General features: G+C 64.8%; 453 protein-coding genes, 7 tRNA genes, 5 pseudogenes and 1 riboswitch. Of the genes and pseudogenes, 262 read left to right on the plus strand and 203 right to left on the minus strand.

Going from position 1 to position 441,750, the window contains the following annotated elements; translation table 11 throughout:
• From I6F24_RS04195 to flaF, 4 genes are all read left to right on the plus strand, one after another.
• Nucleotides 1-326 (plus strand): flagellin (locus I6F24_RS04195; protein WP_276573421.1); only part of this gene is annotated, 326 nt, incomplete at its 5' end.
• 330 nt (nt 327-656) lie between these two features.
• Complete coding sequence (locus I6F24_RS04200) at nt 657-2,936, plus strand: DUF1522 domain-containing protein (RefSeq protein ID WP_225151162.1); 2,280 nt, start codon at nt 657-659, stop codon at nt 2,934-2,936.
• Nucleotides 2,937-3,156: 220 nt separating this feature from the next.
• Nucleotides 3,157-5,451, plus strand: coding sequence for a DUF1522 domain-containing protein (locus I6F24_RS04205; RefSeq protein WP_036027928.1), 2,295 nt, complete (start codon nt 3,157-3,159; stop codon nt 5,449-5,451).
• A 294-nt stretch (nt 5,452-5,745) separates the two neighbouring features.
• Nucleotides 5,746-6,114 carry a flagellar biosynthesis regulator FlaF gene (flaF, locus tag I6F24_RS04210; RefSeq protein WP_018642830.1) on the plus strand — a complete coding sequence of 123 codons (369 nt, stop codon included), beginning with the start codon at nt 5,746-5,748 and terminating at the stop codon, nt 6,112-6,114.
• Nucleotides 6,115-6,271: 157 nt separating this feature from the next.
• Here the strand turns inward: flaF and I6F24_RS04215 are convergent, their stop codons facing one another.
• The 4 genes from I6F24_RS04215 to I6F24_RS04230 form a co-directional block, all read right to left on the minus strand.
• Nucleotides 6,272-6,631, minus strand: a complete 360-nt coding sequence (locus tag I6F24_RS04215) for a hypothetical protein (protein WP_036013119.1) — start codon at nt 6,629-6,631, stop codon at nt 6,272-6,274.
• 158 nt (nt 6,632-6,789) lie between these two features.
• Nucleotides 6,790-7,287, minus strand: coding sequence for a hypothetical protein (locus I6F24_RS04220; protein WP_036013118.1), 498 nt, complete (start codon nt 7,285-7,287; stop codon nt 6,790-6,792).
• A gap of 11 nt (nt 7,288-7,298) precedes the next feature.
• On the minus strand, nt 7,299-7,667 hold the full coding sequence (gene flgJ, locus I6F24_RS04225; RefSeq protein ID WP_225151164.1) for a flagellar assembly peptidoglycan hydrolase FlgJ: 369 nt from the start codon (nt 7,665-7,667) through the stop codon (nt 7,299-7,301).
• Nucleotides 7,667-8,791 carry a flagellar basal body P-ring protein FlgI gene (locus tag I6F24_RS04230; RefSeq protein ID WP_036027924.1) on the minus strand — a complete coding sequence of 375 codons (1,125 nt, stop codon included), beginning with the start codon at nt 8,789-8,791 and terminating at the stop codon, nt 7,667-7,669. The genes flgJ and I6F24_RS04230 overlap by 1 nt, the downstream gene beginning before the upstream one ends.
• A 283-nt stretch (nt 8,792-9,074) precedes the next feature.
• Between I6F24_RS04230 and I6F24_RS04235 the strand changes: the two genes are divergently transcribed.
• Nucleotides 9,075-9,488, plus strand: a complete 414-nt coding sequence (locus tag I6F24_RS04235; protein ID WP_036027923.1) for a flagellar assembly protein FliX — start codon at nt 9,075-9,077, stop codon at nt 9,486-9,488.
• A gap of 12 nt (nt 9,489-9,500) precedes the next feature.
• Here I6F24_RS04235 and I6F24_RS04240 read toward each other — a convergent pair whose 3' ends face one another.
• On the minus strand, nt 9,501-9,872 hold the full coding sequence (locus I6F24_RS04240; protein ID WP_025037390.1) for a helix-turn-helix domain-containing protein: 372 nt from the start codon (nt 9,870-9,872) through the stop codon (nt 9,501-9,503).
• A gap of 163 nt (nt 9,873-10,035) precedes the next feature.
• Between I6F24_RS04240 and I6F24_RS04245 the strand changes: the two genes are divergently transcribed.
• The 5 genes from I6F24_RS04245 (at nt 10,036) to I6F24_RS04265 (ending at nt 15,090) form a co-directional block, all read left to right on the plus strand.
• Nucleotides 10,036-10,647 carry an NAD(P)-dependent oxidoreductase gene (locus tag I6F24_RS04245; RefSeq protein ID WP_036013109.1) on the plus strand — a complete coding sequence of 204 codons (612 nt, stop codon included), beginning with the start codon at nt 10,036-10,038 and terminating at the stop codon, nt 10,645-10,647.
• Between the two features lie 217 nt (nt 10,648-10,864).
• On the plus strand, nt 10,865-11,230 hold the full coding sequence (gene dksA / locus I6F24_RS04250; RefSeq protein WP_085966600.1) for an RNA polymerase-binding protein DksA: 366 nt from the start codon (nt 10,865-10,867) through the stop codon (nt 11,228-11,230).
• A 456-nt stretch (nt 11,231-11,686) separates the two neighbouring features.
• Complete coding sequence (locus tag I6F24_RS04255; RefSeq protein WP_036027922.1) at nt 11,687-12,715, plus strand: aldehyde reductase; 1,029 nt, start codon at nt 11,687-11,689, stop codon at nt 12,713-12,715.
• A gap of 82 nt (nt 12,716-12,797) precedes the next feature.
• Nucleotides 12,798-13,577 carry a fumarylacetoacetate hydrolase family protein gene (locus tag I6F24_RS04260; RefSeq protein ID WP_036027921.1) on the plus strand — a complete coding sequence of 260 codons (780 nt, stop codon included), beginning with the start codon at nt 12,798-12,800 and terminating at the stop codon, nt 13,575-13,577.
• 346 nt (nt 13,578-13,923) lie between these two features.
• Nucleotides 13,924-15,090 (plus strand): PcfJ domain-containing protein, encoded by a 1,167-nt coding sequence (locus tag I6F24_RS04265; protein ID WP_036027920.1) that lies wholly within the window; start codon nt 13,924-13,926, stop codon nt 15,088-15,090.
• 134 nt (nt 15,091-15,224) lie between these two features.
• On the opposite strand, the gene flgH is transcribed toward I6F24_RS04265, so the two are convergent.
• Genes flgH through flgF form a run of 4 tightly spaced genes read right to left on the minus strand, consistent with a single transcriptional unit; the run spans nt 15,225 to nt 18,701 of the window.
• Nucleotides 15,225-15,989 (minus strand): flagellar basal body L-ring protein FlgH, encoded by a 765-nt coding sequence (flgH, locus tag I6F24_RS04270; RefSeq protein ID WP_036027919.1) that lies wholly within the window; start codon nt 15,987-15,989, stop codon nt 15,225-15,227.
• A 4-nt stretch (nt 15,990-15,993) separates the two neighbouring features.
• Complete coding sequence (flgA, locus tag I6F24_RS04275; protein WP_036027931.1) at nt 15,994-17,124, minus strand: flagellar basal body P-ring formation chaperone FlgA; 1,131 nt, start codon at nt 17,122-17,124, stop codon at nt 15,994-15,996.
• A gap of 10 nt (nt 17,125-17,134) precedes the next feature.
• Nucleotides 17,135-17,923, minus strand: a complete 789-nt coding sequence (flgG, locus tag I6F24_RS04280; RefSeq protein WP_036013098.1) for a flagellar basal-body rod protein FlgG — start codon at nt 17,921-17,923, stop codon at nt 17,135-17,137.
• Nucleotides 17,924-17,939: 16 nt separating this feature from the next.
• The gene (gene flgF, locus I6F24_RS04285; RefSeq protein WP_036027918.1) at nt 17,940-18,701 is read right to left on the minus strand and encodes a flagellar basal-body rod protein FlgF; all 762 of its coding nucleotides are present in this window, start codon (nt 18,699-18,701) and stop codon (nt 17,940-17,942) included.
• Between the two features lie 383 nt (nt 18,702-19,084).
• Between flgF and fliL the strand changes: the two genes are divergently transcribed.
• The 5 genes from fliL (at nt 19,085) to I6F24_RS04310 (ending at nt 22,801) form a co-directional block, all read left to right on the plus strand.
• Complete coding sequence (fliL, locus tag I6F24_RS04290) at nt 19,085-19,582, plus strand: flagellar basal body-associated protein FliL (RefSeq protein ID WP_036027917.1); 498 nt, start codon at nt 19,085-19,087, stop codon at nt 19,580-19,582.
• Between the two features lie 19 nt (nt 19,583-19,601).
• Nucleotides 19,602-20,804, plus strand: coding sequence for a flagellar motor switch protein FliM (fliM, locus tag I6F24_RS04295; protein ID WP_036027916.1), 1,203 nt, complete (start codon nt 19,602-19,604; stop codon nt 20,802-20,804).
• The gene (locus I6F24_RS04300; protein WP_074448249.1) at nt 20,801-21,247 is read left to right on the plus strand and encodes a DUF6468 domain-containing protein; all 447 of its coding nucleotides are present in this window, start codon (nt 20,801-20,803) and stop codon (nt 21,245-21,247) included. Before fliM ends, I6F24_RS04300 begins: the two co-directional genes overlap by 4 nt.
• Nucleotides 21,248-21,256: 9 nt before the next feature.
• Nucleotides 21,257-22,018: a flagellar protein FlbB gene (locus I6F24_RS04305; RefSeq protein WP_036013086.1), complete on the plus strand. Its 762-nt coding sequence runs from the start codon at nt 21,257-21,259 to the stop codon at nt 22,016-22,018.
• A gap of 585 nt (nt 22,019-22,603) precedes the next feature.
• Nucleotides 22,604-22,801: a hypothetical protein gene (locus I6F24_RS04310; RefSeq protein WP_225151166.1), complete on the plus strand. Its 198-nt coding sequence runs from the start codon at nt 22,604-22,606 to the stop codon at nt 22,799-22,801.
• Between the two features lie 21 nt (nt 22,802-22,822).
• Here I6F24_RS04310 and I6F24_RS04315 read toward each other — a convergent pair whose 3' ends face one another.
• Entirely contained in the window at nt 22,823-26,914 is a 4,092-nt protein-coding gene (locus tag I6F24_RS04315) for a VCBS domain-containing protein (RefSeq protein ID WP_225151168.1), read from the minus strand.
• Nucleotides 26,915-27,323: 409 nt separating this feature from the next.
• On the opposite strand from I6F24_RS04315, the gene I6F24_RS04320 reads away from it, so the two are divergent.
• The 3 genes from I6F24_RS04320 to I6F24_RS04330 all read left to right on the plus strand — a co-directional run bounded on the left by I6F24_RS04320 (nt 27,324) and on the right by I6F24_RS04330 (nt 32,872).
• Nucleotides 27,324-27,950: a FecR family protein gene (locus tag I6F24_RS04320; protein ID WP_306469098.1), complete on the plus strand. Its 627-nt coding sequence runs from the start codon at nt 27,324-27,326 to the stop codon at nt 27,948-27,950.
• 65 nt (nt 27,951-28,015) lie between these two features.
• Complete coding sequence (locus tag I6F24_RS04325; protein WP_225151169.1) at nt 28,016-28,921, plus strand: tetratricopeptide repeat protein; 906 nt, start codon at nt 28,016-28,018, stop codon at nt 28,919-28,921.
• A gap of 222 nt (nt 28,922-29,143) precedes the next feature.
• Complete coding sequence (locus tag I6F24_RS04330) at nt 29,144-32,872, plus strand: tetratricopeptide repeat protein (protein ID WP_225151520.1); 3,729 nt, start codon at nt 29,144-29,146, stop codon at nt 32,870-32,872.
• Nucleotides 32,873-33,059: 187 nt separating this feature from the next.
• Here the strand turns inward: I6F24_RS04330 and fliP are convergent, their stop codons facing one another.
• Nucleotides 33,060-33,818, minus strand: coding sequence for a flagellar type III secretion system pore protein FliP (fliP, locus tag I6F24_RS04335; protein ID WP_036013079.1), 759 nt, complete (start codon nt 33,816-33,818; stop codon nt 33,060-33,062).
• Nucleotides 33,815-34,789 carry a flagellar biosynthetic protein FliO gene (locus I6F24_RS04340; RefSeq protein WP_225151170.1) on the minus strand — a complete coding sequence of 325 codons (975 nt, stop codon included), beginning with the start codon at nt 34,787-34,789 and terminating at the stop codon, nt 33,815-33,817. Before I6F24_RS04340 ends, fliP begins: the two co-directional genes overlap by 4 nt.
• A gap of 353 nt (nt 34,790-35,142) precedes the next feature.
• Between I6F24_RS04340 and flgB the strand changes: the two genes are divergently transcribed.
• From flgB to I6F24_RS04390, 10 genes are all read left to right on the plus strand, one after another.
• The gene (gene flgB, locus I6F24_RS04345; RefSeq protein WP_036013075.1) at nt 35,143-35,547 is read left to right on the plus strand and encodes a flagellar basal body rod protein FlgB; all 405 of its coding nucleotides are present in this window, start codon (nt 35,143-35,145) and stop codon (nt 35,545-35,547) included.
• Nucleotides 35,548-35,566: 19 nt separating this feature from the next.
• Nucleotides 35,567-35,992: a flagellar basal body rod protein FlgC gene (flgC, locus tag I6F24_RS04350; RefSeq protein ID WP_036013073.1), complete on the plus strand. Its 426-nt coding sequence runs from the start codon at nt 35,567-35,569 to the stop codon at nt 35,990-35,992.
• Nucleotides 35,993-36,008: 16 nt separating this feature from the next.
• A complete protein-coding gene (fliE, locus tag I6F24_RS04355; protein WP_036027907.1) occupies nt 36,009-36,323 on the plus strand; it encodes a flagellar hook-basal body complex protein FliE in 315 nt (104 codons plus the stop codon).
• Between the two features lie 107 nt (nt 36,324-36,430).
• Nucleotides 36,431-36,694, plus strand: a complete 264-nt coding sequence (gene fliQ / locus I6F24_RS04360; RefSeq protein ID WP_025037372.1) for a flagellar biosynthesis protein FliQ — start codon at nt 36,431-36,433, stop codon at nt 36,692-36,694.
• Nucleotides 36,695-36,711: 17 nt separating this feature from the next.
• Nucleotides 36,712-37,482: a flagellar biosynthetic protein FliR gene (gene fliR / locus I6F24_RS04365; protein WP_225114657.1), complete on the plus strand. Its 771-nt coding sequence runs from the start codon at nt 36,712-36,714 to the stop codon at nt 37,480-37,482.
• Between the two features lie 13 nt (nt 37,483-37,495).
• Nucleotides 37,496-38,575: a flagellar biosynthesis protein FlhB gene (gene flhB, locus I6F24_RS04370; protein WP_036027905.1), complete on the plus strand. Its 1,080-nt coding sequence runs from the start codon at nt 37,496-37,498 to the stop codon at nt 38,573-38,575.
• Nucleotides 38,576-38,730: 155 nt separating this feature from the next.
• A complete protein-coding gene (locus tag I6F24_RS04375; protein WP_109143188.1) occupies nt 38,731-41,319 on the plus strand; it encodes a PAS domain-containing protein in 2,589 nt (862 codons plus the stop codon).
• A 230-nt stretch (nt 41,320-41,549) separates the two neighbouring features.
• Nucleotides 41,550-42,563 (plus strand): TIM44-like domain-containing protein, encoded by a 1,014-nt coding sequence (locus I6F24_RS04380; protein WP_225114658.1) that lies wholly within the window; start codon nt 41,550-41,552, stop codon nt 42,561-42,563.
• A gap of 143 nt (nt 42,564-42,706) precedes the next feature.
• Nucleotides 42,707-43,387, plus strand: a complete 681-nt coding sequence (locus I6F24_RS04385; RefSeq protein WP_225151171.1) for a lectin — start codon at nt 42,707-42,709, stop codon at nt 43,385-43,387.
• A gap of 253 nt (nt 43,388-43,640) precedes the next feature.
• On the plus strand, nt 43,641-44,348 hold the full coding sequence (locus I6F24_RS04390; protein ID WP_225151172.1) for a glutathione S-transferase: 708 nt from the start codon (nt 43,641-43,643) through the stop codon (nt 44,346-44,348).
• Between the two features lie 22 nt (nt 44,349-44,370).
• On the opposite strand, the gene I6F24_RS04395 is transcribed toward I6F24_RS04390, so the two are convergent.
• The 3 genes from I6F24_RS04395 to I6F24_RS04405 all read right to left on the minus strand — a co-directional run bounded on the left by I6F24_RS04395 (nt 44,371) and on the right by I6F24_RS04405 (nt 46,110).
• Nucleotides 44,371-45,045 carry an isoprenylcysteine carboxylmethyltransferase family protein gene (locus tag I6F24_RS04395; protein ID WP_225151173.1) on the minus strand — a complete coding sequence of 225 codons (675 nt, stop codon included), beginning with the start codon at nt 45,043-45,045 and terminating at the stop codon, nt 44,371-44,373.
• A gap of 116 nt (nt 45,046-45,161) precedes the next feature.
• Nucleotides 45,162-45,335, minus strand: coding sequence for a hypothetical protein (locus I6F24_RS04400; protein ID WP_167361693.1), 174 nt, complete (start codon nt 45,333-45,335; stop codon nt 45,162-45,164).
• Nucleotides 45,336-45,636: 301 nt separating this feature from the next.
• Nucleotides 45,637-46,110 (minus strand): hypothetical protein, encoded by a 474-nt coding sequence (locus I6F24_RS04405; protein WP_036013057.1) that lies wholly within the window; start codon nt 46,108-46,110, stop codon nt 45,637-45,639.
• Nucleotides 46,111-46,321: 211 nt separating this feature from the next.
• On the opposite strand from I6F24_RS04405, the gene I6F24_RS04410 reads away from it, so the two are divergent.
• Nucleotides 46,322-47,977 carry a fumarate hydratase gene (locus I6F24_RS04410; protein WP_036027899.1) on the plus strand — a complete coding sequence of 552 codons (1,656 nt, stop codon included), beginning with the start codon at nt 46,322-46,324 and terminating at the stop codon, nt 47,975-47,977.
• 196 nt (nt 47,978-48,173) lie between these two features.
• Here I6F24_RS04410 and I6F24_RS04415 read toward each other — a convergent pair.
• The 5 genes and pseudogenes from I6F24_RS04415 to I6F24_RS04435 all read right to left on the minus strand — a co-directional run bounded on the left by I6F24_RS04415 (nt 48,174) and on the right by I6F24_RS04435 (nt 52,025).
• Nucleotides 48,174-49,089 (minus strand): annotated as a pseudogene (locus tag I6F24_RS04415) (SH3 domain-containing protein).
• 17 nt (nt 49,090-49,106) lie between these two features.
• Entirely contained in the window at nt 49,107-49,403 is a 297-nt protein-coding gene (locus tag I6F24_RS04420; RefSeq protein WP_036013050.1) for a hypothetical protein, read from the minus strand.
• A 105-nt stretch (nt 49,404-49,508) separates the two neighbouring features.
• A complete protein-coding gene (locus tag I6F24_RS04425) occupies nt 49,509-50,063 on the minus strand; it encodes a septation protein IspZ (RefSeq protein ID WP_225151175.1) in 555 nt (184 codons plus the stop codon).
• A gap of 227 nt (nt 50,064-50,290) precedes the next feature.
• A complete protein-coding gene (locus tag I6F24_RS04430) occupies nt 50,291-50,554 on the minus strand; it encodes a hypothetical protein (RefSeq protein ID WP_225151522.1) in 264 nt (87 codons plus the stop codon).
• 73 nt (nt 50,555-50,627) lie between these two features.
• Nucleotides 50,628-52,025: a carotenoid oxygenase family protein gene (locus I6F24_RS04435; RefSeq protein ID WP_225151176.1), complete on the minus strand. Its 1,398-nt coding sequence runs from the start codon at nt 52,023-52,025 to the stop codon at nt 50,628-50,630.
• A 105-nt stretch (nt 52,026-52,130) separates the two neighbouring features.
• On the opposite strand from I6F24_RS04435, the gene I6F24_RS04440 reads away from it, so the two are divergent.
• Complete coding sequence (locus I6F24_RS04440) at nt 52,131-52,862, plus strand: TetR/AcrR family transcriptional regulator (RefSeq protein WP_225151178.1); 732 nt, start codon at nt 52,131-52,133, stop codon at nt 52,860-52,862.
• 175 nt (nt 52,863-53,037) lie between these two features.
• Here the strand turns inward: I6F24_RS04440 and I6F24_RS04445 are convergent, their stop codons facing one another.
• Nucleotides 53,038-53,271, minus strand: coding sequence for a hypothetical protein (locus tag I6F24_RS04445; RefSeq protein ID WP_225114263.1), 234 nt, complete (start codon nt 53,269-53,271; stop codon nt 53,038-53,040).
• Here I6F24_RS04445 and I6F24_RS04450 point away from each other — a divergent pair.
• A complete protein-coding gene (locus I6F24_RS04450) occupies nt 53,237-53,542 on the plus strand; it encodes a DUF6321 domain-containing protein (RefSeq protein WP_225125314.1) in 306 nt (101 codons plus the stop codon). The genes I6F24_RS04445 and I6F24_RS04450 overlap by 35 nt on opposite strands.
• Here the strand turns inward: I6F24_RS04450 and I6F24_RS04455 are convergent.
• Nucleotides 53,539-54,144 (minus strand): hypothetical protein, encoded by a 606-nt coding sequence (locus I6F24_RS04455; RefSeq protein ID WP_225151181.1) that lies wholly within the window; start codon nt 54,142-54,144, stop codon nt 53,539-53,541. The genes I6F24_RS04450 and I6F24_RS04455 overlap by 4 nt on opposite strands.
• A 162-nt stretch (nt 54,145-54,306) precedes the next feature.
• On the opposite strand from I6F24_RS04455, the gene I6F24_RS04460 reads away from it, so the two are divergent.
• Nucleotides 54,307-54,870: an SET domain-containing protein gene (locus I6F24_RS04460; protein WP_225114251.1), complete on the plus strand. Its 564-nt coding sequence runs from the start codon at nt 54,307-54,309 to the stop codon at nt 54,868-54,870.
• A gap of 23 nt (nt 54,871-54,893) precedes the next feature.
• Here the strand turns inward: I6F24_RS04460 and I6F24_RS04465 are convergent, their stop codons facing one another.
• The 3 genes from I6F24_RS04465 to I6F24_RS04475 form a co-directional block, all read right to left on the minus strand.
• Entirely contained in the window at nt 54,894-55,169 is a 276-nt protein-coding gene (locus I6F24_RS04465; protein ID WP_141697703.1) for a hypothetical protein, read from the minus strand.
• A 776-nt stretch (nt 55,170-55,945) separates the two neighbouring features.
• Entirely contained in the window at nt 55,946-56,344 is a 399-nt protein-coding gene (locus tag I6F24_RS04470; protein WP_225151183.1) for a hypothetical protein, read from the minus strand.
• A gap of 33 nt (nt 56,345-56,377) precedes the next feature.
• Nucleotides 56,378-56,608, minus strand: coding sequence for a hypothetical protein (locus I6F24_RS04475; protein WP_192893150.1), 231 nt, complete (start codon nt 56,606-56,608; stop codon nt 56,378-56,380).
• A gap of 100 nt (nt 56,609-56,708) precedes the next feature.
• Here I6F24_RS04475 and I6F24_RS04480 point away from each other — a divergent pair, with 100 nt between their 5' ends.
• Both I6F24_RS04480 and I6F24_RS04485 read left to right on the plus strand, forming a co-directional pair.
• Entirely contained in the window at nt 56,709-57,530 is an 822-nt protein-coding gene (locus tag I6F24_RS04480) for a helix-turn-helix transcriptional regulator (RefSeq protein ID WP_225151185.1), read from the plus strand.
• 40 nt (nt 57,531-57,570) lie between these two features.
• On the plus strand, nt 57,571-58,392 hold the full coding sequence (locus I6F24_RS04485) for a helix-turn-helix transcriptional regulator (protein ID WP_225151186.1): 822 nt from the start codon (nt 57,571-57,573) through the stop codon (nt 58,390-58,392).
• On the opposite strand, the gene I6F24_RS04490 is transcribed toward I6F24_RS04485, so the two are convergent.
• Entirely contained in the window at nt 58,380-59,180 is an 801-nt protein-coding gene (locus I6F24_RS04490; protein WP_225124717.1) for a thioesterase family protein, read from the minus strand. The two genes, I6F24_RS04485 and I6F24_RS04490, sit on opposite strands and share 13 nt — an antisense overlap.
• 171 nt (nt 59,181-59,351) lie before the next feature.
• Between I6F24_RS04490 and I6F24_RS04495 the strand changes: the two genes are divergently transcribed.
• On the plus strand, nt 59,352-60,017 hold the full coding sequence (locus I6F24_RS04495) for a DsbA family oxidoreductase (RefSeq protein WP_036043828.1): 666 nt from the start codon (nt 59,352-59,354) through the stop codon (nt 60,015-60,017).
• A 4-nt stretch (nt 60,018-60,021) separates the two neighbouring features.
• Here the strand turns inward: I6F24_RS04495 and I6F24_RS04500 are convergent, their stop codons facing one another.
• From I6F24_RS04500 to I6F24_RS04510, 3 genes and pseudogenes are all read right to left on the minus strand, one after another.
• Complete coding sequence (locus I6F24_RS04500) at nt 60,022-61,191, minus strand: GNAT family N-acetyltransferase (RefSeq protein ID WP_036027878.1); 1,170 nt, start codon at nt 61,189-61,191, stop codon at nt 60,022-60,024.
• A gap of 156 nt (nt 61,192-61,347) precedes the next feature.
• On the minus strand, nt 61,348-62,784 hold the full coding sequence (ccoG, locus tag I6F24_RS04505) for a cytochrome c oxidase accessory protein CcoG (RefSeq protein WP_036027877.1): 1,437 nt from the start codon (nt 62,782-62,784) through the stop codon (nt 61,348-61,350).
• 43 nt (nt 62,785-62,827) lie between these two features.
• Nucleotides 62,828-62,965: pseudogene (locus tag I6F24_RS04510) on the minus strand (transcriptional regulator); the annotation flags it as partial.
• A 50-nt stretch (nt 62,966-63,015) separates the two neighbouring features.
• Here I6F24_RS04510 and I6F24_RS04515 point away from each other — a divergent pair.
• Together I6F24_RS04515 and I6F24_RS04520 are read left to right on the plus strand one after the other, a co-directional pair.
• Nucleotides 63,016-63,444, plus strand: a complete 429-nt coding sequence (locus I6F24_RS04515; RefSeq protein WP_036027876.1) for a YeeE/YedE family protein — start codon at nt 63,016-63,018, stop codon at nt 63,442-63,444.
• A 5-nt stretch (nt 63,445-63,449) separates the two neighbouring features.
• A complete protein-coding gene (locus tag I6F24_RS04520) occupies nt 63,450-63,917 on the plus strand; it encodes a DUF6691 family protein (protein ID WP_036013015.1) in 468 nt (155 codons plus the stop codon).
• A 57-nt stretch (nt 63,918-63,974) separates the two neighbouring features.
• Here the strand turns inward: I6F24_RS04520 and I6F24_RS04525 are convergent, their stop codons facing one another.
• From I6F24_RS04525 to I6F24_RS04535, 3 genes are all read right to left on the minus strand, one after another.
• Nucleotides 63,975-64,298: a hypothetical protein gene (locus I6F24_RS04525; protein ID WP_036013014.1), complete on the minus strand. Its 324-nt coding sequence runs from the start codon at nt 64,296-64,298 to the stop codon at nt 63,975-63,977.
• A 102-nt stretch (nt 64,299-64,400) separates the two neighbouring features.
• The gene (locus I6F24_RS04530; protein ID WP_036027875.1) at nt 64,401-64,802 is read right to left on the minus strand and encodes a hypothetical protein; all 402 of its coding nucleotides are present in this window, start codon (nt 64,800-64,802) and stop codon (nt 64,401-64,403) included.
• A gap of 348 nt (nt 64,803-65,150) precedes the next feature.
• A complete protein-coding gene (locus I6F24_RS04535) occupies nt 65,151-65,399 on the minus strand; it encodes a PilZ domain-containing protein (protein ID WP_225147583.1) in 249 nt (82 codons plus the stop codon).
• Between the two features lie 201 nt (nt 65,400-65,600).
• Here I6F24_RS04535 and I6F24_RS04540 point away from each other — a divergent pair, with 201 nt between their 5' ends.
• Complete coding sequence (locus tag I6F24_RS04540; RefSeq protein WP_036013032.1) at nt 65,601-65,894, plus strand: HdeA family protein; 294 nt, start codon at nt 65,601-65,603, stop codon at nt 65,892-65,894.
• A gap of 114 nt (nt 65,895-66,008) precedes the next feature.
• Here I6F24_RS04540 and I6F24_RS04545 read toward each other — a convergent pair whose 3' ends face one another.
• Nucleotides 66,009-66,473, minus strand: coding sequence for a PaaI family thioesterase (locus I6F24_RS04545; protein ID WP_036027874.1), 465 nt, complete (start codon nt 66,471-66,473; stop codon nt 66,009-66,011).
• Nucleotides 66,474-66,836: 363 nt separating this feature from the next.
• Between I6F24_RS04545 and I6F24_RS04550 the strand changes: the two genes are divergently transcribed.
• Nucleotides 66,837-67,133 carry a hypothetical protein gene (locus I6F24_RS04550; RefSeq protein WP_036013030.1) on the plus strand — a complete coding sequence of 99 codons (297 nt, stop codon included), beginning with the start codon at nt 66,837-66,839 and terminating at the stop codon, nt 67,131-67,133.
• 98 nt (nt 67,134-67,231) lie between these two features.
• Nucleotides 67,232-67,486: a hypothetical protein gene (locus I6F24_RS04555; RefSeq protein WP_036013009.1), complete on the plus strand. Its 255-nt coding sequence runs from the start codon at nt 67,232-67,234 to the stop codon at nt 67,484-67,486.
• 30 nt (nt 67,487-67,516) lie between these two features.
• On the opposite strand, the gene I6F24_RS04560 is transcribed toward I6F24_RS04555, so the two are convergent.
• A complete protein-coding gene (locus I6F24_RS04560; RefSeq protein WP_109143203.1) occupies nt 67,517-67,705 on the minus strand; it encodes a hypothetical protein in 189 nt (62 codons plus the stop codon).
• 234 nt (nt 67,706-67,939) lie between these two features.
• On the opposite strand from I6F24_RS04560, the gene I6F24_RS04565 reads away from it, so the two are divergent.
• Complete coding sequence (locus I6F24_RS04565; RefSeq protein ID WP_109143204.1) at nt 67,940-68,191, plus strand: DUF2798 domain-containing protein; 252 nt, start codon at nt 67,940-67,942, stop codon at nt 68,189-68,191.
• A 575-nt stretch (nt 68,192-68,766) separates the two neighbouring features.
• Here I6F24_RS04565 and I6F24_RS04570 read toward each other — a convergent pair.
• Nucleotides 68,767-68,937 carry a hypothetical protein gene (locus tag I6F24_RS04570; protein WP_109143205.1) on the minus strand — a complete coding sequence of 57 codons (171 nt, stop codon included), beginning with the start codon at nt 68,935-68,937 and terminating at the stop codon, nt 68,767-68,769.
• 155 nt (nt 68,938-69,092) lie between these two features.
• Entirely contained in the window at nt 69,093-69,293 is a 201-nt protein-coding gene (locus tag I6F24_RS04575; RefSeq protein WP_109145725.1) for a hypothetical protein, read from the minus strand.
• Between the two features lie 323 nt (nt 69,294-69,616).
• Between I6F24_RS04575 and recA the strand changes: the two genes are divergently transcribed.
• Complete coding sequence (gene recA, locus I6F24_RS04580) at nt 69,617-70,705, plus strand: recombinase RecA (RefSeq protein WP_027577058.1); 1,089 nt, start codon at nt 69,617-69,619, stop codon at nt 70,703-70,705.
• A gap of 99 nt (nt 70,706-70,804) precedes the next feature.
• Entirely contained in the window at nt 70,805-71,800 is a 996-nt protein-coding gene (locus tag I6F24_RS04585) for a hypothetical protein (RefSeq protein WP_225151188.1), read from the plus strand.
• A 130-nt stretch (nt 71,801-71,930) separates the two neighbouring features.
• On the opposite strand, the gene gcvP is transcribed toward I6F24_RS04585, so the two are convergent.
• From gcvP to gcvT, 3 genes are all read right to left on the minus strand, one after another.
• On the minus strand, nt 71,931-74,798 hold the full coding sequence (gcvP, locus tag I6F24_RS04590; RefSeq protein WP_225151524.1) for an aminomethyl-transferring glycine dehydrogenase: 2,868 nt from the start codon (nt 74,796-74,798) through the stop codon (nt 71,931-71,933).
• A gap of 163 nt (nt 74,799-74,961) precedes the next feature.
• Complete coding sequence (gene gcvH / locus I6F24_RS04595) at nt 74,962-75,330, minus strand: glycine cleavage system protein GcvH (RefSeq protein WP_225139749.1); 369 nt, start codon at nt 75,328-75,330, stop codon at nt 74,962-74,964.
• A 9-nt stretch (nt 75,331-75,339) separates the two neighbouring features.
• On the minus strand, nt 75,340-76,485 hold the full coding sequence (gene gcvT, locus I6F24_RS04600; RefSeq protein ID WP_225151190.1) for a glycine cleavage system aminomethyltransferase GcvT: 1,146 nt from the start codon (nt 76,483-76,485) through the stop codon (nt 75,340-75,342).
• 145 nt (nt 76,486-76,630) lie between these two features.
• Nucleotides 76,631-76,721, minus strand: a riboswitch (glycine riboswitch).
• 233 nt (nt 76,722-76,954) lie between these two features.
• On the opposite strand from gcvT, the gene alaS reads away from it, so the two are divergent.
• Nucleotides 76,955-79,633, plus strand: a complete 2,679-nt coding sequence (gene alaS, locus I6F24_RS04605; RefSeq protein ID WP_225151192.1) for an alanine--tRNA ligase — start codon at nt 76,955-76,957, stop codon at nt 79,631-79,633.
• A gap of 27 nt (nt 79,634-79,660) precedes the next feature.
• Here the strand turns inward: alaS and I6F24_RS37545 are convergent, their stop codons facing one another.
• Nucleotides 79,661-80,131, minus strand: a complete 471-nt coding sequence (locus I6F24_RS37545) for a DUF3455 domain-containing protein (RefSeq protein WP_276573656.1) — start codon at nt 80,129-80,131, stop codon at nt 79,661-79,663.
• Nucleotides 80,037-81,251, minus strand: coding sequence for an NADP-dependent isocitrate dehydrogenase (locus I6F24_RS04615; RefSeq protein ID WP_225151195.1), 1,215 nt, complete (start codon nt 81,249-81,251; stop codon nt 80,037-80,039). Before I6F24_RS04615 ends, I6F24_RS37545 begins: the two co-directional genes overlap by 95 nt.
• A 339-nt stretch (nt 81,252-81,590) precedes the next feature.
• Here I6F24_RS04615 and I6F24_RS04620 point away from each other — a divergent pair, with 339 nt between their 5' ends.
• Nucleotides 81,591-82,784, plus strand: coding sequence for a TrmJ/YjtD family RNA methyltransferase (locus I6F24_RS04620; protein ID WP_225151197.1), 1,194 nt, complete (start codon nt 81,591-81,593; stop codon nt 82,782-82,784).
• A 2-nt stretch (nt 82,785-82,786) separates the two neighbouring features.
• Here the strand turns inward: I6F24_RS04620 and I6F24_RS04625 are convergent, their stop codons facing one another.
• Both I6F24_RS04625 and wrbA read right to left on the minus strand, forming a co-directional pair.
• Nucleotides 82,787-83,986, minus strand: a complete 1,200-nt coding sequence (locus tag I6F24_RS04625) for an MFS transporter (RefSeq protein WP_225151199.1) — start codon at nt 83,984-83,986, stop codon at nt 82,787-82,789.
• Complete coding sequence (wrbA, locus tag I6F24_RS04630) at nt 83,986-84,612, minus strand: NAD(P)H:quinone oxidoreductase (RefSeq protein WP_036012985.1); 627 nt, start codon at nt 84,610-84,612, stop codon at nt 83,986-83,988. The genes I6F24_RS04625 and wrbA overlap by 1 nt, the downstream gene beginning before the upstream one ends.
• Before the next feature lie 102 nt (nt 84,613-84,714).
• Here wrbA and I6F24_RS04635 point away from each other — a divergent pair, with 102 nt between their 5' ends.
• Nucleotides 84,715-85,623 (plus strand): LysR family transcriptional regulator, encoded by a 909-nt coding sequence (locus I6F24_RS04635; protein WP_225151201.1) that lies wholly within the window; start codon nt 84,715-84,717, stop codon nt 85,621-85,623.
• 215 nt (nt 85,624-85,838) lie between these two features.
• Nucleotides 85,839-87,524, plus strand: a complete 1,686-nt coding sequence (locus I6F24_RS04640; protein ID WP_225151204.1) for a tetratricopeptide repeat protein — start codon at nt 85,839-85,841, stop codon at nt 87,522-87,524.
• A gap of 159 nt (nt 87,525-87,683) precedes the next feature.
• Here I6F24_RS04640 and I6F24_RS04645 read toward each other — a convergent pair whose 3' ends face one another.
• The gene (locus I6F24_RS04645; RefSeq protein ID WP_225114230.1) at nt 87,684-88,331 is read right to left on the minus strand and encodes a TetR/AcrR family transcriptional regulator; all 648 of its coding nucleotides are present in this window, start codon (nt 88,329-88,331) and stop codon (nt 87,684-87,686) included.
• 247 nt (nt 88,332-88,578) lie between these two features.
• Here I6F24_RS04645 and I6F24_RS04650 point away from each other — a divergent pair, with 247 nt between their 5' ends.
• The 3 genes from I6F24_RS04650 to I6F24_RS04660 all read left to right on the plus strand — a co-directional run bounded on the left by I6F24_RS04650 (nt 88,579) and on the right by I6F24_RS04660 (nt 91,232).
• On the plus strand, nt 88,579-89,121 hold the full coding sequence (locus tag I6F24_RS04650; protein ID WP_225151206.1) for an OsmC family protein: 543 nt from the start codon (nt 88,579-88,581) through the stop codon (nt 89,119-89,121).
• A 35-nt stretch (nt 89,122-89,156) separates the two neighbouring features.
• The gene (locus I6F24_RS04655; protein ID WP_225132738.1) at nt 89,157-90,290 is read left to right on the plus strand and encodes an acyl-CoA dehydrogenase family protein; all 1,134 of its coding nucleotides are present in this window, start codon (nt 89,157-89,159) and stop codon (nt 90,288-90,290) included.
• A 63-nt stretch (nt 90,291-90,353) separates the two neighbouring features.
• Nucleotides 90,354-91,232, plus strand: a complete 879-nt coding sequence (locus I6F24_RS04660; RefSeq protein ID WP_225124739.1) for a sulfurtransferase — start codon at nt 90,354-90,356, stop codon at nt 91,230-91,232.
• A 117-nt stretch (nt 91,233-91,349) separates the two neighbouring features.
• Here I6F24_RS04660 and I6F24_RS04665 read toward each other — a convergent pair whose 3' ends face one another.
• On the minus strand, nt 91,350-93,296 hold the full coding sequence (locus I6F24_RS04665) for a sigma 54-interacting transcriptional regulator (protein WP_225142562.1): 1,947 nt from the start codon (nt 93,294-93,296) through the stop codon (nt 91,350-91,352).
• Nucleotides 93,297-93,456: 160 nt separating this feature from the next.
• On the opposite strand from I6F24_RS04665, the gene I6F24_RS04670 reads away from it, so the two are divergent.
• The 4 genes from I6F24_RS04670 to cynS all read left to right on the plus strand — a co-directional run bounded on the left by I6F24_RS04670 (nt 93,457) and on the right by cynS (nt 97,347).
• The gene (locus I6F24_RS04670; protein WP_225151208.1) at nt 93,457-94,836 is read left to right on the plus strand and encodes a CmpA/NrtA family ABC transporter substrate-binding protein; all 1,380 of its coding nucleotides are present in this window, start codon (nt 93,457-93,459) and stop codon (nt 94,834-94,836) included.
• Between the two features lie 178 nt (nt 94,837-95,014).
• Nucleotides 95,015-95,854 carry a nitrate ABC transporter permease gene (ntrB, locus tag I6F24_RS04675; protein WP_225151210.1) on the plus strand — a complete coding sequence of 280 codons (840 nt, stop codon included), beginning with the start codon at nt 95,015-95,017 and terminating at the stop codon, nt 95,852-95,854.
• A gap of 5 nt (nt 95,855-95,859) precedes the next feature.
• Complete coding sequence (locus tag I6F24_RS04680) at nt 95,860-96,783, plus strand: ABC transporter ATP-binding protein (protein WP_225151212.1); 924 nt, start codon at nt 95,860-95,862, stop codon at nt 96,781-96,783.
• A 75-nt stretch (nt 96,784-96,858) separates the two neighbouring features.
• Nucleotides 96,859-97,347, plus strand: coding sequence for a cyanase (gene cynS, locus I6F24_RS04685; RefSeq protein ID WP_025037304.1), 489 nt, complete (start codon nt 96,859-96,861; stop codon nt 97,345-97,347).
• On the opposite strand, the gene I6F24_RS04690 is transcribed toward cynS, so the two are convergent.
• A complete protein-coding gene (locus I6F24_RS04690) occupies nt 97,334-98,161 on the minus strand; it encodes an isocitrate lyase/phosphoenolpyruvate mutase family protein (protein WP_036027851.1) in 828 nt (275 codons plus the stop codon). The two genes, cynS and I6F24_RS04690, sit on opposite strands and share 14 nt — an antisense overlap.
• On the opposite strand from I6F24_RS04690, the gene I6F24_RS04695 reads away from it, so the two are divergent.
• On the plus strand, nt 98,142-99,239 hold the full coding sequence (locus I6F24_RS04695) for a LysR family transcriptional regulator (RefSeq protein ID WP_225124747.1): 1,098 nt from the start codon (nt 98,142-98,144) through the stop codon (nt 99,237-99,239). The two genes, I6F24_RS04690 and I6F24_RS04695, sit on opposite strands and share 20 nt — an antisense overlap.
• Nucleotides 99,240-99,244: 5 nt before the next feature.
• Here the strand turns inward: I6F24_RS04695 and I6F24_RS04700 are convergent, their stop codons facing one another.
• Nucleotides 99,245-99,568: a DUF1476 domain-containing protein gene (locus I6F24_RS04700; RefSeq protein ID WP_225150536.1), complete on the minus strand. Its 324-nt coding sequence runs from the start codon at nt 99,566-99,568 to the stop codon at nt 99,245-99,247.
• 320 nt (nt 99,569-99,888) lie between these two features.
• On the opposite strand from I6F24_RS04700, the gene purC reads away from it, so the two are divergent.
• Genes purC through I6F24_RS04715 form a run of 3 tightly spaced genes read left to right on the plus strand, consistent with a single transcriptional unit; the run spans nt 99,889 to nt 101,104 of the window.
• Nucleotides 99,889-100,656 (plus strand): phosphoribosylaminoimidazolesuccinocarboxamide synthase, encoded by a 768-nt coding sequence (gene purC / locus I6F24_RS04705; RefSeq protein ID WP_172782948.1) that lies wholly within the window; start codon nt 99,889-99,891, stop codon nt 100,654-100,656.
• Between the two features lie 14 nt (nt 100,657-100,670).
• Nucleotides 100,671-100,913 carry a phosphoribosylformylglycinamidine synthase subunit PurS gene (gene purS, locus I6F24_RS04710; protein ID WP_027548637.1) on the plus strand — a complete coding sequence of 81 codons (243 nt, stop codon included), beginning with the start codon at nt 100,671-100,673 and terminating at the stop codon, nt 100,911-100,913.
• 5 nt (nt 100,914-100,918) lie between these two features.
• On the plus strand, nt 100,919-101,104 hold the full coding sequence (locus I6F24_RS04715; RefSeq protein WP_036027848.1) for a hypothetical protein: 186 nt from the start codon (nt 100,919-100,921) through the stop codon (nt 101,102-101,104).
• A 19-nt stretch (nt 101,105-101,123) separates the two neighbouring features.
• Here the strand turns inward: I6F24_RS04715 and I6F24_RS04720 are convergent, their stop codons facing one another.
• A complete protein-coding gene (locus tag I6F24_RS04720; protein WP_036027847.1) occupies nt 101,124-102,140 on the minus strand; it encodes a magnesium and cobalt transport protein CorA in 1,017 nt (338 codons plus the stop codon).
• Nucleotides 102,141-102,307: 167 nt separating this feature from the next.
• On the opposite strand from I6F24_RS04720, the gene purQ reads away from it, so the two are divergent.
• Nucleotides 102,308-103,009 (plus strand): phosphoribosylformylglycinamidine synthase subunit PurQ, encoded by a 702-nt coding sequence (purQ, locus tag I6F24_RS04725; protein ID WP_036027846.1) that lies wholly within the window; start codon nt 102,308-102,310, stop codon nt 103,007-103,009.
• Nucleotides 103,006-103,995: a tripartite tricarboxylate transporter substrate binding protein BugD gene (locus I6F24_RS04730; protein ID WP_036027845.1), complete on the plus strand. Its 990-nt coding sequence runs from the start codon at nt 103,006-103,008 to the stop codon at nt 103,993-103,995. Before purQ ends, I6F24_RS04730 begins: the two co-directional genes overlap by 4 nt.
• Before the next feature lie 47 nt (nt 103,996-104,042).
• On the opposite strand, the gene I6F24_RS04735 is transcribed toward I6F24_RS04730, so the two are convergent.
• A complete protein-coding gene (locus tag I6F24_RS04735) occupies nt 104,043-104,441 on the minus strand; it encodes a RidA family protein (protein ID WP_074448244.1) in 399 nt (132 codons plus the stop codon).
• Nucleotides 104,442-104,572: 131 nt separating this feature from the next.
• Between I6F24_RS04735 and I6F24_RS04740 the strand changes: the two genes are divergently transcribed.
• The 3 genes and pseudogenes from I6F24_RS04740 (at nt 104,573) to I6F24_RS04750 (ending at nt 106,625) form a co-directional block, all read left to right on the plus strand.
• Nucleotides 104,573-105,178, plus strand: a complete 606-nt coding sequence (locus I6F24_RS04740) for a TetR/AcrR family transcriptional regulator (RefSeq protein WP_036027838.1) — start codon at nt 104,573-104,575, stop codon at nt 105,176-105,178.
• Nucleotides 105,179-105,323: 145 nt separating this feature from the next.
• Nucleotides 105,324-106,061 (plus strand): tetratricopeptide repeat protein, encoded by a 738-nt coding sequence (locus I6F24_RS04745; protein ID WP_225151214.1) that lies wholly within the window; start codon nt 105,324-105,326, stop codon nt 106,059-106,061.
• Between the two features lie 137 nt (nt 106,062-106,198).
• A pseudogene (locus I6F24_RS04750) lies at nt 106,199-106,625 on the plus strand (GFA family protein).
• Nucleotides 106,626-106,638: 13 nt separating this feature from the next.
• On the opposite strand, the gene I6F24_RS04755 reads toward I6F24_RS04750, so the two are convergent.
• Nucleotides 106,639-107,604, minus strand: coding sequence for a DMT family transporter (locus tag I6F24_RS04755; RefSeq protein WP_225151216.1), 966 nt, complete (start codon nt 107,602-107,604; stop codon nt 106,639-106,641).
• A gap of 76 nt (nt 107,605-107,680) precedes the next feature.
• The gene (locus I6F24_RS04760) at nt 107,681-108,160 is read right to left on the minus strand and encodes a PaaI family thioesterase (protein ID WP_225151219.1); all 480 of its coding nucleotides are present in this window, start codon (nt 108,158-108,160) and stop codon (nt 107,681-107,683) included.
• A gap of 186 nt (nt 108,161-108,346) precedes the next feature.
• Between I6F24_RS04760 and purL the strand changes: the two genes are divergently transcribed.
• Nucleotides 108,347-110,557, plus strand: a complete 2,211-nt coding sequence (gene purL / locus I6F24_RS04765; RefSeq protein WP_225151221.1) for a phosphoribosylformylglycinamidine synthase subunit PurL — start codon at nt 108,347-108,349, stop codon at nt 110,555-110,557.
• 126 nt (nt 110,558-110,683) lie between these two features.
• Here purL and I6F24_RS04770 read toward each other — a convergent pair whose 3' ends face one another.
• Complete coding sequence (locus tag I6F24_RS04770) at nt 110,684-111,871, minus strand: acyltransferase (RefSeq protein WP_225139770.1); 1,188 nt, start codon at nt 111,869-111,871, stop codon at nt 110,684-110,686.
• A 175-nt stretch (nt 111,872-112,046) separates the two neighbouring features.
• Between I6F24_RS04770 and I6F24_RS04775 the strand changes: the two genes are divergently transcribed.
• Nucleotides 112,047-112,220 carry a DUF1328 domain-containing protein gene (locus I6F24_RS04775; protein ID WP_036012969.1) on the plus strand — a complete coding sequence of 58 codons (174 nt, stop codon included), beginning with the start codon at nt 112,047-112,049 and terminating at the stop codon, nt 112,218-112,220.
• A gap of 156 nt (nt 112,221-112,376) precedes the next feature.
• Here I6F24_RS04775 and I6F24_RS04780 read toward each other — a convergent pair whose 3' ends face one another.
• Nucleotides 112,377-112,736: a DUF427 domain-containing protein gene (locus tag I6F24_RS04780; protein WP_225139771.1), complete on the minus strand. Its 360-nt coding sequence runs from the start codon at nt 112,734-112,736 to the stop codon at nt 112,377-112,379.
• Between the two features lie 196 nt (nt 112,737-112,932).
• Between I6F24_RS04780 and I6F24_RS04785 the strand changes: the two genes are divergently transcribed.
• Nucleotides 112,933-113,169, plus strand: a complete 237-nt coding sequence (locus I6F24_RS04785) for a BolA family transcriptional regulator (RefSeq protein ID WP_036012929.1) — start codon at nt 112,933-112,935, stop codon at nt 113,167-113,169.
• A gap of 42 nt (nt 113,170-113,211) precedes the next feature.
• The gene (locus tag I6F24_RS04790; protein ID WP_225147607.1) at nt 113,212-114,405 is read left to right on the plus strand and encodes a low temperature requirement protein A; all 1,194 of its coding nucleotides are present in this window, start codon (nt 113,212-113,214) and stop codon (nt 114,403-114,405) included.
• A gap of 9 nt (nt 114,406-114,414) precedes the next feature.
• On the opposite strand, the gene egtD is transcribed toward I6F24_RS04790, so the two are convergent.
• A complete protein-coding gene (gene egtD, locus I6F24_RS04795) occupies nt 114,415-115,386 on the minus strand; it encodes an L-histidine N(alpha)-methyltransferase (RefSeq protein WP_036027840.1) in 972 nt (323 codons plus the stop codon).
• 48 nt (nt 115,387-115,434) lie between these two features.
• A complete protein-coding gene (gene egtB, locus I6F24_RS04800; RefSeq protein WP_225151223.1) occupies nt 115,435-116,730 on the minus strand; it encodes an ergothioneine biosynthesis protein EgtB in 1,296 nt (431 codons plus the stop codon).
• A 239-nt stretch (nt 116,731-116,969) separates the two neighbouring features.
• On the opposite strand from egtB, the gene grxD reads away from it, so the two are divergent.
• Genes grxD through I6F24_RS04820 form a run of 4 tightly spaced genes read left to right on the plus strand, consistent with a single transcriptional unit; the run spans nt 116,970 to nt 120,445 of the window.
• Entirely contained in the window at nt 116,970-117,296 is a 327-nt protein-coding gene (gene grxD, locus I6F24_RS04805) for a Grx4 family monothiol glutaredoxin (RefSeq protein WP_018647423.1), read from the plus strand.
• 3 nt (nt 117,297-117,299) lie between these two features.
• On the plus strand, nt 117,300-117,851 hold the full coding sequence (locus I6F24_RS04810; RefSeq protein WP_109143232.1) for an O-acetyl-ADP-ribose deacetylase: 552 nt from the start codon (nt 117,300-117,302) through the stop codon (nt 117,849-117,851).
• A 46-nt stretch (nt 117,852-117,897) separates the two neighbouring features.
• Nucleotides 117,898-119,184: a serine hydrolase domain-containing protein gene (locus tag I6F24_RS04815; RefSeq protein WP_036012922.1), complete on the plus strand. Its 1,287-nt coding sequence runs from the start codon at nt 117,898-117,900 to the stop codon at nt 119,182-119,184.
• Nucleotide 119,185: 1 nt separating this feature from the next.
• On the plus strand, nt 119,186-120,445 hold the full coding sequence (locus tag I6F24_RS04820) for a serine hydrolase domain-containing protein (RefSeq protein ID WP_225151225.1): 1,260 nt from the start codon (nt 119,186-119,188) through the stop codon (nt 120,443-120,445).
• A 112-nt stretch (nt 120,446-120,557) separates the two neighbouring features.
• Here the strand turns inward: I6F24_RS04820 and I6F24_RS04825 are convergent, their stop codons facing one another.
• The 7 genes from I6F24_RS04825 to I6F24_RS04855 form a co-directional block, all read right to left on the minus strand.
• A complete protein-coding gene (locus I6F24_RS04825) occupies nt 120,558-121,625 on the minus strand; it encodes a threonine aldolase family protein (protein ID WP_036027826.1) in 1,068 nt (355 codons plus the stop codon).
• A gap of 348 nt (nt 121,626-121,973) precedes the next feature.
• On the minus strand, nt 121,974-122,591 hold the full coding sequence (gene rpsD / locus I6F24_RS04830) for a 30S ribosomal protein S4 (protein WP_036012915.1): 618 nt from the start codon (nt 122,589-122,591) through the stop codon (nt 121,974-121,976).
• A 222-nt stretch (nt 122,592-122,813) separates the two neighbouring features.
• Nucleotides 122,814-123,581 (minus strand): acyltransferase, encoded by a 768-nt coding sequence (locus I6F24_RS04835; protein ID WP_036012914.1) that lies wholly within the window; start codon nt 123,579-123,581, stop codon nt 122,814-122,816.
• 221 nt (nt 123,582-123,802) lie between these two features.
• Entirely contained in the window at nt 123,803-124,576 is a 774-nt protein-coding gene (locus I6F24_RS04840) for an aldolase/citrate lyase family protein (protein ID WP_036027825.1), read from the minus strand.
• Between the two features lie 61 nt (nt 124,577-124,637).
• Nucleotides 124,638-125,435, minus strand: coding sequence for a glutamate racemase (murI, locus tag I6F24_RS04845; RefSeq protein WP_036027824.1), 798 nt, complete (start codon nt 125,433-125,435; stop codon nt 124,638-124,640).
• 136 nt (nt 125,436-125,571) lie between these two features.
• On the minus strand, nt 125,572-126,378 hold the full coding sequence (locus tag I6F24_RS04850; RefSeq protein WP_036012905.1) for a cyclic nucleotide-binding domain-containing protein: 807 nt from the start codon (nt 126,376-126,378) through the stop codon (nt 125,572-125,574).
• A gap of 229 nt (nt 126,379-126,607) precedes the next feature.
• Nucleotides 126,608-127,687, minus strand: coding sequence for a preprotein translocase subunit SecD (locus I6F24_RS04855; RefSeq protein ID WP_225151227.1), 1,080 nt, complete (start codon nt 127,685-127,687; stop codon nt 126,608-126,610).
• 226 nt (nt 127,688-127,913) lie between these two features.
• Between I6F24_RS04855 and I6F24_RS04860 the strand changes: the two genes are divergently transcribed.
• Both I6F24_RS04860 and I6F24_RS04865 read left to right on the plus strand, forming a co-directional pair.
• Entirely contained in the window at nt 127,914-129,821 is a 1,908-nt protein-coding gene (locus tag I6F24_RS04860; RefSeq protein WP_225151228.1) for an acyl-CoA synthetase, read from the plus strand.
• Nucleotides 129,822-129,989: 168 nt separating this feature from the next.
• Nucleotides 129,990-131,822 carry a caspase family protein gene (locus I6F24_RS04865; RefSeq protein ID WP_225139780.1) on the plus strand — a complete coding sequence of 611 codons (1,833 nt, stop codon included), beginning with the start codon at nt 129,990-129,992 and terminating at the stop codon, nt 131,820-131,822.
• A 19-nt stretch (nt 131,823-131,841) separates the two neighbouring features.
• Here the strand turns inward: I6F24_RS04865 and I6F24_RS04870 are convergent, their stop codons facing one another.
• Both I6F24_RS04870 and purB read right to left on the minus strand, forming a co-directional pair.
• Nucleotides 131,842-133,014: a M20 aminoacylase family protein gene (locus I6F24_RS04870; protein ID WP_036012899.1), complete on the minus strand. Its 1,173-nt coding sequence runs from the start codon at nt 133,012-133,014 to the stop codon at nt 131,842-131,844.
• 164 nt (nt 133,015-133,178) lie between these two features.
• Nucleotides 133,179-134,486 carry an adenylosuccinate lyase gene (purB, locus tag I6F24_RS04875; protein ID WP_225151232.1) on the minus strand — a complete coding sequence of 436 codons (1,308 nt, stop codon included), beginning with the start codon at nt 134,484-134,486 and terminating at the stop codon, nt 133,179-133,181.
• A gap of 563 nt (nt 134,487-135,049) precedes the next feature.
• On the opposite strand from purB, the gene I6F24_RS04880 reads away from it, so the two are divergent.
• Nucleotides 135,050-135,637 (plus strand): TetR family transcriptional regulator, encoded by a 588-nt coding sequence (locus I6F24_RS04880; RefSeq protein ID WP_036012895.1) that lies wholly within the window; start codon nt 135,050-135,052, stop codon nt 135,635-135,637.
• A 451-nt stretch (nt 135,638-136,088) separates the two neighbouring features.
• On the opposite strand, the gene I6F24_RS04885 is transcribed toward I6F24_RS04880, so the two are convergent.
• Both I6F24_RS04885 and I6F24_RS04890 read right to left on the minus strand, forming a co-directional pair.
• Nucleotides 136,089-136,742: a response regulator transcription factor gene (locus tag I6F24_RS04885; RefSeq protein WP_036012892.1), complete on the minus strand. Its 654-nt coding sequence runs from the start codon at nt 136,740-136,742 to the stop codon at nt 136,089-136,091.
• 7 nt (nt 136,743-136,749) lie between these two features.
• Complete coding sequence (locus tag I6F24_RS04890) at nt 136,750-138,120, minus strand: histidine kinase (protein WP_225151234.1); 1,371 nt, start codon at nt 138,118-138,120, stop codon at nt 136,750-136,752.
• Nucleotides 138,121-138,318: 198 nt separating this feature from the next.
• Here I6F24_RS04890 and I6F24_RS04895 point away from each other — a divergent pair, with 198 nt between their 5' ends.
• From I6F24_RS04895 to I6F24_RS04915, 5 genes are all read left to right on the plus strand, one after another.
• A complete protein-coding gene (locus I6F24_RS04895; protein WP_225151237.1) occupies nt 138,319-139,089 on the plus strand; it encodes a MotA/TolQ/ExbB proton channel family protein in 771 nt (256 codons plus the stop codon).
• Complete coding sequence (locus I6F24_RS04900; protein ID WP_036043556.1) at nt 139,086-139,772, plus strand: hypothetical protein; 687 nt, start codon at nt 139,086-139,088, stop codon at nt 139,770-139,772. The genes I6F24_RS04895 and I6F24_RS04900 overlap by 4 nt, the downstream gene beginning before the upstream one ends.
• The gene (locus I6F24_RS04905) at nt 139,765-140,370 is read left to right on the plus strand and encodes a hypothetical protein (RefSeq protein WP_109143243.1); all 606 of its coding nucleotides are present in this window, start codon (nt 139,765-139,767) and stop codon (nt 140,368-140,370) included. Before I6F24_RS04900 ends, I6F24_RS04905 begins: the two co-directional genes overlap by 8 nt.
• Nucleotides 140,371-140,488: 118 nt before the next feature.
• Nucleotides 140,489-141,229, plus strand: coding sequence for a metallophosphoesterase family protein (locus I6F24_RS04910; protein ID WP_036043558.1), 741 nt, complete (start codon nt 140,489-140,491; stop codon nt 141,227-141,229).
• A 3-nt stretch (nt 141,230-141,232) separates the two neighbouring features.
• Nucleotides 141,233-142,666, plus strand: a complete 1,434-nt coding sequence (locus I6F24_RS04915; protein WP_225151238.1) for a bifunctional serine/threonine-protein kinase/universal stress protein — start codon at nt 141,233-141,235, stop codon at nt 142,664-142,666.
• A gap of 27 nt (nt 142,667-142,693) precedes the next feature.
• Here the strand turns inward: I6F24_RS04915 and I6F24_RS04920 are convergent, their stop codons facing one another.
• From I6F24_RS04920 to rpe, 5 genes are all read right to left on the minus strand, one after another.
• The gene (locus tag I6F24_RS04920; RefSeq protein WP_109143246.1) at nt 142,694-142,882 is read right to left on the minus strand and encodes a hypothetical protein; all 189 of its coding nucleotides are present in this window, start codon (nt 142,880-142,882) and stop codon (nt 142,694-142,696) included.
• 21 nt (nt 142,883-142,903) lie between these two features.
• Nucleotides 142,904-143,086, minus strand: a complete 183-nt coding sequence (locus I6F24_RS04925) for a hypothetical protein (RefSeq protein WP_225151240.1) — start codon at nt 143,084-143,086, stop codon at nt 142,904-142,906.
• A gap of 5 nt (nt 143,087-143,091) precedes the next feature.
• The gene (locus I6F24_RS04930) at nt 143,092-143,232 is read right to left on the minus strand and encodes a hypothetical protein (RefSeq protein ID WP_167361692.1); all 141 of its coding nucleotides are present in this window, start codon (nt 143,230-143,232) and stop codon (nt 143,092-143,094) included.
• Between the two features lie 90 nt (nt 143,233-143,322).
• On the minus strand, nt 143,323-143,922 hold the full coding sequence (locus I6F24_RS04935) for a hypothetical protein (protein ID WP_109143247.1): 600 nt from the start codon (nt 143,920-143,922) through the stop codon (nt 143,323-143,325).
• Nucleotides 143,923-143,969: 47 nt separating this feature from the next.
• Complete coding sequence (gene rpe, locus I6F24_RS04940; RefSeq protein ID WP_109143248.1) at nt 143,970-144,671, minus strand: ribulose-phosphate 3-epimerase; 702 nt, start codon at nt 144,669-144,671, stop codon at nt 143,970-143,972.
• A 255-nt stretch (nt 144,672-144,926) separates the two neighbouring features.
• On the opposite strand from rpe, the gene I6F24_RS04945 reads away from it, so the two are divergent.
• A complete protein-coding gene (locus I6F24_RS04945) occupies nt 144,927-145,676 on the plus strand; it encodes an EF-hand domain-containing protein (protein WP_225151242.1) in 750 nt (249 codons plus the stop codon).
• A gap of 13 nt (nt 145,677-145,689) precedes the next feature.
• On the opposite strand, the gene I6F24_RS04950 is transcribed toward I6F24_RS04945, so the two are convergent.
• Genes I6F24_RS04950 through I6F24_RS04960 form a run of 3 tightly spaced genes read right to left on the minus strand, consistent with a single transcriptional unit; the run spans nt 145,690 to nt 149,818 of the window.
• A complete protein-coding gene (locus I6F24_RS04950; RefSeq protein WP_036012871.1) occupies nt 145,690-145,902 on the minus strand; it encodes a KTSC domain-containing protein in 213 nt (70 codons plus the stop codon).
• 48 nt (nt 145,903-145,950) lie between these two features.
• On the minus strand, nt 145,951-146,949 hold the full coding sequence (locus tag I6F24_RS04955; protein ID WP_225151244.1) for a P1 family peptidase: 999 nt from the start codon (nt 146,947-146,949) through the stop codon (nt 145,951-145,953).
• Between the two features lie 55 nt (nt 146,950-147,004).
• On the minus strand, nt 147,005-149,818 hold the full coding sequence (locus tag I6F24_RS04960; protein WP_036043571.1) for a PAS domain S-box protein: 2,814 nt from the start codon (nt 149,816-149,818) through the stop codon (nt 147,005-147,007).
• Nucleotides 149,819-150,051: 233 nt separating this feature from the next.
• Here I6F24_RS04960 and I6F24_RS04965 point away from each other — a divergent pair, with 233 nt between their 5' ends.
• Complete coding sequence (locus tag I6F24_RS04965) at nt 150,052-150,438, plus strand: response regulator (RefSeq protein ID WP_036027801.1); 387 nt, start codon at nt 150,052-150,054, stop codon at nt 150,436-150,438.
• A 94-nt stretch (nt 150,439-150,532) separates the two neighbouring features.
• Here the strand turns inward: I6F24_RS04965 and I6F24_RS04970 are convergent, their stop codons facing one another.
• The 5 genes from I6F24_RS04970 to I6F24_RS04990 form a co-directional block, all read right to left on the minus strand.
• Nucleotides 150,533-151,651: a branched-chain amino acid ABC transporter substrate-binding protein gene (locus tag I6F24_RS04970; RefSeq protein ID WP_036012868.1), complete on the minus strand. Its 1,119-nt coding sequence runs from the start codon at nt 151,649-151,651 to the stop codon at nt 150,533-150,535.
• A gap of 151 nt (nt 151,652-151,802) precedes the next feature.
• Nucleotides 151,803-152,540, minus strand: coding sequence for an ABC transporter ATP-binding protein (locus I6F24_RS04975; protein ID WP_025037253.1), 738 nt, complete (start codon nt 152,538-152,540; stop codon nt 151,803-151,805).
• Nucleotides 152,537-153,370, minus strand: a complete 834-nt coding sequence (locus I6F24_RS04980) for an ATP-binding cassette domain-containing protein (protein ID WP_225151247.1) — start codon at nt 153,368-153,370, stop codon at nt 152,537-152,539. Before I6F24_RS04980 ends, I6F24_RS04975 begins: the two co-directional genes overlap by 4 nt.
• Nucleotides 153,367-154,686, minus strand: coding sequence for a high-affinity branched-chain amino acid ABC transporter permease LivM (livM, locus tag I6F24_RS04985; RefSeq protein WP_225151249.1), 1,320 nt, complete (start codon nt 154,684-154,686; stop codon nt 153,367-153,369). Before livM ends, I6F24_RS04980 begins: the two co-directional genes overlap by 4 nt.
• Before the next feature lie 5 nt (nt 154,687-154,691).
• The gene (locus tag I6F24_RS04990; RefSeq protein ID WP_057029507.1) at nt 154,692-155,609 is read right to left on the minus strand and encodes a branched-chain amino acid ABC transporter permease; all 918 of its coding nucleotides are present in this window, start codon (nt 155,607-155,609) and stop codon (nt 154,692-154,694) included.
• 262 nt (nt 155,610-155,871) lie between these two features.
• Between I6F24_RS04990 and I6F24_RS04995 the strand changes: the two genes are divergently transcribed.
• Both I6F24_RS04995 and I6F24_RS05000 read left to right on the plus strand, forming a co-directional pair.
• Nucleotides 155,872-156,033 carry a hypothetical protein gene (locus I6F24_RS04995; protein ID WP_192893160.1) on the plus strand — a complete coding sequence of 54 codons (162 nt, stop codon included), beginning with the start codon at nt 155,872-155,874 and terminating at the stop codon, nt 156,031-156,033.
• Nucleotides 156,034-156,334: 301 nt separating this feature from the next.
• Complete coding sequence (locus I6F24_RS05000; protein WP_036012858.1) at nt 156,335-156,874, plus strand: hypothetical protein; 540 nt, start codon at nt 156,335-156,337, stop codon at nt 156,872-156,874.
• Here the strand turns inward: I6F24_RS05000 and I6F24_RS05005 are convergent.
• The 3 genes from I6F24_RS05005 to I6F24_RS05015 all read right to left on the minus strand — a co-directional run bounded on the left by I6F24_RS05005 (nt 156,836) and on the right by I6F24_RS05015 (nt 159,490).
• Nucleotides 156,836-157,228, minus strand: a complete 393-nt coding sequence (locus tag I6F24_RS05005) for a carboxymuconolactone decarboxylase family protein (RefSeq protein WP_024340834.1) — start codon at nt 157,226-157,228, stop codon at nt 156,836-156,838. The two genes, I6F24_RS05000 and I6F24_RS05005, sit on opposite strands and share 39 nt — an antisense overlap.
• Nucleotides 157,229-157,336: 108 nt before the next feature.
• Nucleotides 157,337-158,119: a 3-oxoadipate enol-lactonase gene (pcaD, locus tag I6F24_RS05010; RefSeq protein ID WP_225124767.1), complete on the minus strand. Its 783-nt coding sequence runs from the start codon at nt 158,117-158,119 to the stop codon at nt 157,337-157,339.
• 15 nt (nt 158,120-158,134) lie between these two features.
• Nucleotides 158,135-159,490 carry a 3-carboxy-cis,cis-muconate cycloisomerase gene (locus I6F24_RS05015; protein ID WP_225151251.1) on the minus strand — a complete coding sequence of 452 codons (1,356 nt, stop codon included), beginning with the start codon at nt 159,488-159,490 and terminating at the stop codon, nt 158,135-158,137.
• 172 nt (nt 159,491-159,662) lie between these two features.
• Here I6F24_RS05015 and I6F24_RS05020 point away from each other — a divergent pair, with 172 nt between their 5' ends.
• From I6F24_RS05020 to adhP, 11 genes are all read left to right on the plus strand, one after another.
• Nucleotides 159,663-160,109, plus strand: coding sequence for a carbon monoxide dehydrogenase subunit G (locus tag I6F24_RS05020; protein ID WP_036012850.1), 447 nt, complete (start codon nt 159,663-159,665; stop codon nt 160,107-160,109).
• Nucleotides 160,110-160,258: 149 nt separating this feature from the next.
• Nucleotides 160,259-160,744, plus strand: a complete 486-nt coding sequence (locus I6F24_RS05025; protein WP_014494194.1) for a (2Fe-2S)-binding protein — start codon at nt 160,259-160,261, stop codon at nt 160,742-160,744.
• Between the two features lie 27 nt (nt 160,745-160,771).
• Nucleotides 160,772-161,578, plus strand: a complete 807-nt coding sequence (locus tag I6F24_RS05030) for a xanthine dehydrogenase family protein subunit M (RefSeq protein ID WP_036012847.1) — start codon at nt 160,772-160,774, stop codon at nt 161,576-161,578.
• Nucleotides 161,579-161,640: 62 nt separating this feature from the next.
• Nucleotides 161,641-162,564 carry a MoxR family ATPase gene (locus I6F24_RS05035; RefSeq protein ID WP_036027789.1) on the plus strand — a complete coding sequence of 308 codons (924 nt, stop codon included), beginning with the start codon at nt 161,641-161,643 and terminating at the stop codon, nt 162,562-162,564.
• Between the two features lie 130 nt (nt 162,565-162,694).
• Complete coding sequence (locus tag I6F24_RS05040) at nt 162,695-163,897, plus strand: VWA domain-containing protein (protein ID WP_225151253.1); 1,203 nt, start codon at nt 162,695-162,697, stop codon at nt 163,895-163,897.
• A 10-nt stretch (nt 163,898-163,907) separates the two neighbouring features.
• Entirely contained in the window at nt 163,908-164,231 is a 324-nt protein-coding gene (locus I6F24_RS05045; RefSeq protein ID WP_025037240.1) for an XdhC family protein, read from the plus strand.
• A gap of 2 nt (nt 164,232-164,233) precedes the next feature.
• Nucleotides 164,234-164,935: an XdhC family protein gene (locus I6F24_RS05050; RefSeq protein ID WP_057029513.1), complete on the plus strand. Its 702-nt coding sequence runs from the start codon at nt 164,234-164,236 to the stop codon at nt 164,933-164,935.
• The gene (locus I6F24_RS05055) at nt 164,932-166,536 is read left to right on the plus strand and encodes a molybdopterin-binding/glycosyltransferase family 2 protein (protein ID WP_225151255.1); all 1,605 of its coding nucleotides are present in this window, start codon (nt 164,932-164,934) and stop codon (nt 166,534-166,536) included. The genes I6F24_RS05050 and I6F24_RS05055 overlap by 4 nt, the downstream gene beginning before the upstream one ends.
• A gap of 203 nt (nt 166,537-166,739) precedes the next feature.
• On the plus strand, nt 166,740-167,129 hold the full coding sequence (locus I6F24_RS05060; RefSeq protein ID WP_057029515.1) for a DUF4189 domain-containing protein: 390 nt from the start codon (nt 166,740-166,742) through the stop codon (nt 167,127-167,129).
• Nucleotides 167,130-167,195: 66 nt separating this feature from the next.
• On the plus strand, nt 167,196-167,606 hold the full coding sequence (locus tag I6F24_RS05065) for a DUF2000 family protein (protein ID WP_057029516.1): 411 nt from the start codon (nt 167,196-167,198) through the stop codon (nt 167,604-167,606).
• 139 nt (nt 167,607-167,745) lie between these two features.
• The gene (adhP, locus tag I6F24_RS05070) at nt 167,746-168,771 is read left to right on the plus strand and encodes an alcohol dehydrogenase AdhP (protein WP_036027781.1); all 1,026 of its coding nucleotides are present in this window, start codon (nt 167,746-167,748) and stop codon (nt 168,769-168,771) included.
• A 67-nt stretch (nt 168,772-168,838) separates the two neighbouring features.
• On the opposite strand, the gene I6F24_RS05075 is transcribed toward adhP, so the two are convergent.
• Genes I6F24_RS05075 through I6F24_RS05085 form a run of 3 tightly spaced genes read right to left on the minus strand, consistent with a single transcriptional unit; the run spans nt 168,839 to nt 170,061 of the window.
• Nucleotides 168,839-169,252 carry a GFA family protein gene (locus I6F24_RS05075; RefSeq protein WP_036012827.1) on the minus strand — a complete coding sequence of 138 codons (414 nt, stop codon included), beginning with the start codon at nt 169,250-169,252 and terminating at the stop codon, nt 168,839-168,841.
• A gap of 15 nt (nt 169,253-169,267) precedes the next feature.
• Nucleotides 169,268-169,729, minus strand: coding sequence for an SRPBCC domain-containing protein (locus I6F24_RS05080; RefSeq protein WP_036027779.1), 462 nt, complete (start codon nt 169,727-169,729; stop codon nt 169,268-169,270).
• Complete coding sequence (locus I6F24_RS05085; protein WP_036012825.1) at nt 169,726-170,061, minus strand: metalloregulator ArsR/SmtB family transcription factor; 336 nt, start codon at nt 170,059-170,061, stop codon at nt 169,726-169,728. Before I6F24_RS05085 ends, I6F24_RS05080 begins: the two co-directional genes overlap by 4 nt.
• A 108-nt stretch (nt 170,062-170,169) precedes the next feature.
• Here I6F24_RS05085 and I6F24_RS05090 point away from each other — a divergent pair, with 108 nt between their 5' ends.
• The 6 genes from I6F24_RS05090 to I6F24_RS05115 all read left to right on the plus strand — a co-directional run bounded on the left by I6F24_RS05090 (nt 170,170) and on the right by I6F24_RS05115 (nt 176,158).
• Nucleotides 170,170-170,865 carry a TetR/AcrR family transcriptional regulator gene (locus I6F24_RS05090; protein WP_225124775.1) on the plus strand — a complete coding sequence of 232 codons (696 nt, stop codon included), beginning with the start codon at nt 170,170-170,172 and terminating at the stop codon, nt 170,863-170,865.
• On the plus strand, nt 170,862-171,665 hold the full coding sequence (locus tag I6F24_RS05095; RefSeq protein ID WP_036027776.1) for an efflux RND transporter periplasmic adaptor subunit: 804 nt from the start codon (nt 170,862-170,864) through the stop codon (nt 171,663-171,665). The genes I6F24_RS05090 and I6F24_RS05095 overlap by 4 nt, the downstream gene beginning before the upstream one ends.
• Nucleotides 171,662-172,594 carry an ABC transporter ATP-binding protein gene (locus tag I6F24_RS05100; protein ID WP_036027774.1) on the plus strand — a complete coding sequence of 311 codons (933 nt, stop codon included), beginning with the start codon at nt 171,662-171,664 and terminating at the stop codon, nt 172,592-172,594. Before I6F24_RS05095 ends, I6F24_RS05100 begins: the two co-directional genes overlap by 4 nt.
• Nucleotides 172,591-173,754: an ABC transporter permease gene (locus I6F24_RS05105; RefSeq protein ID WP_036027772.1), complete on the plus strand. Its 1,164-nt coding sequence runs from the start codon at nt 172,591-172,593 to the stop codon at nt 173,752-173,754. The genes I6F24_RS05100 and I6F24_RS05105 overlap by 4 nt, the downstream gene beginning before the upstream one ends.
• A 29-nt stretch (nt 173,755-173,783) precedes the next feature.
• Nucleotides 173,784-175,091, plus strand: coding sequence for an adenylate/guanylate cyclase domain-containing protein (locus tag I6F24_RS05110; RefSeq protein WP_225151257.1), 1,308 nt, complete (start codon nt 173,784-173,786; stop codon nt 175,089-175,091).
• Between the two features lie 152 nt (nt 175,092-175,243).
• Nucleotides 175,244-176,158, plus strand: coding sequence for a PhzF family phenazine biosynthesis protein (locus tag I6F24_RS05115; RefSeq protein WP_225151259.1), 915 nt, complete (start codon nt 175,244-175,246; stop codon nt 176,156-176,158).
• Nucleotides 176,159-176,294: 136 nt separating this feature from the next.
• Here I6F24_RS05115 and I6F24_RS05120 read toward each other — a convergent pair whose 3' ends face one another.
• Together I6F24_RS05120 and I6F24_RS05125 are read right to left on the minus strand one after the other, a co-directional pair.
• The gene (locus tag I6F24_RS05120; RefSeq protein WP_225114389.1) at nt 176,295-176,756 is read right to left on the minus strand and encodes a DUF488 domain-containing protein; all 462 of its coding nucleotides are present in this window, start codon (nt 176,754-176,756) and stop codon (nt 176,295-176,297) included.
• 7 nt (nt 176,757-176,763) lie between these two features.
• The gene (locus I6F24_RS05125; RefSeq protein ID WP_225151261.1) at nt 176,764-177,600 is read right to left on the minus strand and encodes a DUF72 domain-containing protein; all 837 of its coding nucleotides are present in this window, start codon (nt 177,598-177,600) and stop codon (nt 176,764-176,766) included.
• 98 nt (nt 177,601-177,698) lie between these two features.
• On the opposite strand from I6F24_RS05125, the gene I6F24_RS05130 reads away from it, so the two are divergent.
• The 4 genes from I6F24_RS05130 (at nt 177,699) to I6F24_RS05145 (ending at nt 181,308) form a co-directional block, all read left to right on the plus strand.
• Nucleotides 177,699-178,094 carry a hypothetical protein gene (locus I6F24_RS05130; protein WP_225151262.1) on the plus strand — a complete coding sequence of 132 codons (396 nt, stop codon included), beginning with the start codon at nt 177,699-177,701 and terminating at the stop codon, nt 178,092-178,094.
• A 135-nt stretch (nt 178,095-178,229) separates the two neighbouring features.
• Nucleotides 178,230-178,430, plus strand: a complete 201-nt coding sequence (locus I6F24_RS05135) for a hypothetical protein (RefSeq protein WP_225151264.1) — start codon at nt 178,230-178,232, stop codon at nt 178,428-178,430.
• A gap of 241 nt (nt 178,431-178,671) precedes the next feature.
• Entirely contained in the window at nt 178,672-179,799 is a 1,128-nt protein-coding gene (locus I6F24_RS05140) for a glycosyltransferase family 2 protein (RefSeq protein ID WP_225151266.1), read from the plus strand.
• A gap of 6 nt (nt 179,800-179,805) precedes the next feature.
• Nucleotides 179,806-181,308, plus strand: a complete 1,503-nt coding sequence (locus tag I6F24_RS05145; RefSeq protein ID WP_225151268.1) for a glycosyltransferase family 39 protein — start codon at nt 179,806-179,808, stop codon at nt 181,306-181,308.
• A gap of 4 nt (nt 181,309-181,312) precedes the next feature.
• On the opposite strand, the gene I6F24_RS05150 is transcribed toward I6F24_RS05145, so the two are convergent.
• Both I6F24_RS05150 and I6F24_RS05155 read right to left on the minus strand, forming a co-directional pair.
• A complete protein-coding gene (locus I6F24_RS05150) occupies nt 181,313-183,202 on the minus strand; it encodes an adenylate/guanylate cyclase domain-containing protein (protein WP_225151270.1) in 1,890 nt (629 codons plus the stop codon).
• Between the two features lie 56 nt (nt 183,203-183,258).
• Complete coding sequence (locus tag I6F24_RS05155) at nt 183,259-183,783, minus strand: FecR family protein (RefSeq protein ID WP_036012807.1); 525 nt, start codon at nt 183,781-183,783, stop codon at nt 183,259-183,261.
• Between the two features lie 658 nt (nt 183,784-184,441).
• On the opposite strand from I6F24_RS05155, the gene I6F24_RS05160 reads away from it, so the two are divergent.
• Entirely contained in the window at nt 184,442-185,521 is a 1,080-nt protein-coding gene (locus I6F24_RS05160; RefSeq protein WP_036027759.1) for a tlde1 domain-containing protein, read from the plus strand.
• A 7-nt stretch (nt 185,522-185,528) separates the two neighbouring features.
• On the opposite strand, the gene I6F24_RS05165 is transcribed toward I6F24_RS05160, so the two are convergent.
• Together I6F24_RS05165 and I6F24_RS05170 are read right to left on the minus strand one after the other, a co-directional pair.
• A complete protein-coding gene (locus I6F24_RS05165) occupies nt 185,529-186,158 on the minus strand; it encodes a glutathione binding-like protein (protein ID WP_225114395.1) in 630 nt (209 codons plus the stop codon).
• A 13-nt stretch (nt 186,159-186,171) separates the two neighbouring features.
• Nucleotides 186,172-186,765: a cysteine hydrolase family protein gene (locus I6F24_RS05170; protein WP_036012801.1), complete on the minus strand. Its 594-nt coding sequence runs from the start codon at nt 186,763-186,765 to the stop codon at nt 186,172-186,174.
• Nucleotides 186,766-186,892: 127 nt separating this feature from the next.
• Here I6F24_RS05170 and I6F24_RS05175 point away from each other — a divergent pair, with 127 nt between their 5' ends.
• The 6 genes from I6F24_RS05175 to I6F24_RS05200 all read left to right on the plus strand — a co-directional run bounded on the left by I6F24_RS05175 (nt 186,893) and on the right by I6F24_RS05200 (nt 190,832).
• Nucleotides 186,893-187,732: a LysR family transcriptional regulator gene (locus I6F24_RS05175; protein WP_225124785.1), complete on the plus strand. Its 840-nt coding sequence runs from the start codon at nt 186,893-186,895 to the stop codon at nt 187,730-187,732.
• Nucleotides 187,733-187,928: 196 nt separating this feature from the next.
• Nucleotides 187,929-187,998 (plus strand) — tRNA-Phe (locus tag I6F24_RS05180).
• 4 nt (nt 187,999-188,002) lie between these two features.
• A tRNA-Lys gene (locus tag I6F24_RS05185) sits at nt 188,003-188,068 on the plus strand.
• Nucleotides 188,069-188,406: 338 nt separating this feature from the next.
• The gene (locus I6F24_RS05190) at nt 188,407-189,570 is read left to right on the plus strand and encodes a slipin family protein (protein WP_225124786.1); all 1,164 of its coding nucleotides are present in this window, start codon (nt 188,407-188,409) and stop codon (nt 189,568-189,570) included.
• Nucleotides 189,571-189,730: 160 nt separating this feature from the next.
• The gene (lepB, locus tag I6F24_RS05195) at nt 189,731-190,474 is read left to right on the plus strand and encodes a signal peptidase I (RefSeq protein WP_225151272.1); all 744 of its coding nucleotides are present in this window, start codon (nt 189,731-189,733) and stop codon (nt 190,472-190,474) included.
• Nucleotides 190,475-190,544: 70 nt separating this feature from the next.
• Nucleotides 190,545-190,832 carry a GIY-YIG nuclease family protein gene (locus tag I6F24_RS05200; protein ID WP_225151274.1) on the plus strand — a complete coding sequence of 96 codons (288 nt, stop codon included), beginning with the start codon at nt 190,545-190,547 and terminating at the stop codon, nt 190,830-190,832.
• Nucleotides 190,833-191,068: 236 nt separating this feature from the next.
• On the opposite strand, the gene groL is transcribed toward I6F24_RS05200, so the two are convergent.
• Both groL and I6F24_RS05210 read right to left on the minus strand, forming a co-directional pair.
• Complete coding sequence (gene groL, locus I6F24_RS05205) at nt 191,069-192,709, minus strand: chaperonin GroEL (protein WP_057029537.1); 1,641 nt, start codon at nt 192,707-192,709, stop codon at nt 191,069-191,071.
• A 48-nt stretch (nt 192,710-192,757) separates the two neighbouring features.
• Nucleotides 192,758-193,072 (minus strand): co-chaperone GroES, encoded by a 315-nt coding sequence (locus I6F24_RS05210; protein ID WP_025037205.1) that lies wholly within the window; start codon nt 193,070-193,072, stop codon nt 192,758-192,760.
• A gap of 378 nt (nt 193,073-193,450) precedes the next feature.
• On the opposite strand from I6F24_RS05210, the gene I6F24_RS05215 reads away from it, so the two are divergent.
• The gene (locus I6F24_RS05215; protein ID WP_036015394.1) at nt 193,451-193,738 is read left to right on the plus strand and encodes an usg protein; all 288 of its coding nucleotides are present in this window, start codon (nt 193,451-193,453) and stop codon (nt 193,736-193,738) included.
• Between the two features lie 133 nt (nt 193,739-193,871).
• On the opposite strand, the gene I6F24_RS05220 is transcribed toward I6F24_RS05215, so the two are convergent.
• Complete coding sequence (locus tag I6F24_RS05220) at nt 193,872-196,001, minus strand: tetratricopeptide repeat protein (protein ID WP_225151276.1); 2,130 nt, start codon at nt 195,999-196,001, stop codon at nt 193,872-193,874.
• A gap of 291 nt (nt 196,002-196,292) precedes the next feature.
• On the opposite strand from I6F24_RS05220, the gene I6F24_RS05225 reads away from it, so the two are divergent.
• Both I6F24_RS05225 and I6F24_RS05230 read left to right on the plus strand, forming a co-directional pair.
• Nucleotides 196,293-196,820: a cupin domain-containing protein gene (locus tag I6F24_RS05225; RefSeq protein WP_225130835.1), complete on the plus strand. Its 528-nt coding sequence runs from the start codon at nt 196,293-196,295 to the stop codon at nt 196,818-196,820.
• A gap of 151 nt (nt 196,821-196,971) precedes the next feature.
• Complete coding sequence (locus I6F24_RS05230) at nt 196,972-198,171, plus strand: rhomboid family intramembrane serine protease (protein WP_225151278.1); 1,200 nt, start codon at nt 196,972-196,974, stop codon at nt 198,169-198,171.
• Between the two features lie 121 nt (nt 198,172-198,292).
• Here the strand turns inward: I6F24_RS05230 and I6F24_RS05235 are convergent, their stop codons facing one another.
• On the minus strand, nt 198,293-199,543 hold the full coding sequence (locus tag I6F24_RS05235; RefSeq protein ID WP_036029805.1) for a nucleoside transporter C-terminal domain-containing protein: 1,251 nt from the start codon (nt 199,541-199,543) through the stop codon (nt 198,293-198,295).
• A 159-nt stretch (nt 199,544-199,702) separates the two neighbouring features.
• On the opposite strand from I6F24_RS05235, the gene I6F24_RS05240 reads away from it, so the two are divergent.
• Complete coding sequence (locus tag I6F24_RS05240) at nt 199,703-200,941, plus strand: MFS transporter (protein ID WP_225151526.1); 1,239 nt, start codon at nt 199,703-199,705, stop codon at nt 200,939-200,941.
• Nucleotides 200,942-201,182: 241 nt separating this feature from the next.
• Here the strand turns inward: I6F24_RS05240 and I6F24_RS05245 are convergent, their stop codons facing one another.
• The 6 genes from I6F24_RS05245 to I6F24_RS05270 form a co-directional block, all read right to left on the minus strand.
• Nucleotides 201,183-201,941 (minus strand): SDR family oxidoreductase, encoded by a 759-nt coding sequence (locus I6F24_RS05245; RefSeq protein ID WP_036029803.1) that lies wholly within the window; start codon nt 201,939-201,941, stop codon nt 201,183-201,185.
• Nucleotides 201,942-201,967: 26 nt separating this feature from the next.
• Nucleotides 201,968-202,726 carry a proteasome-type protease gene (locus I6F24_RS05250; RefSeq protein ID WP_036015360.1) on the minus strand — a complete coding sequence of 253 codons (759 nt, stop codon included), beginning with the start codon at nt 202,724-202,726 and terminating at the stop codon, nt 201,968-201,970.
• A 179-nt stretch (nt 202,727-202,905) separates the two neighbouring features.
• Nucleotides 202,906-203,313, minus strand: coding sequence for a carboxymuconolactone decarboxylase family protein (locus I6F24_RS05255; RefSeq protein WP_225151279.1), 408 nt, complete (start codon nt 203,311-203,313; stop codon nt 202,906-202,908).
• A 65-nt stretch (nt 203,314-203,378) separates the two neighbouring features.
• Complete coding sequence (locus I6F24_RS05260; protein WP_036029799.1) at nt 203,379-204,227, minus strand: transglutaminase family protein; 849 nt, start codon at nt 204,225-204,227, stop codon at nt 203,379-203,381.
• A gap of 197 nt (nt 204,228-204,424) precedes the next feature.
• Nucleotides 204,425-205,369, minus strand: coding sequence for an alpha-E domain-containing protein (locus I6F24_RS05265; protein WP_036015356.1), 945 nt, complete (start codon nt 205,367-205,369; stop codon nt 204,425-204,427).
• A 4-nt stretch (nt 205,370-205,373) separates the two neighbouring features.
• Nucleotides 205,374-206,792, minus strand: a complete 1,419-nt coding sequence (locus I6F24_RS05270) for a circularly permuted type 2 ATP-grasp protein (protein WP_036015353.1) — start codon at nt 206,790-206,792, stop codon at nt 205,374-205,376.
• Nucleotides 206,793-207,070: 278 nt separating this feature from the next.
• On the opposite strand from I6F24_RS05270, the gene I6F24_RS05275 reads away from it, so the two are divergent.
• Genes I6F24_RS05275 through I6F24_RS05285 form a run of 3 tightly spaced genes read left to right on the plus strand, consistent with a single transcriptional unit; the run spans nt 207,071 to nt 209,057 of the window.
• On the plus strand, nt 207,071-207,808 hold the full coding sequence (locus I6F24_RS05275; RefSeq protein WP_036046217.1) for a molybdopterin-binding protein: 738 nt from the start codon (nt 207,071-207,073) through the stop codon (nt 207,806-207,808).
• A gap of 35 nt (nt 207,809-207,843) precedes the next feature.
• On the plus strand, nt 207,844-208,371 hold the full coding sequence (gene gpt / locus I6F24_RS05280; protein WP_036015348.1) for a xanthine phosphoribosyltransferase: 528 nt from the start codon (nt 207,844-207,846) through the stop codon (nt 208,369-208,371).
• A 23-nt stretch (nt 208,372-208,394) separates the two neighbouring features.
• Nucleotides 208,395-209,057: a hypothetical protein gene (locus I6F24_RS05285; protein ID WP_225151281.1), complete on the plus strand. Its 663-nt coding sequence runs from the start codon at nt 208,395-208,397 to the stop codon at nt 209,055-209,057.
• Between the two features lie 25 nt (nt 209,058-209,082).
• Here the strand turns inward: I6F24_RS05285 and I6F24_RS05290 are convergent, their stop codons facing one another.
• On the minus strand, nt 209,083-210,105 hold the full coding sequence (locus tag I6F24_RS05290; RefSeq protein ID WP_225151283.1) for a methionine synthase: 1,023 nt from the start codon (nt 210,103-210,105) through the stop codon (nt 209,083-209,085).
• Between the two features lie 118 nt (nt 210,106-210,223).
• On the opposite strand from I6F24_RS05290, the gene I6F24_RS05295 reads away from it, so the two are divergent.
• From I6F24_RS05295 to I6F24_RS05305, 3 genes are all read left to right on the plus strand, one after another.
• On the plus strand, nt 210,224-210,925 hold the full coding sequence (locus I6F24_RS05295) for a glutathione S-transferase N-terminal domain-containing protein (RefSeq protein WP_074448147.1): 702 nt from the start codon (nt 210,224-210,226) through the stop codon (nt 210,923-210,925).
• Nucleotides 210,926-211,061: 136 nt separating this feature from the next.
• A complete protein-coding gene (locus I6F24_RS05300) occupies nt 211,062-211,670 on the plus strand; it encodes a 2-hydroxychromene-2-carboxylate isomerase (protein ID WP_225151286.1) in 609 nt (202 codons plus the stop codon).
• Complete coding sequence (locus I6F24_RS05305) at nt 211,670-212,644, plus strand: NADPH:quinone oxidoreductase family protein (RefSeq protein ID WP_225151288.1); 975 nt, start codon at nt 211,670-211,672, stop codon at nt 212,642-212,644. The genes I6F24_RS05300 and I6F24_RS05305 overlap by 1 nt, the downstream gene beginning before the upstream one ends.
• On the opposite strand, the gene I6F24_RS05310 is transcribed toward I6F24_RS05305, so the two are convergent.
• From I6F24_RS05310 to I6F24_RS05350, 9 genes are all read right to left on the minus strand, one after another.
• Complete coding sequence (locus I6F24_RS05310; RefSeq protein ID WP_225151290.1) at nt 212,633-213,079, minus strand: hypothetical protein; 447 nt, start codon at nt 213,077-213,079, stop codon at nt 212,633-212,635. The two genes, I6F24_RS05305 and I6F24_RS05310, sit on opposite strands and share 12 nt — an antisense overlap.
• A gap of 137 nt (nt 213,080-213,216) precedes the next feature.
• Entirely contained in the window at nt 213,217-214,107 is an 891-nt protein-coding gene (locus I6F24_RS05315; RefSeq protein WP_225151292.1) for a crotonase/enoyl-CoA hydratase family protein, read from the minus strand.
• Between the two features lie 161 nt (nt 214,108-214,268).
• Entirely contained in the window at nt 214,269-215,687 is a 1,419-nt protein-coding gene (locus I6F24_RS05320; protein WP_225151294.1) for an amidase, read from the minus strand.
• Nucleotides 215,680-216,852, minus strand: coding sequence for a M20 aminoacylase family protein (locus I6F24_RS05325; RefSeq protein WP_225151297.1), 1,173 nt, complete (start codon nt 216,850-216,852; stop codon nt 215,680-215,682). Before I6F24_RS05325 ends, I6F24_RS05320 begins: the two co-directional genes overlap by 8 nt.
• Nucleotides 216,853-216,866: 14 nt before the next feature.
• Complete coding sequence (locus I6F24_RS05330; RefSeq protein WP_225151299.1) at nt 216,867-218,372, minus strand: M81 family metallopeptidase; 1,506 nt, start codon at nt 218,370-218,372, stop codon at nt 216,867-216,869.
• A gap of 230 nt (nt 218,373-218,602) precedes the next feature.
• Entirely contained in the window at nt 218,603-220,252 is a 1,650-nt protein-coding gene (locus tag I6F24_RS05335) for a dipeptide ABC transporter ATP-binding protein (protein WP_225151301.1), read from the minus strand.
• Nucleotides 220,253-220,381: 129 nt separating this feature from the next.
• Nucleotides 220,382-221,269 carry an ABC transporter permease gene (locus I6F24_RS05340; RefSeq protein ID WP_036029754.1) on the minus strand — a complete coding sequence of 296 codons (888 nt, stop codon included), beginning with the start codon at nt 221,267-221,269 and terminating at the stop codon, nt 220,382-220,384.
• An 18-nt stretch (nt 221,270-221,287) separates the two neighbouring features.
• On the minus strand, nt 221,288-222,229 hold the full coding sequence (locus tag I6F24_RS05345) for an ABC transporter permease (RefSeq protein WP_036029753.1): 942 nt from the start codon (nt 222,227-222,229) through the stop codon (nt 221,288-221,290).
• A 221-nt stretch (nt 222,230-222,450) separates the two neighbouring features.
• Nucleotides 222,451-223,581 carry a M20/M25/M40 family metallo-hydrolase gene (locus tag I6F24_RS05350; RefSeq protein WP_036015323.1) on the minus strand — a complete coding sequence of 377 codons (1,131 nt, stop codon included), beginning with the start codon at nt 223,579-223,581 and terminating at the stop codon, nt 222,451-222,453.
• A 267-nt stretch (nt 223,582-223,848) separates the two neighbouring features.
• Between I6F24_RS05350 and I6F24_RS05355 the strand changes: the two genes are divergently transcribed.
• Nucleotides 223,849-225,456 (plus strand): ABC transporter substrate-binding protein, encoded by a 1,608-nt coding sequence (locus tag I6F24_RS05355; RefSeq protein ID WP_036015319.1) that lies wholly within the window; start codon nt 223,849-223,851, stop codon nt 225,454-225,456.
• 381 nt (nt 225,457-225,837) lie between these two features.
• Here the strand turns inward: I6F24_RS05355 and I6F24_RS05360 are convergent, their stop codons facing one another.
• A complete protein-coding gene (locus I6F24_RS05360) occupies nt 225,838-227,088 on the minus strand; it encodes a multidrug effflux MFS transporter (protein WP_225151302.1) in 1,251 nt (416 codons plus the stop codon).
• Nucleotides 227,089-227,376: 288 nt separating this feature from the next.
• On the opposite strand from I6F24_RS05360, the gene I6F24_RS05365 reads away from it, so the two are divergent.
• On the plus strand, nt 227,377-228,687 hold the full coding sequence (locus tag I6F24_RS05365) for a hypothetical protein (RefSeq protein ID WP_225151304.1): 1,311 nt from the start codon (nt 227,377-227,379) through the stop codon (nt 228,685-228,687).
• 10 nt (nt 228,688-228,697) lie between these two features.
• Here I6F24_RS05365 and I6F24_RS05370 read toward each other — a convergent pair.
• Nucleotides 228,698-228,786: transfer RNA gene (locus I6F24_RS05370), tRNA-Leu, on the minus strand.
• 172 nt (nt 228,787-228,958) lie between these two features.
• On the opposite strand from I6F24_RS05370, the gene I6F24_RS05375 reads away from it, so the two are divergent.
• On the plus strand, nt 228,959-229,381 hold the full coding sequence (locus tag I6F24_RS05375; RefSeq protein WP_036029720.1) for a hypothetical protein: 423 nt from the start codon (nt 228,959-228,961) through the stop codon (nt 229,379-229,381).
• 25 nt (nt 229,382-229,406) lie between these two features.
• Here the strand turns inward: I6F24_RS05375 and I6F24_RS05380 are convergent, their stop codons facing one another.
• Together I6F24_RS05380 and I6F24_RS05385 are read right to left on the minus strand one after the other, a co-directional pair.
• Entirely contained in the window at nt 229,407-230,609 is a 1,203-nt protein-coding gene (locus I6F24_RS05380; RefSeq protein WP_225151306.1) for an FAD-dependent monooxygenase, read from the minus strand.
• 20 nt (nt 230,610-230,629) lie between these two features.
• Nucleotides 230,630-230,875, minus strand: a complete 246-nt coding sequence (locus I6F24_RS05385; RefSeq protein WP_008562814.1) for a zinc-finger domain-containing protein — start codon at nt 230,873-230,875, stop codon at nt 230,630-230,632.
• Nucleotides 230,876-231,182: 307 nt separating this feature from the next.
• Between I6F24_RS05385 and I6F24_RS05390 the strand changes: the two genes are divergently transcribed.
• Nucleotides 231,183-232,319: a hypothetical protein gene (locus I6F24_RS05390; RefSeq protein ID WP_225151308.1), complete on the plus strand. Its 1,137-nt coding sequence runs from the start codon at nt 231,183-231,185 to the stop codon at nt 232,317-232,319.
• 117 nt (nt 232,320-232,436) lie between these two features.
• Nucleotides 232,437-233,192, plus strand: a complete 756-nt coding sequence (locus I6F24_RS05395; protein WP_036015305.1) for an alpha/beta hydrolase — start codon at nt 232,437-232,439, stop codon at nt 233,190-233,192.
• 93 nt (nt 233,193-233,285) lie between these two features.
• Here the strand turns inward: I6F24_RS05395 and I6F24_RS05400 are convergent, their stop codons facing one another.
• Complete coding sequence (locus I6F24_RS05400) at nt 233,286-234,221, minus strand: LysR family transcriptional regulator (protein ID WP_225151310.1); 936 nt, start codon at nt 234,219-234,221, stop codon at nt 233,286-233,288.
• Nucleotides 234,222-234,328: 107 nt separating this feature from the next.
• Between I6F24_RS05400 and I6F24_RS05405 the strand changes: the two genes are divergently transcribed.
• Nucleotides 234,329-234,742, plus strand: coding sequence for a hypothetical protein (locus I6F24_RS05405; RefSeq protein ID WP_225151312.1), 414 nt, complete (start codon nt 234,329-234,331; stop codon nt 234,740-234,742).
• A 56-nt stretch (nt 234,743-234,798) separates the two neighbouring features.
• On the opposite strand, the gene I6F24_RS05410 is transcribed toward I6F24_RS05405, so the two are convergent.
• The 3 genes from I6F24_RS05410 to I6F24_RS05420 form a co-directional block, all read right to left on the minus strand.
• Nucleotides 234,799-235,026 (minus strand): hypothetical protein, encoded by a 228-nt coding sequence (locus tag I6F24_RS05410; protein WP_225151314.1) that lies wholly within the window; start codon nt 235,024-235,026, stop codon nt 234,799-234,801.
• 148 nt (nt 235,027-235,174) lie between these two features.
• Nucleotides 235,175-235,330: a hypothetical protein gene (locus tag I6F24_RS05415; protein ID WP_156447197.1), complete on the minus strand. Its 156-nt coding sequence runs from the start codon at nt 235,328-235,330 to the stop codon at nt 235,175-235,177.
• 105 nt (nt 235,331-235,435) lie between these two features.
• Nucleotides 235,436-236,794, minus strand: a complete 1,359-nt coding sequence (locus tag I6F24_RS05420; protein ID WP_225151315.1) for a hypothetical protein — start codon at nt 236,792-236,794, stop codon at nt 235,436-235,438.
• Between the two features lie 274 nt (nt 236,795-237,068).
• On the opposite strand from I6F24_RS05420, the gene cysE reads away from it, so the two are divergent.
• On the plus strand, nt 237,069-237,893 hold the full coding sequence (gene cysE / locus I6F24_RS05425) for a serine O-acetyltransferase (protein WP_036015299.1): 825 nt from the start codon (nt 237,069-237,071) through the stop codon (nt 237,891-237,893).
• 132 nt (nt 237,894-238,025) lie between these two features.
• Complete coding sequence (locus tag I6F24_RS05430; protein WP_007602550.1) at nt 238,026-238,244, plus strand: DUF3126 family protein; 219 nt, start codon at nt 238,026-238,028, stop codon at nt 238,242-238,244.
• A 189-nt stretch (nt 238,245-238,433) separates the two neighbouring features.
• On the opposite strand, the gene I6F24_RS05435 is transcribed toward I6F24_RS05430, so the two are convergent.
• Together I6F24_RS05435 and I6F24_RS05440 are read right to left on the minus strand one after the other, a co-directional pair.
• Nucleotides 238,434-240,251 (minus strand): caspase family protein, encoded by a 1,818-nt coding sequence (locus tag I6F24_RS05435; protein ID WP_225151317.1) that lies wholly within the window; start codon nt 240,249-240,251, stop codon nt 238,434-238,436.
• Between the two features lie 266 nt (nt 240,252-240,517).
• Nucleotides 240,518-241,225: a hypothetical protein gene (locus I6F24_RS05440; protein ID WP_109143293.1), complete on the minus strand. Its 708-nt coding sequence runs from the start codon at nt 241,223-241,225 to the stop codon at nt 240,518-240,520.
• 223 nt (nt 241,226-241,448) lie between these two features.
• On the opposite strand from I6F24_RS05440, the gene I6F24_RS05445 reads away from it, so the two are divergent.
• The 4 genes from I6F24_RS05445 to I6F24_RS05460 all read left to right on the plus strand — a co-directional run bounded on the left by I6F24_RS05445 (nt 241,449) and on the right by I6F24_RS05460 (nt 244,738).
• A complete protein-coding gene (locus I6F24_RS05445) occupies nt 241,449-241,778 on the plus strand; it encodes a hypothetical protein (protein WP_036015295.1) in 330 nt (109 codons plus the stop codon).
• An 85-nt stretch (nt 241,779-241,863) separates the two neighbouring features.
• Nucleotides 241,864-242,394: a gamma carbonic anhydrase family protein gene (locus I6F24_RS05450; protein WP_225124829.1), complete on the plus strand. Its 531-nt coding sequence runs from the start codon at nt 241,864-241,866 to the stop codon at nt 242,392-242,394.
• A 133-nt stretch (nt 242,395-242,527) separates the two neighbouring features.
• Entirely contained in the window at nt 242,528-244,222 is a 1,695-nt protein-coding gene (locus tag I6F24_RS05455; RefSeq protein WP_225124830.1) for a PAS-domain containing protein, read from the plus strand.
• 141 nt (nt 244,223-244,363) lie between these two features.
• Nucleotides 244,364-244,738, plus strand: coding sequence for a hypothetical protein (locus I6F24_RS05460; RefSeq protein WP_225151320.1), 375 nt, complete (start codon nt 244,364-244,366; stop codon nt 244,736-244,738).
• Nucleotides 244,739-244,918: 180 nt separating this feature from the next.
• Here the strand turns inward: I6F24_RS05460 and I6F24_RS05465 are convergent, their stop codons facing one another.
• The 6 genes from I6F24_RS05465 to I6F24_RS05490 all read right to left on the minus strand — a co-directional run bounded on the left by I6F24_RS05465 (nt 244,919) and on the right by I6F24_RS05490 (nt 250,505).
• Entirely contained in the window at nt 244,919-245,410 is a 492-nt protein-coding gene (locus I6F24_RS05465; RefSeq protein ID WP_057029563.1) for a hypothetical protein, read from the minus strand.
• Between the two features lie 180 nt (nt 245,411-245,590).
• The gene (locus I6F24_RS05470) at nt 245,591-246,322 is read right to left on the minus strand and encodes an aspartate/glutamate racemase family protein (protein ID WP_225151322.1); all 732 of its coding nucleotides are present in this window, start codon (nt 246,320-246,322) and stop codon (nt 245,591-245,593) included.
• A gap of 21 nt (nt 246,323-246,343) precedes the next feature.
• Entirely contained in the window at nt 246,344-247,222 is an 879-nt protein-coding gene (locus I6F24_RS05475; protein WP_025037151.1) for an ABC transporter permease, read from the minus strand.
• A 3-nt stretch (nt 247,223-247,225) separates the two neighbouring features.
• A complete protein-coding gene (locus I6F24_RS05480; RefSeq protein ID WP_036015279.1) occupies nt 247,226-248,179 on the minus strand; it encodes an ABC transporter permease in 954 nt (317 codons plus the stop codon).
• A gap of 5 nt (nt 248,180-248,184) precedes the next feature.
• On the minus strand, nt 248,185-249,474 hold the full coding sequence (locus I6F24_RS05485) for a PotD/PotF family extracellular solute-binding protein (RefSeq protein ID WP_225151324.1): 1,290 nt from the start codon (nt 249,472-249,474) through the stop codon (nt 248,185-248,187).
• 44 nt (nt 249,475-249,518) lie between these two features.
• Nucleotides 249,519-250,505, minus strand: a complete 987-nt coding sequence (locus tag I6F24_RS05490) for an ABC transporter ATP-binding protein (protein ID WP_225151326.1) — start codon at nt 250,503-250,505, stop codon at nt 249,519-249,521.
• Between the two features lie 255 nt (nt 250,506-250,760).
• Here I6F24_RS05490 and I6F24_RS05495 point away from each other — a divergent pair, with 255 nt between their 5' ends.
• The gene (locus I6F24_RS05495; protein ID WP_036029681.1) at nt 250,761-251,468 is read left to right on the plus strand and encodes a GntR family transcriptional regulator; all 708 of its coding nucleotides are present in this window, start codon (nt 250,761-250,763) and stop codon (nt 251,466-251,468) included.
• Between the two features lie 40 nt (nt 251,469-251,508).
• On the opposite strand, the gene I6F24_RS05500 is transcribed toward I6F24_RS05495, so the two are convergent.
• From I6F24_RS05500 to I6F24_RS05510, 3 genes are all read right to left on the minus strand, one after another.
• Nucleotides 251,509-252,486, minus strand: coding sequence for a tripartite tricarboxylate transporter substrate binding protein (locus I6F24_RS05500; protein ID WP_036029677.1), 978 nt, complete (start codon nt 252,484-252,486; stop codon nt 251,509-251,511).
• 104 nt (nt 252,487-252,590) lie between these two features.
• Nucleotides 252,591-253,406 (minus strand): helix-turn-helix domain-containing protein, encoded by an 816-nt coding sequence (locus I6F24_RS05505; RefSeq protein WP_036015272.1) that lies wholly within the window; start codon nt 253,404-253,406, stop codon nt 252,591-252,593.
• Between the two features lie 104 nt (nt 253,407-253,510).
• Nucleotides 253,511-253,738 carry a hypothetical protein gene (locus tag I6F24_RS05510; protein ID WP_036015270.1) on the minus strand — a complete coding sequence of 76 codons (228 nt, stop codon included), beginning with the start codon at nt 253,736-253,738 and terminating at the stop codon, nt 253,511-253,513.
• Between the two features lie 118 nt (nt 253,739-253,856).
• Between I6F24_RS05510 and I6F24_RS05515 the strand changes: the two genes are divergently transcribed.
• A complete protein-coding gene (locus I6F24_RS05515; RefSeq protein WP_249787213.1) occupies nt 253,857-255,401 on the plus strand; it encodes an FAD-dependent oxidoreductase in 1,545 nt (514 codons plus the stop codon).
• A gap of 178 nt (nt 255,402-255,579) precedes the next feature.
• Nucleotides 255,580-257,340: a CYTH and CHAD domain-containing protein gene (locus I6F24_RS05525; protein ID WP_225151328.1), complete on the plus strand. Its 1,761-nt coding sequence runs from the start codon at nt 255,580-255,582 to the stop codon at nt 257,338-257,340.
• Between the two features lie 120 nt (nt 257,341-257,460).
• Here I6F24_RS05525 and I6F24_RS05530 read toward each other — a convergent pair whose 3' ends face one another.
• The 4 genes from I6F24_RS05530 to I6F24_RS05545 form a co-directional block, all read right to left on the minus strand.
• Nucleotides 257,461-258,084, minus strand: coding sequence for a transglutaminase-like cysteine peptidase (locus tag I6F24_RS05530; protein ID WP_036029667.1), 624 nt, complete (start codon nt 258,082-258,084; stop codon nt 257,461-257,463).
• 330 nt (nt 258,085-258,414) lie between these two features.
• Nucleotides 258,415-259,026 carry a PilZ domain-containing protein gene (locus I6F24_RS05535; protein ID WP_025037137.1) on the minus strand — a complete coding sequence of 204 codons (612 nt, stop codon included), beginning with the start codon at nt 259,024-259,026 and terminating at the stop codon, nt 258,415-258,417.
• 124 nt (nt 259,027-259,150) lie between these two features.
• Nucleotides 259,151-260,401 (minus strand): MFS transporter, encoded by a 1,251-nt coding sequence (locus tag I6F24_RS05540; RefSeq protein ID WP_346656898.1) that lies wholly within the window; start codon nt 260,399-260,401, stop codon nt 259,151-259,153.
• Between the two features lie 268 nt (nt 260,402-260,669).
• On the minus strand, nt 260,670-261,827 hold the full coding sequence (locus I6F24_RS05545; RefSeq protein ID WP_225156196.1) for an acyl-CoA desaturase: 1,158 nt from the start codon (nt 261,825-261,827) through the stop codon (nt 260,670-260,672).
• On the opposite strand from I6F24_RS05545, the gene I6F24_RS05550 reads away from it, so the two are divergent.
• The 3 genes from I6F24_RS05550 to I6F24_RS05560 all read left to right on the plus strand — a co-directional run bounded on the left by I6F24_RS05550 (nt 261,805) and on the right by I6F24_RS05560 (nt 263,972).
• The gene (locus tag I6F24_RS05550; RefSeq protein WP_225115092.1) at nt 261,805-262,956 is read left to right on the plus strand and encodes a zinc-binding dehydrogenase; all 1,152 of its coding nucleotides are present in this window, start codon (nt 261,805-261,807) and stop codon (nt 262,954-262,956) included. The genes I6F24_RS05545 and I6F24_RS05550 overlap by 23 nt on opposite strands.
• Nucleotides 262,957-262,959: 3 nt before the next feature.
• Nucleotides 262,960-263,442, plus strand: coding sequence for a DUF5680 domain-containing protein (locus tag I6F24_RS05555; RefSeq protein WP_225115091.1), 483 nt, complete (start codon nt 262,960-262,962; stop codon nt 263,440-263,442).
• A gap of 107 nt (nt 263,443-263,549) precedes the next feature.
• A complete protein-coding gene (locus tag I6F24_RS05560) occupies nt 263,550-263,972 on the plus strand; it encodes a VOC family protein (protein ID WP_225151334.1) in 423 nt (140 codons plus the stop codon).
• Nucleotides 263,973-263,978: 6 nt separating this feature from the next.
• Here the strand turns inward: I6F24_RS05560 and I6F24_RS05565 are convergent, their stop codons facing one another.
• On the minus strand, nt 263,979-264,719 hold the full coding sequence (locus I6F24_RS05565) for a metallophosphoesterase family protein (RefSeq protein ID WP_225139829.1): 741 nt from the start codon (nt 264,717-264,719) through the stop codon (nt 263,979-263,981).
• A gap of 271 nt (nt 264,720-264,990) precedes the next feature.
• On the opposite strand from I6F24_RS05565, the gene I6F24_RS05570 reads away from it, so the two are divergent.
• The 3 genes from I6F24_RS05570 to I6F24_RS05580 all read left to right on the plus strand — a co-directional run bounded on the left by I6F24_RS05570 (nt 264,991) and on the right by I6F24_RS05580 (nt 268,133).
• Nucleotides 264,991-266,916, plus strand: a complete 1,926-nt coding sequence (locus I6F24_RS05570; RefSeq protein ID WP_225151336.1) for a DEAD/DEAH box helicase — start codon at nt 264,991-264,993, stop codon at nt 266,914-266,916.
• 392 nt (nt 266,917-267,308) lie between these two features.
• Nucleotides 267,309-267,815, plus strand: coding sequence for a phasin (locus I6F24_RS05575; protein WP_225151338.1), 507 nt, complete (start codon nt 267,309-267,311; stop codon nt 267,813-267,815).
• A 93-nt stretch (nt 267,816-267,908) separates the two neighbouring features.
• Nucleotides 267,909-268,133 carry a hypothetical protein gene (locus tag I6F24_RS05580; RefSeq protein WP_225151340.1) on the plus strand — a complete coding sequence of 75 codons (225 nt, stop codon included), beginning with the start codon at nt 267,909-267,911 and terminating at the stop codon, nt 268,131-268,133.
• Nucleotides 268,134-268,177: 44 nt separating this feature from the next.
• Here the strand turns inward: I6F24_RS05580 and I6F24_RS05585 are convergent, their stop codons facing one another.
• From I6F24_RS05585 to I6F24_RS05595, 3 genes are all read right to left on the minus strand, one after another.
• Nucleotides 268,178-268,684 (minus strand): GNAT family N-acetyltransferase, encoded by a 507-nt coding sequence (locus I6F24_RS05585; protein WP_225151342.1) that lies wholly within the window; start codon nt 268,682-268,684, stop codon nt 268,178-268,180.
• Nucleotides 268,685-268,763: 79 nt separating this feature from the next.
• Nucleotides 268,764-269,897, minus strand: a complete 1,134-nt coding sequence (locus tag I6F24_RS05590; protein WP_225151528.1) for a DJ-1/PfpI family protein — start codon at nt 269,895-269,897, stop codon at nt 268,764-268,766.
• A 135-nt stretch (nt 269,898-270,032) separates the two neighbouring features.
• The gene (locus I6F24_RS05595; protein WP_225151345.1) at nt 270,033-270,587 is read right to left on the minus strand and encodes a PAS domain-containing protein; all 555 of its coding nucleotides are present in this window, start codon (nt 270,585-270,587) and stop codon (nt 270,033-270,035) included.
• Between the two features lie 449 nt (nt 270,588-271,036).
• On the opposite strand from I6F24_RS05595, the gene I6F24_RS05600 reads away from it, so the two are divergent.
• Complete coding sequence (locus I6F24_RS05600) at nt 271,037-271,855, plus strand: rhomboid family intramembrane serine protease (RefSeq protein ID WP_036015285.1); 819 nt, start codon at nt 271,037-271,039, stop codon at nt 271,853-271,855.
• 188 nt (nt 271,856-272,043) lie between these two features.
• Nucleotides 272,044-272,472 carry a CBS domain-containing protein gene (locus I6F24_RS05605; protein ID WP_036015240.1) on the plus strand — a complete coding sequence of 143 codons (429 nt, stop codon included), beginning with the start codon at nt 272,044-272,046 and terminating at the stop codon, nt 272,470-272,472.
• On the opposite strand, the gene I6F24_RS05610 is transcribed toward I6F24_RS05605, so the two are convergent.
• Nucleotides 272,473-273,546: a patatin-like phospholipase family protein gene (locus tag I6F24_RS05610; protein WP_225151347.1), complete on the minus strand. Its 1,074-nt coding sequence runs from the start codon at nt 273,544-273,546 to the stop codon at nt 272,473-272,475.
• 247 nt (nt 273,547-273,793) lie between these two features.
• Between I6F24_RS05610 and I6F24_RS05615 the strand changes: the two genes are divergently transcribed.
• From I6F24_RS05615 to I6F24_RS05630, 4 genes are all read left to right on the plus strand, one after another.
• A complete protein-coding gene (locus I6F24_RS05615; protein ID WP_109143309.1) occupies nt 273,794-274,867 on the plus strand; it encodes a hypothetical protein in 1,074 nt (357 codons plus the stop codon).
• Nucleotides 274,868-275,186: 319 nt separating this feature from the next.
• Nucleotides 275,187-275,426, plus strand: coding sequence for a hypothetical protein (locus I6F24_RS05620; protein ID WP_225115011.1), 240 nt, complete (start codon nt 275,187-275,189; stop codon nt 275,424-275,426).
• A 441-nt stretch (nt 275,427-275,867) separates the two neighbouring features.
• Entirely contained in the window at nt 275,868-276,164 is a 297-nt protein-coding gene (locus I6F24_RS05625; RefSeq protein ID WP_225151349.1) for a hypothetical protein, read from the plus strand.
• 248 nt (nt 276,165-276,412) lie between these two features.
• The gene (locus I6F24_RS05630; RefSeq protein ID WP_225151351.1) at nt 276,413-278,875 is read left to right on the plus strand and encodes an EAL domain-containing protein; all 2,463 of its coding nucleotides are present in this window, start codon (nt 276,413-276,415) and stop codon (nt 278,873-278,875) included.
• On the opposite strand, the gene I6F24_RS05635 is transcribed toward I6F24_RS05630, so the two are convergent.
• From I6F24_RS05635 to thrS, 3 genes are all read right to left on the minus strand, one after another.
• Entirely contained in the window at nt 278,861-280,129 is a 1,269-nt protein-coding gene (locus I6F24_RS05635; RefSeq protein ID WP_225151353.1) for a serine hydrolase domain-containing protein, read from the minus strand. The genes I6F24_RS05630 and I6F24_RS05635 overlap by 15 nt on opposite strands.
• Nucleotides 280,130-280,193: 64 nt before the next feature.
• Nucleotides 280,194-280,757, minus strand: a complete 564-nt coding sequence (locus I6F24_RS05640) for a nitroreductase (protein ID WP_036010490.1) — start codon at nt 280,755-280,757, stop codon at nt 280,194-280,196.
• Nucleotides 280,758-280,850: 93 nt separating this feature from the next.
• Nucleotides 280,851-282,893 (minus strand): threonine--tRNA ligase, encoded by a 2,043-nt coding sequence (thrS, locus tag I6F24_RS05645; RefSeq protein WP_225151355.1) that lies wholly within the window; start codon nt 282,891-282,893, stop codon nt 280,851-280,853.
• Nucleotides 282,894-283,080: 187 nt separating this feature from the next.
• On the opposite strand from thrS, the gene I6F24_RS05650 reads away from it, so the two are divergent.
• Together I6F24_RS05650 and I6F24_RS05655 are read left to right on the plus strand one after the other, a co-directional pair.
• Nucleotides 283,081-284,256: an MFS transporter gene (locus tag I6F24_RS05650; RefSeq protein ID WP_225150437.1), complete on the plus strand. Its 1,176-nt coding sequence runs from the start codon at nt 283,081-283,083 to the stop codon at nt 284,254-284,256.
• Between the two features lie 89 nt (nt 284,257-284,345).
• Nucleotides 284,346-284,711: a hypothetical protein gene (locus tag I6F24_RS05655; protein WP_225151357.1), complete on the plus strand. Its 366-nt coding sequence runs from the start codon at nt 284,346-284,348 to the stop codon at nt 284,709-284,711.
• Between the two features lie 21 nt (nt 284,712-284,732).
• On the opposite strand, the gene I6F24_RS05660 is transcribed toward I6F24_RS05655, so the two are convergent.
• Nucleotides 284,733-286,052, minus strand: a complete 1,320-nt coding sequence (locus tag I6F24_RS05660) for an alpha/beta hydrolase (RefSeq protein ID WP_225151359.1) — start codon at nt 286,050-286,052, stop codon at nt 284,733-284,735.
• 359 nt (nt 286,053-286,411) lie between these two features.
• On the opposite strand from I6F24_RS05660, the gene I6F24_RS05665 reads away from it, so the two are divergent.
• Both I6F24_RS05665 and I6F24_RS05670 read left to right on the plus strand, forming a co-directional pair.
• On the plus strand, nt 286,412-287,779 hold the full coding sequence (locus I6F24_RS05665) for an amino acid permease (RefSeq protein ID WP_109143312.1): 1,368 nt from the start codon (nt 286,412-286,414) through the stop codon (nt 287,777-287,779).
• A gap of 2 nt (nt 287,780-287,781) precedes the next feature.
• The gene (locus tag I6F24_RS05670) at nt 287,782-288,996 is read left to right on the plus strand and encodes a hypothetical protein (protein WP_225151361.1); all 1,215 of its coding nucleotides are present in this window, start codon (nt 287,782-287,784) and stop codon (nt 288,994-288,996) included.
• On the opposite strand, the gene I6F24_RS05675 is transcribed toward I6F24_RS05670, so the two are convergent.
• On the minus strand, nt 288,997-289,203 hold the full coding sequence (locus tag I6F24_RS05675) for a hypothetical protein (RefSeq protein ID WP_036044035.1): 207 nt from the start codon (nt 289,201-289,203) through the stop codon (nt 288,997-288,999).
• A gap of 89 nt (nt 289,204-289,292) precedes the next feature.
• Complete coding sequence (gene yidD, locus I6F24_RS05680) at nt 289,293-289,631, minus strand: membrane protein insertion efficiency factor YidD (RefSeq protein WP_036010511.1); 339 nt, start codon at nt 289,629-289,631, stop codon at nt 289,293-289,295.
• Nucleotides 289,632-289,886: 255 nt separating this feature from the next.
• Here yidD and I6F24_RS05685 point away from each other — a divergent pair, with 255 nt between their 5' ends.
• A complete protein-coding gene (locus I6F24_RS05685; RefSeq protein ID WP_036027720.1) occupies nt 289,887-290,783 on the plus strand; it encodes a hypothetical protein in 897 nt (298 codons plus the stop codon).
• A gap of 104 nt (nt 290,784-290,887) precedes the next feature.
• Here the strand turns inward: I6F24_RS05685 and I6F24_RS05690 are convergent, their stop codons facing one another.
• Nucleotides 290,888-291,343 carry an iron-sulfur cluster assembly scaffold protein gene (locus I6F24_RS05690; protein ID WP_036044037.1) on the minus strand — a complete coding sequence of 152 codons (456 nt, stop codon included), beginning with the start codon at nt 291,341-291,343 and terminating at the stop codon, nt 290,888-290,890.
• A 253-nt stretch (nt 291,344-291,596) separates the two neighbouring features.
• On the opposite strand from I6F24_RS05690, the gene folE reads away from it, so the two are divergent.
• The 4 genes from folE to I6F24_RS05710 all read left to right on the plus strand — a co-directional run bounded on the left by folE (nt 291,597) and on the right by I6F24_RS05710 (nt 295,475).
• Complete coding sequence (gene folE / locus I6F24_RS05695; RefSeq protein ID WP_036027718.1) at nt 291,597-292,289, plus strand: GTP cyclohydrolase I FolE; 693 nt, start codon at nt 291,597-291,599, stop codon at nt 292,287-292,289.
• A gap of 27 nt (nt 292,290-292,316) precedes the next feature.
• Nucleotides 292,317-292,739: a phosphoribosyl-AMP cyclohydrolase gene (gene hisI, locus I6F24_RS05700; RefSeq protein ID WP_036010523.1), complete on the plus strand. Its 423-nt coding sequence runs from the start codon at nt 292,317-292,319 to the stop codon at nt 292,737-292,739.
• Between the two features lie 214 nt (nt 292,740-292,953).
• Nucleotides 292,954-293,973 carry a transglycosylase SLT domain-containing protein gene (locus I6F24_RS05705; protein WP_225151364.1) on the plus strand — a complete coding sequence of 340 codons (1,020 nt, stop codon included), beginning with the start codon at nt 292,954-292,956 and terminating at the stop codon, nt 293,971-293,973.
• A gap of 326 nt (nt 293,974-294,299) precedes the next feature.
• A complete protein-coding gene (locus I6F24_RS05710) occupies nt 294,300-295,475 on the plus strand; it encodes a DUF2336 domain-containing protein (protein ID WP_225151366.1) in 1,176 nt (391 codons plus the stop codon).
• A gap of 136 nt (nt 295,476-295,611) precedes the next feature.
• Here I6F24_RS05710 and I6F24_RS05715 read toward each other — a convergent pair whose 3' ends face one another.
• The 3 genes from I6F24_RS05715 to I6F24_RS05725 all read right to left on the minus strand — a co-directional run bounded on the left by I6F24_RS05715 (nt 295,612) and on the right by I6F24_RS05725 (nt 297,636).
• Nucleotides 295,612-296,190: an Hpt domain-containing protein gene (locus tag I6F24_RS05715; protein WP_225151368.1), complete on the minus strand. Its 579-nt coding sequence runs from the start codon at nt 296,188-296,190 to the stop codon at nt 295,612-295,614.
• A 28-nt stretch (nt 296,191-296,218) separates the two neighbouring features.
• Complete coding sequence (locus tag I6F24_RS05720; protein ID WP_011088265.1) at nt 296,219-296,764, minus strand: response regulator; 546 nt, start codon at nt 296,762-296,764, stop codon at nt 296,219-296,221.
• Between the two features lie 92 nt (nt 296,765-296,856).
• A complete protein-coding gene (locus I6F24_RS05725) occupies nt 296,857-297,636 on the minus strand; it encodes an NAD kinase (protein ID WP_036010536.1) in 780 nt (259 codons plus the stop codon).
• A 253-nt stretch (nt 297,637-297,889) separates the two neighbouring features.
• On the opposite strand from I6F24_RS05725, the gene I6F24_RS05730 reads away from it, so the two are divergent.
• A complete protein-coding gene (locus I6F24_RS05730) occupies nt 297,890-299,458 on the plus strand; it encodes a peptidase S10 (protein ID WP_036027728.1) in 1,569 nt (522 codons plus the stop codon).
• Here I6F24_RS05730 and I6F24_RS05735 read toward each other — a convergent pair.
• A complete protein-coding gene (locus tag I6F24_RS05735; protein WP_225151370.1) occupies nt 299,445-300,833 on the minus strand; it encodes a serine hydrolase domain-containing protein in 1,389 nt (462 codons plus the stop codon). The genes I6F24_RS05730 and I6F24_RS05735 overlap by 14 nt on opposite strands.
• 122 nt (nt 300,834-300,955) lie before the next feature.
• Nucleotides 300,956-301,498: a tetratricopeptide repeat protein gene (locus tag I6F24_RS05740; protein WP_036010542.1), complete on the minus strand. Its 543-nt coding sequence runs from the start codon at nt 301,496-301,498 to the stop codon at nt 300,956-300,958.
• A gap of 248 nt (nt 301,499-301,746) precedes the next feature.
• Between I6F24_RS05740 and I6F24_RS05745 the strand changes: the two genes are divergently transcribed.
• The 4 genes from I6F24_RS05745 (at nt 301,747) to I6F24_RS05760 (ending at nt 304,287) form a co-directional block, all read left to right on the plus strand.
• Nucleotides 301,747-302,154: a hypothetical protein gene (locus I6F24_RS05745; RefSeq protein WP_109143320.1), complete on the plus strand. Its 408-nt coding sequence runs from the start codon at nt 301,747-301,749 to the stop codon at nt 302,152-302,154.
• A gap of 230 nt (nt 302,155-302,384) precedes the next feature.
• Nucleotides 302,385-302,780 carry a hypothetical protein gene (locus tag I6F24_RS05750; protein WP_036010577.1) on the plus strand — a complete coding sequence of 132 codons (396 nt, stop codon included), beginning with the start codon at nt 302,385-302,387 and terminating at the stop codon, nt 302,778-302,780.
• Between the two features lie 261 nt (nt 302,781-303,041).
• Nucleotides 303,042-303,746, plus strand: a complete 705-nt coding sequence (locus I6F24_RS05755; protein WP_036010580.1) for an outer membrane protein — start codon at nt 303,042-303,044, stop codon at nt 303,744-303,746.
• Nucleotides 303,747-304,044: 298 nt separating this feature from the next.
• On the plus strand, nt 304,045-304,287 hold the full coding sequence (locus tag I6F24_RS05760) for a DUF6719 family protein (protein ID WP_036010549.1): 243 nt from the start codon (nt 304,045-304,047) through the stop codon (nt 304,285-304,287).
• Nucleotides 304,288-304,314: 27 nt separating this feature from the next.
• Here the strand turns inward: I6F24_RS05760 and I6F24_RS05765 are convergent, their stop codons facing one another.
• Both I6F24_RS05765 and I6F24_RS05770 read right to left on the minus strand, forming a co-directional pair.
• Nucleotides 304,315-304,569, minus strand: coding sequence for a hypothetical protein (locus I6F24_RS05765; RefSeq protein WP_036010552.1), 255 nt, complete (start codon nt 304,567-304,569; stop codon nt 304,315-304,317).
• A gap of 312 nt (nt 304,570-304,881) precedes the next feature.
• Nucleotides 304,882-305,250, minus strand: a complete 369-nt coding sequence (locus tag I6F24_RS05770; RefSeq protein WP_036010583.1) for a hypothetical protein — start codon at nt 305,248-305,250, stop codon at nt 304,882-304,884.
• A 99-nt stretch (nt 305,251-305,349) separates the two neighbouring features.
• On the opposite strand from I6F24_RS05770, the gene I6F24_RS05775 reads away from it, so the two are divergent.
• Nucleotides 305,350-305,514, plus strand: coding sequence for a hypothetical protein (locus tag I6F24_RS05775; protein ID WP_167361680.1), 165 nt, complete (start codon nt 305,350-305,352; stop codon nt 305,512-305,514).
• A 23-nt stretch (nt 305,515-305,537) separates the two neighbouring features.
• On the opposite strand, the gene I6F24_RS05780 is transcribed toward I6F24_RS05775, so the two are convergent.
• Together I6F24_RS05780 and I6F24_RS05785 are read right to left on the minus strand one after the other, a co-directional pair.
• Nucleotides 305,538-305,741, minus strand: coding sequence for a hypothetical protein (locus tag I6F24_RS05780; protein ID WP_050991987.1), 204 nt, complete (start codon nt 305,739-305,741; stop codon nt 305,538-305,540).
• A gap of 104 nt (nt 305,742-305,845) precedes the next feature.
• Nucleotides 305,846-306,004, minus strand: a complete 159-nt coding sequence (locus tag I6F24_RS05785) for a hypothetical protein (RefSeq protein ID WP_225151372.1) — start codon at nt 306,002-306,004, stop codon at nt 305,846-305,848.
• Between the two features lie 56 nt (nt 306,005-306,060).
• On the opposite strand from I6F24_RS05785, the gene I6F24_RS05790 reads away from it, so the two are divergent.
• Nucleotides 306,061-306,780 (plus strand): class I SAM-dependent methyltransferase, encoded by a 720-nt coding sequence (locus I6F24_RS05790; RefSeq protein ID WP_225151374.1) that lies wholly within the window; start codon nt 306,061-306,063, stop codon nt 306,778-306,780.
• Here I6F24_RS05790 and I6F24_RS05795 read toward each other — a convergent pair.
• Together I6F24_RS05795 and I6F24_RS05800 are read right to left on the minus strand one after the other, a co-directional pair.
• Nucleotides 306,768-306,842 (minus strand) — tRNA-Thr (locus I6F24_RS05795). The genes I6F24_RS05790 and I6F24_RS05795 overlap by 13 nt on opposite strands.
• Before the next feature lie 171 nt (nt 306,843-307,013).
• Nucleotides 307,014-307,508, minus strand: a complete 495-nt coding sequence (locus tag I6F24_RS05800) for a hypothetical protein (protein WP_057029593.1) — start codon at nt 307,506-307,508, stop codon at nt 307,014-307,016.
• 281 nt (nt 307,509-307,789) lie between these two features.
• Here I6F24_RS05800 and I6F24_RS05805 point away from each other — a divergent pair, with 281 nt between their 5' ends.
• Both I6F24_RS05805 and I6F24_RS05810 read left to right on the plus strand, forming a co-directional pair.
• Nucleotides 307,790-308,272, plus strand: a complete 483-nt coding sequence (locus tag I6F24_RS05805; protein ID WP_109143325.1) for a hypothetical protein — start codon at nt 307,790-307,792, stop codon at nt 308,270-308,272.
• 41 nt (nt 308,273-308,313) lie between these two features.
• Entirely contained in the window at nt 308,314-308,832 is a 519-nt protein-coding gene (locus tag I6F24_RS05810; RefSeq protein WP_225151376.1) for a hypothetical protein, read from the plus strand.
• 262 nt (nt 308,833-309,094) lie between these two features.
• Here I6F24_RS05810 and rlmB read toward each other — a convergent pair whose 3' ends face one another.
• Nucleotides 309,095-309,925, minus strand: a complete 831-nt coding sequence (gene rlmB, locus I6F24_RS05815) for a 23S rRNA (guanosine(2251)-2'-O)-methyltransferase RlmB (RefSeq protein ID WP_036010853.1) — start codon at nt 309,923-309,925, stop codon at nt 309,095-309,097.
• A gap of 207 nt (nt 309,926-310,132) precedes the next feature.
• Here rlmB and I6F24_RS05820 point away from each other — a divergent pair.
• Nucleotides 310,133-310,218 (plus strand) — tRNA-Tyr (locus I6F24_RS05820).
• Between the two features lie 127 nt (nt 310,219-310,345).
• Here I6F24_RS05820 and I6F24_RS05825 read toward each other — a convergent pair.
• From I6F24_RS05825 to I6F24_RS05835, 3 genes are all read right to left on the minus strand, one after another.
• The gene (locus I6F24_RS05825) at nt 310,346-311,377 is read right to left on the minus strand and encodes an LLM class flavin-dependent oxidoreductase (RefSeq protein ID WP_225113257.1); all 1,032 of its coding nucleotides are present in this window, start codon (nt 311,375-311,377) and stop codon (nt 310,346-310,348) included.
• Nucleotides 311,378-311,472: 95 nt separating this feature from the next.
• Entirely contained in the window at nt 311,473-312,453 is a 981-nt protein-coding gene (locus I6F24_RS05830) for an NADPH:quinone oxidoreductase family protein (protein ID WP_225113256.1), read from the minus strand.
• A 56-nt stretch (nt 312,454-312,509) separates the two neighbouring features.
• Nucleotides 312,510-314,567, minus strand: a complete 2,058-nt coding sequence (locus I6F24_RS05835) for an ATP-dependent helicase (protein WP_225113255.1) — start codon at nt 314,565-314,567, stop codon at nt 312,510-312,512.
• Between the two features lie 122 nt (nt 314,568-314,689).
• On the opposite strand from I6F24_RS05835, the gene I6F24_RS05840 reads away from it, so the two are divergent.
• Entirely contained in the window at nt 314,690-315,283 is a 594-nt protein-coding gene (locus I6F24_RS05840) for a TMEM175 family protein (RefSeq protein ID WP_036010860.1), read from the plus strand.
• Here the strand turns inward: I6F24_RS05840 and I6F24_RS05845 are convergent.
• Nucleotides 315,250-315,624: a YciI family protein gene (locus I6F24_RS05845; protein ID WP_036010863.1), complete on the minus strand. Its 375-nt coding sequence runs from the start codon at nt 315,622-315,624 to the stop codon at nt 315,250-315,252. The two genes, I6F24_RS05840 and I6F24_RS05845, sit on opposite strands and share 34 nt — an antisense overlap.
• 211 nt (nt 315,625-315,835) lie before the next feature.
• On the opposite strand from I6F24_RS05845, the gene I6F24_RS05850 reads away from it, so the two are divergent.
• Both I6F24_RS05850 and I6F24_RS05855 read left to right on the plus strand, forming a co-directional pair.
• Nucleotides 315,836-316,021: a hypothetical protein gene (locus I6F24_RS05850; RefSeq protein ID WP_036010865.1), complete on the plus strand. Its 186-nt coding sequence runs from the start codon at nt 315,836-315,838 to the stop codon at nt 316,019-316,021.
• A gap of 125 nt (nt 316,022-316,146) precedes the next feature.
• The gene (locus I6F24_RS05855; protein ID WP_225113254.1) at nt 316,147-316,308 is read left to right on the plus strand and encodes a hypothetical protein; all 162 of its coding nucleotides are present in this window, start codon (nt 316,147-316,149) and stop codon (nt 316,306-316,308) included.
• Between the two features lie 11 nt (nt 316,309-316,319).
• Here the strand turns inward: I6F24_RS05855 and I6F24_RS05860 are convergent.
• A pseudogene (locus I6F24_RS05860) lies at nt 316,320-316,448 on the minus strand (ABC transporter substrate-binding protein); the annotation flags it as partial.
• Nucleotides 316,449-316,901: 453 nt separating this feature from the next.
• Between I6F24_RS05860 and I6F24_RS05865 the strand changes: the two are divergent.
• The 3 genes and pseudogenes from I6F24_RS05865 to I6F24_RS05875 all read left to right on the plus strand — a co-directional run.
• A pseudogene (locus tag I6F24_RS05865) lies at nt 316,902-318,647 on the plus strand (ATP-binding protein); the annotation flags it as partial.
• 329 nt (nt 318,648-318,976) lie between these two features.
• Nucleotides 318,977-319,050 (plus strand) — tRNA-Gly (locus tag I6F24_RS05870).
• A 55-nt stretch (nt 319,051-319,105) separates the two neighbouring features.
• Nucleotides 319,106-319,273: a hypothetical protein gene (locus I6F24_RS05875; RefSeq protein ID WP_225113253.1), complete on the plus strand. Its 168-nt coding sequence runs from the start codon at nt 319,106-319,108 to the stop codon at nt 319,271-319,273.
• Nucleotides 319,274-319,396: 123 nt separating this feature from the next.
• Here I6F24_RS05875 and I6F24_RS05880 read toward each other — a convergent pair whose 3' ends face one another.
• Nucleotides 319,397-320,260 (minus strand): formate/nitrite transporter family protein, encoded by an 864-nt coding sequence (locus I6F24_RS05880; RefSeq protein WP_036010870.1) that lies wholly within the window; start codon nt 320,258-320,260, stop codon nt 319,397-319,399.
• A 164-nt stretch (nt 320,261-320,424) separates the two neighbouring features.
• Here I6F24_RS05880 and I6F24_RS05885 point away from each other — a divergent pair, with 164 nt between their 5' ends.
• The 8 genes from I6F24_RS05885 to I6F24_RS05920 all read left to right on the plus strand — a co-directional run bounded on the left by I6F24_RS05885 (nt 320,425) and on the right by I6F24_RS05920 (nt 327,092).
• Nucleotides 320,425-320,877, plus strand: coding sequence for a DUF2231 domain-containing protein (locus I6F24_RS05885; protein WP_225151378.1), 453 nt, complete (start codon nt 320,425-320,427; stop codon nt 320,875-320,877).
• Nucleotides 320,874-322,208, plus strand: a complete 1,335-nt coding sequence (locus tag I6F24_RS05890) for a sorbosone dehydrogenase family protein (RefSeq protein ID WP_225151380.1) — start codon at nt 320,874-320,876, stop codon at nt 322,206-322,208. The genes I6F24_RS05885 and I6F24_RS05890 overlap by 4 nt, the downstream gene beginning before the upstream one ends.
• A 61-nt stretch (nt 322,209-322,269) precedes the next feature.
• Entirely contained in the window at nt 322,270-322,485 is a 216-nt protein-coding gene (locus tag I6F24_RS05895; RefSeq protein WP_036010879.1) for a hypothetical protein, read from the plus strand.
• A 13-nt stretch (nt 322,486-322,498) separates the two neighbouring features.
• Nucleotides 322,499-322,669, plus strand: a complete 171-nt coding sequence (locus tag I6F24_RS05900) for a hypothetical protein (protein ID WP_225124870.1) — start codon at nt 322,499-322,501, stop codon at nt 322,667-322,669.
• A 303-nt stretch (nt 322,670-322,972) separates the two neighbouring features.
• A complete protein-coding gene (locus I6F24_RS05905; protein WP_225151383.1) occupies nt 322,973-323,800 on the plus strand; it encodes a 3-keto-5-aminohexanoate cleavage protein in 828 nt (275 codons plus the stop codon).
• A 131-nt stretch (nt 323,801-323,931) separates the two neighbouring features.
• Nucleotides 323,932-325,134 (plus strand): MFS transporter, encoded by a 1,203-nt coding sequence (locus I6F24_RS05910; RefSeq protein WP_225151385.1) that lies wholly within the window; start codon nt 323,932-323,934, stop codon nt 325,132-325,134.
• A 173-nt stretch (nt 325,135-325,307) separates the two neighbouring features.
• Complete coding sequence (locus tag I6F24_RS05915; protein ID WP_225151387.1) at nt 325,308-326,537, plus strand: CaiB/BaiF CoA-transferase family protein; 1,230 nt, start codon at nt 325,308-325,310, stop codon at nt 326,535-326,537.
• A 339-nt stretch (nt 326,538-326,876) separates the two neighbouring features.
• Nucleotides 326,877-327,092: a hypothetical protein gene (locus tag I6F24_RS05920; protein WP_036010888.1), complete on the plus strand. Its 216-nt coding sequence runs from the start codon at nt 326,877-326,879 to the stop codon at nt 327,090-327,092.
• Nucleotides 327,093-327,394: 302 nt separating this feature from the next.
• On the opposite strand, the gene I6F24_RS05925 is transcribed toward I6F24_RS05920, so the two are convergent.
• Nucleotides 327,395-328,057 (minus strand): TetR/AcrR family transcriptional regulator, encoded by a 663-nt coding sequence (locus tag I6F24_RS05925; RefSeq protein WP_036027671.1) that lies wholly within the window; start codon nt 328,055-328,057, stop codon nt 327,395-327,397.
• A gap of 208 nt (nt 328,058-328,265) precedes the next feature.
• Here I6F24_RS05925 and I6F24_RS05930 point away from each other — a divergent pair, with 208 nt between their 5' ends.
• From I6F24_RS05930 to I6F24_RS05940, 3 genes are all read left to right on the plus strand, one after another.
• The gene (locus tag I6F24_RS05930; RefSeq protein WP_036027669.1) at nt 328,266-329,501 is read left to right on the plus strand and encodes an acyl-CoA dehydrogenase family protein; all 1,236 of its coding nucleotides are present in this window, start codon (nt 328,266-328,268) and stop codon (nt 329,499-329,501) included.
• Between the two features lie 131 nt (nt 329,502-329,632).
• The gene (locus I6F24_RS05935) at nt 329,633-330,691 is read left to right on the plus strand and encodes a phosphotransferase family protein (RefSeq protein ID WP_036010960.1); all 1,059 of its coding nucleotides are present in this window, start codon (nt 329,633-329,635) and stop codon (nt 330,689-330,691) included.
• A gap of 249 nt (nt 330,692-330,940) precedes the next feature.
• A complete protein-coding gene (locus I6F24_RS05940) occupies nt 330,941-331,567 on the plus strand; it encodes a LysE family translocator (protein WP_225151389.1) in 627 nt (208 codons plus the stop codon).
• A 142-nt stretch (nt 331,568-331,709) separates the two neighbouring features.
• On the opposite strand, the gene argE is transcribed toward I6F24_RS05940, so the two are convergent.
• Nucleotides 331,710-332,882, minus strand: coding sequence for an acetylornithine deacetylase (gene argE, locus I6F24_RS05945; RefSeq protein ID WP_225151391.1), 1,173 nt, complete (start codon nt 332,880-332,882; stop codon nt 331,710-331,712).
• A gap of 397 nt (nt 332,883-333,279) precedes the next feature.
• On the minus strand, nt 333,280-334,065 hold the full coding sequence (locus I6F24_RS05950) for an SDR family oxidoreductase (protein WP_109143341.1): 786 nt from the start codon (nt 334,063-334,065) through the stop codon (nt 333,280-333,282).
• Between the two features lie 133 nt (nt 334,066-334,198).
• Here I6F24_RS05950 and I6F24_RS05955 point away from each other — a divergent pair, with 133 nt between their 5' ends.
• Nucleotides 334,199-334,897, plus strand: a complete 699-nt coding sequence (locus I6F24_RS05955) for a histidine phosphatase family protein (protein WP_057029612.1) — start codon at nt 334,199-334,201, stop codon at nt 334,895-334,897.
• Between the two features lie 34 nt (nt 334,898-334,931).
• Nucleotides 334,932-335,699, plus strand: coding sequence for an SDR family oxidoreductase (locus tag I6F24_RS05960; RefSeq protein ID WP_225151393.1), 768 nt, complete (start codon nt 334,932-334,934; stop codon nt 335,697-335,699).
• Nucleotides 335,700-335,889: 190 nt separating this feature from the next.
• On the opposite strand, the gene I6F24_RS05965 is transcribed toward I6F24_RS05960, so the two are convergent.
• Nucleotides 335,890-337,125: a serine hydrolase domain-containing protein gene (locus I6F24_RS05965; RefSeq protein WP_225151395.1), complete on the minus strand. Its 1,236-nt coding sequence runs from the start codon at nt 337,123-337,125 to the stop codon at nt 335,890-335,892.
• 148 nt (nt 337,126-337,273) lie between these two features.
• Between I6F24_RS05965 and I6F24_RS05970 the strand changes: the two genes are divergently transcribed.
• A tRNA-Trp gene (locus tag I6F24_RS05970) sits at nt 337,274-337,349 on the plus strand.
• Between the two features lie 105 nt (nt 337,350-337,454).
• On the opposite strand, the gene I6F24_RS05975 is transcribed toward I6F24_RS05970, so the two are convergent.
• The 3 genes from I6F24_RS05975 to I6F24_RS05985 all read right to left on the minus strand — a co-directional run bounded on the left by I6F24_RS05975 (nt 337,455) and on the right by I6F24_RS05985 (nt 339,372).
• The gene (locus I6F24_RS05975; RefSeq protein ID WP_036027656.1) at nt 337,455-338,216 is read right to left on the minus strand and encodes a glycosyltransferase family 2 protein; all 762 of its coding nucleotides are present in this window, start codon (nt 338,214-338,216) and stop codon (nt 337,455-337,457) included.
• 138 nt (nt 338,217-338,354) lie between these two features.
• Nucleotides 338,355-338,861, minus strand: coding sequence for a hypothetical protein (locus tag I6F24_RS05980; protein ID WP_036027654.1), 507 nt, complete (start codon nt 338,859-338,861; stop codon nt 338,355-338,357).
• Nucleotides 338,862-338,865: 4 nt separating this feature from the next.
• On the minus strand, nt 338,866-339,372 hold the full coding sequence (locus tag I6F24_RS05985) for a hypothetical protein (protein ID WP_036027653.1): 507 nt from the start codon (nt 339,370-339,372) through the stop codon (nt 338,866-338,868).
• A 136-nt stretch (nt 339,373-339,508) separates the two neighbouring features.
• Between I6F24_RS05985 and I6F24_RS05990 the strand changes: the two genes are divergently transcribed.
• Complete coding sequence (locus I6F24_RS05990) at nt 339,509-341,203, plus strand: hypothetical protein (RefSeq protein ID WP_036027651.1); 1,695 nt, start codon at nt 339,509-339,511, stop codon at nt 341,201-341,203.
• Here the strand turns inward: I6F24_RS05990 and I6F24_RS05995 are convergent.
• The 19 genes from I6F24_RS05995 to I6F24_RS06085 form a co-directional block, all read right to left on the minus strand.
• Complete coding sequence (locus tag I6F24_RS05995; protein ID WP_036027649.1) at nt 341,166-342,227, minus strand: Gfo/Idh/MocA family oxidoreductase; 1,062 nt, start codon at nt 342,225-342,227, stop codon at nt 341,166-341,168. The genes I6F24_RS05990 and I6F24_RS05995 overlap by 38 nt on opposite strands.
• A 3-nt stretch (nt 342,228-342,230) precedes the next feature.
• Nucleotides 342,231-343,436 carry a class I SAM-dependent methyltransferase gene (locus I6F24_RS06000; RefSeq protein WP_036027647.1) on the minus strand — a complete coding sequence of 402 codons (1,206 nt, stop codon included), beginning with the start codon at nt 343,434-343,436 and terminating at the stop codon, nt 342,231-342,233.
• A gap of 9 nt (nt 343,437-343,445) precedes the next feature.
• A complete protein-coding gene (locus I6F24_RS06005; protein WP_036027646.1) occupies nt 343,446-344,651 on the minus strand; it encodes a class I SAM-dependent methyltransferase in 1,206 nt (401 codons plus the stop codon).
• A 187-nt stretch (nt 344,652-344,838) separates the two neighbouring features.
• Nucleotides 344,839-345,804: a lysylphosphatidylglycerol synthase transmembrane domain-containing protein gene (locus I6F24_RS06010; protein WP_036027644.1), complete on the minus strand. Its 966-nt coding sequence runs from the start codon at nt 345,802-345,804 to the stop codon at nt 344,839-344,841.
• 199 nt (nt 345,805-346,003) lie between these two features.
• A complete protein-coding gene (locus tag I6F24_RS06015) occupies nt 346,004-347,281 on the minus strand; it encodes a hypothetical protein (protein ID WP_141697683.1) in 1,278 nt (425 codons plus the stop codon).
• Entirely contained in the window at nt 347,263-347,763 is a 501-nt protein-coding gene (locus tag I6F24_RS06020) for a hypothetical protein (RefSeq protein WP_225151397.1), read from the minus strand. Before I6F24_RS06020 ends, I6F24_RS06015 begins: the two co-directional genes overlap by 19 nt.
• 4 nt (nt 347,764-347,767) lie before the next feature.
• On the minus strand, nt 347,768-348,352 hold the full coding sequence (locus I6F24_RS06025; protein WP_050996026.1) for a WbuC family cupin fold metalloprotein: 585 nt from the start codon (nt 348,350-348,352) through the stop codon (nt 347,768-347,770).
• Nucleotides 348,330-348,995 carry a class I SAM-dependent methyltransferase gene (locus I6F24_RS06030; RefSeq protein WP_036027638.1) on the minus strand — a complete coding sequence of 222 codons (666 nt, stop codon included), beginning with the start codon at nt 348,993-348,995 and terminating at the stop codon, nt 348,330-348,332. The genes I6F24_RS06025 and I6F24_RS06030 overlap by 23 nt, the downstream gene beginning before the upstream one ends.
• 25 nt (nt 348,996-349,020) lie before the next feature.
• Entirely contained in the window at nt 349,021-349,413 is a 393-nt protein-coding gene (locus I6F24_RS06035) for an LIC12192 family sporadic carbohydrate cluster protein (protein WP_036010940.1), read from the minus strand.
• Nucleotides 349,406-350,212: a sporadic carbohydrate cluster 2OG-Fe(II) oxygenase gene (locus tag I6F24_RS06040; RefSeq protein WP_025037016.1), complete on the minus strand. Its 807-nt coding sequence runs from the start codon at nt 350,210-350,212 to the stop codon at nt 349,406-349,408. The genes I6F24_RS06035 and I6F24_RS06040 overlap by 8 nt, the downstream gene beginning before the upstream one ends.
• Nucleotides 350,209-351,327 carry a DegT/DnrJ/EryC1/StrS family aminotransferase gene (locus I6F24_RS06045; protein ID WP_036027631.1) on the minus strand — a complete coding sequence of 373 codons (1,119 nt, stop codon included), beginning with the start codon at nt 351,325-351,327 and terminating at the stop codon, nt 350,209-350,211. Before I6F24_RS06045 ends, I6F24_RS06040 begins: the two co-directional genes overlap by 4 nt.
• The gene (locus I6F24_RS06050; RefSeq protein ID WP_036027630.1) at nt 351,317-352,423 is read right to left on the minus strand and encodes a DegT/DnrJ/EryC1/StrS family aminotransferase; all 1,107 of its coding nucleotides are present in this window, start codon (nt 352,421-352,423) and stop codon (nt 351,317-351,319) included. The genes I6F24_RS06045 and I6F24_RS06050 overlap by 11 nt, the downstream gene beginning before the upstream one ends.
• A gap of 8 nt (nt 352,424-352,431) precedes the next feature.
• Nucleotides 352,432-353,391, minus strand: coding sequence for a transketolase C-terminal domain-containing protein (locus tag I6F24_RS06055; RefSeq protein ID WP_036027629.1), 960 nt, complete (start codon nt 353,389-353,391; stop codon nt 352,432-352,434).
• A 10-nt stretch (nt 353,392-353,401) separates the two neighbouring features.
• Nucleotides 353,402-354,250: a transketolase gene (locus tag I6F24_RS06060; RefSeq protein ID WP_081492979.1), complete on the minus strand. Its 849-nt coding sequence runs from the start codon at nt 354,248-354,250 to the stop codon at nt 353,402-353,404.
• Nucleotides 354,225-355,262 carry a phosphotransferase gene (locus I6F24_RS06065; RefSeq protein ID WP_074448154.1) on the minus strand — a complete coding sequence of 346 codons (1,038 nt, stop codon included), beginning with the start codon at nt 355,260-355,262 and terminating at the stop codon, nt 354,225-354,227. The genes I6F24_RS06060 and I6F24_RS06065 overlap by 26 nt, the downstream gene beginning before the upstream one ends.
• On the minus strand, nt 355,259-355,870 hold the full coding sequence (locus I6F24_RS06070; protein WP_225151399.1) for a hypothetical protein: 612 nt from the start codon (nt 355,868-355,870) through the stop codon (nt 355,259-355,261). Before I6F24_RS06070 ends, I6F24_RS06065 begins: the two co-directional genes overlap by 4 nt.
• A 5-nt stretch (nt 355,871-355,875) precedes the next feature.
• Nucleotides 355,876-356,877 carry an SDR family oxidoreductase gene (locus tag I6F24_RS06075; protein WP_036027621.1) on the minus strand — a complete coding sequence of 334 codons (1,002 nt, stop codon included), beginning with the start codon at nt 356,875-356,877 and terminating at the stop codon, nt 355,876-355,878.
• A 29-nt stretch (nt 356,878-356,906) separates the two neighbouring features.
• Nucleotides 356,907-358,472, minus strand: a complete 1,566-nt coding sequence (locus I6F24_RS06080; protein ID WP_050996025.1) for a PfkB family carbohydrate kinase — start codon at nt 358,470-358,472, stop codon at nt 356,907-356,909.
• 87 nt (nt 358,473-358,559) lie between these two features.
• On the minus strand, nt 358,560-359,576 hold the full coding sequence (locus tag I6F24_RS06085; RefSeq protein ID WP_036027624.1) for an SDR family oxidoreductase: 1,017 nt from the start codon (nt 359,574-359,576) through the stop codon (nt 358,560-358,562).
• 166 nt (nt 359,577-359,742) lie between these two features.
• Here I6F24_RS06085 and I6F24_RS06090 point away from each other — a divergent pair, with 166 nt between their 5' ends.
• From I6F24_RS06090 to I6F24_RS06325, 48 genes are all read left to right on the plus strand, one after another.
• Nucleotides 359,743-360,330, plus strand: a complete 588-nt coding sequence (locus tag I6F24_RS06090; protein ID WP_225151402.1) for an SIS domain-containing protein — start codon at nt 359,743-359,745, stop codon at nt 360,328-360,330.
• 12 nt (nt 360,331-360,342) lie between these two features.
• Nucleotides 360,343-361,359 (plus strand): lysylphosphatidylglycerol synthase transmembrane domain-containing protein, encoded by a 1,017-nt coding sequence (locus tag I6F24_RS06095; protein ID WP_036027619.1) that lies wholly within the window; start codon nt 360,343-360,345, stop codon nt 361,357-361,359.
• A gap of 82 nt (nt 361,360-361,441) precedes the next feature.
• Nucleotides 361,442-362,710 carry a class I SAM-dependent methyltransferase gene (locus tag I6F24_RS06100; RefSeq protein WP_036027618.1) on the plus strand — a complete coding sequence of 423 codons (1,269 nt, stop codon included), beginning with the start codon at nt 361,442-361,444 and terminating at the stop codon, nt 362,708-362,710.
• Nucleotides 362,711-363,039: 329 nt separating this feature from the next.
• Nucleotides 363,040-363,231 (plus strand): preprotein translocase subunit SecE, encoded by a 192-nt coding sequence (secE, locus tag I6F24_RS06105; RefSeq protein ID WP_036010992.1) that lies wholly within the window; start codon nt 363,040-363,042, stop codon nt 363,229-363,231.
• Nucleotides 363,231-363,785 (plus strand): transcription termination/antitermination protein NusG, encoded by a 555-nt coding sequence (gene nusG, locus I6F24_RS06110; protein ID WP_018647229.1) that lies wholly within the window; start codon nt 363,231-363,233, stop codon nt 363,783-363,785. Before secE ends, nusG begins: the two co-directional genes overlap by 1 nt.
• Before the next feature lie 130 nt (nt 363,786-363,915).
• The gene (gene rplK, locus I6F24_RS06115; protein WP_011088164.1) at nt 363,916-364,344 is read left to right on the plus strand and encodes a 50S ribosomal protein L11; all 429 of its coding nucleotides are present in this window, start codon (nt 363,916-363,918) and stop codon (nt 364,342-364,344) included.
• Between the two features lie 6 nt (nt 364,345-364,350).
• Entirely contained in the window at nt 364,351-365,043 is a 693-nt protein-coding gene (gene rplA, locus I6F24_RS06120) for a 50S ribosomal protein L1 (RefSeq protein ID WP_025037003.1), read from the plus strand.
• A 90-nt stretch (nt 365,044-365,133) separates the two neighbouring features.
• Nucleotides 365,134-366,087, plus strand: coding sequence for a 2-hydroxyacid dehydrogenase (locus I6F24_RS06125; RefSeq protein WP_036027615.1), 954 nt, complete (start codon nt 365,134-365,136; stop codon nt 366,085-366,087).
• A 583-nt stretch (nt 366,088-366,670) separates the two neighbouring features.
• Entirely contained in the window at nt 366,671-367,189 is a 519-nt protein-coding gene (gene rplJ / locus I6F24_RS06130; protein ID WP_036010998.1) for a 50S ribosomal protein L10, read from the plus strand.
• 54 nt (nt 367,190-367,243) lie between these two features.
• Nucleotides 367,244-367,624: a 50S ribosomal protein L7/L12 gene (gene rplL / locus I6F24_RS06135; protein ID WP_036027614.1), complete on the plus strand. Its 381-nt coding sequence runs from the start codon at nt 367,244-367,246 to the stop codon at nt 367,622-367,624.
• A 483-nt stretch (nt 367,625-368,107) separates the two neighbouring features.
• On the plus strand, nt 368,108-372,232 hold the full coding sequence (rpoB, locus tag I6F24_RS06140) for a DNA-directed RNA polymerase subunit beta (RefSeq protein WP_036027612.1): 4,125 nt from the start codon (nt 368,108-368,110) through the stop codon (nt 372,230-372,232).
• 129 nt (nt 372,233-372,361) lie between these two features.
• Nucleotides 372,362-376,558, plus strand: coding sequence for a DNA-directed RNA polymerase subunit beta' (rpoC, locus tag I6F24_RS06145; protein WP_036011015.1), 4,197 nt, complete (start codon nt 372,362-372,364; stop codon nt 376,556-376,558).
• Between the two features lie 185 nt (nt 376,559-376,743).
• Nucleotides 376,744-378,798, plus strand: coding sequence for an FAD-dependent oxidoreductase (locus tag I6F24_RS06150; protein ID WP_225151404.1), 2,055 nt, complete (start codon nt 376,744-376,746; stop codon nt 378,796-378,798).
• A 134-nt stretch (nt 378,799-378,932) separates the two neighbouring features.
• Nucleotides 378,933-380,978: an ABC transporter ATP-binding protein gene (locus I6F24_RS06155; RefSeq protein WP_225151406.1), complete on the plus strand. Its 2,046-nt coding sequence runs from the start codon at nt 378,933-378,935 to the stop codon at nt 380,976-380,978.
• Between the two features lie 896 nt (nt 380,979-381,874).
• Nucleotides 381,875-382,246, plus strand: a complete 372-nt coding sequence (gene rpsL, locus I6F24_RS06160; protein ID WP_007603006.1) for a 30S ribosomal protein S12 — start codon at nt 381,875-381,877, stop codon at nt 382,244-382,246.
• Nucleotides 382,247-382,261: 15 nt separating this feature from the next.
• Entirely contained in the window at nt 382,262-382,732 is a 471-nt protein-coding gene (gene rpsG / locus I6F24_RS06165; RefSeq protein WP_018647239.1) for a 30S ribosomal protein S7, read from the plus strand.
• A 33-nt stretch (nt 382,733-382,765) separates the two neighbouring features.
• Entirely contained in the window at nt 382,766-384,838 is a 2,073-nt protein-coding gene (fusA, locus tag I6F24_RS06170) for an elongation factor G (protein ID WP_036027596.1), read from the plus strand.
• Nucleotides 384,839-384,878: 40 nt separating this feature from the next.
• The gene (gene tuf / locus I6F24_RS06175) at nt 384,879-386,069 is read left to right on the plus strand and encodes an elongation factor Tu (RefSeq protein WP_025036994.1); all 1,191 of its coding nucleotides are present in this window, start codon (nt 384,879-384,881) and stop codon (nt 386,067-386,069) included.
• Nucleotides 386,070-386,150: 81 nt separating this feature from the next.
• Nucleotides 386,151-386,459 (plus strand): 30S ribosomal protein S10, encoded by a 309-nt coding sequence (rpsJ, locus tag I6F24_RS06180; RefSeq protein ID WP_002712302.1) that lies wholly within the window; start codon nt 386,151-386,153, stop codon nt 386,457-386,459.
• A 52-nt stretch (nt 386,460-386,511) separates the two neighbouring features.
• The gene (gene rplC, locus I6F24_RS06185) at nt 386,512-387,225 is read left to right on the plus strand and encodes a 50S ribosomal protein L3 (RefSeq protein WP_225151408.1); all 714 of its coding nucleotides are present in this window, start codon (nt 386,512-386,514) and stop codon (nt 387,223-387,225) included.
• A 1-nt stretch (nt 387,226) separates the two neighbouring features.
• Nucleotides 387,227-387,847: a 50S ribosomal protein L4 gene (gene rplD / locus I6F24_RS06190; RefSeq protein ID WP_018647243.1), complete on the plus strand. Its 621-nt coding sequence runs from the start codon at nt 387,227-387,229 to the stop codon at nt 387,845-387,847.
• Complete coding sequence (locus I6F24_RS06195; RefSeq protein WP_025036992.1) at nt 387,844-388,146, plus strand: 50S ribosomal protein L23; 303 nt, start codon at nt 387,844-387,846, stop codon at nt 388,144-388,146. The genes rplD and I6F24_RS06195 overlap by 4 nt, the downstream gene beginning before the upstream one ends.
• Before the next feature lie 12 nt (nt 388,147-388,158).
• Nucleotides 388,159-388,992 carry a 50S ribosomal protein L2 gene (gene rplB / locus I6F24_RS06200; RefSeq protein ID WP_024342450.1) on the plus strand — a complete coding sequence of 278 codons (834 nt, stop codon included), beginning with the start codon at nt 388,159-388,161 and terminating at the stop codon, nt 388,990-388,992.
• A 12-nt stretch (nt 388,993-389,004) separates the two neighbouring features.
• Nucleotides 389,005-389,283, plus strand: coding sequence for a 30S ribosomal protein S19 (gene rpsS / locus I6F24_RS06205; protein ID WP_008136357.1), 279 nt, complete (start codon nt 389,005-389,007; stop codon nt 389,281-389,283).
• 10 nt (nt 389,284-389,293) lie between these two features.
• Nucleotides 389,294-389,680 carry a 50S ribosomal protein L22 gene (gene rplV, locus I6F24_RS06210; protein WP_008549264.1) on the plus strand — a complete coding sequence of 129 codons (387 nt, stop codon included), beginning with the start codon at nt 389,294-389,296 and terminating at the stop codon, nt 389,678-389,680.
• A gap of 17 nt (nt 389,681-389,697) precedes the next feature.
• Nucleotides 389,698-390,423, plus strand: a complete 726-nt coding sequence (gene rpsC, locus I6F24_RS06215) for a 30S ribosomal protein S3 (RefSeq protein WP_036011029.1) — start codon at nt 389,698-389,700, stop codon at nt 390,421-390,423.
• 30 nt (nt 390,424-390,453) lie between these two features.
• Entirely contained in the window at nt 390,454-390,867 is a 414-nt protein-coding gene (gene rplP / locus I6F24_RS06220) for a 50S ribosomal protein L16 (RefSeq protein WP_008136349.1), read from the plus strand.
• A gap of 5 nt (nt 390,868-390,872) precedes the next feature.
• Complete coding sequence (gene rpmC / locus I6F24_RS06225; RefSeq protein ID WP_025036989.1) at nt 390,873-391,079, plus strand: 50S ribosomal protein L29; 207 nt, start codon at nt 390,873-390,875, stop codon at nt 391,077-391,079.
• Nucleotides 391,080-391,092: 13 nt separating this feature from the next.
• Nucleotides 391,093-391,341: a 30S ribosomal protein S17 gene (rpsQ, locus tag I6F24_RS06230; RefSeq protein ID WP_024342452.1), complete on the plus strand. Its 249-nt coding sequence runs from the start codon at nt 391,093-391,095 to the stop codon at nt 391,339-391,341.
• An 84-nt stretch (nt 391,342-391,425) separates the two neighbouring features.
• Entirely contained in the window at nt 391,426-391,794 is a 369-nt protein-coding gene (gene rplN, locus I6F24_RS06235; protein ID WP_007603030.1) for a 50S ribosomal protein L14, read from the plus strand.
• Nucleotides 391,794-392,108: a 50S ribosomal protein L24 gene (gene rplX / locus I6F24_RS06240; protein ID WP_011088142.1), complete on the plus strand. Its 315-nt coding sequence runs from the start codon at nt 391,794-391,796 to the stop codon at nt 392,106-392,108. Before rplN ends, rplX begins: the two co-directional genes overlap by 1 nt.
• A complete protein-coding gene (gene rplE / locus I6F24_RS06245) occupies nt 392,101-392,658 on the plus strand; it encodes a 50S ribosomal protein L5 (protein WP_025036988.1) in 558 nt (185 codons plus the stop codon). The genes rplX and rplE overlap by 8 nt, the downstream gene beginning before the upstream one ends.
• Nucleotides 392,659-392,704: 46 nt before the next feature.
• Entirely contained in the window at nt 392,705-393,010 is a 306-nt protein-coding gene (rpsN, locus tag I6F24_RS06250; protein ID WP_028137018.1) for a 30S ribosomal protein S14, read from the plus strand.
• Nucleotides 393,011-393,024: 14 nt separating this feature from the next.
• Nucleotides 393,025-393,423 (plus strand): 30S ribosomal protein S8, encoded by a 399-nt coding sequence (gene rpsH, locus I6F24_RS06255; RefSeq protein WP_024342456.1) that lies wholly within the window; start codon nt 393,025-393,027, stop codon nt 393,421-393,423.
• Nucleotides 393,424-393,439: 16 nt separating this feature from the next.
• The gene (gene rplF, locus I6F24_RS06260) at nt 393,440-393,973 is read left to right on the plus strand and encodes a 50S ribosomal protein L6 (protein ID WP_036011036.1); all 534 of its coding nucleotides are present in this window, start codon (nt 393,440-393,442) and stop codon (nt 393,971-393,973) included.
• 11 nt (nt 393,974-393,984) lie between these two features.
• The gene (rplR, locus tag I6F24_RS06265) at nt 393,985-394,347 is read left to right on the plus strand and encodes a 50S ribosomal protein L18 (protein WP_024342458.1); all 363 of its coding nucleotides are present in this window, start codon (nt 393,985-393,987) and stop codon (nt 394,345-394,347) included.
• A 44-nt stretch (nt 394,348-394,391) separates the two neighbouring features.
• Entirely contained in the window at nt 394,392-394,985 is a 594-nt protein-coding gene (rpsE, locus tag I6F24_RS06270) for a 30S ribosomal protein S5 (protein ID WP_025036985.1), read from the plus strand.
• 25 nt (nt 394,986-395,010) lie between these two features.
• Nucleotides 395,011-395,205 carry a 50S ribosomal protein L30 gene (rpmD, locus tag I6F24_RS06275; RefSeq protein ID WP_025036984.1) on the plus strand — a complete coding sequence of 65 codons (195 nt, stop codon included), beginning with the start codon at nt 395,011-395,013 and terminating at the stop codon, nt 395,203-395,205.
• A gap of 75 nt (nt 395,206-395,280) precedes the next feature.
• Complete coding sequence (rplO, locus tag I6F24_RS06280) at nt 395,281-395,766, plus strand: 50S ribosomal protein L15 (protein WP_036011044.1); 486 nt, start codon at nt 395,281-395,283, stop codon at nt 395,764-395,766.
• 149 nt (nt 395,767-395,915) lie between these two features.
• Nucleotides 395,916-397,247, plus strand: a complete 1,332-nt coding sequence (secY, locus tag I6F24_RS06285; RefSeq protein ID WP_036011045.1) for a preprotein translocase subunit SecY — start codon at nt 395,916-395,918, stop codon at nt 397,245-397,247.
• Nucleotides 397,244-398,455, plus strand: coding sequence for a preprotein translocase subunit SecY (locus tag I6F24_RS06290; RefSeq protein WP_225151410.1), 1,212 nt, complete (start codon nt 397,244-397,246; stop codon nt 398,453-398,455). The genes secY and I6F24_RS06290 overlap by 4 nt, the downstream gene beginning before the upstream one ends.
• On the plus strand, nt 398,452-399,321 hold the full coding sequence (locus I6F24_RS06295) for an adenylate kinase (RefSeq protein WP_225151412.1): 870 nt from the start codon (nt 398,452-398,454) through the stop codon (nt 399,319-399,321). The genes I6F24_RS06290 and I6F24_RS06295 overlap by 4 nt, the downstream gene beginning before the upstream one ends.
• Nucleotides 399,322-399,508: 187 nt before the next feature.
• A complete protein-coding gene (rpsM, locus tag I6F24_RS06300; protein ID WP_008549231.1) occupies nt 399,509-399,877 on the plus strand; it encodes a 30S ribosomal protein S13 in 369 nt (122 codons plus the stop codon).
• A gap of 131 nt (nt 399,878-400,008) precedes the next feature.
• Nucleotides 400,009-400,398 (plus strand): 30S ribosomal protein S11, encoded by a 390-nt coding sequence (gene rpsK, locus I6F24_RS06305; RefSeq protein WP_007603045.1) that lies wholly within the window; start codon nt 400,009-400,011, stop codon nt 400,396-400,398.
• 114 nt (nt 400,399-400,512) lie between these two features.
• Nucleotides 400,513-401,544 carry a DNA-directed RNA polymerase subunit alpha gene (locus tag I6F24_RS06310; RefSeq protein WP_036011050.1) on the plus strand — a complete coding sequence of 344 codons (1,032 nt, stop codon included), beginning with the start codon at nt 400,513-400,515 and terminating at the stop codon, nt 401,542-401,544.
• A 148-nt stretch (nt 401,545-401,692) separates the two neighbouring features.
• Nucleotides 401,693-402,109, plus strand: coding sequence for a 50S ribosomal protein L17 (gene rplQ, locus I6F24_RS06315; RefSeq protein ID WP_025036979.1), 417 nt, complete (start codon nt 401,693-401,695; stop codon nt 402,107-402,109).
• Between the two features lie 190 nt (nt 402,110-402,299).
• On the plus strand, nt 402,300-403,088 hold the full coding sequence (locus tag I6F24_RS06320) for an SDR family oxidoreductase (RefSeq protein ID WP_225124903.1): 789 nt from the start codon (nt 402,300-402,302) through the stop codon (nt 403,086-403,088).
• Between the two features lie 10 nt (nt 403,089-403,098).
• Nucleotides 403,099-403,395 carry a DUF1330 domain-containing protein gene (locus tag I6F24_RS06325; protein ID WP_036027590.1) on the plus strand — a complete coding sequence of 99 codons (297 nt, stop codon included), beginning with the start codon at nt 403,099-403,101 and terminating at the stop codon, nt 403,393-403,395.
• A gap of 89 nt (nt 403,396-403,484) precedes the next feature.
• On the opposite strand, the gene I6F24_RS06330 is transcribed toward I6F24_RS06325, so the two are convergent.
• Entirely contained in the window at nt 403,485-404,498 is a 1,014-nt protein-coding gene (locus I6F24_RS06330; protein ID WP_225151414.1) for a zinc-binding alcohol dehydrogenase family protein, read from the minus strand.
• 123 nt (nt 404,499-404,621) lie between these two features.
• On the opposite strand from I6F24_RS06330, the gene I6F24_RS06335 reads away from it, so the two are divergent.
• On the plus strand, nt 404,622-404,996 hold the full coding sequence (locus tag I6F24_RS06335; protein ID WP_057029641.1) for a helix-turn-helix domain-containing protein: 375 nt from the start codon (nt 404,622-404,624) through the stop codon (nt 404,994-404,996).
• A 159-nt stretch (nt 404,997-405,155) separates the two neighbouring features.
• On the opposite strand, the gene I6F24_RS06340 is transcribed toward I6F24_RS06335, so the two are convergent.
• Nucleotides 405,156-406,769: an OprO/OprP family phosphate-selective porin gene (locus I6F24_RS06340; protein WP_225151416.1), complete on the minus strand. Its 1,614-nt coding sequence runs from the start codon at nt 406,767-406,769 to the stop codon at nt 405,156-405,158.
• Nucleotides 406,770-407,081: 312 nt separating this feature from the next.
• Between I6F24_RS06340 and I6F24_RS06345 the strand changes: the two genes are divergently transcribed.
• The 9 genes from I6F24_RS06345 (at nt 407,082) to blaOXA (ending at nt 415,432) form a co-directional block, all read left to right on the plus strand.
• Nucleotides 407,082-408,488 carry a DegQ family serine endoprotease gene (locus tag I6F24_RS06345; protein ID WP_036011123.1) on the plus strand — a complete coding sequence of 469 codons (1,407 nt, stop codon included), beginning with the start codon at nt 407,082-407,084 and terminating at the stop codon, nt 408,486-408,488.
• Nucleotides 408,485-409,819, plus strand: a complete 1,335-nt coding sequence (locus I6F24_RS06350) for a replication-associated recombination protein A (protein WP_225151418.1) — start codon at nt 408,485-408,487, stop codon at nt 409,817-409,819. Before I6F24_RS06345 ends, I6F24_RS06350 begins: the two co-directional genes overlap by 4 nt.
• A gap of 66 nt (nt 409,820-409,885) precedes the next feature.
• On the plus strand, nt 409,886-410,203 hold the full coding sequence (locus I6F24_RS06355; protein ID WP_057029643.1) for a HigA family addiction module antitoxin: 318 nt from the start codon (nt 409,886-409,888) through the stop codon (nt 410,201-410,203).
• Nucleotides 410,200-411,414 carry an RluA family pseudouridine synthase gene (locus tag I6F24_RS06360; protein WP_225151420.1) on the plus strand — a complete coding sequence of 405 codons (1,215 nt, stop codon included), beginning with the start codon at nt 410,200-410,202 and terminating at the stop codon, nt 411,412-411,414. The genes I6F24_RS06355 and I6F24_RS06360 overlap by 4 nt, the downstream gene beginning before the upstream one ends.
• Nucleotides 411,415-411,497: 83 nt before the next feature.
• Nucleotides 411,498-411,755: a hypothetical protein gene (locus I6F24_RS06365; RefSeq protein WP_311735310.1), complete on the plus strand. Its 258-nt coding sequence runs from the start codon at nt 411,498-411,500 to the stop codon at nt 411,753-411,755.
• Between the two features lie 74 nt (nt 411,756-411,829).
• The gene (locus I6F24_RS06370) at nt 411,830-412,621 is read left to right on the plus strand and encodes an ATP12 family protein (RefSeq protein WP_225151421.1); all 792 of its coding nucleotides are present in this window, start codon (nt 411,830-411,832) and stop codon (nt 412,619-412,621) included.
• A gap of 56 nt (nt 412,622-412,677) precedes the next feature.
• Entirely contained in the window at nt 412,678-414,279 is a 1,602-nt protein-coding gene (locus I6F24_RS06375) for a flagellar hook-length control protein FliK (RefSeq protein WP_036027571.1), read from the plus strand.
• Nucleotides 414,276-414,539, plus strand: a complete 264-nt coding sequence (locus I6F24_RS06380) for an EscU/YscU/HrcU family type III secretion system export apparatus switch protein (RefSeq protein WP_036027569.1) — start codon at nt 414,276-414,278, stop codon at nt 414,537-414,539. Before I6F24_RS06375 ends, I6F24_RS06380 begins: the two co-directional genes overlap by 4 nt.
• Before the next feature lie 74 nt (nt 414,540-414,613).
• Nucleotides 414,614-415,432: a class D beta-lactamase gene (gene blaOXA / locus I6F24_RS06385; protein ID WP_074448157.1), complete on the plus strand. Its 819-nt coding sequence runs from the start codon at nt 414,614-414,616 to the stop codon at nt 415,430-415,432.
• A gap of 48 nt (nt 415,433-415,480) precedes the next feature.
• Here blaOXA and I6F24_RS06390 read toward each other — a convergent pair whose 3' ends face one another.
• The 3 genes from I6F24_RS06390 to I6F24_RS06400 form a co-directional block, all read right to left on the minus strand.
• On the minus strand, nt 415,481-415,918 hold the full coding sequence (locus I6F24_RS06390) for a hypothetical protein (RefSeq protein ID WP_036027565.1): 438 nt from the start codon (nt 415,916-415,918) through the stop codon (nt 415,481-415,483).
• Between the two features lie 191 nt (nt 415,919-416,109).
• Nucleotides 416,110-416,700, minus strand: a complete 591-nt coding sequence (locus tag I6F24_RS06395) for a hypothetical protein (RefSeq protein WP_036027564.1) — start codon at nt 416,698-416,700, stop codon at nt 416,110-416,112.
• 149 nt (nt 416,701-416,849) lie between these two features.
• Nucleotides 416,850-417,254, minus strand: a complete 405-nt coding sequence (locus I6F24_RS06400) for a DUF4260 domain-containing protein (RefSeq protein WP_036027562.1) — start codon at nt 417,252-417,254, stop codon at nt 416,850-416,852.
• 140 nt (nt 417,255-417,394) lie between these two features.
• On the opposite strand from I6F24_RS06400, the gene I6F24_RS06405 reads away from it, so the two are divergent.
• Nucleotides 417,395-418,927 carry an acyl-CoA carboxylase subunit beta gene (locus I6F24_RS06405; RefSeq protein WP_025036964.1) on the plus strand — a complete coding sequence of 511 codons (1,533 nt, stop codon included), beginning with the start codon at nt 417,395-417,397 and terminating at the stop codon, nt 418,925-418,927.
• A 110-nt stretch (nt 418,928-419,037) separates the two neighbouring features.
• Nucleotides 419,038-419,385 carry a hypothetical protein gene (locus I6F24_RS06410; RefSeq protein WP_036027561.1) on the plus strand — a complete coding sequence of 116 codons (348 nt, stop codon included), beginning with the start codon at nt 419,038-419,040 and terminating at the stop codon, nt 419,383-419,385.
• Nucleotides 419,386-419,505: 120 nt separating this feature from the next.
• Here the strand turns inward: I6F24_RS06410 and I6F24_RS06415 are convergent, their stop codons facing one another.
• Together I6F24_RS06415 and I6F24_RS06420 are read right to left on the minus strand one after the other, a co-directional pair.
• A complete protein-coding gene (locus tag I6F24_RS06415; RefSeq protein ID WP_193374987.1) occupies nt 419,506-419,658 on the minus strand; it encodes a hypothetical protein in 153 nt (50 codons plus the stop codon).
• 75 nt (nt 419,659-419,733) lie between these two features.
• The gene (locus tag I6F24_RS06420) at nt 419,734-420,387 is read right to left on the minus strand and encodes a glutathione S-transferase family protein (RefSeq protein WP_225151423.1); all 654 of its coding nucleotides are present in this window, start codon (nt 420,385-420,387) and stop codon (nt 419,734-419,736) included.
• 130 nt (nt 420,388-420,517) lie between these two features.
• Between I6F24_RS06420 and I6F24_RS06425 the strand changes: the two genes are divergently transcribed.
• Nucleotides 420,518-420,832, plus strand: a complete 315-nt coding sequence (locus I6F24_RS06425) for a hypothetical protein (RefSeq protein WP_225124917.1) — start codon at nt 420,518-420,520, stop codon at nt 420,830-420,832.
• Nucleotides 420,833-420,970: 138 nt separating this feature from the next.
• Nucleotides 420,971-421,258 (plus strand): twin-arginine translocation signal domain-containing protein, encoded by a 288-nt coding sequence (locus tag I6F24_RS06430; RefSeq protein WP_225147659.1) that lies wholly within the window; start codon nt 420,971-420,973, stop codon nt 421,256-421,258.
• A gap of 152 nt (nt 421,259-421,410) precedes the next feature.
• Here I6F24_RS06430 and I6F24_RS06435 read toward each other — a convergent pair whose 3' ends face one another.
• From I6F24_RS06435 to I6F24_RS06445, 3 genes are all read right to left on the minus strand, one after another.
• Nucleotides 421,411-421,662, minus strand: a complete 252-nt coding sequence (locus tag I6F24_RS06435; RefSeq protein ID WP_036011098.1) for a hypothetical protein — start codon at nt 421,660-421,662, stop codon at nt 421,411-421,413.
• 195 nt (nt 421,663-421,857) lie between these two features.
• The gene (locus I6F24_RS06440; RefSeq protein WP_225151426.1) at nt 421,858-422,868 is read right to left on the minus strand and encodes an alpha/beta hydrolase; all 1,011 of its coding nucleotides are present in this window, start codon (nt 422,866-422,868) and stop codon (nt 421,858-421,860) included.
• Nucleotides 422,869-423,007: 139 nt separating this feature from the next.
• The gene (locus I6F24_RS06445; protein ID WP_225132582.1) at nt 423,008-423,706 is read right to left on the minus strand and encodes a winged helix-turn-helix domain-containing protein; all 699 of its coding nucleotides are present in this window, start codon (nt 423,704-423,706) and stop codon (nt 423,008-423,010) included.
• 158 nt (nt 423,707-423,864) lie between these two features.
• On the opposite strand from I6F24_RS06445, the gene I6F24_RS06450 reads away from it, so the two are divergent.
• The 3 genes from I6F24_RS06450 to I6F24_RS06460 are packed head-to-tail and all read left to right on the plus strand — an operon-like array spanning nt 423,865 to nt 425,409.
• Nucleotides 423,865-424,173: an NIPSNAP family protein gene (locus I6F24_RS06450; protein ID WP_036011128.1), complete on the plus strand. Its 309-nt coding sequence runs from the start codon at nt 423,865-423,867 to the stop codon at nt 424,171-424,173.
• A 24-nt stretch (nt 424,174-424,197) separates the two neighbouring features.
• Nucleotides 424,198-424,548 carry an antibiotic biosynthesis monooxygenase gene (locus I6F24_RS06455; protein WP_036011104.1) on the plus strand — a complete coding sequence of 117 codons (351 nt, stop codon included), beginning with the start codon at nt 424,198-424,200 and terminating at the stop codon, nt 424,546-424,548.
• 51 nt (nt 424,549-424,599) lie between these two features.
• Nucleotides 424,600-425,409 (plus strand): isocitrate lyase/phosphoenolpyruvate mutase family protein, encoded by an 810-nt coding sequence (locus tag I6F24_RS06460; protein WP_036011106.1) that lies wholly within the window; start codon nt 424,600-424,602, stop codon nt 425,407-425,409.
• Nucleotides 425,410-425,567: 158 nt separating this feature from the next.
• Here the strand turns inward: I6F24_RS06460 and I6F24_RS06465 are convergent, their stop codons facing one another.
• Nucleotides 425,568-425,957 (minus strand): hypothetical protein, encoded by a 390-nt coding sequence (locus I6F24_RS06465; protein ID WP_036011109.1) that lies wholly within the window; start codon nt 425,955-425,957, stop codon nt 425,568-425,570.
• A 163-nt stretch (nt 425,958-426,120) separates the two neighbouring features.
• Here I6F24_RS06465 and I6F24_RS06470 point away from each other — a divergent pair, with 163 nt between their 5' ends.
• Nucleotides 426,121-426,765: a trimeric intracellular cation channel family protein gene (locus I6F24_RS06470; RefSeq protein WP_225151428.1), complete on the plus strand. Its 645-nt coding sequence runs from the start codon at nt 426,121-426,123 to the stop codon at nt 426,763-426,765.
• Between the two features lie 55 nt (nt 426,766-426,820).
• On the opposite strand, the gene I6F24_RS06475 is transcribed toward I6F24_RS06470, so the two are convergent.
• Nucleotides 426,821-428,068: a c-type cytochrome gene (locus I6F24_RS06475; protein ID WP_225151430.1), complete on the minus strand. Its 1,248-nt coding sequence runs from the start codon at nt 428,066-428,068 to the stop codon at nt 426,821-426,823.
• A 284-nt stretch (nt 428,069-428,352) separates the two neighbouring features.
• Here I6F24_RS06475 and I6F24_RS06480 point away from each other — a divergent pair, with 284 nt between their 5' ends.
• The 8 genes from I6F24_RS06480 (at nt 428,353) to I6F24_RS06515 (ending at nt 441,202) form a co-directional block, all read left to right on the plus strand.
• Nucleotides 428,353-431,844 carry an indolepyruvate ferredoxin oxidoreductase family protein gene (locus I6F24_RS06480; protein WP_036027540.1) on the plus strand — a complete coding sequence of 1,164 codons (3,492 nt, stop codon included), beginning with the start codon at nt 428,353-428,355 and terminating at the stop codon, nt 431,842-431,844.
• Between the two features lie 947 nt (nt 431,845-432,791).
• Nucleotides 432,792-433,949, plus strand: a complete 1,158-nt coding sequence (locus I6F24_RS06485; protein ID WP_036027539.1) for a thiolase domain-containing protein — start codon at nt 432,792-432,794, stop codon at nt 433,947-433,949.
• Nucleotides 433,949-434,338 (plus strand): OB-fold domain-containing protein, encoded by a 390-nt coding sequence (locus I6F24_RS06490; protein WP_036011139.1) that lies wholly within the window; start codon nt 433,949-433,951, stop codon nt 434,336-434,338. Before I6F24_RS06485 ends, I6F24_RS06490 begins: the two co-directional genes overlap by 1 nt.
• Nucleotides 434,339-434,534: 196 nt before the next feature.
• Nucleotides 434,535-435,395, plus strand: coding sequence for a MaoC family dehydratase (locus tag I6F24_RS06495; protein ID WP_036011141.1), 861 nt, complete (start codon nt 434,535-434,537; stop codon nt 435,393-435,395).
• A 175-nt stretch (nt 435,396-435,570) separates the two neighbouring features.
• Nucleotides 435,571-436,449, plus strand: a complete 879-nt coding sequence (locus I6F24_RS06500) for an SDR family oxidoreductase (protein ID WP_036027537.1) — start codon at nt 435,571-435,573, stop codon at nt 436,447-436,449.
• A 125-nt stretch (nt 436,450-436,574) separates the two neighbouring features.
• Complete coding sequence (locus I6F24_RS06505) at nt 436,575-437,528, plus strand: dihydrodipicolinate synthase family protein (RefSeq protein ID WP_036027535.1); 954 nt, start codon at nt 436,575-436,577, stop codon at nt 437,526-437,528.
• A gap of 4 nt (nt 437,529-437,532) precedes the next feature.
• Nucleotides 437,533-438,327: an NUDIX domain-containing protein gene (locus I6F24_RS06510; protein WP_036027533.1), complete on the plus strand. Its 795-nt coding sequence runs from the start codon at nt 437,533-437,535 to the stop codon at nt 438,325-438,327.
• Between the two features lie 187 nt (nt 438,328-438,514).
• Nucleotides 438,515-441,202, plus strand: coding sequence for a PAS domain S-box protein (locus tag I6F24_RS06515; RefSeq protein ID WP_036027531.1), 2,688 nt, complete (start codon nt 438,515-438,517; stop codon nt 441,200-441,202).
• Here I6F24_RS06515 and I6F24_RS06520 read toward each other — a convergent pair whose 3' ends face one another.
• The gene (locus I6F24_RS06520; RefSeq protein ID WP_036011154.1) at nt 441,203-441,556 is read right to left on the minus strand and encodes a GrlR family regulatory protein; all 354 of its coding nucleotides are present in this window, start codon (nt 441,554-441,556) and stop codon (nt 441,203-441,205) included.
• Nucleotides 441,557-441,750: the final 194 nt, after the last annotated feature.

Genomic DNA, 441,750 nt, shown 5'->3' on the forward strand with positions numbered 1-441,750 from the left:
TGGGCCTCGCCTCGCTGACCAGCGGTGTCGACTTCATCGACAACGCTGCCACCAACAAGGTGCTGACCAACCTCAACGCCGCCTCGAGCACGCTGCGCTCGCAGGCCTCGAGCCTCGGCTCGAACCTGACGATTGTGCAGGTCCGTCAGGACTTCAACAAGAACCTGATCAACGTGCTGCAGACCGGCTCGTCCAACCTCACCTTGGCCGACACCAACGTCGAGGCGGCCAACAGCCAGGCGCTGTCGACCCGCCAGTCGATCGCGGTCTCCGCGCTGTCGCTGGCCAACCAGTCGCAGCAGAGCGTGCTCCAGCTGCTCCGCTAAGGCGCGGACGACGTCGCAAAGACGATCATGGCGGCGGGGCTTCGGTCCCGCCGCTTTCTTTTTGCGCACGGCTCGGAGATTTCGAGAGGGTAGGCGGTGCTCCGAAAAGTAACCAGCGGTTATGGTTAATGGATCGTAGTCGCCAGGAATTGCCAATGATTTCAGATGGATTGCGCGCCGTGCGCGCACGGTCCGCTCGCTTATGGTGAACCGGCGCTTATGCGGGCTTCATGCGTTTCACCCTTTGTTAGCCATGTCACGGCACGCTGGCCCCGTCACTCGATCCGGAAGCGATCGAACGAAGACGCGTAAGCCAGAAGGGTAAGAGTCATGTCCGGTATTGTTCTCTCTGCGTCGGTTCGTCAGAACCTCCTGTCTCTCCAGTCCACCGCCGATCTTCTCGCCACCACACAGAACCGTCTGTCGACCGGCAAGAGCGTCAACTCGGCCCTGGACAATCCCACCAACTTCTTCACGGCCCAGTCGCTCGACAACCGCGCCAGCGACATCAACAATCTGCTCGACGGCATCGCCAACGGCGTGCAGGTGCTGCAGGCCGCCAACACCGGCCTGACCTCGCTGCAGAAGCTGATCGACAGCGCCAAGTCGATCGCCAACCAGGCGCTGCAGACCACCGTCGGCTACTCCACCAAGTCGAACGTTTCGACCACGATCGCCGGTGCGACGGCGGCGGACCTGCGCGGCACGACTTCGTTCGCCAGCGCGACGGCGAGCAGCAACGTGCTGTATAACGGCACCGCCGGCGGCACCACGGCGGCGAACGGCACCAGCACGCTCGGCGCCACCATCGGCGTCTTCGCCAGCACGGGCGCAACGGCCGGCGACGGCACCACGGCGCTGACCGGCACCATGACCCTGATCGCCACCAACGGCACGACCGCGACCGGCCTCGCCGGCAACGCCCAGCCTGCCGACGGCGACACGCTGACCGTGAACGGCAAGACCATCACCTTCCGCAGCGGCTCGGCTCCGGGCGCGTCCTCCGTTCCGGCCGGCTCGGGCGTCAGCGGCAACATCGTCACCGACGGCAACGGCAACTCCACCGTTTATCTCGGCACCGCCGGCACGCCGGCAGCGACCGTCAACGACCTGTTGAGCGCGATCGATCTGGCAAGCGGCGTCAAGACGGTCTCGATCACCTCGGGTGCGGCGACGATCGCCACGAGCAACGGCCAGACCGCTTCGACCGTCGCTGCGGGCGCCGTCACGCTGAGGAGCTCGACAGGCGCGGATCTGAGCGTCACCGGCAAGGCCGACCTGCTCAAGGCTCTCGCCCTGACGACGTCGACAGGTGCAGGCAACGCCACTGTCAACGTCAACCGGACCACGAGCGCGGCCTCGCTGGGTGCGACGATCACCGACGGTTCGACGCTGAACGTCAACGGTCACGTCATCACCTTCAAGAACGCGCCGGTTCCGGGCTCGACCGGTGCTCCCAGCGTTCCGAGCGGCTTCGGTGTCAACGGCAACGTCGTCACCGACGGCAACGGCAACTCGACCGTCTATCTGCAGGCCGGTACGGTCAACGACGTGCTGAAGGCGATCGACCTCGCCACCGGCGTGCAGACCGCGACCATCAGCGCCGCCGGCGTTGCCACGCTTGCGACGGCCACCGGCCAGTCCAACTCGACGATCAATACGTCCGGTCAGCTCAAGATCTCGACCGGCGTCAACGCTGATCTGTCGATCACCGGCACCGGCAATGCGCTGAACGTGTTCGGCCTCGCCGGCAACACCGGTAATGCGACCGCGTTCACCGCGGCACGCACCTCCGGTATCGGCGGCATCGCCGGCAAGACCCTGACCTTCACCTCCTTCAACGGCGGCACGGCGGTCAACGTCACCTTCGGCGACGGCACCAACGGCACGATCAAGACGCTCGATCAACTCAACACCAAGCTGCAGGCCAACAACCTGTCCGCAACGATCGACGCCAACGGCCTGCTGACCATCACCGCCTCCAACGACTATGCGTCCTCGACGCTCGGCTCGACGGCTGCCGGCGGTGCGATCGGCGGCACGCTCACCTCGGCCCTGACCTTCTCGACCGCTTCCACGCCTGTCCAGGATGGCGTTGCCCAGACGGCGCGTGCCAATCTGGTGACTCAGTTCAACAATATCCTCAACCAGATCGACACCACCGCGCAGGACTCCTCGTTCAACGGCGTCAACCTCTTGAACGGCGACCAGCTCAAGCTGGTGTTCGACGAGACCGCCAAGTCGAGCCTGAACATCACGGGCGTGACCTACAATTCCAAGGGTCTCGGCCTCGCCTCGCTGACGGTCGGCGTCGACTTCATCGACAACGCCGCCGCCAACCGGGTGCTGACCAACCTCAACGCCGCATCGAGCACGCTGCGCTCGCAGGCCTCGAGCCTCGGCTCGAACCTCTCGGTGGTGCAGATCCGTCAGGACTTCAACAAGAACCTGATCAACGTGCTGCAGACCGGCTCGTCCAACCTGACCCTGGCCGACACCAATGTTGAGGCGGCCAACAGCCAGGCACTGTCGACCCGGCAGTCGATCGCGGTCTCGGCGCTGTCGCTGGCCAACACGTCGCAGCAGAGCGTGCTGCAGCTGCTCCGCTAACAAGCGGCTGAAATCACTGACTAAAATCGAGCGGCGGGGCCTTGGCCCCGCCGCTTTTTCTTTGCGTCCGGGGGCGGGCAGGGACGTTCATCGGCGGTTAACCCTATCCCTTAAACCGCCGTTAACCATACTTTAAAGGACACCTCCTAAAACTGGACAAAAGGCCGGCTTTCCAGTCCGCGCGGCCGATTCGTATCCGGTTCAAGAGGAAGACTCGCCAATGTCCAACATCGTTCTCTCGGCGTCAGTTCGCCAGAACCTGTTGTCGCTGCAGTCGACGGCCGACTTGCTGGCCACGACGCAGGAGCGGCTGTCGACCGGCAAGAAGGTCAACACGGCGCTCGACAATCCCACCAACTTCTTCACGGCGCAGGGGCTGGACAACCGGGCGAGCGACATCAGCAACCTGCTCGACGGCATCAATAACGGCGTCCAGGTGTTGCAGGCCGCCAACACAGGCATCACCTCGCTGCAGAAACTGATCGACAGCGCCAAGTCGATCGCCAACCAGGCGCTGCAGACCACGGTCGGCTATTCCACCAAGTCGAACGTCTCCACCACGATTCCCGGCGCGACCCCGGCCGACCTGCGCGGCACGACCTCCTATGCGAGTGCGACCGCGAAGAGCAACGTGCTCTATACCGGCGCGGCCGGCGGCGTGACCCCGGTCACGGGAACTGCCGCACTCGGCGCCTCGCTCGGCTCGACCGCCGGCACCTTCACCGGCACGGCCGCGCTCGCCGCCGACGGCACCACCGCGCTGTCCGGCACGGCGACGCTGGTCGGCACCACGGCATCGACCACCTTCGGCACGCCGCCCGCGGACGGCGACACCATCACGGTGAACGGCAAGACCATCACGTTCCGCACCGGCGCTGCTCCGAGCGCCCAGCCGACCGGCTGGGGCCTCGACGCCAGCGGGCACATCGCCACCGATGGCAACGGCAATTCAATCATTTATCAGGGAACGGCGGCGGCGCCCCTAGCGACCGTCAACGACGTCCTCACCGCCATCGACCTCGCCAGCGGCGTCAAGACCGCAACCATCAGCGCAGGCGCGGCGACATTCGCGGTCAGCGGCTCGGCCGGCCCTGTCGGCACGCTTCAGGTAGCATCGTCCATCTCGGGTGGTGGCGCGGTGACGCTGAAGAGTTCGACCGGCGCCGATCTGAGCGTGACGGGCAAGGCCGACTTCCTCAAAGCACTCGGCCTGACGTCCGCGACCGGCGCGGGCAACGCGAACGTGACCGCGAACCGCTCGACGACCGCGGGTTCGCTCGGCACCCTGGTCCAGGACGGCTCGACGCTGAACATCGGCGGTAAGACCATCACCTTCAAGAACGCGCAGACGCCGCAATCGACAGCGAGCGTGGCCACCGGCTATGGCGTCAGCGGCAACGTCGTCACAGACGGCAACGGTAACTCGACGGTCTACATCCAGAGCGCGACGCTGACCGATCTGCTTAACGCGGTCGACCTCGCCACCGGCGTCAAGACCGCCAGCATCTTCAACGGCGCGGCAACCATCTCGACCACCGCGGGCCAGATCCCGTCGTCGGTCAACAGCAGCGGTCAGCTTGCGCTCTCGACCGGCATCAATGCCGACCTGTCGATCACCGGCACCGGCAATGCGCTCAGCGCCTTCGGCCTCAGCGGCAACACGGGAACGGCGACGGCCTTCACCGCGGCGCGCACTTCGGGCGTCGGCGGCATCAGCGGCAAGACCCTGACCTTCACCTCCTTCAACGGCGGCACGCCTGTCAACGTCACCTTCGGCGACGGCACCAACGGCACCGTCAAGACGCTTGACCAACTCAACGCGCAGCTTCAGGCCAATCACCTGACGGCCACGATCGATGCCAACGGCGTGCTCACGGTGACCACCGTCAATGAATACGCCTCTTCGACGCTCGGCTCGACGATCGCGGGCGGCGCGGTCGGCGGCACGATCACCGGCGTTCTCGCCTTCACCACCGCGCAGCCGCCGGTCCAGGATCCCGTGGCGCAGACCGCGCGCTCCAACCTAGTCAACCAGTTCAACAACATTCTGGCCCAGATCGACACGACCTCGCAGGACTCCTCCTTCAACGGCGTCAACCTGCTCAATGGCGACACGCTGAAGCTGGTCTTCAACGAGACCGGCAGCTCCACGCTGAGCATCAACGGCGTGGTGTTCAATGCGGCGGGCCTCGGTCTCAGCAATCTCGTCAACGGCGTCGATTTCATCGACAACGGTGCCACCAACAGGGTGCTGGCCAGCCTGAACGCGGCCTCGAGCACGTTGCGTTCGCAAGGCTCCACGCTCGGTTCGAACCTGTCGATCGTGCAGGTGCGTCAGGACTTCTCCAAGAACCTGATCAACGTGCTGCAGACCGGCTCAGCCAACCTGACGCTTGCCGACACCAATGAGGAAGCGGCGAACAGCCAGGCGCTGTCGACGCGCCAGTCGATCGCGGTCTCCGCGCTGTCGCTGGCCAACCAGTCGCAACAGAGCGTGCTGCAGCTGCTCCGCTAATTCCGCAGCGCAACTTCGCTATTCGAGATTACGCGGCGGAGCTGATGCTCCGCCGTTCTTTTGACGAAGATCGCTAAGTCGAGATTAGCCGAGATCGACGCGGATCACGCCAGGCGAGTTTACATCGTGCGTGCGTAGATCTAGCGTTGCGCTGACGAAGGACTCCGTGCCCCGTAATTCTGCGGAGTACTTCCAAGCACGATACGTAAGCAAATCTTAAGCGGTGCTGCCTAGGGTTGGGAAAGAAATCCTTAAGCGCGTACAACGCGCTAGGTAACCTCCAGGGTGTGATTGATGTCGAATTCCGCTGCCTCGGCTTATGCGCGTGTTGCAACCACCACCGCATCTCCTCGCGACATCGAGGCGCAGACTCTGCTCAAGGCCGCCAACAAGCTCCAGGACGCGGTGAACAACGCCGATCCGCTCAGCGAGCAGACCATGCAGGCCCTGATGTTCAACCGCAAGCTCTGGACCATCTTCCTAAGCGAGGCGATGCGCGACAGCAATCCGCAGCCGATCGACGTCCGGCAGAAGATCGCCAACATCAGCGTGTTCGTGTTGAGCCAGACCGCCGCGCTGCAGATGAGCCCGCAGTTCGATCACTTCCGTCCGCTGATCGAGATCAACCGCAATATCGCGGCAGGGCTGTCCGGACGGCCGTGACGGAATTCGTGATGGTCGCATCACGAGCACATCGGCGAAACTCGCAATTTAGGCAGGAGCTGATCGCGGCCAGTGGTCTTGCCTCGGCACGCGAACTCCGCGCTGACCGATGACGGCCAGACGCAGAGCAGAAACATCGGCATCGATCGCGTGATCGTTAGGCGCTGAGATCCGTGCTGAGCGGACGCGAGGGCTCGGACTTCATGTCCAGTGCGTGGAAATAGGCACGCCGGCGGAGCATCGCCTCGTCAGGGAACTGGTTCACCACCGTGTCGGTCTTGTCGTTGACGACCTGAAAGACGAAGGACGCGGCCGCCTGGTCGAACACGACCTGGCGCGAGATGTTCTCGTGGTTCGGCAAATCATTGCGCACCGGCGCGCTCGTATCGCTCGCGGCGACCGTTTGCCTCACCGGAAGATCAGTTTGCACAGCATCGTTCGCCGCCGAATTCGACGTCGGTACGATCTGCACGGGGGCCGGGATCCCCACCGGCCTGATGCTGAAATCTGTACTCATGGCAGCCTCCTGGTTGCCTTACGTGAGTCAAATCCCAACCCCTCTAATCACGCAAGCATGGAACACCAGGACTGAACACCCGGTAAGGAAACGTGCCTAACCGCGCGACGCCATCGCCGCGCGGTTTTTCTTAAAATTGTCGGTTGTTCTCGTGCTGCTCAGAGCGAGCGGCTGACCGCAAGCGGCGTGATATGGCGCGGACCTGGCGCTGCGCTGCGCCCGGCGGCCGTATAGGTGTTCGGCACGTTGCGCTTCTGGATCTCGGCGTTGACGCCGCGCACGACGCTTTCGGAAACCGCGTGCGCGGTCGCGAGCACGGTGAGATTGACCTGGAGCATCGCGCGGAACGCATCGTGGTGGCGATGCAGCGTCGAGAGGAGCTCCGGCGCGGACTTCGCGAGCTGGTCCTGGTTTGCCTTCAGCTGGCCGACTGCGCTGACGTAGCTGCGCGACAATTCCTGCTTCTTGCCCTCGAGCGTCATCGCCTCGCGGACCTTGCCGGCGCGGACGAGCTCTGTCTCGCGCTCGATCAATCCGAGCAGGGCGCTCATCGCGTCCATTAGGCCTTCGGCGAGCTTGCGCGCCTCGCTGCTGACGGGCGCGCTGCCCGGGCGCTGGGCCTGCATCGGCTGACGTGAGGCGTTGAAATGGTTCATCTCGTTTGACCTTATGCCGTGCGGATCGTTTTCGCCTGCTGCAGGATGAGGGTACGGTAGACGTCGCTGGCGATGCCGACGCCGCCGGCCTGGGCGAAGTTCTTGGAATATTGCTCGGTCAGCATCGAGCGCCATACGCCGGTGCCGGGCGTGTCGCCGAACGGGCCTTCGCCTTTCAGGCCCGAGGTCATCTGCGCGAACATGCTGTTGAGGAACATTGCCTCGAAGTCGGTGGCGGTCTTCTGGGCCTTGGCCTGTTGCTGCGGCGAGACCTTTTGCAGCGCGGCGGCGAGCTCGAAGTCCGGCCGGCCGTTCCGGCTCTCGACCGAGAAGGCCGAACTGGTGGCGAGGCGAGGGGTGTTGATCACGCTGGTCTGCATCACATCACCTCGATGTCGGCTTCGATGGCGCCGGCGGCCTTGATCGCCTGGAGGATGCTGATCATGTCGCGGGGGCCGATGCCGAGGCCGTTGAGGCCGTCGACGAGCTGCTGGAGCGAGACGCCGTCCTTGACGAGCGCCAGTTTCTTGCCGTCCTCGGTGACGGTGACGCTGCTGCGCGGCGCGACCACGGTGCGGCCGCGTGACAGCGGATTGGGCTGGCTCACTTGCGGGCTCTCGGAGATGGTGACCGTGAGGTTGCCCTGCGCCACCGCGACGGTGGCGACGCGGACGTCGCGGCCCATCACGATGATGCCGCTGCGTTCGTCGATGACGATCTTGGCGGCGAGATCAGGGTCGACCTGGAGCTGCTCGATCTCGGTGAGGAAAGCGACGACGTTGCCCTTGAACTCGGGCGGGATCGACAGCTGCACCGTCGAGGGATCGATCGGCTCGGCGGTCTTGACGCCGAGATAGTCGTTGATCGCGGCCGCGATGCGCTTGGCCGTCGTGAAGTCGGGGTTGCGCAGCGCCAGGCGGACGTTCGGCAGCCGGTTGAGCGCGAACTCGATCTCGCGCTCGATGATGGCGCCGTTGGCGATGCGTCCCACCGTTGGCACGCCGCGCACGATCTTGGCCGCCTCGCCCTCGGCCTGGAAGCCGGAGATCGCGAGCGAGCCCTGCGCCACCGCATAGACGTTGCCGTCGGCGCCGAGCAGGGGGGTGACCAGCAGGGTGCCGCCCTGGAGGTTCTTGGCGTCGCCGAGCGCGGACACCGTGACGTCCATGCGCGTGCCCTGAGTGGCGAAGGCCGGCAGGTTGCCCGTGACCATGACGGCGGCGACGTTGCCGGTGCGGATGGTGGCGCCGCGGATGTTGACGCCCATGCGCTCGAGCATCGCCTGCAGCGACTGCTTGGTGAAGGGGATGTTGTTGAGCGTGTCGCCGGTGCCGTTGAGGCCGACGACGAGGCCATAACCGATGAGCTGGTTCTGCCGCACGCCCTCGATATTGGCGAGGTCCTTGATGCGCGAGGTCGCCGCCGCCGAGGTGACCGACAGCGCCAGCGCCGACAGCGCGGCGCAGGCCAACCCAACAATCCTCACCCAACGAACGCCTGGCATCTCTGCTCCCCAAGGCCCCTAGAAAGGGCTCCTCAAATCGGACAGGACTTGCACGACACTCCCATGACGAGCTGGTCCGGCGCTTTCCTTGCGAGCGCTGTGCCAACGCCTGGTGGCGAGCTAGGTGGCTGAATAGCTTGAATAAATCTGTTGCGTCCGCTGTCAGCACTCGTTCGCCCTGGGGAGCGAAACTGCCGCCTGTCGGCAGATTTTGCCGGGCCGTTTACGCAGCGTTAACCATAAGACAGCGAAGGTGAGGCATCGATCACCCGGATTCTTTCCGATGCGCATCTACGGACCGAACGGTACGACGCTTGGCACGCCGGCCAGCCAGGCCAAGCGGACGGGCTCCGGCAGTTTCGTGCTGCCCGACACCTCATCGGCGCAGGAGACGCGGAGCGCTGCCGCACCGAAGGCGGCCGCCAACATCGATGCGCTGCTAGCGTTGCAGGGTGTCGAGGAGGATCCGGTCGAGCGCCGCAAGCGCTCGGTCGCCCGCGGCAGGACTGCGCTCGACGTGCTCGACGATCTCAAGATGGGCCTGTTGTCCGGCAATCTCGACGCCTCGACCGTGATGCGGCTGCGTGATGCGGCGGCCCACCTGAAATCGTCCTCGGGCGATGCCGGTCTCGATGCGGTGCTCTCCGAGATCGAGCTGCGGGTCGAGGTCGAACTGGCGAAGGCCGGGCAGGCGTAGTCACGGAGGCTCTTACGCCGCTTCCTCCTTCAACTGCGCATCATAGCGGCGCTGGGCGGCGAGCACGTCTTTCAGATTTTGCTCGGCCCAATCGCGTAAGGGATCCACAGCCGCCGCCAGTGTCAGGCCGAGCTGGGTGATCGAATATTCCACCGTCACTGGCACGGTCGCGATGGCGCGGCGCCTGATCAGGCCGTCGCGTTCGAGCGACTTAAGCACCTGGCTCAGCATCTTCTGCGAGATGCCTTCAATCGTGCGGCGCAATTGATTGAAGCGCATCGGCTCCTCGCGCAGGAGCAAGAGGATCAGCACCGCCCATTTGTCGCCGACGCGATCGAGGATTTGGCGGGTGGGGCAGTTCGCTGCGTAGACGTCGGGTTTCATCGTCGGTTCTCGGAAATCCATACCGTTGCTTGGCATCCGCGTGCCGGTTGTACGCGATCAGTTACCTCAGCGTAATCAGGTAAGCACAAAGTGCTCTCTTAACACCAGCATTCTTTGCGATATCTAGTCTCTGTCAGTTACCATAGAAGCAAAGGAGCCTTCCATGAAAATCGCAGTCGCCGGTGCCTCGGGCCGGGCTGGGTCGGAGATCACCAGGGAACTGTCCCGCCGCGGCCACACGGTCACGGCCATCGCCCGGAACCCGGAAAAGATTGCGGCCCTGCCGAACGTCACGCCAACCAAGGGGGATGTGCTCGACCAGGCGGGCCTCGCCAAGCTGTGGGCCGGTCACGACGTCGCCGTGAGTTCCGTGCACTTCCTGGCCAGTGATCCGCTCAAGCTGATCGGTGCGGCGAAGGACTCCAAGGTCGGTCGCTACCTCGTGGTGGGCGGCGCCGGGAGCCTCGAGGTTGCCCCGGGCGTGAAGCTGGTCACGACTCCCAATTTTCCGGCCCAATACAAGGCCGAAGCGGAGGCGGGCTCGGCCTTCCTGGACCTGCTGCGGCAGGAAAAGGACCTGAACTGGACCTTCATCTCGCCCTCGGCGCTGTTCGAGGAGGGGGAGCGCACCGGCAAGTTCCGGCTCGGGACCGACCAGCTTCTCGCAGATGCGAACGGCAAGAGCTGGATCACCTTCGCCGACTACGCCATTGCGCTCGCCGACGAGATCGAAAAGCCGGCCCACCTGAAGCAGCGCTTCACGGTCGGCTATTAAGGGCGGCCAGCTGCCTCCAAGCCCTCAAGGATAAACCTTCCTGTGCAAGGGCTTGGGGGCGCGGATCGGGCGGTGAGGGAAATATTGTCTGTCACGGGAGGCCACTATATAAGGCCCGGCTCAACGGACCCCGGTCCGTCCGCGAGTCGTTGCTTAAGAAGATAGGCCTCCCTTGGAAAAGTTGAAAAACTACCGACCGACCGACAAAGAGCCTTTCATGAACGACCGGCAGAAGGAGTACTTCCGTTTGAAGCTCCTCGCCTGGAAGGATGAGATCCTCAAAGAATCCAAGCTCACCCTGCAGGCTCTGCAGGAGGAGAACGTGAACCACCCCGATCTCGCCGATCGGGCCTCGTCCGAAACCGACCGTGCCATCGAACTCCGCGCCCGCGACCGCCAGCGCAAATTGATCGCCAAGATCGATGCCGCGCTCCAGCGTATCGAGGACAACACCTACGGCTATTGCGAGGAAACCGGCGAGCCGATCTCGTTGAAGCGGCTCGAGGCCCGGCCCATCGCGACGCTCTCGGTGGAAGCGCAGGAGCGCCACGAGAAACGCGAGAAGGTCTATCGCGACGAATAAGGTCCGAGCCGCAGAGATGCGGCTCTTTGTTTTTGGACGCAGGGCGCCATTTCGCGCCATGCTCCGCATATTGCCCATAGCTTGCCGTCGCGCCCACCATGGCGACAGCGCGATCGCGAAAGGTGAATCGCGATCAACGGGCTAGACCGGATTGCTCCGAGCTCACGTGAGTTCGGATGAGAAACAGCCTTCACTTCAGGTGCGGGAGATTTTGCGAGTCGCATCAACGAGATCGACTCTGAAGTTGAGACGCTGATCCAGCTGCATCAAGCATCGCTGCAATCAGGCCTGCTGCGACGTCTCGAGACGGGCATTCCCATAAAGCCTGGACCAGCTCAATATTTCCTTAAACGCCGGCAGCAGGCCGTACGCCGATCGAGCGCCGCAAAGGCGCCAACACGAAGCGCGCCGTTCTTCAGCGCTAACAGAGTCTCCAGCTTGCGGGGAACGTGGGTCATGAGCACTGTTCTGGTCACCGGCGGGTCGGGCTTCGTCGGCATCCATGTCGTCCTGCAACTTCTGGCCGCCGGCCATGCCGTGCGGACGACGGTGCGCCGGCCAGAGCGCCAGGCCGATGTGCTCGCCATGCTGCGCGAGGGCGAGGCGGCGACGCCCGAGAGCGTGGCCTTCGTCGCCGCCGATCTGACCCGGGACGACGGCTGGGCGGCGGCGGTCGCGGGCTGCGACTACGTTCTCCATGTGGCGTCCCCGCTCTCGACCACCGTCCCCACGGACGAGAACGAGATGATCATCCCCGCCCGCGACGGAACGATCCGGGTGCTCCGGGCCGCGCGCGCGGCCGGTGTCAAGAGAGTCGTCATCACCTCGTCGCTGGGCGCGATCGGCTATGGCCATCCGCCGCGCGACAAGCCGTTCGATGAGACCGAATGGACCAATCTCGCCGGTGTCGACGGCCAACCCTACGTCAAGTCCAAGACGCTGGCCGAGCGGGCGGCTTGGGATTTCGTCGCGGGCGAGGGGAATGGGCTGGAGCTGTCGGTGATCAACCCTGCCGGTATTTTCGGGCCGGTGCTGGGGCCGGACTTTTCCGGCTCGATCGAGATCGTCAGATCTCTGCTCGACGGTGCCATGCCGGCGGTGCCGCGGGTCTATTTCGGCGTGGTCGACGTCCGCGACGTCGCCGAGCTGCATCTGCGGGCGATGATTGCTCCGGAGGCGAAGGGCGAGCGTTTCATCGCGGTCTCCGGCGAGACGATGTCGATCCTCGACATCGCCCGCGTGCTGCGGCGGGAACTCGGGCCCCGGGCGCGCCGGGTTCCGCGGCTCCAGGCGCCGGACTGGCTGGTGCGGCTGGCCGCCCGCCGGATTCCGCTGCTGCGTGCGGTCGTGCCGATGCTCGGAATGATCAGGCATTCCACCAGCGCCAAGGCCAAGTCGCTGCTCGGCTGGCAGGCGCGCTCCAATGAGGAGGCGATCCTTGCGACCGCCGAGAGCCTGATCCGGCTCGGCCTCGTCAAGGGGTGAGGGCATGCCGCCCGCGCTTGTCAGGCCGGAGCGGGGATGCTGAAGTGCCGCCTTGGACTGCGTAGCGTGGGAGGCGGCGCCGATGGACAAGATTCTCGAAGCCGCAAAGGCGATCGCGCTGGCGCGCCGCAACCACGCCCCGCTCGCGGCGCTGGAGCGCCCCCCTGCGGACGAAGCCGAGGGCTATCAGGTCCAGCGCACCCTGCACGATTTGCTGCTGCCGCATGTCGGTCCGCTCGTCGGCTACAAGATCGGCTGCACCAGCCAGGTGATGCAGGACTATATCGGCATCCCGCACCCTTGCGGCGGCGGCGTGTTCCAGAAGGGCGTCCATGACAACGGCGCCAAGCTCGCCGCCTCCAATTATGTCCGGGTCGGGGTCGAATGCGAGATCGCGGTGCGGCTGAAGCGGGACCTTGCCGCCGGCGAAGCGCCGTTCACGGCCGAATGGGTCGGCGAGGCGGTCGAGTCCTATCATCCGGCGATCGAGATCGTCGACGACCGCTACGTGAAATGGGAGACGATGGGCGCGCCGACCCTGATCGCCGACGATTTCTTCGCCGCCGGCTGCGTGCTGGGTCCCTCGGTCCCGCGCTCGTCGGTGCCGGACCTCAAGGCGGTCAAGGGCCGCGCCATCGTCAACGGCGAGGAGGTCAGCCACGGCACCGGTGCGGACGTGCTCGGCCATCCCCACAACGCGCTCGCCTGGCTCGCCAACCATCTCGCCGCCGAAGGCAAGGGGCTGCACGCCGGGCAGCTCGTGCTCACCGGCAGCCTGGTGAAGACGCTGTGGCTGAAGGCCGGCGACAAGGTGCGGATGGAGCTGGACGGGCTCGGCGTGGTGGAGGCGGAGTTTACGTGAGCGGCATTGGTCCTCTCCGCAGTCATTCCCCGCGAAGGCGGGGAATCCGGTACGTCGCGCCTTCGCCAAGGCTTCGGCGGACAAGTCGCTGCGCTCGCAATGACGGAGTGTGTTGTCGCGGCGTTGCAATAATGTCGCGGACCTGCCTCGCAGTACGCAGTTTCTGACACATCCCGACAAAGGCATCTTGCGCCCGCCGGCAATCGGGTCTATGAGCCCCGTCCCATTCAACCTGCGCGTTCAAAATTGAGGAGACCAGCCGTGAGTACTTTGTGGCGATCGACACATTCCGTGCCGACGCTCTCAGTGCGTCCGGCTGACAGTCATCCAATCATGTTGAACGACAATGGCACAGTCATTGATTCAGCGCCGGCGGGAGGCCGAGCGCACGCGGGTTGAAGCCTACGAGCTGTCGCTGCGGCATGTGTCGCAGCGGACGCGTCCTCCACCGGATTTCGAGAACGCGATCAAAGAGGCCAGGCGTGGCTTCGAGGCGGACGTCCTTCGCGATGCTTCGGCATGGAAGCCGCAGCTGAAAACTCGCGACGCGGCGCGTCTTCGTCTTGGCGCCGCCCGCTATCTCTTTGCGCGCTATCCTGTCGCTGAGCATCTGGAGCAGATCTGGATCGACAGCGCGGGACTGAGCCGCGACGAGATCATGTTGCGCAAGCGATGGTATGTCGTGGCGGCCGGCGGCGGTTCGCTCTACGCCGCCGGTGCGGCCGAATGGCTGTCTCGCAAGGAGGTCCATGCGTTCCTCAATCCGTTGGGGAAGGTCGGCTTCGAGGCTGCGATCTGGCAGGCGATTGCGCGTTCCTATGCGACCGATCCCGCTGTTGCGATGCGGATCGCGCGCACCAGGATCACACAGACGCAGCGCGCTCAGCATCGCTTCTGGCGCGAGGTGGTGCGCTTCTTCTGCGCGTATGCCACCACGGTCGAGGACATGGATGACTTCCATGACTACCTCGCCGATTGCCACCGGCGTGATCCAGAGTACACCCTCAAGGGGCGTTCACTGATCTCGCTTGGGCGGCAGATGCGCGAATGGCATCGCGATCTCGATGCGATTGCTCGTATCGAGGCCGCACGCCGTCGCGCCGAGGCGGCGCGAAACCGTGCGGGGGGGCTGGCAGCAGGCCCCGAGCAGAGCGAGGACCGTTGGCCCGGTGCAGCGATCGCGGACTGGTCATGGACCAAGTCGTCCAAGGACCGCGCCAAGCGCGAAGAATATGTCGTGGTCCAGTTGCGGACCGCAGCCGATCTCGTGGCTGAGACGCGGGGCATGCGTCACTGCGTCGCCACTTACGCGACAAAGTGCATTGCCGGGCATGCCTCGATCTGGTCGCTCCGTCGCCGTGCCTCGGGTGACGTCCAGCGGCTGCTGACCATCGAGCTTGATACCCGTTCCAGGGCGGTTCAGGTTCGTGGGTTTGCGAACCGTCCGCCGTTTGCCGAGGAGTGCAAGATCCTCCAGCGATGGGCGCAAGCACGCGGGATCATGCTGCTGTGAGAGAAGCCTGCGCCGCTTCGGCGGCGCAGGCAAAATACATGCGGCCCTCGCCAGGGGAGCTAGCGAGGGCCGCGTAGTACATCGTCGTTCGCGCCTTTAGTTCGCGAGCACGATGTGGGAGCTCTTGAAGGGGCTTAGAAGGGCAGCAGCACGTCCATGACCTGCTGGCCGTAGCGCGGCTGCTGCACGTCGGTGATCTGGCCGCGGCCGCCATAGGCGATGCGGGCCTGGGCGATCTTGGTGGAGTCGATGGTGTTGTCGCTCTGGATGTCCTCGGGGCGGACGATGCCGGCGACGATCAGCTCGCGAATTTCGAAGTTGACGCGGATCTCCTGCTTGCCTTCGACCACCAAATTGCCGTTCGGCAGCACCTGGGTCACCACCGCGGCGACGTTGGTCTGCAGAGCTTCCTTGCGGTCGACGCTGCCCTTGCCCTCGCTCGAGGAGGTCGAGTCGGCGGTCAGGATGCGGCCGGGGAGGATCTTGTTGGCCTGGGTGATCGTCTGGGAGCCGATGAAGTCCGTGATCCCGGAATCTTCCTTGTTGCTGCGGCTGCGCGAGGTGTCGTTCTCGATGTTGGCCTTGTCGGTGATGTTCACGGCTACCGTCAGGAGATCGCCGACCTGGCGGGCGCGCTGGTCCTTGAAGAAGGCGCGGCTGCCGTTGCGCCACAGCGAGTTCGGATTGTAGGAGGCGACCTCAGGCTTGGGCATCGGCATCTGCACCGGCTTGTAGCCGGGCTGCGTCGTCGGGTTGTCGATCGCCGACAGCTTCGGCTGCTCGCCGATCTGCGACAGGCGGTCGATCGAGGAGCAGCCGCTCGCCAAGGCGCAAATTGCAAGCAGCAGGGCAGAGATCGCGATGCGACGAAGGCGGGAGGCCGAACTGAACGTGGACATGAATCTACTCTGACTTGGCTGGAGCTTGCGAGAGGCGGACTTGCGGAATCTGGGCTTGGGCGATCTCGGCTGCGGACGCGGGTGCCTGGACCAGGCTCTGCGCCAGGGCAGCGGCCGCCGGCACGGGGTCGCGCTTGACCGACGAGGTCTGCTCGACCGCCGGTGCCATCGGTGCGGACTGGCTGGCGCCCTGCACCGTGACCTGGCCGCGGCCGGTCACGATGCCGGTCAGCGTGCGCTTGGAGTGCAGATTGAGCACGCTGACGGTGTCGCCCTCGGCACCGCTCTCGATCGCCTTGCCGCGCGTGGTGAGATAGAGACCGGGCACCTGGTAGATGATGGTGACGGCCTGGTCGCGCACCACGAAGTCGGGCTTGACGAGGTCGGCGGCGCGGATCGGCGTGCCCGCGCGCATTGCTCGGCGCAGCTGCATGCCGATGCTGCGGTCGCGCGAGGCAGGCTCGCCGGCGACTTCGGCCTTCGGCCGGCGCTCCAACGACAGGTCGGAGGATTTCAGGAGATCGGCGCGGTCGATGTCGCGGGTCAGCACGGCCACCTCCACCGTCTCGATCGCGGTGCCGGTGAAGCGCAGCTTGGTCGGCGCGGCGTTGCCGTCGTTGGCGATCTCGAAGGCGATGTCGAAACGCGTGCTGCGGGCATCATAGCGGGTTGCGACCGGCTGCAGCGCGCCGCTGTTGGAGGCGTCCAGCCGCATCTCGGCGACGCTGCGGTCGAACGTGATGGTGATGTTGGCGGCGTCGCCGAGGCCGAAGCGGCGCTCGAGCGCCGCGGCGACGGCGTTTTCGATATCCTTGCTCGCGAGCGTGCGGGCGAGGCGGGTGACCTGGACCTCTTTGATGTCCCCGGTCATGACGCCGATCACCTGCTTGGCTCGCAGGACCGAGAGCACCTGGCCTGTCGTCAGCGTGCCGGTGGTGCCGAGATCGGGCGAGCGGTAGACCGGGATCAGCGCGGCCGATCCGGCGTTGTCGATGAGATCGCCGATCCGCACCACGTCCGAAGTCACCGTGACGCTTGCGCGCAGCGTCGGCGCGGCGATGAAATCGTCGGCGGCCGCTGCCGGCAAGGCCAGCGCGAGAAGGGTGGAGATGGCGGCGAGGGTGGCGCGGATCATGGTCATCACCTCAGCGGAACAACGCCGTGGTCGATTGCATCATCTGGTCGGCGGCGCTGATCACCTTGGCGTTCATCTCGTAGGCGCGCTGGGCGGCGATCAGGTCGCTCATCTCCGAGACGACGTCGACATTGGCCTGCTCCAGGCTGCCTTGCGTGAGCTTGCCGTAACCTTCGGTGTTCGCGGTGCCGTCCTGCGGCGCACCGGACGAGGGCGTCTCGGTGAACTGGTTGTTGCCGACCGGCTGCAGGCCCGCCTTGTTGATGAAGCGCGTGACGCCGATCTGGCCGACGATCGAGGAGGTGGTTGAGCCCGGCAACGTCACCGAGACCTGGCCCTGCTCGCTCACGGAGATGCCCGAGGCGTTGTTGGGAATGGTGATAGTGGGCTGCACCGGATTGCCCTGCGCGGTGACGACGCGGCCCTGATTGTCCATCTGGAAGGTGCCGTCGCGGGTGTACTGGAAGGTGCCGTCGGGCATCAGGATCTTGAAGAAGCCCTCGCCCGAGATGGCGAGATCGAGGTCGTTGCCGGTCTGCGACAGCGTGCCTTGCGTCATGCTGCGCGGCGTGCCGACGGTCTTGACGCCGCCGCCGATGTCGACGCCGACCGGTAGGATGGTGCCCTGGTCCGACGATTGGGCGCCGACGCGGCGGACGTGCTCGTAGATAAGATCCTGGAACGCCGCCGTCTGCTTCTTGAATCCGGTGGTGCGGAGGTTGGCGATGTTGTTGGAGATCACCTGAACGTTGAGTTCCTGTGCCGCCATTCCGGTCGCTGCGGTGTGAAGCGCCTGCATCTCAGTTCTCCTTCAATCAGGCCGGAACGTCGGCGAGCTTCTCGATCGCCGATTTATGGAGGTCGCTCTGCTGCTGCAGCAGGTTGGCGACCGCGGCGTAGCTGCGCATCACCTCGACCATGCGGGTCATCTCGCCGACCGCATTCACGTTCGACTTCTCGACATAGCCCTGCTGCAGGGTGGACTTGGTGTCGGGCTGCTGGTTCGCCGAGCCGGCGGCATAGAGATTGGCGCCGAGCTTGGTCAGCTTGGCCGGATCGTCGAACGAGACCATGCGGATCTTGCCGCGGATCGAGTCGGTCCGCGCCGTGCCCTCGAGCACCGTGACGGTGCCGTCGGGCGCGACGTTGATGTCGTGGTCGGTCGGCTGAAAGGTGATCGGGCCGGCATTGCCAAGCACGAGATTGCCGTCGGCGGTGACGAGCTGGCCGGTGCTGTTGAGCGAGAACTTGCCGTCGCGGGTATAAAACTCGCCGCCGTTGGCCTGCACTGCGAAATAGGCGCCGCCGTTGATCGCCATGTCGAGCGGATTGTTGGTCGGCTCCAGCGGCCCCTGGCTGATGTTGCGGAAGGTGCCGCGGTCGTGGACATAGGAGACCCGGCGGTCGCGGCCGATGAAATTGTCCTCACGCGCGTTCGAGTTCAGATATTCCTCGAACAGCGAATGGTCGGACTTGAAGCCGTTGGTGTTGGCATTGGCGACGTTGTTGGCGATGACATCCATCTGCCGTTCCAACGTCATCTGCCGTGACAAGCCGATCAGACGCGCGTTCTGCATCGGAAATCTCCCCTGAGCGGATCTGCCATTTCGCTCTCCCAAGCGCCTTGGCGGACCCCGTGACCGAGACCGTCGGGCTCTCCCAAGCCGTGCGGTCTCGGGCCTGTCTCAGCGAAAGCCGTGCCAATCAGGAAAATCACGTAACTTCAATGTGTTGGCGACTTTCGAGGGGCGCGAGCAGGCGGCAGAAAGGTTCTGTTAGCCATGTTTGCCCGGCAGATTTTTCCTAGCGGCGGCCCAATCGAAAGATTCCGTTAACCATTATTACCGTAGCGTTTGCGCATCAGAGGAGCGCATTGCGCTGGGGCATTCGTATCGCGTCATTGTCTGCCAGGAGGCTTCGCTCTTTCGACCCCTTTGAGAGATGAACGGGCGCGGCAACCATGGCAGAGAACGAGGAAGGCGGCGCAGCCGCTGATGGCGCGGAAGCCGCTCCGCCGAAGAACAAGCTCAAGCTCATCATCATGGTCGTCGGCGCGCTCGCCGTGCTCGGCGGCGGTGCTGCGACCTGGTTCTTCTTCTTCCGTCATAGCGGCGATGAGCATCATGCCGAGGCCGCGCCGCCGCCGAAGCCGCCGGCCTTCGTCGACGTTCCCGACCTGATGGTCAACCTCGCCGGTTCGCCCGGCGAGCGCGTGCAATATCTGCGGTTGAAGATCGTGCTGGAGCTGAAGGAAGAGAAGCAGATCGAGGCGATCAAGCCGACGATGCCGCGCGTCACCGACATCTTCCAGACCTATGTGCGCGAGCTGCGCCCGTCCGACCTCAACGGTTCGGCCGGCATCTTCCGCCTCAAGGAGGAGCTGACCAAGCGCGTCAACGCGGCGGTCGCCCCGATCCAGGTCAGCGCCGTGCTGTTCAAGGAAGTCGTGGTCCAGTGAGCATGACGGACTAGGGATCATGGCGGGCAACGACCAAGTCGACCAGGATGCAATTGCCGCCCAGTGGGAGGCCTCGCTCGATAGCGAGGATCCCGCCGAGGCGGCAAAGGCTGCCGCCGAGAACGAGCTATCGGAGACGATGGCCCTGCAATGGGCCGCCATGGTCGAGGACGGCAGCCGCGATCTCGGCACCGGCAAGAATTCCGGCGAGCGGGTGTTGTCCCAGGAGGAGATCGACAATCTCCTCGGCTTCACCGTCGGTGACGTCACGCTCGACGACCATTCCGGCATTCGCGCGATCATCGATTCGGCGATGGTCTCCTACGAGCGCCTGCCGATGCTCGAAATCGTCTTCGACCGCCTGGTGCGGTTGATGACGACCTCCTTGCGCAATTTCACCTCCGACAACGTCGAAGTCTCGCTCGACCGCATCACCTCGGTGCGCTTCGGCGATTACATGAACTCGATCCCGCTGCCCGCCGTCCTCACCGTCTTCAAGGCCGAGGAGTGGGAGAACTTCGGCATGGCGACGGTCGATTCCAACCTGATCTATTCGATGATCGACGTGCTGCTCGGCGGCCGCCGCGGCACCAGCCAGCTGCGCATCGAGGGCCGGCCCTACACCACGATCGAGACCGAGCTGGTCAAGCGGCTGGTCGAGGTGGTGCTGGCCGACGCCGAGCAGGCGTTCCGGCCGCTGTCGCCGGTGACCTTCTCGATCGACCGGCTCGAGACCAATCCGCGTTTCGCCGCGATCAGCCGTCCCGCCAACGCCGCGATCCTGGTGCGCCTGCGCATCGACATGGAAGACCGCGGCGGCAACATCGAGCTGCTGCTGCCTTATGCGACCATCGAGCCGATCCGGGGCGTCCTGCTCCAGATGTTCATGGGCGAAAAGTTCGGCCGCGACCCGGTCTGGGAGGGCCACTTCGCCACCGAGATCGTGCAGGCCGAGATCGCCGTCGACGCCGTGCTCTACGAGGCCGACATTCCGCTCAAGCAGCTGATGCGGCTCAAGGTCGGCGACACGCTGCCGCTCGACATGCGCGCCGACGCCAACGTCACCGTGCGTTGCGGCGACGTCACGCTGACCGAGGGGCGGATGGGCCGGGTCGGCGACCGCGTCGCGATCCGTGTGACGAAACCCTTGCGCAAGCCAAGTACGACACTTGCGATGTTCGAGAAGGTGGACGAGCAGAACAAGATGATGGAGGCCCCATGAACCACTCCCTGGGAATGGCGATCGAGACGCTGGTGGCTATCCTGCTGATGCTGACGATCGTCTACTGCGTCACGCTCAACAAGCGCTTGAGGCGGCTGAAGGCGGACGAGCATTCGCTGAAGGCCGTCATCGCCGAGCTGATCACCGCGACCGAGATTGCCGAGCGCGCGATCGGCGGGCTGAAGCTCGCCGTGCGCGACGTCAACGAGAACCTCGGCAGCCAGCTCGCCGCCGCGACGCAGATGTCGGATCAGCTCTACAAGCAGCTCGGCGAGGCCGACAACGTGGTGCGGCGCCTGTCCAAGATCGCGATCGCCGCGCGTCCCGTCACCAATCCGGAGACGGTCGCCGCGCCCGCGCCCAAGCCGTCGTCCGCGAAGGCGGTGGCGGCGGCCGCCGAAGCCTTCTCCGAGCGCCGACGATCCAACGGCCTTGCCGCATGAAGCCTGGGTATGAAGTCCTTTCGTAACATCCGCGTCATTCCGGTCGTCCTGGTCGCCGTTGCCGGCCTCGCCACGCTGAAGGTGGCGGGCCTTGCGATCAACGGCGGCTATGTCTTCGACTACAAGCCGAACCAGGGCAAGAAATCCTGGGCGGAAGAGAACCTGAATTTCCCGACCGGCCGCGAGGATCCCGACATCACCGGCTCGACCCCTGCGCCGAAGGAAGCACCTAAGCCGGCAGCGCCCGAGACCAAGATGGAGGGTGGCACCGTCGTCAAGATCGACGAGGGGCAGCCGCAGGTCTCGGCCGCGGAGCGCGCGATCCTGGAACGGTTGCAGGCGCGGCGTCAGGAGATCGAGGCGCGCCAGCGCGAGATCGACATCCGCGAAAGCCTGCTCAAGTCGGCCGAGAAGCGCATCGAGACCAAGGTCGAGGAGATGAAGGCGGTGGAAACCCGCATCTCCGCGACCCAGGCCGAGCAGAAGGCCGCCGAAGCCCAGCGCATGAAGGGCCTCGTGACCATGTACGAGGGCATGAAGCCCAAGGATGCCGCGCGGGTGTTCGACCGGCTCGAAATGGGCGTGCTGATCGAGATCGCCTCGGCGATCGCGCCGCGCAAGATGTCGGACATCCTGGGCCTGATGTCATCGGAAGCCGCCGAGCGGCTGACCGTCGAGATGGCCCGCCGCGCCAATGGCGGCGGCGATCAGTCCGCCTCGGCCGGCGAATTGCCCAAGATCGACGGCAAGCCGACGCAAAAGCCGAATTGAGGCTCGAGGAGAAGCGCGCTTTCAATCCGCGCGCTGTCGACTGAAGCCCAGAGAAATGCCTCGTGCGCCTAATTCGCGAAGGCCTGTTGCACCCTGCGAACAGGCGGGCGCAACTGCTGCTCCATCTGGGCGAGGATATTGACCTGCTGCTTGATCAGCGCCGCCTTTGAGACGCGGGTCACGAGCTGCAGGGTGCTGTGGCAACAGGCACATTCATATGTCTTCAGGGCATATCCTCTTGCAATCGGGACGATCGCGACGACCGCTCTTGCTCTGCTACACACAATGCAACCGGCTTCTCCGCTCATTGATTACCCCCAGAGCTAACCAATGCGATTTGCATCGCCGAGATTCACATCTGATTCAGAGTCGCGCGCGAACCGCAACGAGCCGAAGGTTGTGAGTGCGCGCGCTCAGCAACCCGTCAAGGTGGAAATCAGAACCCGTGGCGGATGCAGCCGGGGCAGGCGGCATCCTCCGGGACTGCGATGACTTGACGCGCGCAGGTGTGAAGTGGCGTACAGTGGTGCTCAAGGCGCCGTCCTACGCTTCGGTCATTCGCAGTCGGCAGCGCAGGAGGAGGCCATGAACTACTCGTCCGCAGCAGAACGCGTCATCGAGGCCGTCAACCGGATGCTCATAGCGGCGATGACATCCGCATGGACATCCGCGCTAAGCCATCAGCATGCCGCGCCGCCGGATGGCGAGCCCGGCAACGATGATCAATCTTCTCTTGGCGAAGAGAGCTCCTCGGCGCCCGATGGCGCCGGGACGCAACACTGAAGAGCCCATTGGCTCGGGGCGTCACAAGATCAGATCGTGCAAGCCGTGGCCGTGAGCCGGACTTGGGCCATGAGGCGGATCAACATCGGGCGGAGATGGTTCAGGCGTGAACGCCAGTTCGAGCCCGTGGAATCCTCCAGCGTGGCCGGGATGACCGGCGAGGTCTAGATGATCCGGCACCACGCTGTGCTGTGAGCCCTGCGAAGCGTTATCCTTGAACTTGAACGACTCGCCGAGCTGTTGCGTCTCGCTTGCAAGCGAATGGTTGGCGCCTCCGCTCGACGACTTCAGAAGGCTCGGATTGAGCGTCGCCTCTGCCATTCCATCGTTGGCACGACCGTGGGCATGCGCCGCCTCGTCGGCGTTTCCTTGATGCGAGGCGCCGTGATTCCCGGCATTGTTCCCCGGTGCAAGCCCGCGCCCGGCGTGCTGTTCGGCGGCATTCTGGTCAAAATTCAGCGCGGCGATGGCAATGTCAGGCATGTGGCCGCTTCCAGCAATCGCGCCACTTTTGGCCAGCAATGCTGTGTCGGGACCGGCCAGGTGGTCGAAGACAAAACTGGCCTCCGTCGGTGCGGCGACGTATTGCGACATCGTAGACGGTCCGCTGCCCGAAGGAGCTACCGCAACAATAGCGAGTGTTTCGGTCGAGGGCGTTTGCATCGGGTCCGAACTGGAGATGCTCGAATATTCAGTTTGTTCGATCTGGTCCGAAGGCGTATCCAGGTTGTGGAGCGGCTCGCTTGACTGGATGTCCGGACTCTCTGCGAGGAGCGTGCCGTCGCCGCTTCCGGAGTCGGACGAGATTTCGGAAGTGATCGTCATTAGCCCGGCCGCATCACTCTGCAGGGTTGCGGTGAGGTCGGTCAGCTCGCTGGCGACCGCCACTACAGGCGCCGCTGGCGCCAGGATGAAGTCCGAGGCATCGACGGTTGCAATCCCCTGCAAATGGATTTCGAGCAGACTGGAATCGCCGATGTGCAGGGTCTGGTCCGTTGAGTTGACGTACACGATGGTTTCGTTCGACGCGCTGTCATAGATCCAGGCGATCGTATGTGGCGGCACCGTCGTGTTGGTTGAGCTCAACGCCAGGATGGCAAACCCGAGCGCGCCAAAGGCGGTCAGGTCGATCCTGTCCGCTCCCGATGCGAAGTCGGTGATGGTGTCGAACTGACCGGCACGGGAATCGGCAACGAACAAATATGCGAAACGATCGTTGCCATTGCTGCCGGTGAGTTGGTCCGCACCAAATCCGCCGGTTATGGTATCGGCGCCGTTGTTGCCGTTTACCGTATCGTTTCCCGAGCCGCCGTAGATGGCATCATTGCCATCGTTGCCCTTGATCGTGTCATTGCCTGAGCCGCCATAGAGAACGTCCGTCTTGCCGGTCCCATTGACCGTATCACTGCCGGCTCCCGCATAGATGACCTGACCTGTGTCGCCGCCGCCGGCGATGGTTTCGCTCCCCGGCGTTCCGTACACGTTCGGAGGATCGGAGATCACGACGGATCCGGTGGCCAGGTTGTCAAAATCGTTGGGGTCGGCATCACTGGCGCCATGAATGGCGACGGTCACCGTCTGCGTGGTACCGTCGATCGCGGTTACCGTGAATGTGTCGGTCAGGGTGTCGCCGGAATCGAGAGCCTCAACCACGCTATTGTTGTTGTCGAGGGTGTACGTCCATGCGCCGGCTGCGGTCATCGTGAAGGTGCCGTATCCGTCGTCGCTCGCGGTCGGTGAAGAGATCGCGGTGAACGTATTCGGCGCGTTGTCGACGTCGGTACCGGTCAGCGTGCCAGTCGCGATGGGAGCGCCGGGCGAGAAGGTTCCTGCCTCCGTCACTGAGCCGGTCGTGGTGCCGGAAATGAGGGCCGCGTCGTTGCTGCCGTGAATGGTGATCGTCACCACCTGTGGCGTGCCGTCGAGGGTCGTGACAGTAAAACTGTCGGTGAGTGTGTCCCCGACATTCAGCGCCTGCACCGCGCCGCTCGCATTGTCGAGCATGTAGGTCCACGCGCCGGCGGCGGTTAGCGTAAAGGTGCCATAACCATTCGTGCTTGCCTTGGGCGAACTCAGTGCTGTGAAGGTATTGGACGCATTGTCGACGTCGGCGGCAAACAGCGTGCCGGTTGCGCTCGGGCTGCCCGGTGTCGCATTGGCAACGCCGCCGGCCTCGGTCACCGCGCCGGTCGTGGTGCCGGAAACGATGGCGGCATCGTTGGTGCCATGGATGGTGACCGTCACCACTTGGGCGGTTCCATCCAGAGTGGTCACCGTGAACCTGTCGGTCAGCGTTTCGCCGGTATTGAGCGCCTGCACCGCAGCGTTGGCGTTGTCGAGCGTGTAGGTCCACACGCCGGCAGCCGTCATGGTGAAGGTGCCGTAGCCGGCGGCGCTCTGCGTCGGCGAGCCGACGGCCGTGAATGCATTTGCGATCGTGTCCACGTCGGTATCGGTGAGGGTGCCGGTCGCGATGGGCGTGCCGGGGTTAGCACTGGCGACGCCGCCAGCCTCGATGACGGCGCCGGTCGTGTCGCCGGAGATGACCGCTGCATCACTGGTTCCCTGGATGGTGATCGTCACCACCTGGGGCGTGCCTCCGATCGTGGTCACCGTGAAGCTGTCGGTTAGCGTTTGGCCGGCATTGAGCCTCTGCACTGCGAGGTTCGAATTGTCCACGGTGTAGGTCCACACGCCGGCAGCCGTCATCGTGAAGGTGCCATAGCCGCCGGTGCTCGTCGTCGGCGAACTCACGGCCGTGAACGTATTTGGTGGGTCGTCGACGTCGGTATCGGAAAGCGTGCCGGTCGCAATCGGCGTGCCGGGCGTTCCATTGGCAATGCCGCCAGCCTCGACGATCGAGCCGGTCGTGGTGCCGGAGATGATTGCAGCGTCGTCGACACCGTTGATGGTGACTGTGAACGTCTGACTCGCAGAACTGAGGCCGTCGGAAACCGTGACGACGAAACTGTCGGTCGTGGGCGCCTTCAGCGCGTTGATCGCGATGCTGTCAGGCACGAACGTGTAGGCGCCGCTCGTACTGTTGACGTAGAGCGTTCCGTACGGACCGGGCTTTGACAGGTCGTATGTCACTCCGCCGAGGACCGTCTCGCCGGCGGTTGCCCCTATGACGCCAAAGGTCAGCTTGGCGCTGCCGCTGGTGCTGCTGGCAGCGAAGATTCCGCTCGTCGCAGTGAATGTATCAAACACCACCGTATCGAGCTCGGTCGGCCCCGCTCCGGTGCTGAGTGTCGGCGGTATGGGGTCGAAAACGGGAATGGCGAATGGCGACACAGGCGCCAGCAAATTCTGCAGCGAGGGCGCGTCGGGCTGAATGAAATTGATCGGCTGCAGCAATTGGGTTTTGACGAAGGGAGGCGTGCTCGAGCCATGCGGCCCCTGTCCGTCCAGATTGGCGAGCACGTCCTGCTGTGCGGCGCGCAACTCGTCCATGCGAGCGGCCGAGTTCGCGACCTGATTGACACTGATGGTGGATCCCACTTTCTTGACGATGATCGTTTCGCCGGGATCATCGACGATGATGTGCCGTGGGATCGGCTCCTTGGTCACGAGCTCAAATGCGCCGTGCGCAAGGTCCTTGTAAGTGATGGAGTCGTCATCCAGGAATGTGACGTCCGGGTCCGCGGCCTCGGCATTTTCCGCAACCGAGAAAGTCAATGCTGCAAGCGTCAGCATTCCGAAACCGCCCGCGTGACTTCGGGCGCGAATGCCTGCAATTGGCGTATTCAGCTGGAGAGACCCGGTTTCTGCCAGCCGATCTGGTACGAAACTGAAGCTGCCTCGGGTCACGTCGAACAGGGCTGTAGGTGGCGTGCCTTCGACGTCGAAGACGAATTCGCTCAGCGCGAGGCGAGTGTCGCAGGAGATGTTGAAGAAAGTACCGTCGATAAAGCGAATCGTGATCTGTCCGTCGGCGTCAGTCTCTATCACGTCAGCCCGGTAGACAGGCGCGCCGGCTACGGCCTGTGTGGCGACGCCACTGGCTCGCGTGAGCGTACCGCAGCCGATCGCTGTATGAATATGGCCAATGATTTGGACGGGTAGGGCCGCGGCGGCCCTATTGCCAACCTGGACATCGGATGCAACCAACATGGCTCGACCTCGCCTGGGTGATTAATTCAGGCTCGGCGTGCTGCCATGGTCTTTCGGGGCGGCCCTCGCCAAGGGACAAATATCCTGGGCGCTGGCAGCCGAAGGCTTGCCGCCGAAAATCATCAAGTCTGGTCCAGAGAGACGCATGGCGCGGGGACGGCGGCGCGTAATACCATTCCCGGCGCGTATCCCTCCCGCTAAAGTGATTAAATTGACAAACGAGAGCTTATTTAATTTGTGGCGCTTCCGTAGCGTTACGGTAAACTAGAACGATTAAAATTATTAAACAAGAAATTTATTTATTGCGACCGCGCTTCGCGGTTCAAGAGCGGTTCAAGAAATGAGCCGCCGCTAGTCGATAGGATCTTCTCGGAAAGGGCGGATCATGTGCAGACCTACGACAGCCGCTTTGGCGACCGGCTTGGTCTTGGCGCTAGCCAATTTCTCGCCGAGTGCGGCTCAAGCGCAAGTCGATTCCACCGGGCCCGCCGTCGCCAGCTCGTCTTCCAAACCGATCGGGAAGGTGGCGACGGCCACAGGCTCCGTCACGATCGAACATGCGGGCGCAGTGATCGTTCAAGCGAATGTCTCAAGTGAGCCCGGCCAGGCCAAGAGGGGTGATCCCGTATATCTTGGTGACGTGGTGCTGACCGGAGACGACGGCCGGGTCGGAATAAATCTTAGCGACGGCAGCTCGTTCAATTTATCGAGCAACGCCCGTATGGTGCTGGATCACTATGTGTATGAGCCGGCCGGCAAGTCCAACGCGACCCTGTTCAGTCTTGCCAAGGGAACGTTCACTTTTGTTGCGGGCAATGTTGCGAAGACCGGCGATATGAAGGTCGATACGCCCGTTGCCACGTTGGGGATCCGAGGTACGACGCCGCACATCGAGATTTCTGATGACGGGTCAGCCAAATTTTCGACGCTGATCGAAGAGGGCAAAAGCAAGGTCCTGAAGAAGCCGCCGGCCGGCGCGGCGCCGGAGCCCGATCGAAGCGCCAATCGCAGGCTCATTATCTGTCGGGGATGCTGAGAAGTTTGCTCGGCCGAAGCCGCCGTGATGCCGGCGCAGCGTCCGGCCCGGCAGAGAGACGCAACATGAGTGCTTCGTTTCGCTCGCGGAGTTCGGCGCTTGGTGTGAAAATCGCACGGGCCAGTGTCATCAGGGCAGGGATGCTCATTCTGATCGTTGGACTCTCCGGTTCGTCAGGCTTGGCGCAGACGTCGAAGAAGAGCAGCTCACTCAAGAATATCGAGCTATGTAACGGGTCAGATCGGGTCTCGCCCGAAGCTCGCATCGAGGCCTGCACGGCCTTTATCGATGCGGGCGAGGGGAGCACAAATGGCTTTGCCGTCGCCCACAACAACAGGGGCAATGCCCATAGCGCCAAAGCCGACTACGGAGGCGCGATCAAGGATTTCCTTGAAGCGATCCGGCTCAACCCGAATTATGCGAAAGCCTTCAACAACCTCGGCGTGGCCTATCTGAGGACGGGCTCTTACGACCTTGCTCTTAGCGCTTTTCAGGAGGCGCTGAAGCTCAACCCCAACTATGCCACTGCCTTTGCCAACCGTGCGGCAGCGTTCTTGAAGAGGAATGCGTACGACCGTGCAGCGCAGGACTATGACGAAGCAATTCGCCTTGACCCGAAGCTGGAGGCGGCCTGGAGCGGACGCTGTTGGGCCCGGGCCATCCTCGGCGCCTTGCAGGCTGCGATGGAGGATTGCGAGATGGTGCTTCGATCGGGAGCAGGTAACGCCGCGACATACGATTCGCGAGCCCTGATAAATCTGAAAATGGGACAACTCTCCGCGGCTATCGACGACTACAACGCGGCGCTGCGGTACGCCCCCAAGCTGGCGAGCGCGCTGTACGGTCGCGGGGTCGCCAGATTCAAGCTCGGCGACACAGACGGCGGCAATAGCGATATCTCGGCGGCCAGAAGGATCGAGGCTGGAATCGCCGAAGACTTTGTCCGCTATGGGGTGCCGCAAAGGGACTGACCAGCCGCGACGGCACCGTCGTGCAGCCGTTAACAACTGCTTAACCGCCTGCGTCTCAAATTCAAACTGGCGGATCGGCCCCCCGCTCGATCGGCGCGGCGTGCTGTTCCCGACGCAAATCAAGAGATAGCATTAACAAGTCCTTAATTGGCGAGACCTACAGTCGACGGCACCGCCGGCGTCAGTGCCGGCATGACCGCCGAACCGGAAGAAATGCCGCCAATGGCGCGAGAGGCTGCCGCTGGATTTGTGTCGCGAGCCCACGCATCGGCGCGGGGCTTGTCGCGTCACGCCCGCGCCGCGGCCTTGCTGGCGGCCTGTCTCCTGCTTGGCCTTGCGGCGCCCGGCCGGGCGGCCGATCCGATCAGGGGCGAGGCGACATTTTCAGCCGGTGGCGGCTTTGCCCGTCTCGTCATCAAGCTCGGCGAGGACGTTCCCTCCGAGGTGACGACCGCGGGCTCGATCCTCGTCATCCGCTTCGACCGGCCCGTCGATGTGCCCGTCGAGCGCATTCCGGAAGGCGCGCCCGATTACGTCAATTCCGCCCGCCGCGACCCTGACGGCGGCGCCATCCGCCTGTCACTGGCGCGGCGCGTCACCGTCAACACCATGAACGCCGGCGAGCGCACCTTCATCGACCTGCTGCCCGAGGGCTGGAAGGGGCCGCCGCCGAGCCTGCCCATGGACGTGGTCAAGGAGCTTGCCGAGCGGGCACGCGCGGCCGAGCGTGCGCTGCGCGCCCAGCGTGCCGCCGCGGAGTCCAGGAAGCGTCCGCCGATCCGCGTGCGCGCCTCGGTGCAGCCGACCTTCGTGCGCTTCGTGTTCGAGATGCCCGACGGGGTCGGCGTCTCCTCCGTGCTCAACGAGCAGAAGCTGACGCTCGTCTTCAACGCCAATCTCAATTTCGACCTGGCGGACGCGGTCCTCGCCGCGCCGCCGAACGTCGCCTCGATCAAGCAGAAGTCCGATATCGACCAGACCAATGTCGAGATCGCGCTGATCGGCGATGCCGACGTGCATTCGTTCCGCGACGAGAAGAACTACGTCGTCGACGTCTCCTTCCAGCCCGACAAGGGGAAGTTGGCGGCAACGCCCGAGGCGACGATCGCGCAGATGAAGCCGGTCGGTCGCGGGCCGGCGGCTGCCGCTGCACCTGCACCTGCACCGGAAAAGCCCGCCGCCGAGAAGAAGGACGCCCATCGCGAGATCCCACCGCCGACCTCCGAGACGATCGCGCGCGAGGCCAGGATCGAGATCAAGCCCGAGGTGAAGGTGGAAGCGCCCGCCACGCTGCCGCCCGCCGAAACGCCGAAACCGGCAGCCTCTCCCGCGGCCGAAGCGGCCCAACCGCCCAAGGAAGCTGCGAAGCCGGCGGCTGCGCCTGCGCCCGTCGAAGCGCCCAGGGAGGTCGCGAAGGAACCGGTCAAGGATGCCGCCAAGGATGCTGGCAAGGATGCTGGCAAGGATGCTGCCAAGGCTGGGCCGGGGGAGGTGCCGGTCGCGCCCGCGATTGCCAGCGTCGATGCGCGCCGCGACAGCGACGGCTTGCGCGTGACGTTCCCGTTTCAGGTCGCAACGCCGGCGGCGGCGTTCCGCCGCGGCGACACCGTGTGGCTGGTGTTCGATACGCCGAAGCCCGTCGATGTCGAGGCGATCCGCACCAAGGGCGGCGCGATGATCGGCGAGGTCGGCCGCGTCCCGCTCGACAAGGCGCAGGCGGTGCGCATCCGTCTCACCCGTCCCCTGGTCTATTCGCTGACGAGCGAGGAGGTCGGCAAGGAGACCAACTGGATGTTGACGCTCGCCGACAAGATCCAGGCGACGCCGCTGCCGCTGATGATGTCGCGCAACATCACCGATCCCGCGCTCGCCAATATCGCGATCCCCTTCGCCAATCCAGGCCAGCTGCACAAGCTCACCGATCCCGATGCCGGCGACACGCTCTATGTCGTCACCGCGCTGCGGCCGGTGCGCGGCTTCATCAAGCGGCAGGACCTCGTCGATCTCTCGCTGCTGGAATCCGCGCACGGCATCGCGATCCGGCCGAACTCCGACGAGATCGGCGTCGAGGTCGGCTCCGACAAGGTGATTCTTGGCAAGAAGGGCGGCTTGACCCTGTCGCCGGTCGACATCTCGGCCGAGCGGGCGCCGACCGCCGTGCGCCCGATCTTCAGTCCCGAAGGCTGGCGCAAGGGCCAGTCGGAAAACTTCATGGCGCGCCAGGGCGAACTGATGACGGCGATCTCGGCGGTCGAGCCGGCGCTGCGTTCGCTGCCGCGGCTCGATCTTGCGCAATTCTACATGTCGCGCGCCATGTATCACGAGGCCAAGGCCGTGACCGACGTGATGCTGAGCGATCCGCTCAACAAAGAGGAGAGCGGCGCGCTGATCATGCATGCGATCGCCAACATCCTGATCGGCCGGCCGGCGCAGGGGCTTAAGGATCTCGCCAATCCTGTGATCGGCAACAGCCACGATGCCCAGCTCTGGAAGGCGCTCGCTTATGCGCGCCAGGGCAAATGGGCCGATGCGCGCGAAAAGTTCAAGAACGTCGAATTCGCCATCGCCTCGCTGCCGCTCGACATCCAGCGCATCGTGACGATGGATGCGATGCGCGCATCCCTCGAGGTGAAGGACTATGCCGGCGCCTCCAAGCGCCGCAGCGAGCTCGAGGTGGTCGGTGTCCCGCCCGAGGCCGCGCCAGGCTTCGCCGTGCTGCGCGGCCGGCTCGCCGAGGCGCTCGGCCACGACAAGGATGCGCTCGACGATTACAAGCTCGCGGTCGCCTCGAATGACCGTCCGGCTGCGGCCGAGGCCAAGCAGCTCGAGATCGCGCTGCGTCAGAAGCGCGACGAGATCGGCAAGGACGAGGCGCTGCGTGAGCTCGAGACGCTGTCGATGACCTGGCGCGGCGATGCGATCGAGGTCAAGACGCTGCAGATGCTGTCGCGCCTCTATGCCGAGAACGGGCGCTACCGAGATGCGCTCACCGCCGCGCGCACCGCGACGCGGCTGCAGCCGAACGCCGAAGCCTCGCGTCAGGCGCAGGATCTCGCCTCCGAGCTGTTCACGCAGCTCTTCCTCGGGCCGAAGGGCGACGAGCTGCCGCCGGTCGAGGCGCTCGGGATGTTCTACGAGTTCCGCGAGCTGACGCCGATCGGCCGCCGCGGCGACGAGCTGATCCGCCGTCTCGCCGACCGTCTCGCCTCGATCGATCTGCTCGATCAGGCTGCCGAGCTCCTGCAATACCAGATCGATCATCGCCTCGAAGGCGCCGCGCGCGCCCAGGTCGCCGCGCGCCTCGCCATGATCTATCTCGCCAACCGCAAGCCCGACTTGGCCATCACCGCGCTGCGCGCGAGCCGCATCAGCGATCTCTCCGGGGAGCTCCGGCAGCAGCGCCTGCTGCTGGAGGCGCGTGCGCAGAGCGACGTCGGCCGTCACGATCTTGCGCTCGACATCGTCTCCAACGTCGCCGGGCGGGAAGTGCTCCGCCTGCGTTCCGACATCTTCTGGGCGGCGCGGCGCTGGCGCGAATCCGCCGAGCAGATCGAGCTCTATTACGGAGACCGCTTCCGCGACTTCAAGCCGCTCAATACGGTCGAGAAGAGCGACATCATCCGCGCCGCCGTCGGCTACGCCCTCGCCGACGACTCGATCGGCCTGTCGCGCTTCCGCGAGAAATACGCCCCGCTGATGAGCGAGAGCGCCGACCGTCTCGCCTTCGACATTGCGAGCAAGCCGGCCGCAGCCTCCAGCGCCGAATTCGCCGAGATCGCCAAGCTCGCTGCCAGCGTCGACACGCTCGACGGCTTCCTGCGCGAGATGAAGCAGCGCTTCCCCGACGCCACCGCCCGCGCGCCCGGCGCGCCGCAGGCCAAAGATACGAGCGACCACACCGGCTCGCTGCCCACGATCCCGGTCGTGCGGCAGATCAAGATGACGCGGTAGGACTGTCTCCGCGCGAAGCGCGGCCCGCGACCGCGCCACAAACTCGTCATTGCGAGCGCAGCGAAGCAATCCAGACTCTTTCCGCGGCGGCAGTCTGGATTGCTTCGTCGCAAGGGCTCCTCGCAATGACGAGGAGGGAGCGGGGGCTGTCGCTGAGAGCGGAAAGGACGCAGCAGCGAACGAAGCCTTACCCCCCGTAACTCTGCACCAGGCTCCCCGCCACCAGCGACCAGCCGTCGACCAGCACGAAGAAGATCAGCTTGAACGGCAGCGAGATCGTCGCCGGCGGCAGCATCATCATGCCCATCGACATCAGCACGGAGGCGACGACGAGGTCGATGATCAGGAACGGCAGGAATAACAGGAAGCCGATCTCGAAGGCGCGCTTCAGCTCGGAGATCATGAAGGCGGGGACGAGAATGCGTAAGGCGAGATCGTCGGGCGTGGCCGGCGGCGGCTCGCCGGAGAGGTCCAGGAACAGCTTCAGGTCCTTTTCGCGCACGTTCTTCTGCATGAAGCCGCGCAGCGGCACGGAGGCGCGCTGAAACGCGTCCTCGACGCCGATCTGGTTGGCGACGAGCGGGCGGATGCCCTCGTCGTAGGATTTCTGCAGCACCGGGCCCATCACGAAGAAGGTGAGAAACATCGCGAGCGCGATGATCACCGAGTTCGGCGGGGCGGTCGCAGTGCCCATCGCGGTGCGCAGCAGCGACAGCACCACCACGATGCGGGTGAACGACGTCATCATGATCAGGATCGACGGGGCGATCGAGAGCACCGTGAGCAGCGCGATCAGCTGGATCGCGCGCTCGGTGACGCCGCCGCCACCGGCGCCGCCGCCGAGATTGATGCTGATGTCCTGGGCATGCGACGGCATTGCGAGCGAAGCCGCGCCGACCAGGACAGAAAGGAAAAGAACTCTACGCGGGAGGGCGGGCAACCTCACGAAGATGGCTTCGGACGGCCGAGCAGGGAGGCCATCTCGTCTTCGAGATTTTCAAAGCTGGTCTTTTCCGCAGCCGGCTTCGCCGGCGCAGCGGGCGGTGCCGGCGGCTCGCTGCGGGCGGCGCGCGCCGGAGCGGGCGGCGGCTCCGGCGCAACCGGAGGCGCGACCGTTTCCCCGGCCGGGCGGCGCAGGGCAGCCTCGAGCCGCTGCGCCATTTCGGCGAGATTCTGCTCGGCGCTCGAGGGCGCGGCAGCCGCTGCCGGCGGCGGAACGGGCGCAGCCTGCGGCACGGGCGGAGGAGGCGGTGGTGCCGCGGCGCGCTCGGCTCGCACCGGCGGCATCTTCATCGGCTCACTGCCGCGCGGCGGACGCGGCATCAGCGGCGGCTCGCCGCGGGCGATGCGCGGCGGCAGCGGCTCGGGCCGCGGTTCGCGCTCGGGACGTGGCGCGATCGGCTCCGGCGTAAAGCCGCCCAGAGCCGGCTCGCTGCGGCGTTCGGCCATTGCAGGCGCAGGCCGACGCACTTCGTCGGCGAAGGATGGCCGCGCGGGCCGCGGCGGCGGCTCGGGCATTTGCGGCTCGGGATGATCGAGCAGCTCGGGCCGCGGCGCGTCGTCGGCCCAGCCGCCGGCATCGGGCAGGGGGGCAAGGCGCGGCGGTTCGGCGGCACTCGGACGTTGCGGAATCTGGTCGCGGCTGGGCGCGGCGCGAACGATGTTGGGCTCGACGACGATGTCGGTCGGGCCGCCGATCATCAGCAGATGCTCGACATTGTCGCGCCGGACCAGCACCAGGCGGCGCCGGCCGTCGACCGCGGCGGCGTCGATCACGGCGAGGCGGGGCATCCGGCCGCGCTGGGTGTTGGCGCCGATGCGGCTTCCGGCGAATCGGCGAACCAGCCATGCAGCGACGCCGATCAACGCCAGAACGACGATGAACGCGACGATGAAGGTGATAGGGCTGCCTTGCATACTTGTCCCCGACAAATGGCGCTTTTCTCGTGCCCATGGTCAGTCGAGCCGACCACCGGCGGACGATGCCCCAAACTGCGATTTCTTAACGTTCCACGGCAAGTTTTGCCGTCCCCAACTCTTAATAACCCATGAATCGCCCGATCCAAAACGACTTCTTGCCCTGTGCACGTCTCGCCAAACGGTTGGGTTAATGCCACTTTTCGCGCCGTCGAATCGCGGGGGCGCAAGAATCAGTTTCGGCTGGGGACATGCATCACGACCGGTCTCTTAACCAGCTGTTAACCATACAGGCGGCAAATTCTGCCTAGCGGCGGTCCCTTGGGTCCGTCGGGGCGGAGGGAGCCGCGACGATGTCCATCAACGATATTCCGGAACTGTCGGTGCTTCGCACCAAGATGCAGTGGCATCAGGAGCGCCAGCGCGTCCTGTCCGAGAACGTCTCCAATTCCGACACGCCGAAATTCCGGCCGCGCGACCTGGTCGAGCCGAAGTTCGACAAGGCCGGCGCCGTCACGGGGTCCATGGGGCCCTTGGTCCTGACCCGGACCAGCGCCTCGCATTTGGCGCCGTCGGGGGCCCCTTCCGCCTTCGACCAGAACAAGAACGCGGGTTTCGAGACCCGCCCCGCCGGCAATGCCGTCAATCTCGAGGAGGAGATGATGAAGGCCGCCAGCAACCAGATGGACTACGCCGCGGTGACCTCGCTCTATTCGAAGAGCCTGCGCCTGCTCAAGACCGCGATCGGCAAAGGTTAGGCCCTAAAGGAGGCGGATCATGGCAAATGACAGCAGCGACTTCGCCCGCTCCATGGCAATCGCGACCTCGGGCCTGCGCGCGCAGGCCGGCCGCATGCGGGTGATCTCGGAGAACATCGCGAATGCGGACTCGACGGCGCAGACCGCCGGCGGCGATCCCTACCGGCGCAAGGTGCCGACCTTCTCATCCGCGCTCGACCGCACGCTCGACGCGCAGGTCGTCACCCTCGGCAGGATCAAGCCCGACCAGTCCGCCTTCCGCGTCCGATACGAGCCGAACAATCCGGCTGCGGATGCCAGCGGCAACGTCAAATATCCCAACGTGAACTCGGTGGTCGAGATGACCGACATGCGCGACGCGCAGCGGTCCTACGAGGCCAACCTCAACATCATCAGTGCGACGCGCCGGATGATCCAGCGCACGCTCGACATCCTCAAGAGCTGAACAGGACATTTGAGCCATGGCATCACCAACAATTGCCGCCAATGCTTACGCCAGCCTCGCCCGCGTGCTGGAGAACACCGGCACCGGCGCCGGCAAGGGCAGCGAACCGAACGGGCAATCCTTCGCCGCGCTGCTGAAGGACGCCGTCGGCAGCGTCGTGGAATCCGGTCGCAAGTCCGACGCGCAGACGGTGGCAATGGCCGCCGGCAAGGCCAACGTGATGGACGTGGTTACGGCGGTCGCCGACACCGACGTCGCGGTGTCCACGCTGGTCTCGGTCCGCGACCGCGTCATCGCGGCCTATGAAGACATCATGAAGATGCCGATCTGATTTGAAGCGAATGGCGAGTGGCGAATGGCGAGCTCTGGCCACCATTCGCTACTCGCGATTCGCTACTCGCTTCTCGCGCCTTCCTCTAACCCCATCGGAACCTCCAAATGACCGGACCCGAGACCCTCGACGTCGCGCGCGATGCGATCTGGACCATCGTGATCGTGTCGTCGCCGCTGATGGTGGTCGGCCTCGTGGTCGGCGTCATCGTGTCGCTGTTCCAGGCGCTGACGCAGATCCAGGAGCAGACGCTGATCTATGTGCCGAAGATCCTCGCGATCTTTGCCACGATGCTGTTGGCGCTGCCGTTCATGGCCGATTCGATGCACGCCCACATGCTGCGGATATCGTCGCGAATCATAGGCGGCTGAGGCACTATGCGTGAATTATGCGCATCGACGTCTCGTTGCTGCCGGCGCTCGCCGCTTCCTTCATGCTCGCCTTCGCCCGGGTCGGCGCGATGGTGATGCTGCTGCCCGGCCTCGGCGAGACCAACATCCCGACGCGGATCAAGCTGTCGATCGCGCTGTTGCTCACGCTGATCATCCTGCCGCTGCATCGCAACGCCTATCAGGTCGACATGGGCTCGCTGGCGCCGCTGCTGGTGCTGATGCTGCATGAGATCGCGATCGGCATCGTGCTCGGCGCGACCGCGCGCGTGACGTTGTCGGCGCTCCAGGTTGCGGGATCCGTGATCGCGCAGCAGATGGGGCTCGGCTTCGTCACCTCGGTCGATCCGACGCAGGGCCAGCAGGGCGTGCTGGTCGGCAACTTCCTGACCATGCTGGGCGTGACGCTGCTGTTTGCCACCGACAGCCATCACCTGGTGATCGCGGCGCTGAACGACAGCTACACGATCTTCTCGCCGGGCGAGACCGTGTCGAGCGGCGACGTCGCCTCGCTGGCAACGCGCGCCTTCTCCGCCGCGTTCCGCCTCGGCTTGCAGCTCTCCGGGCCGTTCCTGGTGTTCGGCCTCGTCTTCAATATCGGACTGGGCGTGCTGGCGCGGCTGATGCCGCAGATGCAGGTCTATTTCGTCGGCGTGCCGCTGTCGATCTTCGCGGGCTTCCTGGTGCTTGCCGTGGTGCTCACCGCGATGATGGGCACCTTTCTCGACTACTTCATCGGTGTCATGCACCAGATGATGCCGCTCAGGTGAGGGGGATCGATCGGTGGCCGAAGACAACGATCCCGAAAGTCAAACAGAAGACCCGACGCAAAAGCGCCTCGACGATGCGCTCGAACGCGGCGACGTCGCCAAGAGCCAGGAGATCAACACCTGGTTCATGATGGCAGGCGGCACGCTCGTCGTCTCCACCTTCTCGGGCTCGGTCGGCAGCGGGCTGCTGACGCCGATGCGCAACCTGCTTGCCAATTCCTGGATGATCAAGACCGACGGCAAGGCCCTGCTCGCGCTGATGGAGCAGATCGAGCTCGCCGTGCTTGCCGCGATCGGCGTGCCCCTGTTGATGCTGGTGCTGGCGGCCATCGCCGGCAACATGCTGCAGCACCGGCTGGTTTGGTCGGCCGAATCCCTGAAACCCAAGTTCAACAAGATTTCGCCGGGCGCCGGCTTCAAACGCATCTTCGGCAAACAGGCGGCGGCCAATTTTCTCAAGGGCATCGGCAAGCTGGTCGCCTTGGCCGTGGTCATGACCATGATCCTGTGGCCGGAGCGGCACCGCATGGAGGCGATGGTCAGGCTCGATCCGGCCGCCATGCTCGGCGCCAGCACCAGCATGACCATCCAACTGCTCGGCGCGGTGGTCGCCGCGCTCGCGATCGTCGCCATCGCCGACTATTTCTTCCAGTACCGAAGCTGGTTCCAGCGGCAGAAGATGTCGCTCCAGGAGATCAAGGAAGAGTACAAGCAGTCCGAAGGCGACCCCCACATCAAAGGCAAGATCAGGCAGCTGCGGCAGCAGCGCGCCAAGAAGCGCATGATGGCGGCGGTTCCCAAGGCCTCCGTGATCATCACCAACCCAACCCACTATTCGGTGGCGCTGTCCTACGAGCGCGGCATGACCGCGCCGATCTGCGTCGCCAAGGGCGTCGACAATCTCGCCTTCAAGATCCGGGAGATCGCGCGCGAGCACGACATCCCGATCGTGGAGAACGTGCCGCTGGCCCGCGCGCTCTACGCCACGGTGGACATCGACCAGGAGATCCCGACCGAGCACTACCATGCCGTCGCCGAAGTCATCGGCTACGTCATGCGCCTGAAGCGCGGATTCAGCGCCGGGCGGGGATAAGATGCCCGAAAAGTACCGGAAATGGCCGTAATCTGGGAATCAGCGTACCTTTTGCCGCTGCTGCCCTTGCACCTCAGGGTCCGATTCAGGCAGGGAGGACCCCACGCGCCCGGTGGCGCGTTGATTCTCTGCCGACAGGCTGCGCCAGCTCGAGAATGACCGCCGAGACCGACCACGACCTCACACGCGAGCCCGTTGCGGCGCACGAGCCGTCGCCACGCTCGGGCAGCATTGCGCTGGTGCTGCTGGTGGCCGCCGGCCTCGTCGCCGTGGCCGTCGGGCTGATGACGCTCGGGCGCGCGCAGGCGCAGCCCTATATCCTCGGCATCCTCGCCGTGCTGGCGATGGTCGGCCTGTTCAACCTGTTCGCCTTCGCCGCCGGCATCATCCGCTTCGCCGACCGCAATCTCGACGATCCCATCATCGGCCGCATCTCCGATCACGCCTTCGACGGGCTCGCGGTCACCGACGCGCGCGGACACGTGGTCTACTCCAATGCCGCCTATCTGACGCTGACCGGCGCCACCGGCCCGCAGGACGTGCGCCCCGTCGAGCGCGTCTTCATCGGCAATCCCGACGTCTCGGAAGCCGTGTTCCGGCTGCTCAAGGCCGCCCGCGAGGGCAAGCGGCAGCAGGAAGAGGTGCGCATCTCCGGCCATGACGGCAATCAGGGCCGCTGGCTGCGCATGCGCGTGCGCCCGCTCGGCACCGGCAAGCGCGAGGCGAAATACGCGGTGTGGTCGATCGCCGACATCACGCGCGACCGCGAACGCCAGGAGGACGTGTTCCAGGAGCTCCAGCACGCGATCGAATATCTCGATCACGCCCCGTGCGGCTTCTTCTCGGTCAATCCGGCCGGCGAGCTCGCCTATGTCAACGCGACATTGGCGAACTGGCTCGACTACGACCTCGCCGAGATCGGCTCCGGCGGCCTGAAGCTTACCGATATCGTCTCCGGCGACGGCGCTTCGCTCTTGACCTCGATCGTGGCGGTGCCGGGCGAGGTGAAGACCGAGGTGTTCGACATCGACCTGCGCATGCGCACCGGCAAGACCATGCCGGTGCGGCTCTATCACAAGCTCGCCTTCGGCGCCGACGGCGCGCCGGGGCCCTCGCGCACGCTCGTGATCAGCCGCGCCCGCGACGAGCGCAGCGACCCTGATCGTGCCGCCGAAGTGCGCTTCATGCGCTTCTTCGACCACACGCCGATGGCGATCGCGACCGTCGATCGTGCCGGCAACGTGGTGCGCGCCAATGCGCGCTACGCCAAGCTCAGTCAGGCGCTGGGGCTCGACACCTCCTCCAAGTCGATCTTCCGCGCGGTCAATTCGCGCGACCGGCACCTCCTGATCGCGGCCATCAACCAGGCCGCCGAAGGCAAGGCCGATATCGCGCCGGTCGAGGTGGCGCTGGAAGGGGCCAAGGAACGCTGGGGCCAGTTCTTCGTGACGCCGGTCGATTCGGCCGAGACCGAGGCGGAAGCCGCCATCGTGCACATGCTCGAGACCACCGAGCGGCGCGCGCTGGAAAACCAGATCAACCAGTCGCAGAAGATGGAGACGGTCGGCCAGCTCGCCGGCGGCATCGCCCACGACTTCAACAACGTGCTGTCCGCCATCATGATGGCGAACGACTTCCTGCTGAACGCGCACAAGCCGACCGACCCGTCGTTCCAGGACATCATGCAGATCAAGCAGAACGCAACGCGCGCCGCCACCCTGGTGCGGCAGTTGCTGGCGTTCTCGCGGCGGCAGACGCTGCGGCCGCAGGTGCTCGATCTCGGCGACGCGCTGTCCGATCTCACCATGCTGCTGCGCCGGCTGATCGGCGAGAAGGTCAAGCTCGACCTCGTCCACGGCCGCGACCTCTGGCCGGTGAAGGTCGACGTCTCCCAGTTCGAGCAGGTGATCGTCAACCTCGCGGTGAACGCGCGCGACGCCATGCCTGACGGCGGCAAGCTGATCATCCGCACCGCCAACGTCACCAGCGACGATTCGGGCAAGCTCGCCTACAAGGGTATGCCCGCCGCGGACTATGTCCGCATCGAGGTCGCCGACACCGGCACAGGCATCCCCGCCGACATCCGCGACAAGATCTTCGAGCCGTTCTTCTCGACGAAAGAGGTCGGCAAGGGCACGGGCCTCGGCCTCTCCACCGTCTACGGCATCGTCAAGCAGACCGGCGGCTTCATCTACGTCGATTCCGAGCCGGGGCAGGGCACCTCGTTCCACATCTTCCTGCCGCGCCACATCGCCGAACCGGAGGTGCAGGTCGAGCAGCCCGCAGCCGCGATCGGCGCGACCAGCGGAGCCGCGAAGGAAGCCGCGCCCGCTGGGGCGGCAGAGGCGAAGCCGCGTACCGACCTCACCGGGCAGGGCACCATCCTGCTGGTCGAGGACGAGGAGGGCCTGCGCGCGCTCAATGCCCGCGGCCTGCGCTCGCGCGGCTACACCGTGGTCGAGGCCGAGAACGGCGTCGAGGCCATGGAGGTGCTGGACGAGCAAAGTGGCGCGATCGATCTCGTCGTCTCTGACGTCGTCATGCCGGAGATGGACGGCCCGTCGCTGTTGAAGGCCATGCGCGAGAAGAACCCCGACATCAAGTTCATCTTCGTCTCCGGCTATGCCGAGGATGCCTTCGAGAAGAGCCTGCCCGAAGGCCAGCAGTTCGACTTCCTGCCAAAGCCCTTCACGCTCAGCCAGCTGGTCGCGGCGGTGAAGGAGACGATGACGAAGCAGGGGTGAGACCTGCCGCTCTCCTCGCAATGACGGCTGGTGGGCCAGCTCGGCTCGCGGACCCGGGGAAAAGCGGAAATCGGGTCGTAAACCCGGCGGTAAGCATCCTCCAATGGTTCCCGTAAAACCCCTGTCATATATGGGCTTTTGCCACATCCCCGCGACTGAGGGCCGCAGCCGCAAGTTCCGAAACCGGCTTCACTTTTCGGGAAGTCTGACCATCTTAGGGGCACGTCCCCATGCCGGGGATTTGGGAAACGCACATGACTTTCTCGCTTCGCTCCCGGAAATTCTTCAACACGATCGCCGTCGTGCTGGCGCTTGCGCTGCCGACCGCGCTGACGATCTCGTCGGCCGACGCCCGCGCGGGTGGCGGCATGTCGTCCGGTTCGCGCGGTACGCGCTCCTATTCGGCGCCGCCGTCGACCACGACCGCACCCGGCTCGGCCTCGCAGTTCAACCGCACCTACACCCAGCCGGGCGCAGGCATGAACTCGGCCGCGACCGCGCCGGCGCGCGGCGGCCTGTTTGGCCGCGCCGGCGGCTTCATGGGCGGCCTTGCGGCCGGCTTCCTCGGCGCCGGCTTGCTCGGCATGCTGTTCGGTGGCGGCCTGTTCGGCGGCCTCGGCGGCCTGTCCTCGATCATCGGCCTGATCATCCAGATCGCGCTGGTGGTGCTCGTGGTCCGGCTGGCGATGTCCTGGTGGCAGCGCCGTCACGCTCCGCGGGCGGCTTACGCCAATGCTGAGGCCGGCGCAGCGCCCGGACCGCAGACGAACTATCGCAGCGGCCTCGGTGGTGGCCTTGGTGGCGGACTCGGCGGCTTCGGCTTCGGCGCCAACAACGCGCCGCTCGAGATCAAGCCGGACGACTATGAGGCGTTCGAGCGCCTGCTCGGCGACGTCCAGGCCGCCTGGTCGAACGAGGACGTGGCCAAGCTGCACACGCTCGCGACGCCGGAAATGGTCTCCTATTTCGAGCAGGACCTCGGCCAGAACCGCGCCCGCAACGTGGTCAACAAGGTCACGGATGTGAAGCTGTTGCAGGGCGACCTCGCGGAAGCCTGGCGCGAAGGCGAGACCGACTATGCCACGGTGGCGCTGCGCTTCGCGCTCACCGACAAGACGGTGGACCGCAACACCGGCGCAATCGTCGCCGGCAGCGAGCAGCCGGGCGAGGCGACCGAGATCTGGACCTTCGCCCGCCGGCCGGGCACAGGCTGGGAATTGTCAGCGATTCAGCAGACCAACTGATCGCGGACGAGATGAGGAACCAGGGCGTCGTGCTTCGGCACGGCGCCCTTTTCTTTTGGGCCTCTCGCAGCACGGCATCGGAATAAGCGGGGGCGCCTCGGGTTGAAGTCAGGCGGCGAACAAAAAAACGTTGGGAGGACAGGATGATCCGTATCGAGAAATCCATGACGATTTCCGGTGTTGCGCTGGCTATTGTCTTGCTTGCTGCCCCATCGGCGCAAGCGCAGTCGGCCGACATGACTTTTTTCGTGACGTCGAACGGGCCCGGCAAGGGCGCCGATCTCGGCGGTCTCGAAGGAGCCGACGCGCAATGCCAGAAGCTTGCACAATCGGCGGGCGCCGGCACAAAGACTTGGCGCGCCTATCTGTCGACGCAAGCCGCCGACGGCAAGCCGGCCGTCAACGCCAAGGATCGCATCGGCAAGGGGCCGTGGCAGAACGCCAAGGGCACGGTGATCGCCAAGGACGTCGCCGAGCTGCACGGCGCAACGAACAATCTCACCAAGCAGACCGCGCTCAGCGAAAAGGGCGAGGTCATCAATGGTGCCGGCGACCAGCCGAACCGGCACGACATCCTCACGGGATCGCAACCGGACGGCACCGCGTTTGCCGGGCCGGACGATCGCACCTGCAAGAACTGGACGTCGAGCACGCAAGGCGCTGCGATGGTCGGCCATTTAGATCGCCGGGGTCTGCGCGACGACGAGCCCTCGAAATCCTGGAATAGCTCTCACCCCTCGCGCGGGCCCGACGGCGGCTGCTCGCAGGCCGATTTGAAGACCACCGGCGGCGATGGTCTGCTGTACTGCTTCGCGGCGAATTGAGACGCTGAGTTCTCTCCACCGTCGCGGAGCTCTCTCCATTCGTCATTGCGAGGAGCTCTTGCGACGAAGCAATCCAGAGTGTCTCCGCGGAGGCATTTCAGGATTGCTTTCGCCTTCGCCAAGGCTTCGGCGGACAAGTCGCTTGCGCTCGCAATGACGGCGTATGTTGAACCGCCGTTCCGCCTCACGCTGACGGAACCTTCAGCCACGTGCTACATTGGTCCGATCGCCTCCACGCTCACGGACCTCCCCCATGAAATACGAGCTCTACTACTGGCCCGAGATCCAGGGCCGCGGCGAATATGTGCGGCTGGCGCTGGAGGAGGCGGGTGCCGCTTACGTCGATGTCGCGCGCGGTCCGCGCGGATCGGCCGCGATGATGAAGATGATGGACGCGCAGAAGGGCACGCCGCCCTTTGCGCCGCCGTTCCTGAAAGCGGGCAAGCTCGTCATCGGCCAGACCGCCAACATCCTGTTCTATCTCGGCTCCCGCCATGGGCTTGCGCCGAAGACGGAAGCCGGCAGTCTCTGGGTGCACCAGCTCCAGCTCACGATCACCGACTTCGTCGTCGAGATCCACGACACCCATCATCCGCTCGGGCCCTCGCTCTATTATGAGGATCAGAAGGCGCCGGCGAAGAAGCGCACGGCCGACTTCTGGGACGAGCGCGTGCCGAAATATCTCGGCTATTTCGAGCGGCTCCTCGCCGGGAGCGGCGGCATTTACGTGACGGGCCGGCGCCTGACCTATGTCGACCTCTCGCTGTTCCAGCTCGTCGATGGGCTGCGTTATGCTTTCCCCAAGCGCATGAAGGCGTTCGAGAAGGATGTCCCGGGCCTCGTCGGCCTGCACGAGCGCATCGCCGCGCGGCCCAACATCAAGGCCTATCTCGCAAGCGAGCGCCGCATTCCCTTCAACGAACAGGGCATCTTCCGCCGCTATCGCGAGCTGGACCGATAGCGGCTTCGTGCAGTTGGCGCGTTCACCAGACGCCGGGGATAAGACGATAGCGCACCCGCGCCGTATAACCGGCATAGCCGGGCAGGCCCTCCCGCAGCGTGCGCTCCTCGATCGGGATGCGGACCGCGAGCAAGGCGAGGAGGAGCGGCATCATCGCAAGTCCCCACCACGATCCCAGCAGCAGCGGCACGCCGGTGAAGAACAGGGTCATGCCGCTGTACATGGGGTGGCGGACATAGGCGTAGGGACCGGTCGAGATCACGTGCTGCGCGCGCTCGGCTTGCAGCTTCACCACGGGCGCGGCGAACGAGTTCTCGCGGAACACCCACATGGTGAACAGTGTCGACGCCAGGAATAGCCCGAGGCCGAGCACCTGCAACGCCGTCGGCATGTCTGAGGATCGAACGCGCCGGTCGAGCCCCATCACGACAAGCCACGCCAGGATGGCGACGATGAACAGCGCCATGAACATCTTGTCGGCGGCGGGCTGATCCTTTTGCAGCACCGGCCGCAGGCGTTCGGCGAGCAGCGCCGGATCGGTCCGGTAGAGCCACCAGCCGCAGAGTGGGCCGAGCAGGGCGGAGGTTGCGAGGAAGGCCCAGGCCGACGGCCAATGCAGCGTCCCGGCGCACGCGAACAGCAGCGCGCCCATGCCGACGACGAACACCGTGTTCCGCAATAGCAGCCGTGCGAACATGCGCAGGTCCCGAGTGAACGGCGCATGATCCTGGTGCAGCTATCCGGCAAAGATGCGGCCGGACACGCCAAAAGCCCGATCGACCGGATCGGGCGCTTCGGTCTCGGGACGCCTGATCAGGCGAGCTGATCGATCCGCGTGCCCTGACCCGGCGGCAGCGGCGCCGGCGGCTGCGGCTTGAAGGTCGGATTCTCGTCCTTGACCTTTGTCTGATCGTCCTGCGGCTTGGTCGTGTCGTAGTTCGGAACCACGATCGCGATCGGCGGGGGCGCAACGGTAGAAACCTTCATCCGCAAATCCTCACACATGGAAACAATCAAGCCTGCCCTGCGAGGAGCGAAATTTCCTTCAAGCCAATCGTTAAAATGTGAGGGAATTGGCGCGGTGAAGGCTGTGCACGCGTGGCATCCGCAAACCGAGACGACGAGGCCTCTCCCCGTCATTGCGAGGAGCCCTTGCGACGAAGCAATCCAGACTGCTTCCGCGGATACAGACTGGATTGCTTCGCTGCGCTCGCAATGACGGAGTATGCGGCGGACGCCATCGCGCGATACGCACCCCGCAAGGGTGCGGAAAGAGCTGGCGCGTGCCCTATTCGTCCTTGCCGCGCGTGATGGCGATGGACGCCTCTGTCTTGGTGCGAGTGCATTCCATGTTGAGCCGGCGGTAGCGCATGGTGACCTTGTCGCCGCGGAGTAGACCCATCCGCTTCAGGCAGCGCGTCGCGCCCGTCGTGGTGTCGTCCTTGGTCACGGTGAAGACGATCGCCGCCATCGAGCCGACCAGCGCGTAGAATTCCGGCTTCGGCTTGCGATCGCCCTTGGCGTAGAGCTCGATGGAATATTTGTCGCCGCGGCAACCCACGGACAGCTCCTTGGCCGCCGGGTGCGTCAGGTAAACGACGTTGGCGGCGCGGAAATTCACCTTGAGGCGATCGACCTGGCTCGCCAGCTCCTTGGCGCTGTCGTCGCAGCGATCGGCGCGGGCAGGCGAAGCGAGAGCCACAAGGCCGGTGAAGGCGGCGGCGACCAGGATCGCGCCGCGGACGTTCAGTTTCAATGTCATGATGAAAAGCCCCTTAGGGCACGCATTCAAGCGTCGGCGGACGCGAATCGCAAGGGTGGGCAGAGGCATTTCCACGAGCTGTGCCAATGCCTTCCCGTGCCGAACCTACCCTCCCATGCGCACCGCTCCCTTTCTTTTCTGGCTAGAATGCGCTTAGAACGCTTCTATGCTGAGAGGCCCGCCACGGCCCCAAAACCCCGAGATTTGCCCCATGAACGCTCCCACCGCCTTCCCCGACCAGTCCAAGCCCGTTCCGCCCTACAAGCACACCCCGCTGTTCCCGCTGGGCAAGGACGAGACGCCCTATAAGAAGATTTCGTCCGAGGGCGTCAGGGTCGAGAAGGTGCTCGGCAAGGACATGCTGGTGGTGTCGCGCGAGGCGCTGCGGGCGCTGTCGGAGGCGGCCTTTGGCGACATCAACCATTATCTGCGCCCCGGCCATCTGAAGCAGCTCCGCGCGATCCTCGAGGACGGCGAGGCGAGCCCGAACGACAAGTTCGTCGCTCTGGACTTCCTCAAGAACGCCAATATCGCGGCTGGCGGCGTGCTGCCGATGTGCCAGGACACCGGCACCGCGATCATCATGGGCAAGAAGGGCTGCAACGTCATCACCGACGGTGACGACGAGGCGGCGCTGTCCGAAGGCGCGCGCGACGCCTACCTGCGCCGCAATCTGCGCTACTCGCAGGTCGCGCCGCTCTCGATGTACGAGGAGAAGAACACCGCCAACAACATGCCGGCGCAGTGCGAGATCTACGCCGAGGGTGACGACGCCTACAAGTTCATGTTCATGGCCAAGGGCGGCGGCTCCGCCAACAAGAGCTTTCTGTTCCAGGCCACGCCCTCGGTGCTGACCAAGGACCGGCTCCTTGCGTTCCTGAAGGAAAAGATCCTCACCCTCGGCACCGCCGCGTGCCCGCCTTATCACCTCGCCATCGTGATCGGCGGCACCTCGGCCGAGCTGTGCATGAAGACGGTGAAGCTCGCTTCGGCGCGCTATCTCGATGCGTTGCCGACGCACGGCTCGCCCGACGGCAACGCCTTCCGCGATGTCGAGATGGAGAAGGAAATCCACAAGATGACGCAGTCACTCGGCGTCGGGGCGCAGTTCGGCGGCAAGTATTTCTGCCACGACGTGCGGGTGATCCGCATGCCGCGCCACGGCGCCTCGCTGCCGATCGGGCTTGGCGTGTCCTGCTCGGCCGACCGCCAGGTGCTCGGCAAGATCACCAGGGACGGCGTCTATCTCGAGGAGCTCGAGCACAATCCCGCGCAATACCTGCCGCAGGTCGAAGAGTCGCTCGGCGGCGAGGTCGTCAAGATCGACCTCAACCAGCCGATGAAGGACATTCTGGCGACGTTCTCGAAATATCCGATCAAGACGCGGGTCTCGATGACGGGCACCATGATCGTCGCGCGCGATAGCGCCCACGCCAAGCTGCGCGAACGGCTGGAGAAGGGCGAGCCGCTGCCGGACTATTTCAAGAACCATCCGGTCTATTATGCCGGTCCCGCCAAGACGCCCGAGGGCTACGCCTCCGGCGCGTTCGGTCCGACCACCGCGGGCCGCATGGATTCCTTCGTCGACCAGTTCCAGGCTGCCGGCGGCTCGATGGTGATGGTCGCCAAGGGCAACCGCGCCCCTAGCGTGCGGGAGGCCTGCAAGAAATACGGCGGCTTCTATCTCGGCTCGATCGGCGGCGCCGCGGCGAACCTCGCCGAGCACTGCATCAAGAAGGTCGAGGTGCTCGAATATCCCGAGCTCGGCATGGAAGCGATCTGGCGCATCGAGGTCGTCGATTTTCCGGCGTTCATCATCATCGACGACAAGGGCAACGACTTCTTCAAGGAGTTGAATTTGGGCTAGTTGCTTCACCCGCACGCGCGCGGGGGAAGATGCTCGTGCCGTAACAATGATCGTCATGCCCGGGCTTGTCCCGCCTGCGCGGCCGAAGCCGCTTCGGCGAGGCGAAGGCCCGGGCATCCACGTTCTTAGTGCCGCAAAGAAGCCGTGGATGGGTGAACAACAAGCCCGGCCATGACGAAGCCAATGCTTCAGCGCCTCAACTGCAATTCGTGACCTGGTTGGAGCACAGCGCGCGCCACCAGCCGCGGACGCCGTCGTGGCTCTCGACCAGACCCCAGAGCCCACTGCAGGCGAAGATGCGCTTCGGGCCGCCGTCGGTGCGGCCCGCCGAGCTCGCGCTGGGCCGGCATCCATTTGGCATCGATGAAGGGCGCCTGAAACAGCCCGCCCATGCGCGTGGTGCCATTGGCATAGTTCGCGCCGACCTTGTTCGAGGCGACCCAGCCGCGCCCGGCATAGGGCCTCGGCGCGCTGCGCGGATATCGCGTCTCGTCCTCATAGTCCTTGCCCGGCGGCCTCGCGTCTTCGATCAGGAACCAGCCGTCCCTGAAGCCGATGATGCGGAATTCGGTCAGCCAGCCGCCCTCGGGCGTGTTCTCGGCGCCGCCGAGCCTCAGCCGGTAGGGCGGCGGCAATGTGCCAAGCACGCGCGCCTTGATCGACGGCTCGGCGCGCACGTTGAGGCCGCTGGAATCCTTGTCGATGGACCAGGCGCCGAGATCGCAGGGCTCGGTGCCAGCAGGCAGCTTTGCGCGCTTGGCGGCGAGCTCGGCGTGCATCCCGGCGAAATCATTGTCGTCGTTATCAGGGGCCGGCCCGGTGCGCGGCTTCAGCTCGGCTGACGTCGCCCGCGTCGCGTCCGCAGTCAGCGTGACGACCAGAACCTGGCGCGCCGCAAAGACGCTCCCCGGTGTCTTCGGATCGTTCGATGTCGCGGGATAGACCGCGAGATAACCGGTCGACCCCTCGGTTCGATAAGCGGTGCCGGCAACATAGCCTGCCGGCACCAAGGCGAGCGCGCTCGCGCGCCACGCCGGTTCGCTGTCACCTGCGCGCGCGGCCTGTGCTACGGCAGACAGGACTGCCGCCGCGATGAGGAGGAGCGCACGCATCGGTGCAGCGCGTGGCTTTACGCCCGCGCGCCCGTGAACGGGAAGCTGCCCATCGGGCCGATGCCCATCTCGCCACTGATGCTGTCGCCGGAGACCGTGCCGGTGAATTCGAGCGTGAGCGGCATCGGCTTGTCGATCGAGACCTTCCAGGAGACGTTGTCGCCGGAGACGGTGCCGTCGAAGATCTCGGTGGTATTGCCTTCCGCGCCCTGCGTGCCCGTGAGCGTGCCGCCCGCAGCCTTCAGGCTCAGCGTCGCCTGGCGCTCGCCCATCGGCGTCGTCATGGTCAGATTCCAGTTGCCGTCTACGGCCATTCCCGTCTCCCGAACAGATTGCGGCGGTCCGCGACGATCCGCGGCCGTCCCTGGCCGAGCCTATAACCCAACTCGCAGCTCCTGCCTAACGCTCCGGTAGGGCATTTAGGCGCGGGCAGCGGCACGTCGGCGGTTGGTTACGATCAGCCGCAGAACGAAGTACTGCACGGCAAAAGCCAGGATCTTGGCGCCGCCTGCGACCACCATAAGATAGAACGCCCAGAGCTTCAGATCGCCGGTGGCGGCGACTGCCATCATGCCGGCGCCGATCACGAACATCAGCGCCGCCCAGGCATAGCCCGCGATGGTGACATATTCCGGGACGGTCTCGACGATGACGGACGGCATGTAGCGCAGCATCCAGCCGCGCTTGAGCATGATCGCGCCGATCGCGAAATGTGCGATCGAGGGTTTTGCCAGCATGAAGCGCGGATCGTTGGTCAGCAGCGTGATACCGCCGAGCACGATGACCAGAGCGAGGCTCGCATAGGTCATGTAGTGGAGCGGCTGTCCCTTGAGGCGCGCATAGAGCACCTGCGCGAACGCGCCGGCAATCGCCACCGCCGTTGCGAGGATCACGTTGTCGGTGAGGAGATAGACGGCCAGGAAGATGATAACGGAGAGGAGGTCGGAGGCGAGGCGGGCGAATACGTCCTTCATCGTCATTCCTGTTTCGCGGTCGTGGGCAGGGCGCAGACTGCCGCACCCTACTTGATCCGGCGATGCCCGGCATATCACTTTGTGAAGACAACCGCGCCGCTGCGACATGGCGCATGGCACCCCTCAAACCGACCAGAATGCCAGGCTAGGGCCAGCAGCGCAGGATTCGGAACCGCAATAGGCAGACCGCGATGGTCGAGACAGGGAGCCGCGCCGGCTCAACCACATCACAACGTCAAGACGACGTAAACGACCTCCAGAAAATGAAATGCTGCAACGAGCTGGCCGGTCATCTCGTCGACCAGCCCCGTCCAGGGCAGGCGCGACACCATGGGGAGTGCGGCGGCGAGCAGAAGGCCGGCCGCGAGCAGGGCGCCGCCTTCGAAGAACGTGAGGCTGCGCCGGCGCAGTCGCATCGCCAGGCATGCAAGTACGGCGCCGGCCGGGGCGAGGACAGCGATGGAGTCCGCGGTGATCGAGAGCATGTGCATCGGGCTTTCTTTGACCACGCAATATCCACGTGGATTCCGGGGTCGCGATCTCCTCGCGTCCCATTGGCGAGGGCTACGCCGCGCCGACCCAATTGCCGTGGAAGCCGTCGGGGACGCGGTGGCCGAGCTGCACCAAGGCCGCGGGGCCGGCCTCGATGTCGGTGGCATTGAACACGGCGAGATCGCTGCGGTTCTCGCGTGCGCGCCAGACCACCGCGAGCAGCCAGCCGTCGCCTTCGGCAGCATCCTTGGATCGCTCGACGAAAACAGGCTCGGAGATGGTGTCACCGGCCGGCAGCAGGTATTGGCCGAGCCGCCTGCCGTTGCCGTCGACATGGACGATGCCTGCGAGCGCGCCGAACATCGGCAATTTCGGATTGGCACAGGCGTACCAGCCGTGACGGCTCTTCAGCCCGGCGCGGCGATCGTCGATGCGCGGGAATTCCCCGGTGAGATCGTCGAGATACGTCTGCTGGAAGCGGTCGGTATTGCCTGCGAGATCGAAGGTCCAGCGGCAATGGCGGGCGCGCGATTTCTCGGGATCGGTGGGGCGGCCATCCGGATGCGGAAACAGCGGCGCTTCCTCGAACTGCATGACGTCGGCGACGATGCGGCTCCCGTCCTCCCACGCATTCATGACATGGAAGACGTAGCAGGCTTCGGCACGAAACCAGACGATGTCCTTGGCCGTGCCGCTGCGCTTCATCACGCCGACATAGGCGCCCTTGTCCGGCTCCCAGGCATAGGGCGGCTTTCCGCTCATCGCGCGCTCCATGCTGCCCGTGATCGGCAGGATCGGAAACAGCACATGGTTCGCGGTGACGATGAAGTCGTGCACCATGCTGGCATAGGGCGCCTCAAACCGCTCGAACCGCGTCGCCTTGCCTGTTGCGTCGATCGATCCGTAGGAGAGGGCAGGCGTCAGCGGGCCCGCAGCGTTGTAGCCGAAGAACACCAGCTCGCCGGTGACGGGATCGATCTTGGGATGCGCGGTGAAACTGCCGGCGACGCGGCCCTGGTAGTCGTGATAGCCGCGCGTCGCCAGCGTGCCCGGCTCGATCTCCGTCGGCAGGTGCGCTTCTTCCAGCGCCAGCAGCTTGCCGGCGTGGAAGATGATGTTGGTGTTGGCGACGCCGCCATCGGTCAGGTTTGCCGGCGCATCCGGCAGCTTGCGGCCGAAGCCGCCGAACAGCGCGCGGCCGGCGTCGTGCTCGGCGAGCCATTTCGGCGTGCGGACCCAGCGGTTGCGGTAGCTGGCGCGCCCGTTCTCGAGATGGAAGGCGTGCAGCATCCCGTCGCCGACGAACCAGTGCGCGCCGGGCGAGTCGAACTGCGGATTGGGGCCGTTGCGATAGAGCGTGCCGTTCAGCTCGCGCGGCAATTCGCCGACGATCCTCAGGAAGGGCGCGTCGGCCTCGAACGGGATCGGCGCGATATTGTTGCTGCGCTCGGCCATGGCGTCGTGCTGCACGGCGAATCCTCCCTATCTTTACATCGTAAAGATTGGATAGACCCGATCGCAGCTTTCGTCAAGCGAAATCTTTACACTGTCAATATTGCGTCATATAGCTTGCAAATGGCCAAGACAGACACCAAGGGCGACGCGGCGCGCAGCCCGCGTACCCTAAGAAAAACCACCTCGACCGCGGCATCGCGCACCGCGCGGCGCGCCAGAAGCGCCAAGACCGAGACGCCGTATCATCACGGCGCGCTCCGCGAAGCGCTGCTCGAGGCCGCCGAACGGGTGCTGGAGCGCGACGGGCTTGCCGGCCTGACATTGCGTGCGGTGGCGCGCGAGGCCGGCGTCTCGCATGCCGCCCCTACCCATCATTTCGGCGACCTGACGGGCCTGCTCAGCGAGCTCGCGGCCGTCGGCTTCCGCCAGTTCAACGTGGCAATGGCCGCTTCATCCGATGCCGCCACCACGCCGCTCGAAGCCGCGCTGGCGCGGCCGAAAGCCTACATCGCCTATGCGCAGGCCCATCCCGGCATGTACAGCATCATGTTCCGCACCGAGCGGCTGGACTATTCGAGGCCGTCGCTGCACGAGGCGGCCGAGGCCTCTTTCGCCGGACTTGCCAATGCGGTCGGCATGATGCGGCAGGAGCAGATCAGCGGCGATGCGCTGACGCTGAACCAGGGCGCCGCGATCGCACGGGCCTGGTCGCTGGTTCACGGCTTCACCATGCTGCTACTCGACGGACGGCTGAAGGACATTCTCGCGCGCCTGCCGGAGGGAACGACTACCGAGCGGCTGCTCGAGACGATGCTGACCGCTCCAGTGACCGGTAAGCTGCCCGGCTCCTGATCACCAGGTGTGACGCAACTCTTGCTTTATTCAAGCGTTGATGCGCCATGGCAAAGGCATCGCGCTCTCCCTGGAAACGTGCCAACCCCCGTAAACGCGCGGGTAAGGCATCCAAGCATCTCAGTCCTGCACAGAAATCGGCGGCGAAGGCACGCGCCCGCCGCGCCGGGCGACGCTATCCCAACCTCGTGGACAACATGCGCGTGGCAGCGAAGAAGACCTCCAAGAGGAAGACGCCTTCCAAGTCGAAATCCTCCAAGGCAAAGTCTGCGAAGAAATCTGTCAGGAAAACCGGCAAGCGTAACGCAAAGAAGACCTCAAAGTCCTCGCGCAAGCGCGTCGCCTCCGCGCGCGAAAAGGATCCGCGGGGCGGGCTGACAGCAGCTGGCAGAAAGGCTTTCGCCCGCAAGCAGGGTTCCCATCTGCGACCAGGCGTCACCAAGAAACAATCCGAGATGACCCCGCAGGAAATGCGCCGGAAGGGAAGCTGGGCGGTTCGCTTCTACGGCCGCGCCAAAGTGCCACCGCTGGTCGATGCCAAGGGTCAGCCGACCCGGCACGCATTGTCGGCACATGCCTGGGGCGAGCCTGTTCCGAGGACGGTGGCAGCGGCCAGGCGCATTGCCGCGAAGGGCGAGCGCCTGCTGGCGCGCTACCGCCGCATCAAGGACAATGCCTAGCGCATTGTCGCGAGCTCGACGGCGCGGCCGCGTGTGCCGATGATCTTGACCTCGTCCTTGCCGCAAGCGAAGCCGCGGGCGAGATCGTCGGCGGCCTTGCGCGCGAGCTCGTTCGCGTTCGGGTTGGCGATCGCGTCGACATAGGCGACGTGGCAGACCGGGCCCGGCGGCAGCCGGGTCACCACCAGCATGGCCTTGGTGTTCGGCCGCCCCTGCTTGTCGGGATCGGAATTGTCGGCGATGTGCCAGCGCTGGATGATCGCGAACGGCCTTGCGCCGTCAGCGCGCCATTCGATGGTCGTCTCCGACGAATTGAACGGGGCGAACCAGACTTTTGTCGCCGGTTCCTCAGCTGCTGCCTTGCGGTTGCGTCCGACCGCGACGATCTCGCGAAGGTCGTCCTCGGCGATCAGCACGATCAGGCCGTCCTTGCCCGGACAAACCCGCGTGCTGCTGCCGTCGAGCGCGCCGGGCTTGCCGATCTGCCGGCAATCTTTTGGTGCCGTCGAGGTGTAGCTGCTGCCCAGGGATTGGGCGTCGGCGCTGTTCAGGCCGATGCAAGCCATCAGGACGGCCAAGCCAATAGTAGTGATACGGTTCATGTGAGGCTTTGATGGACTGGGAACTTCGTTCCATCAGACGTCTTGATTGTGGGCAAGGTTCAAACAGGGTTGGGATATACCTGACAGAAGCGCGGAATCGTTCTACAAGAGCGGCTTCGCTTGGGCTCCTCCTGCCTCGTTCGCGTTCTCATTTTCTCGATCATGCCAGCCACCTCGAACAAACCTTATCGCGTCGGCCGCTCCAAGACCGGGCTCGGCCTCTTCGCCACCAAGCCGATCAAGAAGGGGACCCGGATCATCCGCTATTTCGGACCGATTCTGGACTCGCGGATTCCCGAGCACGACGAGATCGAGAACAAATATCTGTTCGAGCTCAACGGGCGCTGGACCATCGACGGCTCGGTGCGCAAGAACCTCGCCCGCTACATCAACCATTCCTGCCGGCCCAACGCCGAGTCCGACGTCCGCCCGCGCGAGCGCAAGGTGTTCATCCGCGCCATCAGGAACATCGAGCCGGGCGACGAGATCAACTACGATTACGGCACCGACTATTTCAAAGCCTATCTGAAGCCGATCGGCTGCAAATGCGATTCATGCGAGAAGAAGCGCAAGAAGCTGCGCGCCGAGGCGAGGGCCGAAGCCGCCAAGGTGAAGGCGCGGGCCGAGCGCAAGGCGCAGAAGGCGGGCGCGAAAAGCACGGCTACGAAAAAGAAGAAGCTGAACGGCAAGCACTTCCCCGGCAAGGTCGGTCGCGCCAAGGCGTAGCCTCGCGCAGCACCCACCGGCTTTCACGAGTCCCCCTGATTGATCCTCAGGCTGCCGGCTGAAATGCAGCGGAGTCTCCACCACTCCATCATTGCGAGCGAAAGCGACTTGTCCGCCGAAGCCTTGGCGAAGGCGGAAGCAATCCAGAATCCCACCGCGGAAAGACTCTGGATTGCTTCGCTGCGCTCGCAATGACGCTGTTGATACAGCGCGTTCAGATGTCGCACCGTCGCCCTGAGGCGGCCGCCTCTTCGACGGTTCTCGAAGGGCGACGGCCCGCGTGCATCGGGATCGTTCATCCTTCGAGGCTCGCTGCGCGTGCGCCTCAGGCCCCGTAGATGAATTGAGTCTTGCGAAACCCATCGCTTTTCCGCGCCACTCGCCGTACTCGCTGCCTACCGGCGAGGCGTCGGGCAAAACACCCAAAATCTGTCAATCTCGTCGCACAGAAATATATCGCTTTTCCGAATTTCGGATTTGTGGCATACGTCCGCCATCCCGGCCCTGCCAGAGGGGCGCTTCGCGATCGTCACGAGATGCGGGCCGGGGTGCGGTGGACGCGGTAGCGCCGGCGCGATTTGCGTGAGGACAGGGCGGGCAACCGTGAGTCTCAGGCGATGCGCATACGACACGGCGCGGTCAACGCGATTTGGTTGATGGTCTGGGGTGCGCACACTAAGTCCCGGGCGCCGAGGCCAAATCGTCCGCGGACGGAGGTGATGCGGCGGCCTGACCGGGTGCGCGCATCAGAGAAGCCGCAAGGCGACGGGGGCAATAGTGCAACGCTCCCCGAGGAGAGCACGAAGGACACCGTTAAAACCATCCGCGCAGGGAAGGCCGGGCGACCGGCAACACCTGTGGTCCACCCCGTGTGCATGTCCTTGTACACGGACTCGGGTGCCGCCGGCGCCCGGCCTTCCCTGCGCCCTCCGGCAACCGAAGGGCGCAAGCAACGAAGCAAAGCTCGGGCGAAATCCGCTGCGAGAACGCGAGGTCATGCATGCATCCGGATACGATCCGATATGACGAAGCCGTCGCGTTCCCCGGTTTGCGCCGCGGAGCCGCCACGAAGCGATCACGCCGCGACGGCGCGCCCGCTCCTCTTCAAGCCCACATATTGCAGCTCGGCGAATACGCCGGTGGCGATGGCTTGCGCGACGACCATGAGCTCGCCGGCGAGGTTCGGCGACACCGCGCCCGAGAGCAGCAGCGCGATGCTGCCGACGGTCCAAGCGGCATTGCCGATCACGACCAGCAGCACCAGCGACTTCGCGACCGTGGCCCGCGAGGCGAGCCAGCCGACCAGGGCGGTGTAGGCAATCAGGAACAGGCCGCTCTCGCGCAGCAGCGCTTCGGGCAGGTTGAACAGCGCAGCGAAAGCGCTCGCGCCGAAGGTGAAGCCGAGCGCGGCGACGCCGCTGAAGACGGCGTCGGCGAAGAGGGCGCGGCGCAGGAAGGTGGATGCATCGATCATCTCAGGTCTCCTTGGTTGGGCTGGGGTGGAACTTTAGCGCCGACCGCGCCACCAGGCGCGGAGCAGACGGGCGAGCCGGAACGGGCAGAGGCTCCTGCCGACGCCGTGCTCGAAGGCGATGACCTGCGCGACCACATAGTCGCCGGTCGAATGCAGCAGCGGCTCCGGCATGTTGAGGCTGCGCGCCAGCATCCGCGTTGCGAACGCCATGGCCCAGGGCAAGACGTGGTCTGCGACGGTCCGGTAGAGCAGCAATGCGATCATGGTCATCTCCTGTTGCGACCAAAGATGCGCGTGCTCGTCCCCCATTTCGATTACCTCGGTGGTAATGGAAGCGCCTAAATTCGCGTGCTAGTTTTTGATCATGAACGCACATGCATCCACCGTACGTACCGAACGCAGCCAGCCGGTCCATATCGGCGACCATTTGCGGGAATGGCGGCAGCGCCGCCGCATGAGCCAGCTCGATCTTGCCGGCGAAGCCGAAATCTCGGCGCGGCATTTGAGCTTCGTCGAGACCGGCCGCGCCGCGCCGTCGCGCGACATGGTGCTCAGGCTCGCCGAGCGCCTGGACGTACCCTTGCGCGAACGCAACGTGCTGCTGGTCGCGGCCGGTTTCGCACCGGCCTTTCCGCAGCGCCCGCTGGAGGATCCCGCCTTGAAATCAGCCCGTGCGGCGATCGACCTCGTCTTGAAAGCCCATGAACCCAATCCGGCGCTTGCGGTGGACAGGCACTGGAACCTGGTCTCCGCCAATCGCATGGTGGCGCCGCTGCTCGAGGGCATCCCGCAGCATCTGCTCGGCCAGCCCATCAACGTGCTCAGGCTCGCCTTCCATCCCGAGGCGCTGGCGCCCCGCACGGTCAATCTCGCCGAGTGGTGCGGGCATCTCCTGGAACGGCTGCACCGGCAGTGCGAGGCGACGGCCGATCCGGAGCTGATCAAGCTGTACAACGATCTGAAGAGCTATCCGATTCCGGCGCGCTCGGCGCCGCTGCCAGCCGACAACGTCGCGATCCCCTTCAAGCTGAGGCATGGCGGGGAGATCCTCAGCTTCTTCTCCACCACCATGGTGTTCGGCACGCCGGTCGACATCACCCTGTCGGAGCTGGCGCTGGAGACGTTCTTTCCGGCAGACGAGCGCACCGCCGAACGGCTGAAGCAGATGGCGGCAGGGCTGCGCTAGCGCCGTTTACACGACGGAGCGGCGCTCGCATAATCGGCGGATGGACACACGCTCCTTCCGGCGATTGCGGCCGGCCAATCCCATCGGCGATCTCCTGCGCGGCTGGCGCACCCGTCGTGCATTGAGCCAGGCGGAGCTGGCGTTCGAGGCCGGCATTTCGGTCAAGCATCTGAGCTATGTCGAGACCGGAAAGGCGGCGGCCAGCCGGGACATCCTGCTGCAGCTCGCGTCGGCGCTCGATCTGTCGTTGCGTGATCGCAATGCGCTGCTCGAGGCCGGCGGCTTCGCGCGGCAATATGGCGAGCGCGATCTGTCGGCGCCGGAGCTTGCCGAGGCGCGGCGTGCCATCGATCTTCTGCTTCTCCGTCACGAGCCGTTCCCGGCAATCGTCACCGACCGGCGCTGGAACGTGATGCAGGCCAATCGCGCCGCCTCGCGCCTGATGACCATGCTGCTTGGCCCTCTACGCATGCAGCGGCCGCTCAACCACATGCGCATGTTCCTCGCTCCCGACGAGCTCAAGCCGTTCGTCGAGAACTGGCCGATTGTTGCGGCCGCGCTGCTGGCACGGGCGCGGCATGAGGCGATGGCCGCGCCGCTCGATGAGGCCCTGCAATCGACCTGGCGCGAATTGATGCGGCTGCCGCAGCTGCCTGAGGCGACCGAGGACAACGCGGCCCCGGGGCCGCTCTGCGAGGTGCGCCTGCGCAAGGGCGATATCGGCGTTGGTTTGATCGGTGCGGTGCTGACGCTCGGCACCCCGCAGGACGTCACGCTGCAGGAGCTTCGCGTCGAGATGTTCATGCCTGTTGATGCCGCCTCCGAGGCTGCCTTGGTCGCGCTTGCAGATCAGGACGCTTGAGCCTGCACGGCTTCGCGCCGCTCGAAGCTCATCGCCTGCATCACCTCCGCGAACGGCCCGTTGCGGTCACTCAGTGTCGCCGTGGTGAGGCCCGCGCCATGGGCGCCGACGCGCGTCGCGGCGCGGATCAGGATCCATTCGCCCTCGGGCGGACGGAAGAAATAGAGGCTGATCTCCGGGTTGATGAAGGTCCATTGGCGCATGTCGACGATCTGCGCGACGCCGCTGGAGAAGTCCGCCGCCTGCACCGCCTGGAGCAGCGGCGTGTTCGGCTCGCCCTCGACCAGCGGCGCATCGAGCCGCATCCAGGCCGCCGCCGGGCCCGGCTTCTCCAGCGCGCCTTCGATGAGCCGCACCGACACGTTCTGGAAATAACGGCTCCATTTCTGCGCGAAGGCGGGCGGCGGGCTGCCGGCCTCGGGCCCACTGTCGGGGGCCAAGGGCCTTGCGAAGGGATCGATGGGCGACTCGCCGCTCGGCGCCGTCAGCAGCGCCGTGCAGCGGCCGATCTCGGTCTCGCCGTCCATCAGCCGCACCTGCAGGGTCTTGGCCTTGCGACCGTCGCGCAGCAGCTCGCTGACCGCCCTGAACAGGCGCAGGCCCGCCGGCCGCCACAGATCGAAGGTCAGACGCCGCACCGCAAAGCCGGATTTGGCGGCGAGGCGCTCGACCTCGCGGGTCATCAGCGCGGTGGTGGCGCTTCCCTGCAGCATGTCCGGCGACCACGGCCCGCCGGCATGCTCGGTGGCCCGGAACAGATCGCCTTCCGGCTCGAAAATGGCGTTCATCGCGGTCTCCTCTTTGGGCTTGATCGTGGCCGTGAGTATCGGGGCGGGGAGAACCGGTCACAATAACCGCAGAGGTGAAGTCGTGAGCCATGCAGGACGGGTGCCTTGCGCCGCCTCCGGTTCGGCCTATGTTCGGGCGGACCCTCGAAGTGCCCGAAGGAGGCGCCTGACATGAGCACGCTGAAACCGCTCCAGATCGACGTCGTCTCTGATGTGGTCTGCCCCTGGTGCTATATCGGCAAGCATCGCATCGAGAGCGCGCTGGCGCTGGTGCCTGACGTTCCGGTCAAGCTCAATTTCCGTCCCTTCTTCCTCAATCCCTGGGTGCCGCGCGAGGGCATCAGCCGCGAGGCCTATCTCACCCAGAAGTTCGGCTCGGTCGAAGCCTATAAGGGCATTGCGGGACGCGTCGTCGCGGCCGCGAGCGAGGAGGGGCTCGTCTACAAGCCGGAGCTCGTGGCGCGCCAGCCCAACACGACTGACTGCCACCGCCTGATCCTCTGGGCGGAAGCGATCGGCAAGGCGCCTGAGATGAAGCAGCGCCTGATGGAGCTGTACTTCCGCGATGGCGGCGATCTCACCGATGTGAACGTGCTGGTGCAGGCGGCCGCCGACATCGGCCTCGATGCCGACGACGTGCGCAAGCGCCTCGCCACCGACGAGGACGTCGCGCGCGTCTCGGCAGATGCGCAGGAAGCCGCCGACAAGGGCATCTCCGGCGTGCCGACCTACGTCTTTGCGCAGAAGTACGCCGTCTCCGGCGCGCAGGATCCGAACCTGCTTGCCCGCGCCATCCGACAGGTCTCCGAGGAGATCAACGCGCAGGCGGCGGAGTAGCTTTTTATTTTCGGAGCCGGCGAACCACGCCGCGCGCGGCCTCGTGCGCGGCGTTGAGGCCGACCAGCGCGCCGTGAATGAGCGCCACGACCGGGTCGTGCCGCCGCAGCGGGATCAGCACATCGCCGATGGCGAGGCGTCCGCGCCAGATCGGGTTGATCATGGGGTGATCGGCATTCGCCGTCGAGTCCGCGCTGGCGACGGCGGGGTCGGCGCAGAGATGGCGGGTGAGGTCGAGCGTGAGCTGCACGCCCGGCGAATATTTTGCAAAGCGCTCGTCGATCCCGAGCTTGAAGAAGAAGGCACGATCCTGATGGCGCAACACGATGCCGGCGGCAATCGGCGTCGCGCCGGCGCGAAGGGTGACGATCTCGCACTGCGCGGTCTCTGCCAGCGCCGGCACGGCGCGGCGAATGAAGGTCGCGTCGCCCGGATGCTGGACCAGCGCGGTGCCCCGCTTGCCCTTCCAGCCGCTCGCTTCGAGCTGCAGAAAGGTTTCGAGCGCACGTCCGATCTGGTCGGAGCTGCGCGCGATCTCGAACACGACGGGGCCGTGCTCCTCGAGACGGTGACGCTGGCGCCGCAGCTCCTTGAGCTTCTTGGCGCCGAGCGCCTCGCGCAACAGCGTGTCGCCATCCTGCGTCGCATCGAGGCTGGCGCGGATGTAGGAGCTGAGGATTCTCGGCTTCAGGCCGTCGCGCTTCAGCACCTGGTTGAGTGATGCCATGGCTGCGCCATCGAGCGCGACGTCGGTCAGCACGAGCGCATGCGCGCCGGCCTCGCGCGCCTGCTGCAGCAGACGCGCAGCGGCTTCGAGCGGAGCGTCGCGGTCGAGCAGCGGGCTGCACAGCGTGCCATAGGGATGCGCGCTCACCAGGGCGGGCAGGGGGATCTTTAGGGCGCGCCAGAGTGAGACCACCGGCATCAGGCCGATCAGCCGGGCCGAAGTGCCGTCAAATGCGGACAGTGCCGAGGCATCCGTGCGACCGCGCGCAGTTGCGCTGACGGCGAGCTCCCAGGCGGGCAGGTAATATCCGTTCGGCTCGATCGCCCGCTGCGCCAGCGCGCGCCATTGGCCGGTGTCGACGGCCGCAAGCGGAACAGGCGCGCGCGCCATCGCGGCATCCCTTGCCGATGCCGGATTGATCGCAGCCTGATGCGCGATGTCGACCACGTCCCGTCGTCCCCGTTCACACGAGCTGGGGCCCGATGCCACCGGCCATGCTTAGCGCAAAGATTGGAAAATACCGTTGGCACGCCGCTGCAATTCGAGCGGTAGTGTTAACATTCCATTCAGCATCGGGCCGGGGGTGACCCTGAGGAATCGTGGCTAGTCTCCCGGCACGAAATGATCGCGGGTGCTCGCGCGGCCGCCGCTGGCGGTATCGGTGATGGTGATCTCGATGTCGCGGGAGGTCTTCGGCAGGTCGCTGGGCCCGACCTGTACCGACAGCCTGACCTCGCGGGTCTGATCCTGCCCGACCTCGATGATGGGCTTGCCGCCAGGTTCCGCCTCGATGCCGGCGACGCGAATGGTCGCGCCCGGCAGACCGGAGACTTCGAGCGCAAACGATCGCTGTGCACTCTTGTTGAGGATACGCACGGTGTAGTCGTTGCGCACGCCGCCGTCCGAAAGCTGGACGAAGAGGGGATTGCGCTCGTGCAGTACGTTGACGTCCATCGTCGCGCGAGTGGCGAGAGTGTACAGCATGATGCTGCCCACAATGGCGATGGCCGCGGCATAGATCAGCGTGCGCGGACGGATGATGCGGTAGATCGCCGGCTTGCCCTCGCGTCGGCGCTGCATGTTGATGTCGGTGTCGTAGCCGATCAGGCCCTGGGGCCGGCCGATCTCGCGCATGACGTTGTCGCAGGCGTCGATGCACAGGCCGCACTGGATGCAGCCGAGCTGGATGCCGTGGCGGATGTCGACGCCGGTCGGGCAGACATTGATGCACTGATGGCAGTCGACGCAATCGCCGGCGGGATCGCCATGGGCGCGCGCGGCATCCGCCTTCTTCACCGACATGCGCGGCTCGCCGCGGTCACGCCGATAGGTGACGTTGAGCGCCCATTCGTCGGTCAGCGCTGCCTGGATCCGCGGCCACGGGCACATGTAGATGCACATCTGCTCGCGGGCGTGACCGGCAAAGACATAGGTCGTAGCGGTGAGGATGCCGATCCAGAGATAGGCGATGAACGGGGCCTGGAAGGTCGCGAGCTCCTTCACCAGCGTCGGCGCGTCGGAAAAGTAGAGCACCCAGGCGCCGCCGGTCCACCAGGCGATCATGATCCAGAGGAAGTGCTTGAGCGCGACCTTGCGAAGGTGGTCGAACGTCCAGTAGCGCTTGTCGCCCTGCATGCGCTCGCGCCGGTCGCCCTCGACCCAACGCTCGACCGCGTAGAACAGGTCGGTCCACACCGTCTGCGGGCACATGTAGCCGCACCACAGCCGTCCCGCGACCGCGTTCATCAGGAACAGAATCATCGCCGCGATGATGAGGAGACCGGTGAAATAATAGACCTCCTGCGGCCACAGCTCGATGAAGAAGAAGTAAAAGCGCCGATGCGGGAAGTCGATCAGCACGGCCTGGTCGGGCAGGCCGGGTCCGCGATTCCAGCGCACGAACGGCAGCAGGTAATAGGTTCCGAGCGTGACGCACAGGATCGCCCATTTGATGCGGCGGAAAGGGCCATTGACCGACTGCGGGTAGACCTTCTTCCGCTTCTCGTAGAGAGGCCCCTCGATGAAGGTGTCGTCGGTCATCCCATGCTCCCCGCGTTTTGCGAAGGCGAGAGTCCGACTTGCCGGCGCAGAAGAGCCGGCAAAGAATCTCCAGCACTGCGCGGACTTTCGGGCTCGCGATGTTGTAGTATATCGTTTGGCCGTCCCGCTTTGGTTTGACCAAGCTCAATGCGCGCATCTTTCCGAGATGCTGGGATAGCGCGCCCATGGTATTTGCGCCCTACGCAAGGGCGCTCTCGCTCAGGAGAGGTCATGGTCACGACGTCTTTTACGCCGATCGCGTCGCTCGTTGGCGGTGCGATGATTGGCCTCGCGGCCGTTCTGCTGATGTGGGCAACGGGTCGGATCGCCGGCGTCAGCGGCATCGCGGCGCGGCTGTTTCCGCCCTATGAGGACAGCGAACTCGCTGGGCGCCTTGCCTTCGTCGCCGGTCTTGCTGCTGCGCCCGTGCTGGTCCGGCTCGTCACCGGAGGTCTGCCGGAGCAGACGATCGCGGCGGGGCCGGCCCTCCTGATCATCGGCGGATTGCTCACGGGTTTGGGTTCGGTGTGGGGCAGCGGCTGCACCTCGGGCCACGGCGTTTGCGGCCTGTCGCGGCTGTCGGTGCGCTCGCTGGTTGCGACCATCACCTTCATGGCCGCCGGCATGGCGACTGTGGTCTTGATGCGGCACTGGAACTGACGGCGATGGCAATCCTGGTTCAATTCGCGATTGGGCTGATCTTCGGCCTCGGCCTCATCGTCTCCGGCATGTCGAACCCCGCAAAGGTGCTGAACTTCCTGGACGTCGCCGGCATTCAGGCAGGGACATGGGATGCAAGCCTCGCCTTCGTGATGGCGGGCGCGGTGGCCGTGACCTTCGTCGGCTTCAGCCGCGTTCTCAAGCTTCCGCGTCCATTCTTCGCTGATCGATTCTATTTGCCGACGCGGCGAGACATCGATCCCAGGATCGTCGCAGGTCCGGCGATCTTCGGCATCGGCTGGGGGCTGGTAGGCTTTTGCCCGGGGCCGGCGCTGACCGCGCTCGGATTTGGCTCGCTCTCCGCCGTCATCTTTGTCGTGGCGATGTGCGCCGGCATGGTGCTCGCCCGCTTCATCGCTCAGCTGCCGTCATCGACGCGCTACATCACGCCGGCCGATCCACTCGAAACCTGAGGTTACGGGACCGGGCGAATAGTCTCGCCCGGTCTCCGACCATCAAGCCTTCATCGCTCACCAGCTACCGACGCCGACGCTGACGCCGGGCGCGCGAATGCCGACGCCGGCGCGCGGGCCGTCATCGTAGTGGCGATGATAGCTCCGGCGCTCATAGTAGCGGTCGCGCGGCATGTAATTGTAGGAATCGCGCACGATCACGCGCGACCCGCCCCGCGTGCGATAGCAGCGACCATCCTCGTCGCAGACGAGTCGCACCTGCTGCACGAGATCCGGATTGGTGTATTCGCTGGTCGTATAGATATCGGAAGCCTTGGCCCCCGAGGCGGCGGCCAAGGCCCCCACGCCTGCCAGCAGCGCAATAGTCAACGTCCTCATCATGTCCTCCTCGAAACTGCCCTCGGCGGTAACAAGAAGGGGAGGCGGTGATCGTTCCGGGTCATCTACAGGTTTTTCCCGGAACCTGTCGTCAGGGGCGGGTTCCTAGATCGGCTCGTAAGTCTCCGTGCCGCAGATGTCGTCGGCGTCGGCGCGCCGGCGGTCCACGACCCTGCCGTCGTTGATCGTCACGATGTAGGTCTGGGCGCCGAGCGACGTACCGGTCGCCGAGGTGAGCTGCGCGCGGACGCACGCGGTCCAGCCCGGTCCTCGCAGCTCACGATGCGGCGGAGCGACGTGAACCTCGCGCGGATAGGACGTTGCGAGAAAGACGACGTCGATCTGCTCGCGCACCACGCGCTTGACGTCGGGCGGCGCTTCCGGCGGCTGCTCGGGCTCCTTCATGCGCATGAATTCCGGCACCGGTGCGCGGCTGTCGGCAAAGCCGCAGGCACCGAGCGCAAGCGCGCCAATGAGCAGCGCCGCATGAGCAATGATCCGCAACATCCGTGAAAGGTCCCCTGCGGGCAGACAGATAGGCACGAATGCGATCGGACGAAGTCCAGGCCGATCAAGATTTGCTGAGGTCCCGGAACCCGGACATCGCTATTCCGCGATTGGAGGCTGGCTTGTACCCCAGAGGTGGGGGATTGCGGTAATGCGGATTCTGGTCATCACGCCGCCGTGCTGGCGCTGAGGGCCGCCTCAGCGCAGGCGCAGTGCCCGCCCAATGACCGCGTCGAGTCGATCGACGTTGCGGGGCTCATCATCGCTCGCGGGTGTTACGCGCGTGATTGCGAGCCAGTCATGATGGTGGTGTGCACGCGATGCGAACCTTCGTTCACATCGCGCCCGCTATTGCACGAAAGCGAGGCCGACGCGCTTGTCGCTGCGCCAAACTGTGCGACAATGCCGTACGAAATGGTCACAGGCGATCGAGAGCGTGACCGATTGCGGCAACATGACGGGAGTGTCGAGGTCGATCGCCGCGCCGCCCGCCGACATGTTTCGCACCGTGCAAGGAATGCCGCTGTTTTCGAACGTGATCTTTCCGCCCTTGAAAACACGGTGACGTTGCGATGTGCGCTTCTCAATCATCTGCATCAGTCCTGCCGATGAGTATGAAGTAGTGCATAGAAATTACGTTGAACTAAACTCAATACTGGCGCTACTTGCACGGCGTTTCAGACTTTGTTTACGACGTTAGAGCGGCGAGCCGCTCGTGCGAACCTGCCCAAAGAGCCTACCCAAAGAGCCTACCCAAGTGCCTTTCCTTTATGGCGTGACACGCCGATGGAGATATTGATGAAGACTTCGCTTTCGATTTTGTTCGCCGCAGCGCTCTCGCTGGCCTCGATGCCCGCCCACGCCGTCAAGTGGGACCTCTCGACCATGACCTGCAAGCAGTTCCTCGAGAGCGGCGAGGACAACATCGGCGTCGTGCTGACCTGGATGGACGGCTGGTACAAGGGCGACGAGGACAACGCGATCATCGACACCGACATCTTCATCGAGAATGCCAAGAAGTTCGGCGCCTATTGCGGAAAGAATCCGACCGTCAGCGTCGTCACCGCGGCCGACGAGATCCTCGGCAAGTGACATTGCCGGCGCAATGACGGCAAGCGCGATCGCGCTTGCTGTCCCGACATGATTTCCATCGAGAGCCGCGTCGAGCCTTGCGCTTCGCGCGGCTCTCTTGTTTTCAGGGCGCGTTCACCCCGGCAGCATCGCGAACGCGCTCGACACCATCGCGGCCGGCTTGCCGTCGGCGGCCGAGAGCAGCGTGACGCGGCCAAAGCTCATGGTGCGCCCGAGCCGCACCACGCGCGCGTCCGCCAGCACGTCGGACGCGGCGATCGCGCGCATGAAATGCGTGGTCTGATCGACCGTGGTCATGGGACGGTAGCCGCGATTGGCCGCGAGGATCGCGATCACCATTGCGGTATCGGCGAGCGCCATCAGGGCCTGGCCGCAGACCACGCCGCCATTGCGGCACAGCCGCTCCGAAAACGGCATGCGCAGCAGCGCGCCGGGCTGCCAATCCGGGACGTCTGCGGGCGGCACATGCTCGATGCGCTCGACCGCGAGGTTGAGGTCCTGGACCCAGGGCGCAAAGACCTCGCCGAGGATGCGTCTGGCGTCGGCGAGGCCGAACTCGGCTTCTGGCTGCGTTTGCATTGCTGTCGCGCTCTCCTGTGTTGCCGGATGTTTCACCGCATTGTGCGCGCATCCGCGAGGCAAAGTCACCCGGTCTGGCGCCGGCCGCCTCGGCTTGAAAATGCCTGACTTGGCCCGATATGATGCCTGGCTTGGGTGGGGGTGGATGATGTTGCGTCGCTGTATCCTCGTCTTTGGCATGGGCCTGCTCGGTCTCGCGCTGAGCGGGTGCACCAAATGCGGTCCGATCTGGGACGATTGGCTGCAGGCGCCCAAATCATGCCGATCGGATCGGCACTAGCTGCCACCGGGTCGTGACCGGGCTGACGAGGATGACACGGCGCGGGGCGATCCGCGCCTCATGAAAGACTTAAGGAGTGGATGATGAAGCTTTTCCGTTTGGCCGCGGTGCTGGCCGTGCTGGCGGGACCTGCCTACGCGCAAATGCCCAACATCAATTTGATGCAGGATGCCCCGAGCAAGTCGCCGGAGGAGAAGGCCATCGAGGCCGAGCGTGAGAAGGCCTACAAGGAAACGCTGAAGAAGATTCCGGATACCAAGGCGTCCAGCGATCCCTGGGGCGGCATGCGCGCCGAACAGCCGAAGCAGCCGGCGGCGCCGAAGGCGTCGGCCGCGACCAGTGCGCCGAAGAAGGCCAAGAGCGGGACGGCCGCCAACTGACCCGTTCCGGGGAGGCACAATGCTCCTCGGAAGGACTCCTCTTGATCCGGCCCGCGCCCTACATTGTCGGTAGCGTAGTGCGCAGAGGAAGGCAGGACATGGCCGATCGTCCGCGGGATCTCGCCGAGCGGATGGCGCGCCGGCGCAAGGCGGCCGGCAAGCCCGGCCAGTCCGCCGGCGATGGCTATCTGCGCGAGACCTTCACGCTGCCGCGGGCGGCGGCACGGGAGCGGGCGCAGGCCTTCTTCGCCCGCTACCCCAAGGCCGGCTATATGAGCGAGGTCGAGACCTGGCGCGAATTGCCCGGCGGCGATATCGAGTTCACCATGCGTCGGCTGCCCAGCGCCGACTGACGCGCGCTATGACGCAGAAGGCGAAACGGTTCAGGCCGTCTTTCGCCCGATCGCCTTCAGTTCGCGGTCGATGCGCAGCTGCACGCGCCGGATCGCCAGCAGGTCGATCCTGGTCTCGGTCTTGCCGGTCTTGATTCGGTCGCCAATGCGGAACTGCCATTGCCAGATTCCGGGAATCGCCGTCTTGGCGATGGTGAACTCGACGCCCCTGTGATTCATGGTCACCTCCCACGATTCACCCTTGTGCCTGCAAACATGTTGGTCGTCGCAATATTCCGCGGGCAAGAAAAATGTCGCCCGCGCCTCCGTGGTTCTCCGACCATGAACAAAGTTCCTGGAGCCCGGCCGGGGTGCATCCGGCGGTCCCGCATCGCGGTTCCAATCGAAGCGCCGGATCCGCTCGACGGCATGTGCCTTGCTTGCCGATCACGGGCAAGCAACCATGGGCGCCTCATGCTCGGCATTCCCCGCCGCTACTCGCATTTCGTCTTCGGCATCATCCAGTCCGGGCTGACCTCGCTGATCGCGGCGGGGATCGCCAGCTTTCCCGCCGGCAGCCCGATGCTCTTCGTGCGGCACTGGATGGTGTCCTGGCTGATCGCATGGGCTGCGATGCTGCCGGTCGTGCTGCTGGCGGCGCCCGCGATCCGCGCCTTCTCGCTGCGCCTGACGCAGGAGGAGCAGGAGCCCCGCGCTGGCCGGTAGCCGGGCGACCCTAGCCGGCTGGCTGACGACAGCCTGACAGGCGGACCGCCGGCAGGTGCGCGATCGAAAGGCCGCACACTGGCCCCGTACCGGTCCCAATTTCGACATGCGTCCGCACCACTGCGGACACACCCGTCGGCAAGATTTTATCCGTTCGGCGCAGCCATGGGGGAAACGTGGCGCGCCGGAAACGGGGTGGCATCATATGGATAACGTAGAGCGGTCATTCGCCGCCGCGACGGCGGCTGGCTTCGTCGTGCTGGTGATAGGTCTGGTTTTGCTGGCGGTGCTCTAGCAGGCGCTGCTGCAGACGGAACTGACGTGCTGGGCCGTCCTATCGAAGGCGCCGGCGCGCCTTGCCTCTCAAAAGTGGCAAAACAACCCCATGCACAGTAGGGGTCCTGGCGATTTCATCGCTTCGCCAAGGGGTTGCTGGTAGTATTTAGCTACCTGGTGCATCCGCGGTCGCGGCGCCCCGACCGGCGATGCCGATCGGAGGTTCCGGGCAAGGAACAGAGCGGAGTGCCGCATCGCGGGCGGGCCTGGCCCGCTCCGGACGGCGGTCCTGGCAGTGCCTAATGAACCTTGATCTCGTTCAGCGGCAGACGGAGCTCGGCGGCGCGCTCTTCGCGGTCCTTCTTGCGGAACTCGTTTTCCTTGCGCTCGAACTTCACCATCTCCTCGTGGGCGGCGTCCAGCAGCGGCTTTCGCCTCAGTGTGTCGTGGTGCGTGTCGTTGTTCGTCATGACCAGAGATCCCCAAAAGTTGCGGTCCCATCCCCACAGAAGGCCCGAGACCGCGAAAGGTTCGGTGCCGTAGGATTACGGAAACATGACGGCGCCCCGGTCGCGCGTCGTTGATCCCGGTCATGTTCGCTTCGAGGAACCCGGCGCAGGCCCGGCTATTTCGGCGGCTGCAGCCCTGGCGATTTGACCCAATCGTTCAGATGATTGGCAACGTCGGCCTGGCGCGCCTTCTTGAGCAGCGCGTCCCGCTCCGGCCCGGGAGGTAGCTTGGACGCCTGCTCGCGGACCTGCTTCACCCATGCCGACAGCCGGTCCTGAAGGGTCAGTTGCTGCTTGAAACGTCGTCGCTTCAACATGGCGCGCTCTTTCCTTGCGAGGAGGCGGGAGCGCGAGGTCAGCGTTCTCATCACCGATAGTGGCCAGGGTCCGCGCGGTGATGATGCATTAGGATCCAGAAATGGATCCGCGTCTGTTCAGTTGTGCACTCAGTGCCTACGGCGTGACGATCCAGCATGGCAGGTTCGACCAGCTCCGTTGTCTCTTGGTCCAGTTAGAAAGACAAATCCGCAAAAGAACATATTGCGAACTGAGAACAAATGGGGTACATTGCTTTTATCGCCGAGCTGCCTCGCAACCGTTTGTCCCTCACGCGAATCCTCGCCATAAGGAGCACGACCCAATGTCCGCAACTGCCCTGCGTATCGTCGAAGGATCCTCCATGGACAAGAGTAAAGCTCTGGCCGCCGCGCTCTCCCAGATCGAGCGGCAGTTCGGCAAGGGCTCGGTGATGAAGCTCGGCAAGAACGACCGCTCCATGGACATCGAGGCGGTGTCCTCCGGCTCGCTCGGGCTCGATATCGCGCTCGGCATCGGCGGCCTGCCCAAGGGGCGCATCGTCGAGATCTACGGGCCGGAATCGTCCGGCAAGACCACGCTGGCGCTGCATACGGTGGCGGAAGCGCAGAAGAAGGGTGGCATCTGCGCCTTCATCGATGCCGAGCACGCGCTCGATCCGGTCTATGCCCGCAAGCTCGGCGTCAACATCGACGAGCTCCTGATCTCGCAGCCCGACACCGGCGAGCAGGCGCTGGAGATCTGCGACACCCTGGTGCGCTCGGGCGCGGTCGATGTTCTCGTGGTCGATTCGGTGGCGGCGCTGGTGCCGAAGGCCGAGCTCGAGGGCGAGATGGGCGATGCGCTGCCGGGACTTCAAGCACGGTTGATGAGCCAGGCGCTGCGCAAGCTCACGGCCTCCATCAACAAATCCAACACGATGGTGATCTTCATCAACCAGATCCGCATGAAGATCGGTGTGATGTACGGCTCGCCGGAAACCACCACCGGCGGCAATGCGCTGAAATTCTACGCCTCCGTCCGCCTCGACATCCGCCGCATCGGCGCGATCAAGGAGCGCGACGAGGTGGTCGGCAACACCACGCGCGTCAAGGTGGTCAAGAACAAGCTGGCCCCGCCGTTCAAGCAGGTCGAGTTCGACATCATGTACGGCGAGGGCGTCTCCAAGATGGGCGAGATCCTCGATCTCGGCGTCAAGGCCGGCATCGTCGAGAAGTCCGGCGCCTGGTTCTCCTATGACAGCCAGCGCCTCGGCCAGGGCCGCGAGAACGCCAAGGCGTTCCTGAAAGGCAACCCCGACATCACCGCCAAGATCGAGACCGCGATCCGCCAGAACTCCGGCCTGATCGCCGAGCAGATCCTGGCCGGCACGCCGGAGCGCGACGCCGACGGCGAGGAGCCGGCGGACGAGTAAGACCTAACGCGAAAATTTTTCGCGAGGAGCGGGCACTGAGGACGTTGAGTTGCCGACGTCTTCGGTGCCCGTTTCGTGTTGCGTGAGGGCGCGTCGACGATGAAGCGTGTGATTCTGACTAGTTCGTCCGGCGTTGGTCTCACCTATGCCGGTCGTGCTGACATGGTCGTCCCGTTGATCTTTCGGTTCGTTTGGGGGCCGTTGCCTACGTCGCACCACCTCGAGGACTATCTTACGGGAGGCTATTACAGGGGCGATCCGGAGGTGCGGTGGTCCGATCTTGTTGGCCGGTTGCCTCAGACCGGTCTCGCGCACAAGGAGACTGGCCTGGTTTGGTTTTGCGAGACCTATGGCGTCGAGTTCATCGAGCTGTGGTTCGACCCTGAGCCTAACAGTCAATTGCAACTGATCTGGATCCTGGACTATTTGCGGTCCCATCCATCGATCACCCATTGTCTTAGACTGCGACGAGTCAATTTCGATCTGCGCGAAGCGGACGGCCCGCAACTTCGCGATCGTACGGTGCGGGAATCGGAGATCGCAGAGTGCGACTTCGAGATAGCCAACATGGCCTGGGAGGCGTATCGGGCGCCGACGCCTGAACTTTGCTTCGGGTTGCTGACAAGGGATTTACCCAGGCTACCTTTCCTGAAGCCGGCTCTGGAAGCGTTGCTAGCTGAACTGCCGTCACCAATCACCGGATTGGGCGCGACGGAGGCGCGGCTTATCGAGCTGATTGCAAGGGGGCACAACCGTACAAAAGAACTGTTTCAGCCGGGCGGGCTGCTCGAAACGCGCGTGTTCGACCAGTGGGAGCTGGGTCCGTTGCTCGAAGGGCTTGCGTCGGGCCCGATGCCGGCGGTCGCAGGTCTCGATCCGAAACTCGCGACGCTCGCCCCGCACGATGCGCGAGGTCGCAACGCCGCCTATCGTCGGAGCCGGTTGTCGCTGACCGAATTTGGCAAAGCGGTTCTGGAAGGCCGCGAAGATTTCCGTCGCCACAATCCGATTCGACGTTGGTGGGGCGGCACGCTTCTCACCAATGAACGGTTGTGGCGGTGGGATCGCGAAAGCCGGCTGTTGGTTCCGCCGTAGGTTGGATTCGTAGCGTGGATTAGCCGAAGGCATAATCCACCACTGTTCGTATCGGTGGAGAGAGAAGAGGTGGGTTACGCCTCGCGGACTGCGCTTTGCGCAGCCGCGAGGCTAACCCACCCTACACATCCTACTCCGCAGCTTCTGCGTAATCGCTCACCGGCGGGCAGGAGCACACGAGGTTGCGGTCGCCATAGACGTTGTCGACGCGGCCGACGGGGCACCAATATTTGTCGGAGCGCGAGACGCCGTCGGGGAAGCAACCCTCCGTGCGGGTGTAGGCGCGCTTCCAATCGTCGTCGGCGATGTCGTGCACGGTGTGCGGGGCGTGGCGCAAGGGCGAGGCTGCGATCTCAAAGCGACCGGCCTCGACCTCGGCGATTTCCTTGCGGATCGCGATCATGGCGTCGCAAAAACGATCCAGCTCGGCCTTGGATTCCGATTCGGTCGGCTCGATCATCAGCGTGCCCGGTACCGGGAAGCTCATGGTCGGGGCGTGGAAGCCGTAATCGATCAGGCGCTTTGCGATGTCGTCGACGGTGACGCCACTCGTCGTCTTCAGCGGACGCGGATCGACGATGCACTCATGCGCGACGCGTCCCTTCTCGTTCTTGTAGAGCACCGGGAAATGCGGATCGAGGCGCGCTGCGATGTAATTGGCGTTGAGGATCGCGATCTCGGTGGCGCGCTTCAGGCCCTCGCCGCCCATCATCAGGATGTAGATGTAGGAGATGGTAAGGATCGACGCCGAACCGAACGGCGCGGCCGAGACCGGACCGACCGGCGCGTCTGCCTTCGTCGCGGGGTGGCCGGGGAGGAACGGGGCGAGATGCGCCTTGACGCCGATCGGGCCCATGCCGGGGCCGCCGCCGCCATGCGGGATGCAGAAGGTCTTGTGCAGGTTGAGATGGCTGACGTCGGCGCCGTAATCGCCGGGCCTGGAAAGGCCGACCTGCGCATTGAGGTTGGCGCCGTCGAGATACACCTGGCCGCCATGGCCGTGCACGATGTCGCAGATCTCGCTTATATGCTCCTCGAACACGCCGTGGGTCGAGGGATAGGTGATCATGACAGCTGCGAGGTCGTTCGCGTGCTTCTCCGCCTTGGCGCGGAGATCATTGACGTCGACGTCGCCGTTCTTCTCGCAAGACACCACCACCACGTCCATGCCGACCATCGCGGCCGAGGCCGGATTGGTGCCGTGGGCGGAGGAGGGGATCAGGCAGATCTTGCGATGGCTCTGTCCGCGCGCGGCATGATAGCCGCGGATCGCGAGCAGCCCGGCATATTCGCCCTGCGCGCCCGAGTTCGGCTGCAGCGAGATCGCGTCATAGCCGGTGATATCGCAGAGCCATTTCTCCAGGCGTGCGAACAGCGCGTGATAGCCTTGAGCTTGCTCGCGCGGGGCGAACGGATGCAGCGAGCCGAATTCCGGCCAGGTCAGCGGCATCATCTCGGTGGTCGCGTTCAGCTTCATGGTGCAGGATCCAAGCGGGATCATGGCGCGGTCAAGCGCGAGGTCGCGGTCACTGAGCTTGCGCATGTAGCGCAGCATCTCGGTTTCCGAGCGATGCGCATGGAAGACGGGATGGGTCAGGAACGCGGTGCCGCGCTTCAAGTCGTCCGGCAGCGCCTCGCGCGTCTCGGCGTCGATCTCGGCATAGGCAAGCTTGCCGCCGAAGGCGCGCCAGACTGCTTCAATCGTCGCGGGCGTCGTGGTCTCGTCGAGCGCGATGCGAAGGGCCGTATCGCTGACGCCGAGATTGATCTTCTCGCTTGCTGCCCGCGCGACGATCTCGGCGCGCTTGCCGCCGGCATCGACGCTCAGCGTGTCGAAGAAGCTGTCCGATTGCGGCGCGAAGCCGAGCTTGCGCAGGCCGGTCGCGAGCACGGCGGTGCGGCGGTGGACGTTGCGCGCGATCTGCGTGAGGCCCTCGGGGCCGTGATAGACCGCGTACATCGAGGCGATCACGGCGAGCAGCACCTGCGCGGTGCAGATGTTGGATGTCGCCTTCTCGCGGCGGATGTGCTGCTCGCGGGTCTGCAGCGCGAGGCGATAGGCCGGCGCACCGCGGGAATCGACGGACAGGCCGACGATGCGGCCGGGCAGCGAACGCTTCAGCGCATCGCGCACCGCCATATAGGCCGCGTGCGGTCCGCCATAGCCCATCGGCACGCCGAAGCGCTGGGCCGAGCCGATCGCGATGTCGGCGCCCAGTTCGCCGGGCGAGGCGAGCAGCGTCAGCGCGAGGAGGTCGGCGGCTAGAATCGCGAGTGCGCCCTTGGCCTTCAGCGCGGCGATCGCGGGCCTGAGGTCGCGCAACGCGCCCGAAGAACCGGGGTATTGCAGCAGCGCACCGAGCACGTCCGATTTGTCGAGATCGGTGAGGGGATCGCCGACGACCAGAGTCCACCCCAGCGGCTCGGCGCGGGTGCGCATCACGGCCAGCGTCTGCGGATGCACGTCCTTGTCGACGAAGAAGGCCCTTGCCTTGACCTGCGAGTGGCGCTCGGCGAGCGCCATGGCTTCGGCCGCCGCGGTGGCTTCATCGAGCAGCGAGGCGTTGGCGACGTCGAGCCCGGTGAGGTCGCAGATCATGGTCTGGAAGTTGAGCAGCGCTTCCAGCCGGCCCTGGCTGATCTCGGGCTGATAGGGCGTGTAGGCCGTGTACCAGGCCGGGTTCTCCAGGATGTTGCGCTGGATCACCGCGGGCAGGACCGTGCCGGAATAGCCTTGGCCGATCAGCGAGGTGAAGACCTGGTTCTGACGCGCAAGCTCGGTCATGTGCGCGATCGCCTCGGTCTCGCTCAAGGGCTTGCCGAGGTCGAGCGGGCCGGCCTGCCGGATCGAGGCCGGCAGCGTTTCCGCGATCAGCGCATCGACGCTCTTGGCACCGACTGTCTCCAGCATGGCGGTGACATCGCGCGCCGATGGGCCGATGTGGCGGCGGACGAAGGAGGTGGCGGTGTCGCCGTTGGACTTGCGGTGCGCGGTCATCATTGGGTCCTCGCTTCAGATTTCGCTGTCAGTGTCATGCCCCGCGAAGGCGGGGCATCCAGTACTCTCCACCAGCGCGGATTGAACCGAGGGGCCGCGGCGTACTGGATCACCCGCCTTCGCGGGTGATGACACTGAGCATGAGGTTAGACTTCGCTTCATCTCACGCCGTATGCGCCTTGTAGGCGGCTTCATCCATGAGGCCGCCGAGCTCGCTTCTGTCGGCCATCTTGATCTTGAAGAACCAGGCCTTGCCTTGCGCGTCCGAGTTCACCAGCGCCGGCTCGGCCGCGAGCTCGGCATTGGTCTCGAGCACTTCGCCGGTAACGGGCGCGTAGACGTCCGAGGCAGCCTTGACGGATTCGACGACGGCGGCGGCTTCGGCCTTCTTCAGCGCGCGGCCGACCTTGGGCAGCTCGACGAACACGACGTCGCCGAGCTGCTGCTGGGCGTAATCGGTGATGCCGACGGTCGCGACATCGCCGTCGATGGCCAGCCATTCGTGATCAGAGGTGTACAGCGTCGTGGTCATTTCGAATCCTCAGCGTTTGTAGGTGTTTTTCACGAAGGGCATGGCGGCGACCTGTAAGGGCAGTCGCTGGCCGCGCACCTCGGCGAAGAGCTTTGTGCCAAGCGCGCTCAGATTCGTGGGCACGTAGCCCATCGCAACCGGCGCATTCAGGCTCGGGCCGAAACCGCCCGAGGTGACTTGTCCGACCGGTGCGCCGCCCGCGTCATTCGCAAACAGCAGCGCGCCCTCGCGCACCGGCGCGCGGCCTTCGGCGCGCAAGCCGACGCGGCGGCGGGATGCGCCGCCATCGAAATGGGCGAGGATCTTCGCAGCGCCGGGAAAGCCGCCGGTGCGCGCACCGCCGCTGCGGCGGCTTTTCTGCACCGACCATTCCAGCGCGGCCTCGACCGGCGTGGTCGTGGTGTCGATGTCGTGGCCGTACAGGCAGAGCCCGGCTTCCAGCCGCAGGCTGTCGCGGGCCCCGAGGCCAATCGGCAGCACGTCGGGATTTTCCAGCAGCACCTTTGCGAGGCGTTCGGCATCGCCTGCTGGAACCGAGATCTCGAAGCCGTCCTCGCCGGTGTAGCCGGAGCGCGAGACGAAGCACTTGATGCCGGCAACCTCGTGCGGGCCGGCGTCCATGAACTTCATGCCTGATACCTCTGCACAGAATTTCGCCAGCGCCGCTTCCGCCTTCGGGCCCTGCAACGCGATCAGCGCGCGGTCGGCAAGCTGCTCGATCACGCAGGCGTCGGACAGGTTGGCGCGCAGATGCGCCTCGTCCTCGGCCTTGCAGGCGGCGTTGACGACCAGGAACAGGTGATCGCCGAAATTGGCGACCATCAGGTCGTCGAGAATGCCGCCGTCGTCATTGGTGAACTGGGCGTAGCGCTGCCGCCCTGCGGCGATCGCCACGATGTCCTGCGGCACCAGCCGCTCCAGCGCGCGGGCGGCGTCCTCCACATTGCCGGATTTCGGCCGGAGCGCGAGCTGGCCCATGTGGGAGACGTCGAACAGGCCCGCTTTGGTGCGGGTATGGAGGTGCTCTTTCAAGACGCCCGCGGGGTACTGCACGGGCATGTCATAGCCCGCGAACGGCACCATCTTGCCCCCTAGGGACACATGGAGGTCGTAGAGGGGGATGCGTTTCAGGGAGTCTTGGTCGTGCGCTAGCATCTTGAGGGCCCTCGGCGGTTCCCCGGGGAGGATTCCCCGATGGACACCAGTCGAAGCCCCATCTGTCGCTGTGCCTGAGAGTATTATCCCGTCGGCGGACGCTGTCCGGGCCTAGACCCGTCGGCGCCTCTTTCCAGATGCTGTCAAAGCCACGCGGTCCTTTTGCCTGAGAGTTTCCGGGGCGGTTGCTCCTTCGGCGCCGGCTACCAGGTGCCGGTCTCTCCCGACGTGGCCGTACGATACAGATGGGTAGAGACCACAGGGGAGCCAAGCCTGTCAACGCGTCCGCGCGCCCTATCCAACGGGATTGCAAGGGGATTGAGCGCCTGCGGCAACCCTCTGATCTCTCTGCACAGTTTCTGGACAGCGAAGCTGGCCTTGTCTAAAAGCGCTTTGGCCCGCAGATATCAGCCTCAACGGTCCGGTTTGGACCGCGAAAAGCGGGCCCAAGCATACCGATTGGATGAACATGAGCGGCGTCAACGAGATCAGGTCGACCTTTCTGAACTTCTTTGCCGAGAACGGCCACGAGATCGTGCCGTCCTCGCCACTCGTGCCGCGCAACGACCCGACGTTGATGTTCACCAATGCCGGCATGGTGCAGTTCAAGAACGTCTTCACCGGCGTCGAGAAGCGGCCCTATCAGCGCGCCACCACCTCGCAGAAATGCGTGCGCGCCGGCGGCAAGCACAACGACCTCGACAATGTCGGTTACACCGCGCGCCATCTCACCTTCTTCGAGATGCTCGGCAATTTCTCGTTCGGCGATTACTTCAAGGAGCGCGCGATCGAGCTCGCCTGGAAGCTGATCACGAGCGAGTTCGGGCTGAAGAAGGACAAGCTGCTCGTCACCGTCTACCACACCGACGACGAGGCGGCGGGCCTGTGGAAGAAGATCGCGGGCTTCTCCGACGACCGCATCATCCGCATCCCGACCTCGGACAATTTCTGGGCGATGGGCGACACCGGGCCGTGCGGCCCGTGCTCGGAGATCTTCATCGACCGTGGCGAGCACATCTGGGGCGGTCCTCCCGGCTCGCCGGAAGAGGACGGCGACCGCTTCCTCGAATTCTGGAATCTCGTGTTCATGCAATACGAGCAGGTGACGAAGGAGGAGCGCGTTAATCTGCCGCGTCCCTCGATCGACACCGGCATGGGCCTGGAGCGCATGGCCTGCATCCTCCAGGGCGTCGAGAGCGTGTTCGAGACCGACCTGTTCAAGAACCTGATCGACGCGACCTCGTCCGCGCTCGGCAGCGGACCGAACGAGCAGAACGTCGGCTCGTTCCGCGTCATCGCCGACCACTTGCGCTCCTCCGCCTTCCTGGTCTCGGACGGCGTGCTGCCCTCGAACGAGGGCCGCGGCTATGTGCTGCGCCGGATCATGCGCCGGGCGATGCGCCATGCGCAGCTCTTGGGTGCCAAGGAGCCGCTGATGCACCGGCTGGTCTGGGCGCTGGTGCGCGAGATGGGCCAGGCCTATCCGGAATTGATGCGCGCGGAAAAGCTGATCGAGGAAACGCTGCGGCTGGAAGAGACCCGCTTCCGCAAGACTTTGTCGCGGGGCCTTGCCATCCTCGACGAGAAGAGCGCGTCCTTGAAGAAGGGCGACATGTTCGACGGCGACGTCGCCTTCACGCTCTATGATACCTACGGCTTCCCGCTCGATCTGACGCAGGACGCGCTGAAGTCGCGCGGCATCGGCGTCGACCAGGCGGCGTTCACCGACGCGATGGAGCGCCAGAAGGCTAAGGCGCGCGAGTCCTGGAAGGGCTCGGGTGAGGCGGCCTCCGAGGCGATCTGGTTCCCGCTGCGCGAGAAGCTCGGGGCGACCGAATTCCTGGGGTACGAGACCGAGAGTGCCGAAGGCGTGGTCTCGGCGCTGGTCAAGGATGGCGCCGAGGTGACGAGCCTCAAGGCCGGCGAGACGGGTGCGATCGTGCTGAACCAGACGCCGTTCTATGCGGAGTCCGGCGGCCAGGTCGGCGACACCGGCGTGCTCTCGGGCGAGGGCGGCATCAAGGTCCGCGTCACTGATACGCAGAAGAAGCTCGGCGATCTCTTCGTCCATATCGGCACGGTCGAGAGCGGCGAACTGAAGCTCGGCACGGCGCTGCAGCTCGAGGTCGATCATTCCAGGCGCTCGACCATCCGCGCCCATCACTCCGCGACCCACATCATCCACGAGGCGCTGCGCCAGGTGCTCGGCGATCACATCGCCCAGCGCGGCTCGATGGTCGCGCCGGATCGGCTGCGCTTCGACTTCGTGCATCCGAAGCCGATCACGGCCGAGGAGCTCGCCCGGGTCGAGGACATCGCCAACGACGTGGTGCTGGAGAACGACGAGGTCACCACGCGCGTCATGGGCGTCGACGAGGCCCGCGAGGCCGGGGCGCGCGCGCTGTTCGGCGAGAAATATGGCGACGAGGTCCGCGTCGTCTCGATGGGCAGGACCGCGCGCGAGCGCGGCGCCAACGCGCTCGGCTGGTCGGTCGAGCTCTGCGGCGGCACCCATGTGAAGCGCACCGGCGATATCGGCCTGATCACGGTCACGAGCGAGAGCGCGGTCGCCTCCGGCGTGCGCCGCATCGAGGCGCTGACGGGCAACTACGCGCGAAAACATGCCAACGACACCATGGCGCTGGCAAAGACCGCGGCGAACGAGCTGCGCACCTCGCTCGACGACGTGCCGGCGCGCATCTCGGCGCTGATGGAGGAACGCAAGAAGCTCGAGCGCGAACTCTCCGATGCCCGCAAGAAGCTCGCAATGGGCGGTGGCGCCTCCGCCGGCAACGGCGCAGCGTCGGGCGTGCGCGAGGCCGGCGGCGTCAAGCTGATGGCGCGCGCGGTCGAAGGCATCGAGATGAAGGATCTCAAGAGCCTCGCCGACGACGGCAAGAAGCAGATCGGCTCGGGCGTCGTCGCCATCGTCGGCGTCACCGGGGACGGCAAGGCCGGAATCGTGGTCGGCGTCACGCAGGACCTCACCGCGCGCTTTAATGCCGTGAATCTCGTGCGCATCGCCTCCGAGGCGCTCGGCGGCAAGGGCGGCGGCGGCCGGCCCGACATGGCCCAGGCCGGCGGCCCCGATGGCGCCAAGGCGTCCGAGGCCCTGAGCGCGATCGAAAAAGCGATGGCGGGCGCTTAGCTCAATGTCTACCGGACTGCTGAACGCTCAGCCCTTGTTCATGAAGACGTAGTCGGCGGAGTAGGGCGCGCTCCTGAACTCGCCGGCCTTGTCGCAGGCACCGTCGAGCTTGCCGCAATGGGTGTTGATGCGCTGGACCGTGGTCACGGGCGTGAGTGCGCCGCTGCCGCGATGCGAGGTGACGTCTAGTTTCAGCCAGGGAATGTCGGCTGCGGTCGCGCCCGGCGCATTGCCGGCGGCTTTACCCGTCACCGCGCTGCCGTCGGCAAGCTCCCAGTTCGGCCCGGCATAGTGTGATCGGCATGGTCGCATCTCCGCGCGAGGGCCACAGAATTGAAAAAGGGCCGCGCTTTGGCGCGGCCCTTGATCATGTCTGGCCCAGTCGGGCGAAATTGCGGACAGCTTACGCCGCCAGCTCTTTCGTGAGGTTCTCGGCGACCTTGTCGAGGAAGCCGGTGGTCGAGAGCCAGCGCTGGTCGGCGCCGACCAGCAGCGCAAGGTCCTTGGTCATATAGCCGGCCTCGACGGTGTCGACGCAGACCTTCTCCAGCGTGGCCGCGAACTTGGCGAGCTCGGGGTTGTTGTCGAGCTTGGCGCGGTGAGCGAGGCCACGCGTCCAAGCGAAGATCGACGCGATCGAGTTGGTCGAGGTCTCCTTGCCCTTCTGGTGCTCGCGGTAATGGCGGGTCACCGTGCCGTGGGCAGCTTCCGCCTCGACGGTCTTGCCGTCGGGGGTGAGCAGCACCGAGGTCATCAGGCCGAGCGAGCCGTAGCCCTGCGCGACCGTGTCGGACTGCACGTCGCCATCGTAGTTCTTGCAGGCCCAGACATAGCCGCCGGACCATTTCAGCGCCGAAGCGACCATGTCGTCGATCAGGCGGTGCTCGTAGGTCAGGCCCTTGGCGTCGAACTCCTTCTTGAACTCCTTGTCGAAGATGTCCTGGAAGATGTCCTTGAAGCGCCCGTCATAGACCTTGAGGATCGTGTTCTTGGTCGACAGGTACACCGGGTAATTGCGCAGCAGGCCGTAATTGAAGGAGGCGCGGGCGAAGTCGATGATGGAATCGTCGAGATTGTACATCTCCATCGCGACGCCGGCGCCGGGCGCCTTGAACACTTCCTTCTCGATCACGGTGCCGTCCTCGCCGACGAACTTCAGCGAGAGGGTGCCCTTGCCCGGGAACTTGATGTCGGTGGCGCGGTACTGGTCGCCAAAGGCGTGGCGGCCGATGATGATCGGCTTGGTCCAGCCGGGAACCAGGCGCGGCACGTTCTTGCAGATGATCGGCTCGCGGAAGATCACCCCGCCGAGAATGTTGCGGATGGTGCCGTTCGGCGACTTCCACATCTGCTTGAGATTGAACTCCTTCACCCGGGCTTCATCCGGGGTGATGGTGGCGCATTTGACGCCGACGCCGACCTTCTTGATCGCCTCGGCGGCGTCGATCGTCACCTGATCGTTGGTGTGGTCGCGGTATTCCATGCCCAGGTCGAAATAGAGCAGCTCGACATCGAGGAACGGGGTGATCAGCTTGTCCTTGATGTACTGCCAGATGATCCGGGTCATCTCGTCGCCATCGAGCTCGACGACGGGATTGGATACCTTGATTTTTGCCATGATCGGGGGAGCCTCTTGGGAACGGCGCTTTTGGCGCGCCACGGGAATATCCGCCGCCTCTTAGCACCTGATAGCAGCGGGCGAAAGCCAAGGGATTATGCACTTTTAGCTCATCCAGCTTGCGCAGGCGAGGAGCGGCCGGCCGGGCCTCGGCCCGGCCTTCGGGCCCGTTTCGGGCGAGATTCAAAAGTCGAATCCAAGTCGTTATTTCCCTTGAGAATTTTGTCAGGACAGGCAAACGACAGGCGGACAACGCAAGCCGGCCGGTAGCCAGACTTGAATCGATTCCTAAGAACGGCCTCGCCAAGGCCTTGAGAGACAGTGTGAAAGCAAAGAGAGATGTCGGGGACTGACAAAAGCAAGGCCGGCCTTTCCCTCGACGGTCCCATCGTGATCCTGGTCGAGCCGCAGCTCGGCGAGAATATCGGCATGGCCGCGCGCGCCATGGGCAACTTCGCCCTCGACCGGATGCGCATCGTCAATCCCCGGGACGGCTGGCCCAACATCGCGGCCCAGCGCGCCGCGGCCGGTGCGGACCATATCCTGGAGAAGGCGCAGCTGTTCGACACGGTCGAGCAGGCGGTTGCCGATCTTGACCTCCTGTTCGCCACCACCGCACGCCCCCACGACCAGGCCAAGCCCGTGGTGGGGCCGGAGGCGGCTGCCGCCGAGATCGCGGGGCACGTCGCGACGGGCGGCAGGGCCGGCATCCTGTTCGGCCGCGAGCGCTGGGGGTTGACCAACGAGGAGGTCGGGCTCGCCAACCGCATCATCACCTTTCCGGTCAATCCAGGCTTCGCCTCGCTCAACCTCGCCCAGGCCGTGCTCTTGGTCGGCTACGAATGGTTCAAGCGTGCGACGTCGGGCGCGCTGCCGCACGCCATGCCTGAAAGATCCGAGCGCGCCTCGCAGCACCAGATGCAGGCCTTCTTCGACAATCTCGTGCGCGAGCTCGACAAGGTCGAGTTCCTGCGCCCGGCCGAGAAGCGCGACACCATGCTGGTGAACCTGCGCAACATCTTCACCCGGATGGAGCCGACCAAGCAGGATATGCACACGCTTCACGGCGTGATCATGGCGATCGCCGAGGGGCGCAAGGGTCCGGCCAAGGGCGGCGTGCTCGACGGCGAGCAAGCCACGCGCCTGCGCGCGCTGCTGGCCGAGCACGGGCAGGGCGGCGGTGTGCCCGACAGCGGCTCGACCGTGCGGGGCCTTGCCCGCCTGCTCCGCCGCAACCCGACCGACGCCGAACGCCTGCTCTGGCAGGCGCTGACGCGTGATCGCCGCTTCGCAGGTGGGTTCAAGCGGCAGACTCCCGTGGGGCGCCACATCCCCGACTTCGTCTCATTCCCGCACCGGATCGCGATCGAGCTGGTGAACCCGGGCGAGGGGGAGGCGATTGCAGCCGATCGCGCGTCGCGGCGGGCGTGGCTGGAGGCGCGGGATTATCGCGTGCTCGACATTCGGGCCGTGGATGTGGAGCGCGATCTCGAGGCGGAGCTGGTGCGGCTTGCCGAGATGTTGGGACAGTAGGGTCAGTGGGCCGCGCTGTCATCGAAGCGGGCGGATGCGGCGATGATGGCGGCAAGCAGCGCGGCGATCAGGATGATGGCCAGTGCGGCTGTCCACCCATAGGCCTCAACGGCACTTCCGACCGCGACAGGTCCGGCCACCTGGCCGAGATTGCTGCCCTGCATCACCAGTCCGGTGACCACAGGAATGAGTGCGGCGGATGGCGCGAGCAAGGGGATCGATGAGATCAGGACGGCCGGCATCAGGCCACCGACCGCAGCGAACAGGATGCACAGCAGAAGCGTGGGCGTATCGCCGAAGATCTGCAGGAAGATGCCAGGAGCTGAAAAGCCCATGGCCAGACAGGCCGCGAAGATCAGCACTGAACGCCGGGCACCGCGCGCGAGCAGGTAGCCGGCAGCGACATTGCCGATGATGTTGCTTGCGGTGGCGAGGGCACTGAGCATGCCGGCCGTGCCATGGGGGATGTTCATCCGTTCCATCAGCAGCACCGGGAGGAAGCTGAACAGCGCGAAGAACATCAGGCTGTAGAGGACAAAACATCCGGCCAGCAGAAGCGGGCCTTTGCTTGCCGCCACGCGCATGGCATCCGACATCGTGCGCCTCCACGATGCCGGGGTGCGCTTCGGAGCGGCCGGAATACTCATCCACGCGGCCACGATGGCGATCGCTGCAGGACCGGCGCTGCCCCACCACAGTGCGCGCCAGTCGCTGAAGAACGTCCCGACGAGCATCGCGAGCGCAATGCCGCCCGGCATGAAGCAGCTCCACAGGGCAAGCGGAACGTCCTGTTGCCCGGACGGGACTGCTCTGTTCAGGATCGCCGGACCCGCAACAATGATCAGAAGAAATCCTGAGCCTTCTACGATGCGCGATGCGAGAAGCACCGCATAGTCGGTTGCGAGCGCGCCGATGATGGCGCCAAGGATGAGCAGCCCGAGGCCGAGAATGAGACTTCGCCGATCTCCGGCGCGGGCGACGAGGGAGCCGGCAGGGATACCGCCCAACAGGCCGAGAACAGCGATGATCCCGGTCAGCCAGCCGGCAGCGGCGAGGTCAAGGCCCAGATCCTTTTGCAGCATGGGCGTGGCGATCGCAGCCTTCCCCACCTGGATCGCGGCGACGGCGCCGGAGCCCACGACGATGCTCACCACATGCCAATGCCGATCTCGCAAGGACGAGGCAGGTGCTGCCGCCGCCATCAGGCCGCCTCCGTGAGCCGCCCAGCGGCCAGGGCGCGAGCGATCTCGGCGACATGGCGTCCCTGAAAGCGTGCCCCGGCCAGTTCGTTGGCGCTTGGACGACGATCCCCGCCGCTGCCGTCGTCGGCGAGGGTCGATGCGCCGTAGGGCGAGCATCCGGTGACCTCGTCCATGCGCATCTGTCCCTTGAATGTGTAGGGCAGCCCGACCACGACCATGCCGAGGTGCAGCAGCACGCTGTGCACGGACAGAATGGTGCTTTCCTGGCCGCCATGCTGGCTGCCCGTCGATGTGAAGACGCTGCCGACCTTGCCCACGAGCTTGTTCTCGAACCACAGGCCGCCGCACTGGTCGAGGAAGTTCTTCATCTGCGCGGCCATGTTCCCGAAACGCGTCGGGGTGCCAAGGATGATCGCGTCGTAGTCCGGCAATTCGGCCACGGCGGCGGTGTCGGCGCGTTGATCGACCTTGTATCCGGCCCTCTGCGCGACGTGGTCGGGAACAATTTCCGGCACGCGCTTGATGGCGACTTCGGCTTCGGCCTCCCGTGCACCCCGGGCCATCTCTTCAGCCATCGTCTCGATGTGACCGTAGGACGAGTAGTACAGCACCAGGACCTTCGTCATTTTGCTTCCTCGCTCTTAGGTGGGGGCTAGCAGCCAAAATAGGTCTGTGCTTGATCAGCGGTAGCGCGATAAGATCGATGAGTTCGATCGATTGGATAGATCATGCTGGACGTGCTGACGCTAGATCAGTTGCGAACATTCGTGACGGTGGCGGAATGCGGGAGCTTCCGGGCGGCCGCGGCTCGGCTGTCCCGTGTTCAGTCCGCCATCAGCCATGCCATCGCCAATCTGGAGGCCGAGCTGGGTGTTGCGCTGTTCGATCGCACGGGTCATCGGCCGGTCCTGACGCCCGAGGGGCAGTCACTGCTCGCCAACGCGCGTGACATTCTCCTCAGGGTCGATGCGATGCGGGCGCGAGCCCGGGGCCTTGGCGAGGGAGTCGAACTCGAGCTTTCCCTGACAATCGACACGTTGTTTCCGATCGGCATGGTCGGCGCAGCATTGACGAAGATGCGCGCTGCCTATCCCTCGGTTTCAATCAGGCTTGCGGTCGAGCCGCTGGGTGGACCGATCGCCTCGCTGATCGACAAGCGCAGTTCGCTTGCGATCGTGGTCGGCGAGGATTTCCGCGACCCGCGGATCGCAGTCGAGGCGGTCTCGTCGGTCGAGCAGGTTGCCGTCGTTTCCGTTGAGCACCCATTGGCGAGGCGGCAATCGCGCAACAGGATCAGCCTTCAGGATCTGGCCGATCATCTGCAGATCGTTCTGTCCGATCCGACGCCGCTGACGGAAGGGCGCATGTTCGGTGTGCTTTCGCCCCAGACCTGCCGGGTCACCAATCAGGACACCAAGCATACGATGATTCTCGCCGGTCTCGGCTGGGGCCGCCTGCCGTTCTGGCTGGTGGAGCGCGATCTGAGGGAAAGGCGCCTCGTGCGCCTTGCCACCACCGCCCTCGGACGGCGCAGCCAGGTTGCCGCAGAAGCCTATCTCGCGCACCGGCTGGACCAGCCGCTCGGACCAGCCGCGCTGGCTTTTCGCGAGGCCTTGTTGCAGATCGCCGAGGCGTAGGCGGACACGGCTCGAGGCGCGTCGCGTGCTCGACATTAGGGCAGTGGATGTGGAGCGGTGATCTGGAGGCGGAACTGGTGCGGCTTCAGGGGATGATGGCCAAGTCGGCCTGAGCATCGGGCCGCACGGACCCGTCGCCTGCAAGTGCGCAACCAAGGGCTGTGCATAGACAAGATTGGTTGCTATGAAGTCTCTGGAAATTGAGTGGGGACTGCATGTTTGGAAGGATCGGCCGCGCAGGAGTTCGTGCGGCAGCAAGCTTCGGTGTTGTGGCGCTGACGGCCTTGCTCGAAATGTCAGGCGCTCGCGCGGAAATGCCGTTGGCTTCCAAGTGTAACGCGGTCGGCAATTTCAGCCTCGATGACAGGATCGCAGGCTGCACCGCCATCATTCAGGCGGCGGGGACGGGCATGCAGCAAGGTGTGGTCATGGCGCGCTTCCGCCGCGCCATGTTCTACCGCCAGAAGGGCGAGATCGACCTTGCGATAGCGGACTACAACGAGATCATTGAGCGCGATCCGGGCAATCTGAACTCCCGCATCGCGAGGGCTTCTGCGCTGATCCAAAAGCGAGAGCCCGAGGCTGCGCTGCTTGATTATGCCAAGGTGATCGAGCTCGATCCGAAGAATACCTACGCCTATATCGGACGTGCTCACGTCTATTCGGCGAGACGCGACTTCGTCCGTGCCATCGCCGATTATGATCAGGCCCTTCTGATTCATCCGGACAATGTCATAGCGCATGTCGAACGAGGCCTCTCTTACGTCCGGAATGGGGATCCCGATCGGGCCATGGCTGACTGCGATCGTGCGGTCCAGATCAGCCCACAAAACGGTGGAGGCCAATTGTGCCGCGGTCGAGTTTACTTCGCAAAGGGTAAGAGAGAGCTCGCGTTGGCCGCACTGGATCAAACCATCCAGATCAAACCCAGAAGCGAGAATTTTTACTACTTCCGAGCCGAATCCTTTTCTCAACTGGGTGAACTCGACCGCGCGATCGCCGACTATGACCGGATCATCGAGCTAAACCCACAGAGCCGGTCTGCCTATGGTTGCCGGGGCGTCGCCTATTTTCAAAAGGGTGATTACGATCGCGCCATTGCCGATTACAATCAGGTGATCCAGCTGGCACATAAGGGTCAAGGAAACACCGGCGATCGGCAGAGTCAGCTTCAAGGTCAGGATGCAGATCCCATTTCTGCGTCCGTCGCAGGTGAATCGATTGCGCTCGCGTCCACGGATGGCCCCGTGCTCCGCGCTCGGGGTGGGGCCTACCACGCGAAAGGGGAGCTTGACCGCGCTATCGCAGACTTCGATGACGCGATACGCCTCAACCCCAAGGATAAGGATGCATTCGGGCTCCGCGCCAACGCGTACAAGGCCAAGGGGGACTTCGGCCGCTCGCTCGAGGACTACGATCAACTCGTGCAGCTCGATCCCAAGGATGCGCGCGCCTACTTTCATCGTGCGAGGCTCTATTGGCAGACCGCTTCCTTCGCCCAATCGTTGACCGATCTGGATCAGGCGATCGAGCTCGATCCGAAAGGTGCCTATCCAGTCATCTGGCGCGAAATTGTTGCAAGGCGCAGCGACCAACCGAGCCGGCTGAGCGAGGCTGCAAAGCGGCTCGACGCGACGAAATGGCCCGCGCCGGTCGTCAACCTCTTCCTGGGTACGACGACGCCGGAGCAAGTGCGCAGCGCAGCGGACGATGCCGACCCGGCGAAGAAGAAGGGGCAGGTCTGCGAGGCGAATTTCTATATTGCCGAGCGAGCCCTGCAGAGCGGCTCCAGGGAAGAGGCGTTAAAACTGTTCGAGCAGGCGGCTGCCGATTGCCCGAGGACCTTTATCGAGAAGTCGGCCGCCGACGTCGAGCTTGCCGCGCTGCGAGCGAGCCGCTGATCGAGCGGACGGGTCCGTAGGCGGGCAAATCAAAGCTTACAGTTGAGACGGAATGGTGGGCACGGCGCGTCGCGCCTTTGCCCACCCTACGAAGTCATCGTAGCCCGGATGGAGCGCAGCGCAATCCGGGACAGTGTCCCCGTTACGAAGCAAGAACCGTCACACGGCCTCCAACTGCTCCGCCGCGCGCTTCTTCTTCGCCTTGGCCTGGCCGAGCAGGGGGCCTGCCGTAAGCGCCGCGGTATCCGCGACGGCCGGGTCGCGCGAGATCATGGCGGCGACGATGGCGCCGTCGATAATGAGGCCGAGCTGGTGCGCGAGCACCGCGGGCTCGGCCGAGCCGAGCTCGCCGGCGAGCTTCTCGATGTGACCGAGCACGATCTTCTTGTGCTTCAGCGCGATGTTGCGGAATTGCTTGGCGTCCTTGTCGTGCTCGCCGACGGCGTTGATGAAGGGGCAGCCGTAGAAGCGCTCTTCGGCGAACCAGCTCTTCAGCGCGGGGAAGATGCGCGTGAGTTTCGCCTGCGCATCGCCGCCGCCTTGCTCCATGGCGCCGATGAACCATTCGCGCCATTGCTTGCCTTCGCTCTCCAGCACCGCGTTGACGAGGTTGGTCTTGGAGCCGAACAATTTGTAGAGCGTGGTCTTGGCGGTACCGGCCTCTTCGATGATCGCATCGATGCCGGTGGCGTTGATGCCGTTCTTGCAGAACAGATGCGTCGCCGCGTTGAGCAGGCGACCGCGTGCGGATTCGTCGTCGCCGGCAGCGGCGTGGGGCGGATTCTTCTTCGATGACGGCTTTGCCATGAGCGACAACTTAATCGCAGCCGCCTCGCATCAGCAAGCCGCATCTGTTCGGCGCCGAAAAGATTCGCATCCGCGCGCGCGGCTGCTCCGCCTTTGAGCAGGAGTGGGCTGACCAATCTGCAGGCAGCGACGCTTAAGCGGCTCCAAAGCCTCGCCTTTTGTTTTTCGCGAGATCTGGCACGCTCCATGCAAGGAAACAGACCGTTCGGTATCCTGCCGATTTCCACTTCTGCCAGGGAGAAGATTGATGACTGCCGTCGTTCAGAAGACAGTGCTGACGGGGTGCCTCGCGCCCATCGACAAGAACGGGCTCGAGCAACTGATTGCCACCGGCAAGGCAAACCCGAAGGTCATCAAGACCTTGAAGTGCAAGACGGTCGCGGAGGGCAAATTCCGCCACGCCAACTATATCCGCAACCTGCCGCCCTACATCGTCGACGAGCCGCCGGGGCTTTTGGGTGACGACACCGCGCCCAATCCGTCGGAAGCCTCGCTCGCCGCGCTCGGCTCGTGCCTTGCGGTCGGCCTGCATGCCAACGCCGTGCACCGCGGCTGGATCGTCAACAAGCTCGAGCTCGAGCTCGAAGGCGATCTCAACATCACCGCGGTCTGGGGCACCGGTGACACCTCCGACAAGCCGGTCGGCTTCACCGATGTCCGCGTCAAGGTGGACATGGAATGCGAGGGCATCTCGCCGGACGAGATCAACGCGCTGGTCGCCCATGTGAAGAAATGGTCGCCGGTCGCCAACACCTTCACGCGGCCGGTCAATCTCGAGGTCGGCATCTAGCAGACGGCAATCAGGACAGGGTGCGGGAGACGATCATGGGTTCACTGGCTTTATCGCGGGCCGACGTTCTGGATCAGCCCGCACCGTCCATTGCGGACGAGGTGGCGCGGATCGCGCGCCAAGAGCTTGCGCCGCTCGCAGCCGGCATCGACGACGGTTCGGTCTATCCGGCCGAGGTGCTGCGCAAGTTCGGCGCGGTCGGGGCATGGGGCAGTCACGTGCCGCACGAAGGCCCCGCCGATCTGCGTTGCGCGATCCAGGCGATGGCGGCGATCGGCGAGGTCTGCGGTGCCACGGCCTTCATGGCGTGGTGCCAGAACACGCTGGTCTGGTACGCGGCGAACTCCACCAATGTGAAGCTCGCAAAGCGCTTCGGAGATGCCTTCTCGACCGGCCGCGTGCTTGGCGGCACCGGGCTCTCCAATCCCATGAAGAGCTTCTTCGGCATCGAGAAGCTCAAGCTGAAGGGCCGCAAGGTCGAGGGCGGCTATATCGTGCGCGGTGCGTTGCCCTGGGTCTCCAACCTCGGGCCTGATCACTACTTCGGCACCATCTTCGAGCGCGAGGATGATGCGGGCATCGCAAGTGGCGAGCCCGGCACTGTCATGTTCCTGGCCGATTGCTCCGACCCCGCGATCACGCTGACGCCCTGCAAGCCGTTCCTCGCGATGGACGGCACCGGCACCTATGGCGTGCAGTTCCGCGACGCTTTCGTGCCCGATGAGCTGATCCTGGCCGATCCCGCCGCGCCCTTCGTCAAGAAGATCCGCGCCGGCTTCATCCTGCTGCAGGCCGGCATGGCGCTGGGGGTGATCAAGGATTGCATCAACATCATGGACGAGGTCGACAATCCCCTCGGCCATATCAACCGCTACCTGCCGCAGCAGCCGGTGCATTTCCGCGAGCTCGCCGCCGAGCTCGAGGCCGAGACCATGGCGCTGGCGCGCGATCCCTACAACGAGGAGGAGACCTACTGGCGCAAGGTGATTGCGCTGCGGCTGCGCGCCGGCGAAGCCAGTGTCGCGGCGGCGCATGCGGCGATGCTGCATTGTGGTGCCCGCGGCTACCTCAAGAGCCACCGCGCGCAGCGGCGCCTGCGCGAGGCCTATTTCGTCGCGATCGTCACGCCGGCCACCAAGCAGCTGCGCAAGATGCTCGCTGATTTCTGAGTTCCAAGTTCTTGAGTTCAATGAGTCCACCCGAAGACCCCCAACCTCAACGGAGAGGCTGCCATGACTGACGTTCTGATCACTGCCGTCGAACTCGCCGATCTCTTGAAGACCGAGCCGTGTGTCGTCATCGACACCCGCAATCCCGACGCCTACGCCGCCGGCCATCTGCCGGGCGCCGTCAACGTGCATGAGATCTTCACGTTCCTGGCGACCTCCACGCCCGAGGGCATGGCCGAGCTGAAGACCAAGTTCGCCGATGCGTTCGGCGGCGCCGGTCTTTCCGGCAAGGAGACGGCGGTGATCTACGAACAGTCGATGAACTCCGGCTTCGGCCAGTCCTGCCGCGGCTATTACCTGCTCACCATGCTCGGCTATCCCAAGGTGAAGGTGCTGCATGGCGGCTTCGACGCCTGGTCGGCCGCGGGCTTCCCGGTGAGCAAGGATGTTCCCACACCTGGGAAGGCCTCGTTCGCGATCGTGCCTGAAGCCGGCGAGATCCTGATCGATGCCAAGACCATGCTCGCCGCGGTCGGCAAGCCCGGCATCGCGATCCTCGACGTCCGCGACGTCGACGAATGGATCGGCGACAGCTCGTCCCCGTACGGCAAGGATTTCTGCCCGCGCAAGGGCCGCATTCCCGGCGCCGTATGGCTGGAATGGTATCGCATGATGAAGCCGACCGCCGAAGGCCCGCGCTTCAAGTCCAAGGACGAGATTCTGGCGGAATGCGCCACCGTCGGCATCTCGCAGACCACGCCGGTCTATCTCTACTGCTTCAAGGGCGCGCGCGCTTCGAACACGTTCCTGGCTCTGAAGAACGCCGGGGTGAAGGACGTGCGGATGTATTTCGGATCCTGGAACGAATGGTCGCGCGATCCCTCGCTGCCGATCGAGCAGGGCCTGCCGATCGCATCGGACGTCACCACCAAGGCAGCCTGAGCGCGCGCCTCGTCCTTCGAGACGACCGCTTCGCGGTCTCCTCAGGATGAGGCTAAGCGGCACCGGTGTCGGTTGATGCTGTTGCCGCGCACTCCGACCTCATCCTGAGGAGCCCGCCTAAAGCGGGCGTCTCGAAGGATGGGCCCCTTGCGGACGAGGCGCGATTCCCAGCGCCTTGATCCGTGAGGCCAGCGTGGTCGGCTTGATGTCGAGCATCTCGGCGGCGCCGCCGGGGCCGAAGACTTTTCCGGCGCAGGCCTCAAGCGCGGCGAGAATGTTGGCGCGCTCGTGGTCGCGCATTTCCGACGACGTCATGATTGCGGGGCGCGCGTCGGGCCTCTGGCGGGTGGCGCCGCTGGGCGCTTGTTCACCTGAAGGATCGGGCAGATCGATGCGCAGGCGGCCGTTCTGCGACAGAATCGCAGCGCGCTCGATCACGTTCTGGAGTTCGCGGACATTGCCGGGCCAGTTGTAGCGGGTCAGCCGCCGCGCATCGCCCTCCGACAGACGGAGGTTCGATTTCAGCGCCTTGCTCTCGCGCGTCAGGAAATGCTGGGCCAGCAGGGGAATGTCCTCGCGGCGTTCGCGCAAGGGGACGGTCTCAATCGGAAACACGTTGAGACGGAAATAGAGATCCTCGCGAAAGCGGCCGCGCTGGACCTCCTGCTTGAGATCGCGATTGGTCGCGGCGATGACGCGAACGTCGACGGCGCGGGTGCGCGCCTCGCCGACGCGCTCGAAATGGCCTTCCTGCAAGACGCGCAGCAGCTTGCCTTGCAGCTCGAGCGGGATCTCGCCGACCTCGTCGAGGAATAGCGTGCCGCCGTCGGCGAGCTCGAAGCGGCCGATGCGGTCGCGCGTTGCGCCGGTGAAGGCGCCGCGGACATGGCCGAAGAACTCGCTCTCGAACAATTCGCGCGGGATCGCGGCGCAGTTGACGCGGATCAGCGGCCGGTCGCTGCGGGTGGAATCCTCGTGGATGGCGCGCGCGATCAGCTCCTTGCCGGTGCCGGATTCGCCGGTGATCATCACCGCCGCGGTGGTCGGCGCCACCAGCTTGACCTGGCGCAGCGTCTTCTGGATCGCCTCGCTTCCCCCGATGATGCCGCGCGGGTTGGTCTCGATGCGGATTTCCTCCTGGAGATAGGCGTTCTCCAGCTCGAGCCGCTCGCGCAAGCGGTCGACCTCGGCAAGGGCCGCGTGCAGCTTCTCGGCGGCCTCGCGGCGCTGGCTGACATCGCGAAACACCACGACGGCGCCGACCACGACGCCGCGGTCGCGGATCGGTGTCGAGGTGTACTCGACCCAGGCCGGCGAGCCGTCCTTGCGCCAAAACACCTCGCCGTCGACCTGGTGCACGGCGCCGTCGCGGAACGCCGCATAGATCGGGCAGTCGTGGTTGTGATAGTGCCGGCCGTCGTGATGGGTGTGGTGGACGATCGGGTGGATCTCCTTGCCGACCAGCTCCTCGGCGGTCCAGCCCAGCATGCGCTCGGCCGCGGGATTGACGAAGGTGGTCTTGCCTTCGGCGTTGACGCCATAGATGCCTTCGCCGGCGGCGCGCAGGATCAGCTGGTTCTCGCGCTCGATGTCCTGGAACACGCGCTCGACCCGCTGCCAGGTCGAGATGCCGCCGCGCATGTGGTCTTCGGCGGCAGCATCGACATTGCGCCGGCGGCGGGCTTCGAGGTCGGTCAGCGTCAGCAGCAGCAGCGTGCGGCCGTCATGCGGCAGCAGGCAGCCGGCATATTCGAGCTTGAGATCTTGCCCGGTGGCGTGACGGGGATTGAGCGCGGTGGTCCAGTAGGCGCCCTTGTGCAGCACGGCCTGGGTGAAGACAGTGAGGGCGGCAAGCTCGCCGGCGTGGAGCGTGCTGGCCCTGGTCTGCCGCAGCAAAGCGCGGTCGTAACCGAGCAGGGCGCAGGCGGCGGGATTGGCATCGACGATCTGGTCGCCGTAGGGATCGACCAGCAGCATCGCCTCGACCGAGGATTCGAACGCCGCGATGCGCGGGTCGATGACGGGGGCCACCTCGTCGTGGACGGGCATTGGCGTCGTTGCCATTGCGAAATCTCGTAATTGAACTACGAAATCTCGTTTATCACGAGTTTTCGTAGCGGCCAAGCGCGGGTGAAAATGCTGCGTCATCAAGGCAATGTCCGCTTCTTCGTCGGTGGCATGCTCCTTGCGTAATTCCTTCTCGCATTGACGCGCAGGAGGGCCGATGTCCACGTTCGACAATCCGTTTGATCCCGATCGCAAGCTTCGAGCCGGCTGTGTTTGCGGCCAGCATCGTTCCGCAGCTGAGCATGAGCAGGCGACGGCGCTGCATTGCGAGCCGGTCGCAAGCGAAGAGCAGCGCTACGAGGGCGTGGTCGCCTCCGCATTGATGCGCGCGATGTTTCCGCAGGACGTGGCGCGGCGTGCTTTTCTGAAGTCGGTCGGAGCATCGACCGCGCTCGCGGCGCTGTCGCAATTCTTCCCGATGAAGACGGCGACCGAGGTGTTCGCGCAAGCCGGCGCGCCCGAGAAGAAGGACCTCAAGGTCGGCTTCATCCCGATCACCTGCGCGACGCCGATCATCATGGCAGCGCCAATGGGCTTCTATGCCAAGCACGGCCTCAACGTCGAAGTGGTGAAGACCGCCGGCTGGGCCGTGATCCGCGACAAGACCATCAACAAGGAATACGACGCCGCGCACATGCTGGCACCGATGCCGATCGCGATCTCGCTCGGCCTTGGCGCCAACGCCATTCCGTTCACCGTCCCGGCCATCGAGAACATCAACGGGCAGGGCATCGTGCTGGCGAGCAAGCACAAGGACAAGCGCGATCCGAAGGACTGGAAGGGGCTGAAATTCGCCATCCCCTTCGACTATTCCATGCACAATTATCTCTTGCGCTATTACCTCGCCGAGCACGGTCTCGATCCCGATACCGACGTGCAGTTGCGCTCGGTGCCGCCGCCGGAGATGGTCGCGAATTTGCGTGCCGACAACATCGACGGCTTCCTCGCGCCCGACAACATCTGCCAGCGCGCAATCTATGACGGCGTCGGCTTCATGCATCTGCTCTCCAAGGAGATCTGGGACGGCCATCCCTGCTGCAGCTTTGCCGCCAGCCGCGAGTTCATCACCACCGCGCCGAACAGCTTCGCGGCGCTGACGCGGGCGATCGTCGATGCCACCGCCTATGCTTCCAAGGCCGAGAACCGCAAGCAGATTGCCGAAGCCATCGCGCCGGCGAACTACATCAACGCGCCTGTCACCGTGCTGGAGCAGGTCCTGACCGGCACCTACGCCGACGGCCTCGGCGGGGTGAAGACCGATCCCAAGCGCGTCGATTTCGATCCGTTCCCCTGGCAGTCCTTTGCGGTTTGGATGCTGACGCAGATGAAGCGCTGGGGCCAGATCAAGGGCGACGTCGACTACAAGGCGGTGGCCGAGCAGGTGTATCTGGCAACCGATACCAAGAAGCTGATGACCGAGATGGGCCTCACGCCGCCGGCGAGTGCCTACAAGTCGTTCGCGGTGATGGGCAAGAATTTCGATCCGGCCAAGCCCGAGGATTATCTGGCGAGCTTCAAGATCAGGAAGGCGTCGTGATGGCCCGCGCTCTATCTTCACCTCGCCCCGCTTGCGGGGAGAGGTCAGATCGCTCTTGCGATCCGGGTGAGGGGGTACAGGTCCCTCGACAATCTCACGTGTTGAGGGAGGCCCCTCACCCCGACCCTCTCAGCGCGAGCGAAGCTCGTCGCGCCCCCGTAAGAACGGGGAGAGGGAGATGACCGCCTCCCTCCGCCTCCGCGCCGGCCTCGTCTCCCTCGTGCTGCTCGCCGCTTTCCTCGGCATCTGGCATATCGCCACGCGCTCGACCGCCGCGACGACGACGATGAGCCCGGAATACGCCAAGCTGATGGGCCTGACCGCAACGCAAGGCAAATCTGCCATGCCGGGGCCGCTCGATGTCGGCGCCAAGCTGTGGGAGCACCTGAAGCGGCCGTTCTACGACAACGGGCCGAACGACAAGGGGCTCGGCATCCAGCTCGGCTATTCCATTGCGCGCGTCGGCACCGGCTATCTCCTGGCCGTGCTGGTGGCGATCCCGCTCGGCTTTCTGATCGGCATGTCGCCGCTGCTGAGCAAGGCGCTCGATCCGTTCATCCAGGTCTTGAAGCCGATCTCGCCTTTGGCCTGGATGCCGCTCGCGCTCTACACCATCAAGGATTCCTCGGTCTCCGCGATCTTCGTCATCTTCATCTGCTCGATTTGGCCGATGCTGCTCAACACGGTGTTCGGCGTCGCGAGCGTGCGCAAGGAATGGATCAACGTCGCGCGGACGCTCGAGGTCGGCACCGTCAGGCGGGCCTTCACCGTGATCCTGCCGGCAGCGGCCCCGACCATCCTGACCGGCATGCGCATCTCGATCGGCATCGCCTGGCTGGTGATCGTCGCAGCCGAGATGCTCGTCGGCGGCACCGGCATCGGCTACTTCGTCTGGAACGAGTGGAATAATCTCTCGATCACCAACGTCATCATCGCGATCCTCCTGATCGGGATCGTCGGCATGCTGCTCGACCAGATCCTGGCGCGCTTCACGCGCATGGTCACGTTTCCGGAGTAGAGGCGATGACCGACAAGTTCATCTCGATCGAAGGCATCGCCAAGCGCTATCCCGGCGCGGGCGGCGCGGCGACCACCATCTTCGAGAACCTCTGGCTCTCGATGGCGCGCGGCGAGTTTTGTTGCGTGATCGGCCATTCCGGCTGCGGCAAGACCACGGTGCTCAACATCCTCGCCGGGCTCGATGCGCCGAGCGAGGGCGCGGTCATCGTCGACGGTCAGGCGATCTCGGGCACCAGCCTCGACCGCGCCGTGATCTTCCAGAGCCATGCGCTGCTGCCCTGGCGCACGGTACTCGGTAACGTCGCCTATGCCGTCAGCTCGAAATGGCGCAGCTGGGACCGCGCCAAGGTCAAGGCGCATGCGCAGAAGTTCATCGATCTGGTCGGCCTCTCCGGCGCCGAGCACAAGCGTCCCTCGGAGCTGTCGGGCGGCATGAAGCAGCGCGTTGGCATCGCACGGGCGCTGTCGATCACGCCGAAGATGATGCTGATGGACGAGCCGTTCTCGGCGCTGGACGCGCTGACGCGCGGCACGCTGCAGGACGAGGTGCGGCGGATTTGCCTGGAGACCGGGCAGACCGCGTTCATGATCACCCACGACGTCGACGAGGCGATCTATCTCGCCGACAAGATCTTCCTGATGACCAACGGTCCCGGCGCGGTGCTGGCGGAGGTGGTCGAGAACCCGCTGCCGCGGGACCGCGGCCGCACCGACCTGCACCGCCATCCGCTGTACTACGCGCTGCGCAACCACATCATCGATTTCCTGGTGACGCGCAGCAAGACTTTTACCACTGAAAAGCCGGATCACGATCCGCGCAATGTGCCGACGGTGCAGATCGGCAAGCCCGGGCTCTCGATCGCATCAAGCGGCGAAGAGCCGCGACAGACCTGGATGCCGGGGACAAACCCCGGATTGAGCGCCTGATTTTTGTAGACGCATGATCCACGGAAAAACCGCTTCACACTTTTCCGGATCATGCTTTTGAAAGGAGACCCCGACATGAAACGCGAAGACCTCACCGAAAAACTGCTCGACATCAAGCGCGAGAAGGGCTGGAGCTGGAAGCACATCTGCGAAAAGATCGGCGGCTATTCCGAGGTGCTGATCGTCGGTGCGATCATGGGCCAGATGAAGCTGACGAAGCCGCAGGCTGCCAATGCCGGCGAGCTGTTCGGCCTGTCGAAGGCGGAAGTTGCCATGCTCAATGAGGTGCCGATGCGCGGCACCGGCACGCCGATGCCGCCGACCGACCCGCTGATCTACCGCTTCTACGAGATGGTGATGGTGAACGGTCCGGCCTGGAAGGCGCTGATCGAGGAGGAGTTCGGCGACGGCATCATGTCGGCGATCGACTTCGACATGGGCATCGAGCGCGTCGCCAACCCCAAGGGCGACCGCGTCAAGATCACCATGAGCGGCAAGTTCCTGCCGTATAAATATTACGGCGCCAGCGGCAACGTGCCGGAGTACGGCTTCAAGGAGGAGTGACCGCGGCGAAGGCGGCGCGCAGCTCGCCGACCGGCGCCATCTCGCGGATGTAGGTGAAGGACCCCTTGTCCTTCATCTCGCGCGCGCAGTTCAGGAACGCTGCGAGCGCGTAGCGCGACATGGCTCCGCCGACGCTGATGCGCTTGACGCCAGCGGCGGATAATTGCTCGACGGTTAGCGTCGGGTCGGCAAAGCCCATCACGTGGTTGAAGGGCTTGCCCAGCGAGGACACCACCGTCCTGATCGTGGCGAGATCGTACAGGCCCGGGGCATAGAGGACGTCGGCGCCAGCGGCCTCGAAGGCCTGCAGGCGGCGGATCGTATCGTCGATGTCCTTGCGGCCGTGCAGGAAGTTCTCGGCCCGCGCTGTCAGCGTGAACGGAATGGGCAGCGCGCGTGCCACCTCCACCGCGGCCTGGACGCGCTCGACGGCGTGGGAGAAGTCGTAGATCGGGCGATCGCGATCGCCGCTGAAATCCTCGATCGAGCCGCCCACCGCGCCAGTGTCTGCGGCACGCCGAATAGCTTCGGCGGCGCGTCTCGGCTCATGTGCGCCACAATTCTCGAGATCGACGCTGACGGGCAGGTCGGTGGCTTCGACGATCGTGCGTGCGTTGGCGAGGATGACGTCGAGGCTGACGCCGCTGCTGCCGAGCATGTTGGCGACCCCGAGGCTCGTAGTGGCCAGGGCTTCGAAGCCCATCGCCGCGAGCAGCTTCGCGGTGCCGGCATCCCATGGATTGGGAATGATGAAGGCACCGGGCCGCTCGTGCAACGCGCGAAACGCTCTCGCCTTGTCCAACTGGCTCGTCATGGCTCGTCTCCATTGTCTATCCCAACGAGCTTTAGGCGCACTTTCGTCATCCGCCAAATTTGTTATTCTGTCAGATATCATCAGCTTTTTGCATGAGGTCGCGATGGACAGTGACGCCCTCAACACCTTCCTGGCGGTTCATCGCAGAGGCGGGATTTCGCATGCCGCGAAATTCCTGCACCGCTCGCAGCCGGCGATTTCGCGCCGTATCGCTCTATTGGAGCAGGAGCTCGGCGTTCCCCTGTTCGAGCGGGTGGCAGGCCGCACCCGGCTGAGCGATGCCGGGCGCGTGCTGATCCCCTATGCCGAGCGCGCAGTGGCCGCGGCGCAGGATGCCGAACAGGCGATCCGCGCACTGACCAAGCAGAATGCAGGGCCGGTTTCGCTGGCCGTGACCGGGACGCTCGCTGACAGCCGCCTCTCGACCATCATGAAGCGGTTTACCAAGGAGCATCCCGCCGTCGTGCTGAGCTTGCGGACGGCGACCAGCGCGGAGGTCAGCGATCTCATCCGGCGCGGCGAGGCCACGATAGGCCTGCGCTACAACGCCGACGGCTCGGGCGATCTCGCCTGCGAGCAGATCCTGCGCGAATCGTTGCAAGTGGTCTGTGCGCCCGACCATCCTCGCGCCGGACAGCGGGTGAAACGCCTCGCCGAGCTTGGTGGCGAGCGCTGGATCGCATTCCCCGAGATTCGCGGGCGCCGCGAGATTGCCGCGGCTCACGTGTTCGCGCTGTTTCTGACGCGGGGACTTGGCGAGGTGGAATGGACGGCCGTGGACAGCCTCACTGCGCAGAAGCGGCTGGTGGAATCGGGCTTCGGTCTTGCACTGCTGGCAAAAAGCCATGTGGCGGAGGAGCTGCGTGCGGGCTCGATTGCGACGATCGCCGTGGGCGACCTTGGTGCGCACCAGGATATCATCCTCGTCACGCGTCGTGACGGGTTTTTGAGCGCTGCCGCAGAGCGCCTGCTCGAAACCATCCGCCGCAACTATGCCGGGCCGAATGTCTCGACCACGCGGGAAGGCAGAAGAAGAACGCCGGCGCGCAAGGCTATTGCGCGCCGGCGGGTCGGTTGACTCGATTATTTCCCCGCCTTCACCTCGGCGGCGGCAACTGCGAGCAGCTCGCTCATCTTGGCGCGAATCGCCTGCTCGGTGACGGCGACGTTCTTGGCGGCGAAATCGGTCGTCAGCTTGCGCACGACGTCGGCATCGCCGGCCTCCTCGAAATCGGCCGCAACCACCTCCTTGGCATAGGCGGTGGCGGCATCACCGGTAATGCCGAGCTTCTCGGCTGCCCACAGGCCGAGCAGCCGGTTGCGGCGGGCCTCCGCCTTGAACTTCTGCTCCTCGTCGAGGGCGAACTTCTTCTCGAAGCCTTCCTGGCGCTTATCGAACTCGCTCATGCCTGTTCCAAATCCTCGCTGAATGAAGCGGGAGCCTTCCGTTGCGGCGACCCGGCTGCATGCCTACATAGATAGCACGAATCGGCAAAACAACGGGCCGTTAAGCCGCAGGCAAGACGGTATAAGTTGGCGCCGGACGGCCGGATCGATTGTGCTCGGACAGCCAATCGGATAGGTTGCCTAAGGCTTGGTTCCCGTTCTGTTTCCAACGGGTTATAGATGGGTTCCTGGCCGTTCACGGCAGCTCCGCTGTGGGTCGTAATCCTAGTCAACCGGAGCACACCAAATTCATGGATTTCAACAAAACACGGTACATCCCCATGAGCCGTCGGCGTCGCATTTATGAAGGCAAGGCAAAGGTTCTTTACGAAGGCCCCGAGCCCGGTACCCTGATCCAGCACTTCAAGGACGATGCCACCGCGTTCAATGCGAAAAAGCATCAGGTGATCGAGGGCAAAGGCGTCCTCAACAATCGGATCTCGGAGTACCTGTTTCAGCACCTCAACGACATCGGGGTGCCGACCCATTTCATCCGCCGCCTCAACATGCGCGAGCAGTTGATTCGCGAGGTCGAGATCGTGCCGCTGGAGGTGGTGGTGCGGAACGTCGCCGCCGGCTCGCTGTCGCAGCGCCTCGGCATCGAGGAGGGCACGCAGCTGCCCCGCTCGATTATCGAGTTCTACTACAAGAACGACCAGCTCAACGACCCCATGGTGTCGGAAGAGCACATCACCGCCTTCGGCTGGGCGACGCCGCAGGAGATCGACGACATCATGGCGCTCGCCATCCGCGTCAACGACTTCCTCACCGGCCTCTTCCTCGGCATCGGCATCCGCCTCGTCGACTTCAAGATGGAGTGCGGGCGCCTGTTCGAGAACGAGATGATGCGCATCATCGTCGCCGACGAGATCTCGCCGGACAGCTGCCGGCTGTGGGACATCAAGTCGAACGAGAAGCTCGACAAGGATCGTTTCCGCAGGGATCTCGGCGGCCTGCTCGAGGCCTACACCGAAGTTGCAAAGCGTCTCGGCATCCTCATGGAGAACGAGCGTCCCCAGGGCACCGGCCCGGTGCTGGTGAAGAGCTGAAGAGGACTTTTGACGTGAAGGCACGTGTTACCGTTACCCTGAAGACGGGCATCCTCGATCCGCAGGGCAAGGCCATCGAAGGCGCGTTGAAGTCGCTCGGCGTCGACGGCGTCGCCAGCGTCCGCCAGGGCAAGGTGTTCGACATCGAGCTCGCCGGCGCCGACAAGGCCAAGGCGGAGGCGGCGCTGAAGGAGGCCGCCGACAAGCTCTTGGCGAACACCGTGATCGAGAATTATGCGATCGAGATGAAAGGCTGAGCGGAGTGGCGGATATCGGCAAAGAGCTGATTTTGGAGCTGCTGAAGCAGGTCGAGCAAACGCTCGGTGATGTCGAATACAAGATCGACGAAATCAGGTCTGAGCTGAGCGCCTGTCGAGAAGAGCAGCTTCTCATGCTGCACGACCTTCAGGTGGCGCAGAGCACGTGGTCTGGCAGACGAGGCATGTAACCAGTCTGAGCGTCTGGACTCACAGCCACCCGGCCCGCCGAAAACGCCAGTACAGCGAGCCGCATGCCGTCAGCATCACGCCCAGCAGCATGAAATAGCCGTACTCCCATTCCAGCTCAGGCATGTGCTTGAAGTTCATGCCGTAGATGCCGGCGAGCGCGGTCGGGACCGCGATGATGGCGAGCCAGGATGCGAGCTTCTTGGATACCGCCGTCTCCTGGGCCTGGCCGACCAAAAGGCTTGCCTCGAAGGCGAAGGCCAGCACCTCGCGCATGGAATCGATGCGCTCCTGGATGTTGCGGACGTGGTCGGTGACGTCGCGGAACAGCGGCTGCATGGCCTGCCGCACCATCGAGAGGTCGTCATGCTCCAGCCGGCGGCAGACCTCCACCAGCGGGCCGATCGCGGTCCTCAGCCGCAACAGGTCGCGGCGAAGCATGTAGAGCCGCTCGATCTGCGCCTTGCTGATCTGCTTGGAGAGCACGTCGTCCTCGATGCTCTCGATCTCGTCGTGGATGCTCTCCAGCACGGGCGAGTAATTGTCGACGATGAAATCGAGGATGGCATAGAGGATGTAGTCCTCGCCGCGCGCGAGCGCCCGCGGACAGCTCTCGCAGCGCTCGCGCACCGGCGTGTAGGAGGTCGAGGCGCCGTGGCGCACCGAGACCAGATAGCCTTCGCCGACGAAGATGTGGGTCTCGCCGAAGGCAATGCGCCCCTCGATCAATTGCGCGGTGCGCGCGACGATGAACAGGGCCTCGCCATATTGCTCGATCTTCGGCCGTTGATGGGCGTGGTTGGCGTCCTCGATCGCGAGGTCGTGCAGGTCGAACTGCTTCTGCACCGCGCCGAGCAGCGCCATGTCGGGCTCGTGCAGCCCGATCCACACGACATGGCCGGGCTTGGCTCGCCAGCTCGAGGCCTCGCTGATGGCGATATTGGCGACCCGGCGGCCGTCGACATAAGCGCCGGCGGCGACCACGCCCTCGGCGGATACTGCTTCGGCGAGAGATGCGGGCAGCGACGGGACGTTCATGGCTTCAATCCCGGGCAAATCGAGCGGCCAAAGGCGCGTGGCTATGGCCTGTGTACAAGGGCGCTCCGCAACGCTAGCACTGGTAAAATCTCCGTCAAATGGTTATGTCTGTTCACGAATTGGCCCGTTGGCCAGCCTCGATTCCCAGCCGCGTCGGAACCTCTGCCATGAAAGCCGCCATCCTCGTCTTTCCCGGAATCAACCGCGAGCGCGACATGGCGCGCGCGTTGAGGCTGATCTCCGGCAGCGAGCCCGCGATGGTCTGGCACGCCGAGACCGCGCTGCCTGCGGGCACCGATCTCGTCGTCGTGCCCGGCGGCTTCTCCTACGGCGATTACCTGCGCTGCGGCGCGATTGCGGCGCGTGCACCGGTGATGGATGCGGTGCGCGACTATGCGGCCAAGGGCGGCCTCGTGCTCGGCGTCTGCAACGGCTTTCAGATCCTGTGCGAGTCCGGTCTCTTGCCGGGCGTGCTGATGCGTAACGCGCGGCTGAAATTCATCTGCCGCGACGTGCATCTGCGCGTCGAGCGTTCCGACACGCCGTTCACCCGCGGCTACAATGCCGGCCAGGTGATCCGCGTGCCGGTCGCCCATGGCGAGGGCAATTACGAGGCGGACGAAGAGACCATCAAGCGGCTCGAAGGCGAGGGGCGGGTGCTCTATCGCTATTGCTCCGCTGCCGGCGAAGTCGACGATTTCAACAACATCAACGGCGCCGCGCATTCGATCGCCGGCATCGTCAACGACCGGGGCAACGTGCTCGGCATGATGCCGCATCCGGAAAACCACGTCGAAGACATCATGGGCTGCACCGATGGTCGCGGCTTGTTCGCCGGTCTCGCCCAGCATCTGGAAAAAGCCGCGTGATCTCGTTCGTGGTGAAGCGTGCGCTCGCCGCGATCGCGGCGCTAGCGTTCGCGACATTTTCGATCGCCACTTGCGCATCCGCGCAGGACTATCCCAAGCGTCCCATCACCATGATCGTGCCGTTCGCGGCCGGCGGCACCTCGGACGTGATCGCGCGGGCGGTGGCCGAGCAGATGGGCATCGCGCTCGGCCAGCCCATCGTGATCGAGAATGTTGCGGGGGCCGGCGGCTCGACCGCGCTGGCGCGGGCCTCCCGCGCCGAGCCGGATGGTTATACGATTGCGATCGGCAATGCCGGCACCAATGCCGCGACCTACACGATCTATCCAAAACTGCCGTTCACGCCTGATTCCTTCGTGCCGATCGCGATGGTGGCGAAGACGTTCGGCATCATCGCGCTGCGCAAGGACTTTCCAGCGAAGGACCTGAAAGAGTTCATCGCCTATGCCAAGGCGAATCCGGGCAAGATCAATTTCGGCCATGCCGGCGTCGGCTCCTCGAACTATCTGATCTGCAAAAGCTTCGTCACAGCAGCCGGGATCGACGCGACGCTGATCGGCTATCGCGGCGCCGCGCCGGCGCTGACCGACGCGGTCGGCGGCCAGATCGACGGCGTCTGCGACGCGGCCGCCTCGGTGTCGCAGTCGATCAACGACAAGCTGGTGAAGGGCCTCGTGGTCGGCTCGACCGTTCGGCTCTCAACGCTGCCGGATCTGCCGACCTCGGCAGAAGCGGGCCTGCCCGAGTTCGAGGCACAAGGCTGGAACGGCCTGTTCGCGCCCAAGGGCACGCCGCCGGCCGTGATCGCCAAGCTGAATGCCACGGCGCGCACGGCCGTCGAGACCGAAGCGGTGAAGAAGCGCTTCGCCGACCTGTCGACCGTCGCGCCCGATGCCGACGAGCACGCGCCCGACGTGCTGCAAAAGCTCGTGACGCGCGACGTCGAAAAGTACCGCAAGATGCTGGCGGACGACGCCAACAAGTAGCCCGGCCAAGTTGTCTGCTGGCGGCCGGCGTATGGCCGCCCGGAAGCTTACTGGAGCACGGGAATGCGGGCGATGACCTTGATCTCGAAGTCGAAGCCGGCAAGCCAGTTCACGCCGACGGCCGTCCAGTTCGGATAGGGAGGATCGCCGATCTCCTCGGCGCGAACGGCCATCACCGTCTCGATCTGGCTCGCCGGATCGGTGTGGAACGTGGTGACATCGACGACATCGTCCAGCGTGCATCCACCAGCGGCGAGCACGGCACGCAAATTGGCGAACGCGCGCCGGACCTGGTCCTCGAATACCGGTTCGGGCGAGCCGTCCTCGCGGCTGCCGACCTGCCCCGACACGAACAGCAGGTCACCGGAGCGGATCGCTGCGGAGTAGCGATGCACTTGATAGAGCGCGTGGCGGTTGGCGGGGAAGATTGCCTCTCGCTGGGGCATGGCAGGGCCTTTCGGTTAATGGGCGTGAGCGGATCGTGGGTGTTCCATGGCTGGCGCGTCACGGCAATTTCAGATACGTTTCGTATGTGAGATATCGCTCACATACGAGGCGTATGTCAAGGGGGCAGGGCATGGCAAAGGGGAAGCGCGCCGCGGCCATGGCGGAAAACCGGGCCAGGCTCATCCGCGCCGCACGCGCGGCATTTGCCACGCAGGGCTATGCAGACGCGTCGATGGACGAACTCACTGCGGCCGTCGGTCTGACGCGGGGCGCGCTGTATCACAACTTCGAAGACAAGAAGGGGCTGCTCTGGGCCGTCGTCGAGCAGATCGACGGTGAAATGGCGGAGCGGCTCCGCATCGTTCGGGAGCAAGCGCCCAACCCGTGGCTGGGCCTGCTCGCCGAGGGAAGCGCCTATATCGAAATGGCGCTCGAACCTGAGATCCAGCGCATCATGCTCCTGGATGGACCTGCCGTGCTCGGCGATCCCTCCAAATGGCCCGGCGAGAACGCCTGTCTCGATATCACCATGCGAACGATCCGTGCGCTGATCGAGCAGGGAATCGTGAAGCCGGTCGATGTCGAAGCGGCGGGGCGGTTGCTGAACGGGGCTGCGCTCAGCGCCGCCTTGTGGGTCGCGGCAGCCGACGATCCCAAGAATGTGCTGAGCAAGGCCGTCGACGCGTTTCGAGTGCTGGCGAGTGGATTGCTACGCGAGGCGCGTGAACCTGCATAGGTTTTGCGGCGACTGACTCCTCGTCACCATTAAGGCGCGCGTCCGGGTTCGCTGATTTCTTGCCGGTTGACGCAACTCAAAGTTGTTTCATCGGTTCGATTGCATTATCAGGAGGCCGGCTGTCGTTGTGCTTTCCGGATGTCACATGCCCGTTGCTTTGGTCGTTCTGCTGCTCGATATCACGCTGATCTATCACGCCTCGCGAACCGGACGGTTGCGGCCCTGGGCCTTCATCATCCTGCTGGTGCCGATGATGGGCGCGCTCGCCTATATCGCGGTCGAGCTCATTCCCGAATGGTTTTCCAGCCCCGGTGCCCGGCAGGCGCGCCAGCGTGTCGCCAATCGCCTCGATCCCGAGAAGCGCTATCGCGAGCTGTCCGACCAACTCGCCGGCACCGATACCATCGCCAACCGCGCCGCGCTGGCGGAAGAGTGCGCGAATATCGGCCGGTTCGGCGAAGCGGAAGCGCACTATGATCACATCCTGAAGCTGCCGATGGGCCACGATCCCTCCTACGCGCTGCGCAGGGCGCAGGCGCAATTTGCCGCCAGCCGCCCAGCCGATGCGCTGGCGACGCTGGACGATCTGCAGAAGCAATGGCCCGATTTCGATTCCGCCGACGCGCATCTGCTCTATGCCCGCGCGCTCGCCGAGGTCGGACGTGTCGACGAGGCGCTGGAGGAATATCACGCGCTCGCCGACTACTTCCCCGGCGCCGAGGCGCGGGTGCGCTACGGCATGCTGCTGCAAACGGTCGGCCGCACCGCAGAGGCGCGCATGGTCTTCAACGAGCTCCTGATCCAGATGCGGCGCGCGCCGAAATATCTGCGCAAGGCGCAGGCGGAGTGGCTGTCGATCGCGGAGAAGCAGTTGTCGGCGTGAGGAGTCCGGCCCGCGTGAGTTGTTTTGATGCCTTGGGCGATTCCTTTTGATTGTTCGGCCTACGTTTGAGAGATACGCCTGCCCGTTGACGTCGCCGAGCGGCGTCGTCATTCGCAGCAACGCCAGAAGCATGCCACATGGTGAGTGACACAAACGTCCGGGCTGGTCAGTGCCATTGCGGAGCGGTGCGTTTCGAGGCGTCGCTGAGCGACGGTTTCAATTCGATCCGCCGCTGCACCTGCTCTTACTGCCGGATGCGCGGTGCGGTCGTCGTCATGGCGGAGATGGGCGGCATAAAGTTCCTGAAGGGCGAGGATGCGCTGACGAGCTACCGCTTCCATACCGGATCAGCGCAGCATTTCTTCTGTTCCCGCTGCGGAATCTACACGCATCATCAGCGTCGATCGGACCAGAATCTGTATGCTGTCAACGTGGCTTGCCTCGACGGGGTAAGTCCGTTCGATTTTCCTGAGGTGCCCGTCATGGACGGTGTCAATCACACCAACGACACAGGAAAACCGACGCGCCGTGCAGGGTACCCTCCGCTTTATTTCGGCGGATTGACCATCGCCGTCGGCTACCGCCACTTCAACCGCTCCGCCGGCACCGTCATCGCCGCAACACCGGCCATCACCAGCAATAACCCCAGTGCGAGGTTCGACGGCACGCTCTCGCCGAGCAGCAGCACCGAGAGGCCGACGCCGATCGGAATGCGCAGATAGCCTTGGGCGTTGGTCGTCAGCGTGCCGAGCCGGCCGAGGCAGACGTAGAACAGCAACAGGCCCAATGCGCTGGAAACGATGCCCATGACGATGGTGGCGACGATCGCGGTCGGAGTCGGTTGCAGCGTCCAGGGCTGGTCGATGATCAGCGCGGGCGGCAGCAGCACGAGACCGCCGAACAGCAGAGAGCCGGTTGCCACCACCATCGGATCGTACTCGGAGAGACGGAGGCCGAAGATGGTCGCGCAGGCAAAGGAAATGGTGGCAAGCAGGATCGCGATCTCCGCTACGATCTCGCTGCCAAGGCCATGCAAAGCATCGAGCCCGACGATCGCGACGGTGCCGGCCAGTCCCAGGATCGCGCCCGCGAGCTTGAGCAGCGTCGCCGGCTCGTGCCGCGTGATCAGCGAGGTGATCAGGAAGGCGAAGATCGGCGTCGTCGAAGCCAGCACCACCGTGTTCGACGCCGGCACGTATTGCTGCGACCAGGTGATGACCAGAAACGGAAAGGTCGAGTTGATCAGCTGCTGGGTCGCAAACAGCTTCCACGCCTTCACGTCGGTCGGCAGCTTGACGCCGCGCATCCGCATGATCGCGAACAGAAAGAGGAACGCGATCAGCGAGCGCGCCGAGATGAAGGTGATCGGCGGAATGGTGGGAAGCGCGAGCTTGGTCAGCGGATAGGTCGAGCTCCAGCAGCAGGCGAGCGCGAGCAGCAACGCATAGTCGCGCCAGTTTCGCACGCCGGTAGCGGCTGTGGACGGCAACGGCGTCGATGCGGCCGCCGTCGCGCGACCCGCCTCGGATGTGCTCTGCGGCACCTTGTTCTTGCTCCCCGGCGCCAAAGCGCTTGGTGGGAAGTCTGGGCGAGGGCGCGCGAAAAGGGAAGGCGTCGAGCTATGCGTTTGGGTGCGGGAGCGCCTTCCGCTTCATCCGCTTGATCGTGCCGGAAAAGGTGAGCAGCACGCGCTCGCCGGACATCATCTTGCCGCGCAGGAAGATCAGCGAGCCGCCGGCGCGGGTGACCTCGCCGGTGCATTCGATGAGCTCGCCCTCGCGTGCCGCATCGAGGAACTCGCAGGCGAAATTGGTCGTCACCGCCCGGCTGTCCAGGACATGGGTGGCGATCGCAAACAGCGAATAGTCAGCAAAGGCCATGTAGCAGCCGCCATGGACGTTGCCGGAGCCGTTGAGGTGTTTCCTCTCGACGCGGAAGGCGCTGCGGACGCTGCCGTCGGCCTCGATCCGGTGCCAGAACGGGCCGACATGGGACTCAAAACTGTCGCGAATCCAGGTCCGCCAACCCACAAATTCGCCCTCGGTGGCGACGTGGAGGTCGGGGCGGCGGGGCGGGGGCGCTTTGGTCAATTCGTGCAAGGAAATAGGCCTTCAATTGCGGGTCTTTAGACCTTAAATCCGATCCGACCGCGCCGTGCAATTCCCGTTCCCGCCGGCCCTGCCGGCGCAAAACGTGGGACAGCGGGAAAATGCGCCATAAAGGGCTTTTCGAAGCCGTCCGATGTTCCTAAGAACGGCCAAACCGCCGCCGAAAGCCTCGAATCCATGAAGAACGAACCAAAGATCACCCCGGAACTGGTTGCCGCCCACGGGCTCAAGCCCGACGAGTATGAGCGCATCCTGAAGCTGATCGGGCGGGAGCCGACCTTCACCGAGCTCGGCATCTTCTCGGCGATGTGGAACGAGCATTGCTCGTACAAATCCTCGCGCATCCATCTGCGCGGCCTGCCGACCAAGGCGCCCTGGGTGATCCAGGGCCCCGGCGAGAATGCCGGCGTGATCGACATCGGCGACGGCCAGGCTGTGGTCTTCAAGATGGAGAGCCACAACCATCCGAGCTATATCGAGCCGTATCAGGGCGCGACCACCGGCGTCGGCGGCATCCTGCGCGACGTCTTCACCATGGGCGCGCGCCCGATCGCCTGCCTCAATGCGCTGAGCTTCGGCGCGCCCGAGCATCCGAAGACGCGGCATCTCGTCTCCGGCGTGGTGGCGGGCGTCGGCGGCTACGGCAATTCCTTCGGCGTGCCGACGGTCGGCGGCCAGGTGCGCTTCCACACCCGCTACGACGGCAACATCCTCGTCAATGCCATGGCGGTAGGCCTCGCCGACGCCGACAAGATCTTCTATGCGGCGGCCTCCGGCGTGAACATGCCGATCGTCTATTTGGGCTCCAAGACCGGCCGCGACGGCATCCACGGTGCCTCGATGGCCTCGGCCGAGTTCGACGACAAGTCCGAGGAGAAGCGCCCGACCGTGCAGGTCGGCGATCCCTTCGCCGAGAAGCTGCTGCTCGAGGCCTGCCTCGAGATCATGGAAAAGGGCTGCGTCATCGCGATCCAGGACATGGGCGCAGCGGGCCTGACCTGCTCGGCGGTGGAGATGGGCGCCAAGGGCGACCTCGGCGTCGACCTCGACCTTGATGCGGTGCCGACTCGCGAGACCGGCATGAGCGCCTACGAGATGATGCTCTCGGAGAGCCAGGAGCGCATGCTCATGGTGCTCAAGCCCGAGAAGGAGAAGGAGGCCGAGGCGATCTTCAAGAAGTGGGGCCTCGACTTCGCCGTGGTCGGCTACACGACGCCGAGCAAGCGCTTCGTGGTCAAGCATGGCGGCGACGTCATGGCCGATTTGCCGATCAAGGAGCTCGGCGACGAGGCGCCGGTCTATGACCGCCCGCACGTCGCCTCGGCCGCGCTGCCGGTCGTGCATGCCCGCGACGTGCCGGCGCCGATGGGCCTTGGCCTTGCGCTGGAGAAGCTGATCGGCACGCCTGACATGTGCTCCAAACGCTGGGTCTGGGAACAGTACGACCACGTCATCCTCGGCAACACCATGCAGCGTCCCGGCGGCGACGCCGCCGTGGTGCGCGTGCAGGACGGGCCGAAGGGCCTGGCGCTCACCGTCGACGTCACGCCGCGCTATTGCGAGGCCGATCCCTATCAAGGCGGGATGCAGGCGGTCGCGGAAGCCTGGCGCAACATCACCGCGGTCGGCGGCAAGCCGCTCGCGATCACCGACAATCTCAACTTCGGCAACCCTGAAAGGCCCGAGATCATGGGCCAGTTCGTCGGCTGCCTCAAGGGCATCTCGGAAGCCTGCCGCACGCTGGACTTCCCGGTCGTGTCCGGCAACGTCTCGCTCTACAACGAGACCAACGGCCGCGCGATCCTGCCGACGCCCTCGATCGGCGGTGTCGGCCTGCTCGACGATTTCACCAAGTCGGCGTCGCTCGCCTTCAAGGCCGAGGGCGAGGCGATCCTCTTAATCGGCGAGACCCATGGCTGGCTCGGCCAATCCGTCTATCTGCGCGACATCTGCGGCCGCGAGGAGGGCGCGCCGCCGCCGGTCGATCTCGCGGCCGAGAAGCGCAACGGCGATTGCGTGCGCGGCATGATCCATGCGGGCACCGCGACCGCCGTGCATGATTTGTCGGACGGCGGCCTCCTGATCGCGCTGGCCGAGATGGCGATGGCGGGCGGCATCGGCGCCAAGCTGCTGGCGGCACCGACTGCGCTGGTGCCGCAGGCCTATTGGTTCGGCGAGGACCAGGCGCGCTATCTCGTCACCGTGCCGGAAACCGAAGCCGGCCGCGTGCTCGCCAAGATGCGCGGCTGCGAGGTGCCCTGCGTGCGGATCGGCACCACCGGCGGCGATGCCATCGCGATCGCGGGCGAGACGCCGGTTACGATCGACAGCTTGCGCAAGTCGTTCGAGCGCTGGCTGCCGGAATATATGAGCGGCAAGGCGGCGTAAGGCGCTGCCACAAATCAGATCTGTAGCCCGGATGGAGCGTAAGCGTAATCCGGGACCGCTATCACTTGTGGCGAGGTCCCGGATTGCGCTGCGCTCCATCCGGGCTACGGACCGAGAGACCGTGCCTCACAACACGCGTGACGCGCCCGGGATCTGCCGCAACGCGCGCGTCAGCGCCCAGCTCGCCGCGACAGTCAGGACGAACCCGACCGTGGCCTTGACGATCGCCGGCAGGTCATAGTCGAACAGCCAGTATTGCAGCCACAGCGCGATCGGATAGTGCACAAGGAACATGCCGAACGCGTCGCCCTGCATTGGATCGAGCAGCCTGGCTGAGCCTGATTGCTTGAATCTCTGGAAAAGGGCCAGGATCAGAAACATGATGGCCACGCTGAAGACGGTGAAGCAGATGGCATACAGCGCTTCATACCAGTCCGGCAGGGGCGACGGGTTGCCCAGTATTTCGCGCTTGATGAAGATCAGGCCCCACAACAGGCAATACGGAACGATCGCGAGGACCATCCAGTCCCAGCTGACCTTTGCCATGCGACCGTCGACAGAGAGCAGCCCACGATCCATTTGCGCAACGCCGATGCCGGCACCGAAAAAGAAATAGGTCGCGTACAGCATCACGCGCCCGTGCTGGACCGAGAACGGCCCGAACTCGAACCAGCTGCTGTGTCCGTAGTGAACCAGCCCGGGAATGTAGAACGCGGCGGTGACCGCCAGCATGACCGCAAAGAACACGGCGGGCCGGCGGCGACCATGTAGCGAGAGGCGATTGATCGGATCGAGCAGGTTGGGTGACAGCCGGTACAAAAGGCAGGCAACCAGGTCGAAGGCGAACAAGACCCACAGGAACCAGATCGGCCCGCTCGGCCACGGGCCCTTCGTGACCATATTCCACCAGAATTCCGCAAAACCGATCTCGGGATGGTGCCGCAGGGAGATCGCGTAATACGCGAGCGGAATGACTGTAAAGGCGCAGATCGCGAAGGGTAGGCCAAGCCGAAGCAGGCGATCTGCCAAATAGCTCCGGACTCCCTTCCGGGCGATGCCGGACCAGGCGAACAGTCCCGACAGGAAGAAGAACATCGCCATGAAGAAGCTGTCGGTGGCGAGCACGATCATGTCGAAGCCGAAGAAATAACTCGGATCGGTATGCCCGAAATAGGTATAGGGGATCACCGCGTGATGCAGCAGCACCACCAGAGTGAGGAAGGTGCGGGCGCGATCGATCGCCAAATTGCGCACCTTGCTCGTGGGCGCGGCATGCACCTCCGCGCCGATCGTCGCTGAATGTGACATCGTCATCGTGGCCGCCCCGATCCTGACCTCGGCTGGACTCTGCCGCCGGGAACTCGATTCAGCAAGGGCCGTTTGTTTCGGAGGTCGCCCCCGACCACCTCTAGGAACCAGTTCCTCGCAGCAATGTTAGCGTTCGCCGAAAACAGCGTAGGCCGTGAGACGCGGCAGTTCGGAGCTGGCGATGTCGATCCTGAAATGGGCCCTGATCTTCCTACTTGTCTCGATCGTGGCCGGCGTGCTCGGCTTCACCGGAATCTCGGCCGCCTCCGCCGATATCGCGCGCTTCCTGTTCTACGTCTTCGTGGCGATCTTCCTGGTGCTGCTGATACTGGGACTCACGATCTTCAGGACGTAGCTGATTCAGCCCTCTCCGCCGTCATGGCCAGGCTTGACCCGGCCATCCACGCCTTACCGCGTACAGAACGTGGATGCCCGGGCCTTCGCCTCGCCGGAGCGGCTTCGACCGCGCAGGCGGGACAAGCCCGGGCATGACGGTCGTGGGTTGCGGCGCTTATTCCACTTCCTCGATCTTCACCTTGTCCGGATAGAACGCGAGATGGCCTGAAATCTCCGTCATCGCGGGGAAGGGTGTCTCGTAGGTCCAGATCGCGTTGTCCAGCGTCTTGCCGTCGGCCTTGACGCTGTAATAGTTCGCGTCCCCCTTGTAGGGGCAATGGGTGACGCGGTCGGTACGCTCCAACAGGGCCATGTTGGCGTCCTCCCGCGGTACATATTGCACTGCCGGATATCTGGCCTCCTTCAAGGTCAGCGCCTTGCTGGTCTCGGCGATCACGATGTCGCCCGCCGTGACGCGGACGCGCCGGGGATTTGGGGTGATGGTGATCGGGTGGTCGGGCCCTGGAAGCTTCATGATTTCACGCCTTTTCGATCAATCTGCCGCGCGCGGCACTTTGTCGTGCCTTTGTCCTGATGGGATCAGGGATATAGTGCCGGAAAGCGTGACGTAGAAGGCCGTTCACGCTAAGTTTGACCTTGCCGGCGAGGGGACCCCCGGCAGCGATTCGATGATGAGGCTGTTTGCAGCCGAGATAAGGAGCAAGACCCGAATGCCCATGGACGCCCACGATATCGAGGCGATGATCAAGGCAGCGATCCCCGATGCCGAGGTGACCATCCGTGACCTCGCCGGCGACGGCGACCACTATGCCGCGACCGTGATCTCGGAATCCTTCCGTGGCAAATCGCGCGTCCAGCAGCACCAGATCGTCTACCAGTCCCTGCGTGGCCAGATGGGCGGCGTGCTGCACGCGCTGGCGCTGCAAACCGGCGTGCCAGGTAACTGACGAAGCTGCACCTGACCTGACCAGCGCCACGAGGGGACGATGATGGCTGCGGACAATCCGCACGGCGCGATGTTCCGCGTCATTGTGCCGAACCAGCACAGCCGCGTCACTTTCGTCGAGCTGTTCTTCGATCTTGTCTTCGTCTTCGCCGTCACGCAGATATCGCACACGCTGCTGCACCATTTCACGCCGCTCGGCGCCGTGCACGTCGCGGTGCTGTTTCTCGCGGTGTGGTGGCTGTGGGTTTTCACCGCCTGGGTTACCAACTGGCTCAATCCCGAGCTGACCCCGGTCCGGCTCCTGCTCTTTGCGATGATGTTGGGCGGCCTCGTGCTGTCGACCACGATCCCGACCGCCTTCGAGGGCCGTGGCCTGTGGTTCGCGATTGCCTATGCGGCCATGCAGGTGGGGCGTACCGCGTTCTGGCTGCTCGCAACGCCGCTGCATCGAACAGCGGTGCGGCATAACGCAATCCGCATCCTGACCTGGCTGTCGATCTCCGCGGCGTTGTGGATCGCGGGCGGCCTGGCCGAGGGCGAGAGGCGGCTATGGCTGTGGATCGCGGCGGTTACCTGGGAATACATCTCGCCGGCCGCGCGGTTCTGGGTGCCGAAGCTGGGCTTTTCTTCCGTTGAGGCCTGGGCGGTCGAAGGCGGCCATATGGCCGAGCGTTGCGGTCTATTCGTCATCATCGCGCTCGGCGAGGCCATTATCGTCAACGGCGCGACCTTCGCTGAACTGGAGTGGACCGCGAGCAACATTCTCGCCTTCGTCTCAGCGCTGGTCGGCGCCATCGCGATGTGGTGGATCTATTTCCACAAGGGCGCGGAGGCCGGCTTGGAGCGGATCTCGAAGTCAAGCGAGTCCGGCCGCCTGGCGCGGCTCGCCTACACCTATCTGCATATGCCGATCATCGCCGGCATCATCCTGACCGCGGTCTCGGACGAACTGGTGCTGAAGCATCCGTCCGGCCATTCCGACGTCCGCACGGTTCTGAGCACGATCGGCGGCCCCCTGGTGTTTCTGATCGGCACCATCCTGTTCAAGCACGCGGTCCGCGGCTTCCTCCAGCTTTCGCACGGCATCGGCATCATCGCGCTATTGGTGCTGTGGTGGTTTGCGTCGGATTTGTCGCCGCTGTGGCTCTCGATCGCGACGAGCGCCATTTTGATCGTGGTGGCGGTGTGGGAGTCGGTGTCGCTGGGGTCGGCGCCCGAAGAAGCCGAGGAGCATTGACGTCCGGCTCTACTCCGCGACCTCCAGCGCGTGCACCGAGAACATCTTCGCCGCATCCGTCCAGCTCTCGCGGACCCGCCAGCCCGCGCCCTGGGCCAGCGCGGCAAAACGCGCGATGCTGTATTTGTAGCTGTTCTCTGTGTGGATGCTTTCGCCCGGGCGGAACGAGAAGCTGGTGCCCAGCAGGCGCACGGTCTGGCTCTTCCTGCTGATCAGGTGCATCTCGATGCGGTGCCGCTCGCGGTTGTAGATCGCGCGATGGGTGAAGGCGGACAGGTCGAAATTGCCGCCGAGCTCGCGGTTGATGCGCACCAGCACATTGAGGTTGAAGCGCGCGGTGACGCCGGCCGCATCGTTATAGGCGTCGAAGAGGATCCGCTCGTCCTTCTCGAGATCGGCGCCGATGATCATCTGCGCGCCCTTGCCGAGGATCTTGCGCGCGCTTTTCAGGAAGGCCTGCGCTTCCTGCGGCTCGAAATTGCCGATGGTCGAGCCGGGGAAGAAGCCGACCTTCGGCATGGATGCAACCTGCTTGGGCAGCTCGAACGGCGTGGTGAAATCGGCCGCCACCGGATAGATGCCGAGCGCCGGGAAATCCCGCTTCAGGCCGCTCGCCTGTGCCTTCAGGAAGTCGCCGGAGATGTCGACGGGGACATAGGCTGCGAATTTGCAATGATCGAGCAGCAGGCGCACCTTCGTGGTCGCGCCGGCGCCGAACTCGACCAGCGCGGCGTGCTCCGGGATGATGCTTGCGATCTCGCTTCCGCGCTCCTTCAGGATCGATAGCTCGGTGCGCGTCGGATAATATTCCGGCAGCTTGGTGATCGCCTCGAACAGCTCCGATCCGGTCGCGTCGTAGAAGTATTTCGGCGACAGCTTTTTCGGCTGCTGCGAGAGGTCCTCGATGGCCTCGCGGGCAAAGGCGGTGGTCTGCTCGTCGGGAAGATGGGCCTCGGCCAAAGCGCTGGCGTGCACATTCATGATACTCTCCTGAACGCGCTGTCCGGCGCGCATCTGTCGTCGGAATACTTAGTCGTAATCGGCAAGCCGCAACCCGGTGAACTGCCAGCGGTGGTGCGGATAGAAGAAGTTGCGATAGGTGGTACGACTGTGGCCCTGCGGAGTTGCAAGCGAGGAGCCGCGCAGCACCAGCTGGTTGACCATGAACTTGCCGTTGTACTCGCCGAGCGCGCCTTCGACGGCGCGATAGCCGGGGTAGGGCGCGTAGGAGCTGCGGGTCCATTGCCAGACGAGGCCGAAGGCGTCGTTGAGCTGGCCAGCGCGGGCCGCGACCTCCCATTCCATCTCGGTCGGCAGGTGTTTTCCGGACCAGCGCGCGAACGCATCCGCTTCGTAATAGCTGATGTGGCAGACCGGCGCGTCCGGATCGACCGGCTTGAGGCCGGCCAGCGTCATCACCTGCCATGCGCCGTCGACCTCGCGCCAATAGCCGGGGGCTTGCCAGTCTTCCTTGCTGGCCGCGGCAAAGCCGTCCATCAGCCACAGGGTTGCGGTCCGGTAGCCGCCGTCCTGCATGAAGGCGAGCCACTCGGCATTGGTGACCAGATTGCGGGCGATCCTGACCGGACCGACCAGGGCGCGGTGCGCCGGCTTCTCGTTGTCGAAATGAAAGCCGTCGTCGACATGGCCGACGGTGTGGATGCCTTCGTTCAGTGCGAGCCAGTCATCGCCGCCGCGCGTTGCGGCCGGGAAGCGCCAGGCCGGGTCATACGCCGGATAGATCGGGTTCTGCGCAAAGGCATGCAGGATGTCGGTGAACATCAGCTCCTGATGCTGCTGCTCGTGATTGAGCCCGACCTCGACCAGCGGCGCGATTGCGCGGAGCTTGTCCGCGCCCGCCTCGCGGAAGAATTTGCTGACCGCCGTATCGACGTATTTGCGATAGGCGCCGACCTCGTCGGCGCTGGGGCGGGTGATGTCGCCGCGATGATTGCGAGCATGTCGCGGGCCGGCGCTGACGTAGTAGGAATTGAACAGGAACGCGAAATCGGGGTGGAAGGGCCGGTAGCCCGCAGCATGCTCGCCGAGCAGGAATTGCTCCCAGAACCAGGTCGTATGGGCCCGGTGCCATTTGGTCGGGCTGGCATCCGGCATGGACTGGATCTGCTGGTCCTCGGGCGACAGCGGTGCGGCCCGGCGTTCGGTCTCATTGCGGACAGTCGAGAACGCCGCTTCCAGCCGCTGGGCGAGTTCGTCCTCGCGGGAGGACGGTGACGAACGCAGGGAGGCCGTGGCTGAGGCTTGTTTCGTCACGTTTTTCTCCAGACAGGACAAGAGAACGTTGTTCGCACGACCCGGTTCCATGAACAGGGTTCGTCCTAGATAGGGGCTCCGTTACGGTATGAAAGTCCTCTGCGGCGATGATATTGATGTCATCAGCCTATGGACCCGGCTGGGGCCAATTCGGCCGCCGGGGACCCGTCGCCGCCATTTTACTTTGGATGCACAACGGTTTGGGCTACATATATGGGCAGGTATCGGGTTAAATCGGCTGAGCCGGCCCGAAGCAATTGGTGAGGGCTCTGCCCCAGAAGGACACGGATATGAGCATCGCGGAATTCATCGACAATGAAGTGAAGTCGAACGACGTGGTTCTGTTCATGAAGGGGACGCCGCAATTTCCGCAGTGCGGTTTCTCCGGCCAGGTGGTCCAGATCCTCGACCATATCGGTGTCGGCTATAAGGGGCTCAACGTTCTCGAATCCGCCGAGCTGCGCAACGGCATCAAGGAATATTCGAACTGGCCGACCATCCCGCAGCTCTATGTGAAGGGCGAGTTCATCGGCGGCTGCGACATCGTCCGCGAGATGTTCCAGGCCGGCGAATTGCAGCAGCTCTTCTCCGAGAAGGGCGTCGTCGTCGCGGCCTGACACGTGACCGTGCTGACGCGCCGGATTGGCGGCGCGGAGCTCGAGGTCATCGTCGCCGATATCACCACACTCGGCGTTGACGCCATCGTCAACGCCGCGAACACGTCGCTCCTTGGCGGGGGCGGCGTGGATGGCGCGATCCATGACGCCGCTGGTCCCGAGCTTCTCGCCGAATGTCAGACGCTCGGGGGATGCCCGACCGGCGATGCCAAGATCACGAAGGGCTATCGTCTGCCCGCCCGATACGTGATCCATGCCGTCGGTCCGGTCTGGCACGGCGGCACTCGCGGCGAGGCGGCGGCACTTCGTTCCTGTTACCGCCGTGCGCTGGAGCTCTCCCAGGCCAATGGGCTGACTTCGCTGGCGTTCTCCGCGATCTCGACCGGCGTATATCGTTTTCCTGCCGACCAGGCGGCAAAGATCGCGGTCCATGCCGCCATCGAAGCCCTGCCTGCTGCGCCGCTGGTTGCGCACGTCATATTTTGTTGTTTCTCGGAGGCAAGCGCCGCCCTCCATTCGGATGTCTTGGCGCGGTACGGCAGCCCTTGTGCCTGATGACGCGGTCGGTACACTCCGAGGCGCCATGTTCCGGGGAGGGGATATGATTTCACAATTTGGACTGCGTGCGCTCGCCTGCGGCGCGTTGGTGTCGCTTGCCGCGATCTCGCCGGCGCGCGCGGAGGGCACTTACGAGATTCCGGCCGGCGCACGTTTCAACCAGGAGAAGCTCGGCAGGATCACCGAGTTCTTCAAGAACGAGGTTGCGACGGGCAAGATCGCCGGTGCAAACGTGCTGATCCAGCAGCATGGCAAGCCGGTCTATCACGAAGTCTTCGGCGTTCAGGACGTGGTCAGCAAGGCTCCGATCACGGACAAGACCATCTTCCGCCTGTTCTCGATGACCAAGGCGATCACTGCGGTGGTCTCGATGCAATTGGTCGAGGAGGGCAAGATCAAGCTGGACGATCCCGTCTCGAAATACATTCCCTCCTTCGCCAATGTGAAGGTCGGTGTCGAGAAGAAGGCGGAGGACGGCACGAAATCGCTCGAGCTGGTGCCGCCGAAGCGGCCGATGACCGTGCACGATCTGATGACGCACACCTCGGGCATCACCTACGGCTTCTACGGCGACAGCCTGGTCCGCAAGGCCTATCGCGAGGCCAACATCTATGCCGGCGACTTCGATCTGGCCGAGTTCGCCGAACGCATCGCCAAGCTGCCGTTGCACAACCAGCCGGGCGCGCTCTGGCAATACGGCCACTCGACCGACGTGCTGGCGCGTGTGATGGAGGTCGCCGCCGGCAAGCCGCTGATCGACATCATGCGCGAGAAGCTGCTCGATCCTCTCGGCATGGTCGATACCGGCTTCTTGGTCACGGACCCCGCGAAGCAGAAGCTTCTGGCCCAGCCCGTGCCGAACGATGCCGATTTCCGCGTCGGCCGCATCAATGATCCGACGGTCGTCAAGAAGATCCAGTTCGCCAGCGGCGGCATGGTCACGACCATGGCGGATTACAGGCGCTTTTCGCAGATGCTGCTCAATGGCGGCAGTCTCGACGGCAAGACCATCCTCAAGCCCGAGACGTTCAAGCTGATGACCACTGATCAGGTCGGCCCCGGCTCCGGCGTCGAGCGCGACTATTTCTATTTCCCCGGCGACGGCTTTGGCTTCGGCCTCGGGCTTGCGGTCCGTACCGAGCCCGGCAATGCCAAGCCGCCGCCGCCCGGCAACCTCGGCGAACTCAAATGGGACGGCGCCTCCGGCTGCTATTTCGTGATCGACCCCAAGCAGGACATGTTCTTCGTGCTGCTGGAGCAGACCCCGAGCGAGCGCCAGCGTGTGCAGCGGACATTGAAGCAGCTGGTTTATGAAGCCATGGAGAAGTGACATGAACGGGCGCCGCGCGCTGTTCGCGGCGCTCGTTCTTTTGTTCGGCGCCGTAAGTGCGCGGGCGGGCTCGGAGGGCCGCGCGCACAGATTCACGCCCGAAGGCCTGGCAAAAGTCTCCGACTACATCAGGAACGAGATCGCGACCGGCAAATTTCCGGGGGCGATTCTGCTGCTCCAGCAACACGGCAAGCCGGTCTACTGCGAGAATTTCGGCGTCCGCGACGTCGCGACCCAACTTTCGATGAGCGCGGACACGATCTTCCGCCTCTATTCGATGACCAAGCCGATCACCTCGGTCCTGGCGATGATGCTGGTCGAGGAGGGTAAGCTTGCGCTCAGCGATCCCGTCTCGAAATACATTCCGGCTTTTGCCGGCATGAAGGTCGGCGTCGAGAAGAAGGCCGAGGACGACAAGGTCTCGCTGGAGCTGGAGCCGCTCAACCGTCCGGTGACGATCGAGGATTTGATGCGGCATACCGCCGGGATTCCTTATGGCTATTATGGCGGGGACCCGGTGAACAAGCTCTATGCCGACGCCGGACTGTTCGACAGGAATTCGACCAATGCCGAATTCGTCGCGAAGATCACCGCGCTGCCGCTCGCCGAACAGCCCGGCACGATCTGGGACTACGGCCATTCCACCGATGTGCTCGGACGCATCATCGAGCTGATCTCGGGGACATCGCTGCTCGAGTTCGCGAAGACGCGGCTGCTCGATCCACTCGGGATGAAGGACACGGCGTTCTACGTCGCCGATCCCGCCCAATGGCCGCGTATCGCCGAGCCGATGCCGCAGGATCGGGCGATCAGCCCGATCACGCAGGTTCGCGATATCAGGAAACCGCTGCGATGGGAGTCGGGCGGCGGCGGCCTCGTCGGCACGGTCGGCGATTATGCCCGCTTCTCGCAAATGCTGCTCAACGGCGGCACGCTTGAAGGTCGACGTTATCTGAAGCGGGAAACCATCGCCTTGATGGCGAGGGATCATATCGGTCCCGAAACCCGCGTCGAGCGCGACAAGCACTACTATCCGGGTGAGACCAGCGGCTACGGCCTCGGCTTCGCCGTACGTACCGCAGTGCCGCCGGGCACGAACTGGCCGCTTGGCGAATATCGCTGGGACGGCGTTGGCGGCACCTTCTTCTTCATCGATCCCGAAGACGACCTGTTCGGAATCTTCATGGTGCAGACCCCCTCGCAGCGCGGCCGGATCCAGCTCGAGCTGAAGACGCTGATCTATCAGGCGATGGGGCGGTGAGACCTCTCCCCCTTTGCGTAGCCGGATGGAGCGAAGCGCAATCCGGGACGTCCTCACCGCGTGGATAGATCCCGGATTTCGCTGCGCTCCATCCGGGCTACGGGGCTGAGCTTTACGCCCCGCGCACGATCTCGCGCACGTACCCGATCGTCTCCTCGATCTGGCTCGCATTGACGTCCAGATGGGTGCAGGCGCGGATGCGGCCGTCCATCATCGCGAGCGTCACGCCGCGCTGACGGAGGGCCGAGACCATCTTGTCGCCGGGAATGCCGGCGCCGTCGGGCTTGAAGAACACGAGATTGGTCTCGGGCTCCTGCACCTCCATGCCCGAGATCTGCGACAGGCCGCGGGCGAGCGCGCGCGCATTGGCGTGGTCGTCGGCCAGGCGCTCGACGTGGTGGTCGAGAGCATAGATGCACGCTGCGGCGCAGATGCCGGCCTGCCGCATCGAGCCGCCGAGCCGCTGCTTCCACTGCCAGACCGCGTCGATGAAGGCGCGCGAGCCTGCGAGCACGCCGCCGATCGGTGCGCCCAGGCCCTTGGAGAAGTCGATCCAGGCCGAGTCCCAGCCCGCGGTCATGTCGCGTGGCGAGATGCCGCTCGCGACCGTGGCGTTGAGCAGGCGCGCGCCGTCCATATGGGTGACGAGGTCGTGCTGCCTGGCGATCGCGACGATCTCGTCGAGCACCGCCTTCTTCCAGATCGTGCCGCCGCCGATATTGGCGGTCTGCTCGACGCTGACGACGGTCTGCGGCGGCTGGTACCGCGTGCGCGGATGCAGCGCCTTGCGAAGGGTCTCCGGCGTGAACTGGCCATCGGGGCCCTTGAGCTGGGTGACCTGGAAACCGCCGATTGCGGCATGCGCGCCGCCTTCGCGCGCGATGATATGCGCGGTCTCATGGGCGAGGATCTCGTCGCCGGGGCGGCAATGCACCAGCGTCGCGGTGACGTTGCACATCGTGCCCGAGGGCATGTAGACCGCAGCTTCCTTGCCGAGCAGATCGGCCACGCGCTCGCACAGCGCGTTCACGGTCGGATCGTCGCCGACCTGTTCGTCGCCGACTTCCGCCCGCGCCATCGCCTCCCGCATCCCTGCCGTCGGCTTGGTCTGCGTGTCCGAGAGCAGATTGATGCGCACCGGCGGCGCCTTGGGATCGACGGGGGGAGGGGTGTAGAGCATGGCGTGTCTCATCTCTAGTCGAACAATTGCGACGTATTGCGTGCGTGCCCCGATGACCTGTACTAGCCACGAGAACGTTGAGCGACGCGCTGTCGCGCGGCAAGGAGGATGTCGTCTGGCGTGTCTGCTGTGAAGATATTGCAATCGGGCAGAGCGAACAGCCCCTGATATCGGCAGATCTGCTCGGCGCGGGAGAGGGCCTCCCACGCGCGAAGCGCCGCTTCAGTCGGCGTTGCAGAAGGCAGAGTGTTGGCGAACTGGTCGGCCGCGCGAGACATCGATGACATGCTACCAAACAAAAAGGCCCCGGAGAACCGGAGCCTTTGAATGTCGATCTGCCGAAACTTATCAGCGCGAATAGAATTCGACGACCAGATGCGGCTCCATCTGCACCGGGAACGGCACGTCGGAGAGGCCGGGGATGCGGGCGTACTTCGCGGTCATCTTGCCGTGGTCGACTTCGAGATAGTCGGGGACCTCGCGCTCGGGAAGCTGGCTGGCTTCGAGCACGTGGGCGAGCTGCTTGGAGGCTTCCTTGACCTCGACCACGTCGCCGACCTTGAGCTGATAGCTCGAAATGTTGACCTTGCGGCCGTTCACCTTGATGTGGCCGTGGTTGATGAACTGGCGTGCGGCGAAGATCGTGGAGACGAACTTGGCGCGGTACACGACCGCGTCGAGACGACGCTCCAGCAGGCCGATCAGGTTCTCGCCGGTGTCACCCTTGAGGCGGCTGGCCTCGACATAGATGCCGTGGAACTGACGCTCGGAGATGTTGGCGTAATAGCCCTTCAGCTTCTGCTTGGCGCGCAGCTGCACGCCGAAGTCGGAGAGCTTGCCCTTGCGGCGCTGGCCATGCTGGCCGGGGCCGTATTCGCGGCGGTTGACGGGACTCTTCGGGCGGCCCCAGATGTTCTGGCCCATACGGCGATCGATCTTGTACTTCGCCTCACTGCGCTTAGTCATCGCGTCCTCTTCAGGTCATGGTTTGAGGAAACGCGCCCTCCTGTGTGACGGGATGATCCCGGCACCGACAGGTCCGATCCCCAAAGCTTAAGGGAGAGGACCACGGGTCGCGAAACGCTTCGCGGGCCGAAATCGGCCCGCGAGCAGGCGGCTTTTAGGGGAGTTTGGGGTTGGCTGTCAATTCTTTAGCCTGTCATTCCGGGACCTGCGACGACGGTATTCTTATGTCCTGACCGCCCGGACCGGCTTTGACCCCGCCGCCCGCAATTCGGCAGCAATTTCAGTGTTCAGGACCTGTTCCAGCCGGGTCAGGACCCGCGCGATCGGGGCGGCGTCGGTGACGCGGTGGTCCCAGCGGATCACGACATGGATGGTCTGATCTGGCTCGACCAGCCCATAGCTCAGGACAAAGGGGCCCGGCGTGATCGGGTGGAGCTCGCCGCCGCCGTAGGCGGCGACCGAGCTTACCGCAAAGCTGCCGAACCAGTTACCGCGCTGACGGCCGAAATTCAGACCGATGGCCAAGGACAGGCGCCGCAATGGCAACGGCAGGCGGGTCGCCCGCATGATCTTGCGGTACATCGGAACATCCTCGATCGGGGCCGTCTTGCCGCGTCGGATTTCCGCATCGACTTCTGCCAGCGAAAGAGCCTCGGGACCCGCGATTCGCTGCAGCAGCACGCATTCCTCGCCATCCTCGACCCGCGCGATCGCGACCGTCGCCACGCTCTTTGGAAGCTCATACAGAGCCGGCCAGGGCCATTTGACGTAAAGGGTGCGCAGGATCGGCTCGTCCTTTGCAACCAGGGCGAAAGCCTTGACGAACATCGCGGCCCAGCCGGCGGGCGCGGCCGCGTCCGCGCGGGCCTCCAGCAGGGGGCGGATATTGAGCGAACGGGCCAATGAAACGAAAGGTACGCCCTTCGAGGCGTGCATGAGGTCGCAGATCACACGACGACGCAGCGAAATGGTCTTGGGCGTCCCGCGCATAGGCCTCCGGTTCCAAATCAAAAGATCAAAATATGTGCAACGAGCGGGGCCCGCCTGCTCGCTCTAGCACGAACCAACCCGCTTGGGGCCGGTCGGTTCGCCGCACCGGGCAGCGCCAAAGATGGACCCCCTTTAGACCAAAAAATCATCCATTTTCAATGATTTATATCTCGATCAGGCGCTCTTGGTCGCGTCGGTCGGTCATGCGTCGATCGGCCCGATCAGCGCCTGACCCCCTCGTAGGCCGCCATGATGCCGCGCTGGAACAGCGACCAGTCGAAGCCCAGCGCAATCGCGCGGTAGCCGCGGTCGATCAGCGCATTGGCCTGATCGGCGGTGCGCGCCACCCCGCCGATCGGCACCCCGCTCTTGAGGATGCCCGCCTCGGCGCGCGCGATCAGGTCCAGCAATTGCGGATCATCCATCCGGCCGCGCTTGTTGATGGAGGTGGCGAGATCGCCGGGACCGATGACCGCGACGTCGATACCGGGCGTTGCCATGATCTCGTCGATGCGATCGACCGCGTCGACGTGCTCGATCGTGATCATGCAGATCATCTCGTCGTCGGCAGAGGCCATGTAATCAGGCATCGACTGGCCCCAGCGGAACGGCGCGTGGAAGGGGCCCCAGAGCCGATCGCCGTGCGGCGGGTAGCGCACGCTGCGCACCGCTTTCTCGGCATCCGCGCGGCTCGTGATCATCGGGAAGTTGATGCCGAAGGCACCGATGTCCATCGGCGCTTTCGCCAGCCACGGCTCGTTGGCGGCGATCCGCACCAGAGGCGTGCACGGCGTGCCCGTGGTCGCGGCGATCATCGCGTGGGCTTCGGTCAATCCGATCGGGCCGTGCTCGAGATCGACGATGATCCAGTCGAGCGAGCGCGCCATGATCTGCACCATCTGCACGCTCGGGATGGTCGCGATCGCACCGAAGGCGGGGCGACCCTCGCGCCAGAGCTGGCGGAGGCGGTTCAGCGGCTTTGCGGGGACCGACATGGAAAATCCTGCGGGACGATGGCGACGGCAAAGCCTAGCAGCGCGCCGCCAGTGCGCAAGCTCAGGCCACCGCGCGTCCGCCGAAGAACGGCGTCAGCGTGGCGCTGAGACCATGCACGCGGTTCGATGTAAAAATCATCTCGGCGCCGGACTGCGCGATGCCGCCGGTCGGCGGGCCGAGCAGGTCGGAGACGCGACGGGCGATCGCGGGCGCCGGATCGATCCAGTCGACCGGCCAGGGCGCGAGCTTCTTCATCCGGTCCAGCAGAAGCGGGTAGTGCGTGCAGGCGAGCACCACAGTGTCGGTGCGCGCGCTCGCATCCGAGGCGTCGCCGACGAAGCAGGGAGCGAGCTCGGCGAGGATGGCTTCGTCGCTGATCGGGCTACCGCCGAGCGCGGCTTCGGCCAGCGAAGCGAGCTCGGGCGAGCCGACCAGCGTCACCTCGCATCCTTGTGCGAAATCGCGGATCAGCGCCTTGGTGTACTCGCGCTTCACCGTGCCCTTGGTGCCGAGCACCGAAACGCGGCGGGTCCTGGACTGCGCACAGGCCGGCTTGATCGCCGGCACCGTGCCGACGAAGGCTACGGAATAGGCGGCGCGCAAGTGAGACAGGACCAGGGTGGACGCCGTGTTGCAGGCGATGACGACGAGGTCTGGACTATGCCGGCCGATCAGCTCCCCCATCAGCGGCACGACGCGGGCGATGATCTCGTCCTCGCTGTGGTGGCCATAGGGGAAGAAGGCGTCGTCGGCGACGTAGACGTAATGCGCGTCGGGCCGCGCCGCCACGACCTCGCGGAGCACCGTGAGCCCGCCAAGGCCGGAATCGAACACCAGGATCGTCGGAGAATTGGTCACGTCGCCACCCTAGCCCGGCATGGTTACCATTCGGTTTTTAGGGCGATTTTGCGGCGATCCCGCAAAGACCGGGGGGCGTCTCGTGTCACGGACGCGCTGCGTCATCATCCCCGGCGTCAGATCGGCCGCGCGGCGCTCACGCGATCCTGTTGGTGGTGGTCCCGCGCTCGGTTGCCAGCTGCTTCTGCAGGCGATCGATGTTCTGCAACAGGCGCTGGCTGGTCAGCACCAGGAAGTAATAGCCGAATTGCGGATCCTGGAAGTAGATCTCGAGCAGCCGGTCATAGGTGATGGTCAGCACCTGGCCGTCCTCGATGCATTCGACCGTCCCCGTGCGCCGGTTGTCCGGCGTGAGGAAGCCGAGCTCGCCCATCAGCGCCCCGGGCCCGATCTCGACGTTGATCTCCTTGACCAGGAACTTGCCGGTGACGGTGAGGAACATTTCGTTGGCTGGGTCACGCATCTTGAAGAGGATGTCGCCGCGCCGGTATCTGCGCTCGGTCATGAATGGCTTGAGCCATTCGATCGACATGTCCCCTTCGGCCGCATGGCGCGCCTTCTTGACCAGCTTCAGCATCTGCCGCAGGCGCAGCGCGTTGATCGGAAGCATCAGGAGATAGAGCAGGAACGTCGCGACGTTGGCGGAGAGCGCGCCGAAGAGAGCGAAGAACGCGCAGCCGATCATGTTGGCGACGCGCAGCGGCACCATTGTCCGCATCAAGAGGGTGGCGACGAAGAAGACCGCCCCGACCACGGCGAACAGATTGGCGAGCGTGATGTTGTGGACGAAGATCTCCAGGAGCCGGTTGAAGATCGCCTCGTAGGTGACGCTGTCGGGATCGAGCCCCATCTGGACCAGGATTTTCGCGATCCTGAGGTTGTCCGTGGCCGCTTCGAGGATGCGGTCGAGGATCGACGAAACGTCTGCGCTGCCGGACGGCATGGTACTAACCCCACGTAAGGCATTCAGTCCTGGTCGGCACCCGTATAGCCGAAATCGAATGACGACCGCTTGAATGACGCTTCCGGCCATCGTGCCGCAAGGGGCAAATTTTAGCCTGATCGGGCGTTTCGGCAATTGCCCGTTGGTTGCGCGTCCGGCCGCGCAGGCCCGTGATTCGGGCCAGCCGTGCGGGCTTGAGCGTCGCTGACGGGCCCGAAGCGACCTTCGTTTACGGCTTGGCGGCGGGTTGCACGACCCGCTGCTCGACGAGGCCGAGCCGCCCCGGCAGAGAGCCGGCGCGCAGCAGCATGGCGACGCTGTTGGCCTCTTCCAGGGTGAAATTGCCGGAAATCTGGCCGGAGCCGCCGGTGATGGGCTCGCGGATCACGGGCGCGGAGATCACCTTGTCGTCGAGCACGATGGCAAAAGGCTTTCCGACATTCTCTGCCGTGATATGGGCGAAGCGCCGCGTGCCGCGGCCGTTGAAGCGGAACGATGCGATCGGCTCCTTGCTGTCGCCGGTCAATCCCGGGCCGGCATAGCTGATCTCGTCGCCCTCGAAGGCGCTGTCCTTGGCGACGAGATAAGGAAGCTTGTCCTTGAAGCCGAGCAGGACTTCCGTGCCCGCCGGCGGTGTGCCCGATTGCGCCTGCTCTGCGGACATCGAGAGGTCGATCAGGCGGAAGCCGACCTTGACCTTCCTGGCGAAGATCGCGGTGATTTGCTCGGGCTCCATCAATCCGGGCAGGAAGATGCGGATACGGTCCATTCCCTCGGGCTGGACGCTGGCGAGCTTGACGCCGGCGTCCTTGAGGCGCTGCTCGATCATGGCGATGGAATCTTCTACGAGATCGCGCAGCCGCGCGGCTGATGCGGCATCGGTCGGCGCGAGCCTGAGCAGCCCGTCGCCGGCGTCGGTGACGTTGAGCGCGTGTGTCGGCAACCCCTCCGCCGCCGCGACGAGCTTGCGCGTGAGCTGTTCGCGGCCTTTGCCGTCAGCGATCTTCACGTCGACGCCGCCGTCGCGGATCGCAAGTCCGGAGAACGCGATGCGGCCCTCGCGCAGAATCTTGTAGACGTCGTCGCGCAAATCCGTGACGACCGCCTCCCGCAAGGCATCGGTGTCGACCCTGTAGACGATCCGCGATCCGCCCAGCTTCTCCATCTTGTCGGCGATGAAGGCGGCAACCTTGACCCGCACCTTGTCGAGCTGGCTGTCGGCAAGCGCGGCGCCGGGCAGGGCGATCGCGGATACCATTGTGAACGCAGCGACCAGCCGTGCGATCCGGTTCCGCAGGGGCGTCGTCATGATGACCTCGAGTCTTGCGGCAGGGCGCTGGCGAGTGAATTCAGTGGCAGTTCTTGGTCCCTCGATCAGGCGCAGAGGTTCAAGTGGCGCAGCCGGTAGGCAATGGACGAACGGCAAATCATCCATCATTCTGGTCCGGCTCGACCGAACACGGCCGAGACCTCGCCGAACCAAACTGTCAAAAGATACGGCGGCGGGGACATGCATCTGAGGGAGGACGGAATTCATGGCGGGCATCCACGCGCTCGATCGGTTGATCGGCAACGACTATCCGGAACTGTTGACGGACGAGGAGGTCCGGGCGTTCGAGCAGGTCCCCTACGCCGACCGCGTCACGGCCGAGAGCACCTATGACGCCATCAGGCTTGGTGCCGAGCGCAATCCCGACGGGGCGGCGGTCCAGTTCCTGCAAAATGCCGATCCCGCCGACGCGCCGCTGGTCGTCACGCACCGCGATTTCATCGCGCGCGTCACCCAGGCCGCCAACATGTTTCACGCGCTCGGCGCCGAGAAGGGCGACGTCATCAGCTTCATGCTGCCCTTGGTGCCGGATGCGTTCGTCACTCTGTTCGGCGCCGAGGCCGCCGGCATCGCCAATCCCGTCAATCCGCTGCTCGAGCCGCACCAGCTCGCCGAAATCCTGGAAGCTGCGAACACCAAGATCCTGGTGGCGCTCGGGCCGATGCCGGGCACCGACATCTGGCAGAAGGTCGAGCAGATCCGCCCGCATCTGAAGCATCTGAAAGCCATCGTGCAGGTGTTCGGCGGCGGCGATCCGGCCGATGGCATCTTCGCCTTCAGCGACCTGATCAAGCAGCAGCCGTCGGATCGGCTGGTCAGCGGGCGCAAGATTCGCGGCAGCGACATCGCAGCCTATTTCCACACCGGCGGCACCACGGGTACGCCCAAGCTGGTGCGGCATACCCATGCCAACCAGGTCTATCAGGCCTGGGCACTCAATCTGCTGTTGAAGGGCAAGCCCGGCGCCAACCTGCTGTTCGGCATGCCGCTGTTTCACGTCGGTGGATCGCTGACCCAGGTGCTGACGACGCTGTCGGGCGGGGGCTCGCTGGTCGTGCTGTCGCCGAGCGGCTGGCGCAACCCGAATGCGGTGAAGAACATCTGGCAGCTCGTCGAGCGCTTCAAGCCCGAAGCGCTGTCGAGCGTGCCGACCGTGCTCGCCGCGACGCTCGCGGTGCCGCCGGGGAATGCGGATATCTCGAGCCTGAAATATGCGGCCGGCGGCGGCTCGGCGATTCCGGTCGCGGTCGGCTCGGCGATTCAGGAGACGCTGAAGCTGCCGGTGGTCGAGGTCTACGGCATGACCGAGACCTCGAGCGTGCATACGCTCGCTTATCCGGGCCGGCCGATCCGGCTCGGCTCGGTCGGCCTTCCCATGCCCTATGCGCGGGTGCGCATCGTGCAGCTCGACGCCGACGGCCGTCTGATCCGCGATTGCAAGCCGGACGAGATCGGTGTCGTCATCATGGCCGGGCCCGGCGTGTTCGGTGGCTATCTCAACGACGAGCACAACAAGGGTGCCTTCATCGACGGGGTCTGGGTCAATTCCGGCGATCTCGGCCGGCTCGATGCCGACGGCTATCTGTGGATCACCGGCCGCGCCAAGGATCTCGTGATCCGCGGCGGCCACAACATCGATCCGGCGCCGATCGAGGAGATCATGTTCCGCCATCCCGCCGTCGGCTTCGCCGCGGTGGTCGGCCAGCCCGACGCCTATGCCGGCGAATTGCCGGTAGGCTACGTGCAGTTGAAGCCCGGCGCAAAGGTTGAGCCGGGCGAGCTGGAAGCCTGGGTGCGCGAGCGCACCCCGGAGCGCGCCGCCGTTCCTGTGCAGGTCATCCCGATCGATCCAATGCCGGTGACGGGCGTCGGCAAGGTGTTCAAGCCGCAGCTGCGCTGGGACGCGGCCGCGCGCGTGTTCACCAAGGTGCTGGCGCCGCTGGTCGAGCGCGGCATCGATTGCAAGGTGAAGGTCGGTCCGCACGGCAGCCACGGCTCGATCGCGACCGTCACGCTGACGGGCCTGCCGGCTGGGCAGCGCGAAGCGGTGGAGGGGGAGGTGCACGCACTGCTCGCACCCTTCGTGATGCGCCACGAGGTGGTGCAGGCGTAGGTCCGCGCCTGCGGGGCGAGGGCTGACTGCATTAGCTATAAGCCGCGATCGAGGAGTTTATGTGATGGGCCTCACATAGAAAAATTTGGCTTTCGTCGACGCTCCGAATAGTCTCAGGAAATTGCATCCGAGGGGGCTGCAGTGATTCCGTTTCGGCTATTTGGTTTATTGATTTTTGCCACCTTACTGGCCTGCGGATCGGCACACGCCGATCGGCGGGTCGCGCTCGTCATCGGCAATTCCGCCTACAAGAGCGCGCCCAAGCTCACCAATCCCGCGAACGATGCCACGCTGATTGGCGGCATGTTCAAGAAGGCGGGCTTCGATTCCGTCGACGTCAGGCTGGATCTCAGTGCGAGCGAGATGAGGCGCATGTTGCGCGAGTTCGCCGGCAGGTCACGCGATGCGGACATGGCGGTGATCTACTATGCGGGCCACGGCATCGAGCTCGACGGCAACAATTATCTCATTCCGACCGACGCGACGCTGGAGACGGATGGCGACGTTCTCGACGAAACCATTCCTGTCGAGCGCGCATTGTTCGCGGTCGAGCCGGCCAAGCAGCTGCGCCTGATCATCCTCGATGCCTGCCGCGACAACCCCTTTGCGAAGACGATGAAGCGCACGCTGGCCTCGCGGGCGATCGGACGCGGCCTCGCTAAGGTCGAGCCAACCAGCCCGAACACGATGATCGCCTTCGCCGCGAAGGCCGGCTCGACCGCATCCGACGGCGATTCTCGCAATAGTCCGTTTGCTGCCGCGCTGGTCGAGCACCTGCCGAAGCCGGGCCTCGATCTGCGCAAGGCGTTCGGCTTCGTGCGCGACGACGTGCTCAAGACCACCGGCTACAAGCAGGAGCCTTATGTCTATGGCTCGCTCGGCGGCGACGACGTGCCGCTCGTAATGAAGCCGGCCGCAACCGGTCCGCAGGCAAATCCCCAGGACGCGGTTCGCAGGGACTACGAGCTCGCGCTCCAGCTTGCGACGCGCGATGCCTGGGAAGCTTTTTTGGCGACCTATCCGGACGGCTTCTATGCCAGCCTCGCCAAGGGGCAGTTGAACAAGATCGGTGCCGAAGAGACGCGTCTGGCTGCCGAGCAAAAGGCCAAGGCGGCCGAGCAGGAAAAGGCAAGGCTGATCGCCGAGCGCGCCCAGAAAGCCGAGCAGGAGAAGGCGGCTGCTGCGGCCAAGGCCGCCGAGGAGGCGCGAATCGCTGCGGAGAAGCAAAAGCAGATCGAACAGGCCAGGGCGGAAGCGGCCGAGCAGCAGCGCAAGGCCGCCGAGGCGGCGGCCGCGAAAGCGCTGGCCGAGAAACAGGCGGCAGAGAAGGCCAAGGCCGAGTTGGCGGCCAAGCAGGCGGCAGAGAAAGCGGAGCAGGCTGCAAAGCCGGCCGCCGATCGGCAGATGCCCGAGGTCGAGAACCAGAAAGTGGCCGCGCTCGCGCCCGGGCCCGGGCCGAAGACGACCTTATCCCCGGCCGAACTCACGAAATCCGTGCAGAGCGAGTTGCGCCGCGTCGGTTGCCTGACCTCGTCTGCGGAAAGCGAGTGGAGCTCGGCCGCGCAGCGCTCGCTGACGCTGTTCAACAAATATTCCGGCACCAAGTTCGACGTGAAGCTGGCCAGCGTCGACGCACTCGATGCTTTGAAGGCCAAGCCGGGACGGGTTTGTCCGCTGGTGTGCAATTTCGGATTCAAGGCCGACGGCGACCAATGCGTGAAGATCACCTGCCGGGCCGGTTATCGTGTCAACGACGATAACGAATGCGAAAAGGTGCAGGAGAAGAAGCCGGTTGCGACGCGCGAGAATTCCAGACCGCGAGACGATGAGCGGAAGGCAAGCGAGTCCGCGCCGTCAAAACCGCAGGCGACCGGTCAGGTCTTTTGCAACAGTGCAGGGTGCCGGCCGGTCCGGCAGGGTTGTCGGCTCGAGACGTGGGGCAATAGGACTGCCGGCCAAACGGCCGGCGGCGGCACCAGCATGGTCGAAGTCTGCAACTGAGCTGGTGATTGCCCGCCTGCTACCCCGCAGGCATTCGTGTTTCCACCAGCCGCGCCCAGAACGAGGCGCCGTGACCCAGAATGTTGTCGTTGAAGACGTAAGCCGGGTGGTGACACTCGTTGCCGTCGCCCATGCCGACCAGCACCATCGCGCCGGGGCGTGCTTCCAGCATGAACGAAAAGTCCTCGGCGCCCATCATCGGGACGAACTTGTCGTTGACGCGCTCAGTGCCGACGATGTCGCGCGCGACGTCGGCGGCGAGTGCGGCCTCGCGGGCATGGTTCATCGTCACCGGATACATCCGCGTGTATTTCGTTTCGGCCGAGCCACCATAGGCGCGGGCGATGCTGTCGGCGACTTCGCCGATGCGGCGTTCGACGAGATCGCGCACTTCGGGGTCGAGCGTGCGCACGGTGCCGGCGAGCTCGGCGACCTCCGGGATGATGTTGAAGGCGGTGCCGGAGTGGAATTGTGTGATCGAGATCACCGCCGATTTCAGCGGATCGACGTTGCGCGCCACGATCGATTGCAGCGCGTTCACGATTTGCGAGCCGATCAGCACGCTGTCGACAGATTTGTGCGGACCGGCGCCGGCGTGGCCACCCTTGCCGCGGACCGTGATCTGGATGTTGTCGGAGGAGGCGAGCATCGCACCCGGCGTGGTGGCGAAATGGCCCTCGGGCAGGTTCGGCATGTTGTGCATGCCGTAGACCTCCTGGATGTTCCAGCGCGTCATCAGTCCGTCCTCGACCATCGCCTTGCCGCCGCCACCGCCTTCCTCGGCGGGCTGGAAGATCATCACGGCCGTGCCGTCGAAATTGCGCGTCTCGGCGAGATATTTGGCCGCGCCCAGCAGCATCGCGGTGTGGCCGTCATGGCCGCAGGCGTGCATCTTGCCGGGGACCTTCGAGGCATAAGACACGCCCGACGTCTCCATGATCGGCAGCGCGTCCATGTCGGCGCGCAGGCCGATGGTCTTGCCGGAGGCCGACTTGCGGCCGCGGATCACGCCGACCACGCCGGTGCGGCCGATGCCCGTCACCACCTCGTCGCAGCCGAATTCGCGCAAGCGATCGGCGACGATGCCGGCGGTGCGGTGGACTTCGTAGAGCAGCTCGGGGTTCTCGTGGAAGTCATGGCGCCAGGCAGCCATTTCGTCGGAGAGGGCGGCGACGCGATTGACGATGGGCATGAGGGAATCCGCTTTCTGGTTGTCGTTTGTAGGGTGGGTTAGCCCCGATGCGCAAGCGCATCCACTTGGCGTAACCCACCACGATTTCCGTGGGAGCGAAAGAGGTGGGTACGCCCAGCGGACTGCGCTTCGCGCAGGCCGCAAGGCTAACCCACCCTACGATCCTACGCTTCCCCGAACACGCGCCTGAAGATCGTGTCGACGTGCTTGAGGTGATAGCCGAGGTCGAACTGCTCCTCGATCTCGGCGTCGGTGAGATATGTCTTCACCTCACTGTCCTTCTTCAGCAGCTGAAGGAAGTCGCCTTCGCCGCGCCAGACCGGCATGGCGTTGCGCTGCACGAGCTTGTAGGCGTCCTCGCGGCTGGCGCCCTTCTGCGTCAGCGCCAGCAGCACGCGCTGCGAATGCACGAGGCCGCCGAGGCGGTCGAGGTTCTTTTGCATGTTGGCGGGATAGACCAGCAGCTTGTCGATCAGGCCGGCGAGGCGCACCAGCGCGAAGTCGAGCGTCACGGTGGCGTCCGGGCCCATCATGCGTTCGGCCGAGGAGTGCGAGATGTCGCGCTCGTGCCAGAGCACGACGTTCTCCAGTGCCGGCGTCACATAGGCGCGCACCATGCGGGAGAGGCCGGTGAGGTTCTCCGACAGCACCGGGTTGCGCTTGTGCGGCATGGCGGAGGAGCCCTTTTGTCCCTCCGAGAAGAACTCTTCGGCCTCGAGCACCTCGGTGCGCTGCATGTGGCGGATCTCCACGGCGATGCGCTCGATCGAGGAGGCGATCACGCCGAGGGTCGAGAAATACATCGCGTGACGGTCGCGCGGGATCACCTGGGTCGAGATCGGCTCCGGCACGAGTCCCATGGCCTTGGCGACATGCTCTTCGACGCGCGGATCGATCTGCGCGAAGGTGCCGACGGCGCCGGAGATCGCGCAGGTCGCGACCTCCTTGCGCGCCGCGATCAGACGGTCCTTGGCACGGGTGAATTCGGCATAGGCATAAGCGAGCTTGAGGCCGAAGGTGACGGGCTCGGCGTGGATGCCGTGGCTGCGGCCGATGGTCGGCGTCGCTTTGTGCTCGAAGGCGCGCTTCTTCAGCGCGGCCAGCACCTTGTCGAGGTCGGCGAGCAGCAGGTCGGCGGCGCGGGTGAGCTGGACGTTCAAGCAGGTGTCGAGCACGTCGGAGGAGGTCATGCCCTGGTGCACGAAGCGCGCCTCGGGGCCGACGATCTCGGCAAGATGGGTGAGGAAGGCGATGACGTCGTGCTTGGTCTCGCGCTCGATCTCGTCGATGCGGGCGACGTCGAAGATGGCGTCCTTGGCCTTGGCCCAGACCGTCCGGGCGGCCTCCTTGGGGATGGTCCCGAGCTCGGCGAGGGCGTCCGCCGCATGCGCCTCGATCTCGAACCAGATCTTGAACCGGGTCTGCGGCTCCCAGATCGAGGCCATTTCCGGGCGGGTGTAGCGGGGGATCATGGGGCGGCTCCAGGAAGGTGGGTGGGCGGTCCCGAGTACGGCGGCGCCGGCCAAAATGCTTTTTACGCCGTGATGTAACAGAGCAGGCAGGGCGAAACAAACGGTCTGGGCCCCGGAAGAAGGGCATCGCCGACCTTTCCACCGGACCGGCCGGCCGGGATGGCGGCGCCTGGCCACAGATATTAACTGTCAATCACGGATCATTGACTGACAGATATTGAAATCTGTCAGCGGGACGTGTATATCCGTTCTCGGACGCTCCGATTGGGCGTCCCGCGACAAGCCCCGGGGAGCCCGACATCCGAGCCACGCTCGGATCGGAGGGCGGATTGAAGAGCGGGGACCGCGGACGAATGGAGACTTAGACAATGACGACCGAAATCCTCAATTTCACCGGCGTGATTGGGCATTGGCTCAATTTGCTGGTGGCGCGCCAGATCGCGGCGCAGGCTGCAAAACTGCCGCATTAAGGCATAGGCTTTCCGAAACGACCGGCCAGGGCGCTTCGGAAGCAGCCCTACTGCCGGAGTAAACTGAGCCCTGAACGGGAACATGGTGCTGGCATGAATGAAGCTGTTGTCTTGACGCCGGAGCGGATCCTCGAAGTCACCGAGGACGTGCTCAGGCGTTACGGACTTGCCAAGGCCACCGTAGTCGACGTTGCCCGTGCGCTCGATGTGAGCCACGGCAGCGTCTACCGTCATTTCCCCAGCAAGGCCTCGCTGCGCGAGGCCGTTGCCAAGCGCTGGCTGGACCGCATCGACGCCCCGCTGCTGGCGATCGCCAGGGAGCAGGGCTCGGCGCCCGACAGGCTCGACCGTTGGCTGCGCACGCTGTTCGCGGCCAAGCGTTCGCGTGTGCTCGACGATCCTGAAATGTTCGAGACTTATCTGACTCTGGCGCGTGAGGCATGCGCGGCCGTCAAGTGCCACAAGGACACTATGATCGACCAGATCGCCGCGATCCTGACCGACGGCGTGCAGCAGGGCGAGTTCGCCGTGGGCGACGTCAAGGTGACCGCGCGCGCGATCTTCGATGCGACCGTCCGCTTCCACCATCCGGCCCATGCCGAGGAATGGAAGGACGCCGATCTCCCCGCGCGCCTCGATGCGACGCTTGCGCTGCTGCTGCGTGGGCTGAAGGCGGCCTAAGGCCGCAGAACCCGTTCAACCCTGGGTGCTGTCAATCAACCTCGCGTTTTCTGGAGAGCGGCGCCGTCGCGGGGCAAGGGTGCGGATGCCGAATGTCTGCGCGTGTGGAAGGCAGGATCGGACGATGGCACGACCGGCGGACTATCCGGATAAGCGTTGACCGCGATTTCGACGGCATCCTTCGACCGCCTTCGAAGCCGGTAGAATGTCAGCTCCTGATCGAACATCGGGCAGCGAAAGTGGACGATGGCGGTGTCCGGCAGACGGCAAAGTTCGTCGATGAGCTCGCCTACTGTGATGATGGGGGGATGGTCGACTGCTTTGGGGTGACCCTTACTCATGACCCTTTACTCCTTGTCTGCCGTACTAACCGGAGCCGGATCGGAACCGTTCCAATTTCGTTCGGCAGATTGAGGATCGCGAGGGATGAGGCTGTGCGGCAGCTTTGCTGCTAGATCCTCGTCAGCCCGCAGGTCGCGGCGAGCCGCACCAGCTGCGCATCGGTGCGCGCGCCGGTCTTCGACTTGATCAGGTAGTGATAGTTCTGCACGGTCTTGACGCTGAGATTGAGATGCGCCGCGATCTCTTCGGTGGTGGCGCCGCCGGCGAACTGGCGCAAGATCTCGATCTCGCGCTCGCCCAGCTGGTCCAGCACCGAGCCGGTCGGGGACAGGCTGTCCTCCGCCAGCACATGCGCGATGTCATCGCTCATGGCGCGCTCGCCGCGGGCGACGCTGCGGATGGCATTCACGACCGCGGACGGCTCGCTGCTTTTGGTGACGAAGCCGGAGGCGCCAGCGCCGAAGGCCGACTTCACCAGCACGGCCTCATTGTGCATGGTGAAGACGAGAATGCGCGCACGCGGGCTGCGGGCGCGGATGTTGCGGATCGCCTCCAGCCCGCTCGCGCCAGGCATCGAAATGTCGAGCACCACCACGTCGGGGTCATGCGCCTTGAACGCGCCGTAGGCGTCGGCGGCGTTGTCGGCTTCCGCCACGACATGCAAATCGCCCTGGCTCTCCAGCACGCGCCGATAGCCTTGCCGCACGATCGGATGGTCGTCGACCAGCAGCACGGAGATGCCTGTTGCCGCCACCTCGTTCATCCCGGCCTCATGCAGCGAGCGGGATGGTCGCGGCAACGCTGAGGCCGCCGCGGGCGGGCAGGATCGACAGCGATCCGCCGGCCGCCGTGACGCGCTCGCGGATTCCGGTGAGGCCGAAGCCGGCCGATTGCGCGACGCGCTCCGCATCGCCGCCGCCGTCGTCCTCGACGCGGATCAGCAGCGCATCGTCCTCGCCGGCGCGCCGCTCGACACGGAGCGAGATCTCGCGCGCTGCACTGTGGCGCAGCGCGTTGGTCAGGCATTCCTGTGCGACTCGATAGGCCGTGGTGGCGGCCGGGCCGCTGATATCGGTGAGGTCGCCCCTGAGATCGAGCTGGATCGCCGGCCGCGCCGCGCTGTGCGAGCGCCAGCTGTCGACGAGATTGACCAGGCTCGCCTCGAGCCCGAGCTCCTCCGGCAGCGGATTGCGCAGCCGGTTCAGCGCGTCGCGCAGCGAGGCCATCAGATGGTGCGTCGCCTGCGAGATCATGCGCGCGTCTTGCGCGATCCCATCATCCTTGTGCTGCTTCGTACTCGCCGTCTCGATCGTGTTGGCGAAGGCGAGAATGGCGGATAGATTCTGCCCGAACTCGTCGTGCAGCTCGCGGGCGAGCGCGCGGCGCTCGTCGTCGCGGATCTCGATCAGGCGGCGCGTCAGCGCGGCGCGCTGCTCGGTCGCTTCCTCCAGCCGGCCGCCGAGCTCGCCGACGGCGCTGCCGATCATCGCCAGCTCCATCGAGCGGAAGCGCGGCAGCCTGGTGCGATATTGGCCGCGCGCCATGCGCTGAAGCGCGGTGACGATCGCGCGCGCCGGCGCCAGCGCGTGCGCGATGGCGAGCGAAGCAAGCAGGGCGATCGCCGCCGCCATCAGCAGCGCGACGTCGATGACGTTGAGGACGTAGTCCCAGGCGAGCGCGATCGCGGCGGCCGCATGGGGCGTCGCAACGACGGCGCCGGCGGCTGCGGCGCGGGGACTGACGGGCCGCACCACCTCGGCGTGGCTGCCGAGGAAGCTCGGCACGATGGCGGCGAACCAGCGCGGCGGCGTCTTGCCCAGCCCCTCGCTCTGGCCGCAGAGCGGCTTCTCGAAGGCCGCCGCGGGCTGGAACTCGACGCAGACGCCGGGCGAGATCAGCTTCATCGTCTCCAGCGTGCGCCAGTCCGGAACCGGCAGGAGATGCTCGCGCGCCCTGCTGCTGCGCAACAACAGCTCGCGCCAATACAGCGCCTGAAGCGCCTGCGCGACCCGCTGCGCCGACGCCGCCGTCGCCCGATCGACGCTGCGATAGGCATCGAACGTGGCCCATACGGTCGCGGCTCCCAGGCACAGCGCTACGATTAGAAGCAGGCGAGCTACAAGCTGAAGCACGAGGCGCATGCGATCACCCCCGACGTTTGCTAAGGTCAGCCTAACAACGCCGCCGTGCCTTGCCAATCGCAGAACGCTAGGGATTGCAGCTCGGGCAAATTTCCCAAGCCGGATTGGGCATGGGTCTTTGGACCTGAAACGGCGGCTTTGATCTAATCGGTGAGGACACGTTGCAGGCCGGCGCCTGCAAGCCAGGAGCGGTGCAGCATGAGTTCGATAACGATTGGACCAATCGCAAGCCAGGCTGCCGATCCATCCGAGCGCAGCGCGCTGCTGTTCTGGATGATCTTCACCGGGCTGTCGATCTTCGCTGTCGTGCTGCTGTGGCGCTTCGGCCTGATTCACCTGATGCTGACCTCGGATCGCACCTACATTTCAGCGGTGATCGCGGCGCTCTACGTCCTCACCTGCGGCCACTGCTTCCTGCGGACCCAGGCCATCGCGCGGGAAGGGGCGGCGACGCGGCGCTGCCGCGCGGTGCTGTCGGCAGCGGGCGGCAGCAAGGCGCTCGATGCGAGCGCCGTGGCGCTGCCGCGCGGTCTGGTGCGCGACCACATCGAAAGCCTGGTGACCAAGGCCGCGGCGCAGGACTACCGGCCGGTCGACCAGACGCTGCTGCTACGTAATCTCGCCGATCGCTTGCGCGGCTCCAACGGGTTCGGCGCCTTCGTCTCCGATACGCTGATGAAGCTCGGTCTGCTCGGCACCATCATCGGCTTCATCATCATGCTGGCGCCGATCGCGGGGCTGGACGCCGCCGACAAGGTCGCGATGCGCTCCTCGATGGGCTTGATGAGCGACGGCATGGCGATCGCGATGTACACGACGCTGGCCGGCCTTGTCGGCTCGATCCTGATCCGCATCCAGTACTACATGCTCGACGCCGCGACCCAGCGGGTGTTCTCGGACGCGGTGGTGCTGACCGAGACCTATGTGACGCCGGTGCTGGAGCGCAAGGGTTCGGGAACGCCGTCATGATGGATGATTTCGGTCTCTATCCGCGCGAGGAGCCGTTCGACCCGCTGGGCGTGATGCTGTTCAAGGCGCTCCAGGTGATCGCCTTCCTGTTCTTCCTGGCGCTGCTGGCGGTCTCCCCCGACGCCAAGGACGGCAAGATCGATTCCAAGGCGGAGTTCATGATCACGCTGGACTGGCCGGACAACCACCCCGACGATCTCGACCTGTTCGTGCAGGATCCCGCCGGCAACATCGCCTGGTATCGCCACCGCGAGGCCGGCTTCCTCACGCTCGACCGCGACGACCGCGGCGGGGCCAACAATTTCATCATCGTCAACGGCAAGAAGATCGCCTCGCCGATCCGCGAGGAGATCGTCACCGTGCGTGGCATCCTCGCCGGCGAGTACGTCGTGAACGTCTCGCATTTCGTCGCCACCACGGGCGAGCCTGTGACGGCCAGTGTGAAGGTGCAGAAGCTCAATCCGACCGCGCAGGTGATCTTCGACAACAAGTTCACGCTCGACCACACCGGCGACGAGAAGACCGCGGTCCGATTCCGGATCGATGCGGAAGGCAAGGTCGTCGATGTCGATCAGCGGCCGAAATCGCTGTTGGAGACGTTCCGCAGCAGCTGGCGCAACGGCGGCGATCTCGATGCCAGGACCGGTGTGAGCAGGAACGCTACGAGGGTACGCCGTGAGTAACCTGCAAACGGTCATCCTGACGCTGTCGATCGCGTATGCCGTCATCGGCGCGCTGCTGCTGGTCGTTCTGGTCTATGCGCGGCTGCACTGGTCCCTGAAGGCGGTCGCCGTGGTCGTGACCAGCACCTTCTACATCGTCAGCTTCACCGAAATGCGCGGCCTGCTCGGTTGGGCCAGCACGGAGCGGCTGCCGACCACCTTCAAGCTGCTGAAGGCCCGCATCGTCGAGCCGCATTCGCTTGAGGGCGATCCCGGCTCGATCTATCTCTGGGTCGAGGCGCTGGACGAGGACAATCGCCCGAGCGGCATCCCGCGCGCTTTTCGTGTGCCCTACAATGACCGGCTGGCCGACAAGACCCACGCCGCCGAGAACGAGATCGCGGCCGGACATCCGCAAGGAGGGCGCGCGGCGGATTTCGGCGGCGGCGACGGCAGCCTGATCGACCTGGTTCGAGAATATGTGACGCCGAAGACCATCCTGGAGACCAGCGGCGGCGATTCCTCGACCGGCGAGTTCACTGCGCCGCCGGCCGGTGCCCAGGACGCGGTATTCACGCCGATTCCGCCGCCCCGGATGCCGCCCAAGGACGAGCAATAGGCCCATCACCATCACCGCAGAGCAGCGCTGGCAAACGGCCCAGTGCTGGCGCATCCTGTTGACCTCCCTCAATTTGGCCTCATCGGCCCCGAATAAGAATCTGAGGGGTGGAGGGTGCGTGCTTCTCGCTGTCTTCTCGGATATCCATGGCAACAGGCAGGCGTTCGAGGCCTGCCTGAAGATCGCGCGTGCGAAGGGCGCGGAGGGCATCGTCCTGCTCGGCGACTTCGTCGGCTATGGCGCCGATCCGGAATGGGTGGTGGACACCGCGATGGAGCTGGTCGCGCAGGGTGCCGTCGCGGTGCGCGGCAATCATGACCAGGCGATCAATTCCACGGCCGAGACGATGAACGCCGAGGCGCAGATCGCGATCGAATGGACCCGCGGCCGCCTCGACACGGCGCAGCGGCGGTTTCTGGCCGAATTGCCGATGCAGGTGGAGGACGATGGCCGCCTGTTCGTGCATGCGGAAGCCTCGCATCCCCAGCGCTGGCACTATGTCCGCTCGACCGTGGACGCCGCCAAGAGCCTGATTGCGACACGGGCCCACGTCACCTTTTGCGGCCACATCCACAGGCCGGCGCTCTATTCGATGTCGGTGACGGCGAAGATGACGAGCTTCGTGCCGAAGACCGACGTCCCCGTGCAGCTCCTGCGCGGACGGCAATGGCTCGCCGTGCTCGGTTCGGTCGGCCAGCCCCGCGACGGCGATCCGTCGGCGGCCTTCGTGCTGTTCGACACCGAGTCGTGCCAGATCACCTATTGCCGCGCGCCCTATGACGTCGAGACCGCAGCGAGCAGGATCCGCGACAACGGCCTGCCGCCTTGGCTTGCCGACCGCTTGTTGCAGGGGCGCTGACGGATGCCCAAACCCCTGGTCAAGTCAGGCGCGGAGATCGACGGTTTTACGATCGGCGAATGCGTTCATGCCGGCGGCATGGCGACGCTGTGGACCGTCACCCATCCCGGCATCGACGTGCCCTTGCTGATGAAGATCCCGCGGGTGTCGGAGGGCGAAGACGCCGCCGCGATCGTTTCCTTCGAGATGGAGATGATGATCCTGCCGCGGCTGGCGGGGCCGCACGTGCCGGCCTGCTTCGGCACCGGTGATTTCGCCCGCCAAGCCTATGTCGTGATCGAGCGCATTCCAGGTGCCACGCTGTACAAGCGGCTCCCCGACCTGCCGCTGCCCTATGACGAGGCGCGGCAGCTCGTCGCCAGAATCGCCACGGCGCTTGCGGATCTGCACCGGCAGAACGTGATCCACCACGACATCAAGCCGAGCAGCATCATGTTCCGCGAGAGCGGCGAAGCGGTGCTGATCGACTACGGCCTGTCGCATCACAACCACCTGCCGGACCTGTTGCAGGAGGAATTCCGCCTGCCTTACGGCACCGCGCCCTATATGGCACCCGAGCGGCTGCTCGGGGTGCGCGACGATCCGCGCAGCGATGTGTTTTCGCTCGGCGTGCTGCTCTATTTCTTCACCACCGGCGAGCGGCCGTTCGGCGAGGGCGAGACGCTGCGGGCGATGCGGCGCCGGCTGTGGCGCGATCCGCATCCGCCGCGGAAGCTTCGTGCGGATTATCCGCCCTGGCTTCAGGAGGTGGTGTTGCGCTGTCTGGAGATCGAGCCGGTGTGGCGCTATCCGACTGCGGCCCAGCTTGCCTTCGATCTCGCTTATCCGGACCAGGTCAAGCTCACCGCGCGCTCGGAGCGGGTGAAGCGCGATTCCCTCGGCATCGTCTGGCGCCGGCGCTTCAACCAGGGCGCAATGGTGCCGCGCGCGAAATCGGATGTCGCAGCCCAGATCGCATCGAGCCCGATTCTCGCCGTTGCGCTCGACACGGCGGAGGGCGCTCCGGAGCTGAACGAGGCGCTGCGCGTGACCACCGAGCGCATCCTCGCCACTTTGCCCTCGGCGCGGCTTGCCTGCGTCAACGTGCTCAAGCTGAACCGGATTGCGATCGATCGGACGTTGGACGAGCAGGGCTCCAACAAGCATATCGATCGTCTGGTCGCGCTCAGGCATTGGGCAACGCCGCTCAAGCTGGACGAGAGCCGGCTGTCGGCTCATGTGCTGGAGGCGGTCGATCCCGCCGCCGCGATCCTGGAGTTTGCCAAGGCCAACCAGGTCGACCACGTCATCATCGGCGCGCGACAGAGCTCGTTCCGGCGCATGCTGCTCGGCAGCGTGTCGGCCAAGGTGGCCTCGGAGGCGAGCTGCACCGTCACCGTGGTGCGGCCGCCGCGATTGGCGGGGGACGGCGGCGGGCCGGAGGCCGGCGAAGGCTAGGCCGGCCGGGGCGATTTGCGGGCCGGATCAGGCCGCGTGGACGGCAAATGCGCGCTTGCGGCGGATCGGCCAGGCGAATTGCGGTCCCGGCTCGCCGTGATCGGCGCTGCCGCCGAAATACTGGATGATCTCGCGGCAGGGCTCGCAATTGAACAGGTTACGCGACGCGGACGCCTTGGTCATTTCCTTCAGGCAGTTCGGGCAATGCGGTTTCATGGGCGGTCCGGAAAAGAGGTCTTAGTGTCGGCGCAGCGAGCCGGGCGAACGGAGGTCGAGGTCCGAATTGTCGAGCCCGGCATCGTCGTCCAGCGTGCCATCGCCGCGCTCGAGGCGGCCGAAGAAATAATCGAGGCTCGGATGCGGGCGCCGTGGAATCCGGCACCGGCGCTTCGGCTGACGCCTCACGAGTGCGATCTGCATGGACGTCAGCCCCTGGTGCGGTCGCGACGGATGTTGCGGGCCGGACGTGCCGGGGCCTCGACCGGTCCGGCCGAGGGACCGAACACCACAAACGCACTGAAACCAATCCACAACGCCACGCCAGTCCAAACCAGGGTCGTCGTCATGATGTGCTCCCGCGAAAACAGGCAGGAATCACTTGCAATGATTTGCGCGAATCAGTGAAGTCCGGATGAGTACGGACCAAGGCTACAATTTTAAGCTTTGCGCCTTGCAGAACCCGTGGAAGCCGCAGTTCTTCCCGCGTGCGACCGACGTACTTTGCCGGTGCGCGCATGATCGAGGATATCCCGGATGCGCCTTGCGTCTCGAACACAGCGAAACCCATAGCGCCCGGTGTAGTCGGTATCGGGCGAACGGGTCGAGCGCCCTGACGCAAAGTTCAGGTGGCCGACGCCGCCGCCGATGTCGAGGATTTCGAACACTTCATCCATGGCGTCGAACGAAGTAGCGGTCACGCTGCGTCTGCTCCAGGCCGTGCGCACGATCAGCGCGCGGCGGTCGGTGATCACATAAAGCGTCTGCAGGTCTTGCAGCAGCATCACGAACGGAGCTGCAATCATCCCAACTCCAATCATTGCCAGAGGTTGGGTCGCTTGGTCGATCCAATCGTTGCTGACGGCGATGACGGTCAGCAGCAACCAGGGAAATCCGATCCACCAGAGAAATCGCCACATTGTCGCGTTGGCGATGGCGTCGGGCTGCCCCTGCCAGACCACTTGCTCTCCATCATGAAGGGACTCGGCGAGAAGACGAAGCAGGCCGGCAGTAAACGGAGTGGCGCGGAGTTTATCCATTCCACTTGGTCGTAGCGGCCGCGGCTCCGGTTCGGATAGCGATGGTCTCAGATCGCCTCGCCGCGTGCCCCAAGTGCCGCGTTGCGGATCGCGGCGATGTTGGTCTTGTAGGCCTCCTGCGTGCCGCCTTTGAACACCGAGGTGCCCGCGACGAAAGCGTTGGCGCCGGCCGCGGCGAGCGCACCCGCGACATCGGGGCCGACGCCGCCGTCGACCTCGATGTCGATCGGGCGGCCCGCAACCATCGCGCGGATGTCCCGGATCTTGCCGATCGCGGAGGGGATGAAGGCCTGGCCGCCGAAGCCGGGATTGACCGACATCACCAGCACGAGGTCGACGAGGTCGAGAACGTATTCGAGCGCGCTGATCGGCGTCGCCGGATTGAGCGAGACGCCGGCCTTCTTGCCGAGCGCGCGGATCGCCTGGAGCGAGCGGTGCAAATGGGGACCTGCCTCCGCGTGCACGGTGACGTGGTCGCAGCCGGCCTTCGCGAAGGCCTCGAGATAGGGATCGCAGGGCGAGATCATCAGATGCGCGTCGAAGATCTTCTTGGTGTGCGGGCGCATCGCCCTGATGACGTCAGGACCGTAGGAGATGTTCGGAACGAAGTGCCCGTCCATCACGTCGAGATGGATCCAGTCGGCGCCGGCGGCGTCGACGCTGCGCACCTCCTCGCCGAGCTTCGAGAAATCCGAGGCCAGGATCGAGGGCGCGATGGCCAGGGGGCGGGGGGCGAAAGCTTGGGTCATGGCGCGTTTTCCCGGGGGCGGACGGACGACGAATGGCCTCGCCTAACATGGGCTCTTGTGGCGGGCAATGCAGGAGGGGCGCGCTTCCTGTGGGCGGAAATTTCTGCCGCCGGCGGCATGAATTGCCGATGTTCCCGCGGCCTGCACGACCCGACGGATGCGGAATTCGTTGAGCTTTTCGCGATGGCACGGCGCTTGCTGAGTTCAGCCGCAGAACATTGGTCGCGGCATGCCGCATCCTGTTGGAGTTGTGCAATGTTGTTCGCCCTTGGTGCGGTATCGAGCGCGCTCGACGCGATCCAGTCGCTGACGAACGCGAAATCGTCGTCGGCGGCGCACAAGACCGGCTCCTCGCAGAGCGCGCCGACCAATCCGTTCGCAATCGACAGCGGCAGCAGCACGACCGGCGCGACCTCGTCGGTCAATGCAGGTAAATATCCGCAGATCTCGGCGGAGACGATGAATGCGCTGTTCGCGGCGCAGGGCCAGTCGGCCAACGGCACATCCTCGTCGTCGAAGGGCCGGGAGGCTGCGCTGAAGGATCTGTTCTCGCAGATCGACGCTGACGCCGACGGCAAGATCACCAAGTCCGAGTTCGAGGACGCGCTCGGCGCGGGCGGCACCAACCTGGCCCAGGCCGACGACGTGTTCTCGAAGATGGACGCGAATGCGGATGGCAGCGTCAATCTCGGCGAGATGACGAAGGCGCTGAGGGGCGGTCACGGCCGTGATCACGCGGAAGGCGCGGGCGATGGCTCGGATTCCTCGTCGCAATCCAGCCGCGGCTCGACGTCGACCACGACGACCAATGCCGACGGCTCGACCACCACCACCGTCACCTATGCCGACGGCTTCAAGATGTCGACCACGGTGCCGGGCGCCGCCAGCTCGTCGAATGCGAAAGGTGGCGGAAATTCGCCTTATGATTGGTTCGGGCAGATGATGCAGCGCCAGGCGCAGGCTACTGCGGGATCAGGAGCTTCATCGATGTCGATCAGCGTGTGAGCACATCCCGAAGCTAACCGGCAGGTTCGTGCGTGATGTCACGACAGGCATAGCGGTCACGGATTTCGCGATTGAAGAACGTTCCTTTTGCGCGCGCATCCCTGAACGCAGCAGCGATCTCGGGCGGAACATCCTCATAGACATAGAGGCGCCCGCTGACGAACGTCACCTTCAGCTCGCGTTTCTCTGGCGAATAGCGAAAGAAGCGAATCACGGAAGAGGGCATGGCCGCACACCTTGTCCGCCGGGTAACGCTTGGGTGACGGTTTCGTTTCTAGCCGAACCGGTCTTGCCAGGTTGGCTGCGCGCCCGGAAACGGTAGGGCCGTCGCGCTGTAGACGCCGCGGGCGATCGCGCGGGCGACCACGTTGGCGGCGATCGTGCCGAGCTCGGTGAGGCCAACCAGCGGCTCGATCGGCTTTTCGCACGTGGCGGCGGCGAACAGCACGTCGCCGTCGGTCGGCGCATGCACCGGATAGATCGCGCGGGCGAAGCCGGTATGCGCGATCATCGCCAGCCGCTTGGCCTGGGGCTTGGTCAGCACCGCGTTGGTCACGACGGCGCCGATGGTGGTGTTCTCGCGCGCGCTCGCGGCAGGACCGCCCTTGATGCGCATGCGGAGCATGTCCTCGGTGAACTTGTCCGGCAGGCCGCGTCCACCGAATTCGCTGTCCACCTCGAACGGCGCCGCCCAGAACCACGGGCCATTGCCGACGGTGACGCTGCCCACGGCGTTGACGGCGACGATCGCCGCGACCTCGATTCCGCTCGGCGTCACGGCCGATGCCGAGCCAAGCCCGCCCTTGAACGTCGCGGTGGTGGCGCCGAAGCCGGCGCCGGCGCTGCCAAGCGCGAAACCCGCGCTGGTGGCGGCAGTCGCCGCGGCATAGCCGAGGTCGCGATACGGCGAGAAGCGTCCCCAGGCCTTGTCGCCGCCATTGAGCAGGTCGAACAGGATCGCCCCCGGCACGATCGGGATCAGCGCTTCGCGAACCCGGTGGCCGCGGCCCTGCTCGGCGAGCCAGGCCTGCACGCCGCCGCCGGTGTCGAGGCCGAAGGCCGAGCCGCCCGACAGCGCGATGGCGTCGACGCGCTCGACCGTGTTGGCGAGATCGAGCAGTGCATCCTCGCGCGTGCCGGGGCCGCCGCCGCGCACGTCGATCGCGGCGATCGCAGGAGAATCGAAGATGATCGCGGTCGCGCCGGAACCGACTATCGGATCTTCGGCGTGACCGACCCGGACGCCGGCGATATCGGTGAGAAGGTTCTTCAAGGCGGCCTCGTGTTTGAGAATTCACGATCTGCGATAGCGCAGCAATGCCGCAGGCTCAACCGGCGAGCGCGGTCCTCAGCATCTTGGCGAGCTCGGACTTGCGGTAGGGCTTGGCCAGCAGCAGCACGCCGGAATCGAGCCGGCCGTGATGGACGATGGCGTTCTCGGTGTAGCCCGAGGTGAACAGCGTCTTCAGGTCGGGGCGGCGCTTGTGGGCTTCGTCGGCCAGCTGGCGGCCATTCATGTTGCCGGGCATGATGATGTCGGTGAACAGCAGGTCGATGGTCTCGTCGCTGTCGATGATATTGAGCGCCTCGGCGCCGTTGGCGGCCTCGAGCGCGGTATAGCCGAGGCTCTTGACCTGCGTCACGACATACTGCCGCACCAAGGCATCGTCCTCGACGATCAGGATCTTCTCGTTACCGCCGGTGATTGGCGCATTCTGGAGCGATTCGAACTCGGTCTCCTGCACACCGGTCGAGCGCGGCAGGTAGATCTTCACGCTCGTGCCGTGGCCTTCCTCACTGTAGATCTTGATGTGCCCGCCCGATTGCTTGACGAAGCCGAACACCATGCTGAGGCCGAGGCCAGTGCCCTTGCCAACCTCCTTGGTCGTGAAGAAGGGATCGAACACCCGGTCGATCAGCTCGGCAGGAATTCCGGTGCCGGTGTCGCTGACCGCGATCATCACGTAATTGCCGGCAACGACGTCGGGGTTCATGCTGGCATAGCCGTCGTCGAGGAAGATGTTGCGGGTCTCCAGCACCAGGGTGCCGCCCTCGGGCATGGCGTCGCGCGCGTTCAGCGCGAGATTGAGGATCGCGGTGGAGAGCTGGCCCGGGTCGACCAGTGTCGGCCAGGCATCCTCGGTGAGCTGCGGCATGATGGTGATCTGCTCGCCGAGCGTCGGATGCAAGAGCTTGGCGGCTTCGAGCGCCAGTGCGTTGACGTCGATCTCGCGCGGCTGCAGCGGCTGCTTGCGGGCGAAGGCGAGCAGGTGCTTGGTCAGCTGCGCGCCGCGCTCGGCGGCGTCGTCGATCAGCTTGGTTATCGCGGCAAGATCGGGCCGGTCGGCGACCGCGTCGCTGAGAATGCCGATCGTGCCCGTGATCACGGTCAGCACGTTGTTGAAGTCGTGGGCGACGCCGCCGGTCAATTGGCCGATCGAGTCCATTTTCTGGACCTGCCGGAGCTGGGCTTCGGCGGCCTGCTTGTCGGTGAGGTCGCGGCCGATGAAGAAGTGGCGTTTCACCGGCTCGGACCAGGTGCCCATCCAGTTCAGCGTGACCTCGTGACCGTCGTAATGGTAGTAGCGCGCCTCGAAGCTGCGCTTGACCGCGCCGCGACGGGCCGCGCGCATCTCGCTCCGCGTCTTCTCGAGATCGTCGGGATGGATGAACTCGATCGCGCTGTGCCCGACCATGTCCTCGGGGCTGTAGCCGAGAATGTTCTGCACGCTCGGGCTGACCTGGACGAAATTGCCGTAGCCGTCGGTGACCAGGATCAGGTCCTGCGATGTCTCGAAAATCCGCTGGCGTTCCTCGGTCTCGCGGCGCAGCTTCTCTCTAGCCTGCTTTTCTTCCGTGATGTCATGGGCGATCTTGGAAGCGCCGATGATCTCTCCATCGTCGGTCCGCAGCGGCGAGACGTTCAGGACGACGTCGAGCGGGCGGCCGTCTTTGCGGATTCGGACCGTCTCGTGCTGGGCGATCGATTCATTGCTGGCGATCTGGTTGAGGGTGCTTCTGATCTCGCCCTTGCGATCCGGCGGCACGATGATGTCGATCGGCTTGCCGACGGCCTCGGCGGCGGAGTAGCCGAATAGGTTTTCGGCGGCCTTGTTCCAGCTGGTGATGATGCCGTCGAGCGACTTGGTGATGATCGCGTCATTGGAGGATTCGACCACGGCGCCGTACAGCGCGAGGCGCTTGCCGAAATAGTCGCGTTGCGAGGCCGATTGCTGGCGCAGCTTTCCGACGAGGCCCACTGTATGCGCCTGGAGGCGGACATTCTCGATCAGAAGCACCGCGAGCACGAAGGTCGCCGCGGCGAGGCCGTAGAGCCGGCCGGCATAGAATCCGAGATCGAAGCGCGCGACGTTGACGATCGCCGACAGGGCGATGTCGAACAGCCAGGCGCACATGACCACCATCAGCCAGATGTCGATCACCGTATGCGGCCTGCGGAACCAGAGCGAGACCAGCGCGGCAAAGCTCAGCGACCACACGAAGGACACGACGCCGATCATGGTCGCCGTGTAGCGGCCCTCGCTCAACAGGACCGGCAACAGATCGTGCTGCGCGGTGACGATCCAGGCGAAGACCGCCATCGCGGCGACAACGCCGAGCCCGCAGGCATAAATCGCGGTGCTTACCGCGCCGCGGATCCGGGGCCCACCGTCTTTCTCCTTCAGCCAGGCATATGCCATCACGCAGAGCGGAAAGCCGGCGTGCCAGATCATGTAGAGCCACACCGTGGTCTGTCGGCCCGCGCCCAGGAGTCCGGTCGGGGTGAACAGCCCTGGGAAGGTGAGGGCATGAACCAGCGCCGCCGCGGCGGTGAAGAGATAGCCGCTGGCGAGCCACAGCAGCGCGCGGGTGCGCAGGATCGCAAATTGCGACAGCAGCAGCACTGCCGTGACGATGTCGCTCACGGCCAGCGCGGATTGATAGCTGGCGACGAAGGCTGGCACCGGCAGGAGCGGGGTACCGGCGAAGGGCACGGCTGCGGCGAACAGGAGCGAGGACACACCGACAATCGTCAATGCTGCAGTGCGGTCGGCCGACGTGGCCGGCAGGGTCGACAGAAATGTGCTTCGGTCGATCGGCGCAGGCACGTCCATTTCGCGCGAGTCGATGGGCTTGAGCATCTCCGCTAGTCTCATTCGCCGGCAGTCCGTTCATCGTAGCGGGTTCTGGGCGCAGGTGGTCACGGAACCGGTTTACGACTCAACCGAGGGTTACAGCTTACCTAATTTCGGTGAGAGCACGGAACAGGGATTGGTAAGGGGCACTTTACTGGGCGGTGTCATAATGCCCTGCCGCTGCGGCCGGTTCCAGGCTTGAAACAGGCGATTTTGATTTCGAGATCGGGAGTTTGCCCATGCCCCGCGTTCTCATCATCGACGACCAGAAGGACGTCCGCGCGATGGTGGCGATCGTGCTTCGGGTCAACCATTTCGAGGTCGTGGAGGCCGAAACCGGCGCGGCGGGGCTGAAGGCCTTTGCGGAAAGCCGCTTTGACGCGGCGATTGTGGACATCTTCCTCGGTGATACCAGCGGCGTCGACGTCATCACCGCCTTGCGCGAACGCGCGCCGGCGCTGCCGGTGATTGCGGTATCCGGGATGACGGCACTCGATTTCATGGACCAATCGCCCCACCTCGCCAACGTGGTCGGCCTGCAAAAGCCGTTTCGGCCGAACGATCTGCTGCAGGCCCTGCGGAAGGCCCAGGCCGCGGCCGGCGACGAGATTTCGGCCGCGGTCTGACCGGCAAAAGAACGCCCCGGCAAGCCGGGGCGTGGTCGCGATGGCGGGAGTCTTCGGGCGATCGCTGATCGGGATCCCCGAAGAGCATTCTCGATCAAGAGCCCTTGGCGCCGAGCTCGGCGTAATTGCCCTTGGCGTCCCACTTGTAGACGACATAGTCGATCTGCTTGAGGTCGCCCTTGGCGTCAATTTCGATCGGGCCGAGCACCGTGTCCCACTTGCCGGCCTTGATGGTCTCCATGACCTTCTTGGCGTCGGTGGTGCCGGCCTTCTTGACCGCCTGCGTCCAGACCTGCAGCGCAGCGTAGGTATAGAGCGTATAGCCTTCCGGATCGATGCCCTTGGCCTTGAACGCCTCGACGATCTTCTTCGCGGTCGGCTTGTTGCGCGGGTCGGGACCGAAGGTGAACAGCGTGCCTTCGCCGGCGGGACCGGTGATGGAGGCGTACTCCTTGTCCGCGAGCGCGTCGCCCGACATCAGCACCGTCTTCATGCCCTGATCGCGCATCTGGCGGAGGATGAGGCCGGCTTCCTGATGGTAACCGCCGACATAGACGAGCTCGACATTGTCCTTCTTCAGGCGCGAGACGATCGCGTTGAAGTCCTTGTCGCCCTTGTTGTAGGATTCGTACATCTTCTCGGTGATGCCGGCCTTGTTGAGCGCCTTCTTGGTCTCGTCGGCAAGACCCTTGCCGTAAGTGGTCTTGTCGTTGAGGATCGCGATGTTCTTGCCCTTGTAGTTCTTGGCGATGTACTGCGCGGCGATCAGGCCCTGCTGGTCGTCGCGGCCGCAGACTCGCGCCACGTTCCACAGCTTGCGCTCGGTGAAGAGCGGGTTGGTCGAAGCCGGGGTGATTTGCAGGACGTTGCCGTCCGCATAGGCTTCAGAGGCCGGGATCGAAGACGACGAGCAGAAATGGCCGGCGACGAACGGGATCTTGGCGCCGGCGATCTTTTCCGCGATCGAGCGGGCCTGTTTCGGATCGCAGGCGTCGTCCTCGGCGTTGAGCGCGAGCTTCTTGCCGTTGACGCCACCGGCGGCGTTGATGTCGGCGACGGCCATCTCGGCGCCGTTCTTCATCTGGCGGCCGAAGGCGGACTCGCCGCCGGTCATCGGGCCTGCGACTGCGACGGTGACATCCTGCGCGAATGCCGCGCTCGATAGCGCGAGCGATGCGCCGAATGCCAGACCGATGAGCTTCAGTGATTTCATGAGATACCTCGCGGGTGGTCGCCTGTGGAAGTTGCCGGGCATGCCCGGTTCAAACCGGCGCCATTCTTGAATGAATTCGAGGAGAAGTCACCGGCAAAATACGGGCATACGCCAAGATATCTAGCCGCATTCTCGCGCAGGGCGGGGCCGGTCAGTGCCGGCCGCCTTCCAGATAAGCGGCGCGGATTTCGGGGCGCTGCAGCAATTCGGCGCCGCTGCCGGCCAGCGTGATCAGGCCGTTGACCATGACATAGCCGCGATGGGCCAGCTTGAGGGCGTGGTTGGCGTTCTGCTCGACGATCAGCACGGTCAGGCCGTCCTGCCGGTTCAGTGTGCGGATGGCGTCGAAAATCTGCCGCGCGATGAGCGGGGCGAGCCCCAGCGAGGGTTCATCGAGTAGGAGCAGGCGAGGGCGGCTCATCAAGGCGCGGCCGATCGCCAGCATCTGCTGCTCGCCGCCGGACAGGGTTCCGCCGCGCTGGGCGAAACGTTCCTTCAGGCGGGGAAACAGGGCGAACACGCGCTCGAGTGTGCTCTCCCGTTCCGCCGGCGTGCTCTCAGTGACGTCGGCCCCCATCTGGAGGTTCTCGGCGACGCTCATGCGCGGGAAGATGCGACGGCCTTCGGGCGACTGCGCGATGCGCAAATGGGCGATCTCGTGGGTCGGGACGGCCGTGATGTCCTTGCCCTCGTACAGGATCTGCCCGGCGCGGGCGCGCGGCTTGCCGAAGATCGTCATCATCAGCGTCGACTTGCCGGCGCCGTTGGCGCCGATCAGCGCCACGATCTCGCCGGAATTGATGTCGACGTCGACGCCCTTCAAGGCCTCGATCTTGCCGTAGGCCGCGCGCAGGCCCCGGATCGCGAGCAGGGGGGATGCCGCCGTCACGATCCGCTCTCCATCACGGCCATGGCCTCTTCCTCGTCGGCGCCGAGATAGGCGGCGATCACCTTGGGATCGTCGCGCACCTCGCGCGGCGTGCCTTGTGCGATCTTCACGCCGTGATCCATCACCACGATGTGGTCGGAGATCTCCATCACCACCGACATGTCATGCTCGATCAGGAGGATCGACGTTCCCAGGTCGTTGCGGATCGAAAGCAGGAGCTCGTTCAACGCGGCGCTCTCTCGCGCGTTGAGGCCGGCAGCCGGTTCGTCGAGGCACAGCAGTGCGGGCTCGGTGCACATCGCGCGCGCGATCTCGAGGCGGCGCTGATCGCCATAGGCGAGATTGCCGGCGGCGTCGTCGGCGCGGTCCAGCAGGTTGACCCGCTTCAGCCAGTCGGAGGCGAGATCAATCGCGCGCTTTTCTGCGTCGCGATAGGCGGGCGCGCCGACAAGGCCGAGCAAGGTGAAGCCCGAGGCGCGCATCAGCATATTGTGCTGCGCCACCATCAGGTTTTCGAGCACGGTCATCCCGGGAAACAGGCGGATGTTCTGGAACGTGCGCGCGACCTTGGCCTGTTTGGCGATACGGAAGTCGTTGAGCCGCTGGAGCGCGATTTCCTTGCCGTCATCGTGGGTGAGGCGGATGGCGCCGCCGGTCGGCTTGTAGAAGCCGGTGATGCAGTTGAACACCGTGGTCTTGCCGGCGCCGTTCGGCCCGATCAGCGCGGTGATCTTCTTCCGCTCGGCGGCGAACGAGAGATCGTGCACGGCGACGATGCCGCCGAAGCGCATCGTCAGCCGGTCGACGCTGAGGATCTTGTCGCCGCTCATCCGTGTCCTTCCTTGACGAGGTCGGAGGAGATGGCCTGCGCCTTCTTCAGATAAACGGTCGGCGCGCGATGGCCGACCAGGCCGCGTGGCCGCCAGATCATGATCAGCACCATGGCCCAGCCGAACACCAGCATACGATAGGTCTCGAGGCCGCGGAACAGCTCGAAGCCGCCGATCATCGCCAGCGCGGCGAGCGCGACGCCCAGCTGCGAGCCCATGCCGCCGAGCACGACGATGGCGAGCACCAGCGCCGATTCCTGGAAGGTAAAGGATTCCGGGCTGATGAAGCCCTGGCGGGTGGCGAAGAACGCACCGGCGAAGCCGCCGAACATGGCGCCGGTCGCAAATGCCGTGAGCTTGGTCGTCGTGGTGTTGATGCCGAGCGCGCGGCAGGCGACCTCGTCCTCGCGCAAGGCTTCCCAGGCACGCCCGATCGGCAGCCGGCGCAGGCGGATCGTCGCCCAATTGGTGAGCAGCGCCAGCGCCAGGATCAGATAGAACAGGAAGACGATACGGTGGGTCGCCGAGTACTCGATGCCGAGCTTGGCGGCCAGCCCATCGTCAGTGTTGCTCAGCGGAATGCCGAACAGGGTCGGACGCGGAATACCGGATACGCCGTTCGGTCCGCCGGTCAGATCCTGCCAGTTGATCAGGACGAGGCGGATGATCTCGCCGAAGGCGAGCGTCACGATGGCGAGATAGTCGCCGCGCAGGCGCAGCACGGGGAAGCCGAGCAGCACGCCCCAGAATGCGGCGAGGATGCCGGCGAGCGGCAGGCAAATCCAGAACGACCAGCCGAAATTGGTGGCGAGCAGCGCGTAGGAATAGGCGCCGACGGCATAGAACGCGACGTAGCCGAGATCGAGCAGGCCGGCGAGCCCGACCACGACGTTGAGGCCCCAGCCGAGCATCACATAAGTGAGCACGAGAATGGCGAGGTCGAGGATGTAGCGCTGGTTATAGAAGATCACGGGCACCAGCAGCGTGAAGATCAGCAGCGCGGGCGCAAGGTAGCGGCCGACCAGCGACACGCCCTTCTGCAACGCTGGCGGCACCAGCTGCTCGGTGCCGGCCGGGCCGATCCATTGCCTGAGCAGCTCGATCACGATCGAGCCGCCGAACACCGCGGCGACGAGGGAGGCGAGCTCGCCGAATCGCGTCCAATAGGTGAGCTGGCCGTCGGAGCCCGCCTCGGTGCGGACGCCCACCATCAGCGAGAACAGCACCAGCGCGATCACTGCGTTGATGAAGGCGGTCTTGAGGAGAGCGGGGATGCCCGTTGCAGGTTTGGTCGTGTGGGTGGAGAGAGCTGTCACGCGCGTCAGACTTTTTCGACTTCGGGACGGCCGAGCAGGCCGGTCGGCATGAAGATCAGCACGACGATCAGGATCGAGAACGCCGCAACGTCCTTGTACTCGACCGAGAAATAGGCCGACCAGAACGTCTCGATCAGGCCGATCGCAAGGCCGCCGAGCATGGCGCCGGGCAGCGAGCCGATGCCGCCGAGCACCGCGGCGGTGAAGGCCTTGATCCCGGCGACGAAGCCCATGAAGAAGTCGACCAGGCCGTAATAGAGCAGGTACATCAGACCCGCAACGGCGGCGAGCGCCGCGCCGATCACGAAGGTCATGGAGATGGTGCGGTCGACGTTGACGCCGAGCAGCGCTGCCATGGTCTGATCCTGCTCGCAGGCGCGCATGTCGCGCCCGAGCCGGGTGTTCGACACCAGCCAGGTGAAGATCGCCAGCAGCACGATGGTGGTGATGACGACGATGATCTGGATGTTGGAAAGCTGGATGACGAAGCCGTCCGCGCTTTCATGCAGCGTATAGCCGCCGGTGATGACCGGCGGGATCGGCTTGACCCGGGCGCCTTGCGCCACTTGCGAATAATTCGTCAGCACGAAAGACATGCCGATGGCCGACAGCATCGGGGCGAGGCGGAAGGAATGGCGCAGCGGCCGGTAGGCGATGCGCTCGATGGTCCAGCCATAGAGCGCGGTGATCGCCATCGAGACCAGCAGCACCACGAGCAGGATCAGGGGAATGGCCGTGAGGCCGAGCGAGATCAGGATCAGGAAGGTGATGAGGGCGATGAAGCCGCCGATCATGAAGACGTCGCCATGGGCGAAGTTGATCATGCCGACGATGCCGTAGACCATCGTGTAGCCGATCGCGATCAGGCCGTAGATCGAGCCGAGCACGAGGCCGTTGATGAGCTGCTGGGCGAAATAATCCATAAGCTGCCGTACCCAAACTTGACGCGGCTCAAAGGGAGCTCTTGCAGAGAGTTCTTGGGCCCCGGCAGCCCTTGAGCATTTGGGTTTTGTAACAGGAGGGAACTGGCGGCTGCAACTGGCCCGGTCTCCACCTTAAGGCTTGTACAGAGATCATTTCGGCGCCGGGTTCCCTGGGTCCTGCGAGGAACCCGGTTCCCGAGGCAACCAAAGTGGATGCCGGCCGTTGTCTCCCCTCTGACGTCCAACAAGGGAGTTTCCCCGAATGACGAAGCAGCAGAACCAGAATCCGGGTCAGCAGAATCAGAATCCCGGCCAGCGCAATCCGCAGCAGGGTGGTGGCCAGAAACCCGGACAGCAGCAGCAGGACCCGCGCCAGGGCGATCGCCCGGGCCAGCAGCAGGGCGGCCAGCGCGACCAGGAATAGCGAGTTTGGGAGCCCAGGAGTGAGGAGAGGCCCCGCCGGAAGGCGGGGCCTTTTTTCTCGGGGCAATCGTTTGCCCGTCATTCCGGGATGGTGCGTCAGCAGCAGGCCCGGAATCTCGAGATTCTCAGGTGCGCAATTGCGCACCATAGTTCGGCTCCTGCGAGCCGCCCCGGAATGACGAAAGCGGGCGGGCAGTTAAGGTAAACAAAGGGTTTAAATTGCCGCCACAGTCTGATGCGAGTTAGCTCCGGCATCGCCGCCGCCTTCCATCGAAGGCTCGGCAAATCAGGCGGGAAGCGGCATGTTCAGGAATTGGCGGATCGGCTCGGTCAACGGCGCGCTGCTGGCGGCCTATTTCATTCCCGTCTGGAGCCTCATAGCCTTCAGCATCATTGTCGCGCCCGTGCGCGGCCTCTACGAGCGGCCGAGCGTCGCGGTGGCGCTGTACCTGAGCGACCATCTGCAGATGGCGGGCATGGACACGGTGCGTGCCGCCTGGCTGCTGGCGCTCGGAAGGCTGACCGTGGTGGCGTTCTTTGCAATCTACCTCGTGCTGCTCTGTATTCCCCGCACCCGCAAGGGCGGCGGCAGTGACGAGGCGCTCGGGATTGCGCTGGCGATCGGCAGCCTGATCTCCTTTGCCAGCATGGTGATGGCCTCGAAGGTCGGCGAGATGGCCGCGCTTCGGCTCCACGCCACCGAGCTCCTGATGCTGCTCGGTGCCGCCGTCGTGCTCGTGATCGAGAAGCCGGAGGCAGCGTCGAAGGCGGCCGAGGTCGCCGCACCGCCGAATCTTCAGCCTCTAGGTCTTGAGCAGGCCGAGCTCCTGCACAATCGCTGAGGCTTCCTTGACGGCGTGGTTCGCCGCCGGCACGCCGCAATAGATCGCCTGCTGCAGCAGGATCTCCTTGATGTCATCGGGCGTGAAGCCGCCCTCGGCCAGTGCCGCACGCACGTGCAGGCGGAATTCGTCCCATTGCCCGAGCGCGACCATGGTGCCGATCACCAGCACCCGCCGCGTGCGCTCGTCGAAATGCGGCCGCGTCCAGATCTCGCCCCAGGCGTAGCGGGTGATCAGGTCCTGGAAGTCGGTGTTGAAGGCATTGCGGTTCGCGATCGACTTGTCGACCCAGGCATTGCCCAGCACCTTGCGGCGCACATTCATGCCGGCATCGCGGCGCTTCTGGTCGTCCATTCCATCCTCCTCTTTCGTCATTGCGAGCGCAGCGAAGCAATCCAGACATGTGTCCGCGGAGACGGACTGGATGCTTCGTCGCTACGCTCCGCGCAATGACGGTTGTTGCTAGCGCTGCGTCAGGAACCCCACCACCGCATCCGTGAACGCATGCGGCTGCTCGACGTTCGAAATGTGCGCGGCGTCGATGATCGTCATGCTGGCGCCGGGAATGCTGGAGCGGATCAATTCGGCCGCCGAGATCGGCGTCGCCACGTCGTGGCGGCCGGCGATCACCAGCGTCGGACTCTTGATTTTCGGCAGCAGCGCGCGCTGGTCGAGCGTCGACAGCGCCTCGCAGCAGGCGAGATAGCCCTCGACAGGCGAGGCGAGCAGCATCGACTTCATCTTCGCGGTGATCGCAGGCTCGCGCTCGCGGAAATCCTGGGTGAGCCAGCCCGCGATCACGGCATCCGCGACCGCGGCGATGCCTCCCTCCTTTACCGCCTTGATGCGGTTGTGCCAGTTTGTTGGATCGGGATAGTAGCAGGACGTGTTGGCGAGGATCAGCTTGCCGAACCTTTCGGGCGCATTGGCGCCGAGCCATTGCCCGACCATGCCGCCCATCGACAGGCCGCACCAATGCACCTTCTCGATGTTGAGGTCGTCGAGGATCGCGAGCACGTCGCGGCCGAACCGCTCCATCGTGTAGGGGCCAGGCGGGACGTTCGACTTGCCGTGGCCGCGGCGATCGTAGCGGATGACACGGAACACCTGCGTCAGCGCCTTCATCTGCGGCTCCCACATCTGCAGCGTGCAGCCGAGCGAGTTCGACAGCATCAAGGTCGGCCCGCCGTCGCGGCCCTCGACGGAGACGTTGAGCAGGCATCCGTCGGCATCGATCATGGGCATGCGGCGTCTCCGTTCTTAATCTTGATCGAGGTTGTCGAGCAGCCGGTCGATCAGCGCCTGTGACGCCCCTTGATAGGCCATCGGCTCGAACAATGCCGCAATTTTTTCCGGCGAAAGGTGCGCGATGACTTGCGAATCGGCCGACAGCACCTCGCGCAGATGCTTCTTCTCGGCGACGGCACGCTTGCTCGCGGCCTCGACGAGATGATGCGCGTTGCTCTTGCCGATGGCTTCGGCGAGCGCGAAGGTGACGGCCTCGGCCATGATCAAGCCATGCGTCGCATCGAGATTGCGGAGCATGCGCGCCGCATCGACCTCGAGACCCTCGGCGATGTCGACGACGGCAGCCAGCGCGCCTGATGTGACCAGCATCAATTGCGGCAGCGTCGGCCATTCCGCGTGCCAGGGACCGGCACTGCGTTCGTGGTCCTGCACCTGGGCGGCGAAGATCGTCGCGGCGAGCTGCGGGGCCATGGTGGCAGCGCCCAGCGCGCTTGCGGCGGCGACCGGGTTGCGCTTGTGCGGCATGGTCGAGGAGCCGCCGCGGCCTTCGCCGGCGGGCTCGAACGCTTCGGCGACGTCGGTCTGCATCAGCAGCGAGACGTCGCGCGCGATCTTGCCGCAGCTGCCGGCGAGAATGGCAAAGCAGGATGCGGCCTCGGCGATGCGGTCGCGATGGGTATGCCAGGGCGCCTCGGGCAGCGGCAGGTCGAGCTCCTGCGCCAGCCGTTCGGCCACCGCGAGCCCCTTGTCGCCGAGCGCAGCGAGCGTGCCGGCGGCGCCGCCGAATTGCAGCGCGAGGCCCTCGCGGGAGAGCCGCCGCAGGCGGCAGCGGGCGCGGGCAAGGCTCGAGGCGTATTCGGCGGTCTTCAGCCCGAACGGCATCGGCAGCGCATGCTGGAGCCAGGTCCGCGCCACCATCGCGGTGTTGCGATGGCTGCGCGCCAGCGCGGCAAAGCCCTTGATGGCACGGCTGAGGTCGGCATCCAGCGCCGCGATGCCGGCGCGCAGCATCAGCATGGTCGCGGTGTCGATGACGTCCTGGCTGGTCGCGCCCCAATGCACGTAGCGCGCGGCCTCCGCGTCATTCTTGCCAACATTGGCGGTCAGCATCTTGACTAGGGGAATCGCGAGATTGCCCGACCGCGTCGCGGCCTCGGCCAGTGCGGCCATGTCGAAGCCATCGGCCTTGCACGCCGCCTCGATTGGTCCGATGGCGGATGCGGGAATCACCGCACTGGCCGCCTCGGCCCGTGCCAAGGCTGCCTCGAAATCGAGCATGTTCTGCAAGGTCGACCGATCGTCGCAGACCACGCGCATGGCGGCGCTCGACAGCATCGGTGCGAGCAGGGGGGAGATGGATGTGCTCATGTTGCGCGCGACCTAATCATCATGGCCCGGCCGTGCCAATCCCCCACCGCCCGCACACGTCATTTTGCAGTTGCGAATATGCATTGCACGTGACCGGGCGCCGGCCTTTTCTTTGCCGCGCCGCTGCGTTACTTGATCAGCACTATAGTTACGCGATCCGGGAGGCACCCTCATGGCCATGACGATGAACGGCGAAGTCCAGCTTGCAGCGCCGCGCGAGGCCGTGTGGGCCAAGCTCAACGATCCCGAGGTGCTGAAGGCCTGCATCCCCGGCTGCGAGGAGCTGGAGAAGACCGACGACGGCGGCTTCCGCGCGACGGCGAAGATGAAGGTCGGCCCGGTGTCGGCGCGCTTCAAGGGCAAGGTCACGCTGTCTGATCTCGACCCGCCGAACGGCTACAAGATCTCCGGTGAGGGCGAAGGCGGGGTGGCCGGATTCGCCAAGGGCGGTGCGGCCGTCAAGCTCGCCGAGAAGGACGGCGGCACGCTGCTCTCCTACGACGTCGAGGCGCAGATCGGCGGCAAGTTGGCGCAGCTCGGCCAGCGCCTCATCAACGGTGCCGCCAAGAAGCTTGCCGACGAGTTTTTCGCGAACTTCGCCAAGGCCGTACAGGGCTGAAGGTCCAATGCCTTTAGGGTAGCGCCTTCGGCATGGCGCCTTGCGCCCGGGGCGATGTTGCCCCGGGGCATAATGGCCCATATGATGGGTTGGAATAATTATAAGAACCGCTTCGACGGGACCCGTCGGGGTGCTGACAGAGAGTGCTTATGGCAAAAATCTCCCTCATCGTGAACGGCAATCCAGTCACCGCCAATGTCGATCCCCGCACGCTCCTGGTGCAATTCCTGCGCGAGAATCTGCGGCTGACCGGCACCCATGTCGGCTGCGACACCTCGCAGTGCGGCGCCTGCGTCGTGCATCTCGACGGCAAGGCCGTGAAGTCCTGCACCACGCTTGCGGTGATGGCCGATGGCCACGAGGTCAAGACGATCGAGGGGCTGGCTGCGGACGGCGCGCCGCTGCATCCGATGCAGGAGGCCTTCCGCGAGCACCATGGCCTGCAGTGCGGCTTCTGCACGCCCGGCATGATCATGACTGCGATCGACATCGTGCACCGCAAGGGCCACGAGCTCGACGACCACACCATTCGCGAGGAGCTCGAAGGCAATCTCTGCCGCTGCACGGGCTACCAGAACATCGTCGCCTCGATCTCCGCCGGCGCGAAGGCGATGGCCAAATCCGACCTCGCGTAACGCGCCTCCCGCGATCAGGACATACAGATGTACGAATTCAAATATCATCGCCCTGGGACCGTTCGCCAGGCGGCCAACCTCCTGGTGAAGAACGAGGACGCCAAGGTGATCGCCGGCGGCCACACGCTGATTCCCGTCATGAAGCAGCGCCTCGCCAGTCCCCCGCATCTGGTCGACCTCTCCCACATCGAGGGGCTCAATGCGATCGAGATGAAGGGCCGCTCGCTCGTGATCGGCGCCACCGCCAAGCATGCCGAGGTCGCGACCTCCGCCATCGTCGGTGAAGCCATTCCGGCGCTGGCGAACCTTGCCGGCGGCATTGGCGATCCCGCCGTGCGTCACAAGGGCACGATCGGCGGCTCGCTCGCCAACAACGATCCGACTGCCGATTATCCGGCCGCGGTGCTCGCGCTCGGGGCCACCATCGTCACCAACAAGCGCCGCCTCAAGGCGGAAGAGTTCTTCCAGGGCCTGTTCACGACCGCGCTCGAAGCGGATGAGATCATCACCAAGGTGATGTTCCCGCTGCCGAAGAAGGCCGCTTACGTCAAGTTCCGCAACCAGGCCTCGCGCTATGCGCTTGTCGGGGTGTTCGTGGCGCGGCGTCCTTCGGACGTGCGCGTTGCGGTCACCGGTGCGGGCTCCGAAGGCGTGTTCCGCGTCACCGCATTCGAGGAAGCCTTGAAGAAGCGCTTCGCCTCGAAGGCGCTGGAGGGCATCGCGGTACCGGCAGAAGGCCTCAACAGCGACATCCACGGCAGCGCCGAATACCGCGCGCATCTCATCGGCGTGCTGACGCGGCGCGCCGTCGATGCCGCCAATGCCAAGGAATGAGCTGACCTCATTCCTCGGTCCAGACCTGTCCCCGGTGAGGGCGTAGCGAGACTGGCTTTTCCATGACTTCAGCGGCCACTTCTTCCGGTGCTTTGCCGGCATCGGTCGATGCGATGCTCGAACTCCTGACGTCGCGCGGCTATCTCGCTGAGCGCTCGCTGGCGACGGTGACGTATCTGTCGCTGCGTATGGGCCGACCGCTGTTCCTGGAAGGTGAGGCCGGCGTCGGCAAGACCGAGATCGCTAAGGTGCTCTCGGCGGCGCTGGGGCGGAAGCTGATCCGCCTGCAGTGCTATGAAGGCCTCGACGTTTCCTCCGCGGTGTATGAGTGGAACAGCGCGTCGCAGATGATCGCGATCCGGATGGCGGAAGCCGCGGGCGACACTGATCGCGATCAGCTTTCGAGCGATATCTTCGCCGACCGCTACATGATCAAGCGGCCGCTGCTCCAGGCGCTGGAGCCTGATGTCGCCGGTCCGCCGGTGCTGCTGATCGACGAGCTCGACCGTGCCGACGAGGCGTTCGAAGCCTACCTGCTCGAAATCCTCAGTGACTTCCAGGTGACCATCCCTGAGTTCGGCACCGTGAAGGCGCCGCATCCGCCGATCGTCATCATCACCTCCAACCGTACCCGCGAGATCCACGACGCGCTGAAGCGGCGCTGCCTCTATCACTGGGTCGACTATCCCGCTGCCGAGCGCGAGCTCGCGATCGTCAAGACACGTGTGCCCGGCATCTCCGCCAAGCTGTCGCAGCAGGTCGTGCGCTTCGTGCAGGCACTGCGCAACCAGGACTTCTACAAGTCGCCGGGCGTTGCCGAGACCATCGACTGGGCCACCGCGCTGTCGGAGCTCGATGCCCGCTCACTGACCCCGCAAGTGGTCGGCGACACGCTGGGCGCGCTGCTCAAGTACCAGGACGACATCACCCGCATGCAGGGCGACACGCTGCAGAAGGTGCTGAAGGACGCGACGAGCGAGAATTGATCTCGCGCGTCATTCCGGGGCGCGCGTTAGCGCGAACCCGGAATCCATCGGCCGCAGAGTTGGTGGATGAATGGATTCCGGGCTCGATGCTGCGCATCGCCCCGGAATGACGACCGAGGGTGCTGAACCAATGGCCATCAACCACCTTGCTCCCGAAAAGACCGAGCAATTCGCCGACAACATCGTGGGCTTCGCACGCGCGCTGCGTGCGGCCGGCCTGCCGGTCGGGCCGGGCGCTGTCATCGATGCCATGAGCGCGCTGCAGGTGATCGACGTCGGCAGCCGATCCGACGTCTTCACCACGCTGGAGGCGATCTTCGTCAAGCGCCATGAGCATGCGCTGATCTTCAAGCAGGCTTTCAACCTGTTCTTCCGCGCCTCGGAAGAATGGAAGCACATGCTGGATTCGGTGCCGCTGCCGGACGAGGCCAAGAAGAAGCCCCAGGCCGGCGCCCGCCGCGTCCAGGAGGCGATGGCGCAGCCTCGCATGACCGAGACGCCGCAGCACCAGGAGCAGGATCTGCGCCTGTCGGTCTCCGACAAGGAGATCCTGCAGAAGAAGGATTTTGCGCAGATGAGCGCGGCGGAGATCGCCGAGGCGCTCCGTGCCATCGAGCGGATGAGGTTGCCGCAGGCCGAGCTCTTGACGCGCCGGCGCCGGCCCGATGCGCGCGGCCTGCGCCTCGACCTCCGCCGCACGCTGCGCGCCTCCTTGCGCACCGGCGGCGACATCATCGACATCCATCGCCTCGGGCGCATCGAGAAGCCGGCGCCGATCGTGGCGCTGCTCGACATCTCGGGCTCGATGAGCGAATACACCCGTCTGTTCCTGCACTTCCTGCATGCGATCACGGATGCTCGAAAGCGCGTTTCGGTGTTCCTGTTCGGCACCCGCTTGACGAATGTCACCCGTGCGCTGCGCCAGCGCGATCCCGACGAGGCGCTGGCGAGCTGCTCGGCCTCGGTCGAGGATTGGGCCGGCGGCACCCGCATCTCGGCCTCGCTGCATAACTTCAACAAATTGTGGGCGCGGCGGGTGCTGAGCCAGGGCGCCATCGTGCTCCTGATCTCCGACGGGCTGGAGCGGGAGGCCGATTCCAAGCTCGCCTTCGAGATGGACCGGCTGCACCGGTCCTGCCGGCGGCTGATCTGGCTGAACCCGCTGCTGCGGTTTGGCGGCTTCGAGGCCAAGGCGCAGGGCATCAAAATGATGCTCCCCCACGTTGACGAATTCCGCCCGGTACATAATTTGAGTTCGATCCAGGAGCTGATCACGACGCTCTCCCAGCCGCTGCCGCCGCATCACCGCAGCCTGATCCGCTCCGCAGCTTGAGAGGCCAGCCATGCTCGATCGCGACGAGGACATCCTGAAGGCGGCGGAGGACTGGCAGAAGGCCGGCCGTGGCGTCGCACTGGCGACAGTGGTGGAAACCTGGGGCTCGGCGCCGCGCCCGGCGGGCTCGAGCCTCGTTATCAACGACGAAGGCACGTTCTTGGGGTCCGTCTCCGGCGGCTGCGTCGAGGGCGCGGTGGTTACGGAGGCCATGGATGTGATCCAGAGCGGCAAGCCGAAGATGCTGGAGTTCGGCGTCGCCGACGAGACCGCCTGGAACGTTGGGCTGTCCTGCGGCGGCACCATCCGCGTCTTCGTCGAGAAGGTCGGTTAGCCGTGAAGCTCGACATCCTGCACGAACTCAATGCCGAACGCGCCGCGCGCCGGCCGGTCATCCTGGTGACGGACACCGAGAGCGGCGAGCAGCGGCTGGTGAAGGCGAAGGATTTCGCCAAGGATCCGCTGCGCGCCGAGCTCGAGAAGCAGCTTCGCATAGGCAAGAGCGCCAATGTCGAGGCCGGCGGCAAGAAGCTGTTTCTCAACGTCTACGCCCCGACGGCAAAGCTCGTCATCATCGGCGCGGTCCATATCAGCCAGGCGCTCGCGCCGCTGGCGCGCTCGCTCGGCTATGACGTCACCGTGGTCGATCCGCGCACGGCCTTTGCGAGCCCCGAGCGCTTTCCCGACATTCCGTTGATCGCCGAATGGCCTGATACTGCGCTGCCGCCGCTCAATGTCGATGCCTACACCGCGTTCGTGGCGGTGACGCACGATCCCAAGATCGACGACCCCGCGCTGCTGCACGCCTTCGAGCGCAACTGCTTCTATATCGGCGCGCTCGGCTCGCGAAAGACGCATGCCAAGCGTGGCGACCGGTTGCGGGCGCAAGGCGCCAAGGAAAGCGACATCGCGCGCATCCACGCGCCCATTGGGCTAGCGATCGGCGCGGTCTCGCCGTCCGAGATCGCGGTGGCGATCATGGCCGAGATCACGGCCGTGCTTCGGCTGCCTCCCAAGGAAAAAGAAGAAGCGGCATGAAGTTCGGCCCGGCGAGCCCCAGGGATGCGATTGGCGGGGTGACCGTCCACACCCTGCGCCAGGGATCGCTGGTGCTGAAGAAGGGCACGACGATCGGACCTGCCGAGGTCGAGGCGCTGGAGCGCGCCGGCATCAAGGACATCGTCGTGGTGCGCATGGAGGCGGGCGACGTCTCCGAGGACGTTGCCGCCGCCAGCATCGCGCTCGCCATCGGCGGCGAGGGCATCCATGTCGAGCGCGCTTTCACCGGCCGTGCCAATCTGTTCGCCGCGCGAGCGGGCGTGCTGGTGATCGATCGCGCCGCGGTCGACCGCATCAACAACATCGACGAAGCCATCACCTTTGCCACGCTCGCCGCCTACAAGCCGGTGGTCGAGGGCGAGATGGTCGGAACCGTCAAGATCATCCCGTTCGGCGTCGAGGCGAGTTTGCGCGATGCCGCGGTGAAGGCGGCGGGCAAGGACGTGCTGAAGGTCGCGCCTTACGTGATCAAGCGCGTCGGCGTTGTCTCGACGCTGCTGCCGGGCCTGTCCACCAAGGTGATCGACAAGACGCTGCGCGTCACTGCCGAACGGCTGGCGCCAGCCGGCGCCAGCATCATCGCCGAGCGCCGGGTCCCGCACGAGGAGCAGGCGCTGTCGGCCGCGATCAAGGAATTGCTCGGCCTCGGCGCCGAGCTCGTGATCGTGTTCGGTGCATCCGCGATCGCTGACCGCCGCGACGTGATTCCGGCGGCCGTCACCGGAATCGGCGGCGAGATCGAGCATTTCGGCATGCCGGTCGACCCCGGAAATCTCCTGCTGATCGCCCGCGCCGGCGAGGTGCCGGTGCTGGGCGCGCCGGGCTGCGCGCGCTCGCCGGTCGAGAACGGTTTTGACTGGGTCTTAATGCGGCTTCTCGCCGGCATCAAGGTGACCCGCTCCGAGCTGATGGGCATGGGCGTCGGCGGCCTCTTGATGGAGATCGTGACGCGGCCGCAGCCGCGCGCCAAGCCGGAGACCGAGGGCAACCGCCAGGTCGCGGCCATCGTGCTCGCGGCGGGACGCTCGACCCGGATGGGCGGGCCGAACAAGCTGCTCGCCGAGCTCGACGGCAAGAAGCTGGTGCGCCTCGCGACCGAGCAGGCGCTGGCCTCTAGGGCATCCGAGGTGATCGTCGTCACCGGCCATCAGGCCGAGCTCGTCGAGCAGGCGCTACAAGGCCTGAAGGTGACATTCGTCCGCAATCCGGACTTCGCCGGCGGCATCGCCAGTTCGGTGAAGGCCGGCATCGTCGCCGTTCCCGAGACCTGCGATGGCGCCGTCGTGTGTCTCGGCGACATGCCGCTGATCGACGCCGGCCTGATCGACAGGCTGATCGACAGTTTCGCGCCCGACCGCGGCAATCTCATCGTCGTTCCCGTCAGCGAGGGCCGCCGCGGCAACCCCGTGCTGTGGTCGCGCCGCTTCTTCAAGGAGCTGATGACGCTCGACGGCGACGTCGGCGCGCGGCATCTGATCGCCAAGCACACTGAAGCCGTCGCCGAGGTGCCCGTCGACGGCGAGAGCGCCTTCCTCGACATCGACACGCCGCAGGCGCTGGAGGCGGCACGGCGGGGCTGAAGATGCGTAGGGCGGATTAGCCGAAGGCGTAATCCGCCGCTGTGTTTCTCCGCGGAAACAAAAGAGGCGGATTACGCTTCGCTAATCCGCCCTACGGGACTACGGCATCCTCCAAGCCTGCCGATTTCAACCACCCGTTCACCATCTGGAAACGACCGCCGCTTAGAGTTGCCGCCACCTGCCTTGGGGGGAGGGGTTTTTCCATGGCTTCGAACGTCGTCGCGCGCCGTTGCGCGATGTTTTTCCTTGCGCTGTCCGTTTTTGCATCCGGCGCGCGCCATATGACAGAAGCCCAGGCCGCCGGCGCTTTCGCGGTCGGCAAGTGCGGCGCTTATGGCCAGGCCTATGATTATGGCCACGAGGACGAGGCTCGCGCCGCCGCGCAGAAGCAGTGCAAGGGCGATTGCACCACCATGACGATGAAGCGCGCCTGCGCTGCGATGTCGGTCGATATGACCAATCCCTGCGGCGCCTACGGCTATGCCGTCAAGCCGAATATTTCCGCCTCGCTCAACGCCGCTACGCGCGAATGCTACAAATACGGCGGCAAGGAATGCGTGATCCGCGCCTGGGCCTGTGACGCCAAGGGGTGATTTTCTCTTGCTGTCGTGATCGGGCGTTGCGTAGCATCGCCTAGGGAATGACAGTGGAAGGCATACATGCAGTTCGACACCAAGATCGCGGTCGTGATCCGTACCGATCTTCAAGCCTGGCAGAAGCTGAACGTAGCCTCCTTCCTCACCAGCGGCATCGCCGCGGCCTTTCCGGAATGCATCGGCGAAGCCTATGAGGACGCCTCGGGCACGAAGTATCATGCACTGATCGGCCAACCGATCCTGATCTATGGCGCCGACGGTCCGGCGCTGTCGCGCGCGCTGGACCGCGCGCTCGCCCGCAACGTCAAGGCGGCGGTCTATACCGAAGACATGTTCAAGACGACACATGATGCCGCCAACCGCGAGGCGGTGAGGGCGGTTGCGCGTAGCGACCTCAATCTCGTCGGCATTGCGATGCGCGCCGAGCGGAAGGTGATCGACAAGATCGTCGACGGTCTCAAGTTCCATAGTTGACAGATCGAGAGCACCGCGCGGCGTCATCGGGGTGTCATGATGGACCCGCCCTTGCGCAAACATTGTGCTTTTTGACTCTCCTCAAGGGTGCGCCGGGCGGCGTCGCTATTCTGCTTCACAAAGCACAAGGAGCAGACCGATGCCGACCATGAAAGCCGCAATCGTCAAGCAATTCGGCAAGCCGCTGGTGATCGAGGACGTGCCGGTGCCGCAGCCCGGTCCGGGCGAGGTTCTGGTCAAGGTCAAGGCCTGCGGCGTCTGTCACACCGATCTGCACGCCGCCTCCGGCGACTGGCCGGTGAAGCCGGTGCCGCCCTTCATCCCCGGCCATGAAGCCGCCGGCATCGTCGCCGCGCTCGGGCCCGGCGTGAAGAATCTGAAAGTCGGCGATGCCGTCGGCGTCGCCTGGCTGCACGACGCCTGCATGTCGTGCGAATATTGCGAGACCGGCTGGGAGACGCTGTGCGAGCACCAGCACAACACCGGCTACAGCGTCAACGGCGGCTTTGCCGAATATGTCATCGCTTCGGCCGCGTTCGCCGCCAAGCTGCCGGCGACGATCGATTTCGCGGCCATCGCGCCGATCCTCTGCGCTGGGGTCACCACCTACAAGGGATTGAAGGAAACCGAGGCCAAGCCCGGCGAGTGGGTCGTGATCTCCGGAATCGGCGGGCTCGGCCATGTCGCGATCCAATACGCCAAGGCGATGGGGCTGAAGGTCGCCGCGGTTGATATCGCCGAGGACAAGTTGGAGCTGGCGCGTGAAACCGGTGCCGATCTCGCGGTCAACGCGCTGGCGGATGGTGCAGTGGAGAAGGTGCTGACGGCGAGTGGGGGAGGCGCGCATGGCGTGCTGGTGACGGCGGTGTCGACTGCTGCATTCGCTCAGGCGCTCAAGATGGTGCGTCGCAAGGGCACTGTCAGCCTCGTCGGCCTGCCGCCGGGCGAATTCCCGACACCGATCTTCGACGTCGTGCTCAAGCGCATCACCGTGCGCGGCTCCATCGTCGGCACGAGGCGTGACCTCGACGAGGCCATCGCGTTCGCCGCCGACGGCAAGGTCAAGGCCGAGGTGACCAAGGTGCCGCTCGCAGCGATCAACGACGTCTTCGACCGGATGAGGGCCGGCAAGATCGACGGTCGCATGGTGCTGGATTTTGGCTAAAGCGTTTTCGAGCGAAGTGGACACCGGTTCGCGTTAAGAAAACGCGTCAAAACAAGAATCTGGCGCTTTACCCTGGCGGCATGCCGTCGAACTTCACCAGGCCAGGGTCGAGAGGATCCCACTCATGACCGCGCGCGGCGAAGGTCACCGCCTGCGGCCTGTAGCGGGCGGGCTCGTCGAGGCTTGCCGCCCGGATCGTGAACACGTCAGGCTGCGCCGCGAAGGTCATGTAGACAGCTACGCCGCATTGTGTGCAGAAGCCGCGGGTCTTCACCTTGCCGTTGTCGGCGACCATGTCCCAGTGCCTGGCATCGCCCGTCAGCGTGACGCCGGCGCGCGCGAAGGTCGCGTACGAGCCATGGCCGCTGCCGCTTTCCCGCTGGCAGTCGCGGCATTGGCAGTGATTGCTGAAGAGGGGCTCCCCTTCAATCGAATAGCGGATCGCGCCGCAGGCGCAGCCGCCGGTATAGGGCTTCTCCACCGCAATATCTCCCACTCAACCTTCGCCGCTGATCTCGTCGAGCTTGCGAACGACCTTCTTCCAGCCGCCGCTCATCACCGTGTAGGCCGACTCGTTCCTGGGCAGGACGAAGCCCGCATGCACGAGGCGGATCCGCGTGCCGGCTTCGACCGGGGTGAGGGACCAGGTCACGACGGTGTCGAGCGGGGCGCCATAGCCGGTGTTGCGCTCGTCGCCGCCTTTCCAGGCGTAGACGAGGCGGCTGAAAGCCACGACCTCCAGAACCCGGCAATGGATCACGCCGTCCCAGTTGCCCCCCGGGGTGGTCTGGAAGGTGAAGGCCTTGCCTTCGACGGCTTCGAAGCCGGTCGGCTGCATCAGCCAGCGCCCGATCAGCTGTCCGCTGGTCAGCGCCTTCCAGATCGTCTGGGCTGTGTGAGGGAAGACCTCGTCGATGACGATGTCTCTTGTGTCGGCTTTCAACGCGGCAGCACTCACGGGTCGATCTCCTTCAAGAGGTCACGCAGGTTCCGGAAACGCTCGCGCCAGAAGACGCCGTAATGGTCCATCCAGGTGACCAGCGGCTCGAGTCCCTGCGGCGCGGCGCGGTAATAGACGTTGCGGCCCTCGGCGCGCTCGGCGACGAGGCCCGCTTGCTTCAACGATTTCAGGTGTTGCGAGACGGCTCCTTGAGTGACGCCGCTGCCGCGCGTCAGCTCGGCGACGCTGATCTCTTTGCTCTCGAACACACGCTCGAACACGGCGCGGCGGGTCGGATCGGCAAGGGCGCGCATCACGGTGGTGACGGGGTTTGGGGTGGCTTCGATCATGCCATCAAATTAGCGGATACTAATGCATTAGTCAACACTAATTCGTCTGGACAGTCGCCGCCCCCGCGCGCTCTTGACTATGACTGACCAGTCAGTCATATATATCGAATGACGAAGAAGCCGACCAAAGCCGCCTTGCCCTCCGCCGCTCCCACCGGAGCGAACGACCCTGGGACTGCTGGCCCCGATGCAGCGCCTGCCTCGAACCGCGCCTCGCGTGCGGCGGAGCGGCGTGCGGCGATCGTGGAGGCGGCGATGGAGGAGTTCATCGCGCGCGGCTTTGCCGCCACCAGGCTCGACGACATCGCCAAGCGCGCCGGCGTCGCCAAGGGCACGATCTACCTGCACTTCAAGGACAAGGAATCGATGTTCGAGGAGCTGGTGCGCATCGTCATCGTTCCCGTGGTCGCACGGCTTACCACGCTGCCGCCGCCGGCAGGCTCGGTGCGCGACCTCATCGAGACGTTCGCCGGCAACTTCCTGAAGGAGGTGATCGGCACGAGACGGGGCGATCTGGTGCGTCTGATCGTGGCGGAGGGGCCGCGCTTTCCGTCCGTCGCCGACTTCTACTACCGCGAGGTGGTCTCGCGCGGGATCACTGCCATGCGCGCGCTGATCGAGCTCGGCATCGCCCGCGGCGAGATCCGGCAGAAGGACCTCGCGCACTATCCACAGATCCTGGTCGCGCCCGCGATGATCGCCGTGATCTGGCAGAGCCTGTTTGCGCGGCATGCGCCGCTCGACGCGCAGGAGATGCTGCGCGTTCATCTCGATTTGATTTTTGGCGAACGGAGGACGACATGAGGTCGTCGCAAGTGATTTCTTTCTTGGCATTGGTCCTTGTGCTCGCAACTGGGCTTGCGGGGTGCAAGGAGAAGCGCGATCCCGGCTTCCAGGGCTGGGTCGAGGCCGACATGATCTTCGTCAGTCCGGACGAAGCCGGGCGCGTCACCAAGCTCAATGTCCGCGAAGGCGACGAGGTCAAGGTCGGCGATCACCTCTATTCCGTCGATGACGATCTCCAGCTTGCCGACCTCAACCAGCAGAAGGCGACGCTTGCGAATGCGCAGCAGACCTATGACCGTGCGGCCTCGCTGAACAAGACCGGTTCGGGCACGCAGGCCAATCTCGATTCCGCCGTGTCCGCCTTGCGCGTCGCGGAGGCGCGGGTGGCGACCTCGGAGACGCGGATGGCGCGGCGCAAGGGCTTTGCGCCAGTCGCCGGCACCATCCAGCAGATCTATTTCCGCGAAGGCGAGATGGTGGCGGCGCAGCGGCCGGTGCTCTCGATCATGCCGCCCGGCAACATGAAGCTGCGCTTCTTCGTGCCGGAGACCGAGCTGCCGAAGCTCGCGATTGGCGACACGGTGCGTGTCTCCTGTGACAATTGCGCCGCCGACCTCACCGCGAAGATCTACTTCATCGCGACCTCGGCCGAATACACGCCGCCCGTCATCTACAGCCTCGAAGAGCGCAACAAGCTGGTCTATCTGATCCAGGCGCGACCCTCGCGGCCCGATGCCTTGCGCGTCGGACAGCCGATCGACATCCACCTCAATCCCAAAACTCCTGAGACCAAGACACCGGTGGCGGACAAGCGATGAGCAACGGCAACGGCATCGCAATCGACGTCAAGGGCCTGACCAAGTCATTCGGCGGCCGCGAGGTCGTGCACGATCTGTCGATGCAGGTGAAGCGCGGCTCGATCTACGGCTTCCTCGGTCCCAACGGCTCGGGCAAGACCACCACCATCCGCATCCTCTGCGGCCTGCTGACGCCCGACAGCGGCGAGGGCACCTGTCTCGGCTATGACATCCGCCGCGATGCCGAGAAGATCAAGCGCCAGGTCGGCTACATGACCCAGCGCTTCAGCCTGTACCAGGACCTCTCGGTGCGTGAGAACCTCGAATTCGTGGCGCGGCTCTATGGCCTCGCTGACGCGCGCGGCGCCGCGCGCGACATGATCAAGCGGCTCGGGCTCTCGGGGCGGGAGGAGCAGCTCGCCGGCGAGCTCTCGGGCGGCTGGAAGCAGCGGCTGGCGCTCGGGGCCTGCACGCTGCCCAATCCACAATTGTTGCTGCTGGACGAGCCGACCGCCGGCGTCGATCCCAAGGCGCGTCGCGATTTCTGGAACGAGATCCATGCGCTGGCCGCCGAGGGCCTCACGGTGCTGGTCTCGACCCATTACATGGACGAGGCCGAGCGCTGCCACGAGATCGCCTACATCGCCTACGGCTATCTGCTGGCGCACGGCACGGTGGAGGAGGTCATCGCGAAATCCGCGCTGACGACCTATACCGTCACGGGCGACGACCTGAACGAGCTTGGTGCCGCGCTTACGGGCAAGCCCGGCATCGACATGGTGGCGCCGTTCGGCACCTCGCTGCATGTTTCCGGCCGCGACGTCCCGGCGCTCGAAGCCAGCATCGCGCCCTGGCGCGAGAGAGGCGGCCTGCACTGGCAGAAGTCCAAGCCCTCGCTCGAAGACGTGTTCATCGAGCTGATGGGACGCTCCAAGGACAATTTCCAATGAGCGCGGTAGAACATCCCGAACCACGGCGCGAAATCCGCGAGCGTTTCGGTTTCCTGCGGCGCTCCTACGCGATGCTGGTCAAGGAGTTCATCCAGCTGAGGCGCGACCGCGTCTCGTTCGCGATGATCGTGATGCTGCCGGTGATGCAGCTGATGCTGTTCGGCTATGCCATCAACACCACGCCGCGTCATCTGCCGAGCGCGGTGCTGCTCCAGGAGGATTCCGATCTCGCCCGCTCGGTGCTGAAGGCGCTGGAGAACACCAAATATTTCCGCTTCCTCTACGAGGTTCACGACGTCGACGATTTCGACAACCTCCTGAAGTCCGGCAAGGTGCTGTTCGGGGTCGAGATCCCGCGCGGCTTCGAGCGGGCGGTGCGGCGCGGCGACAGGCCGGCGCTGCTGGTCGCGGCCGACGCCACCGATCCGGTCGCCGCAAGCGCTGCGCTCGGCTCGCTCGGCATGATCGTGCAGACCGCGCTCGCGCACGATCTCTATATCGGCGAGCCCCCGGAGATGCCGTTCGAGATCCGCGCCCACGCCCGCTACAATCCGGCCGCGAATTCCAGCCTCAATATCGTGCCAGGCCTCGTCGGCACCATCCTCACCATGACCATGCTGATCTTCACCGCGCTCTCGGTCACGCGCGAGGTCGAACGCGGCACCATGGAGAGCCTGTTGTCGATGCCGATCAAGCCGATCGAGGTGATGTTCGGCAAGATCGTGCCCTACGTGCTGGTCGGCTTCGTCCAGGCCTTCCTGATCATCAGCATCGGTGTCGGCCTGTTCGGCGTGCCCGTGCTCGGCAATCTCGTCCTGCTGGCGCTGCTGTCGACGCTGTTCATCACCACCAATCTGGCGGTCGGCTACACCATCTCGACGCTGGTTCAGAACCAGCTCCAGGCCATGCAGATGTCGATGATGTTCTTCCTGCCGAGCATTCTGCTCTCCGGCTTCATGTTCCCGTTCGCAGGCATGCCGGCCTGGGCGCAATATCTCGGCGAATGCCTGCCGCTGACCCATTATTTGCGGATCGTCCGCGCCATCATGCTGAAGGGCGCGACCATGGAGAATTTGCGCTTCGATACGCTGGCTCTGGCGGCCCTGATGCTGCTCGCCATGACCGTCGCGGTGACGCGCTTCCGCCGCACGCTGGATTGAGGCACAATACCCCGGAATCGAGGGGCGGGATGGCCAAGTTTGCGAGCAGGAAAGCGCGGCAGCATGCCGTCTTGTCGGAGGACTTCGAGCGCGAGCTGACGCGGGAGGTGCTGCGCACCGAGCTGTTGCGGGTCCGGGCGCTGATCGCGACCGGCTGCGTCATGACGCTGTTCCTCACCGCGATCTATCTGATCGACCCCGCCGTGGTGAACCGGGTCTGGCGCGGCACCGAAGGGCTCGCCGAAGTCTACGGCCTGCTCGTCGGGTTCATTTTGTTCGAGGTCTGGGTCCACACCCAGATCAGGAAGAACCTCCGCCTCGATCGCGACGTGCCGGTGGCCAGGCGCTATATCGGCACGCTGATCGAGACCTCGCTGCCAACGGTGATCCTCATCCTGCAGATCCGGTCCATGGGCGCGACCCAGGCCCTCGGCTTCGCCGTGCCGCTGATGTATTTCATTTTCGTCATCCTCTCGACGCTGCGGCTCGATTTCTGGCTCTCGACCTTCACCGGCTTCGTCGCTGCTGCCGAGCTGTTCGTGGTCGCACGGGTCTACGATCCCTCGAGCAGCGTCGGCGAGCCCCAGCTCTATTTTCACGCGGTGCGCAGCGCCATCATCCTGATCTGCGGCGTGCTCGCCGGCGCCGTCGGCGCGCAATTGCGCCGACAGTTCGCCGCGAGCATCGCGGCCGCCACCGCGCGTGACCGGGTCACCAATCTGTTCGGCCAGCACGTCTCGCCGCAGGTGGTGGAGCGGCTGATGACGGCGGGAACGGGCGCTAGCGGCGACGTCCGCCGCGTCGCGGTGATGTTCGTCGATTTCCGCGGCTTCACGGCCGGTGCGCAGTCGCGCAGTCCGCAGGAGGTGGTCGACCGGCTCGACGGCGCCTTCGCCGTCCTGGTCGACATTCTCGACCGCCAGGGCGGCATCGTGAACAAGTTTCTCGGTGACGGTTTCCTCGCGCTGTTCGGCGCGCCGCTGGAAGCATCCGACGCCGCGCACCGCGCGGTCGCCGCCGGCCGCGAGATGCTCCGGGCAATGGACCGCATCAACGCAGAGAGCAGCTGGCCGCTGCGGATCGGCATTGGCATCCATTTCGGCGAGGTCGTCGCCGGCAATATCGGCTCGCCCCGGCGCAAGGAATACACGGTCATCGGCGACACCGTGAACTTCGCCTCGCGACTCGAGGCGCTGAACAAGGATTTCGGCTCGCAGCTCCTGATCTCGGCGTCCGTGCGCGAGGCGCTGGGAGCCGACGGCAGCGATGCCGTCGCGCTCGGCGAGGTCGAGGTGCGCGGCTACGAGCAGAAAGTACCGGTGTTTCAGCTGGGGTAATGTGCATCACACATCGGCGCGCGCAGTTCACTTTCATCCAAGCGATTGCTCCGATTGCACTCAATTTTGGGGCATGACGAGCGATGTTTTCGGCTTGTAGAGTGCTGCGCGATGCGGCCGGTCGCGGCCGCGACTTGCATGAGGAAGTGACGATGCAGCGCCGCTACATCACCGTCGACGTGTTCACCGACCGCGCCTTCGGCGGCAACCAGCTCGCTGTGGTGCTCGATGCCGGCGGGCTGACGACGCAGCAGATGCAGGCGATCGCGACGGAGTTCAATTATTCCGAGACCACTTTCGTGCTGCCGCCGCGCGACAGGGCCAACGACGCCGAGGTGCGCATCTTCACGCCGGTGCAGGAGATCGCCTTTGCGGGCCATCCCAATGTCGGCACCGCCTTCGTGCTGGCCTCGATGGCGAAGGAGCCGAAGCCACGCCTGCTGTTCGAGGAGAAGGCCGGGTTGGTCCCGGTCGAGATCGAGCGAGAGCAGGGCAGGGTGATCAGAACCGAGCTCACCGCGCCGCAGCCGCTGCAGCGGCTCTCAACGCTGTCAACAGCGGAAGCGGCGAGCTGCATCTCGCTCGTTGCCGACGACATCAAGACCGACAATCACGAGCCACAGGTCGTCACCGTCGGAAACGCGTTTCTGGTGATGGAGCTGCATTCGCGTGAGGCGCTGAAGCGGGCCCGGCCCGATGCTGCGGCCTTTGGCAAGGTCTTGCCGCGCGATGGTGCCCGCTCGGTGTGGTTCTATACGCGCGATGTGCCGGCGACGGAGGCGCCTTGCGAGCGACAGGCGCGCATGTTCATGCGCGGTGCCAGCGGCCTCGTCGAGGATCCCGCCACCGGCAGCGCCACGGTTGCCGCCGCTGCGCTGTTCGCCGATTTCGATCCCGCGCGCGATGGTGAGCTCAAGCTCACACTCGGCCAGGGTTTTGACATGGGTCGTCCAAGCATCCTCTCGACCCGCGTACGCAAGCAGGACGGCAAGATTGTATCCGCTCACATCGGCGGCGCTTGCGTGCAGATGATGGAGGGGACGTTCCGGCTGGCGGGGGAGGGGTAACTTGTCATTCCGGGGCGCGCGTAGCGCGAACCCGGAATCCATCTAGCCGCAGTGTTGGTGGAGGAATGGATTCTCAGGTGCGCAATTGCGCACCATAGTTCGCGCCAAGAGGCGCGCCCCGGAATGACGGCTGTGGCTACACCTGCCGCCCCGCCAAATTCTTCACCGCAACCCCATCGCGCTCCTCGATGATCTCCGCGATCATCTGGCGGTGGCAGTGGGTGTGGTCGCGCTCGTAGCAGAGCAGGCACACCGGGCCGGCCTTTTTCACCAGCGCAGAAAGCTCGTCCATCTCTTCCCTCGCCTGCGGCGTCTTCAGGTGCTTGGAGAAGATCATCTCCAGCACGTCGTATTGACCGCTGCGGGCGGCGAGGCGGCCTTCCTTCGGCGTGCCGAGCGCGGCGAGATGGACATAGCCGATGCCGCGCTCGTCGAGGCCCGCCGAAAGCTGCTTCTTGGAAAAGCCTGGCCGGCGCGACGAGGTCACCGCGCGCACGTCGACCACGAGCTTGACGCCGGCCTGTTCCAGCTCGTCCAGCACGGCCTTCGGCGGTGTCTGCTCGTAGCCGATGGTGAAGAGCTTCTTCGCCTTTGCCATGGGACCCTCAACTCACCCGTGCGATCAGTTCCATGGCGCCGTGCGGTGCGCGCACCTTGCCCTCGTGGATGACGTAAGCGAACACGTCGCGCGGCTCCTTCTTCGGCTTGGCCTTGTCAACCTTCGGGAGATCGTCGGGTTCACCGCCCGAAGCCCAGTCCTGGAAGCGCTCGGCCCAGGCGTCGAGCTGCTTTGGCGGATAGCAGGTCTTGATCTCGTCATTGCCCTTCTGCAGCCGCGCGTAGACGAAATCGCCGGCGACATCTGCGATGGCGGGATATTTGCCGTGCTCGGCGAAAACCACGGGCGTCTCGAACTCGCGGATCAGCGCCACGAAGTCCGGCGTGCAGAAGCTGTCATGGCGCACTTCCACGACATGGCGCAGCGCGCGCCCCTCGAGCTTGCGCGGCAACAGCTCCAGGAACTTGCCGAAATCGGCGCCATCGAACTTCTTCGTCGGCGCAAACTGCCACAGCACCGGCCCGAGATGATCGCCGAGTTCCAGCACGCCGGAATCGTAGAACCGCTTGATGGAATCGCCGGCCTCGGCGAGCACGCGGCGGTTGGTCGCAAAGCGCGGTCCCTTCACCGAGAACACGAAACCGTCAGGCACCTCGCTCGCCCATTTGCGAAAGCTCTCCGGCTTCTGCGAGCCGTAATAGGTGCCGTTGATCTCGATCGAGGTCAGCTTCGAGGCGGCATAGGACAGCTCCTTCGCCTGCGCGAGCTTCTCCGGATAGAACACGCCGCGCCAGGGCTCGAAGGTCCAGCCGCCGATACCGATGAAGATGTTGCCGGATTTTTTGGACGCAGTTTTTACTTTGGCCACGGGAGGATCTCGCATCGACGGGGAGGGATCTCATCCTAATCAAACCAGATGTGATTGGCCAGTTGGCCGGTCCGGTCTAAGCTCGCGACGGGCCCGCGAAGAAGGAGAACAAGATGCGGATGCTGCTGGTGGGGGGCGCGCTCGTCATGATGACATCTGCTGCCATGACAAGTTCTGCCGTGACAAGTTCTGCCGTGGCGGATGACGACGACACGAAGGGCGCGCAGAAGCTCGCTCAGCAGGGCCGCGACGACTATTGGCATTGCCTCGCGCGGGAATATTCGCGCGAGTCCAATCAGGGCCTGTCGGAGCAGGATTTCGGCCGCTCGGTTGCCGGAGCCTGTCCGTCGGAGCGGCAATATTACCGGGTCACGCTGCTCGATTATCTCACCACGCAATATCCTGATATCGATGGCGGCGCTCATCTCGCCACCGCGAACAGAGCGGTGGAGGCGGCGCAGAAGGACATCGTGATGGCCTTCGTCAAGCACCGGCCGCCCCAGAAGTAGGGGAGTGGCGAATCGCGAATAGGGCGACACGGCATGCCATGCTCACTCGCCACTCGCCATTCGCGATTCGCCCTGGGCCTTCCAGTCGCGCGCTCATCCATGGTATCACTGAGCCCGTCTGGAGCAGGAACTTGCATGTCGTCTGAGTCGGTGGGTGGCATTCTGGGGGCGATCGTCGCGGCGGTCGTCCTTGCGGTTGCCGTCGTGTTCGGGCCGATCGGCCAGTACGGCAAGCCGCCCAAGCCGGCGAAGGCCGAGCCGGCGGCGGCGCCACCCGCAGCCCCGGTCGCGCCCGCGCCGCGCGGGCCGGTCATCCGGGAAGTGCCCAACCAATAGGGTTTGAAAATCGGATTTCCGCCCCCTTGCGGAACGCTTTTGCCATTCCCATCTAGCTTCTAACGGCGACGTTGAGCGTAAAGACCTCCGTCGCTGGAACGACCTTGGAATTGCTTAAGGCTTGCGCCGGATGTACGCGCGGCCCGCCGTTCCGGGGTCGTTGGCATTTTAGGCCCCTTTTCGGCCCTTCCCCAGACCCCCGGCTTGGCAGCGCAGGATGCGGCGGATATACGCTGCCGTCATGAACGAAGCGATCAGACCGGGCATCGACAACCAAGCCCACGAGGGGCCGGAACTGTCGGTCATCGTCCCAACTTTCAACGAGCGCGACAACGTCACCGTGCTGTACCGCCGCCTCGAGGCGACGCTCGCCAACGTCGTCTGGGAAGTCGTGTTCGTCGATGACAATTCGCCCGACTGCACCTGGGATGTCGTGCGTGAGCTGGCGCAGCGCGACAGCCGGGTGCGCTGCGTCCGCCGCATCGGCCGCCGCGGCCTGTCGGGCGCCTGCATCGAGGGCATCCTTGCCTCCAGCGCGCCCTATGTGGCCGTGATCGATGCCGACCTCCAGCACGACGAGACGCAGTTGACCAAGATGCTGCTCTTGCTCGCGAGCGATCAGGCCGACCTCGTCGTCGGCAGCCGCTACATCGAGGGCTACAAGAGCGAAGGCTTCAACAGGCAGCGCGCCGGCGCCAGCGCGCTCGCGACCGAGGTCGCCAAGAAGATGCTGCGGGTGGAGATTGCCGATCCCATGAGCGGCTTCTTCATGATCCGCCGCGACCGCTTCGAGCAGCTCGCGCCAAAACTCTCCGTGCACGGCTTCAAGATCCTGCTCGACATCGTCGCGACCGCGCACGGCAGCTTGCGGGCGGTCGAGATTCCCTACACCTTCGGCGCCCGCCAGCACGGCGAGAGCAAGCTCGATTCCATGGTCGCGCTCGACTTCCTCGGCCTCGTCTTCGCCAAGCTGACCAACGACATCGTCTCGCTGCGCTTCATCCTGTTCGCGATGGTCGGCGGCATCGGCCTCGTCGTGCACCTGACCACGCTGTTCATCGCGCTTCGCCTGTTCAACGCGCCGTTCCCGGAGGCGCAGGCCGCGGGCGCCATCGTCGCCATGACCAGCAATTTCGTCCTCAACAACTTTCTCACCTATCGCGACCAGCGGCTGAAGGACTTTGCGCTGCTGCGCGGCCTGATCGCCTTCTACATCGTGTGCAGCGTCGGCCTGCTCGCCAATGTCGGCGTCGCCTTCTCGGTCTACGACCAGGAGCCGATCTGGTGGCTGGCCGGCCTGGCCGGCGCGTTGATGGGCGTGGTGTGGAACTACGCGATGTCCGGACTGTTCGTCTGGCGCAAGAAATAGCGCGTGATGGGCGGGGCCGACGCGCGGATCGTCCGCAACACCGCGCTGCTGATTGTCGCGCTGGTGGGATTGCGGCTCGTCGCAGCCGCCTTCACGCCGATCACGTTCGACGAAGCCTATTACTGGATGTGGTCGAAGAGCCTCGCCGGGGGCTATTACGACCACCCGCCCATGGTCGCCTATGTGATCCGCGCCGGCACCATGATCGCGGGCGATACCGAGCTCGGCGTCCGCCTCGTCTCGATCCTGCTCGCGCTGCCGATGAGCTATGCGGTCTATCGCTCCGCCGCAATTCTGTTCGGCGGGGTGCGTGTGGCCGCGACCAGCGCCATCCTGCTCAACGTGACGCTGCTGGCTTCCGTCGGCACGCTGATCGTCACGCCCGATGCGCCGCTGCTGGTCGCCTCCAGCTTCGTGCTGTTCTTTCTCGCCAAGGTGCTGGAGACCGGACGCGGCGCCTGGTGGCTCGCGGTCGGCGCCGCCGTCGGCGCGGCGCTATTGTCGAAATACACCGCGATGTTCTTTGGCGCCGCGATCCTGATCTGGCTCGCTTGCGTGCCGAAGCTGCGGCGCTGGTTCCTCTCGCCCCGGCCCTATCTCGGCGGCCTCGTCGCGCTGGCGCTGTTCTCGCCGGTGATCCTCTGGAATGCCGACCATCAATGGGTCTCGTTCGCAAAGCAGCTCGGCCGCGCCAAGATCGAGGACTTCCGCCCCGTCTTCATCGCCGAGCTGATCCCGACCCAGATCGCGTTCGCAACCCCGCTGGTCTTCATCCTCGGCGCCATGGGCCTGCATGCGCTGACCTGGCAGCGCGCCGGCGCGCTGGCCTCGCGCGTGCTGATCGAGACGATGTTCTGGACCATCGTCGCCTATTTCGTCTGGCATTCGCTGCATGCGCGCGTCGAGGCCAACTGGTTCGCGCCGGTGTATCCGCCGTTCGTCATAGCCGCGGCCGCCGCGGCCAATCTTGCGCAATGGAAGCCGCGTCAGCGGCGCCTCGTCGACGTTTGCCTGCGCTGGGCCGCGCCTGTGGGCATCGTCATGTTTGCAGCCTTGATCGTGCAGGCCAATACCGGCTGGTTGTCCGGATATCGCCGCGATGCCACCGTGCGCAGTGTCGGTGTCGGCTGGCGCGAGCTCGCGGCCGGAATCGAAGCGGTGCGCGCGCGCAGTGGCGCCACCTGCGTGCTGGCGCAGGATTACGGCACCACGAGCTGGCTCGCATTCTATCTGCCGCGCGGCACCTGCGTCGCGCAGCAAAGCCAGCGCATCCGCTGGGTCAACATGACCGAACCCGATCCCAAGCTGCTCGCCGGCAAGCTGCTCTATGTCGACGAGCTGCGCGCCGACGGTCATCCTGCCCTCAATGCTCTCTTTGCAAAGGTGACGCAGGTGGCGCAATTGCAGCGCAAGCGCGGGCCGCTCGTGGTCGAGACCTACGGCATCGACCTGCTGGAAGGCGCCAAGGGCGAGGTGCTGGACCGCTCGCCGCCGCCGGAAGCGCGGTAGCGGCTTAATCGATCATCTCGGCCTTGTCAGCATCCTGTCCCGGCCCATCGCGATCGCGCCAGAACCAGACAGTCACGACGCCGGAACGGCCGCGGACCCGGGCGAGCAGGGGGCCGGACAGAACGCCGTCGGGCGCGCCCTGGAAGTCGGCCGCATCCAGCAGCGTGTCGCTCAGCACAAGGCGCGCATCGTTCTGGGCGGCAATCTCCATCAGCCGGCTTGCGACGTTGACGGTGTCGCCCGTCGCCGTGATGTGCTGATGGCTTTCGCCGAGTCGCGAGGCGACGATCGGGCCGCAATGTGCGCCGATCTTGTAGCCGAGCTGACCTGCGATCGCCGGCGGCAGCGAGGCGATCCAGCGTGCGAGGCCGCGATGCAGATCGACCGCGCATTTCAGCGCGCGCGCCGAGTCGTCGGGCATGGCGCGCGGCAGCCCGAACAGGATCATGGCGCCGTCGCCGAGAAAGCCCGTGATCATGCCGCCGCAATCGATCGCGATCCGGTCGATCAGCGCATGAAACGCCTTCAGAATATCCGTGAGCTCGTCCGGATCGATCCGCTCGCTCAAACCGGTGAAACCGGAGAGATCGACGAACACCACGGCTGCATCCTGCCGCACCGGCTTCGACAGGAAGTTCGGATCTCGCGAGAGCCAATCCCGCAGCGCCGGAGCCTGGAATTGCGCAAGCGACCTGCTCTTAGCGGCGAAATATTGCGTGCGGCGGCCTCCGGCCCACAGCTGCACGCCGGCAAAGACCGCAACCGGCGGCACGGCGGCGGCGAGCGTGGTCGCGGCGTTCAGCCAGACGCCGTGCGTGAACGCGAACAGGTTGAGCCCGGCCCAGGCGATCATCACCGCGGCCGCCGCCATGGTGCCGAGTGCGATGCGCCGCCAGGCGAGCAGGCCGACCAGCAGCACCGGCAGCAGGATCGCCGTGAGCGCGTCGGCAATGCGGACGCGGTGGTCACGCAGGATGGCGTCGCCGGCGACGAGATGCGTGATTGCGGTCGAGACCACCTCGACGCCGGGCATCAGGGAATCGAACGGCGTCGGATAGAAGTCGCCGCCGCCGGCGACGGAGGCGCCGATCACGACGATCCGGTTCTCGATGGCCGCGCGATCGAGCGTGCCGTCGAAGATGCTCTGTGCGCTGACGGTACGGATGGTGCGGCGCGGGCCGTAATAGGTGATCGGCAATGCCAGATTGCTGTCGGTCGGCACCACGCGATCGCCGAGCATGAGATGGCCCGGCGCGACGGTCAGCGGCTGGTCGAGCGCGCGCGCCGCGACGCGCAACGGAAACGACAGCTCGACCTTGTCGCGGGTCCGGAACAGCATCGGCACCGAGAGCGGCGAGCCCGATTGCCCGGTCGCGACGTTGACGATGCCGACCTCGGCGTGATCGGCGAATGCGGGCAATGGCTGCAGGAAGCGCTCGGCCTCCGGCAGCACGGCCAGCGGACCTTCGCTGCTGGGTGACACGGTTTCGCTGGCCGAGGGGAAGATCGCGGCGGCGGCGAGCACCATGCGGCCGGTGGCCAATGTGTTGGCCAGCGTCGCATCGCCGATCGCGGCGCTGCGGTCGACCAGCAGCAGGTCGATCGCCACGACCTTCGGCTTGAACTGCACGATGGTATCGACCACGCGGGCAAGATCGGCGCGCGGCAGTGGATAGGTGCCGCCGCGCTTCACCACCGTGTCGTCGATCGCAACGATGGTGACGAAATCCGGCGGACGCCGCACGCCGCGCGCCTGCGTCCGCCAATCCGTCAACGTGGCTTCGAGGCGGTCCAGGAAGCGCAGATGGCCGTGGGCGTGCGTGGCATAGATGCCCGCGCCCCACAGCGCGGTGAGGACGAGTGCCACCAGGATCTGAACGCGTCGGCTGCGCATGCGGTCTTGCAATCGTATAATCCAAATCTCATGGGCCGGGCCTTGCCGGCCCCGGCTCATTGCCCGAGTCTGGCCATGAGCGCGTCGACGCGCGGCTGGCCCCAGGTCTTGACGGTCAACGGACCGGTTGGCTCGACATCGACGCCTTCGCCGGGGCCGAGCACGACGCCGCGTCCACGAGCCCTGCGGCTCACGCCGACCCGGCCGTCTGCGACGAACACGGAAGTCTTGGCGTCGGCGGCATCGACCGCCCATTTCGTGCCGCGCACTGCGGCGATCGCTTGCGGCGTCAGCACCTTGAAGGGATTGCCGCGCGGCTTCTTGGGCACCTCGATCAGCAGCGCTTTGCTGCTCAACTCCACGGAGTCTATATGTCCGTCGCGGTTGGCGTCCTTAAGTTCAAATCTGGCGCCGTTTTCCGCAACGATGGTGATGCCGTTGTCGCAGCGCCAGGTCTGCGTCCCGGCAGCCGACGGCGATGCCGTGCAGCCCGCATTCGCCGCAGGCTGCGCAGTCGCAGATCCGATCAACAGAAACGACCCCGCCAGGGCGAAAAACCCCGCGCGCGCAATCCCTCTCATGCCAGCCTCCGTTTGCGTGCTCGGCACAGCTCAGGGCAGGATGATACGGTACCGTATCACGCGCAGAGGCTGCTGAAAAGTGCCGAAGTGGGAGCTATTTTCTCGCACCCGCGATGTCCAGAACCGAGGCGATCAACTTTCAATCACGGCGCCGTGCCGCGGTGCCCGGCGCGTCATGAGCATGCACCGTTGTCGCGCGGCCGACGAGGCCCAATCCGACGCGTCGTCCACCAGCCTCGCGCAACGCTGGCGCGTTACGTTCGGGGGCAGTGGAGGGCCACGAAAATGACGTTCTCAAGTGCGTCATGGATGTGGCCGCAGACGTCCGCAGAGCCTGCTGAACCGGCCGAGAATTATAGTTAACAGACCCGACTAAGTCCGTAGTTCTGCGGGCGTTTTTCTCAAAACGGGACAGCGTTAACGAGTCGCCGCAGATCCGCCCGAACTTAATCCGCATTTAACTAAAAGTCGCCTTAATGACGCTCCGACCCTCTGCGAGATGCTGTTCCCGGATCGTGACCAGCGGCACTTCGAAGGGGGACAGAGTGACACCGTCCTGGACGCAAGGCGAATGAGTACGAGTATCGCTGCGCAGAGTAACGCGGCACGGAAGTCCAAGAATTTCTCGAAGACCAATTCGCGGAAATCTTCCCGGAAAATGACCACGACCAATTGGCTTGGCGCCGCGGCGATCGGCTGCGCCGTGATGGGCGCCGCCTGGACCATTCACAGCAACATCTTCGGCGCGAGCGTCTATCCCTCCGTCGGCAGCGTCGGCTACGACGAGCCGGTGATCAAGCGCGCGCCCAGGGTGGTGCTGCGCGAGGCCGGCGAGGCCATCAAGGAAACCTTCGCGCTGCTGCCCGACCGCCTCCAGGTCGCAGCTCCGATCTCGCGCGAGATGTTCAACGAGCGCTTTGCCGCGGCCGCAACGCAGGGCGTGCCGTCGAATGCCACAAGCGCCGCACCCCCGGCGCAGGTCGTTGCGGTGGCCAAAGACGCCCCGAAGCAGGGCGTGATCGCGAAGGTCGCGGAGGCGCTGAAGCCGGCGGCCAAGGGCGCCGACAACGCCGCGGACAAGACCAAGCGCGCGCCGGCTGCCCAGCTGCAACTCGCCTCGGCCGACCCGGCCGAGATCGTGCCGGCGCCCGAAGCCAAGCAAAAATCCTTCGCCGACCGTGCCAAGGCCGCGGTGATGTCGATCACCGCTCCGCGCCAGGCGATGGTGGAAAAGCTGTGGGGCAAGCGCGAAGCGTCCGGCGGGCTGCTCGCCTACGCCTCGGCCGATGCCAGCATCACTGCGTCCATCGCCCCGAAGGAGCAGAACCCGATGTTCGGCGGCGCTCCGCCTTATGAGCGGGACACCGCGGTCTACGACATCACGGCCAAGATGGTGTATCTGCCCGACGGCACCAGGCTCGAGGCGCATTCCGGCCTTGGCGCCAATCGCGACGATCCGGACTCCCGCCGCCTGCGCATGCGCGGCGTGACGCCGCCGCACATCTACACGCTGAAGCCGCGCGAGGCGCTGTTCCACGGCGTGCCGGCGCTGCGCCTCACCCCGATCGGCGGCGAGAGCGCGATCTACGGCCGCGACGGCCTGCTCGCCCACACCTTCATGCTCGGGCCGGGCGGCGATTCCAACGGCTGCGTGTCGTTCAAGGACTATTACGCGTTCCTCGACGCCTACCGCAACAAGGGCATCCGCAAGCTCGCGGTGCTGGCGCGGGTGGAGTGAGGCGAGCTCAGGCCGCAACGGTCTTGCGCAGCGCCATCTCGGTCGCGATCGCGCGCCGGACCGCGGGGCGGGCCTGCATGCGTTCGAGATAGGCCGCGAGCGGTGGCCATTGCGCGATGTCGATCCCTGCCGGACGGAGCAGAAGCAAGGTCCAGGTGAGATGGGCATCGGCCACGGTGAAGGCGTCGCCGACGAGGAATTCGCGGCCCGCCAGATGCGCTGCCGGCACCGACAGTGTCTGCATGATCCTCGCGCGCGGCTTGGCCAGCGAGCCGTCGTCCTTGTACCAGAAGGTTGGAAACAGGAACGCCTTGTGGATCTCGGCGCCGACGAAGCTCAGCCATTCCTGCAGGCGATAACGATCGATGTCGCCGGGCCGCGGCGCAAGGCGTGCCTCCGGCTTCACATCGGCGATGTATTGCAGCACCGCTGCGCTTTCCGTCAGCCGCTCGCCGTTCTCCAGCACCAGGACCGGCACCGCGCCCTTCGGTGACACCTCACGGAAGTCGCGGCCGTCGTCCACGAGCCGCTTGGTCCAGATATGGGCGAGGTGATACTGCGCCTCGATTCCGGCCTCCAGCAACGCGATGTGGCTCGAGAGCGAGCAGGCCATCGGAAAGAAATAGAGCTGCAGCATCGGGAAGGTCTCCTCAGGTCAGCACGTCGCTCTGCGCGATGATCGCGAACCGGTCGGACAATTCGGCCAGAGCGACCTCGTGAACAATTCTCGCCGGCAGCGTGCCGCCGCGCCCATCGGGAAGATCGCGCGTGGCGCAGGCATCCGCCGCGATCGTCGTGCGCAGGCCGAGATCGAGCGCGGCGCGCGCGGTCGAAGACACGCACATATGCGTCATGAACCCCGCGAGCACGATGTTCTTGCGTCCGGTCGCGGCCAGCCGGGCCTGCAGGTCGGTGCCGGCGAAGGCATTCGGCAGCGCCTTCTCGATCACGGGCTCGGTCGCGAGTGGCGTCAGGCGTTCGACGATCGCGCCGCGCGCCGCCTCGCGGTCGAACAGGCCGCCGGCGCGACCCTTGTGCGCGACGTGGAAGATCGCAGCTCCGCTCTCCCGTGCGCGCGCGAGCAGGCGCGCAGCCGCGGCGATCGCCGCTTGCGCCTCGGGCAGGGCGATGGGGCCGGCGCAATATTCGTTCTGGATGTCGATCAGAACGAGGCATGTCTCGTTGAGCTTGGGCGGATCGAGATCGGCGCCGGCGAGTTCGAGCAGCGTCTTTGGAGCGGTCATGCCGTCAGGCTTTCGTGAATTCGGATGCTTCGACACTAGCGCAGCAGCAGCCTGCCATTGTGCAGGACTATTGCAGCTGATGGCTGCGAATTTGCAGGTAGCGGCGGCGCCTGCTAGGCTCGCCCCGATGAATTGGGACGATCTGCGCATCATCGCCGCGGTCAGGGACGAGGGCACCTATGCCGGCGCCAGCGCGCGGCTGCGCATCGACGAGACCACCGTCGGCCGCAGGCTTGCGCGCATCCAGCGCGATCTCGGCGTGAAGCTGTTCGATGCGGTGGACGGCGTGCGGCGGCCGACGCGCCAGTGCGAGGCGGTGCTCGCGCATGTCGGTGCGATGGCCGCGCATGCGGCGGCGATCGACCGCATCAAGGAGGGCCAGGCCGGCCCGGTCGGGCGGCTGCGCATCGCCTCGACAAATGCGGTCGCCGAGGAGCTGCTGGCGCCGCATGCGAGCAGCTTCCTGCGCGATCATCCGGGGCTGACGCTGCAATTCCTCACCGCGAGCGGCAACGTCAAGTTCTCGCGCTGGCAGGCCGATCTCGCCATCCGCCTGCGCAAGCCGGAGAAGGGGGACTTCACCATCTCCAAGCTCGGCGACGTCAGGCTGTACTTCTTCGAGCCCGCGGACCGCGGCGGCCGCGAGCCCGTTGCGTGCGTCTATCCGGACGAGCTCGACGCGATCCCGGAAGCGCAGTTCTTGCGTGCGAAGCGGCTGACCAACATGCGCTGCATCACCGACAATATCCGCATCATCCGCACCATGATCCAGTCGCATCTGGCCATCGGCGTGCTGCCCGAGCACAGCTGCGCACCCCTGCTCGCCGACCGCAGCCTGCGCGCCACCCTGCTGCCGAAGCGCCGCGACGTCTGGCTGCTCGTGCAGAACCACCTCAAGCGCGATCCCGCGACACGCGTGACGATCGCGTGGGTGAGGGCGTGCTTCCAGGACAGTGCGCGCAAATGATGCCGCATATCGCCGCGATCATCGCGCCACGCTGCGCACGCTGCGACGAAAAAACTTCACCCGCCCCCTTGCAACCCGAACGTGCCTGGTCTATTAGCGCCGTCCTTCGCTAGGCCATGGGTTCGGGCTCGCTGAGATCCCGACTGGCGCGGGCCGGGTCTTGCCGGTTTCGTGTTCCGCCGAATGAAGGAGAAACGCAGGACGTAGCTCATGGAGAGCGTCGGGTTGAACACCCGAAGGCATCGGTTCGATTCCGGTCTCTTGCACAAAGGATAGCTCAGTTTGGTAGAGCAGATGACTTTTACTCATCGGGTCGCGGGTTCGAATCCCGCTCCAGCGCTCCGTTTCAGCCTGAAACGCTGATACCTCTGACGAGGACCGGACGCGCGCTTCAGTCGCGGTCCGGCCGTTTTGCCGCAAGGCTTTCCGTCCGAACCTAGACACTGTGAGACCGGCTTTGCGCCGCGGGTAGATACCGCTTGCGCTGATGCCGGGTGGCTCCGCACGGCCGCGCGACACGTCTCGCGCGATCGCGCGCGTGCGCCCGTCGTCATGCAAGCTCAAGCCCCGGCCCGCCGATTTCGCGGGAAGCGTCGTCCGCGTCCTCACGTCCTTTGCAGGTGTAACCCGCTATCCGGCCGCGCTCGGCCGGAGGCAACTGAAGGAGGCGTGCCATGACTTTGAACAAGACTTGGCATTTGCTGATGCTGAACGTGACGGTGAAGGATGGCGAGCGTGCGTTGCTGACGCGCAACGGGCAGCTCGTGCGCGTGCTCGCGCCCGGCAAGCATCGCCTGTTCGATCCCCTGCACGAGCTGAAGGTCGAGGTGCTCGACGTGGTCCGCAGCGAATTTCCTGCGGAGCGCTACGCAGTGCTGAAGGCCGCGCGGCCTGACCTTGCCGCCGAGCTGTTCGAGGCGGTCGAGACCAAGGCGGACGAGATCGCCATCGTCAGCCTCGACGGCCGGCCCGTGCATCTGATGACGCCTTGGCAGGTGCGCGTCTACTGGAAGGTCGCAACGCGCATCGATGTCGAGCGCATCGATGTGTCCAGCGACGTCAGGGTCGACGCGCGGCACCTCACCATGATCGAGCGCAGCCGCTCGACCGTCATGAGCGAGACTGTGGTCGAGAACCACGAAGCGGGCCTGCTCTATGTCGAGGGCCGGCTCGTGGAGCGGCTCGCGCCCGGCCGGCACGCCTTCTGGACCGTCGGCCGCAAGATCGAGGTGAAGCGCCTCGACCTGCGGCCCCAGGCGGTCGAGATCACCGCGCAGGAGATGCTGACCAAGGATCGCATCGCGCTGCGGGTGACGCTGACGGCGTTCCGCCGCATCGTCGATCCCGAGCGCACGGTGGCGACCGTGCCCGACGTGGATGCGTGGCTGTACCGCCTGGTGCAGTTCGCGATCCGCGAGGCGGTGGCGGGCCGGACGCTGGACGAGGTGCTGTCTGCGAAGGCGGTGCTGGATGCGGAGCTGCGCGACTATGTGCGTGCACGCGTCGCAGAGTCCGGCGTGGAGGTGACCGAGCTCGGCGTCAAGGACGTGATCCTGCCCGGCGAGATCCGGGAGCTGGTGAACAAGGTGGTGGAGGCGGAGCGGGTCGCGAAGGCGAACCTGATCCGCCGGCAGGAGGAGACCGCGGCGACGCGTTCGCTCCTGAACACTGCCCGCCTGATGGAGGAGAACCCCCTGCTGCTTCGGCTCAAGGAGCTGGAGTCGCTGGAGCGGCTGGTCGAGAAGGTCGGCCGCATCGACCTCCATGCCGGTGAAGGCCAGGGCCTCGATGCCCTCCTGACCCGGCTCGTGCGTCTGAAGGCGCCCGAGAGCGCATGAACCGAAGGGCCGCCCACGGGCGGCCCTTCACATCGGCGTTGCCGCCGTCTGCGATGAACGCGATCGGCGCGCAGCGCGACCAATTTGAGCTCGTCGGGGATTGAGCGCGCTCGCAGGTTGCGTCATCTTGGGGCCGCAACGTCTTGATCAGGGAAGGCACATGACCGTTCTTCAGGAATCGATCCGCCCCGCGGCACGATCCAGCGATTGGAAGGCGATCGTCGTCCTGATCCTCATGATCCCGGTGCTGTGGTCGCCGGTGATCCTGTTTCGCTTCGTTCTGTATCAGCCGTTCAACATTCCGTCCGGTTCGATGACACCGGCGCTGATGGTCGGCGACTACGTCTTCGCCGCGAAATACCCCTACGGCTATGGCCGCTATTCACTCCCATTCGCGTCGTCCTGGATCTCGGGCCGCATCCTCGCCGCCGATCCCGAATACGGGGACATCGTGGTATTCCGGACGGCTAAGGACGGTTCTGCCGACTACGTCAAGCGCGTCGTCGGCTTGCCCGGAGACCGCATCCAGATGCGGCAGGGCCGGCTCATCCTCAACGACCGCCCGGTGACCCGCATCGCCCTGGAGGCGACATTTGCCGGCGACGCCTGCGGTGTCGACGACCGCGCCGCCGTCAAGCGCTGGCGCGAGACGCTGCCGAGCGGCGCGTCCTATGTGACCTACGACTGCCTCGACAACGGCTATCTCGACAACACAGACGTCTTCACCGTGCCGCCGGGCCACATCTTCGTGCTCGGCGACAACCGCGACAATTCCACCGACAGCCGCATGTCGACATTCGGCTTCGTCCCGATGGACAATCTCATCGGCAAGGTGACGCGGATCTTCTGGTCGCTCGACGAAGACGGCGAGCCGCGCTTCGAGCGGCTCGGGAAGGTGGAGTAAGGCTTGCTCCGTCATTCCGGGGCGGCGCGCAGCGCCGAGCCCGAAATCCAATAATCACAGGCGGACGGGAATGGCCTACTATGTCTACATCCTTGCGAGCAAGAAACACGGCACGCTCTACATCGGCGTGACCAACGACCTGGTGCGCCGCGTGTATCAGCACAGAACGAAGACCGTCCCCGGCTTCACGAGCAAGTACGGCGTCGACAAGCTCGTCTTGTTCGAAATCTACGACGATGCCGTGAGCGCCATTGCCCGCGAGAAGGAGCTCAAGACATGGCGACGTGACTGGAAGACGCGTCTCTTCGAGGAGCAGAACCCAAATTGGGATGATCTCTATCCGGGGCTGACCAAATAAGGTTCATCCTGCACTCCTTGTCATTCCGGGGCGCGCCCCCTTGGGCGCGAGCCCGGAATCCATAATCACAGCCAGATGGAGTGGGCCCGCTATGCCCGTCGCCCGTGAGTTGCGTGGTTATGGATTCCGGGCTCGCGCCCAAGAGGGGCGCGCCCCGGAATGACGTGCTCCCCAAAACAAAAACCCCGGCATCGCTGCCGGGGTTTCGCAATTCGTATCGTGCCTGAACGGCTGGATCAGAAGTCCATGCCGCCCATGCCGCCGCCCGGGGGCATCGCCGGGCCGGCGCCGCCCTTCTTCGGCAGCTCGGCGACCATGGCTTCCGTGGTGATCAGGAGCGCGGCCACCGAGGCAGCGTTCTGGATCGCGGTACGGACCACCTTGGTCGGGTCGATGATGCCCTTCTTGACGAGGTCGGCATATTCGCCGGTCTGGGAGTCGAAGCCGTAATTGTAGGCCTTGTTCTCCAGGATCTTGCCGACGATCACCGAGCCGTCTTCACCGGCGTTGATCGCGATCTGGCGAGCGGGGGCCGACAGCGCCTTGCGCACGATCTCGACGCCGGTCTTCTGGTCGTCGTTCTTGGTGCGCAGGCCCTTGAGCTGCTCGGAGGCACGGAGCAGGGCGACGCCGCCGCCCGGGACGATGCCTTCTTCCACGGCCGCGCGGGTCGCATGCATCGCGTCATCAACGCGATCCTTGCGCTCCTTCACCTCGACCTCGGTCGCGCCGCCGACGCGGATCACCGCGACGCCGCCCGCGAGCTTGGCGAGACGCTCCTGGAGCTTCTCACGGTCGTAGTCCGAGGTGGTCTCCTCGATCTGCGCCTTGATCTGCGCCACGCGCGCCTCGATGTCGGCCTTCTTGCCGGCGCCGTTGACGATCGTGGTGTTCTCCTTGTCGATCATCACCTTCTTGGCGCGACCGAGCATGTTGAGCGTGACGTTCTCGAGCTTGATGCCGAGGTCTTCCGAGATCGCCTGGCCGCCGGTCAGGATCGCGATGTCCTGCAGCATGGCCTTGCGGCGATCGCCGAAGCCCGGAGCCTTGACGGCCGCGACCTTGAGGCCGCCGCGCAGGCGGTTCACGACGAGGGTCGCAAGCGCTTCGCCTTCGACGTCCTCGGCGACGATGACCAGCGGCTTGCCGGTCTGCACCACGGCCTCGAGCAGCGGCAGCAGCTCGTTCAGCGAGGAGAGCTTCTTCTCGTTGATGAGGATGTAGGCGTCGTCCATCTCAACGCGCATCTTGTCGGCGTTGGTGACGAAGTAGGGCGAGATGTAGCCGCGGTCGAACTGCATGCCCTCGACCACGTCGAGCTCGGTCTCGAGCGACTTGGCTTCCTCGACGGTGATGACGCCCTCGTTGCCGACCTTCTTCATGGCGTCGGCGAGGAACTTGCCGATTTCGGCATCGCCGTTGGCCGAGATGGTGCCGACCTGGGCGATCTCGTCGTTCGAGGTGACCTTCTTCGAGTTCTTCTCGAGGTCGGCCACGACGGCTTCGACCGCGAGGTCGATGCCGCGCTTGAGGTCCATCGGGTTCATGCCGGCGGCGACCGACTTGGCGCCTTCCTTCACGATCGCCTGGGCGAGCACGGTGGCGGTGGTGGTGCCGTCGCCGGCCGCGTCAGCGGACTTGGAGGCGACTTCGCGCACCATCTGCGCGCCCATGTTCTCGAACTTGTCGTCGAGCTCGATCTCCTTGGCGACGGTGACGCCGTCCTTGGTGATGCGGGGAGCGCCGAACGACTTGTCGAGCACAACGTTGCGGCCCTTCGGACCGAGCGTGACCTTCACCGCATTGGCGAGAACGTCGACGCCGCGCAGCATCTTGTCGCGCGCTTCAACCGAGAATTTGACTTCTTTGGCTGCCATCTGGAGTTTTCCTTAGGTGAGTTTGACTGGAGGGGAGGAGAGGGGCTCTTAAGCCGCCTTCTTCTTGGACTCGCTGACTTCGAGAACGCCCATCACGTCGCTCTCCTTCATGATCAGCAGGTCCTGGCCGTCGATCTTGACCTCGGTGCCGGACCACTTGCCGAACAGCACGCGGTCGCCGACCTTCAGGTCGATCGGGATCAGCTTGCCAGCTTCGTCGCGGCCACCGGGGCCAACGGCGACGACTTCGCCCTGGGAGGGCTTTTCCTTGGCAGTGTCGGGAATGATGATGCCGCCAGCGGTCTTCTCTTCGGCGTCGATGCGCTTGACCACGACGCGGTCGTGAAGCGGACGGAATTTCATGCAGTCCTCCTAAGCAATTGCTCGGGTTGAGGTTTTGAGATTGTTAGCAATCGTTGCCCGTGAGTGCTAGCACGAGCGAGCCTGAAATAGGACAGGAATTTTGCGGGAGCAAGGGTTTGTAGCAGAAAAATTAGCAGCCGAAAGCGCGGACTGCCAGAAACCCCTCGCCATCGTTAACCGGGCAGCCGTGACCGTATTAGCACGGAGTCGTCTCTGCTGCTAAAGCATTGAATTTCAACAGCTTGTTAAACTTTTGGGCTTGAGATGAGTTGTCAGTTTGCGTCACATTTCTCTCATGTGAGCGCATCGTTTCCGGGTGGCTCCCCGGGGCACGGACCAAGCCACTCGCCGAATGCGCTCCTGCAAAGGAGGTTTGGCATGGGACTGCGCGTTGGGGGCGTTTCCGAGGAATTCCGGAAACAGATGCTGGGCTACGGGCTGACGACGGCACAAATTCTTTATCGGATGCCGGATCATCCCTCGCTGCTCCAGACCTATGTCTGGCAGAACTACGACATGTTTCCGAAATTCCCCGCGCTGACCGATTTCCTGGCGTTCTGGCAGGAGAAGCTCGACGGCCCCCTCCATTCGGTGACGGTGGCGCATTCCAAGCTGATCAAGCCGGCCGAGCTCCGCGCCGTCGACGGCGTGTTCCGCCTGCATTGAGGCCGCAAGGGTGGATTAGCCTGCGGCGGCGCGACGCGCTGCCGCTGGCGTAATCCACCTCGTTTCTCTCCGCGTGCCGAAACAGAAACGGTGGATTACGCCTTCGGCTAATCCACCCAACGAGATCACGCAATCAGACGCCGCCGCTGCAATAACGCGTCCACATCGCGCGATAGGCCGCGTCCACCGCGCGTGCATATGAGATGGGGTTGCCCGCGGCCGCGGCGTTGATCGTTGCGGGCAGTTCGCGGCGCAATTTGTCGAGCTCGCCGGTCTCGGCCGCGCGGCTGGCCGCGATCTCGACATAGGCCTCCTCGCTGTCGGCGACCCAGTCCGGCAGGCCAAGCGCGGTGAGGATGGCGCCGGCGGCGCGGCCGGGCAGGCTGTTGCCGAGCTTCGCCACCACGGGCACACCCATCTGCAGGGCTTCCCATGTGCTGACGCCGCCGTTCTGCGGAAACGGATCGAGAGCAATATCGATGCGATTGAACGATGCCAGATGCTCGTCCCGCAAGGTGGCCCCGAGCAGATCCACGCGTTCGGCCGGCAATCGGCAAGCCGCAAATCGCGCCAGCAGCTCGTCGCGGACCAGCCGGTCGTCGAGCGCCACGTCCTTGATCAACAGTCGCGAGCCCGGCACCCGTTCGAGGATCCTGGACCAGACTGCCGCGGCCTCGTCCGAGATCTTGCTGATGCGGTTGAAGACACCGAAGGTGACGAAGCCGTTCGAGAGCGCCGGCGTTGCGGCTCGCGCAATCCCGGCCGGCAGCGGCGCCAGCGTCACGAAGCACGGCAGGTCGACCACCGTCTCTGCAAACAGATGCCGAACGTCGTGCGGAATCCCGACCGGATCCGAGAACAGATAGTCGATTGTCGGCAACCCGGTGCCGGTGCCATGGCCCCAGCCGTGCGCCTGGATCGGTGCCGGCTTGCGCGCAAATATGCCGAGGCGGTTTCCTCTGGTATGGCCGGACAGATCGATCAGGATATCGATGCGATCGTCGCGAATCTGGGCGGCGAGGCGATCGTCGCTCCATTGCGAGGCGTCACGCCAGCGATCGGCGATGCCTTGAAATTCGCGTGTCGTCGCGTCCACTTTCGCCGAGCACGAGTAGCACACGATCTCGAACTGGGCGCGGTCATGGTGTTGCAGGACGGGCTTGAAGATGAACGCAGCCGAATGCGCGTTGAAGTCCGACGAGACGTAGCCAAGCACCAGGCGGCGATCCGGATCGCGGCCGTTGTCATGCGGTGCCGCCGCTTCTGAAGCGATTTTCGCGCCGATCCGCTCCCACCATACGCGTCGCGCCTGCTGATGCCGCTCGACGCTGGCGTCCGGCACAAAATCGAGCGTGAAGATCTTGCTCGAGATCGCGCTCTCGAGATCGGGCCTGATATCGAGGGCTCTGTCGAAACTGGCGAGGGCTTCGTCGACCCGGCCGAGTCCGGCAAGACAAAGGCCCAGCACCAGATGAGCCTGATCGGAATCGGGCGCGATCGCGAGCGCCTTCTCGCAATCGGATAGTGCCTGGGCCACCTGCCGGGTCTGAAGCAAGACATTGGCGCGCCAAAGCCATCCGTTCACGTCGTCAGGGGCGAGGGCGATTGCCCGGTTGCAATCCGCCATGGCCTCGTCGAATCGCTGCAGCTCCCGGAGTGCCACGGCGCGGTTCGCCAGCGCCGCCGCATAGTCGGGCTTGATCGCGAGCGCGCGGTTCAGGCTTGCAAGAGCCTTGTCGTAGTTGCGCAGATGGCAGAGCGTGGAGCCGCGGCCGTTGTGGGCTTCGGCGAGGTTTGCGTCGACGGCGAGCGCCCGATCGTAGCTGTCGAGCGCTTCCTGGTAGCGATCCAGGGCCGCGCTCGCGTTCCCGAGATTGGAGAGAGCGAGGGCGTAGTTGGGCCGCAAGGCGAGCGCCTTGCGATAGCTCTCGCGGGCATCATTGTGACGTTTCAGCCCGTTCAGCGCGACGCCCAGGCTCATATGGGCTTCGGCCGATCGCGGATCGACGACAACCGCCCGGCTCAGCAGGCTCTCGGCCTGCTGATAATTCCCAGCATCGGACTCCAACGCGCCGAGCATATGCAGCGCGATGAATTGATTGGGCGCGATCTGCAGGAGCTGGCGATAGGCAGCCTTGGCCCCGGGCAAGCGTCCCTTCTTGTGCAACTCGAGCGCTTGCCCGAGCAAGGGCAGCACGTCGGCCTTTTGCCGCTTCTGAAGCCGGGCATTTTGAAATGCACGCTGACCGACATTGCTGCCCATGAATCAATTCCCCCGGATGTCCCGGGCGAGACTAGTTCAGCGCGAGAACGAAGACGAGACGACCCCAGCCCGACGCGCCAGCTTGGGGCAAGCTACGATCCCATACGGTGATCGCGTGATTGGCCTCAGCCTCTTACCCTCCAGGGGAGGGTCCTGGAGGGGGAGGGTGACAGCGCGGATGCGGCACTACTCAACACGACCAGCTCTGCGATTGCTGCCTCGCCCACGACTGGATAAGCTGACCTTCAAGCCATACCGCGCGACGGCGGCTCAGAAACAGGGAGGCAGACAATGGCCAAGCAAAAGGCATCGAGGCCCGCATTGAAGACCGCGGTGAAGAAGCGGAGTGGCGCCAAGGCGGCGGCGCGATCCTCGGCACGCAAGGCCGTGAAGGCGAAGGCGCGCACTGCCGCTGCGAAAAAGCCCGCACGTCCGAAGCAGCGCATCGCCGTCAGCCATCACCGCGAGGAAGACTTCAAGGCCGACGGCCTGCGCGCCTACGCGAAGTATCGCGATCTCGGCATCGGCGAGGCGACCCATGGCCTCGCGCAGGCGCATGTGATCCGCCTGCAAGGTCCCTGCAACCCGGCCGAGGTGTCCAAGCTCCACTATCACGACGTCGAATTCCAGATGGTCTACGTGCTCAAGGGCTGGGTGAAGACCTATATGGAAGGCCAGGGCGAGACCTTGATGCAGCAAGGCAGCGCCTGGACCCAGCCGCCGAAGATCAGGCACATGATCCTGGACTATTCGGACGACGTGGAGCTGCTGGAGGTTATCCTCCCCGCTGAGTTCAAGACGGTGGAGCTGAAGGCGTAAGCGCAACTCTCGATCGCTAAAATGCGGTCGATCCGAGAAACCGGGCGGTCAGCAATCGGGATGATTTCGGCCGCCCCGCAAGCCTGGTGCTAACCAGTCGAAAATACCTCTCGCGTCAACTCAAGGCTGTGTCAACGCGGGAAATGCTTTCATGGCGACCAACACTTTTGGCCGGCGCGGCACCGTAGCGCCAGCTCCAAGAGCATCGTTTCAAGCCGCCGCCGCGCCGGTCGCGATAGAGAAGCCCTCGTCCAGCGAGGAGACGCTTTTTGCCGACAACAAGCTTCTGGCCGACATCCCCTTCCTCACCATAGGCCTGATCTTCGGTCTGGTCCTGATCTTCGTTCTGCAGCGTAGTCTCGCCATCGACATCGCGCGGGACGGCGACATTGATGTGCGCTCGCTGATCGCTCAGGGCGCGTCCGGCTACGATCTCGTCGTCGGGAGGGGAGAGTGGTGGCGAATCGGCCTTGCGCCGCTTCTGCATGGCAGCGGGTGGCACCTCGTGAGCAATTGCGTTGCGCTGTTCATCGTCGGCGTCAGGCTGGAGTCGCTGATCGGCCGCGGCTGGTTTGCGCTGATCTTCGTTGCCAGTGCACTGGCCGGAGAGGCCGGCTCGCTGCTGGGCAACGGTCCCGGCACGGTCGGCGTCGGTGCGTCCGGCGCCGTCACCGGGCTGATCGCCGCGCTGTTCGTGGCGAGCTTCGATCCCGAAGCGGACGCCGATCAGACCATATCGAGGTTGAAGACGTCGCTGTTCTTCGGTGTTCCCGCACTGCTGCCAATGGCCTTTGGCGCTTCCGGCAACGTCAACTATTACGCCCACGCAGGCGGTGCGGTGGCCGGCGCCGCGCTCGCCGTCACGCCGTGGCTCGCCTTCTGGTCCTATGACAGCCTGCCGCGGAGTGCGAGCATGACCTTGCTGGCAGGATCCATCGGATCTCTCATCTGCGCCGGCTTCGCCGCCGCGCATTATTCGGCCTACATGGCCGATGCCGCGCACTATATCCGCGCCTCTGAAGTGCCGATGAAGGGCGACGAGATGGCCAGCCGGTCGCTCGATCTCGTTAGCCGCTACCCGAAAGACGCGCGGGCTCACGTCTACCGTGCTGTCTTCTTCCTGGAACAAGCGGATATCAATGCCGCCGAGAGGGAAGCGCAAACCGCCATGTCGCTCGCAGCTTCGGACGTGGCGGGTGGGCCGGTGCGCTCCGGGGCGCAGGGCTTGATGGCGGTGTTGCTGTGGGTGCAGGGGCGAACCAGCGAGGCGAAGGCGATGGCGGCCGAGCCGTGCCGCGCCAAGATGCCTGAGGTGCGTCGCATCCTGCAGAAGTCGAAATTGTGCGGTTGAGGCAAAGATTCTCGCCGCCGTCATTGCGAGGAGCTCTTGCGACGAAGCCAATCCAGACTGTCTCCGCGGACGCATGTCTGGATTGCTTCGCTTCGCTCGCAATGACGCGTGGAAAGAGAGCCTACGCCAACACCCCCACCACCGCTCCCATCAGGCACGTCGTGAGCGTCCCCGACACGATTGACTTCAGCCCCAGCGCATTGATCTCCTCGCGCCGCTCGGGCGCCATCACCCCTAAGCCGCCGATCATGATGCCGAGGCTGGCGAAATTGGCGAAGCCGCACATCGCATAGAGCATGATCAGGCGCGAGCGCGGATCGAGCGTATCGGGCGGCAGCTTCGAGAAGTCGACATAGGCGATCAATTCGTTCAGCACGGTCTTGGTGCCCATCAGGCTGCCGGCGGTGATCGCTTGATCCCACGGCAGCCCCATCAGCCAGCACACCGGCGCCATGACGAGGGCGAGCAGCCGCTGCAGCGAGATCGCGGCGCCGCCGACGTGCGGGAGCAGGCCGAGGATGGCGTTGACGAGATAGACCAGCGCCACCAGCACCAGCAGCATCGCGACGATGTTGATCAGCAGCTCGATGCCCGCGCTGGTGCCCTTCACGATCGCGTCCATCGTGCTGGCGACCTCCATTTGCGGATCTTCCAGCGTGCCGCCGGTGCGCTTGTCGGAGGTTTCAGGGACCATGATCAGGCTGACCAGGATCGCCGCCGGCGCGCCGAGCACCGAGGCGATGACGAAATGCGCGGCGGCGTCGGGAATGAGCGGCGCCAGCAGAGTCGCATAGAGCACCAGCACGGTGCCGGCGATGCCGGCCATGCCGCCGGTCATGACCAGGAACAACTCGCTGCGCGTCATCTGTGCCAGATACGGCCGCACGAACAGCGGCGCCTCGACCATGCCGAGGAAGATGTTGGCAGCGGTCGAGAGCCCGACGGCGCCACCGACGCCGAGCGTGCGCTCCAAGAGCCAGGCCATGCCGCGGACGATCGGTGGCAGCACGCGCCAATAGAACAGCAGCGTCGTGAGCACGCTCATGACCAGCACGATCGGCAGTGCCTGGAACGCCAGGATGAAGTCCGCGCCTGGCGCCTTCAGGTCGAAGGGCAGGGGTCCGCCGCCGATATAGCCGAACACGAAGGCGGAGCCGGCCCGCGAGGCCGCCGAGATCGCGCCGACCGCGTCGTTGATGGCGCCGAAGGCATGAGCGACGACCGGCAGCTTCAGCAGCACGAGGGCGGTGACGAAGGTCGCGGCGAGGCCGATCGCCGCCTGGCGCAGCGACACTGCGCGCCGATTCTCCGCCAGCGCGAAGGCGATCAGCAGCAATGCGAAAATGCCGAGTGCAGATTGCAGGCGCAGCATGATGTCCCAAACCCTCGATGATTATGGCCGTGCCTGCGCTGCAAAGGCAATGCCGGGAGCAGCCGGGAACGACCAGTGTTGACAAGCGGGGCCACCTCGGCCACGCGGGAGGCCTTCGATATCGAGGGAAAGAGCGGTCCGAGCGTGACCGAAGAGGCGATGCCAGAGCAGCCAATATCCGGACATCGACCGGTCACCGCCGGTGAGCTCCTCCGCCATCCCGCTTTCCTGTTCTTCCTGCTCTCGCGCAGCCTGTCGCGCTTCTCCAGCCAGATCGCGGCCGTCGCGATCGGCTGGCAGATCTACGATCTCACCGGCTCGGCGTTCGACCTCGGGATGGTTGGTCTCGTCCAGTTCCTGCCCACCGCGCTTCTGGTGTTCGTCGCCGGCCACGCCGCCGATCGCTACGAGCGCAAGCGCGTCATCCAGCTCTGCCAGCTGGTGGAGGCCGCGACCGCGCTCTATCTCGGGGCCATCACCTATCTCGGCGCGGTCAGCGAAGTGCAGATCTTCATCGCGACTTTCCTGCTCGGAATCGCCGGCGCGTTCGAGAGCCCGACCACGGCGGCGCTGCTGCCGCTGATCGCGCCGCAGGGCTCGCTCCAGCGCGCCACTGCCGTCTCCAGTGGGGCGGCGCAGGTCGCGACCATCACGGGACCTGCGCTCGGCGGCATCGCCTATGCGGTCGCCCCGCACCTTGCCTATGCCGTGATGGTCCTGTTCTGGGTCTTGGGGATGATCTTGACCGGCTTCATCCGGCCGCGCCCGCAGGCGATCGCGAGGGAGGGGATGGACTCGGACAACATCTTCGCCGGCGTCCGCTTCATTCGCAGCAACCCGGCGATCCTCGGGACCATCTCGCTCGATTTGTTCGCCGTGCTGTTCGGCGGCGTCACGGCGCTGCTGCCGATCTATGCCCGCGACATCCTCCAGACCGGCCCGGTCGGGTTAGGCGTGCTGCGCGCCGCGCCTGCGGTCGGTGCCTTGCTGATGACCATGGTGCTGGCGCGCCACGCGATCTCCCGGCATGTGGGCCTCCGCATGTTCCAGGCCGTGATCGTGTTCGGCCTCGCCACCATCGTGTTCGCGCTGTCGTCCTGGATGTGGCTGTCGGTGCTGTCGCTTGCAATCCTCGGTGCGGCCGACACGATCAGCGTCGTGATCCGCTTCTCGCTGGTGCAGCTGTCGACGCCCGATGAGATGCGCGGCCGCGTCGGCGCGGTGAACTTCCTGTTCATCAACGCCTCGAACCAGCTCGGCCAGTTCGAGAGTGGAGTGGCAGCCGCGCTGCTCGGCGCCATGCCCGCCGCTGTGCTCGGCGGCGTCGCCACCGTCGCAGTGGCGCTGCTCTGGATGAAGCTGTTTCCAGCCCTGCGCAAGGTGGAGAGCCTGGAGTAGGCGCTCCGCTCTCTCAACGTCATTGCGAGGAGCCCGCGACAAAATTGCGTAGCAATTTTGCGCTGATGCGACGAAGCAATCCAGAATCTCACCGCGGCGGCAGCCTGGATTGCTTCGCTGCGCTCGCAATGACGATTGTTGAGATGGCGTGGGGACTTAACTCGCGTCACGCCCGCAGCCCGGCAGCAGCAGGCGCCTCTTGACGCCTACTGTGCATGGGGTTGTTTTCGCGCTTTTTTGTTCAGCCCCGCCCGACGAACGGCATCTTGGTCGCCATCACCGTCATGGTCAGCACGTTGGCATCGAGCGGCAGGCTGGCCATGTAGGCCACGGCATCGCCGACTGCTTTCGCGTCCATGCGCGGCTCGTGCTTGGTGGTGCCGTCGGGCTGCAGCACGCCGGGGCCGTTGACCATGCGGTCGGTCATCGGGGTTGCGGCATTGCCGATGTCGACCTGGCCGACGGCGATGTCGTACATGCGGCCGTCGAGATTGCTGGCCTTGGTGAGGCCGGTGATGGCGTGCTTGGTCGAGGTGTAGGCCGCCGAGAATGGCCGCGGCGCGTGCGCCGAGATCGAGCCGTTGTTGATGATGCGGCCGCCGCGCGGGGTCTGATCCTTCATGATGCGGAAGGCGTGCTGGGTGCACAGGAACGGGCCGGTGAGGTTGGTGTTCACCACGGCCTGCCATTGCTCGAGGCTGAGATCCTCGAAGTTGACGGCCGGCGCGCCCATGCCGGCATTGTTGAAGAGCACGTCGAGCCGGCCGTAGGTCGCCTTCACCTTGTCGAACAGCGCGGCGATGGAGTCCGGCTTGGTCATGTCGGCGGTGACGCAGAGGCTTTTTCCCGCGGGACCGAGCTTTGCCGTCTCCTCGAGCATGTCGAGCCGGCGGCCTGTGAGCACCACGGTGAAGCCGGTGTTCATCAGCGCCAGCGACGCCGCGCGCCCGACGCCGGTGCCGGCGCCCGTCACCAATGCGATCTTTTTCGCTTCACTCATCGTTTCCTGCCTTTTCTCTTCTGCTGTCAGGTTTTGGGTTCTTTGTCGTTCTTGTAGGGCGGGCGCGGAATGTTCTGATGCGCCGCGCGCAAGGCCGCCGACCAGCGCGAGCGCAGGTCGTGGAAATAGGGCTCGCCTGCCTCGATGCGGTGGTTGAGATCGGCCTCGCAGGCATCGTTGCGCACCACCAGCACGTCGATCGGCAGGCCGACGCCGAGATTCGAGCGCATCGTCGAATCCATCGAGATCAGGCCCGTCTTCAGCGCCTCGTAGAGCTCGACGTCGTAATGCATGGCACGGTCGAGCACCGGCTTGCCGTATTTGTGCTCGCCGATCTGCAGGTACGGCGTGTCGGTGGTGCACTCGATGAAATTGCCGGCGGTGTAGACCATGAACAGGCGCATCCGCGCGCCCTTGATCTGGCCGCCGAACAGAAAGGAGACGTCGAAGGACACGTCCTCGGATTTCAGCGCCGGCCCTTCGGTGGCATGCACCGCCCGGATCGCCCGGCCGATGCGCTGGGCGGCCTGGAACATCGTCGGCGCGTTCATCAGCGTCTCGATCTCGCCCGTATTGGGATCTTCGAGGCCCTCGGTCAGCGTCGACAGCACCGACTGGCTGATGGCGAGGTTGCCGGCACTGGCGATCGCCATGATGCGCTCGCCGGGCTTGGAGAAGATGTGCAGCTTGCGGAAGGTCGAGACGTTGTCGAGGCCGGCATTGGTGCGGGTATCGGCGATCATCACCAGACCGTCCCGAACCAGGATTCCGCAGCAATAGGTCATTTCCAGTCCCCGAACGCGTTTGCGCGGAATTACTAGCCAATTTCAGGGGCCGCTCCAACCCCCGATTAAGCCCGTCATTCCGGGGCGCGACGAAGTCGCGAGCCCGGAATCCATCCACCAACTCTGCGACCAGATGGATTCCGGGTTCGCGCTACGGAATGACGGTGTGAGACGGCAAGCTAGTCAGCTGCGTCGACCAGAAACGCCTCATCAACCGGCACGCCGAGCGCGGTGACCAGCCGGTTGGTCTCCGCGGCCATGCCGACGATGGCGAGCAGCTCCCCATATTCGGCCTCACTCATGCCCTTGGCCCGTGCCGCGGCCGTGTGGGAGTGGATGCAATAGCTGCAGCCATGCGCGATCGACACCGCGACGTAGAGCATTTCCTTGACCTTGGGATCGAGCGCGCCGGGAGCCATCACCTCCTTGATGCTCTCCCAGGTCCGCCGCAGCGTCTTCGGATCGTGCGCCAGCGCGCGCCAGAAATTGTTGACGAAGTCCGATTTCCGCACTTTACGGATGTCGTCGAAAACGGCTCGCGCTTCAGTCGAGAGTTCATCATCCGAAAGCAGTTTCGCAGTCGCCATGGCTACCTCGCGGGTTGATCCGATCCCGCGATTGTAGCACGCCGAATGTGTTCGGCGGGCGGCTCCTAGCTCTGCCGCTGGGATTGCGATTGCGACTGCCCGCCGCGGCCGGCCTGTTCGACCTTCACCGCCACCGTCAGCGTTTCCGTGCCGCCGCCGTAGCGCGTGCCGCGCACCGGGGCCGCGCCGAGATAGTCAAGCCCGATCGCGAGGCGGACATGCGCGTCGGTGGCGCAGATGCTGTTGGCGGGATCGAAGCCGACCCAGCCGAGATCGGGCACGTAGGCCTCTGCCCAGGCATGGCCGGCGTCCTGGTGCACCGTGTCGTCCGCACGCAGGAAATGTCCGGAGACGAAGCGCGCCGGCACGCCGCCGGCGCGGGCGCAGGCGATGAAGATGTGCGCGTAATCCTGGCAGACCCCGCGCTTGAGCGTGAACGCCTCCGCTGCGGACGTGCCGCTGTTGGTCGGGTCCTCGTCGAACGTCATGTGATCGGCCACCTGCGTCATCAGCGTGTGCAGGAAGCCCAGCGTGTCGCTCTCGGCCTCGCTGCGCAACTGGCGCGCGACCGCCGTCATCGCCGGATTGACCGAGGTGAGGTCGGTGACGCGCAGGAACATGCCGGGGGGAAAGCGCTCATCGCTGCCACGCAGCACGCCGCCGGTGTCGTGGGTCTCGATCAGCCCTTCGGCAATGATCTGGATGTCGCCGACGGGCCCGCAGGACAGCACGTGGGTGACGTTGCCGAACGCGTCCTCATGCATGTCGAGCTTGGTGTCGGTGGAGACGTCGATCTGCCATTCCGCGACGTATTGCCCGTCATGACTGCCCGGCGTCATGCGCAGGATCTGGATCACGCTGGTGGCCGGCGGCTCGTAGCGATAGGTCGTGGTGTGCTGGATTCGCAGGCGCATGGTGGACCGTGTCGTTTGTTGTAAGGCGTGACTGCCGTCGCAAAGAAGCTCGTCATGCCCGGGCTTGTCCCGGGGCATCCACGTTCTTCCTCGTCGCGCAAAAGCAAGAACGTGGATGGCCGGGACATCTAGCGCGAAGACGCGCTTCGCGCTCTTGCCCGGCCATGACAATATCCCCTGTCGTCAGTCGAGCGACATTAGATCAAATACTGCTTCGTGATGATTTCGCCCAGCCTGGAATTGTCCGCGATGAATTCCTGAATGAATTCATGCACGCCATGCTGGAAAATGTCGTTCATGTTGCTGTGTTCCAGCCGGTTGCGGATGCCGCGGGCGTGGCGCTGGGCCGGGCCCTGGCGGCCATAGGCGACGCCGATCTGGTCGAGGTTGCGCACGAGGTTGCCGTAGCAGCTGGCGAGCGAGCGCGGCAGCGTGTCGTTGAGGATCAACAGGTCCGCGATCAGCCAGGGCTTCAGCGTCTCGCGATAGACCCAGTGATAAGCCGTCAGCGCCGAGACCGAGCGCAGGATCGAGCTCCACTGGTAGAAATCGAGGGGCCCACCGACATGCTCCTCCTCGGGCAGCAGCACGTGATACTTCACGTCGAGGATGCGCGCGGTGTTGTCGGCCCGCTCCAGGTGCACGCCCATGCGCGAGAACCAATAGGCGTCGTTGCGCAGCATGGTCCGATAGGCCGAGCCGTCGAAGCGAAGCGAGGTCTCCTGCACGAAGCGCAGGAATTTTGCGAGGTCCTCGCGTGTCGAGGTGCCCTTGCTCCACACCGCCTGAAGCTCGATCCAGGCCGAGTTGATGGTGTCCCACATCTCGCTGGTGAGGGCCGTGCGCACCGAGCGCGAGTTCAGCCGCGCCGCTTCGATACAGTTTCGGATCGAGGACGGGTTGTTCTGGGAGAACGAGAGATACTCGACGACGTTGTGCTCGTTGGCTTCCTCATAGGCCTGATAGAAGCTCGCGGCGACCCCGGCCGTGAGCAGCGCCGAATCCCATTCATTGGTCTTGCCGATATAGGCGGCGGGAAGCGCGGTGACGCGCAGCGTCGCATCGATGGTGCGCGCGAGATATTCGGCCCGTTCGACGTAGCGGGCGAGCCAGTAGAGGTTTTCGGCGGTACGCGACAGCATCTCTCTACTCGTCCAGAATCCAGGTGTCCTTGGTGCCGCCGCCCTGGCTCGAGTTCACCACTAGGGAGCCTTCCTTGAGCGCGACGCGGGTGAGCCCGCCCGGCACGATGGTCGTGCTCTTGCTGCCCGTGAGCACGAAGGGGCGAAGATCGACGTGACGTGGAGCGAGGCCCGACGCCGTGCAGGTCGGGCAGGTCGAGAGCGCCAGGGTCGGCTGGGCGATGAAACCTTCCGGCTCGCGCTTGAGCTTGTCGCGGAACGCTTCGATCGTCGCCTTGGTCGCGGCAGGGCCGATCAGCATGCCGTAGCCGCCGGAGCCGTGCACTTCCTTGACGACGAGCTCACTTAGATTGTCCAGCACATAAGCGAGGTCCTTCGGCTCGCGGCAGCGCCAGGTCGGCACGTTCTTTAGGATCGGCTCCTCGCCGAGATAGAATTTCACGATGTCGGGCATGTAGGAGTAGATCGCCTTGTCGTCGGCGATGCCGGTGCCGACGGCGTTGGCGAGCGTGATGTTACCGGCCGCGTAGGCCGACATCAGTCCGGGCACGCCGAGCACCGAATCGGGACGGAAGGTGAGGGGATCGAGGAAGTCGTCGTCGACGCGCCGATAGATCACGTCGACCCGCTTCAGCCCTTCCGTCGTCCGCATGAACACTTCGTTGTTCTTGACGACGAGGTCGCGGCCTTCGACCAGCTCGATGCCGAGCTTGTCGGCGAGGAAGGAGTGCTCGTAATAGGCCGAATTGTAGACGCCCGGGGTGAGCAGCGCCACCGTCGGCTCGCCGGAGGCGCTTTGCGGCGCGACCGAGCGGAGCGCTGCGAGCAGCTCGTCCGGATAGCGCTCGACCGGCGCCACCCGATGGCGGGCGAACAGATCCGGAAACAGCCGCATCATGATCTCGCGGTTTTCCAGCATGTAGGACACGCCCGACGGCGTGCGGGCGTTGTCCTCCAGCACGATGAAGTCCTCGGCGTCGACCCGGACGATGTCGATGCCGGCGATGTGCACGTAGACGTCGTGCGGCACCTGCTGGCCGTTCATCTCGGGCCGGAACACCGGGTTCTGGAAGATCAGATCGTCGGGCACGATGTCGGCGCGGAGGATGTCGCGGCCGTGATAGATGTCGCGTAGGAACATGTTGAGCGCGCGCACGCGTTGCTTCAGGCCCTTCTCCAGCCGCGCCCATTCCTTGCCGGACATGATCCGCGGAATCACATCGAAGGGGATCAGGCGCTCGGTGGACTCGGAATCGCCGTAGACCGCGAAGGTGATGCCGATCCGGCGAAACAGCAGCTCGGCTTCCTGGCGGCGATATTCGAGCGCCTCGGGAGGCGTCTCCTTGAGCCAGCGCGCCAGCTCCTGATAGGCGGGGCGGAGGTCCCCGCCGGGAATGTTCATTTCGTCAAACGCGACTGCCATAGATCCCGACTTGTCTCCCCAGGCGTTGCGCCATGCGCCAGTTCGCGTCGGCCTTGATGAGACCGCAACGTCCTGTGGCCATGCGTCAACAGTGCATGACTTTCATGTGGTAGCAAGGGCCGGGCCAGCGCGATAAGCATGGAGAGGGGGCATTTGCCGGCGACGGCCGGCGGCGTGCCTGAAAAAATGGCTGAAGACTGCTTATTTCAGAAGCAAAACCGCGTGACTTCAACGCGTTACCTCGGCAAAGTCGGCGTCACAGGTGAGGGACTTAAGGCATGAGCGAGATCGTCACGGCGGGCATTCTGGTCATCGGAGACGAAATCCTGTCCGGCCGGACCAAGGACAAGAATATCGGCTTCATCGCCGAATACCTGACCAATATCGGCATCGACCTGAAGGAGGTCCGCATCGTCTCCGACGACGAGCCGGATATCATCGCTGCACTGGATGCATTGCGGCATCGCTACACCTACGTCTTCACCACGGGCGGCATCGGGCCGACTCATGACGACATCACCGCTGATGCCGTGGCCAAGGCGTTCGGCGTCGGGATCGACCATCACCCGGAGGTCGTCGCCCGCTTTCGCGAGCGCTGGAGCGAGCAGGACCTCAACGAGGCCCGGCTGCGCATGGCCCGCATCCCCGACGGCGCCGAGCTGATCCAGAGCGCGACCATCCTCGCCCCCGGCTTCAAGATCGGCAACGTCATCGTCATGGCCGGCGTGCCCTCGATCATGCAGGCGATGATGGACATCGTCTCGCCCAAACTGAAGTCGGGCGTGCGCATGCTGTCGGACTCGGTCCGGGCCAATGCGCGCGAGGGCGATATCGGCGGACCGCTGCGGGCGATCGCTGCCGCCCATCCCGACACCATCATCGGCAGCTATCCCTTCATGGACGAGGAGCAGAAGCCCAACACCAATCTGGTGGTGCGCTCGCGCGATCCCGAGAAGCTCGCGGCGGCAATGGCCGCGGTGAAGGAAATGCTGGCGGGATTGAACGTCAACCGCTAGCAGGAATTGCCGGACGAGATTGCAGGAGACAGGCGATGGCTGGTGAAGCACCGGAACTGAGTGCGCAGGAGCGGGCAGGCAAGGCCTTCCCCGTCTCGTGGGACCAGTTCCACCGGGATTGCCGGGCGCTGACCTGGCGGCTCAACGAGGTCGGTCCGTTCCATGCGGTGATTGCGATCACCCGCGGCGGCCTGGTGCCCGCCGCGATCGTGGCGCGCGAGTTAGGGGTGCGCGTCATCGATACGGTCTGCGTCGCCAGCTACGACCACAACAAGCAGGGCGAGCTCCAGGTGCTCAAGGGCATTTCCGAGGCGACAATGACGCTCGGCGGCGGCACCGGCAAGGGCCTGTTGATCGTCGATGACCTCGTCGATACCGGCAAGACCGGCAGGATGGTGCGCGAGATGCTGCCCGATGCGCATTTCGCCACCGTCTACGCCAAGCCGATGGGACGCCCGCTGGTCGACACTTTCATCACCGAAGTCTCGCAGGACACCTGGATCTTCTTCCCCTGGGACACAGCACTGTCCTACCACCCGCCGCTGCGCGACGGCGCCGCGTGACCAGAGCGAATGGCGAGTAGCGAATGGCGAGTAACACCGACCCCATTCGCCATTCGCCATTCGCCACTCGCCCCCTCCAGAACCGAGTCACGCCCACCGGCGACATCATCGCCACCCCACACCGCGGCCTGTTCACCGGCAATCGCGGCATCATCCACGATCCCGCGACGAAGACGCTGTTGAAGAAGCGCTGGTCGACGCCGGCCTGGATCACATGCCTGTGCGAATTCCGCGGCTGGCGGCGGCCGGTGATGGCGCGGCGGAGCTGGACCGAGCTGTTCTTTCTCGACGAAGCCACCGCCTTTGCTGCCGGACATCGCCCATGCTTCTTCTGCCGGCGTGACGATGCCAACCGGTTTCGCGCGGCATGGGAGAGGGGAAACGGCGCAAGCAAGGTGAGCGCAAAGTCGATGGACGCAAAGCTGCACCTGGAGCGTCTGGATCACGGCCGTAAGCGCCTGCACCCACTGCGAGGGCCGCTCGCAGACTTACCCGATGGCGTGATGGTGCAGCAGGGCGAGCAGAGCTATCTTTTGACGAAAGGCCGGCCGCTGCTTTGGTCGCCAGCCGGCTATGCCCGTACCGAGCACGAACTGTCGAGTGCGATGCTGCTGACGCCTCCATCCACATTACGGGCGTTCAGCGCCGGATATCGACCGGCGTTGCATCCGACCGCTCCGGACTAGCCGAGCGACCTGCGGATCACCGCCATCACCCCAGCCTCTCGCGCGCCAGCGCCGCGCCGGCGCCAAGCGCCACCAGCTTGGCTTCGGCGATCTCGCGCCGCATCGGCGCCATGCCGCAATTGGTGGTGGCGATGATGTTGCTCTTGGGCACGAATTGCGACACCGCCTCGATCACCTTCACGACGTCCTCGGCCGTCTCCACCGTGTCGCTGGCGACGTCGATGACACCGGCCTGCACGATCTTGTTCTTCAGCAGCGCGAGCAGGTCGAGCGGCACCTTGGAATTGCGGCACTCGATCGCGACCTGCTGGATCGGGCTTGCGTCGATGGCCGGAAAGATCTGCTCGTATTGCCGCCATTGGCTGCCGAGCGTCTCCTTCCAGTCCGTATTGGCCTTGATGCCGTAGCCGTAGCAGATGTGCACGGCGGTGGTGCAGGTGAGGCCCTGCGCCGCGCGCTCCAGCGCCTTGATGCCCCAATCGTTGACCTCGTCCATATAGACGTTGAAGGCGGGCTCGTCGAACTGCACGAGATCGACGCCGTCGGCCTGCAAGGCCCTGGCTTCCTCGTTCAAGAGCTCGGCGAAGGCAAAGGCCATCTTGACCCGGTCGCCATAGTAGCGGTCGGCAATGGTGTCGATGATGGTCATCGGGCCGGGCAGGGTGAATTTCAGCTGCTTCCTGGTGTGCGCGCGCGCGACGCGCGCCTCGAAGGCATGGACGCGGTCCTTCAGCCGCAGCGGCGCGACCACCTGCGGCACCATCGCCTTGTAGCGGTCTTTCCGGATGCCCATCTCGACCTTGTGGGCGAAATCGATGCCCTCGATCTTCTCCAGGAAACCGTGCACGAAGTGCTGCCGGGCCTGCTCGCCTTCGGTGACGATGTCGATGCCGGCGTCCTCCTGGAGCTTCAGCCAGATCAGCGTCGCATCGCGCTTGGCGCGGAGCAACTCGTCGCCTTCGGACTTCCAGGGCGCCCAGAGCATGTTCGGCTCGGCGAGCCATTCCGGCTTTGGCAAGGAGCCGGCGATCGTGGTTGGAAACAGCATGGCGGCCCTCCCGGCGGATTGTTGCGCCCCTTCCTGCCATGTCCTAACGTCGAGGTACAGAACAACAAAAGTCGTCATTGGCTGGCGGCAGCGATAGGGACGGCGCAAGGGAAGGCCCATGATCGACCTCTATTACGCGCCGACGCCGAACGGCTGGAAAATCTCGATCATGCTGGAGGAGCTCGGGCTTCCCTATCAGGTGATCCCCGTGAATATCCGCGCCGGCGAGCAGTTCAATCCTGAGTTCCTGGCGATCTCTCCGAACAACCGCATTCCCGCGATCGTTGATCACGAGCCCGCCGATGGCGGCGCGCCGTTCTCCGCGTTCGAGACCGGCGCGATCCTGATCTATCTCGCGGAGAAGACCGGACGCTTCCTGCCCGCCGATTGGCGCGGCCGCTCCACCACGATCCAATGGGTGATGTGGCAGATGGCGGGCCTCGGGCCGATGCTCGGTCAGCACGGCCATTTCGCGCTCTATGCGGCCGAGAAGATCCCTTACGCAATCGAGCGCTATCGCGACGAGGCGGCGCGGCTCTACGGCGTGCTCGATCGCCAATTGGCCAGGACCGGCGCCTATGTCGCCGGCGACTATTCCATCGCCGACATCGCCTGCTTCCCCTGGACCATGACCCACAAGGCGCAAGGCTTTACGCTCGACGACTATCCCAATGTGAAACGCTGGTATGCCGAGGTCCGGGCAAGGCCGCAGGTGCAGGCGGGGCTTGCGATCGGAAAATTCGTGAAAGAGCCGTTCGACGAGGAATCACGCAAGATCATGTTCGGCCAGAGAGCTAAGGAAGTGTTGGGAAGGAAGTAGTGCCATATCCGTCATTCCGGGGCGCGACGAAGTCGCGAGCCCGGAATCCATCAGGCAGCGTAACGAGAGGCGAAATGGATTCCGGGCTCGCGCCCAAAGGCGGCGCGCCCCGGAATGACAGCAAAAAGGAACCCCCATGATCGAATTCTTCTTCGACTGCTCCAGCCCCTGGACCTATCTCGCCTTCCACAACATCCAACCGCTCGCCAAGGAGTTCGGGGCCGACATCACCTGGCGGCCGATCCTGGTCGGCGGCATCTTCAACACCGTCAATCCGAGCGTCTATGCCCAGCGCGAGAAGCCGGTGCCGCTGAAGGCGCGCTACATGAAGAAGGACCTCGCCGACTGGGCGCGTTCGGCGGGCCTTGCAATCAAGATGCCGCCAACGGTGTTTCCGGTGAACAGCGTCAAGGTGATGCGCGGCTGCCTCTGGCTCGGTCAGGACATGGTGCCGTTCGCGACATCGGTGTTCGAGGCCTATTGGGGCGAGGACAAGGACATCTCGCAGGACGCGGTGCTCGCGGAGATCTGCAGAAAGGTCGGCATCGACGAACAGAAGTTCTTCGCCGGCATTGCCGAGCAGGGCATCAAGGACCAGCTCAAGGCCAATACCGAGGAGGTCGTCGCACGCGGCGGCTTCGGCTCGCCGACGATCTTCGTGAACAAGAGCGACATGTATTTCGGCAATGATCGCCTGCCGCTGATCCGCGAAGCGCTTCAGCGCAGCAAGGCGAGCGCGGCCTGATGGTGCGCGCCGTCGTCTGCCGCGAGCTCGGCGCGCCCGAGCGTTTGCTGTTGGAGGAGTTTCCGTCGCGCGCGCTAAAGCCGGGCGAGGTACGCGTCGCCATCCGCGCCGCCGGGCTGAACTTCCCCGACGTGCTGATGGCCGCCGGCGAATACCAGCTCAAGCCGCAGCTGCCGTTCACGCCGGGCATGGAAGCGGCCGGCGACGTCATCGAGGTGGCATCGGAGGCAAGCGGCGTTGCCGTCGGCGACAAGGTCATTGTGAAGATGCGCTTTGGTGCCTTCACGGATGAAGCGGTGGTGATGCCGTCGCAGCTCACTCCCATGCCGTCCACCTTCGACTATGCGGAGGCTGCCACTTATCTCGCCGGCCACGGCACAGCCTATCACGCGCTGATCGATCGCGGCCGGGTCGCGCCGGGCGAGGTGCTGCTGGTCCACGGTGCCGGCGGCGGCGTCGGCCTTGCCGCCGTCGAGATCGGCAAGATGCTGGGCGCGACCGTGATCGCGACCGCCTCCAGCGACGAGAAGCTCGGAATCGCGAAATCGCGCGGCGCCGATCATCTCATCCGCTACGACCGCGAGCCGTTCCGCGATGCCGTCAAGCGCATCACCGACGGCCGCGGCGCCGACGTCGTGTTCGACCCCGTCGGTGGCGAGGTCTTTGAAGACTCGATGCGCTGCATCGCCTGGGGCGCGCGGCTCCTGGTGATCGGCTTCACCGGCGGCATCGGCTCGGCCAAGACCAATCTGTTGCTGATCAAGGGCGCCAGCGTGCTCGGCGTACGCGCCGGCGAAGCGGTGCGGAAGAATCCTGCGCTCGGCGAGGTCCGCCTGAAGGCGCTTTTGCAATGGGCGGAGGAGGGCAAGCTGCGCCCCAACGTCTCGCACCGCCTGCCGCTTAAGGACTATGCGAAGGCGATGCGGTTGTTGCTCGACCGCAAGGCGATCGGACGCGTCGCGCTACTGATGTGACGTCCGCGCGACGGTGTCGCGGCCGCCCGGCGCATAGCCGAGGCAGGTCCGCACGATCTGGCCGCAGACGGCGTCACGCGCATTTCCGATGTCGGTATTCCCGGCATATTGCACCTCGGTGACCTTGCCGCGAGCAAAGCGCAACTGCACGCGACAATAGCCCGACGGCGCCTGGCCTCCGATATTCAGGCCGGGCGGAAGCGTGAGCGTGGGCGGCGCGATGCCGCCGGGAGGGCTCGCCGCGTGCTCGTACATCCAGATCTCGCCCGAACCGTCCTTGGTGGTTCCGGCCGGCAGGCCGGCGCACATGCGGATCGCCGACTGGTCGAGACCGATCAAGCTGGCTCGTCCGCGCTGCGCCCACTCGGCGTCCTGCTCGGCACAGCCGGCAAGGACGAGTGGCGCGAGAGCCGCCATTCGCAGGCAAAGTTGCATCGGCATCGCTTCCCTGTGCGATGCGAACGATAGCGCAAGGTGGTTTTGCGATGCAGCAGGCCTGTCGACCGACTGTCCATGCGCACTTGGCATGGATCAAACAGCCGAGTTGCGCGTTATGGCGCGCTACGCGCTCGTCACTTGTACTCGCGCTCCGTCCACCACGGGAAGTAATCCGGCATGTCGGTCGACACCTTGTTCTTGAACTGCGCGGGACGCTTCTCCAGGAACGACACCACGCCTTCCTTGACGTCGTCCGAGCGGCCGCGGGCGTAGATGCCGCGGCTGTCGACCTTGTGGGCTTCCATAGGATCGTCGGCGCCCATCATGCGCCACATCATCTGGCGGATCAGCGCGACCGACACCGGCGCGGTCTTTGCCGCAAACTCCTTGGCGAGCGCTTGGGCGGTCGGCAGCAGATCATCGGGGGCCACGACCTTGCTGACGAGGCGGCCCGCAAGCGCTTCCTGCGCCGGGAAGACACGGCCCGAATAGCACCATTCCAGCGCCTGCGAGATGCCGACGATGCGCGGCAGGAACCAGCTCGAGGCCGCCTCGGGCACGATGCCACGCTGGGAGAACACGAAGCCGAACCGCGCGGCCTCCGAGGCGATGCGGATATCCATCGCGAGCTGCATGGTGACGCCGATGCCGACGGCCGGACCGTTCACCGCCGCGATCACGGGCTTGAGGCACTTGAAGATGCGCAACGTGACCTGGCCCCCGCCGTCGCGCACCTGCGGATCGCTATAGTCGACCTTGCCGTCGGCAAAACGCTTGACCGGCCCGCGCCGCGCGTCGCGGTCGAACGTGTCGGCACCGGAGGAGAGATCGGCGCCTGCGCAAAAACCGCGCCCGGCGCCGGTGACGATGATGGCGCGGACATTGTCATCCTTGTCGGCAGCGTCGAACGCGTCGATCAGTTCGGCTTGCATCTGCGCGTTGAAGGCGTTGAGCTTGTCGGGCCGGTTCAGCGTGATGGTGAGGATCTGATCGGCGACCTCGTACTTGATGGTCTCATACGCCATGGTGGTTTCCTTCCCTGTTTCTTTGTCGCTCTCTCTAGCACGTCATTCCGGGGCGCGCGAAGCGCGGGCCCGGAATCCATTTGTCCACATCAGTAATGCGGATGAGTGGATTCCGGGCTTGCGCCAAGAGGGCGCAACCCGGAATGACGAGCGAGCGTTTGTTACGCCGGCGGCTTCGGCCAGGGCCGCTGCGGGCCGCGCAGGCCTTCAAACGCCTTGGCCATGCCGAGCACGCCGATGTCGTCGAAGCGGCGGCCGATGATCTGCACGCCGATGGGAAAACCCCTGGCGTCGAAGCCGCCGTTGAGGGAGATCGCCGGGTTCTCCGACATATTCCACGGCACGGTATAGGCGATGTGCTCGAACGGCTTCATGGGATCGTTGGTCGGCGACGCCCATTCCGCCGGAAAGTTCACGTTCGGCGCGGTCGGCGAGATCACATAGTCCAGCTCGCAAAACAGCTTCGCCGCAGCCGCGCGGATCGCCATGGTCTGGTTGAAGCCGCGGATGACGTCGACGCCCGAGAGCTTGGCCCCGGACTCGCCCCACTTGAAGATATAGGGCAGCACCTTGGCCTGCTCGGCCGGCGTCAGCTTGGACAGATCGTCCCTCATCCGCGCGCGCCAGAAATTGTCGAGGCCGTCGAGCATCTCGCGCGTGAGGATGCCGTCGACCTCGGTGACGACGCTGCCTGCGGACTCGAATGCCTTCGCGGCCTTCACTGCGACCTCGCGCACCGGCTTCTCCAGCGCCAGGCCGCAGCCGGGATCGAGCATCAACCCGATGCGTAGTTTTCGCGGAGATTTCTCCAGCCCCTTCCAGTTCAGCAGCTCGGCCGGCAGGCTCATGCCGTCGCGGCGGTCGGGCTTTGCGATCGCGCTCATCATCAGCGCGCAATCGTCGACCGTGCGGGTCATCGGGCCTGCGACACGGCCGACATAGGTGGGGTCGATCGGCACTCGGCCAAAACTCGGCTTCAGGCCGACGAGGCCGCACCAGCCGGCGGGCAGGCGAACCGAGCCGCCGATATCGGTGCCGAGATGCAAGGGCCCGTAGCCGGCCGCGGCGGCGGCGCCTGCGCCGGCGCTGGAGCCGCCCGGGTTCTTGCTGAGATCCCACGGGTTGCGCGCGAGCGCATGGAACGAGGAGAGCCCGGAGGACAGCATGCCGTAATCGGGCATGGTGGTCTTGGCGAAGATGATGCTGCCGGCCTCACGCAACCGCGCAGCGGGCGGCGCGTCCTTCTCGGCCGGCATGAGCTTGACGCTGGCTGCCCCCAGCGGCACCGGCACGCCCTTGGTCGCGATGTTGTCCTTCACCGTCACGGGCACGCCGTCGAGCGGCCCGGAGGGCTCGCCGCCGGTCCAGCGCGCGGTCGAGGCCTTTGCGGCCTCGCGCGCGCCATCGGGGTCGAACGCATAGAGCGCCTTCAGATGCGGTTCCCACGCCGCGACGTGCGCGAGCACGTCCTCCAGCACCTCGCTCGGCGAGAATTGCTTGGCGCGATAGCCCGCGATCAGGTCGACCGCGGACAGATCGTGCAGCGAGGTGACCGCTTCCTCGACGCTCTTTTTATGCATTGCCACCCACCGGCATGCGCGTCTCGACGATGCGGGCGAACATGCTGGCACCGATCGGCAGGATCTTGTCGTCGAGCACGAAGCCGGGATTGTGCACGGGCACCGAGCCGTCATGGCCGACCCAGAAGTAAGCTCCGGGGATCGTCTCCAGCATGTCGGCGAAATCCTCGCTGCCCATCTTCGGCTGGATGCGGGTGATCACGTTGGCGGGATCGACGATGGTGCGCGCGACCTCCTCGACCACCTTGGACTGCTCGACCTGGTTGACCAGAACGCCGAACGTGTCGCGGATGTCGGCTTCGATCGTGCACTGATAGGCGGCGGCGATGCCGGCGCAGATGGTGCGGATGCGCTCGGCGATCAGGGCGCGGACCTCGTTGGAGAAGGTGCGGATGGTGCCGCACAGATGCGCATCGCCCGGAATGACGTTGTAGGCGGAGCCGGCATGGATCTGGGTGATCGAGATCACCGCGGCCTGCAGCGGGTCGACGTTGCGGCTGACGATGGTCTGGATCGCCTGCGCCAGTGTGGTCGCAATGACAACCGCGTCCTTGGAGCGCTCGGGCATCGCGCCATGCGCGCCGTAGCCGGTGATGCGCAGGTCGAAGAAGTCGGCACTGGCCATGGCCGGGCCCGGCAGGATCGCGATCTCGCCATGGTTGAGGTCGGGCGCGTTGTGCAGGCCGTAGAGCTCGTCGCAGGGAAATTTCTCGAACAACCCGTCCTTGATCATGGCGCGGGCGCCGCCGAGGCCTTCCTCGGCCGGCTGGAAGATCAGGTGCACGGTGCCGTCGAAGTTCCGGGTCTCGGCGAGATAGCGCGCGGTGCCGAGCAGCATGGTGGTGTGGCCGTCATGGCCGCAGCCGTGGAAGCGGCCGGGGATCTTCGAGCTCCACTTCAGATTGGTGTTCTCTTCCATCGGCAGCGCGTCCATATCGGCGCGAAGCCCGATGCGCTTGCTGCCCGTACCCTTGCCCTTGATGATGCCGATCACGCCGGTGCCGCCGAGGCCGCGATGCACCTCGATGCCCCAGCTCTTCAGCTTGTCGGCGACGATGCCGGAGGTGCGCACTTCCTCGAAGCCGATCTCGGGATGGGCGTGGAGGTCGCGCCTGATTGCGGTGAGCTCGTCGGCGTAGCCGTCGATGCGATCGATCGTGGGCATGTGGTCCTGTCCGGTTAGCGTGAGGGAGGCGTGAATACGGGGCCGTTCGGCTTGATGCGGATGCCCGGGCGCAGGCGCGTCCAGGGTAGCGAAGCGGTGTCGGCCGGCATCGCACCGGGCGCGGCACAGATCATCAGCTTCTCGGCGATCGGCTCGAAATCGGCGCGGAAATGCACCGAGCTCTTGTTGACCAGGATTTTCTGTTCGGTCGGCTCGATGCCGACATAGCGGTACATCGCCTGGTCGGCGAGCTGGGCCTTGTGCGAAGAGACGACGACGCGGACATCGCCGATGCGCAAGGCTGCGGACGGGCCCATCTCCATCTCGCGGCCGCCGTAATAGGGACCGGGCGCGATGAAGCGGCCGTCTGAGAGCTGCTCGACCACGAAGGTCTCGCGATAGGGCTCGTCGCCGGGGATGCCGGACTTGCCGCCGAGCGACAGCGTCACGGTGGCGCCGATGCCGGCTGCGTGCGCGGCCTTGGCCGATTCCGGATCGTAGATGGCGCCGGTTGCGGCACTCGCCTTGTTGCGCACCAGCGCACGGAGCATGCCCGTCGTATCGGAATCGCCGCCGGCGCCCGGATTGTCCTGGGTGTCGGCGATGATGATCGGCTTGCGCGCGCTCTTGGCAAGTTCCATGGCGTGGCGCACGCCGTCGTCGGGCGTCCAGATCTTGCCGTCGAAATCGTTCTCGTGGCTTTCGATCAGCTTCAGAAGCGCGTCGGCCGCACGATCGGCGTCGTGTTGCGTCTTGCCGTAGGCGAACACGCTGGGGCCGCAGTCGCGGAAATCGGCGGCGGGAAAGCCGGGCGCGAAAGAGAGGGTGGGAACGGCATCGCTCTCCAGCGCGGCGAGTCTTTCGTAGATGCCTTTGGTGGGCTGGTCGTTGGTGCACTGCCAGCTGATCGGGATCAGGAATGGCAATTGCCGGAAGGCCTTTGCGAAGCGCTGCTTCGTCTGCAGCAGCAGCGCGAGATGGCGCGCGCAGGCGCGGCCGGTCTCGGCCATGTCGACATGCGGATAGGTGCGGTAGGCGATCAGCGCGTCGGCATGCTCCATCATCTCGGGCGTGACGTTGGCGTGGAGATCGAGGCTGGTGACCAGCGGAACATCCTTACCGATGACGCGGCGCACGCGCGCCAAGATCTCGCCTTCGCCGTCGTCGAGATGCTCGGTCACCATCGCGCCGTGCAGGTCGAGATAGACGGCGTCGATCGGGCCGGCGGCGGCGATGCCGTCGACCATGACCTTCACGATGCGCTCGAATGCGTCTTCGGTGACATGCGCCGACGGGCTCGCCCCGCAGGCGATGGTCGGAACGAGTTCCCAGCCGTTCGCCTCGGCGCTGTCGACGAAACCGGCGAGCCCGACATTGATGCGGCGCATCACCTTCAACACGTCGGCACCTTCAGTCATCGCCGGCCAGCCGCCGCCATGCTGGAAGTCGGCGAATGTCGCCTTGGTCGGAGCGAAGGTGTTGGTCTCGTGCAGGAAGCCGCCGACGGCGATGCGTGTCATTCAGTTCAGTCCCGATTGAAAGTGCGCGACGTTAGCCTTGGCTCTGAGGAGAGGGCAAGGTGAGAGGCCATCGTGCCACGCATAGGGTCAGATCGATTTGGGAATGCTGCTCCGCCGTCATTCCGGGTCGCGCGTAGCGCGAGCCCGGAATCCATCGTGCGACAGAGTTCGCAGCCTGATGGATTCCGGGCTCATCGCTTCGCGATGCCCCGGAATGACGGCGGAGAGAGTTAAGCCGTAGCCCCCACGCCTTCAGCCACCGGCCGGAAGTTCGCAAAATCCCAACCCCGCCCGGGCGCCGCATCCAGCAGCGCCTTGGTGTAGGCCTCCTTCGGATGCGTCAGCACCTCGCCGGCGGGGCCCTGTTCCACGACGCGGCCGTGCTGCATCACCACCACCTCATCGCAGATCTGCGCGGCGACGCGGAGGTCGTGGGTGATGAACAGGATGGCGATGCCGAGCCGCTTCTGGATCTCGTCGAGCAGCTCCAGCACCTGCGCCTGCACCGAGACGTCGAGCGCGGAGACCGCTTCATCCGCGACCAGCACGTCCGGATCGAGCGCGAGCGCCCGGGCGATCGCGATGCGCTGGCGCTGGCCGCCGGAGAATTGGTGCGGATAGCGCGACACCGCATCCGGCGGCAGGCCGACCAGCTCGAGCAACTCGCGCGCCCGCTTCATCGCGTCGGCGTGCGCCACGCCGTAATTGACCGGGCCTTCGGCGATGCTCTCGCCGACGGTGACGCGCGGATTGAGCGAACGATAGGGATCCTGGAATACGATCTGGATCTTCTGCCGATGCGGCTGCAACAGGCGGCGCGAGATGTCGGCGATCTCGCGGCCGGCGAGGCGCACGCCGCCGGAGGTCGGATCGATCAGGCGCACGATGCAGCGCGCAACCGTCGACTTGCCCGAGCCGCTTTCGCCGACGATGCCGAGCGTGCGGCCCTTGCGCAGGGTCAACGTGACCTTGTCGGCAGCGACGACCTCGCGGCCTTTGCCGAAGAAGGCGCGCTCCTTGTAGACCTTGCTGAGCTCGTTGGCCTCCAGCACCACGGGCTCGCGGGTTTCCTCGCGCGGCGGGCGCGGCACCAGGCTCGGCACCGAGGAGAGCAGGTTGCGGGTGTATTCCATGGTCGGATTGCGCAGCACGGTCTCGAGCGGACCGGTCTCGACCAGCCGGCCCTGCCGCATCACCGCGACGCGGTCGGCGATCTCGGCGACCACGCCCATGTCGTGCGTGATGAACAGCACGGCGGTGCCGTGATCGCGCTGGAGCTCGCGGATCAGGGACAGGATCTGCTTCTGCGTGGTGACGTCGAGGGCGGTGGTCGGCTCGTCGGCAATGAGCAGCTTCGGCTCCAGCACCAGCGCCATCGCGATCATGATGCGCTGGCGCTGGCCGCCGGAGAGACGGTGCGGGTAGGAGGCGAAGATGCGCTCGACCTGGGGCAGGTGGACCTGCTCCATCATGTCGAGAATGCGCTTCCTGCGCGCTTTGGCATCGAGTTTGGTGTGTGCGCGGAGCACCTCGTCGATCTGGCGGCCGACCGGCACCACCGGATTGAGCGCGGTCATTGGCTCCTGGAAGATCATCGCCATCTTGGTCGCGCGGAGCTGGCGCAGGCGGCGGTCGGTGGCGGTGAGCAGCTCCTCGCCGACCAGCTTCACGCTGCCGCCGGTCGGCACCAGGGTGCCCTTCGGCAACAGGCCCATCGTGGTCAGCGAGGTCACCGACTTGCCCGAGCCGCTCTCGCCGACGAGGCACAGCGTCTCGCGCTCGCGCACCTGGATCGAGATGCCGTCGATGATGTTGGCGCCTTTCGGCTGCTTGCCGATGGAGACGACGAGATTGTTGATGTCGAGGATGGTGTCGGTCACGTCAATTCTCTCCGTCATTCCGGGGCGCGACAAAGTCGCGAGCCCGGAATCCATCGGGCCGCAGCACGCGTGGTGAAATGGATTCCGGGCTCGCGCTACGCGCGCCCCGGAATGACAACGCTACTTGTTTCACTTCCCCTCCCGCTGCTTCATGCGCGGATCGAGGGCGTCGCGGGCGGCGTCGCCGATCAGGTTGATGCTGAGGATGGCGATGGAGAGCAGCAGGCCCGGCCAGAAGATCAGCGACGGCTTGATCTGGAAGTACTGGCGGCCCTCGGCCATGATGTTGCCCCAGGTCGGCGTCTCCGGCGAGATGCCGGCGCCGAGGAAGGAGAGGATCGCCTCGGTCAGGATGGCGCTGGCGCAGATATAGGTGCCCTGGACGATCAGCGGCGCGATCGTGTTCGGCATCAGGTGGCGCCACATGATCTTCGGCAGGCTCGAGCCGACCGAGATCGCGGCCTCGACGTAAGGCTCCTCGCGCGCCGACAGCACGACCGAGCGGACCAGGCGTGCAACGCGCGGAATCTCGGGGATCGTGATCGCGATCAGCACGGTCCAGAGGCTGGCGCCGGACAGCGACACCACGGCGATCGCGAGCAGGATGCTCGGCATTGCCATCAGGCCGTCCATGACGCGCATCATCACGGAATCGACCAGCTTGAAGAAGCCGGAGACGAGGCCGATCGCCAGCCCGATGGCGATCGACAGGATCGCCGCACCGATGCCGATCAGAAGCGAGATGCGGCCGCCATAGATCACGCGCGACAACACGTCGCGGCCGTAGGCGTCGGTGCCGAGCAGGAACTGTGCGGAAGATGGCTTGAGCCGCTGCGACGGGGCGAGCTGGATCGGATCATGCGGCGCGATCAGCGGCGCGAGGATCGAGACCACCACGATCAGCGCGAGCAGGCACGTCGCGGTGGCGATGATCGGGGTCGAGGTGAGGAATCCGAATCGCGGCCGCAGCGGCGACGTGATCGGAATGGAGGACTGGGGAAGGGTATCGACCGACATTTTGTTCTTGTCCTTGCCTCAGTACCGGATCCGGGGATCGAGCAGGGTGTAGGCGACGTCGATGAGAAGATTGACGACGACGTAGATCAGCGAGGTCAGCAGGATCATCGCCTGGATCACCGGATAGTCGCGCGCCAGCACCGCATCGACGGTGAGACGCCCGATGCCGGGGATGTTGAACACGCTCTCGGTGACGACGACGCCGGAGATCAAGAGCGCAAAGCCGGTGCCGATCACGGTGATCACGGGCACGGCGGCGTTGCGCAGAGCATGGCGCATCATCACCGCAACCTCGTTGATGCCCTTCGCGCGCGCCGTTCGCACGTAGTCTTCGCCGAGCACGTCGAGCATCGCCGCACGCGTCATGCGCGCGATCAGTGCGACGTAGATGAAGGACAGCGCGCAGGTCGGCAGGATCATGCGCTCGAAGAACGGACCGAAGCCGTTGAAGATGCTACGGAAGCCCTGCACCGGCACCCAGCGCAGCTCGATCGCGAAGACCTGGATGAGGACATAGCCGACCACGAAAACCGGCACCGAGAAGCCGAGCACGGACAGACCCATCACGAAACGGTCGATCCAGGTGCCGTGCTTCCACGCCGCGATCACCCCCAAGGGAACTGCGACGATGACGGCGAGGATGATGGTGCACAGCGCGATCGAGATCGACGGCTCGACGCGCTGGCCGATCATCTTCATCACCGGCAAATTGGAGATCAGCGACGTCCCGAGGTCGCCGTGCAGCAGCTTGTTCACCCAGGTGACGAACTGCACGATCAGCGGCTCGTTGAGGCCGAGCGATTCGCGGATGCGCTCCAGCCGTTCCGGGGTCGCGTTGTCGCCGGCGAGGATCGCGGCGGGATCGCCGGGGGTGAGGCGGAGCAGGAGGAAAACGAACAGCGCGACCACGCCCATCACGGGCACGGCGGCGAGAATTCGGCGAAGGAGATATCCGAGCAAGTTGGATCCGTCAGTTTAGAGTCAAATTGGGCAGGGCTCTTCGGCCAGCCTGCCATCAGCCTAACATTTCAGCAATTCCCGTGCCACGAGGGCCACAGTTTTTGCGCTGCAGCCAATCTTCGTAGGGTGGGCAAAGCGGAGCGTGCCCACCTGCTTTCGGTCGGGAAAACGGTGGGCACGGCGCTTTGCGCCTTTTGCCCACCTACGGGATCGCTTCGCGATCACTCCAGCGTCGCCAGCAGCCCCGCCATCAGCCGTCCTCGCTCAGCGAGACTCTCGACTTCGATATACTCTTCGAGCGTGTGGACATTGCCGCCGCGCACACCGAGGCCGTCGAGCGTGGGGATTCCCATCGCGCCGGTGAAGTTGCCGTCCGAGCCGCCGCCGGAGCTTGCATGCGGTAATTCCATGCCGAGAGATTTGGCAATGCCGCGGGCCTTCTCGTACAGCGCCATGGTGCCGGCATTGGGCTCCCAGACCGGCCGCGTCACGCCGCGCGTGACCTTGAAGCTGACGTCGTTGCTGGTGCCGGACAACGCCAGCATCCGCTCGACGCCGCGGTCGAGATCGGCCTGGCGCTTGGCCATGGAGAGCGCCTCGCCCGTCGCCGTGGTAGCAACGCAATTGACCCATTGGCCGCCATGCACGACGCCGACCGAGAAGGTGCAGTCCTCCGTCGTCATGGCGTCGATCGCGAGGATCTGTCGCGCCATCTCGCGGATCGCCGAGCGTCCCGAGGACAGCGTCGCGCCGGCGTGGCTCGGCCGGCCCGTCGCTTCGAGGTTGAAGCGTGCGATGGCGTAACGTCCGGTGGTGACGCCGTTGTCGGCGCGGCCGGGCTCCGGCACCAGCACGTATTTGTTGCGCGCGGCTTCCGCCTCGATGATGTCGCGCGTGGAGGGCGTGCCGACTTCCTCATCCGGCGTGAACAGCACGGTGATCGGCAATGGGGTCGTGAACGAGGCGCGTGCCAGCTGGCGGATGGCTTCCAGCGAGAGGTAGTTGCCGCCCTTCATGTCGTAGATGCCGGGGCCATAGCACTTGTTGCCCTCGCGCCGCCATTTCAGCTTCTCGATGGTGCCGACCGGGTGGACGGTATCCATGTGCCCGGCGATCAGGATGCCGGGCTCGCCCTGCTTCGGATGGGGGAAACGCGCGCGGATGACCCCGCCGAAGCCCTGGCGGCCGGCGATGCGCTCGATCGTCGCACCCATGATCGCCATATCTCGCGCTGCGATATCGAGCATGCGGTCCACGGCACCGGCATCCCAGGTGGGGCTTTCGCATTCGATCCAGCCGCGCAGGCCTTCGAGCATGGCCTCGGAATCAAAGGGAAGATTGGCAGGATTCATCTCAATGTCTCTCAAGCTTGGAAAGATGGAACGCGCATTGCATTGGCGCGGACGGGACAAGCGGAGGGTGTTGTAGAGCCAAACCGATCTTTGTGGAGCCCGTGCGCGCGCCGCAAGGGCTTGCACCGAAACCGGATTGACGCGCTTCACCCTGTCTGCAAGTCTCGAAAGACGAAGGCATTGCATGAGGTTAGTTCGCCCAACGAACGAACCTCATGCTCAACCAATAACCTGCCTTTGAACAGTTTCACGTCAGGAGAACTTTCTATGTTCCACTTCATGCGCCGGGGGCCTCGCGCGTTCGCCTCCACACTTGCGCTGTCGGTCGTCGCGCTTTCGACCGCGCTGGCCTCGCCGGTGCTCGCGGCCGGCAAGACTCTCACGGCGGTGCTGCATTCGGATTTGCGCATCATCGATCCGATCTTCACCACGGCCTACATCACGCGTGACCACGGCTACATGGTTTACGACACGCTGGTGGCCACCGACTCGAATTTCAAGGTCCAGCCGCAGATGGCGGACTGGAAGGTCTCCGACGACAAGCTCACCTACACGTTCACGCTGCGCGACGGCCTGAAGTGGCATGACGGTGCGCCGGTGACCGCGGAGGACTGCGTCGCTTCGCTGAAGCGCTGGGCTGCGGTCGACGGCATGGGACAGAAGCTCATGGACTTCACCGCCAGCATCGAGGCGACCGACCCCAAGACCATCACGCTGAAGCTGAAGGAGCCCTACGGCCTGGTGCTCGACTCCATCGGCAAGCCGTCCTCGCGCGTCGCCTTCATGATGCCGAAGCGCCTTGCGGAGACGCCGCCGGACAAGCAGATCCCCGAGCAGATCGGCTCTGGTCCGTTCAAGTTCGTGCAGGGCGAATTCCAGCCCGGCGTGAAGGCGGTCTACGTCAAGAACACTGACTACGTGCCGCGCAAGGAGCCGGCGAGCTGGACCTCCGGCGGCAAGGTGGTGAAGGTGGACCGCGTCGAGTGGATCACCATGCCGGACTCGCAGACCGCGGTGAACGCGCTGCAGTCGGGCGACATCGATTTCATGGAGAACCTGCCGTTCGACATGCTGCCGGTGCTGGAAGGCAACAAGGAGCTCACCATCGAGGTCCTGAACAAGTTCGGCTTCCAGACGCTCGGCCGGATGAACTTCCTGCATCCGCCGTTCGACAACGTGAAGGTGCGGCGTGCTGCCTTGCTGGCCCTGAACCAGAAGGACGTGCTCGACGCGCTGGTCGGCAACGCCAAATATCAGAAGATCTGCGGCGCGTTCTTCATTTGCGACACGCCGCTCGCAACCGATGCGGGCTCCGAGACCCTGGTCAAGGGGAACGGCATGGCGCAAGCCAAGAAGGCGCTCGCCGAGTCCGGCTATGACGGCACGCCGATCGTCATCATGGCCCCTGGCGACGTCACGACGCTGAAGGCGCAGCCGATCGTTTCGGCCCAGCTGCTGCGCGAGGCCGGCTTCAAGGTCGACCTTCAGGCGACCGACTGGCAGACGGTGGTGAGCCGCCGCGCCAGCCAGAAGCCGCCGAAGGAAGGTGGCTGGAACATGTTCTTCACCAACTGGGTCGCGGCCGACGTGTCCAACCCGATCGCCAATCTCTCGATCGGCGGCCAGGGCAAGAAGGGCTGGTTCGGCTGGGCGGAGGACGCCAAGATCGAGCAGCTCAAGGACGCTTTCGTCCGCGCGGCCTCGGTCGACGATCAGAAGAAGATCGCCGCCGATATCCAGAAGCAGGCCTATGAGCAGGTGATCTACATTCCGCTGGGGCAGTATCTCATCCCGAGCGGCTGGCGCAAATCGCTGACGGGCGTGCTCGACGGCCCCGCGACGCCGGTGTTCTGGAACATCGACAAGAAGGAATAAAGCATGATCCGGAAAAGTGCGAAGCGGCTTTCCGGAAAGATCACGCGCAAACAACAACCTAAAGCGCGATGACGATCGTCCGAATCTCATCGCGCTTTACGCGCCGCGCGCCTTGCATGTGAATACGAACGGCGCCGCAGTTTCCTGCGGCGCCGTTTTCTATGAGGCGGTCTGTGATCGCGCTCGTCTAGCAGTGGCTGTCGCGCAGCTGCTCGAGCCCTTCACTCACGAATGCCAAGCTCGAGTCCATTCGTTCATCGGAACGAGGCTGCGAAATCGGCCGTTCGATCTCGGACGCGGGCTGATCCGATCTGTTCTCTTGTTCCATCTCGCCAATCCTCTGAATTGCTGCAGTACAACATCGCGAGGGGCGGGAAGTTCCTAGCTGATCGGGCGATGATGCGGCCTGAACAGCCGCCCTTTCTCCACCACCAGCACGATCGCGAGCGCGGCGAGGGTGGATAGGAAAAAGCCGATCGAGAACGGCAGCAGCGTGCCGTCGAAGCTCTGCCCGATTGCCATGCCGACCACGATCCCGATCAGCGTGGTGATCGAGCCGTACAGCGAGGAGGCGGTGCCGGCGATGTGGCCCTGCGGTTCCATCGCCAGCGCGGTGAAGTTGGCGACCATCATGCCGAACGAGAACATCATCAGGGCCGAGAGCACCATGAACAAGGCGAGCGACAGCACGCCGAGGCTTTCCGTCAGCAGCATCACGCCGGCCACGGCCGTGTAGAGCGTCAGCGCGCCGTGCGAGATCACGCGCATGCCGAGCCGGCCGACCAGCCTCGCATTGAGGAAGCCGGCGATGGCTGTGCCGGCGGCAATCGCGGCGAAAGCCAGCGGGAAATATTGGCCGAGATGATAGATGCCGGTGAAGACCTGCTGGGCGCAGAAGACATAGGCGAACAGCGCGCCGATGACGCTGCCGGCGGCGGTGGCATAGCCGACGGTCTGGCGATGGGTCAGGGTCTGCCGGAATGCCGAGAGCACGTCGGAGGGCGCCAGCGACCTGCGCTTCGACTCGGGAAGCGTCTCGGGCAGCCGCAGCACGCACCATGCGAGCGCGAGCAGGCCGTAGAGCATCAGCACGACGAAGATGCCGCGCCATGCCGTCACCAGCAGCACCGCCTGTCCGAACGAGGGCGCGACCACGGGCACCGCGATGAAGATCATCATGGCGAGCGACATCACGCTCGCCATGCGGCGGCCGACATAGCAGTCGCGCACGATCGAGGTCGCGATCACGCGCGTTGCCGCGGTGCCGAGCCCCTGGAGCGCACGCGCCAGCAGCAGCGTCTCGAACGAGGGTGCGGCGACCGCCAGCACGCTCGCCACCGAATAGACCGCCATGCCGCCGAGCAGCACCGGTCGGCGCCCAAAACGGTCCGACAGCGGACCCATGACGAACTGACCGGCGCCGAAGCCGATCAGGAAGGTCGAGAGCACCAGTTGCAGATGGTTCTCGACGGGAATCTTGAAGGCGGCGCCGATATTGGGCAGCGCCGGCAGCATCATGTCCATCGCGAGCGGGTTCAGCGCCATGATGGACGCGATCACGATGACGAACTCCGGAAAACCCATTGGGCGGTGTCCCGAGGACACCCAACCGTCGGCATTGACGTCGGACAAGAAGCTTACCCCTGCAATCAAGCGAGTTATCTAGCCCCGATGCTGCGTTGCACAACCCATGTTTCGGGATGGCTGGCAGGCGGAGCAGGAGCGGTCAAAAACGGGTGAGGGCCCGTCGCCGACCTGATGGCCATCCGCCGCGTCGCCGGAGGGCTGGGCCTGCAACCAGGGATTCACCATAAGATCGGGCGCGGCACGCCGGGGAGATGAATCGGCAACCCGTCCTGTCCATTGTGGCTGGAGCGGCTGCCGCAACGGCGCCGCGAGAAGCCAAACAGGGTATCGCCCGTGTCCGACATATCAGGTGCAGCACGATGGTTGGCGCCTGCGGCCAAGGCTGCCAGGCGCAACGTCTGGCTTGCCGGCGTGGTCACGCTGACCGCGCTGCTGGTGCTCGGCAATCTCGCCAACGATGCCTCGCTCGACCTGCCGTATGGCTGGGACGTCCGGGTCAATTGCGCGGCGGTCGATGCGCATGCCGACGGGCTCGACCCCTACTTCGTCAAGAACCTGAAGGGCACCACTTATTCTTATCCCTATCTGCCGGTGACGCTGGACGCTTTCCGTCCCCTCTGCGCGGGCGGGGTTCTGCTCGATCATTACCGAAGCATCTTTCTCGTTCTCGCCGTGCTCTGCGGGCTGCTTCTGCCCGGCCTTGGCCGGACGCGTGCCAGCGCGCGCGATGCTGGCTTGAAGGTGCTCTGCGCGCTCGGCGCGTTCGTCGGTTTCGAATTCGTGGTGGCGTCGGGGAATTTTGCGCTGCTGAGCGGAGTGCTGACCGCGATCGCGCTGAAGCTCCTGCTTCGTCCGCTCGCGTCCGAACAGAATTCGAACTTTTCCTCGCGCCTCGCCGGCGCGGCGCTGCTCGGCCTCGTGACCTCGTTCAAGCTGGTGTTCGTCCCGGTGCTGGCGGCGCTCTATTTCCTGCCGCTGCCGCGTGGCCGCAAGCTGGCCTTGATCGCGGTGGCCGCGTTCGCCTTCGCGTTGCCGCTCGCGCTGTCGCGCTTGCTGTATCCCGATCTGTTCGCGAGCTGGCTGCTCGCGATCGCAGGACAAATTCCCGGCCAGCATGCCGTCGGTCTCGTGGAGAGCAATCCGTCGCTGTTGCTGTTGGCGCGTGACCTCATGGTCCAGGCCGGCTTCGGTGACGGCAAGCCGGCGATGTTGGCGGCCTATGCGTTCGCGGCACTCGCGCTCGTGCTCGTGCCGTTCGCGCTGTCCGTCCTGCGCGCGGCCGCGAGCGGACCGGTGCGCGAAGGGGCATCGCTCCTGACCGAGCTCGATCGCTGGCTGATGGATCACCCGCGCACGGCCATGCGCATCACGGTGCTCGCCATGTTCGCGCTCTATCTCAGCTCGCCGCGTCTGAAGGAATATGCCTTCTTCGAGCTCGCGCTTCTTGCCGCGATCCTCATCGTCGATCTTCCGTCCCTGGCGCTCGCCGCCATCCTCGGCATCGGCCTCGCCTTTCCGGCACTGGTCTCGCTTCTGGGCGCGCCGATCGAGGGCACCTTCATCCTCCTCGTCATCGCGCTGATCTGCTTCTGGATCGTGCTGCTCGATTTCCGCGCAGAGCCCGAGCGCCTCGAGCAAGGGTGATACAAGCTAGTGGTGCGGGCAGCCGGGGTCGAACCGGCACAGCGCTTGCGCACCGAGGGATTTTAAGTCCCTTGCGTCTACCAATTCCGCCATGCCCGCTTGATCCAACGAGATCAAACACTTAAGTCCGTTCCGGCGGTGTGGAATTGGCGCGTTCGCCGCCGGAGGGACGGTTCTTCCTTAAGCGAGCCGGGGGCGCAAGGCAAAGCCTCAATCCGGACATCTGTTGCTGCTTTAGGCATTCTCAATCCACGGGGGCTATTCATCCGGCATGGCTGCTTCGTTTTCCTTTTCGCTGCGCGGCTTTGGCGCGCTGTTCGCGCTGCTTGCGGCTGGCCTCGCGCTGTCCGGCTGCGCCGGCGTGAGCGAGACGATCGCACCGGCCTTTGCCGATCCCGCCAAATACGAATTGTACGATTGCAAGCAGCTCGAGACCGAGCGCAAGGACCTCGCCAAGCGCACCGCCGATCTGCAGAGGCTGATGGAGAAGGCCGAGACCGGGGCCGGCGGCGCCGTCGTGTCCGAACTCGCTTATCGCAACGATTATATCGCCGTGCGCGGGCAGGTCCAATTGGCCGAGGATGCCTGGCGCCGCAACAGATGCCGGGAGACGCCGCCCGAGGCGCCGCCGCCTCCGGCATCGCCCGCGGCCAGCGCCAAATCCGCGTCGAAATCCGGCAAAGCGGCCCGCTGAGGCGCCGCGCCGGCGGCGCGCCGCATCAAGGCGGCCAGCCGTAGATCCAGTCCTGTCGCGCCAGCATGCGCTGCGGGCCGAGCGCGCGGATCGCAAGATCGCGTGCGAGCGCGAGCGGCCCATTGAGATGATAGATGCGGCCCTGCTGCCGCGCGGTCCGCTGTACCCGCCGCACCCGCGCCTGGCGGGCACGGCCGTATTGCGTCAGCGCGGCGGCAACCGCTTTGCTGCTCTCGGCGGCCTCCAGGCTCAAATGCCGGGCGAGCACGGCGGCATCCTCGATCGCCATGCCGGCCCCTTGGGCTGCGAACGGCAGCATCGCGTGCACGGCATCGCCGAGCAGCGCCACCGAACCTTTGCTCCAGGGGCAGCCGTCCGGCACGCCGAACAGCGCCCATTTGCGCCAGCTGTCGACCGCGGCGAGCAGCATCCGCGCCGCCGGCGGCCAGCGCGGGCCGGCAAAGGCGTCCATCACCTCGCTGATATCGCCGGGCGTGCTCCAGCCCGGCCGGTTCCAGGTGCCCGGCAGCACCGCGACCACATTGATCTGGCGCCCGCCCGCAATGGGATAGGCGACCAGATGGGCGTTCGGTCCCATCCAGAGCTGCACCCGGCGCGCGGTATAGTCCTTCGGCAATTGCGTGGCATCGAGCGTGCCGCGCCAGGCGATCAGGCCGGAAAAGCGCGGCTGCACCTCGGGAAACAGATGCTGGCGCACCGTCGACCAGATGCCGTCGGCGCCGATCAGCGCGCTGGCGAGATCGCTGCGGCGGATCGTGCCGCTGCGATGGACCACGGTCAGGCCCTTGGCGTGAGGCGCGACGTCCTCGAAGGTCGCGCCCAGCTTCAGGTCGATGTCGGGATGGTCGGCGACGGCGCCGGCGAGGGCCGCTTGCAGGTCGGCACGGTGCACCACCCAATAGGGCGCTCCGGCGCGCAGCGAGGCGGCTTCGCCGAGCGGCATGCGCAGCAGCTCGCCGCCGACGCGCGCGCTCATGATCGAGAGCGCTTCCGGGGTGACGGCGCGCAGCTTGAGGCGTTCGGTGAGGCCGAGCTCGACCAGCACGCGGCTGGCATTGGGCGAGAGCTGCAGGCCGGCGCCGACCTCCTCGAGGCGTTCGGCCTTCTCCAGCACGACGATGCGGAAGCCGCGGGCGGCGAGCGCGAGCGCGGCCGTCAGGCCACCGATGCCGGCACCGGCGACGACGATCGTTCGGGAGAGCGCCACCCCTTAACAGATGGACGCGGTCAGGCCACCTTGTCCTTCAGCACACATTCCGGCGGGCGGGCTTCGCCGGGCTTCAGGTCGGCCGCGAAGCGGTACAGCGTCGAGCAATAGGGGCAGATGATCTCGTTGTCGTTGCCGAGGTCGAGGAAGACGTGCGGATGGTCGAACGGAGGATTGGCGCCCACGCACATGAACTCTTGCGAGCCGATCTCGATGACGGGGACACCGGCATCGTTATGGAAGTGCGGGACGACATGGTCGGACATCGAAGTTCATCCTGGAGTGGCAATGGCGGCAGATACAATCACGAACTTACGCGGCATCTTTGAGGCGCTGCGGACCATACTGGCGGGTACAGGTGATTGCTAGTCCAGCGGAACCGAAAAGCTTCGCAAGCGCCCCATGCTCATTTGCTCATGCAAATTCGACACAATCTTGCGCCCCTAGAGAAGCCCTTCTTTCGTCGGGGACGTTGTGTCGCAATTTTGGCATACTATCTCTGTGGTTGCGTGAAACCGGGACGAAAGACGTAGTGTTCCGCGCAAGCGATCTCAGGGCATCCGGGCTTTCCACATGAAGTGGCTGCGAATCAGTACGGCGTTGGCGGGAATGGCCGTGTGCGGCTTCGTGCTCGCGCAGGTGGCGCCGCATGCCCGCGAGGCCGGCGCGATCCTGGCCGCCCAGGACGATCCGGCCGCGCTCTCCGAGCTGAAGCTCGATGCGCTGCTCCGGCACAACGACCGCCTGGTTCAGGACAATATCGAGGCCGCGCTCGCGGCCGGCGATGCCGATCTCGCCGACAGTTTCGTCACGCTGGCGCGCGAGCGCAACATTGCGCTCCCCGACGACCTCTTGAGCCGCGTCGCTGATGCCGTGAAAGCGGAGAATTCCACCGCGCATTTCGCCAAGCGCTTCGCCACGGGTCTCGTCACCGGCAACGCCGACGACGTCGCCAGCCTCTCTGGGACCGTGGCCGGCGATCTCTTCGTGTTCGGCGACATCAGGGACGTGGTGCGCGAAGGCAAGCACCTCGCCATGGGCGAGGACACCGACCGCCTCGTGCTCTCCCTTGCGGCGGCCGGCCTTGCGGTGACGGCGGCAACCTACATCTCCGTCGGCGGTGCCGCGCCGGTGCGCGCCGGACTGACGCTGGTGAAGGATGCGCGCAAGCTCGGACGGCTCGGCGAGGGGCTCGCCGCATGGGCCGGCCGGTCCGCGCGCGAGGTCGTGGACGCGCCGATGCTCCGGAACGCGGTGGCATCGGGCTCGGTGCTGCGCCCTGGCCAGACCATGAGCGCGATCAAGGCCGCGTTCCGGGCCGAGAAGGCCGGTGCGCTGGTCCGGCTCGGCAAGGACGTCACGCGCGTCGCCGGAAAGACCGGCACGCGCGGGGCGATGGATGCGCTCCGCATCGCCGAGGGCCCCAAGGACGTCGCGCGCGCCGTGCGGCTTGCGGAAGCGCAAGGCGGCAAGACGCGCGCGATCATCAAGCTGCTCGGCCGCGGCGCGCTGCTGCTCGTCGGCGGCGCGTTCGATCTGGCGATGTGGCTGTTTGGCGCGGTCGTGACGCTGTTCGGCCTGCTCTCCTCCATCAAAGCGACGACCGAGCGCCTGACCCAGGCCTGGTGCGATCGCAGGCGGGCGCGGCGGCTGCGCCGCGCGCAGATGGCGGCCGACGCTGCTTTGGCTAACGCGGCCGCGACGGCCTGAGGCGCGATCCGCTTCGGGCTATTGTTTGAGCATGATGTTGCCGGAAAACCGCTGCACACTTTGCCGGATCGTGCTCTAAGATCGAGCTGTCCCCCACAAGATCCCACGGAACTGCTGATGCCGAGCTTTCACAACGGCGCCGTTGAAATTGCCTATCTCGACGAAGGCGAGGGCGATCCGATCATCCTGGTGCACGGCTTTGCCTCCAGCAAGAACGTGAACTGGGTCTATCCGACCTGGGTGTCGGAGCTGCGCAAGAACGGACGCCGCGTCATCGCGCTCGACAATCGCGGCCATGGCGAGAGCGCAAAGCTCTACGAGCCCGCGCAATATTCTATACCCGTAATGGCCGGCGACGTGCTCGCACTGATGGATCACCTCGCCATCCCGCAGGCCGACATCATGGGCTATTCGATGGGCGGGCGGATGACGGCCTGGCTCTCCCTCAACGAGCCGCAGCGCCTGCGCTCGGCGATCCTCGGCGGCATCGGCATCGGCGGCCTGATCGAGGGCAGCGGCCCCGGCGAGAACGTCGCCAAAGCGCTGGAGGCGCCCGCGCTCGACGACGTCACCGATCCCGTCGGCCGCACCTTCCGCGCGTTCGCCGACCAGACCCGCTCCGACCGCCGTGCACTCGCCGCGTGCCTGCGCGGCACGCGCGATCTCATGACGAGGCAAGAGGCCGCGCGCATCGAGGTGCCGGTGCTGATCGCGGTCGGCAGCGCCGACGATGTCGCAGGAAGCGCCAGCGCGCTCGGCGCGATCATACCGGGTTCCGAAGTGCTCGATATTCCCAATCGCGACCACATGCGTGCAGTCGGCGACAAGGTTTACAAGACCGGCGTGCTCGATTTCCTGTCACGCCGCGGCTGAGGCGGCAACGGGCCAAAAGGGGTCTTCGCTTGCTAAGCCCTAGGACCTTTAGCTGAGTCTCTTGGCGCCTCAATGTCGGTGACGACCGCTGCTTCACGCTGCCTTGTCGCTGAACGCGGTGGGAAGCGTGTTGAGGAACGACATGACGCGCTGCGTGCGCAGAGGCGGGCGGCGGCCCGAGGTGCGCAGCATCCAAAGCGGTTCCCCAGGCGCGCGCCAGGGCGCCAGCACTTCGACCAGCCGGCCGGCGCGAAGGTCTTCGCCAACGAGCCACGCTGGCCCCCAGCCGATCCCGAACCCATTCGCGATCAAGGCGAGCGAAGCGTGCGCGTCGTCGCAAATGTGCTTGGGCTTGGGGGTGATGCGAATGGGGCCTTTGCCGCGCAGGTCGGCGAAGCGCCAGGTCAGGATCTGACCGCTCGCGGGATTGCGGAAGCCGACGTGCTCGTGCGCGGAAAGCTCGAAGGGAGTGGCCGGCGCGCCGCGCGCTTTCAGATAGGCAGGCGAGGCGCAAGCGATCCAGGAGAAGGTGCAAAGCCGCCGCGCCTGATGACCGGGCGCGCGATCGAGCGGCCCTGTGCGGATCGCGATGTCGACGCCTTCCGCCGCGAGATCGAGAATCTCGTTGCGGAATTTGACCTCGATCTCGATTTCCGGCCGTTCCCGCAGGAACGCGGGCAGCCGTGGCAGGATGCAGGCGCGCGCGAACGAGGCGGGGGCAGTCACGCGCACCCGTCCGCCATCGTCGCGCGCGACTTCGCCGAGCGCGGATTGGACACGGGCGAGGCTTTCGGCCAACGCGCGTCCCGCCGACATCAGCCGGTCGCCCTCTTCGGTCAGCGCCAACGAATGGGTGGAGCGATGCAAAAGCCGCAATCCGTGAGCCTGTTCGAAGCGGGCGACCGCCTTGGACATCGCCGATGTGGTCGTCCCCGCCCGCCGCGCGGCTTCGGCGAAGGAGCCTGCCTCGACGACGCGGACGAAGGCGAGGAGGCGCGAAAGGTCGGGAGGCAAAGTCGTTGTGGACATGAAGTCCACATAATCATGGCTGTGCAGTCACTACAAGCGCCGGCCTCGAACGGCTAAGCAGGGAGCGTCAGCACGCATTCTGCGGCGCTGAAAACGCGGGACGTCCGATGAACCCTATCGAAATCACGCTGCAAGCCCTCGACGCCGCCGAGCGGGCGATTCCATCCGGCCAGCCGGTTTATATGCTCAATCTGCTGCGCTACCGCGCGCTGGCGCGTTACGAGGATGGCTTCGACGCCGCGCCCTGCTCGGGCCGCGAAGCCTTTCATGAACGCTACAGGCCGGCATTCCGGCGTCTTGCAGCCGGCAAGCCGATCGCGCCGATGTTTTCCGGGCCGATCCTCGCGAGCCTCGTCGGCTCGCCGGGCGAACGCTGGGACGAAGCGGCGCTCAATGAGTACGGTGACTTTGCCACCTTCCGCTCGATCGTCGACACCGAGACTTACAGGCGCGAAGTGGCGCCCCATCGGCACGCGGCGCTTGAGGATTTCCGGCTGTTCGCGCTCGCCAAGGCGATGTGAAACTATGGCGACAGTGCCAGGGCGCCGTCGCTCAACGGCGTCACCGATCTCGGGCCCTATTGTTTCGGTGCTCTGATTTCCCGGACGGTGATTTCGGCCAGAGCGACAGCGTCAGTCACGCCGCGCATGTGAATGTCGATCATCCTCTTGGCGAGAAGATCACAGAACGGATCGCTTCGATCCACCAGGTCGAGCTTGCGCAAGGCATGGTTGAAGGCGAGTTCAAGAACATGTTCCTGTTCGCGGGTGAGATCGACATTCGCAATCAGCCGTAGAATCGGCATGACGCTGCTCCCTGTTGGAGTAGGGCGGGAGCACAACCGGTCTCTCTGTCACCGATTGAAGCCACGGACCGGGCGGTGATGGAACACACTGTTCCTCAACGGCTTGGCAGTCAATGCCATCAGAGTGCCAAGCAAGCGATATTGCAACTTAATCAGCAGGGCTGCGCTTTTGAGCTTCGAGGTAGTCGGCGCGCAAACGGTATTCTTCGGCGATCTCTAGCAGCGCAGCCTTGGTACGCCCGTCAGCCGACAGTGCTGCTTGCTCGCGGGCGGCATGTTCGAGGCGGCGGAATTCTCGGTCCATGCGAACAGCCTACCTGACGAGACGGCTGCCGCATTAAACTGTGCAAATGTGTACACATCGTCCACTCCCTCAGGAGATTGGGAGCGATGAGGCTTCACCCCGATCTCATTCTGCTTTGCCGTCCTCGCCCAGCCGCCGCGCCGCGGCCATCAGCACCACGAACGTCGCCACCCACACCATGCGCGCGCCATAGCGGTCGTGCGGCCCTGAGATCACGCCGCAGATGAAGGCGTTGCCGAGCAGCGCCAGCGTCACGGTTGCCGCCAGCAGCGTCAGGTCGTCCAGCCGGCCGCTCGCCAGCGCATGGCCGAGCAGCGCGAGCAGCGCCAGCATCGAGGCCAGCGCGACCGGCACATGCAGCCAGTTCACGACATCGAAATTGACACCCCAGTTCTGCTGCCGCGCCGCGCGCATGGCTGCGGCCTGCGCGGGGATGTAGCGCTCGATGATGCCGCGGGTGTGCGGGATCCAGCCGTTGGTGCCTTCGCCGGTCGCCACGTGCAGCAATTGCTGTCCCATCGCGCGGAGTGCCGCGCCTGCCTGCCAGGCCGGATAATCCTTCAGCGACTGCACGACGATGGTGCCCATCTCCTCATTCATGCCTGCGAAACGGCCGAGCGTGTTGAACACGCTCTTGCCCCACAGGAATTCGTCGGCGCTCGCCGGGAGCTCGTTGCGGTAGGGACAGAGCTTGTAACGTTCGCGCGGGCAACGGTCGTTGAGATATTGCGCAACGATGCCGTCCTGCATCATGCGGCCGAAGGCGACGCCGTAGCCGCCGGGCGTCCAGGCCAGCTTGCCGGACAGCGCATAATTCGCCGACACCAGCATCAAGCCGCCCGCGACGATGGTGAGGCTCGCCTGCAGTAGTCCGGCCAGCGGCAGGCGCGCGCCCAGAAACGGCCGCGCCATCCAGCCCGCGGCGCACAGTCCGAGCAGCACGCCGAGCGTGGCGCTGTGGGTCGCCGCGGCAAAGGCGGTGAAGACAAACAGCGAGATCTTCTCGATCGCCGAGGTGCGGTTTGCGCCGACCACCAGGAGGAACAGCGACAGCACCGCGAGCCCGGCAAAGATGTCGGTGAGCAGCATGCTCGCAAGCCAGGGCAGCGCGGTCGACAGCATCAGGAAGAGGCTGATTGCGACGAAGCGGAAGGTCTGCATCAAACTCAACACGCGAAGAGTGAGCTGCAGCAGCCATAGCGTCGCCAGCGACTGGGCGGCGAGGTTGATCCAGAAGCCGAAACCCTCGCCATAGTGCAAATAGAGGCCGAACACCGTGGAGCGGCTGGGGACGAGATAGCCCTCGTACCAGCGGGCGAGATAGCCGCCGGTATCCCATTGCAACAGCGGATAGCCGTTCCAGACCGCCGGCGCGATCATCAGGAGGGGCAGGGCCATTGCGGCCAGCCGCAGCCAAAAAGAGCCCGCGGCGCGCGCGCGCAGTTGATCGGTGGTGATGGTCAAATCGGCTCTGCCCCCGCTCGGATCATGCCCGCAATAACGGTTGGAGGCGAATTCACCAATAGTTTGACGCCGCCCGGCTTGAATTTGGCGAAACTCTGACCACCTTGAGCCGACCTTGCCGCTCGGGGCGTCAGAAGAAAGTCTTGTTTATCAATGGTTTGGCTTGATCTCCGAGGCAGGGCACTGTTCACTCTCAGGCAAGCCCGTCAGGACTTTGTCGCCTAGACTGTGCTATAGAGCCAACAAAATCAGCCAATTCGAAAGAGCAGATCCCATGGCAGTGCATCAGGTCAATCCGGGAGGAAAGCTCGCATCGCTCGATCCGATCTGGGACCGGATCCGCAGCGAAGCGGAGGACATCGTCCGCCGCGAGCCGGAGCTTGCGACCTTCATCTATTCGGCGGTGCTGCATCACGGCCGGCTGGAGGACTCGGTGGTCCACCGCGTCGCCGACCGGCTCGATCATTCCGCGCTGTCGGGCGACCTCGTGCGCCAGGCCTATATCGAGGCGCTGCGCGACGACCCCGATCTCGGCAACGCCTTCCGCGCCGACCTCGTTGCCGTTTACGACCGCGATCCCGCGACCTCGCGCTTCATCGATCCCTTGCTCTACTTCAAGGGCTTTCATGCCATCCAGACCCATCGCCTCGCGCACTGGCTCTATCTGAGGGGCCGCAAGGATTTCGCCTATTACCTTCAGAGCCGATCCTCGGCGGTGTTCCAGACCGACATCAATCCCGCCGCGCGCATCGGCCGCGGCATCTTCCTCGACCACGCCACCGGCTTCGTCTGCGGCGAGACGGCTGTGATCGAAGACGATGTCTCGATCCTGCACGGCGTCACGCTCGGCGGTACCGGCAAGGAGAACGAGGATCGTCACCCCAAGATCCGCCACGGCGTCCTGATCGGCGCCGGCGCAAAAATTCTCGGCAACATCGAGATCGGCCATTGCGCGCGCATCGCCGCCGGTTCGGTCGTGGTCAAGCCGGTGCCGCACAACGTCACGGTCGCAGGCGTTCCGGCCAAGATCGTCGGCGAAGCCGGCTGCGCCGAGCCGTCGCGCACCATGGATCAGATGATCAACGCGATGGGGCTCTGAGCGGGCCCTTGATGCTGCGAAGGGCCGGATTTTTCCGGCCCTTTTCCTCGCCAAATTCTTTGACAATTCGTGCTGGCGGTTCGCCGCATCTCGTCCTAAAACCCGCCGACCATTTTCGATCGGAGACTTGCCGTGGACGTCAAAGAAGTCAGAAAGTTAGATGCGTATCTGAAGCGCGTATTCGGCAATCCCAAGATCCGCGTCGTGCCGCGGCCGAAGAAGGACGATTCCGCCGAGGTCTATATCGGCGAGGAATTCATCGGCGTGCTCTTCGTCGACGACGAGGACGACGATCGCTCGTTCCAATTCCAGATGGCGATCCTCGAGGACGATTTGGTGGATCAGGAATAGTTTTCGACGTCGTCATCGCGATGGAAGCGGATCTTCGCCTCGCGTAGCATTCTCTCGTATCCCGGACGCCCTGCAGCGCCGTCAGCGTTGCAGGGCCGAGCCGGGACCCAGAAGCCAAACGGCCGTCATTGCAAGCGCAGCATAGCAGTGCCAGCATTGCTTGAGCACACCCTGACGAGCTTTACGTGCTCAATTGCAGACTTCGACGTTGGTTGAATTCTTTTGCTCAAGCCGACAGCCGGGGCGAACAGGGCGACAACCACCAATTCCCACGCCGCAAACTATCTGCCCACTCGTCTGAGGCTTCGCAGGCCTGGATTCAACCTGCTTCCGTTCGGCGTCTCGCTTGTTGGCATCCTCGCGGGTCGCGACCGGCTTCTTGTCCTGCACCTTCTCGCACCCATTGTCGTCGTTGACGCGATAGCCGGCGCGGCAGGTGATCTTCACGCAAGTATCGCCGTCCGCCTTGAAGCCGCGATTGCAGACCAGCGGACAGACACGGCCTGGCTTGGACTTTATTATGTCCAGCGCGTCGAAGCTCGCGAGCTTGGGGTCGAGCTTCGTTCCCGCATATTGATTGAACAGCGTCAGTGAGCGCAGTGATGACGCATTCCAGTCGCCATCGGCGGCGGCGGCCAGACAACCGACGCGACGGAGCTCCGACTGCACAAGCTTGGCGGTCTCCTGCGGCGAGAGAGAGGGCGGCGACTGAGTTGGGGTAACCGCGGCGACCTTCTGCTCGCCCTGCGCCTTGTCATTTGCTTGCCTTGCAGCGAGCTCAGCAGCTGCCTTGTCATTTGCAATCTTCTCGGCCAACGCCTTTTCGGCAGCCTCCTTGTCGGCCAGCGTCTTGGCGACAGCGGCTTCGGCGTCCTTCCTGCGCTGCTCGGCGGCGGCGGCTTTGGCTTCCTCGATCTGCTTGGCTTTCTCCGCTGCTGCCTTGGCGTCCTCAGCGGCCTTCGCGGCCGCCGCTGCTTTCTCCTGCTCGGCCTTCTTGGCGCGGTCGGATGCCAGTCGGGCCTTCTCCTCCTCGGCCTGCCTGGCCTTCTCCGCAGCCGCGGCGCGGGTCTCTTCGGCGGCGATCTTGTTCAGCTGGCCCTTGGCGAGATCCGAATAGAAGCCGCTCGGAAAGCGGTTGAGGAAGGCCGTCCATCCGTCACGCGTGCCCAGCTGGAGCGCCAGTTCGTAGTCCCGCCGGATTTCACTGTCGGGGTTGGCTTGCGGGCCGGTGACGACTGGCTTGACCGCAACCAGCGGCACATCATCGCCGCCGAGCGAGCCGTACACAAAAGGTTCCTGCTTGTAGCCGGTATTCTTGAGCACGTCGTCGCGCACGAAGCCGAACGCCTTGCGCAGATCGAGCCCGGGCGTCGGCAGACGTTCGACGAGAGCCGCCGCGAACGGGCTATTCTTGGAGTCGCCGTCGGACGCCGTCGAGCCCGCTTTCGCCGCGAACGCGATCATCGTATTCGGGCTGGTTGGCTCGACCTTGGCGAGGCCGCGGCCGATGGCACGCGAGGCGATGGTACGCTTCATCGTCTTGGCAAACGGGTTGTCGCGACATGCATCGAGGATGATCAGGCGCAGCTGCTTTGCAGGTTCGACCGCGAACAGCGCGCGGTCCAGCGCGATCGTTTCGTCCAGCACGTCGCTGTCGGTCTCCAGCGTCGCGTCGGTCGGGATCAGATAGTTGACACCATCCAGTTCGATGCCATGACCGGCGTAATAAACCACCGCGACCCCAGCATCCCGCGCCTTGCCGCCGAAGTCACGCAGCGCCCGGCGCATCTCCGAACCGTTGAGGTCGAGCTTGATGTCGACGGTATCGAACCCGGCCTTCCTGAACATGCCGCCGACCAGGGTGGCATCGTTCGCCGGGTTCGCCAGCCGCGCCACGTTCTTGTAGGCCGAGTTGCCCATCACCAGCGCGACGCGCTTCTCAGCCAGCGCCGGGCCCGCTCCCACGCAGATCGCAAACATCAACAAAACAAACAGCCGAAGCCGCATTCCAGCCCCCGAATGCAATAGCGTCAGATTATTCGCAGCATGGCCAATCGCAATCTATGCTCAGTGATATCAGTCACACATCCATGCGCCATCCGGGCAACCCCGTGCCAGGCATCACGGCCATCATGCCCTGTTTTGGCCCGATGGGTCAATCATTATTCGAAAAAAACGAAAAGACTCGATGCTGCCAACGCTTGGCTACTGTGCATGGGGTTGTTTTCGATTTTTTGGTTTGGAGGCTCCAGCCGACAGTAAGCCGACCGCCCTTAGCCCCGCGGCCCGCGCAGCTGCGCGGTCAGCCTCTCCATCGCCTCGGCCACCTCGCGCCACTGCGACAGCCAGCTCCGTGGAAAGCGGAAGGTGAGGTCGGCGCCGCCGACGCGGCGCTCGGCGAGGCACATGCCCGGCGTCGCTGCATCGCGCGTGCAGCGCGCGGTCAGCGCGGGGCTTGCGGCCGAATAGAGGTCCTCGTTGCCGTAGGGCGTGTCGGTGCGGAACATGCGCATCGTCAGGCCGTCCGCTGGGCTTGCCGCGGCCGGGTCGAGATAGCGCGGATAGATCGTGGCCGTGCGCTGCTCGGGCGAGAGCGCATCGTGATGGGCCGCGATCGACAGGAAGATGCGGTCGATCGACTGCAGCGCCGCTTCCGCCGTGTCGGAGGTGACGTGCTTGGGCGCGCCGGGCGGCTCCAGCGAGGGATAGAGGAAGTCGAGATCGATGCGCTCCTGCGGCCCCGAGTGCCGCTGGATCTTCATCCGGATCGCGGTCACCGGCAGGTTGAACAACGTGCCGCCGACGCTCACCGGCAGCTTGTCCGGCGCGTTCGCGCCCCGGCTGCCCCAGGTCGGCCACAGCAGATAGGCGACGAGCGCGACAGCTGCGACCGCCGCCGCGCCGCCGAGCACGATCGGCACGACATGCGCCCGGGTGCGCGTGCGGGGGGACCTGAGGGGAGCTGCCGAGAACAATGCCATGAATTGTGCGAGGTCGACCGGAGGTCGGCCGATGGCCGACGAATCAGCGGCGAATATGCCATGCGACGGCGCTTTCGCGCAGCGTTCCCGGCCGCTTGGAGCGGGGACGGCCCCTGCATGGGACGGCCGGCCGCGTTAACCTTTCCTTAAGGATAATGTAGCGTTAACGGGCTCTGTTTGTCACAGGAAGGCACGCGCGTTGTGTAAGGGCGGAGCACTTCCGATGACACCTGAAGCTCTCAACACCTTCTTCTCGATCGGCATCGGTTTCGCGCTCGCGGGCGCGCTCGTGAACGGATACCAGGCGCTGGCACAGCGGCCCGCCGGCTTCGGCCTGCTGCAGGACGGCGTGGCCCCGAAAACCTTCGCGGCAGTTCCCTTCCTGGTGTTCGCCGCGCCCTTCATCATCATGCGCAACACGCTGCGCGGCGTGCGGGTGGAAAGCCGCCGCATGGAATTCGTGATGATGGCAACCGTCATCGCCGCCTTTTGGAGCATGATGAGCGGCACCTTCTTCCTGATGACGCTGCGCGCCGCCGGCCTTCTGGTCTGATCCGAAGTGCCTCGAGCGCGGCCGGCCCTTTGCGTCGCGGCTGCTGTTTGGCTATGCCAATCGTCAACGCGACAGGAGACAGCCAATGGCCATCTACGAGCTCGACGGGCAGGCGCCCGACCTTCCCGCCGACGGCAATTATTTCATCGCCGAGACCGCGACCGTGATCGGCCGGGTGCGCTTGAAGCCGGGCGCGAGCGTCTGGTTCGGCGCGGTGCTGCGCGGCGACAATGAGTGGATCGAGGTCGGCGAGGGCGCCAATGTGCAGGACGGCTCGACCTGCCACACCGATCTCGGCTTTCCGCTTGTCATCAGCAGGAATTGCACGGTCGGCCACAACGTCATCCTGCACGGCTGCACCATCGAGGAGGGCGCGCTGATCGGCATGGGCTCGATCGTGATGAACGGGGCAAAGATCGGCCGCAACAGCATCGTCGGTGCCGGCTCCGTCATCACCGAGGGCAAGGAGTTCCCCGAGCGCTCGCTGATCATCGGCTCGCCCGCGCGCGTGATCCGCACCCTCGACGACGCCCAGGTGCAGAAGATGGGGAGCGCGGCCCGGTTCTACGTGGCCAACGGTCCGCGCTTCAAGCAGGGCCTGAAGCGGATCGGCTGACCGGCCCGCCCGGCCGCGCTTCGCCCCAGCCGGGCCACGGCTCGATACCGTAAGAATACAGGTTGGTGCTTTAATCCTCTGCTAGCGCGATCACGCTTATCATCCAGCGTTTTCAACCAGGAGGAGCGGCGCCATGGGAGCTGCGGCGCTGGAATCCGGCTTCAGTGCCGGAACCAAATTCTTGAAGAAATTGGTCCGTTTCGTGCGCGGCGCCGACACGCTGACCGTTGCGGAGAAGGTCTACAGCATCGCCGCCTTTCTCGCGATCGTCACCACTTTCCTGCTGGTGATGTCGGTCCAGTCAGTGCGCCTGCAGACGACGTATCGCCACCTGCATGCCACCTCCGCCGACGCGGCGGTCGGCGTCGGGCGCATCAACGCCCTGATCTACGCCGTCGTGATGGAATCGCGCGGCATCTACATGTCCGCCGATCGTGCCGCGATGAAGCAGTTCGCGGACGGGCTGGTGCGGCGCAACCGCGAGCTCGCCGAGGCCGTGAAGAGCATGGAGCGCACGGTGGGCGACGACGACGCCGAGCTGTTCTCTTCCTTCCGCCAGCGCATCCAGCAATTCATCGACTTCCGCCAGGAGCTGGTGCGCCGCGGCGTCGAGATCAGCCCGGCCGCGGCCCGCGAGTGGGGCGACAACGACGCCAATCGCACCCTGCGCAGCAAGCTCAACAGCGATCTCGAAGCGCTCGAGCGCATCTACGAACAGCGCGCCCGCGAGGCGGACGAACTCGCCGACAGCCACCGCTACGCGGCCGCCTATCTGTTCGCGCTGGGGCTCGTGGCGCTGATGCTCGCGGCGTTGAACGTCGTCGTCATGCGGAACTCGGTGATCGGCGCGCTCGCCGATATCACGCAGGCGACCGACCGGATCGCGCAGGGCGACGTCAAGAGCGAGGTGCCGCATCTGCGCCGTCACGACGAGATCGGGCGCCTTGCGCGCGCGGTGCAGAATTTCCGTGACGCGGTGGCGCGCATCTTCGAGCTCGAGGAGCTCGAGCTCGGCACTGCGCAGGCGCGCGACGCGGCGATGACCGAGCGCGACAAGTTCAACGACAAGTACCAGGCCAAGAAGTGGCAGCTTTCGGCAGCGATCAACAACATGCCGCAGGGGCTGATCATGCTCGACGGCAAGGCCAATGTGGTCGCGATGAACGCCAATTACCGCAGGATCTACAATCTGCCTGAGACGATCCAGACCGGGTCGAGTCTCGAGGAGATCCTCCAGCACAGGGTCGAGAGCGGATTGTTCAGCGGCGACGTCACGAAATACGTCGCGGCGGTGCTCGACCGCATCGCCAAACGCCAGCCGACGTCGTACGAGATCGCGCTGAACGACGGCCGCATCATCAAGATCTACGAGCGCCCGATGGACGGCGGCGGCTGGGTGTCGGTGCAGGAGGACGTCACGGAACAGCGCCACCGCGAACGCATTCTCGAACGGATGGAGCGCTTTCTCGCCACTATCATCGAGAACGTGGCCGAGGGCATCATCGCCAAGGACGCGCGCAATCTGCGCTACGTCTTTGTCAACAAGGCTGCCGAGAAGATGATCGGCATGTCGCGCGGCGAGATCATCGGCAAGACGGCGCGGGAATTGTTCTCCGTGGAGGCTGCCGAATTGATCGAGCGGCGCGACCAGCAGTTGCTCGCACAGCGGCAGCAGCTCGAGCCGATTATCGATACCATCGATAATCCCGTCCGCGGGCGCCGCGTCATCTGCGCCCGCCGCATCCAGGTGGGGGGCGCCGGTGAGGAGTCCCACATGTTCGTGACCATGGTCGAGGATCGGACCGAACGGCCGGCAGCGGCGGCATAGCGGCCGGCGGCAGCTCGCATCTGCCGCGGGCTGCCGATGCTCGCGCGGAAGTGAGACAGTGTGGCTGTCACGAATGACCGACTGACGGTAGCTTGGTCCTGCTTTGAAGCGTGGAGCAACCTCCACGCGGAGGATCGAGTGATGTTACGCAGGATGATGATGACGGCGCTGGCCGTGGTGGCGGTCGGGCTGTCGGCGCCCCAAAAGGCCGAGGCGGGCGGCGGTTTCGGACGTGGTGGAGGTTTTCACGGCGGTGGTTTCCATGGTGGCGGCTTCCATGGCTGGGGGCACCGTCATTGGCATGGCGGCGGCTTCTGGCCAGGGATCGGGATCGGGGTGGGTCTCGCCGGCGCCGGCTACTACGGCGGTTATTACGGCTACGGCTACCCGTATTACGGCGGCCCCACCTATTATGGCGTCGGCTACAACGACGGTTATGGCGGCTGCTACGTCGTGCGCAAGCGCGTCATGACCCCGTCGGGATGGCGCTACCGCCAAGTCGACGTCTGCGAGTGAGGCGAAATAGCTGTTAAAAAACAAGGTCGTTGACGCAGTATACCGTCAACGACCTTGCCAGCCCCGGATATTGAAATCGGCTCACGCCATCCGGTAACGGCGAGCATCGCGCGGAATCATACCGGCGAATGTGATCCAGTTCACAAGTGGCGAAAATAAAGTTCCCGCACCGTGACCGGCTCAGCCGCCCGAGCGCTTGCGGGCGCTGGCGTGGACGCGCCGCGCTGGTTTCCTGCGGGTAACCGATGGAGTCTCGACCTCGGTCGCCCGTGCACTGGCAAAGGACTGCCGCAAGCCGTCGATGGATTCGTTCAAGGCCGTAACCTGCTCCGACAGGCGCTTGGTGTCGGCCTGTTGCGCCGCCAGCAGCCGCTTCATCGTCTGAAGCTGGTCCTGCACCACCTGGAGCTGGTCGATCGATTCCTGCTGGGTCGCCTCCAGCCCCTTGGTCTTCTCGACCAGCTGCTCGGAGGCCTGGGCGGTGCGGGCCTGAAGCTGCCGCGAGGCCACCACCCGGTCGCTCTCGGGGGCGGCACCGGTATAGGCCCGCCAGATTGCGATCGACGTCACGCCCGCGATCAGCAGCAGGAGGGCTGCAGCAGTCAGCGCGATCGGCTGGGCGCCAAGGCGAAGGAGGGTGTTGGACGGCCTGTCCTGGGCGAGATCGATCATCGCTGACAAAACCCAAATTGAAACTTGGTGAGTGGCGAAGACCGGCAACCCAGAGGGGTCACCGGGGCGTCCCGAAAGCCTTACGTTTCGGCAAGGAATGGGACCAAAAAGAGGCTGAGCGGCAAAAAACCAGTGATCAGCGGCTCTTGCAGCCCGGGAGCGCCGCGCAGGGGGCAGGGATCAAGGCTGAAATTGCGAGAACGGCCCGGAATAGCTCTTTGCGCGCGGTGCCGCATAGGGCCCAAGCCGGGAGGTCTTCAGTCCAAGCCGCACCAGTGATTCCGTCAGCGTCACGGCGGCGGCGACGCCGTCGACCACGGGAAGGCCGTGCGTGGCGGCGAGCTCGCCTGCGAGATCGGCCATGCCGGCGCAGCCGAGCACGATCGCTTCTGCCCGGTCGTCACGGATGGCGGCGGTGATCTCCGCCGATATCTTGCCGAGCGCATCAATGTTGCGCTCTTCGAGCGCCAGCACGGGGACCTCGGCGGCACGGACGCGGGCACAGCGTTCGGCCAGGCCGTACTTCCGCAGATTGTGCTCGATCGGCACGATGGAGACGCCGAGCGTGGTCACCACGGCAAAGCGCGCCGCGATCAGGCTCGCGAGGTGGAAGCCGGCCTCGCCGATGCCGATCACAGGCGCTTTGGCGGCGGCGCGCGCGGCATCCAGGCCGGTGTCGTCGAAGCAGGCGATGATGTGTGCGTCCGCGCCGTCGCGATCGGCCTCGCGAATGCAGCCGAGCATGCCGGGCACCGCGAAAGCTTCGTCGTAAAACCCCTCGATCGAGACCGGGCCCATCGCCGGCTGACGCGCATCGATCACGGTGCCCGCGAGGGCAACGCTGCGCGCGGCAGCGGAGATCTTCGCCGTCATCGACGCCGTTGTGTTGGGGTTGACGACGTGAAGCCGCATTGGAACAGACGAGTCCTTATCTCAGACGAGTCCCTTGCCGGCGTCCGAGCCCTTGGCCGCCTGCCGCTTGTTGAGCACGTGAATGGTGCCGAGCGCAAGCGTGATGACCGTGAACGAGACCGCCGAGATCACGGTGCCGAGCGCGTAGATGTCGGGGTTGGTCACGGTGGTGGTGAGGCCTTGAAGATCCAGCGGCAACGTGTTCACGGCGCCGATCGCCTGGCTGGAGCGTGCGAGCTCGTCCCAGGACAGCGTGAAGCCGAACAGGCCGATGCCGATCACCGAGGGCAGGATGATCGGCAGCACGACATGACGAAAGGTCTGCCACGGTGTCGCGCCGAGATCGCGCGCGGCCTCTTCCAGCCGCGGATCGAAGCGGTTGAAGATCGCGAACATGATGAGCAGCCCGAACGGCAGCGTCCAGGTCAGGTGCGCGCCGAGCCCGGACGTCAGCAGGCCCATCGAGGTCTCGAAATTCTCGTTCCAATGCGCCTTGATCAGGTCGTCGATGATGCGGAACTCGAGCGAGATGCCGAGCGAGGTGATGATCGAGGGCACGATGAGGCTGGCGATCGCCGAGTAGAACAGGATGCTCTGCGCCTTGAACTTGCGCCGGAACGCCATGCCGGCGGCGACCGACAGCACGACGGTGACGATCATCACGACGATGCCGAGCAGCAGCGAGCGGCGGAAGGCGGCACCGAGATCGACGATGCCGGTGCCCTGGAACAATTTTGCGATCCAGAAGGTCGATACGCCGTTCATCGGGAAGGTGAGGCCGCCCTGCGGCCCCTGGAACGACAGCACGTAGATCGCGATCATCGGCCCATAGAGAAACAGCACATAGGCCGCGAAGAAGATCGCGAGCACGTAGAACGAGCGCGGGCGTCCTTCCTTCATGCTCTAGAGCTCCTTCTTGATGTCGACGATGCGCGACATCATGGTGATGATCAGGAAGGTGATTGCGAGGAGGATCACGGCATTGGCCGCGGCGGCGGGGAATTGCAGCGCGTTGACCCGCGTCTCGATGATCTTGCCGGCGGCGGCGATCTGCTGGCCGCCCATCACGCCGATGGTGATGAAGTCGCCCATCACGATGGTGATGACGAAGATCGAGCCGATCACGATGCCGGGCTTGGCCAGCGGAATGATGACGTTGACGAGGGTCTGGAAACCGCTGGCGCCGGCATCATAGGCGGCCTCGATCAGCGACTTGTCGATGCGCACCATCGAGTTGAAGATCGGCACCACCATGAAGAAGGTGAAGAGGTGCACCAGTGCCAGCACCACTGAGAATTCGGAGAACAGCAGCCATTCCACGGGATGGTTGATCAGGCCCGTCTTCATCAGGCCGGTGTTCACCAGGCCGTTGCGGCCGAGCAGCGGGATCCAGGCGATCATGCGGATCACGTTGGAGGTCCAGAACGGGATCGTGCAGAGCAGCGACAAGCCCATCTGCCAGGTCTTGGACTTGACGTGGAAGGCGAGGAAGTAGGCGACCCAGAAGCCGACGAAGAGGGTGATGGCCCAGACCAGGAAGCAGAGCTTCAGCGTCTTCAGATAGGTCTTGGCGATGGTGCAGAGCTCAGGGAGCTGCGCGATGCAGCCTTCGAACGTGTCGGTGTAGCCGCGGCCGGAGAAAGCCGGCAGCAGCTGGTATTCGTTATAGTCCCAGAACGAGACGATGACGACGAAGACGAGCGGAATGAGGAAGAACGCGAGAAAGACCAGCATCATCGGCCCGGCCTGGAGCCAGGAGATGAAGGACGGCGACAGGCGCGTCGGCTTTGCGGCGCGCGCTGTGCCCGACCCCGGGATCAAGCCCGGGGCTGCCTGTTGCAGGACTTCTTCCGACATGTCCGTTACGCCGCGATGAACTCGTTCCACTTGCGGACCATGTAGTCGTTCTCGTCCATCACGGCGTTCCAGCACGCGACCCCGCCCATGCGATCCTCGTAGGAGCCGCCGTCACGCACCGCGCCGGCCTTTTCAAGCAGCGAGCCGTCGGGCGCCTTGATGTCCTTCTCGGCCGGCTTGCCTTCCATCCAGTAGGCCCATTCGTAGGGCTCCATGTGGGCCTTCGCGGTGGAGAGCACGGCGGAGTAATAGCCCTGGCGGTTGAGATAGGCGCCGGCAAAGCCCGACAGGAACCAGTTCACGAATTCATAGGCCCATTCGAGCTTGGCACCCGAGACGCCCTTGGACACGCAGAAGCCGGAAGCCCAGGACCGGTAGCCTTCCTTCAGCGGCTGGAAGGTGCAGGGGATGCTCATCGAGCGCACCTTGGTAACCGCCGGTGACCACATCGACTGAATCACGGTCTCGCCCGAGGCCATCAGGTTGACGCTCTCGTTGAAGTCCTTCCAGAAGGCGCGGAACTGGCCGGCCTTCTTGGCCTCGGTCATCACCTTCATGGTGAGATCGATCTCTTCCTTGGTCATGTTGCCCTTGTCGGCATATTTGTACTTGCCGGAGGCTTCCACGACCATGGCGGCATCCATGATGCCGATCGAGGGGATGTTGAGGATTGAAGCCTTGCCCTTGAATTCGGGGTTGAGCAGCTCGGCCCAGGTGGTGATCGGACGCTTGATCAGGTCGGGGCGGATGCCGAGCGTGTCGGCGTTGTAGACGGTCGGGATCAGCGTGACGAATTCCGTCGCCGACGTCGCGAACTTCTTGGAGTCCTTGCCTTCGAGATAGAGCACCTTCCAGGGCGCGGTGCCCTGGCCGCCGATCTTCTTGCCGCCGGGCGTCTCGCCCTTGGTGAAGACGGGGGTGATGTTGCCGAACTCCTTGATCTTCTTGGCGTCGAGCGCAAGGATGTTGCCCGACGGCACCAGCTTCTTCAGCGAGAAATATTCGGTATCCAGCACGTCGAAGGAATTCGGCTGCGTCATCACGCGCTTGGTGACATCGTCGGTGGTTGCGGTGATGTATTCGATCTTGATGCCGGTGTCCTTCAGGCACTGCTTGGCGATGTCGTCGCCCTCGTTCACGGCCGTGCCGAGATAGCGCAGCACCTTCGCATCGGCCGACTTCACGTAAGGAAAGCCGGTGATCGCGCCGGAGCCGGCGGCAAGGCCGGCGAGACCCGCGGTGCCCTTCAATAGCGTGCGGCGGCTGACGCCGGTCTTCCTGGTCGTCTCGGTCATTTCGCTCACTCCTCTGTGTTGCGCATTTTCCGTGGTGAAGGGTGCTATTGCAGGCGTTGTGCCTTGGCGGGATCCCAGGTCGCCAGCACGCGATCGCCCGGGCGGAACGGATGCACGTCGAAGGCGGCCTCGGGAACGTGGGAGAACAGGGCGGTGCCGTCGTCGAGCGTGAGCGAGACGGCGATATAGGAGCCCTGGTATTCGGTCTGGGTCAGCAGCGCCGGCGCGCCGAAGGCGCCGTCGGCGAACGGCACGATGCCGAGCTGATCGGCGCGAACGGCGATGAGATTGCCGGCGTCGCTGAGCACGTTGTGTCCGCCGATGAATCGGGCCACGAATTCGGTGCGGGGACGATGGAAGATGTCGCGCGCCGTGCCCTGCTGCTCGATCCTGCCGTGGTTCATCACCACGATGTGGTCGGCGAGGGCCATCGCCTCTTCCTGGCCGTGGGTAACCTGGATGAAGCTGATGCCGAGCTCGCGCTGCAGCCGCTTCAGCTCGCCGCGCATCTTGACGCGCAGGAACGGATCGAGCGCCGAGAGCGGCTCGTCGAGCAGGAGGATCTGCGGCTCGGTGATCAGCGCGCGCGCGAGCGCGACGCGCTGCTGCTGGCCGCCGGAGAGCTGCGCCGGAAGACGGCCTGCATATTGGCTCATCGCGACCAGCTCGAGCAATTCGCCGGCGCGCTTGTGCCGCGTCGCCTTGTCGATGCCGCGCATCTTCAGGGCGAAGGCGACGTTGTCGAGCACGGAGAGGTGCGGAAACAGAGCGTAGGACTGGAACATCATCGCGGTGCCGCGCTTGGCGGGCTCGAGGTCGGTGACGTTCTGCGCGCCGAGGATGATGTCGCCTTCGCTGACCGCCTCGTGACCTGCGATCATGCGCAGCGTCGAGGTCTTGCCGCAGCCGGAGGGGCCGAGCAGGCAGCAATAGGTGCCGGCCGGGATCTTCAGGTTGACGTTGTCAACGGCCAGCGTGGCGTCGTAGCGCTTGGTGACGGCGACCAGTTCGAGAGCGGCGGGAATGGCCATGGCGTGTCCGAGGAGGGGCGTTGCGTCCCGCCTCTCTCCGCAAGGTCCGTGCCAACAGCCCGCGACGATGCGAATTTCAGAAACTGTGCAGCGGAGTCAGATCGTTAGATCGATTCCGGCCCAATGTCGGGCCGTCACCCGTGCAGCCAGCTGCACACAAAACGGGCGAAGATTGTATAAAGTTTCGCCTGTGATTGGATACAGCTCGTCGACTAACATTGCAGGCCGAACGTTCGTCGATCGAGCCTCACAATCATGGCCGCCAAGACCCGCCAGAAACCCGATGCGCCAGACGCGAGCGATCGCGTCAGCCGTATCCGGGAGGGTGTGACTGCCGCGATCCTCGAGCATCGCCTGCTGCCCGGCACCAAGCTCGGGGAGGACGAGATCGGCGACATCTACGGCGCAAGCCGGACGCTGGTGCGCTCAGCGCTGCAGCAGCTTGCGCATGAGGGCATCGTCAATATCGAGAAGAATCGCGGCGCTTTCGTTGCGCGCCCGACGCCGGCTGATGCCCGCGAGGTGTTCGAGGCGCGGCGCCTGATCGAGCCCAGCATCGTGGACCGCGCCATTGACGCGGTTTCGCCGGCCTGGCTCGATCGCCTGCAGCACCATCTCACGGAAGAACGCGAGGCCGAGTTGCGCGGCGATGCCCGCGCCTCCGTCCGTCTGTCCGGCGAGTTTCATCGTCTCGTCGCCGAGATGAGCGGCCACAGCATCTATCTCGGCTTCCTGAAGGAGCTGATCGCGCGCTCCTCGCTCATCATCCTGCTGTACCGCCGTCACGACACGCCCGCGTGCGGCACCGATCATCACGCCGGGATCGCCGCCGCGATCCGCAAGCGCGACAAGGCGCGCGCCGGCGCCTTGATGCTGTCGCACCTGAACGAGATCGAGGCGGAGCTGTTCCTGAAGGATCCCGCCGCCGATGAATTGCGGCTGGCGGACGTGCTGGGGGCGTGAGAAGGGCGTCGCCAGCGCACGGGATCGGCGGGTCCGGACGCTATTGTGGCTCCAATCCGAGATTCTTGATCGATTCCAGCCAGACCGGCCCTTCTTTTTCGTAGAGGGCGACCGAGGATGCGCGGTCCATTGCCGGCGCATCGACCCCGAAGGCCTCCAGCAGCTTCTGGACACGCTCGGTCTTGCCGCCTTCGACCATCAGCTTGGCGAGCAGCTCGATCCGGTCGGTCGGCGTCGCAGCGGGCGCCACCAGGGTCGTGAAGCTGGTCAGCTGGAAGACCTTGCCGGTGACCCCCTGCTCGGTGAACGTCTTGGTGTCCGGCAGCTTCTTCATGCGAACCAGTGACGGAACAGCGATCGCGCGGCCGACGCCGGTATCAAGGACCGGAAGCGCGGCTTGGTAGCTGCCGGTCGCGGCCTGGATGACGCCGGCCGCCAGGTCCTGCCACATCGGCGCTTCGCCGCGGTAATGCACGATGGAGATGTCGAGGCCGTATTGGCGATTGAGCTCGGCGATCGCGATGTGCGCGAACGAACCGATCCCATACGAGCCGGCCGTGACCTTGTTGCGGCGCGCATAGGCGACGAAATCTTCGATGGACTTTGCACCGGTGGCGGAATGGACGACCAGCGGCAGATGACCCGATGGCGTCATCGCGACGATCGTGAAATCCTTGTCCGGATCGTAGGCGAGCGACTTCAGCAGCAGTCGGTTTCCGAGCAGCGTGGACGAGATCGTGTACATCAGCGTATGGCCGTCCGCCGGCGAATCCTTGACCGATTGGGCTGCCAGCGCGCCGCTCGCTCCCGTCTTGTTTTCGACGACGACCGGCTGTCCGAGCTTCTGAGAGATGTAATCGCCATAGGCGCGGGCGAACGCATCGGTGATGCCGCCGGCGGGCGTCGACACGACGATCTTGATTGCTTTGGTTGGCCAGGCTTCGGCCGCAGCCCCATCAGCCGTGGCCAGCACCAGGCCTGCAATCGCAGCGCCCAGCATTGCGACGAATGTCCTCACTTGCCCCTCCGGTTTTGTTGCGTCTTTGGGCGCCCTTTGGCCGCCGGGCAGAGATGTCACACGAGCAGAGCCAAATAGAAACAACATTTCATTGTGTGAAATGGCTAGCTCTTGGCGGCCGCGGACGGGCCGGCCGCAGCAAGCCTGGCGCTGAGCGTCTCGGCCAGTGCGGAGGCGACTTTCTTCATCTGAGGCACGAAGCGCCTGAGACCTTCCTCGGTGCTGACGGCCTCGCGCAGCATCATCACGTTCATGCTTGCGAACAGGCGGTTCGGAACAGCGACGGGAACGCCGATCGCCCAGACGGCGCCGCCGAAGATGCGGCGGCTGTAGCTCTCGTCCATCACTGCGAATCCGGCTTTCCGGATCGCGCGCAGCACCTTGGTGAGTTTGGCGGGATTGCGGGCGAGGTCGTTCCAGGGCTCCGGGCTGAGGGCAAGGCGCGCCGCGATGCGCTCCTGCTCGGCCGGTTCGCAAAACGCCAAATAGGCGCGCCCCATCGAGGTGCCCAGCACGGGAAAGCGAAAACCCGGCGGACGGTAGAAGAGCAGCGAACCGCCGATCCGCGTCGTATGCGCGATCACCATGGATTCCTCGTCGAGCACGGCCACGTCCGAGGGCCACTGAATCTGTTGGCGAAACTTGTTGAGCATCGGTTCGGCGATACCGCCGATCCAATTGGGTTCGTCGTAGCCGGCGCTGAGCAGGAGCGCCCGTCCGGTCGGGGCATAGCTGGGCGGCTCGGCGCGCCGCACTACATATCCTTCATGCTCCAGCGTTTCGAGCATGCGGACGATTGTTGCCTTGTTGAGGCCCGTCGCCTTATGCAGCGAGCCTACGGTCGATTGCCGTTCCTGGTTGATGACGCGCAGGACCTCGAGGCCTCTCGACAACGCGATAACGGGACGGAACGAGGGCATGGCAGCTCTTTGTGAGGACCGTGCCGCTAGTCAATGATGTAATCGCCGGATCAGTCAACAGGCCCGACTCCCGGCCGGGAATTGGACGGTGCCGCATCGGCTCCTCAGCGACCGATTTCGCTTTCGGCGGCAAGCTGCCCCTCTGCCGTGATCTCGTATTCGCCGTCGTGCTTGGTCATCCATCCTGACCTGACCATCTCTCGTGCAAGCTGTATCGAGCAGATCGGATGATTGCCGCCCGGGTGATACAGCCTGTCGTTGCGGACGAGCAGGTGCCCGTACAATCGCGCCTGGCGCAGCGCCCTGCGCATCCCCGGTGATGGACTTTTCATGCCGGTTCAAGCGCGAGCACGATGAAGGTTCCTAATGAATGCGGCCATCTCATCGGTCGATAGCGCACATAGGAACCGTCATTCTGCTGCATCGTTTGTTCTTCCGAGGAGTAGCGCCATGAATGTACGGGATGAGCACACGTGGTCCCTCTGGATGGACGTATCTGTCGCCGAAGCTCCGGTGCTGTCGAGTACGGTCGGCGTGGACGTTGCCGTGGTCGGCTCCGGAATAGCCGGGCTTTCGGTCGCATATGAACTTGCTTGCCATGGACGTTCGGTCGCAGTGATCGATCGCGGCCGCATCGGCAGCGGGATGACGGCGCGCACCACGGCGCATCTGGCGACCGCGCTTGATGATGGTTATGATGCGTTTGTGCGAGTCCGCGGCCCTGACTGTGCGCGGCGTTACTATCAGAGCGTCGCTGCCGCGATCGATCGCGTCGAGGCCATCCAAGGCGCCGAGCACATCGATTGCGGTTTTAAGCGCGTCGATGGCTATTGGGTACTGGCATCCGAAACGTCCGCATCCGAGCTGGATAGTGAATTGGACTGCTGTCGCAAGCTGCAGATTCCGGTCGAAAATTGCATCGAGCGGACACCATTCCATGACAGCGGTCAGACGCGTTCGCTGCGCTTTCCGCGCCAGGCGCGCCTGCATCCGACTAAATATCTCGCCGGTCTGGCGAGCGCACTGCAGCGCCGGGGCGCCCAGCTCTATGCTGACACCTGCGTCGAGAGCATCCAGCAACGCCAGGGTAGCATGGTCGTCACCACCGCCTCAGGCTACGAGGTTCACGCCGCCGACGTGGTGGTTGCGACCAACTCGCCCGTCAATGTTCAGGTGGCGATCCACACCAAGCAGGCGCCTTACCGCACTTATGCACTCGCCGCGAAGATTGCGGCCGGCGCCGTGGAGGATGCGCTCTATTGGGACACGCTCGATCCTTATCATTATGTCCGCCTCCACCCGTTATCTGCCGACGAGGACATCGTGATCATCGGCGGCGAAGATCACAAGTCGGGTGAGGCGAATGATGGCGCACAGCGCCTTGACGCGCTTGAGCGCTGGGCGCGCGAGCGATTGCCGGATTTGCGCGAGGTCACCCATCGGTGGTCGGGTCAGGTGTTGGAGCCGGTCGATTTCGCCGGCTTCATCGGCCGCAGCCCCGAGGAGCATGTATTCGTTGTCAGCGGCGACTCCGGGCAGGGGATCACCAACGGGCTCGTGGCCGGCATGCTGATCGCGGATCTCATCACCAGCGGCGCAAGTGCCTGGGAGGACGTCTACGCTCCGTCGCGGAAGATTCAAAGGAACATCGGCGAGTTCATCAGCGAGAACATCACCCCTATCAAGAATTTCGCGGAGTATCTCACCGCAAGTGAAATCGCGAGCGCTGAACAACTGCGGCCCGGCGAGGGGCGCCTCTTCCGAAGCGGCCTGAAGAAGATCGCGGCGTGCCGGGACCGAAGCGGACATTTGCATTTGCATTCGGCGAGCTGCACCCATTTGGGCTGCGTCGTGCACTGGAACTCACTCGAACAGTGCTGGGACTGCCCATGTCACGGATCGCAGTTTGCACCCGATGGCACCGCGCTCAACGGCCCGGCGGTTTCCCCGCTCGGCGAGGCTGAAAAGCCGGCCAATCTTGAAGCGGCAGAATGACCGGCATCCCTCGGCGTGTTGTGGTCAGGCTTTGAAGGGGTATGCGCTGACGGCTGCAGCTTTTATGTGACGCGTTACGTGTGAATCATGATCGCACGGCGATCTGATGTGACTAGTCCTCGCAGGCTGTACAGGCTATATCCTGTCGCCTTGTCATCGAACTGTCATGTTACCGCAAATGCTAAAGTCAGATGCTGCGCCGGCTCGCAAGACTCCGGGCGCACCGGAAGCCAATCCTGCTGTTGGGAACACCAAGAGAACGCAGCTCCTTACCGGCTTCCCGGGGCAACGCGAGGACGTCAGCGTGGAACCCGCGACGGTCGAGGAGCGCGCTGCCATTGAGCAGACGCCATCGCAGGACGTGACGCCCGCGCCGAGCCCGACCCAGCCCGCATCTCCCGCCGCCGAAATCGAGCTCAAGCTGCTCGTTGGTGCCGATCGCATGGCGCATTTCGGCGCAGCGCCCGTGATCGCGGCGAACGCACGCAACAAGGGCACGCGCAAACGTCTCAAGTCCGTCTACTACGACACGCCCGAGCGGGCGCTTCGTCGCGCCGGCCTGAGCTTGCGCGTCCGCCAGAGCGGCACGCGTTTCGTGCAGACCGTGAAGACCGAGGTTGCGGACGATCCGTTGCGTCGCGGCGAATGGGAAGCAAGCGTGCCTTCGCTTGCGCCCGATCTCGCTTTGGCGATGCCGTTCATTCCCGAGAAGATTCGCGAGCGACTCAAAGCGCAGCCGCTCGAAGCGGTGTTCACGGCCGATGTGCATCGTCACACGCGCATCATCGACCTGCCGTCCGGCACGGTCGAGGTCGCCTGCGACCGCGGCGAGCTGACGGCCGGCGACCGGTCGCTTCCTGTCAGCGAGATCGAGCTGGAGCTGAAGAGCGGCAGCACGAGCGCGATCTACGAGATCGCTCTGCGCCTTGCGGAGCACGGAACGGTGAAGCCGTCCATCCGCAGCAAGTCGGCGCGCGGCTTCGACCTTGCCGCGGACCTGCCGCCGTCGGCACGCCGGCCGCGCAAGCTTCGCCTCGATCCCTCCGTGACGCTCGACGAAGCCTTCGCGACCATCCTGCGCACCTGCTTCCTTCACCTGCTGCAATCGCTGCCGGCGGCCGAGGACGGCCGCAATCCGGAAGGCGTGCATCAGCTGCGCGTCTCGCTGCGCCGGCTGCGATCCGCGCTCGACCTGATGCGATCGGTCGGCGCGCTCAGCAACCTCGAGGCGCTGCGCTCGGAGGCCAAATGGCTGGCGCAAGGCCTGTCTGCCGCGCGCGACTGGGACGTGTTCCAGCTCGCCACCTTGCCGGCGATCGCAAAAGCCTGTCCGTCGGTCGCGGCTTTCGATGCGCTTGGGCGGGCCGCGGCTCAGCGTCAGGCGGAAGCCTATCGCAGCGCCCGCCACGCGCTCGATGATCGCCGTTGCGCGCTCTTCCTGATCGGTCTTGGCGGTTGGATCGAGACGCGCGGCTGGCGCAACGGCGTCGCGCCCGAAGATCTCGGCCGGCTCGCCGAGCCCGCCCTCAATTTCGCGCAGCGCGTCCTATCGGAACAGCACGCGAAGGTGCTCAAGCGCGGCCGCCGCTTCAAATCGCTGACGGTCGACGAACTGCACCGCGTGCGGCTCGCCACCAAGCGGCTGCGCTATCTCAGCGAGTTCCTGCTGCCGCTCTACGAGGATCGCAAGTCCGCACGAAAATTCGCACGCCGGCTCGCCGGCTTGCAGGAGGAGCTCGGCGTCTTCAATGACATGGCGGTGACGGCCTCGTTGCTCGATGGGCTCGGCGCTGACGATCGCGACAGCGCCATTGCGGCGGCCGCGATCGCCGGCTGGCAGGCGCGGGCATCGATCGGCATGCAGCAGGGCTTGCAGGATAGCTGGCGGGATTTTGCCGCCGCACGCGTGCCCTGGTCGCGCCAAGGCGAGCAGAGCTGATCGCGCTTTCCCAAAAAGTTGCGCCCAGCCATTGGGGGATGGCTGGGCGCGCGCGAACCGGTCTGGGACGGGGAGGGGTGGGGATGTGACCGGGTCGCGTAACCTGTTGTCTCGTTCCTACTAATCTTTGGCGCTGGCGGTGGAGACCGCCGGCTTGGTATCGCCCAGCGAGACCCAGACGTTGGGATCGCTCTGCGACTGGCGCTTGACGAAGCGGTAGCCGGTCTCCGTCCAGGCGAGGACGTTCTCGTTCTGATTGTCGAGAATGAACTCGCCCTTGTCGGTCTTCACCGTCAGCACCGCGTGGCCTTCGCCTTTCTTGTCGCGCACCACGGTGATGAGCAGGGCCTGGCGCGGCCAGCCGGCATCCATCAGCATCTTGCGCTTCAACAGCACGTAGTCTTCACAGTCGCCGTAACCGTCTGACGGCAGCGACCACTTCTCGATCACGCCCCAGTGCTCCTGGTCGGTCAGAGGCTTGACGGTCTCGTTGACCCAGCGATTGACCTTGACGAGGTCGCGCCATGCGGCCTGCGACATCACGATGTCGCGCGGCTGCAGCGGTGCGCCCTGGCACTGGGCAGCATTGTCCGCGCAGAACTCGACCCAGCCGATCGGCGCACGCGTGGTGTCGCCGAGGCTCGCGTAGAGCAGACGGCCTTCGCCGGCCTGCGCTGCCGCGCTGATCCCGAAGAGCATGGCGGCCAGCGCCAGTCCCTTCCCCCGTCCCCTGAAGTCAAACATTGCGGCCCCCGTTTCTTGTTGGGACCACATTTCGCACGGAGCTTTTGAGTTGCCGCTAAGTCGACCAAGTCAAGTCGAGACGAATGCAAGTAAAAGGCGCGGCGAATTCGATCTATACTTGAATAGAATTCGCGTAAAATTGGATATAACTGCAATTGATTCAAATTTTATCTATTAACGCGGAAGCGCTGGGAGGAGCGTTGTTTGCGCTCATCTGCAGCCCCTCCGTTAACCGCTGGCCATTCGCCCCGGGACATGAAAAAGGCGGCGTCCGCATCGCGGAAGCCGCCTTCGAGCCTGGAAATATGGAGGTTTTCGCGTCCTTGCGCTTTACCGCGCGGTAACGCTCTCTTCGAGTGTCTCCACTGGCTGCTCGTGCATGAACTCGAGCGCGAAGCCGTCCTCGAGGTTTCGAACCACGCGGCCCTGGACGCGGCCGAGCAGAACCGTCGACTTCAGCGGCGGCCGGTTCTCGGCGGCGATGGCCGCGCCCGACAGCGAGAGGTCGATGATGCGGCAGGTCATCTTGGTGCCGTCCTCGAGCGTCAGCACCGCGATCGGGTTGCGCGGCACGATACGGTCGTGGCGGCGGTCCTCCGGCAGATTGAGGATGTCGCGGTTGGCGAGCCAGGTCAGCTGCGCGGCGAGCTTGTCGCGCTTGCGCGGCGTCGCACCGATGGTCATGGCGAAGCCGTTGTCGATGATCCGGGTGATCTTGCCCTCGACGCGGCCGATATGGTCGAGATAGGCGACCACGCGGTCGCCGACATTGCCGATGCCGGGGGCGAGCAAAGCGAGGCCGCCCGGCGACATGTTGATCACCTGGCAGGGGAATTCCCGGCGGTCCGGCAGCATGTAGCGGCCGAGCAGGTGCACCTTCACCCGCTGGAAGCGCCTGCGCTCCTCGGCGGCCGGAAGAAATTTTTTGTTCGCCAACGCCATTTCCAACACCCGACCCCCCGCCCGGGCGGAGTCCTTGCGACCCTAAGGTGCACAGGGTTAATGCCGCGTTAGGATCGGGCGCGCCGGTTGCGGACAGACACGATGCGCTCGAAAAGCCACACCTTCAGGCGGGGCTCGGCTTCCTCCCGGCGCGCCCATAAAGCAGGCACAGCAGCGCCAGCAGCACGGCGGCCGACAAGCCGAGCGACCAGTGGATGCCGATCGCCGCGCCTGCCACCCCGACCGTGATGCCGCTGAAGGCGCGCATGCCGAGCCCGGCCATGTTGTAGAGGCCGACGACGCGGCCGCGGATGTCGTGCGGGGCGTTCAGCTGCACCAGCGCCTGCGCCATGGTGTTGAAGGAGAGCTCGAAGAAGCCCGCGAAGAACAATAGCGCGATCGCGACCGGATAGACCGGCACGAGCGCGAAGCCGAGCAGCGCCACGCTCCACAGCATCGCCAGCGTGATCGCGGTGCGCGGGGTGCCCTTCAGCCGTCCCCAGGATTCCAGCGCGATGCCGGCCAGCAATGCGCCGGCCGCGTCCGCGGCGAGCAGCACGCTGTAGGAGACGCCGGGATCGCCATGGCCGAGATCGCCGGCATAGCCCGGCATCTGGGCGTGATAGGCGTTGCCGATCATGAAGGAGGTGAGGCCGGCGAGCCACGTCATCGCCGACAGCACGGGCTGGGTGCCGATCGCGCGGATGGTGAGCACGATGTCGGCAAGGCCGCGCACGGCAAAACGCCTTGCCGCCACGCTCTTGTCCCTGATCGGGGCCCAGAACAGCCAGAGCAGCATCGGCAGATAGAACAGCGTGTTGAAGATGATGCCGTGCGAGGGACCGAGCGTCAGCATGATGAGCCCGCCCACCGCAGGTCCGACCAGGATGCCGAGATAGCGCGCCATCGCGTTCAGCCGCACCGCGCTCGGCAGGTCGGCCGGGCCGACCAGGTCGTAGAGCAAGAGCTGGTTCGGCGTCTGCCAGAGCACGCCGGCGCAGCCATGGATCACCAGAAGCAGCATCGCGTGCCACATCTGGATCGTATCGGTCAGGAAGAAGAAGCCCCAACCGGCGGAGGCGACGATGAACAGCAGCATGCCGCACTGGATGATGCGGCGCGGATCAAACCGGTCGGCGAGGCCGCCGACCGCGACGGAGAACAGCAGGAACGGCAGCCAGTGCGACAACACGGCAAACCCGCCCAGCGTCGGCGAATGGAATTTCTGGAACACCACCCAATAGCTGATCACATGCTCGATATTGTCGGCCATCATCGCCAGCACGTAAGAGGCGAACTGGAGACGGTAGGGCACGGACCTCATCGCCGCGAACGATCCGGACGCGGCCACGGGATTTTGGGGAAGGGGATTCACGGGATGACCTGAGGTGAGACTCGTGGCGAGTTACACGCTCGCCGGCCGGCGCTCAAGACAATTGGGCGTGCTGGAACAGCAGCCATGCATGCTTGCCACCAGGCCCCGTGATCTCAGATGCAAGCCTTGTGAGCTCCGGCTCGCTCTCGTCGAGCCGGGGCAGCGACGCAATCCAGACTGCCCCTGTTGAGTGATTCTGGATTGCTTCGTCGCAACAGCTCCTCGCAATGACGGCGCCTGTAGTGCATCGACGTCACCATCGCGATCATCACGCAGCATCGGCGACCCCATCGTCCCGTTTCGCCTCGGTCAATCGCCGCAAGCCGGGCCGCTCCGGTAGGTTGTGCGGCGTCCTGACATTCCAGACCAACCCGATCGCTTCGAGTGATCGGATCAGCCACCAGCCGGGATCGACCTGTCCCGGCAAAAGTCCGAGCTTCGCCGAGCCCGGATAGGCGTGATGGTTGTTGTGCCAGTTCTCGCCCATGCTGATCAGCGCGGCGAGGCGGACATTGTAGCCTTGGGCCGCGACGCCATCGACGCTCCAGATCTGATCGCCGCTTGTGTGGGAGAAGTGGCCGACCAGCCAGTGGCCGGTGACGCAGACGCTGACGCGCACGCAAATGCCCCAGACCAGCCAGTCCAGCCCGCCGATTGCAAAGAAGAGGAGGGCCCAGGGCAATTGCTGCAACATCCATGTGCGTTCGATGAAGGCATAGAACCGGTCACTGGCAAGCGGCGGCTCGAGCCGGAATCTTGGCGGATGGCGCAGCACCAGCCGGCAATGCAATTGCCACCAGGCATCGCGCCAGAAGCCGGCGCCGTGGCGGGAATATTCATGGCACGCGGGCTGGCGCTGCGCCCAGTCGCGGAAATCGTGCAGGCGGATCATGCCGAACGGCCCGGCCATGCCGACGAGCGTGCCGAGATAGACGAAGAGATGTTCCAGCCAGAGTGGGCAGTCGTAGCTCGCATGAATCAGCTTGCGGTGCACGCCGACGGAGTGCCCCGCGCAGAGCGTGACGGCGCTCGCTGCGAGGAAGAGTGCGAATGCCGACCAGGAGAAGCAGAGCGGCGCAAGCGCGATGGCGGCCGTCGTCATGCCCGCGAGCCACAGCGACTTCTGCGGCGCCCATTGCACATATCCGTCTACCGGATCGGTGTCAGAGGCGACAAAAATTCGTTCCGAACCCGGTCGCAAATCCATCTGATGATCCCGGCTGACCGCGGCGCGAGGAGCCGCGCAGGTCCGAAGCAGGCATCGCTCCGGCACACGCAGCCTGCTCACACAACTGCGGCGTGTCAACGCGCCGCGTTGGTATTTCCAATGTCGCAGGGCTGTCATAGGTTGATCGCAGGCCCGCACGATCAAAACACAACAAGCGGGCAGCGAGGAAACAGCCATGCAACAAATCCGCGTCTGCACCCACGCAGGTCCCGGCTCGGAGCCCGTGATCCGCACCGTGCCGTGGCCGAAGGTCGGCCGCAAGGCTGCGCTGATCAAGGTCGGCGCCTGCGGGGTTTGCGGCACCGATCTCCATATCCTCAAGGGGCACTGGCCGAAGCCGCTGCCCTGGCCGTTCACGCTGGGACACGAGCTCGGCGGCGTCATCGTCGAATGCGGCGACGAGTTCACCGAAGATTTCATGAGCAAGCCGCTCAAAGTTGGATCGAAAGTGATGATCCCGCCCTTGATGCCGTGCGGCCGCTGCTACTATTGCATCCACTATCCGCAAACCGCGAACAAATGCCTGACGCCGGTCTATTACGGCCGCTATCTCGGCTTCGACAAGGCGCCGCATTTGTGGGGCGGCTGGGCCGAATATGTCTATGTCGATCTCGACATGCTGCCGGGCACCAAGATCTACAAGCTGCCGGACGACATGTCGTTGCGCCTGGGTGCGCTGTCGGAGCCGCTGACCTCCTGCATTCGGGCCTTCAATCGTGCGACCCGCGCCGGCGGATTCAGCTGGGGCGACACCGTGGTGATCCAGGGCTCCGGCCCGATCGGCATTCTGGCGGTCGCGGCCGCCAGGGAGATGGGGGCGGGGCGCATCATCTGCGTCGGCGCGCCGGAGGAGCCGCGGCTCAAGCTGGCGCGTGAGTTCGGCGCCGAGGCGACCGTGAACATCGAGGAGCTGAAATCACCGCAGGATCGCATTGCGCGCGTCCGCGAGATCGTCGGCGGCTTCGGCGCCGATCTCGTGATGGACTGCTCGGGCCACCCCTCAGCCGGCCCCGAAGGCATCGAGATGCTGCGCGACGGCGGCACCTATGTCGAGATGGGCCAGTTCACCGACGCCGGCTCGATCGACACCTCCTGGCACCGCATCTGCACCAAGGATCTCAACGTGCTGGGATCCTGGGGCTTCACCGGCAACGACCTCCCGCTCGGCGTCGACATGCTCTACCGCACCCGTGACAAATACCCGTGGCTGAAAATGCAGACGATCTACCCGTTCACGGAAGCGGGCGTCGCGCAGGCCGTGCAGGACGCAATGGCGATGAAGACGGTGAAGGCGACGATCGTGCCGTGGCCGGAGCTGGTGGAGTAGACGATGCCGTCCGCGCCTCACGATCTCGCGGCGTTCCTGGTCGAAGCCAAACGCCGCACCTATGCGGGTCTCGATGACGATGCGACCGTTGCTGCGCCGCTGCTTACCGGCTCCAAGCAGCTCGAGCATCACGCGCCGCCTTATGCCTATCGCGATATCTATTTCGGGATGGGCTTCTTCGTCGGGCAGGAGACCGTGTCGCGGGATGAACGCGTCATCTGGTCGATGAGCTACAGCGGCGGCGTTCGTGCGGAGATCACGGAGCGGGAGATCTTCCTCGCCATCTACAAATTCCTGCGCCAGGCGTTGCTGCGCGTCGGCGTCGAAGAGCCTTACCGGGGACCTCGCCTGTTCGAGCAGGACGGCATGGCGTACCGCAACGAGATCGAAGGCGGTATCGATCGCGTCCACGGTGTGGAGACGATTGCCCGGCAGGATGGTACACCGCTTTATGAGCTGCGCTATGGTAGCGGCCTGCTGCGATAGACAAAATCCGTAGCCCGGGTGGAGCCGAGCGTAATCCGGGGACGTCCGTCCCGCATTCCGCTTTGCTCCATGCGGGCTAAAAGTCGGAGCCTGGAACGAGCGACGAAATGACCGACGAAAAGACACCCGAACCAGCCCGACAATCCCCCTTCCACGCCATCCGCGCGATCGACTACATGGTCATCTTCGTGCGCGACATGGCGCCGATGCGCCGCTTCTACGAAGACGTCCTCGCCTTTCCGCTCTCGCGCGAGCTGTCGCCGAACTGGATCGAGTACGGCCTCGGCAGCAACACGTTGGTGCTGGCGAGGCCGAGCCGCACCGCCAGCGATGCACCGACTCCAGCGGGCAGCGCCTCGCTGCAGCTGGCCTTCAAGGTCTCTGCTGCAGAGGTCGACGCGTGCGCCGATGAACTCGTGCGGCAAGGCGTGGCGCTGCTGTCACCGCCGACCAACCAGCCCTTCGGCCATCGCACGCTGTTCTTCCGCGATCCCGACGGGAATCTGCTGGAGGTGTACGCCGAGATCTGAGAAATTCTATTTGACGTATCCCGACAACATGGCGTGCGCCCAGTCCGGACGGTTGTTGGCGAGCGCGCGCGCCGAGGCGGCCTCCCAGTCGTATTCGAGGGCCAGCAGCTCGACCTGCCAGCCCCTTTTGCCCTTGGTGAGGATCGCGTAGCGGGCGTGAGGCGAGCGGTGTTCCAGTTTCGCGGCAAAGGGAATGTCAGCGAAAACAGGGCATCCGACGCTGCCGGGATTGAGGACCAGACATTCGCGCGGCCCGTGAACGACGGCCGGGCGGTGGCTATGGCCACACAGCACCACGCGCGCCGCCGGCTCGCTCGCAAGGCGTGCTTCCAGCACGTCGCGGCGTGCCGGCACGAAGCGGCCGTCGTCGAGTGCGTCCTCCAGCAGGCACGCCGTATCGCTCTCGGGCGTGCCATGGCAGGCCAGGATGCCGTCGTCCAGCCGCAGCTGGGAGGGCAGGTTGTGAAGCGCGCGGCGCTGCTCTGCAGTCAGTGCGTTTCGCGCAAACAGACCTGCCGGCGAGAGCTTGTCGTCCGGAAACTCCTCGATCCAGCGATCATGATTTCCGCGCACGGTCGGCAACGACAGCGATTGGAGGAATTCGAACGTTTCCCTCGGCCACAACGGGCTGGTGACGCAGTCGCCGAGGTTGACTATCCGATCGACGCCCCGCGTCTTGATATCCGCCAGCACCGCCTCCAGCGCGGCGAGATTGCCGTGGATGTCGGAAATGACCGCCAATCGCATCTTTATTCCCCATATCGCCAGACGTGAGCGTGGCTCGGCTATAGGCCGATCCCGCCGCGCCAAGGTTAATCGAGCTGGCCGCAAAAATCCGCTGCAAGCTTCAGGCGCGGCTCGCCGTCAAGCCATGCATCACGGCTATGGTGATTTCCGGGCGCTTGGCGTAAAGAGCGCCCAGATCAAATCAGCGTGCGGTCGGGCCGTTTGCCGCGCACGCAGCTCGGGGCGCCGGTTCACCGTTTGCGCGCCTGAATCAAACAAGGTTTCCCATCTCGTGTCTCTTCCGGCCCTGACCCCGCCGCTCGCCCGCGCTTTGGCCGAGCGGAACTATGATTCACTGACGCCCGTCCAGCTCGCGGTGCTCGCCCATGAAGCCACCAGCCGCGACCTCCTGGTCTCGGCCCAGACCGGTTCCGGCAAGACCGTCGCTTACGGCTTGGCCATCGCAAAGAACATCCTCGATGACGCCGAGCAGTTCGCACCAGCGGCCGCGCCGCTCGCCTTGATCGTGGCGCCGACCCGCGAACTCGCGCTCCAGGTTCAGCGCGAGCTGGCCTGGCTCTATGGGCATGCCGGCGGGCGTGTCGTCTCTTGCGTCGGCGGCATGGATCCGCGGCGCGAGCAGCGCGAGCTCGCCGCCGGCGCGCATATCGTCGTCGGCACCCCCGGGCGTCTGTGCGATCATCTGCGGCGCGGCCGTCTCGACATTTCCGAGCTCGCCGCGGTTGTGCTCGACGAAGCCGACGAGATGCTCAATCTCGGCTTTCGCGAGGACATGGAATTCATCCTCGAGACCACGCCGCAGACGCGCCGCACCTTGCTGTTCTCCGCGACGTTTCCGCGCGGCATCGTCGCGCTGGCGCGGCAATATCAGCGCGACGCCTTCCGGATCGAGGTCGCCGGCGACGAGGGCGGCCACGCCGATATCGAATACCGCGCGATCCGCATCGCGCCCGCCGACGTCGAGCATGCCGTCGTCAACGTGCTGCGCTTCTACGAGGCGCCGAGCGCGCTGGTGTTCTGCAGCACGCGCGATGCTGTCAGGCATTTGCAAGCCGCGCTGCTGGAGCGCGGCTTCTCTGTGGTCGCGCTGTCGGGCGAATTGACGCAGAACGAACGCACCCTGGCGCTGCAGTCGCTACGCGACGGACGCGCGCGCGTCTGCGTCGCGACCGACGTTGCCGCCCGCGGCATCGACCTGCCGAGCCTCGACCTCGTCATCCATGCCGATTTGCCCAACGACGCCGAAGTCATGCAGCATCGCTCGGGCCGTACCGGGCGCGCGGGCCGGAAGGGCACGAGTGTCCTGTTGGTGCCGCCCGCGCGGCGGCGGCGCGCCGAGCTGTTGCTCGACCTCTCTGGGATCGACGCGGCTTGGGGCACGGCGCCGCAGGCGGATGACATCCGCAAGCTCGATCACGCACGCATGAAGGACGTGCTGTTCACGGAGGAGACCACTCCCGACGATCTGGCCCTGGCGCAGGCGCTCTTGGCCGAGCGCTCGGCCGAGGACATCGCCGCCGCGCTGGCGCGGCTTTATCGCGCGCGGCTGCCGTCGCCCGAGGACATCATCGATCCCGGCGAGCGAAGTGGCAGGCCGGAACGCGGGCGTGATAGGTCCGAACAGGGCGAGGACCGCGCCAAGCCGCGGTCGAAGGCTGGGAAATCCTCGAAGCACGCCATGGCGGATGGCAGCGTCTGGTTTCGCGCCGCCATCGGGCGCCGCAAGAACGCCGAAGCGCGCTGGCTGCTGCCGATGATCTGCCGCCGCGGCGGCATCGACAAGCGCGACATCGGCGCCATCAGGATCATGGACACCACCACCGAGTTCGAGATCTCCCAGCGCGTCGCCGAATCCTTTGCGGCAAAGATCAAGCGTCCCGACAAGGAAGACAGCATCCGGATCGAGCCGATGACGGATGCGCCGGACCGGCAAGAAGCTCCTCAGGAGCGCCCCCGCGCGCCGCAGCGCGAGGCCGGCGCTCATCATGAACGGCGCGAGGATCGCCCGCGCGAGGCGAGTGGATTCAAGTCGCGCAGCAAGCCTCAGGGCGAGCGCGCGTCGAAATTCGGTGATGCGCGTTCTTTCGCAAAGAAAAAGAAGCACAAGAACAAGCCCGGCCATGCAGAGCCTTCGGTCACGCCGTGGCCTGCGAAGGGCGCGCCCGAGAAAAATGCGAAGAAGAAGCGTCGGGGCTGATCTGCCGCTTTCCGGCCCCGGCCAGACTAACGCCGCCGAAGGCTCGCGCGGTGCGCTATGGCGCAATCAATCAGTAACATGGTGCCATCCGGACGCGCCTGCGAGCCCGCGCCTTCTCGAGTTGGCAGTATCCTTTTCGGCAAACTCAAAGCGGCAAGAGCGGCGCCTGCGGCGAGGCGTCGCTTGAATCGAATTTAATCAAGTCGAGAGTCTGAAAGCGAACTGAAGGTCCGATCCTGGTTGGTCATAGTTGGCATCGGCAGGGGGGCGAGAGCAGCTCATCAGCAGCATCCCTCCATTTTGAGAGTAGGGGCACTGGTTTCCCGGTGCGGCCCGCACCCGGGAGCTTCTGAGTCTTCAATCCAACATCTGGTTTCGCGTGAAAGGATGGAATGACGATGCATGATGCCAATGTGAAAGCCGAGACGAATGCCACTCCCGCGGGTGGGAATGGTGGTGCAAGGCTCAAGTTCGACGTGCCGTTTTTCAATATCCAGGAGATCTTCGGTGATCTTGCCGAGCAGGGCGCCGCGCGGGCCAAGGCAAATCTCGAGCAGATGAAGGCGGCTTCCGAGGAGATCACCGACGCTTTCCGCGAAGCCTGTGCGACCAATGCCACGCGTGCCGCCGACTACGGCACCAAGGTCATCGAAATATCGAAAATCAATACCAGCTCCGCCCTGGAATTCCTGTCCCAACTCGCCGATGCGAGGTCGTTTGCGGATGTCGTGAACCTCTCCACCACCCACAGCCGCAGGACCTTTGAAATGGCTTCCGGGCATAACCGGGAGCTTTGGGACCTTGCTCAGAAGTTGCGACCGAGACGGCCGAGCCGATCAAGAAGAGCTTCAACCGGGTTCTGCACAGGGCAGCTTGAATCGAGGCTATCGGCCGCGTGAATCGGCGGACGAGCGTCTTCGCCAGAAGAGACGCCGTCCGGCTGATGGCGGCGACGCCCTTCCGTGAAGGGATGCCGAGCTGGAGGAAATCAGATGGGTATGGTGATGATCAAGTGCCCGGAAACGGGCCGAGCCATTTCGACCGGCATCGAGATGGACCGCGAACGATTTCGGTGCAGTGCAGTGTTCTTCTCTCGCACCTATTGCGAGATGTGTGCGGCAACGCACGAGTGGTTTGCCAAGGAGGCCTGGGTCTACGAAACGGGAAGTCCGGGGGCAGGCAGTCGTTCCGCGCGGGGGCGGCGTGAAGCAGCCTGACGGCGTCCTGCGAAGCAATCCGATCAATTTGCCCGGCGACGGGCTTACGTCGCGGCAAGTTCGCGCAGCATGTAGGTCGCGCCGTCGCCGTAGGATGCGAGCTTTGCGTGCAACTCGGCGTCCGCTGTCACGGTCCGAAAGCCGACGCGTTCCCATAGCGGCGGCGTGCCGTAGACCGAGACCAGCGCGAGCGTTCTGATGCGTGATGCACGCGCCAGCTTCTCGATGTCACCGACATAAGCGCGCACGCCGCCGCCGCGGAACTCCGGCAATACGGCGACGTCGTGGATGTAGAGACAGTCGGCGCGATCGGGCAATGCTTGCAGAAAGCCGTCGAGCGGCGGAATTCGGTACCGCATCCAGGGATGTGCCAGTCCGTAGCCGATGATGCCCTGGTCCGTATCGAGCACGCCGCAGCCCTCCGGGCAAAGCCTGATCTTCTCCGCCAGCACCTCTTCGCGTTCGGGCAACGCCGGATGGATGCGTGCCGCAATCGCGCTTATCGCAGGAAGGTCGGAGGCGCGCGCGGGACGCCAATGCGGCTTGCTCATGTCGATCCGTCGTTCCGTGGTGGCCTTCCAATCTATTCCGCCGCGGCGATGCGCGCAGCGGGAAAGATCCTGGCGGTCGTTATCGCGGATATTCCAGCTGCATCGCCACGAAGTCGGCCGTGCGTGCTCCATAGCGCGTCTCGATCGCGCGCAGCGTTTCGTCCAGCGCCCGCGCCGGCGGCGAGGCGCCGGAATCCGGCACAGCCTGCTCCGCCGGCCAGCTCCCGGCAATGCGGTCCGGCAGGATGCGAAGACCGCTGCGGCTGGTCCGCGCCTCTGCCGTGGCGGCGAAGGTGAGGGCGCGCGAGCGGTAGGTGCGCGACCACGCATCGGCGATCAGGGCGAGCGAGACCTCGTCGACATCAGGCGTCAACGCGATGCCGAGTTGCTCGCGCTTCCAGAATGCGAGCGTGTTTGCGATCGCCGTCAGCGCGAAGGGGCGTGTGAAGCTGAACGCGTCGCTGCGGTGGCGTGCGTCCCATCGCGCAAGGCCGATGTCGCCGGCGACCGCCTCGGCCTTGGCACGGCCGGCGATCGCCTCGATCAAGATGAGGGCCATCGGCATGGATGCGGTGATGCCAGTGGTCGTCGCGACGCCCTGGTCGACGACCAGCCTGCGGTCCGCCGCGTAGCGGATCGTCGAATGCTTCTTGAGATCGCCCACGGAATACCAATGCGTCGTGGCCCGCTTGCCGTCGAGCAGCCCGGTGTTGGCAACAACCGTGGCACCGACGCACACGCCGATCACAATCGCGCCCTTGCCGGCTTGGCTCCTGATCCAGTGCAAGACCGTTGCGTCGTCGTCGCGGCTCATCGCCGGCACGATGACGTAGTCGGCGCCATCGGGGTGCGCGGCATCGAACTCGGCGATCGTCGCATGCGGCTGCACCTTGAGGGCGGGATAGAGCGTGACGGGCCCTGGCTGCGTCGACAAGGTGAGGACGTCGGCAATATCGGCGCGGGCGAGAATGCCGTAGGGCATCAGGTAATCGGTGGTCTCGCTCATGTCGTTGATGCCGACGATGGCGATCAAGGGGCGCTTGCGTTTCGGCGGTTTCAGCGCCGCCAGGGTCGATTCGGTTTCGTCTCTGGAAATCGCAGGCGCGGTTCCCGAGGCTGGCGCGGCTGGCAGCAGGAGCAGCCAGGTCGCGCCGATCCCTGCCAGCAATGTCATGCCGCCGAGGGCAGTCCACGCCAGATTGCGCCAGCTCATCATGATGTCACCCGCTCGTCTTACGCGGCGCGGAAGCTATCCGGTCGCATCGACGTCAGGAATGACGCAAATCCGGCAAAAACGGTCACGCTGCGCGACGATCCATCGCAGGATCGCCGCACGTCTGCAGGGGCTCTATCGCAGCCCCTCATACACCATCAGCCCGCGCGCGATCTGCAATTTGCGGATGGCGCGCGGCAGGAGTTTCTCCGGCTGGTGCAGGTAGCGCCAGGAAGTGAGGGTGAAGGCGGACAACGTGCCGCATTCGTCCTCGAACGGCGCGAGCACGCCGGTGACGCTGACCGGCGTATGCGGGCGGGCGTTGAAGGGCAGCAGCAGGAGCTCCAGATGCGCCTTGCTGCCGTCCTCGCGCGCGGCGGTGACGCCGGCGATCGCGCCCAGCGTCTCGTCGGCGACGATCGTCGTGATCTCCTCGATCTCGCTGCGGCTGGCTTCTGTGAACAGCGCCGCAAAGCTGCGGTCCTTGAGGTCGGTTCCTGCGAGCGCGCAGACGCGCGTGCCGGCGACGCGGAACGGGAAGCCGAGGTTCGGCTCGCAGGACAGCACGAAGATGTCGCCGAGCAGGCCGCGGACCGCGGCCGGGTCGATGTCGGCCCGGTCAGGAGCCCGTGCAGTGCCGCGCTTCTTGTCCCAATACGCGAAGAACGCGCGGCTCGACGGATGTTTCATGACTGAACGCTCGCCCCGGGGTGCAACCTCGAAGGGACAGACTTGTCCCGCTTCAGTGCACCCGCGATCCCTTCTGTTGTTGTGCAGGAGGGGATTTGCAGCGTCCATGCCGCCGGCGCGTTTTCAGGCTTCTTGGGCCGGCCTTTACGCCGTTAACGTTAAATTAACTATGAGCTTCGTGCCGGCCGCGCGCCTGCTATGGTGACCGCGGTCGCAAGCCTCGCCGCTTTTCTCCAGGTTCTCGGCGGGGCCTGTACAGGGCGTCAAACAGTTTGGTCACGGGCCGCGGGGAGGGGTGGGGATACGCCTTATCTCTCCGGCCACCGGAAGACCGACACGGACAGGCAGGGCTTCGGCCCTGCCTTTTCCTTTTGTGCACTTGCGCAGGGACGGCAAAGGCGCCTATCTCCAAGTCTGTCGCCCCGATGTCGCCCGAAAGCGAAGCTGCCTTGGATTCCCCGCAAGATTCGTCGCCGCAAGGTCCTGAGCCGGGCCCGCCGGCCGTCGTGGAGGCTCCGCGCGAGCCGATCCTGACGCTGCCTCCGGCGCTGACCGCCTATATCCTGCTGCTGGCGGTGATCCATCTGCACGTGCTGCTACCGCCCGAGCTCGAGAACTGGACCATCGACGTCTTCGGCTTCATCCCGAAGCGCTACGATTCCTCGCTGCTCAATCTGCAGATCCCGGGCGGGGCGGGGGCGAAGGTCTGGACCTTCGTCACCTATTCGCTGCTGCACGCCAATCTCACCCATCTCGGCTTCAACGTGCTGTGGCTCTTGCCGTTCGGCAGCGCGTTGGCGCGGCGTTTCGGCACCGTCAGGTTCTTCGTCTTCCTGGCCGTGACGGCGGCGGCCGGCGCGCTCGCCCATCTCATCACCCATGAGCATGCGGTGGCGCCGATGATCGGCGCCTCGGCCTCGGTGTCGGGCGCGATGGCGGCCGCAATCCGCTTTGCCTTCGTCCGCGGCAGCTTCCTGTCGTTCAGCCGATCGGATGCCGATACCGCCGCGAAAGTTCCGGCGCTGCCGCTGTCCCGCGCGCTCCGCGACGGGCGGGTGGTCGGCTTCCTCGCCGTCTGGTTCGGCATCAACATCATCTTCGGCGTGGGCGCGATCGGGGTCGATGCGGAAACCACGAGCGTGGCCTGGCAGGCGCATATCGGCGGCTTCTTCGCCGGCCTGTTGCTGTTCGCGCTGTTCGATCCCGTGCCGCGCGTGCGAAGCGATGCTGCGGATGCGTCATCACGGGACGTTTCAGACCGTATCTGAAGCGGCGCTTGCGACGCGGCCCGAATTCATCCATCATTCCCGCGAAGAATGTTCCGAAGCGACACGTCCTTAGCGACGATGCTTCGCAAAGCGCACGAGCGTGAAACCGGCGCTGTAACTGTTAGTTGAAGACTCGCGAACAAGTCCGAACCGCCAAAGGCGGACGGCTCGGATTCAGGGAGGCGACGATGACGGTACGTTCCATTCTGAACACCAAGGGCCACCAGATCATGAGCGTCGAGCCCGATGCCAAGCTGGCGGACGCGATCAAGCTGCTCGGCGAGAAGAAGATCGGCGCGGTGCTGGTGATGAGTCAGAGCCGGCTCGAGGGCATCCTGTCAGAGCGCGACATTGTGCGCGTGCTCGGCGAGCGCGGCGCCGGCGTGCTGGAGGCGCCGGTCTCGGAGGTGATGACCCGCAAGGTCGTGACCTGCAAGGAGACCGACACCGTCGCCGAGCTCATGGAGATGATGACGACCGGCAAGTTCCGTCATCTGCCCGTGATCGACAACGGCAAGGTGGTCGGCCTGATCTCGATCGGCGACATCGTCAAGCGCCGCGTCCAGGAATACGAGAGCGAGCAGGAAGCCCTGCGCGACTACATCAAGACTGCCTGATCAGGCCAAGTCTCCCGCTTTCGGCTCGTCCGCTTTCGGCGCGATGCCCGCGGGCGCCGGCGCCAGCACGTGGATCGCCTCCTGGATGGACTCCAGTGCACGCTCCGCAGCGCGCGTGCCATGTGCGATCAGGTCTTCGGAGCGGTGGAAGTCGAACCAGCCGAACTGACCGACCCGCGGCGTGATCAGCATGTCGGGCGGATCGCCGGCGAGACGGGCGCGGGTGATGCGGTCCTGCATGATGTTGAAGGCGTCCACCATCACCGAGGAGATGCCGGGCCGGCCGTTACCGCCGAAGAACTCGCGCTTCATCGTCTTCTCGGGCGAGAACAGGCGCGGGAAGCGCCGCTTCGCCGTCGGCTCCTCGGCCACCGGTACGACCGGGGCGGGCACTGCGCCGTGCGAATAGATCGTGGTGGAATGGGTGAAGATGTCGCTGGAAAGATTTGCGGCGATGACGATTTCGGCGCCGAGCGCGCGGGCGGCCGAGACCGGTACCGGGTTCACCAGCGCGCCGTCGACCAGCCAGCGGTCGCCGATCAGCACGGGCGCGAAGATGCCGGGCAGGGCGTAGGAGGCTCGCATGGCATCGACCACGCGGCCGCGCGTCAGCCAGATCTCGTGGCCGGTGCGAACCTCGGTCGCGACGCTCGCGAACTTGATGGGCAGGTCCTCGATCAGGATCTGCCCGATCGCCTCCTCGAGCCGGGTCGCGAGCTTCTCGCCACCGAGCAGGCCGGAGCCGTTGAGACGGATATCGAGATAGCCGAGAATGTTGCGCATTCCTTGCAGGCTGCGCCCCCATTCCTCGAACGTATCGAGCCGGCCGGCCGCGTGGAGGCCGCCGACCACGGCGCCGATTGACGTGCCGACCACGACATCGGGCACGATTCCATTGGCAATCAGGGTCCTCAGGATTCCGATATGGGCAAAGCCGCGCGCCGCGCCGCCGCCGAGGGCAAGGCCGATCACCGGCCGGCGGATGCTGCCCAGGCCAACTTTTTCGCCGACTTTTTCGCCCGCTTTCTCGCCGTTCGAGCCGTTCGCACCCCGGCCTTTCAATCTGTCCAGCACCGAAACTCTCCTACGCCGGGCCAGCCCGCATCGTCAGACTAGGCATCGCACTTGCGCTTCGCCATATCAGGCGCGAAGCATGGTTTATGCCGCTTTGGAAAGGGCACGGGGCAGGAATATGGCGAGGGCCGGTTGCCACGGGACTAATCACGCAGCCGTCAAGCCGGTTCCACCGAAGGTCCAGGGCCGTATTTCCTGGGGTTTCAGAGGCTTGAATTTGCCGCGTTTTCGGTGAAAAGCAGGAAGCATGACACGCGGGGGTGACGGCATCGGCGGATGGCGGCGCAGCAGCAGGCTGCTGCCGGCGCTCGTCCTTGCCGTATGCCTCTTTACTTCCGGCCGAAATGCCGCCCAGGCGCAGCTTTTCTCGGATCGTCCGCCGCCGGTACCGCCGGCCTCGGTGCCCGACCCAGGCAACGCTGTCAGCCTGGCGCCGCCCTCCGGGCTGGGCGCGGGACCGCCAAGCCTGCCGCCGACCCTGATGCAGCCGGCGACCCCGAGCATGCCACCGCCCGCTGTCTCGACCGTGCCGCCCGCCGCCCCGCTGAATGCGGCCGTGCCCGGACAGGGCGTGCTGTCGCTGACGGCGAAATACGGCAAGGACTCGGCGCCGATCACCAGCGGCCTGGTCTGGCGCGTGTTTGCCGACCGGCCCGACGAGAACGGCACCTTCAAGCTGATCCGCGAGGACCGCAGCGGGACGCCGAACATCGTGCTGCCGCCCGGCAATTATGTCGTCCACGTCGCCTTCGGCCTCGTCAGCGCCGTGCGCACCGTCAGCCTGAAGTCCGAGACCAATCGCGAATCCTTCGTGCTGCCGGCCGGCGGCCTGCGCATCGAGGGCCGCGTCGGCACCAGCCGCATTCCGCAGAACCAGATCTCATTCGCGATCTACAAGGGCAGCCAGTTCGAATCCGGCGAGCGCGCTTCCCTGGTGCCGAACGTCGCCGCCGGCGACGTCGTGCTGATCCCGGAGGGCACCTATTACATCGTCTCCAACTACGGCGATGCCAATTCGGTGGTGCGCTCGGACATCCGCGTCCAGGCCGGCAAGCTCACCGACGTCACCATCACCCACCGCGCCGCCGTCATCACGCTCAAGCTGGTCAGCGACAGGGGCGGCGAGGCGCTCGCCAACACCGCCTGGTCGGTGCTGACCCCGGGCGGCGACGTCATCAAGGAATCGATCGGCGCGTTCCCGCGCGTCGTGCTGTCCGAAGGCGAGTACCGCGCCATCGCCAAGAACGAGGGCAAGGTCTACGAGCGCGGATTCAACGTCGTCAACGGCGTCGACGGCGAAGTCGAGGTCATCGCGCGCTAAGGGCAGCCGGCGGCGAGAGGCTCCGGCACGACGATTCTCATCGCGCGCACGGATGTGCATCTTCTGTTACCGTCACCGTCAGTGGGTTTCTGCCAGGTAACCTCGGACCCCTCTCTGTGTTCTGTTGTGAACACTGGTAGCGTCATCATTACGTGCAGGGGCCAGCAAACACCGGCGGCATCGGCTTATTCCAGCAGCAGCGCGTCTTGCTTACGATCGTGGACGGTACGTATTTCCGATAATCAATTTTATTCTCTTTCCATCCTGCTGCGCTATATGTCTGGCGTCCGTCCAACGGGGGGGAAGCCGGAGCAGGCTCATGCCTTGCAGGACCGGCATGGAGCAGGGGACCAGGCTTGTCGACATGTTCGAAGTGATCCTCACCAGGCGCAAGCGGTTCGGCTGGCGGTGGCAGGTGTGCGACCAGTCCGGCAAGATATTTGCCGACGGCTTCGAGCGCACGCGCCCGTCCGCCAAATATCAGGGCGAACGCGCGTTGTTCTTCCTGCTGTCCCAGGCCTATTTGCGCAACCGCTCGGCGGCCTCCAGCGAGGATTAGCGGGGTAGGCCACCATCCCTTGCGTTGCCCGAGGGGCAAAACACGCGAGCGCTAGGTCAACGCACACGGCCCAAAATATTCCGCTTTACCGAAATTCGGAAATCGCGTATGTCTCGCGCAACCCGGCCCAAGGAAGAGGGGCGTATCGCGATCGTCACGAACGCGGGACGGGGGGCGGTGGACGCTGATGGCGTTGGCGCGAAAGGGTTTGCAGGGCGGAGAGCCGTGAGCAAAGACCTCGCGCATACGACCGGTGTCATCGGCGTACGGCAAAATCGTGTGGTCCTGGCGCCCGGGGTCTGTGCGCCAAGTCTTGCGGTGATGTGGTGGCCCGACCGGGCGATGCGCATCAGCCATCCGCAAGGCGACGGGGGCAATAGTGCATCGCTCCCCGGGGAGAGCACGACATAAGCCGTAAAGCCACTGCGCAGGGAAGGCCGGATGTTTGGCTTCACCTGTATGCCGCTGTGCAAATTCTTCGTTGCCACCTTTCGCACAGTGGACCGTGGGTGCCCGGCCGGCACCCGGTCTTCCCTGCGCCCTCTTTCAATTATGAGGGTGAGCGAGAAGCAAAGCTCGGGCGAGAAATGCCGCGAGGATGCGGAAGCGTGTCTGCAAGCGAAATGCGAATTGAAGAACGGCGCTGCCCACCACACACTCCGTCATTGCGAGCGCAGCGAAGCAATCCAGGAATGCATCCGCGGAAGATTCTGGATTGCTTCGCTGCGCTCGCAATGAAGGTGTTGAGGCAGGTGCGCGCCAAAGCTCCGCTCTCGTGCCCCGGCTCTGCGCCGCACCGCTTACGCGTCGCGTCCGGGACACGAGAGCATCGCCTTCGCGCAACCGTCACAGTCTCTAACGCCCACTAACCAACACCTGACTTAAAACTGTCATAATCACCGAATGGAACCCACGCCTGCGCGCTTTTTACACGTCGTTAAGCGAGCCTGCATTGGATGCGACGGGAAAGTGCGTTGGGGACTGCAATGACTGCCGCGAAGAAGATGCCGGGCAAACCGGCCGCCGAAATGTTCGACGACATCCCGGTGCTTCAGCGCAAATGGCGTGCGGCGTTGAAGCCGGGCGAGCGGTTGCCGCGCTACGAGGACGTCATGCTCGGCAGTCTCGGACGGCTCGCCGACCACATCGCGCTCTTGAAGAACGATGGCGTGCTCGAACTGTCGCGCAGCGGACGCTACGTGCAGAAATGGCTCGGCGAGGAGCGCTGGGACATTCCCCTAGCCGAGCTGTCGCCCGATTGCGCCACGGCGCTGTCGGAAGCGGCGGCGAGCGCGCTGGCGGCCGGACGGCCGCACCTGGCGAGCGCGCATTGCGTGCGCGACGGCATGGTCAGGACCTACGACATGCTGGCGCTGCCGACGTCCTCGCGCTGGGGCGCGACGCTGATCGGCGCCTATGTCAACGAGCGCGGCGCGCAATACAATCTCCTCGACGCCATCTTTTCCGCGACCGACGACGCGGTGGTCTCGCTGGCGACGCTGCGCGATGCCGCCGGCAAGCCGTTCGACCTTCAGGTCGTGCACCACAACAAGAGTGCGGGCGAGCTGCTGAAGGTTGCAGGCGCAAGCCTGTTGTGGCGGCGGATCGGCGAAGGCGGGACGCTGCTGGCTTTGCCCGAGGTGATGGAATTCCTGCTCAAGGCCGTTGCGGGCAGCCGCTGCGAGCAGCTCGAGCTGGAGAGCGAGGGGCGCTATCTCAGGCTCAGTGCCACGGCCTTTGCCGACGTGGTCTCGCTGACCATCTCCGATGTCACTGTCCTGAAGCGGCGCGATGCTTCGTTCCGCCTCCTGTTCGACAACAATCCAATGCCGATGTGGGTGTTCGACGCAGAGACCAAGGAGTTCCTCAGCGTCAACGACGCCGCGGTCCAGCATTACGGCTACAGCCGCGCGACCTTCCTGCGCATGAAGCTGCACGAGATATGGCCGGAGGACGAGTGGGACAGCCACGCCGCGGCGCTGGAGCGCCTCGGCGACGCCTACCACTCCTCGCGCAATTGGCGACACTTGCGCGCCGACGGCAGCGAGATCGAGGTGCTCACCTTCGGCCGTCGCGTCGCCTTCGACGAGCGCGACGGCTATCTGGTGGCGGTGGTCGACATCACCGAACGACGCAAGGCCGAAGCGCGCATCGCCTATATGGCCCATCATGACGGGCTCACCGACCTGCCGAACCGCGAACACTTCCAGGAGCGCCTGAAGCAGGCGCTGGACCAGGCCGCGGGAAAACGGGTCGGCGTGCTCTACATCGATCTTGACCTGTTCAAGAACATCAACGATTCCTTCGGTCATCCGGTAGGCGATCGCCTGTTGAAGCAGGTCGCCGAGCGCCTGTCTATAGCGGTCCGCGGCACCAATCTCGCCGCGCGGCTCGGCGGCGATGAGTTCGCCGTCATCTTGGCTGCCGACGTCTCGCCGAACGAGGCCAGCGCCTGTGCCTCCCTGCTGATCGACATGCTCAAGGCGCCTTACGACGTCGACGGACAGGAGATGGTGATCGGCGCCAGCGTCGGCATCGCGCTGTCGCCGGGCGATGGCACCACGCCGGAAGAGTTGATGCGCAATGCCGACATGGCGCTGTACCGGGCCAAGGCCGACGGCGGCGGCGTGCACCACTTCTTCGAGCGTGAGATGGACCTCCAGGCGCAGAGGCGCCGCGACATGGAGCTGGATCTGCGCCGGGCGTTCGCCAACGGCGAGTTCGAGCTGCACTATCAACCGCTGGTGTCGATCGCCTCCGACCGCATCTCCGGCTTCGAGTCGCTGCTGCGCTGGCGTCATCCGGACAAGGGCATGATCTCGCCCGCGGAGTTCATCCCCGTCGCCGAAGACATCGGCCTGATCACCCAGCTCGGCGAATGGGTGCTGCGCGAAGCCTGCACCGAGGCGGTGAAATGGCCCGTCGACGTCAAGGTCGCCGTCAACCTGTCGCCGGCACAATTCCGCAGCCGCAACCTGGTCCAGGTCGTGATCTCGGCCCTGGCGCAGTCCGGCCTGTCGCCGAAGCGGCTCGAGCTCGAGATCACCGAGTCGATTTTCCTGGCCGAGACCGACGCCAATGTCGCCACCTTGCACCAGTTGCGCGAGCTCGGCGTCGGCATTTCCATGGACGATTTCGGCACCGGCTATTCCAGCCTGAGCTATCTCCGCAGCTTTCCGTTCGACAAGATCAAGATCGACCGCTCCTTCGTCAAGGATCTGGCTGAGCGGCCCGACTGCGGTGCGATCGTGCGCGCGATCTCGGGTTTGGGGCGCAGCCTCAACATCACCACGACCGCGGAGGGCGTGGAGACCGAGGATCAGCTCGACTGGCTGCGCGCCGAAGGCTGCAACGAGGTGCAGGGATTTCTGTTCAGCGCCGCGCGGCCGGCGGCCGAGCTCGGAAAGCTCCTCGCCGATTTCGGCCAGCGCACCTCACGGGCGGCGTAATGCGGGCGGATAGCAATCGTAGACCAGCGCCTTGAACGCGGGGGTGATGCGGCCGCGCTCGTTCTGGGTCTGCTGCATCATGACGTAGACCATGTCGAGCTTGGGATCGACGCCGAAATAGGTGCCGCTCCCCGAGTCCCATTTCAATTCGCCGAGCGAGCCCGGCGGCGGCGGTTTTGCATTGCCGGGATCGGTGCGCACCGCAAGGCCGTAGCCGTAGCCGAAGCCGTCGCCTGGAAAATAGAAATAGTCGCGTCCGACGCCGGAGCCCGGCCCGATCTGATCGGTCGTCATGGCCTTGAACGCGGCGGGGCTGAGATAGCGCCTGCCCTCGAGCTCGCCGCCGTTGAGCAGCATCTGCGAGAAGCGCTGATAGTCGGTGATGGTCGAGAGCAGGCCGCCGCCGCCCGACTGCCATTCTGGATGGTCCAGGCGGTCGCGCTCGCCGGCGAGCAGGATTGAGTCGCTCGGCAGCGGCCGCGCCATCCGCGCCAGCTCGTCCTCGGTCGCTAGCGTAAATTTGGTGCTGTTCATGCCGAGTGGATCGAAGATGCGGGCCTTCAGGAAGTCGTACAGCGTCTGGCCCGAGATGATCTCGATGACGCTGCCGAGGACGTCGGTGGAATGGCCGTAGCGCCACAGCGTTCCGGGCTGCCGCGCCAGCGGCAGCTTGGCGATGTGATCGGCGAATTCCCTGTTGTCGAAATGGCCCGCGAAAATGTTGGCCATCTTGTAGGCGTGCTCGACCCATTCGCTGCCGATGTAATCGTAGCTGATGCCCGAAGTATGCCGCAGCAGATCCTCGATGTTGACGGGGCGGTCCGGTGGGTCGAGGTCCAGCTCGACCGTGCCGCCTGGTAGGGTCACCTCGCGGCCCACCTTGGTCTCGGCGAACAGCGGGACGTATTTCGAGACGGGGTCGGTCAGCGCGAGCTTGCCCTCGTCGATCAGCATCATCGCGCCAAGGCACGTGATCGGCTTGGTCATGGAATGGATGGCGAAGATCGTGTCCGGCGTCATCGCGACGCCGCTCCTGGTGTCGCGCACGCCGAAGCACTTCAGGTAGACCGGCTTGCCGTGCTGCTGAACGAGGATCACCGCGCCCGGCAGCCGGCCGCTTGCCACCTCATTGTCGAAGTACGCCGTGATGCGGTCGAGGCCGTCGGGCGAGGGGGCGGGGATGTCCGCGGCCCGGCTTCGCGCCATCGTGCCGGCGAGCATCGCGGCCCCGACCAGAAATTCACGGCGTCTCATCCGCACCTTCCTCCCTCGGCGGGATCAAAGCCGCAAGAGGCTCGATGCGTCAACACAACATCGATTAAAATCGCGTCACGATGTCCGAAAGTGACGGGCGCGGACGGTCCTCGTTCGGCTTGGTCGGCGTGCCGATATGAATGAAGCCGGCGAGCTTCTCATCCGGCTTGAGGCCGAGGCCGTCGAGCACGTCGCGGTCGAAAGAGAACCAGCCGGTCAGCCAGCAGGCGCCGTAGCCGAGTGCGGTGGCGGCGGTGACGATGTTCATGGCGCTGGCGCCCGCCGACAATTCCTGCTCGAACGCCGGCACCTTCGGATGCGGCTTGGTGAAGCTGACGATGCCGATCACCAGCGGTGCGTCCATTAGGCGCTTGCGCTCGGTCTCGACGTCGGCCGCCGGCGCCCCCGGATTCTTCCTGGCGAAGACCCGCGCGATCACCTCGCCGGCACGTAGCCGGGCCTCGCCCTCGAAGATGATGAAGCGCCAGGGCGCGAGCTTGCCGTGATCCGGCACGCGCGCCCCGATGGTGAGGATGGTCTCGAGCTCGGCCGCCGACGGGCCGGGCCCCGTCATCTCGCGCGGCTTGACCGAGCGGCGGGTCTTCAGGAGTTCGATGGCATCGGGCACTGCGATATCCTCTTCAAATGGTCGGCGGGCGTGCCATGCCGAGATAAGCATGCACGCCCGCAACCGGAAGCGAATTTAGATCGATTTCAGGGCTCAGACGGCGCCGCGCGCCCGCTTCACGTCCGGCGGCGTCGCCTCGTCGACCAGGGCGGCGATCGCCTCGGCCGTGGTCATCACCTTCTGGCCGTCGCTGCCGAGCCGGCGGACCGAGACCGAATGCGTCTCAGCCTCTTTTTTGCCGACCACAAGCAGGGCCGGGATCTTGGCCAGCGAGTGCTCGCGGACCTTGTAGTTGATCTTTTCGTTGCGCAGGTCGATCTCGGCCCGAAGCCCGGCGCGCCGCGCCTGCTCCAGCACCACCTTGGCGTATTCGTCGCCTTCCGAGGTGATGGTGGTGACAACCGCCTGCACCGGCGAGAGCCAGAGCGGGAAGTTGCCGGCATAGTGCTCGATCAGGATGCCGATATAGCGCTCCATCGAGCCGCAGATCGCGCGGTGCACCATCACCGGCGGTTTCTTGCCGCCGTCATGGTCGATGTAGAAGGCGCCGAACCGCTCCGGCAGGTTGAAGTCGACCTGCGTGGTGCCGCACTGCCAGTCGCGACCGATGGCATCGCGCAGAACGTATTCGAACTTCGGCCCATAGAACGCGCCTTCGCCCGGATTGATCTCGGTCTTGATGTGATTGTTCTGCGACTGGATCTCGCGCAGCACCGTCGCCATTACGCGCTCGGCGTGATCCCACATCGCATCGGTGCCGACGCGTTTCTCCGGCCGGGTCGAGAGCTTCACCGTGAGGTCGCCGGTGAAGCCGAAATCGGCATAGGTCGACAGGATCAAATCGTTGATCTTCAGGCACTCCTCGGCGAGCTGATCCTCGGTGCAGAAGATGTGCGCGTCGTCCTGGGTGAAGCCGCGCACGCGCATCAGGCCGTGCATGGCGCCGGAGGGCTCGTAGCGGTGCACCACGCCGAACTCGGCGAGGCGCAAGGGCAGGTCCCGATAGCTCTTCAGGCCGTGCTTGAAGATCTGGACGTGACCGGGGCAGTTCATCGGCTTGAGCGCAAACCAGCGCTTGTCCTCGGCCTCGTCGCCGGCCGATTGCGCCGCGAACATGTTCTCGCGATACCAGCCCCAATGGCCCGAGGTCTCCCACAGCACCTTGTCGAGGATCTGCGGCGCGTTGACCTCGTTGTAGTCGCCGGAGAGGCGCCGGCGCATATAGGCGATCAGCTGCTGGAAGATGGTCCAGCCTTTCGGATGCCAGAACACGACGCCCGGACCTTCCTCCTGGAAGTGGAAGAGGTCGAGCTCGCGCCCGAGCTTGCGATGGTCGCGCTTCTCGGCTTCCTCGATCTGCTTCAGGTAAGCGTCGAGGTCCTCCTGCTTGGCGAAGGCCGTGCCGTAGATGCGGGTCAGCATCGGGTTGTTGCTGTCGCCGCGCCAATAAGCGCCGGCCACCTTCATCAGCTTGAAGGCGCCTCCGACCTTGCCGGTCGAGGTCATGTGCGGACCGCGGCACAGGTCGAACCAGTCGCCCTGGTAGTAGATCTTGATCGGCTCGGTGCCGGGAATGGCGTCGACCAGCTCGACCTTGAAGGCCTCGCCCTTGTCGCGGAACACCTGCTTGGTCTTTTCGCGGTCCCAGACTTCCTTGGTGAAAGGCTTGTCGCGCGCGATGATCTCGCGCATCTTCTTCTCGATCGCGGCAAAGTCTTCCGGCGTGAACGGCTCGTTGCGGAAGAAGTCGTAATAGAAGCCGTTCTCGATCACGGGGCCGATCGTGACCTGGGTTCCCGGCCACAGCGTCTGCACCGCTTCCGCCAGCACGTGTGCGCAGTCGTGTCGGATCAATTCGAGCGCGCGCGGGTCGTCGCGATTGACGAGCTCGATTCCAGCGTCGGCCTCGATCGGATCGTTGAGATCGGCAAGCGTGCCGTCGAGCGCCATGGCGACCGTGCGCTTGGCCAGCGACGGCGAGATGCCCTTGGCGATATCGAGGCCGGTGATGCCCTTGTCGAACTGGCGCTTGGCGCCGTCGGGGAAGGTGAGGGTGACTTTGGCGGCGGGGGTCACGGGCTTCAAATTGGAGAGGCTGTACTGGAAGCCGGACTCGGATTTGGGCTGGTCGGACATTGCTTTTCTCCTGGGGCTCACTCCTGCGAACGAGCGCAGGTAAGCGGGAACGAGCGATATATCAGGCGATTCGGCCTGCGCAATCCGGCATTTCCAAGAAAGTGGCGCGCAAAACCCGGGGCGGAGCCCGCAACTATTTGACGTTGTACCCTTTAACCGGTCGCAGGCCGCCGCTACATGCGTTTGCATGAAAAGCGCCCCAGCCGCCGGCCGTTTCGCGCCAACCGCCCTGATGCTCGGCAATCTCGTGACCGGCTGCTCGGTCTTGGCGCCGGCGGGCATGCTGCCGGAATTGTCGGCGGGGCTCGGGGTCAGCATCCATGCGGCCGGGCTCCTGATCACCTTCGGCGCGGTGACGCTGTGCATCGGCTCGCCGCTCACGGCGTGGCTGACCAGCCGCATCGAACGGCGGACCCTGCTCGCCACGACGCTGGCGGTGCTCGCACTCGGCAATCTCGCCTCCGCGCTTGCGCCCGATTACACCAGCCTGCTGATCATTCGGCTCGCGATGCTCGCAGTCGGCTCGCTCTATACGCCGCAGGCCGCCGGCACGGCTGCGCTGATCGTGCCGGCGGAACGGCGCGGCAGCACCATTGCGTACCTCTTCCTCGGCTGGTCGCTCGCAGCCGCCGTCGGCCTGCCGCTGATCACCTTTATCGCCAGCCGTTACGGCTGGCGCGCGGCTTATGGCGGGGTCGGCGCGCTCGGCTGCGTCAGCTTGCTGCTGTTGCTGCTGCGCCTGCCGGCGGGCCTGCAGGGCGCACCGGTCGATCTGAAGACATGGGCGGCCGTCGGCCGAAGCAGGACGATCCTGCTGCTGCTCGCGATCACGATGCTGCAAATGTCGGGGCAGTTCGTCGTGTTCACCTATATGGGCCCGCTGCTCAACAAGCTCACCGGCGCCGGTCCCGATGCGATCGGCTCGGTCTTCGCGCTGTACGGGATCTGCGGCTTCCTCGGCGTCGTCGTCGCCACCCGCATCGTCGACACTGCAGGGCCCTATCGCACCTCGTTGCTGTTCACCTGCCTGCTGCTTGCCGGGATGAGCGGGTGGGCCCTCGGCGCCGGCTCGCTCGTCATGATGGCGGGCGCGGTGACGATCTGGGGCCTTGGCTTCGCCTCGACCAACTCGATGCAGCAGGTGCGGCTGGTCGCGGCTGCGCCGCCGCTGGCATCGGCCACCGTCGCGCTCAACACATCCGTCCTCTATATCGGCCAGGCGGTCGGCTCCGCGCTCGGCGGCTTGCTGTTCGCCCGCGAGCTCCTGCACACGCTCGGCTTCGTCGCGGTCGGTTTCGTCGTGCTGGCACTGATCCTGGTGGTCGTGACCCGGCCCAGGCGGGCGGCTGCCGCCACCGCCTGAACGCAGCAGGTCGTGCGCGCAAGGCGCTTGGCAAACCTCGCGCGGGAGCGGTAGAAGGCCGGCGTGGGGATCAAAGAGAGTTGACTGAGATGAGGATGATTCTGGCGGTTGCCGCGGTGCTCTATTCAGCCTCCGCATTTGCGCAGACCGAGAGGCCACCCATGGTGGGGGACAAGCCGCTGGTGCAGGTCAAGCCGAAAGGCGCCAAGGAGGCTGTCGCCGCTCCAAAGGGCAAGCCGCAATCGATCGCGGTCCGCCTCCAGACCTGCCTCGAAATCGACGACGGCACCAAGGATCGCCTCAACTGCTACGACGCGGTGATCCCGCCGGCGCCGAAGCCGAAGCCGGCCAAGGCCAAGGGCTATGCCGACTGCCGCTTCTTCAAGGAAGAGGACGAGCGGCTGGCCTGCTTCAACGGCTTTGCCGAGAGCATTCCGAAGCTGCCCAGGAACTGATATTGGGAACTGATATCCCGGCTAGGGATTTGTGGAGGCGACGCGCGTCAGCGCGAGCGACGGCGTCGCCGCCATCTTCACCAGCACGTCCTTGAGCGGATCGCGCGTCCAAGCGCGGGTGACATAGTCGCGATGGGTGATGCCCTCGCCGGTCTCCACGAATACCACGCTGCCGGGTCGTAGCGGCCCGTCCATGTCCTCGGCGACGCTGATGCCCTTCTGGCGGAGCATGCTCATCAGCTCGCGGTCGCGCCGCGCGGTGTGGCGGGTGTAGGCGCTGACGAAGAAGCCGGAACGGTGGCTCTCGATCCAGGACGCGAATTTGTCCATCTCGCCATAGACGGCATCGAGCAGCACCACGCCGCGCACGCGGTCGCTGATGCCGCCGACCTCGAGGCTCCAGGCCGTCGGCAGGAAGCCGCCGCTATAGCCGACGATCACGATCGGCATGTTGGCGAAGGCGCGCGCGCTGTTGGGATCGCCGGTGAGGCGCGCAAGATGGTCGGCCGATTCCGCCATGAAGCGCTTGAAGCCGCCCGGCTGCCAGAATTTTCCGGCGCTGGAATCGGCGGCGTCGACCGCCATCTGCGGCGCGAGCAGGATCGCATTGGCGCCGGAATCGGTGACCTGTTTCGGCACCATCTGCCGGTCGCGGACGTCGCGCTCGAGCGTTGCGCCATTGCCGTGGAAGAACACCACGATCACGCCCGGCTTGCGCAGGTCGAAATGCTCGGGCACGTGCACCAGCACGCGGCTGTCGCTGTAGGTCTCGTCCTGCCAGTAGACGCGGCCGGAATAGCTGCGGTGGCCGCGGCGGTCGCCCTTGGAGATGTTGAGGAAGGGCGCGTCGGAGGCGGGGTTGTTGCCGAAATAGGGAAAGGCCGACGACTTCATGCTGACGAGTGTCGTCAGATCCTCGCGGGCGGGGCGCTTGTACGGCACTTGCGGCTCGAGCGAGGCCACTTTGTAGGGCGCCTGCTCCGGCTGAGGCTGCACGGCGCGCTTGGGCGAGAAGTCCGACATCTGCCGCTGCAGGAAGCTCTCACTCGCCGAGGGAAAGCGCTCCCTGAACTGCGGGGCAGGGAAGCGGTCCTCGAACGTGTCGCCGCTTGCCAGGCGCGCGTTCGAGCTCTGCGAATTGGTCTTGGCGACCACCTGGACATTCGCCTGGGAGTTCGCCGCCAGCGCCGCCGGATCCGGCGCCTTGCCGCATTGAACCAGCGTCAGCGACAACGGCACCATGACTGAGATCAGAGCGGCCCGGAGCGCACGATCATGCCGACCGGACATTGTCCGATCGGCACGATCATCAGCTCTCAGTTTAGGAGCGGCCCCGGCCATCCACCCATGACCCCAAAGTCACGACCCAAGTCTTACGTCCCAGGTCACACGTCCAAGTCACACGTCCATCGGCAAACTTGAAACAATTGAGCCGACTGGCGTTTAGGCGACGTTAAGCGTCCGGAGAAACTTCCCCACATCCGGAACGCTCGAAAGGACCATGCAATCGTGTCCTGATTGTGGGGGAGCGGAACGGACAATCCCGGGTGCATCCAGAGACATCGTCCAAAGAAGCGATAGGCGGTGGTCAGGTACCTACCTCCGTTGCCTCATTTAACCCTTGTTAACCCTGCTTGAATTGACTGGGCCAAAGTGCACGATCGGCCCATTAGGCGAAGCGCCTGAGGTTAAGGACCCCGATGACGGCATCAGATGCGGGTACCCCGCCCTGGACGGACCGGCTGACCGGGAGGGGGGCCGGGGTCTCCGTTCCGGTCGCCACCGCCATCGTCGTCGCCGACATGATCGGGGTCGGCGTCTTCACCAGCCTCGGCTTCCAAGTCAAGGACATCCCGTCCGGCTTCTCGATCCTGCTGCTCTGGACGGTCGGCGGCGTCGTCGCGCTGTGCGGTGTGTTCGCGTACAGCGAGTTGGGCGCGATGTTTCCGCGCTCGAGCGGCGAGTACAATTTCCTCGGCCGTGCCTATCACCCGGCCTTCGGCTTCCTCGCCGGCTGGGTGTCGGCCACGGTCGGCTTCGCGGCGCCGGTCGCGCTCGCCGCGATGGCGTTCGGGGAATATGCCAAGTCGGTCGTACCCGATCTGCCGGCGATTCCGCTCGCCATCGGCGTGGTGTGGCTGGTTTCGCTGGTGCAACTGACCGGCGTCAGGCACTCATCCACGTTCCAGTTGATCTCGACCGTCCTCAAGGTCGTGCTGATCGTCGGCTTCCTGGTCGCCGGCTTCGTCATCGCCGTGCCGCAGCCGATCAGCTTCACGCCGCAGCCCGGCGATATCGCCCATATCGTCAGCGCGCCGTTCGCCATCGGGCTCGTCTTCGTGATGTATTCGTTCTCGGGCTGGAATGCCGCCACCTACATCATCGGCGAGATGAAGACGCCGCAACGGAACCTGCCGCGCGCGCTGCTCGCGGGCACGCTGATCGTGCTCGTGCTGTATGTCGCGCTGAACGCGGTATTTCTCCATTCGGCGCCGGTCAGCGCGCTCGCCGGCCAGCTCGACGTCGCCAGTGTCGCCGGCACGGCGATCTTCGGCACCCTCGGCGGTCGGATCGTCGGCGCCATGATTTGCTTCGGTCTGATCTCTTCGATCAGCGCGATGATGTGGATCGGCCCGCGCGTGATGATGACGATGGGGGAGGACATTCCCGCCTTGCGCGTTTTCTCCAAGCGGTCCGTGAGCGGCGCGCCGGCCTATGCCATCCTGTTCCAACTGGCCATCGCCAATCTTCTGTTGTTCACGCGCAGCTTCGAGGCGGTGCTCGATTTCATCCAGTTCGCGCTGTTGTTCTGCTCGTTCTTCACGGTCGCAGGCGTCATCAAGCTGCGTATCACCGATCCCGATCTGCCGCGGCCCTATCGCGCCTGGGGATACCCGTTCACGCCGCTCGTGTTTCTGCTCGTGACCGCGTTCATGATGTACTACCTTCTGACGGAGCGGCCGCTTCAGTCGCTGTCGGGAATGCTCGTCATGCTCTCCGGCCTTTTGATTTACGCTGTTTTCCGCAGGCGGCCCGTCGTCGCTGCCGCATCACCGCATCGCGAATAGACATGCTCCGCCCCCTGAGAATTGCGGCCGTTGCTTTCGTCCTCCTGGCTGCGGCCGTCTCGTCCGCGCGTGCCGCAGACGTCACCTTCGATGACACGGCGCGCTTCCTTGCGGGCATGCAGCCTTCGGCGGACTCGCCGCTGGTGCTGCTCACCAGGGACCCGGCCTGGCAGCGTCACGCCAAATTCTTCGACGGCGCCTTCGCTCAGCTCGAGCAGCGTCAGCTCTCGAAGATCCGCAGCTGGGCCGACCTCAATCTGGCCGCGCCCCGACCGACCATGTTCTATTTGTTCAGCGGCCCCGATTTCCTCTACGCCAACACCTTCTATCCCAAAGCCAGCACCTACGTGCTCGGCGCGCTGGAGCCGGTCGGCGCGGTCCCCGATTTGACGCGGCTGCCGCGCGGTTCGGTCGGCGCTGCGCTCTATAACGTCGAACGCTCGCTTGGCTCGATCCTGAGCTTCTCGTTCTTCATCACCAAGCAGATGAAGGTCGACCTGAGCGCCAACCAGGTCAACGGCACCCTGCCGATCCTCTATGTCTTCCTCGCCCGCTCCGGCAAGACCATCCGCAACGTCGAGATGATCGCGCTCGACGACAAGGGCGGGCTACATGTCGGCGGCGACAATCCCGGACGGAACGCGACGCGCGGCGTCCGCATCAGCTTTGCCGGCAGCGACGGGGAAGCGCGTACGCTGTATTATTTCGCAACCGACCTCTCAAATTCCGGCGCACGTGCCACGGGCTTCCTGAAATTCTGCGAGACGCTCGGGCCCGGCAACAGCCTGCTCAAGAGTGCGTCCTACCTGTTGCACTCCGGCAATTTCACCGTCGCACGCGACTGGTTGCTCGCCAACAGCGCCACCATCATCCAGGACGATTCCGGCATTCCCCTTGCGAACTACAATGCGCGGCAATGGCGGTTCTTCCCGTTCGGCCGCTATCTCGGCCCCATCGACGAATTCCCCGGCCGCTACCAGGAGCGCTACGCCGAGCTGTTCACGCGCGCCCAGCCAATCGATTTCGGCGTCGGCTATCGCTGGCGCATGCGTGAATCGAATTTGCTGCTGGCGGTGAAGGTGCCGGGCAGCGAGACCGCACCGGCTGCAGAGACCACTTCGGCCGCCGAGCCGGCGCCAAAGCCGCCGCGCCCGAAGCGGCTACGACCGCCGGAGTCGATCCCTCCGTCACAGGGACGGTTCTACTGGTTCCGGTGACTACCAATGCACGCTCTGGCTCGGCACGATGAACGTCGTCGTGCTCGGCTGTGTTGCAAGGCTCCTCTCAAGATACCAGCCTGAGCCGAGGACGAGCGCAAGCAAAGCGATGATGGCGAGCAGGTCGATGGTTCTTGGATCGTGTGCCCTGTGATCGAGATTCGGACCGGGCTTGACGTGAAAATGCGGGCTGATTTTCCAGCGCATTGTTGTTTCCTCCCGTGGGGAGCATCAAGACAACGCGGGCGGAAAGTCTAAGGTTCCGGTCAGGGCGGCGCTGTTCAGAGCACCGCAGGTCAGGACGCGTTAACTCCGCGCCAGCGGCCATAGCGCCAGGGGAGATACCAGCGTGCCCCTTTGGGCGCCGTGAGAGGCACGTTGTCGATGCCGGACGTGCCGAAGGGATGGCAACGGAGCAGGCGCGCGAGCGTCATCCAGCCGCCGGCCCACAGCCCGAACCGTTCGATTGCCTCATCGCCATAGACGGAGCAGGTCGGCAGGTGCCGGCAATTGTAACCGACCAGAGGTGACAGTGTGTGGCGATACAGCCAGATCAGTGCACGGCCGAATCTGCGCGGCAGCCGGAGCACACCATCGACGGAACTGGAACAGCGCTGGCAGGCTGAATGCTTCATGTGCGTTGTGCTGCGATGTTGAGCGAAGCTTTGCCCGGTTCCGGTGCAGGGAACCATAAGTTGTTGTTTCCACGCCATATTTTGCGTGTTTTTTGGGAGCAGTGCAGCAAGTATCTGTGGACGATCTGTATTCGCCCGGATACCATTTTTATGACGGTCGTGTGTAGAAACATACGCCTGTATGATGGACTCAGGTAGCGCCACCGGGGATTGTTTGGGGACCTTGGGGCTTTGGGGCTTGGGGAAGGAACCAGATTGAGACTTCTGAACTCCCTTAAACTTCGCGGCTGGTTGCTGGTGGGAACCGCCGTCTGCGGAGTCGCGCTGGCTGGCGCCGTCGCAACATTCGGATCGTCGGCCCGCGCCGGCGCTGCCCTCGAAGAGCGCAAGCTGCCGATGAAGTTCAGCTGGGTCGCCTGCGAACCGAATTGCCGCGGCTGGATCAGCGCGGTCGGCATCATCACCGCCGATACGCCCAAAGAATTCGAAGAGTTTTCGCGCGGCCGCCAGCTCGGCGGCGCCACCGTGGTCCTCGATTCCAGCGGCGGCTCCGTCAATGACGCGATCACGCTCGGCCGGCGCTTCCGCAATCTCGGGCTTTTGACCACGGTCGGCGTGAGCCTCCGCGGCGGGCCGTCGACACGGCCGGCCGTCGCGCCGGAAGCCTATTGCGAATCCATGTGCGCGTTCCTGCTGCTGGCCGGCAAGAAGCGTTACGTGCCGGAAGCCGCTCATGTCCGGGTTCACCAGATCTGGATGGGCGACCGCGCCGACGATGCCAAGGCGGCGAGTTATAGCGCGCAGGACCTGATGATCGTGGAGCGCGACATCGGCCGCCTCGCCAAATACACCTTCGATATGGGTGGCGCCGGGGATCTGTTGTCGCTTGCGCTCAGCGTCCCGCCCTGGGAGGACCTGCACGAGCTCGATGCCGGCGAGCTCAAGCTCACCAATCTGGTTACGACCGATCTCGTGGCTGACGTGCTCCCGCACGTGGATATCTCGGCGCCGGCAATGGCGGAGCTTGCACCGAAGACGCAGGCGAGGTTCGGCGCGGAACCGGAGCAGGCTTCCAAGTCGACCAAGACGGCGGAAGCCCTGGTGCCGACCGGTAGTGTTGCCACACCGGCTGCTGCGGCGGCGCCGAAGTAAGCTCTTAAATCTCGGTAGTCATCCCGGGGCGCGCGTCAGCGCGAACCTTGGTGAGCAAGTGCGTACCTGGGGTGCGCAAGTTCGCCCGGAATACGGAGAGGGGGTCAGCCTTGCGCTGCGGCCGGCTGCTTGGTTCTGGCCTCGATCTGGCCGATGGCATCAACCACGGCATCGAAGGTGAGAAGCGTCGAGGCATGGCGCGCCTTGTAGTCGCGGACCGGCTCGAGGAACTTGATCTCCTCCCATTTTCCTTGAGGAGGCGCACCATTCTCCTTCAGCATCTTGCGAACGGTTTCGCGTAACTCACGGAGTTCGCTCGCAGTCGAGCCGACCACGTGACTTGCCATGATGGATGAAGAGGCCTGGCCCAAAGCGCAGGCCTTCACGTCATGGGCGAAGTCGGTGACGGTATCCCCGTTCATCTTAAGATCGACCTTCACGGTCGAGCCGCACAGCTTGGAATGGGCGGTGGCGGAGGCATCGGGGTCCGCCAACCGTCCGAGCCGCGGAATATTCCCGGCCAGCTCGATGATCCGCTTGTTGTAAATGTCGTTCAGCATGTGATGGAGTCCAACGCGTCCACACCCGCATCCAAGCCGGATCGGCCTTGGCGGGCGCCGCCCACGGTCCTATATAGGGGCGGAACTGGTGGAAAAACAGTCCAGCGGAGCGGTGGCGGTGATCCAGATCTGCGCTGCCGGCGTTGTGACCTTGGGACTTTTGCACCGAAACTGTTCTGTTCAGGCGTCCGGCGGCTTGGCCGCCCCGTCTGCCGGTGACACTCCGGCCGTTAGGCCGTCGAACGGAGAAGATATGGACGCTGCAATCAAATCCATCCGCCCGGGCAAGCCCTCCGACCGGCAGCCCGAAAACCGCCCGGCCGAGCTTGATCCTGCCGAATTCCTCGCGGCCGCCGTCCGCGCCGACCAGCCGCGTCCCGCGCGCGCCGAGGCGGAAGCGGCGGTGAAGACGCTGCTCGCCTATATCGGCGAGAACACCGAGCGCGAGGGCCTGCTCGACACGCCGCGCCGCGTCGTCGAGGCTTTCGACGAGCTCTATCAAGGCTACCACCAGTGCCCGGCCGAGGTGCTCGACCGCACCTTCGGCGAGACGGCGGGCTATGACGATTTCGTCCTGGTGCGCGACATCGAGTTCACCTCGCAATGCGAGCACCACATGATGCCGTTCTACGGCAAGGCGCACATCGCCTATACGCCGGTGGAGCGCGTCGTCGGCCTGTCCAAGCTGGCCCGCCTGACCGACATTTTCGCCCGCCGGCTCCAGACCCAGGAGCACCTGACCGCGCAGATCGCCGCCGCGATCGACGAGGTCCTCAAGCCTCGCGGCGTTGCCGTGCTGATCGAGGCCGAGCATACCTGCATGTCGGTGCGCGGCGTCGCCAAGCATGGCGCCTCTACTTTCACCAGCCGCTTCACCGGCATGTTCCGCGACAATCCGGCGGAGCAGGCCCGTTTCCTGTCCCTGGTGCGAGGCACGACGCGCTGACCTCGCGACAAACCGGCGAGAGTTGCTGTGTCCGCTCATTCCCATGAGATCGAGGAGGGCCTCGCCTTCCTGCCCAGATTTGATGCCGCTGGCCTCGTGACGGTCGTCGCCACCGACGTCGCCACCGGCGACGTGCTGATGGTCGCGCACATGAACGAGGAGGCGCTGCGCAAGACCATTGCGACCGGCGAAGCCTGGTATTTCAGCCGCTCGCGCAATGCCTTGTGGCGAAAAGGTGAGACGTCGGGTCAGACCCAGCGCGTGGTCGAGATGCGCACCGATTGCGATCAGGATGCGGTCTGGATCCGCATCGAGCAGATCGGCGCGGCCTGCCATACCGGCCGGCGGTCGTGCTTCTACCGCAAGGTCGAGGCCGAGGGTGGGGGAGCAAGATTGGTCTTCACTGAGGCTGACCGGCTGTTCGATCCAGACGCGGTCTACAAGAAATAGCTCGCTGTCATTCCGGGGCGCGCGGAGCGCGAACCCGCAATCCATCGCAAGGTATCACGCGCAGCTCAATGGATTCCCGGCTCATCGCTTCGCGATGCCCCGGAATGACGCGTAGCATCAATTAACCCCGCATTAACCATAGCTGTCCCACGGTGAGACGACGGGCGCCGAATTGCCGGCGTCGCTCAGCGCCGCGCGGGGCGGGCCCTCCACCATGTCGATCGACAGTTTCAGTGCCACGCAGACGGCCGGCCTTGATCCGTCGCGCGCGCGTGTCGCCGGTGCGATCAAGCAGGCCTCGAACGTCACAGGCGTCAGCTTCCAGTACATGCTGACCACGGCCAAGATGGAATCGGACTTCAATCCGACGGCCGCCGCCACCACCTCGTCCGCGCAGGGGCTCTACCAGTTCATCGACCAGACCTGGCTCGGCACGGTGAAGGAAGCGGGTGCCCAGCTCGGCTATGGCAGCTACGCCGACGCCATCACCAGGACGTCATCGGGGACCTACACCGTCGACGATCCCGTCAAGATGCGGTCGATCATGAAGCTGCGCGACGATCCCGAAGCCGCTTCCGCCATGGCCGCGGCGCTGACGCAGTCGAACAGCTTCAAGCTCACCGGCCTGCTCGGGCGCAGGCCGAGCGACAGCGAACTCTACATGGCCCATTTCATGGGCGTCCGCGGCGCGGCGAAATTGATCGCCAATGCCGAGGACAATCCGCAAGCCGTCGGCGCGCGGCTGTTTCCCAACGCGGCGGCCGCGAACCGCCCGATCTTCTACGCCAAGGACGGCCGCGCCCGCAGCGTCTCCGAGGTCTATTCGGTCCTGGACAGCCGCTATGCCAGCGCGGCCAATTCAAAGGTAACCCGCAGCGCGATGGCGATGTATGGCGCCACGCCTTCGACCACGCAGGTCGCGAGTGCCAATGCAGTGGTGCCCACTGCGCCTGTCGTGGACAAGGCCGCCTATCTCCAGACCTTCCCGAATGCCCGCACAGTGACGCCCGTCAGCGCGACGTCGTCGACACATGTCGCGGACAATCCGACGGGCACGCCGGTGTTTCGTTCGATCTATCAACCCGGCGATGCCACGCAGCCGGTCTCGACCACGGTGCAGAAACTATGGGGCAACAATGCCTCGCTCACCTCGGTCGCAGCGGCGACGCCGGACGTGCGGCCGCCGCAACCGCTCGATCTCTTCAGTGATCGCAGCGGCACGTTCTCGAGCTAGCTTCGCTCTTGCTCCGGACGCCGCGTTACGTCCGTGCACAAGATCGAGACTGTGTGCGCAGCTGCGTCAACACCGTCATTGCGAGCGCAGCGAAGCAATCCAGAATCTCTCCGCGGATACAGTCCTGGATTGCTTCGCTGCGCTCGCAATGACGGAGGATCAGCGAGAGCTCGTCGCGTGTGCCGCGCGTGGTGGCTTTGTTCCCTTAACAAATCATCAACAAAACCAGCCAGTTATGGTGAACGCTTTGTTAAGCGTCGTGGTTTATTTTGTGTTGCAGGTGACGAGCGTCATCGTTTTTCGTTTGTTGTGTAGCCCGAAGCAGCATGATTGTTCGGCAGTTCATTCATTGGATCAGGACGGCGCCCGCAGGCGAGCGGGCCGAGGCAACACGGGCGCTTGCCCGGGCCTGGCTGATCTCGGACCTTTCTGCAGACGATCGCATCGCCGCCGAAGGCGCGCTTCTGATGCTGCTCGACGATGCCTCGCCGCTGGTGCGGCAGGCGATGGCCGAAGCCTTTGCCCGCAGCCTCGACGCGCCGGCCGCAATCGTGCGGGCGCTGTCGGCCGATCAGCCGACGGTCGCGCTGCCGGTGCTCGAACATTCCCCGCTCTTGATCGACGCCGATCTCGTCGACATCGTCGCGACCGGCGGCGAGGAGGTGCAATGCGCAGTCGCCCGCCGCATCGCATTGCCGGCGTCGGTGTGCGCCGCGATCGCCGAAGTCGGCTGCGCGGCTGCCGCGCTGGAGTTGATCGAGAATCCCCATGCCGAGCTCGCCCCGTTCTCCTGGGACCGGATCGTCGAGCGTCACGGTCATCTCGCCGCGATCCGCGAGGCGATGCTGGTGCTGGAGGATCTGCCGGCCGCAACGCGTGCTGCGCTGGTGGCAAAGCTCTCCGAGACGCTGGCGCAATTCGTCGTGGCGCGGAACTGGCTGAGCGCCGAGCGCGCGGACCGCATCACCATCGAGGCGCGCGATCGCTCCACCATGAACATCGCGGCGCGCTCGCGCGGCGATGACATGCAGGGCCTGGTCCGGCATTTGCGCATCACCGGCCAGCTGACCGCGGGCCTGATCCTGCGCGCACTACTGTCCGGCAATCTGGACTTGTTCGACGCGGCACTCGCCGAACTCGCCGATCTGCCGCTGGCGCGCGTCTCGGCGCTGCTGCACGAGCGCGGCGGCAACAGCGTGCACGCGCTGCTCCGTCGCGCCGGGCTTCCGGAGGCGACGTTTGCGGCGTTCCAGGTCGCGCTCGATGCCTGCCACGAGCAGGGCTTCGTCGACAGCGACGACGGCGCGGCGCGGCTGCGCCGGCGCATGGTCGAGCGCGTGCTCACCCATTGCGAGTCCGATCGCGGCGCCACCGAGCCGCTGATGGTCCTGCTGCGCCGCTTCGCCACTGAATCCGCGCGCGAAGAGGCACGGCTGTTCTGCGACGAGATTGTCGCGGATGATGTGGTCGATCCGCTCTATGACGATCTGATTGCGGCGTAGTTCGAAGCTCGCGACAAGGCGGGCCGGAAGACAGGCTCCGTCATTGCGAGCGCAGCGAAGCAATCGAGAATCCCTCCGCGGCGACAGTCTGGATTGCTTCGCTGCGCTCGCAATGACGAGAGGAGAGAGTGAAGCCTTATTCCCCCGGCGCGATGCTCGGCGCCAGGATCACCTCGAGATGCTCGGGGCGGTCGCGGTTGACGTGGGCAAGATAATCGTCGGCGACCTTGCGCAGGCGGCGGCTGAGCTCGGCCGAGACGCTGATCCTGTCCAGCCTGGTGTTCTCGTGTACGATGGCGAGAATGGCGTTGATGTGGTGCGTGAACAGCTCGGCCGGCACCTTTTCCAGGTCGGGCGCGTGCTCGATGACGCGGCACAGGCTTTCGGCGATGCCTGCGGCTGAAGGAAAGCCGAATGTCGCCGCATCGCCCTTGATGTCATGCGCGGCGTGAAACAGCTCGTCGCGCAGTTTCTTCGTGAAGCCGTCGTTCTGCACGGCCGTCCAGGCGGCGGACAGTCGCTGGACCTCGATCACCATCCAGTCCTTGAACTCGTTGGAGAGGCGCGCGAGCGCCTGCTCGGCGCGGCCGACCGGGTCGTCCAGGTCTTTTTCTTCGACGCGGCGCAGGACCTTGCGCAGCGGATTGGGCTGCGTGATGACTTGGTGCGTGGCGAAGGCCTTGACCTCGATGTCCTTTGCGCTGTTCTTCGCCATGATGCCTGCCTCGTCTGAAGCGGTTGCGCTAGATGGTGGAGCGGGCCTTGTCGAGCAGCGAGGGCTGCTGCAGCACCTCGTGCTTTTCGCCGACGCGGCGCTCCGGGCCCATATAGGCGGAGTTGGTGTTGCGGCGCCGGTCGGGGCCGAAATAGGTCTTGGTCTTGATGAAGGGGCGGGGATTGGCGACGACGTTGAGGATGCGCTGATAGAGCCCCTTGGCCGAGATAGGCTTGGCCAGAAACTCGGTGACGCCGGCATCGCGCGCGACCGTGACGCGACGTTTCTCCGAATGTCCGGTCAGCATGATGATCGGTGCATAGGGATTGCCCTTGGATTCCGGCTGCCGGATCATCTGCGCGAGCTCGAGCCCGTCGAAGATCGGCATGGCCCAGTCGGTGATGACGATGTCGGGCACGTAATGGCTGTACATTTCGAGCGCCGTGGCGCCGTCCTCGGCCTCATAGACCTCGCGCGCGCCGAACGAATGCAGCAGCGTCCGCAGGATGCGGCGCATGTGCGGATTGTCGTCGCAGACGAGGAAGCGCAGCTTGTTGAAGTCGATACGGAACATGACGCCCGGGCCAAAAGCGGGTCAACCTTCGTTAACCATATCGTGCCGGGAGTTAACGAAGGGTTGCGGCCAGGGGTGGGGCGGCAGGACGCTCAGTAGCCGAACTGCTCCCGCAGGATACGCTCTTCCAGGCTGTGGCCAGGGTCGAACAGCATCCGCATCGAGATGCTCTTGTCCGAAAGCACTTCGACGCGCCGGACCCTGCGCACCTCCTCGTGGTCGGCGACCGCTGCGACGGGGCGCTTGTCGTCTTCCAGCACCTCGATCACGACATAGGCGGTATTGGGCAGGAGGGCGCCGCGCCAGCGCCGCGGCCGGAAGGCGCTGATTGGCGTCAGCGCCAGCAGGGCGGCGTTGATTGGGAGGATGGGTCCTTGGGCGGAGAGGTTATAGGCCGTCGAGCCTGCCGGCGTCGCGACGATAATGCCATCGGCGATCAGCTCCGGCATGCGTTCGCGCTCGTCGATAAGTATCCGCAAGCGCGCCGCCTGGGAGGTCTGGCGGAATAAGTAGACCTCGTTGATCGCGTGGTGCAGGTGAACGCGGTCGTTGACGTCGGTCGCGCGCATCAGGAGCGGATTGATCTCGGATTCATGCGCCGTCTCGAGCCGTTGGCGCAGATCATGCGTCGAGTACTCGTTCATCAGGAAGCCGACCGTGCCGCGGTGCATGCCGTAGATCGGCTTTCCCGTACGCATATGGTGGTGCAGCGTCTGCAGCATCAGCCCATCGCCGCCGAGTGCGACGACCACGTCGGCCTCATCGGGATCGCAATTGCCATAGTCCCTGGTCAGCTGGCCAAAGGCGGCTTGCGCCTCGTTGCTCGGGCTGGCGACGAAGGCGATCCGGTCGTATCGCGCAGGCTTGGTCATGGCTTCTCGGCAGGGCCGCTGGGTCGAGGAAGGTTCCGCCGGGCTCGTCTATACGAGGTAGGCCCGTATTGTCGAGGATGACCGCCCACCAAAGCTAATGGGGACGGTCCAACCGGACTTAAGCACAGAACCGGGCAATTTGAACCCGGCCGGCCGCTTCAGGGCCCGCACCGCCAATGATTCCCCAAACCGTCGTAATTTGGCGCTACCTTTCTGACTCCCCGGCGGTCACGGCCGGACACGGAGGATGATCATGGTCACGACTTTGCCGGCGCTCCGCCGCGCGGGCCTGGTGTTGGCGGTGTCGGCTTTCGCGTTCGCCGGCCTTGCACACGCAGATGATGCGCCGCAGCCGCGCTCCGAGGCGGCCGCGCCGGCCGGACAGAAGGGTGGGCGCGGCGGTGCCGCGCAAGGCGCGCCGCAGACGTCGTCGTCCGCGGCCGAGCCGCACCGTCTGCCGCCGGATTCGACCACGAAGCAGACGCTCGATCTGCCCGGCCGGACCCTCAACTTCACGGCCACCGCCGGGTCGATCCGCGTGTTCGATGGCAAAGGCGAGCCGTTGGCCGACATCGCCTATACGTCCTACCAGCTCGACGGTGCCGAGCGCGCCACGCGTCCGGTGACGTTCCTGTTCAACGGCGGGCCCGGTGCGTCCTCGGCCTGGCTTCAGTTCGGCGCGGCCGGGCCGTGGCGCTTGCCGCTCGATGGTGAGGCCCTGTCGCCGTCGGCCTCGCCCGAGGTGAAGCCGAACGCGGAGACCTGGCTTGATTTCACCGATCTCGTCTTCATCGACCCCGTCAGCACCGGCTACAGCCGCTTCGTGGCGAGCGGCGAGGATGCCCGCAAATCGTTCTACTCCGTCGACGGCGACGCCAACTCGATCGCGCTCGTGATCCGACGCTGGCTCGAAAAGCACGAGCGGCTGACTTCGCCGAAATACGTCGCCGGCGAAAGCTATGGCGGCATTCGCGGCCCCAAGGTCTTGCGCCAGTTGCAGCTCCAGCACGGCGTCGGCGTCAGGGGCTTGATCCTGGTCTCGCCGCTCTTGGATTTCCGCGAGTTCACCGGCACGAGCCTCCTGCAATATGTCGCGACGCTGCCGAGCTACGTGGCAGTGGCGCGCGAAGCGAAACGTCCGGTCAAGCGCGCCGACCTCGCCGACGTCGAAGCTTACGCGCGCGGCGAATTCCTGACCGACCTCGTCAAAGGCGAGGCGGACAAGGAGGCAACCACGCGTCTGGCCGACAAGGTCGCCGAACTCACCGGCATCGACCAGGCGGTGAGCCGCCGCCTCGCCGGCCGCTTCGACGTCGGTGAATTCCGCCGCGAATTCGACCGCAAGAACGGCAAGGTGACCGGACGCTACGATGCCTCGGTGCGCGGCTTCGATCCCTATCCGGATTCGAGCAGCTCGCGCTTCGGCGATCCCTCCGGCGATGCGCTCCAGGCACCGCTGACGAGCGCCGCGGTCGACGTGCTCTCGCGCAAGCTCAACTGGCGGCCCGGCGGCTCATATGAAGTCCTGAACGGCGCCGTCGAAGGTCAATGGGATTTCGGCCGCGGCATCAACCCGCCGCAATCGGTTTCCGAGCTGCGCCAGATCCTCGCCACCGATGCGAAGCTGAACGTGCTGGTCACGCACGGCCTGTTCGATCTCGCCACGCCCTATTTCGCAACGAGGCGGGTGCTCGACCAGCTGCCGGCCTTCGTGACGCAGCGCGTGAAGTTCGTGGTCTATCCCGGCGGCCACATGTTCTATTCGCGCGACGGATCGCGGCAGGCGTTCCGAAGCGAGGTCGAGGCGCTCATTCGGGAGTAGGCCGGCGCTTGCGCGGCGGATACCGGCGCGCGGTCTCGCGTGCGACGACTTTTTTTGGCTTCACGTTCGCGCCGGCAATCCAGATGTCGCTGATCTTGCCGCGCTTGTCACGGACCCGGCGCACCGGCTCGCCGTGGCTGGAATAGCCGGCAGCCCAGGCGAGCTTGCCGGTGTCGCGGCCGGTCACTTCGATTTCGGCGGCATCCATAAACGGGTTGTTGAACTGCGGGTTGGCGACGAGCACGCGGTTGCCGGCGGGGACGAGATCGGTCGCGCCCCAGATCGTCCACCAGCGCCCGGTCCAGTCGCGCACGCGCCGGTCGGGGGCGCCGCGGGTCTGGAAGACGCGCAGGATCTGCATCGCGCCGTCCATCCAGAACGGCGCCGCGCCGTCGATCGAGTTGCTGAGGATGCTGATTGCAAGCTCGCAAGCGGGAATGGAGCAGGTCCGCGAGATATAGCCCTGGAAGCCGCCGCCATGGCCGAACCAGTCCCAGCCATCGGTCTTGCCGGCATTGACGCCCAAGCCGTAATAGGCCTCGAAGCTCTGCGGGATGCGCCAATGGTTTCGCGTCATCTCGCGGCGGCTGGCGACCGACAGCACGCTCTTCTTCGCGTTGGGCGCCAGCTGCGCGAAGAAGCGGGCGGTGTCGGCGGCGGTGGCGACGAAGCCTGCGGCAGATGCCATTGCATGTGCGGGATTGTCGCCGGGGATCACGCAGCGCTCGCCAAACGGCACTCTTCGCGTGTGGCCGCGCGCGAAGGCTGCGCCCTTGGGAAGCGGTGCGTCCGGTTCGGTCTCGCGCAGGCCGGCCGGCGCAATGATCTCGCGCTTGATCCAGACGGAGTAGGGCTCCTTCGCAACAGCCTCGATCACGAGGCCGAGCAGGCCAAAGCCGTGATTGGAATATTTGAAGCGTGTGCCGGGGTCGATCGCGGTCGGCAGCTTCAATTCTGCAAGCAGCTCCTTGGCATCGAGATAGGGGCGGCTGTCGATGAACTGGCCGGAATCGGCGCCGTCGCGCGTCAGCCCCGCGCTGTGCGATAGCACTTGCGCGATCGTGGTCTCGGCGACGCGCGGATCGAGGCCGCCGACATATCGGCCGACATGGTCGTCGAGCCGGAGCTTGCCCCGCTCGCGCAGCTTCATGATGCCGGCCGAGGTGAAGCTCTTGGAGTGCGAGGCGATGCGGAAGCGATGGCGCGGGGTGAGCTTCTCGCCGGTGTCGAGATTGGCGAGGCCGAACGCATGCTCGGCGACGACCTCGCCGCGATGGGCGAAAGCCACGATGACGCCCGGCTGCTGGATCGTCGTCAGCTGGTATTCGATCCAGGAGCCGATGTAGTCGATCGCGGATCGCAGCCACGTGTCCATTGCGCTACCGGTTTGCGAGGGAGGTCGGTGCGAAAGGCTAGCCGAGAAAGCAGAACGGGCACAACCTGAAAGGTTGTGCCCGTTTGCGTCGTTCGGAGATGCGATGTCTCCAGTCTATGCCTTCAGTAGACGAGCGTCGCGCCGGTCGGCTTGTCGAGCGCTTCGGCCAGCGAGCGATATTCCGAGCTGCCGGTGCCGGCGAGCGAGGCGATCTTGTCGAGGTGGTATTGCGCCTGCTCGCGGTTGCCCTGCTCGAGCTGCCAGAGGCCGTAATATTGCCAGGTGCGGACGTGGTTCGGATCGTCCTTCAGCGCCAGCTCATAATAGGCCTTCGACGACTGGTAGTCGCCGAGCTTGCGATAGGAGTAGCCGATCAGGTTGGCGACGTCCGCGACGTCGTTGCGCTTGAGCGACTTCAGCTGGTCGATCGCGCCCCTGTAATCGTGCTTGTCGTAGATCGCGGCGTAGGCGGTGCGGTAGGCCGCGAGGAATTTGGGGTCGCTGACGGAAGAGCTCTTCTTCTTGCCCTTCTTGGTCGAGGTGTCCGATTTCGGCGGCGACGAAGGGTCGTCGCCGGCGGCGGCATACGCGCTGGACAGCACCGGCGCGGCCGCCAGTGTCATAGCGACGAGTCCCGGCACAACGAGCATTGAGAGTTTGCGCATCTAAGTTCTCCGGTATGGAACGTGGCGATCCTACACGATTGCCCGAAGACCGGAACACCTCTCGGGCAAAAACATTCCCGCGTCGCACGATCTATTCGCCCGGCCGTGGATGACAAACGTGTCATCGAGATGAACGGAAGCCTGCAAGGGGCTTCAGATTGGGTTCAGTGCACCCCGCTTATGTTCCTTCCCACGATCGATGGGGGCGAGAGGGCGCCGCCTGATGATCCTTCCAAGAGGAGACCACCATGTTGAAGACCATTTCTGCAGCCTTGCTCGCAACCTCCGTGATCGCAGCCCCGGCGTTCGCCGCCGAGGCCGGCAAGACCACCACAGCCGCGCCGGTGATCAAGGCCGACCAGAGCCAGACCAAGGCGGCGACCACTGCCGCAAAACCGGAAGCCGGCGTCAAGGCCGACGCCAAGACCGACGCCAAGACGGACGTGAAGACGACGGACGCGAAGGCTTCCGATGTCAAGACGGACGCCAAGGTGGATGGCAAGTCGAAGGCAATGGACGCCAATGCCGCGGTCACCACCGACCAGCACAAGAGCGTGAGCAAGCATCGCCATCACGACAAGCAGGTCACGGCCAAGGAGTCGCAGAAGGCGCAGCCGGATGTGACCAAGCCCGCGACGTCTGACAAGCGCAACTGACGACTGATCGCGCGCGGCGGCATCCCTGGCATTGCCCGCCGCCGCGCGCGGACGTCAGGCCTGGCCCGTTGCCACGCCTCGGGCGGAAGCCCGAGATGTCGGCGGCTGGCCGGTGCGCTGTTTGCGCCGCTGCAAGCGAATTCCCTTCATCCCGGCTTGGGGCTAGAACGTCTCCTGATCTGTTCGAGCGGAGAGCGGGGCCTGTGGGGCGATTGGCGAGATGTGCGGTGATCCTGGCGTTGCCGCTGGCGCTTGCGGCATGTTTCGGCAGCGACAGTGACCGTCCGACTTTCATGGGCGGGACCCAGGCCGGCGGGCCGCAGCCGTTTCCCGACAATTTCCGGAACGACACGGTGGCGTTGATGCGGGCCTACCTCAACAATCCGGTCGGCGTGCGCAATGCCGCCATGGCCGAGCCGGTGCAGCGCGAGGTCGGCGGCCGGCAGTTCTATGTGAGCTGCCTGCACTTCACCCCGCGCGAGACGGATGGGAGCTACAAGGGCATGCGCGAGCGGGCCGTGATCTTCGTCAACGGCCGGGCGGACCGCGTGGTCGACCAGACCAGCGATCTCTGCGCCGGTGCGGTTTACGCACCGTTTCCGGAACTGGAAAAGATGACGCGGTAGCGCAAAGGCAGCCTTTATCGCCCGGTGTTAGACAGAAGGAGCCGGAGCCGCTGGATCACATTTCGGCGAGCTTTGAACGGGGTGGTTTCGTCTTGCGACAAATCGTGGCGGCGGCCTTGCGCAGCCGAATTGACGGAACAAATTAGTGTTGTTGCCACGCCGTCACAGTCACGAACGATCAACGTTCCGGCATTGCCGCGAAGCAACCCAATTCACGCCACGTTGTTTCCCGAGTGTCGTAATGAAAGAACGGGGATGATCATGAAGTCGATCTTGCTGGGTGCAGCAGCTCTGCTGGCGCTGGTTGCGCCGGCCGCAGCGGCCGACATGCAGCCGCGCGCCTATACCAAGGCTCCGGTCACGCCGCCGCAGGTGATCTATAACTGGACCGGTTTCTATATCGGTGGCCATCTCGGCGGCGCGTTTGCCGGCGACAACAGCTTCCAGTCGAGCGACGCGCGTTTCCTGGGCGGCGTGCAGGGCGGCTTCGACTACCAGTTCGCGCCCAACTGGGTGGTGGGTATCGAGGCCCAGTATTCCTGGCTGCCGACCAACAACAATGGCGCCATCTTCCCGCTGGGCACGCAGGTGACATCCAACACCGACCAGATCGGGTCGGTGACCGGTCGCATCGGTTACACCTGGGGACCGACGCTGCTTTACGCCAAGGGCGGTTATGCCTGGCGGAATAACGGCCTTGGCGTGAACATCGCCGGGGTGCCGCAGGCCTTCACCACCACCGGCAACAACAAGGACGGCTATACGGTCGGCGCCGGCCTCGAATACATGTTCGCGCCGAACTGGTCGGCCAAGGCCGAGTATCAATATTACAATTTCGGCAGCACGACCTTCACCTCCGGCCCGGCTGACATCGTCGGCGTTCGTGGCCGGGAGGACGAGCATACCGTCAAGGCCGGGGTGAACTATCGCTTCGGCTGGGGCGGCCCGGCCGCCTCGCGGTACTGACGGTCAGCGCCGACCCAAGATCTGAAGATCCAAGACCTGAAGATCCAAGACCTGAAGATCCAAGACCTGACAAAGGCCGGCTCCGCCGGCCTTTCGTTTGCCGGCCTGCCGCCTCCGGCGCCTGCTTTCTTTGCATTCCGTGAACCATTTGGCGCGTCATTTGCTTGCAAACGATGCTGGCGCGCCTTCTCACGCGCGTCATGGGGCTGGCGTAAAGCAAAAATAATTTTTGCGGTTTACGGAACTCGCGCTCCGGAACGCGTTATATGACAATTACCGGGCAGGTGGGACGACGGACATGCGTATCTTGGTGTCGGCAGTGGTGCTCTCGTTCTTCGGCTGCCTGCCGTGCTCTGCACAGACAATCCTCAGATCCGAGCCTCTGATGTTGGCACCGTACGAAGTTGCCTTCGTCAAGGACGCTTCATGTCCGTCGGGCAAGGTCATGAAGGTCACCGGCGCCATCCGCGGGCTGCACCGCCGCAAGGCCTGCGTGACTATGCCGGGCGAGCAAGCCTCGCTTGTGGCGGCCACCCCCTGAGCTTTCGCTCCGGCTCCGTGCCGGAACTCAGGAATTCAGCTCGAGCTCCATTCTGGACTGCCGATCGGCCTCCGCCTTGTTCTTGGCGGGGTCCTCGCCTTGAGCCGCCTGGCACGGCTCGATCTTGTAATCATTGTCGAGCACCCGGCGCGGTCCCGGCCGCTCGTCGTCCGCCGTCACGTCCACGACGAGACCACTCCGCTCGGCGAGCTTCCAGACGTCGGCCTCGCTCGGATAGGACTTGCTGATTTGGGCGTCATTGCAGAAGAGGGCGTAGGGCATGCATCCCGACTCCAGGAATGCCCGTTAACGAGCTTACGGGGGGAGGGTTCCGGCCACCCGCCCGATCACGCGCCCGTGATCGTCGTGGACGGCGCTTGAGTCCTTAACGAGTCCTGAATCCCGGAAAAAAGAATCCCTGGGACTCTTCGGCCGGAATCAGCGGATGTTTTCGGCCATGACGAGCGACCTGAACACATCCTGCGGGCACATGCTCCTGCCGCTCACGCTGGCGCTGTTCGGCGCCTGCGCGGCCAATCTCTGGCTGGTCTGGTCGTGGTTGTAGGGTCCTGGCTGTAGGGCCCTGGCCGGGCCTTATTCGGCCGGCGGACCTGAGGCGTCGCGGATGGCTGCACGCAATTTGGTCAGGGTCGCCGCACAATATTCCTCACGTTCGCGCTCGAAGCGCTCCTGGTGCTTGCGGAAATTGGCGATGCGGGCCTGCATCTCGGCACGGAATTCGCCGCTCGTCCGCGTCGGCAGAGGCGCGGGCCGCGGCGGAAAGGGGGCTTGCGGCGGTTCGATCTCGACGGTGACCGCCTCCACGGTGACGATCTCCATCGCGACGGCCGGGCCAGATGCGGGCGCCTCCGGCTGAAGGACGTCATCCTTCCTGCCGGTCACCGATTGGACGAAAGCCAGCGTCTGCGCGATCAGCGCGTCGCGCTCCCTGATCCATTTCATGATCCACCTCAGCCGCGCGTATTCCAGCAAAGCGGCTGCTTCGAATCAAGGCTGTTTGCAAGGGTTGCATATTTTTCCCGGTAGCCCGACACTGGGCAGATGGATGCATCGAAAGAAAGACCGAACGAGGCGGAGGGCCTGAGGCTCATCCGCGCGTTCCTGACGCTGCCGCCCGACAAGCGGGCGGAGGTGATCGCGTTTGTCGAGGAATTGGCGCGTGTCCACGGCCGGCCCGAGGAGGGCGCCAAGGCCTCGCCGAGGTGAGCAAGGCCTGGCCGAGGTGAGCGCTACCGCTCGCGCGGATTGACGTTGGGCTCGAACGGCGCGCCGACCACCCGAACCGGGATCTGAGCTGGCGTGCGCGGAGTGGGGTCGATCACGGCTCTATCGGCGACCAGCTTATCGGGCGCCCGCCCCGGCGCCGGCTCGAACAGCGCCAACGTCCCGGCCACGGCGCTACAGCACAGCGTCACCGTCGCCAGCAGAATCATGTTTCGGTTTTCTTCCCGGACCCTCATGCGCCGACAACGGCTGACGCGGGAGCCGGTTCCGGGCAGGCGATTTTCGATGCGAAAACGGGGACTTTAGATCGCGCCTAGTGCGACAGCACAAGGCCGAGCGCAAGCACGAACAGCATGGCCGTCGTGACGACGGCCGTCACCGCGCCGGCGACGATCTTGGCCTTCTCTTTGGGCGTGGTGGAGCGCATCGTCTCGACGAGACGAATGACATGCGTAGGTTCGCTGCCAGGCAATTTCGAACAGTTCGCCTGGGTTGTATAGTGCGCGCGTGCCGCAAAAGGCTCGCCCAATGACCGCCGATCGTCCTCCCGTGCTTGCGCACGAACGCTTCGTTGCCGACCGTGACAATTTCTCAGGGCTGGATCTCGCCGCGCGGTTCGCGCGGATCGAGCGGACCAACCTCTGGGGCGCGGCCACTTCGGTGTCCGGCCTCGGCTCGGAGGATGTCGCCACAGCCGCAATCCAGGAGGCGCTGCCTGCATTGCTGCAACGGCTCGGCGCGCGCTCGCTGCTCGATGCGCCCTGCGGCGATGCAGGTTGGATCGGCCGGCTCGAGCTCGATATCGATTACACCGGCATCGACATCGTACCGTCGCTGATCGATGCAAACCGCCGGCGTGTCGCAGCCGACGGTTCGTCCGGTCGGTTTCTCGTTGCTGACATCACGCGCGATGCGCTGCCGCACGCCGACGTCATTCTCTGCCGGGATTGCCTGGTGCATCTGAGCTTTGCGAACATCTATCGCGCGCTCGCGCAATTTCGGATGAGCGGCGCGCGCTTCCTGCTCGTCACGACCTTTCCGGAGTGGGACGACAATCACGATTGCGAGGATGGCGACTGGCGCGCGCTCAACATGGAGAAAGCGCCGTTCGGCTGGCCGGCACCGCAGGCACTGATCGACGAGCGTTGCGAGGAGGGCGGTGGCGGCTGGCGCGACAAGAGCCTCGGGCTCTGGCGGCTGGATGAGCTGCCGGAGAATAGCTTCGCGTCAGAAGCTGGTGCCGGCTGAGGGGATTGAACCCCCGACCTTCGGTTTACAAAACCGCTGCTCTACCGCTGAGCTAAGCCGGCGATGCCTCAAGAGGCAGGGCAGAGCTCGGCTCGCGCCGGGCCCCGTCTACCCGTGCGCGCCGCAATACCAGACTTGATCGGAAAGTGCCAGAACCGGCAGGTCGTCGTCGCAGGACGTGAATCGGGCGGCCGCGCGGGCCGCCCGATGTGTCGCGTTCGGCTCAAGCCGGCTTACTGGCAGAGCTGCCGGCGGCCGTCTGCGCCCTTGAAGTACGTGCCGGGCGTACAGACGAAGCCGTTGCGCTGGGCATAGGTGCGCCTGTCCCAGCTACGATTGTCCCAGCCGCGGTCCCACGAATTGTCATAGGCGTAGGAATTGTCCCAACCTCGGAATGGGGCGGTGGCAATCGCGCCGGCGGTGCCGATCGCGGCGCCCGCGACGCCGGCCGCCGTCCCGACAGCGCCCGCCGCAACGTCGGTCGGCCAGAAGCCGGTGGGGCTCCTGTTCCAGTCGTTATTCCAGTCGCGGTTGGTCTGGCGATAGGCCGCGCGGCGGTGGCGGTAGCCGCTCTCGGTGGTGGCCTGTCCCGGTCCGAAGGTCTGGCAATTGGCGTTCGGGAATTGCGCCGAGCAGCGGCCCTGATTGGTGACGACGGTCTGCGCCATGGCAGAGCCTGCCAGCATGGTCGCTGCGATCGCCGTGGCCCCGAGAAGCTTGATGGTCATGGTTGTTCGCTCCCATTTTGTTGACAGGAGCTAAACGCCGACGGCGCAGGACGTTCCGATGCAACCTTGGGATTTTTCGGATGCGAGCCGTCAAACCGATGTGAGCAGTACGCTGTTCCAGCCGCGCGGTTCCGCGCCGTTAACGCTTCACTAGCTCGCCGTGCAACATTTGAGCGGCGCGCAATCCTTGCACGTTAGGCTTACCGGAATTTGGTGAGCAGGCCTTAACTCTCTCTGCGTCGCGATCGGATAGGTTGCGCCCGGATAACCGGGGTCTCCTCATGCGTGCCGTGGCGCTCGCCGCCTTTCTGATCGGACTGCCTGCAACCGCGTTTGCAGCCGGCTTCGAGATCGTCGTTCCCGGCCGTCCCGGCGTGCCTGTCATCATCAACAACATCGATGCGTCCTATGCCGTCGTCGAGGGCACCTGGGGCCTCGGCAAGGGCCAGCAGGTGCAGCCCACGATCTATGGCGGACGCTATATCGCCGAGCGGCAGCCCGACAACGTCGGCCATTATTATCCGACGCTGGGCCTGCGGCCAGGCTACGGCCGGCTCGAGGTCGAGCCGCCGGCGAACCGCAAATTGCCCAAGCCCGCCGAGAGCTACCACCAGAGCTGGGGTGCCTCGTCCGCGCCGCTGCCGGCGCAGATGGATCCGCCCGTCGATCCGCCGCCGGTGATCTACGCGCCCGAGATCAACGACCGTCCTCGGCCCCCGCGGCCGCGGCCGCGCACAGAGATACCCGGCAGGCCGCCGGGTTGAGAAACGTGAAAACCAAAAACGGAAATCAACAGGAGAGAGTAATGCGTCAAATGATTTCGGGACTGGTCGCGGCAACTGCCGTGATGTTCGCCGCCACCGCGCCGGCCGCGGCCTGCGGTTTCACCACATGCGCGCCGGTGGCGCCGGTCTATACCGGCTGCAACACCGGATGCGGCGGATATGGCTACGGCTACGGCTACGGCTACGGCTACGGCGCCTATGAGCGTCTCGCCGAGCCGACCACGCAGTATTATTACGTCAACCAGGGTCCGACCTATACCGGTCCGGGCGCCTTCGCGCCGTACCCGACCTATCGCGAGGACGCGGTCGTCGCGCCCGCCAATTACGGCTATGGCTATGGCTATCGTGCCGCTGCGGTCGCGCCGCCGGCCGCTTATCCCTATCGCCGCCCGTACTTCCGTCCCTATCGCTACGGCTACGGTCCCCGCTACGGCTATCTGCCGCGCGTTCACTACGGCCATGCTCACCGCTACGGCTACGCCCACCGCCATGCGCCGCGCTATTATGGCGGTCACCGCGTGCTGCGCCGCTATTACTGATCTCTGATCGGTTGAGATTTGCGAAGCGCCCGTTCGCGTGATGCGGACGGGCGTTTTGCTTTCTCTTCAAAACAACCCCATGCACAGTAGCCGGGAACAGTGAAATCAAGGACTTGAAGCGCAATGTGCCCGAGATGAGCGAGCATCGCTCATTAGCTCATTGTTCGAACCCCAAATTTCGGAAAAACAGAGACTTAGATTGATCCGTCGGGCAAAACAGGCGTAGTCTAGCATCGTCCGGATATGCGCGGCGCCTAAAGCGCTAGCGCTTCATCAGCCCCAGCCGGCTCGCGCCGACATAGAGCGAGAGTACGGCCGCATTCGAGACGTTGAGGCTCTTGATCTCGCCGGGCATGTCGAGCCGCGCCACGACGCTGCAGGTCTCGCGCGTCAATTGCCGCAAGCCTTTGCCTTCGGCGCCGAGCACCAGCGCGAGCGGCTCGCGCAGTGTGACGTTCGAGAGGTCCTCGGTACCTTCGCTGTCGAGACCGACGGTCTGGAAGCCGCGCTCGTTCAACGCCGTTAAGGCGCGGGCGAGATTTTGCACCGTGACGACAGGCACAAGCTCCAGCGCGCCGGAGGCGGCCTTGGCGAGCACGCCCGTCGCCTCGGGGCTGTGACGCGCGGTGGTCACGATCGCCTTCACCGCGAAGGCCGCTGCAGAGCGCAGAATGGCGCCGACATTGTGCGGATCGGTGATCTGGTCGAGCACCAGCACCATGCCTTCCTGCTTGAGCGTCTCGATGTCCGGCGAGGGCAGGGGATCGGCCTCGGCGAGCAGGCCCTGATGCACGGCGTCGGGCGAGAGCAGGCGGTCGATCTCCTGGGGACGGACGATCTCGGGCGCGATGCGGGTCGCGATGTTTTCGTCCGCCAGCCGCCGCGCGGCGTTCTCGGTTAGCGTCAGCTTGCGGATCCGCCGCTGCGGGTTGGCGAGGGCCATGGTGACGGTGTGCCAGCCATAGAGAATGACGGGCCCGTCGGGGTGCGAATCGCGTTCGCGCCAAGCCGGCCGGCCGGTCGATTTCCCTGGTTTGTTGAAGGGCTTAGCCCCCCTGCGGGGGCCCCTCGGGGCGAATTTTTTGTCCTTCATGGGCTCGCTTGTGTCACGGGGACCCCAATATGGCAATTTGAGTGGCTTCGAGGGCGATTTTAGCTGCTTGCCTCGGTTGACTTTGCCCCACCGCTTCGCCCATAAACGCGCCCGGTCGCGCCCCGATACGGGTTGCCGCGGCCTTCACGTTCCATGGCCGTCTTCGGTCCGCCGGCAAGGTCCGGCCCGATTGTGCTGCCGTCGAGCGGGGGAGTGTCCCGAGTGGCAAAGGGAGCTGACTGTAAATCAGCCGCCTCATGGCTTCGCAGGTTCGAGTCCTGCCTCCCCCACCAGCCTTCGCTCGCTTCGCGAGCTACGGCTAGGCAAGCCAGCACAAGTGCTCGTGGCGCGAAGTGAGCGAAGGCTGTCGCGCCGTAGCCCGCAGGGCGTAGGCGGACTGGGACTGTTTCTCAAGCCCGCTTACCCCATCATCTCCCGCACCATCGGCACCACCTTCCGCCCGTAGAGCTCGATGCTCCGCATCAGCTTCTCGTGCGGCAAGGGCCCCGCCGAATACTTCAACTGAAACCGCGAAAGCCCGAGCGCCTTTGCGGTCTTCGCGATCTTGCGCGCCACCGTTTCCGGCGCGCCGACATAGAGCGAGCCGTGCTCGGCCTCATGGACGAACTCGTCGCGTCCCATCGGGGGCCAGCCGCGCTCCTTGCCGATGCGGTCGCGCATCGCCTTGTAATCGGGCCACAGCTCCTCGCGCGCCTGCGCGTCGGTCTCGGCGACGTAGCCCGGCGAATGCACGCCGATCGGCTGGGCCGGGCGACCGAACTCCCTGAAGGCGCGATGATAGAGCTCGACATAGGGCGCAAAGCGCGCGGGATCGCCGCCGATGATCGCCAGCATCAAGGGCAGATCGTAATGCGCGGCGCGCACCACCGATTGCGGACTGCCGCCGACGCCGATCCAGGTTTTCAGCTTGCCGTTCTCGACCGGCGGATAGACCAGCTGATCTTTCAGCGGCGGACGCAGCTTGCCTTGCCAGGTGACCGGCTGCTGCGACAAGAGCGCGGCGAACAGATCGAGCTTCTCCTCGAACAGCTCCTCATATTTGCGCAGGTCGAAGCCGAACAGCGGGAAGGATTCGGTGAACGAGCCGCGGCCGAGGATCACCTCGGCGCGTCCGTTCGAGACCGCATCCAGCGTGGCAAAGCGCTGGAACACGCGGATGGGATCGTCCGAAGACAGCACCGTCACGGCCGAGCCGAGATGGATGCGCCTGGTGCGCGATGCGATCGCCGCGAGCACGGTCTCCGGCGAGGAGATCGCGAAATCGGCGCGGTGATGCTCGCCGAGACCGATGAAATCGAGACCGAGCTCGTCCGCCAGCACCGCTTCGTCGACCACGTTGCGGATCACCTGCGCATGCGGAATCATGTCGCCGGACGCATCTCTTGTGACGTCGCCAAAGGTATCCAGTCCGAATTCGAGCGGTGGGGTCATCGATCAAGTCTCTGTGGGAGGATCGGCCACATCTAAGGGACCGCAGCCCGGTCACAAGCGCACGTGCGGAAATGCTCGGTTTCCGTTTGTGGATCTTATCGCCCGATGCGCACCACCATCTTGCCGAGCGCAGCGCGCGTCTGCATCGTCTTGAATGCCGCGCGGAAATCCTCGAAGGCGAAGACTTGGCCGACCACGGGCTTCAACTGGCCATCGGCAAGCCAGTCCGTCAATTGTGACATCAGGCGCTTCTGCACATCGGGCTCGCGCGTTGGAATCTGCGCAAGATCGACGCCGAGCAGAGCGCCGCCTTTCAGCAGCGGCAGATTGAACGGCAGCGCGGGGATGGTGCCGGCGGCAAAGCCGACCACGAGATGGCGTCCGCGCCAGGCGATGGATCGAAATGCCTGCACCGAGATTTCGCCGCCAACGGGATCGAAGATCACGTCCGCGCCACGTCCTGCCGTCAACTCCTTGAGCGTGTCGCGCCAGCCGGCCTGCGTATAGTCGATCACCGCATCGGCGCCATGCGCCTGCGCAAACTCGCGCTTCTCTGGTGTTGATGCAGCCGCGATGACGCGAGCGCCGAGCAGCTTTCCAATCTGGACGGCCGCAATCCCAGTGCCGCCGGCGGCACCCAGCACGAGAAGCTGCTCGCCTGCGGCCAGCGAAGCGCGCGCGCCCAGCGCATAAAGGGCCGTCAGGTAATTGGCGCGAAACGAGGCGGCGACCTCGGCTGCGACGCCATCCGGCAGGGGATGGACCGCTTCAGGCCTAACGACGATCTCTTCGGCCAGTGCGCCCGATCGCGTCATGCCCATTACGCGCATGCCGGGTTGGTAACCGCCCGGTGCGCCGGGCGCGTCCGTCACCACCCCCGCGAACTCCGTCCCGGGAATGAAGGGCAGGGGGTCCTTGGTCTGGTAGCGTCCCTCGATCTTCAGCCCGTCGACGAAGCCAATCCCGGCAGCTTCCACCCGGATGCGCAGCTGTCCCGCCTCCATGGACGGAGGCGGTACGTCCTTCAGCTCGATCTGATCGATGGGGGCGTATTGCTCGACGACAACGGCTTTCATGTCGGACCTCTGTTGTTCCAGTTATCCTGACAGGTCTCGACACTAGCCTCTTGTGTCTACCGCCACATCCCCCGCATCCGCGCCCCGATGTCGATCTTCGGCCCCTGCGCCGCGGTGCGCGCGGCACCGCTTGCTGCCTTCGGCCAGGCGGTGCGCTCGAACAGGTAGACCAATTGCTCCGGGATGAAGCGGGTGCGCGAGGCGTAGACGTGGCGGTCGCCCCTGGCGGCCTGACCGTGCACGAAGAACCGCTGCGGCACGACGAGATGCAGATCGTCCTTGGCGCGCGTCATCGCGACATAGAGCAGGCGGCGCTCCTCCTCGATCTCGGCGCTGGTGCCGGCGCCGAGATCGGACGGCATGCAGCCGTCGACGACGTTGAGCACGAACACCGATTTCCACTCCTGGCCCTTGGCGGAGTGGATGGTGGAGAGGATCAGGTAGTCCTCGTCGCGCAGGGGTGGCCCTGATTTGTCGCTGGTCGCATCCGGCGGATCGAGCGTGAGCTCGGTCAGGAATTTCTCGCGAGAGGCATAGCCGCTCGCGATCTGCTCGAGTTGCATCAGATCGGCGCGGCGCGTCTCGGCATCCTCGTGCATGCGGTCGAGATGCGGCTCGTACCAGAGCCGCACCCGTTCGAGATCGACGGGCCATTCCGAATAGCGCAAGTTTTCGACCGTGCGGACGAAACAGGTCCAGTCCTCGCCGGTGCGCGCCGGCCCCGGCAGCCGGCCGAGCGCGGCAAGCGGGTCGGTGCTCTCCGCCATCTGGTCCAGCACGCGCTGTGCGGTCGCAGGCCCGATACCCGGCAGCAGGTGCAGGATGCGAAAGCCGGCGACGCGGTCGCGCGGATTCTCGGCGAAGCGCAACACGGCCAGCACGTCCTTGACATGCGCGGCATCCAGGAATTTCAGGCCGCCGAACTTGACGAAGGGGATGTTGCGGCGGGTCAGCTCGATCTCCAGCGGACCCGAATGCGAGGAGGTGCGGAACAGCACCGCCTGGTGCTTGAGCAGCGCGCCTTGCTCGCGGTTCGCCAGCACCGCCTCGACGATGTAGCGCGCCTGGTCGGCCTCGTCGTGCACGGTGACGAGCTGCGGCTTCTGACCTGAGGTGCGGTCGGTCCAGAGGTTCTTGGTGAAGCGCTCGCGGGCGAGGCCGATCACGCCGTTCGCCGCCGACAGCACCGCCTGCGTCGAGCGGTAATTGCGGTCGAGCGTGATCATCTCCGCGCGCGGCGAGAAGCTCTGCGGAAAGTCCAGGATGTTGCGCACGGTGGCGGCGCGAAACGAATAGATCGACTGCGCGTCGTCGCCGACTACGGTGAGGCCGCGGCCGTCGGGCTTGAGCGCCAAGAGGATCGAGGATTGCAGACGGTTGGTGTCCTGATATTCGTCGACCAGCACGTGGTCGAAGCGGCCGCCGATCTCCTGAGCGATCAGCGCATCGCCCATCATCTGCGACCAATACAGCAGCAGATCGTCGTAATCGAGCACGTGCTGGGCCTGCTTGGCCTCGACATAGGCGGCGAACAGACCCTTCAGCTCGGCGGCCCAGCCCGCGCACCAGGGAAAATGCTGGGCGAGCACCTTCTCGATCTCCATCTCGGCATTGACGCAGCGGGAATAGATCGACAGGCAGGTGCCCTTGGCCGGAAAGCGGCTCTCGGTCTTCGACAGGCCGCGCTCGTGCCGGACCAGGTTCATCAGGTCGGCAGAATCCTCGCGGTCATGGATGGTGAAGGCGGGATCGACGCCGATCCGCTCGGCATATTCGCGCAGGAGCCGCGCGCCGATGCCGTGGAAGGTGCCGGCCCAGGTCAGCGCATCGCGCATGATTGCGGCGTTGTTCTCGCCCAGCACCTTGCGCGCGATGCGCTCGACCCTTCCGGCCATTTCCGCCGCGGCGCGGCGGGAGAACGTCATCAGCAGGATGCGGCGGGGATCGGCGCCTGCGACGATCAGATGCGCGACGCGGTGGGCGAGCGTGTTGGTCTTGCCGGAGCCGGCACCGGCGATGACGAGCAGGGGGCCGCCCACGGTTGCGCCGTCGGCCACGCCATGCTCGACGGCGCGGCGCTGCTCCGCATTGAGCGTGTCCAGATATGTCGCCACGAATCGCCCCGGTGAAAGGATGAGACTCGGCGATCCCGGCGCGAATCGCAATGCGGCTGGACGGAACTGGAATTAGGATTTAGGGGGATGACGGCCCTTTGGTTCCAGCACCCCATGGCGAGATGACCGAGCTCAAGCCCGAACAATTCGAGATGCGGCGGCTGGAGTCGCTCAGCAACACCATTTTCGGCGTCGCCATGACGCTGTTGGCCTACGACCTGCCGAAGGCGGCAGTGTTCAGTGGCGCACCCGACTGGAACGATCTCGCGCGGGTGTATTCCGGCAAGCTTGCCGGCTTCGCGCTCAGCTTCATCATCGCCGGGGTGTTCTGGATCAGCCATCACCGCCGGCTGGCACGTCAGCCCGTCGGCAGCCGCGGCATGGTGGTCCTCAACCTTTTCTTCCTGCTCTCGATCGTGCTGCTGCCGGTCACCAATGGGCTCTACACCAACTACGCCATGAGCAGCGCGGTGGCGGTGCTCTACGGCCTGCACCTGACCACGATCGGCGGCCTCAATGCCTTGCTGTGGTGGACCATCCTGCGCGGCTGGGGCCGCGAGATCATGGCTTCGCTGTTTCCGGTCGCCGTGTTCATCCCGGGCACCATCGTTGCGGCGTTTGCGCCGCATATCGCGCCCTACATCTGGTGTTTTGCCTTTGGCGGCCTCCTGATCCAGCGCTTCTATGTCGCGCCGAACCCATCGGCCGGCACGTAAAGCTTGACCGGGCGGATCTCGTACACCGCCGTCGGATTGACCGCGCGCAGCTTCCGCGCCGCTTCGATCGCCTCCTCCTCGGTGGCGCATTGCATCAAGTGGAAGCCGAGAAGCTGCTCCTTGGTCTCGGCAAACGGCCCGTCCAGCACCATTCCCGCGCCGGGGCCGCGCAAGGTCCGGGCCTTGCGGGTCTCATCCAGCCGGGCCGCCGGACCAAACTGCCCGCTGGCCCGCAGCGGCGCCTGAACCTCGATGACCTTGGCGACGACCGCGGCGTCCTGCTCCGCCGTCCAGGACAGGACCTCGTCTTCCACGTGATAGGCCAGGATGGCGTACAGCATCGTCACCTCGTTCTTTTCTGCTTTTGTTTCTGCGCAAGTCCTGAGGACGTGGCACGGCGGCCCGTGCCGACACTTCCGAAGCAAAATATTGCGTGGCCCGCAAGCGGCGAAACCGTCCTGAAACCCGATTGCGTCCTCGCCCATGTGAACGCCGCCGGAACTGGTCGCGACTGATGGACCATAAACAACAAGTTCTTTGCTGGAGGCGGCAATGTCGGGTCATACCATCAAGATCATCTGCGACGCGCGGCGGGCAGGGCAGTCGGAGCCGGCCGATCTGCACGACCAGGCCGGCCATCACCGCTATTACGGCAGCTCGGCCGAGAACGGCGGCGAGCGGATCGTCGAGAGCCGGCGCGGCAAACTGCGGCGCGCGTTCAACTTCTTCGGCTTCTGAAGCCTTGCGGCGAGGCGGGCGTTCGAGATGGACGTTCCGCAGATATCGATCGGCGATGCCGTTCCTGCTCGCGCTGATGAGCCGGACCTCCAAGGCCATCGTCCCGTGCCTTCTGACCAGAGGTTATGTTTGAGCATGATCTTTTCGGAAAACCGCTACACACTTTTCCGGATCATGCTCTGGTCACGGTGCTGCTCGGCGAGGAGCCGCACCGCGCGGTCATGGCCTGGTGCGTCGGCATGCTGATCGCCGCCGTCGCGCTGCGCGAGCGGCTTCGCGCCGGCTGACGCCGCATTCGTCATTGCCCGCTCAAGACCTGCTTGACCAGCGCCTCGCGCAGCGAGGCCAGCTCGCCGCTCGCCTGCATCTGAGCGATGACCTTGCCGACCTCAGGCACCAGATCGCGATGACGTTCATACAGGTAGTGGTTGCAGGCGATGCGCGCCAGCCGGATCGTGTCCTGCGCCAACGCAGGGTCAGTGGCGAGCAGCGACAGGCAGGCGACGGCTAGCCGCCAAAGTTGGCGCCTGCACACCCGGTCGCAACGATCATTGCGCGCTCGTCCCGCGAGCCATACCGGACTTTCACCGATGACATTTTAGCACGAGCAGTGATAATTTGCCCAGCAGTGCCGCTGCGGGGGCGGAAGACGTGACTTGCCGACTTCGAGCTCGCGGGCCGACGGGACGTCGCTTGCATCGGGTGACGAGACGGGCGCGTCTCAGCCCATGGATTGCTCGAGACTGCAACCGCTCGACCGCAGCAGCGAGCCGCCATTTCGGGAACATGGTGCATGGCCAACGCAGCTGACGAGGACGCCAAGCGCAGCCACGCCATCGCGCCGACGGCGGCGAAGCCTGGTCTGACCGACATCGAGACGCTTGCGGCCATCGCCGAGTACGTCAACAAATACAGCCTGACCCGGCCCCCACCGCCGTTACGCCTGGAGCGCCGGCCGCTCTCCGATGCCGACGAGCTGGACAAGGTGATCGAGGCTTTCAACGCGATGTGCGCGAACCTCCAGCAGGCCTATGGCGAGCTGCGCGAGGCCAATGCCAATCTCGAGCGCGATTTGACCATCCGCCGGCGCGCCGAAGCGGAGGCGCGGGCGAGCGAAGAGCGTTTCCGCGACTATGCCGAAACCGCGTCCGACTGGTTCTGGGAAACCGGGCCGGACCACTGCTTCACCTATCTCTCTGACCGGGTGATTGCCTTCGGAATGGATCCCAAAGTGCGGATCGGCACGCGTCGCATCGATACTGCGCTCGATCGGGATACCGAGTCTGAAAAATGGCGCGCGCATCTGGCGACGCTGGACCGTCACGAGCCGTTCCGCAAATTCGAGTATCGCGGACGCGACACGCGCGGGCGGATGCATCATTTCAGCGTCAACGGCAAGCCGGTTTTCGACGACGATGGACGGTTCCTCGGCTACCGCGGCTCCGCGACCGACCTCACCGCGCAGCACGAGATCGAGGAGCGGCTGCGTCAGTCCCAGAAGATGGACGCGATCGGCCAGCTCACAGGCGGCGTGGCGCACGATTTCAACAACGTGCTCACGGTTATCACCGGCACGATCGAGATCATCCAGGAAGGGCTTGCGGACAAGCCCGAGCTGGCCGCGATCGCGCAATTGATCGATGATGCGGCCGCGCGCGGGGCGGAGATCACCTCGCAACTCCTGACCTTCGCGCGCCGCCAGCCGCTGGAGCCGCGCGAGATCGACGTCAACGCGCTCGTGGTCGAGACCGCGAAGCTGCTGAGGCCGATGCTCGGCGAGCAAATCGAGATCGAGACGCGGCTCGCCGACGAGGCCTGGTCCGCGATGGTGGATCCGTCGCAGCTGTCCTCCGCGATCGTCAACCTCGCCGTCAATGCGCGCGACGCGATGCCGGGCGGCGGCAAGCTCACCCTCGAAACCGCGAACCGCGAGCTCGACGGCACGGGGACCGCTGGTGAGGGCGTGCGCGGCGCCTTCGTGATGGTTGCAGTCGGCGACACCGGTCACGGCATTCCGGCCGATATCCGCGAGCGTGTTTTCGAGCCGTTCTTCACCACCAAGGGGGTCGGCCGCGGCACCGGTCTGGGGCTGAGCATGGTCTACGGCTTTGCCCGCCAGAGCGGCGGCACTGTTGCGATCGAAAGCGAGGAGGGGCGCGGCACCGTGATGCGGCTGTTCCTGCCGCGGGCAAAGGGCGAGGCGGTGGCCAGGACGGCGCCGGTTCAAGCGCCCGCCACGGCGCGCGGGCGGGAGACGATACTCGTGGTGGAGGACGATCCGCTGGTCCAGGGCTATGTCATCGCGCAACTCGGCGGCCTCGGCTACCGCACGCTCGCTGCGAGCGACGGCGCGTCCGCGCTGACGCTGGTCGACCAAGGTGCCCGATTCGATCTGCTGTTCACGGACATCATCATGCCCGGCGGCATGAACGGGCATGAATTGGCCGAAGCCGTCAGGCTCCGCCGGCCGGGAGTGAGGGTGCTCTACACCTCCGGCTATACCGACAACACCATCGTCCACGACGGACATCTCGATCCCGGCGTGGCGCTGCTGTTCAAGCCATACCGCAAGGCGGAGCTGTCGCAGAAGATTCGCGAGGTGCTTGCCGGCGAGCCGCCCGCCTGAGCCGCGGCGACAGACGAAAAAGGCGCGGCGGGGAAGCCCCGTCGCGCCCGATTTCTTGCTCGCTGGTCCAGGGCTGAGAGCGCCCCGATGCCAAGCCCTACTCGAAGCTTAGCGGGCGATCCCAGCGAGGTGACAGCGCTTGAGATAAGACACTGGATCACCTCCTTTCGTTGGTTTCGGAAGTCTTCAATATAGGCGGCGATCCCGCCGCTGTTAAGGGGCGGCGGGTCCGCAGGAACCCGGGTGGTTCGCAAGGCCGCCGAAGACGCCGGAAAGCGACCTCCTGGGCAGTTGAGACCGCAGCCCGGCCGTGTTAGGGAGCCCGTAACGCGGGTGTAGCTCAATGGTAGAGCAGCAGCCTTCCAAGCTGAATACGAGGGTTCGATTCCCTTCACCCGCTCCAGAACCTGTTGGACGCGATATCCCAGCAGGGCATTTCCTAGATAGCCGCCCGTGGCTTGACGGCCGATCAGCTATTCCTCGTCCCGTCGCTCGCGTTCCTTCCGTGCGCGATCGACCGCGCCGCCTTGAGGCTGTCCGCTGACCTTCACGCCGGGGAGATGATCGACCTTGTTCTTGTCGGCCTCGTGGCCGCGCTGAAGTTCGCGATCAATGATGTCGCGTGATCCTTCGGCCGGTTCCTTGTCGAATGGGCTCTTGCTCTCGATGCTCAGTGACCGCGTTGATTGCTAAGGCAAACCCAGCTCGGCGCTATCGTTCCTGTCCAAAGCAGCCGCTTCGTGCAGGCTCTATCCCCTGTGGTTATCGATTTCGGCGGCGACCTGTCCGTAGTTCAGCAGCGCAACCAGGGTCGTTCCGCCGATAATATTGCCGAGTAGCGTGGGTATGAAGAAGTCGGAGGCATATTGGCTGAACGAGGCCAGGCCGCTCTGCACCAGAAAGGCGCACTCGATCGAACCCGCGACGATGTGCAAGAACTGGCCGAGTGCGACCACATAGGTCATCACTACGATGATGTGTGCGCGCGAGCCTTTGGCAGCCGGAAGAAGCCAGGCCATCGAGGCGATCAGCCAGCCGGCGAAGATGGCCCTGACGAAGGTGCTCGAGAACGTCCCCTCGATCGTCGGCCGGCTGAGATCGATGAAGGCGTCCACGATGCGAGGTTCGAAGATGCTGGTGCGAGCGAGCACGGAGGCGGCCGCCCAGGTCCCTGCGATATTCGAGGCGAGAACCAGGATCCAGAGCTTGAGCACGCTCGCCAAGGTGCCGAGATCCCTGTTGTGCAACAGCGGCAGGATCGGTGTCAGCGTGTTCTCGGTAAAGAGCTGTTGTCGTCCCAGCACGACGACCAGGAAGCCGACGGTGTAGCCGAGCGGAGCAACCAGGCGGCGGGTCGCCTCATCCGAGATCAGCGCATGCAACTCGCCCTGAACGATTAGCGACAGGCTTATCGAAAGGCCGGCAGCAAAACCGGACAGCACGATGGCCCACCATCGCCGCTCCAGCTCCTGCTCGCCTTCGGCGCGGATCGTCTCATGGATCAGCGCGGCGCTTGGCCTGCTCTGGGATTCGATCTGCCTGGTCTGGCGCCGCGACACGCCGTCGAGCTTGGATGCTGGGTTGAATGAGGCGCCGTCGCCAGACTGATCCACGCTGCGGTCTCCGAAAGGCTGATCCAGTCAAGACTTCCGGATGTCCCATTCAGTTCCCCTTGCGCGGTGCAGCCTCGCTCCAGGCGCGGTGCAGCACGCGGAGGAACCTTCGTCATGAGCAGGAGTTCGCCGTGGGGGCAAGGGTGAAAGTCACGAGGCCAACCGTGCAAGACGACGTGCGCGTGCGTTCCACCGCGCAGATCGCGGGTCATCCGATTCATCCGATGCTGGTGCCGATCCCGATTACGTGTTTCGTCGGGGCGCTGCTGACCGACATCGCCTATGTCGCCAGTGCCGAGATCATGTGGGCGAATTTTTCGGCCTGGCTGCTGCTCGCCGGAATCGTCTTCGGCGTGCTGGCGGCGATCGCGGGCCTGATCGACTTCCTCGGCAATCGGCTGGTGCGGGCGCAGGCGCCGGCCTGGCCGCATCTGATCGGCAATGCCGTGGTGCTGATCCTTTCGATCGTCAATCTGATGATCCACATGCGCGATGGCTGGACTTCCGTGTGGCCGAGCGGGCTCGCCTTGTCCGCGCTCACAGTGCTGATCCTGCCGATCACGGGGTGGCTCGGCTGGGCTCTCGTCTATGGCCACGGCGTGGGAGTTGCACGATGACGTCTGCGATGATCCGCGCGCTGTTGTGCGCGTCGCTGCTTGGGCTGGCCGGCTGCAATGACGGCAGCGGCGATCCCAACGCGCAGGTCGGCGCCAATCCGGCACTTCCCGAAATCCAGCAATATCTGCTGCCGCCGGTCCACATTGCCCGCATCGTCGGCTGGAAGAAGGACGAGACGCCGACGGTCGCGCAGGGCCTGCAGGCCAAGGCCTTCGCCACCGGCCTGCAGCACCCGCGCTCGCTCTACGTTCTCCCCAATGGCGACGTGCTGGTGGTGGAATCCAAGGCGCCGAAAGGCGCTCCGATCAAGCGGCCCAAGGAACTCGTGATGGGCGTCATCCAGTCCTGGGCGACCTCCGGCGGCGACAGCGGCGCGAGCAACCGCATCACGCTGCTGCGCGACAGCAACGGGGATGGCGTGCCGGAGACGCAAAGCATCTTCCTCGACCATCTCAACTCGCCGTTCGGCGTCGCGCTGGTCGGCAACTATCTCTATGTCGCCAACACCGACGCCATCGTCAGATATCCCTACACCGAAGGGGACACGAAGATCACCGCGCCGGGCACGGTGCTGACGCCGCTGCCGGGCGGTCCGATCAACCATCACTGGACCAAGAGCCTGGTCGCCAGCCCCGACGGCTCGAAGCTCTACGCCGGCGTCGGCTCCAACAGCAACGCCGCCGAGAGGGGCATGGAGGCCGAGCACAATCGCGCCGCCATCCTCGAGGTCGATCGCGCCAGCGGCCGCTGGCGCGTGTTCGCAAGCGGCCTGCGCAATCCCAACGGCCTTAGCTTCGAGCCGCAGACCGGCGCATTGTGGACGGTGGTCAACGAGCGCGACGAGCTCGGTCCCGATCTCGTGCCTGATTACATGACCTCGGTGAAGGACGGCGGCTTCTACGGCTGGCCCTACAGCTATTTCGGCCAGCACGTCGATCCCCGCGTCAAGCCGGAGCGGCCGGATCTCGTCGCCAGGGCGATCGTGCCGGATTATGCGCTGAGCTCGCATGTCGCCCCGCTCGGGCTCGCCTTCAACACCGGCACCAGCCTGCCGGCCGCCTATCGCGGCGGCGCCTTCGTTGGCGAGCACGGCAGTTGGAACAGGCAGGTGCTGAGCGGCTACAAGGTCGTGTTCGTGCCGTTCAAAGACGGCAAGCCGAGCGGCCCGCCGCAGGACGTCGTCACCGGGTTCCTCAACAGCGACAATAAGGCGCGCGGCCGCCCCGTTGGTGTTGCCATCGACAAGACCGGCGCGCTTCTGGTTGCGGACGACAGCGGCAACACGGTCTGGCGAGTGAGCGCGACCCATCCGCAGCTGACGCAACGTTAAGGGCGCAGGCGCGTTGTCGTGCAGACCTTTTTTCTGAAATCTAGAGCCAGGAGTTTGGACAATGGGCCTTGCGCAATATGCCATCGTGCCGGTGCGGGACGAATGGGGCGTGCTGCATGACGGCGACGTCAAGAACACCTACGCCACCAAGGAAGCCGCGTTCGAGTCCGCAGTCGCCGCCGCATCCCTCGCGCTGCGTGAGGGACATGAAGTTCAGGTCAGCGTGCCCGGCCGCGAGGCGGGAGGCAACGCGCTCGGCGTCCGGGACAACGCTTGAGAAGGAAGACGCGATGACCAAGCCCCGTGAGCCCAACGGCGTCGAGCCAACCCGCTCCGAGGACGACATCCAGCGCGACCAGCTCGGCCCGCGCGGCGTGCCGGGCGCGCCCGATCCGGCCAAGATGACGCCGCAGCGCGAGAAGAAGACGCCGAAGCACGTGGATCCCGGCCACACCGCGTGAGGGGCTCCGCTGCGGCCAACCGGCCAGACGATCAATCGCCCGCGGCGGGCGGCACTCCTCCGTCATTTCCGTAGCGGCCTTTGAATCGAGGTAGTCGCCTCATCGAGGTAGTCGCCTCGAGGTCATCGCGCGCGCCGCCGCCAGCCGCACGGCTACAGCAGGCCGGGCGACCGCAGTTCCGACCTGATTCAGACGAAAAGGCCCTGTCGCTGCGATCGACGGATGTTGCGGCGACAGGGTTTCACTTGTAGCAAGACTGGCCGAACGTTATGCGCGCGAGCGCGAAGATCATGAGGTCGCTGGATGAACCCCGCTGTCATTGCCGTCGCCATCACCGGCTCCGTTCCGCGCAAGAAGGACAATCCGGCGGTGCCGATCCTGCCCTCGGAGCAGATCGAATCGACGCACCAGGCCTTCGAGGCGGGCGCCACGCTTGCGCATATCCACGTCCGCAACGACGACGAGACGCCGTCCTCCGATCCCGAGCGTTTTGCCCAGGTGCAGGAGGGGATCAAAAAGCATTGTCCTGATATGATCGTCCAGTTCTCGACCGGCGGGCGGGGCCGCGATCCCTCGGCGCGCGGATCGGCGCTCTACCTCAAGCCCGACATGGCCTCGCTCTCCACGGGATCGGTGAACTTTCCGACCATCGTCTACGAAAACAGCGCCGCGCTGGTCGAAACGCTCGCCACCGGCATGAAGGTGAACGGCATCCGGCCGGAAATCGAGATCTTCGATCTGTCGCATCTGCATGGCGCCCGCCGCCTGATCGAGGCGGGCCTCATCGACGCGCGTCCGCACGTGCAGTTCGTCATGGGCGTCAAGAACGCGATGCCGGCGGACGAGCACGTGCTCGACATTCTCCTCGGCGAGCTCAGGCGGCTGATCCCGAAGGCAACCTGGACGGCAGCCGGAATTGGCCGCCATCAGGCCGAGGTCATGGGCTGGGCGCTCGCCCGCGGCGCGGACGCGGTCCGCACCGGGCTCGAGGACAATATCCGCATCGACAAGACGCGCCTCGCGGCCAGCAACGCCGAGCTCGTGACCTTGGCCTGCGAGGCGGTCGCGCGCCACGGCCGGCGCGTTGCGACCGCGACTGAAGCGCGATCGCTGCTCGGCTTTACACGGTAGGGCGACTCCTCGTCGTGACATGCTCCCGGCTGCCGCCTGCCATTCGGCGGCCGGCGTTCCCGTGCACGGAGTCTCCGAGTAGACAGGTGTTACAGGCGTACTCGGCGCCTGCCGGGCAGGCGACGTTTGGAATGCAGTTCTTGAAATCTGACGGCAGGCTCATCGGGGTCCTGCTGGTGCTTGCGATCACGCAGCTGGTCGGATGGGGCACGATCGGGCTTCCCGCCGTCGTCGGGCGCGATCTCGCCGCCGATCTCGGCATGAGCCTGCCGGCGGTGTTCGCCGGCACGTCCGTTCTCTACGTCTCGATGGGCCTGTGCGGTCCGTTGCTCGCCAAGTCGTTTGCGCGGCATGGTGCGCGGACGGTCATGATGGTCGGCACGATCGTCACCGCGCCGGGCTTCGTGCTGCTGTCGCTGGCGCGCGAGCCAGTCCTGTATTTCGCCGCGTGGATCGTGCTCGGCATCGCCGGAAGCGCCACGCTGTCGACCGGCGCCTATATCATGCTGAACGAGATCGCAGGCCGGCAGGCCAAGAACGCGATCGGCGCGCTGATGCTGGTGACGGGCCTGTCCAGCAGCATCTTCTGGCCGACGACCTCGTTCCTGAGCGGTCACCTCGGCTGGCGGGGGACGTGCCTGGTCTACGCCGCGATGATGCTTCTCGTCAGCCTCCCGCTCTATGCGTTCTGCGCGCCGCGCCGGAAGATCGCAAAGGACGAGGGCGCCGCGCCGGTCAAGCGCTCGCTGCCGCCTGCGATTGCACGGAGCACGTTCGGCCTCGTCGTCGCCGCGATCACGCTGAACGCCTTCGTCAATTTCGGCGTCAGTGCGATCCTGATCGAGCTGTTGCGGGCGGAGGGGCTGGCGCCGGCTCAGGCGCTTTTGTTCGGCTCGATGTTGGGCGTGATCCAGGTCAGCGCCCGCGGGCTGGATTTCCTCGGCGGCGGACGATGGGACGGCATCACGACCGGGCTCGTCGCGGGCAGCGCATTGCCGGTCGCCATGCTGCTGCTGATGACGAGCGAGGGCGCCACCTGGGCGGTCGCGGCCTTCATCCTGCTCTATGGCGCCGGCAGCGGCGCGATGGCGGTGGCGCGGGCAACCATCCCGCTGGTGTTCTACGATCAGGCCGAGTTCGCCAAGGCGATGTCGATGATCGCGCTGCCGCTCAACCTGGCCTCCGCGATATCGCCGCCGCTCCTGGTCGGCCTGCTCACCGCGTTCGGCAGCCGCGGCGCGCTCGGCCTCACGCTGGTGTTCTCCTGCGCAACGGTGCTGATCCTCGTTCTGCTCGCTCGGCGCCGGCCGCGGCTGCCGTTGGTTGTGACCTGAGCCGATCGCGCAATATTCGCCGCGCGGAAAGTTGCGGATGGCGATTGCCTCCGGCAGAAGATAGCCGTATGCCGCCAGTGCAGTGCTCAGAGCGCGAAAATGGTGGTATCGGCAGGGAGCGTGGCCTCGCGATCCGCCGCCGCGCCAAGGTTAGTTCCCCGGAGGAAATCGACATGTCGGCCCTGCCGCTCTCAGGCATCAAGATCCTTGACCTCACCCGCGTGCTGGCCGGGCCGCTGTCGGCCCAGATGCTGGGCGATCTCGGCGCGGAGGTGATCAAGATCGAGCGGCCGGGCACCGGCGACGACGCGCGCGCTTTCGGCCCGCCCTACCTGGCCGACCCCGAAGGCAAGGCCAACAACAACAATTCGTTCTATCTCTGCGCCAACCGCAACAAGAAGTCGGTCACCGTCAACATCGCCAAGCCCGAAGGGCAGGCGATCGTCCGCGAGCTCGCCAAGGACGCCGACGTCTTCATGGAGAACTACAAGGTCGGCGATCTCAAGCGCTATGGCCTCGACTACGAGACCATCAAGGCGATCAACCCCGGCATCATCTATTGCTCGGTGACCGGCTTCGGCCAGACCGGACCTTACGCGCCGCGCGCCGGCTACGACGCCATCCTGCAGGCGATGGGCGGGCTGATGAGCGTCACCGGCCATATCGACGGCGAGCCCGGCGAGGGCCCGATGAAGGTCGGCCCGTCGATCGTCGACTACATGACCGGCATGAACGCCTCGATCGGAATTCTCTCGGCGCTCTATCATCGCGACGCCAATGACGGGCAGGGACAGCACATCGACGTCTGCCTGTTCGACACCGTGATCGCATCGCTGTCGCACTGGCTGCAGATCTACCTCGTCAACGGCAAGATCCCGCCGCGTCGCGGCACCTGGGGCAATGGCGGCATGCCGGCCGGCGTGTTCCGCTGCACCGACGGCGAGCTGATGGTCGTGGTCGGCAATGACGGCCAGTTTCAGCGCACCTGCGCCGTGCTCGGCGCGCCCGAGCTCGCAAGCGATCCGCGCTTCGTCAAGAACAACGACCGCGTCGTGCACGGCAAGGAGATCATGGCGATCTTCGCCGGCCTGTTCCTGAAGCAAAAGGTGGCCTACTGGCTGGAGAAGCTGGAGGAGGCCGGCGTGCCCTCGGGGCCGATCAACGATTTCGAGCAGGTGTTTTCCGATCCGCACGTCCAGTCGCGCGGCATGCGCGTGAAGGTCAACCATCCCTTCGAGCCCGATCTGTCGCTGGTCCGCAACGCGCTGACGCTCTCGGAGACCCCGATCAAGGACTACCGCGCCCCGCCGCTTCTGGGCGAACACACCCAGGAGGTCCTCGGCGGCAAGCTCGGCTATGGTGCCGGCAAGATCGAGCAGCTGAAGCAGCAGGGCATCATCTAGATTCGACGAAGCGGCGCCGGCTTTCCCTCTCCCCTTGTGGGAGAGGGTGGCTCGCCGCAAAGCGGCGAGACGGGTGAGGGGTTCTCTCCGCGTGCAAAGCTGCAGTCGAGTTCGTCGAGAGAACCCCTCATCCGGCGCTTCGCGCCACCTTCTCCCACAAGGGGAGAAGGGAAGAGGGCCGCGCTTGTGGAAACGGCGAGAAAAATCGGGGCGCCATGCCGGGGCTTGCGTGAAGCTTGCCCGCAATCCCCAGCTAATCCCGGTCCGTAGTCGCACAGGCTTCCGCTTTGCCTCCGACTCTGATTCGATCTCTCCACTTGAAGTCGGGGAGGGAAGTGAATGTCCTACACGATCGGGTTCCAGGCCAAGGACCAGAAGGCCATTCTGGCGACCGAGGCGGCCACCGCCAATCAGGCCGTCGCCATCATTGCCGCGCTGCGGCAGAGCGCTGACGAGATCAAGTTCATCCGCTCACCGCAGGAAGGCGAGATGGGCATCGAGATGCTGCTGCTTCTCGCCAAGGAAGAGGCCGAGGAGATGCCGCAGCGGGCGTAGTCCCGCCCACCAATCATTCTTCGACCAGATCGACTGCATCGCCTGTTGTGAGGTGAATGGCGCTGACTTCACCTCTCCCCGCTTGCGGGGAGAGGTCGGATCGCCTCGGCGATGCGAAAGCATCGTCCGGTGCGATCCGGGTGAGGGGGTACAGGTCTCCCGAAGACCGCACGTGTGGAGAGAGGCCCCTCACCCCAACCCCTCTCAGCGCGAGCAAAGCTCGTCGCGGCCCCGTAAGAACGGGGCGAGGGAGCGCACCGCGAATGCAGCTTCCAGCTCCGTACCGTCAACGCCCATCCGCGCTAACGCGCCGCCACCTTTGAAGAGACCTTCGGCTCCATCCGTCCCGCCGTCAGCGCCATCGTCGCCACGCTGACGACGCGCGTGACCACATCCTCGACGTCGTCGAGGTCGCATTTGCCCTCCGAAAGCTTGGTCAGCCGCTCGCTCTCACGGATGGTGTGATGCGCCATGGCGAGCGCGAAGTTGAGGCCCCAATAGATATCGACGTCACTGCGGTCGGGCAGGGACCGCCGCATCGCGCCGACGAATTTGCGCAAATGGTCGATTTCGCGGTTTTTGATGCGCCGGATCGGCGGCACGGATTCGATCGAGGCGCGGATCATGAAGCGCGCCGCGGTCGAGCGTTGGTTCTCCGGCCCCAGGCAGCCGCGCAAGGTCGGCCCGACCAACGCGCGCAGGATGACCTCGATCGGCGCGCGGCCGCCGCCTTGCTCCTCCGCCGCCTTCAACTCGTGCAGGCGCTCGCGGTTGGTGGCGATCGAGCGTGTGACGAATAGTTCCGCGATCAGCTCGTCCTTTGAGCCGAAATGATAGTTCACCGCGGCGAGGTTGACGCCCGCCTCCGCGACGATGTCGCGCAGCGTCACGTCGCCGAAGCCGCGATCGGCATAGAGCCGCTCGGCGGCGGCGAGAATGGCAGACCTCGTATGATCGCTGGCCATGGATGCCCTCGGGGAGGGGAGTTGCAATTCAAACAGTTGTATGAAACGATCGTTTGAAGGCCGGGAAAAGTCAATCCGCAATCGGGACTCGTTCGCAACTGCAGCCGGGTTTCGACAGGTCCGCAAGGACGCGCATTCGCGCTTGCGGGCCGCGCAAAGCGGGAGGACAGTCCGGCGCAAAAGGACCAGTGAGAGAGAGGAGCGTCGCATGGACTTCGATATGTCGCCCAAGCAAAAGGAATGGCTCGACCGCGTGCGGTCCTTCATGGCCAAGCACGTGCGCCCGGCGGTGCCGATCTACGATCAGCAGGACAAGAGCGGCGACCGCTGGAAGGTGATCCCTGTTCTCGAGGACCTCAAGAAGAAGGCGAAGGCCGAAGGCCTCTGGAACATGTTCATGCCGCCGTCCGAGCATGAGGACGATGAATTCCGCGGCGCGGGACTGACCAATCTCGAATACGCGCTTTTGTCGGAAGAAATGGGCCGCATCACCTGGGCCTCGGAAGTGTTCAATTGTTCCGCGCCCGACACCGGCAACATGGAAGTGTTCATCCGCTACGGCACCAAGGAGCAGAAGCGGAAATGGCTGCGGCCGCTGATGGACGGTGAGATCCGCTCCGCCTTCCTGATGACGGAGCCGGCAGTGGCCTCGTCCGACGCCACCAACATCGAGACCCGCATCGAGCGCGACGGCGACCATTACGTCATCAACGGCCGCAAATGGTGGTCGTCCGGCGTCGGCGATCCCCGCTGCAAGATCGCGATCCTGATGGGCAAGACCGATTTCAAGGCGGCCAAGCACCAGCAGCAGTCGCAGATCCTGGTTCCGCTCGACACGCCAGGCATCAAGGTCGAGAAGATGCTGCCGGTGTTCGGCTTCGACGACGCGCCGCACGGCCATGCCCAGGTGCTGCTCGAGAACGTGCGGGTGCCGAAGGAGAACATCCTGCTCGGCGAAGGCCGCGGCTTCGAGATCGCGCAGGGCCGCCTCGGTCCGGGCCGTATCCATCACTGCATGCGCACCATCGGCAAAGCCGAGGAGGCGCTGGAGAAGATGGTGAAGCGGCTCGCCTCGCGCACCGCGTTCGGCAAGAAGATCGTCGAGCACAGCGTGTGGGAGCAGCGCATCGGCGAGGCGCGCACCAACATCGAGATGACGCGACTTCTGTGTCTCAAGGCCGCCGACATGATGGACAAGGTCGGCAACAAGACCGCGCAGGCCGAGATCGCCATGATCAAGGTCGCTGCGCCCAACATGGCGCTGAAGATCATCGACGAGGCGATCCAGGCGTTCGGCGGCGGCGGTGTGTCGGACGAGGCTGGCCTTGCCAAGGACTACGCCCACATCCGCACGCTGCGGCTCGCCGACGGCCCGGACGAGGTGCACAATCGCGCCATTGCCAGGCTCGAACTTCGGAAGTATGCAAACTCTCCCAATCACTAAGCGGGGGAGCCCTGCGGCGCTCCCGACTTGAAGAAACGACGGGACATGATCCAATTGCGGTAACCGCTTGACGCAAGTGCGTCAGCGGTTACCGATTAGGATCATGTTCGGACTGAAGAGGGAGCGTGACCGTGGCTGACGGCGTCAGGAAAGACGAGGAGTTTTCGGGCACCAAGCCGGTCGAGGAGCGGCATCGCTTCGACGAGATGCGGCTCGAGGCCTGGATGCGCGAGCACGTCGAAGGCTTCGAAGGCCCGCTTGTGGTGCTGCAGTTCAAGGGCGGGCAGTCCAACCCGACCTATCGCCTCAACACACCGAACCGCTCCTACGTGATGCGCCGCAAGCCGTTCGGCAAGCTGCTGCCCTCGGCGCATGCAGTCGACCGCGAGTATCGCGTCATCGCGGCGCTTGGCAAGCAGGGCTTTCCGGTCGCGCGCGCCTATGCGCTGTGCCAGGACGACGGCGTCATCGGCGCGGCCTTCTACATCATGTCGATGGAGGAGGGCCGCGTGTTCTGGGATCCGACGCTGCCGAGCCAGGAGCCGGAAGCGCGGCGCAAGATCTTCACCAGCAAGATCGAGACGCTGGCCAAGCTGCATATGTTCGACCCTGTTACCATCGGGCTCGGCGACTTCGGCAAGCCTGGCAACTACTTTGCCCGCCAGATCGATCGCTGGACCAAGCAATATCGGGCCTCCGAGACCCAGCACATTCCCGAATTCGAGAAGGTCGCCGAATGGCTGCCGAAAACGGTGCCCGAGCAGGCGCGCGTCTCCATCGTCCATGGCGACTATCGCCTCGACAACATGATTTTCCACGCGACGGAACCGCGCGTGCAGGCGGTGCTGGACTGGGAGCTGTCGACGCTCGGCGATCCCATGGCCGATTTCACCTATCTCTTGATGCAATGGATCATGCCGGGCCTCGACGGTGCCGACCTCAAGGCGCTCAATATCCCGAGCCTCGAAGAGGCCGCGCAGATCTATTGCAACGTCACAGAGATGACGGTGCCCGATCTCAACTGGTACTTCGCCTACAATTTGTTCCGTCTCGCCGGCATCACCCAGGGCATCGCCGGCCGCGTCCGCGACGGCACTGCCGCCAACGCCAAGGCGCTCGAATCCGCCAAGCGCACCGTGCCGCTGTCGAAGGCTTCCTGGGAATACGCGCAGAAGGCGGGGGCGGTGTAGGAAGAACAAAGGCGCGGCTGATGGCCGCGCCCTTTTTTGTTTTGGTAAGGCGCTGCTCCACACGCGCCGTCATTGCGAGCGCAGCGAAGCAATCCAGATTCTTTCCGCGGTGGCCCCCTGGATTGCTTCGCTGCGCTCGCAATGACGAGGAGGCGGAATCCAAGACTCGCAATTCACACCGCGCAAGTGCCTTTCGCAGCGACCGAGTCCTTGTATCCCTTTGCCCAATCCGCCCCGGGAGACCCGCGCATGATCGACCACACTACCCTCATCACCTACGTCCTCATCGTGCTCGGTTTCGTCTTCATCCCGGGACCAGCGACGCTGCTCACGATGGCGCGGGCGGCAAGCTCGGGAACGAAGGTCGGCATCGCCACGGGTGCGGGAATCGCCGGTGGAGACCTGGTACATACGGGGATGGCGATTGTCGGACTCTCGGCGATCATCGCGACCTCGGCGCTGCTGTTCAGTATCGTCAAATATGCCGGCGCTGGCTTCCTGATCTATCTCGGCATTCGGGCCATGCTGGACAAGGCGCCGATCGCGCTGAACGGCGGCGCCCCTCCGATCGGCGCGGGCCGTGCCTTTCGCGAGGCCGTGTTGACCGAGGTGCTCAATCCCAAGACCGCACTGTTCTTCCTGGCGTTCCTGCCACAATTCGTGAAGCCGGAGCACGGTGCGCCTGCACTTCAGCTTGCCATTCTCGGTGTCGTCTTCGTGCTGCTCGGTCTCGTCAGCACTGTCGTGTTCGCCGTCGGCGCGGGTCGTCTCGGCAACCTGCTGCGCCGCCATCCGGCGGTGGTGAAGTGGCAGGGCAAGGTGGTCGGGACCATCTACTGCGCTGTCGGCGTGCGGCTGGCCCTGCAGGAGCGGTGAGCCCGCAGCGGATGAGTACAGCGATATCCGGGCAGGAGGTTCCTACACGCCCGTCATTGCGAGCGCAGCGAAGCAATCCAGAACCTCTCTGTGGTGACAGTCTGGATTGCTTCGTCGCTTCGCTCCTCGCAATGACGACGAGCTACCCCTTCGCACAATGCGCGATCAGCCTTTCCAGGAACCCCGCGCATTTCTCCAGCTCCGCCATCTCCACGAACTCATCGGGCGTATGCGCTTGTGCGATCGAGCCCGGGCCGATCACCACGGAGGGAATGTCGGCGATGTCGGCGAACAAGCTCGCCTCGGTGCCGAACGCGACCTTGGCGTGGTCGTTGCGTCCTGCGAGGCTCTTGGCCAGCGTGACGATGGCGGCGTCGGCGGCGGTGTCGAGCGCGGGATAGTCGAGGATCTCCTCGAAATCGATGCCGCAATCGGGATGTCTCGCCTTCATCGCCGGCTCAATCTCGGCCTTGGCCCAGGCGACGATCGCATCGGTCAACTCCTTGGACTCGGTGATCCCGATGCCGCGGCATTCGAAATCCACGGTGCAGGTATCAGGCACGATGTTCAGCGCTGCGCCGCCGTGCACGATGCTGGTGAGCAGCGTCGAATGCGGGACGTCGTAGAGGCTGTCCGTCAACCGCACGGCCGCCAGCGCCACTGCGCGGCGGCGGATCTCGACGATCAGCTCGGCGGCATATTCGATCGCATTGACGCCGTCGGGCGCGATCGAGGAATGACGTGCAAGCCCGTGGAATGTGGCGCGCACGCCGTGCTTGCCCTTGTGGCCGATGATGACCTGCATCTGGGTGGGCTCGCCGATGAATGCGCCGAGCGGCCGGACCCTCTTCTTCGCGACCTCGTGCAGCATCGGCCGCACGCCGACGCAGCCGATCTCCTCGTCATAGGAGATCGCCAGATGAATCGGCGTCTTGAGTCTCGCCTCCACCATCTCCGGCACCATGGCGAGGCACACCGCCACATAGCCCTTCATGTCCGTGGTGCCGCGGCCGTACAGCTTGCCGTCACGCTCCACCAGCTTGAACGGATCATGGCTCCAGTCCTGGCCCACGACAGGGACCACATCGGTATGGCCCGACAGCACGAAGCCCGGCCGATCCTCCGGCCCGATCGTGACCCAGAGCGAAGCCTTCTCGCCGGTCTCGTCGACGATGCGCTCACCCTTGAGGCCGAACGCGGCGAGATAGCCCTCGATATGGGCAATCAGGGGCAGGTTGGTGCGGTCGCTGACGGTGTCGAACGAGACGAGGTCGGCGAGGAGTTTTCGGATACGGTCGGGTCTTGAGCTTGGCATTGTCTCGGTCTTGTCAGGGAATGGAGGCTGAGTTGCCTGCAGGAACCATACCAACGTGAGCCCCGGTCGAGCAAATCAACACAGTCCCGCAGCCCGGATGCTGCCCACCACACGACCGTCATTGCGAGCGCAGCGAAGCAATCCATAGTCTTTCCGCGGAGGGATTCTGGATTGCTTCGCTGCGCTCGCAATGACGGGTTGAGGCAGCTGTGTACCTGAAACTCACGTCTCGTGGCCCGGACGCTGCGCAGCGTCTCGGCGATGCGAAGCATCGTCCGGTTCGACGATGCGCTGCAGAGCCGGGGCCCGTGCAGCAGCGAGCGACGTAGCCTGCTGGGTCCCGGCTCTGCGCCGCACCGCTTGCGCGCTGCGTCGCGTCCGGGACACGACCTGCGAACTAAACCGGCTTGCCCGTATACGGCATTGATGCCGTCAAGCCGCCGTCGACCGGGAACGCCTGGCCGTTCACATACGAAGCCTCGTCGCTCGCCAGGAACAGTCCCATCGCCGCGAGCTCGTGCGGCTGTCCCGGCCGCTTGAGCGGGTTGAGCTGGCCGATCTTGTCTTGGGTGCCGCGCTCCTTGGCGCGGTCGAAGATCGGCTTGGTCATGCCTGTTTCGATCAGGCCGGGGCAGACCGCATTGATGCGCACGCCGGTGCCGGTGAGCGAATACGCCGTGGTCTGCACCAGGCTGATCACGCCGGCCTTGCTCGCGGCATAGGGATGCCCGCTCGCGCCGGCCTTGAGGCCGGCGACAGAGGCGGTCAGCACGATTGCGCCGGACTGCTGCTTGACCATGTGCGGCATTGCGTACTTCACCGCGAGGAACGGCCCGATCAGGTTGACGCGCAGGATTTCCTGCCAATGCTCGACGGTCTGCTCGGCGAGCGGAACGAGTCCGCCGGAGACGCCGGCATTGGCCCAGATCACGTCGAGCCGGCCGTGCGTCTTCACCGCCTTGTCGATCACAGCGATGACGTCTTGTTCGGAGCCGGCATCCGCAACCATCGCTTCCGCGACGCCGCCGGCCTTCTTGATCTCCTCGACCGTCTCCTTCACCGCCTCGGTGCGATCGACCGCGATCAACTTGCCGCCCTCCTTGGTGAACAGCAGCGCAGCCGCGCGGCCGATGCCGCTGCCGGCGCCGGTGATGATGACGGATTTGCCTTGCAGGCGACCCATGCGTTTCTCCCTTTTGCTCGTGCACGACGCTTGCCGCGCGACGGAATTTCAAACAAGATTTCAAACGGCAAAGTGTCTTGAGACACGTTCACTACTCACGTACAGCGACAATAGACGGGATGGAAGGGTTTCGATGGCAGGTGCAGACAAGCCGAACGTGGTCATCACGCGGTGGTGGTGGGTCCGTCACGCGCCGGTGCGCAACGACGGCGGCAACATCTACGGGCAGAGCGACATCGCCTGCGATACCAGCGATACCTACGTGTTCAACGCTGTTGCCAAGGTGCTGCCACGCCAGGCGGTCTGGTATTCGAGCAATCTGATGCGCACCCATCAAACTGCCGAGGCGATCTGGGCTGCGGGTTTTCCAAGGCCGGCAGCGCTGAAATGGGAGGCGGATCTCGCCGAGCAGAACCTCGGCCGCTGGCAGGGCATGAACCGCGCCCAGTTCATTGCCAGCCGCCCCGTCGGTGCGAGCTGGTTCGCCGACATCAACGAGCCCGCGCCCGGCGGTGAAAGCTTCATGGACCTGTACAACCGCACGCGCCGCACCATCGAGCGGATCAACGCCGAGGCGGCCGGGAAGGACATCATCGCAGTCGCGCATGGCGGCACTATCAGGGCGGCAGTGGGGTTCGCGCTCGGCGGGCAGCCGGAACGCGGGCTGTCGTTCGACATCGACAATTGCTCGGTGACGCGGCTGGATTATTTTGCGAGTCCCGATCGCACGGTCTGGCGGCTGCCGATGGTCAATCAGCAGCCTTGGATCGCCGATCCCGCGCACGCGGCGATGCATCAGCCGGCGGGACCGGAAGTCAAGAAGCTGGCCTGATACTGAATACGAGAATCAAATCTGGGAGAGAAACATGACCTTGTTCGACATGAAGGGGAAAGTCGCCGTCATCACGGGCTCGACGCGCGGCATCGGGCTTGCGATCGCCGAGCGCATGGCCGAGCACGGCGCCAAGGTGGTGATCTCCTCGCGCAAGGCCGACGTGTGCGAGCAGGTGGCGAAAGGCATCAACGACAGATTCGGCAAGGGCACCGCGGTCGCGGTCGCCGCGAACATCTCCTCGAAAGAGAATCTGCAAAACCTCGTCGACGAGAGCAACCGCGCCTTCGGCAAGATCGACGTGCTGGTCTGCAACGCGGCGTCGAATCCGTATTACGGCCCGCTCGCCGGCATCTCCGACGATCAGTTCAGGAAGATCCTCGACAACAACATCGTCGCCAACAATTGGCTGATCTCGATGGTGGTGCCGCAGATGATCGAGCGCAAGGACGGCTCGATCATCATCGTCTCCTCGATCGGCGGCCTCAAGGGCTCGACCATCCTCGGTGCCTATGCCATCTCGAAGGCCGCCGACATGCAGCTCGCGCGCAATCTCGCCTGCGAATACGGCCAGCACAACATTCGCGTGAACTGCATCGCGCCGGGCCTGATCAAGACCGATTTCGCCAGGGCGCTGTGGGACAATCCGGAGAACCTGAAAGCCTCGACCTCGCGCTCGCCGCTGTTGCGCATCGGCATCCCCGACGAGATCGCCGGCGCGGCCGTGTTCCTGGGCTCGAAGGCCGGCGACTTCATGACCGGCCAGACCATGGTGATCGACGGCGGCGCGACGATCAGTTGATGCGTTTGTCGGAAGGGAAGGGCACGTAGTCCACCCATACACAGCGGTCATCGCCCGCGAAGGCGGACGATCCAGTACCCCGCAGCCGCAGTTGTGTGGACGAATGACCGCCGCGGCGTACTGGATGCCCCGCCTTCGCGGGGCATGACAGTGCGGATGATGATACGGCGTCGCGCGTAAGCGCAGGGCCTCACTCCACCGCCGCGTAAACCAGATCTCGCACCAGGGTCCGCGTGTGGTCGCGCTGTCCCGGCCCCTGGCTCATGAACACTGCGAACAGATCCTCCTTCGGATCGATCCAGAAGAACGTGCCGGCAATGCCGCTCCAGAAATACTGGCCGACGCTGCCTGGGAAGGGCGCGATGCCGGCCTCGCGGCGCACGGCAAAGCCGAGGCCGAAGCCATGACCCGGCGATAGCAGCGTGCCGTTGGTCGGCACGCCTGGCCCGAGGTGATCGGAGGCCATCAGCTCCAGGGTCTTGCGGCCGATGATCCTGTTGCCGTCGAGCGTGCCGCCATTGCGCAGCATGAGGCAGAAGCGGGCGTAATCCATCGTGGTCGAGACCAGGCCGCCGCCGCCGGACTCCATCACGGGCTGCTCGAGCATGTTGAACAGGGCGACCTTGTCGCCGGTCCACGGGTCGGCCGCGAAAGGCTCGGCAAGGCGGCCGGCATTGGCCTGGCTTGTCGAGAAGCCGGTTTCGGCCATCTGGAGCGGCGCAAGCACGCGCTCGGTGAGGAACGCGCCGAGCGATTTGCCGCTGACGACTTCGATGATGCGGCCAAGGATGTCGGTGGAGCGGCTGTAGTTGAACTCCGCGCCGGGCTGGCAGACCAGCGGGAAGCTCGCCACCAGCGCGGCATGTTCGGCGTTGGTGATCTTGCGGCTGCGGACGCGGGACTCCTGGTAGAGCTTGTGCACGGGGCCGTCGCCCTGGTGCTCGTAGGTGAGGCCGGAGGTGTGGCGGAGCAGGTCCTGCACGGTCATGGGCCGCGCCGGCGGTACCAGCTCCAACCGGCCGTCCTTGACGGCGCCGACCTGCTGGCTCGCGAACTCCGGTATGAACTTTGCGACGGCATCGCTGAGCAGGAGCTGTCCGTCCTCGGCCAGCGCCATGATGCCGACCGAGACGATCGGCTTGGTCATCGAGAAGATGCGGAAGATCGAATCGCGCGCCATCGGCGCCGCGCCTGCCGGGCTCTGCTTGCCGAGCGCCTCGAACCAGCCGATTTGGCCGCGCCTCGCCACCAGCACGGTGACCCCGGGAACGGTTCCCTTGTCGATTTCGCGCTTGAAGGCGTCCGACATGGCCTGGAGCCGCGGCCGCGACAGCCCGAGCGTCTCTGGGCGCGCTTCCGGCAAAGCTGGGGTGTGGGGCGCGTTTGCGGCCTGCGGGGCGGCAGAGGCGGTCGCTGTAGCGGTCATGGGCACTCCCGATTGTTTTTCGTTATGGCCGATGGACTGTGGCCCAGAACCCCCGGCACAAACAAGCGAAGCCGGCGCGGTTCACCCTTGCAAACCGGCCGCTCTCTGTGCTTGAAAGCGCCCCTGATCCGCGGCGACGCGGGTTCGTAGGAGTGTAGCTCAATTGGTAGAGCACCGGTCTCCAAAACCGGGGGTCGCAGGTTCGAGCCCTGCCACTCCTGCCAGCCAAATCAATCACTTAGACTAGATTGCGGCGGGAGGGCGTCCCGCGCGCGCCCGTGCTCTCGCAGCCGCTGTGCTGGAGGTGCCGTGTCGTGGTCCGGCGAGGCCTAGCGCGCCGGGGTCCGTTCCGCGTCGGCGGGAATCTGCCTGAGGTTGACGTTCCGGATGGGAACGCGGCGCAGCAGGGAAAGGATGGTCCCGCCGAGCTCGAGATAGGTGCGCAGCCGCAGCGCGCGCGACGAGCCCTTCAGCTCCGCGTTCAGGCTCACCGGAACCTGGACGTAGGTGAGGCCGAGCTGGAGCAGGGAGATCAGCGCACAGATCTGGTAGCCGTAGCCGTCGGCCTTGACCGCGATCTGGCGCAGCCATTTCACGGGATAGACGATCATGCTGTGATAGTCGGACAGCCAGAAGCCGAACAGGCAGTTCAGGATGAACCGAAGCGAATGCGACTGCAGCGAGCGGTTGACGGAGCGGTCCGACTGGTTGTCGCGATAGGTGATGACGAGGTCGGCGGCGCCCGCCGCTTTGAACATCCGGGCAACACCCTCGTTCTGGAAGGCGTGATCGCCGGGGATGAGCGTGATGGCATCGAATTTCGCGCGCGACAGCGCAAATTCGAAGCCGGCACCGACACCCCGCGGTTCGGCATTGTGATGCACGATGATGCGCGGCTCGCCGGCTGCGAACTCGTCCATGATCGCGCCAGTGGCATCGGTGCTGCCGTCGTCGATCAGGAAGATCTCGAAATCGTCGAGCAGGTCGCGGGCGAGCGGCAGCACGCCGTCGATCGTGTCGGCGATCTTGTCCTGCTCGTTCAATGCAGGAATGACGATCGTAAGCCTTTTTGCCGCCCTGGAAGGTGTCATTGTATGCGCCCGTTGGCGGGGCCACTTTGTCCCGGTGACCCCATGCAAGTCTAGGTCATCTGAACCGGGCGAACAATGCGGCTCGCCGGTATGCCCACAAGACCGGCGCGAAACCTATGATGTGTGTGTTCCGCGCAACTAGTCGGAAAAATCATAGAGGCTGGTGTCGCCAATGCCGAAGGCGCGGCGCAGCCGTCCGACGTGGCCTGCCATATTCCGGCCCGCCGCCGTCGCCGTGAAGTGCGAATCGGACCGTTCCACCAGGCCGCCATCGACCAAGTTCCCAATTCGTCCGCGGAACAGATCTGGAACCTGCCCGTCAGCGATCTCCGATAGCGGTGCCCTGCGATCGGGGCGATCGACGAGACTGAGCAGGATGCCCAGCGAAACCGATTTATACACGGCGCCAAAGGCGAACACGTAAGCCATGACGCAAAATCCGAAAATCGATGCGGCGTCCCAGTACTGAAGCTGCGGGACGAAGAGAATTCCGAGCATCACCCCGAGACCGTGCGAGACAACCGTGGCAATCGCCAGCAGGGTCACGGGTCCGAGCGGCCAAGCGCGTGCGCGGGCCATGAATTGCAGGGCAGGCGCCAGCAGGGCGAACACGGCGACGGCGGCAAGTCCGACAGCAAAGGACATCGACTCACCCAAGGCCTGTCGACAGACGAACGAGCTTGACGAGATGCGCTACCGCAACCCCCTTGGAGGTGGGGGCAAGCCGGCCGTCCGCCGTGATGACCATCCCGGCCCCGATCAGGAGCTTCAGGCGGTTGTGCGTGAAGGTGCCGAGATCTCCACCTTGCATGTAGGCTCTCGCCCATTGCTCCAGGGTGAGAGGATGTCCAGCCTGAACGAGTGCGGTGAGCAGCGTCAGCGTGAAGCCCCAGGCCAGCAGGCTGAACAGGATGTAGCAGAGCATCATTGCGGTCCCGAGCAGGAAGAGACCGCCAAGCACATCGCCGACGTGGCGCTGACCTGGAAGGGCGATACAGGCGACGGCGTAAAGGATGACGACGCTGACGCTGCCCAGCCGGAAGCGACGGCCGGCTCCGCCGGTGGCGGCGATGCGCGCGTAAAGCAGCAAAAGCAATGGAAATGCGAGGCTGAGACCAATCGCAGCGGCTTGCGCCGGGCCCGGTAGCATGTTCATTGTGGAAAACCGTCCCGGACGCCTCTGAAGGCCCAGCCAGAGTGGCAGTCTATAGGAGGTCGCATTTTTGCGGTCAAGGGAGCCCTGGCGCCCCGGCCTTGCGGTCGCCGCGTGGGCGTGCGAATCCTCGCCGACGATGTCCTCTCTTTCCCCTCCGAGCTTGTCCCCGTCGCTGCGCGCCATAGCCATCCTGATCGTCGTGCTGCTTGTCGCGCATGCGCCGATGCTTCTCAATGACGGCCTGTTCATGGACGACTGGCTGGTGCTCAAGCCGCGTCCGGACTATTTCATCGACATCGATTTCCTGTTGAATGGCGCCGGCCATCCGATCTTCTACAGCTACGACACGTTCGCGAACTGGACCGGCGCCCCAGTCGTTGTGATGGTATCGCTGGCACTGGCCGGAATCGTCTTCGGCGCGGTGTGTCTGATGCTGACAGCGATACGGCTCGATCTGCTCGACCGCGCCGAAGCGGTCGGCTTCGCTCTGATCGTCTGGACCTATCCCGGTTATCAGCTTTGGGCCGGCAAGGCGAACGCGGTCTATGTCTTCAGCTTCGGACTCCTGTTCGTCGGCGCATGGCTGCTGACGCTCGCCTTCAGCGCGCAGGGCTGGCGGCGTGTGTTGCTTCGCGTGGCCTGTGCATGCCTATTCGTGCTCAGCTTCGCGCTCAACTCGACGGTTGTGCTCTATGCCTGTGTCATGCTCGGACTGTTCGTTGCAACATGGCGGAGCGGAGCCGTTGCGCATGGCTTCGTTCGTCGTGCATGGCTCGCAGCCTGGCGCTGTGCTTTGGGCTATCCGGAATTGATTGCCCTTCCTCTTGTTTATGCGGGCACGCTTGGTATCTGGTTCAAGCGCATCGGTTTGTACGCGCAGCATTATGGCGCCCATTTGCCGACCCTCGGGGAGCTGGCGAGCGGATGGAAGGCGTTCTTCGACGCCGGCTACAGGGACGTCGTGGGCCACGCGATCAGGGCGGCAATCCAGGTCCCGGCTCCCTTTGTCCTGGCTGCGGTGCTCGTCGGCGTCGCATTGCTGCTACCTCGTCCCGGCACAGAGGCAACTGCACTCAGACGGGCGACCGCCTTGCCGCTCATCCTCGCCGTTGGTTTGTTCCTCGCGTTGTCCTCGCCCTATCTGATTGCCGGCCTGCGTCCCTCGTCCAAGCATTTCTACGAAAGCCGTCACCTGCTGCTGTTTGGCGTGCCGGCGGGGCTGGCGCTTCTCGCGTTCAAGCGTCAGGCCGAACGTTGGATCGGCCCGACCGCCGCCGTTGCGATGTTGTTCGGATTGGGCTCGATCCTATGGATCGGAATGCTGTGGAATGACTACGTCTTCATGCAGGCGAGAACGCTGAAGCAGGAGGCTCTGACGCGCAGCCTCGCCGACCGGATCCAGCCCACGGCGACGGTCTACGCGCTCGACGACCGATTCTTCGACTATCGGTCACGGGACGTGCCGTTCGGCCTGGCCGAAGTCACCGGTATGCTCCGGCTCGCCTGGGGCAATCAGCCCTTCTTTGGGTTTGCCTTGCGTGCCGAGCGGCCCGACATCCTCCAGGAAATGGAGTGGAAGCGGGTTGCTCCGGGAACTGCATTCCGTCATTTCGATCCGTCGGGACCGCAGGCGACGATCTTGTTGAAGGCGGGCTCTGGAGCTGCGTCGGACCGGGCATTGGTGCGAAAGTACTACGCATGTCGGTTGCTGGCGCGCTGTGACGTTGCAGAGTTTCTGGCTCAACTCGCGGAGGTCAAGATCACGGTCGGCCCGATCGCTGGAATCTTGCCGCTCAACGGCGCCAGCGAAGATGTCTCGCCTGGCCGCTAGCGCGCCGCTTCCAGATCGCTTCTGCAAGCGCGATGTCGGTCACCGAGTCTTGGCCAGACGCGAGGGGCATCCGTCGTTCGGTAACATCGGAGACAAAGGCAGCGGCCTGGCGCCGAAATGCCCAGCTGGTTGCATGCACGAGCTGCGTGGTCTCGTCTTGATGATCGAGGATGACCCGTGCCTCCTCTTCGGCGAAGGGCGCTGGCAATTCGATGGTAAGGGCGCCGCGCTCGAAATCGATCGTCAGTCCCTCGCGCCAGGCTCCCTCGGACCCGTTCACGAGATCCAGCGTACAAGCGATGCCGTCGAAGTCGAGGGTGATGCGCGCGGCTCCCGAAGTTTCGACGGAGCTGTCGGCGACCGTTGGCGATGATCCGAGCAAGTAGCGCGCCAGGTTGATGATATGGCTGAAGACGTTCAGAAAGTTGTCGTAGCCAGCCCGCATCGCGCTCGGCATCCAGTCGGGACCGTCCTGCCAGAGCTCGATCCCGTCCGGCCGCGTTTCGCAGGTCATGACGAAATTGTCGCGCGACCGGCCGGTGTCGCCGCCGAAACACCAGCCCTTGGCACGGACCACGTCTCCGAGCGATCGGTCGTTGCGCAAGCGCGTCAGCACCTCGAACGCGCGCGCCACACCGGCATCGTGACGCTTCATGTAGCCGATGCTGTAGACGAGGTTTTCCTGCCGCGCCGCTTCGACCAGCAAATTCGCCTGAGCCGTCGTATAGGCCATCGGTTTTTCCGACAGCACGTGGCGGCCGCTGTTCAGCGCGTCAAGGACGATTGGCCCGGTCGCGCGCCGCTTCGTCACGACGACCACGGCGGAGACCTCGCTGTCCGCAAGCAGCTCCCGATGCGTGCCATAGACCCGCGAGACACCGAACTTCTGCGCTGCAGCGGCAGCGAGATCCGGCCGGAGATCGGCGATGGCGACGACGCGGCAGGCGGGATTGGCGACGAAATTGGCGAGGTGGCACATCTGGCCGACCATCCCGGTTCCGATGATGCCAATGCCTGGCCTCACTGGCTATGATCCCTTGAACCGCTTCCGGATGACGAGGAAATGCGCCGGCTGTCCCCAGGTGCTGATGAACGCCGGATCTGTCTGGGTCAGGGCCGTGACCGCGGGCGCATCGCGTCGCCCGATTGCGCCAAAGATGCGGTGGAAACTGTCGAGCGTCGCAACGATGGTTTCGATGTCGGAAGCATCGTCCGCGAGAATGTCCGTCGTTCGGATCGCCTCGCGTAAGGACGCAAGGCTCGCGATCACGCGCGGCAGGCTCTCGCCGAAGGGGGCGTCGATCATCGCGTCGACGTCGAGAACCAGCGTTTCGATCGATGCCGAAATCACCGCCACGGCATCGGCCTTGCCGACCAGGTAGAGCTTGCGTCCGCCGAGGAAGCTGAGGCGGCTGCGGTCGAGATGGCGCGCCGCACGCCGCAGCTTCTCGTCGGCGGAGAGAACCTTCTTGTGCCAGTAAACGTCCAGGCTGTCGCGATAGGCTGGCCACGCCGAATGGATGTCGAATCCCTGCTCATGCGCTGCCGTGCACAAGGCGGCTGCGTCGAGGAAGTACCGATGCCGGACGAACGGGTTCTCGAGCACGTCCATCAGCCAGGATTCGAAGCTGCGGGTGTGCGGAATGCTGTTCCATTTCGCGTCGAAAAGCGTCTTCGCGGTTGCGAGTGCGGGACGGCCCGACAAAGCCTTGCCGGCGGCATGGATTGCCTTGAGCGCGAGCTCGAAGAAGCCGCCATAGCGCTCGTAATAGGATACGACGGCGAAACCGTCCGGATGGAGCAGCCGGTCGAAGACGCCGAGCCAATTTTCGGTCGGCTGCACGGTGTAAATGAAACCTTCGGCATCGATGATGTCGTAGCGGCGCTCGCTGCGAAATCCCTCGACATCGGCCAACGCGAGTTCGCGCAGGCGCTCGGTCAGGCCAAAATGCGCGAAATAGGCCTCAATTTTCGGATGCGCATGCCGGTTCGGTTCGGCGAGCGTCATGTTTGCGCCCCAGCCGGCAAACACCAGCGCGTTCTCACCGGAATCAGGACCGAATTCGAGCACCTCCGCATCGCGGAACAGCCGCGGCGGCAGCACGAGCTTGTCTGAAAACAGCTCGCGCCGCTGGCTGGCATATGCATCGAGTTCGGCGGCCGATTTGAAATTCCCGAACGTCGGTAGGACGTCCTGACGTTCGTAGTAATTGAAGAGCTTCTCGTCAGCCATGCCGCGTCCCTAACCCAAGGCCGCCTCGAGCCGGTCGAGCTCGCTCCAGATGTCGGAGGGCGCGAAAATCGAAACGATGTGCAGCGGCCGCTTCACGTTCTCGCGCAGCCGGCTGCTGACCTTGGCTTCGTTTTCCTGGTTCACGGCGAGAAGGCAGACGAGCGGCTCCGACTTGCCTGCGAGCTCGTCCGGCGAACGGATCGGTATGCCGGTGCCGGGCAGGAACAGGCCCTGACGCTCCCTCTGGTCGTCGACCGACAGGTCGACGAGATCCGCCAGCTCATGCGCGTTGGTGAAGGTGCAGGCGCGGCAGCCCGCGCCGTAGATCGCGATCTCGGCGCCGTTCGCACGGGCCTTGGCGAGGATCGGCCGCAGGCGCGCGCCGTACTCCCTTGCGCGCTGGCCGAATTTCTCACCGACGCCGGAGGGCGCAGGCGGCGGCGTCACGTCACGGGTTGCACGACGAGCGGCGACCGCGAGGCTGCCGCCGCTGAAGTTGTATTTCTTCACCGACACCGTCTCGAAGCCGTGCCGAGCCAAGAGCGCGAGCAGGGTCGGCTCGGTGAAGTAGCTGACGTGCTCCTCCCACAGGACGGAGAGGTCGCCCGCCGTTGAACCGGGATCAAAGTCGGGCACGTCGATGAACAGCAGCCCTTCGTCGCTGAGCGCGATCTTCACGCAGTCGAAGAAGTTCTCGAAATCGACGATGTGCTCCAGCACCTGACGCGAGACGACGAGGTCGAACTTGCCGGCCTGGGCGACCGCGTCGTGACACAGCGCCGGGCTGATCATGTCGGAATAGACCTTGATGCCGCGCTCGCGGGCGATCTTGCCCGACACCGGGTTGGGCTCCACGCCCACCAGGACCTTCGCGCCGCGCTCGCGCAGCCTGTCCATGAACAGGCCGTCGTTGCATCCGATCTCGAACACGGACTGATGCTTCGAAAATTCCGCGATGGTGTCGAGCTCGTCGACCTGGTGCGGCTCCGGCTTCCAGCTGCTGAAATTGTAGTTGAACTGGCGATACAGGATGTCTGGATCGATCGGCTTGACAATCTGCGGCAGGCCGCACTCGCCGCACGCCAGCACCTCGAACGGATAGCGTTCCTCCTGCTCGTTTCGGCTATGCCGAAGGCGATGCGCAATCGGCATCAATCCGAGGTCGATGACCGGACGCAGGTTGGTCGAATGGCAAAGGCGGCAATGGTCGGTCACGGCTTCGGCTCTTCGCAGGAATGACGCTGGACAACAGCCTATATATTGGCTCCGCCTGCGCGACAATTCCTAAGTTGCCCTTTCCCTGCACCAACCGGGCCGGAACAGTGCTGTGCAGTAACGCGGGCGCGTTCGAGCAGAAGCACCCAGGGCGTTCGGCTGCAGTTCAGTGCGATGGACCGCGTAATTACGGTTGTCGCAGCGGCGCAGTGGCATCAGGACTGTCAGTCGCACGCTCTGGTGCAAGCAGCCACACAGCTCCTCCGACGACGCCCACGATGAGATTGCCGAGCCCCAACAAGATCGATATTGCGAGCGCCTTGTCGGGTGCAATACCAACGAGACCGAGCGCTCCGACCATCGCTCCCTCGCGAATGCCCCACCCTCCGATGGATAGCGGGACAGCGGCCGCCATAATTACCAGCGGAACGAGGATGAGTGCATCAAATGCGGACAGCCCGGCGTCCAATCCAATCGCGAGGGCATAACAAGCTGAAACGGTCAGAAGATGAACAACAATAGCCGACCCGAATAATGCTGTACGTCCTGCTCGCGCGAGTAGCGGAGCCTCGAGAAGTGCCGCAAATTGCAAGAGCCTTTCTGGAAGAACTGCAGTCACTCGGGCCGGCAAACGATTCAGCATTGTTAGGGCAATTGCGCCGAAGTATGCGCCAGCGAGAATACCCAAGACGGCGAACAGCAAGACATTATCGTGGATGCGCGAGATCAAGAAGGGCGTTCCTGCCAGAATGAGGAAGCCGAGGGCCAGGAGGCCGATGAACCGATCTGCGATAATGCTGCTAAGGGTTTGCGGCCACTGTATTCCATGCCGCCGCAACATCCATATGCGGATGGCTTCACCACCGGAGGGCAATACCTGATTAAACCAGGCGCTGGCAATGAGGATGCGCCACCCAGCCAGCCACTTCAGAGATACGCCGATCGCGCGGAGGACCAGGATCCAGCGGTTGCACAGTACGAGCGTCTGCGCGAATAACAGCAAGATCGCTATCGCCAGGAGGTGCAATTTAACAGCGAGAAGGTCGGCCTTGAGTGACGAAAGATCCAAGTCGCGTGCGATCAGAACGATGATGCCGGCCGAGACCATGAGCTTGGTCAGGACGACAATGATCTTCTTCCTGCCGAGCAGCATCGTCAGCTCGTTCTACCCGTCATCAACCAGTTTCGTCCGGCAGCGCGTATCGGCCGAATGCGACCCGCCGGGCGGTGGTAATTGTGAGCCGCGGCACGAGCTCCGACGAGAATGAGGGGAAAGAACCAATCCAACCGGTCCATCTCCAGAATACCCTGCTGTGACTCAAAAGTGTGCCAAGTACAAGGATCGTTGTAGTCTATCGAGCTCCTGAGCCAGAATCCTCGCAGGCCGGCGTGGGTAGAGCCAGCAGCCAGGCGGATCCGCGTACTCCAGGCCGGCGGCAAGGCGGCCGGTATTCTGCTCTTGGCAAGGGGACCGGCAGATCGTCCTTCAATTGGACGAGTTCGCCGCGACCTTGCGTGGCCGACGGCGCTTCCGTGAGGGCGGCCTTCATTAGTTCAACGAATCCGATGTTGTCGAGCTTCGGAATCCCCGGCTCAGCGCGATAGCGCCAGGTCTCTCGGCGTGGCGGGCAGGGAAAAAACTCGAGGTAAGAGACCGTGCAGTTGCCACTGAGGATGGCGCCAGGGTACTGAAAATCCCCGCAATAATCCGTATAGATAAACGACCTTTCGCGATTCTCATCCCGCAACATCATTTGCGCAACATTCATGTCACTGGCACCCAGACATCTGGACCGAAATGAGATAATCTCGCTGTTCTCAACTCGGAGCTTTACGACCTTTGGCTGGGGATCTGCAAGTAAGGCTGCCCGAACTTGCCGCTGCAGGTCTGCGCTGATCAGACCATCATACAGCAGCCATTTTGAATCTTGCGCCATCGCCAGTGCGAAGATCGCGATCAGTCCGCCCGCGGTAGCGGCGCGGAGGCGCGACGTCGGAATCATTTGTACAATGGTAGCCGCCAATATCAGTATGCCGACTTGCGAGGCGAAGAGTAGCCTCGATTCCCCCCTGGTCATGGCGCCATAAGTCCCAGTCAGGGCGAATGGCATAGCGCCAAGAAGGGCAATCGCGGCTCCCAACAGGAGCAACACCAGCACGCGTCTGATCGAGCCGCGACCCTCGAGCACCCAAGGTGTCCACAATGCTCTGGAAGAGAGGAGAGCGAATCCCGCAATTGCAACTAACGTCAGTGCCGTCCGGACAGAATGGCCCAGCAGTGCGGTCCCATGGGAGGCGGCATAGGATAGGCCCTCGGGAAAAGCCCGGAGGTGTTCCAGCAGCGAATTGCGGATGACGCTGAGGTCGTACATAAAGCCGTATTGTCCCGCGTAGTGACCGCTTTTTCCCAGGATGGTCAGACGCAGTATGACCACCGCCGCGATCACTAGGTAGAACGGAGCAAGACGCACGAGCCTGCGTTTCCACGTTTCGGAGGTGGACCAGGTCAGCACGATGCGGAGCGGTTCAAGTGCGATCAGAACTTCCAACGACAGCGAGAAAAAGAGAGCAAACGGCGCCGTCCGTCGAAGTGCTCGAACCTTTGAATATGTCAGCGCGTAGGAAAGCAAATAGAGAGCAGGAAGAAGTCGTAGACTGCGTTGAGCGTCAGGCGGATTGCATAAAATGGGCTGAGTAGGAATAGAGCCGTGGCAAGTGCAGCGATCCGTCTCGTATGTGATGATTGCAACAGGATGAAGTGGAGCAACAAGCCATTGACGAGATGGCAGCCCAGTCCGGCGAGCCGTGCGGCCACATCGGGAGTATTGTCCAAAAGTGCCACAAACAGCGTCATCGGGATTGCGAAGCCGGCGTGTGCCGACTCCCACAGCACGCGAGCGACGCCAGCGGCACCTTGAGTCCAATAGATGTAGTACACAGTCCAATCGTCGCCGAAGACCTCACGCGCGAGCAGCGCGGGCACGGCCGTAACAAAGGCGAGAACCAGAGCGACGTAGACGTATCCAATGCCCGCCCGCTCCCGTTGTCGGAGAGCCGCAGCTTTCGGATCTACATTCGTGCGAGCATCGTCGAAACCGACGGGGGTGACCATGGTCCTAGGCTTTGCCTCGTTTGTTCAGATGCTCCGCGGCGAGCCTACCAATTCTTGTGACGTAGTCCTGCACCGCGGCAGCGTCGCTGCCATCAGGCGCCCAGTCGGGAAATGCCGTGCGCGAAGGATCGAACGGGCCGGCGGTGGTTTCGTGAAATACCAGCCATTCCGAGGTGATCAGGATCGAGTGGAAGACCTGTTCCGGCATGCGATAATAGCAGCGTTTGCCCTGACCGTAGGGCGCCATCTCGAGCACCTCGCGAATGCCGCCGTCGTCCTCGAAGATCACGACCTGCGCGGTCCCCTCGATCACGTGGAACGATTCAGGTTTGCCAAGGTGCTTGTGCGGCCGCACATAGGCTTCGCGATGGTGCACGATCAGCATCTCGTGCAGTCCGGACGAAGGATCGGGATGCGTGCACAGCCGACTGCGCAGGCGCGGGTTGCCGGCGGCGATGCGCTTCAGCTCCGCGATCGTGGCATCGTCCGCGGTGACGATGGCATCGTCCGAATAGTACACTTCCGGATTTTGCGCGCGCAACGAGGTCGGCCGGTGCAGGCCTGCCTCATTCGAAGAAGATGAACCCATGGTCGCCCCGATACCCGCATTTGTCGTAGATCCAGGCCCATGTTTGCGGGCCGTGGAAGCTCAGGCAGGTGAGCTGCCAGTAAAGCAGATTGGCCTTCTCGCGCTCGTTGCGGAAGGATTCGACCATCAGATATTTCGAGGTGCCGCGTCCGACGCGCTCGATCTCGGGCACCGCGCGGAACACGTCCTCGAGCGGAAGGTTGTGCAGCACGCCGAGCGAGACGACGAGGTCGAAGCTGTGGTCGGGGTAGGGGAGCTCGACGGCGCTGCCGACCTTCAAATGCGGCCGCACCTCCTCCTTGGCGTTGGCGATGCCATACTCGGAGATGTCGATGCCGGCGATCCTGAGATCGGGGACGAGCTGGGTGAACTCATAGAGCAGGTAGCCCTTGCCGCAGCCGACGTCGAGTACGCTCATGCCCGGTTTGATGCCGTAGCGATCGATCAGGGTCTGGGCGAGCGGGCGCCACCGTCCGTCATAGCGATAGCCGCCGTAGCCGTAGCGCCGGTCGCCGTCCCAATAGTCGCGTCCCCATTGCCGCGCCACAGTGGCGGATTCCGCCTTGTCGTGCTCGACCACGCGCTGGACGTAGTCCCGCCTCGTCGATGCGTGCATCGGCTGGAGCAGGTTGATCTCGGTCATGGGGGCCAACCGGTCCGCGGCATCATCACAGGATAGTCGCGAACCTGTTGACGAGCAGGATGTCCTCGACGGCCTGGATGTCCTTCTGAGACGCCAGCGTGATCTCCTCGACCGCTGCATGGAGATCGCAGCCCTCGCGCAGCACGCGGTCGTAGATCTGCCGCCGCCGAGCCTCGTCGGGCGGCAGCATGAAGATGCTGTAGAGGATCAGGCCACGCAGCTGCGGCAGCTCGTCCAGGATGTCTTCCAGCACCATGTAGCTGCCGGGCATGGTGTGCTCGGCGGCGCTCAACAGATAGTGCAGGTTCTTGCGCCGCGCATAGTCGCGGATCACGATGTTCTGGACGTGCTGCGGGGTGCGGCTGCCGTTCAGCGGCCTGGCGCCGATATAGCCGCGGTGGCCGGCTCGCTCAGCCATGGAAGCCTCCCGGCAGCTTGTACTGCATCCCGACACGGGTTGCGGGGCGCAGCAGGATCGGCTCGAAGAACTCGCCGAAGCGCTTGTCCGCGTAGGGCGACATGATGCTCTTGAAGCGGCAGTTCATGCTCCAGCGCGTGCCGGCTTCCTCGTTGACGCGATTGCCGTGCATCAGGGTCTGGTTGAACAGCATGACGTGACCGTAGGGAATCTCGATGAAGGTCGCGTGCGGCTTGATGGTCTTGTAGAGCTCTTCGGCGCTTCGCAAGGCCGCCATCCGGTCCTGCATCTCGCCGTTCAGGGACGGCGGCAGCAGATACATCGACTTGGTGCGGTGGACATCGACCAGGGGCACCCACACCACGACCTCGAACGGCGAGTCGCCCGACCAGACGTCGGAATGGGTGGCGAGCAGCGAGGAGCTGTCGCCGGGAAGCTGGATGCTGAGATTGACGCGGCGCTGCATGCAGAGCTCGTTGCCGACGATGGTCTCGATCGTCGAGCGCGCCAGGCGGAAATAGGTTGGCCGGAACCAGGGCTCGGCGTTGAGGCCGTTGAAGACGTGCAGCCGCAGGCCGTTGAGATCATCCACGCTCACCCGCGTGTGGATGGTGTCGAGCATCGCGTAGGGATCGTTGCTGTGCGGCAGCTTCAGATAGTCCGCCGCGAGCTCGGCAGCACGGCGCTGGATCCGGTCGAGCCCGGCGCGATCGTCGGCCGGGGTGGTGACGAAGCCATCGTCGATGAAGCGCTGCGCCAGCGCCTGCTCGTCGGCGTGCAGGAAGTCCGTGTCCGTCATGCAAAATACTCCCGGGCGGTCGCGCAAATATAGCTGATGTCGGCGGCCGACAGGAACTGGTTGATGGGAAGCGTGAGGATCTGGTCCGCCTGCCGTTCCGTCACCGGGAACGCGCCGCGGCCATGGCCGAGATGCGCTGCTGCCGGCTGCAGGTGGATCGGGACCGGATAATGGATCGCGGTCTCGATGCCTTTGTCGGCAAGATATTTCTGGAAGTCGTTGCGACGCTCGGTCTGCACCACGAAAGTGTGGAAGGTGTTGAACTCGATGTTCCGGCAGGGCGGAATGAACAGGGGCAGGCCGGCGAGCTCGGCGCGGTATTGCGCGGCGTTGCGCCGCCGGCGTTCGATCACGGAAGGAAGGTGGCGCAGGCGGATGCGCAGCACCTCGGCCTGGAGCGTGTCGAGCCGCGACACGATCCCCCATTCCTGGACGTCGCTGCGGTTGATCAGGCCGTGATTGCGCAGCCGTCGGATTCTTGCGGCAAGCTCGGCGTCGGCAGTAACGAGGAAGCCAGCATCGCCGGCGGCATTGAGATTCTTCAAGGGGTGGGCGGAGAAGCAGCCGAAGGTGCCGATGGTGCCGCTCATCCGGCCGTCATAGGTCGAACCGACCGCCTGGGCGCTGTCCTCGATCACGGCGAGCGCGTGCTTGGCAGCGATCGCCATCAGCGGAGCCATATCGGCCATGCGCCCGGTCAGATGCACCGGCATGATCGCCTTGGTCCGCGGCGTGACGGCAGCCTCGACCGCGGCCGGATCGATGTTCTGGTCCGGCAGCACGTCCGCAAACACCGGCGTGGCGCCGACCGCGATGATCGCGGCGGTCGAGGCCACGAACGAATTCGGCGGCGTGATCACCTCGTCGCCGGGACCGATGTCAAGCGCGCGCATGGCGAGGATCAGCGCGTCGGTGCCGGAGTTCAGCGTCACCACATGCGGCGAGCCGAGATAGGCCGACAATTCCTCCTCGAGCTTCCCGACCGCGGCGCCGCCGATGAAGTCGCCGCGGGAAAACACGCCCTCGACCGCCTGCAGGATCTCGGCGCGCTCTTCCTCGAACTGCGCGGGAAGATTGACGTAGCCGATGCGGCGGCGGCCGGTGTCAGCGTCCATGGCAGAACTTCCTGACGGTCTCGATGACGCGATCCTGCTGGGCGCGCGTCAGGTGCTGGTCGACCGGGAAGCTGATGACTTCCTTGGCGTGGCGATCGGTGACCGGGAACGTGCCCGGCGCGTAGCCGAGATGCTTCAGGCCTTCCTGCTGATACAGCGGGATAGGATAGTGGATCTTGGCCTCGATGCCATTGTCCAGGCAGTACTTGTAGAGCTCGTCGCGGCGTTCGGCGAACACCATGTAGAGATGGTAGACGTGCTTCACGTTGGGACGGCGCGGCGGGATGCGCAGGCCGGGCAGGCCGGCGAGACCCGCATCGTAATAGGCCGCATTCTCGATCCTGCGGCGCGTGATCTCGCTGGTCTGGCCGATCAGCCAGTTGCCGACCACGGCCTGCAGGGAATCGAGCCGCGAGTTGCAGCCGAGGATCGCGATCTCGTCGCGGTTCTTCATGCCGTGGTTGCGGATCAGGCGGAGCTTTTCGTTCATGCCGTCGTCATTGGTGACGACGACGCCGGCATCGCCCCAGACATTGAGGTTCTTGAGCGGATGCAGCGAGAAGCCGGCCGCGATGCCGTGGGTGCCGGAGCGTTTTCCCGCAAACTCCGACAGGATGCCTTGGCAGGCGTCCTCGACCACCGGCAGGTTGTGGCGCTGCGCGATCGGCATCAGCTTGTCCATGTCGGTGACCTCGCCGGTCAACTGGACCGGCATGATCGCCTTGGTCTTCCCGGTGATGGCGGCCTCGACCTGGTCCACGTTCATGCAGAAGGAATCGTCGCAATCGACCAGGATGGGCGTCGCGCCGGTTTCCGCGATCGCGCCGACCGTGGCGATGAAGGTGTTCGCTGCGGTGATGACCTCGTCGCCATGACCGATGCCGAGCGCCTTGAGCGGCAGCTTGAGCGCGTCGGTGCCGGATCCGACGCCGATGGCGTGACGGACGCCGATCAATTCAGCGAAGCGCTTTTCGAATTCGGCGACGGGCTTGCCAAGGGTGAAGTCACCGGTCGCAACCAGCCGGCCGATCTCGGCGAGGATGGGTGCGGGATCCGCGAATTGCTCGAGCAGATAGGAATATCGAACGTCGTACATGTGGCCCGTCAGGTGGAATGAAGTTGAGGAGAGGGGGTGTGCGACGCGGCGAGCGCATGCTCGATCGAGGTCGCAATGGCGCCCGCGGAAAGCCCGTGCTTCTTCAGCAGCGAGTCCTGCGAGCCGTAATTGTGCATGAAGCGGTCCGGCAGCGACAGCCGCAGCATCGCGGGGAAACCGGAGCCGAGCTTGTCGATCAGCGCCTCCGCGACGGCGCTGCCGAGGCCGCCGGAGGGCACGTGCTCCTCCAGCGTGACCAAGAGTCTGGTGCCGCGGATCGCCTGCAGCAGCGCTGCGGTATCGAGCGGCTTCACGGTATGCATGTGCAGGATGCCGGCGCGAAGGCCTTGCGCGGCCAGCAGGTCGGCTGCGGCCAGCGCCCGCTGCAGCATGATGCCGGTGGTCACCATGAGGACGTCGCCGGGCGGGCGCATCAGGATCGCTTTGCCGATCTCGAAGCCATGCTCGGCCTTGGACACAATGGCATCGCCGCCCTTGCCGAGCCGGATGTAGATCGGGCCCTTCCAATCCAGCGTCTGCTCCATCATGCGCGCGGCCTCGTCGGCGTCGCACGGGCAGATCACCGTCATGTTGGGCAGCGCCCGCATGATCGCGATGTCCTCGATCGCCTGGTGGGTGGGACCGAGCGGCGCATAGACGAGGCCACCGCCATTGGCGATCAGTCGCACCGGCAGATTGTGCAGGCAGAGATCGACCGCCACCTGCTCGTAGCAGCGGCGGGTGAGGAAGGTCGCGATGGTGTTGACGTAGGGCACGAAGCCCTCCATCGCCAGACCGGCCGACATGCCGATGATATGCGCTTCCGAGATGCCCTCGATCAGATGGCGCTTGGGAAACTCCTTGCTCATCGCACGCAGCGTGCCGGCGCCGGGATCGGAGCCGATGTAGAGCACACGCTCGTCGCGCGCGGCGAGCTTGTGGACCATGTTCATCGCGGTGTTGCGCATGGGGAGCCGATCAAAAATCGCCGACGGCGACGCGAATGGCGTCGAGCTCGCTGTCGGTCAGCTTGTTCTTGTGATGCCAATCGGCATTGGATTCCGCAGCCGGAAGACCCTTGCCCTTGACGGTATGGCAGATGATGGCGGTGGGCTTGCCGGCAACGGCCGGAAGCTGCTTCAGCACGTTGCGCAGTGCGCCGACGTCGTGGCCGTTGACCTCCTGCACCGCGAAGCCGAAGCTGCGCCACTTGTCCGCGAGCGGCTCCAGCGGCAGCACGTAGTCGGTTGGGCCGTAGCTCTGCAGCTTGTTGTAGTCGATCAGCGCGACCAGGTTGTCGAGGCCGTGCTTGGCGGCGCCCATCGCCGCTTCCCACACCGATCCCTCGTTGATCTCGCCGTCGCCGAGCAGCACGAAGGTGCGGTAGCTGCGCTCGCGCATGCGGGCGGCGAGCGCAAGGCCGACGCCGATTGAGAGGCCGTGTCCGAGCGCGCCGGTCGAGGCCTCGACGCCGGGCACCATGCCGTATTCGGGATGTCCGCCCAGAATGCTGTCGGGACCGCAAAAGCCGTCCAGCTCCGACAGCGGGAAGAAGCCGCGGTCGGCCAACAGCGCATAGAGCGCCAGACATCCGTGTCCCTTGCTGAGGATGGCGCGGTCGCGATCGGGATCGCCCGGGTTCTTCGGGTCGATCCGCAGCACGTCGTCGTAGAGCACGCGGACCATCTCGATCAGCGACAGGGCTGGCCCGACATGGCCGCGTCCTGCGGAGCGGACCGAACCGAGCACCAGGCGGCGCAAATAAAGGCTCCGCTCGTCCAGCGTGCAGGTGAGAGCAGCTTCAGCGTGGGGTGAGATCTGGATCACGTTGGCAAATCGTCTGGTGGAGCCGGCGGGCTTTGTCGAGCTGGCCGGCAAGGCGGACCGTCAGATCGCCACCTTGCGCAGCCAGGGCACGCCGGGAGCGGCTTTCCGGCAAATAGGCATTCAGGACAATCAGGCACCAAATCGCCCCGAACACAGGATACAGTACGTCAAGGCGGACCGCAAACGCGTCATCCCAAGCCGTGAAGGCGCGCGAGAGCCGCTCGATCAATCGATTCGCATCGGCCTCGGGCAGACCGCTGCCGGGGTGAATCGCGGTGTCGGACACGAGCTTGACCGGGTCGTCCCAGCCGAAATACTCGAAGTCGATGAAGCGCAATTTGCCGTCGTCGGTGCGCAGTGCGTTGTGCAGTCCGAAATCCGACGGGCTCAATGCACGTTGGGCGGGCGCAAGGTCCGCGGCGGGATCGAGGCCCCGTTCCGCATAGCGTCTTCGGAGTTGCCGGATCGCAATGGCAGTGGTGGGAACCAGGCTGTCATCCATGAATGCGCGCAGATCCGGATGATCATCTGAGGCCCGCTTCAGGTCGTCGAGGCGTTGCTCGTACTGGGCGATGGCCGCCGCGGGCGAAAAGATGCTGGCTGACGCATTCCGCAGAGTCTGCGCGCCTTCAGCGTCGCGCAGCTTTTGCAGCTCGATCAGGAAATCGGCCAACTGGTCGGCGTCGTCGGACTGCGGATGCAGGACCGCGGGGTCACCGTCGAACCATTGATACAGCGCACAGAACGCGGCCGGGTCTTTTGCGATCGGCCGCGGCGTCGCATTGATGCCGTGGCGCGAGAGAAACGAAAGCGCGTCATATTCCTGTCCGAGGCGATCACGTCCGTCGGACGGATAGTGCTTGAGGGCGAGGGGCGGGCCTTCCGCCATCTCCAGCCGAAACACCCGGTTGTTGCCGCCGGCCCGCGCCGGTTGCGCCGCCGCGACCCGCGCCCCGGAGAGGCGGCTGCCGATCGAGACCGCATCCTGTATGCTGATGTCCGGCTGGCTCATGCCCCGAACACTCCGCGGTGGATATTGGCCCAGGTCGCGAGCGGCTCGCAATGCGCGGGATGCGGCGGCCGCGACTGCGTGAACAGGATCGATCGCGTCGCCTTCGGAAAATGCGGCTGCGCGAAGACGTCGACGAGATCGTCAATGAAGATGTCGAGCTGCAGGCTTGCCAACCGCTCGACCTTGGCCGCCAGCGTGTCCTCGAAATAGACATTGCCCGCCGAGATCGCGGCGTCGGCGGCGTCGATGAGCCCCGCGCACTTCAGCCAGCCACGCGCAGCCTCGCGCAAGTCGACCCGATCGGGATCCTGATGGCCGAACTGCGTCTTGTGGCTGACGATATGGACGCTCGCGCCGGCCTTGCGGCTCGCGGCGAGGAATTCGCGGACGCCTGGGTAGATCTCGGCGCCGCCGATTCCCTTGCCGTAGACGAAGCCTTGCAGCCCCTGCCAGGCAAGCTCGCCGCCGGCGCGGGATCGCAAGAAATCCCGCACGTCGGTCTTCAGCCCGTCCCAGCCCTCCGGCACCAGCCCGCGCTGGCGCGCGGCGGCGGCAAAGACTTTATCGTAGCAGATGATCGTGTTGTCGAAATCGATGCCGATCCGCACGCCGCTCACTTCAGGCTGATGTTCTGCATCATCTTGATGTTGAAATACCTGGGATCGTTGAGCGAGTTCGGCAGGCGGCCCGCCCTGAAGGCGTCCACGAGGCCGGACACGGCCTGCTCGATCGTGTGCGTCGGCGCAAAGCCGAGCTCGCGGCGGATCTTCTCCGACGAGACGTGGTAGGAACGCAGATCGTCGGTCGGCTCGACGGCCACGTCGACATTGTTTCCAACCACCGATTTGACGATGTCGGCGATCTTCATCAGCGAGTGGTTTTCGTAGCCGATGTTGTAGGTCTTGCCGTCGATCTTCGCATCATCCTGCTGCAGCAGGAACAGATAGGCCGCCGTCATGTCCTGGATGTGCAGATTGGGCCGCTTCTGCGTGCCGCCGAACACGCGGATGCGGCCGGTGTTGACGGCCAAATTGGTCAGGATGTTGACGACAACGTCGAGCCGCTGCCGCGGAGCGTAGCCGCAGACGGTGGCGGGGCGAACGGTGCAGGTGACGAAGCCGGACGCGGCCTCGTCGGCAAGATCGGTCTCGCACATCGCTTTGAACTTGGAGTAGTCGGTGAGCGGCTCGCAGGACAGCTCCTCGGTCACCTCGGCCTCGTCCTTGATGCCGTAGACGCTCGAGGAGGAGGCGTAGATGAAGCGCTTGATACCCGCCTTCTTCGCGGCGCGCACCATCGGGCGGAAGCAGTCGTAGTTGATGGACTTGCCGAGCGCGGGATCCAGCTCGAAGGAGGGATCGTTGGAGATGCAGGCGAGGTGAATCACCGCGTTGTTGCCGCGCAGGGCCTCGTTGATTGCGGCTTCATCGCGGATGTCGCCCTTGATCAGGCGCAGGTTCGGATTGTCGCGAACGGCGTCGAAGACGTCCTCGCCATACATGAACAAGTCGAGCACGGTGACCTTGTGCCCCGCGGCCAGCAATTGCGGAACCAGCACGCTGCCGACATAGCCGGCGCCACCGGTGACCATCACGTTCCATTTCCGATCAATCACTGTCGCTCTCCGGGATTATTCTTTTTGCGCTATTTCAACAACGCGGTGACGAACTTGACCAGCGGCGCCTTCTCGACCGAGTTGCGGTGACCGACGATGCCGACCTTGATCGCGCCCGCCGCATTGCCGATGAAGGCGACGTCCTCGATGTTGCCGCCGGCCGCCACCAGCGGCGCCGTGATCGTCAGGAAGGCATCGCCCGCACCGACGGTGTCGACGACGGTCTTGGTGAAAGCAGGGACGCGCGCAACGCCGGTCTTCGACGAGAAGGGGTAGCAGCCGAAGGAGCCGTGCGTGATGATCATGTTGTCGCAATCGATCTTGCGATGCAGGCCGTCCTGGATCACCGAAGCGATCTCGTTGAACTTGTCGGTGGCCGCCAGCCGCGCTTCCGGTGCGTCGATGCAGATGTAGTCGGCCCGCGGATATTTCGTGATCAGGTTGTAGCCGTGGTTGCCGCTGTTGCTCTGGGCGTTGACGGCCAGGAACTTGGAATTCGCGATCAAGGCGTCGATCGTGCTGGATGCGATCATGCCGTGACCGAAATCGGTGACGATGACGACGTCGGCCCCGCGGACGCGCTCGGTGGTGACGCGGTCGATCTCCGTTCGCGCGGCCTCGTCGAGCGGCGTGTCGTCCATCGTGTAGACTTCGAACAGCTTGTGCAGGTAGCCCATCTCGACGTAGCGCAGCTTGCGGGTGGTCGGACGGCCCTGAACGCGGATCGGCGTGAGCGTGACGTTCGGGCGGACATGCGCTCGAATGAACTCTTCAGGATAGTCGTTGCCACCCAGCGTCGTGACGATCTCGACCGACTTGCAGAAGCTCGCGACATGATTGGCCGCGGCAATGACGCCGCCGGCAAACTGCTCGCCATTCTTGAGCAGGGTCGCGACGATGTTCTCCTTGGAGGCCTTCCCGAGCGCGGTGACGTACTGGTATTCGTCGATGATGGTGTCGCCGACCAACACGACGTGCATGTCCTGGATCTTGTCGATCAGCTTCAGCAGGCGTTCGGCGCCGCCGCCATCGCGCACCTTCTGGAGGTAGTCGCGCAGTGGGGGATCGTAGATGTCGAAATAGCGGTTCAGCAGCGACGACGAGCTGAACGTCACGTCGCGCGTGAAGACGATTCGCCCGCCGTGACGCTCGACCGCCTCGCGCTCCACCGCGATCTTGCCGGTCACGTCATCCTCGGGATTCTCGTAGTCCGAGCCCTTCACGTAGATGTCGGGGCGGACGGTATCGAGGACCGGCTCGGCGCTGGAGGTCTGATTGATGCCGACCCAGTCGACCGTGCCGAGCGCGGCCAGCATCTCGGCGCGCATGTTCTCCGGAAAGATCGGCCGTCCCGGGCCCTTGTTGACGTAACGGTCGGCGGTGATGGTCACCACGACGACGTCGGCCTCGTTGCGGGCTGCCAGGATGTGCCGGACGTGGCCGAGATGCACCAGATCGAACACGCCGTGGCAGAGCGCGACGGTCAGGCCATCAGCCTGTGCGGCGCGCGCAATCTCGCCGAGCTCCTCTATCGTCTTGATTTTCTCGTGCGGTGCCGGATGGCCGGCCGGCTTGTCTGTCGCAGCGTTACCCATGTGAATGACCCAAGGCGGCGGTCGGTCTCGATTGGCCGGCCCGGACATGATCGGCTGGCGGCGAAATTGGGGGGTGAACGAATCTGCTCAACGGCTTGCCTTCTGCGGGGTGGCCTCGTCGTCACCGAGATATTTGAACCAGTCCTTGGTGGCGTCGGCGATCTTGTCCACCGTCCAGAGCGGAGCGTCCTTGTACTGGTCCATCGATTTCAACATCGTCGCGACGCCGTCCTCGAACTTCACCTTCGGCGCCCATTTCAGGACCCGCTTGATCTTGCTGATGTCGGCGTAGGTGCAGTCGGGCTCGCCCGGGCGCTTGGGAATGTGGACCTTGTCGCCGCCGAGGAGATCGACCAGGCGGTTCACGCTGTAGGTGTTGTCCGAGCCGACATTGAAGATCTCGTGCGAGACATCGGAGTGCGCGGCGGTCACGAAGGCATCGGCGACGTCGCTGACGAAGGTGAAGTCGCGCGTCTGCTCGCCGTCGCCGACCACCGTGAAGGGCTTGCCCGCGAGCTTCTGTGCCATGAACACGCCGAACACGGCGCCGTAGGTGCCGGTGGTGCGATGGCGCGGTCCGAACACGTTGAACAGGCGCAACGCCACGGCGGGCAGCTTGTAGACCTGGCACCAGTGCATGACGCATTGCTCGCCGAGATTCTTGGTGAGCGCGTAGGGATACATCGGCCGGATCTCGGCGCTTTCCGGCGTGGGATAGACATCCGGAATGCCGTAGCAGGAGGAGGAAGCCGCATAGATGAAGCGGCTGGCGCCCGCGTGCCGCGCCGCTTCGAGAACGTTGACCGTGCCGTCGACATTGGCGCGGTGATAGGGGATCGGTGATTCGATCGAGGGTACGATGTCCGCCAGCGCGGCGAGATGGAAGACCCAATCTACTCCGTGAAAATACGGTTTGATCGCGTCCAGTTCGGTGACGTCCGCCCGCACGACCTGCAACTGGCTCGAACCGGCGCGTGCGGCGAGGTTTTCAGCGCGTCCGATCACGAAATTATCGAGCGCAATGACCTCATGGCCGTCATCGAGCAGGCGATCGACGAGGTGACTTCCAATGAAGCCGGCGCCACCAGTAACGATGCATTTCATGGGGAACATCCGTGACGCGAATGCCCAGCGAAATAGGCTCGCCAATGTTGAGTGAAACCCGAAAAGCCGACTATCAGTCGCCCGCAAACTTTGCAAGTAATATACCTTTGCAATCCTTGGTAATAGCCGGTATCACCCGGTGATGTTGCAATCGAGCCGTCAGCCTATGCCTGTCGAATCCGTCGATCCCGATCACAAGGCTTTCCTCGACGATTACATGGGGCGCCTGCATCGCGCGACGGCGGTCGACGACGGTGTTTTTGCGAGGATCTCCGCAACGCGCGCGTCCTGGTTGCGCACGCGTGAGCAGGGCGGTCGCGTCATCTTCATCGGCAACGGCGGGTCGGCCGGCATCGCTTCGCATCTGGCGATCGATCTGGCGAAGAATGCGTCGGTGCCCGCACTCTGCTTCAGCGATGCGAGCATGATGTCGTGCCTTGCCAACGATTACGGGTTCGAGGACTGGATCGCGCACGCCGTGCGGCTGAACGCGCGCGCCGGCGATTGCCTCGTCGCGATCAGCTCGTCGGGGCGTTCGAAGAACATCCTCAACGCGGTCGCGCAGGCGCGCCAGATGAAGCTCGACGTGATCACGTTGTCGGGCATGAACGCGGACAATCCGCTGCGCAATCTCGGCGACGTCAATTTCTGGGTCGACAGCCGCAGCTACAACATTGTCGAGACCACGCACCAGTTCTGGATGATGGCCGCAATCGACCTCATCATCGGTCGCGCGGAATATCCGGCGTCCTGAGGCGGGCATCCGATGCAGTCGCGATTCAAGCATGCGGCCCTGTTTTCGGTGAAGCTGCTGCTGTCGATCGCCGTGCTGGTCTACATCGCGCGTGGCCTCGACCTGCGCCAGCTGCGCGACCATCTCGTCTCGGTCGATCCGGTCCTGTTCGCCGTCGCGCTTGCGCTGATCTTCTTTCAGACCTTCGTGCTCAACGGCCGGTGGGAGCTGATCATGCGCGCGCTCGGCGTGTCGCTGGATTGGCTCGCCGGCTGGCGGATCCTCATGATCAGCCTGTGGTTCAACCAGGTGTTGCCGTCGTCGGTCGGCGGTGACGCGGTGCGGATCTGGCTGCTGCGCCAGCGCGACGTGCAGTGGCCGGAGGCGGTCAAGGGCGTCGCTGCCGACCGCTTTACGGCATTGATCGGACTGATCGTGTTGATGGTGGCCGGATTGCCGTTTCTGCTGTCGCGCGTGTCGAATCACGCTGCGATCCTGGCCATCGGCGGACTGACGGTGGCCGGCGTCGTCGGCACGCTGGTCCTGTTGACTCTCGACCGTCTGCCGAAGCGCTTCATCGCGCTTCCAGCGATTGCGAGCTTCGTCCGGTTCGGAACGCTGGTCAGGTTTTTGCTCCTGCAGTCCGAGCGCCGTGCGCTGCTGCTCGGATCGGCGCTCCTCATCCATCTCGTCACCGCCGCGGCTTGCTACGCTTTGGCGCGCGGCGTCGGAGCGCAGCTCTCGATCCTCGATGCCGGCATCCTGATTCCGCCGGTGGTGCTGTTGACGGCGGTCCCCATCTCGATCAGCGGCTGGGGCGTTCGCGAGGGAGCGATGGTCGCCTGCCTTGGTCTGGCGGGTGTGCCGTCCGAGCAGGCGCTGTCGGTATCGCTCTTGCTGGGCGCCATCAGCGTGATCATTGGACTCGTCGGTGGCGTCATCTGGCTGGCAAGTCCGGAGCGCGGCTCGTATTCGGCCGACAAGGCGGCCAAGGCGGCGGAGGACGCGCCCGGCTACGGGCTGGGCAACGAGGCCTCGAGCCATCCATGACCCCCTGGAGCCCGTTGCCGATCTGGTCTTCACAGGGTGGGATTACTTCACTCGCGCGCGTAACTCATTCTTCGGTTGCACGATGAAAAACCTGTTCTACCTCCGCAATACCTGCCGCCTCTGTCATTCCGACAAGCAAGAGCTGGTTGTCCCGATGGCGGGCATGCCGATCGGCACGCCGAACTTCCAGGTGCCGAACGCCAGCGTCGACGATCCCGTCTTCCGTGCTGCGGTCCCGATGGCGCTGCATCTGTGCCGGGACTGCGGCCACCTCCAGATCCTCCATGTCGGCAATCCGGAGATCCAGTACCGAAACTATGTCTATACCACCTCGCTCTCACTCGGCCTGCGCGAGCATTTCGCTACCTATGCCGACGACGTCGTCAGCCGTTTCGGCATTGCGTCGGGTTCGCTGGTGGTCGAGCTCGGCAGCAATGACGGATCGCTGCTCGGCTTCTTCAAGGAGCGGGGGATGCGGGTGCTGGGTGTTGATCCCGCCGTCGACATCGCGCGGCGCGCCACGGAGGCGGGCATCGAGACCATCGGCGATTTCTTCACCGATGCCGTTGGTCGCCGCATCCTGCAGAGCCATGGCGCGGCGAGCGTCGTGATCGCCAACAACATGATCGCCAATGTCGACAATCTGGATCCGCTGGTGATCGGGGTTCGCGACGTACTCGCGCCGGACGGATTGTTCGTCTTCGAAACGCAATACGGCGTCGACGTCACCGAGAAGAACCTGCTCGATACCGTCTATCACGAGCATCTGTCGTATTTTAACATCAAGCCGCTGATCCGTTTCTTCGCCCGGCTGGGCATGGAGCTGATCGACGTCCAGCACATCTGGACCAAGGGCGGCTCGATCCGCGTGACCGTGCAGCGCGCCGGCGGCGCCAAGAAACCGTCGGCCGAGGTCGCGCGTTTCGTTGCCGAGGAAGACCGGCTCGGCGTCGATCAGCCGGCCTATTATGTGCCGTACGTGAAGAGGATCGCCGCCATCCGTGACGAATTGGTCGCGATGGCCGATGCCGCCCATGCGCGCGGTGAGCTGGTCGCCGGCTATGGCGTCTCGGTGGGCACCACGACGCTGCTGCCGCAGTTCGGCCTGGAGAACAAGATCGACTTCCTCGTGGACGACGATCCCAACAAGGGGAAGGTGATGGCGGGCCCCGGCTATGACATCCCGATCCTGCCGCCTGCCGCTCTCTACGAGCGCAAGCCCGCGTTCGTCGTGGTCTTCGCCTGGCGCTATGTCGACCCGATCCGGGCCAAGCACGCCCGCTATTTCGCCGAAGGCGGGAAGTTCGTGGTGCCGCTGCCGGGGATTTCCATGGTCGACCGGGCCGACTGACGGCTCCCGATTAGCCTTGCCGGGGATGGGATGGCGCGTTCCGGGCGGTCGACAAGTCCTTGATCCACATGGCCTCTGCACGACCCTCGGGGGGAGGGCGGCCTGCCCGGGGCGAACTCTCTCTACCTTGACCTTTGGCCGCATCCGCAGTAGATACCCGGCACTCGCAGCCGGCCCGTTAGACGCGGATTTCCGGCGCGGCCTTGAAATCCCCGAACAATCGAGCCCGGTTTCCGGCTCATCCTTCGAGACAGAGGGCTGGGCCAACGGCGGCTGTTCGGATCCCTGAAATTCATTTGCGTCTGTCGACGGACGCTGGACCTCAAGCGATGGCAGTCAGCCCGTTCAAGTTCTTGCAGGAAGTGCGCTCGGAGACTGCCAAGGTCACCTGGCCGACCCGCCGTGAGACCACGATCACCACCATCATGGTGTTCGTCATGGTCGCGGTGGCTTCGATCTTCTTCTTCGCCGCCGACCTGATCATTCGCTACCTCGTCACCTTCCTCCTGGGCATTCAATGATGGCAACAGCAACCGCTCAAGTGTCCGACAAGCGCTGGTACATCGTCCACGCCTATTCGAACTTCGAGAAGAAGGTCGCCGAATCGATCCGCGAGCAGGCCAAGCAGCGCGGGCTCGAGGAGCTGTTCGAGCTGGTGCTGGTTCCGACCGAGAAGGTCACGGAAGTGCGCCGCGGCCGCAAGATCGACGCCGAGCGCAAGTTCTTCCCCGGCTACGTGCTGGTGAAGATGAAGCTGACCGACGAGGCGTTCCATCTGATCAAGAACACGCCGAAGGTCACGGGCTTCCTCGGCGCCGAGAACAAGCCGATGCCGATCTCGGAAGCCGAGGCCATGCGCATCCTGCACCAGGTGCAGGAGGGCGTGGAACGGCCGAAGGCGTCGGTGTCGTTCGAGATCGGCGAGAACGTGCGCGTGGCCGACGGCCCGTTCGCCTCGTTCTCGGGTGTGGTCGAGGAGATCGATGAGGCGCGCTCGCGCGTGAAGGTCGCCGTGTCGATCTTCGGCCGCGCGACGCCGGTCGAGCTGGAATTCGGTCAGGTCGAGAAGGTCTGATCGGGTAACGCGGGAGGCTTCGGTCTCGCGCAACAAGAGGCCGTGGGAGGGGGGGGGCGGTTGCCAGCCGCATCCGACCCAGACCACGAACCTGAAACCGCCGGTCCTGCCGGCACAACAGGAGTGATACATGGCAAAGAAAGTGACCGGATACCTGAAGCTTCAGGTCCCGGCCGGTGCGGCGAATCCCTCGCCCCCGATCGGTCCCGCGCTCGGTCAGCGCGGTCTCAACATCATGGAGTTCTGCAAGGCGTTCAACGCCCAGACCCAGAAGGAAGAGAAGAACACCCCGATCCCGGTGATCATCACCATCTATGCGGACCGTTCCTTCACCTTCGAGATGAAGACGCCGCCGATGTCCTACTTCCTCAAGCAGGCTGCAAAAATCCAGTCCGGCTCGAAGGCGCCGGGCCGCGACAAGGCCGGCAAGGTGACCAAGGCGCAGGTGCGCGAGATCGCCGAGAAGAAGATGAAGGACTTGAATTGCGACACCATCGAATCGGCCATGAAGATGGTCGAGGGCTCGGCCCGTTCGATGGGTCTGGAAGTTGCGGGGTAAGCGGCCATGGCAATCGGAAAGCGTTTGAACAAAGCCCGCGAAGGCATTGACCGCGAAAAGCTTTACCCGCTCGCGGACGCCATCAAGATGGTCAAGGAACGCGCGAAAGCGAAGTTCGACGAGACCATCGAGGTCGCGATCAATCTCGGCGTCGATCCGCGCCACGCCGACCAGATGGTCCGCGGCGTCGTTACCCTGCCGAACGGCACCGGCCGTACGCTCCGCGTCGGCGTGTTCGCCCGCGGCGCCAAGGCCGATGAAGCCAAGGCCGCCGGTGCCGACGTCGTCGGCGCCGAGGACCTGGTCGAAAAGGTGCAGAACGGCACGATCGATTTCGACCGCTGTATCGCCACCCCCGACATGATGCCGCTGGTCGGCCGCCTCGGTAAGGTGCTCGGCCCGCGCGGCCTGATGCCGAACCCGAAGATCGGTACCGTGACCATGGACGTCACCGGTGCGGTGAAGGGCGCCAAGGGCGGCTCGGTCGAGTTCCGCGTCGAGAAGGCCGGCATCCTGCAGGCCGGCGTCGGCAAGGCCTCGTTCTCCGAGGAGAAGCTGGTCGAGAACATCAAGGCTCTGGCTGACGCGGTCTCCAAGGCGAAGCCGGCCGGTTCCAAGGGCACTTACATCCAGCGCGTTGCAGTGTCCTCGACGATGGGCCCGGGCGTGAAGGTCGAGCCGGGCACCATTCTCGGCTGAGGTTTGGAAATTGCATGAGGCGAGGGGCGGGATCGGGCGACCGATTCCGCCCCTCGTCGTTTGTGGCGGCGCTCTTCGGAAACAACAACAATGGCTGACAAGGTCCTGATCTACTCGCGCTTTCCCAAGTCGATGATGGCGCGCTTCGCCGAGCGGTTCGAGCTGCTCGACACCGGCGGCAAGCCCGTGCGGGAGGTGTTTCCGGCGGAGGAGCTGGGCGGCATCCGCGCACTGCTGACTGCTGGCGGCTCGCCACTCGGTGCGGAGGCGATGGACCTGTTTCCGAAGCTCGGCGCCATCGTCTGCTATGGGACTGGCTATGATGGCGTCGACCTGAAGGCGGCGGCCAGCCGGAACATCGCGGTCGGTCACAGCCCAGGTGCCAATGCGGCTTCTGTCGCCGACATCGCGATGACCTTGATGCTGGCGACGACGCGGCGGATTTTGGTGGCCGACCAATATGTCCGCAGCGGCGATTGGGCGGCCTCGAAACAGTCGCCGATGATGCGTCCCCAGGCCGGCATGCCCGGCCGCCGCATCGGCATCTACGGCATGGGTGAGATCGGCCGCAAGATCGCCGCGCGCTGTGCTGCTTTCGAGAGCGAGGTCGGCTATTTCAGCCGCACCCGGTATGATCTGCCCTATCAGTACTTTCAGACCCTGGAGGCGCTCGCCGATTGGTGCAGCGTCCTGATGATCGCGGTGCGGGCAGGGGCCGAGACCCAACATGCCGTCAACGCCGATATCCTCAGGCGCCTCGGGGCGGAGGGCTACGTCGTCAACATCTCCCGCGGCTCCGTCATCGACGAGAAGGCCCTGGTCGCGGCGCTCACCGACAAGACCATCGCGGGGGCGGGCCTCGACGTCTTCGAGAAGGAACCGCACGCGCCTGACGCCCTGACCGAACTCCCCAACGTGGTGTTCGCCCCGCATATCGGCGGCCACACCCTGGATTCGCACGTCGCCATGCAGAACTGCGTGCTGGCCAACCTGACCGCGTTCTTCGAGGGCAAAACGCTGCCGTACCGGATCAAATCGGCCTGAATCGGCCCTTGTTGGGCCATCTCAAGGCCAACCGCCAATCGATTGGAACTGGTGTGAATTTTGCTCTTGGCAAGCAGGCTCCGAGCGGTTAAAGAACCGCCTCCGGACGTGCCGGCCTCGGCTGGCGCGTTCGTGCACGCATTCCGAAAACCCGACACGACAGGAGATCATTCCTTTTCAGGACGTCCGTGAGGATTTGCCCGAAAAGGAAGGAAGATCCGTCTTTTGGCAGGGATGCGGGCAGAGGTCGGGCGGTTCGCCGGCTGACCTCGTCCTGTCCAAGACTGCAGGCGCCCGCGGGGAATCTCGATTCCTCAACGGCTTAATCGCATGGCCTGCATAGACGGGTGAAGACCGGATTTCACTTCGCATCCAGCTTTAAGGGCTGGTTTTGCGAAACGGGTCTGGTTCGGACCTCGACACGCCGTGGGCCCTTGGGCTCCCGGAGGGCAGGCTTTGAATTGTCGTCTTGCCCGGCGTGTCCGATGGGTTTTTGACCCGGAGGTTCAGGTTTGGGCGGGACGATGGGTGCAACCCGGCGGTCCCGCTTCTCGCGATGACCGCCAACCGGAGAGAGCTTGCTGTGGAACGAGCGGCAAAAAAAGAAGCGGTCGAACAGCTCAACGAGGTCTTCAAGACCACGAGCGTCGCGATCGTTGCTCAATATTCCGGCCTCACCGTCGCCCAGATGCAGAAGCTGCGCCAGCAGATGAAGCAGGCGGGTGCCGCGGTGAAGGTCTCGAAGAACCGTCTCGCCAAAATTGCTCTTGAAGGCACTGACGTCGTTGCCATCGGCCCCATGCTGAAGGGGCCGACCGTGATCGCGACTTCGAACGATCCGGTAGCGGCGCCAAAGGTCGCCATCGAATTCGCCAAGGCGAACGAAAAGTTCGTCATCGTCGGCGGATCGATGGGGAAGACCGTCCTGAATGTCGATGGCGTGAAGGCGCTTGCCTCGCTGCCGTCGCTTGACGAACTGCGCGGCAAGATCGTCGGCCTCATCGTGGCCCCGGCGACCAAGCTGGCCCAGCTCGCCAACGCGCCCGCGGGCAAGCTCGCGCGCGTCATCCAGGCTCATGCCTCAAAGGGCGAAGCGGCCTGACGCCCTTCGCAAAACTCAAACCCGAACCAGACTTACAGTTAAGGAAACTGAACAATGGCTGACCTGCAGAAGATCGTTGACGACCTCTCGAGCCTGACCGTGCTCGAAGCTGCCGAACTCGCGAAGCTCCTCGAAGAGAAGTGGGGCGTTTCGGCTGCCGCGGCTGTCGCCGTGGCCGGCCCGGCCGCTGGCGGCGGCGGTGCTGCCGCTCCGGCGGAAGAGAAGACTGAGTTCACGGTCGTTCTCGCCAGCGCCGGCGACAAGAAGATCGAGGTCATCAAGGAAGTCCGCGCCATCACCGGTCTCGGCCTGAAGGAAGCAAAGGACCTCGTCGAGGGTGCTCCGAAGCCGCTGAAGGAAGGCGTGAACAAGGACGAAGCCGACAAGATCAAGGCCCAGCTCGAGAAGGCTGGCGCCAAGGTCGAGCTCAAGTAAGCACTGCTTACTGGCGGGATCCCGGGCGGGCAACGGCTCTGCCCGGGATCCTGGTCCCCCTTCGAGAGGGTGGACCGGAATGCAAAAGGCGTGCGACGGAACGATCCGACGCAGGCCAAACACGAAAAAGTGTGGGGATTTGAGGGTTTGACCCTCGAATCTGCACTATTGTCGCCCCATATCGGGTCGGCAGCACGAAAGCGCGGTGGGCAGGGATGCCGGATTTCCCTGTAAGCCGTTGGGAGAGCAGGCTATTTCGGGCTTTTGCAGTCCGTGAAGATGATCGTTGTGACGGGCGGGCGCGCATCTGCGCCCCGCGCGTCGTTTTGCGTTTTGAAGGTCTGAAGAACAGATTCAGGACATCGGCGCCTGAAACTGCGTCTCCGGCCCCCCAAGACGGGTTCGAAAATTCAACCCGGAAAGCGGTGGCAGCCGCGGTCCGGACGGTGCGCCCAGGGCGGGCGACGAAAATGAGAGGCCACGATGGCGCAGCAGACATTCACCGGTCGCAAACGCGTTCGCAAGTTCTTCGGACACATCAAGGAAGTCGCCGAGATGCCGAACCTCATCGAGGTTCAGAAGGCGTCCTATGACCAGTTCCTGATGGTGGACGAACCCCAGGGCGGACGTCTCGACGAGGGTCTGCAGGCGGTGTTCCGCTCGGTGTTTCCGATCTCCGACTTCTCCGGCACCTCGATGCTGGAATTCGTCCGCTACGAGTTCGAGCAGCCGAAATACGACGTCGACGAGTGCCGCCAGCGCGGCATGACCTTCGCTGCGCCCCTCAAGGTGACGCTGCGCCTCATCGTGTTCGATATCGACGAGGAAACCGGCGCGAAGTCGGTGAAGGACATCAAGGAGCAGGACGTCTACATGGGCGACATCCCGCTCATGACGATGAACGGCACCTTCATCGTCAACGGCACCGAGCGCGTCATCGTCTCGCAGATGCACCGTTCGCCCGGCGTGTTCTTCGACCACGACAAGGGCAAGACCCATTCCTCGGGCAAGCTGCTGTTCGCCGCCCGCGTCATCCCCTATCGCGGTTCCTGGCTCGACATCGAGTTCGACGCCAAGGACATCGTCTATGCGCGTATCGACCGTCGCCGCAAGATTCCGGTGACGTCGCTGATGTTCGCCCTCGGCCTCGACGGCGAGGCGATCCTGTCCACGTTCTACAAGAAGATTCTCTACAAGCGGACCAAGGAAGGCTGGCGCGTTCCGTTCGACGCCAACCGCTTCCGCGGCTACTCCACGGTCAACGACCTGATCGATGCCGACACCGGCAAGGTCGTGCTCGAGGCCGGCAAGAAGCTCACCGTCCGCGCCGCCCGCCAGCTCCAGGAGAAGGGGCTGAAGGCGCTGCGCATGGCCGACGAGGAACTGGTCGGCAACTACGTCGCCGAGGATCTCGTCAACCCCAAGACCGGTGAGATCCACGCCGAGGCCGGTGAGGAGATCACCGACAAGCTGATGAAGGCGCTCAACGAGCAGGGCTACAAAGAACTGCCGCTGCTCGACATCGACCACGTCAATGTCGGCCCCTACATCCGCAACACGCTCTCGGCCGACAAGAACATGACGCGCGAGGACGCGCTGTTCGACATCTACCGCGTGATGCGTCCGGGCGAGCCGCCAACGCTGGAATCGGCGCAGGCCATGTTCCAGTCGCTGTTCTTCGACGCCGAGCGCTACGACCTCTCCGCGGTCGGCCGCGTCAAGATGAACATGCGCCTCGACCTCGATGCGCCCGACACCCAGCGCACGCTGCGCAAGGAGGACATCCTCTCCGTCATCAAGACGCTGGTGGATCTGCGCGACGGCAAGGGCGAGATCGACGACATCGACCATCTCGGCAACCGCCGCGTGCGTTCGGTCGGCGAGCTCATGGAGAACCAGTACCGCATCGGCCTGTTGCGCATGGAGCGCGCGATCAAGGAGCGCATGTCCTCGGTCGACATCGACACGGTCATGCCGCAGGACCTGATCAACGCCAAGCCGGCCGCCGCCGCGGTGCGCGAGTTCTTCGGCTCCTCGCAGCTCTCGCAGTTCATGGACCAGACCAACCCGCTCAGCGAGATCACCCACAAGCGCCGCCTCTCGGCGCTCGGACCGGGCGGTCTCACCCGCGAGCGCGCTGGCTTCGAGGTGCGCGACGTGCACCCGACGCATTACGGCCGCATCTGCCCGATCGAGACGCCGGAAGGTCCGAACATCGGCCTGATCAACTCGCTCGCGACCTTCGCGCGCGTGAACAAGTACGGCTTCGTCGAGACGCCGTATCGCAAGGTCAAGGATGGCCGTGTCACCGACGAGGTCGTGTACCTGTCGGCGATGGAGGAAGGGCGCTATTCCGTGGCCCAGGCCAACGTGCCGGTCGACGCCAAGGGCCGCTTCACCGAAGACCTCGTGGTCTGCCGTTCGAGCGGCACCCGCGACGTCGTGCCGATGACGCCCGACAAGGTCGACTACATGGACGTGTCGCCGAAGCAGCTCGTTTCGGTCGCCGCGGCGCTGATCCCGTTCCTCGAGAACGACGACGCCAACCGCGCGCTGATGGGCTCGAACATGCAGCGCCAGGCGGTGCCGCTGGTTCGCGCCGAGGCGCCGTTCGTCGGCACCGGCATGGAGGGCGTGGTTGCCCGTGACTCGGGCGCTGCGATCGCGGCGCGCCGTTCGGGCGTGATCGACCAGATCGATGCGACCCGCGTCGTCATCCGCGCCACGGAAGATCTCGATCCGACCAAGTCGGGCGTCGATATCTACCGCCTCATGAAGTACCAGCGCTCGAACCAGTCGACCTGCATCAACCAGCGTCCGCTGGTGAAGGTCGGCGACGTCGTCAGGAAGGGCGACATCATCGCCGACGGTCCTTCGACCGATCTCGGCGAGCTCGCGCTCGGCCGCAACGTGCTGGTCGCGTTCATGCCGTGGAACGGCTACAACTTCGAAGACTCGATCCTGCTCTCCGAGCGGATCGTGAAGGAGGACGTCTTCACCTCGATCCACATCGAGGAGTTCGAGGTGATGGCCCGCGACACCAAGCTCGGACCTGAGGAAATCACCCGCGACATTCCGAACGTCTCGGAAGAAGCGCTGAAGAACCTCGACGAAGCCGGTATCGTCTACATCGGCGCGGAAGTGCGCGCCGGCGACATCCTGGTCGGCAAGATCACGCCGAAGGGCGAAAGCCCGATGACGCCGGAAGAGAAGCTGCTGCGCGCCATCTTCGGCGAGAAGGCCTCCGACGTCCGCGACACCTCGCTGCGCGTTCCCCCGGGCGTGCAGGGCACCATCGTCGAAGTGCGCGTGTTCAACCGCCACGGCGTCGACAAGGACGAGCGTGCGCTGGCGATCGAGCGGGAGGAGATCGAGCGCCTCGCCAAGGACCGCGACGACGAGCAGGCGATCCTGGACCGCAACGTCTACAACCGTCTTGCCGAGCTGCTCGAGGGGCGGCAGGGCATTGCAGGTCCCAAGGGCTTCAAGAAGGACACCAAGATCACCCGTGCGGTGCTCGAGGAGTATCCGAAGTCGCAATGGTGGCTGTTCGCTTCGCCCAACGACAAGCTGATGGCCGAGATCGAGGCCATGCGGAAGCAGTACGACGAGTCGAAGAAGGGACTGGAACAGCGCTTCCTCGACAAGGTCGAGAAGCTTCAGCGCGGTGACGAATTGCCGCCCGGCGTGATGAAGATGGTCAAGGTCTTCGTCGCGGTGAAGCGCAAGATCCAGCCCGGCGACAAGATGGCCGGCCGCCACGGCAACAAGGGCGTGGTGTCGAAGATCGTGCCGATCGAGGACATGCCGTTCCTCGAAGACGGCACGCATGCCGACATCGTGCTCAATCCGCTCGGCGTGCCTTCGCGCATGAACGTCGGACAGATCCTCGAGACCCATCTCGGCTGGGCCTGCGCCGGCCTCGGCAAGCGTATCGGCCAGACCGTCGATGCGTACCTGTCGAAGCAGGACATCAAGCCGCTGAAGGAGACCTTGAAGAAGGTCTACGGCGAGGACGAGACGATCAAGTCGCTCAACGACAACGAGCTGCTCGAGCTCGGCCATAACCTCAGCCGCGGCGTGCCGATCGCAACCCCGGTGTTCGACGGCGCCAAGGAAGCCGATATCGAGGAGATGCTGAAGCTCGCCGGTCTCGACGCTTCGGGTCAGTCGACCGTCTATGACGGCCGCACCGGCGATCCGTTCGATCGCAAGGTGACGGTGGGCTACATCTACATGCTCAAGCTGCACCATCTGGTCGACGACAAGATCCATGCGCGTTCGATCGGTCCGTACTCGCTCGTCACCCAGCAGCCGCTGGGCGGCAAGGCGCAGTTCGGCGGCCAGCGCTTCGGCGAAATGGAGGTGTGGGCGCTCGAGGCTTACGGCGCGGCGTACACGCTCCAGGAGATGCTGACGGTGAAGTCGGACGACGTCGCCGGCCGTACCAAGGTGTACGAGGCGATCGTGCGCGGCGACGACACGTTCGAGGCCGGTATTCCGGAATCGTTCAACGTGCTGGTCAAGGAAATGCGCTCGCTCGGCCTCAACGTCGACCTGCACAACTCCAAGATGGGACCGGCGCCGACGTCGGAAGCGGCCGAGTAATTCGACCTGTCATGCCCGGCCTTCGCGGCCGGGCATCGGCGCCCCGCCCGAGGCCTTGAGGGCAGGGCGCCATGCAGAAGTGATTTTCGAATTTGCGGCCGGAGGCGACCGGCACGCGAGGAGAAGACGATGAACCAAGAAATTATGAATCTCTTCAACCCGACGACGCCGGCTCAGGTCTTCGACCAGATCCGGATCTCGATCGCGTCTCCAGAGAAGATTCTGTCCTGGTCCTACGGCGAGATCAAGAAGCCGGAGACCATCAACTATCGTACCTTCAAGCCCGAGCGCGACGGCCTGTTCTGCGCCCGCATCTTCGGGCCGATCAAGGACTACGAGTGCTTGTGCGGCAAGTACAAGCGCATGAAGTACAAGGGCATCATCTGCGAGAAGTGCTCGGTCGAGGTCACGCTGTCGCGCGTCCGGCGCGAGCGCATGGGTCATATCGAACTCGCAGCCCCCGTCGCGCACATCTGGTTCCTGAAGTCGCTGCCCTCGCGCATCGGCCTCCTGCTCGACATGACGCTGAAGGATCTCGAGCGGATCCTCTACTTCGAATATTACGTCGTGCTCGAGCCGGGCCTCACCGCGCTGAAGGACCGTCAGCTGCTGTCGGAAGACGAGTATCTGAAGGCGCAGGACGAGTACGGCCAGGACAGCTTCACCGCCATGATCGGCGCCGAGGCGATCCGCGAGCTGCTCAAGGGCATGGACCTCGAGAAGCTCGAGGCCTCGCTGCGTGCCGAGATGCAGGAGACCGACTCCGACATCAAGCACAAGAAGCTCGCCAAGCGTCTGAAGATCGTGGAAGCGTTCCGCCATTCCGGCAACAAGCCGGAATGGATGATCATGACCGTGATCCCGGTGATTCCGCCGGACCTGCGTCCGCTGGTGCCGCTGGACGGCGGCCGTTTCGCGACCTCTGATCTCAACGACCTCTATCGCCGCGTCATCAACCGCAACAACCGCTTGAAGCGGCTGATGGAGCTGCGCGCGCCCGACATCATCATCCGCAACGAGAAGCGCATGCTTCAGGAAGCGGTCGATGCGCTGTTCGACAACGGCCGCCGCGGCCGCGTCATCACCGGCGCCAACAAGCGTCCGCTGAAGTCGCTCGCCGACATGCTCAAGGGCAAGCAGGGCCGCTTCCGCCAGAACCTGCTCGGCAAGCGCGTCGACTATTCGGGCCGTTCGGTGATCGTGGTCGGTCCCGAGCTGCGCCTGCATCAGTGCGGCCTGCCGAAGAAGATGGCGCTCGAGCTGTTCAAGCCGTTCATCTATTCGCGGCTCGACGCCAAGGGCCTGTCCACCACCGTGAAGCAGGCCAAGAAGCTGGTCGAGAAGGAACGGCCCGAGGTCTGGGACATCCTGGACGAGGTGATCCGCGAGCATCCGGTGCTGCTCAACCGCGCCCCGACGCTGCACCGCCTCGGCATTCAGGCATTCGAGCCCGTGCTGATCGAGGGCAAGGCGATCCAGCTTCACCCGCTGGTCTGCTCCGCGTTCAACGCCGACTTCGACGGCGACCAGATGGCCGTGCACGTTCCGCTGTCGCTCGAAGCGCAGCTGGAAGCGCGCGTCCTGATGATGTCGACCAACAACATCCTGCATCCCGCGAACGGCCAGCCGATCATCGTGCCGTCGCAGGACATCGTGCTCGGTCTGTACTACGTCTCGATCATGCGCGAAGGCCTGCCCGGCGAGGGTAAGGTGTTCGGCGACATGGCCGAGCTCGAGCATGCGCTGCACGCGAAGGTCATCCACCTCCACACCAAGATCAAGTACCGGTGGGAAGGCATGGACGAGACCGGCAAGGTCTCCAAGCGCTGGATCGAGACCACCGCCGGCCGCGTCATGCTCGGCAATCTGCTGCCGAAGAACCCGCGCATCTCCTACGAGATCATCAACAAGCTGATGACCAAGCGCGAGATCTCCGGCGTCATCGACCAGGTCTACCGCCACTGCGGCCAGAAGGAGACGGTGATCTTCTGCGACCGCATCATGGCGCTCGGCTTCTACAACGCGTTCAAGGCCGGCATCTCGTTCGGCAAGGACGACATGGTCGTGCCGCACGGCAAGTGGAAGATCGTCGACACCACCCGTACGCTGGCGAAGGATTTCGAGCAGCAGTACAACGACGGCCTGATCACCCATGGCGAGAAGTACAACAAGGTCGTCGACGCCTGGTCGAAGGCCACGGAAGAAATCGCCAAGGCGATGATGAAGGAGATCTCCGCCACCAAGAAGACGGCGAGCGGAGCCGACGCCGACATCAACTCGATCTACATGATGGCTCACTCCGGTGCCCGCGGTTCGCCGGCCCAGATGCGCCAGCTCGCCGGCATGCGCGGCCTGATGGCCAAGCCGTCGGGCGAGATCATCGAGACGCCGATCATCTCGAACTTCAAGGAAGGCCTCTCGGTGCTCGAGTACTTCAACTCGACCCACGGCGCCCGCAAGGGCCTCGCGGACACCGCGTTGAAGACCGCGAACTCCGGCTACCTGACCCGTCGTCTCGTCGACGTGGCGCAGGACTGCATCATCACGCAGAGCGACTGCGGCACCAAGCTCGGCATCAAGATGCGCGCCATCGTCGATGCCGGTACCGTGGTCGCCTCGCTCGGCTCGCGCATCCTCGGACGCACGGCCTGCGAAGACGTGCGTGACAGCTCGGGCCAGGTGATCGTCAAGCGCGATACGCTGATGGAAGAGAGCCACGTGGACGCCATCCACCAGGCCGGCATCCAGGAGGTGAAGATCCGCTCGGCGCTGACCTGCGAGCTCGTCAACGGCATCTGCGGCAAGTGCTACGGCCGCGACCTCGCCCGCGGCACGCCGGTCAACCACGGCGAAGCGGTCGGCGTTATCGCGGCGCAGTCGATCGGCGAGCCGGGCACCCAGCTCACCATGCGCACCTTCCACATCGGCGGTGCGGCGCAGCTCAACGAGCAGTCCTTCGTCGAAGCCAACTTCGACGGCAAGATCGTGATCAGGAACAAGGCCATCGCCCGCAACAGCGAAGGTCACCTGATCGCCATGGTGCGCAACATGGTTGTCGCGATCGTCGATGCCGACGGCACCGAGCGTGCGACGCACCGTATCCAGTACGGTTCGCGCCTGCACGTCGACGAGGGCGACATGGTCAAGCGCGGCCAGCGTATCGTCGAGTGGGATCCCTACACCCGTCCGCTGCTCACCGAGGTCGAAGGAACCATCGGCTTCGAGGATCTGGTGGAGGGGCAGTCGATCTCGGAAACGCTCGACGAGGCCACCGGTATCGCCAAGCGCGTGGTCATCGACTGGCGCTCGACCCGCGGCGGCTCGGACCTGCGTCCGGCCATCGTGGTCAAGGGCAAGGACGGCAAGGTGCTCAAGCTCGCCCGCGGCGGCGATGCGCGCTACATGCTGTCGGTCGACGCCATTCTCTCGGTCGACATCGGAGCCAAGGTCCAGCCGGGCGACATCCTCGCCCGTGTCTCGACCGAAAGCGCCAAGACGCGTGACATCACCGGCGGTCTGCCGCGGGTGGCGGAACTGTTCGAGGCTCGGCGCCCGAAGGATGCGGCGATCATCGCCGAAATCGCGGGTACCATCCGGTTCGGGCGCGACTACAAGAACAAGCGTCGCATCTCGATCGAGCCGATGGACAAGACCGACGAGCCGCGCGAGTACCTGATCCCGAAGGGCAAGCACATCCACCTTCAGGACGGCGACGTCGTCGAAAAGGGCGACTTCATCGTGGAAGGCAACCCGGCGCCGCACGACATCCTCGCGGTCAAGGGCATCGAGGAGCTCGCGGCCTATCTGGTCAACGAGATCCAGGAGGTCTACCGGCTGCAGGGCGTGCTCATCAACGACAAGCACATCGAGGTGATTGTCCGTCAGATGCTCCAGAAGGTGGAAATCACCGACCAGGGCGACACGGACATGATCTCCGGCGAGCAGGTCGATAAGATCGAGTTCGACGCGCTGAACGTGAAGGCCAAGGAAGAGGGCAAGAAGCCCGCCACGGGAACGCCGGTTCTGCTCGGCATCACCAAGGCGAGCCTCCAGACCCGCTCCTTCTTCTCGGCGGCATCGTTCCAGGAGACCACCCGCGTCCTCACCGAGGCGGCGGTCAACGGCAAGATCGATCCGCTCGAAGGCCTCAAGGAGAACGTCATCGTCGGCCGGCTGATCCCGGCGGGCACCGGCGCCTCCATGGCCAAGATCCGCGAAGTCGCCATGAAGCGCGACAAGCTGATCCTGGACGAGCGGGAGAAGCAGGCCGCCGTCGTGTCGCCGGCGCCGGAAGCCGAGCTTCCTGCGCTGCCGCCCGCGGAGTGATCGTTCATCCGTAGGAATACCGAGGACAATGAAAAGGCCGGCTTTTGCCGGCCTTTTTGCTGCTTTGTTGCGATGCGGGATCAACCTTTGTTCATCTTTCCTTCAGCCGCAAAAGCGCTTGTGCTATGGCGCCTTAGACCGGTGGTCCCGCCAAGGGGGCAGGGCCGGAAGACCACGGAACTCTCATGCTTGATCTCGCAATCGTAGGCGGCGGCCCCGGCGGGCTGATGAGCGCCTGGTACCTGAAGCGCAAGCTCGGCGACCTCTGCCGCGTCACCATCTACGAGGCCTCCGACAGGCTCGGCGGCAAGATCGTCACCCGCAAGTTCGATTCGGCGCCCGCGATGTACGAGGCCGGCGTTGCCGAGATCTACGACTACTCGATGACGGGCCCGGACCCGCTGCGCGAGCTGATCCAGCATTTCGGCCTTCAGACCATTCCGATGGATGCCGAGCAGGTGCAGTTCGGCGGTGAGCTGCTCAACGACGTTCCCGGCATGCGCCGCAAATACGGCGCCAAGACTGCCGCCGCGATCGAAGCCTTCCGCAAGCGTTGCGCCGAGGTGATGTCGCCGGTGGAATATTACGAGGGCGTCGGCGCGCACGACAACGAACATCCCTGGGCCTACAAGACCGCCGAGCAGGTGCTCGACGAGGAGGTCGAGGACGTCACCGCAAAGCGCTTCTTCAAGGTGATGGCGCGTTCCGACATCGCGACCGAGAGCCACAACACCAACGGGCTCAACGCGCTCAAGAACTATCTTATGGACGTCGACGGCTATATCGGCCTCTATTCCATCCAGAACGGCAACGAGCAGCTGATCGAATGCCTGCAGTCGGAGGTCAATGCCGACATCCAGCTCAATCACCGCGTGCTCACCGTCGGCAAGGCGCCGACCGGCCGGTATCAGCTCAAGATGATGAACGGCAAGGGGCCGGAGACCCGTGACTTCGATCTCGTGCTGGTCTGCCTGCCGCATTCCTGGCTCGCCACTCTCGGCTGGGAGGGCGAGCAGCTGCGCAGGTCGATGGTCAAGCACGTGGCCTATTTCGACCGTCCCGCGCACTATCTGCGCGTCTCGATCCTGTTCGACGAGCCGTTCTGGGGCGACAAGATTCCGGGCGCCTGGTTCATGTCGGAAGCCTTCGGCGGCTGCTGCGTCTACAACGAGGGCGCACGTCACGATGTCGGCAAGCATGGTGTTCTGAACTGGCTCATTCCCGGCTCTGACGCACTGGCTTTTGCCAATCTGTCGGACCAGGAGCTGATCGAGACCGCCCTGAAATCGCTGCCGGCTTCTCTCGGCGATGCGCGTCTGCACTTTATGGAAGGCAAGATCCACCGCTGGCTGTCCTCGGTGAACGCGCTGCCTGGTGGTTTGCCCGCGCGCGACGTCATGACCAATCACCGGCCCGAGCCGAAGGAGCACCCCGGCATCGTGGTGGTCGGCGACTATCTGTTCGATTCGACGCTGAACGGCCTACTGGATTCCTCGGACGCGGCGACCGACATCATCCTGACCGAGATGATGCGCCTGCGCCGCCAGCGCGCGCAGGACGACAAGCCGCTCTCGGACAAGATCGATCGCAAATATTTCGAGAATTATCGCGGTCTCGGCCCCTATCATCAGGCATGGCGGCACTTCACCGATCCCGACTACCTGACGAAGCTGATCGGCATCGTCTGGGGCAGGGCGGCGGGCGCCAAGCTGCTGGTCGCGGGCTCCGCCAGCGGCGAACTGGTCGGCGCCCTGCGCGATCGCGGCATCGATGCATGGGGAATCGAGAACAACCGCGCGATCCACGCCAGGACGCCGAAATCGCTGAAGAAGTACAACAAGCTCGGCACGATCACCGACATGCCGTTCAAGGACGGCACGTTCGACTTCGTGTTCGAGACCAGCCTCTGCCACGTTTCCCCCAAGCAAGTGGTCCGCGCGATCCGCGAGCTCAACCGCGTGGTCAAGACCGGCCTCGTGTTCGGCTCCATCACCTCGGACATGGCGCCGGCATTGATCGACCGCTACGACCTCCTGCGCGGAGTCAAGAAGCTCGGCACCTGGTGGGAATGGTCCGAACTGTTCTTCGGCAACGGCTTCGACCTATCGATGCACCGCAAGGATTGCACCGATGCGCTGTGGGAGGCGACGCTCGCCGCCAACAAGGGGCCGGGGCAGTGGTACGCCGACGCGGACAGCTTGCGCTATTCCTTCTTCGACAAGGTCGAGGACGAGGACTAGCCTTGGGGACGCCAACCGAATTCGCCAATTGTTTTGCCGAATTCATCTTGATCGCATAGAATCGGTGCAATAGCGGTTGCCGCTATTTCCTGCGTTCTCTGCGGTCATGCCGGCCGTCAGCATCGGTTGGTTTCATGGCATCCAAGCCTTTCTTGCCTGGCGACAAGCCTCGATCTCCCGATCAACAGAAGCTCGCCGCGGAGGAGGCGGCCGGGCTCGATGGCAAGCTCGCCGACGCTGCCAAGCCGGATCTCAAGGACGACGAGGACGCCGAAGACGAGGGGGATGACGAGCTGGAGCTCGACGAGGACGATGAGGACGAGGACCTCGTCGTCTTTACCGCGCGCGAAGCCGCCGGGGCCCTTGCGACCATTGTCGGGTTCGTCAAGCCCTATCTCTCCAACTACAAGCGGATGCTGTCATTCGTGGCATTCGGCGTCGTGGTCGAGACGTTGTTCAACGTCATCATGCCGCTCAGCCTCAAGTTCCTGATCGACGATGCGCTCGGCGAGGAGGATTTTCAGGCGCTCTACAAGATCCTCGGCGTGCTCGCCGTCGCCGGCATTTTCACCTCGATCGTTGCGGTCTGGTACGAACGCTGGGACGCGCGACTCGCCGCTTGCGTCATCTCCGATGTTCGCAAACGCCTGTTCGAGCACGTCCAGGACCTGCCCGCCGCCTATTTCGGCCGCACCAGGCGCGGCGAGATCCTATCGCGCTTCTCGGTCGATCTCTCGGCCTTCGAAGGCTCGGTCAAGACGTTCGCCAACAGTGCCGCGCTGCCGTTCCTGGAGCTGATCGCCGGCATCATCCTGATGCTGTTCCTCAACTGGCAGCTCGCCGTCGTCGCGCTGCTGGTGTTCCCGATCACGCTGATCGGCCCGCGGATCCTGACGCCGAAGGCGGTGCAGGCCAATTACGAACAGAAGCTCAATGAATCGGCGTTGCTGGGCCAAGTCCAGGAGAACGTGGCCGCCCAGGCGGTCATCAAGGCGTTCAGCCTGCAACGCAAGATGTTCGGCTTCTTCCGGTTACGCAACGACGAGACCCGCAACAAGATGGCCTCGGCCACATTCCTCTCGACCATGGTGGAGCGGACAGTCACCATCTCGGTGCTCCTCCTGCACCTTGTGGTGCTCGCGATCGGCGCGTATCTGGCGACCAAGGGCCATATCACCATCGGCACCTTTGTCACCTTCGAGAGCGCGTTCTGGGAGGTCTCCTACAACATCGCCCATGTGATGCATTTCATCCCGGTGTCGATCTCCTCGGCCGCCGCGATCCGCCACATCCAGGAGTTGCTCGACGAGCCGACCCGCAGCGCCGATCGGCCGGGCGCGCCCGATCTGCCGCGCATCACCCACGACATTACCTTCGATCACGTCACCTTCCAGTACGAGGGCAGTCAGACGCCGGTGCTGGACAATCTCAGCCTCAAGCTCGATGCCGGCAAGCGCATCGCGATCGTCGGTCCGAGCGGCTCCGGCAAGAGCACGCTGCTCAATTTGATCCTGCGGCTCTACGTGCCCGACGAAGGCCGCGTCACCATCGACGGGGTCGACGTCCGCAAGGTGACGCTGGACTCGCTGCGCCGGAGCATGGCGGTGGTGTTCCAGGAGAACATGCTGTTCAACATGTCGATCCGCGAGAACATCCGGCTCGGCAAGGAGGGCGCAACGGACGAGGAGGTGGAGGAGGCGGCCAAGAAGGCCGAGATCCACCGCTACATCATGAGCCTGCCGCAGCGCTACGACACGCCGGTCGGCGAGCGCGGCGACACGCTGTCGGGCGGCCAACGCCAGCGCATTGCGATCGCGCGCGCGATCATCCGCAACCCCTCCGTGCTGCTGCTGGACGAAGCAACTTCGGCGCTGGACCAGACCACCGAGGCCGCAATCAACCGCACGCTGCTCAGGGTCGCCAAGGGTCGCACCATGATCTGGTCGACCCACCGCCTGACCTCGGTGGTCGAGATGGACGAGATCATCGTGATTTCAGGGGGCAGGGCGATCGAGCGCGGTTCCCATGCCGAGTTGCTCGCCAAGAATGGCACCTATCGCAAGCTGTGGAACGACCAGATCCACCAGCCCCATGGCGCGGCAGCTCACGCCGACGCCGACCGCAATGATGACGACGAGGACGAAGACCTCGATGACGATGAGGACGACGAGGAGGAGTAACCGCGGGCGGTGAGCTTCGAGCGGCCGCGTCTGATCGTCTCGTCTCACGGCAACGCGCGGTTCAGCGTCGACTCGTCGATTCTCTGATGCAAGGCGTTCGGCCGCCGCGCGCCGCGTTTTTTCGCACGCATGGTTTGGGGCAAGAGCCATTCGCGGATCGACCAGTCCGGGCTGAAGCCCCGTCACACCGGGCATCGCGGCGGGCCGGGAAAAGCTGGCAGACCGGCCACCAGCCAGCAAACTGAGCGCAGGCAGGAAAAAAGCCCCTCAGTTTGGTAATAAAACTACATTAAACCCGGGTATAATTGTTTCAGATCTGGCAGGTCAGTCGCCTCGCTCCTATATCAGGCAGGCGCGGGGAGGCGGCGAAGAGGCGATTTTTTGCAGGCGCATGAAGCGCTTTGTGACTGTCGTTTCACCTTGACTTGACCGATTCCCACTTATAGAAAGCGCCTCACTTAACGACAGGCGGTGAGCATCGCCAGCGTCGGAACGGGCCACCCGTTGATCCCCAAAGACTAGATCTGCCAGGGGTCGCAAAGACGGGCACCAACCTCGACGAATGCCGCTCAAACGCTGTCGATCATAGCTAGGCAATGCCAGTGCGACTTTAGTTCTCTCGAGCACGTTCTCTTGAGATCGAATTCGGATGCATGACCTCAGTGCGCGGGCCGCGGCGTTACGCTGAACGGCTTCGAGACTGCGGTCCTCTGTGGCGTCGAAGCGCTTTCCGCTCGTTGATGGAGCGGTTGGCGCAATTTCGCTTTGCGCGGGTCTTTCGCGCCAGGCGGCCCGTTCGGGCGGGTAGCTCGAGCAGAATTTGCGGACCCGGTGACGGGCCGCGGCAAGACAGCGGACCCGAGAGGGGCCGCAGCAGAAAAAGGGTGAAGGCCAGAATGCCGACGATCAACCAGCTGATCGCTCAACCGCGGGAAGTGCAGAAGTCGCGCAAGAAGGTGCCGGCGCTGCAGCAGTCGCCGCAGAAGCGTGGTGTTTGCACGCGCGTCTACACCACGACCCCGAAGAAGCCGAACTCGGCGCTTCGTAAGGTTGCCAAGGTGCGCCTGACCAACGGCTTCGAGGTGATCGGCTACATCCCTGGCGAGGGCCATAACCTCCAGGAGCACTCGGTGGTCATGATCCGCGGCGGCCGCGTCAAGGACTTGCCGGGCGTGCGCTATCACATCCTCCGCGGCGTTCTGGACACCCAGGGCGTCAAGAACCGTAAGCAGCGTCGTTCGAAGTACGGCGCCAAGCGTCCGAAGTAAGCGGGAACCAAGCCTATGTCTCGTCGCCACTCTGCGGAAAAGCGCGAAGTTCTTCCGGATCCGAAGTTCGGGAACATCATCGTCACGAAGTTCATGAACTCGGTGATGTACGCCGGCAAGAAGTCGGTTGCGGAAGGCATCGTCTATGGTGCGTTCGGCATCATCGAATCCAAGACCAAGCAGAACCCGCTCGGCGTGTTCGAGCAGGCGCTCGAGAACGTCATGCCGACCATCGAGGTCCGCTCCCGCCGCGTCGGCGGCGCGACCTACCAGGTTCCGGTCGAGGTCCGCTCGACCCGCCGGCAGGCGCTCGGCATTCGCTGGCTGATCGCGGCTGCGCGCGAGCGCAACGAGAAGACCATGACCGAGCGGCTCTCGGCGGAGCTCTTGGACGCATCGAACAACCGGGGGAACGCCGTTAAGAAGCGCGAAGACGTGCACCGCATGGCGGAAGCCAACCGCGCCTTCTCGCACTACCGCTGGTAACGGCGACACACTCGGACTCGCAAGGAACGACCCATGCCCCGCCAACATGCCATCGAGGACTACCGTAACTTCGGTATCATGGCGCATATCGACGCCGGCAAGACCACGACGACCGAGCGCATCCTCTATTACACCGGCAAGAGCCACAAGATCGGCGAAGTGCACGAAGGTGCCGCGACGATGGACTGGATGGAGCAGGAGCAGGAGCGTGGCATCACGATCACCTCGGCTGCGACCACCGCGTTCTGGAACGGCAAGCGCCTGAACATCATCGACACGCCCGGTCACGTCGACTTCACCATCGAAGTCGAGCGTTCGCTCCGCGTGCTCGACGGCGCCGTCTGCGTGCTCGACTCCAACCAGGGCGTCGAGCCTCAGACCGAGACCGTCTGGCGCCAGGGCGACAAGTACAAGGTTCCGCGCATCGTCTTCGCCAACAAGATGGACAAGATCGGTGCCGACTTCTTCAAGTGTCTGGCGGACATTGTCGACCGTCTGGGCGCCAAGCCCGTCGCGATCCAGCTTCCGATCGGTGCCGAGAACAACTTCAAGGGTCTCGTCGACCTCGTGAAGATGAAGGGCGTCGTCTGGAACGATGAATCGCTCGGCGCCAAGTTCGATTATGTCGATATTCCGGAAGACCTTGCCGACCAGGCCAAGGAATACCGCGAGAAGATGGTGGAAGCCGCCGTCGAGCTCGACGACGATGCCATGGCCGCCTATCTCGATGGCAAGGAGCCGGACGAGGCGACCCTGAAGCGCCTGATCCGCAAGGCGGTGCTGACCGGCGCGTTTTATCCCGTGCTGTGCGGCTCGGCCTTCAAGAACAAGGGCGTGCAGCCGCTGCTCGACGCCGTGGTCGACTATCTGCCGTCGCCGCTCGACGTGCCCGCGATCAAGGGCACCGACGACAAGGGCAACGAGGTCGTGCGCAAGGCGGACGACAAGGAGCCGCTGGCGCTGCTCGCGTTCAAGATCATGGACGACCCGTTCGTCGGCACCATCACCTTCTGCCGCATCTATTCCGGCATCCTGCAGAGCGGCACCGGCGTCGTGAACTCGACCCGCGAGAAGAAGGAGCGGATCGGGCGCATGCTGTTGATGCATGCGAACAACCGCGAGGACATCAAGGAAGCCTATGCCGGCGACATCGTCGCGCTGGCCGGTCTGAAGGAAGCGCGCACCGGTGACACGCTGTGCGATCCCGACAAGCAGGTGATCCTGGAGAAGATGGAGTTCCCCGAGCCGGTCATCGAGATCGCGATCGAGCCGAAGTCCAAGGCCGACCAGGAGAAGCTGGGCGTGGCGCTGGCCAAGCTCGCCGCGGAGGATCCGTCCTTCCGCGTGTCGACCGACCACGAGTCCGGCCAGACCATCCTCAAGGGCATGGGCGAACTCCACCTCGACATCAAGGTCGACATCCTCAAGCGCACCTACAAGGTCGACGCCAACATCGGCGCGCCGCAGGTGGCGTTCCGTGAGCGCATCACCAAGCGGGTGGAGCACAGCTATACCCACAAGAAGCAGACCGGCGGTACCGGCCAGTTCGCGGCCGTGTCGTTCATCGTCGAGCCGAACGAAGCCGGCAAGGGCTTCGAGTTCGAATCGAAGATCGTCGGTGGCGCGGTGCCGAAGGAATACATCCCGGGCGTCGAGAAGGGCCTGGAGAGCGTGCTGTCGTCCGGCGTGGTCGCGGGCTTCCCCGTGGTCGACGTCAAGGTGCAGCTGGTCGACGGCAAGTATCACGACGTCGACTCGTCGGCGCTCGCCTTCGAAATCGCCTCGCGCGCCTGCTTCCGCGAAGCGCTGCAGATGGGCAAGTCGGTCCTGCTCGAGCCGATCATGAAGGTCGAGGTGGTGACCCCGGAAGACTACACCGGCTCGGTCATCGGCGACCTGAATTCCCGGCGCGGTCAGATCCAGGGGCAGGACATGCGCGGCAACGCCAACGTCATCAACGCGATGGTGCCGCTCATGAACATGTTCGGTTACGTGAACAATCTGCGCTCGATGAGCCAGGGTCGCGCGACCTTCACCATGCAGTTCGATCACTACGCAGAAGCGCCGGCCAACGTGTCGGCAGAAGTCCAGAAGAAGTTTGCCTGATTGTCGTCGGTTGAAAGCTGACGATTGAACGGAGAGTCAAATGGCCAAAGCAAAGTTTGAACGTACCAAGCCGCACTGCAACATCGGCACCATCGGTCACGTCGACCATGGCAAGACGTCGCTGACCGCGGCGATCACCAAGGTTCTCGCCGAAGCCGGCGGTGCGACGTTCACCGCGTACGACCAGATCGACAAGGCGCCGGAAGAGAAGGCCCGCGGCATCACCATCTCGACCGCGCACGTCGAGTACGAGACGCCGAACCGCCACTACGCCCACGTCGACTGCCCCGGCCACGCCGACTACGTCAAGAACATGATCACCGGCGCTGCCCAGATGGACGGCGCGATCCTGGTTGTGTCGGCCGCTGACGGCCCGATGCCGCAGACCCGCGAGCACATCCTGCTCGCCCGCCAGGTCGGTGTGCCCGCGCTCGTCGTGTTCCTCAACAAGTGCGACATGGTCGACGATCCGGAGCTGCTCGAGCTCGTCGAGCTCGAAGTCCGCGAGCTGCTTTCCAAGTACGAATTCCCCGGCGACAAGATTCCGATCATCAAGGGTTCGGCGCTCGCCGCTCTCGAAGACTCCGACAAGAAGCTCGGCCACGACGCCATCCTCGAGCTGATGAAGAACGTCGACGAGTACATCCCGCAGCCGGAGCGTCCGATCGACCAGCCGTTCCTGATGCCGGTTGAAGACGTGTTCTCGATCTCGGGCCGCGGCACCGTCGTGACCGGCCGTGTCGAGCGCGGCGTCGTCAAGGTCGGCGAGGAAATCGAGATCGTCGGTCTCCGCGCCACCCAGAAGACCACCGTCACCGGCGTCGAAATGTTCCGCAAGCTGCTCGATCAGGGCCAGGCCGGCGACAACATCGGCGCGCTGCTCCGCGGCACCAAGCGCGAGGACGTCGAGCGCGGCCAGGTTCTGGCCAAGCCCGGTTCGGTCAAGCCGCACACCAAGTTCAAGGCTGAGGCCTACATCCTCACCAAGGAAGAGGGCGGTCGCCACACCCCGTTCTTCACCAACTACCGTCCGCAGTTCTACTTCCGCACCACCGACGTGACCGGTGTCGTGCACCTGCCGGAAGGCACCGAGATGGTGATGCCGGGCGACAACATCGCGATGGAAGTGCACCTGATCGTGCCGATCGCGATGGAAGAGAAGCTCCGCTTCGCGATCCGCGAAGGCGGCCGCACCGTCGGCGCCGGCGTCGTCGCCTCGATCATCGAGTAACAACGCGAATAGGGAATGGCGAGTGGCGAATAGTTTCTATTCGCCATTCGCTACTCGCCACTCACTAAGAAAGATTCGGCAATGAACGGCCAAAACATTCGTATCCGTCTCAAGGCGTTCGACCATCGTATCCTCGATACGTCGACCCGTGAGATCGTGAACACGGCGAAGCGCACCGGCGCGCAGGTCCGCGGACCCATTCCGCTGCCCACCCGCATCGAGAAGTTCACCGTCAACCGTTCGCCCCACGTCGACAAGAAGAGCCGCGAACAGTTCGAGATGCGCACTCACAAGCGCCTGCTCGACATCGTCGATCCGACCCCGCAAACCGTCGATGCTTTGATGAAGCTCGACCTGGCCGCCGGTGTCGACGTCGAGATCAAGCTCTAAGATTTTGGATCCCGTTCGCCAAAAGCGGACAAAGAGAACAGGAAGCAAGCCGATGCGCTCCGGAGTGATCGCACAAAAGGTCGGGATGACGCGGGTCTTCACGGAGGCCGGCGAACATATCCCCGTGACCGTGCTGAAGCTCGGCAATTGCCAGGTCGTAGGCCACCGCACCGAAGAGAAGAACGGTTACGTCGCGCTCCAGCTCGGTTCGGGCAGCCGCAAGACCGTCTACATGCCGAAGGCCGAGCGCGGCCAGTTCGCGGTCGCCAAGGTCGAGCCGAAGCGCCGGGTCGAGGAATTCCGCGTCACCGCGGACGCCATGATCCCGGTCGGCGCCGAGATCCAGGCCGACCACTTCGTCGTCGGCCAGCTCGTCGACGTCACCGGCACCTCGGTCGGTAAGGGCTTCGCCGGCGGCATGAAGCGCTGGAACTTCGGCGGTCTGCGCGCCACGCACGGTGTGTCGATCTCGCACCGCTCGATCGGTTCGACTGGTGGCCGTCAGGACCCCGGCAAGACCTGGAAGAACAAGAAGATGCCCGGCCACATGGGTGTCGATCGCATCACCACGCTCAACCTTCGCGTCGTCCAGACCGATGTCGAGCGCGGCCTGATCCTCGTCGAAGGCGCCGTTCCCGGCTCCAAGGGCGGCTGGATCCGCGTGCGCGACGCCGTCAAAAAGCCGCTGCCGAAGGAAGCCCCGAAGCCCGGCAAGTTTAAGGTTGCTGGCGACGCGGAAGCCGCTCCGGCTGCGCAGGAGGCGTGAGATGGAATTGAAGGTCACCACCCTCGAAGGTAAGGAAGCCGGCTCCGTCCAGCTGTCCGACGCCATTTTCGGCCTCGAGCCGCGCGAGGACATCATCGCGCGCTGCGTGCAGTGGCAGCTCAACAAGCGCCAGGCCGGCACGCACAAGGCCAAGGGCCGCGCCGAGATCTGGCGCACCGGCAAGAAGATGTACAAGCAGAAGGGCACCGGCGGTGCTCGTCACGGCTCGGCCCGCGTGCCGCAGTTCCGCGGCGGCGGTCGTGCCTTCGGTCCGGTGGTGCGTTCGCACGCCACCGACCTGCCGAAGAAGGTCCGTGCGCTCGCTCTGAAGCATGCGCTCTCGGCCAAGGCCAAGGACGGCGATCTCGTCGTGATCGAGAAGGCCGCACTGGAAGCCGCCAAGACCAAGGCGCTGCTCGGCCACTTCTCGGGCCTCGGCCTCACCAACGCGCTGATCATCGACGGTGCCGAGCTCAACAACGGCTTCGCCGCTGCGGCTCGCAACATCCCGAACATGGACGTGCTGCCGATCCAGGGCATCAACGTCTATGACATCCTGCGCCGTCAGAAGCTCGTTCTGACCAAGGCCGCCATCGATGCGCTGGAGGCGCGCTTCAAATGAGCAAGAACATCGAGCCTCGCCACTACGACGTGATCCTGTCGCCGGTCGTGACCGAAAAGGCGACGATCGCCTCGGAGCACAACAAGGTGCTGTTCAAGGTGGCCGCCAAGGCGACCAAGCCGCAAATCAAGGAAGCGATCGAGAAGCTGTTCGACGTCAAGGTCAAGAGCGTCAACACGCTGGTCCGCAAGGGCAAGGTCAAGGCCTTCCGCGGCACCATCGGCTCGCAGTCGAACAGCAAACGCGCGATCGTGACCCTCGAAGAGGGTCACCGGATCGACGTCACCACCGGTCTGTAAGGTCGTACGACGATGGCACTGAAGACATTCAATCCCACGACGCCGGGCCAGCGCCAGCTGGTCATGGTCGATCGTTCGGCCCTCTACAAGGGCAAGCCGGTCAAGGCGCTCACCGAAGGCAAGAAGTCCTCGGGCGGCCGCAACAACACCGGCCGCATCACCGTGCGCTTCCGCGGCGGTGGTCACAAGCAGACGCTGCGTACCGTCGACTTCAAGCGTGAGAAGATCGACGTGCCCGCGACCGTCGAGCGTCTCGAGTATGATCCCAATCGCACCGGTTTCATCGCCCTGATCAAGTATCAGGACGGCGAGCAGGCCTACATCCTGGCGCCGCAGCGCCTGGCGGTGGGTGACACGATCATCGCCGGCAATTACGTCGACGTGAAGCCGGGCAACGTCATGCCGCTCGGCAACATGCCGGTCGGCACGATCATCCACAACATCGAGGTCAAGATCGGCAAGGGCGGCCAGCTGGCGCGTTCCGCCGGCACCTACGCCCAGCTCGTCGGCCGTGACCAGGATTACGTCATCATCCGCCTGAACTCGGGCGAGCAGCGCCTCGTGCACGGTCGTTGCCGCGGCACGATCGGCGCGGTGTCGAACCCGGATCACATGAACACCTCGATCGGCAAGGCCGGTCGCAAGCGTTGGATGGGCCGCAGGCCGCACAACCGCGGTGTCGCGATGAACCCGATCGACCATCCGCACGGCGGTGGTGAAGGTCGTACCTCGGGCGGCCGCCACCCGGTCACCCCGTGGGGCAAGCCGACCAAGGGCAAGAAGACCCGCACCAACAAGTCGACCAACAAATTCATTCTCCTAAGCCGCCACAAGCGGAAGAAGTAAGGAACGCCGGACATGGTTCGTTCAGTCTGGAAAGGCCCGTTCGTCGAGGGTTCTCTGCTCAAGAAGGCAGATGCCGCGCGCGCGTCCGGCCGTCACGACGTCATCAAGATCTGGAGCCGTCGCTCGACGATCCTGCCGCAATTCGTCGGCCTGACCTTCGGCGTCTACAACGGTCAGAAGCACGTGCCGGTGGCCGTGAACGAGGAAATGGTCGGTCACAAGTTCGGCGAGTTCTCGCCGACCCGGACCTTCCATGGCCACTCCGGCGACAAGAAAGCCAAGAAGGCTTGAGGATTAAACGATGAGCAAACCTAAGCGCGAACGGAGCCTCGCCGACAACGAGGCCAAGGCGGTCGCCCGGATGCTGCGGGTGAGCCCGCAGAAGCTCAACCTGGTCGCCCAGCTCATTCGCGGCCGGAAGGCGTCTGCCGCGCTCGCCGACCTGCAGTTTTCGCGCAAGCGGATCGCGGTCGACGTGAAGAAGTGCCTGGAATCGGCGATCGCCAACGCCGAGAACAACCACGACCTCGACGTCGACGATCTCGTCGTGGCGCAGGCCTTCGTCGGCAATGGCCTCGTGATGAAGCGCTTCGCCGCCCGCGGCCGCGGCCGCTCGGGCCGTGTCTACAAACCGTTTTCGCAGCTGACGATCATCGTTCGTCAGGTCGAAGCTGAAGCCGCCGCTTAAGGGCGCAGGAGAACACGATGGGTCAAAAGATCAATCCGATCGGTCTGCGTCTCGGCATCAACCGGACCTGGGATTCCCGCTGGTTCGCCGGCAAGCAGGAATACGGCAAGCTGCTGCACGAGGACGTCAAGATCCGCGAGATCCTGCACAAGGAGCTCAAGCAGGCGGCCGTCGCCCGCATCGTGATCGAGCGTCCGCACAAGAAGTGCCGCGTCACCATCCACTCGGCCCGTCCGGGCGTGGTGATCGGCAAGAAGGGCGCCGACATCGACAAGCTGCGCAAGAGGGTCGCGGACATCACCTCGTCCGACGTCGTCATCAACATCGTCGAGATCCGCAAGCCGGAGCTCGATGCGACGCTGGTGGCCGAATCGATCGCGCAGCAGCTCGAGCGCCGCGTGGCGTTCCGCCGTGCCATGAAGCGCGCCGTGCAGTCGGCAATGCGTCTCGGCGCGGAGGGCATCCGCATCAACTGCTCGGGACGTCTGGGCGGTGCGGAAATCGCGCGCATGGAGTGGTACCGCGAAGGCCGCGTGCCGCTGCACACGCTGCGTGCCGACATCGACTACGGCGTTGCGACCGCGTTCACGACCTTCGGCACCTGCGGCGTCAAGGTCTGGATCTTCAAGGGCGAGATCCTCGAGCACGATCCGATGGCCCAGGACAAGAGAATGGCCGAAGGCGAGACCGGCGGCAGTGGCGATCGCGGTGGCCGTCAGCGCCGCGAGACGGCCGCTGCCTAAGGCCAGACAGGAATTTGAGGGCTTAAAGCCATGATGCAACCTAAGAAAACGAAGTTCCGGAAGGCGCATAAGGGCCGCATCCACGGCGTTGCGTCTTCGGGCGCGACGTTGGCGTTCGGCCAGTTCGGCCTGAAGGCGACCGAGCCTGAGCGCGTCACCGCGCGCCAGATCGAAGCCGCCCGCCGCGCGCTGACCCGCCACATGAAGCGCGCCGGCCGCGTCTGGATCCGCGTGTTCCCCGACGTTCCGGTGTCGAAGAAGCCGGCCGAAGTCCGCATGGGCTCCGGCAAGGGTTCGCCGGAATTGTGGGTCGCGCGCGTCAAGCCGGGCCGGGTGCTGTTCGAGATCGACGGCGTCAATACCCAGACGGCGCGTGAGGCGCTGACCCTGGCGGCCGCCAAGCTGCCGATCAAGACGCGCTTCGTCGAGCGCATTGCGGAGTAATGGCCATGGCACAGATGAAGATCGAAGACATCCGCGCGATGAGCCCCGACCAGCAGGATGAGGCCATCCTGAACCTGAAGAAGGAGCGCTTCAACCTGCGCTTCCAGCGCGCCACCGGGCAGCTCGAGAACACCTCGCGCCTGCGCGAGGCCCGCCGCGACATCGCCCGGATCAAGACCATCGCCGCGCAGACGCGCGCGAAGAAGAAGTAAGAGGCTTACGAAGATGCCGAAACGTACTTTGCAGGGCGTGGTCGTCAGCGACAAGCAAGCCAAGACCATCGTGGTGCGCGTCGACCGCCGCTTCACGCACCCGATCTACAAGAAGACGATCCGCCGTTCGAAGAACTACCACGCGCACGACGAGAGCAACCAGTTCAAGCCGGGCGACATGGTGTGGATCGAGGAAACGAAGCCGATTTCGAAGTTGAAGCGCTGGGTCGTGATCCGGGGCGAACACAAGAAAAGCGCCTGATCTGTTGGCTTTAGCCGACTGACTTCAGGGAAATGTTGAGCGCCGGCTGGGCTGGCGCAAAGAGAAAGAGGACGAGGTGCATCAATGATTCAGATGCAGACCAACCTCGACGTGGCCGACAATTCTGGCGCACGCCGTGTCATGTGTATCAAGGTGCTCGGAGGCTCCAAGCGCCGCTACGCCACGATCGGCGACATCATCGTCGTGTCGATCAAGGAAGCCATTCCGCGTGGCAAGGTGAAGAAGGGCGACGTGATGAAGGCCGTCGTGGTGCGCGTCCGCAAGGACATCCGCCGCGCCGACGGCTCGGTCATCCGTTTCGACCGCAACGCCGCCGTGCTGATCAACAACCAGTCCGAGCCGGTCGGCACCCGTATCTTCGGGCCCGTGCCGCGCGAGCTGCGCGCCAAGAACCACATGAAGATCATCTCGCTCGCGCCGGAGGTGCTGTGATGGCTGCGAAGATCCGCAAGGGCGACAAGGTCGTCGTGCTGACCGGCCGCGACAAGGGCCGCACCGGCGAAGTGTTCGAGGTTCGCCCCGACGCCGGCACCGCGCTGGTGCGCGGCATCAACATGGTCAAGCGTCACCAGAAGCAGACGCAGGCCCAGGAGGGCGGCATCATCTCGAAAGAGGCGCCGATCCAACTGTCCAACATCGCGTATGTCGGCAAGGACGGAAAGCCGACCCGCGTCGGATTCAAGATTCTGGCGGACGGCAAGAAGGTCCGCATCGCCAAGAGCTCGGGAGCTGAGATCGATGGCTGAGGCCGCTTACACGCCGCGCCTGCGCGCGGAATATGACGCGAAGATCCGCACGGCTCTGACCGAGAAGTTCGGTTACGAGAATGTCATGCAGGTTCCGCGCCTGGACAAGGTCGTGCTGAACATGGGCGTTGGCGATTCCGTCAACGACCGCAAGAAGGCCGAGACCGCCGCTGCCGAATTGACCCAGATCGCCGGCCAGAAGGCGATCGTCACCTATTCGCGCATTGCGATCGCGACCTTCAAACTGCGTGAGAACCAGCCGATCGGCTGCAAGGTCACGCTGCGCAAGGCCCGCATGTACGAGTTCATCGATCGCCTGGTGAACGTCGCGCTGCCGCGCGTGCGCGACTTCCGCGGCCTGAACCCGAAGAGCTTCGACGGCCGCGGCAACTACTCGCTCGGCATCAAGGAGCACATCATTTTCCCCGAGATCGACTTCGACAAGGTCACGGAAGCCCGCGGTATGGACATCACCGTCTGCACCACGGCCAAGACCGACGAAGAGGCGAGGGCCTTGTTGACCGCTTTCAATTTCCCGTTCCGGCAGTGAGACGCTGACTTAGAGCCTCTCAAACGCGGATACCCAGGAGCCAAGCATGGCAAAGAAGAGTTCAGTCGAGAAGAACAACCGGCGCAAGCGGATGGTGAAGAACGCCGCCGCCAAGCGCGAGCGGTTGAAGGCGATCATCGCCGACAAGACGCTGCCGATGGAGGAGCGGTTCGCCGCGACCCTGAAGCTGGCGGAAATGCCGCGCAACTCGTCGGCGACCCGCATCCGCCTGCGTTGCGAGTTGTCGGGCCGTCCGCGCTCGAACTATCGCAAGAACAAGCTGTCCCGTATCGCGCTGCGCGAACTTGGCTCCAAGGGCATGGTCCCGGGCCTCGTGAAGTCCAGCTGGTAAGGAGGGTCGTTTAGATGTCTACGCACGATCCAATCAGCGATCTGATCACCCGTATCCGCAACGCGCAGATGCGTTCGAAGACCAAGGTTTCCACGCCTGGCTCGAAGATGCGCGAGAACGTGCTCGAGGTTCTGAAGGCCGAAGGCTACATCCGCGGTTACGCCACGCTCGAGCACTCCTCGGGCCGCAGCGAGATCGAGATCGAGCTGAAGTATTTCGACGGCGAGCCCGTCATTCGCGAGATTGAGCGCGTTTCCAAGCCCGGGCGCAGAGTCTACGCCTCGGTGAAGAACCTGCCGCGGGTGAACAACGGTCTCGGCATTTCGGTGTTGTCGACGCCGAAGGGGATCATGGCCGACCACAGCGCGCGCGACGCGAATGTGGGCGGTGAAGTCCTCTTCACGGTGTTCTGAGAAGGATTTTTCATCCATGTCACGAGTTGGCAAAAGGCCTGTGGCGGTTCCGTCGGGTGTGACCGCGACCGTCGATGGGCAGACCGTCAAGATGAAGGGGCCGAAGGGCCAGCTTCAGTTCGTCGTCCACGACGACGTCGAGGTGAAGCTCGAGAACGGCCAGGTCAAGGTCAAGCCGCGGACCGAGACCAACCGCGCGCGGGCCCTCTACGGCACCGCTCGCGCCCAGGTTGCGAATCTGGTCGAAGGCGTCACCAAAGGTTTCGAGAAGAAGCTCGAGATCACCGGCGTCGGCTATCGCGCCGCGATGCAGGGCAAGAACCTGCAGCTCGCGCTCGGCTACAGCCATGACGTGATCTACCCGATCCCCGAGGGGATCACGATCACCGTGCCGAAGCCGACCGAGATCACGGTGGCGGGCAGCGACGTCCAGCGCGTCGGCCAGGTCGCCGCCGAGATCCGCTCCTATCGTCCGCCGGAGCCCTACAAGGGCAAGGGCGTGAAGTATGTGGGCGAATTCATCTTCCGCAAGGAAGGCAAGAAGAAGTAACGGAGCCGGTCATGTCGAAAGCCAAGGTTACGAATGCCCGGCGCAAGCGGAGTGTGCGGCTGAAGCTGCGCCGTTCCGCCGGCGGCCGTCCGCGCCTGTCGGTGTTCCGCTCGTCCAAGCACATCTACGCCCAGGTCATCGACGACCTGAAGGGCGAGACGCTGGCCTCTGCTTCGTCGCTCGAGAAGTCGATGCGCGACGGCGGCAAGACCGGCGCCGACATCGATGCGGCGAAGGCGGTCGGCAAGCTGCTGGCCGAGCGCGCTGCAGAGAAGGGTGTCAAGGAAGTCGTGTTCGATCGCGGCAGCTATCTCTATCACGGGCGCGTCAAGGCTCTTGCCGATGCAGCGCGTGAGAGTGGGCTGAGCTTCTAACAGAATTTGAGGATTGAGGCGTAAGTCTCTGAAGGATTAGAAAAATGGCAGAACGCGAACAACGTGGTGGACGCGATCAACGCGGCGGCGGACGTGAACGCAGGGAGCGCGAGGAGCGCGACAGCGAGTTCGTCGACAAGCTCGTCCACATCAACCGCGTGGCCAAGGTCGTCAAGGGCGGCAAGCGCTTCGGTTTCGCAGCGCTGGTCGTGATCGGCGACCAGAAGGGCCGCGCCGGCTTCGGTCACGGCAAGGCGCGCGAAGTGCCTGAGGCGATCCGCAAGGCGACCGAGTCCGCCAAGCGCAACCTGACGCGGGTGTCGCTGCGCGAGGGCCGCACGCTCCATCACGACATCGCCGGCCGTCATGGCGCGGGCCGTGTCTATCTGCGTGCAGCTCCGGCCGGTACCGGCATCATCGCCGGTGGCCCGATGCGCGCCGTGTTCGAGACGCTCGGCGTCCAGGACGTGGTGGCGAAGTCGATCGGCTCGTCGAACCCGTACAACATGGTGCGCGCGACCTTCGACGCGCTCAAGCACCAGGATTCGCCGCGTTCGGTCGCAGCCCGCCGCAACATCAAGGTGTCCACCCTCCAGTCCCGTCGTATCGGCGGCGATGCCGAGGCGGCCGCCGACTAACGGAAGCTTTTCGGAGTAGACTCCCATGGCCAAGGCCGCAAAGACGATCAAGGTCGAGCAGACCGGCAGCGCGATCCGCCGCCACCACTCGCAGCGTTCGACCCTGATCGGGCTCAAGCTCAACAAGATCGGCCGCACCAGCGAACTGCCGGATACCCCGGCGGTCCGCGGCATGATCGAGAAGGTTCACCATCTCGTCCGCATCATCGACGAGAAGTAAGCAAAGGCGCACGGTCCCGGAGAGCGGGAAGCGGTTTTCGGTGAAGATCGTGCGCAAGACACAAGGAGAAGGGCGATGAAGCTCAGCGATATCGCAGACAACGCCGGCTCGCGCAAGAAGCGTATGCGCGTCGGCCGCGGCATCGGTTCCGGCAAGGGCAAGCAGTCCGGCCGCGGCGGCAAGGGCCAGACCGCGCGTTCGGGCGTGCGCATCAAGGGTTTCGAAGGCGGCCAGATGCCGATGCATCGCCGTCTGCCCAAGCGCGGCTTCAACAACATCTTCCGCGTCGAGTTCGCCGAGATCAATCTCGACCGGCTCCAGGAAGCGGTCGACGCCAAGAAGATCGACGCCGGCAGCGTCGTCAACGTCGAGGCCCTGGTGAAAGGCGGCGTGCTGCGCCGCGCCAAGGGCGGCCTGCGGCTGCTCGGCCGAGGCGAGCTCAAGTCCAAGCTCAACATCGAAGTGCACGGCGCCAGCAAGACCGCGATCGCCGCGGTCGAGAAGGCCGGCGGTTCGGTGAAGATCCTCGCCCAGCCCAAGGAAGAAGGCGAGGCGGCGTAACAACTGCGTCATTGGCCCGCGGCGCGCGGGCCTTTACGCATGCGGGACGTGGACTTATCGAAGCCGAGCCCCAGATAATGTCCGGCGTCCGCTAATTCAGCCCGGCCGCGGGCATCAACGGCGCAATAGGCGGCGGGAGAAAGTCCAAGATGGTCTCTGCAGCGGAACAACTGGCAGCCAATCTCAATTTCGGCGCGTTTGCCAAGGCCGACGAACTGAAGAAGCGCATCTGGTTCACCCTGGGTGCGCTGCTCGTTTATCGGCTCGGGACCTACATTCCGCTGCCCGGCATCGACCCGAGCGCCTGGGAACAGGTGTTCCGCTCGCAGGCCGGCGGCATCCTCGGCATGTTCAACATGTTCGCCGGCGGCGGCATCAACCGCATGGCGATCTTCGCGCTGAACATCATGCCGTATATCTCGGCCTCCATCATCATCCAGCTGTTGACCACGGTGTCGCCGCAGCTCGAAGCGCTGAAAAAGGAAGGCGAAGCCGGCCGCAAGACGCTGAATCAGTATACCCGCTATCTCACGGTGATCCTGGCCGCGTTCCAGTCCTACGGCATCGCGGTAGGACTTCAGGGCGCCGGCAATGTCGTCAGCGAACCTGGACTGTTTTTCCTGCTCTCGACCTCTATCACGCTGACCGGCGGCACCATGTTCCTGATGTGGCTCGGCGAGCAGATCACCTCGCGCGGCATCGGCAACGGCATTTCGCTGATCATTCTGGCCGGCATCGTCGCCGAGTTGCCCGCGGCACTCGCCGGCATGCTCGAGCTCGGCCGTCAGGGCGCGATGTCGACCGGCCTGATCCTGGTCGTCATCATCATGGCCGTCGTCGTGATCGCCTTCATCGTCTTCATGGAGCGCGCCCAGCGCCGCCTCTTGATCCAGTATCCGAAGCGCCAGGTCGGCAACAAGATGTTCGAGGGCCAGTCCTCGCATCTGCCGCTCAAGCTCAACACCTCCGGCGTGATCCCGCCGATCTTCGCATCCTCGCTGCTCCTCTTGCCGACGACGGTTGCGAACTTCAACACGGGTAGCGGGCCGGAATGGTTCCAGTGGATCACGACACAGCTCGGCCATGGCCGTCCGCTGTTCCTGATCATGTATCTGGCGCTGATCGTGTTCTTCGCCTTCTTCTACACCGCGATCGTGTTCAACCCGACCGAGACCGCGGACAATCTGAAGAAGCACGGCGGTTTCATTCCCGGCATTCGCCCGGGCGAACGCACCGCGGAATACATCGACTATGTGCTGTCGCGCATCACCGTGCTGGGTGCGATTTATCTCGCCATCGTCTGCTTGATCCCGGAAATCCTGATCTCCTACGCTTCGGTGCCGTTCTATTTCGGCGGCACCTCGCTGCTGATCGTCGTCAGCGTCACCATGGACACGGTGGCGCAGGTCCAGGGCTATCTGCTGGCGCACCAGTATGAAGGTCTGATCCGCAAGTCCAAGCTGCGGGGCCGCCGTAGATGAGCAGGGAGCTCGCGCGCCGAATCGCTTTCACGATCGGCGCGCTGCTCCTTTTCAGGCTCGGCACGCAGATCCCGATTGCGGGACTGAATCTCTCCGACGTCTCGCCGGCGCTGGATCTCGTCTCCCGGCTTTCGATCTTTGCGCTCGGCCTCATTCCCTATCTGACTGCGGCAATCTTGATCCGGCTGCTGTCCATGGTGTGGCGCGGCCTGAGTTCGCTCGAACGATCCGGCGAGGGCGGACGGCGTAAGATCGCACGTGCCACGCTCGGGCTCACACTCGGAATTGCGGCCTTTCAGGCCTACGGCATCGCCTCGGCACTGACGTCGATCCCGGGCCTCGTCAAAAATCCCGACGGCTGGTTCGTGACGACGGCTACGGCCTCGATGGTCGGCGGCGTCGTCGTGCTGGTGTGGCTCAGCGAACAGATGACCCGCTACGGCATCGGCAATGGCTTGGCGCTGATCTTGAGTGCCGGCTTCATCGTCGCCGTTCCGCAAAACATTGCCGGTATCGCGGATCTCGTGCGGAGCGGGACGATCTCGGGCAATCTTGTGCTCGGCCATGTCGTGTTTTGGATGGCGATCGTCGTCGTGATCGTGCTTGTCGAAGGTGCGCGGCGAAATATCCGGGTCCAGTTCGCAGCACAAAGCGTCGGTACGCGGCAACTGCCTGTGCGCGATGCAGTACTGCCGATCAAGCTCAACAGCGCCGGGTTCGTGATTCCCGTCACCGTGGCGCCGTGGATATTCTATCTGCCGCTTGCCTTTGCGGGCTTCATCCTGGGAGGCGATCATCCCCTGGTTGCCGCAACCTACCGGCATCTCCAGCTGGGGCAGCCGGCGCACCTCATTCTCGTGTCGATCGCCGTGTTCGTGCTCGCCTTCGTCTACACTGCTTATGTGATTGATCCCGAATACACCGCCAAATCCCTGACCCGCCATGAGGGCGCAATTCCCGGTGTCGCTCCCGGCGAGGCCACCGCGGACTATCTCGATCGCGTCGTGTCATTGACGACAGTCGTCGGAGCCGTCTACCTGACGGCGTTGCAGGTGATTCCGGAGGTGTTCGAGCTTTACGGGATCGGGCTGCCTTATAGTATGGTCGTCAATGGTGGTGCAGTGCTGGTTGTGGTTTGCACCGTTCTTGATATCAAAACGCAGGTGCGCGAGGTGTCGCTCACCAATCCGGGGGGCGTACGCCGATGAGAATTATACTTCTGGGACCGCCGGGGTCGGGCAAGGGGACCCAGGCCCAGCTCCTGGTGCAGCGCTATGGCATCGTCCAGCTCTCGACTGGCGAGATGCTGCGTGCCGCGGTTGCGGCCGGCACCCCGGTCGGGTTGAAGGCCAAGGAGATCATGGCGAGCGGCGGCCTCGTGCCCGATGACGTCGTGGTGGGGATCATTTCCGACCGCATCGAGCAGCCGGACGCCAAGAGCGGTTTCATCCTCGACGGTTTCCCCCGCACCGTGCCGCAGGCCGAGGCGCTGGACGAGCTGCTCAAGCGCAAGCACCTCAAGCTGGACGCCGTGATCGAGCTCCGGGTCAATGAGAGTGCGCTTCTGAGCCGCGTCGAGACCCGCGTCGCCCAAATGCGGGAGCGCGGCGAGGAGGTCCGGCTCGACGATACCCCGGAGGTCTTGACCAAGCGGCTGGCCAGCTATCGCAGCCAGACGGAACCGCTGATTCACTACTATTCCGAGCGGCGGAAGCTCTCGACCATCGACGGCATGATGACCATCGACGAGGTCACCCGCGCCATCCATCGCCAGCTGCTGGCTCTGGGGGCGGTCGAGCCCAAGACGCATGCCCGGAGCGCCGCCAAGGCGGCGCCGGCTAAAAAGGCCCAGGCGGGGAAGAAGGCGGCGGCAAGGCCGGCAAAAACGGCCAAAAAGGGCGTCAAATTGGCTAAAAAGGCCGCCAAATCGGCGGTGAAAGGCCCAAAGAAGGCGGCCAAGAAAGCCTCCAAGAAAGCCACCAAGAAAACCGTCAAGAAAGCAGCCAAGAAGTCGGTCAAAAAGGGTGCCAAAAAGGCCGCAAAAAAGGTCACGAAAAAGCGAGCCAAGCGCTAGCAGCGGTTGACGAAAGCCCCCGGAATCCCCTAATAAGCCCCGCATCCAAGTCGGATAGTTTCAGACGATGCCGGGCCCCAGGAAGACCGGGGGTGGGCGTCGTGTTCGCGTTTGTGAACACCTGCCCGAGAAAGCAAGCACTTAAAGCCCGAGCCCTGACGAGGGATCGGCAACAGGAGAGAAGGCCGTGGCCCGTATTGCCGGCGTGAACATTCCCACCAACAAGCGCGTGCTGATCGCGCTCCAGTACATCCATGGCATCGGCCAGAAGATCGCTGGTGAGATCCTCGAGAAGGTGAAGATCCCCGTGGATCGTCGCGTCAATCAGCTCAGCGACGCCGAAGTGCTCCAGATCCGCGAAGTGATCGACCGCGACTATCTCGTCGAGGGCGACCTGCGTCGTGAGGTCGGCATCAACATCAAGCGTCTGATGGACCTCGGCTGCTATCGCGGCCTGCGTCATCGTCGCGGTCTGCCGGTGCGCGGTCAGCGGACCCACACCAATGCGCGCACGCGCAAGGGCCCGGCCAAGGCCATCGCCGGCAAGAAGAAGTAAACTGGCGAATTGGACGTGGCGAGTGGCGAGTAGGGGGCTTCCCTATTCGCCACTCGCTACTCGCTATTCGCTTCCATAGGTGTAGCCGCTGGCATTACGGCGGCGTTTGAGATCTTCAGGAAAGGGACTCAATGGGCAAGGAAGCCACCCGCGTTCGTCGTCGTGAGCGCAAGAACATCGCCTCCGGCGTCGCGCATGTGAACTCGTCGTTCAACAACACGACCATCACCATCACCGACGCGCAGGGCAATACGATCGCCTGGTCCTCGGCCGGCACGATGGGCTTCAAGGGCTCGCGCAAGTCGACCCCGTATGCCGCGCAGGTTGCCGCCGAGGACGTGTCCAAGAAGGCGCAGGAGCACGGCATGCGCACGCTGGAAGTCGAGGTCGCCGGTCCCGGTTCGGGCCGCGAATCGGCGCTCCGCGCGCTCCAGGCTGCCGGCTTCACCGTCACCTCGATCCGCGACGTGACCACGATCCCGCACAACGGCTGCCGTCCCCGCAAGCGTCGGCGCGTTTGATTCTGACGAGCTGCGGGCGCGTCGGCGCCCGCGGCGACTTTGCAAGAAGCCGCGGGAATGATCTGCGGCCTTTCTCCAACGCCAGTATTTGCACCGTCAAATTGACTGGCCTGTATGGGTGAAACAGTGACGATCCAGAAAAATTGGCAAGAACTGATTCGGCCGAACAAGCTCCAGGTCACGCCCGGCAGCGATTCCTCGCGTTTCGCGACCATCGTCGCCGAGCCGCTCGAGCGTGGCTTCGGCCAGACCCTCGGCAATGCGCTGCGCCGCATCCTGCTCTCCTCGCTCCAGGGCGCGGCGGTGCAGTCGGTGCACATCGACGGCGTGCTGCACGAGTTCTCCTCGATCGCGGGCGTCCGTGAGGACGTCACCGACATCGTGCTCAACATCAAGGACATCTCGATCAAGATGCAGGGCGAAGGCCCCAAGCGCATGGTCGTGAAGAAGCAGGGCCCGGGTGTCGTCACCGCCGGCGACATTCAGACCGTCGGCGATGTGGTCGTGCTCAATCCCGATCTGCAGATCTGCACGCTCGACGAGGGCGCCGAGATCCGCATGGAGTTCACGGTCTCGACCGGCAAGGGCTACGTGCCCGCCGAGCGCAACCGTCCCGAGGATGCGCCGATCGGCCTGATCCCGGTCGACAGCCTGTACTCGCCGGTCCGCAAGGTCTCCTACAAGGTCGAGAACACCCGCGAGGGCCAGATCCTCGACTACGACAAGTTGACCATGACGATCGAGACCAACGGCGCGATCACGCCGGATGACTCGGTGGCCTACGCCGCCCGCATCCTGCAGGATCAGCTCAACGTGTTCGTCAACTTCGAAGAACCGCGCAAGGAAGTCGCCCAGGAGATCATCCCGGACCTCGCCTTCAACCCGGCCTTCCTCAAGAAGGTGGACGAGCTCGAGCTGTCGGTGCGTTCGGCCAACTGCCTGAAGAACGACAACATCGTCTACATCGGCGACCTCGTGCAGAAGAGCGAGGCGGAAATGCTCCGCACCCCGAACTTCGGCCGCAAGTCGCTGAACGAGATCAAGGAAGTGCTGGCCCAGATGGGTCTGCACCTCGGCATGGAAGTGCCGGGCTGGCCGCCGGAGAACATCGACGAGCTCGCCAAGCGCTTCGAGGATCATTACTGAGCGAATGGCGAGTAGGGAGTGGCGAGTAGGGGAAGAAGATCTATTCGCTACTCACCATTCGCCACTCGCAGCCTAGGGCGAACGCAGGAAGCCCACCTGAAAACCAGTCGCTGAACCACCGCGACACAATCGAAGAAGGACTACACACATGCGTCACGGCAAGGTTCATCGGAAGCTCAACCGCACGGCCGAGCACCGCAAGGCGATGTTCGCCAACATGGCGGCCGCGCTGATCAAGCACGAGCAGATCGTCACCACGCTGCCCAAGGCCAAGGAGCTTCGCCCGATCGTCGAGAAGCTCGTCACCCTCGGCAAGAAGGGCGGCCTGTCGCTGCGCCGTCAGGCCATCTCCGAGCTGCGCGACGTCGACATGGTCAAGAAGCTCTTCGACACGCTGGCGACCCGCTACAAGGACCGCCAGGGCGGCTACACCCGCATCATCAAGGCCGGCTTCCGCTACGGCGACAACGCCGCGATGGCCGTGATCGAGTTCGTCGATCGCGACGTCGATGCCAAGGGCCAGGATTCCGGCCCGGTGCAGGAGAAGGAAGCCGAGGCGGCGTAAAGCCCGATCGGCATGACGTTTCAAGAGCGGCGCCTTTGGCGCCGCTTTTTTGTTGGAACGGTCGGGGTGGACAAAGGCCCGCTCTTAGCGCGCCGTGCCCACCATTCACGCTCCTCACGCGTCGGTGAGCCCCGATTGCAGCTGAGGGAGCCGCTTCCGATATCTCCATCCGCATCCATGGAGATATCGCATGAAGATCGACCTTTCCGGAAAAACCGCTCTCGTGACCGGCTCGACCGCCGGTATCGGCCACGCCATCGCCAGGGGTCTCGCCGGCTCCGGCGCCAGCGTCGTGATCAACGGCCGCGGCCAGGACAAAGTCGATGCGGCGGTGCGCAGGCTGGAAGGGACGGGCGGGAAGGTCCGCGGCATCGCGGCCGACGTCTCGACCGCGGCAGGCTGCAAGGCACTCGTTGCGGCGCTGCCCGAGGTCGACATCCTCATCAACAATGCCGGCATCTTCGAGCCCAAGGATTTCTTCGATATTCCGGACGAGGATTGGAGCCGCTTCTTTGAGGTCAACGTGATGAGCGGCGTGCGGCTGTCGCGCGCCTACATGAAGGGCATGCTCGCACGCAATTGGGGCCGCATCGTCTTCATCTCCTCGGAATCCGGGCTCAACATTCCCGTCGAGATGATCCATTACGGCATGACCAAGACGGCCCAGCTTTCGGTGGCGCGCGGCCTGGCGCAGCTCACCAGCGGCACCGGCGTCACCGTCAATTCAGTGCTGCCGGGCCCGACCATGTCGGAAGGCGTCGAGACGTTCGTCAAGGATCTCGCGAAGCAGAACGGCCAGTCCGTGGATGAAGCCGCCGCCAACTTCGTCAAGCAGCATCGTCCGAGCTCGCTGCTGCAGCGCTTCGCCAGCGTCGACGAGATCGCCAACATGGTGGTCTATGTCGCCTCGAAGGAGGCATCCGCCACAAACGGCGCAGCGCTGCGCGCCGAGGGTGGCATCGTCAACACGATCGCCTGAGGCGATGCGCATGGCGGCCTATGTGATTTCCGAGGTCGAGGTGCGCGATCCCGCCGCATTCGAGGCCTATCGCGCCCTGGCTGCCAAGACGATCGCGCAGTACGACGGGCGTTATCTCGTCCGCGGCGGCAAGGCCGAGCTTGCCGAAGGCAATTTGCCGCCGAAGGCCATTATCATCGTCGAGTTCGCGTCCATGGCGCGGCTGAAGGAATGGTACGCCTCGCGGGAATATGCCGAAGCGCTCAAGGTGCGGCAGACGGCGCTGGAGCGGCGGCTGTTGTTCGTTGAAGGGACGCCGGTGCCGTAGGGTGGGCAAAGCGAAGCGTGCCCACCATTGTCGCGACTAGAGAGAGATGGTGGGCACTGCGCAAGTGCGCGTTGCCCACCCGACGAAAGCTACCATCCCTCCAGCACGATCTTGCCGCGCGACTTGCCGCTCTCCAACAGCGCGTGCGCGCGCTTGAGGTTGGCTGCGTTGATTGTGCCGAAGGTCTGGTCCAGCGTGGTGCGCAACACGCTCTTGTCGATGAGGTCGGCGACATCATTGAGCAGATGATGCTGCGCGATCATGTCAGGGGTCTGGAACGAGGAGCGCGTGAACATCGATTCCCAGTGCACCGAGATTGCCTTGCCCTTGAATGCGGCAATCGTGAACTCCGGAGGATCGTCGATCAGGCCGAACTTGCCCTGTGGTGCCATGAATTCCGCAATCGCCTTGTAGTGCTGGTCGGTAAAGGTGAGGCTGGCCACCAGCGCAACCGGCGGCAGCTTCAATTTCTCGATCTGCTCCTTCATCGGCTTGCCATGGTCGATCACCGCATGCGCGCCGAGATCGAGGCACCATTTCTGCGACTCCGGCCGCGTCGCGGTGGCGAGCACCGTCAGCCCGGTGAGGCGGCGGGCGAGCTGGATCAGGATCGAGCCGACGCCGCCGGCGCCGCCCGTGATCAAGAGGGTACGCGGATCGACGCTCTTGCCCGGCACTGCGCCGAGCCGGTCGAACAGCAGCTCCCAGGCGGTGATCGAGGTGAGGGGAAGAGCGGCGGCTTGGGCGAACGACAGGCTCTTCGGTTTGGCGCCGACGATGCGCTCGTCGACCAGATGGAATTCGGCGTTGGTGCCCTGGCGCAGGATCGAGCCCGCGTAGAACACTTCGTCCCCTGGCTTGAACAGCGTGACCTCAGACCCGACCGCATCGACCACGCCGGCCGCGTCATAGCCGAGGATCTTGGTCTCGCCCTCGGGCGGGGCGGCGCGCTTGCGCACTTTGTAGTCGACCGGATTGGCCGAGATCGCTTTCACCGCGACGCGGATGTCGCGCCCTTTGGGGTCGGGTTTAGCGGTCTCGAAATCGAACAGTGATTCCGCGTCCTCGATCGGAAGCGATTTCTTGTAGCCGACGGCTTTCATGGCGTGTCTCCATCAGATGGCTTTGTTCGCCCGCTGCCCTAACTGTCGCTCTGGCTCCGATTTGGCAAGTACTGTAAATTTGGGGATATAGTCCCTGTTTGGATACTATTGGGAAAAGGCCGCATGAAACGCCGTAATTTCGCCCGCCGTCCAGGCTGCTCGGTCGAGGCGACGCTGGACCTGATCGACGGCAAGTGGAAGGGCGTGATCCTCTACCATCTGCAGAGCGGCACCCAGCGCTTCGGCGAATTGCGCCGCCGGATGCCTGGCATCACCCAGCGCATGCTGACGAAGCAGCTGCGCGCGCTGGAGGAAGACAAGCTCGTCATCCGCAAGGTCTATGCCGAGGTGCCGCCGCGCGTGGAGTATTGCCTGTCCGAGCTGGGCGAGAGCCTGAGGCCCGTGATCGACATCCTGAAGGCCTGGGGCGAGAGCCACCAGGAGCGGTTGTCCTGCGCGCCGCCGCCCGTGGTCGTGAAGAAGAAGCGCGCGGCGTGATTTGGAGAACACAGGCGGTGCGGTTCGTTACCTCTCCCCGACGGGGAGAGGTCGAATTGCGAAGCAATTCGGGTGAGGGGGCGCCGTCATCCTCGATGGAACGTAACCCCTCACCCGCGCCTTCGGCGCGACCTCTCCCAATGGGAGATGTGTAGAGTCTCAGAACGCGAACTGCGTACGCATCGCGACCGCGTCGAACTTCGAGCCGACGTCGGCGGTCGAGATCGGCGAGGCCTGTCGCGACACCGTGCCGTGCAGATAGTCGAGCATGAAGCGCACGTTGCCGTTGACGTACCAGTTGAGCGCGAGCGTATAGACGGTCTGCCGGCCGCCTGCGACGCCGCTCGCGGTCGCGAGCTGATCGTTGAGGTCGATCGTCGAGAACCGTCCTGCGATCTCCCACGCGCCCCAGCCGCCGCCGTCGAGCGAGAACGGGTGCGCCGGCTTGACGCCGCTATAGGCCGCGTTCGCCGCATTGTAGGAGCGGCCTTCGCCGGTCAGCACATAGCCGGCCTGCGCGTAGCCGCCTTGGAATTGCAGGCTCGGTGCACCCGTCAGCGGCACGGCCGTGTTGGCGGTACGATCGACATTGTACCAGAAATACTCGCCCTGGACGATGAACGGACCGTAGGTCGCCGCCGCCTCGACGCTGTAGACCTGCGCGCCCGAGGCATTGGCGATAGCGCCGGTCGAGATCAGCGTGGTCGGGTCGAGACGCAATTCCGGACGATCGCTGAGCGTGACCGTCTGGGTGTTGGCGATGAGATTGCGCGGCGGCTGGATCAGCCATTGCGCATTGGCGCCGATATGCACCGAGTAGTCCTTGGTGCTGATCGGATTGCCGGCGACGCGCGCCACGGCACCATATTGCTCGCTGGTGCCGGGCGGCGCCGCGCTCGAGGCGGAATGGATCGCACCGGTCGTCGGTCCCGTGACATAGCCGCCGATCCAGAGCTGGTCGTTGAACCAGCGCGCACCGGCTGCGGAACGGAAGTCACCGGCGGCGATGTTGGTCGCGATCACGCCGGGCGAGGCGCGCTCCATGAACATGATGTCGTTGGAGCTCGTGGCTTCATCCATGGTGTAGGGCAGGTCCATGATGCCGGCCTCGATCGCCATCTTGCCGCCGAACGGCTTCAGGCCGGTATAGCTGATATAGGCGTTCTCGACGCCGGAGACGCCGCCGCCGGGCAGCGATCCCGGAGCAGTGCCGCCAAATCCGTCGGACGAGCCGCCGAAATCGTAGACCAGTGCGAAATTCCAATCGTGGAAGAACTTGCCGGTGACACCGATGCGCGCGCGGCGGACGTTCTGGCCGCTATCGAGCTTTTGCGGCACGGTGGCCGCGGTGTTGGGACGATAGTCATAGCCGCCGACATCCCAATGCAGGCGGCTGGTGATGGCGACGCAGTTGGCTTGGTCGGCGGTGCAGATCGTCGGCCGGTTGTTCGGCATCGTCACGACGACGCCGGACGCCGGCGCCGGCCCCTTGACGGGGATTGCCGCGTTGGCATTGGCCACCGCGGCCTTTGCCTCCGCGCGCGCCTCGGCCTTTGCCTCTGCCTTGGCCTCGACTTTCGCCTTTGCTGTGGCCGCCGTGTTCGCCGCGGTCTGGCTCTGCAGCTTGTCGAGCTTCTGCTCGAGCATCTTCAACTGCTGCTTCAACAGCGCGATCTCCTGCTCGCTGCTGCTTGCCGACTGGGCCTGGGCCTGCGAGGCCGCCAGCGCGCCGGCGAGACCAATCGCGGTGGCCGCAATTCTTGTTCTGCTCACGTTACGCTCCATCATCTGACTGTTTTCCCCAAGTCGCGAACGGAGAGCCTAGGTGTGATCGATGACTGCCCCGCGACGCTGCGAGCGGTTGCGTGGGTTCCCACTGATGCAAATTCGCCGCAACCGAATCCGCTTCACACCACCATGCAAGATGACGCACATCATGCCAATCCGCCGCCGGGCAAATGGCCGATTCGCACGGCACCCTTGCATGCCGGACACGGCTGCGAAGGGACCGAATATTGCCCGCCGGCGGCCTTCTATTGGGAGGCGAACGCGCCTATATTCCGGCGTCTTTTCCAAGAGGTAGGAATGTTTCGAGCGACCTGGACTGCCGCCCTTACGGCGCTGTGCGTAGCCTTTTCGGCCACCTTTAATCCGACTGCTGCGCAGGACCGTCGGGTCCCCTCGTCGCCGGCCGAGCTGCGGATGTCCTATGCGCCGATCGTGCAGCGGGTGCAGCCGGCGGTCGTCAACGTCTATGCCGCAAAGGTGGTGCAGAACCGCAATCCGCTACTGGACGATCCGATCTTCCGCCGCTTCTTCGGTGTGCCGGGCCAGCAGCCCGAGCAGATGCAGCGCTCGCTCGGCTCCGGCGTCATCGTCGATGCCTCCGGCCTCGTCGTCACCAACGTCCACGTCATCGAGGGCGCCGACCAGGTGAAGGTGTCGCTGTCGGACAAGCGCGAGTTCGAGGCCGAGATCCTGCTCAAGGATTCCCGGACCGATCTCGCCGTGCTGCGCCTGAAGGACAGCAAGGAGAAGTTCCCGACGCTGGACTTCACCAATTCCGATGAGCTCTTGGTCGGCGACGTCGTGCTCGCGATCGGCAATCCGTTCGGCGTCGGCCAGACCGTGACCCAGGGTATCATTTCGGCGCTGGCGCGCACGCAAGTGGGCATCACCGACTATCAGTTCTTCATTCAGACCGATGCGGCGATCAACCCGGGCAATTCCGGCGGCGCGCTGGTCGACATGGGTGGCAAGCTCGCCGGCATCAATACCGCGATCTATTCGCGCTCCGGCGGCTCGCAAGGCATCGGCTTTGCGATTCCCGCCAACATGGTGCGCGTCGTCGTCGCCTCCGCCAAGAGCGGCGGCAAGGCGGTGAAGCGGCCCTGGTTAGGAGCAAAATTGCAGGCGGTGACGCCCGACATCGCCGAGAGCCTCGGCTTGCGCTCGCCGACCGGTGCGCTGGTCGCGAGCGTGGTGTCGAACGGTCCGGCGGCGAAAGCCGGCCTGAAATCCTCCGACCTCATCACCGGGATCGACGGCCAGATCGTGGATGATCCCAACGCCTTCGACTATCGCTTCGCAACCCGTCCGCTCGGCGGCACCGCGCAGCTCGACGTGCAGCGCGGCGGCAAGTCGGTGAAGCTCACGGTAGCGCTGGAGACCGCGCCCGACACCGGGCGCAACGAGCTCGTCGTCACCGCGCGTTCGCCGTTCCAGGGCGCGAAGGTTTCGACCATCACGCCGGCCGTCGCCGATGAGCTGCGTCTGGATGCCGACACCGAAGGCGTCGTGATCACCGATATCGGCGGCGATACCGCGGCTGCGAGTGTCGGCTTCCAGAAGGGCGACATCATCCTGGCCGTCAACAATCAGAAGATCAGCAAGACCGGCGACCTCGAGAAGGCTGCAGGTGAACGGGCACGGATCTGGCGCATCACGCTGGTGCGTGGTGGCCAGCAGATCAACGTCACGCTGGGCGGATGAGTCCGAAGCGACCAACGGAGACACCGACTCTCTTTGCTGCGGCGGGGCTCGATCACGATGCTCCGCATCCGCTGCCGGACCGGCTGCGCCCGCGTGCGCTGTCGGAGGTCGTCGGCCAGGATCACATCCTCGGCCCGGACGGTGCGCTGACGCGCATGCTGGAAACGCGCACGCTCGGCTCGCTGGTGTTCTGGGGCCCGCCCGGCACCGGCAAGACCACGGTGGCGCGGCTCCTGGCTGACGCGACGGATCTGCATTTTGAGCAGATCTCTGCGGTGTTCTCTGGCGTCGCCGACCTCAAGAAAGCGTTCGATGCCGCGCGCGCCCGTCGCGAGATGGGCAAGGGCACGCTGCTCTTCGTCGATGAGGTGCACAGATTCAACCGCGCCCAGCAGGACTCCTTTCTGCCGGTGATGGAAGACGGCACTGTCGTCATGGTCGGCGCCACCACCGAGAACCCGTCCTTTGAGCTCAATGCGGCGTTGCTCTCGCGTGCGCGCGTGCTGGTGTTTCGCTCGCTCGATGCCGCCGCGATCGAAAAGCTGTTCGTGCATGCCGAAGCCGTCGAGGGCAGGAAGCTGCCACTCGATGCGGAGGCGCGCGCGGTGCTGGTGCGCATGGCCGACGGCGATGGCCGTGCGTCGTTGACGCTCGCCGAAGAAGTCTGGCGTTCGGCGCGGGCGGACGAGATTTTCAATGCCGCGCAGCTGCAGGAGATTCTGCAGCGCCGCGCGCCGATCTACGACAAATCGGCCGACGGCCACTACAGTCTGATCTCGGCGCTGCATAAATCGGTGCGCGGCTCCGATCCCGATGCTGCGTTGTATTATCTCGCGCGCATGCTGGACGCCGGCGAGGACCCGCTGTTCCTGGCCCGCCGCGTCGTGCGCATGGCGGTCGAGGACATCGGGCTGGCCGATCCGCAGGCGCTCGTCATCGCCAATGCCGCCAAGGACGCCTTCGACTTCCTCGGCCATCCCGAGGGCGAGCTCGCCATCGCCCAGGCCGTGGTCTATCTCGCCACCGCGCCGAAATCGAACGCGGTCTACACCGCCTTTGGCAGCGCGATGCAGGTCGCCAAGCAGGCCGGCTCGCTGCTACCGCCAAAGCACATCCTCAATTCCCCGACCAAGCTGATGAAGTCGGAAGGCTACGGCTCCGGCTACGCATACGACCACGACGCGCCGGACGCCTTCTCCGGCCAGGACTACTTTCCGGAGGCCCTGGGACGTCAGACCTTCTACGACCCGCCCGAGCGCGGTTTTGAACGCGAGATCAGGAAGCGGCTGGATTACTGGGCCAAGCTGCGCAAGGAGCGGGGCGGGACTTAGGGCTACAGGGCGTATATTTACGGTTTACGTAACGCGTAAATCTTGCTACTCGCCGGGGAAACTCCCATGGCTCATACACCAACACATCCCGGTGAGCATCTCGCCGAAGAACTGCGCGAACTCGGCATTTCGGCCGCAGAGCTGTCGCGTCAGATCGACGTACCTGTGAATCGCATCACCGGCATCATCAACGGGCAGCGCGGCATCACCGCCGACACGGCGTTGCGCCTGGGTCACTGGTTCGGCACCAGCCCGCAATTCTGGATGAACCTGCAACAGCAATATGAGCTGCGGCTGGCGGAGAAGGAGGTGGGCGCGCAGGTTGCGTCGCTGCCCCGCCGCGCCAATGCGCAGTCGACGCGAAAGCTTGGAAAAACCGCATGAGTCGCCGCATCAAGAGAATGAACCCAAAGCCGCGTTCGCGTGACGAGCGCGACGACTCGCGGGCGCATCAGGCGCGTAGCGCGAAGAAGGCCGGGCCGCGTCCGGGCGGCAAGCCCGGCGGGAAGCCGCCGCGCTTTGTCGGCGATCGCGCCGAGCGGCGTCCGCCAAAAGCAGTCCAGGAGAGGCCTGCGCCTGCAAAGTCCATCGAGGCGCTGCTGCCGACCAAGGTGCAAACCGTCACGGTCACGGCCGACGAGAACAACATGCGCGTTGACCGTTTCCTGGAAGCGCGCTTTCCCGGCCTGTCGTTCTCCCACATCCAGCGCGTCGTGCGCAAAGGCGAGCTGCGTGTCGACGGCAAGCGCGTCGACAGCAAAGACCGGCTGGAGGAGGGACAGAGCGTCCGCATCCCGCCGCTCAAGCTCGATGCGCCGAAGGTCGTCGGCGAGCTCTCGGAGGCCGCGCAGAAGACGCTGAAGGCGCTGAAGGAGATGACGATCTGGGAGGACGACGACGTCCTCGTCCTGAACAAGCCGGCCGGCCTTGCCGTGCAGGGTGGCTCGGGGATGACGCGGCACATCGACCAGATGCTGGAGGTGATGCGCGATGCCAAGGGCCAGAAGCCGCGTCTCGTCCACCGTATCGATCGCGAGACCTCGGGCTGTCTCCTGATCGCCAAGACGCGCTTCGCTGCCTCACACCTGACCGGCGCGTTCCGCTCGCGCTCGGCGCGAAAGGTCTATTGGGCCTTGGTGCCGGGCCTGCCGAAGCCGAAGCAGGGCCGCATCTCGACCTTCCTTGCAAAGGAGGAGGGCGAGGACGACACCATCATGCGCATCGCCCAGCATGGCGATGAGGGCGCCAGTCACGCGGTGACGTACTACGCCGTGGTCGAGACCGCCGGCAACAAGCTGACCTGGGTGTCGCTGAAGCCGGTGACGGGCCGCACCCACCAGCTGCGCGCCCACATGGCCCATATCGGCCATCCCATCGTCGGCGATCCCAAATATTTCAACATCGAGAACTGGCAGCTGCCGGGCGGCTTGCAGAACCGGCTGCATCTGCTCGCACGCCGGATCGTCATCCCGCATCCGCGCGGCGGCGTGATCGACGCCACCGCGCCGTTGCCGCCGCACATGCAGCAGTCGTGGAACCTGCTGGGTCTGGACGCAACCAGATTTGATCCGATCGAGAACGCGCCTGAAGAATAGTGAGGTTGAATAGGGGCGGCTGGCGCACGACATGTTCCCCCATGAGACGATTGTCGATCTGCTTTGCGCTCTTGGCTACTCTGTTGGTAGAGCCGGCCGCCCGCGCGCAATATGTCTCGCCGGACGCCGCGCGGCTCGCTCCACCGCTGCCTGCGCCGCCACCGCCGCCGAAGATCGAGGTGCCCAAGGTTCCGCAGTTTGACGCGCCGCCGCGCTACAATTACCAGCCGCTCCCGCGCAATTCGTTCAGCGATCGCGTCACGAAATGTCTTCACGACGGCGCAGCCGCAGGACTGGGGCCGGCCGATCGCGGCACGTACGCGCGCATGTGTGCGAACTAGCAGCACTCCTGGTCCTACTGGCGAGGTCGTGACGACACTGGTAATTCGACTGACGACAGGAACAAGAAAACGACATGCGCGAATTGTTCGAAGAAGCCGCGGGGCAGCTCCCGCCTGATCCCCGAGAATCGGCGCGCGCGTCCGCGCGCGCGCCGCTGCGCAAGCGCTTCTACAAGGAGGCCGGCGTCGTCGATGCCGAGGGCGGCTTCGCCATCACTCTCGACGGCAAGCCGATCCGTACGCCCTCCGGCCGCCAATTGGTGATCCCGACGCGCGCGCTCGCAGATAGTGTCGCCGCAGAATGGTCCGCCCAAGGCGAGGCGATCGATCCCGTGACCATGCCGTTGACGCGCATCGCCAACAGCGTGGTCGAGGGCGTTGTCGATCGCGTCGAGCTCGTCAGCGACGACCTCGCCAAATATTTCGAGTCTGACCTGCTGTTCTATCGTGCCGGCCATCCTGAGGGACTGGTCGCCCGGGAGGCCGCGCATTGGGATCCTGTGCTGTCCTGGGCGGCGCAGACGCTGGGTGCGCATTTCATCCTGTCTGAAGGCGTCATGCACGTGAAGCAGCCGGACGAGGCGGTGAAGGCCGTACGGGCCGCGCTGCCCGGCGACCCCTGGTCGGTCGCCGCGCTCCACATGGTGACCACCCTGACCGGATCGGCGCTGCTCGCGCTGGCGCTGGACCAGGACGTGCGCGATGCCGACCAGGTCTGGGCCGCCGCCCATGTCGACGAGGACTGGAACGTCGAGCAATGGGGCTTGGACGAGGAGGCGGCCGCCCGCCGCGCCGCCCGCCTGAAGGATTTCCAGGCCGCTGCGACGGTTCTGGCGGCGGTGAAGCCGCCGGCCGTGCCAGGTTAACGAGAGGTTTACGAGGCAGCGGTTACGGTAGCCAGCATTCCCCTAGGGCTGCCGAGATGCCGACGCCGGTCACCCCCATCGCTCCCGTCAACGCTGCCAGCCGACCGGCTGATGCGGCGACGCCGGATCTCGTGCTGCAAGCCGGCAGTGTCGTCGATGCCAGGGTGGTCAGCGTGCTCGCCGACAATCTGGTGCGGATCGCGATCGCCAACCTGGCGATGGACGTGATGTCGGAGGTGGCGCTGACGCCGGGGCAGAATCTCCAGCTCGCGGTCTCGCAGAGCAACGGCACCATTCGCCTTGCAGTCATGGCCGGGGCGGGCGAGGCGGCGGGAGATCAGGTCACGCTGACCCCGCGCGCGGCCTCGCTGGTGGACAGCCCGCCGCTGGCGCCGTCGGTGGCGACGGCACGGAACACCCTCACTCCGTCCGAGCAGGTCGCCGTCCAAACGGCCTCTGCCGGGGCCGTGACCAAACAGGGCAGCCAGGCGCCGCTGTTTGCCAACCTGGCCTCCGTCGTGACGAGCAGCAATCTGCCCGCCGGGCTGAAGCAGGCGGTGCTCGACGTGCTGGCGCAGCAGACGCCGCTCAACACCGCCCTCGACGGCGGTGATATCGAATCCGCCTTCCAGAAATCCGGATTGTTTCTCGAGTCGTCATTGGCCGCAGGCACGACACCGTCCTCCGGCGCGATCCCGGACTTGAAGGCCGCACTGCTGGTGTTGCGCCAGACCCTGGCATCGACCTCCGGCGCGGCGCAGGCAACTGCGTCAGCTGTGCCGTTGCCGGCGAGTGCTGCGGCCACGACGCAGACCGCAGCCTCCGCGCTGGCGGGCGAAACGGCCCAAGCGGCGTCGCCGGAACTCGCTCAACCGGCGCAAGCGTCGCGCGGCGCGCTCGCTGTCGCCGTGCTGGCCCATGCGGCGGGGAACAATCCGCAAGCCTTGGTGTCGCGCACCATGTCCGGGGGCCTTGCCGCGAGCTTGCTGCAGGAGGTCACCGAAAACCTGCCGCGCCTGACCGGCAACGTGCCGGGCTCCAACAAGTCCGTGCCGGACGCCCATATCTTCGAGGCGGCCGCACACCCGACACCTCCACCGGTCCGCGGTGCGCTGCCGGCGCCTCAGTCCATCGCCGCGCCGTCGCTCGCACCGGATACGCCGCTGGCTGCGACCGTGCATCGTCTGCTCGATGACACCGATGCCGCGATCGCGCGGCAGACGCTGTTGCAAATTGCCTCGCTTCCCGATCGCACCGACGCCAGCGGCCACCGCATCGATCCGGCCGTGCCGCAGTGGAATTTCGAGATTCCGTTCGCGACCCCGCAAGGTACCGCGATGGCGCAGTTCGAGATCTCGCGCGACGGCGGCAATGAGTCGGACGATCCCGCCAAGCGCGCCTGGCGCGCGCGCTTCTCGCTCGATGTCGAGCCGGCCGGACCCGTGCATGCGCTGATCACGCTGAACGGCGACAAGACCTTCGTTCGGATGTGGGCGGAGCGGCCGGTCACGGCGCAGCAGCTCCGCGCCGGCATCGGTGAGCTCAGCCAGGCATTGACGAAGGCCGAGCTCAAGCCCGGCGATATCGTGGTCCGCGACGGCACGCCGCCGGCTCCGGCGCCCGCTCGCGCCGGCCACTTCCTGGATCGCGCCACATGAGCAATCCCTCCAAGCTCGCGATCGCGCTGCATTACGAGAAGGGATCTGGCGCGCCCGTCGTCGTCGCCAAGGGCAAGGGCACGATCGGCGAGAAGATCGTCGAGATCGCCAAGGCCCACGACATTCCGATCGAGGAGAACGAGGTTCTGGCCGGCGCGCTGTCGAAGGTCGAGCTCGGCGACGAGATCCCGCCAGATCTCTACAAGGCCGTCGCCGAGGTGCTGGTGTTCGTGCTGCGGCTGTCGGGCCGGGGGCGGTAAACACAACCTGTCATCGTTTCAACACTTAGCGGCTGCATGGTCGCGCTGGTTTTCGCTGCTCACGGATATCGCTTTTGCTGACCCGCCGTTCCACCCTCGGCCTCCTCGCCGCAACCGCGATCCTGCCTCGACGCGCGCGCGCCCATGTCGCGCCGCCGCGCAATGAAATCCGCGACGCTCTTGCAAAGCGCTTCACCGACCTCGGCACGTCGGGCACCTTCGTCGGCTACAAGGTCGAGGACTATCTGATCGTCGCCAGCGACAAGGAGCGCTCGGGCGAGGGCAAGTTGCCGGCCTCGACCTTCAAGATTCCCAACTCGCTGATTGCGCTCGAGGCCGGTGTCGTCACTGACCCCGACAAGGACGTGTTTGCCTGGGACGGCGTCAAGCGCCCGATCGAGGCCTGGAACAAGGATCACACGCTGCGCAGCGCGATCGCGGTGAGCGCGGTGCCGGTCTATCAGGAGATCGCGCGCCGCATCGGCGAGGCGCGCATGCAGCAATATGTCGACGCGTTCGACTACGGCAATCGCGACATCGGCGGCGGCATCGACCAGTTCTGGCTCACCGGGGCCTTGCGCATCGATCCGGTCGAGCAGGTCGATTTCGTCGACCGGCTGCGCCGCCGCGCGCTGCCGATCTCAAAGCGCAGCCAGGATCTCGTTGCCGATATCCTGCCGGCGACGAAGGTCGGCGACGCCGTCATCCGCGCCAAATCCGGTCTCCTGGGCGCCGAGCGCGGCGAGCCGTCGCTCGGCTGGATGGTCGGCTGGGCCGAGAAGGGCGAGGCACATACCGTGTTCGCGCTCAACATGGATTGCAAAGAGCCACGGCACATCGAGGCTCGCATGACGCTGATGCAAGCCTGCCTTGCCGAGATCGGCGCGATCTAGCGCGACCGTGTGGTTGATGGAGAAGCAACCCGATCCCACACGGTCAGCTTAAGCGCGCGGTTGCAGATCAGCCGGCACCTGAACCTCGGTCGTCGCAATCAGGCGCCAATCGGCGAGCGCGGCCAAACGGTGGGGCTCGGCCTCACGCCGGTAATCGGAGCTCAAGACGATCGCTCGAAAGGTCGCGAAGTCAGGGTAACGGACGATTGCGGCGTCGTGCCAGGCTTCGCCTTGCGCGGCCACCAGCAGAGCTCCGACAGATCCAAGCCAAGTTGGCCTGACCCCTTGCGGAGTCGCGATCTTGCGAAATGCGGGGACATAGCGCGTAAAATAGGCTTCGCGGCCGCAACAGGCCGGAAGCTCGGACTTGTCCCGGTACAAGGCCTCATTCCGATAACGGAGAAGATTGATCATGAAGATAGGTTGATCTCCGGGCAGGCTCGAGCCTGCCATCGCGAGTGATGCATTATCGATATCGACGAACATTGTTCTCTCCGGTCGTGGGTTCTTGCTGCGCTGATATCGCTTTCGAACGCCCGGCCTTGTAGTGGTTTCGGTGTCACCGCTATGATGACGTCATGGCAACACCACGCAGCCATCGGCAACTCCTCGGCAATTCTGAGCGCCAACCCGGCGGTCCAGCTCGAGCTGAAAGTCGACGATTTCGGGGACGGAGTTCAGGCGTTGTCGGGTTTTGCCGTGAGCGCCCGGTCAATCGCAAAGCCGCCGATCTCGCTCATGGCCTGCGAGATCGGATCGCCGCGCCGGGCAAAGCCGCTGGAGAGATAATCGAACTGCGTCCGCGCCAGCCGCAGCACCTCGATCGGCACCGAGACCGCGGTTTCGTTGAAGCTGTCGACGGAGGCGCGCAAGCTGTCCAGCTCCGTCGTGAGCTTGCCAATATGCTGCTCGGCATGCTGCATCAGCGCGAGCAGCTTGCCGCGCTCGGCATCGAAGGCGGCGCGCTCGGCTGCGGTCGCGGCGGTGAGCTCGGCGAGCTGTGCCCGCAGCGCCGCGATCTGGCCGACCATGGCGTCGGAGGCGAGTTCGGCGGACTCGCGCAGCTCGGCGTTCCGCGTGCTCTCTTCCTGCGCCTGATGATAGAGCCGCTCGGCCGACATCGCCCGCTGGCCGAGCTGTTCGATCATGCTGGCTGCGCGCAGCAGCATCTCGCCGTTCCGCCCCGACACCATGCCGGCCATGCGGCGCAGGAAGTCGATCGTTTCGGACGCTGGGTTCGGCGGCAAGGGGACGACCGTCGCGGACATCTCGGTGATGCCAGTAGGTAGACGCTGGAGCCAGGGCAGATGATCACCGCCGTACCGACTGGGCTCACGCAACATTCGGCGCCTGATCTGACTCGGAGCAAGCCTGAATCGGTCGGCCCGGTCAACCTGCCGGGCTGCCAAATGTGAGGTCAGGAATCCTTCTGCCGCCCAATCCGCCCCAGGTGGGTGAAGCCGAACCCGGCGGAATATTTCAGGCCGTAGCCGAGCGCCCGGTCGATGCCGATATGGGCAAGCCAGATCAAGGCGATGGAGAGGATGAGGGGCGAGGCGAGGGCGAAGCCCAGCGTCAGCAGCGCCACCGGCACCAAGTAGCTGTGGGCGGCGTTGTAGACCATCGCGCCGAACCTGGCGTCGGACAGGTAGGCCAGGAAGCTCAGATCGGGTACGAAGAACAGCAGCGCAAACACCAGCCACGACCCGTCCCAGGCCGCATAGAGCGTCACCATCCCTGCAAACAGGGTGAGGCCCTCCAGCCGCAGCAGGATGTTGACGCCGCCTGTCGCAGCGCCCGTCTCGGCCGTTCCTTCGCTCACGCTCGCCTCCTGGGCAAAACTTTGTAATTCCTTGCGCTTTCCCGCTGCGGCAGGGCAGCCCTGCGACGGCGAAAGCGGCTTTCCGGGCCGCAAAATGCCGTGTTAGAACCCGCCCATCACTTAAGAACTGGCGGGAGCAAATGAAACACATCCTGGACGCCCTTGAAGATCGTCGTGCCGGCGCAAAGCTCGGCGGCGGGGAGAAGCGCATCGAGGCGCAGCACGCCCGCGGCAAGCTGACGGCCCGCGAGCGCATCGAGCTTCTGCTCGACAAGGGATCGTTCGAGGAGTTCGACATGTTCGTCGAGCACCGCTCCACCGAGTTCGGCATGGAGAAGACCAAGGTGCCGGGCGACGGCGTCGTCACCGGCTGGGGCACCGTCAACGGTCGCAAGACTTTTGTCTTTGCCAAAGACTTTACGGTGTTCGGCGGCTCGTTGTCCGAAACGCACGCGCTGAAAATTACAAAACTCCAGGACATGGCGATGAAGGCGAGGGCGCCCATCATTGGCCTGTATGACGCCGGCGGCGCCCGCATCCAGGAAGGCGTCGCTGCGCTCGCCGGCTATTCCTACGTGTTCCGTCGCAATGTGCTTGCCTCGGGCGTGATCCCGCAGATCTCCGTCATCATGGGCCCCTGCGCCGGCGGCGACGTCTATTCGCCTGCCATGACCGACTTCATCTTCATGGTGAAGAACACCAGTTACATGTTCGTCACCGGTCCCGACGTGGTGAAGACCGTGACCAACGAGGTCGTGACGGCCGAGGAGCTCGGCGGCGCCTCGGTGCACGCCACGCGCTCCTCAATCGCCGACGGCGCCTTCGAGAACGACGTCGAGACCCTCTTGCAGATGCGTCGCCTGATCGACTTCCTGCCCTCCAACAACACCGACGGCGTGCCGGAATGGCCGAGCTTCGATGACATCGAGCGGGTCGACATGTCGCTCGACACGCTGATCCCCGACAATCCGAACAAGCCCTATGACATGAAGGAGCTGATCCTGAAGGTCGTGGACGAGGGCGACTTCTTCGAGATCGCGGAAGCCTTCGCCAAGAACATCGTCACCGGCTTTGGTCGCATTGCCGGGCGCACGGTCGGCTTCGTCGCCAACCAGCCGATGGTGCTGGCCGGCGTGCTCGACAGCGACGCATCGCGCAAGGCGGCACGCTTCGTCCGCTTCTGCGACGCCTTCAACATCCCGATCGTCACCTTCGTCGACGTGCCGGGCTTCCTGCCCGGCACCGCGCAGGAATATGGCGGCCTGATCAAGCACGGCGCGAAGCTCCTGTTCGCCTATTCGCAGTGCACCGTGCCGCTCGTCACCATCATCACCCGCAAGGCCTATGGCGGCGCCTTCGACGTCATGGCCTCCAAGGAGATCGGCGCCGACATGAACTACGCGTGGCCGACCGCCCAGATCGCGGTGATGGGCGCCAAGGGCGCGGTCGAGATCATCTTCCGCTCAGACATCGGCGACCCCGACAAGATCGCCGCCCGCACCAAGGAATACGAAGACCGCTTCCTGTCGCCCTTCATCGCCGCCGAGCGCGGCTATATCGACGACGTCATCATGCCGCACTCGACCCGCAAGCGCATCGCGCGGGCGCTGGCGATGCTGAAGGACAAAAAGACGGAAATGCCGGCGAAGAAGCACGACAATTTGCCGTTGTAATAGGAGGTAGCCCGGATGAGCGCAGCGAAATCCGGGTCTTTGCCGAGGTCCCGCATGTCGCTTTGCTCATGCGGGCGACAGGCTCCTTCTGATTTGGCACGCTCGATCCAATGACCGAAGACGATCCGACCGATGAAATCTCCGATATCGAAGATCGGATCGAAGAGCTCGCCGAGATCGCTGAGCGGTGCCGCAAGTACATCCTGGCGTCCAAGATCGCGATCGGTGGCGGGGCGGCGCTGCTGCTGGTGACGATCCTCGGTCTGTTCGGATTTGGTCAGACTGCCGCGCTCGGATCGATTGCGCTGGTGCTCGGCGGGATCGTCTCGCTCGGCTCGAATGTCTCGACGTTGCGGCAGACGGACGAGGCCATCAGTGCTGCGGAGGCGCGGCGTGCGGCGTTGATCGGCAGCATTGACCTCAGGGTCGTTGCCGATGCGCCGCTGAAGCTGGTGTGAGGTGTAGGGTGGATTAGCGAAGCGTAATCCACCAAGGTGTGCGTCATCGGATGGAGAAGTGGCGGATTACGCTATCGCTAATCCGCCCTACGCATCAGACGCCTCCAGCGCCAGCAAGCCTCACGCGGCCTGCTTGACTGTCAGCTCCGACAATTCGGCGCGGCATTCGGCGGCGTAGGCCTGGAGCCGGTCGGCGGTCTGCCGGTCGAGGATGGCCTTGGCCAACCGCTCGGCGCGGGCGATCTGTCGCTTGAGATATTCGATGCGGACCATGGGTCACCTGTCGAATTGAATCGTTCCGATGCCGGCGACTCTATGCCAAGCAAAGCATCGATTATGTGAGGTGCATCACGTCCCACGCGCCTTATCCGCCGCGGCGAAATGCGCCAGCTGGTCGGCGTGGGCCTTGGCGAACGCCGGACGTCCGGTGGCGCGCGCGACGTAAGCGCGGCAGGCAGGACTATCCGTCAGCCCGTTGAAACCATCGACGACGCGCAGCACGTCCGCCATCAGGATGTCGGCGACGGAGAAGGAGCCCGCCAGCCATTCGCGGCTGCCCAGCACCGGCTCGAGATGCTTGAGCCGAAGCTTGAGGAAGTCATCCACGAACTTCCATGCTGCCGTGTCGGTCGGATGTCCCATGAATTTCGACATGCTCCAGGGCAGGCTGGCCATCTCCACCGAATTGAGCGCCGCGAACACCCATTCCGCCGCTTCAGTGCGGCCGCGCTGGTCCTTTGGCATCAGCCTCTCACTGAGGCCGCCGAGATGCAGCAGGATCGCGCCGGTCTCGAAGATCGAGAGGTCGCCGTCGGTCAGCCACGGAACCTGGCCGAACGGCTGGTGGGTGAAGTGCGCTGGCGCGCGATCGTCGAACGGAGTGCTGGCGACGCGATAGGGCAGGGCGGCCTCTTCGAGGGCCCAGCGCACGCGGAAGTCGCGCACGAAGCCTCGCGGCGCTGCGGGAACCCAATCGAAGGTGGTCAGGGTGAGGTCGGCCATTTCCTGTCTCCGTGTCCTGGTTCGATGCAAAGGACGAACGAAGGGCGCCCGTTCCGACACCGGAGGCAACTCTTTTTGTCGCCGGCGGCTTGAGCGGTTAGTCTCGCGTCAAACAACAGGAGGAAACCCGATGCCAGCAGCCTTCTTCGTCGTTCGCGCCATCGTCTCCGACGCCGAAAAGCGCGCTGCTTTCGACCGATGGTACGAGACGGAACATTTGCCCGACGCGGTGCAGGCCTTCGGCGTGAGCAAGGCGTGGCGATTCTGGAGCCTCGACGATCCCTCGCTGCACCAGGCGATCTATCAGTTCGATGACGAGGCCAAGCTGAACGCGATGCTGAAAGGTGACGCGCTGAAAAAGCTCGTCGCCGATTTCAACCGCGACTGGCCCGACGTGAAGCGCTCGCGCGAGACGCTGGTGCTGGCGCAGGAGTTTGCGACGTAGGTCCTGTAACCCGGACGGAGTTACGAATTCTTCATCTCGGCTCGCATGAATCTGAACGCCGGCTTCAGCTTCGGTTCATGGCGTTGCGGCGACATTCCTTCTGCATCACGGGTACGATGATCCAAGAAGGAAGAAACGATGGAGCGCCGGAACTTTTTGAAACTTGCCTTGGGATTGACGGCGGGCGCCGCTGCCTTCGCCGCGACCGCGGCACAGGCCGCGCCGCTGTCACCGCAGCCGCTCGCTGATCCCACTCACGCGCCGCAAGGCAATCCCGACGCTCATCCCGCTGTCACGACCAGTGAGGAAGCTGCGCAACTCGCTCCTGAGCAGGTTCACTGGCGTGGGCGTGGCCGCCACTGGGGCTGGCACCGCCGTCATTGGCGCCGGCGTCACCGGCGCTGGCGCCGCCGCCATTATTGGTAAGCTCGCGACCATTCGCGGACTCGACGGGGATCGCCGCTGGCGGTCCCCGTTTCGATTCTGGAGACGCCCGGCTCCGTGGGCGAAAGTCAGAGCGCCAAAAGAAAATGGCCGCGCAGCGGGTGCCGCGCGGCCATTCTGGAGTGCGAAGAAGATCAGTAAGGACGGCAGCGGCCGGCGTACCAGCGGAAGCCGTAAGGGCAGACGCGCGCGCGGGGCACCACGACGACCGGTGGGGCGACCACCACGGGGGCGGGGCGCACGACGACCGCGCCACGCATCGGGCGGCACTGACCATAGGGGCCGCGATAAAACCCTCGGCCGCAGCCCTCGGCGGCGCTGGCCGCCTCGCTGAAACCGACGACGGCCGCGCTGGCGAGCATGACGGCGGCTAACAGGTATTTCATTTTTGATCTTCCTTCTCGTCCTGGGGGCAGGCTTAGGGGGATGGCGCTTGTGGCGCACAATGAATCAACAGACACGATTCGACACGTTAAAATTGGAGAAACGTGCCGGCACGTTGCGATCCAAACCTGCCAATCATGACCTGAATGCGGCATGAACGTTCCCCGCATCTGGTCCCGGACGACACGCTGGTGTCGCTAGCGGCCGAGAAAGCCCAGCACCAGTTCCTTGTACGTCTCCGGCGCCTCCAGGAACACGAGATGGCCGGTGTCGGGGATCACCTCGGCCCGCGCGTTCGGCATCTTCGCGGCGAGCTGCTTCGCAAGCTCTGCGTTCTGCCCCATCTTGGCCCGCAGCGCCTCCGGCGCGAGCGGCCGGCCCGGCGCGTTGTGGTCGTCCGCGCCCATGATGAACAGAGTCGGTGTCGCGATCAGCGGGATCTCGTGCGCCACCGGTTCACGATAGATCATCTGGCCGGAAGAGACGAAGGCGCGCAGCCAGCGCGGATAGTCCGGGCTGCCCTTGATATTGAAGCGGGCCTCGATGAACGGCGTGATCGCCTCGGCCGGCAGCTTGATTGCGTAATTGGTCTGGAGCTGCTTGCGATAGCCGTCGGCGGTGAGCTTGTCCTCGGTCTCGATCATCTTCTCGGTCGGCGTCGGCGGCACGTAGAGGCGGTAGTCCTCGAGCCCGATCGGCGCGGTCAGCACCAGATGGACGAGGCGGTCGGGATAGGCCCGGGCGACGCGCACGCCGAGCATGCCGCCGAGCGAATGCGCGACGATCTCGGCCTTGTCGATTTTGAGGTGATCGAGCAGCGCAATGGTGTTGCGCGCCAGATTGTCGAAATGCAGCTCGCCCGCCGGCTTGGAAGACTTGCCGAAACCGACCTGGTCCGGCACCACGACACGAAAGCCGGCCTCGCTCAGCATCTTGATCACGGGCGCCCAATAGCTCGACGGAAAATTGCGCCCGTGCAGCAGCACGACGGTGCGGCCGTTCGGCCGTGCCGCGGCGACATCCATATAGGCCATGCTGAGCTGCTCGCCGTCGTTGACGACGGGGAGCAAGTGCACGGGGTAAGGATAGGCAAAGCCTTCGAGCGCGATGCCATAGGGCTCGCGGGGCGTGGCATCGGCGGCGTAGGTCGATGTGAGTTGGAAAGTAAGAAGGGCGGCGGCGAGCGCGGCCAGGAAGATGCGGTTCATCACAGTCTCCGTCATGCCCGGGCTTGTCCAGGGCATCCACGTGCCAGCCGCAATAAAGACGTGGATGGCCGGGTCAAGCCCGGCCATGACGAGAGTGCACATTCACACGCAAGCGTGCGATCTCACAGAGCTTGTGTGATCAGTCCTTCCCATTCGCGAACAGCGCAGCGAACTGCTTCTCGCCGGTACGGGTGAAATTCACGATACGGCTGCCGGGCGTGGGATCGCGCGCGGCCCACTTCAACTCGGCGAACCGTTGCATCATGGCCGCGCCCAACGTGCCGGCGAGATGGTGCCGCCGCTCGCTCCAGTCGAGGCAGGCCTTGCAGACCGGGCGGCGCGGATGGCTGAGCATGTCGGGCGAGATCTGCAGGTGCTTCACAAGAAAGCGCTCGCCCTCGGCGGTCAGCTCGATCTCCTGCTTCCTCTGCCTGACCAGATGCCGCTCGCGCAAGGAGTCCAGCATCTGCACGCCGAGGTCGCCGGCGAGATGGTCGTAGCAGATCCGCGCGCGCCGCAGCGCAGGGTCCTTCGGCCCGGTGCGCACGCGCATATGGCCGGTCCGCGCGGCAAGGCCGGCGAGCCCCTCGAGCACGCCGGCGACGTCGTCGTCGGTGAGGCGGTAATAGCGGTGGCGGCCCTGTTTCTCCGGCTCGATCAGGCCGCCGGCCTCGAGCTTCGACAGATGCGAGCTTGCGGTCTGCGGCGTGATGCCGGCCTCCTGCGCCAGCTCGCTCGCCGTGAGCGCACGGCCGTTCATCAGCGCCGTGAGCATATTGGCGCGGGCGGGGTCGCCAACCAGCGAGGCGACCATGGCGATGTCGGGTCCTGATTTCATGCTTCGATGGTAACCGAAGCGTTGGTGTCGGGCAAGGGCGTATCGTGTCACCACGTCGTCATTGCGAGCGTAGCGAAGCAATCCAGACTGCGTCCGCGGAGGGACTCCTGGATTGCTTCGCTATGCTCGCAATGACGGCGAAAACAAAGGAGCCCATCATGTCCGTCACCGTCTTCATCCGCTACCAGCTCGATCCGTTCAAGCGCGCGCAGTTCGAGGAATATTCGAAGCGCTGGCTCACCATCATCCCAAGATGTGGCGGCGAGTTGATTGGCTACTTCATGCCGCATGAGGGCACCAACAACATCGCGTCCGCCCTGATCTCGTTCGAGAGCCTGGCCGCCTATGAAGCCTATCGCAAACGGCTGCGCGCCGATCTCGACGGTATGGCAAACTTCAACTTTGCGGAGGCGGAGAAATTCATCCTCGCCGAAGAACGCACCTTCCTGCGCAAGGTGGTATTGTAGGCCGACCAACAGCAGGAGACGCCCATGATCGCCGTGATCTTCGAGGTCTGGCCCAAGCCGGAACACCGCCAGACCTATTTCGACCTTGCAGCCGATCTGAAGCCGTTGCTGCAGACCATCGACGGCTTCATCTCGGTCGAGCGCTTCGAGAGCCTGACGGAGAAGGGCAAGATCCTGTCGGTATCGTTCTGGCGGGACGAAGCGGCCGTCCAGGCCTGGCGCAACACGATGGAGCACCGCCGCACCCAGGCCAGGGGCAGGGCGCAGATCTTCGCCGATTATCACTTACGCATCGCCAGCGTCATCCGCGACTACGGCATGAACGATCGCGACGAGGCGCCGAAGGACAGCCGCGCCGTGCATGACGCGCACTAGCGGACTCGAAAACGCAGCCTTATCTCTGCGCGGCTAACAAGGGAGAGAAACATGCACGTGACGACCGCTGACAAGCGCGCGACGTTCAGGAAGATGCACGAGAGCGGCTGCTTCATCCTGCCCAATCCGGTCGATGTCGGCAGCGCGAAAGCCTTGCAGCATCTCGGTTTCAAGGCGATCGCGTCATCGAGCGCGGGCTTTGCCTGGACCATCGGCAAGGCCGACAACCACGTCACCGTCGAGGACGTCTGTCAGCATCTGGCAGCATTGAGCTCGGCTGTCGACATCCCCGTGAACGCCGATTTCGAGGGTGGCTTTGCGGTCGAGCCCGACAAGGTCGCGGACAATGTCGAGCGCGGTGTGCGCACCGGCGTTGCGGGCCTCTCGATCGAGGATTCCACCGGCGACAAGGACAAGCCGCTCTACGATCGCGCGCTGGCCGTCGAGCGCATCAAGGCCTCGCGCAAGGCGATCGGCGACAGCGGCACGCTGCTGGTCGGCCGCTGCGAGGCCTATCTGTGGGGCGTGACCGATCTCAAGCTCGTCATCGACCGGCTCACCGCCTATGCCGATGCTGGCGCCGACTGCCTCTATGCGCCGGGTCTGAAGAGCCGCGAGGACATCGCCGCGGTGGTCAAGGCGGTCGCACCGAAGCCGTTCAATCTTCTGATCGGCGGCTCCGGCCTGTCGCTGCAGGAAGCCCAGGATCTCGGCGTGCGCCGCATCAGCGTCGGCGGCTCGCTCGCCCGCGCCGCCTGGGGCGGCTTCATGCGCGCGGCCAAGGAGATGGCGGAGAAGGGGACCTTCAACGAGCTCGGCGGCGGCTATCCCGGCGGCGAGCTCAACAAGATGTTCGGCTAGAGCATGATCCGGAAAAGTGTGAAGCGGTTTTCCGAAACGATCATGCTCAAACAATAACCTAAAGCGCGATGACGATTCGTCCAAATCTCATCGCGCTTTAGCCAAACGAAAGCGGCGGGATGTTGCATCCCGCCGCTCTCGCGCATCATTACGAAATGTTACTTCGCGCCGTCGGACGGAGCTGGCGTATTCGGGGCCGGCCTGTTCGGCGCTGCACCCGTGGTCACGCCCGGCTCGGTGTTGCTGCGCGGCGTCACGTCACGCATGCCGGGAGGTGCGGCCGGATTGGTCGGCTGCGTCTGCGCAGTCTGCGAGGCCGGTGTGTTGCTGGCCTCGTTGGTGGTGCTGGAATTGTTCAAGCCGTAGAACACTGCGCCCAGCACCAGGGCGACAGCGACCGCAAACAGCGCGATCTTGCCGCTGGAGGCGGGGCCTTCCCCGAGCTCGGGATCGGCCTGCAGGTCGGCATCCCGGCGCGCCGCGCGAGAGTACTCATCGTCGGCGAGGTTCGGGCGGTACGGATCGTTGGGAAAACGGTCGTCTGCCATCGATTTGGTCTCCTCGGTTATGACCCCGGGACAACCCTCAGGTGCGAGATTCTGTTCCGCCGCCTTGATGCTTTCGTCGCATGTTGCCTCGGTGTGGGGAATCGGGAACCTGTTCCATGGGAACCCGCGCCTGAGTTCGAGGGCCACGGAGAGGGAACACGCGATGTGGAGCCTGCCGCCTACTGATAGCGTGCTGCATTTCCTGTCCCTGGCCGCGGTGGCCGCGCAGGGCATGACGGCTGCGCTCGCTGCCGGACGCCGCAGCATGGATTGGCTGGGCGTCTGCTTCCTCGGCTGCATCACCGCGCTCGGCGGCGGCACGTTGCGCGATCTCTTCCTCGGACATTATCCGCTGGCTTGGGTGCAGAACCCCATCTATCTCGCGCTCGCCGGCGGCGCCGCCTTCCTCACCATCCTGTTTGCGCGCCTCGTGCACCGGCTGAAGGTCGCCTTCATCGTGCTCGATGCCATCGGTCTCGTCGTCTTCACCATGACCGGCTGCGACGTTGCCTGGCAGATGGGTGCTTCTCTGCCGATCGTCATCGTCTCGGGCATGGTGACGGGCTGCGCCGGCGGCGTGCTGCGCGACGTGCTCTGCAACGACGTGCCGCTGCTGTTTCGCTCCGAGCTCTATGCCAGCGTCTCGCTGGTGACGGGGTTGTTCTATGCGACCGCGTTCGGTCTCAAGCTCAACGCGGAGCTCTGGACCATTTTGACATTTGTCCTCGGCATCAGCTTCCGCCTGCTTGCGGTGCGCTACAAATGGGAGATGCCGAAGTTTGTCTTTACGGGGGATGAAGAGCGGTGAGCGCTGTCGCGCGCGAATGGCGAATAGCGAATGGTTCTGGGCCATTCGCCACTCGCTATTCCCCATTCGCCTCTCGCTTCCTTGCTTTTGCCACCTGTGCCGGTGTCACCAGCGGGCCGGCATTGCCCCAGGAATTGCGGATGTAGTTCGTCACCGCGGCGATCTCGGCGTCGGACAGCTGCTTGGCGTAAGCCGGCATCTCGCCGGTGTTCGGCGCGCGCGGCGTCGTCACGGTGTGGGCACCGTCGAGGATGATGCGCAAGGTCGAGGACGGATTGATCGATTGCAGCAGCGCATTGCCCGGCAGCGGCGGGTAGATGCGCGGGCTGCCTGTGCCGTCGGCCTCGTGGCAGGCGATGCAGAGCTTTGCGTAGACCGCCTGGCCGGCCTTCATCTCGGCAGCGTCCGGCGGCGTTACGATCGTCTCGCGCCGGGCCGGCGGCAGGCTCTTCAGATAGATCGCGATCGCGCGCACGTCGGCATCGCTCATCTTCGAGGTCGAGTTGACGACGACCTCCGCCATCGGCCCGCCGGCGTGGCTTTTGGCATTGCGCCCGCTTTGCAGGTACTCCGTGATATCGGCCTCGCTCCAGGATTTCAGCCCGGTGCGCGGGGCGCCGTCGAGCCGCGGTGCGAACCAGCCGCCGACCGCGTTGCCGGACAGCGCCTGCGCATCCCGGTCGGCGCCGAAATAATTCTTGGGCGTGTGGCAGGCGCCGCAATGGCCGAGCCCGGTGACCAGGTAGCCGCCTCTGTTCCAGGCCGCGCTCTTGGTCTGGTCCGGCTCGAACAGGCCGGGCTTGAAATACATCGTGTTCCAAAGCCGCATCAGGCCGCGATAGCCGAATGGCCAGCGCAGCTCCGGCGGCTTGTTGCGGCTGGTGACGGGCGCCAGCGTGGCGAGATAGGCGCGGATCGCCAGCGTGTCGTCCTTCGTCATCCTCGTGAAATAGGGGTAGGGAAACGCCGGGTAATAATTCGAGCCGTCAGGCGCGATGCCGGTGCGCAAGGCGCGGGTGAAATCGGCATCCGTCCAGCCGCCGATGCCGGTGTCGCGGTCCGGCGTCAGGTTCGGCGCATAGATCGCGCCAAAGGGCGTGTCGATGCGCTTGCCGCCCGCGAACGGTTTGGCCGGATCGGCAGTGTGGCAGCCCGCGCAGTCGCCGGCCTCGGCCAGCGCCTTGCCATAGGCGATCAGCTCGGAAGATGGTCCGGCGGCGCCGGCCGCGCTTGTGACCGTACTTGCAACCGCACTGCACAACGCCAGGCCCACAAGCGCCAGGCCCGTCAGAATCGTCCGCATCGACAGCCTCCCCTGCGACCCATCGACCCTACGTGCGTGAAGGGAAGCGTCGATTCATTTCGCAACGATGGGGGTATGGTGACACAAACTGAAAATCGCCAACGTGTTTCAGGCCACGAAATTGCGATTTTTACCCGAGGCCTCCTTTGGTCCAGAATTGTGATGCGGAGCATGAAATATCCGACATAGAGTGGCGGAGGTGGTCGGCCCGCCCTAGCTAAAACCAACGGGCAGGCAACGACTTAAGTCAGCAAGACCTGAACAGGGCGCGAAGCGAGGACAGCATGGGCATCAACCAGGGTCCGATCAGTCTCGATCAAAAGTACACCCAGCAGACCGGACACGTCTTCACCACGGGCATCCAGGCCCTGGTCCGCTTGCCGATGGCCCAGATCCGGCGCGACCGCGCCAACGGCCTCAACACCGCGGGCTTCATCTCCGGTTATCGCGGCTCGCCGCTCGGCGGCTACGACCAGCAGCTGTTCGCCGCGCGCAAGCATCTCGAGCAGTACAACATCAAGTTCCAACCCGGCGTGAACGAGGACCTCGCCGCGACCGCGGTGTGGGGCTCGCAGCAGCTCAACCTCTCGCCCGGCGCCAAATACGACGGCGTGGTCGGCATCTGGTACGGCAAGGGCCCGGGCGTCGACCGCTGCGGCGACGTGTTCCGTCACGGCAATGCCGCGGGCTCGGCCAAGAACGGCGGCGTGCTGTGCCTTGCCGGCGACGACCACGGCGCAAAATCCTCCACCGTCCCGCATCAGTCCGACCATGCCTTCATGTCGGCGCTGATGCCGTATCTCTATCCCTCGAGCATCCACGAGATGATCGAGATGGGCCTGCTCGGCATCGCGATGTCGCGCTATTCCGGCTGCTGGGTCGGCATGAAGGTGATCACGGAGACGGTCGAGACCACCGCCGAGATCGACCTCACCGACGAGATGAAGCCGTTCATCATTCCCACCGATTTCGAGCTGCCACCCGGCGGCCTCAACCTGCGCTGGCCCGACGACCGCTTCGAGCAGGACCGGCGCCTGCAGGACTACAAGGGCTTTGCCGCCATCGCCTTTGCCCGCGCCAATAAGGTCAACCGCGTCACCATGGATTCGCCGACCGCCCGTTTCGGCATCATGGCCTCTGGCAAGAGCTACGAGGACGTTCGTCAGGCGCTGCGCGAGCTCGGCATCACCGAGGAGGTCGCCGCCAAAATCGGCCTTCGTCTCTACAAGATCGGCATGCCCTGGCCGCTCGAGCCCGAAGGCGTGCATGAATTCGCCGTCGGCCTGGAGGAGATCTTCATCGTCGAGGAGCGGCGCGAGATCGTCGAGAACCAGGTCAAGCAGGTGTTGTTCAACTGGCGCGACGATGTGCGCCCGCGCATCGTCGGCAAGATGGACGAGCACGACAAGCGCTTCCTGACCTTCGCCGCCGAGCTCAGCGTCGCCTCGCTCGCGACCTCGCTGACCGAACGCCTGCTTCGACTTGATCTCAACCCCGAAATCGCGGAGATGCTCCGCGCCAAGGCCGACTGGTTCAACGGCCGCCAGGCGACCCAGATGCAGGCGGTCGCCCCTGTCTCCCGAACCCCGTATTTCTGCTCCGGCTGCCCCCACAACACGTCGACGAAAGTCCCCGAAGGCAGCCGCGCGCTTGCCGGCATCGGCTGCCACTTCATGGCGCTGTGGATGGACCGCTCGACCGAGACGTTCACGCATATGGGCGGCGAGGGCGTGCCCTGGGTCGGCATCGCGCCCTTCACCAACGAGAACCACATCTTCGCCAATCTCGGCGACGGCACCTACTTCCACTCCGGCATTCTCGCCATCCGCCAGGCGATCGCCTCCAAGGCCAACATCACCTACAAGATCCTCTACAACGATGCGGTAGCCATGACCGGCGGCCAGCGTCATGACGGCGATCTCTCGCCGCAGCAGATCACCCAGCAGCTGTACGCCGAAGGCATCCGCGAGCTCTATCTGGTCTCGGAAAACCCCGACGCTTATCCCGCCGATACCATCGCGCCCGGCGTGAAGAAGTATCACCGCGACGAGCTCGACAACGTCATGAAGATGTGCCGCGAGTTCAAGGGCACCTCGGCGATCGTGTTCGTGCAGACCTGCGCCGCCGAGAAGCGCCGTCGCCGCAAGCGCGGCCTGATGGAGGACCCGGCGCGCCGCGTCATGATCAATCCGGCCGTCTGCGAAGGCTGCGGCGATTGCTCGGTGCAGTCGAACTGCATCTCGGTCGAGCCGCTGGAGACCGAGTTCGGCCGCAAGCGCGCTATCAACCAGTCATCCTGCAACAAGGACTATTCCTGCCTGAAAGGATTCTGTCCGTCCTTCGTCACCATCGACGGCGGCGCGCCGCGCCACCGCGCGCCAGCCGAGCTCGCTGAGATCGGCGCGCTGCCCGAGCCGGCCTCGCGTCCGACGCTCGACAAGCCCTATAACATCGCCGTCGGCGGCGTCGGCGGCACCGGCGTGCTCACCATCGGCGCGCTGCTCGGCATGGCCGCCCACATCGAGGGCAAGGCCTCGATGATCCTGGATATGTCGGGCCTCGCGCAAAAGGGCGGGGCGGTGCTCAGCCATGTGCGGCTATCAGATCATCCGGCCGAGGTGACCTGCTCGCGCATCGTCACCGGCACGGCCGATCTCGTGCTCGCCGCCGACGAAGTCGTCGCAGTCGCCAAGGACACGATCACCCTTTGTGACACCAGCCGCACCCACGGCATCATCAACAGCCACGTCATTCCCACCGCCGATTTCATCCTCAATCGCGATTTCAATTTCCAGACCCGCAAGCTGAACGGGCTCCTGGAAACGGCGCTGCACAAGGATTCGGTGTTCTTCGACTTCACCAAGCCTGCCGAGCAGCTGCTCGGCGATGCCATCGCCACCAACATGATGATGATGGGCTATGCCTATCAGAAGGGTTTGTTGCCGCTCTCCGCGGAAGCGATCGAGCAGGCGATCGAGGTCAATGGCGTCTCGATCAAGATGAACAAGGAAGCCTTCCGCCTCGGCCGCCTCGCAGTCGCCGACCCCAAGCGCCTTGCGGATATGCTGAAGGGCGGGGACGAAGTGGCCGCGCCGAAGGCGCTCGATGCCATGACGCTCGACGAGGTCATCGAGCACCGTGCCAAGCATCTGACCGCCTACCAGAACGCTCGTCTCGCCAAGCGCTATCGCAAGCTGGTGGACCAGGTCCGCGATGCCGCCGCGAAGGGCGGCTATGGCGATGCGCTGCCGCGCGCGGTTGCCGTGAATTATGCAAAGCTCCTCGCCTACAAGGACGAGTACGAAGTGGCGCGCCTCTACACCGACGGCGCCTTCGAGCAGCAGCTCCGCGACCAGTTCGAGGGCGACTTCAAGTTCAACTTCAATCTCGCGCCGCCGATCCTCAGCAGCGGTGTCGATGCGCTGGGGCGCCCGAAGAAGCGCGCCTTCGGCCCGTGGATGCTGAAGGTCTTCCGCGTGCTGGCCAAGTTCAAGTTCCTGCGCGGCACGCCGTTCGACATCTTCGGCCGCAGCGCCGACCGCAAGCTCGAGCGCGACCTGATCGCCGGCTACGAGAAGGACGTCGCAAGGGTGCTCGGCCTTTTGTCGCCGCTCACGATCGACACCGCGGTCGAGCTGCTCTCACTGCCCGACCGCATCCGCGGCTACGGCCCCGTGAAGGAGAAGGCCGTACACGACGCCAAGGCCCGCTACGCCCAGCTCGCCGCGGATTTGGCCAACCCGCCGCCGGCGCCCCGGCAGATCGCGGCGGAGTAGGCGTAGTAGCCCGGATGGAGCGCAGCGTAATCCGGGACGAGTGCCTCCGCGGGTGACGGCCCCGGATTGCGCTGCGCTCCATCCGGGCTACGACACCATCCGTTGCGTTGCCCGCCGGGCAAAACACCCAAGCCATGGTCAATCCGCGCGCGCAAAAACATTCCGCTTTACCGAAATTCGGAATTATCGTATCTCTCCGCCACCTCATCCCTCTCAGAGGGGCGTATCGCGATCGTCACGAAACGCGGGGTGAGCGGCGGTGGACGCGGGCTGCGTCGCGCGAGTCTTTCGCGCGCACGACGGGCGCGGTCTCGCGTACGGCAAAATCGTGTGGTCCTGACGCCCGGGGTCTGTGCGTCAAGTCGTGCGGGTCTCTCTCGCAAGGCGACGGGGGCAATAGTGCATCGCTCCCCGGGGAGAGCGCGACATAAGCCGTAGAGCCACTGCGCAGGGAAGGCCGGATGTTGGGCTCCACCTGTATGCCGCTGTGCATCTGTTTTTCGCGCAATTCGCGCACAGCGGACCGTGGGTGCCCAGCCGGCACCCGGTCTTCCCTGCGCCCTCTGTCTTCGGAGGGAGCAAGACGGGAGCAAAACTCGGGCGAGATGTGCCGCGAGGATGCGGGCGTGTGTCTGCGAGCGAGTCTTGAGTTGAAGCAGCGCCATCAGTGGCAACAAACTCCGTCATTGCGAGCGTAGCGAAGCAAATCCAGAATTCCTCAATGGAGGGGCTCTGGATTGCTTCGTCGCAAGGGCTCCTCGCAATGACGACGCGGCGGGCAGGTTCGCTTGCTATCTGGGGCGGATTTTCGGATGTGCTCCCCTTGCGCCAATCCGCTACCCTCTCGCGGGGCGGAATATTTCCGCGCTTGCCAATCAGCCCGGTGCGGTTCAGAAAAAAGAGCCAAAAAAAGAGCCACGAACGAGACGCGAGCGGAGACTGAAGTTTTGACCATCAAGGGCAAGGCCTACATTGCCGGGATCTACGAACACCCGACCCGGCATGCGCCGGACAAATCCACCGCCCAGCTCCACGCCGAGGTCGCCAAGGGCGCGATCGAGGATGCCGGGATCAGCAAGGATGATATCGACGGCTATTTCTGTGCGGGCGACGCGCCCGGCGGCGCCTGGCCGATGGTCGATTATCTCGGCCTGAACACCAAGAAGCTTCGCCACATTGATTCCACCGAGACCGGTGGCTGCTCCTACATCATCCATCTCGGCCATGCCGCCGAGGCGATCGCCGCGGGCAAATGCTCGATCGCGCTCGTGACGCTCGCCGGCAAGCCGCGCACCGGCGCGATGCCGCCGCGCGCTTCCGGCGCCGAGGTCGATTTCGAAACCGCTTACGGGGCGACCACGCACAATGCCTATGGCATGTGTGCCATGCGCCACATGCACGACTATGGCACCACCTCCGAGCAGCTCGCCTGGATCAAGGTCGCGGCCTCGCATCACGCGCAGTACAATCCGTATGCGATGCTCAAGGACGTGGTCACTGTCGAGGACGTCCTGAACTCGCCGATGATCTCCGATCCCCTGCATCGCATGGATTGCTGCGTCGTCTCCGACGGCGGCGGCGCGCTGATCGTGACGACGCCGGAGATTGCCAAGAGCCTGAAGAAGCCGCTGGTGCGCCTGATCGGCCATGGCGAGGCGATGAAGGGCCCGCGCGGCGGCAAAGATCTCGACCTCACTTACTCCGCCGGCGTCTGGTCCGGTCCGCGTGCGTTCGAGGAAGCCGGCATCACGCCGAAGGACATCAAATACGCCTCGATCTATGACAGCTTCACCATCACCGTGCTGATGCAGCTCGAAGACCTCGGTTTCTGCAAGAAGGGCGAGGGCGGCAAGTTCGTCGCCGACGGCAACCTGATCTCGGGCGTCGGCAAGCTGCCGTTCAACACCGATGGTGGCGGCCTCTGCAGCAACCACCCCGTCAACCGCGGCGGCATGACCAAGATCCTCGAAGCCGTCAGGCAGCTGCGCGGCGAGGCGCATCCGAAGGTGCAGGTCAAGAACTGCGATCTCGCCATCGCCCACGGCACCGGCGGCCTGCTCGGCGTCCGCCACGCCGCCTCGACCGCCATTCTGGAGCGCGTGTGATGAGCGAAGTGAAAAAGTATCCGGCCCCGGTGACGAATCCCGAGACTTCAGCGTTCTGGGACGCGGCGAAAGAGGGCAAGTTCATGATCAAGCGCTGCACCGCCTGCGGCGAAGCGCATTACTTCCCGCGCTCGATCTGCCCGTTCTGCTACTCCGACAAGACGGTGTGGGAACAGGCCTCTGGCGAGGGCACGATCTACACCTACAGTTTGATGCGGAAATCGCCGACCGGTCCTTACGCCATCGGCTACGTCACGCTGAAGGAGGGGCCATCGGTGCAGACCAATTTCGTCGACTGCGATCTGGAGAAGCTCAAGATCGGTCAGAAGGTGAAGGTGGTGTTCAAGCCGACCGACGGCGCCCCGCTGCCGTTCTTCACGGTGGCTTGATTGCTTTCTTCCTTCCCCCTTGCGGGGGAAGGTGGCGCGAAGCGCCGGATGAGGGGTTCTCTCCACGGAGAGAATCTTCAACGTGGAAGCAACCCCTCACCCAAACGCGTATGTGGCCGGCACCTCGGAGCCCTCTCCCGCAAGGGGAGAGGGCGCATCAGTAAGCGCCGGTGAAATCCCGGGAGAAACCAGAAGAATGTCCGCCAGATACGAAGAGCTCAAAGGCCTGAAAAATCTCGGCCAGAAATACGCCTACACCGATCGCGAGGTGATGCTCTACGCCTACGGCATCGGCCTCGGCGCCGATCCCATGGACGAGAACGAGCTCGCCTTCGTCAACGAGGGCACGTTCACGCCGCGGCCGCTGAAGGTGGTGCCGACCTTTGCTTCAGTCGCGGCCTGGGGCTCGGGCCCGGGCGAGATGAATCTCAACCGCGTCATGGTGGTCGACGGCGAACGGGACATCACCTTCCACCAGCCGCTGCCGGTCGCCGCCAACATCACCGCCGACTCCTCGGTGCTCGAAGTCTACGACAAGGGCAAGGACAAGGGCGTGGTCATCGTTCACCAGACCGTGCTGAAGAACGAGAAGGGCGAGAAGCTGGCAACGCTGGTCGCCTCGCGCTTTGCCCGCGGCGATGGCGGCTTCGGCGGGCCGAACCTGACCCAGCCCGATCCGCACAAGATCCCATCGCGCGAGCCGGACAAGACCATCGACATCACCACGCGCCCCGACCAGGCGCTGGTCTATCGCCTCTGCGGCGACCGCAACCCGCTGCACTCCGATCCCGAGTTCGCCAAGAAAGCCGGCTTCCCGCGTCCGATCCTGCACGGCATGTGCACCTACGGCATCACCTGCCGCGGCGTGCTCCAGACCTATGCCGACTACGATGCGAGCGCCTTCCGTCAGCACGTCGCGCGGTTCTCCTCGCCGGTCTATCCCGGCGAGACCGTGACCATGGACCTCTGGAAGGACGGCAACGTGATCTCGTTCGAAGCCAAGGTGAAGTCGCGCGGGGTGACGGTGATCAAGAACGGCAAGACGGTGCTGGGTTAGTGGGCACCGGCGTTTCACTCCCTCGCCCCGCTTGCGGGGAGAGGGTGGGGTGAGGGGCTCTCACCACGAGTCGGGACGGTATTGAGACCTGTACCCCCTCACCCGATCGCTACGCGATCGACCTCTCCCCGCAAGCGGGGAGAGGTGGAAGAAAAACAAACAGGGAGACGCCACCATGGGACTACTCGACGGCAAGGTCGCGCTGATCACCGGCGCGGGCGGCGGGCTCGGTGAGGCCTACGCAAAGCTGTTCGCGCGGGAAGGGGCCTCGGTCGTCGTCAACGACCTCGGCGGTCCCCGCGACGGCTCCGGCGCCGACGTGTCCATGGCGCAGCAGGTGGTGGATGCGATCAAGGCCGAGGGCGGCAAGGCGGTCGCCAACGGCGCCGACATCTCCACCATGGAGGGCGGCCAATCGGTGTTCGACGACGCCATCAAGCACTTTGGCCGCGCCGACATCCTGGTCAACAATGCCGGCATTTTGCGCGACCAGACCTTTCACAAGGCCAGCGAGGCCGACTGGGACAAGGTCATCAAGGTCCATCTGAAGGGCACCTTTTGTTGCACCATGCCGGTGTTTCGCTGGATGCGGGAAAACGGCGGCGGCGTCATCGTCAACACCTCCTCGACATCAGGGCTGATCGGCAATTTCGGCCAGACCAATTACGGCGCGGCCAAGGGCGGCATCTGGGGCCTGTCCAACGTGCTCGCGATCGAGGGCCGCAAGTACAACATCCGGATCTGGACGCTGGCCCCGGGCGCCCTGACCCGCATGACCGCAGACCTGCCCCGCTATAAGGAGAACCCCGGCGCCGCACTCGGGCCGGACGGCATCGCGCCGGCCGTGCTATACATGGTCAGCGATTTGTCGGGCGACCAGACCGGCAAGGTGCTGGGCGTGTCCGGGCCCCGCGGCGTGCGCGAGATGCGGATGATGGAAATGGAAGGCTGGAAGCCGCCGCACTCGGGCTGGAACGCCCAGGACATTGTCGATCATGCCAAGGAGATCTTCTTCTCCGAGGAGCAGATCAAGATGGGGGCACGGCGGTTTTAGAAGGCCGTCATCTCGGGGCACGCGAAGCGTGAGCCCGGGATCCATACTCCGGATCGTGGTTATGGATTCCGGGCTCGCGACTGCGTCGCGCCCCGGAATGACAGATTAGAGAAAGACGAGGACCGATGAAACTCACCGCCGACGCCAAGGGCACCTTCGCAATCGCGCCGACGCCGTTCCACGACGACGGCCGGATCGACGAGCGCTCGATCGACCGCCTGACCGATTTCTACGAGGAGGTCGGCTGCGACGGCGTCACGGTGCTGGGCATTCTTGGTGAAGCCCCCAAGCTCGACGCCGTCGAGGCCGAGCAGGTCGCGGTGCGCTACGTCAAGCGCGCCAAGAAGATGCAGGTGATCGTCGGCGTCTCCGCGCCGGGCTTTGCCACCATGCGTTCGCTGGCCAAGGCTTCGATGGATGCGGGCGCGGCCGGCGTCATGATCGCGCCGCCGCCCTCGCTTCGCACCGACGACCAGATCATCGGCTATTTCAAGCAGGCGGCGGAAGCCATCGGCCCTGATGTGCCCTGGGTGCTGCAGGACTATCCGCTGACCTTGCAGGTGGTGTTCACCCCCGCCGTGATCCGCAAGATCGTCATGGACAATCCGAACTGCGTGATGCTCAAGCACGAGGACTGGCCGGGCCTGGAGAAGATCTCGACACTACGCGGCTTCCAGAAGGACGGCTCGCTCCGTCCGCTCTCGATTCTCTGCGGCAATGGCGGCACCTTCCTGGACTTCGAGATGGAGCGCGGCGCCGACGGCGCCATGACCGGCTATGCCTTCCCGGAGCTCCTGATCGACGTCGTGAACCTCTCCAAGGCCGGCAAGCGCGACGCGGCACATGACATCTTCGACGCGCATCTGCCGCTGATCCGCTACGAGCAGCAGCCCGGCGTCGGCCTCACCGTGCGCAAATACGTGCTGCAGAAGCGTGGTATTATCGCTTCCAGCGCGCAGCGCAAGCCCGGTGCGACGATGACGGCGACGGCGAAGGCCGAGGTCGACTATCTCTTGTCGCGGGTCGCCCGTTTCGACAAGCGCGCCAATCTCGGCCCGCAATCCAGCGCCGCAGGCTAGTTGCATGGCCGAGACATCAGCATCACGCCCGGCCTCGACGATCCTCCTGCTGCGCGACGGCACTAAGGAAATCGAAGTCTTCATGATGGTCCGCCATCATCAGATCGAGTTCAACTCGGGCGCGCTGGTGTTTCCCGGTGGCAGCGTCGATGCCGGCGACAACGAGATCGTCGCCCGCGCCGACCTCTATTCGGGCGGCGAAAGCCTCAGCGAAGCGGACCGCGGCTTCCGGATCGCCGCGATCCGCGAGACCTTCGAGGAGAGCGGCATCCTGCTGGCGCGATCGAGGCAGACTGGCCTGGCGGTCGATGCCAACCGCGCCGGCGAGATCGCTGACGCGCACCGCGTTGCCCTCAACGAGCACAAGATCAGCTTCCTGAAGATCCTCGACGACAATGGCCTCCAGCTCGCGCTCGACACGCTGGTGCCTTACGCACACTGGATCACGCCGGAGGGCATGCCGAAGCGCTTCGATACCTGGTTCTTCCTCGCGGCCGCGCCGCCCGACCAGCTCGGCGCCCACGACGGGCGGGAGTCCACCGATTCGATCTGGCTGTCAGCGCGCGAGGCGGTGGAGGGCGGCGAAAGCGGCCGCTTCAAGCTGCCGTTCCCGACCACGCGCAATCTGATCCGGCTCGCCAAGCAGGGAAGCGTGAGCGCGGCGCTGGAGCACGCCCGCGGACTCTCGATCGTTACGGTGATGCCGGTGATGACCAAAACCGAAACCGGCCGTCAGCTCCGCATCCCCCGCGAGGCCGGCTATGACGGCGAGGTGTTCGACGTCGGCCCCGTCGGCTAGCACACTTCGACAGGCGGCGAAGTATCGATGAATCCCGGCGCGCGGGGCAGCCAGCGTCAAACTGTCGTAAAGCTGAAGCGGGCGGCAAGTCCCGATATTAACGATATTCCGCGTCCCGAGGCATGTTCCCCCCGGGCAGGAATACGTCGTATATTGGACCTCCAGCAGTCCGGTCCTCAAACCACCAATGTCCGCCGAATTGACGCCGCCCCCTGAGAAAAGGCGAACCTTCTCGCTCTCCATCGGCCAGCTCACCTTCGGTAGCTTCCTGTTGGTGCTGGCGGTGATCATTGTCACCTCGACTGCGAGCGTGATTGCGATCCGGCACATCGATTCGACCTTCGCCGAGCTGCAGCGGCTGCAGAGCGTCGGTGACCTCGCCGAGGACATCGATCGCCGCATGAACGAACTGCGTCTTGCCGCGCGCGACTTCGTCACAGATCCCGGTGCCGGCATCCAGTTCCAGCAGGTCGGCGAGGCGGCCTCGACGCTCAGCGACATCCTGAAGAAGACCCGCATCGAGCTCGCGCCCGAGCAGCAGGACATGCTCGACGGGGTCACCGAGCGGCTCGCAACCTATCGCTCCGGCCTCGAGCGGATCTCCACGCTGATCGACCGCCGCGCCCAGCTGCTCGCCGGACTGCCGCCGCTGCGCGAACAATTCGACGCAGCGGTTGAAGGCACCGCGGACCGCGAGCTGGCGTCCCGCCTGTCCGAGGCACAGGGCCGGATCGCGATCGGGCTGCTCGCGCGCAACCCGTCTGCAGCCGAGCAGGCTGCACAGGGAATGCGGGGGCTCGATATTGCCGATGCCAAGCTGAAGTCGGCGGTGAACGACTATGCCGAGGCGATCATGGCCGTCGCCGTCCGCGAGCGGCAGATCGCCGACATCGATCGCGAGGTGCTGGGAACGGAAGGACGGCTGATCGGCCGCGTCACCGAATTGCTGCGCGAGGTCAGCTCCCGACGCGGTCACGTGCTGTCGCGCGACTTCGCCCGGACACTGACCGAGGCGCGATGGCAGAGCATCGTGCTCGGCACGGTCGGCGTGCTGATCGGCATCGGCGCTGCCTGGTTCGTGGTTCGCAGGACGGTGCGTCCGCTCGCCCAGATCGCGCGATCCATTCGCGCGCTCGCCGCCGGCCGGAAAGACGTCTCAATTCCGTCCGCCGACCTTGGCAACGAGATCGGCGACATTGCGCGGGCGGCCGAAGTGTTTCGCCGCGCGCTGGAGGAGGCCGACACCGCGCGCGAGGCGGCGGTGCGCGCGCTCACCGAGCAGCGGCTCGCCGAGGAGAGCTATCGAAAACTGTTCGAAGGCTCCATCGACGGCATCTACGTGACGACCCCGGCCGGTGACCTCCTCAACGCCAATCCCGCGCTGGCGCGCATGATGGGCTACGACAGCCCGCAGCAGCTGATCGACAGCATCAGCGACATCGCCCACACGATTTACGTCCACCCCGAGGCGCGCGCCGAATACCAGCGGCTGATGGCGCGCGACGGCATGGTGCGCGAGTTCGAGTATCAGGTGCGCCAGCGCAGCGGCGACATCCTCTGGCTCTCCGACAGCGCCACGGGCGTGCGGGACGAAGCGGGCAACATCATCCGCTACGAGGGCACGCTGCGCGACATCACCGACCAGAAGCGGGCGGAGGAAGCCATCGCCGAAGGCCGGCGCCTGCTCCAGCAGGTCATCGACACCGTGCCGGCGGTGATCAACGTCAAGGATCGCAATCTACGCTACGTGCTGATGAACCGCTACATGGCCGGCATCTTCGGCATCGAGCCCGGCGAGGCGCTCGGCCGCACCACGGCCGACCTGATGTCGCGCTACGGCGCATCCAAGTCCGACGAGAGCGACAAGCGGGTGCTCAAGCTTCGAAAAGGTCTCGGTTTCTACGAGGAGGAGTATCAGGACGCCTCCGGCAACATGCGGCAATGGCTGGTCAACAAGTTGCCGTTGCTCGACGCCGAGGGCGAGATCGAGCGGATCGTGACCGTTGCGCTCGATATCGGCGAGCGCAAGCGGGGCGAGCAGGAGATGCGCAAGGCCAAGGAAGCCGCCGAAACCGCGCTGCGCAATCTCCGCGAGACCCAGGCCTCCCTGATCGAGGCCGAGAAGCTGGCCGCGCTCGGGCGCCTCGTCGCCGGCGTCGCCCACGAGGTCAACAATCCCGTCGGCATCAGTCTCACCGTCGCCTCCGCGCTGGAGCGCAAGACCGCCATGTTCACCGCCGAAGTCGAGCGCGGCGAGCTGCGCCGCTCCACGCTCAACGACTTCCTCAGCACCAGCCGCGATGCGTCCTCGCAGCTCGTCTCCAATCTCAACCGCGCCGCCGAGCTGATCCAGTCGTTCAAGCAGGTCGCCGCCGACCGCAATTATTCGGATCAGCGTACTTTCGATCTCGGTGACCTCACCGAGCAGGTGGTGATGAGCCTGCGGCCGGGCCTGCGTAAGCACAATCTGACGCTCAACGTCGAGTGTCAGCCGGACCTGACCATGAACAGCTATCCCGGCCCGTACGGCCAGGTGCTGACCAATCTGTTTCTGAACTCGGTGGCGCACGCCTTCCCGGACGGCCGGCCCGGGACGATCGAGATCCAGGTGCGCGAGTCCGGCAAGGACAACGTCGAGATCATCTTCTCCGACAATGGCTGCGGCATGTCGCTCGACGTCCGTCGCCGCGCCTTCGATCCGTTTTTCACCACGCGGCGCGACCAAGGCGGCACCGGCCTCGGGCTGCACATCGTCTACAGCATCGTCACCAACCGGCTCGGTGGCCGGCTCGATCTCGATTCCGAACCGGGTGGCGGTACGCGCATCCAGATGATCCTGCCGCGTGTGGCGCCGCTCGAACAGGCCGCGGAATAGCTAATCGACGTCTGCAAGCTTGTGCAGCGTCGCGCCGAAGATCTGGCTGGCCTTGCCGACCAGCGCGGTGCCGGTCATCTGTCCGCGCGTGTCCGTGAACGTGCCGGTGACGCCGATGCCGACAGGGGCAGGGCCGCCGAACAGCGGATTGTCATCGCCTCGAGGCGAGGTGTGCCGTTGCACCAGCACCTCGCCCTTGAAGCTGTTGTTGTCCTTCACCGTGTAGCTGCCGGTGTAATACAGGTAGGCATCGCCGCCGAGAATCTTGCCGTCGCGGAAGAGAATCACGCCGCTGCCCTTGCCGACTCGACCATCGAGCAGGGTGACGTGAATTGAATAGAGGCCGTTTTTCATAACGTCCCGTAGGCCGGCCGCCATCGCCCAATGGCGCAACCGGTCCCGCTTTTATGCCAAAGCCCATCCCTGCGCGCAACGAGGCAGTTTGCCGGCCGGTCGCGGCGGCTGCGAGCCGTCGTTGTTCCGGTTTGTCCATGACACCGTCGTGACGCTCTGATGGTGAGGCGAGGCCCGACGTTGCGAATCAGAGT

It is taken from the genome of Bradyrhizobium sp. BRP23 (assembly GCF_020194135.1).
In the GTDB taxonomy this organism is placed as follows: domain Bacteria; phylum Pseudomonadota; class Alphaproteobacteria; order Rhizobiales; family Xanthobacteraceae; genus Bradyrhizobium; species Bradyrhizobium yuanmingense.

Excerpts from the sequence above, each read along its gene's own strand:
- I6F24_RS04200 (WP_225151162.1), top strand. The coding sequence starts at position 657 with ATGTCCGGTATTGTTCTCTCTGCGTCGGTTCGTCAGAACCTCCTGTCT.
- I6F24_RS04205 (WP_036027928.1), top strand. The coding sequence starts at position 3,157 with ATGTCCAACATCGTTCTCTCGGCGTCAGTTCGCCAGAACCTGTTGTCG.
- flaF (WP_018642830.1), top strand. The coding sequence starts at position 5,746 with ATGTCGAATTCCGCTGCCTCGGCTTATGCGCGTGTTGCAACCACCACC.
- I6F24_RS04215 (WP_036013119.1), bottom strand. The coding sequence starts at position 6,631 with ATGAGTACAGATTTCAGCATCAGGCCGGTGGGGATCCCGGCCCCCGTG.
- I6F24_RS04220 (WP_036013118.1), bottom strand. The coding sequence starts at position 7,287 with ATGAACCATTTCAACGCCTCACGTCAGCCGATGCAGGCCCAGCGCCCG.
- flgJ (WP_225151164.1), bottom strand. The coding sequence starts at position 7,667 with ATGCAGACCAGCGTGATCAACACCCCTCGCCTCGCCACCAGTTCGGCC.
- I6F24_RS04230 (WP_036027924.1), bottom strand. The coding sequence starts at position 8,791 with ATGCCAGGCGTTCGTTGGGTGAGGATTGTTGGGTTGGCCTGCGCCGCG.
- I6F24_RS04235 (WP_036027923.1), top strand. The coding sequence starts at position 9,075 with ATGCGCATCTACGGACCGAACGGTACGACGCTTGGCACGCCGGCCAGC.
- I6F24_RS04240 (WP_025037390.1), bottom strand. The coding sequence starts at position 9,872 with ATGAAACCCGACGTCTACGCAGCGAACTGCCCCACCCGCCAAATCCTC.
- I6F24_RS04245 (WP_036013109.1), top strand. The coding sequence starts at position 10,036 with ATGAAAATCGCAGTCGCCGGTGCCTCGGGCCGGGCTGGGTCGGAGATC.
- dksA (WP_085966600.1), top strand. The coding sequence starts at position 10,865 with ATGAACGACCGGCAGAAGGAGTACTTCCGTTTGAAGCTCCTCGCCTGG.
- I6F24_RS04255 (WP_036027922.1), top strand. The coding sequence starts at position 11,687 with ATGAGCACTGTTCTGGTCACCGGCGGGTCGGGCTTCGTCGGCATCCAT.
- I6F24_RS04260 (WP_036027921.1), top strand. The coding sequence starts at position 12,798 with ATGGACAAGATTCTCGAAGCCGCAAAGGCGATCGCGCTGGCGCGCCGC.
- I6F24_RS04265 (WP_036027920.1), top strand. The coding sequence starts at position 13,924 with ATGGCACAGTCATTGATTCAGCGCCGGCGGGAGGCCGAGCGCACGCGG.
- flgH (WP_036027919.1), bottom strand. The coding sequence starts at position 15,989 with ATGTCCACGTTCAGTTCGGCCTCCCGCCTTCGTCGCATCGCGATCTCT.
- flgA (WP_036027931.1), bottom strand. The coding sequence starts at position 17,124 with ATGATCCGCGCCACCCTCGCCGCCATCTCCACCCTTCTCGCGCTGGCC.
- flgG (WP_036013098.1), bottom strand. The coding sequence starts at position 17,923 with ATGCAGGCGCTTCACACCGCAGCGACCGGAATGGCGGCACAGGAACTC.
- flgF (WP_036027918.1), bottom strand. The coding sequence starts at position 18,701 with ATGCAGAACGCGCGTCTGATCGGCTTGTCACGGCAGATGACGTTGGAA.
- fliL (WP_036027917.1), top strand. The coding sequence starts at position 19,085 with ATGGCAGAGAACGAGGAAGGCGGCGCAGCCGCTGATGGCGCGGAAGCC.
- fliM (WP_036027916.1), top strand. The coding sequence starts at position 19,602 with ATGGCGGGCAACGACCAAGTCGACCAGGATGCAATTGCCGCCCAGTGG.
- I6F24_RS04300 (WP_074448249.1), top strand. The coding sequence starts at position 20,801 with ATGAACCACTCCCTGGGAATGGCGATCGAGACGCTGGTGGCTATCCTG.
- I6F24_RS04305 (WP_036013086.1), top strand. The coding sequence starts at position 21,257 with ATGAAGTCCTTTCGTAACATCCGCGTCATTCCGGTCGTCCTGGTCGCC.
- I6F24_RS04310 (WP_225151166.1), top strand. The coding sequence starts at position 22,604 with ATGAACTACTCGTCCGCAGCAGAACGCGTCATCGAGGCCGTCAACCGG.
- I6F24_RS04315 (WP_225151168.1), bottom strand. The coding sequence starts at position 26,914 with ATGTTGGTTGCATCCGATGTCCAGGTTGGCAATAGGGCCGCCGCGGCC.
- I6F24_RS04325 (WP_225151169.1), top strand. The coding sequence starts at position 28,016 with ATGAGTGCTTCGTTTCGCTCGCGGAGTTCGGCGCTTGGTGTGAAAATC.
- I6F24_RS04330 (WP_225151520.1), top strand. The coding sequence starts at position 29,144 with ATGGCGCGAGAGGCTGCCGCTGGATTTGTGTCGCGAGCCCACGCATCG.
- I6F24_RS04340 (WP_225151170.1), bottom strand. The coding sequence starts at position 34,789 with ATGCAAGGCAGCCCTATCACCTTCATCGTCGCGTTCATCGTCGTTCTG.
- flgB (WP_036013075.1), top strand. The coding sequence starts at position 35,143 with ATGTCCATCAACGATATTCCGGAACTGTCGGTGCTTCGCACCAAGATG.
- flgC (WP_036013073.1), top strand. The coding sequence starts at position 35,567 with ATGGCAAATGACAGCAGCGACTTCGCCCGCTCCATGGCAATCGCGACC.
- fliE (WP_036027907.1), top strand. The coding sequence starts at position 36,009 with ATGGCATCACCAACAATTGCCGCCAATGCTTACGCCAGCCTCGCCCGC.
- fliQ (WP_025037372.1), top strand. The coding sequence starts at position 36,431 with ATGACCGGACCCGAGACCCTCGACGTCGCGCGCGATGCGATCTGGACC.
- fliR (WP_225114657.1), top strand. The coding sequence starts at position 36,712 with ATGCGCATCGACGTCTCGTTGCTGCCGGCGCTCGCCGCTTCCTTCATG.
- I6F24_RS04375 (WP_109143188.1), top strand. The coding sequence starts at position 38,731 with ATGACCGCCGAGACCGACCACGACCTCACACGCGAGCCCGTTGCGGCG.
- I6F24_RS04380 (WP_225114658.1), top strand. The coding sequence starts at position 41,550 with ATGCCGGGGATTTGGGAAACGCACATGACTTTCTCGCTTCGCTCCCGG.
- I6F24_RS04385 (WP_225151171.1), top strand. The coding sequence starts at position 42,707 with ATGATCCGTATCGAGAAATCCATGACGATTTCCGGTGTTGCGCTGGCT.
- I6F24_RS04390 (WP_225151172.1), top strand. The coding sequence starts at position 43,641 with ATGAAATACGAGCTCTACTACTGGCCCGAGATCCAGGGCCGCGGCGAA.
- I6F24_RS04395 (WP_225151173.1), bottom strand. The coding sequence starts at position 45,045 with ATGTTCGCACGGCTGCTATTGCGGAACACGGTGTTCGTCGTCGGCATG.
- I6F24_RS04400 (WP_167361693.1), bottom strand. The coding sequence starts at position 45,335 with ATGAAGGTTTCTACCGTTGCGCCCCCGCCGATCGCGATCGTGGTTCCG.
- I6F24_RS04405 (WP_036013057.1), bottom strand. The coding sequence starts at position 46,110 with ATGACATTGAAACTGAACGTCCGCGGCGCGATCCTGGTCGCCGCCGCC.
- I6F24_RS04410 (WP_036027899.1), top strand. The coding sequence starts at position 46,322 with ATGAACGCTCCCACCGCCTTCCCCGACCAGTCCAAGCCCGTTCCGCCC.
- I6F24_RS04420 (WP_036013050.1), bottom strand. The coding sequence starts at position 49,403 with ATGGCCGTAGACGGCAACTGGAATCTGACCATGACGACGCCGATGGGC.
- I6F24_RS04425 (WP_225151175.1), bottom strand. The coding sequence starts at position 50,063 with ATGAAGGACGTATTCGCCCGCCTCGCCTCCGACCTCCTCTCCGTTATC.
- I6F24_RS04430 (WP_225151522.1), bottom strand. The coding sequence starts at position 50,554 with ATGCACATGCTCTCGATCACCGCGGACTCCATCGCTGTCCTCGCCCCG.
- I6F24_RS04440 (WP_225151178.1), top strand. The coding sequence starts at position 52,131 with ATGGCCAAGACAGACACCAAGGGCGACGCGGCGCGCAGCCCGCGTACC.
- I6F24_RS04455 (WP_225151181.1), bottom strand. The coding sequence starts at position 54,144 with ATGAACCGTATCACTACTATTGGCTTGGCCGTCCTGATGGCTTGCATC.
- I6F24_RS04460 (WP_225114251.1), top strand. The coding sequence starts at position 54,307 with ATGCCAGCCACCTCGAACAAACCTTATCGCGTCGGCCGCTCCAAGACC.
- I6F24_RS04465 (WP_141697703.1), bottom strand. The coding sequence starts at position 55,169 with ATGAACGATCCCGATGCACGCGGGCCGTCGCCCTTCGAGAACCGTCGA.
- I6F24_RS04470 (WP_225151183.1), bottom strand. The coding sequence starts at position 56,344 with ATGATCGATGCATCCACCTTCCTGCGCCGCGCCCTCTTCGCCGACGCC.
- I6F24_RS04475 (WP_192893150.1), bottom strand. The coding sequence starts at position 56,608 with ATGATCGCATTGCTGCTCTACCGGACCGTCGCAGACCACGTCTTGCCC.
- I6F24_RS04480 (WP_225151185.1), top strand. The coding sequence starts at position 56,709 with ATGAACGCACATGCATCCACCGTACGTACCGAACGCAGCCAGCCGGTC.
- I6F24_RS04485 (WP_225151186.1), top strand. The coding sequence starts at position 57,571 with ATGGACACACGCTCCTTCCGGCGATTGCGGCCGGCCAATCCCATCGGC.
- I6F24_RS04490 (WP_225124717.1), bottom strand. The coding sequence starts at position 59,180 with ATGAACGCCATTTTCGAGCCGGAAGGCGATCTGTTCCGGGCCACCGAG.
- I6F24_RS04495 (WP_036043828.1), top strand. The coding sequence starts at position 59,352 with ATGAGCACGCTGAAACCGCTCCAGATCGACGTCGTCTCTGATGTGGTC.
- ccoG (WP_036027877.1), bottom strand. The coding sequence starts at position 62,784 with ATGACCGACGACACCTTCATCGAGGGGCCTCTCTACGAGAAGCGGAAG.
- I6F24_RS04515 (WP_036027876.1), top strand. The coding sequence starts at position 63,016 with ATGGTCACGACGTCTTTTACGCCGATCGCGTCGCTCGTTGGCGGTGCG.
- I6F24_RS04520 (WP_036013015.1), top strand. The coding sequence starts at position 63,450 with ATGGCAATCCTGGTTCAATTCGCGATTGGGCTGATCTTCGGCCTCGGC.
- I6F24_RS04525 (WP_036013014.1), bottom strand. The coding sequence starts at position 64,298 with ATGATGAGGACGTTGACTATTGCGCTGCTGGCAGGCGTGGGGGCCTTG.
- I6F24_RS04530 (WP_036027875.1), bottom strand. The coding sequence starts at position 64,802 with ATGTTGCGGATCATTGCTCATGCGGCGCTGCTCATTGGCGCGCTTGCG.
- I6F24_RS04535 (WP_225147583.1), bottom strand. The coding sequence starts at position 65,399 with ATGCAGATGATTGAGAAGCGCACATCGCAACGTCACCGTGTTTTCAAG.
- I6F24_RS04540 (WP_036013032.1), top strand. The coding sequence starts at position 65,601 with ATGAAGACTTCGCTTTCGATTTTGTTCGCCGCAGCGCTCTCGCTGGCC.
- I6F24_RS04545 (WP_036027874.1), bottom strand. The coding sequence starts at position 66,473 with ATGCAAACGCAGCCAGAAGCCGAGTTCGGCCTCGCCGACGCCAGACGC.
- I6F24_RS04550 (WP_036013030.1), top strand. The coding sequence starts at position 66,837 with ATGAAGCTTTTCCGTTTGGCCGCGGTGCTGGCCGTGCTGGCGGGACCT.
- I6F24_RS04555 (WP_036013009.1), top strand. The coding sequence starts at position 67,232 with ATGGCCGATCGTCCGCGGGATCTCGCCGAGCGGATGGCGCGCCGGCGC.
- I6F24_RS04560 (WP_109143203.1), bottom strand. The coding sequence starts at position 67,705 with ATGAATCACAGGGGCGTCGAGTTCACCATCGCCAAGACGGCGATTCCC.
- I6F24_RS04565 (WP_109143204.1), top strand. The coding sequence starts at position 67,940 with ATGCTCGGCATTCCCCGCCGCTACTCGCATTTCGTCTTCGGCATCATC.
- I6F24_RS04570 (WP_109143205.1), bottom strand. The coding sequence starts at position 68,937 with ATGACGAACAACGACACGCACCACGACACACTGAGGCGAAAGCCGCTG.
- I6F24_RS04575 (WP_109145725.1), bottom strand. The coding sequence starts at position 69,293 with ATGTTGAAGCGACGACGTTTCAAGCAGCAACTGACCCTTCAGGACCGG.
- recA (WP_027577058.1), top strand. The coding sequence starts at position 69,617 with ATGTCCGCAACTGCCCTGCGTATCGTCGAAGGATCCTCCATGGACAAG.
- I6F24_RS04585 (WP_225151188.1), top strand. The coding sequence starts at position 70,805 with ATGAAGCGTGTGATTCTGACTAGTTCGTCCGGCGTTGGTCTCACCTAT.
- gcvP (WP_225151524.1), bottom strand. The coding sequence starts at position 74,798 with ATGACCGCGCACCGCAAGTCCAACGGCGACACCGCCACCTCCTTCGTC.
- gcvH (WP_225139749.1), bottom strand. The coding sequence starts at position 75,330 with ATGACCACGACGCTGTACACCTCTGATCACGAATGGCTGGCCATCGAC.
- gcvT (WP_225151190.1), bottom strand. The coding sequence starts at position 76,485 with ATGCTAGCGCACGACCAAGACTCCCTGAAACGCATCCCCCTCTACGAC.
- alaS (WP_225151192.1), top strand. The coding sequence starts at position 76,955 with ATGAGCGGCGTCAACGAGATCAGGTCGACCTTTCTGAACTTCTTTGCC.
- I6F24_RS04615 (WP_225151195.1), bottom strand. The coding sequence starts at position 81,251 with ATGGCAAAAATCAAGGTATCCAATCCCGTCGTCGAGCTCGATGGCGAC.
- I6F24_RS04620 (WP_225151197.1), top strand. The coding sequence starts at position 81,591 with ATGTCGGGGACTGACAAAAGCAAGGCCGGCCTTTCCCTCGACGGTCCC.
- I6F24_RS04625 (WP_225151199.1), bottom strand. The coding sequence starts at position 83,986 with ATGGCGGCGGCAGCACCTGCCTCGTCCTTGCGAGATCGGCATTGGCAT.
- wrbA (WP_036012985.1), bottom strand. The coding sequence starts at position 84,612 with ATGACGAAGGTCCTGGTGCTGTACTACTCGTCCTACGGTCACATCGAG.
- I6F24_RS04635 (WP_225151201.1), top strand. The coding sequence starts at position 84,715 with ATGCTGGACGTGCTGACGCTAGATCAGTTGCGAACATTCGTGACGGTG.
- I6F24_RS04640 (WP_225151204.1), top strand. The coding sequence starts at position 85,839 with ATGTTTGGAAGGATCGGCCGCGCAGGAGTTCGTGCGGCAGCAAGCTTC.
- I6F24_RS04645 (WP_225114230.1), bottom strand. The coding sequence starts at position 88,331 with ATGGCAAAGCCGTCATCGAAGAAGAATCCGCCCCACGCCGCTGCCGGC.
- I6F24_RS04650 (WP_225151206.1), top strand. The coding sequence starts at position 88,579 with ATGACTGCCGTCGTTCAGAAGACAGTGCTGACGGGGTGCCTCGCGCCC.
- I6F24_RS04655 (WP_225132738.1), top strand. The coding sequence starts at position 89,157 with ATGGGTTCACTGGCTTTATCGCGGGCCGACGTTCTGGATCAGCCCGCA.
- I6F24_RS04660 (WP_225124739.1), top strand. The coding sequence starts at position 90,354 with ATGACTGACGTTCTGATCACTGCCGTCGAACTCGCCGATCTCTTGAAG.
- I6F24_RS04665 (WP_225142562.1), bottom strand. The coding sequence starts at position 93,296 with ATGGCAACGACGCCAATGCCCGTCCACGACGAGGTGGCCCCCGTCATC.
- I6F24_RS04670 (WP_225151208.1), top strand. The coding sequence starts at position 93,457 with ATGTCCACGTTCGACAATCCGTTTGATCCCGATCGCAAGCTTCGAGCC.
- ntrB (WP_225151210.1), top strand. The coding sequence starts at position 95,015 with ATGACCGCCTCCCTCCGCCTCCGCGCCGGCCTCGTCTCCCTCGTGCTG.
- I6F24_RS04680 (WP_225151212.1), top strand. The coding sequence starts at position 95,860 with ATGACCGACAAGTTCATCTCGATCGAAGGCATCGCCAAGCGCTATCCC.
- cynS (WP_025037304.1), top strand. The coding sequence starts at position 96,859 with ATGAAACGCGAAGACCTCACCGAAAAACTGCTCGACATCAAGCGCGAG.
- I6F24_RS04690 (WP_036027851.1), bottom strand. The coding sequence starts at position 98,161 with ATGACGAGCCAGTTGGACAAGGCGAGAGCGTTTCGCGCGTTGCACGAG.
- I6F24_RS04700 (WP_225150536.1), bottom strand. The coding sequence starts at position 99,568 with ATGAGCGAGTTCGATAAGCGCCAGGAAGGCTTCGAGAAGAAGTTCGCC.
- purC (WP_172782948.1), top strand. The coding sequence starts at position 99,889 with ATGAGCCGTCGGCGTCGCATTTATGAAGGCAAGGCAAAGGTTCTTTAC.
- I6F24_RS04720 (WP_036027847.1), bottom strand. The coding sequence starts at position 102,140 with ATGAACGTCCCGTCGCTGCCCGCATCTCTCGCCGAAGCAGTATCCGCC.
- purQ (WP_036027846.1), top strand. The coding sequence starts at position 102,308 with ATGAAAGCCGCCATCCTCGTCTTTCCCGGAATCAACCGCGAGCGCGAC.
- I6F24_RS04735 (WP_074448244.1), bottom strand. The coding sequence starts at position 104,441 with ATGCCCCAGCGAGAGGCAATCTTCCCCGCCAACCGCCACGCGCTCTAT.
- I6F24_RS04740 (WP_036027838.1), top strand. The coding sequence starts at position 104,573 with ATGGCAAAGGGGAAGCGCGCCGCGGCCATGGCGGAAAACCGGGCCAGG.
- I6F24_RS04745 (WP_225151214.1), top strand. The coding sequence starts at position 105,324 with ATGCCCGTTGCTTTGGTCGTTCTGCTGCTCGATATCACGCTGATCTAT.
- purL (WP_225151221.1), top strand. The coding sequence starts at position 108,347 with ATGAAGAACGAACCAAAGATCACCCCGGAACTGGTTGCCGCCCACGGG.
- I6F24_RS04770 (WP_225139770.1), bottom strand. The coding sequence starts at position 111,871 with ATGACGATGTCACATTCAGCGACGATCGGCGCGGAGGTGCATGCCGCG.
- I6F24_RS04775 (WP_036012969.1), top strand. The coding sequence starts at position 112,047 with ATGTCGATCCTGAAATGGGCCCTGATCTTCCTACTTGTCTCGATCGTG.
- I6F24_RS04780 (WP_225139771.1), bottom strand. The coding sequence starts at position 112,736 with ATGAAGCTTCCAGGGCCCGACCACCCGATCACCATCACCCCAAATCCC.
- I6F24_RS04785 (WP_036012929.1), top strand. The coding sequence starts at position 112,933 with ATGCCCATGGACGCCCACGATATCGAGGCGATGATCAAGGCAGCGATC.
- I6F24_RS04790 (WP_225147607.1), top strand. The coding sequence starts at position 113,212 with ATGGCTGCGGACAATCCGCACGGCGCGATGTTCCGCGTCATTGTGCCG.
- egtD (WP_036027840.1), bottom strand. The coding sequence starts at position 115,386 with ATGAATGTGCACGCCAGCGCTTTGGCCGAGGCCCATCTTCCCGACGAG.
- egtB (WP_225151223.1), bottom strand. The coding sequence starts at position 116,730 with ATGGAACCGGGTCGTGCGAACAACGTTCTCTTGTCCTGTCTGGAGAAA.
- grxD (WP_018647423.1), top strand. The coding sequence starts at position 116,970 with ATGAGCATCGCGGAATTCATCGACAATGAAGTGAAGTCGAACGACGTG.
- I6F24_RS04815 (WP_036012922.1), top strand. The coding sequence starts at position 117,898 with ATGATTTCACAATTTGGACTGCGTGCGCTCGCCTGCGGCGCGTTGGTG.
- I6F24_RS04820 (WP_225151225.1), top strand. The coding sequence starts at position 119,186 with ATGAACGGGCGCCGCGCGCTGTTCGCGGCGCTCGTTCTTTTGTTCGGC.
- I6F24_RS04825 (WP_036027826.1), bottom strand. The coding sequence starts at position 121,625 with ATGCTCTACACCCCTCCCCCCGTCGATCCCAAGGCGCCGCCGGTGCGC.
- rpsD (WP_036012915.1), bottom strand. The coding sequence starts at position 122,591 with ATGACTAAGCGCAGTGAGGCGAAGTACAAGATCGATCGCCGTATGGGC.
- I6F24_RS04835 (WP_036012914.1), bottom strand. The coding sequence starts at position 123,581 with ATGCGCGGGACGCCCAAGACCATTTCGCTGCGTCGTCGTGTGATCTGC.
- I6F24_RS04840 (WP_036027825.1), bottom strand. The coding sequence starts at position 124,576 with ATGTCGGTCCCCGCAAAGCCGCTGAACCGCCTCCGCCAGCTCTGGCGC.
- I6F24_RS04850 (WP_036012905.1), bottom strand. The coding sequence starts at position 126,378 with ATGCCGTCCGGCAGCGCAGACGTTTCGTCGATCCTCGACCGCATCCTC.
- I6F24_RS04855 (WP_225151227.1), bottom strand. The coding sequence starts at position 127,687 with ATGACGACGCCCCTGCGGAACCGGATCGCACGGCTGGTCGCTGCGTTC.
- I6F24_RS04860 (WP_225151228.1), top strand. The coding sequence starts at position 127,914 with ATGGCGGGCATCCACGCGCTCGATCGGTTGATCGGCAACGACTATCCG.
- I6F24_RS04870 (WP_036012899.1), bottom strand. The coding sequence starts at position 133,014 with ATGCCCATCGTCAATCGCGTCGCCGCCCTCTCCGACGAAATGGCTGCC.
- purB (WP_225151232.1), bottom strand. The coding sequence starts at position 134,486 with ATGATCCCCCGCTACACCCGCCCGGAAATGGCCTCGATCTGGGAGCCG.
- I6F24_RS04880 (WP_036012895.1), top strand. The coding sequence starts at position 135,050 with ATGAATGAAGCTGTTGTCTTGACGCCGGAGCGGATCCTCGAAGTCACC.
- I6F24_RS04885 (WP_036012892.1), bottom strand. The coding sequence starts at position 136,742 with ATGAACGAGGTGGCGGCAACAGGCATCTCCGTGCTGCTGGTCGACGAC.
- I6F24_RS04890 (WP_225151234.1), bottom strand. The coding sequence starts at position 138,120 with ATGCGCCTCGTGCTTCAGCTTGTAGCTCGCCTGCTTCTAATCGTAGCG.
- I6F24_RS04895 (WP_225151237.1), top strand. The coding sequence starts at position 138,319 with ATGAGTTCGATAACGATTGGACCAATCGCAAGCCAGGCTGCCGATCCA.
- I6F24_RS04900 (WP_036043556.1), top strand. The coding sequence starts at position 139,086 with ATGATGGATGATTTCGGTCTCTATCCGCGCGAGGAGCCGTTCGACCCG.
- I6F24_RS04915 (WP_225151238.1), top strand. The coding sequence starts at position 141,233 with ATGCCCAAACCCCTGGTCAAGTCAGGCGCGGAGATCGACGGTTTTACG.
- I6F24_RS04920 (WP_109143246.1), bottom strand. The coding sequence starts at position 142,882 with ATGAAACCGCATTGCCCGAACTGCCTGAAGGAAATGACCAAGGCGTCC.
- I6F24_RS04925 (WP_225151240.1), bottom strand. The coding sequence starts at position 143,086 with ATGCAGATCGCACTCGTGAGGCGTCAGCCGAAGCGCCGGTGCCGGATT.
- I6F24_RS04930 (WP_167361692.1), bottom strand. The coding sequence starts at position 143,232 with ATGACGACGACCCTGGTTTGGACTGGCGTGGCGTTGTGGATTGGTTTC.
- I6F24_RS04935 (WP_109143247.1), bottom strand. The coding sequence starts at position 143,922 with ATGGATAAACTCCGCGCCACTCCGTTTACTGCCGGCCTGCTTCGTCTT.
- rpe (WP_109143248.1), bottom strand. The coding sequence starts at position 144,671 with ATGACCCAAGCTTTCGCCCCCCGCCCCCTGGCCATCGCGCCCTCGATC.
- I6F24_RS04945 (WP_225151242.1), top strand. The coding sequence starts at position 144,927 with ATGTTGTTCGCCCTTGGTGCGGTATCGAGCGCGCTCGACGCGATCCAG.
- I6F24_RS04950 (WP_036012871.1), bottom strand. The coding sequence starts at position 145,902 with ATGCCCTCTTCCGTGATTCGCTTCTTTCGCTATTCGCCAGAGAAACGC.
- I6F24_RS04960 (WP_036043571.1), bottom strand. The coding sequence starts at position 149,818 with ATGCTCAAGCCCATCGACTCGCGCGAAATGGACGTGCCTGCGCCGATC.
- I6F24_RS04965 (WP_036027801.1), top strand. The coding sequence starts at position 150,052 with ATGCCCCGCGTTCTCATCATCGACGACCAGAAGGACGTCCGCGCGATG.
- I6F24_RS04970 (WP_036012868.1), bottom strand. The coding sequence starts at position 151,651 with ATGAAATCACTGAAGCTCATCGGTCTGGCATTCGGCGCATCGCTCGCG.
- I6F24_RS04980 (WP_225151247.1), bottom strand. The coding sequence starts at position 153,370 with ATGAGCGGCGACAAGATCCTCAGCGTCGACCGGCTGACGATGCGCTTC.
- I6F24_RS04990 (WP_057029507.1), bottom strand. The coding sequence starts at position 155,609 with ATGGATTATTTCGCCCAGCAGCTCATCAACGGCCTCGTGCTCGGCTCG.
- I6F24_RS04995 (WP_192893160.1), top strand. The coding sequence starts at position 155,872 with ATGACGAAGCAGCAGAACCAGAATCCGGGTCAGCAGAATCAGAATCCC.
- I6F24_RS05000 (WP_036012858.1), top strand. The coding sequence starts at position 156,335 with ATGTTCAGGAATTGGCGGATCGGCTCGGTCAACGGCGCGCTGCTGGCG.
- I6F24_RS05005 (WP_024340834.1), bottom strand. The coding sequence starts at position 157,228 with ATGGACGACCAGAAGCGCCGCGATGCCGGCATGAATGTGCGCCGCAAG.
- pcaD (WP_225124767.1), bottom strand. The coding sequence starts at position 158,119 with ATGCCCATGATCGATGCCGACGGATGCCTGCTCAACGTCTCCGTCGAG.
- I6F24_RS05015 (WP_225151251.1), bottom strand. The coding sequence starts at position 159,490 with ATGAGCACATCCATCTCCCCCCTGCTCGCACCGATGCTGTCGAGCGCC.
- I6F24_RS05020 (WP_036012850.1), top strand. The coding sequence starts at position 159,663 with ATGGCCATGACGATGAACGGCGAAGTCCAGCTTGCAGCGCCGCGCGAG.
- I6F24_RS05025 (WP_014494194.1), top strand. The coding sequence starts at position 160,259 with ATGGCAAAAATCTCCCTCATCGTGAACGGCAATCCAGTCACCGCCAAT.
- I6F24_RS05030 (WP_036012847.1), top strand. The coding sequence starts at position 160,772 with ATGTACGAATTCAAATATCATCGCCCTGGGACCGTTCGCCAGGCGGCC.
- I6F24_RS05035 (WP_036027789.1), top strand. The coding sequence starts at position 161,641 with ATGACTTCAGCGGCCACTTCTTCCGGTGCTTTGCCGGCATCGGTCGAT.
- I6F24_RS05040 (WP_225151253.1), top strand. The coding sequence starts at position 162,695 with ATGGCCATCAACCACCTTGCTCCCGAAAAGACCGAGCAATTCGCCGAC.
- I6F24_RS05045 (WP_025037240.1), top strand. The coding sequence starts at position 163,908 with ATGCTCGATCGCGACGAGGACATCCTGAAGGCGGCGGAGGACTGGCAG.
- I6F24_RS05055 (WP_225151255.1), top strand. The coding sequence starts at position 164,932 with ATGAAGTTCGGCCCGGCGAGCCCCAGGGATGCGATTGGCGGGGTGACC.
- I6F24_RS05060 (WP_057029515.1), top strand. The coding sequence starts at position 166,740 with ATGGCTTCGAACGTCGTCGCGCGCCGTTGCGCGATGTTTTTCCTTGCG.
- I6F24_RS05065 (WP_057029516.1), top strand. The coding sequence starts at position 167,196 with ATGCAGTTCGACACCAAGATCGCGGTCGTGATCCGTACCGATCTTCAA.
- adhP (WP_036027781.1), top strand. The coding sequence starts at position 167,746 with ATGCCGACCATGAAAGCCGCAATCGTCAAGCAATTCGGCAAGCCGCTG.
- I6F24_RS05085 (WP_036012825.1), bottom strand. The coding sequence starts at position 170,061 with ATGATCGAAGCCACCCCAAACCCCGTCACCACCGTGATGCGCGCCCTT.
- I6F24_RS05090 (WP_225124775.1), top strand. The coding sequence starts at position 170,170 with ATGACGAAGAAGCCGACCAAAGCCGCCTTGCCCTCCGCCGCTCCCACC.
- I6F24_RS05095 (WP_036027776.1), top strand. The coding sequence starts at position 170,862 with ATGAGGTCGTCGCAAGTGATTTCTTTCTTGGCATTGGTCCTTGTGCTC.
- I6F24_RS05100 (WP_036027774.1), top strand. The coding sequence starts at position 171,662 with ATGAGCAACGGCAACGGCATCGCAATCGACGTCAAGGGCCTGACCAAG.
- I6F24_RS05105 (WP_036027772.1), top strand. The coding sequence starts at position 172,591 with ATGAGCGCGGTAGAACATCCCGAACCACGGCGCGAAATCCGCGAGCGT.
- I6F24_RS05110 (WP_225151257.1), top strand. The coding sequence starts at position 173,784 with ATGGCCAAGTTTGCGAGCAGGAAAGCGCGGCAGCATGCCGTCTTGTCG.
- I6F24_RS05115 (WP_225151259.1), top strand. The coding sequence starts at position 175,244 with ATGCAGCGCCGCTACATCACCGTCGACGTGTTCACCGACCGCGCCTTC.
- I6F24_RS05120 (WP_225114389.1), bottom strand. The coding sequence starts at position 176,756 with ATGGCAAAGGCGAAGAAGCTCTTCACCATCGGCTACGAGCAGACACCG.
- I6F24_RS05125 (WP_225151261.1), bottom strand. The coding sequence starts at position 177,600 with ATGCGAGATCCTCCCGTGGCCAAAGTAAAAACTGCGTCCAAAAAATCC.
- I6F24_RS05130 (WP_225151262.1), top strand. The coding sequence starts at position 177,699 with ATGCGGATGCTGCTGGTGGGGGGCGCGCTCGTCATGATGACATCTGCT.
- I6F24_RS05135 (WP_225151264.1), top strand. The coding sequence starts at position 178,230 with ATGTCGTCTGAGTCGGTGGGTGGCATTCTGGGGGCGATCGTCGCGGCG.
- I6F24_RS05140 (WP_225151266.1), top strand. The coding sequence starts at position 178,672 with ATGAACGAAGCGATCAGACCGGGCATCGACAACCAAGCCCACGAGGGG.
- I6F24_RS05145 (WP_225151268.1), top strand. The coding sequence starts at position 179,806 with ATGGGCGGGGCCGACGCGCGGATCGTCCGCAACACCGCGCTGCTGATT.
- I6F24_RS05150 (WP_225151270.1), bottom strand. The coding sequence starts at position 183,202 with ATGCGCAGCCGACGCGTTCAGATCCTGGTGGCACTCGTCCTCACCGCG.
- I6F24_RS05155 (WP_036012807.1), bottom strand. The coding sequence starts at position 183,783 with ATGAGAGGGATTGCGCGCGCGGGGTTTTTCGCCCTGGCGGGGTCGTTT.
- I6F24_RS05160 (WP_036027759.1), top strand. The coding sequence starts at position 184,442 with ATGACCACGACCAATTGGCTTGGCGCCGCGGCGATCGGCTGCGCCGTG.
- I6F24_RS05165 (WP_225114395.1), bottom strand. The coding sequence starts at position 186,158 with ATGCTGCAGCTCTATTTCTTTCCGATGGCCTGCTCGCTCTCGAGCCAC.
- I6F24_RS05170 (WP_036012801.1), bottom strand. The coding sequence starts at position 186,765 with ATGACCGCTCCAAAGACGCTGCTCGAACTCGCCGGCGCCGATCTCGAT.
- I6F24_RS05175 (WP_225124785.1), top strand. The coding sequence starts at position 186,893 with ATGAATTGGGACGATCTGCGCATCATCGCCGCGGTCAGGGACGAGGGC.
- I6F24_RS05190 (WP_225124786.1), top strand. The coding sequence starts at position 188,407 with ATGACTTTGAACAAGACTTGGCATTTGCTGATGCTGAACGTGACGGTG.
- lepB (WP_225151272.1), top strand. The coding sequence starts at position 189,731 with ATGACCGTTCTTCAGGAATCGATCCGCCCCGCGGCACGATCCAGCGAT.
- I6F24_RS05200 (WP_225151274.1), top strand. The coding sequence starts at position 190,545 with ATGGCCTACTATGTCTACATCCTTGCGAGCAAGAAACACGGCACGCTC.
- groL (WP_057029537.1), bottom strand. The coding sequence starts at position 192,709 with ATGGCAGCCAAAGAAGTCAAATTCTCGGTTGAAGCGCGCGACAAGATG.
- I6F24_RS05210 (WP_025037205.1), bottom strand. The coding sequence starts at position 193,072 with ATGAAATTCCGTCCGCTTCACGACCGCGTCGTGGTCAAGCGCATCGAC.
- I6F24_RS05215 (WP_036015394.1), top strand. The coding sequence starts at position 193,451 with ATGGGACTGCGCGTTGGGGGCGTTTCCGAGGAATTCCGGAAACAGATG.
- I6F24_RS05220 (WP_225151276.1), bottom strand. The coding sequence starts at position 196,001 with ATGGGCAGCAATGTCGGTCAGCGTGCATTTCAAAATGCCCGGCTTCAG.
- I6F24_RS05225 (WP_225130835.1), top strand. The coding sequence starts at position 196,293 with ATGGCCAAGCAAAAGGCATCGAGGCCCGCATTGAAGACCGCGGTGAAG.
- I6F24_RS05230 (WP_225151278.1), top strand. The coding sequence starts at position 196,972 with ATGGCGACCAACACTTTTGGCCGGCGCGGCACCGTAGCGCCAGCTCCA.
- I6F24_RS05235 (WP_036029805.1), bottom strand. The coding sequence starts at position 199,543 with ATGCTGCGCCTGCAATCTGCACTCGGCATTTTCGCATTGCTGCTGATC.
- I6F24_RS05240 (WP_225151526.1), top strand. The coding sequence starts at position 199,703 with ATGCCAGAGCAGCCAATATCCGGACATCGACCGGTCACCGCCGGTGAG.
- I6F24_RS05245 (WP_036029803.1), bottom strand. The coding sequence starts at position 201,941 with ATGAGTGAAGCGAAAAAGATCGCATTGGTGACGGGCGCCGGCACCGGC.
- I6F24_RS05250 (WP_036015360.1), bottom strand. The coding sequence starts at position 202,726 with ATGACCTATTGCTGCGGAATCCTGGTTCGGGACGGTCTGGTGATGATC.
- I6F24_RS05255 (WP_225151279.1), bottom strand. The coding sequence starts at position 203,313 with ATGGCGACTGCGAAACTGCTTTCGGATGATGAACTCTCGACTGAAGCG.
- I6F24_RS05260 (WP_036029799.1), bottom strand. The coding sequence starts at position 204,227 with ATGCGCCTGCGAATCCAGCACACCACGACCTATCGCTACGAGCCGCCG.
- I6F24_RS05265 (WP_036015356.1), bottom strand. The coding sequence starts at position 205,369 with ATGCTGTCGCGTACCGCCGAAAACCTCTACTGGCTCGCCCGCTACGTC.
- I6F24_RS05270 (WP_036015353.1), bottom strand. The coding sequence starts at position 206,792 with ATGGCAGTCGCGTTTGACGAAATGAACATTCCCGGCGGGGACCTCCGC.
- I6F24_RS05275 (WP_036046217.1), top strand. The coding sequence starts at position 207,071 with ATGAGCGAGATCGTCACGGCGGGCATTCTGGTCATCGGAGACGAAATC.
- gpt (WP_036015348.1), top strand. The coding sequence starts at position 207,844 with ATGGCTGGTGAAGCACCGGAACTGAGTGCGCAGGAGCGGGCAGGCAAG.
- I6F24_RS05285 (WP_225151281.1), top strand. The coding sequence starts at position 208,395 with ATGGCGAGTAACACCGACCCCATTCGCCATTCGCCATTCGCCACTCGC.
- I6F24_RS05290 (WP_225151283.1), bottom strand. The coding sequence starts at position 210,105 with ATGCTGTTTCCAACCACGATCGCCGGCTCCTTGCCAAAGCCGGAATGG.
- I6F24_RS05295 (WP_074448147.1), top strand. The coding sequence starts at position 210,224 with ATGATCGACCTCTATTACGCGCCGACGCCGAACGGCTGGAAAATCTCG.
- I6F24_RS05300 (WP_225151286.1), top strand. The coding sequence starts at position 211,062 with ATGATCGAATTCTTCTTCGACTGCTCCAGCCCCTGGACCTATCTCGCC.
- I6F24_RS05305 (WP_225151288.1), top strand. The coding sequence starts at position 211,670 with ATGGTGCGCGCCGTCGTCTGCCGCGAGCTCGGCGCGCCCGAGCGTTTG.
- I6F24_RS05310 (WP_225151290.1), bottom strand. The coding sequence starts at position 213,079 with ATGCAACTTTGCCTGCGAATGGCGGCTCTCGCGCCACTCGTCCTTGCC.
- I6F24_RS05315 (WP_225151292.1), bottom strand. The coding sequence starts at position 214,107 with ATGGCGTATGAGACCATCAAGTACGAGGTCGCCGATCAGATCCTCACC.
- I6F24_RS05320 (WP_225151294.1), bottom strand. The coding sequence starts at position 215,687 with ATGCATAAAAAGAGCGTCGAGGAAGCGGTCACCTCGCTGCACGATCTG.
- I6F24_RS05325 (WP_225151297.1), bottom strand. The coding sequence starts at position 216,852 with ATGCCCACGATCGATCGCATCGACGGCTACGCCGACGAGCTCACCGCA.
- I6F24_RS05330 (WP_225151299.1), bottom strand. The coding sequence starts at position 218,372 with ATGACACGCATCGCCGTCGGCGGCTTCCTGCACGAGACCAACACCTTC.
- I6F24_RS05340 (WP_036029754.1), bottom strand. The coding sequence starts at position 221,269 with ATGTCGGTCGATACCCTTCCCCAGTCCTCCATTCCGATCACGTCGCCG.
- I6F24_RS05350 (WP_036015323.1), bottom strand. The coding sequence starts at position 223,581 with ATGAATCCTGCCAATCTTCCCTTTGATTCCGAGGCCATGCTCGAAGGC.
- I6F24_RS05355 (WP_036015319.1), top strand. The coding sequence starts at position 223,849 with ATGTTCCACTTCATGCGCCGGGGGCCTCGCGCGTTCGCCTCCACACTT.
- I6F24_RS05375 (WP_036029720.1), top strand. The coding sequence starts at position 228,959 with ATGGCTGCTTCGTTTTCCTTTTCGCTGCGCGGCTTTGGCGCGCTGTTC.
- I6F24_RS05385 (WP_008562814.1), bottom strand. The coding sequence starts at position 230,875 with ATGTCCGACCATGTCGTCCCGCACTTCCATAACGATGCCGGTGTCCCC.
- I6F24_RS05390 (WP_225151308.1), top strand. The coding sequence starts at position 231,183 with ATGAAGTGGCTGCGAATCAGTACGGCGTTGGCGGGAATGGCCGTGTGC.
- I6F24_RS05395 (WP_036015305.1), top strand. The coding sequence starts at position 232,437 with ATGCCGAGCTTTCACAACGGCGCCGTTGAAATTGCCTATCTCGACGAA.
- I6F24_RS05400 (WP_225151310.1), bottom strand. The coding sequence starts at position 234,221 with ATGTCCACAACGACTTTGCCTCCCGACCTTTCGCGCCTCCTCGCCTTC.
- I6F24_RS05405 (WP_225151312.1), top strand. The coding sequence starts at position 234,329 with ATGAACCCTATCGAAATCACGCTGCAAGCCCTCGACGCCGCCGAGCGG.
- I6F24_RS05410 (WP_225151314.1), bottom strand. The coding sequence starts at position 235,026 with ATGCCGATTCTACGGCTGATTGCGAATGTCGATCTCACCCGCGAACAG.
- I6F24_RS05415 (WP_156447197.1), bottom strand. The coding sequence starts at position 235,330 with ATGGACCGAGAATTCCGCCGCCTCGAACATGCCGCCCGCGAGCAAGCA.
- cysE (WP_036015299.1), top strand. The coding sequence starts at position 237,069 with ATGGCAGTGCATCAGGTCAATCCGGGAGGAAAGCTCGCATCGCTCGAT.
- I6F24_RS05435 (WP_225151317.1), bottom strand. The coding sequence starts at position 240,251 with ATGCGGCTTCGGCTGTTTGTTTTGTTGATGTTTGCGATCTGCGTGGGA.
- I6F24_RS05440 (WP_109143293.1), bottom strand. The coding sequence starts at position 241,225 with ATGGCATTGTTCTCGGCAGCTCCCCTCAGGTCCCCCCGCACGCGCACC.
- I6F24_RS05445 (WP_036015295.1), top strand. The coding sequence starts at position 241,449 with ATGACACCTGAAGCTCTCAACACCTTCTTCTCGATCGGCATCGGTTTC.
- I6F24_RS05450 (WP_225124829.1), top strand. The coding sequence starts at position 241,864 with ATGGCCATCTACGAGCTCGACGGGCAGGCGCCCGACCTTCCCGCCGAC.
- I6F24_RS05455 (WP_225124830.1), top strand. The coding sequence starts at position 242,528 with ATGGGAGCTGCGGCGCTGGAATCCGGCTTCAGTGCCGGAACCAAATTC.
- I6F24_RS05460 (WP_225151320.1), top strand. The coding sequence starts at position 244,364 with ATGTTACGCAGGATGATGATGACGGCGCTGGCCGTGGTGGCGGTCGGG.
- I6F24_RS05465 (WP_057029563.1), bottom strand. The coding sequence starts at position 245,410 with ATGATCGATCTCGCCCAGGACAGGCCGTCCAACACCCTCCTTCGCCTT.
- I6F24_RS05470 (WP_225151322.1), bottom strand. The coding sequence starts at position 246,322 with ATGCGGCTTCACGTCGTCAACCCCAACACAACGGCGTCGATGACGGCG.
- I6F24_RS05475 (WP_025037151.1), bottom strand. The coding sequence starts at position 247,222 with ATGAAGGAAGGACGCCCGCGCTCGTTCTACGTGCTCGCGATCTTCTTC.
- I6F24_RS05480 (WP_036015279.1), bottom strand. The coding sequence starts at position 248,179 with ATGTCGGAAGAAGTCCTGCAACAGGCAGCCCCGGGCTTGATCCCGGGG.
- I6F24_RS05485 (WP_225151324.1), bottom strand. The coding sequence starts at position 249,474 with ATGACCGAGACGACCAGGAAGACCGGCGTCAGCCGCCGCACGCTATTG.
- I6F24_RS05490 (WP_225151326.1), bottom strand. The coding sequence starts at position 250,505 with ATGGCCATTCCCGCCGCTCTCGAACTGGTCGCCGTCACCAAGCGCTAC.
- I6F24_RS05495 (WP_036029681.1), top strand. The coding sequence starts at position 250,761 with ATGGCCGCCAAGACCCGCCAGAAACCCGATGCGCCAGACGCGAGCGAT.
- I6F24_RS05505 (WP_036015272.1), bottom strand. The coding sequence starts at position 253,406 with ATGCCCTCGTTCCGTCCCGTTATCGCGTTGTCGAGAGGCCTCGAGGTC.
- I6F24_RS05510 (WP_036015270.1), bottom strand. The coding sequence starts at position 253,738 with ATGAAAAGTCCATCACCGGGGATGCGCAGGGCGCTGCGCCAGGCGCGA.
- I6F24_RS05515 (WP_249787213.1), top strand. The coding sequence starts at position 253,857 with ATGAATGTACGGGATGAGCACACGTGGTCCCTCTGGATGGACGTATCT.
- I6F24_RS05525 (WP_225151328.1), top strand. The coding sequence starts at position 255,580 with ATGCTAAAGTCAGATGCTGCGCCGGCTCGCAAGACTCCGGGCGCACCG.
- I6F24_RS05530 (WP_036029667.1), bottom strand. The coding sequence starts at position 258,084 with ATGTTTGACTTCAGGGGACGGGGGAAGGGACTGGCGCTGGCCGCCATG.
- I6F24_RS05535 (WP_025037137.1), bottom strand. The coding sequence starts at position 259,026 with ATGGCGTTGGCGAACAAAAAATTTCTTCCGGCCGCCGAGGAGCGCAGG.
- I6F24_RS05550 (WP_225115092.1), top strand. The coding sequence starts at position 261,805 with ATGCAACAAATCCGCGTCTGCACCCACGCAGGTCCCGGCTCGGAGCCC.
- I6F24_RS05555 (WP_225115091.1), top strand. The coding sequence starts at position 262,960 with ATGCCGTCCGCGCCTCACGATCTCGCGGCGTTCCTGGTCGAAGCCAAA.
- I6F24_RS05560 (WP_225151334.1), top strand. The coding sequence starts at position 263,550 with ATGACCGACGAAAAGACACCCGAACCAGCCCGACAATCCCCCTTCCAC.
- I6F24_RS05565 (WP_225139829.1), bottom strand. The coding sequence starts at position 264,719 with ATGCGATTGGCGGTCATTTCCGACATCCACGGCAATCTCGCCGCGCTG.
- I6F24_RS05575 (WP_225151338.1), top strand. The coding sequence starts at position 267,309 with ATGACGATGCATGATGCCAATGTGAAAGCCGAGACGAATGCCACTCCC.
- I6F24_RS05580 (WP_225151340.1), top strand. The coding sequence starts at position 267,909 with ATGGGTATGGTGATGATCAAGTGCCCGGAAACGGGCCGAGCCATTTCG.
- I6F24_RS05585 (WP_225151342.1), bottom strand. The coding sequence starts at position 268,684 with ATGAGCAAGCCGCATTGGCGTCCCGCGCGCGCCTCCGACCTTCCTGCG.
- I6F24_RS05590 (WP_225151528.1), bottom strand. The coding sequence starts at position 269,897 with ATGAGCTGGCGCAATCTGGCGTGGACTGCCCTCGGCGGCATGACATTG.
- I6F24_RS05595 (WP_225151345.1), bottom strand. The coding sequence starts at position 270,587 with ATGAAACATCCGTCGAGCCGCGCGTTCTTCGCGTATTGGGACAAGAAG.
- I6F24_RS05605 (WP_036015240.1), top strand. The coding sequence starts at position 272,044 with ATGACGGTACGTTCCATTCTGAACACCAAGGGCCACCAGATCATGAGC.
- I6F24_RS05615 (WP_109143309.1), top strand. The coding sequence starts at position 273,794 with ATGACACGCGGGGGTGACGGCATCGGCGGATGGCGGCGCAGCAGCAGG.
- I6F24_RS05620 (WP_225115011.1), top strand. The coding sequence starts at position 275,187 with ATGCCTTGCAGGACCGGCATGGAGCAGGGGACCAGGCTTGTCGACATG.
- I6F24_RS05625 (WP_225151349.1), top strand. The coding sequence starts at position 275,868 with ATGTTTGGCTTCACCTGTATGCCGCTGTGCAAATTCTTCGTTGCCACC.
- I6F24_RS05630 (WP_225151351.1), top strand. The coding sequence starts at position 276,413 with ATGACTGCCGCGAAGAAGATGCCGGGCAAACCGGCCGCCGAAATGTTC.
- I6F24_RS05635 (WP_225151353.1), bottom strand. The coding sequence starts at position 280,129 with ATGAGACGCCGTGAATTTCTGGTCGGGGCCGCGATGCTCGCCGGCACG.
- thrS (WP_225151355.1), bottom strand. The coding sequence starts at position 282,893 with ATGTCCGACCAGCCCAAATCCGAGTCCGGCTTCCAGTACAGCCTCTCC.
- I6F24_RS05650 (WP_225150437.1), top strand. The coding sequence starts at position 283,081 with ATGAAAAGCGCCCCAGCCGCCGGCCGTTTCGCGCCAACCGCCCTGATG.
- I6F24_RS05655 (WP_225151357.1), top strand. The coding sequence starts at position 284,346 with ATGAGGATGATTCTGGCGGTTGCCGCGGTGCTCTATTCAGCCTCCGCA.
- I6F24_RS05660 (WP_225151359.1), bottom strand. The coding sequence starts at position 286,052 with ATGGCCGGGGCCGCTCCTAAACTGAGAGCTGATGATCGTGCCGATCGG.
- I6F24_RS05665 (WP_109143312.1), top strand. The coding sequence starts at position 286,412 with ATGACGGCATCAGATGCGGGTACCCCGCCCTGGACGGACCGGCTGACC.
- I6F24_RS05670 (WP_225151361.1), top strand. The coding sequence starts at position 287,782 with ATGCTCCGCCCCCTGAGAATTGCGGCCGTTGCTTTCGTCCTCCTGGCT.
- I6F24_RS05675 (WP_036044035.1), bottom strand. The coding sequence starts at position 289,203 with ATGCGCTGGAAAATCAGCCCGCATTTTCACGTCAAGCCCGGTCCGAAT.
- yidD (WP_036010511.1), bottom strand. The coding sequence starts at position 289,631 with ATGAAGCATTCAGCCTGCCAGCGCTGTTCCAGTTCCGTCGATGGTGTG.
- I6F24_RS05690 (WP_036044037.1), bottom strand. The coding sequence starts at position 291,343 with ATGCTGAACGACATTTACAACAAGCGGATCATCGAGCTGGCCGGGAAT.
- folE (WP_036027718.1), top strand. The coding sequence starts at position 291,597 with ATGGACGCTGCAATCAAATCCATCCGCCCGGGCAAGCCCTCCGACCGG.
- I6F24_RS05705 (WP_225151364.1), top strand. The coding sequence starts at position 292,954 with ATGTCGATCGACAGTTTCAGTGCCACGCAGACGGCCGGCCTTGATCCG.
- I6F24_RS05710 (WP_225151366.1), top strand. The coding sequence starts at position 294,300 with ATGATTGTTCGGCAGTTCATTCATTGGATCAGGACGGCGCCCGCAGGC.
- I6F24_RS05715 (WP_225151368.1), bottom strand. The coding sequence starts at position 296,190 with ATGGCGAAGAACAGCGCAAAGGACATCGAGGTCAAGGCCTTCGCCACG.
- I6F24_RS05720 (WP_011088265.1), bottom strand. The coding sequence starts at position 296,764 with ATGTTCCGTATCGACTTCAACAAGCTGCGCTTCCTCGTCTGCGACGAC.
- I6F24_RS05725 (WP_036010536.1), bottom strand. The coding sequence starts at position 297,636 with ATGACCAAGCCTGCGCGATACGACCGGATCGCCTTCGTCGCCAGCCCG.
- I6F24_RS05730 (WP_036027728.1), top strand. The coding sequence starts at position 297,890 with ATGGTCACGACTTTGCCGGCGCTCCGCCGCGCGGGCCTGGTGTTGGCG.
- I6F24_RS05735 (WP_225151370.1), bottom strand. The coding sequence starts at position 300,833 with ATGGACACGTGGCTGCGATCCGCGATCGACTACATCGGCTCCTGGATC.
- I6F24_RS05740 (WP_036010542.1), bottom strand. The coding sequence starts at position 301,498 with ATGCGCAAACTCTCAATGCTCGTTGTGCCGGGACTCGTCGCTATGACA.
- I6F24_RS05745 (WP_109143320.1), top strand. The coding sequence starts at position 301,747 with ATGTTGAAGACCATTTCTGCAGCCTTGCTCGCAACCTCCGTGATCGCA.
- I6F24_RS05755 (WP_036010580.1), top strand. The coding sequence starts at position 303,042 with ATGAAGTCGATCTTGCTGGGTGCAGCAGCTCTGCTGGCGCTGGTTGCG.
- I6F24_RS05760 (WP_036010549.1), top strand. The coding sequence starts at position 304,045 with ATGCGTATCTTGGTGTCGGCAGTGGTGCTCTCGTTCTTCGGCTGCCTG.
- I6F24_RS05765 (WP_036010552.1), bottom strand. The coding sequence starts at position 304,569 with ATGCCCTACGCCCTCTTCTGCAATGACGCCCAAATCAGCAAGTCCTAT.
- I6F24_RS05770 (WP_036010583.1), bottom strand. The coding sequence starts at position 305,250 with ATGAAATGGATCAGGGAGCGCGACGCGCTGATCGCGCAGACGCTGGCT.
- I6F24_RS05775 (WP_167361680.1), top strand. The coding sequence starts at position 305,350 with ATGGATGCATCGAAAGAAAGACCGAACGAGGCGGAGGGCCTGAGGCTC.
- I6F24_RS05780 (WP_050991987.1), bottom strand. The coding sequence starts at position 305,741 with ATGATTCTGCTGGCGACGGTGACGCTGTGCTGTAGCGCCGTGGCCGGG.
- I6F24_RS05790 (WP_225151374.1), top strand. The coding sequence starts at position 306,061 with ATGACCGCCGATCGTCCTCCCGTGCTTGCGCACGAACGCTTCGTTGCC.
- I6F24_RS05800 (WP_057029593.1), bottom strand. The coding sequence starts at position 307,508 with ATGACCATCAAGCTTCTCGGGGCCACGGCGATCGCAGCGACCATGCTG.
- I6F24_RS05805 (WP_109143325.1), top strand. The coding sequence starts at position 307,790 with ATGCGTGCCGTGGCGCTCGCCGCCTTTCTGATCGGACTGCCTGCAACC.
- I6F24_RS05810 (WP_225151376.1), top strand. The coding sequence starts at position 308,314 with ATGCGTCAAATGATTTCGGGACTGGTCGCGGCAACTGCCGTGATGTTC.
- rlmB (WP_036010853.1), bottom strand. The coding sequence starts at position 309,925 with ATGAAGGACAAAAAATTCGCCCCGAGGGGCCCCCGCAGGGGGGCTAAG.
- I6F24_RS05825 (WP_225113257.1), bottom strand. The coding sequence starts at position 311,377 with ATGACCCCACCGCTCGAATTCGGACTGGATACCTTTGGCGACGTCACA.
- I6F24_RS05830 (WP_225113256.1), bottom strand. The coding sequence starts at position 312,453 with ATGAAAGCCGTTGTCGTCGAGCAATACGCCCCCATCGATCAGATCGAG.
- I6F24_RS05840 (WP_036010860.1), top strand. The coding sequence starts at position 314,690 with ATGACCGAGCTCAAGCCCGAACAATTCGAGATGCGGCGGCTGGAGTCG.
- I6F24_RS05845 (WP_036010863.1), bottom strand. The coding sequence starts at position 315,624 with ATGCTGTACGCCATCCTGGCCTATCACGTGGAAGACGAGGTCCTGTCC.
- I6F24_RS05850 (WP_036010865.1), top strand. The coding sequence starts at position 315,836 with ATGTCGGGTCATACCATCAAGATCATCTGCGACGCGCGGCGGGCAGGG.
- I6F24_RS05855 (WP_225113254.1), top strand. The coding sequence starts at position 316,147 with ATGTTTGAGCATGATCTTTTCGGAAAACCGCTACACACTTTTCCGGAT.
- I6F24_RS05890 (WP_225151380.1), top strand. The coding sequence starts at position 320,874 with ATGACGTCTGCGATGATCCGCGCGCTGTTGTGCGCGTCGCTGCTTGGG.
- I6F24_RS05895 (WP_036010879.1), top strand. The coding sequence starts at position 322,270 with ATGGGCCTTGCGCAATATGCCATCGTGCCGGTGCGGGACGAATGGGGC.
- I6F24_RS05900 (WP_225124870.1), top strand. The coding sequence starts at position 322,499 with ATGACCAAGCCCCGTGAGCCCAACGGCGTCGAGCCAACCCGCTCCGAG.
- I6F24_RS05905 (WP_225151383.1), top strand. The coding sequence starts at position 322,973 with ATGAACCCCGCTGTCATTGCCGTCGCCATCACCGGCTCCGTTCCGCGC.
- I6F24_RS05910 (WP_225151385.1), top strand. The coding sequence starts at position 323,932 with ATGCAGTTCTTGAAATCTGACGGCAGGCTCATCGGGGTCCTGCTGGTG.
- I6F24_RS05915 (WP_225151387.1), top strand. The coding sequence starts at position 325,308 with ATGTCGGCCCTGCCGCTCTCAGGCATCAAGATCCTTGACCTCACCCGC.
- I6F24_RS05920 (WP_036010888.1), top strand. The coding sequence starts at position 326,877 with ATGTCCTACACGATCGGGTTCCAGGCCAAGGACCAGAAGGCCATTCTG.
- I6F24_RS05925 (WP_036027671.1), bottom strand. The coding sequence starts at position 328,057 with ATGGCCAGCGATCATACGAGGTCTGCCATTCTCGCCGCCGCCGAGCGG.
- I6F24_RS05930 (WP_036027669.1), top strand. The coding sequence starts at position 328,266 with ATGGACTTCGATATGTCGCCCAAGCAAAAGGAATGGCTCGACCGCGTG.
- I6F24_RS05940 (WP_225151389.1), top strand. The coding sequence starts at position 330,941 with ATGATCGACCACACTACCCTCATCACCTACGTCCTCATCGTGCTCGGT.
- argE (WP_225151391.1), bottom strand. The coding sequence starts at position 332,882 with ATGCCAAGCTCAAGACCCGACCGTATCCGAAAACTCCTCGCCGACCTC.
- I6F24_RS05950 (WP_109143341.1), bottom strand. The coding sequence starts at position 334,065 with ATGGGTCGCCTGCAAGGCAAATCCGTCATCATCACCGGCGCCGGCAGC.
- I6F24_RS05955 (WP_057029612.1), top strand. The coding sequence starts at position 334,199 with ATGGCAGGTGCAGACAAGCCGAACGTGGTCATCACGCGGTGGTGGTGG.
- I6F24_RS05960 (WP_225151393.1), top strand. The coding sequence starts at position 334,932 with ATGACCTTGTTCGACATGAAGGGGAAAGTCGCCGTCATCACGGGCTCG.
- I6F24_RS05965 (WP_225151395.1), bottom strand. The coding sequence starts at position 337,125 with ATGACCGCTACAGCGACCGCCTCTGCCGCCCCGCAGGCCGCAAACGCG.
- I6F24_RS05975 (WP_036027656.1), bottom strand. The coding sequence starts at position 338,216 with ATGACACCTTCCAGGGCGGCAAAAAGGCTTACGATCGTCATTCCTGCA.
- I6F24_RS05980 (WP_036027654.1), bottom strand. The coding sequence starts at position 338,861 with ATGTCCTTTGCTGTCGGACTTGCCGCCGTCGCCGTGTTCGCCCTGCTG.
- I6F24_RS05985 (WP_036027653.1), bottom strand. The coding sequence starts at position 339,372 with ATGAACATGCTACCGGGCCCGGCGCAAGCCGCTGCGATTGGTCTCAGC.
- I6F24_RS05990 (WP_036027651.1), top strand. The coding sequence starts at position 339,509 with ATGTCCTCTCTTTCCCCTCCGAGCTTGTCCCCGTCGCTGCGCGCCATA.
- I6F24_RS06000 (WP_036027647.1), bottom strand. The coding sequence starts at position 343,436 with ATGGCTGACGAGAAGCTCTTCAATTACTACGAACGTCAGGACGTCCTA.
- I6F24_RS06010 (WP_036027644.1), bottom strand. The coding sequence starts at position 345,804 with ATGCTGCTCGGCAGGAAGAAGATCATTGTCGTCCTGACCAAGCTCATG.
- I6F24_RS06020 (WP_225151397.1), bottom strand. The coding sequence starts at position 347,763 with ATGGTCACCCCCGTCGGTTTCGACGATGCTCGCACGAATGTAGATCCG.
- I6F24_RS06025 (WP_050996026.1), bottom strand. The coding sequence starts at position 348,352 with ATGGGTTCATCTTCTTCGAATGAGGCAGGCCTGCACCGGCCGACCTCG.
- I6F24_RS06030 (WP_036027638.1), bottom strand. The coding sequence starts at position 348,995 with ATGACCGAGATCAACCTGCTCCAGCCGATGCACGCATCGACGAGGCGG.
- I6F24_RS06035 (WP_036010940.1), bottom strand. The coding sequence starts at position 349,413 with ATGGCTGAGCGAGCCGGCCACCGCGGCTATATCGGCGCCAGGCCGCTG.
- I6F24_RS06040 (WP_025037016.1), bottom strand. The coding sequence starts at position 350,212 with ATGACGGACACGGACTTCCTGCACGCCGACGAGCAGGCGCTGGCGCAG.
- I6F24_RS06045 (WP_036027631.1), bottom strand. The coding sequence starts at position 351,327 with ATGGACGCTGACACCGGCCGCCGCCGCATCGGCTACGTCAATCTTCCC.
- I6F24_RS06050 (WP_036027630.1), bottom strand. The coding sequence starts at position 352,423 with ATGTACGACGTTCGATATTCCTATCTGCTCGAGCAATTCGCGGATCCC.
- I6F24_RS06055 (WP_036027629.1), bottom strand. The coding sequence starts at position 353,391 with ATGCGCAACACCGCGATGAACATGGTCCACAAGCTCGCCGCGCGCGAC.
- I6F24_RS06065 (WP_074448154.1), bottom strand. The coding sequence starts at position 355,262 with ATGAGCCAGCCGGACATCAGCATACAGGATGCGGTCTCGATCGGCAGC.
- I6F24_RS06080 (WP_050996025.1), bottom strand. The coding sequence starts at position 358,472 with ATGGGTAACGCTGCGACAGACAAGCCGGCCGGCCATCCGGCACCGCAC.
- I6F24_RS06085 (WP_036027624.1), bottom strand. The coding sequence starts at position 359,576 with ATGAAATGCATCGTTACTGGTGGCGCCGGCTTCATTGGAAGTCACCTC.
- I6F24_RS06090 (WP_225151402.1), top strand. The coding sequence starts at position 359,743 with ATGCCTGTCGAATCCGTCGATCCCGATCACAAGGCTTTCCTCGACGAT.
- I6F24_RS06095 (WP_036027619.1), top strand. The coding sequence starts at position 360,343 with ATGCAGTCGCGATTCAAGCATGCGGCCCTGTTTTCGGTGAAGCTGCTG.
- I6F24_RS06100 (WP_036027618.1), top strand. The coding sequence starts at position 361,442 with ATGAAAAACCTGTTCTACCTCCGCAATACCTGCCGCCTCTGTCATTCC.
- secE (WP_036010992.1), top strand. The coding sequence starts at position 363,040 with ATGGCAGTCAGCCCGTTCAAGTTCTTGCAGGAAGTGCGCTCGGAGACT.
- nusG (WP_018647229.1), top strand. The coding sequence starts at position 363,231 with ATGGCAACAGCAACCGCTCAAGTGTCCGACAAGCGCTGGTACATCGTC.
- rplK (WP_011088164.1), top strand. The coding sequence starts at position 363,916 with ATGGCAAAGAAAGTGACCGGATACCTGAAGCTTCAGGTCCCGGCCGGT.
- rplA (WP_025037003.1), top strand. The coding sequence starts at position 364,351 with ATGGCAATCGGAAAGCGTTTGAACAAAGCCCGCGAAGGCATTGACCGC.
- I6F24_RS06125 (WP_036027615.1), top strand. The coding sequence starts at position 365,134 with ATGGCTGACAAGGTCCTGATCTACTCGCGCTTTCCCAAGTCGATGATG.
- rplL (WP_036027614.1), top strand. The coding sequence starts at position 367,244 with ATGGCTGACCTGCAGAAGATCGTTGACGACCTCTCGAGCCTGACCGTG.
- rpoB (WP_036027612.1), top strand. The coding sequence starts at position 368,108 with ATGGCGCAGCAGACATTCACCGGTCGCAAACGCGTTCGCAAGTTCTTC.
- rpoC (WP_036011015.1), top strand. The coding sequence starts at position 372,362 with ATGAACCAAGAAATTATGAATCTCTTCAACCCGACGACGCCGGCTCAG.
- I6F24_RS06150 (WP_225151404.1), top strand. The coding sequence starts at position 376,744 with ATGCTTGATCTCGCAATCGTAGGCGGCGGCCCCGGCGGGCTGATGAGC.
- I6F24_RS06155 (WP_225151406.1), top strand. The coding sequence starts at position 378,933 with ATGGCATCCAAGCCTTTCTTGCCTGGCGACAAGCCTCGATCTCCCGAT.
- rpsL (WP_007603006.1), top strand. The coding sequence starts at position 381,875 with ATGCCGACGATCAACCAGCTGATCGCTCAACCGCGGGAAGTGCAGAAG.
- rpsG (WP_018647239.1), top strand. The coding sequence starts at position 382,262 with ATGTCTCGTCGCCACTCTGCGGAAAAGCGCGAAGTTCTTCCGGATCCG.
- fusA (WP_036027596.1), top strand. The coding sequence starts at position 382,766 with ATGCCCCGCCAACATGCCATCGAGGACTACCGTAACTTCGGTATCATG.
- tuf (WP_025036994.1), top strand. The coding sequence starts at position 384,879 with ATGGCCAAAGCAAAGTTTGAACGTACCAAGCCGCACTGCAACATCGGC.
- rpsJ (WP_002712302.1), top strand. The coding sequence starts at position 386,151 with ATGAACGGCCAAAACATTCGTATCCGTCTCAAGGCGTTCGACCATCGT.
- rplC (WP_225151408.1), top strand. The coding sequence starts at position 386,512 with ATGCGCTCCGGAGTGATCGCACAAAAGGTCGGGATGACGCGGGTCTTC.
- rplD (WP_018647243.1), top strand. The coding sequence starts at position 387,227 with ATGGAATTGAAGGTCACCACCCTCGAAGGTAAGGAAGCCGGCTCCGTC.
- I6F24_RS06195 (WP_025036992.1), top strand. The coding sequence starts at position 387,844 with ATGAGCAAGAACATCGAGCCTCGCCACTACGACGTGATCCTGTCGCCG.
- rplB (WP_024342450.1), top strand. The coding sequence starts at position 388,159 with ATGGCACTGAAGACATTCAATCCCACGACGCCGGGCCAGCGCCAGCTG.
- rpsS (WP_008136357.1), top strand. The coding sequence starts at position 389,005 with ATGGTTCGTTCAGTCTGGAAAGGCCCGTTCGTCGAGGGTTCTCTGCTC.
- rplV (WP_008549264.1), top strand. The coding sequence starts at position 389,294 with ATGAGCAAACCTAAGCGCGAACGGAGCCTCGCCGACAACGAGGCCAAG.
- rpsC (WP_036011029.1), top strand. The coding sequence starts at position 389,698 with ATGGGTCAAAAGATCAATCCGATCGGTCTGCGTCTCGGCATCAACCGG.
- rplP (WP_008136349.1), top strand. The coding sequence starts at position 390,454 with ATGATGCAACCTAAGAAAACGAAGTTCCGGAAGGCGCATAAGGGCCGC.
- rpmC (WP_025036989.1), top strand. The coding sequence starts at position 390,873 with ATGGCACAGATGAAGATCGAAGACATCCGCGCGATGAGCCCCGACCAG.
- rpsQ (WP_024342452.1), top strand. The coding sequence starts at position 391,093 with ATGCCGAAACGTACTTTGCAGGGCGTGGTCGTCAGCGACAAGCAAGCC.
- rplN (WP_007603030.1), top strand. The coding sequence starts at position 391,426 with ATGATTCAGATGCAGACCAACCTCGACGTGGCCGACAATTCTGGCGCA.
- rplX (WP_011088142.1), top strand. The coding sequence starts at position 391,794 with ATGGCTGCGAAGATCCGCAAGGGCGACAAGGTCGTCGTGCTGACCGGC.
- rplE (WP_025036988.1), top strand. The coding sequence starts at position 392,101 with ATGGCTGAGGCCGCTTACACGCCGCGCCTGCGCGCGGAATATGACGCG.
- rpsN (WP_028137018.1), top strand. The coding sequence starts at position 392,705 with ATGGCAAAGAAGAGTTCAGTCGAGAAGAACAACCGGCGCAAGCGGATG.
- rpsH (WP_024342456.1), top strand. The coding sequence starts at position 393,025 with ATGTCTACGCACGATCCAATCAGCGATCTGATCACCCGTATCCGCAAC.
- rplF (WP_036011036.1), top strand. The coding sequence starts at position 393,440 with ATGTCACGAGTTGGCAAAAGGCCTGTGGCGGTTCCGTCGGGTGTGACC.
- rplR (WP_024342458.1), top strand. The coding sequence starts at position 393,985 with ATGTCGAAAGCCAAGGTTACGAATGCCCGGCGCAAGCGGAGTGTGCGG.
- rpsE (WP_025036985.1), top strand. The coding sequence starts at position 394,392 with ATGGCAGAACGCGAACAACGTGGTGGACGCGATCAACGCGGCGGCGGA.
- rpmD (WP_025036984.1), top strand. The coding sequence starts at position 395,011 with ATGGCCAAGGCCGCAAAGACGATCAAGGTCGAGCAGACCGGCAGCGCG.
- rplO (WP_036011044.1), top strand. The coding sequence starts at position 395,281 with ATGAAGCTCAGCGATATCGCAGACAACGCCGGCTCGCGCAAGAAGCGT.
- secY (WP_036011045.1), top strand. The coding sequence starts at position 395,916 with ATGGTCTCTGCAGCGGAACAACTGGCAGCCAATCTCAATTTCGGCGCG.
- I6F24_RS06290 (WP_225151410.1), top strand. The coding sequence starts at position 397,244 with ATGAGCAGGGAGCTCGCGCGCCGAATCGCTTTCACGATCGGCGCGCTG.
- I6F24_RS06295 (WP_225151412.1), top strand. The coding sequence starts at position 398,452 with ATGAGAATTATACTTCTGGGACCGCCGGGGTCGGGCAAGGGGACCCAG.
- rpsK (WP_007603045.1), top strand. The coding sequence starts at position 400,009 with ATGGGCAAGGAAGCCACCCGCGTTCGTCGTCGTGAGCGCAAGAACATC.
- I6F24_RS06310 (WP_036011050.1), top strand. The coding sequence starts at position 400,513 with ATGGGTGAAACAGTGACGATCCAGAAAAATTGGCAAGAACTGATTCGG.
- rplQ (WP_025036979.1), top strand. The coding sequence starts at position 401,693 with ATGCGTCACGGCAAGGTTCATCGGAAGCTCAACCGCACGGCCGAGCAC.
- I6F24_RS06320 (WP_225124903.1), top strand. The coding sequence starts at position 402,300 with ATGAAGATCGACCTTTCCGGAAAAACCGCTCTCGTGACCGGCTCGACC.
- I6F24_RS06325 (WP_036027590.1), top strand. The coding sequence starts at position 403,099 with ATGGCGGCCTATGTGATTTCCGAGGTCGAGGTGCGCGATCCCGCCGCA.
- I6F24_RS06330 (WP_225151414.1), bottom strand. The coding sequence starts at position 404,498 with ATGAAAGCCGTCGGCTACAAGAAATCGCTTCCGATCGAGGACGCGGAA.
- I6F24_RS06335 (WP_057029641.1), top strand. The coding sequence starts at position 404,622 with ATGAAACGCCGTAATTTCGCCCGCCGTCCAGGCTGCTCGGTCGAGGCG.
- I6F24_RS06345 (WP_036011123.1), top strand. The coding sequence starts at position 407,082 with ATGTTTCGAGCGACCTGGACTGCCGCCCTTACGGCGCTGTGCGTAGCC.
- I6F24_RS06350 (WP_225151418.1), top strand. The coding sequence starts at position 408,485 with ATGAGTCCGAAGCGACCAACGGAGACACCGACTCTCTTTGCTGCGGCG.
- I6F24_RS06355 (WP_057029643.1), top strand. The coding sequence starts at position 409,886 with ATGGCTCATACACCAACACATCCCGGTGAGCATCTCGCCGAAGAACTG.
- I6F24_RS06360 (WP_225151420.1), top strand. The coding sequence starts at position 410,200 with ATGAGTCGCCGCATCAAGAGAATGAACCCAAAGCCGCGTTCGCGTGAC.
- I6F24_RS06370 (WP_225151421.1), top strand. The coding sequence starts at position 411,830 with ATGCGCGAATTGTTCGAAGAAGCCGCGGGGCAGCTCCCGCCTGATCCC.
- I6F24_RS06375 (WP_036027571.1), top strand. The coding sequence starts at position 412,678 with ATGCCGACGCCGGTCACCCCCATCGCTCCCGTCAACGCTGCCAGCCGA.
- I6F24_RS06380 (WP_036027569.1), top strand. The coding sequence starts at position 414,276 with ATGAGCAATCCCTCCAAGCTCGCGATCGCGCTGCATTACGAGAAGGGA.
- I6F24_RS06390 (WP_036027565.1), bottom strand. The coding sequence starts at position 415,918 with ATGTTCGTCGATATCGATAATGCATCACTCGCGATGGCAGGCTCGAGC.
- I6F24_RS06395 (WP_036027564.1), bottom strand. The coding sequence starts at position 416,700 with ATGTCCGCGACGGTCGTCCCCTTGCCGCCGAACCCAGCGTCCGAAACG.
- I6F24_RS06405 (WP_025036964.1), top strand. The coding sequence starts at position 417,395 with ATGAAACACATCCTGGACGCCCTTGAAGATCGTCGTGCCGGCGCAAAG.
- I6F24_RS06410 (WP_036027561.1), top strand. The coding sequence starts at position 419,038 with ATGACCGAAGACGATCCGACCGATGAAATCTCCGATATCGAAGATCGG.
- I6F24_RS06415 (WP_193374987.1), bottom strand. The coding sequence starts at position 419,658 with ATGGTCCGCATCGAATATCTCAAGCGACAGATCGCCCGCGCCGAGCGG.
- I6F24_RS06420 (WP_225151423.1), bottom strand. The coding sequence starts at position 420,387 with ATGGCCGACCTCACCCTGACCACCTTCGATTGGGTTCCCGCAGCGCCG.
- I6F24_RS06425 (WP_225124917.1), top strand. The coding sequence starts at position 420,518 with ATGCCAGCAGCCTTCTTCGTCGTTCGCGCCATCGTCTCCGACGCCGAA.
- I6F24_RS06430 (WP_225147659.1), top strand. The coding sequence starts at position 420,971 with ATGGAGCGCCGGAACTTTTTGAAACTTGCCTTGGGATTGACGGCGGGC.
- I6F24_RS06435 (WP_036011098.1), bottom strand. The coding sequence starts at position 421,662 with ATGAAATACCTGTTAGCCGCCGTCATGCTCGCCAGCGCGGCCGTCGTC.
- I6F24_RS06440 (WP_225151426.1), bottom strand. The coding sequence starts at position 422,868 with ATGAACCGCATCTTCCTGGCCGCGCTCGCCGCCGCCCTTCTTACTTTC.
- I6F24_RS06445 (WP_225132582.1), bottom strand. The coding sequence starts at position 423,706 with ATGAAATCAGGACCCGACATCGCCATGGTCGCCTCGCTGGTTGGCGAC.
- I6F24_RS06450 (WP_036011128.1), top strand. The coding sequence starts at position 423,865 with ATGTCCGTCACCGTCTTCATCCGCTACCAGCTCGATCCGTTCAAGCGC.
- I6F24_RS06455 (WP_036011104.1), top strand. The coding sequence starts at position 424,198 with ATGATCGCCGTGATCTTCGAGGTCTGGCCCAAGCCGGAACACCGCCAG.
- I6F24_RS06460 (WP_036011106.1), top strand. The coding sequence starts at position 424,600 with ATGCACGTGACGACCGCTGACAAGCGCGCGACGTTCAGGAAGATGCAC.
- I6F24_RS06465 (WP_036011109.1), bottom strand. The coding sequence starts at position 425,957 with ATGGCAGACGACCGTTTTCCCAACGATCCGTACCGCCCGAACCTCGCC.
- I6F24_RS06470 (WP_225151428.1), top strand. The coding sequence starts at position 426,121 with ATGTGGAGCCTGCCGCCTACTGATAGCGTGCTGCATTTCCTGTCCCTG.
- I6F24_RS06475 (WP_225151430.1), bottom strand. The coding sequence starts at position 428,068 with ATGCGGACGATTCTGACGGGCCTGGCGCTTGTGGGCCTGGCGTTGTGC.
- I6F24_RS06480 (WP_036027540.1), top strand. The coding sequence starts at position 428,353 with ATGGGCATCAACCAGGGTCCGATCAGTCTCGATCAAAAGTACACCCAG.
- I6F24_RS06490 (WP_036011139.1), top strand. The coding sequence starts at position 433,949 with ATGAGCGAAGTGAAAAAGTATCCGGCCCCGGTGACGAATCCCGAGACT.
- I6F24_RS06495 (WP_036011141.1), top strand. The coding sequence starts at position 434,535 with ATGTCCGCCAGATACGAAGAGCTCAAAGGCCTGAAAAATCTCGGCCAG.
- I6F24_RS06500 (WP_036027537.1), top strand. The coding sequence starts at position 435,571 with ATGGGACTACTCGACGGCAAGGTCGCGCTGATCACCGGCGCGGGCGGC.
- I6F24_RS06505 (WP_036027535.1), top strand. The coding sequence starts at position 436,575 with ATGAAACTCACCGCCGACGCCAAGGGCACCTTCGCAATCGCGCCGACG.
- I6F24_RS06510 (WP_036027533.1), top strand. The coding sequence starts at position 437,533 with ATGGCCGAGACATCAGCATCACGCCCGGCCTCGACGATCCTCCTGCTG.
- I6F24_RS06515 (WP_036027531.1), top strand. The coding sequence starts at position 438,515 with ATGTCCGCCGAATTGACGCCGCCCCCTGAGAAAAGGCGAACCTTCTCG.
- I6F24_RS06520 (WP_036011154.1), bottom strand. The coding sequence starts at position 441,556 with ATGAAAAACGGCCTCTATTCAATTCACGTCACCCTGCTCGATGGTCGA.